Annotated in this window: 403 protein-coding genes and 1 pseudogene; 202 read left to right on the forward strand and 202 right to left on the reverse strand. The window is 73.2% G+C overall.

The window, feature by feature from the left end:
• The first annotated feature begins 314 nt into the window (after nt 1–314).
• On the forward strand, nt 315–1,766 hold the full coding sequence (locus tag FGE12_RS03820) for a hypothetical protein (protein WP_153864898.1): 1,452 nt from the start codon (nt 315–317) through the stop codon (nt 1,764–1,766).
• Between the two features lie 16 nt (nt 1,767–1,782).
• Here FGE12_RS03820 and FGE12_RS03825 read toward each other — a convergent pair whose 3' ends face one another.
• The 4 genes from FGE12_RS03825 to FGE12_RS03840 all read right to left on the reverse strand — a co-directional run bounded on the left by FGE12_RS03825 (nt 1,783) and on the right by FGE12_RS03840 (nt 5,223).
• Nucleotides 1,783–2,400 (reverse strand): EcsC family protein, encoded by a 618-nt coding sequence (locus FGE12_RS03825; RefSeq protein ID WP_153864899.1) that lies wholly within the window; start codon nt 2,398–2,400, stop codon nt 1,783–1,785.
• Nucleotides 2,401–2,450: 50 nt separating this feature from the next.
• Nucleotides 2,451–2,846, reverse strand: coding sequence for an aspartate 1-decarboxylase (gene panD / locus FGE12_RS03830; protein WP_153864900.1), 396 nt, complete (start codon nt 2,844–2,846; stop codon nt 2,451–2,453).
• A gap of 131 nt (nt 2,847–2,977) precedes the next feature.
• Nucleotides 2,978–4,231 (reverse strand): hypothetical protein, encoded by a 1,254-nt coding sequence (locus FGE12_RS03835; protein ID WP_153864901.1) that lies wholly within the window; start codon nt 4,229–4,231, stop codon nt 2,978–2,980.
• Between the two features lie 137 nt (nt 4,232–4,368).
• A complete protein-coding gene (locus tag FGE12_RS03840) occupies nt 4,369–5,223 on the reverse strand; it encodes an LEA type 2 family protein (RefSeq protein ID WP_228530567.1) in 855 nt (284 codons plus the stop codon).
• A gap of 157 nt (nt 5,224–5,380) precedes the next feature.
• Between FGE12_RS03840 and FGE12_RS03845 the strand changes: the two genes are divergently transcribed.
• From FGE12_RS03845 to FGE12_RS03855, 3 genes are read left to right on the forward strand one after another with little or no spacing between them, the layout of a single operon-like run.
• Nucleotides 5,381–6,859, forward strand: coding sequence for an alpha/beta hydrolase (locus FGE12_RS03845; RefSeq protein ID WP_153864902.1), 1,479 nt, complete (start codon nt 5,381–5,383; stop codon nt 6,857–6,859).
• Between the two features lie 21 nt (nt 6,860–6,880).
• Nucleotides 6,881–7,615, forward strand: a complete 735-nt coding sequence (locus tag FGE12_RS03850) for an ATP-binding cassette domain-containing protein (protein WP_153864903.1) — start codon at nt 6,881–6,883, stop codon at nt 7,613–7,615.
• Nucleotides 7,612–8,784, forward strand: a complete 1,173-nt coding sequence (locus FGE12_RS03855; protein ID WP_153864904.1) for an ABC transporter permease — start codon at nt 7,612–7,614, stop codon at nt 8,782–8,784. Before FGE12_RS03850 ends, FGE12_RS03855 begins: the two co-directional genes overlap by 4 nt.
• On the opposite strand, the gene thiD is transcribed toward FGE12_RS03855, so the two are convergent.
• Nucleotides 8,781–9,593 carry a bifunctional hydroxymethylpyrimidine kinase/phosphomethylpyrimidine kinase gene (gene thiD / locus FGE12_RS03860; protein WP_153864905.1) on the reverse strand — a complete coding sequence of 271 codons (813 nt, stop codon included), beginning with the start codon at nt 9,591–9,593 and terminating at the stop codon, nt 8,781–8,783. The two genes, FGE12_RS03855 and thiD, sit on opposite strands and share 4 nt — an antisense overlap.
• A gap of 174 nt (nt 9,594–9,767) precedes the next feature.
• On the opposite strand from thiD, the gene FGE12_RS03865 reads away from it, so the two are divergent.
• From FGE12_RS03865 to queD, 4 genes are all read left to right on the forward strand, one after another.
• On the forward strand, nt 9,768–10,322 hold the full coding sequence (locus tag FGE12_RS03865) for a DUF2378 family protein (protein ID WP_153864906.1): 555 nt from the start codon (nt 9,768–9,770) through the stop codon (nt 10,320–10,322).
• Nucleotides 10,323–10,380: 58 nt separating this feature from the next.
• The gene (locus FGE12_RS03870) at nt 10,381–11,466 is read left to right on the forward strand and encodes a DUF2804 domain-containing protein (protein ID WP_153864907.1); all 1,086 of its coding nucleotides are present in this window, start codon (nt 10,381–10,383) and stop codon (nt 11,464–11,466) included.
• Nucleotides 11,467–11,523: 57 nt separating this feature from the next.
• Nucleotides 11,524–12,198, forward strand: a complete 675-nt coding sequence (locus FGE12_RS03875) for a hypothetical protein (protein WP_153864908.1) — start codon at nt 11,524–11,526, stop codon at nt 12,196–12,198.
• A gap of 74 nt (nt 12,199–12,272) precedes the next feature.
• Nucleotides 12,273–12,635: a 6-carboxytetrahydropterin synthase QueD gene (queD, locus tag FGE12_RS03880; RefSeq protein WP_194797563.1), complete on the forward strand. Its 363-nt coding sequence runs from the start codon at nt 12,273–12,275 to the stop codon at nt 12,633–12,635.
• Between the two features lie 71 nt (nt 12,636–12,706).
• On the opposite strand, the gene msrB is transcribed toward queD, so the two are convergent.
• The 4 genes from msrB to FGE12_RS03900 form a co-directional block, all read right to left on the reverse strand.
• Nucleotides 12,707–13,129 (reverse strand): peptide-methionine (R)-S-oxide reductase MsrB, encoded by a 423-nt coding sequence (gene msrB, locus FGE12_RS03885; protein ID WP_153864909.1) that lies wholly within the window; start codon nt 13,127–13,129, stop codon nt 12,707–12,709.
• A gap of 59 nt (nt 13,130–13,188) precedes the next feature.
• On the reverse strand, nt 13,189–13,722 hold the full coding sequence (locus tag FGE12_RS03890) for a peptide-methionine (S)-S-oxide reductase (protein WP_153864910.1): 534 nt from the start codon (nt 13,720–13,722) through the stop codon (nt 13,189–13,191).
• 116 nt (nt 13,723–13,838) lie between these two features.
• The gene (locus FGE12_RS03895) at nt 13,839–15,194 is read right to left on the reverse strand and encodes a glycosyltransferase (RefSeq protein ID WP_153864911.1); all 1,356 of its coding nucleotides are present in this window, start codon (nt 15,192–15,194) and stop codon (nt 13,839–13,841) included.
• Complete coding sequence (locus FGE12_RS03900) at nt 15,085–15,816, reverse strand: TetR/AcrR family transcriptional regulator (protein WP_194797564.1); 732 nt, start codon at nt 15,814–15,816, stop codon at nt 15,085–15,087. The genes FGE12_RS03895 and FGE12_RS03900 overlap by 110 nt, the downstream gene beginning before the upstream one ends.
• A gap of 190 nt (nt 15,817–16,006) precedes the next feature.
• Between FGE12_RS03900 and FGE12_RS03905 the strand changes: the two genes are divergently transcribed.
• On the forward strand, nt 16,007–16,552 hold the full coding sequence (locus tag FGE12_RS03905) for an RNA 2'-phosphotransferase (RefSeq protein WP_153864913.1): 546 nt from the start codon (nt 16,007–16,009) through the stop codon (nt 16,550–16,552).
• A 7-nt stretch (nt 16,553–16,559) separates the two neighbouring features.
• On the opposite strand, the gene FGE12_RS03910 is transcribed toward FGE12_RS03905, so the two are convergent.
• From FGE12_RS03910 to FGE12_RS03925, 4 genes are read right to left on the reverse strand one after another with little or no spacing between them, the layout of a single operon-like run.
• Nucleotides 16,560–17,315: a queuosine precursor transporter gene (locus tag FGE12_RS03910; RefSeq protein WP_153864914.1), complete on the reverse strand. Its 756-nt coding sequence runs from the start codon at nt 17,313–17,315 to the stop codon at nt 16,560–16,562.
• Between the two features lie 21 nt (nt 17,316–17,336).
• Entirely contained in the window at nt 17,337–18,125 is a 789-nt protein-coding gene (locus tag FGE12_RS03915) for an SDR family NAD(P)-dependent oxidoreductase (RefSeq protein WP_370458878.1), read from the reverse strand.
• Nucleotides 18,122–18,943, reverse strand: coding sequence for a dihydroneopterin aldolase (locus tag FGE12_RS03920; RefSeq protein ID WP_194797565.1), 822 nt, complete (start codon nt 18,941–18,943; stop codon nt 18,122–18,124). Before FGE12_RS03920 ends, FGE12_RS03915 begins: the two co-directional genes overlap by 4 nt.
• A complete protein-coding gene (locus tag FGE12_RS03925) occupies nt 18,940–19,665 on the reverse strand; it encodes an SDR family oxidoreductase (RefSeq protein ID WP_153864915.1) in 726 nt (241 codons plus the stop codon). The genes FGE12_RS03920 and FGE12_RS03925 overlap by 4 nt, the downstream gene beginning before the upstream one ends.
• A gap of 109 nt (nt 19,666–19,774) precedes the next feature.
• On the opposite strand from FGE12_RS03925, the gene FGE12_RS03930 reads away from it, so the two are divergent.
• Nucleotides 19,775–20,158, forward strand: coding sequence for an ACT domain-containing protein (locus FGE12_RS03930; protein ID WP_153864916.1), 384 nt, complete (start codon nt 19,775–19,777; stop codon nt 20,156–20,158).
• A 48-nt stretch (nt 20,159–20,206) separates the two neighbouring features.
• Here the strand turns inward: FGE12_RS03930 and FGE12_RS03935 are convergent, their stop codons facing one another.
• Nucleotides 20,207–21,538: an erythromycin esterase family protein gene (locus FGE12_RS03935; protein ID WP_153864917.1), complete on the reverse strand. Its 1,332-nt coding sequence runs from the start codon at nt 21,536–21,538 to the stop codon at nt 20,207–20,209.
• A 216-nt stretch (nt 21,539–21,754) separates the two neighbouring features.
• Here FGE12_RS03935 and FGE12_RS03940 point away from each other — a divergent pair, with 216 nt between their 5' ends.
• Genes FGE12_RS03940 through FGE12_RS03955 form a run of 4 tightly spaced genes read left to right on the forward strand, consistent with a single transcriptional unit; the run spans nt 21,755 to nt 26,889 of the window.
• On the forward strand, nt 21,755–23,146 hold the full coding sequence (locus FGE12_RS03940) for a PLP-dependent aminotransferase family protein (RefSeq protein WP_153864918.1): 1,392 nt from the start codon (nt 21,755–21,757) through the stop codon (nt 23,144–23,146).
• A gap of 15 nt (nt 23,147–23,161) precedes the next feature.
• Nucleotides 23,162–25,420, forward strand: a complete 2,259-nt coding sequence (locus FGE12_RS03945) for a DPP IV N-terminal domain-containing protein (RefSeq protein ID WP_153864919.1) — start codon at nt 23,162–23,164, stop codon at nt 25,418–25,420.
• 54 nt (nt 25,421–25,474) lie between these two features.
• Nucleotides 25,475–26,365 (forward strand): type II CAAX prenyl endopeptidase Rce1 family protein, encoded by an 891-nt coding sequence (locus FGE12_RS03950; protein ID WP_194797566.1) that lies wholly within the window; start codon nt 25,475–25,477, stop codon nt 26,363–26,365.
• A gap of 53 nt (nt 26,366–26,418) precedes the next feature.
• Nucleotides 26,419–26,889, forward strand: a complete 471-nt coding sequence (locus FGE12_RS03955; protein ID WP_153864921.1) for a hypothetical protein — start codon at nt 26,419–26,421, stop codon at nt 26,887–26,889.
• Between the two features lie 9 nt (nt 26,890–26,898).
• Here the strand turns inward: FGE12_RS03955 and FGE12_RS03960 are convergent, their stop codons facing one another.
• The gene (locus tag FGE12_RS03960) at nt 26,899–27,276 is read right to left on the reverse strand and encodes a TraR/DksA family transcriptional regulator (protein ID WP_153864922.1); all 378 of its coding nucleotides are present in this window, start codon (nt 27,274–27,276) and stop codon (nt 26,899–26,901) included.
• A 382-nt stretch (nt 27,277–27,658) separates the two neighbouring features.
• Here FGE12_RS03960 and FGE12_RS03965 point away from each other — a divergent pair, with 382 nt between their 5' ends.
• The 9 genes from FGE12_RS03965 (at nt 27,659) to FGE12_RS04005 (ending at nt 36,651) form a co-directional block, all read left to right on the forward strand.
• Nucleotides 27,659–28,786, forward strand: coding sequence for an endonuclease/exonuclease/phosphatase family protein (locus FGE12_RS03965; protein WP_153864923.1), 1,128 nt, complete (start codon nt 27,659–27,661; stop codon nt 28,784–28,786).
• Entirely contained in the window at nt 28,783–29,565 is a 783-nt protein-coding gene (locus tag FGE12_RS03970) for a hypothetical protein (protein ID WP_153864924.1), read from the forward strand. The genes FGE12_RS03965 and FGE12_RS03970 overlap by 4 nt, the downstream gene beginning before the upstream one ends.
• Nucleotides 29,566–29,575: 10 nt before the next feature.
• A complete protein-coding gene (locus FGE12_RS03975; protein WP_153864925.1) occupies nt 29,576–31,027 on the forward strand; it encodes a hypothetical protein in 1,452 nt (483 codons plus the stop codon).
• 106 nt (nt 31,028–31,133) lie between these two features.
• Entirely contained in the window at nt 31,134–31,496 is a 363-nt protein-coding gene (locus FGE12_RS03980; protein WP_153864926.1) for a YciI family protein, read from the forward strand.
• Nucleotides 31,496–32,767, forward strand: a complete 1,272-nt coding sequence (locus tag FGE12_RS03985) for an RNA polymerase sigma factor (protein ID WP_153864927.1) — start codon at nt 31,496–31,498, stop codon at nt 32,765–32,767. Before FGE12_RS03980 ends, FGE12_RS03985 begins: the two co-directional genes overlap by 1 nt.
• 48 nt (nt 32,768–32,815) lie before the next feature.
• A complete protein-coding gene (locus FGE12_RS03990) occupies nt 32,816–33,268 on the forward strand; it encodes a hypothetical protein (protein WP_194797567.1) in 453 nt (150 codons plus the stop codon).
• Nucleotides 33,269–33,339: 71 nt separating this feature from the next.
• Entirely contained in the window at nt 33,340–34,224 is an 885-nt protein-coding gene (locus tag FGE12_RS03995) for a Dyp-type peroxidase (protein WP_153864928.1), read from the forward strand.
• Nucleotides 34,225–34,254: 30 nt separating this feature from the next.
• The gene (locus FGE12_RS04000; protein WP_153864929.1) at nt 34,255–34,815 is read left to right on the forward strand and encodes an SRPBCC family protein; all 561 of its coding nucleotides are present in this window, start codon (nt 34,255–34,257) and stop codon (nt 34,813–34,815) included.
• 87 nt (nt 34,816–34,902) lie between these two features.
• Nucleotides 34,903–36,651 carry a radical SAM protein gene (locus tag FGE12_RS04005; protein WP_153864930.1) on the forward strand — a complete coding sequence of 583 codons (1,749 nt, stop codon included), beginning with the start codon at nt 34,903–34,905 and terminating at the stop codon, nt 36,649–36,651.
• 3 nt (nt 36,652–36,654) lie between these two features.
• Here FGE12_RS04005 and FGE12_RS04010 read toward each other — a convergent pair whose 3' ends face one another.
• Nucleotides 36,655–37,140, reverse strand: coding sequence for a DUF1579 family protein (locus FGE12_RS04010; protein ID WP_194797568.1), 486 nt, complete (start codon nt 37,138–37,140; stop codon nt 36,655–36,657).
• A gap of 310 nt (nt 37,141–37,450) precedes the next feature.
• Between FGE12_RS04010 and FGE12_RS04015 the strand changes: the two genes are divergently transcribed.
• From FGE12_RS04015 to FGE12_RS04030, 4 genes are all read left to right on the forward strand, one after another.
• On the forward strand, nt 37,451–37,957 hold the full coding sequence (locus FGE12_RS04015) for a DUF11 domain-containing protein (protein WP_194797569.1): 507 nt from the start codon (nt 37,451–37,453) through the stop codon (nt 37,955–37,957).
• Between the two features lie 88 nt (nt 37,958–38,045).
• Nucleotides 38,046–39,185: a DUF11 domain-containing protein gene (locus FGE12_RS04020; protein WP_153864933.1), complete on the forward strand. Its 1,140-nt coding sequence runs from the start codon at nt 38,046–38,048 to the stop codon at nt 39,183–39,185.
• A 200-nt stretch (nt 39,186–39,385) separates the two neighbouring features.
• Nucleotides 39,386–45,460, forward strand: coding sequence for an OmpA family protein (locus FGE12_RS04025; protein ID WP_153864934.1), 6,075 nt, complete (start codon nt 39,386–39,388; stop codon nt 45,458–45,460).
• A 2-nt stretch (nt 45,461–45,462) separates the two neighbouring features.
• Complete coding sequence (locus tag FGE12_RS04030; RefSeq protein WP_153864935.1) at nt 45,463–47,604, forward strand: DUF11 domain-containing protein; 2,142 nt, start codon at nt 45,463–45,465, stop codon at nt 47,602–47,604.
• On the opposite strand, the gene FGE12_RS04035 is transcribed toward FGE12_RS04030, so the two are convergent.
• Complete coding sequence (locus FGE12_RS04035) at nt 47,597–48,964, reverse strand: putative metal-binding motif-containing protein (protein WP_194797570.1); 1,368 nt, start codon at nt 48,962–48,964, stop codon at nt 47,597–47,599. The two genes, FGE12_RS04030 and FGE12_RS04035, sit on opposite strands and share 8 nt — an antisense overlap.
• Nucleotides 48,965–49,148: 184 nt before the next feature.
• The gene (locus tag FGE12_RS04040) at nt 49,149–50,087 is read right to left on the reverse strand and encodes a TIGR00730 family Rossman fold protein (protein ID WP_228530569.1); all 939 of its coding nucleotides are present in this window, start codon (nt 50,085–50,087) and stop codon (nt 49,149–49,151) included.
• Between FGE12_RS04040 and FGE12_RS04045 the strand changes: the two genes are divergently transcribed.
• The 5 genes from FGE12_RS04045 to FGE12_RS04065 all read left to right on the forward strand — a co-directional run bounded on the left by FGE12_RS04045 (nt 50,086) and on the right by FGE12_RS04065 (nt 55,868).
• Nucleotides 50,086–51,576, forward strand: a complete 1,491-nt coding sequence (locus FGE12_RS04045) for an RNB domain-containing ribonuclease (protein WP_153864937.1) — start codon at nt 50,086–50,088, stop codon at nt 51,574–51,576. The genes FGE12_RS04040 and FGE12_RS04045 overlap by 2 nt on opposite strands.
• 856 nt (nt 51,577–52,432) lie before the next feature.
• The gene (gene yjjJ / locus FGE12_RS04050; protein WP_153864938.1) at nt 52,433–53,731 is read left to right on the forward strand and encodes a type II toxin-antitoxin system HipA family toxin YjjJ; all 1,299 of its coding nucleotides are present in this window, start codon (nt 52,433–52,435) and stop codon (nt 53,729–53,731) included.
• Nucleotides 53,732–53,872: 141 nt separating this feature from the next.
• Entirely contained in the window at nt 53,873–54,298 is a 426-nt protein-coding gene (locus FGE12_RS04055; RefSeq protein ID WP_194797572.1) for a hemerythrin domain-containing protein, read from the forward strand.
• A gap of 29 nt (nt 54,299–54,327) precedes the next feature.
• Nucleotides 54,328–55,533, forward strand: a complete 1,206-nt coding sequence (locus tag FGE12_RS04060; protein ID WP_153864940.1) for a 4-vinyl reductase — start codon at nt 54,328–54,330, stop codon at nt 55,531–55,533.
• Nucleotides 55,530–55,868 (forward strand): hypothetical protein, encoded by a 339-nt coding sequence (locus tag FGE12_RS04065; protein WP_153864941.1) that lies wholly within the window; start codon nt 55,530–55,532, stop codon nt 55,866–55,868. Before FGE12_RS04060 ends, FGE12_RS04065 begins: the two co-directional genes overlap by 4 nt.
• Before the next feature lie 58 nt (nt 55,869–55,926).
• Here FGE12_RS04065 and FGE12_RS04070 read toward each other — a convergent pair whose 3' ends face one another.
• Nucleotides 55,927–58,758, reverse strand: a complete 2,832-nt coding sequence (locus FGE12_RS04070; RefSeq protein WP_153864942.1) for a hypothetical protein — start codon at nt 58,756–58,758, stop codon at nt 55,927–55,929.
• 118 nt (nt 58,759–58,876) lie between these two features.
• Entirely contained in the window at nt 58,877–59,557 is a 681-nt protein-coding gene (locus tag FGE12_RS04075) for a carbonic anhydrase (RefSeq protein WP_153864943.1), read from the reverse strand.
• Nucleotides 59,558–59,709: 152 nt separating this feature from the next.
• On the opposite strand from FGE12_RS04075, the gene FGE12_RS04080 reads away from it, so the two are divergent.
• The 6 genes from FGE12_RS04080 (at nt 59,710) to FGE12_RS04105 (ending at nt 71,498) form a co-directional block, all read left to right on the forward strand.
• Nucleotides 59,710–60,585, forward strand: coding sequence for an ABC transporter ATP-binding protein (locus tag FGE12_RS04080; RefSeq protein ID WP_153864944.1), 876 nt, complete (start codon nt 59,710–59,712; stop codon nt 60,583–60,585).
• Nucleotides 60,585–64,145, forward strand: a complete 3,561-nt coding sequence (locus FGE12_RS04085; RefSeq protein WP_153864945.1) for a M1 family aminopeptidase — start codon at nt 60,585–60,587, stop codon at nt 64,143–64,145. The genes FGE12_RS04080 and FGE12_RS04085 overlap by 1 nt, the downstream gene beginning before the upstream one ends.
• Nucleotides 64,146–64,294: 149 nt before the next feature.
• A complete protein-coding gene (locus tag FGE12_RS04090) occupies nt 64,295–65,449 on the forward strand; it encodes a hypothetical protein (protein WP_153864946.1) in 1,155 nt (384 codons plus the stop codon).
• A 94-nt stretch (nt 65,450–65,543) separates the two neighbouring features.
• On the forward strand, nt 65,544–67,775 hold the full coding sequence (locus FGE12_RS04095) for an ATP-binding protein (RefSeq protein ID WP_153864947.1): 2,232 nt from the start codon (nt 65,544–65,546) through the stop codon (nt 67,773–67,775).
• A 102-nt stretch (nt 67,776–67,877) separates the two neighbouring features.
• A complete protein-coding gene (locus tag FGE12_RS04100; protein WP_153864948.1) occupies nt 67,878–69,749 on the forward strand; it encodes a DUF885 family protein in 1,872 nt (623 codons plus the stop codon).
• Nucleotides 69,750–69,908: 159 nt separating this feature from the next.
• Entirely contained in the window at nt 69,909–71,498 is a 1,590-nt protein-coding gene (locus tag FGE12_RS04105; protein ID WP_153864949.1) for an ATP-binding protein, read from the forward strand.
• Between the two features lie 111 nt (nt 71,499–71,609).
• On the opposite strand, the gene FGE12_RS04110 is transcribed toward FGE12_RS04105, so the two are convergent.
• Both FGE12_RS04110 and FGE12_RS04115 read right to left on the reverse strand, forming a co-directional pair.
• Complete coding sequence (locus FGE12_RS04110; RefSeq protein WP_153864950.1) at nt 71,610–72,302, reverse strand: potassium channel family protein; 693 nt, start codon at nt 72,300–72,302, stop codon at nt 71,610–71,612.
• Nucleotides 72,303–72,326: 24 nt separating this feature from the next.
• A complete protein-coding gene (locus FGE12_RS04115; RefSeq protein WP_153864951.1) occupies nt 72,327–72,737 on the reverse strand; it encodes a nuclear transport factor 2 family protein in 411 nt (136 codons plus the stop codon).
• Nucleotides 72,738–72,881: 144 nt separating this feature from the next.
• Between FGE12_RS04115 and FGE12_RS04120 the strand changes: the two genes are divergently transcribed.
• Nucleotides 72,882–73,301, forward strand: coding sequence for an MAPEG family protein (locus FGE12_RS04120; protein ID WP_153864952.1), 420 nt, complete (start codon nt 72,882–72,884; stop codon nt 73,299–73,301).
• Between the two features lie 22 nt (nt 73,302–73,323).
• Here FGE12_RS04120 and FGE12_RS04125 read toward each other — a convergent pair whose 3' ends face one another.
• Together FGE12_RS04125 and FGE12_RS04130 are read right to left on the reverse strand one after the other, a co-directional pair.
• Nucleotides 73,324–74,631, reverse strand: a complete 1,308-nt coding sequence (locus FGE12_RS04125) for an AAA family ATPase (RefSeq protein WP_153864953.1) — start codon at nt 74,629–74,631, stop codon at nt 73,324–73,326.
• Nucleotides 74,628–75,113 carry a globin domain-containing protein gene (locus FGE12_RS04130; protein ID WP_228530570.1) on the reverse strand — a complete coding sequence of 162 codons (486 nt, stop codon included), beginning with the start codon at nt 75,111–75,113 and terminating at the stop codon, nt 74,628–74,630. The genes FGE12_RS04125 and FGE12_RS04130 overlap by 4 nt, the downstream gene beginning before the upstream one ends.
• Before the next feature lie 226 nt (nt 75,114–75,339).
• Here FGE12_RS04130 and FGE12_RS04135 point away from each other — a divergent pair, with 226 nt between their 5' ends.
• On the forward strand, nt 75,340–76,383 hold the full coding sequence (locus tag FGE12_RS04135) for a hypothetical protein (RefSeq protein ID WP_153864954.1): 1,044 nt from the start codon (nt 75,340–75,342) through the stop codon (nt 76,381–76,383).
• Nucleotides 76,384–76,449: 66 nt separating this feature from the next.
• Here FGE12_RS04135 and FGE12_RS04140 read toward each other — a convergent pair whose 3' ends face one another.
• Together FGE12_RS04140 and FGE12_RS04145 are read right to left on the reverse strand one after the other, a co-directional pair.
• Nucleotides 76,450–76,947, reverse strand: coding sequence for a hypothetical protein (locus FGE12_RS04140; protein WP_153864955.1), 498 nt, complete (start codon nt 76,945–76,947; stop codon nt 76,450–76,452).
• On the reverse strand, nt 76,934–77,158 hold the full coding sequence (locus FGE12_RS04145) for a hypothetical protein (RefSeq protein WP_153864956.1): 225 nt from the start codon (nt 77,156–77,158) through the stop codon (nt 76,934–76,936). Before FGE12_RS04145 ends, FGE12_RS04140 begins: the two co-directional genes overlap by 14 nt.
• A gap of 154 nt (nt 77,159–77,312) precedes the next feature.
• On the opposite strand from FGE12_RS04145, the gene FGE12_RS04150 reads away from it, so the two are divergent.
• Nucleotides 77,313–78,236 carry a M14 family metallocarboxypeptidase gene (locus FGE12_RS04150; protein ID WP_153864957.1) on the forward strand — a complete coding sequence of 308 codons (924 nt, stop codon included), beginning with the start codon at nt 77,313–77,315 and terminating at the stop codon, nt 78,234–78,236.
• 50 nt (nt 78,237–78,286) lie between these two features.
• Here FGE12_RS04150 and FGE12_RS04155 read toward each other — a convergent pair whose 3' ends face one another.
• The 5 genes from FGE12_RS04155 to FGE12_RS04175 all read right to left on the reverse strand — a co-directional run bounded on the left by FGE12_RS04155 (nt 78,287) and on the right by FGE12_RS04175 (nt 83,285).
• Nucleotides 78,287–79,372, reverse strand: coding sequence for an SO2930 family diheme c-type cytochrome (locus tag FGE12_RS04155; protein WP_153864958.1), 1,086 nt, complete (start codon nt 79,370–79,372; stop codon nt 78,287–78,289).
• Nucleotides 79,373–79,374: 2 nt separating this feature from the next.
• Nucleotides 79,375–80,655, reverse strand: coding sequence for a parallel beta-helix domain-containing protein (locus FGE12_RS04160; protein WP_228530571.1), 1,281 nt, complete (start codon nt 80,653–80,655; stop codon nt 79,375–79,377).
• 159 nt (nt 80,656–80,814) lie between these two features.
• Nucleotides 80,815–81,840 (reverse strand): AraC family transcriptional regulator, encoded by a 1,026-nt coding sequence (locus FGE12_RS04165; protein WP_194797573.1) that lies wholly within the window; start codon nt 81,838–81,840, stop codon nt 80,815–80,817.
• A gap of 133 nt (nt 81,841–81,973) precedes the next feature.
• Nucleotides 81,974–82,198 carry an SEC-C metal-binding domain-containing protein gene (locus FGE12_RS30190; RefSeq protein WP_153864960.1) on the reverse strand — a complete coding sequence of 75 codons (225 nt, stop codon included), beginning with the start codon at nt 82,196–82,198 and terminating at the stop codon, nt 81,974–81,976.
• Between the two features lie 43 nt (nt 82,199–82,241).
• Complete coding sequence (locus FGE12_RS04175; RefSeq protein WP_153864961.1) at nt 82,242–83,285, reverse strand: hypothetical protein; 1,044 nt, start codon at nt 83,283–83,285, stop codon at nt 82,242–82,244.
• Nucleotides 83,286–83,428: 143 nt separating this feature from the next.
• On the opposite strand from FGE12_RS04175, the gene FGE12_RS04180 reads away from it, so the two are divergent.
• From FGE12_RS04180 to FGE12_RS04190, 3 genes are all read left to right on the forward strand, one after another.
• Entirely contained in the window at nt 83,429–84,196 is a 768-nt protein-coding gene (locus FGE12_RS04180) for a GAF domain-containing protein (protein ID WP_153864962.1), read from the forward strand.
• An 80-nt stretch (nt 84,197–84,276) separates the two neighbouring features.
• Nucleotides 84,277–85,428 (forward strand): low specificity L-threonine aldolase, encoded by a 1,152-nt coding sequence (locus FGE12_RS04185; RefSeq protein ID WP_153864963.1) that lies wholly within the window; start codon nt 84,277–84,279, stop codon nt 85,426–85,428.
• 209 nt (nt 85,429–85,637) lie between these two features.
• The gene (locus tag FGE12_RS04190) at nt 85,638–87,089 is read left to right on the forward strand and encodes an ELWxxDGT repeat protein (RefSeq protein ID WP_153864964.1); all 1,452 of its coding nucleotides are present in this window, start codon (nt 85,638–85,640) and stop codon (nt 87,087–87,089) included.
• 97 nt (nt 87,090–87,186) lie between these two features.
• On the opposite strand, the gene FGE12_RS04195 is transcribed toward FGE12_RS04190, so the two are convergent.
• Both FGE12_RS04195 and FGE12_RS04200 read right to left on the reverse strand, forming a co-directional pair.
• A complete protein-coding gene (locus FGE12_RS04195; RefSeq protein WP_153864965.1) occupies nt 87,187–87,930 on the reverse strand; it encodes a hypothetical protein in 744 nt (247 codons plus the stop codon).
• A gap of 78 nt (nt 87,931–88,008) precedes the next feature.
• The gene (locus FGE12_RS04200) at nt 88,009–89,886 is read right to left on the reverse strand and encodes a lipase maturation factor family protein (RefSeq protein ID WP_153864966.1); all 1,878 of its coding nucleotides are present in this window, start codon (nt 89,884–89,886) and stop codon (nt 88,009–88,011) included.
• 212 nt (nt 89,887–90,098) lie between these two features.
• Here FGE12_RS04200 and FGE12_RS04205 point away from each other — a divergent pair, with 212 nt between their 5' ends.
• A complete protein-coding gene (locus tag FGE12_RS04205) occupies nt 90,099–90,779 on the forward strand; it encodes an alternative oxidase (RefSeq protein ID WP_153864967.1) in 681 nt (226 codons plus the stop codon).
• A gap of 137 nt (nt 90,780–90,916) precedes the next feature.
• A complete protein-coding gene (locus tag FGE12_RS04210) occupies nt 90,917–91,156 on the forward strand; it encodes a YtxH domain-containing protein (protein WP_153864968.1) in 240 nt (79 codons plus the stop codon).
• On the opposite strand, the gene FGE12_RS04215 is transcribed toward FGE12_RS04210, so the two are convergent.
• The 3 genes from FGE12_RS04215 to FGE12_RS04225 form a co-directional block, all read right to left on the reverse strand.
• Complete coding sequence (locus FGE12_RS04215) at nt 91,157–92,578, reverse strand: DUF2156 domain-containing protein (protein WP_194797574.1); 1,422 nt, start codon at nt 92,576–92,578, stop codon at nt 91,157–91,159. It lies immediately after the preceding gene.
• An 81-nt stretch (nt 92,579–92,659) separates the two neighbouring features.
• On the reverse strand, nt 92,660–94,531 hold the full coding sequence (locus FGE12_RS04220; protein ID WP_370458879.1) for a chloride channel protein: 1,872 nt from the start codon (nt 94,529–94,531) through the stop codon (nt 92,660–92,662).
• Nucleotides 94,528–95,055 (reverse strand): MarR family winged helix-turn-helix transcriptional regulator, encoded by a 528-nt coding sequence (locus FGE12_RS04225; RefSeq protein ID WP_228530572.1) that lies wholly within the window; start codon nt 95,053–95,055, stop codon nt 94,528–94,530. The genes FGE12_RS04220 and FGE12_RS04225 overlap by 4 nt, the downstream gene beginning before the upstream one ends.
• Before the next feature lie 117 nt (nt 95,056–95,172).
• Between FGE12_RS04225 and FGE12_RS04230 the strand changes: the two genes are divergently transcribed.
• The gene (locus tag FGE12_RS04230; RefSeq protein ID WP_153864970.1) at nt 95,173–95,586 is read left to right on the forward strand and encodes a hypothetical protein; all 414 of its coding nucleotides are present in this window, start codon (nt 95,173–95,175) and stop codon (nt 95,584–95,586) included.
• Between the two features lie 33 nt (nt 95,587–95,619).
• Here the strand turns inward: FGE12_RS04230 and FGE12_RS04235 are convergent, their stop codons facing one another.
• The 3 genes from FGE12_RS04235 to FGE12_RS04245 form a co-directional block, all read right to left on the reverse strand.
• Complete coding sequence (locus tag FGE12_RS04235; RefSeq protein ID WP_153864971.1) at nt 95,620–96,654, reverse strand: rod shape-determining protein; 1,035 nt, start codon at nt 96,652–96,654, stop codon at nt 95,620–95,622.
• Between the two features lie 153 nt (nt 96,655–96,807).
• Entirely contained in the window at nt 96,808–97,362 is a 555-nt protein-coding gene (locus FGE12_RS04240) for a hypothetical protein (protein ID WP_194797575.1), read from the reverse strand.
• A gap of 151 nt (nt 97,363–97,513) precedes the next feature.
• A complete protein-coding gene (locus FGE12_RS04245; protein ID WP_153864972.1) occupies nt 97,514–98,236 on the reverse strand; it encodes a glycosyltransferase family 2 protein in 723 nt (240 codons plus the stop codon).
• Nucleotides 98,237–98,299: 63 nt separating this feature from the next.
• Between FGE12_RS04245 and FGE12_RS29970 the strand changes: the two genes are divergently transcribed.
• Both FGE12_RS29970 and FGE12_RS04250 read left to right on the forward strand, forming a co-directional pair.
• Nucleotides 98,300–98,533: an Rdx family protein gene (locus tag FGE12_RS29970; RefSeq protein ID WP_228530573.1), complete on the forward strand. Its 234-nt coding sequence runs from the start codon at nt 98,300–98,302 to the stop codon at nt 98,531–98,533.
• 108 nt (nt 98,534–98,641) lie between these two features.
• Nucleotides 98,642–98,977, forward strand: a complete 336-nt coding sequence (locus tag FGE12_RS04250) for a hypothetical protein (protein WP_153864973.1) — start codon at nt 98,642–98,644, stop codon at nt 98,975–98,977.
• On the opposite strand, the gene FGE12_RS04255 is transcribed toward FGE12_RS04250, so the two are convergent.
• Both FGE12_RS04255 and FGE12_RS04260 read right to left on the reverse strand, forming a co-directional pair.
• Nucleotides 98,974–100,941, reverse strand: a complete 1,968-nt coding sequence (locus FGE12_RS04255; protein WP_153864974.1) for a DUF4105 domain-containing protein — start codon at nt 100,939–100,941, stop codon at nt 98,974–98,976. The genes FGE12_RS04250 and FGE12_RS04255 overlap by 4 nt on opposite strands.
• Before the next feature lie 115 nt (nt 100,942–101,056).
• Nucleotides 101,057–101,542, reverse strand: a complete 486-nt coding sequence (locus FGE12_RS04260) for a DUF3015 family protein (protein WP_153864975.1) — start codon at nt 101,540–101,542, stop codon at nt 101,057–101,059.
• Between the two features lie 215 nt (nt 101,543–101,757).
• Here FGE12_RS04260 and FGE12_RS04265 point away from each other — a divergent pair, with 215 nt between their 5' ends.
• The 6 genes from FGE12_RS04265 to FGE12_RS04290 all read left to right on the forward strand — a co-directional run bounded on the left by FGE12_RS04265 (nt 101,758) and on the right by FGE12_RS04290 (nt 106,543).
• Complete coding sequence (locus FGE12_RS04265; RefSeq protein ID WP_153864976.1) at nt 101,758–102,597, forward strand: 2,3,4,5-tetrahydropyridine-2,6-dicarboxylate N-succinyltransferase; 840 nt, start codon at nt 101,758–101,760, stop codon at nt 102,595–102,597.
• Between the two features lie 150 nt (nt 102,598–102,747).
• Nucleotides 102,748–103,386, forward strand: coding sequence for a cupin domain-containing protein (locus FGE12_RS04270; protein ID WP_153864977.1), 639 nt, complete (start codon nt 102,748–102,750; stop codon nt 103,384–103,386).
• A gap of 10 nt (nt 103,387–103,396) precedes the next feature.
• Nucleotides 103,397–104,470 (forward strand): succinyl-diaminopimelate desuccinylase, encoded by a 1,074-nt coding sequence (gene dapE, locus FGE12_RS04275; RefSeq protein WP_370458880.1) that lies wholly within the window; start codon nt 103,397–103,399, stop codon nt 104,468–104,470.
• A gap of 78 nt (nt 104,471–104,548) precedes the next feature.
• Nucleotides 104,549–105,079, forward strand: coding sequence for an alpha/beta hydrolase (locus FGE12_RS04280; RefSeq protein ID WP_153864978.1), 531 nt, complete (start codon nt 104,549–104,551; stop codon nt 105,077–105,079).
• A 175-nt stretch (nt 105,080–105,254) separates the two neighbouring features.
• Nucleotides 105,255–106,139 carry a DUF3014 domain-containing protein gene (locus FGE12_RS04285; protein WP_153864979.1) on the forward strand — a complete coding sequence of 295 codons (885 nt, stop codon included), beginning with the start codon at nt 105,255–105,257 and terminating at the stop codon, nt 106,137–106,139.
• A gap of 8 nt (nt 106,140–106,147) precedes the next feature.
• Entirely contained in the window at nt 106,148–106,543 is a 396-nt protein-coding gene (locus FGE12_RS04290; protein ID WP_153864980.1) for a hypothetical protein, read from the forward strand.
• Between the two features lie 73 nt (nt 106,544–106,616).
• On the opposite strand, the gene FGE12_RS04295 is transcribed toward FGE12_RS04290, so the two are convergent.
• Nucleotides 106,617–107,138, reverse strand: coding sequence for a hypothetical protein (locus tag FGE12_RS04295; protein WP_153864981.1), 522 nt, complete (start codon nt 107,136–107,138; stop codon nt 106,617–106,619).
• 18 nt (nt 107,139–107,156) lie between these two features.
• Between FGE12_RS04295 and FGE12_RS04300 the strand changes: the two genes are divergently transcribed.
• Nucleotides 107,157–107,615 carry a hypothetical protein gene (locus FGE12_RS04300; RefSeq protein ID WP_153864982.1) on the forward strand — a complete coding sequence of 153 codons (459 nt, stop codon included), beginning with the start codon at nt 107,157–107,159 and terminating at the stop codon, nt 107,613–107,615.
• 66 nt (nt 107,616–107,681) lie between these two features.
• On the opposite strand, the gene FGE12_RS04305 is transcribed toward FGE12_RS04300, so the two are convergent.
• The 4 genes from FGE12_RS04305 to FGE12_RS04320 all read right to left on the reverse strand — a co-directional run bounded on the left by FGE12_RS04305 (nt 107,682) and on the right by FGE12_RS04320 (nt 111,500).
• On the reverse strand, nt 107,682–108,560 hold the full coding sequence (locus FGE12_RS04305) for a DMT family transporter (protein ID WP_194797577.1): 879 nt from the start codon (nt 108,558–108,560) through the stop codon (nt 107,682–107,684).
• On the reverse strand, nt 108,557–109,627 hold the full coding sequence (locus tag FGE12_RS04310) for an LLM class flavin-dependent oxidoreductase (RefSeq protein WP_153864983.1): 1,071 nt from the start codon (nt 109,625–109,627) through the stop codon (nt 108,557–108,559). The genes FGE12_RS04305 and FGE12_RS04310 overlap by 4 nt, the downstream gene beginning before the upstream one ends.
• Before the next feature lie 2 nt (nt 109,628–109,629).
• Complete coding sequence (locus FGE12_RS04315) at nt 109,630–110,616, reverse strand: RimK family alpha-L-glutamate ligase (RefSeq protein ID WP_153864984.1); 987 nt, start codon at nt 110,614–110,616, stop codon at nt 109,630–109,632.
• A 290-nt stretch (nt 110,617–110,906) separates the two neighbouring features.
• Complete coding sequence (locus tag FGE12_RS04320) at nt 110,907–111,500, reverse strand: flavodoxin family protein (protein ID WP_153864985.1); 594 nt, start codon at nt 111,498–111,500, stop codon at nt 110,907–110,909.
• Between the two features lie 173 nt (nt 111,501–111,673).
• On the opposite strand from FGE12_RS04320, the gene FGE12_RS04325 reads away from it, so the two are divergent.
• Nucleotides 111,674–112,669: a M28 family peptidase gene (locus FGE12_RS04325; RefSeq protein WP_153864986.1), complete on the forward strand. Its 996-nt coding sequence runs from the start codon at nt 111,674–111,676 to the stop codon at nt 112,667–112,669.
• Between the two features lie 14 nt (nt 112,670–112,683).
• On the opposite strand, the gene FGE12_RS04330 is transcribed toward FGE12_RS04325, so the two are convergent.
• The 5 genes from FGE12_RS04330 to FGE12_RS04350 are packed head-to-tail and all read right to left on the reverse strand — an operon-like array spanning nt 112,684 to nt 117,920.
• A complete protein-coding gene (locus tag FGE12_RS04330) occupies nt 112,684–113,874 on the reverse strand; it encodes an ABC transporter permease (RefSeq protein WP_153864987.1) in 1,191 nt (396 codons plus the stop codon).
• Nucleotides 113,874–115,001: an ABC transporter permease gene (locus FGE12_RS04335; RefSeq protein ID WP_153864988.1), complete on the reverse strand. Its 1,128-nt coding sequence runs from the start codon at nt 114,999–115,001 to the stop codon at nt 113,874–113,876. Before FGE12_RS04335 ends, FGE12_RS04330 begins: the two co-directional genes overlap by 1 nt.
• On the reverse strand, nt 114,998–115,954 hold the full coding sequence (locus FGE12_RS04340; RefSeq protein ID WP_153864989.1) for an ABC transporter ATP-binding protein: 957 nt from the start codon (nt 115,952–115,954) through the stop codon (nt 114,998–115,000). The genes FGE12_RS04335 and FGE12_RS04340 overlap by 4 nt, the downstream gene beginning before the upstream one ends.
• Nucleotides 115,951–116,877 carry an ABC transporter ATP-binding protein gene (locus FGE12_RS04345; RefSeq protein WP_153864990.1) on the reverse strand — a complete coding sequence of 309 codons (927 nt, stop codon included), beginning with the start codon at nt 116,875–116,877 and terminating at the stop codon, nt 115,951–115,953. The genes FGE12_RS04340 and FGE12_RS04345 overlap by 4 nt, the downstream gene beginning before the upstream one ends.
• A 2-nt stretch (nt 116,878–116,879) precedes the next feature.
• Nucleotides 116,880–117,920 (reverse strand): HlyD family secretion protein, encoded by a 1,041-nt coding sequence (locus tag FGE12_RS04350; protein ID WP_153864991.1) that lies wholly within the window; start codon nt 117,918–117,920, stop codon nt 116,880–116,882.
• Between the two features lie 268 nt (nt 117,921–118,188).
• Here FGE12_RS04350 and FGE12_RS04355 point away from each other — a divergent pair, with 268 nt between their 5' ends.
• Nucleotides 118,189–119,520 (forward strand): HAMP domain-containing sensor histidine kinase, encoded by a 1,332-nt coding sequence (locus FGE12_RS04355; protein WP_153864992.1) that lies wholly within the window; start codon nt 118,189–118,191, stop codon nt 119,518–119,520.
• A complete protein-coding gene (locus tag FGE12_RS04360; protein ID WP_153864993.1) occupies nt 119,517–120,875 on the forward strand; it encodes a sigma-54 dependent transcriptional regulator in 1,359 nt (452 codons plus the stop codon). Before FGE12_RS04355 ends, FGE12_RS04360 begins: the two co-directional genes overlap by 4 nt.
• Before the next feature lie 2 nt (nt 120,876–120,877).
• On the opposite strand, the gene FGE12_RS04365 is transcribed toward FGE12_RS04360, so the two are convergent.
• Entirely contained in the window at nt 120,878–122,101 is a 1,224-nt protein-coding gene (locus FGE12_RS04365) for a PLP-dependent aspartate aminotransferase family protein (protein ID WP_153864994.1), read from the reverse strand.
• A gap of 99 nt (nt 122,102–122,200) precedes the next feature.
• Here FGE12_RS04365 and FGE12_RS04370 point away from each other — a divergent pair, with 99 nt between their 5' ends.
• Both FGE12_RS04370 and FGE12_RS04375 read left to right on the forward strand, forming a co-directional pair.
• A complete protein-coding gene (locus tag FGE12_RS04370; protein ID WP_153864995.1) occupies nt 122,201–123,067 on the forward strand; it encodes a CPBP family intramembrane glutamic endopeptidase in 867 nt (288 codons plus the stop codon).
• A gap of 10 nt (nt 123,068–123,077) precedes the next feature.
• Nucleotides 123,078–123,593, forward strand: coding sequence for a MarR family winged helix-turn-helix transcriptional regulator (locus FGE12_RS04375; RefSeq protein WP_153864996.1), 516 nt, complete (start codon nt 123,078–123,080; stop codon nt 123,591–123,593).
• A gap of 42 nt (nt 123,594–123,635) precedes the next feature.
• Here FGE12_RS04375 and FGE12_RS04380 read toward each other — a convergent pair whose 3' ends face one another.
• Nucleotides 123,636–124,163, reverse strand: coding sequence for a hypothetical protein (locus tag FGE12_RS04380; protein ID WP_153864997.1), 528 nt, complete (start codon nt 124,161–124,163; stop codon nt 123,636–123,638).
• A 133-nt stretch (nt 124,164–124,296) separates the two neighbouring features.
• Between FGE12_RS04380 and FGE12_RS04385 the strand changes: the two genes are divergently transcribed.
• Together FGE12_RS04385 and FGE12_RS04390 are read left to right on the forward strand one after the other, a co-directional pair.
• Nucleotides 124,297–125,088: an SDR family NAD(P)-dependent oxidoreductase gene (locus FGE12_RS04385; protein ID WP_153864998.1), complete on the forward strand. Its 792-nt coding sequence runs from the start codon at nt 124,297–124,299 to the stop codon at nt 125,086–125,088.
• Between the two features lie 91 nt (nt 125,089–125,179).
• Complete coding sequence (locus tag FGE12_RS04390; RefSeq protein WP_153864999.1) at nt 125,180–126,580, forward strand: NAD-dependent succinate-semialdehyde dehydrogenase; 1,401 nt, start codon at nt 125,180–125,182, stop codon at nt 126,578–126,580.
• 3 nt (nt 126,581–126,583) lie between these two features.
• Here FGE12_RS04390 and FGE12_RS04395 read toward each other — a convergent pair whose 3' ends face one another.
• The gene (locus FGE12_RS04395) at nt 126,584–126,814 is read right to left on the reverse strand and encodes an allantoinase (RefSeq protein WP_153865000.1); all 231 of its coding nucleotides are present in this window, start codon (nt 126,812–126,814) and stop codon (nt 126,584–126,586) included.
• 153 nt (nt 126,815–126,967) lie between these two features.
• On the opposite strand from FGE12_RS04395, the gene FGE12_RS04400 reads away from it, so the two are divergent.
• The 6 genes from FGE12_RS04400 to FGE12_RS04425 are packed head-to-tail and all read left to right on the forward strand — an operon-like array spanning nt 126,968 to nt 131,554.
• A complete protein-coding gene (locus FGE12_RS04400; RefSeq protein ID WP_153865001.1) occupies nt 126,968–127,897 on the forward strand; it encodes a hypothetical protein in 930 nt (309 codons plus the stop codon).
• Between the two features lie 11 nt (nt 127,898–127,908).
• Entirely contained in the window at nt 127,909–128,277 is a 369-nt protein-coding gene (locus FGE12_RS04405; RefSeq protein WP_228530574.1) for a hypothetical protein, read from the forward strand.
• A 26-nt stretch (nt 128,278–128,303) separates the two neighbouring features.
• Nucleotides 128,304–128,834, forward strand: coding sequence for a hypothetical protein (locus FGE12_RS04410; RefSeq protein WP_153865002.1), 531 nt, complete (start codon nt 128,304–128,306; stop codon nt 128,832–128,834).
• Nucleotides 128,831–129,964, forward strand: coding sequence for a trypsin-like serine protease (locus tag FGE12_RS04415; protein WP_370458881.1), 1,134 nt, complete (start codon nt 128,831–128,833; stop codon nt 129,962–129,964). The genes FGE12_RS04410 and FGE12_RS04415 overlap by 4 nt, the downstream gene beginning before the upstream one ends.
• Before the next feature lie 33 nt (nt 129,965–129,997).
• The gene (locus tag FGE12_RS04420; protein WP_153865003.1) at nt 129,998–130,768 is read left to right on the forward strand and encodes a hypothetical protein; all 771 of its coding nucleotides are present in this window, start codon (nt 129,998–130,000) and stop codon (nt 130,766–130,768) included.
• 21 nt (nt 130,769–130,789) lie between these two features.
• Entirely contained in the window at nt 130,790–131,554 is a 765-nt protein-coding gene (locus FGE12_RS04425; protein WP_153865004.1) for a CPBP family intramembrane glutamic endopeptidase, read from the forward strand.
• A gap of 7 nt (nt 131,555–131,561) precedes the next feature.
• Here the strand turns inward: FGE12_RS04425 and FGE12_RS04430 are convergent, their stop codons facing one another.
• A complete protein-coding gene (locus tag FGE12_RS04430; protein WP_228530575.1) occupies nt 131,562–132,788 on the reverse strand; it encodes a hypothetical protein in 1,227 nt (408 codons plus the stop codon).
• A complete protein-coding gene (locus FGE12_RS04435; protein ID WP_153865005.1) occupies nt 132,788–133,114 on the reverse strand; it encodes a 4a-hydroxytetrahydrobiopterin dehydratase in 327 nt (108 codons plus the stop codon). Before FGE12_RS04435 ends, FGE12_RS04430 begins: the two co-directional genes overlap by 1 nt.
• Nucleotides 133,115–133,269: 155 nt before the next feature.
• Here FGE12_RS04435 and FGE12_RS04440 point away from each other — a divergent pair, with 155 nt between their 5' ends.
• The gene (locus FGE12_RS04440) at nt 133,270–133,668 is read left to right on the forward strand and encodes a DUF1761 domain-containing protein (RefSeq protein WP_153865006.1); all 399 of its coding nucleotides are present in this window, start codon (nt 133,270–133,272) and stop codon (nt 133,666–133,668) included.
• Between the two features lie 40 nt (nt 133,669–133,708).
• Here FGE12_RS04440 and FGE12_RS04445 read toward each other — a convergent pair whose 3' ends face one another.
• Nucleotides 133,709–135,175 (reverse strand): IS4 family transposase, encoded by a 1,467-nt coding sequence (locus FGE12_RS04445; protein ID WP_153865007.1) that lies wholly within the window; start codon nt 135,173–135,175, stop codon nt 133,709–133,711.
• Between the two features lie 638 nt (nt 135,176–135,813).
• Between FGE12_RS04445 and FGE12_RS04450 the strand changes: the two genes are divergently transcribed.
• Nucleotides 135,814–136,314: a hypothetical protein gene (locus tag FGE12_RS04450; RefSeq protein WP_153865008.1), complete on the forward strand. Its 501-nt coding sequence runs from the start codon at nt 135,814–135,816 to the stop codon at nt 136,312–136,314.
• Between the two features lie 299 nt (nt 136,315–136,613).
• Here FGE12_RS04450 and FGE12_RS04455 read toward each other — a convergent pair whose 3' ends face one another.
• The 3 genes from FGE12_RS04455 to FGE12_RS04465 form a co-directional block, all read right to left on the reverse strand.
• Nucleotides 136,614–139,964 carry an ELWxxDGT repeat protein gene (locus tag FGE12_RS04455; protein ID WP_153865009.1) on the reverse strand — a complete coding sequence of 1,117 codons (3,351 nt, stop codon included), beginning with the start codon at nt 139,962–139,964 and terminating at the stop codon, nt 136,614–136,616.
• 346 nt (nt 139,965–140,310) lie between these two features.
• A complete protein-coding gene (locus FGE12_RS04460; protein WP_153865010.1) occupies nt 140,311–141,207 on the reverse strand; it encodes a metallophosphoesterase in 897 nt (298 codons plus the stop codon).
• A gap of 120 nt (nt 141,208–141,327) precedes the next feature.
• Nucleotides 141,328–141,945 carry a hypothetical protein gene (locus FGE12_RS04465; RefSeq protein WP_194797579.1) on the reverse strand — a complete coding sequence of 206 codons (618 nt, stop codon included), beginning with the start codon at nt 141,943–141,945 and terminating at the stop codon, nt 141,328–141,330.
• Nucleotides 141,946–142,226: 281 nt separating this feature from the next.
• On the opposite strand from FGE12_RS04465, the gene FGE12_RS04470 reads away from it, so the two are divergent.
• A complete protein-coding gene (locus FGE12_RS04470; protein WP_194797580.1) occupies nt 142,227–143,510 on the forward strand; it encodes a Gfo/Idh/MocA family protein in 1,284 nt (427 codons plus the stop codon).
• Here the strand turns inward: FGE12_RS04470 and FGE12_RS04475 are convergent.
• From FGE12_RS04475 to FGE12_RS04515, 9 genes are all read right to left on the reverse strand, one after another.
• Nucleotides 143,507–145,150, reverse strand: a complete 1,644-nt coding sequence (locus FGE12_RS04475; protein ID WP_153865011.1) for a PAS domain-containing sensor histidine kinase — start codon at nt 145,148–145,150, stop codon at nt 143,507–143,509. The genes FGE12_RS04470 and FGE12_RS04475 overlap by 4 nt on opposite strands.
• A 160-nt stretch (nt 145,151–145,310) precedes the next feature.
• Nucleotides 145,311–146,069 (reverse strand): response regulator, encoded by a 759-nt coding sequence (locus FGE12_RS04480; protein ID WP_153865012.1) that lies wholly within the window; start codon nt 146,067–146,069, stop codon nt 145,311–145,313.
• Nucleotides 146,066–147,109, reverse strand: coding sequence for a sensor histidine kinase (locus tag FGE12_RS04485; RefSeq protein ID WP_153865013.1), 1,044 nt, complete (start codon nt 147,107–147,109; stop codon nt 146,066–146,068). Before FGE12_RS04485 ends, FGE12_RS04480 begins: the two co-directional genes overlap by 4 nt.
• A gap of 6 nt (nt 147,110–147,115) precedes the next feature.
• Complete coding sequence (locus tag FGE12_RS04490; protein ID WP_153865014.1) at nt 147,116–147,688, reverse strand: hypothetical protein; 573 nt, start codon at nt 147,686–147,688, stop codon at nt 147,116–147,118.
• Nucleotides 147,689–147,797: 109 nt separating this feature from the next.
• Nucleotides 147,798–148,169 (reverse strand): YciI family protein, encoded by a 372-nt coding sequence (locus tag FGE12_RS04495; protein WP_153865015.1) that lies wholly within the window; start codon nt 148,167–148,169, stop codon nt 147,798–147,800.
• 54 nt (nt 148,170–148,223) lie between these two features.
• Nucleotides 148,224–148,571, reverse strand: a complete 348-nt coding sequence (locus FGE12_RS04500; protein WP_153865016.1) for a terminase — start codon at nt 148,569–148,571, stop codon at nt 148,224–148,226.
• A gap of 63 nt (nt 148,572–148,634) precedes the next feature.
• The gene (locus tag FGE12_RS04505) at nt 148,635–149,405 is read right to left on the reverse strand and encodes a helix-turn-helix transcriptional regulator (protein WP_153865017.1); all 771 of its coding nucleotides are present in this window, start codon (nt 149,403–149,405) and stop codon (nt 148,635–148,637) included.
• 81 nt (nt 149,406–149,486) lie between these two features.
• Nucleotides 149,487–151,283, reverse strand: a complete 1,797-nt coding sequence (locus FGE12_RS04510) for a DUF885 family protein (protein ID WP_153865018.1) — start codon at nt 151,281–151,283, stop codon at nt 149,487–149,489.
• Nucleotides 151,284–151,324: 41 nt separating this feature from the next.
• Nucleotides 151,325–152,182 (reverse strand): RimK family alpha-L-glutamate ligase, encoded by an 858-nt coding sequence (locus FGE12_RS04515; RefSeq protein WP_153865019.1) that lies wholly within the window; start codon nt 152,180–152,182, stop codon nt 151,325–151,327.
• Nucleotides 152,183–152,382: 200 nt separating this feature from the next.
• On the opposite strand from FGE12_RS04515, the gene FGE12_RS04520 reads away from it, so the two are divergent.
• Both FGE12_RS04520 and FGE12_RS04525 read left to right on the forward strand, forming a co-directional pair.
• Nucleotides 152,383–152,838, forward strand: a complete 456-nt coding sequence (locus FGE12_RS04520; protein ID WP_153865020.1) for a DoxX family protein — start codon at nt 152,383–152,385, stop codon at nt 152,836–152,838.
• 12 nt (nt 152,839–152,850) lie between these two features.
• Nucleotides 152,851–153,414 carry a dihydrofolate reductase family protein gene (locus tag FGE12_RS04525; RefSeq protein ID WP_153865021.1) on the forward strand — a complete coding sequence of 188 codons (564 nt, stop codon included), beginning with the start codon at nt 152,851–152,853 and terminating at the stop codon, nt 153,412–153,414.
• A gap of 28 nt (nt 153,415–153,442) precedes the next feature.
• Here FGE12_RS04525 and FGE12_RS04530 read toward each other — a convergent pair whose 3' ends face one another.
• Together FGE12_RS04530 and FGE12_RS30195 are read right to left on the reverse strand one after the other, a co-directional pair.
• Nucleotides 153,443–154,309 carry a CPBP family intramembrane glutamic endopeptidase gene (locus tag FGE12_RS04530; protein WP_153865022.1) on the reverse strand — a complete coding sequence of 289 codons (867 nt, stop codon included), beginning with the start codon at nt 154,307–154,309 and terminating at the stop codon, nt 153,443–153,445.
• Nucleotides 154,310–154,405: 96 nt separating this feature from the next.
• Nucleotides 154,406–154,822, reverse strand: coding sequence for a hypothetical protein (locus tag FGE12_RS30195; RefSeq protein ID WP_228530577.1), 417 nt, complete (start codon nt 154,820–154,822; stop codon nt 154,406–154,408).
• A gap of 731 nt (nt 154,823–155,553) precedes the next feature.
• Between FGE12_RS30195 and FGE12_RS04540 the strand changes: the two genes are divergently transcribed.
• The 5 genes from FGE12_RS04540 (at nt 155,554) to FGE12_RS04560 (ending at nt 160,454) form a co-directional block, all read left to right on the forward strand.
• Nucleotides 155,554–156,075, forward strand: coding sequence for an RNA polymerase sigma factor (locus FGE12_RS04540; protein WP_153865024.1), 522 nt, complete (start codon nt 155,554–155,556; stop codon nt 156,073–156,075).
• Nucleotides 156,072–156,836: a DUF4384 domain-containing protein gene (locus tag FGE12_RS04545; RefSeq protein ID WP_153865025.1), complete on the forward strand. Its 765-nt coding sequence runs from the start codon at nt 156,072–156,074 to the stop codon at nt 156,834–156,836. The genes FGE12_RS04540 and FGE12_RS04545 overlap by 4 nt, the downstream gene beginning before the upstream one ends.
• Nucleotides 156,833–158,377: a caspase family protein gene (locus FGE12_RS04550; RefSeq protein ID WP_153865026.1), complete on the forward strand. Its 1,545-nt coding sequence runs from the start codon at nt 156,833–156,835 to the stop codon at nt 158,375–158,377. The genes FGE12_RS04545 and FGE12_RS04550 overlap by 4 nt, the downstream gene beginning before the upstream one ends.
• An 83-nt stretch (nt 158,378–158,460) precedes the next feature.
• Nucleotides 158,461–159,747 carry a hypothetical protein gene (locus tag FGE12_RS04555; protein WP_153865027.1) on the forward strand — a complete coding sequence of 429 codons (1,287 nt, stop codon included), beginning with the start codon at nt 158,461–158,463 and terminating at the stop codon, nt 159,745–159,747.
• 89 nt (nt 159,748–159,836) lie between these two features.
• A complete protein-coding gene (locus FGE12_RS04560) occupies nt 159,837–160,454 on the forward strand; it encodes a hypothetical protein (protein ID WP_153865028.1) in 618 nt (205 codons plus the stop codon).
• 568 nt (nt 160,455–161,022) lie between these two features.
• Here FGE12_RS04560 and glpK read toward each other — a convergent pair.
• The 3 genes from glpK to FGE12_RS04575 form a co-directional block, all read right to left on the reverse strand.
• Nucleotides 161,023–162,507 carry a glycerol kinase GlpK gene (gene glpK, locus FGE12_RS04565; protein WP_153865029.1) on the reverse strand — a complete coding sequence of 495 codons (1,485 nt, stop codon included), beginning with the start codon at nt 162,505–162,507 and terminating at the stop codon, nt 161,023–161,025.
• 81 nt (nt 162,508–162,588) lie between these two features.
• Nucleotides 162,589–162,822: a hypothetical protein gene (locus FGE12_RS04570; protein WP_153865030.1), complete on the reverse strand. Its 234-nt coding sequence runs from the start codon at nt 162,820–162,822 to the stop codon at nt 162,589–162,591.
• A 115-nt stretch (nt 162,823–162,937) separates the two neighbouring features.
• Nucleotides 162,938–163,516 (reverse strand): GNAT family N-acetyltransferase, encoded by a 579-nt coding sequence (locus FGE12_RS04575; protein ID WP_153865031.1) that lies wholly within the window; start codon nt 163,514–163,516, stop codon nt 162,938–162,940.
• 122 nt (nt 163,517–163,638) lie between these two features.
• Here FGE12_RS04575 and FGE12_RS04580 point away from each other — a divergent pair, with 122 nt between their 5' ends.
• Entirely contained in the window at nt 163,639–165,033 is a 1,395-nt protein-coding gene (locus FGE12_RS04580) for a sigma 54-interacting transcriptional regulator (RefSeq protein ID WP_153865032.1), read from the forward strand.
• Nucleotides 165,034–165,037: 4 nt separating this feature from the next.
• On the opposite strand, the gene FGE12_RS04585 is transcribed toward FGE12_RS04580, so the two are convergent.
• From FGE12_RS04585 to FGE12_RS04645, 13 genes are all read right to left on the reverse strand, one after another.
• On the reverse strand, nt 165,038–165,862 hold the full coding sequence (locus tag FGE12_RS04585; RefSeq protein ID WP_153865033.1) for an amidohydrolase family protein: 825 nt from the start codon (nt 165,860–165,862) through the stop codon (nt 165,038–165,040).
• 1 nt (nt 165,863) lies between these two features.
• Nucleotides 165,864–166,979: a hypothetical protein gene (locus FGE12_RS04590; RefSeq protein WP_153865034.1), complete on the reverse strand. Its 1,116-nt coding sequence runs from the start codon at nt 166,977–166,979 to the stop codon at nt 165,864–165,866.
• The gene (locus FGE12_RS04595) at nt 166,903–168,063 is read right to left on the reverse strand and encodes an aminotransferase class I/II-fold pyridoxal phosphate-dependent enzyme (protein ID WP_194797581.1); all 1,161 of its coding nucleotides are present in this window, start codon (nt 168,061–168,063) and stop codon (nt 166,903–166,905) included. Before FGE12_RS04595 ends, FGE12_RS04590 begins: the two co-directional genes overlap by 77 nt.
• A gap of 18 nt (nt 168,064–168,081) precedes the next feature.
• Nucleotides 168,082–170,328, reverse strand: coding sequence for an 8-amino-7-oxononanoate synthase (locus tag FGE12_RS04600; RefSeq protein ID WP_153865035.1), 2,247 nt, complete (start codon nt 170,326–170,328; stop codon nt 168,082–168,084).
• Nucleotides 170,329–170,347: 19 nt separating this feature from the next.
• Entirely contained in the window at nt 170,348–171,739 is a 1,392-nt protein-coding gene (locus tag FGE12_RS04605) for a hypothetical protein (protein ID WP_153865036.1), read from the reverse strand.
• Between the two features lie 5 nt (nt 171,740–171,744).
• Entirely contained in the window at nt 171,745–172,368 is a 624-nt protein-coding gene (locus FGE12_RS04610; RefSeq protein ID WP_153865037.1) for a hypothetical protein, read from the reverse strand.
• 179 nt (nt 172,369–172,547) lie between these two features.
• Complete coding sequence (locus FGE12_RS04615; RefSeq protein WP_153865038.1) at nt 172,548–173,579, reverse strand: AI-2E family transporter; 1,032 nt, start codon at nt 173,577–173,579, stop codon at nt 172,548–172,550.
• Between the two features lie 94 nt (nt 173,580–173,673).
• Nucleotides 173,674–174,429, reverse strand: a complete 756-nt coding sequence (locus tag FGE12_RS04620) for a class I SAM-dependent methyltransferase (RefSeq protein ID WP_153865039.1) — start codon at nt 174,427–174,429, stop codon at nt 173,674–173,676.
• 66 nt (nt 174,430–174,495) lie between these two features.
• Nucleotides 174,496–176,370, reverse strand: coding sequence for an ABC transporter ATP-binding protein (locus tag FGE12_RS04625; RefSeq protein WP_153865040.1), 1,875 nt, complete (start codon nt 176,368–176,370; stop codon nt 174,496–174,498).
• Nucleotides 176,367–178,100, reverse strand: a complete 1,734-nt coding sequence (locus tag FGE12_RS04630) for an ABC transporter ATP-binding protein (RefSeq protein ID WP_153865041.1) — start codon at nt 178,098–178,100, stop codon at nt 176,367–176,369. The genes FGE12_RS04625 and FGE12_RS04630 overlap by 4 nt, the downstream gene beginning before the upstream one ends.
• Nucleotides 178,094–179,290 (reverse strand): MFS transporter, encoded by a 1,197-nt coding sequence (locus FGE12_RS04635; protein ID WP_370458882.1) that lies wholly within the window; start codon nt 179,288–179,290, stop codon nt 178,094–178,096. Before FGE12_RS04635 ends, FGE12_RS04630 begins: the two co-directional genes overlap by 7 nt.
• A 109-nt stretch (nt 179,291–179,399) precedes the next feature.
• A complete protein-coding gene (locus FGE12_RS04640) occupies nt 179,400–179,711 on the reverse strand; it encodes a type II toxin-antitoxin system RelE/ParE family toxin (RefSeq protein ID WP_153865042.1) in 312 nt (103 codons plus the stop codon).
• A complete protein-coding gene (locus FGE12_RS04645) occupies nt 179,699–179,956 on the reverse strand; it encodes a type II toxin-antitoxin system Phd/YefM family antitoxin (protein WP_153865043.1) in 258 nt (85 codons plus the stop codon). Before FGE12_RS04645 ends, FGE12_RS04640 begins: the two co-directional genes overlap by 13 nt.
• A gap of 58 nt (nt 179,957–180,014) precedes the next feature.
• Here FGE12_RS04645 and FGE12_RS04650 point away from each other — a divergent pair, with 58 nt between their 5' ends.
• On the forward strand, nt 180,015–180,155 hold the full coding sequence (locus FGE12_RS04650) for a hypothetical protein (protein ID WP_153865044.1): 141 nt from the start codon (nt 180,015–180,017) through the stop codon (nt 180,153–180,155).
• 202 nt (nt 180,156–180,357) lie between these two features.
• Here the strand turns inward: FGE12_RS04650 and FGE12_RS04655 are convergent, their stop codons facing one another.
• The gene (locus FGE12_RS04655; RefSeq protein ID WP_153865045.1) at nt 180,358–180,504 is read right to left on the reverse strand and encodes a hypothetical protein; all 147 of its coding nucleotides are present in this window, start codon (nt 180,502–180,504) and stop codon (nt 180,358–180,360) included.
• Complete coding sequence (locus FGE12_RS04660) at nt 180,491–181,573, reverse strand: V4R domain-containing protein (RefSeq protein WP_153865046.1); 1,083 nt, start codon at nt 181,571–181,573, stop codon at nt 180,491–180,493. Before FGE12_RS04660 ends, FGE12_RS04655 begins: the two co-directional genes overlap by 14 nt.
• A 100-nt stretch (nt 181,574–181,673) precedes the next feature.
• On the opposite strand from FGE12_RS04660, the gene FGE12_RS04665 reads away from it, so the two are divergent.
• Nucleotides 181,674–182,369, forward strand: coding sequence for a hypothetical protein (locus tag FGE12_RS04665; protein WP_153865047.1), 696 nt, complete (start codon nt 181,674–181,676; stop codon nt 182,367–182,369).
• Between the two features lie 5 nt (nt 182,370–182,374).
• A complete protein-coding gene (locus tag FGE12_RS04670; RefSeq protein ID WP_153865048.1) occupies nt 182,375–183,544 on the forward strand; it encodes a LanC-like protein in 1,170 nt (389 codons plus the stop codon).
• 12 nt (nt 183,545–183,556) lie between these two features.
• Here FGE12_RS04670 and FGE12_RS04675 read toward each other — a convergent pair whose 3' ends face one another.
• Both FGE12_RS04675 and FGE12_RS04680 read right to left on the reverse strand, forming a co-directional pair.
• Nucleotides 183,557–184,351, reverse strand: a complete 795-nt coding sequence (locus FGE12_RS04675) for an alpha/beta fold hydrolase (RefSeq protein WP_153865049.1) — start codon at nt 184,349–184,351, stop codon at nt 183,557–183,559.
• Between the two features lie 131 nt (nt 184,352–184,482).
• Entirely contained in the window at nt 184,483–184,992 is a 510-nt protein-coding gene (locus FGE12_RS04680) for a hypothetical protein (RefSeq protein ID WP_153865050.1), read from the reverse strand.
• A 277-nt stretch (nt 184,993–185,269) separates the two neighbouring features.
• On the opposite strand from FGE12_RS04680, the gene FGE12_RS04685 reads away from it, so the two are divergent.
• From FGE12_RS04685 to FGE12_RS04705, 5 genes are all read left to right on the forward strand, one after another.
• The gene (locus FGE12_RS04685) at nt 185,270–187,036 is read left to right on the forward strand and encodes a PKD domain-containing protein (protein ID WP_153865051.1); all 1,767 of its coding nucleotides are present in this window, start codon (nt 185,270–185,272) and stop codon (nt 187,034–187,036) included.
• Between the two features lie 33 nt (nt 187,037–187,069).
• The gene (locus tag FGE12_RS04690; RefSeq protein WP_153865052.1) at nt 187,070–187,228 is read left to right on the forward strand and encodes an SDR family oxidoreductase; all 159 of its coding nucleotides are present in this window, start codon (nt 187,070–187,072) and stop codon (nt 187,226–187,228) included.
• 52 nt (nt 187,229–187,280) lie between these two features.
• Nucleotides 187,281–187,955, forward strand: a complete 675-nt coding sequence (locus tag FGE12_RS04695) for a hypothetical protein (protein ID WP_153865053.1) — start codon at nt 187,281–187,283, stop codon at nt 187,953–187,955.
• Between the two features lie 107 nt (nt 187,956–188,062).
• Nucleotides 188,063–188,287, forward strand: a complete 225-nt coding sequence (locus FGE12_RS04700) for a hypothetical protein (RefSeq protein ID WP_153865054.1) — start codon at nt 188,063–188,065, stop codon at nt 188,285–188,287.
• Nucleotides 188,288–188,375: 88 nt separating this feature from the next.
• Entirely contained in the window at nt 188,376–188,771 is a 396-nt protein-coding gene (locus tag FGE12_RS04705) for a hypothetical protein (protein WP_153865055.1), read from the forward strand.
• Between the two features lie 342 nt (nt 188,772–189,113).
• Here the strand turns inward: FGE12_RS04705 and thrA are convergent, their stop codons facing one another.
• From thrA to FGE12_RS04725, 4 genes are all read right to left on the reverse strand, one after another.
• Complete coding sequence (gene thrA / locus FGE12_RS04710) at nt 189,114–191,588, reverse strand: bifunctional aspartate kinase/homoserine dehydrogenase I (protein ID WP_153865056.1); 2,475 nt, start codon at nt 191,586–191,588, stop codon at nt 189,114–189,116.
• Entirely contained in the window at nt 191,585–192,781 is a 1,197-nt protein-coding gene (locus tag FGE12_RS04715; protein ID WP_153865057.1) for an alpha/beta fold hydrolase, read from the reverse strand. Before FGE12_RS04715 ends, thrA begins: the two co-directional genes overlap by 4 nt.
• Nucleotides 192,782–192,860: 79 nt before the next feature.
• Nucleotides 192,861–194,147 (reverse strand): O-acetylhomoserine aminocarboxypropyltransferase/cysteine synthase family protein, encoded by a 1,287-nt coding sequence (locus tag FGE12_RS04720; protein WP_153865058.1) that lies wholly within the window; start codon nt 194,145–194,147, stop codon nt 192,861–192,863.
• Between the two features lie 357 nt (nt 194,148–194,504).
• On the reverse strand, nt 194,505–195,413 hold the full coding sequence (locus tag FGE12_RS04725; protein ID WP_153865059.1) for a hypothetical protein: 909 nt from the start codon (nt 195,411–195,413) through the stop codon (nt 194,505–194,507).
• 219 nt (nt 195,414–195,632) lie between these two features.
• On the opposite strand from FGE12_RS04725, the gene msrA reads away from it, so the two are divergent.
• Entirely contained in the window at nt 195,633–196,256 is a 624-nt protein-coding gene (msrA, locus tag FGE12_RS04730; protein ID WP_153865060.1) for a peptide-methionine (S)-S-oxide reductase MsrA, read from the forward strand.
• A 2-nt stretch (nt 196,257–196,258) separates the two neighbouring features.
• Here msrA and FGE12_RS04735 read toward each other — a convergent pair whose 3' ends face one another.
• Nucleotides 196,259–197,080: an alpha/beta fold hydrolase gene (locus FGE12_RS04735; RefSeq protein WP_153865061.1), complete on the reverse strand. Its 822-nt coding sequence runs from the start codon at nt 197,078–197,080 to the stop codon at nt 196,259–196,261.
• Between the two features lie 62 nt (nt 197,081–197,142).
• Here FGE12_RS04735 and FGE12_RS04740 point away from each other — a divergent pair, with 62 nt between their 5' ends.
• Together FGE12_RS04740 and FGE12_RS04745 are read left to right on the forward strand one after the other, a co-directional pair.
• Nucleotides 197,143–198,936, forward strand: coding sequence for a hypothetical protein (locus FGE12_RS04740; protein ID WP_153865062.1), 1,794 nt, complete (start codon nt 197,143–197,145; stop codon nt 198,934–198,936).
• A gap of 60 nt (nt 198,937–198,996) precedes the next feature.
• Nucleotides 198,997–200,166, forward strand: coding sequence for a hypothetical protein (locus tag FGE12_RS04745; protein ID WP_153865063.1), 1,170 nt, complete (start codon nt 198,997–198,999; stop codon nt 200,164–200,166).
• A gap of 118 nt (nt 200,167–200,284) precedes the next feature.
• On the opposite strand, the gene FGE12_RS04750 is transcribed toward FGE12_RS04745, so the two are convergent.
• Complete coding sequence (locus tag FGE12_RS04750; protein WP_153865064.1) at nt 200,285–200,779, reverse strand: hypothetical protein; 495 nt, start codon at nt 200,777–200,779, stop codon at nt 200,285–200,287.
• Between the two features lie 68 nt (nt 200,780–200,847).
• Here FGE12_RS04750 and FGE12_RS04755 point away from each other — a divergent pair, with 68 nt between their 5' ends.
• Both FGE12_RS04755 and FGE12_RS04760 read left to right on the forward strand, forming a co-directional pair.
• Nucleotides 200,848–201,405 carry a GNAT family N-acetyltransferase gene (locus tag FGE12_RS04755; RefSeq protein ID WP_153865065.1) on the forward strand — a complete coding sequence of 186 codons (558 nt, stop codon included), beginning with the start codon at nt 200,848–200,850 and terminating at the stop codon, nt 201,403–201,405.
• Between the two features lie 210 nt (nt 201,406–201,615).
• A complete protein-coding gene (locus tag FGE12_RS04760; protein WP_153865066.1) occupies nt 201,616–203,307 on the forward strand; it encodes a hypothetical protein in 1,692 nt (563 codons plus the stop codon).
• A 95-nt stretch (nt 203,308–203,402) separates the two neighbouring features.
• Here the strand turns inward: FGE12_RS04760 and FGE12_RS04765 are convergent.
• Nucleotides 203,403–203,908: pseudogene (locus tag FGE12_RS04765) on the reverse strand (IS30 family transposase); the annotation flags it as partial.
• Between the two features lie 138 nt (nt 203,909–204,046).
• A complete protein-coding gene (locus tag FGE12_RS30840; protein ID WP_194797582.1) occupies nt 204,047–205,711 on the reverse strand; it encodes a right-handed parallel beta-helix repeat-containing protein in 1,665 nt (554 codons plus the stop codon).
• 728 nt (nt 205,712–206,439) lie between these two features.
• Here FGE12_RS30840 and FGE12_RS04775 point away from each other — a divergent pair.
• Nucleotides 206,440–206,847: a hypothetical protein gene (locus FGE12_RS04775; RefSeq protein WP_153865068.1), complete on the forward strand. Its 408-nt coding sequence runs from the start codon at nt 206,440–206,442 to the stop codon at nt 206,845–206,847.
• Between the two features lie 83 nt (nt 206,848–206,930).
• Here FGE12_RS04775 and FGE12_RS04780 read toward each other — a convergent pair whose 3' ends face one another.
• From FGE12_RS04780 to FGE12_RS04790, 3 genes are read right to left on the reverse strand one after another with little or no spacing between them, the layout of a single operon-like run.
• Nucleotides 206,931–208,118, reverse strand: coding sequence for a lipocalin-like domain-containing protein (locus FGE12_RS04780; RefSeq protein WP_153865069.1), 1,188 nt, complete (start codon nt 208,116–208,118; stop codon nt 206,931–206,933).
• Nucleotides 208,118–210,673, reverse strand: a complete 2,556-nt coding sequence (locus FGE12_RS04785) for an FtsX-like permease family protein (protein ID WP_153865070.1) — start codon at nt 210,671–210,673, stop codon at nt 208,118–208,120. Before FGE12_RS04785 ends, FGE12_RS04780 begins: the two co-directional genes overlap by 1 nt.
• On the reverse strand, nt 210,670–211,371 hold the full coding sequence (locus FGE12_RS04790) for an ABC transporter ATP-binding protein (protein ID WP_153865071.1): 702 nt from the start codon (nt 211,369–211,371) through the stop codon (nt 210,670–210,672). Before FGE12_RS04790 ends, FGE12_RS04785 begins: the two co-directional genes overlap by 4 nt.
• Nucleotides 211,372–211,553: 182 nt before the next feature.
• On the opposite strand from FGE12_RS04790, the gene FGE12_RS04795 reads away from it, so the two are divergent.
• Nucleotides 211,554–213,614, forward strand: coding sequence for a carbon starvation CstA family protein (locus tag FGE12_RS04795; RefSeq protein ID WP_153865072.1), 2,061 nt, complete (start codon nt 211,554–211,556; stop codon nt 213,612–213,614).
• A 4-nt stretch (nt 213,615–213,618) separates the two neighbouring features.
• A complete protein-coding gene (locus FGE12_RS04800; protein WP_153865073.1) occupies nt 213,619–213,819 on the forward strand; it encodes a YbdD/YjiX family protein in 201 nt (66 codons plus the stop codon).
• Between the two features lie 12 nt (nt 213,820–213,831).
• Here the strand turns inward: FGE12_RS04800 and FGE12_RS04805 are convergent, their stop codons facing one another.
• Nucleotides 213,832–215,379, reverse strand: coding sequence for an MBL fold metallo-hydrolase (locus FGE12_RS04805; RefSeq protein WP_153865074.1), 1,548 nt, complete (start codon nt 215,377–215,379; stop codon nt 213,832–213,834).
• 127 nt (nt 215,380–215,506) lie between these two features.
• On the opposite strand from FGE12_RS04805, the gene FGE12_RS04810 reads away from it, so the two are divergent.
• A complete protein-coding gene (locus tag FGE12_RS04810) occupies nt 215,507–215,893 on the forward strand; it encodes a VOC family protein (protein ID WP_153865075.1) in 387 nt (128 codons plus the stop codon).
• A gap of 15 nt (nt 215,894–215,908) precedes the next feature.
• Here FGE12_RS04810 and FGE12_RS04815 read toward each other — a convergent pair whose 3' ends face one another.
• Nucleotides 215,909–218,644, reverse strand: a complete 2,736-nt coding sequence (locus tag FGE12_RS04815) for a hypothetical protein (protein WP_153865076.1) — start codon at nt 218,642–218,644, stop codon at nt 215,909–215,911.
• Between the two features lie 105 nt (nt 218,645–218,749).
• Nucleotides 218,750–219,568 carry an alpha/beta hydrolase gene (locus tag FGE12_RS04820; RefSeq protein ID WP_370458883.1) on the reverse strand — a complete coding sequence of 273 codons (819 nt, stop codon included), beginning with the start codon at nt 219,566–219,568 and terminating at the stop codon, nt 218,750–218,752.
• A 66-nt stretch (nt 219,569–219,634) separates the two neighbouring features.
• Here FGE12_RS04820 and FGE12_RS04825 point away from each other — a divergent pair, with 66 nt between their 5' ends.
• The 14 genes from FGE12_RS04825 to FGE12_RS04890 all read left to right on the forward strand — a co-directional run bounded on the left by FGE12_RS04825 (nt 219,635) and on the right by FGE12_RS04890 (nt 232,175).
• Nucleotides 219,635–219,925, forward strand: coding sequence for a DUF3467 domain-containing protein (locus FGE12_RS04825; RefSeq protein ID WP_153865077.1), 291 nt, complete (start codon nt 219,635–219,637; stop codon nt 219,923–219,925).
• Nucleotides 219,926–219,965: 40 nt separating this feature from the next.
• Nucleotides 219,966–220,871, forward strand: coding sequence for an oxygen-dependent coproporphyrinogen oxidase (gene hemF, locus FGE12_RS04830; RefSeq protein WP_153865078.1), 906 nt, complete (start codon nt 219,966–219,968; stop codon nt 220,869–220,871).
• 11 nt (nt 220,872–220,882) lie between these two features.
• Nucleotides 220,883–221,419 carry a hypothetical protein gene (locus FGE12_RS04835; RefSeq protein ID WP_370458884.1) on the forward strand — a complete coding sequence of 179 codons (537 nt, stop codon included), beginning with the start codon at nt 220,883–220,885 and terminating at the stop codon, nt 221,417–221,419.
• Nucleotides 221,420–221,473: 54 nt separating this feature from the next.
• Nucleotides 221,474–222,091 carry a sigma-70 family RNA polymerase sigma factor gene (locus tag FGE12_RS04840; protein ID WP_194797583.1) on the forward strand — a complete coding sequence of 206 codons (618 nt, stop codon included), beginning with the start codon at nt 221,474–221,476 and terminating at the stop codon, nt 222,089–222,091.
• Nucleotides 222,092–222,179: 88 nt separating this feature from the next.
• Nucleotides 222,180–222,815, forward strand: coding sequence for a zf-HC2 domain-containing protein (locus FGE12_RS04845; protein WP_153865079.1), 636 nt, complete (start codon nt 222,180–222,182; stop codon nt 222,813–222,815).
• 17 nt (nt 222,816–222,832) lie between these two features.
• Nucleotides 222,833–223,270, forward strand: a complete 438-nt coding sequence (locus tag FGE12_RS04850) for a hypothetical protein (protein ID WP_370458885.1) — start codon at nt 222,833–222,835, stop codon at nt 223,268–223,270.
• A 200-nt stretch (nt 223,271–223,470) separates the two neighbouring features.
• A complete protein-coding gene (locus tag FGE12_RS04855) occupies nt 223,471–223,698 on the forward strand; it encodes a chaperonin (RefSeq protein WP_153865080.1) in 228 nt (75 codons plus the stop codon).
• A gap of 37 nt (nt 223,699–223,735) precedes the next feature.
• The gene (locus FGE12_RS04860; RefSeq protein ID WP_194797585.1) at nt 223,736–225,409 is read left to right on the forward strand and encodes a phospholipase D-like domain-containing protein; all 1,674 of its coding nucleotides are present in this window, start codon (nt 223,736–223,738) and stop codon (nt 225,407–225,409) included.
• A gap of 126 nt (nt 225,410–225,535) precedes the next feature.
• Nucleotides 225,536–226,294, forward strand: coding sequence for a hypothetical protein (locus FGE12_RS04865; protein WP_153865081.1), 759 nt, complete (start codon nt 225,536–225,538; stop codon nt 226,292–226,294).
• A gap of 126 nt (nt 226,295–226,420) precedes the next feature.
• Nucleotides 226,421–227,737 carry a hypothetical protein gene (locus FGE12_RS04870; RefSeq protein ID WP_153865082.1) on the forward strand — a complete coding sequence of 439 codons (1,317 nt, stop codon included), beginning with the start codon at nt 226,421–226,423 and terminating at the stop codon, nt 227,735–227,737.
• 110 nt (nt 227,738–227,847) lie between these two features.
• Nucleotides 227,848–228,228: a BlaI/MecI/CopY family transcriptional regulator gene (locus FGE12_RS04875; RefSeq protein WP_153865083.1), complete on the forward strand. Its 381-nt coding sequence runs from the start codon at nt 227,848–227,850 to the stop codon at nt 228,226–228,228.
• A gap of 5 nt (nt 228,229–228,233) precedes the next feature.
• Nucleotides 228,234–230,531: a M56 family metallopeptidase gene (locus FGE12_RS04880; RefSeq protein WP_153865084.1), complete on the forward strand. Its 2,298-nt coding sequence runs from the start codon at nt 228,234–228,236 to the stop codon at nt 230,529–230,531.
• Between the two features lie 24 nt (nt 230,532–230,555).
• Nucleotides 230,556–231,539, forward strand: coding sequence for a tetratricopeptide repeat protein (locus FGE12_RS04885; RefSeq protein ID WP_153865085.1), 984 nt, complete (start codon nt 230,556–230,558; stop codon nt 231,537–231,539).
• A 114-nt stretch (nt 231,540–231,653) separates the two neighbouring features.
• Nucleotides 231,654–232,175, forward strand: coding sequence for a type 1 glutamine amidotransferase domain-containing protein (locus FGE12_RS04890; RefSeq protein ID WP_153865086.1), 522 nt, complete (start codon nt 231,654–231,656; stop codon nt 232,173–232,175).
• Between the two features lie 53 nt (nt 232,176–232,228).
• On the opposite strand, the gene FGE12_RS04895 is transcribed toward FGE12_RS04890, so the two are convergent.
• The 3 genes from FGE12_RS04895 to FGE12_RS04905 are packed head-to-tail and all read right to left on the reverse strand — an operon-like array spanning nt 232,229 to nt 234,662.
• Nucleotides 232,229–233,425: a sorbosone dehydrogenase family protein gene (locus tag FGE12_RS04895; RefSeq protein ID WP_153865087.1), complete on the reverse strand. Its 1,197-nt coding sequence runs from the start codon at nt 233,423–233,425 to the stop codon at nt 232,229–232,231.
• A 14-nt stretch (nt 233,426–233,439) separates the two neighbouring features.
• The gene (locus tag FGE12_RS04900) at nt 233,440–234,003 is read right to left on the reverse strand and encodes a hypothetical protein (protein ID WP_153865088.1); all 564 of its coding nucleotides are present in this window, start codon (nt 234,001–234,003) and stop codon (nt 233,440–233,442) included.
• A 14-nt stretch (nt 234,004–234,017) separates the two neighbouring features.
• Entirely contained in the window at nt 234,018–234,662 is a 645-nt protein-coding gene (locus FGE12_RS04905; protein ID WP_153865089.1) for a hypothetical protein, read from the reverse strand.
• 145 nt (nt 234,663–234,807) lie between these two features.
• On the opposite strand from FGE12_RS04905, the gene FGE12_RS04910 reads away from it, so the two are divergent.
• Nucleotides 234,808–235,842, forward strand: coding sequence for a B12-binding domain-containing protein (locus FGE12_RS04910; protein ID WP_153865090.1), 1,035 nt, complete (start codon nt 234,808–234,810; stop codon nt 235,840–235,842).
• A gap of 12 nt (nt 235,843–235,854) precedes the next feature.
• Here FGE12_RS04910 and FGE12_RS04915 read toward each other — a convergent pair whose 3' ends face one another.
• Nucleotides 235,855–237,768, reverse strand: coding sequence for a 4-alpha-glucanotransferase (locus FGE12_RS04915; RefSeq protein WP_370458886.1), 1,914 nt, complete (start codon nt 237,766–237,768; stop codon nt 235,855–235,857).
• A gap of 170 nt (nt 237,769–237,938) precedes the next feature.
• Between FGE12_RS04915 and FGE12_RS04920 the strand changes: the two genes are divergently transcribed.
• Nucleotides 237,939–240,383, forward strand: coding sequence for an ABC transporter permease (locus tag FGE12_RS04920; protein WP_194797586.1), 2,445 nt, complete (start codon nt 237,939–237,941; stop codon nt 240,381–240,383).
• A gap of 771 nt (nt 240,384–241,154) precedes the next feature.
• On the opposite strand, the gene FGE12_RS04925 is transcribed toward FGE12_RS04920, so the two are convergent.
• Genes FGE12_RS04925 through FGE12_RS04935 form a run of 3 tightly spaced genes read right to left on the reverse strand, consistent with a single transcriptional unit; the run spans nt 241,155 to nt 242,580 of the window.
• Nucleotides 241,155–241,628, reverse strand: a complete 474-nt coding sequence (locus FGE12_RS04925; RefSeq protein ID WP_153865092.1) for a PaaI family thioesterase — start codon at nt 241,626–241,628, stop codon at nt 241,155–241,157.
• A gap of 26 nt (nt 241,629–241,654) precedes the next feature.
• Nucleotides 241,655–242,137 carry a PaaI family thioesterase gene (locus FGE12_RS04930; protein ID WP_153865093.1) on the reverse strand — a complete coding sequence of 161 codons (483 nt, stop codon included), beginning with the start codon at nt 242,135–242,137 and terminating at the stop codon, nt 241,655–241,657.
• Nucleotides 242,134–242,580 (reverse strand): PaaI family thioesterase, encoded by a 447-nt coding sequence (locus FGE12_RS04935; protein ID WP_153865094.1) that lies wholly within the window; start codon nt 242,578–242,580, stop codon nt 242,134–242,136. The genes FGE12_RS04930 and FGE12_RS04935 overlap by 4 nt, the downstream gene beginning before the upstream one ends.
• Before the next feature lie 58 nt (nt 242,581–242,638).
• Here FGE12_RS04935 and FGE12_RS04940 point away from each other — a divergent pair, with 58 nt between their 5' ends.
• The 3 genes from FGE12_RS04940 (at nt 242,639) to FGE12_RS04950 (ending at nt 253,226) form a co-directional block, all read left to right on the forward strand.
• Nucleotides 242,639–243,454, forward strand: coding sequence for a 2-oxo acid dehydrogenase subunit E2 (locus tag FGE12_RS04940; RefSeq protein WP_370458887.1), 816 nt, complete (start codon nt 242,639–242,641; stop codon nt 243,452–243,454).
• Between the two features lie 498 nt (nt 243,455–243,952).
• Complete coding sequence (locus FGE12_RS04945; RefSeq protein ID WP_194797645.1) at nt 243,953–251,080, forward strand: HAMP domain-containing protein; 7,128 nt, start codon at nt 243,953–243,955, stop codon at nt 251,078–251,080.
• A 154-nt stretch (nt 251,081–251,234) separates the two neighbouring features.
• Entirely contained in the window at nt 251,235–253,226 is a 1,992-nt protein-coding gene (locus FGE12_RS04950) for a PAS domain S-box protein (protein WP_304503083.1), read from the forward strand.
• Here the strand turns inward: FGE12_RS04950 and yedA are convergent, their stop codons facing one another.
• Nucleotides 253,227–254,183, reverse strand: coding sequence for a drug/metabolite exporter YedA (yedA, locus tag FGE12_RS04955; protein WP_153865095.1), 957 nt, complete (start codon nt 254,181–254,183; stop codon nt 253,227–253,229). It lies immediately after the preceding gene.
• 219 nt (nt 254,184–254,402) lie between these two features.
• Here yedA and hrcA point away from each other — a divergent pair, with 219 nt between their 5' ends.
• Together hrcA and FGE12_RS04965 are read left to right on the forward strand one after the other, a co-directional pair.
• Nucleotides 254,403–255,455, forward strand: a complete 1,053-nt coding sequence (gene hrcA / locus FGE12_RS04960) for a heat-inducible transcriptional repressor HrcA (protein ID WP_153865096.1) — start codon at nt 254,403–254,405, stop codon at nt 255,453–255,455.
• A gap of 24 nt (nt 255,456–255,479) precedes the next feature.
• On the forward strand, nt 255,480–255,704 hold the full coding sequence (locus FGE12_RS04965) for a hypothetical protein (protein WP_153865097.1): 225 nt from the start codon (nt 255,480–255,482) through the stop codon (nt 255,702–255,704).
• A 4-nt stretch (nt 255,705–255,708) separates the two neighbouring features.
• Here FGE12_RS04965 and FGE12_RS04970 read toward each other — a convergent pair whose 3' ends face one another.
• The 3 genes from FGE12_RS04970 to FGE12_RS04980 form a co-directional block, all read right to left on the reverse strand.
• Nucleotides 255,709–256,218, reverse strand: coding sequence for a Rid family hydrolase (locus FGE12_RS04970; RefSeq protein ID WP_194797587.1), 510 nt, complete (start codon nt 256,216–256,218; stop codon nt 255,709–255,711).
• Nucleotides 256,219–256,315: 97 nt separating this feature from the next.
• Nucleotides 256,316–257,305, reverse strand: a complete 990-nt coding sequence (locus FGE12_RS04975; RefSeq protein ID WP_370458888.1) for a lipid kinase — start codon at nt 257,303–257,305, stop codon at nt 256,316–256,318.
• Between the two features lie 129 nt (nt 257,306–257,434).
• Entirely contained in the window at nt 257,435–258,322 is an 888-nt protein-coding gene (locus FGE12_RS04980; protein ID WP_194797588.1) for a calcium-binding protein, read from the reverse strand.
• 262 nt (nt 258,323–258,584) lie between these two features.
• Here FGE12_RS04980 and FGE12_RS04985 point away from each other — a divergent pair, with 262 nt between their 5' ends.
• A complete protein-coding gene (locus FGE12_RS04985; protein ID WP_153865101.1) occupies nt 258,585–258,863 on the forward strand; it encodes a hypothetical protein in 279 nt (92 codons plus the stop codon).
• 30 nt (nt 258,864–258,893) lie between these two features.
• On the opposite strand, the gene FGE12_RS04990 is transcribed toward FGE12_RS04985, so the two are convergent.
• The 3 genes from FGE12_RS04990 to FGE12_RS05000 are packed head-to-tail and all read right to left on the reverse strand — an operon-like array spanning nt 258,894 to nt 260,775.
• A complete protein-coding gene (locus tag FGE12_RS04990) occupies nt 258,894–259,598 on the reverse strand; it encodes an HAD family hydrolase (protein ID WP_153865102.1) in 705 nt (234 codons plus the stop codon).
• A gap of 38 nt (nt 259,599–259,636) precedes the next feature.
• On the reverse strand, nt 259,637–260,410 hold the full coding sequence (locus FGE12_RS04995) for a hypothetical protein (RefSeq protein ID WP_194797589.1): 774 nt from the start codon (nt 260,408–260,410) through the stop codon (nt 259,637–259,639).
• A gap of 17 nt (nt 260,411–260,427) precedes the next feature.
• On the reverse strand, nt 260,428–260,775 hold the full coding sequence (locus FGE12_RS05000; protein ID WP_153865103.1) for a hypothetical protein: 348 nt from the start codon (nt 260,773–260,775) through the stop codon (nt 260,428–260,430).
• A gap of 110 nt (nt 260,776–260,885) precedes the next feature.
• On the opposite strand from FGE12_RS05000, the gene FGE12_RS05005 reads away from it, so the two are divergent.
• From FGE12_RS05005 to FGE12_RS05015, 3 genes are all read left to right on the forward strand, one after another.
• Nucleotides 260,886–261,869 carry a site-2 protease family protein gene (locus tag FGE12_RS05005; RefSeq protein WP_153865104.1) on the forward strand — a complete coding sequence of 328 codons (984 nt, stop codon included), beginning with the start codon at nt 260,886–260,888 and terminating at the stop codon, nt 261,867–261,869.
• Entirely contained in the window at nt 261,866–262,861 is a 996-nt protein-coding gene (locus FGE12_RS05010) for a hypothetical protein (protein ID WP_153865105.1), read from the forward strand. Before FGE12_RS05005 ends, FGE12_RS05010 begins: the two co-directional genes overlap by 4 nt.
• 192 nt (nt 262,862–263,053) lie before the next feature.
• Nucleotides 263,054–264,910 (forward strand): ATP-dependent DNA helicase, encoded by a 1,857-nt coding sequence (locus tag FGE12_RS05015; protein ID WP_228530604.1) that lies wholly within the window; start codon nt 263,054–263,056, stop codon nt 264,908–264,910.
• 9 nt (nt 264,911–264,919) lie between these two features.
• On the opposite strand, the gene FGE12_RS05020 is transcribed toward FGE12_RS05015, so the two are convergent.
• The 3 genes from FGE12_RS05020 to FGE12_RS05030 form a co-directional block, all read right to left on the reverse strand.
• A complete protein-coding gene (locus FGE12_RS05020; RefSeq protein ID WP_194797591.1) occupies nt 264,920–265,687 on the reverse strand; it encodes an STAS-like domain-containing protein in 768 nt (255 codons plus the stop codon).
• A gap of 390 nt (nt 265,688–266,077) precedes the next feature.
• The gene (locus tag FGE12_RS05025; RefSeq protein WP_153865107.1) at nt 266,078–267,007 is read right to left on the reverse strand and encodes a hypothetical protein; all 930 of its coding nucleotides are present in this window, start codon (nt 267,005–267,007) and stop codon (nt 266,078–266,080) included.
• A 74-nt stretch (nt 267,008–267,081) separates the two neighbouring features.
• The gene (locus tag FGE12_RS05030; protein WP_153865108.1) at nt 267,082–267,618 is read right to left on the reverse strand and encodes an N-acetyltransferase; all 537 of its coding nucleotides are present in this window, start codon (nt 267,616–267,618) and stop codon (nt 267,082–267,084) included.
• Between the two features lie 332 nt (nt 267,619–267,950).
• Here FGE12_RS05030 and FGE12_RS05035 point away from each other — a divergent pair, with 332 nt between their 5' ends.
• The 6 genes from FGE12_RS05035 (at nt 267,951) to FGE12_RS05060 (ending at nt 274,444) form a co-directional block, all read left to right on the forward strand.
• Complete coding sequence (locus tag FGE12_RS05035; RefSeq protein ID WP_194797592.1) at nt 267,951–268,691, forward strand: GTPase domain-containing protein; 741 nt, start codon at nt 267,951–267,953, stop codon at nt 268,689–268,691.
• Nucleotides 268,692–268,807: 116 nt separating this feature from the next.
• Nucleotides 268,808–270,217: an ATP-binding protein gene (locus FGE12_RS05040; RefSeq protein WP_153865496.1), complete on the forward strand. Its 1,410-nt coding sequence runs from the start codon at nt 268,808–268,810 to the stop codon at nt 270,215–270,217.
• Between the two features lie 7 nt (nt 270,218–270,224).
• Nucleotides 270,225–271,364 (forward strand): hypothetical protein, encoded by a 1,140-nt coding sequence (locus FGE12_RS05045; protein ID WP_153865109.1) that lies wholly within the window; start codon nt 270,225–270,227, stop codon nt 271,362–271,364.
• Nucleotides 271,365–271,395: 31 nt separating this feature from the next.
• Nucleotides 271,396–272,403, forward strand: a complete 1,008-nt coding sequence (thiL, locus tag FGE12_RS05050) for a thiamine-phosphate kinase (RefSeq protein WP_194797593.1) — start codon at nt 271,396–271,398, stop codon at nt 272,401–272,403.
• A gap of 78 nt (nt 272,404–272,481) precedes the next feature.
• A complete protein-coding gene (locus tag FGE12_RS05055) occupies nt 272,482–273,831 on the forward strand; it encodes a HAMP domain-containing methyl-accepting chemotaxis protein (protein ID WP_194797594.1) in 1,350 nt (449 codons plus the stop codon).
• A gap of 10 nt (nt 273,832–273,841) precedes the next feature.
• Complete coding sequence (locus tag FGE12_RS05060; RefSeq protein ID WP_153865111.1) at nt 273,842–274,444, forward strand: MmcQ/YjbR family DNA-binding protein; 603 nt, start codon at nt 273,842–273,844, stop codon at nt 274,442–274,444.
• Nucleotides 274,445–274,500: 56 nt separating this feature from the next.
• On the opposite strand, the gene FGE12_RS05065 is transcribed toward FGE12_RS05060, so the two are convergent.
• Complete coding sequence (locus FGE12_RS05065) at nt 274,501–274,815, reverse strand: hypothetical protein (RefSeq protein ID WP_153865112.1); 315 nt, start codon at nt 274,813–274,815, stop codon at nt 274,501–274,503.
• A gap of 99 nt (nt 274,816–274,914) precedes the next feature.
• Nucleotides 274,915–275,199 carry a hypothetical protein gene (locus FGE12_RS29975; protein WP_194797595.1) on the reverse strand — a complete coding sequence of 95 codons (285 nt, stop codon included), beginning with the start codon at nt 275,197–275,199 and terminating at the stop codon, nt 274,915–274,917.
• Nucleotides 275,200–275,295: 96 nt separating this feature from the next.
• Here FGE12_RS29975 and FGE12_RS30205 point away from each other — a divergent pair, with 96 nt between their 5' ends.
• The 7 genes from FGE12_RS30205 (at nt 275,296) to FGE12_RS05100 (ending at nt 283,632) form a co-directional block, all read left to right on the forward strand.
• Nucleotides 275,296–275,718: a chemotaxis protein CheW gene (locus FGE12_RS30205; RefSeq protein ID WP_194797596.1), complete on the forward strand. Its 423-nt coding sequence runs from the start codon at nt 275,296–275,298 to the stop codon at nt 275,716–275,718.
• A 76-nt stretch (nt 275,719–275,794) separates the two neighbouring features.
• A complete protein-coding gene (locus tag FGE12_RS05075; protein WP_013374565.1) occupies nt 275,795–276,163 on the forward strand; it encodes a response regulator in 369 nt (122 codons plus the stop codon).
• A gap of 21 nt (nt 276,164–276,184) precedes the next feature.
• Nucleotides 276,185–278,299 carry a chemotaxis protein CheW gene (locus FGE12_RS05080; protein ID WP_370458897.1) on the forward strand — a complete coding sequence of 705 codons (2,115 nt, stop codon included), beginning with the start codon at nt 276,185–276,187 and terminating at the stop codon, nt 278,297–278,299.
• On the forward strand, nt 278,296–278,937 hold the full coding sequence (locus tag FGE12_RS05085) for a chemotaxis protein CheC (protein WP_153865114.1): 642 nt from the start codon (nt 278,296–278,298) through the stop codon (nt 278,935–278,937). Before FGE12_RS05080 ends, FGE12_RS05085 begins: the two co-directional genes overlap by 4 nt.
• A gap of 29 nt (nt 278,938–278,966) precedes the next feature.
• A complete protein-coding gene (gene larB / locus FGE12_RS05090) occupies nt 278,967–279,719 on the forward strand; it encodes a nickel pincer cofactor biosynthesis protein LarB (protein WP_153865115.1) in 753 nt (250 codons plus the stop codon).
• A gap of 8 nt (nt 279,720–279,727) precedes the next feature.
• Entirely contained in the window at nt 279,728–280,897 is a 1,170-nt protein-coding gene (larC, locus tag FGE12_RS05095) for a nickel pincer cofactor biosynthesis protein LarC (protein WP_153865116.1), read from the forward strand.
• Nucleotides 280,898–281,082: 185 nt separating this feature from the next.
• Nucleotides 281,083–283,632, forward strand: coding sequence for a N,N-dimethylformamidase beta subunit family domain-containing protein (locus tag FGE12_RS05100; RefSeq protein WP_153865117.1), 2,550 nt, complete (start codon nt 281,083–281,085; stop codon nt 283,630–283,632).
• A 12-nt stretch (nt 283,633–283,644) separates the two neighbouring features.
• Here FGE12_RS05100 and FGE12_RS05105 read toward each other — a convergent pair whose 3' ends face one another.
• Nucleotides 283,645–285,174: a nitrous oxide reductase family maturation protein NosD gene (locus tag FGE12_RS05105; RefSeq protein ID WP_194797597.1), complete on the reverse strand. Its 1,530-nt coding sequence runs from the start codon at nt 285,172–285,174 to the stop codon at nt 283,645–283,647.
• A 139-nt stretch (nt 285,175–285,313) separates the two neighbouring features.
• Nucleotides 285,314–286,804, reverse strand: coding sequence for a putative Ig domain-containing protein (locus tag FGE12_RS05110; protein ID WP_153865119.1), 1,491 nt, complete (start codon nt 286,802–286,804; stop codon nt 285,314–285,316).
• Between the two features lie 180 nt (nt 286,805–286,984).
• Between FGE12_RS05110 and FGE12_RS05115 the strand changes: the two genes are divergently transcribed.
• From FGE12_RS05115 to FGE12_RS05130, 4 genes are all read left to right on the forward strand, one after another.
• Nucleotides 286,985–287,491: a transcriptional regulator gene (locus tag FGE12_RS05115; RefSeq protein ID WP_153865120.1), complete on the forward strand. Its 507-nt coding sequence runs from the start codon at nt 286,985–286,987 to the stop codon at nt 287,489–287,491.
• A 141-nt stretch (nt 287,492–287,632) separates the two neighbouring features.
• Entirely contained in the window at nt 287,633–288,484 is an 852-nt protein-coding gene (grpE, locus tag FGE12_RS05120; protein WP_194797598.1) for a nucleotide exchange factor GrpE, read from the forward strand.
• Between the two features lie 5 nt (nt 288,485–288,489).
• Complete coding sequence (gene dnaK / locus FGE12_RS05125; protein WP_153865121.1) at nt 288,490–290,322, forward strand: molecular chaperone DnaK; 1,833 nt, start codon at nt 288,490–288,492, stop codon at nt 290,320–290,322.
• 19 nt (nt 290,323–290,341) lie between these two features.
• On the forward strand, nt 290,342–291,148 hold the full coding sequence (locus FGE12_RS05130; RefSeq protein WP_153865122.1) for a HAMP domain-containing protein: 807 nt from the start codon (nt 290,342–290,344) through the stop codon (nt 291,146–291,148).
• Here FGE12_RS05130 and FGE12_RS05135 read toward each other — a convergent pair.
• Complete coding sequence (locus FGE12_RS05135; protein ID WP_153865123.1) at nt 291,135–292,172, reverse strand: YsnF/AvaK domain-containing protein; 1,038 nt, start codon at nt 292,170–292,172, stop codon at nt 291,135–291,137. The two genes, FGE12_RS05130 and FGE12_RS05135, sit on opposite strands and share 14 nt — an antisense overlap.
• Nucleotides 292,173–292,402: 230 nt before the next feature.
• Between FGE12_RS05135 and FGE12_RS05140 the strand changes: the two genes are divergently transcribed.
• From FGE12_RS05140 to FGE12_RS30845, 10 genes are all read left to right on the forward strand, one after another.
• Nucleotides 292,403–293,155, forward strand: a complete 753-nt coding sequence (locus tag FGE12_RS05140) for a YsnF/AvaK domain-containing protein (RefSeq protein ID WP_153865124.1) — start codon at nt 292,403–292,405, stop codon at nt 293,153–293,155.
• Nucleotides 293,156–293,299: 144 nt separating this feature from the next.
• Complete coding sequence (locus FGE12_RS05145) at nt 293,300–294,496, forward strand: ABC transporter substrate-binding protein (protein WP_153865125.1); 1,197 nt, start codon at nt 293,300–293,302, stop codon at nt 294,494–294,496.
• Complete coding sequence (locus FGE12_RS05150; protein ID WP_153865126.1) at nt 294,496–295,416, forward strand: branched-chain amino acid ABC transporter permease; 921 nt, start codon at nt 294,496–294,498, stop codon at nt 295,414–295,416. The genes FGE12_RS05145 and FGE12_RS05150 overlap by 1 nt, the downstream gene beginning before the upstream one ends.
• A gap of 15 nt (nt 295,417–295,431) precedes the next feature.
• Nucleotides 295,432–296,481 (forward strand): branched-chain amino acid ABC transporter permease, encoded by a 1,050-nt coding sequence (locus FGE12_RS05155; RefSeq protein WP_153865127.1) that lies wholly within the window; start codon nt 295,432–295,434, stop codon nt 296,479–296,481.
• Nucleotides 296,478–297,365: an ABC transporter ATP-binding protein gene (locus FGE12_RS05160; protein WP_194797599.1), complete on the forward strand. Its 888-nt coding sequence runs from the start codon at nt 296,478–296,480 to the stop codon at nt 297,363–297,365. Before FGE12_RS05155 ends, FGE12_RS05160 begins: the two co-directional genes overlap by 4 nt.
• An 8-nt stretch (nt 297,366–297,373) precedes the next feature.
• Complete coding sequence (locus FGE12_RS05165; RefSeq protein WP_153865128.1) at nt 297,374–298,132, forward strand: ABC transporter ATP-binding protein; 759 nt, start codon at nt 297,374–297,376, stop codon at nt 298,130–298,132.
• Between the two features lie 114 nt (nt 298,133–298,246).
• Nucleotides 298,247–298,999: a hypothetical protein gene (locus FGE12_RS05170; protein ID WP_153865129.1), complete on the forward strand. Its 753-nt coding sequence runs from the start codon at nt 298,247–298,249 to the stop codon at nt 298,997–298,999.
• 207 nt (nt 299,000–299,206) lie between these two features.
• On the forward strand, nt 299,207–301,711 hold the full coding sequence (locus tag FGE12_RS05175) for an exo-alpha-sialidase (RefSeq protein WP_228530579.1): 2,505 nt from the start codon (nt 299,207–299,209) through the stop codon (nt 301,709–301,711).
• 86 nt (nt 301,712–301,797) lie between these two features.
• Entirely contained in the window at nt 301,798–302,568 is a 771-nt protein-coding gene (locus FGE12_RS05180) for a methyltransferase domain-containing protein (protein WP_194797600.1), read from the forward strand.
• Nucleotides 302,569–302,718: 150 nt separating this feature from the next.
• The gene (locus tag FGE12_RS30845) at nt 302,719–304,590 is read left to right on the forward strand and encodes a VCBS repeat-containing protein (protein WP_153865130.1); all 1,872 of its coding nucleotides are present in this window, start codon (nt 302,719–302,721) and stop codon (nt 304,588–304,590) included.
• Nucleotides 304,591–304,847: 257 nt separating this feature from the next.
• Here the strand turns inward: FGE12_RS30845 and FGE12_RS05190 are convergent, their stop codons facing one another.
• The 6 genes from FGE12_RS05190 to FGE12_RS05215 form a co-directional block, all read right to left on the reverse strand.
• Nucleotides 304,848–305,309, reverse strand: coding sequence for a GNAT family N-acetyltransferase (locus FGE12_RS05190; RefSeq protein WP_194797601.1), 462 nt, complete (start codon nt 305,307–305,309; stop codon nt 304,848–304,850).
• A 211-nt stretch (nt 305,310–305,520) separates the two neighbouring features.
• The gene (locus FGE12_RS05195) at nt 305,521–307,911 is read right to left on the reverse strand and encodes a putative metal-binding motif-containing protein (protein ID WP_153865131.1); all 2,391 of its coding nucleotides are present in this window, start codon (nt 307,909–307,911) and stop codon (nt 305,521–305,523) included.
• 107 nt (nt 307,912–308,018) lie between these two features.
• Nucleotides 308,019–308,648 carry a YiiX/YebB-like N1pC/P60 family cysteine hydrolase gene (locus tag FGE12_RS05200; protein WP_153865132.1) on the reverse strand — a complete coding sequence of 210 codons (630 nt, stop codon included), beginning with the start codon at nt 308,646–308,648 and terminating at the stop codon, nt 308,019–308,021.
• A 98-nt stretch (nt 308,649–308,746) separates the two neighbouring features.
• Nucleotides 308,747–309,304: an RNA 2',3'-cyclic phosphodiesterase gene (gene thpR / locus FGE12_RS05205; protein WP_153865133.1), complete on the reverse strand. Its 558-nt coding sequence runs from the start codon at nt 309,302–309,304 to the stop codon at nt 308,747–308,749.
• Nucleotides 309,301–309,819 carry a metal-dependent hydrolase gene (locus FGE12_RS05210; protein ID WP_153865134.1) on the reverse strand — a complete coding sequence of 173 codons (519 nt, stop codon included), beginning with the start codon at nt 309,817–309,819 and terminating at the stop codon, nt 309,301–309,303. Before FGE12_RS05210 ends, thpR begins: the two co-directional genes overlap by 4 nt.
• Nucleotides 309,820–309,864: 45 nt before the next feature.
• The gene (locus FGE12_RS05215; protein ID WP_153865135.1) at nt 309,865–310,764 is read right to left on the reverse strand and encodes a LysR family transcriptional regulator; all 900 of its coding nucleotides are present in this window, start codon (nt 310,762–310,764) and stop codon (nt 309,865–309,867) included.
• Between the two features lie 118 nt (nt 310,765–310,882).
• On the opposite strand from FGE12_RS05215, the gene FGE12_RS05220 reads away from it, so the two are divergent.
• Nucleotides 310,883–312,358, forward strand: a complete 1,476-nt coding sequence (locus FGE12_RS05220; RefSeq protein ID WP_228530580.1) for an MFS transporter — start codon at nt 310,883–310,885, stop codon at nt 312,356–312,358.
• Here the strand turns inward: FGE12_RS05220 and proS are convergent.
• The 3 genes from proS to FGE12_RS05235 all read right to left on the reverse strand — a co-directional run bounded on the left by proS (nt 312,355) and on the right by FGE12_RS05235 (nt 315,263).
• Nucleotides 312,355–313,800, reverse strand: a complete 1,446-nt coding sequence (gene proS / locus FGE12_RS05225) for a proline--tRNA ligase (RefSeq protein WP_370458898.1) — start codon at nt 313,798–313,800, stop codon at nt 312,355–312,357. The genes FGE12_RS05220 and proS overlap by 4 nt on opposite strands.
• A gap of 63 nt (nt 313,801–313,863) precedes the next feature.
• Nucleotides 313,864–314,604, reverse strand: coding sequence for a hypothetical protein (locus FGE12_RS05230; protein ID WP_153865137.1), 741 nt, complete (start codon nt 314,602–314,604; stop codon nt 313,864–313,866).
• Between the two features lie 5 nt (nt 314,605–314,609).
• The gene (locus FGE12_RS05235) at nt 314,610–315,263 is read right to left on the reverse strand and encodes a hypothetical protein (protein WP_153865138.1); all 654 of its coding nucleotides are present in this window, start codon (nt 315,261–315,263) and stop codon (nt 314,610–314,612) included.
• Nucleotides 315,264–315,366: 103 nt separating this feature from the next.
• On the opposite strand from FGE12_RS05235, the gene FGE12_RS05240 reads away from it, so the two are divergent.
• Nucleotides 315,367–317,253, forward strand: a complete 1,887-nt coding sequence (locus tag FGE12_RS05240; protein ID WP_153865139.1) for a hypothetical protein — start codon at nt 315,367–315,369, stop codon at nt 317,251–317,253.
• Here the strand turns inward: FGE12_RS05240 and FGE12_RS05245 are convergent.
• The 5 genes from FGE12_RS05245 to FGE12_RS05265 all read right to left on the reverse strand — a co-directional run bounded on the left by FGE12_RS05245 (nt 317,240) and on the right by FGE12_RS05265 (nt 321,353).
• Nucleotides 317,240–318,118: an alpha-ketoglutarate-dependent dioxygenase AlkB gene (locus tag FGE12_RS05245; protein ID WP_153865140.1), complete on the reverse strand. Its 879-nt coding sequence runs from the start codon at nt 318,116–318,118 to the stop codon at nt 317,240–317,242. The genes FGE12_RS05240 and FGE12_RS05245 overlap by 14 nt on opposite strands.
• Before the next feature lie 39 nt (nt 318,119–318,157).
• The gene (locus FGE12_RS05250) at nt 318,158–318,556 is read right to left on the reverse strand and encodes a response regulator transcription factor (RefSeq protein ID WP_153865141.1); all 399 of its coding nucleotides are present in this window, start codon (nt 318,554–318,556) and stop codon (nt 318,158–318,160) included.
• Between the two features lie 359 nt (nt 318,557–318,915).
• Entirely contained in the window at nt 318,916–320,301 is a 1,386-nt protein-coding gene (locus tag FGE12_RS05255) for a sigma-54 dependent transcriptional regulator (protein WP_153865142.1), read from the reverse strand.
• A 91-nt stretch (nt 320,302–320,392) separates the two neighbouring features.
• Nucleotides 320,393–320,818 carry a hypothetical protein gene (locus FGE12_RS05260; RefSeq protein WP_153865143.1) on the reverse strand — a complete coding sequence of 142 codons (426 nt, stop codon included), beginning with the start codon at nt 320,816–320,818 and terminating at the stop codon, nt 320,393–320,395.
• A 13-nt stretch (nt 320,819–320,831) separates the two neighbouring features.
• The gene (locus FGE12_RS05265; RefSeq protein ID WP_194797602.1) at nt 320,832–321,353 is read right to left on the reverse strand and encodes a MarR family transcriptional regulator; all 522 of its coding nucleotides are present in this window, start codon (nt 321,351–321,353) and stop codon (nt 320,832–320,834) included.
• 163 nt (nt 321,354–321,516) lie between these two features.
• On the opposite strand from FGE12_RS05265, the gene FGE12_RS05270 reads away from it, so the two are divergent.
• Entirely contained in the window at nt 321,517–322,467 is a 951-nt protein-coding gene (locus FGE12_RS05270) for a methyltransferase (protein WP_370458889.1), read from the forward strand.
• Between the two features lie 6 nt (nt 322,468–322,473).
• On the opposite strand, the gene FGE12_RS05275 is transcribed toward FGE12_RS05270, so the two are convergent.
• Nucleotides 322,474–323,241, reverse strand: a complete 768-nt coding sequence (locus FGE12_RS05275; RefSeq protein ID WP_153865144.1) for a phosphodiesterase — start codon at nt 323,239–323,241, stop codon at nt 322,474–322,476.
• Between the two features lie 843 nt (nt 323,242–324,084).
• Nucleotides 324,085–324,885 carry a dimethylarginine dimethylaminohydrolase family protein gene (locus tag FGE12_RS05280; RefSeq protein WP_228530582.1) on the reverse strand — a complete coding sequence of 267 codons (801 nt, stop codon included), beginning with the start codon at nt 324,883–324,885 and terminating at the stop codon, nt 324,085–324,087.
• A 179-nt stretch (nt 324,886–325,064) separates the two neighbouring features.
• On the opposite strand from FGE12_RS05280, the gene FGE12_RS05285 reads away from it, so the two are divergent.
• From FGE12_RS05285 to FGE12_RS05295, 3 genes are all read left to right on the forward strand, one after another.
• Complete coding sequence (locus FGE12_RS05285; protein WP_153865146.1) at nt 325,065–325,982, forward strand: iron-containing redox enzyme family protein; 918 nt, start codon at nt 325,065–325,067, stop codon at nt 325,980–325,982.
• Nucleotides 325,983–326,060: 78 nt separating this feature from the next.
• Entirely contained in the window at nt 326,061–326,393 is a 333-nt protein-coding gene (locus tag FGE12_RS05290; protein ID WP_153865147.1) for a PadR family transcriptional regulator, read from the forward strand.
• 4 nt (nt 326,394–326,397) lie between these two features.
• A complete protein-coding gene (locus FGE12_RS05295) occupies nt 326,398–329,076 on the forward strand; it encodes an ABC transporter permease (protein ID WP_153865148.1) in 2,679 nt (892 codons plus the stop codon).
• A gap of 21 nt (nt 329,077–329,097) precedes the next feature.
• On the opposite strand, the gene FGE12_RS05300 is transcribed toward FGE12_RS05295, so the two are convergent.
• Both FGE12_RS05300 and FGE12_RS05305 read right to left on the reverse strand, forming a co-directional pair.
• Nucleotides 329,098–329,538 carry a demethoxyubiquinone hydroxylase family protein gene (locus tag FGE12_RS05300; RefSeq protein WP_153865149.1) on the reverse strand — a complete coding sequence of 147 codons (441 nt, stop codon included), beginning with the start codon at nt 329,536–329,538 and terminating at the stop codon, nt 329,098–329,100.
• Nucleotides 329,539–329,697: 159 nt separating this feature from the next.
• Nucleotides 329,698–331,545, reverse strand: a complete 1,848-nt coding sequence (locus FGE12_RS05305) for a hypothetical protein (RefSeq protein WP_153865150.1) — start codon at nt 331,543–331,545, stop codon at nt 329,698–329,700.
• Nucleotides 331,546–331,733: 188 nt separating this feature from the next.
• Here FGE12_RS05305 and FGE12_RS05310 point away from each other — a divergent pair, with 188 nt between their 5' ends.
• The 6 genes from FGE12_RS05310 (at nt 331,734) to FGE12_RS05335 (ending at nt 337,420) form a co-directional block, all read left to right on the forward strand.
• On the forward strand, nt 331,734–332,834 hold the full coding sequence (locus FGE12_RS05310) for a type III polyketide synthase (RefSeq protein WP_153865151.1): 1,101 nt from the start codon (nt 331,734–331,736) through the stop codon (nt 332,832–332,834).
• On the forward strand, nt 332,828–333,442 hold the full coding sequence (locus FGE12_RS05315) for an isoprenylcysteine carboxyl methyltransferase family protein (RefSeq protein WP_153865152.1): 615 nt from the start codon (nt 332,828–332,830) through the stop codon (nt 333,440–333,442). Before FGE12_RS05310 ends, FGE12_RS05315 begins: the two co-directional genes overlap by 7 nt.
• Nucleotides 333,439–333,738 (forward strand): phosphopantetheine-binding protein, encoded by a 300-nt coding sequence (locus FGE12_RS05320; protein WP_370458890.1) that lies wholly within the window; start codon nt 333,439–333,441, stop codon nt 333,736–333,738. Before FGE12_RS05315 ends, FGE12_RS05320 begins: the two co-directional genes overlap by 4 nt.
• The gene (locus tag FGE12_RS05325; protein WP_194797603.1) at nt 333,735–335,510 is read left to right on the forward strand and encodes a fatty acyl-AMP ligase; all 1,776 of its coding nucleotides are present in this window, start codon (nt 333,735–333,737) and stop codon (nt 335,508–335,510) included. The genes FGE12_RS05320 and FGE12_RS05325 overlap by 4 nt, the downstream gene beginning before the upstream one ends.
• 74 nt (nt 335,511–335,584) lie before the next feature.
• On the forward strand, nt 335,585–336,682 hold the full coding sequence (locus FGE12_RS05330) for an NAD(P)/FAD-dependent oxidoreductase (RefSeq protein WP_153865153.1): 1,098 nt from the start codon (nt 335,585–335,587) through the stop codon (nt 336,680–336,682).
• Nucleotides 336,683–336,901: 219 nt separating this feature from the next.
• Nucleotides 336,902–337,420 carry a hypothetical protein gene (locus FGE12_RS05335; RefSeq protein WP_153865154.1) on the forward strand — a complete coding sequence of 173 codons (519 nt, stop codon included), beginning with the start codon at nt 336,902–336,904 and terminating at the stop codon, nt 337,418–337,420.
• Here FGE12_RS05335 and FGE12_RS05340 read toward each other — a convergent pair.
• From FGE12_RS05340 to FGE12_RS05355, 4 genes are all read right to left on the reverse strand, one after another.
• Entirely contained in the window at nt 337,402–337,911 is a 510-nt protein-coding gene (locus FGE12_RS05340; RefSeq protein WP_153865155.1) for a DUF1993 family protein, read from the reverse strand. The two genes, FGE12_RS05335 and FGE12_RS05340, sit on opposite strands and share 19 nt — an antisense overlap.
• 99 nt (nt 337,912–338,010) lie before the next feature.
• A complete protein-coding gene (locus tag FGE12_RS05345) occupies nt 338,011–339,315 on the reverse strand; it encodes a hypothetical protein (protein ID WP_228530583.1) in 1,305 nt (434 codons plus the stop codon).
• Nucleotides 339,316–339,436: 121 nt separating this feature from the next.
• The gene (locus FGE12_RS05350) at nt 339,437–340,375 is read right to left on the reverse strand and encodes a serine hydrolase (protein ID WP_153865156.1); all 939 of its coding nucleotides are present in this window, start codon (nt 340,373–340,375) and stop codon (nt 339,437–339,439) included.
• A gap of 19 nt (nt 340,376–340,394) precedes the next feature.
• Complete coding sequence (locus FGE12_RS05355) at nt 340,395–341,285, reverse strand: LysR family transcriptional regulator (protein ID WP_153865157.1); 891 nt, start codon at nt 341,283–341,285, stop codon at nt 340,395–340,397.
• Nucleotides 341,286–341,362: 77 nt separating this feature from the next.
• Between FGE12_RS05355 and FGE12_RS05360 the strand changes: the two genes are divergently transcribed.
• Nucleotides 341,363–342,589 carry an MFS transporter gene (locus tag FGE12_RS05360; RefSeq protein ID WP_228530584.1) on the forward strand — a complete coding sequence of 409 codons (1,227 nt, stop codon included), beginning with the start codon at nt 341,363–341,365 and terminating at the stop codon, nt 342,587–342,589.
• 7 nt (nt 342,590–342,596) lie between these two features.
• Here FGE12_RS05360 and FGE12_RS05365 read toward each other — a convergent pair whose 3' ends face one another.
• Entirely contained in the window at nt 342,597–342,974 is a 378-nt protein-coding gene (locus FGE12_RS05365; protein WP_153865158.1) for a hypothetical protein, read from the reverse strand.
• Nucleotides 342,975–343,153: 179 nt separating this feature from the next.
• Nucleotides 343,154–343,726 (reverse strand): hypothetical protein, encoded by a 573-nt coding sequence (locus FGE12_RS05370; protein ID WP_153865159.1) that lies wholly within the window; start codon nt 343,724–343,726, stop codon nt 343,154–343,156.
• 201 nt (nt 343,727–343,927) lie between these two features.
• On the opposite strand from FGE12_RS05370, the gene FGE12_RS05375 reads away from it, so the two are divergent.
• Entirely contained in the window at nt 343,928–344,425 is a 498-nt protein-coding gene (locus FGE12_RS05375) for a DUF2267 domain-containing protein (protein ID WP_153865160.1), read from the forward strand.
• Between the two features lie 4 nt (nt 344,426–344,429).
• Here FGE12_RS05375 and FGE12_RS05380 read toward each other — a convergent pair whose 3' ends face one another.
• A complete protein-coding gene (locus FGE12_RS05380; RefSeq protein ID WP_153865161.1) occupies nt 344,430–345,407 on the reverse strand; it encodes a hypothetical protein in 978 nt (325 codons plus the stop codon).
• 181 nt (nt 345,408–345,588) lie between these two features.
• Between FGE12_RS05380 and FGE12_RS05385 the strand changes: the two genes are divergently transcribed.
• The 4 genes from FGE12_RS05385 to FGE12_RS05400 are packed head-to-tail and all read left to right on the forward strand — an operon-like array spanning nt 345,589 to nt 347,685.
• A complete protein-coding gene (locus FGE12_RS05385) occupies nt 345,589–346,050 on the forward strand; it encodes a hypothetical protein (RefSeq protein ID WP_153865162.1) in 462 nt (153 codons plus the stop codon).
• Between the two features lie 13 nt (nt 346,051–346,063).
• A complete protein-coding gene (locus tag FGE12_RS05390; RefSeq protein WP_153865163.1) occupies nt 346,064–346,666 on the forward strand; it encodes an RNA polymerase sigma factor in 603 nt (200 codons plus the stop codon).
• Nucleotides 346,656–347,357 (forward strand): hypothetical protein, encoded by a 702-nt coding sequence (locus FGE12_RS05395; protein WP_153865164.1) that lies wholly within the window; start codon nt 346,656–346,658, stop codon nt 347,355–347,357. Before FGE12_RS05390 ends, FGE12_RS05395 begins: the two co-directional genes overlap by 11 nt.
• Nucleotides 347,358–347,370: 13 nt before the next feature.
• On the forward strand, nt 347,371–347,685 hold the full coding sequence (locus tag FGE12_RS05400) for a hypothetical protein (RefSeq protein ID WP_153865165.1): 315 nt from the start codon (nt 347,371–347,373) through the stop codon (nt 347,683–347,685).
• 16 nt (nt 347,686–347,701) lie between these two features.
• On the opposite strand, the gene FGE12_RS05405 is transcribed toward FGE12_RS05400, so the two are convergent.
• Nucleotides 347,702–348,475 (reverse strand): alpha/beta fold hydrolase, encoded by a 774-nt coding sequence (locus FGE12_RS05405; protein WP_153865166.1) that lies wholly within the window; start codon nt 348,473–348,475, stop codon nt 347,702–347,704.
• A 104-nt stretch (nt 348,476–348,579) separates the two neighbouring features.
• On the opposite strand from FGE12_RS05405, the gene FGE12_RS05410 reads away from it, so the two are divergent.
• Nucleotides 348,580–349,383, forward strand: coding sequence for an alpha/beta hydrolase (locus FGE12_RS05410; protein WP_153865167.1), 804 nt, complete (start codon nt 348,580–348,582; stop codon nt 349,381–349,383).
• On the opposite strand, the gene FGE12_RS05415 is transcribed toward FGE12_RS05410, so the two are convergent.
• On the reverse strand, nt 349,380–349,697 hold the full coding sequence (locus tag FGE12_RS05415) for a hypothetical protein (protein WP_153865168.1): 318 nt from the start codon (nt 349,695–349,697) through the stop codon (nt 349,380–349,382). The genes FGE12_RS05410 and FGE12_RS05415 overlap by 4 nt on opposite strands.
• 91 nt (nt 349,698–349,788) lie before the next feature.
• Here FGE12_RS05415 and FGE12_RS05420 point away from each other — a divergent pair, with 91 nt between their 5' ends.
• Nucleotides 349,789–350,253 (forward strand): DUF4112 domain-containing protein, encoded by a 465-nt coding sequence (locus tag FGE12_RS05420; protein WP_153865169.1) that lies wholly within the window; start codon nt 349,789–349,791, stop codon nt 350,251–350,253.
• A 3-nt stretch (nt 350,254–350,256) separates the two neighbouring features.
• Here the strand turns inward: FGE12_RS05420 and FGE12_RS05425 are convergent, their stop codons facing one another.
• Both FGE12_RS05425 and FGE12_RS05430 read right to left on the reverse strand, forming a co-directional pair.
• Nucleotides 350,257–350,958 (reverse strand): RNA polymerase sigma factor, encoded by a 702-nt coding sequence (locus tag FGE12_RS05425; protein ID WP_153865170.1) that lies wholly within the window; start codon nt 350,956–350,958, stop codon nt 350,257–350,259.
• An 81-nt stretch (nt 350,959–351,039) separates the two neighbouring features.
• On the reverse strand, nt 351,040–351,582 hold the full coding sequence (locus tag FGE12_RS05430) for a MarR family transcriptional regulator (protein ID WP_153865171.1): 543 nt from the start codon (nt 351,580–351,582) through the stop codon (nt 351,040–351,042).
• Between the two features lie 395 nt (nt 351,583–351,977).
• Here FGE12_RS05430 and FGE12_RS05435 point away from each other — a divergent pair, with 395 nt between their 5' ends.
• Entirely contained in the window at nt 351,978–353,546 is a 1,569-nt protein-coding gene (locus FGE12_RS05435; RefSeq protein WP_194797604.1) for a beta-ketoacyl synthase N-terminal-like domain-containing protein, read from the forward strand.
• A 4-nt stretch (nt 353,547–353,550) separates the two neighbouring features.
• Here the strand turns inward: FGE12_RS05435 and FGE12_RS05440 are convergent, their stop codons facing one another.
• Nucleotides 353,551–355,065: a methyl-accepting chemotaxis protein gene (locus FGE12_RS05440; protein ID WP_153865172.1), complete on the reverse strand. Its 1,515-nt coding sequence runs from the start codon at nt 355,063–355,065 to the stop codon at nt 353,551–353,553.
• 108 nt (nt 355,066–355,173) lie between these two features.
• On the opposite strand from FGE12_RS05440, the gene FGE12_RS05445 reads away from it, so the two are divergent.
• Nucleotides 355,174–355,860: an ATP-binding protein gene (locus tag FGE12_RS05445; protein WP_153865173.1), complete on the forward strand. Its 687-nt coding sequence runs from the start codon at nt 355,174–355,176 to the stop codon at nt 355,858–355,860.
• Between the two features lie 22 nt (nt 355,861–355,882).
• Here the strand turns inward: FGE12_RS05445 and FGE12_RS05450 are convergent, their stop codons facing one another.
• Complete coding sequence (locus FGE12_RS05450; protein WP_194797605.1) at nt 355,883–356,896, reverse strand: glycosyltransferase; 1,014 nt, start codon at nt 356,894–356,896, stop codon at nt 355,883–355,885.
• A gap of 159 nt (nt 356,897–357,055) precedes the next feature.
• On the opposite strand from FGE12_RS05450, the gene FGE12_RS30605 reads away from it, so the two are divergent.
• Nucleotides 357,056–357,178, forward strand: a complete 123-nt coding sequence (locus FGE12_RS30605) for a hypothetical protein (RefSeq protein ID WP_255449835.1) — start codon at nt 357,056–357,058, stop codon at nt 357,176–357,178.
• 21 nt (nt 357,179–357,199) lie between these two features.
• Here the strand turns inward: FGE12_RS30605 and FGE12_RS05455 are convergent, their stop codons facing one another.
• From FGE12_RS05455 to FGE12_RS05470, 4 genes are read right to left on the reverse strand one after another with little or no spacing between them, the layout of a single operon-like run.
• Entirely contained in the window at nt 357,200–359,320 is a 2,121-nt protein-coding gene (locus tag FGE12_RS05455; RefSeq protein WP_153865175.1) for an ATP-binding protein, read from the reverse strand.
• A gap of 39 nt (nt 359,321–359,359) precedes the next feature.
• Nucleotides 359,360–359,890: an SRPBCC domain-containing protein gene (locus FGE12_RS05460; RefSeq protein WP_153865176.1), complete on the reverse strand. Its 531-nt coding sequence runs from the start codon at nt 359,888–359,890 to the stop codon at nt 359,360–359,362.
• Nucleotides 359,887–360,234 (reverse strand): helix-turn-helix transcriptional regulator, encoded by a 348-nt coding sequence (locus FGE12_RS05465; RefSeq protein ID WP_153865177.1) that lies wholly within the window; start codon nt 360,232–360,234, stop codon nt 359,887–359,889. Before FGE12_RS05465 ends, FGE12_RS05460 begins: the two co-directional genes overlap by 4 nt.
• Nucleotides 360,231–360,671, reverse strand: a complete 441-nt coding sequence (locus FGE12_RS05470; protein WP_153865178.1) for a VOC family protein — start codon at nt 360,669–360,671, stop codon at nt 360,231–360,233. The genes FGE12_RS05465 and FGE12_RS05470 overlap by 4 nt, the downstream gene beginning before the upstream one ends.
• A 257-nt stretch (nt 360,672–360,928) precedes the next feature.
• On the opposite strand from FGE12_RS05470, the gene FGE12_RS05475 reads away from it, so the two are divergent.
• Entirely contained in the window at nt 360,929–362,431 is a 1,503-nt protein-coding gene (locus FGE12_RS05475; protein ID WP_153865179.1) for a catalase, read from the forward strand.
• Here the strand turns inward: FGE12_RS05475 and FGE12_RS05480 are convergent.
• From FGE12_RS05480 to FGE12_RS05495, 4 genes are all read right to left on the reverse strand, one after another.
• Nucleotides 362,418–364,757, reverse strand: coding sequence for a PAS domain S-box protein (locus FGE12_RS05480; protein WP_194797606.1), 2,340 nt, complete (start codon nt 364,755–364,757; stop codon nt 362,418–362,420). The genes FGE12_RS05475 and FGE12_RS05480 overlap by 14 nt on opposite strands.
• Nucleotides 364,758–364,979: 222 nt before the next feature.
• Nucleotides 364,980–365,696 (reverse strand): GNAT family N-acetyltransferase, encoded by a 717-nt coding sequence (locus tag FGE12_RS05485; protein ID WP_153865181.1) that lies wholly within the window; start codon nt 365,694–365,696, stop codon nt 364,980–364,982.
• The gene (locus FGE12_RS05490; protein WP_194797607.1) at nt 365,686–366,528 is read right to left on the reverse strand and encodes an amidohydrolase family protein; all 843 of its coding nucleotides are present in this window, start codon (nt 366,526–366,528) and stop codon (nt 365,686–365,688) included. The genes FGE12_RS05485 and FGE12_RS05490 overlap by 11 nt, the downstream gene beginning before the upstream one ends.
• A 110-nt stretch (nt 366,529–366,638) precedes the next feature.
• Nucleotides 366,639–367,061: a DUF3995 domain-containing protein gene (locus tag FGE12_RS05495; protein ID WP_153865183.1), complete on the reverse strand. Its 423-nt coding sequence runs from the start codon at nt 367,059–367,061 to the stop codon at nt 366,639–366,641.
• Nucleotides 367,062–367,196: 135 nt separating this feature from the next.
• Here FGE12_RS05495 and FGE12_RS30850 point away from each other — a divergent pair, with 135 nt between their 5' ends.
• The gene (locus FGE12_RS30850) at nt 367,197–368,831 is read left to right on the forward strand and encodes a M20/M25/M40 family metallo-hydrolase (protein WP_370458891.1); all 1,635 of its coding nucleotides are present in this window, start codon (nt 367,197–367,199) and stop codon (nt 368,829–368,831) included.
• 19 nt (nt 368,832–368,850) lie between these two features.
• Entirely contained in the window at nt 368,851–369,447 is a 597-nt protein-coding gene (locus FGE12_RS05505) for a hypothetical protein (protein WP_153865184.1), read from the forward strand.
• Here FGE12_RS05505 and FGE12_RS05510 read toward each other — a convergent pair.
• Together FGE12_RS05510 and FGE12_RS05515 are read right to left on the reverse strand one after the other, a co-directional pair.
• Nucleotides 369,424–370,140 (reverse strand): PrsW family glutamic-type intramembrane protease, encoded by a 717-nt coding sequence (locus FGE12_RS05510; RefSeq protein ID WP_153865185.1) that lies wholly within the window; start codon nt 370,138–370,140, stop codon nt 369,424–369,426. The two genes, FGE12_RS05505 and FGE12_RS05510, sit on opposite strands and share 24 nt — an antisense overlap.
• A gap of 2 nt (nt 370,141–370,142) precedes the next feature.
• Entirely contained in the window at nt 370,143–371,033 is an 891-nt protein-coding gene (locus FGE12_RS05515) for a DUF4253 domain-containing protein (RefSeq protein WP_153865186.1), read from the reverse strand.
• Nucleotides 371,034–371,262: 229 nt separating this feature from the next.
• Here FGE12_RS05515 and FGE12_RS05520 point away from each other — a divergent pair, with 229 nt between their 5' ends.
• Together FGE12_RS05520 and FGE12_RS30855 are read left to right on the forward strand one after the other, a co-directional pair.
• Nucleotides 371,263–371,736 carry a ferritin-like domain-containing protein gene (locus tag FGE12_RS05520; RefSeq protein ID WP_153865187.1) on the forward strand — a complete coding sequence of 158 codons (474 nt, stop codon included), beginning with the start codon at nt 371,263–371,265 and terminating at the stop codon, nt 371,734–371,736.
• A 92-nt stretch (nt 371,737–371,828) separates the two neighbouring features.
• Nucleotides 371,829–372,536 carry a DUF4190 domain-containing protein gene (locus tag FGE12_RS30855; protein ID WP_153865512.1) on the forward strand — a complete coding sequence of 236 codons (708 nt, stop codon included), beginning with the start codon at nt 371,829–371,831 and terminating at the stop codon, nt 372,534–372,536.
• A gap of 5 nt (nt 372,537–372,541) precedes the next feature.
• Here the strand turns inward: FGE12_RS30855 and FGE12_RS05530 are convergent, their stop codons facing one another.
• Complete coding sequence (locus FGE12_RS05530; protein ID WP_153865188.1) at nt 372,542–373,009, reverse strand: GNAT family N-acetyltransferase; 468 nt, start codon at nt 373,007–373,009, stop codon at nt 372,542–372,544.
• 417 nt (nt 373,010–373,426) lie between these two features.
• On the opposite strand from FGE12_RS05530, the gene FGE12_RS05535 reads away from it, so the two are divergent.
• Nucleotides 373,427–375,049, forward strand: coding sequence for a hypothetical protein (locus tag FGE12_RS05535; protein ID WP_153865189.1), 1,623 nt, complete (start codon nt 373,427–373,429; stop codon nt 375,047–375,049).
• Here the strand turns inward: FGE12_RS05535 and FGE12_RS05540 are convergent.
• The 7 genes from FGE12_RS05540 to FGE12_RS05570 form a co-directional block, all read right to left on the reverse strand.
• Entirely contained in the window at nt 374,976–377,312 is a 2,337-nt protein-coding gene (locus FGE12_RS05540; RefSeq protein ID WP_153865190.1) for a YfhO family protein, read from the reverse strand. The genes FGE12_RS05535 and FGE12_RS05540 overlap by 74 nt on opposite strands.
• A 161-nt stretch (nt 377,313–377,473) precedes the next feature.
• A complete protein-coding gene (locus FGE12_RS05545) occupies nt 377,474–377,929 on the reverse strand; it encodes a hypothetical protein (protein WP_153865191.1) in 456 nt (151 codons plus the stop codon).
• A gap of 145 nt (nt 377,930–378,074) precedes the next feature.
• Nucleotides 378,075–378,812 carry an SDR family oxidoreductase gene (locus FGE12_RS05550; RefSeq protein ID WP_153865192.1) on the reverse strand — a complete coding sequence of 246 codons (738 nt, stop codon included), beginning with the start codon at nt 378,810–378,812 and terminating at the stop codon, nt 378,075–378,077.
• Between the two features lie 11 nt (nt 378,813–378,823).
• The gene (locus FGE12_RS05555) at nt 378,824–380,173 is read right to left on the reverse strand and encodes an FAD-binding oxidoreductase (protein ID WP_153865194.1); all 1,350 of its coding nucleotides are present in this window, start codon (nt 380,171–380,173) and stop codon (nt 378,824–378,826) included.
• Nucleotides 380,174–380,201: 28 nt separating this feature from the next.
• Nucleotides 380,202–381,659 carry a UbiA family prenyltransferase gene (locus FGE12_RS05560; RefSeq protein ID WP_194797653.1) on the reverse strand — a complete coding sequence of 486 codons (1,458 nt, stop codon included), beginning with the start codon at nt 381,657–381,659 and terminating at the stop codon, nt 380,202–380,204.
• Nucleotides 381,660–381,703: 44 nt separating this feature from the next.
• Nucleotides 381,704–382,810 (reverse strand): class I SAM-dependent methyltransferase, encoded by a 1,107-nt coding sequence (locus FGE12_RS05565; RefSeq protein WP_153865198.1) that lies wholly within the window; start codon nt 382,808–382,810, stop codon nt 381,704–381,706.
• Between the two features lie 47 nt (nt 382,811–382,857).
• Nucleotides 382,858–383,241, reverse strand: coding sequence for an MXAN_6627.5 family MYXO-CTERM protein (locus FGE12_RS05570; RefSeq protein ID WP_153865200.1), 384 nt, complete (start codon nt 383,239–383,241; stop codon nt 382,858–382,860).
• A 124-nt stretch (nt 383,242–383,365) separates the two neighbouring features.
• On the opposite strand from FGE12_RS05570, the gene FGE12_RS05575 reads away from it, so the two are divergent.
• Nucleotides 383,366–384,694, forward strand: coding sequence for a response regulator (locus tag FGE12_RS05575; RefSeq protein ID WP_153865202.1), 1,329 nt, complete (start codon nt 383,366–383,368; stop codon nt 384,692–384,694).
• Between the two features lie 3 nt (nt 384,695–384,697).
• Here the strand turns inward: FGE12_RS05575 and FGE12_RS05580 are convergent, their stop codons facing one another.
• A complete protein-coding gene (locus tag FGE12_RS05580) occupies nt 384,698–385,333 on the reverse strand; it encodes a hypothetical protein (RefSeq protein ID WP_194797608.1) in 636 nt (211 codons plus the stop codon).
• A 60-nt stretch (nt 385,334–385,393) separates the two neighbouring features.
• On the opposite strand from FGE12_RS05580, the gene FGE12_RS05585 reads away from it, so the two are divergent.
• The 3 genes from FGE12_RS05585 to FGE12_RS05595 all read left to right on the forward strand — a co-directional run bounded on the left by FGE12_RS05585 (nt 385,394) and on the right by FGE12_RS05595 (nt 387,893).
• Entirely contained in the window at nt 385,394–385,933 is a 540-nt protein-coding gene (locus FGE12_RS05585) for a hypothetical protein (protein ID WP_153865203.1), read from the forward strand.
• Between the two features lie 90 nt (nt 385,934–386,023).
• The gene (bcp, locus tag FGE12_RS05590; protein ID WP_153865205.1) at nt 386,024–386,944 is read left to right on the forward strand and encodes a thioredoxin-dependent thiol peroxidase; all 921 of its coding nucleotides are present in this window, start codon (nt 386,024–386,026) and stop codon (nt 386,942–386,944) included.
• A 190-nt stretch (nt 386,945–387,134) separates the two neighbouring features.
• Complete coding sequence (locus FGE12_RS05595; RefSeq protein ID WP_153865207.1) at nt 387,135–387,893, forward strand: hypothetical protein; 759 nt, start codon at nt 387,135–387,137, stop codon at nt 387,891–387,893.
• Nucleotides 387,894–387,990: 97 nt separating this feature from the next.
• On the opposite strand, the gene nagZ is transcribed toward FGE12_RS05595, so the two are convergent.
• Nucleotides 387,991–389,115, reverse strand: coding sequence for a beta-N-acetylhexosaminidase (gene nagZ / locus FGE12_RS05600; RefSeq protein WP_153865209.1), 1,125 nt, complete (start codon nt 389,113–389,115; stop codon nt 387,991–387,993).
• A gap of 184 nt (nt 389,116–389,299) precedes the next feature.
• On the opposite strand from nagZ, the gene FGE12_RS05605 reads away from it, so the two are divergent.
• On the forward strand, nt 389,300–389,812 hold the full coding sequence (locus tag FGE12_RS05605; protein ID WP_153865211.1) for a hypothetical protein: 513 nt from the start codon (nt 389,300–389,302) through the stop codon (nt 389,810–389,812).
• A gap of 18 nt (nt 389,813–389,830) precedes the next feature.
• Here the strand turns inward: FGE12_RS05605 and FGE12_RS05610 are convergent, their stop codons facing one another.
• Nucleotides 389,831–390,373 carry a hypothetical protein gene (locus tag FGE12_RS05610; RefSeq protein WP_228530585.1) on the reverse strand — a complete coding sequence of 181 codons (543 nt, stop codon included), beginning with the start codon at nt 390,371–390,373 and terminating at the stop codon, nt 389,831–389,833.
• 168 nt (nt 390,374–390,541) lie between these two features.
• On the opposite strand from FGE12_RS05610, the gene FGE12_RS05615 reads away from it, so the two are divergent.
• A complete protein-coding gene (locus FGE12_RS05615; RefSeq protein WP_153865213.1) occupies nt 390,542–391,741 on the forward strand; it encodes an alanyl-tRNA editing protein in 1,200 nt (399 codons plus the stop codon).
• A 92-nt stretch (nt 391,742–391,833) separates the two neighbouring features.
• On the opposite strand, the gene FGE12_RS05620 is transcribed toward FGE12_RS05615, so the two are convergent.
• Nucleotides 391,834–394,758: a putative Ig domain-containing protein gene (locus FGE12_RS05620; protein WP_153865214.1), complete on the reverse strand. Its 2,925-nt coding sequence runs from the start codon at nt 394,756–394,758 to the stop codon at nt 391,834–391,836.
• Between the two features lie 127 nt (nt 394,759–394,885).
• Between FGE12_RS05620 and FGE12_RS05625 the strand changes: the two genes are divergently transcribed.
• Nucleotides 394,886–395,827, forward strand: a complete 942-nt coding sequence (locus FGE12_RS05625) for a CPBP family intramembrane glutamic endopeptidase (RefSeq protein ID WP_194797609.1) — start codon at nt 394,886–394,888, stop codon at nt 395,825–395,827.
• A gap of 65 nt (nt 395,828–395,892) precedes the next feature.
• Nucleotides 395,893–396,441 (forward strand): GNAT family N-acetyltransferase, encoded by a 549-nt coding sequence (locus tag FGE12_RS05630; RefSeq protein ID WP_194797610.1) that lies wholly within the window; start codon nt 395,893–395,895, stop codon nt 396,439–396,441.
• Between the two features lie 52 nt (nt 396,442–396,493).
• On the opposite strand, the gene FGE12_RS05635 is transcribed toward FGE12_RS05630, so the two are convergent.
• Together FGE12_RS05635 and FGE12_RS05640 are read right to left on the reverse strand one after the other, a co-directional pair.
• Nucleotides 396,494–397,306, reverse strand: a complete 813-nt coding sequence (locus FGE12_RS05635) for a bacterial transcriptional activator domain-containing protein (protein ID WP_153865218.1) — start codon at nt 397,304–397,306, stop codon at nt 396,494–396,496.
• 129 nt (nt 397,307–397,435) lie between these two features.
• Nucleotides 397,436–398,230, reverse strand: coding sequence for a carboxypeptidase-like regulatory domain-containing protein (locus tag FGE12_RS05640; RefSeq protein ID WP_153865219.1), 795 nt, complete (start codon nt 398,228–398,230; stop codon nt 397,436–397,438).
• Between the two features lie 243 nt (nt 398,231–398,473).
• Here FGE12_RS05640 and FGE12_RS05645 point away from each other — a divergent pair, with 243 nt between their 5' ends.
• The 4 genes from FGE12_RS05645 (at nt 398,474) to FGE12_RS05660 (ending at nt 404,540) form a co-directional block, all read left to right on the forward strand.
• On the forward strand, nt 398,474–399,319 hold the full coding sequence (locus FGE12_RS05645) for a YiiX/YebB-like N1pC/P60 family cysteine hydrolase (protein ID WP_153865221.1): 846 nt from the start codon (nt 398,474–398,476) through the stop codon (nt 399,317–399,319).
• 111 nt (nt 399,320–399,430) lie between these two features.
• Nucleotides 399,431–399,814: a TraR/DksA family transcriptional regulator gene (locus tag FGE12_RS05650; RefSeq protein ID WP_153865223.1), complete on the forward strand. Its 384-nt coding sequence runs from the start codon at nt 399,431–399,433 to the stop codon at nt 399,812–399,814.
• A 77-nt stretch (nt 399,815–399,891) separates the two neighbouring features.
• Entirely contained in the window at nt 399,892–404,034 is a 4,143-nt protein-coding gene (locus FGE12_RS05655; RefSeq protein WP_153865225.1) for a DUF3857 domain-containing protein, read from the forward strand.
• Nucleotides 404,035–404,192: 158 nt separating this feature from the next.
• Nucleotides 404,193–404,540 (forward strand): hypothetical protein, encoded by a 348-nt coding sequence (locus FGE12_RS05660; protein ID WP_153865227.1) that lies wholly within the window; start codon nt 404,193–404,195, stop codon nt 404,538–404,540.
• On the opposite strand, the gene FGE12_RS05665 is transcribed toward FGE12_RS05660, so the two are convergent.
• The 4 genes from FGE12_RS05665 to FGE12_RS05680 are packed head-to-tail and all read right to left on the reverse strand — an operon-like array spanning nt 404,533 to nt 408,259.
• Nucleotides 404,533–405,060 (reverse strand): DUF1801 domain-containing protein, encoded by a 528-nt coding sequence (locus tag FGE12_RS05665; RefSeq protein ID WP_153865229.1) that lies wholly within the window; start codon nt 405,058–405,060, stop codon nt 404,533–404,535. The two genes, FGE12_RS05660 and FGE12_RS05665, sit on opposite strands and share 8 nt — an antisense overlap.
• A 40-nt stretch (nt 405,061–405,100) precedes the next feature.
• Entirely contained in the window at nt 405,101–405,427 is a 327-nt protein-coding gene (locus tag FGE12_RS05670; RefSeq protein WP_153865230.1) for a hypothetical protein, read from the reverse strand.
• Between the two features lie 36 nt (nt 405,428–405,463).
• Nucleotides 405,464–405,802, reverse strand: coding sequence for a hypothetical protein (locus tag FGE12_RS05675; RefSeq protein WP_153865232.1), 339 nt, complete (start codon nt 405,800–405,802; stop codon nt 405,464–405,466).
• Between the two features lie 21 nt (nt 405,803–405,823).
• Nucleotides 405,824–408,259: an ABC transporter permease gene (locus FGE12_RS05680; RefSeq protein WP_194797611.1), complete on the reverse strand. Its 2,436-nt coding sequence runs from the start codon at nt 408,257–408,259 to the stop codon at nt 405,824–405,826.
• A 464-nt stretch (nt 408,260–408,723) separates the two neighbouring features.
• Between FGE12_RS05680 and FGE12_RS05685 the strand changes: the two genes are divergently transcribed.
• Together FGE12_RS05685 and FGE12_RS05690 are read left to right on the forward strand one after the other, a co-directional pair.
• Nucleotides 408,724–410,829 carry a hypothetical protein gene (locus FGE12_RS05685; protein WP_153865234.1) on the forward strand — a complete coding sequence of 702 codons (2,106 nt, stop codon included), beginning with the start codon at nt 408,724–408,726 and terminating at the stop codon, nt 410,827–410,829.
• A gap of 266 nt (nt 410,830–411,095) precedes the next feature.
• Nucleotides 411,096–412,481 carry an ice-binding family protein gene (locus tag FGE12_RS05690; RefSeq protein ID WP_153865236.1) on the forward strand — a complete coding sequence of 462 codons (1,386 nt, stop codon included), beginning with the start codon at nt 411,096–411,098 and terminating at the stop codon, nt 412,479–412,481.
• 332 nt (nt 412,482–412,813) lie between these two features.
• On the opposite strand, the gene FGE12_RS05695 is transcribed toward FGE12_RS05690, so the two are convergent.
• From FGE12_RS05695 to FGE12_RS30620, 3 genes are all read right to left on the reverse strand, one after another.
• Nucleotides 412,814–414,601 (reverse strand): DUF885 family protein, encoded by a 1,788-nt coding sequence (locus FGE12_RS05695; RefSeq protein WP_194797612.1) that lies wholly within the window; start codon nt 414,599–414,601, stop codon nt 412,814–412,816.
• 109 nt (nt 414,602–414,710) lie between these two features.
• A complete protein-coding gene (locus tag FGE12_RS05700; protein WP_153865239.1) occupies nt 414,711–415,718 on the reverse strand; it encodes a hypothetical protein in 1,008 nt (335 codons plus the stop codon).
• 145 nt (nt 415,719–415,863) lie between these two features.
• Nucleotides 415,864–415,998: a hypothetical protein gene (locus tag FGE12_RS30620; protein WP_255449836.1), complete on the reverse strand. Its 135-nt coding sequence runs from the start codon at nt 415,996–415,998 to the stop codon at nt 415,864–415,866.
• Between the two features lie 216 nt (nt 415,999–416,214).
• Here FGE12_RS30620 and FGE12_RS05705 point away from each other — a divergent pair, with 216 nt between their 5' ends.
• The 4 genes from FGE12_RS05705 to FGE12_RS05720 all read left to right on the forward strand — a co-directional run bounded on the left by FGE12_RS05705 (nt 416,215) and on the right by FGE12_RS05720 (nt 420,176).
• Nucleotides 416,215–417,351 carry a DUF262 domain-containing protein gene (locus FGE12_RS05705; protein WP_194797613.1) on the forward strand — a complete coding sequence of 379 codons (1,137 nt, stop codon included), beginning with the start codon at nt 416,215–416,217 and terminating at the stop codon, nt 417,349–417,351.
• Nucleotides 417,348–418,475 (forward strand): DUF3696 domain-containing protein, encoded by a 1,128-nt coding sequence (locus FGE12_RS05710; RefSeq protein ID WP_153865243.1) that lies wholly within the window; start codon nt 417,348–417,350, stop codon nt 418,473–418,475. Before FGE12_RS05705 ends, FGE12_RS05710 begins: the two co-directional genes overlap by 4 nt.
• Before the next feature lie 3 nt (nt 418,476–418,478).
• A complete protein-coding gene (locus FGE12_RS05715; protein WP_153865244.1) occupies nt 418,479–419,480 on the forward strand; it encodes a hypothetical protein in 1,002 nt (333 codons plus the stop codon).
• A 441-nt stretch (nt 419,481–419,921) separates the two neighbouring features.
• Nucleotides 419,922–420,176 (forward strand): hypothetical protein, encoded by a 255-nt coding sequence (locus FGE12_RS05720; protein WP_153865245.1) that lies wholly within the window; start codon nt 419,922–419,924, stop codon nt 420,174–420,176.
• Nucleotides 420,177–420,421: 245 nt separating this feature from the next.
• On the opposite strand, the gene FGE12_RS30860 is transcribed toward FGE12_RS05720, so the two are convergent.
• From FGE12_RS30860 to FGE12_RS05760, 8 genes are all read right to left on the reverse strand, one after another.
• The gene (locus tag FGE12_RS30860; protein WP_153865247.1) at nt 420,422–421,597 is read right to left on the reverse strand and encodes an ATP-binding protein; all 1,176 of its coding nucleotides are present in this window, start codon (nt 421,595–421,597) and stop codon (nt 420,422–420,424) included.
• Between the two features lie 215 nt (nt 421,598–421,812).
• Entirely contained in the window at nt 421,813–423,489 is a 1,677-nt protein-coding gene (locus tag FGE12_RS05730; protein WP_153865248.1) for an AAA family ATPase, read from the reverse strand.
• 218 nt (nt 423,490–423,707) lie between these two features.
• Entirely contained in the window at nt 423,708–425,798 is a 2,091-nt protein-coding gene (locus tag FGE12_RS05735; RefSeq protein ID WP_194797615.1) for a BatA domain-containing protein, read from the reverse strand.
• Complete coding sequence (locus FGE12_RS05740; protein ID WP_153865250.1) at nt 425,795–426,676, reverse strand: DUF58 domain-containing protein; 882 nt, start codon at nt 426,674–426,676, stop codon at nt 425,795–425,797. The genes FGE12_RS05735 and FGE12_RS05740 overlap by 4 nt, the downstream gene beginning before the upstream one ends.
• Before the next feature lie 12 nt (nt 426,677–426,688).
• The gene (locus FGE12_RS05745) at nt 426,689–427,702 is read right to left on the reverse strand and encodes a MoxR family ATPase (protein WP_153865251.1); all 1,014 of its coding nucleotides are present in this window, start codon (nt 427,700–427,702) and stop codon (nt 426,689–426,691) included.
• A gap of 167 nt (nt 427,703–427,869) precedes the next feature.
• Nucleotides 427,870–429,348: a hypothetical protein gene (locus FGE12_RS05750; RefSeq protein WP_153865252.1), complete on the reverse strand. Its 1,479-nt coding sequence runs from the start codon at nt 429,346–429,348 to the stop codon at nt 427,870–427,872.
• Nucleotides 429,345–429,704: a hypothetical protein gene (locus tag FGE12_RS05755; RefSeq protein WP_153865254.1), complete on the reverse strand. Its 360-nt coding sequence runs from the start codon at nt 429,702–429,704 to the stop codon at nt 429,345–429,347. Before FGE12_RS05755 ends, FGE12_RS05750 begins: the two co-directional genes overlap by 4 nt.
• Entirely contained in the window at nt 429,701–432,160 is a 2,460-nt protein-coding gene (locus FGE12_RS05760; RefSeq protein ID WP_153865255.1) for an Hsp70 family protein, read from the reverse strand. The genes FGE12_RS05755 and FGE12_RS05760 overlap by 4 nt, the downstream gene beginning before the upstream one ends.
• Before the next feature lie 122 nt (nt 432,161–432,282).
• Here FGE12_RS05760 and FGE12_RS05765 point away from each other — a divergent pair, with 122 nt between their 5' ends.
• Nucleotides 432,283–432,924, forward strand: coding sequence for a hypothetical protein (locus FGE12_RS05765; RefSeq protein ID WP_153865257.1), 642 nt, complete (start codon nt 432,283–432,285; stop codon nt 432,922–432,924).
• A gap of 3 nt (nt 432,925–432,927) precedes the next feature.
• Nucleotides 432,928–433,476 (forward strand): CPBP family intramembrane glutamic endopeptidase, encoded by a 549-nt coding sequence (locus FGE12_RS30865; protein WP_153865258.1) that lies wholly within the window; start codon nt 432,928–432,930, stop codon nt 433,474–433,476.
• 3 nt (nt 433,477–433,479) lie between these two features.
• Here FGE12_RS30865 and FGE12_RS05775 read toward each other — a convergent pair whose 3' ends face one another.
• A complete protein-coding gene (locus FGE12_RS05775; RefSeq protein WP_153865517.1) occupies nt 433,480–434,844 on the reverse strand; it encodes a DHA2 family efflux MFS transporter permease subunit in 1,365 nt (454 codons plus the stop codon).
• A gap of 353 nt (nt 434,845–435,197) precedes the next feature.
• Between FGE12_RS05775 and FGE12_RS05780 the strand changes: the two genes are divergently transcribed.
• From FGE12_RS05780 to FGE12_RS05790, 3 genes are all read left to right on the forward strand, one after another.
• Complete coding sequence (locus tag FGE12_RS05780) at nt 435,198–436,004, forward strand: hypothetical protein (protein WP_153865260.1); 807 nt, start codon at nt 435,198–435,200, stop codon at nt 436,002–436,004.
• A gap of 18 nt (nt 436,005–436,022) precedes the next feature.
• Nucleotides 436,023–437,357: an amidohydrolase family protein gene (locus FGE12_RS05785; protein WP_153865262.1), complete on the forward strand. Its 1,335-nt coding sequence runs from the start codon at nt 436,023–436,025 to the stop codon at nt 437,355–437,357.
• A 130-nt stretch (nt 437,358–437,487) separates the two neighbouring features.
• A complete protein-coding gene (locus tag FGE12_RS05790) occupies nt 437,488–438,357 on the forward strand; it encodes an SDR family oxidoreductase (RefSeq protein ID WP_228530586.1) in 870 nt (289 codons plus the stop codon).
• An 877-nt stretch (nt 438,358–439,234) separates the two neighbouring features.
• Here the strand turns inward: FGE12_RS05790 and FGE12_RS05795 are convergent.
• Together FGE12_RS05795 and FGE12_RS05800 are read right to left on the reverse strand one after the other, a co-directional pair.
• Nucleotides 439,235–440,698 (reverse strand): PLP-dependent aminotransferase family protein, encoded by a 1,464-nt coding sequence (locus FGE12_RS05795; RefSeq protein WP_194797617.1) that lies wholly within the window; start codon nt 440,696–440,698, stop codon nt 439,235–439,237.
• 16 nt (nt 440,699–440,714) lie between these two features.
• Nucleotides 440,715–441,158 carry a rhodanese-like domain-containing protein gene (locus FGE12_RS05800; protein ID WP_153865266.1) on the reverse strand — a complete coding sequence of 148 codons (444 nt, stop codon included), beginning with the start codon at nt 441,156–441,158 and terminating at the stop codon, nt 440,715–440,717.
• Between the two features lie 207 nt (nt 441,159–441,365).
• Here FGE12_RS05800 and FGE12_RS05805 point away from each other — a divergent pair, with 207 nt between their 5' ends.
• The gene (locus tag FGE12_RS05805; RefSeq protein ID WP_153865267.1) at nt 441,366–441,968 is read left to right on the forward strand and encodes a short chain dehydrogenase; all 603 of its coding nucleotides are present in this window, start codon (nt 441,366–441,368) and stop codon (nt 441,966–441,968) included.
• Between the two features lie 12 nt (nt 441,969–441,980).
• On the opposite strand, the gene FGE12_RS05810 is transcribed toward FGE12_RS05805, so the two are convergent.
• Together FGE12_RS05810 and FGE12_RS05815 are read right to left on the reverse strand one after the other, a co-directional pair.
• Nucleotides 441,981–442,895, reverse strand: coding sequence for a cation diffusion facilitator family transporter (locus FGE12_RS05810; RefSeq protein ID WP_153865269.1), 915 nt, complete (start codon nt 442,893–442,895; stop codon nt 441,981–441,983).
• A 149-nt stretch (nt 442,896–443,044) separates the two neighbouring features.
• Nucleotides 443,045–443,803, reverse strand: a complete 759-nt coding sequence (locus FGE12_RS05815; RefSeq protein WP_370458892.1) for a phytanoyl-CoA dioxygenase family protein — start codon at nt 443,801–443,803, stop codon at nt 443,045–443,047.
• Nucleotides 443,804–444,414 lie beyond the last annotated feature (611 nt).

Below are 444,414 nucleotides of genomic sequence, written 5' to 3' on the forward strand. Positions count from 1 at the left end.
CCTCGGCGGACACCTCAAGCGCAACGGCCCCCCCGGCTGGCAGACGCTGGCCCGCGGCCACGAAGCCCTCACCGCCGCTCTCGTCGGCTTCCGCGCCGCAACATGTGATCAATCTTGAGGAACACTTCGTCCAGCAGCTCGCGCGCCCCCGGAGCGACGGCAGGGCGACGCCCCGCCGCGCTCGGCGAGGGCTCCGCGACCGTCCCTCCTGGACACCCCACGAGCCCGCAGCGTGGCCCCACGTCCTTCCGCCTTGTCGCGCGCGGGAGGAGGCGCAAAGGTGCGCGAGACCGTCCGCCGCAAGGGAGAGACCGATGCGCAGCAGCAGGGCACTCTGGAGGCTCGCACCCGTCGCGATGCTGGCGCTCGCGTGCGGCACTCCCGAGACCCCGCTTGCGGGCGTCGCGACGGGCAACGGCGGTGGCCGCAGCGATGCGACCTGCGCCTCGGGCGACCTCGTCCACGCGCCCGCGCCCGTGGATGCGTACGGCCGGCACCTCGTCCCCATCGACCTCGAGCGCACCGAGGCCGCCGTCGTATTCGACGCCGCGGCGAAGCGCGCCCAGGCCGAGGTGCGCGTGGACTTCACCATGGGCGTGGAGGATGGGCAGCCCCTCTTCGACCTGCGCCAGCGCGTCTCCGAGGCCTGGCTCGATGGTGCGCCCGTGAACCCCGCGGCCTTCGTGGCGCACGACCTGGGCGGCGGGCGCGGCGCGCAGATGCTGGGCGTGGACGTGACCCTGCGCGCCTGCAGCCGCCACACGCTCGTGCTGCGCTATCCCATCGGGCGTCCGGACTCGCCCCGCGCGCGGCCTCCCGAGTGGAATGCGGAGGGCGGCCGCGTCGCGTGGGACTTCTATTTCACCGACCTCATCCCCGGCCGCTACCTGGAGATGTGGCTGCCCGCGAACCTCCTCTACGACCGCTTCGCGCTCTCGCTGGACCTCGAGCTGCGCAACGTGGAGATCGGCCACACGCTGGTGACCAACGGTCAGGTCGAGCGGCTCGGCGAGTCGCACTGGCACGTGGACTTCCCGCCCACCTTCACGGCCTTCTCGCCCATGGTGGTGCTCGCGCCCGCGGACTTCCTCGAGGCCTACGAGGGGCCGCTCACGCTCGTGCCCGGCCGGCAGGGGCGGCTCGCGCTGTTCCGCGAGCGCACCGTGCACGAGGAGCTGCGCCCCATCGCCAGCGACATCGCCGAATGGGTGGCGGAGTTCACGCGCTCCACCGGCACCTACGTGCACGACGACGCGCTCAGCGTGTACCTGTGGAGCGAGCCCGACCGCTCGATGGAGTACGACGGCGGCACCACCAGCAGCCGCGAGGCGCTCGAGCACGAGCTCTTCCACAGCTGGTACGGCCGCGGCGTGAAGCCCGCGCGCCAGGCGGACGGGTGGATCGACGAGGCCTGGAACGTCTACACCACCGACCCGCGGCGCGGCTTCCGGCAGAGCCCGCTGTGCCTCGGCGGAACGCCCGTGGAGCTCTCGCCGCAGAACCCGTGGACCCGGGTGACGGCCTACCTCGCCTACACGCGCGGCGCGCAGTTCTTCGGCACGCTCGCGGCGCTGCTCGGCGAGCCGGTGCTGCTCGAGCGCATGCGCGACTTCTACGCGCAGCACGCAAACCAGCTCGTCACCACGGGGCAGCTCGAGCAGTTCCTCGCAGGCACCGCGGGGGACGCGGAGCTCGCGGCCGCCTTCCGCCAGCAGGTGTACGGGGGCGCGGCGCCCGCGGACGAGCCCACCGCCTGCCTGCGCTGAGGCTCGGAGCGCCGGCTCATGTCGCTGCGCGCTTCGCCTTCTGGCGCGCCTTGCCGAAGCCCTCGTAGTGGCGCACGGCCTGCTCGCCCACGGCCTGCAGGGCCTGGTTGTTGAGGTAGGCGCTCACCGGGGCGGCCACGAGCGGCAGCGCGCGCCCCAGCGTCTTGAGCCCGCCGCGCGCGAGCACCATGCCCCCGAGCGTGCCCACCACCTTGGGGCCCGAGCGGGTGATGGGGCCTGCGCCGCTCGCGTAGCCGAACAGGTCCAGCAGCTCGGTGCGGGCGCGCTCGGTCTTGAGGTTCGCCTTGTAGAGCGTGGCCACGTCCACCAGCAGGGTGATCTGCAGGTAGGCCACCGCCAGCAGGTCCGCGGGCAGGCCGATGAGCCCGAACACGCCGCTCACCCCGCCCAGCATCCCCGCGAGCCCCTTCTTGTGGTCCACCAGCCGCTGCGCGAGCTCGCGCGTGCCGGCGGAGGGGTAGGAGGCCTCCAGCGCCGCGACCCGTGCGCGCGAGCGCAGGGCCTCGCGCTGCACGAGCGCGTGCAGCTGCACGTCGGACAGGCGCTTGAGCTCGCGCGGGTCCAGCAGCTTGAGGAAGGCGAGCCGCTCGGCGACGGGATCGAAGAGGGACATGGGTGTCCTATCTACGCACGCGCCGCACGCCGCATTGCATGCGCGGCGCGCTAGGCGATGCGGCGCTGGGGACCGGGCAGCTCCTCGTTGGGCCCGCCCGGCACGATGCGGTTCTGGCGGTCCACGAACACCACGGTGGGCTTCCAGCCGGGCAGCTCCGCCGCCTCCACCTCCGCGAAGGTGGCGAGGATGACCAGGTCGCCCGGCTGGTTCAGGTGCGCCGCCGCGCCGTTGATGCACACCACGCCGCTGCCGCTCTCGCCCTCGAGCGCGTAGGTCTCCAGGCGCGTGCCGCGGGTGACGTTCCACACCGCGACCTTCTCGTAGGGGAGGATGTCGGCGGCGCGCAGCAGGTCGACGTCGATGGTGACCGAGCCCTCGTAGTCCACGTCTGCGTGGGTCACGGTGGCGCGGTGGATCTTGGACTTGAAGAGGATGCGTCGCATGGTGGCTTCGGCCTTGGTCCCGGCCCCGGCGGTGGGGTCCGTGCGCCGCGAACCCTAACGCACCGGCGCCCCGGCTTCACACCCAAAGCAGGCGGGGGCGCCGGCGGCAGCCCGCTTGCTACCGGTATGCGTCAGTTGGGGCAGCCCCCGCCCGCAGGGGTCTGGAAGGCCTCGTCGTAGCTCGCGGCGCACTGCACCTGGCCTGCGCCGTCGTCGGCAATCGTGGTGCGCCCGCCCGCCAGCTGCGAGCCGCCCACCTGCACGCGCATCAGCGCCGCCGCCATCACCGTGCGCGTGGCCCCGGTGAGCTGGGAGGCGTGCACCTGCACCTGCAGCGTGTGGCCGGCCGGGTTCTCGCTGCCCAGCCCCACCGAGGACACCCGCTCGCCCTCGCTCGCGAAGCCCTGCAGCACGCTGCTGCGCACCTGCGCGCCCACCGAGTCCAGGTACAGCCCGGCGGCGTAGTCGCCCACGCTGCCCACCGCCTGCACTCCGTCCAGCGTCACCGCGGGCACGCTGCCCACGCCCGCGCGCCGGTCGATGGCGTACACGCCGTAGCTGCTGCTGTGCTCGGCCCCGCGCCCCAGCGCCGTCACCTGGCGCAGGGCGAGCATGCCCTCCTCCACGAAGACGGCGCGCACGGGGTGACCGCCCTGCGCGCTCGCGGTGGAGTCCACCAGCGCCGCGGCGCAGCCCTGGCAGCGCAGCCCCGCCACGTCTCCGGAAGCCGAGCTCGCCTCCAGCGTGAGCCGCGCGAGCGTGCCCGTGGCCCCGGTGAGCCAGGCGGCCGCGGTGAAGAAGCGGCCGTTGCGCGCGCGCAGCGCCACGTCCGAGAGCAGCAGGTCCGCCGCGCTCGAGCGCAGCGCGTAGGCCTGGGGCCCTCCGCCCGCGTCGTTCTCCACGGCGAGCGCGCGCAGCCCGGCGCCGGGCCCCTCCACCTGCAGCGCCGCCGCGTCCGCGCTGCTCGCGCGCAGCAGCGTGCTCGCTGCGCCCGCGCCCTCCAGGTGCACGTGCGCGGGCAGCACCAGCGGCTCGGCCCCCAGCGCGTACACGCCCGGCTCCAGCTGCACCCGCCAGGTCACGTCCCCTGCCGCGAGCGTGGCCGCCGCGCCGGGGCCACCGAGCTCCGCCAGCACCGTGCGCAGCGCGCGCCCGCTCTCCTCCGGGCTCGCCGCGGGGCTCACCACGCGGGTGCGCACGTAGGCGACGCCGCTGGGGCCCGGGGGGCCCGGGGGCCCCTGGGGACCGGCCACGCCCTGAGGTCCCTGCGGCCCGGGGGCTCCGTCATTGCCGGCCACCGAGGTGCGCAGGCCGTCGCCGCTGCTGCAGCCGGCGCCGAGGCCGGCCAGGACGACCGTGAGGACGGCGGCGGAGAGGGCGCGCATGGGCACTCCAGAGGGCTGCGGGTATGCAGCGAGATACGGACACCTTGCCTGCCTGCCAAGCGGGGGACCTGGATCCCGGCTTTCCCCGAGCTTCAACGTTCAGCAGCGGGCAGCGCAACTGTCCGCCCCCAACGCGCCTAGCGGCTGAAGCTCAGGTGCTGGCTGAAGGCGAGCGGCACGCCGGCGCCGCCCGAGAGCACCTTGCCGTCGAAGGCCACGTCGGCACTGCCGCTGCGCAGGGCCGCGGCGGCGCTCGCGGCGTGCAGGAAGTTGATCGTCACCGGCAGCATCACCTCGCGCGCCGCGCCCGCGCCGAAGCTGCCCAGGTCCCCGGTGGCCACGTTGCCCACGTTGGCGCCCGCGATGCGCAGCGCGCCGGTGAGCCCGTTGATGGGCAGCGCGAAGGCGTTGCGGTTGGTGATGGTGAGCGGCAGCTCCACCGTGGCGCTGGTGAGCCCCAGGCTCTTGATGCGCGGCGTGGAGAGCGCCACCTGCGGCAGCTTGGGCACCGCGAAGCTGCCCTCGTGCGCGAGCGGGAGGCTGACGATGCCCACCGGCGTCTGCAGGCCCAGCGAGCCTTCCGCGCGGTAGGCGGCCTGGTCCTTGGTGAAGAAGGTGCTGAGCACCGGCACCACGTCCGCGAACTTCACGCTCGCCGGGAACACCAGCTCGCTCGAGCCGTTCGCCGCCAGCTTCATCCCGCTGGGCGGGGTGCCGGCCACCATCTGCCGGCCCTCCACGAAGAGCGCGTAGCTCACCTGCGCAAGGTCCAGCCCCACCGGGTTGGGGTTCTCCACGTCGTACACGAGGTTGAGCGTGGCCCCCGAGAGGCTCACCGCGCCCAGGTCCGCGCGCTTGAAGGTGAGGCGCGGGCGCTGGAAGGCGCCGGCGAGCACCGAGTTGAGGCCTGCGCAGCCCGCGAGCGTGAGCAGGCAGGTGGCGGCGGTGAGCAGCAGGGCGCGGCGGCGGAGGGACGGGTTCATGGTCGACATGGCGTGGTGTCCCGGACGTGGGCCGGGGCCTCGGGATTCAACCACCCGGCCGCCCCGCGTGCCCGCGCGAATCGCGCGCGCGCTCCGACCGTGGAATGCTAAGTCGCCTGCTTGCTCACGCGGGCCTACACGCCCCGTGCACGGGAGAGTCTGGTCGATGCCCTCTGGAACGCGCCCGCTGCACCTCCTCCTGTGCCTGCCACTGCTGCTGCTCGCTGCCTCGTGCACGCGCTCGGCCGAGGCCCCGCGCCGCACGCTCGCGCTCGCCCCCTGCAAGCTCGAGGGGCTGAACACGCCCGCGCAGTGCGGCACGCTGGAGGTGTGGGAGGACCGCGCGGCGAAGCGCGGGCGCAAGGTGCCCCTGCGCGTCGCGGTGGTGCCCGCGCTCGCAGCGAGCCCCGAGCCGGACCCGGTGTTCCTGCTCGCCGGCGGCCCCGGCCAGGGCGCGGTGGACCTCGCGGGCACGGTGATGCCCCTGCTCGAGCGGCTGCGGCGCGAGCGCGACCTCGTCTTCGTGGACCAGCGCGGCACCGGCAAGAGCCGCCCGCTGGACTGCGACACCGACCCGCCGGACGCGGGCCTCAGCGCGCGCTACGCGGACACCTTCGACCCCGAGCCCCTGCGCCGCTGCCTCGCCGGCTACGACGCGGACCCGCGCCTCTACACCACGCCCCTCGCCATGGACGACCTGGACGAGGTGCGCGAGGCGCTCGGCTACGCGCGCATCGACCTGTACGGCGTCTCCTACGGCACGCGCGCCGCGCTCGTGTACCTGCGCCAGCACGGCGAGCACGCGCGCGCCGTGGTGCTCGACGGCGTGGCGCCCATGGGCCTCCTGCTGCCGCTCTACATGGCGCGCGACTCGCAGCGCGCCCTGGACCTGCTCTTCGCCCACTGCGCGAAGGACGCGCACTGCGCGCGCGCGTATCCCAATCTCAAAGAGCGCTTCGAGGCGCTGCTCGCGGGCCTGCGCCGCACCCCTGCGAAGACGCGCGTGGCCCACCCGCTCACCGGCGTGGAGGAGGACGTGACCATCCCCTTCGACGCCTTCGTGGGGGGCCTGCGCGGGCTGCTCTACATGTCCGAGGCCACCGCGCTGGTGCCCCTGGTGGTGGACCGCGCGGAGAAGGGGGACTGGGCGCCCTTCGTCGCCGTGACGGCGGGGCTGCAGGACGGCTTCGCGCAGGGCCTGAGCCTGGGCATGTTCTTCTCCGTCGTCTGCAGCGAGGACGCGCCCTTCATCACCGAAGAGGCCATCGCGCGCGAGGGCCGCGGCACCTGGGCGGGCGAGGGCTTCGCGCGCAAGCTCTTGCGCGGCTGCGAGGTGTGGCCGCGCGGGAAGGTGCCCGAGGACTACCTGAAGCCGGTGAGCTCGCCGGTGCCGGTGCTGCTGCTGAGCGGCGAGCTGGACCCGGTGACCCCGCCCTCCTGGGGCGAGGAGGCCGCGCGCCACCTGCCGCACAGCCTGCACGTGACGGTGCCCGGCGTGGGCCACAACACCCTGGTCATGGGCTGCGCGCGCAGCCTCATGGCGGACTTCATCGTGAAGGGCAGCGTGGAGGGGCTGCAGCCGCGCTGCGACCCGTCCCTGGGACGCCCGCCCTTCTTCACCTCCTTTGCCGGTCCCACTCCCTGAGAGCCTGAGGCGCCCCCCGCGATGATCGACGTGAAGAGGCTGCACAAGCGCTTCGGCAAGGTGACGGCGGTGGAGGAGGTCTCCTTCCGCGCCGAGGACGGCGTGGTGACGGGGCTGCTGGGCCCCAACGGCGCCGGCAAGACGACCACGCTGCGCATGCTCTACACGCTGGTGCGCCCGGACTCGGGCACCGCGAGCGTGGACGGGCACGACGTGGTGCAGGACCCCATGGAGGTGCGCCGCCGCCTCGGCGTGCTGCCGGATGCGCGCGGCCTCTCGCCGCGCCTCACCCCGCGCGAGCACGCGCGCTACTTCGGGCAACTGCACGGCCTCGAGGGCAAGGCGCTGGAAGCGCGGGTGGGGGAGCTGGTGGAGCTGCTGGACATGAAGGACATCGCGGACCGGCGCGCCGAGGGCTTCAGCCAGGGCGAGCGCATGAAGGTGGCGCTCCTGCGCGCGCTGGTGCACGGGCCGCAGAACGTGCTGCTGGACGAGCCCACCAACGGCCTGGACGTGATGAGCACGCGCGCGGTGCGCACGCTCATCCAGGGGCTCAAGGCGCAGGGGCGCTGCATCGTGTTCAGCAGCCACGTGATGCAGGAGGTGGCGGCGCTGTGCGACCGCATCGTGGTGGTGGCGCGCGGCCGGGTGGTGGCCGAGGGCAGCCCCGCGGAGCTGCGCGCGCGCACCGGCAAGGACAGCCTGGAGGAGGCCTTCGTGAGCGTCATCGGGACGGACGCGGGGCTCGCGTCATGAGGCAGCTGCGGGCGGTCCTGGGCAAGGAGCTGAAGGACCACGCGCGCGACCGGCGCTCGCTCACCAGCGCGCTGGTGGTGCCGCTGTTCGGCCCCTTCGTCTTCGGCGTGCTCTTCACCATGATGGCCGGCTGGTACCGCCAGGACCGGCCGCTGGAGCTGCCGGTGGTGGGCGCCCAGCACGCGCCCCACGTGGTCGCCGCCCTCAAGCGCGCGGGCGTCACGGTGGTCGACCCGCCGCAGGACTACGAGGCGAAGGTGCAGGACGGCACCCTGGACGCGGTGCTGGTCATCCCGGAGAAGTTCGCCGAGCGCTTCAGCGCGGGGAAGACCGCGGACCTGCAGCTGGTGGTGGACAACTCGCGCCAGCAGGGGCGTGGGCAGGTGAAGCGCGTGGAGGCGGCGCTGCAGAACTACGCGAGCGTGCTCGGCGCGCAGCGGCTGTTCGCGCGCGGGGTGAGCCCCACGCTCGCCGCGCCCATCCACGTGGAGGAGCTGGACCTCGCGACGCCGGAGAAGACGGCGGCGAGCCTGCTCAACATGATCCCCATCTTCCTCATCATGGCCGCCTTCGTGGGCGGGATGAACGTGGCCATCGACGCGACGGCCGGCGAGCGCGAGCGCGGCTCGCTCGAGCCCCTGCTGCTCAACCCCGTGCAGCGCGGCAGCGTGGTGGTGGGCAAGTGGCTCGCCACCGTGCTGATGGCCTGCGCCGCGGTGGGCGTGTGCCTCACCGCCTTCATGGGGGTGGTGCACCGCGTGCCGCTGCAGGACCTCGGCATCAAGGCGCACTTCGACGCCGTCACGGCCGCGGGCGTGCTGCTCGCGGTGCTGCCGCTCACGCTCGCCGCGAGCGCGCTGCAGATGACGGTGGCCACCTACGCGCGCTCGTTCAAGGAAGCGCAGACCTACCTGCAGCTCTTCCTCTTCATCCCCACCGTGCCGGGCTTCGTGCTCGCCTTCAACCCGGTGAAGCCCGCAGGCTGGATGTACGCGGTGCCCGCGCTCGCGCAGCAGCTGCTGGTGGGGGACGTGATGCGCGGCGAGCCGCCGAGCGCCCTGCGCTTCGGGCTGGGGCTCCTGGGCTGCCTCGCGCTCGCGGCCGTGGGGCTGCTGCTCACCACCCGGCTGCTCTCCGACGAGCGCATCGTGTTCGGGCGCAGCAGCTAGGGCTGGCACGTCCACAGGTGCGCGAGCACCGCGGCGTGGCCGAGCCCCGGCCGCGTCGCGTGCACGAGCGCGCCGTGCACGTAGGCGGCCGCCGCCTCGCAGGCCTCGGGCATCGCGAGGCCGCGGCACAGGTTCGCCGCCACCGCGGAGGCGAGCGTGCAGCCGGTGCCGTGGCCCTCGAGGTCGAGCCGCTCGTGGCGCAGCTCGCGGCGCACCTGCGCATCTCCGTAGCGGTCCACCATGGGGCCACTGCCCGGCAGGTGGCCGCCCTTGAGCAGCGCCGCGCGCGCGCCGAGCGCCAGCAGCGCCTCGAGCGCCGCGTCCGCGTCCTCGGCACTCTGGATGCGGCGGCCCAGCAGCCACTCGGCCTCGGGGATGTTCGGGGTGACGAGGCTCGCGCGCGGAAGCAGCCGGGTGCGCAGCGCCTCGTGCGCCGCGGGCTCCAGCAGCCGCGCGCCCGAGGTGGCCACCATCACGGGATCCACGACGAGCGGCAGGTCGGCGTGGGCCTCCAGCGCGTCCGCCACGGTGTGGATGACCTCCGCGTTGGCGAGCATGCCCAGCTTCACCGCACCCACGCGGAAGTCCGCGAAGAGCGCGTCCAGCTGCGCGCGCAGGAAGGCGACCGGCGGCACGTGCACCGCCGTCACCCCGCGGGTGTTCTGCGCGGTGAGCGCGGCGATGGCCGAGAGCCCGTGCACCCCGTGCGCGGCGAAGGTCTTGAGGTCCGCCTGGATGCCGGCGCCCCCGCCCGAGTCCGAGCCGGCGATGGTGAGGGCCGCGACGGGCCGCGAGTCGGGGGCGTTCATGGCGGCGCAGTGTGCCAGCGCCCTCCCGCTCCGAGGAGCCGCAAAGTGCGGCCTGGGTGCGCGCTCTCCCTACCCGCGCGAGGGCCGCCTGTGGCCGCTCGCCTGCTCCGGGGGTCTCCGAGGACTCACTTTTTCCCGGGCCCCGCGCTCGGGCACAGTCCCGGTGTCTCCGCCATGCTCGAGCCGCTCGCCGCCCCCCCGCCCTCCGCCCGCACCAAAGGCTTCGTGCTGGAGAGCCTCTTTCGCGGGCTGCAGGTGCAGGGCGGCTTCCTCGATGACCTGCGCCAGGCGGGCTACGACCCCTTCCGGCCCGAGGTGAGCTACGGCACCCAGGTGATGCGCCGCTGCCTCGACGTGGCCCACCGCCACCTCTTCCCCACGCTGAGCAAGGAGGAGGGGCGGCGGCAGCTGGGGCGGCGCTTCGTGCAGGGCTTCGCCGAGACGCAGCTGGGCAAGATGGTGGTGTCCGGCCTGCCGCTCATCGGCCCGGTGCGCTACCTGCGCCGCTTCCCCGAGCACGTGAAGATGGACGCGCGCGAGGAGGCGCGCGTCACGGCCGTGCAGCTGGGCGAGCGCAGCTTCCGCATGGAGTTCCGCGGCGATGCCTTCCTCACGCCGGACTTCATGAGCGGCGTGCTCGAGGAGGGGCTGCGCCTCACCCAGGTGGAGCCCACGCTGAGCGCCGAGGCCCGCGGGCGCGGCGACTTCGACCTGCTGGTGAGCTGGTAGCCGAAAGCGGCGTCGGGGCATGGCGCGGGGCGCTCGTGCGGGGCTAGAAGCGCCCCCCATGCTCCTCCTGGACCCCGCCGCCGCCCCTGCCCCGGAAGTCGTACTGCCCCCCGTGCCCGCCTCCGTCGCGGACGCGAGCGGCACGCCGCGCTTCGGCACCTACGCCGGGGAGCTCGCGCGCGTGGACCTCGGCGCGCTCTCCGGGCGCTGGGCGCTGCCGCTCGCGCTGCGCCCCTTCAAGCGCAAGCGCTGGCTGTACAGCTTCGTCGCCACGCAGGAGGTGATTGCCTTGAGCGCCGTGGTGGACCTGGGCTACGGGGCCAACGCCTTCGCCGTCGCGTACGACCTGAAGGCGCGCCGCGCACTCGCGGACCTCTCCATGCTGGGTGTGCCCGGAGTGCTCTCGGCCGTGGGGGACTGCCCCGCCGAGGGTGCCCACGCGCGCTTCGACACGCTGGGGGCGCGCCTGCGCGTGCGCCGCGAGGCGGGCGCGAGCGAGTACGGACTGGAGGTGTCGGCGGCCGGTGTGCGCACGGGCTCGGGGCCGCTGCGGCTGAGGGCGCGCCTGCACACGCAGGACGCCGCGCCCGCGCTCACCGTGGTGGCGCCGGTGGAGGGCGACGGCCGGGTGAACGTGACGCAGAAGCGCAGCGCGCTGCTCACCTCCGGCACGCTGGAGGCGGACGGGCGCACCTGGTCGCTCGAGGGCGGGGTGGGCGGCATGGACTACACGCAGGGCTACCTCGCGCGGCACACCGCGTGGCGCTGGGCGTTCGCCGCCGGAAGGCTTCCGGACGGCACGCCCGTGGGGCTGAACCTGGTGGAGGGCTTCAACGACTCGGCGAGCGAGGCGAACGAGAACGCGCTGTGGGTGGGCGGGCGGCTCTTCCCGCTGTCCCGCGCGCGCTTCGGCTACACGCGCGGGCAGCTGCTCGAGCCGTGGACCGTGCGCACCGAGGACGGCGCGGTGGACCTGCGCTTCGAGCCCCTGCACGTGCACCGCGAGGAGAAGAACCTCAAGGTGGTGGTGAGCCACTTCGCCCAGCCGCTGGGGCTCTTCACGGGCACGCTGCGCGTGGGCGGGCGCACGCTCGAGGTGAGCGCTCTCCCGGGCGTGACGGAAGAGCAGGACATGCGCTGGTAAGGTCCCCTCTCCCTCTGGGAGAGGGTGAGGGAAGTGCGCAGTGCTACCGTGCGTCCCATGCTCCCTGTCCTGTTGCTCGTCGCCCTCGCCGCAGAGCCGCGCCCCTTCGAGACCACCGCGCTCTCGGTGGACGTGGACTTCACCTGCCGCACGCACGTGACGCGCAGCCTCGTGCTCACGCCGGAGACCCAGGCCCTCCTCGAGGTACCCAAGGGCTGCCCCGACGCGGGTCGCGCGTGGCGCCTCATGCTGCAGTGCCGCGAGGGCCAGTGCACGGGCGCGGTACTCGCGGAGGCGGGAAGCATCGCGCGCGTGCACGGGCCGCAGGGGAGGCTCTCCGTCACGCCGCTTGCGAAGGAGCACCCGGCCACGCTCGAGCGCCTGCGCGTGCGGGTGACCTCGCAGCAGTCCCTTCACGTGGAGGCAGAGGACCTGCGTCAGCGCCCACTCGAGCTGCGCTTCCATGCGGCCCCCTACAGCGTCTCGTACACGGTGGACACGGTGATGACGGAGGTGCCCACCCCGAAGCGAGGCTCGAACGCGCGGCTGGTGGTGCAGGCGGAGCGCGCGGACCTGGACCACGCGCGCGTGCGGGTGTGGAACGAGCGGCAGGAGCTGCTGGTCGAGCGGACGCTGCGGTTCGAGGAGCCGGTGTCACTCGACTGCGCACGCAGCGCCGGCTGGTGCACGGGGGAGGCGGAGCTCTCGGTGCGTGAGGCACACCCGCGCTGAAGACGGGGAATCCCGGAGAGCAGCCGAGCGCCCGTGCCTTGCGATTGCGGGCAGGCGCTGATACCTGCGGCGCCGTGGAGATCTACCGAGAGTTCACCTTCGAGTCCGCGCACCGGCTGCCCCACGTTCCGGAGGGGCACAAGTGCGCGCGCCTGCACGGCCACAGCTACCGCGTGCAGGTGCACGTGAGCGGGCCGGTGGGCGAGCAGAGCGGGTGGATCATGGACTTCGCCGAGCTGCGCGAGGCCTTCGCCCCGCTGCTGGCCCAGCTGGACCACTACTACCTCAACGAGATTCCGGGCCTCGAGAACCCCACCAGCGAGAACCTCGCGCGGTGGATCTGGCGCCGGCTCAAGCCCACGCTGCCGCAGCTCTCCGCCGTGCAGGTCCGCGAGACCTGCCTCTCCGGCTGCATCTACCGCGGCGAGCACGAGTAGCGCGCGCTCAGCCCATCGACATCGACCCTTATCCGCTGCCTTCCTGAAGAAGGCAGCGGGAGGACGCGGGCCTACGCCTTCACGAGCTCGATGGGCTGGCCCTCGGGCACGTGGTCCATCGCCGCGCTGTTCATGCAGTAGCGCAGGCCCGTGGGGGGCGGGCCGTCCGGGAACACGTGGCCGAGGTGCCCGTCGCAGCGCGCGCAGCGCACCTCGATGCGGATCATCCCGTAGGAGGTGTCGCGGATCTCCGTCACCGAGTCCTGCGACACCGGCTTCGTGAAGGAGGGCCACCCGGTGCCCGACTCGAACTTCTCGCCGCTCTTGAACAGCGGGTTGTGGCAGCCCGCGCACACGTAGGTGCCCGGCGTCTTCGTGCCCAGGAAGCAGCCCGTGCCAGGGCGCTCGGTGCCGTGGTGACGCAGCACCTGGTACTGCTCGGGCGTGAGGCGCTGCTTCCACTGCGCATCCGTCAGGACCAGCTTGTCGGCCATGGTTTCCTCAGGGAAAGGGGGAAGGGGTGTCGGAGCGGTACGCGCGAGCGGCGCGCCGGTTACACACTAAGCCGCCCGTGCCCGCGCAGCAGCCCTTCCAGCTTGCGCCGCGCGCGCTCCGTCAGCCCGTAGCTCGCCCACTCCTCTTCCAGCAGCTCCAAAGTCCCGTGTCCGCTCACGAAGCCGTTGAGGCGCGCGGCCACCGTGGACTCGCGCAGGGCCTCGTCCGAGTAACCCGCGAGCTCCTGCAGAAGGTCCGCGTGCCGGCGCAGCGCGTACTTCTGGTGGTAGTCCTCCGCCGGGCAGAAGCGCCCGAGCGGCTCCAGCGCCGTGAGCACCCGCTTGCCCAGCGAGCGCTCGACCTCGTCGCGCGTGCGACGCGCAGTCGCCTCCTGCTCACTTCCCGCGTACCAGAGCGCCGCGCGGTACTGCTGCGCGTACGCCGGGCGCTGAGGACGGTGCGCCGCCCAGAAGTGGCCGAGCACTTCCGCGTAGGACATCCGCGAAGGATCGAAGTCCACCTGCAGCGCCTCGGTGTGGTCGCCGAGCGCGTGGTACGTGGGGTCCGCGAGCGTGCCGCCCGTGTAGCCCACGCGGGTGCGAACGACTCCAGGGAGACACCCGAACCGGGCGTCCGGGGTCCAGAATCACCCGACGGCGAAGGTGGCCGTCTCCACGCGCGGGGGCTGCTGAAGGTCCAGGGGCCGGGTCATGGGCGAAGCTCCGGTGAGGCGAGGTCTGGGGAGAACGCGTCCCACGCCGGGGCTGTTCCACGGGGCTGCGAAGCATCCACGCCCGCGCGCTCGCGCCGCGCCAGCGCCTCCAGCTCGAGCACCGCGCGGTCGGTCCGCTGCTCCGCGCGCAGGGTCTCCGCGAAGCGCCGTGCCGCGGCCCGGAACTGCGGCTCGGACAGCAGGCGCTGCAGCTTCCGGCGCAGCCGGGCGGGCGAGCTGCCGGGCGAGGCGGTCAGCCCTGCGCCCAGGGCCGCGGCACGCGCAGCGTTGTCGAGCTGGTCGCGCCCCAGCGGCACCGAGAGCACGGGCACCCCGTGCGCGAGCGCCTTGATGACGCTCCCGTGCCCACCGTGGCACGCCATCAGCGCCGCCTGGGGGAGCACCGCGGCGTGGGGCACGGAGCTCACCGTCACCACGTTGGGTGCGGAGGGAAGCTCGCGGGGTGTGAGCTGGCCTCCCGTGGTGACGAGTGCGCGCACGGGCAGCGGCGCCACGGCCTCGATGAGGCGGGCGGTGGGGCCCTGCTGGTTCTGGAAGGTGGAGCCGAGCGAGACGAGCACCAGGGGCCGCGCATCCCCGGGCTCCCACGGCGCGCTCGAGCGCTCTGTCCAGGCCGGGTCCTCCAGCTCGGGGCCCACGTACACGGCGTTGGGCGGGAGCCGCACCGGGAAGTCGAAGGCGGGGCTGGTCTGCACCAGGAGCCGGGTGGCGGTGAGCCACTGCTCGTAGAAGTGGGCGAGCGGCCGCAGCCCGAGCGCGCTGCGCTGGGCGTTGAGCCGCGCGAGCCCCCCGCGGTCGAACATGCGGGTGAGCATGCGCCAGAGCAGCCGGTCCCGCGTGCGCCCCAGCAGGCCCGGATGCGGGCGGAGCCCGAGCCCTATCGGCACCGCGCCTCCGACCGGGAGCTGGAAGGGGGTGTGCACGAGCACGGCGTACGGAAGGCCGCTGCGCTCGGCGGCCGGAAGCGCGCCCAGCACGAGGAAGTCCACCACCGCGGCATCCGGCCGGAGGTCCGCGAGCTGCTCGGCGGCGTCGCGCGTGTAGCGCGAGAGCGGGCCGAAGAAGAGGTGCTCGCCGAGGCGCGCGAAGCGCTGGGTGGGGCTGCGGCCCTCCCAGTCCCGCACGAGGTCCCGCTCCCGGCTGCGCATGTCCTGGTGGGGGGCATGGCGGAAGGGCGCGAAGTCACAGCCTGCGCGCTGCGCGCCCGCGGCGAGCGACGGGTCACCCAGCACCCGCACCTCGTGGCCGCGCGCGACGAGCCGCCGCGCCACCGCCAGCTGCGGGGGAACGTTGCCCCCGCCCTCGATCATCACGAACAGGAACCTGCTCATCGCGTCCTCCTGGGGCCGGGCGAGCCCCCGTGCCGAACTGCTGCTGCAGCGCGCGCACTGCGTCCCGGATGAGCGACGTGGCCACCGCGCGCGAGTGGCCGAGGTCCTTGCGGTACAGCTTCCAGAGGTAGAAGTCCGTGGCGCCGAAGAGCAGCGCCAGCCTCCGCGCCCGCTCCGCTGGCGCCACGCCGCCGAGCTCCGCCGCGAACACGCGGGAGATCCACTCGCGGTGCAGCGCCCGCGCCGCCTCCATGCCTGCCGCCACGGCGGTGAATTGGTCCTCCTGGCACAGCGCCCGCCAGTTGAAGTCGCAGACGCGCTCGTAGCTCGCCGCGAGCTGCAGCAGCGCTGCGTCCACGCTGGAGGGCAGTGCCTGCGTGCGCTCCGCGCGCACGCGGCGCTCCGCCTCGCGACCCGCCGCCGCGAAGAGGCCCTCCTTGGAGCCGAACTTGCGCAGCACCGTCTGCAGCGCCACGCCCGCCTCGTCGGCGATCTCCTGGAGCGTGATGTCCGCAAAGGGCTCGCGGCTGAAGAGCGCGAGCGCCGCGTCCAGCACCGCGAGCCGCGTGCGCTCGGCCGCCTCGGCCCGGGCCACCATGCGATAGGCGCGCTCTGCTTTCATGTCAGTATCATTGACATGAAATAGGACGCCCACCACTGCCCTGGCGTCCCATCCCGCGGGACGCGCCGCAGCCGCCCCGTCCGCCCACCGATGGCGCAGCCGAGCGGCTGGAGGGCCACGCTCCACGCCCCGTGTCCATCGCTGCCGTTCCCGGTTGCTGCGCGCGCCCAGGCCCCGCACAGTCCGCCCCATGGACCCGAAGGACCGCACGCACGTGAGCAAGTTCCTCAGCCTCGTGCTGCGGCATGACCCTGCGGCGCTCGGCGTCACGCTGGATGCGCAGGGGTGGACGGACGTCGAGGCGCTGCTCGCGGCACTGCATGCTCAGGGCCGGGTGCTCTCGCGCGAGGCGCTGGAGGAAATCGTCGCGACGAGTCCCAAGCAGCGCTTCGCCCTCAGCGAGGACGGCAGGCGCATCCGCGCGAACCAGGGCCACTCGGTGGAGGTGGACCTGGGCCTTGCGCCCGCAGAGCCCCCGGAGACGCTCTTCCACGGCACCGTCGCGGCCGTGCTGGAGGCCATCCGCGCGCAAGGGCTGGTGCGCGGGCAGCGCCACCACGTGCACCTGAGTGCGGACGAGGCCACGGCGCGCAGCGTGGGCGCGCGCCGCGGCAGCCCCGTGCTGCTGCGCGTGCGCGCGGGCGAGATGCACCGCGACGGCCACCCCTTCTTCCGCTCGGAGAACGGGGTGTGGCTCACCGACGCGGTGCCGCCGCGCTACCTCGACCTCCCCTGAGCGCGCGCTACGAGTGCGCCGCGGGCTTCGCCTCCAGCGCCTGCACGCCGGGCGAGGCCTCCTCGATGGGCTCGCCGTCCGGCCCCAGCACCACGGGCTTCATGCCCAGCTTGCGCTCCACGAGGCTGTGGCCCGCGTACACCAGCGGCGTCAGCCCGATGGCGACGAGCAGCTTCACCGCGTAGCTGGTGAGCACGATGGAGACGATGGTCTTCGGCGTCAGCACGCCCCACCAGGCCACCACCTGCACCACCACGGTGTCGATGAGCTGGGAGATGACGGTGGAGCCGGTGGCGCGCAGCCAGAGGAAGCGGTTCTTGCTCAGGCGCTTGAGCGCGTTGAAGACGGCGATGTCCGCGAACTGCCCGATGAGGTACGCGAGCATGCTCGCGCCGAGGATGCGCTGCGAGCCGTTGAAGACGTTGTCGAAGCTGCTGCGCACCGTGCCCGTGTAGTCGGGCGCCTGGGTGAAGGGGGCCCAGGGGAGCGGGAGCGCCGCCTGGATGGTGGCGAAGGCGAACAGCGCCATCCCGAAGCCCACCCAGGTGACGAAGCGCGCGCTCTTCTTGCCGTAGAACTCGTTGAGGATGTCCGTGAGCAGGAAGGTGATGGGGAAGGGCAGCATTCCCACGCTCATCACCGCCACCACGCTGCCCAGGTGCACCTCCACCAGCTTGGGGCTGATGATGTCGCCCACGCACAGCGCCACGACGAACACGCTGGTGAGCACCACGAAGAGCTGAATCCGCTTGTCCAGTTGCATGTCGTCCTCTGCGCGCCCCGGCTACTCGCGCAGCATCAGGCCGCCGTCCACCACCAGCTCCGCGCCGGTGGTCCAGGCTGCGCCCAGCAGGTACTGCACGGCCTCGGCGATCTCCTCTGTACGGCCCACGCGCCCCAACGGATGCAGGTTGGCGAGCCCCGCCAGCTGCGCCACCTCGCGCTCCGCCCGCGCGGCCCCCTCGGGCGGCGCCTCCCCGGGTGCGAGCCGCAGCGTGCGCACCAGCTCCGTGTTCACCACGCCGGGCAGCACGGCATTGGCCCGCACGCCCCGGGGCGCCCCCGCGAGCGCGAGCACCCGCATGGCCTGCAGCAGCCCCGCCTTCGCCGCGCTGTAGGCCGCGCTGGTGAGGATGGGCCGGCGCGCGAGCGTGGAGGCGATGAACACCATGCCGCCGCCGCGCGGCAGCAGCTCGAGCGCCTCCTCGCCCAGGCGCAGCGGCGCGACCAGGTTCACCTCGAGCTGGGCGCGCAGGGCGCCGTCGTCGATGTGCCCCGGCGGCTGGTGCACCACCATGCCCGCGCTGTGCACCAGGCCGTCCAGCTCGCCCATCGCCTCGCGCGCGCGCTGCACCAGGCCCTGGCGCTGCGCCGGGTCCGAGAGGTCGCAGGGCAGGGCGAAGGCGCGGCCCGGGAAGCGCGCGGCCACGGCCTCGAGCGGCGCGGGCCGCCGCCCCACCAGCGCCACGCGCCCGCCCGCGGCCATGAGGCGCTGGGCCACCGCGAGCCCGATGCCGCTGCCGCCGCCGGTGACGAGCACCGCGCGGCAGCCGGGAGGGGGCAGCCCGCTCACGAGCGGCCCTCCGGACGCGCCGTGTCCTCGTGCACGTAGTAGCTGGTGCTGGGCTGCGGCTGCAGCCCCGCCGCGGGCGCCTCCACCTCCACCTCGTCGCCGGGGATGAAGGGCGGGCGGTCCACGCAGAGGATGGTCTGCTCGGTGTCGCCCGGGTTGTCGTAGCGGTGCGGCAGGCCGTGCGGCCAGCGGAAGGCGGAGCCGCGGCGCACCGGGGCGCCCTGCAGCTGCAGGCCCGCGCCCAGCACCAGCTCGCTCTCCTCCATCACCCGGTGCACGTGCGTGGGGATGGTGCCGCCGGGGCGCACGCGCAACCGGTAGATGCCGTAGCCCGTGCCCTCGTGGATGATGTCCACCTCGCCGAAGCCCTTCGTCTCCAGCGCGTACTGCATCTCCTCCGCGCGCCGGTGCACCTGCAGGCTGGGCATGGACTGGCCGCCCAGCGCGCGAGGCTTGGACAGGCGCAGGCTGACGGCCTGCACGCGCGCGCGCGGCGCATCCTGCGTGGGGGGCGCGAGGATGTAGCGGCACAGGGCCTCGGCGGCGCTCTCGAGCAGCTCGAAGCGGCAGGAGTCCAGGATGAAGCGCAGCTCGCCGGAGAGGCGCGCGTAGTTCACCGTGTCCGTCACCTTGCCGCTGCGCGCGGCCGCGCGCGAGTCGAGGAAGAGCGCGACGTCCAGCTCGAGGGGCTGCGGCCGCAGGCGCTCGGCGCTGTACATCCCGATGATGCACTCCACCGTCAGGCCGTGCAGCTCGATGACGTCCAGGGGCCGGCCCTGGGCGTCCAGCACGGGCGGGTGCAGGGCTCGCTCGCTCACAGCTGTGCGCTCCTTCCGCCGTCCACCGCGAGCACCTGGCCGGTGATGTACGTGGTGTCCTTCGCGAGGAACACCACCGTGCGCGCGATGTCCTCCACGCCGCCGGTGCGGCCCATGGGGATGCGCGCGAGCACCTCTTTGCGCTGGGCCTCGTCGAAGTCCTCGGGGAAGAGCACGGTGCCGGGGCTGATGCCGTTCACCCGCACGTGCGGGGCGAGCTCCGCGGCGAGCGCGCGGGTGAGCATGAGCAGCGCCGCCTTGCTCACGGAGTAGTGCGCGTACTGCGGCACGGGGCGCTCGCCGCCGATGTCCGTGAGGTGCACCACCAGCGGCGCGGGCGCGGCCTTCAGCGCGGGCAAGAGGCCCTGGGTGAGGAAGAAGGGGGCCTCCACGTTCACCGCCTGCATGTGGCGGTACTGCGCGCGGGTGACGGTGGCGAAGGGGGCGCGCTCGAAGAGGCCGGCATTGTGCACGAGCACGTCCAGCGCGGGGTAGCGCGCGAGCAGCTCCCGGGCGAGCGCGTCCACCGCGTCCGGGCTGCTGAGGTCCGCGGTGTGGAGGCTGACGCGGGTGCCCGCGGCGCGCAGCTCCTCGGCGAGCGCCTCGAGCGGGGCGACGGAGCGGTTCGCGTGCAGCGCGAGGTCGTAGCCGGCGCGGGCGAGGGCGCGCGCGATGGCGGTGCCGATGCGCACGCCGGCGCCGGTGACGAAGGCGGTGGCCATGGGCCCCTCCCTTAACAGGCCCGCCCCAGCGCGGCTAGGTGGCCCGCCGGCCCGGCCGGGCCGGCAGAGGGGAGTGGCGGGCGCCCGCGGACCTGTGACACTGGCAGTCATGCCCACCCTCACCCTCACGCTCTCCTCCCACCCGCTGGCCGTCTGCCGCCTGGAGCCCGGGGCGCCGGTCCCCGCCTGGGCGACGCAGGGGCCGCTCTTCAGCGTGACGCGCACGCCCGAGGAGCTCTCGGTGGTGTGCATCTACGGGGACGTGCCGGAGGGGGTGAAGCGGGAGGGCCCCTGGGCGGCGTTCAAGGTGGAGGGGCCGCTGGACTTCGGGCTCACCGGCATCCTCGCGTCCCTCACCGCGCCGCTCGCGAGGGACGGCATCCCGGTGTTCGCGCTCTCCACCTACGACACGGACTACCTGCTGGTGAAGGAGGAGCGGCGCGAGGCGGCCGCGGCGTCCCTGCGCGGCGCGGGCTTCAGCGTGAAGACGTGAGGCGAAGCGCGTGCAGGAGACCCAGAGGGGAACCTGGCGGAGGTGTGCTCAGGGGCCGCTCACCGCCTGCGCGGCGTGGCTGGTGTGCACGAAGAGCAGTCCGTCATACGCGGCGGCCGGCCGCACCGACTGGAGCGGAAGCAGCTCGGAGAACACCGCGCCCACCTCGCGGGTGTACAGCGTGTCGTAGAAGAAGTCGTGCACGGGTCCCTCTGACGGGAGCGCGCGCAGATTCAGCGCGAAGAGGGGCACGCCTGCGCTGGCGAGCTTCGCGTCCAGCGTGGCGGAGGGCGTGGCCGCTACGGTGTGGACGGCGAGGGCACTGCCCTGCTCAGCGGGGAGCCGGGCACGGAAGCTGCCCTCGCTGAAGGCAAAGCCGTAGACGGAGAGCTGCTCGCCCAGCGCGTCATCCAGGTACCAGCCCATGGGGTGGTAGCCGCGGGAACCGCGGCTCACGTGGAAGTTGTGCGCCCACAGGACCATGCGTCCCTGGGGACCCTCCTGCTCCAGCAGCCACAGGGCATTCTCCGCCATCGCCTGGTCACGCAGGACAACGGCCTCCGCGTCGTCTCGCCGCGTCAGCGCCAGGAACTGCGCGAGCACGCGGGCGTGCCGCGTGGCCCACAGGTACGCTTGCTCTCCCGCAGTGGCCACGTACGAAGCCCGCCGCTCCACCAGCCGCTGCTCCAGCGCATCCACCGGCGCCACGAGCGCCGCGGCCTCGGCCTGGCGCCCCGAGGCATCGACACTCACCCAGGGATACTGGCGCTCCAGCGGTGTGAGCCACCCACGCACCTCCTCGAGCGCGTCCGGATCCACCTGCTCGAGGTAGGCCTGCAGCGCGCTCGCCGAGGCCGCGCTGTACTGCATGTCCACCCCGTAGAAGTGCAGCTTGCGCGCGTGCGCCGGGTCCTGGTTGTAGGCGCGCATCCACTCGATGAGCGCGAGCACCTCCTCGGTGTTCCACGTCCAGAAGTAGAGCCCGGCGAGCGCCGCCGCGGCGCTGCCCTTGCCGTGCACCACGTAGTCGTCCACCGCGAGTGCCTCGCCGAAGTTCGCCTCGATGGCGAAGGCCGTGAAGCCCTGCTCCAGGACGAGGTACTCCAGCAGCCGGTGCTTGAGCTGGAAGAACTCGCGCGTGCCGTGGGTGGCCTCGCCCAGCGCCACCACGCGCGCGCCCGAGAGCTGCGGCGCCAGAGGGGCGAGGTCCGCGAAGCCCTGTCCTGCCTCCACGCCGCTGAGCGGCAGCGCCGTCTCCCGCACCCAGGCCGAGACCGGGTCGGGGCCCGCGTCCGGCTGTTCCTGCGGTGAGGGCGGCGTGCTGCAGGCGCTTGCGGCGAGCAGGAGAAGGAGACGACACCAGCGGAGGGCGTGGCGCATGGAGGCCTTCCTGGAGAGGGCGGACAGCGCGGGCTTCCTTGAAGTCCTCCCTCAATGCGGCAGGGCCCCCGCGCATATCGCACCCGGACCGGGCGGGCCTGGTGTGGCTCGTCCAGACGACAGAGCGCCGCGCCGACGCCTTGACGCGCCCTCCGCACCGCATTAGGACATACTCAAGATTGTTCTAGAACAATCTGGACTGCCCCGGGAGGCCCGATGCCCTCAGCGACGTGGAAGCCGCGGCTGCGCCGGGGCGATGCGCCCGTGTACGTGGCGCTGGTGGAGGCGCTCGCGGCAGACATCGGCAGCGGCAAGCTGCGCTCCGGGGACCGGCTCCCCACCCAGCGCGAGCTCTCCCGCGCGGTCGGCGCCTCGCTGGGCACCGTGACGCGGGCCTACGCGGAGGCGGAGCGGCGCGGGCTCATCCGCAGCCAGGTGGGCAACGGCACCTTCGTGCGCGACCTCACCGACCCGAGCGCCTACTCGCCGATGCTCGACTCCGGCCGCCTCGAGCTCGGGCCCATCGCGGCCCCCATCGTCCAGGGAGACGTGGGGCACCTGGCGCTCGCGGCGTCGCTGCAGGAGCTCGGCGCGCGCGCGGACCTCGCGGCCCTCAGCGGCTACCAGTCGCACGGCGGCACGCCCGCGCAGCGCGAGGCCGGAGTGCGCTGGCTCGAGGGCGAGGGCGTCCCCGCCACGGTGGAGGAGGTCACCGTGACCAGCGGCGCGCAGCACGCCACGTCGCTGCTGCTCGCCGCGCTGCCCACGCAGGCGGGCCTGCTCGTGGAGGAGCTCACCTACCCGGGGCTGCTCGGTGCCGCGCAGCTGCTGCGCATCCCGATGCACCCGGTGGCCATGGATGAGGACGGCCTCGTCCCCGAGGCGCTCGAGCGCGCGGCGCGCGAGAGCGGCGCGCGCGTCCTCTACTGCAACCCCACGCACCACAACCCCACCACCACGGTCACCTCCCGGGCACGTCGAGAGTTGCTGGTGGCGGTGTGCCGCGCGCAGGGGCTCACGGTCATCGAGAACGGAGCGCTCGCGCCGCTCGTGCCGGACGCGCCCCCGCCGCTCGCGGCGCTCGCGCCCGAGCGCACCTTCCACATCTCGAGCCTCTCCAAGGCGACGGTGCCGGCGCTGCGCACGGGCTTCATCCGCTCGCCCGCGGCGCACCAGCCCGCCATCGAGACCGCCGCAGCGGCGACCCTGTGGAGCACCTCGCCGCTGCTCGCGGAGGTCGCCCGGCAGTGGATCGCCGACGGCACGGCGCGCACCGTGCGCGACGCGCGGCGCACCGAGGCCGCTGCCCGCCAGGCGCTCGCAGCGCGCGCGCTCGAGGGCTTCCGGTACCGCGCGCACGCCACCGCCTCCTTCCTCTGGCTGGCTCTCCCCGAGGAGCGCCGCGCGCTGGAGCTCGTGGAGCAGGGGCTCGCGCGCCACCTCACGCTGGGGCCCGCGCACCTCTTCACGCCGCGCCCGGGCAGCGCCCCCAACGCCCTGCGGGTCTCGCTCACCGCGGCCCGCTCGCGCGACGAGCTCTCGCGCGGCCTCGCGCTCCTCACCGAGCTGCTGCGCTCGCCCGTGCGGCCGCTCGTCCCCGTCCTCTGACCCGGGAGTTCCGCCATGCCATCCTCTCTGCCCACCCGCTCACTGCTGCTGATGCTGATGCTGCTGCTCGCACCGCTCGCCCGCGCGGCCGAGCCGGCGGACCCGCTGCAGGCGCGCCTCGACTTCGCGGAGAAGGTCTTCCGCAGCGCCCAGCTCGTGAAGGACACGGTCATCCCGCCGCAGTGGCTCGGAGACACCGACCGCTTCGTCTACTGGTCCGCCGTGGGCGAGCACGCGGGTAGCTGGGTGCTGGTGGATGCACGCGCGCGCACGGCGCGCCCCGTCCTCACGCACGAGGCGCTCGCGGCGCAGCTGAAGGCGCTCGGCCAGGACCTGCCGCTCGCCGTCCCCTTCGTGCCCTTCACGGTCACGCCGGATGGCAAGCGCCTCGTCTTCTCGCTGCAGGGGCGCCCCTTCGCGCTCGGGCTCGAAGGCGCCGCGAAGGTGACGGCGCTCGCACCGACGGACGCGGCCGGGCTCGCCCTGAGGGACGGCGTGGCCGCTCCGGCCGGGGGCGCGGTGGCGCACCCGCGCGAGGAGGGCTTCGAGGTGCTCGACGCCACCGGGCGCAGCCTCGTCGCGCGGCCCGGCGAGAAGGACTACGCCTGGCAGGTGCCGGAGCGCGGCTGGTCTCCCGACGGCCGCTTCCTCCTCGTCGCGCGCAGCGACGCGCGCAAGGTGCACAAGCTGCCCATCGTGGACTACTCGAGTCCGCTCGAGCAGGTGGAGTGGGTGCCCTACTCGAAGACGGGCACGCCGCTCGCGCGCACCGAGCTGCACGTGGTGGAGCCCGCGACGGGCCGCGTGACGCAGGTCGCTGCGCACCCCGAGGAGACCTACGACTGGGTCGCGGGGTGGCGGCCGGACGGGAAGGAGGCGCTCGTCCTGCAGCTCTCGCGCGACGGCAAGCGGCTGGACCTGGTGGCGGTGGACCCCGCCACGGGCAAGTCCCGCCTCGTGCTGCGCGAGGAGCGCCCCCAGTCCTTCGTCGCGGCGCTCGAGTTCGCCGGTGACAGCCCGGGCGCCCGCGCGGGCTGGGCCACGCAGGTGACGCCGCTGCCGGACAACCGCCACTTCCTCTGGATGTCCGAGCGCGACGGCTGGCGCCACGTGTACCTCTACGACTACGCGGGCAAGCTCGAGCGCCAGGTGACGCGCGGCGCCTTCCCCGTCCACGAGGTGCTGGGCGTGGGCGCCGGAGGCCAGGAGCTGCTGGTGCTCGCGTCCGCCGAGGCCGGTGCGCCCTACGATCGCATCCCGTACCGCGTCCGGCTCGCCGGCGGCGCCCTCGAGCGCGTGGCGCCCGAGCCCGGCGTGCACCGCCTCTTCCCCTCGCCCACGGGGCGCTTCTTCGTGGACGGCCACTCGACCCGCACCGTCCCGCGCGCGTGGGACCTGCGCGCGGGTGACGGCCGCTCGGTGCTGCGCCTCGCGCAGGCGGACGTGAGCGGGTTCACCCAGCTCGGGCTGCAGCCGCTCGAGGGCTTCACGGCGAAGGCGGCAGACGGCGCGACGCCCCTCTACGGCGTGCTCTACAAGCCGCGCGACTTCGACCCCACGAAGCGCTACCCGGTCATCGACTACATCTACGCGGGCCCCTTCCTCTCCATCGTGCCGTGGAGCTACGTGAACAACGGCATGGCCACGGAGGCGCACGCGCTCGCGCAGCTGGGCTTCGTGGTCGCGGTGATCGACGCGCGCGGGACGCCCGGCCGCAGCAAGGCCTTCCAGGATGCGAACTACGGCCGGGTGGGGCAGACGGAGATTCCGGACCACGTCGCCGCCCTGCAGCAGGCGGCTGCATCCCGGCCCTACATGGACCTCGCGCGCGCCGGCATCTACGGCCACTCGTGGGGCGGCTACTTCGCGCTGCGCGGCATGCTCACCGCGCCCGAGTTCTTCAAGGCGGGCTACGCCGGGGCGCCCGGGGCGCTGGAGGAGGAGGCGCTCATCAACGAGCCGAACCTCGGCCTGCCGTCGGTGAACCCGAAGGCCTACGAGCTGGGCTCGAACCTGCGCGTGGCCGGCCAGCTGCGCGGCGCGCTGAAGCTGATGCACGGCACGAGCGACGTGAACGCCTCGCTCTCCACCACGATGCGCATGGCGCAGGCGCTCATCGCGGCGGGCAAGCGCTTCGACCTGCTCGTGATGCCCGGCGAGGGCCACAGCCCCCAGGGCCCCGCGGGCCGCTACTACCGCGACGACGTGCGCCGCTACTTCGTCGAGAAGCTCGGCCCGCCCCAGGCGGCCGCGGCCTCTGCGCAGGGCCAGTGACGGCCGTGCGGCCCCCCGGATGCAATGGCCTGCGGGGGCCGCCGTAGTGCGGGCATGACACCTGCGATCCTCCCGCTGCTGCGCCGCCACCGCTGGGCCACGCTCCTCCTTCAGCAGGCCGCCGTGTTCGGCCTCAGCTTCGGCTTCATGGCGGGGGTGCACGCGCTCACCGGCAAGTCGCTGCACGGGGGCCGCGAGGCGATGGGGCCGCTCGAGTACGCGGGCCTGATGGCGCTCTTCGCGGGCCTCGTCCTCTTCACCCGCTGGCTCTACCACCGGGTGGAGGGCAAGACCGCCCCGGCGCTCGGGATGGCGCTCTCGTGGCCCGCCTTCGGGCACCTCGTCGCGGGCACGCTCGGTGGCTTCGTGCTGCTGGGCTGGCCGCAGCTGGTGGGGCTCGACACGGGGAGCCTGCAGGTGAAGGCCACCGTCTTCCAGCAGGGCGGCCCGCTGGCGGTGGCGCTGCTGATGGCGGCGGGCGCCCTCTCGCTCACGGCCAACAGCGTGATGGAGGAGGTGTGCAGCCGCGCCTTCCCGCTCATGCTCTGGCGCGAGAAGAGCCTCGCCTTCCGCCTCCTCGTCCCCGCGCTGCTCTTCGCCGCGCTGCACCTGGCCGTGGAGCCCTTCCGCGCGGGGGCCTTCGCACAGCGCACGGTGGCGGGGCTCGCGTTCTCCGCGCTCTACCTCCTCACGCGCAACGTGTGGCTCGCGGCCGGCGTGCACACCGGCACGAACGAGGCCGTGCTCTTCACCACCTCGCGCTGGCAGATGGGCGGGCTCTTCGCCACCGAGGGCGCGGCGTGGGGCCCGGAGTGGCTGCCGCTCGCGCTGTGGACGCTGCTCTTCGTGGGCGTGCTCGCGGTGCTGGTGCAGCGCGAGCGGGCGGCGGTCCAGACGGGCGGCACCGGACGGGAGACGGGCCTGGCTCCGGCGCTCGCGCGCTGACCAGGCAGGCAGGTCGGCTCCGCGTGTCGGTAACAGGTGCTAAGGGTCTCTGGATGAGCACCGAAGCGACCGAGATCATGGAGCCGACGCTGTGGAGCAAGAACGGGTGGACCGCGCGCGTCATCAAGAACGAGGACGATGACGGCTGGGCGGTGGAGATCCGCAAGACGGGCATCCCCGAGCCCGTGCTCATCAGCCCCTGGGTGATGGGGCGCGACAAGAAGACCCCGAAGCCCTTCGACGCCTCCGCCTTCGCCACCTTCGTGAAGACGGCCTCCGAGGTGCTCGACCGCTCGGAGCGCCAGCGCGACGCGGCGCTCACCAAGCGGCTCTCCATCGCCTGGGAGGGCAAGTGGTACGAGGTGAAGCTCGAGCTGGTGCCCGACGAGCACGACCCGCACGCGCTGCTCTCGGCCGTGGATGACGCGCGCGAGCGCGTGGCCAGCTACCGCGTGGCGCCGAACTTCAAGTTCACCCGCGACACGATGAACGACTGGGCGCGCGCGGGCTTCCCGCAGCCGTAGCGCGGGGCCCTAGACGTCGCGCACGCCCGCGGGTGCGCCGTCCTCGAGCTCGTCCACGTTCGCGGTGGCCCAGGGGATGGCCTCCAGGCGCGCGAGCGGGATGGGCTCGTCGGTGAGGTCGCTCACGCCGTAGGTCCCCTCCGCGAGCTTGTCCAGCGCGCGCCGCACCTGGGCGAGCTCGCGGTCGTCCACGTCCGTGTGCGAGACCGAGACCGTGTCGCGCCGCTGGTCCTCGGCGAGGTCCGCGTCGTCCCCGGGGTCTGCCTGGGCGGGGTCCGGGTCGGGACGGGAGTCGGCGTGCATCGCGGTGAGCCGGTCGTACTCGGCGCGCAAGCGTGCGGTGAGGCGCTCCACGTCCTCGCGGGTGAGCTGGGTGGCCTGTCCCATGGTCGGTCTCCTGCGGCTCCGCGAAGGGTGTGGACCGGAGCCCTGGGGCACCCTAACGACGCTGGCCCGCGGCGGCACCCCGTGCGCTGCGCCTCACGCCCCGTCAGCAGCCCCCGGGCGGCAGGGTGCGCGGCCTTCCCGCAGCCGGGGCACGGGCCGCCCGCCCGGGCGCTGGTCCCCGGCTCGGGAGCAGGGGCCCGGGTGAGGTCCTGTGCAGCCGCCTGCACACGGGCCTGTGCAGGCCGGTGCACGTGGCCGGGACGGCGCGGCGCGGCATGCCACGGAAGCGGGGCTGGCCGCGGCGTTGCACGGGGCCCAGCTGTGTCGGGCCTCTGCGCTCGGGCATACTGCCGCACCCCCTCCCGTCTGGAGTCCCCCCGCGATGCCGCGCCCGCTGCCGCTCGTGCTGCTGTTGCTGTTGCCCCTCGCCGCCTGCGAGCCGCCCGCGCAGCGCTGGGACGTGCGCGAGCCCGTGCCGGTCATCCAGCGCGCGGGCGCGTGGACGCCGCCGCCCGCGCCCAGCCCGCTGCGGCTCAAGGTGATGACCTGGAACATCAAGTACGGGGCGGGCCGCATCGACTTCTGGTTCGACTTCTGGGGCGACCGGGTGGAGATGACGCGCGGCGAGGTGGAGGAGAACCTCGCGCGCGCCTACGCGCTGATCAACGAGGTGCGCCCGGACGTCCTGCTGGTGCAGGAGATCGAGGTGAACAGCCGCCGCTCCGCCTACGTGGACATGGTGCGCGGCCTGCTCGAGCACACCCACCTCAACTCGGCCGCCTACGTGGCCACCTGGGACAGCCGCTACATCCCCAGCGAGGGCGTGGGCCGGATGAACCTGGGCAACGCCATCCTCTCCACCTATCCCATCGTCTTCGCCGAGCGCATCCCGCAGGAGGACCGCTCGGACCAGGACCCGCTCACCCGCACCTTCTACATCCACCGCGCCGTGGCGCGCGCCGTGCTGCAGGTGGGAGAGCGCCAGGTGGCGGCGCTCACGGTGCACACCGAGGCCTACGACACCGACGGCACGAAGCAGAAGCACCTGAAGCAGATTGCAACCCTGTTGCAGGAGGAGAAGCTGCCCTTCGTCATCGGCGGGGACTTCAACTCCCTGCCGCCCGTCGCGGTGCGCACGAGCCACTTCAACGACGAGCACCCCTCGTCGCTGGGCACCGAGTTCGAGCAGCCGCCGTACCCGCTGGAGGACATGGTGCCCTTCTTCCGCGACTACGTGCCGGCCATCCCGCTCGAGCGCATGGGCAGCACCGAGAGCACGCAGCGCCGCTACTTCACCCACAGCGTCATCGGCCCGGACACGGTGGGAAGCCTCGGGGAGCCCGGCTTCTGGAACCGCACGCTGGACTACCTCTTCGTGCGCGCGCCGGACGCGTGGGTGCCGGGCACCACGGACGTGCTGCAGCAGGCGGGGGACTCCGGCATCCAGTCCAACCCGCTCTACCTCAGCGACCACTGCCCCACGGTGGGCACCTGGGAGGTGGAGCCGTGAGGCGCGCGCTCGTGCTCGGCCTGCTGCTCGCGGCGGGCGCTGCTGCGGCCGCGCCGCCGCTCGCGCCGCGCGACAGCGCCCTGCTCGCGCCGCGGGGCTCCTGGTCCGTGGGCGTGCTCGAGCCCCTGCGCTACGCCGTGAGCGACCGCGTGACGCTGAGCGCGCACCCGCTGCTCTGCGCGCTCGCGCCCAACGCGGGGGCCGAGGTGGCGCTGGGCCGCGTGGGCGGCGTCGTGCTCGCGGGCGAGGCGGGCGCGAGCGTCCCCACGCTCGCGCTGCGGGTGCTGCAGGGGCACCTGCTGCCGGAGTGGAAGACCTCGGGCCGCACGGTGGGGCTCTCGCTGGTGCCCCACGCCGGCGTGCGCGCGAGCCGCGCGCTGGGTGAGCCCGGGCTGCTCACCGTCTCGGCGGACGTGGCGGTGGGGCTGACCCGGCCGCTGGGCGAGACCCAGGGCCTCGGCGCCCCGGCGCCGCTCGAGCTGCTGCTCGCCCCCGCGCTGGGCGGCGTGCGCACCCGCGCGGGCGTGCTCGGCGAGTGGGCGCTGCGGCCGCGGCTGCGGCTGCGGCTTCAGGGGGACCTGTTCCACTACGACGCCGGGGGCTCGCCGTGGAGCACGCGGGTCGGGGCCGGGGTGGACGTGGGCGTGGGCGTGCACGGGCGGCTCGCCCTGGGGGCGCAGTGGTGGAGCTCGGACCAGCACGCCTACGACTTCGCCTCCGGAGAGCACCACCGCTCCCACGACTTCCTGCCCACGCTCGACTTCATCTGGGCGGGGTAAGGTCAGCCGCATGCGCACCCGGACGCCGCTGTGCCTGCTGCTGCTGCTGAGCGTGCTCGCGGCCTGTGGCGATGGCGTCCCTCCGGCCCACTACGACGCCTTCACGCTCGAGCTCGTCGACCTGGCCGAGGGCGCGCGCGTGGTGCCCGGCACGCCGCTCAAGTACCGCGTCCACTACGTGGGGGACCTCGCCCGCGACCTGCGCATCACCGCGGTGTTCACGCACGAGGCCACGGGGGAGAGCGCGTCCTTCTCGTGGTCCGGTCCCATCGAGGACACCTTCCGGATCGACGAGGGCGGCTTCTGGGTCATGCGCCACGCCTTCCTCGAGCGCGCGGGGCGCATCCGCGTGCAGCTGCAGGCCTCGCTCACCGCCACCCGCACGGGCAGCAAGCCGTGGGTGACGCAGGGCCCGAGCGTGTACGTGGAGCTGTACCCGAGCCTGGACCGCGTGGAGGTGGTGCTCCCGGCGGCGGGTGAGCCGGTGCCCTACGGCGCGCCGCTCGAGGTGCGGGTGAGCGGCAAGGACCTCTACGACGGCGTGCACCTCGCGGTGGTGGACGAGGAGGCGGGCGGGGCGGTGGAGGAGCTCGCGCGGGTGCTGCCCTTCGACGGGAGCCAGACCTCCATCGTGCAGACCTGGCCGCTGCGCGCGCGCGTCCTCGAGCGCGTGGGCACGCACCCGCTGCACCTCGTGGCGCGCTACGGCGAGCTGGAGCGCGCGTCCGGGCCGCTCGCCGTGCGCGTCACCCACACGGTGGACGAGGTGCGCGTGGTCGTGCGCGACCGGGCGGGAGCGGTAGGCCCCGCCCCGCTGGCCGTGCCGCGCCTGGGCGACGTGCTGGAGCTGGGCGTGCGCCTCTCGGGGACGCAGCTCGCGGGGCACACGCTCACCGTCAACGACGGCGCGCCCGTCACCGCTGCGGCGGACCAGGTGGAGCTGATGCTCCTCACCCCGAGCACCCGCGACTTCGACGACGGTGAGGGCCGCGAGACCTACACCTTCACCGTGCGCTCCGGCGGCATCGAGCGCAGCGCGAGCCTCACCCTGCAGCGCTGGGGCATCGAGCGCTGCGGCTGGCGGGCGAGCGACGGGCGCCCCTACGCCGGGGACGAGGCCGTGAACCGCGGCACCGACGTGGTGATGCGCGCCGAGCTCTGGGGCTTCCCCGACACCTCGGGCTGGCTCATCTTCCGCCACCCGCGGGCCACGTTCACGGTGTGGGAGCGCGACCCGGGCGGGAGGCCCACGCCCGGGGAGATCGACTCGCTGAAGAACAACGACGACGAGGGGGACTCCGTCGACGCGGACGTGAAGGCCGGCGCCTCCGAGGCGCACTGGACCACCGAGTACGACGACGAGTTCGACCTGCTGGACCTGCACGTGAACGCGGCCGAGTACTACTTCGAAGTGCACGTGGAGGACCAGGTGTGCACCTCCGATGAAGTGCTCGTGTACTGAGAGGGCGAGCGGGCCGCGAGAGCTCGCGAAAAGGCCTGTCGAAATTCCCCGGCGCCGTTCGACCTCCTGTCAGCACCCCCGAAAACCACGGAGTCGGAGACACCCCATGCGCTACCTGCTGAGCATCTACGAGAACGAGAAGAGGATGGAGACGATGCCGTCCGGCGAGGGCCGGCAGATGATGTCCGCGTACCGGGACTTCACCGAGTCCATCAAGAAGAGCGGCAACTACACGGCGGGCGAGGCCCTGCAGCCCACCGCCACGGCCACCACCGTGCGCATCCGCGACGGCAAGCGCTTGGTCACGGACGGCCCCTTCGCCGAGACGAAGGAGCAGCTGGGCGGCTTCTACCTCATCGAGGCGCAGAACCTCGACGAGGCGGTGGCCATCGCCTCGCGCATCCCGGGCGCCCTCACCGGCTGCATCGAGATCCGCCCCGTGGTCGTGTTCGCCCCGCCCCAGAGCTGATGACCTCCATCGCCCACACGCTCGAGCGCGTGCACCACGAGGACTACGGGCGCCTCGTGGCCACGCTCATCCGCGTGCTGGGCGGTGACTTCGCCGCCGCGGAGGAGGTGGTGCAGGAGGCCTTCGCGGACGCGCTCGCGCAGTGGCCGGCGAGCGGCGTGCCCCGCGAGCCGCGCGCCTGGCTCGTGCGCGCCGCGCGCAACCGGGCGGTGGACCGGGTGCGCCGCGGCGTGCGGCTGGGCGCGCGGGTGGACGCGCTCGAGCAGGTGGCGCGCATCGAGCAGGCGCTCGCCGCGCCGCCGCAGGGCACGGGCTCGGGTGACTGGGAGGGCCCCGCGGACGACACGCTGCGGCTGCTCTTCACCTGCTGCCACCCGGCACTCTCGGAGGAGGCCCAGGTGGCGCTCGCGCTGCGCACGCTGTGCGGCCTCACCACGGAGGAGGTGGCGCACGCCTTCCTGGTGCCGGTGGCGACCCTGGCCCAGCGCCTGGTGCGCGCGCAGCGAAAGATCCGCGACGCGGCCATCCCCTACGCGGTGCCCGAGTCCGAGGCGCTGCACGAGCGCACCGGCGGCGTGCTGCACACGCTCTACCTCGTCTTCTCCGAGGGCTACGCGGCGAGCGCGGGCCCCGAGCTGCTGCGCGTGGACCTGTGCGCCGAGGCCCTGCGCCTGGCCCGGCTCGCGCGCACGCTGCTGCCACGCGACCCCGAGGTGGCGTCGCTCCTCGCCCTGATGCTGCTGCACCACGCGCGCGCCCGCGCCCGGGTGGCCGGGGACGGCGGGCTGGTGCTGCTGGACCACCAGGACCGAGCGCTGTGGGACCGCGCGCTGATGGCCGAGGGCGCGGCGCAGCTGGAGGCCGCGCTCGCGCTGGGCGGCCACGGGCCCTACACCGTGCAGGCCTCCATCGCCGCGCTGCACGCCCAGGCGCAGCGCCCCGAGGACACCGACTGGCCGCAGATCGCCGCCCTCTACGCGCACCTGTGCACGCTCGCGCCCGGCCCCGTGGTGCAGCTCAACCACGCGGCCGCCGTGGCCATGGCCGAGGGACCCGCGCGCGGGCTCGCGCTCGTGGACGACCTGGAGTCCTCCGGCCCGCTGCGCGACTACCACCTGCTGTGGGCCGCGCGCGCGGACCTGCTGCGGCGGCTGGGGCGCCGCGAGGAGGCCGCGCGCGCGTACACCCGGGCGCTGGGGCTCGTGCGCACGGAGCCCGAGCGGCGCTTCCTCGAGCAGCGGCTCGAGGAGCTGCGACCAGCGCTGCGCTGAGGCGCTGCGCCAGGCGCAACGCCCCGGCGCCTCGCGCATCCCGCCCGCATGCCTCCCATCGACCCGCTGCTCGTGCTGCTCGCGCACGCCGCCGCCACCCTCTACCTCGTGGGGCTCATCTGGGTGGTGCAGGGGGTGCACTACCCGCTCTTTGCCCGGGTGGGGCCCGAGCAGGCGCAGGCCTACGCGCGCGAGCACGTGGTGCGCATCACCCGGGTGGTGGGGGTGCCCATGCTGGTGGAGCTCGCCACGGGGCTGTGGCTCGCGCTGCGCCCGCCGCCCGGGCTCCCCCGGGAGCTGCTGTGGACGGGGCTCCTCCTGCTCGCGCTCATCTGGGGGTCCACCGCGCTCCTTCAGGTGCCCGAGCACCGGCGGCTCGAGCAGGGGCCGGACCTGGCGGCGGTGCGCAGGCTCGTGCGCGGCAACTGGCTGCGCACGCTGCTGTGGACCGTGCGCGGGGCGCTCGTGCTCCTGCTCCTCGCCCGGCTGCTGCGGCGCTGAGTTCCTGGCGAGCACGGTGCGCTGCGTCCCGCTTGCCCCGGACGCGCAGCCGGGTCAGAACCGGAGACGTCATGTCCACTCCTCCCTACCAGCCCGGCATCCTCGAGCCTCACGCCCCCGTGGGCCGCACCGTCACCCTCCGCATCGCTCCCGGCGCCGACGTGGTCGCCGCCCTGAAGCGCCTGCGCGACGAGTTCCCGCCCGAGCTGGGCGTGGTGGGCATCGGCCTGCCCACGGTGCTCGCGCTGGGCCGGAGCATCCCGGGCCTGCGCGTGTTCCCGGCGCTGGCGGGTCCGTCCATCAGCATCCCCTCCACGCAGCAGGCGCTCTGGTTCATGCTGCGCGGCAAGGACCGCGGCATCGTGTTCGACGCCTCGCGCCAGCTGCGCAAGCTGCTGGGCGCGGCCCTCCTCACCGTGGACGTGATGGACACCTTCGTCTACCACGGCGGGCGGGACCTCACGCGCTTCGAGGACGGCACCGAGAACCCCAAGGACGAGGCCGCGGTGGAGGCGGCGCTCGCGCAGGGGGGAGAGGGCCTGCGCGGCTCCTCCTTCGTGGCGGTGCAGCGCTGGGTGCACGAGCTCCCGCGCTTCGAGGCGATGAGCGAGCGCGAGCGCAACGACGTCATCGGCCGCGACGTGGACACCAACGAGGAGCTGGAGGACGCGCCCGACACGGCGCACGTGAAGCGCACGGCGCAGGAGAGCTTCGAGCCCCCGGCCTTCATGGTGCGCCGCTCCATGCCGTGGGCGAGCGCGGACCGCGAGGGCCTGGAGTTCATCGCCTACGTGGCGGGCCTGGACGGCTTCGAGCAGATGCTGGGCCGCATGGTGGGCGCGGAGGACGGGCGCCCCGACGGCCTCTTCCGCTTCTCCTTCCCCGTCACCGGCGGCTACTACTGGTGCCCGCCCCTCGCGGGCGGGCGATTGGACCTGCGCGCCCTGGGGCTCTAGGGTCGGGCTTCCCCCCCGCCTGGAGCCCCCATGCTCAAGAAGATCCTGCTCGTCGTGGCCGCTGCGCTCGTCGCCTTCGTCGGCTTCGTCTTCACCCGCCCGGACACCTACGAGGTCTCCCGCTCGGCGCTCGTCGCCGCGCCCGCCGAGGTCGCGTACGCGCAGGTGGCGGACTTCCACCACTGGAAGGCCTGGTCGCCGTGGGAGAAGCTGGACCCGGCGATGAAGACCACCCACAGCGGCACGCCCGGTGCGGTGGGCTCGAGCTACGCGTGGACCGGCAACAAGGACGTGGGCAGCGGGAAGATGACGCTGCTCGAGGCCAGGCCCGGCGAGCGCGTGCGCATCCAGCTCGAGTTCATCGAGCCCTTCGCCGCCGTGAGCGACACCACCTTCCGCTTCCAGCCCGAGGGCGCGGGCACGCGCGTGCAGTGGTCGATGGTGGGCCAGAGCGGCTTCGTCACCAAGGCGATGGGCGTGTTCATGAACATGGACGCGATGATCGGGAAGGACTTCGAGAAGGGGCTCGCGCAGCTGGACGCGGCCTCGCGCGCCGAGGCCGCGCGGCTCGCCACCGCTCCGAAGCCCTGAGCGGGGCCTGAGCCGGCGCCCGCCTGACGGGCGAGCGAGCGCGCTGCGGGTACTCGGCGCGGCCCGGACCTGCTACTCCCTCGCCGCATGTCCGAGCGTCGCGCCCTCACTCCCGTCCTCCTCGTCGGTGCCGGCACCGGCGAGGCGACCTGCGGCATCCTCTACCTCGCGAGCTACCTGCGGCGCGCGGGCGTGGAGGCCTACGTCCGGCTCTACGACGGGGACGAGACGGAGGAGGAGCTGACGCGCTCGCTCGAGGCGCTGGTCGCGCGCGTGCGCCCGCGCCTGGTGGGCATCAGCCTCAAGTGGTTCCACCACGTGCACCGCGCGCTGCAGGTGGCGCGCGTGCTGCGCCGGCTGGACCCGGGCATCCGCGTGGTGGTGGGCGGCAACACGGCCTCCTACTGGTGGCGCGAGCTGAGCAGCTACGACTGCATCGACCACATCGTGCTGGGCGACGGCGAGCGGCCCCTGCTCGCGCTCTGCGAGGGAGACCCCGCGCCGCCCAACTGCGTCACCCGCGGCCCGAGCGGCGCGCCGCGCCGGCTGCCGCTCGCGTACGTGCAGGGCGCCACCAACAGCGAGGACATCCACTACTCGCACTTCGACGACATCTTCCTCAGCCAGGCGGACCGCCACGCCTTCTCCGGCTGGGTGGCGCCCGGCAAGGGCTGCGGCGAGAACTGCCTGTACTGCGGCGGCGCGCGCGGGAACCAGAAGGCGGCCTTCGGGCGCGCGAAGCCCTTCCTGCGCTCGGAGGCGAGCGTGCGCCGCGACCACGAGGAGGTGGCGCCGCGCTGCTGGCAGCTGCGCTACGACTTCTCGGGCAGCACCGCGGAGTTCCTCTCCAGCACCTGGGCCGGCGTGGACCTCTCGCGCCACGCCTGCACCTACTTCCTGTGGGGCGTGGCGCGCATGGAGCTCATCGACGCGCTCGCGCGCACCTTCGAGCGCGTGCACATGGTGCTCGACATCGGCTGCTTCAGCGAGCAGCAGCGCCAGGAGCAGATGCGGCGCGGCCTGCTCAAGCCCTGCGCCTCGGACAGCGAGCTGCTGCGCCTCATCGACGGCTGCCGCCGCCACGCGAACCTGGACGTGGAGATCTCCGGCATCGCGGGCCTGCCCTTCGCGAGCGCCGCCACCCTGAAGCAGGAGCGGGCGCTGGTGGAGCGGGTCATCGACCTGGACTGCGTGGTGGGCTACCAGCGGCTGGAGGCGCAGCCCGGCGCGCTCGTCACCGAGCACCCCGCGCGCTTCGAGATGCGCACCGAGGCGCGGACCTTCACCGAGTTCCTCGACTCCTTCGAGCAGCGCGAGCCCGGCGACGTGACGGTGCCCATGCTGCGCTTCCTCGACCCCGCGCTCGAGGACGCCGTGGAGGAGACGTCGCAGTACGTGGACGGGCTCGCGGCGGACCACAAGGAGGCGCGGCGCCAGGTGCCGCTCGACGGGCGCACGCGCCTGGTGAACACCGCGCCCTCCACGCAGCAGTTCCCGCTCGGCGACTGGCTCGGCGCGCACCGCGTGCCGGCGCGCGTGGCCGGGGAGCCGGTGACGGTGGTGCGCTCGGTGGAGGGCTTCGGGCTCGCGTGCGCGCCGTCCTTGAGCCCGCGCCGCTTCAGCGACCCCACGCTGGACCAGGGCGAGGACGGGAAGGTGCTGCTCGCGGCGCTCGCCGCCTTCGAGCGCCCCGCCACCGTGGCGAGCGCGGTGGCGGCGCTGGGCGCGAAGGCGAAGCTGCACCCGGCCGCCGCGCGCGAGGTCATCGAGCACCTGGTGGCCGGGCGCTTCCTGCAGCCGGCGGGTGCCGCGCGGCAGGCGCGCTCGGGCAGCTGAGGCCTAGCGCCTGCGGCCGTAGACGGTCTCCACCGCCTTCTGCGGCTCGCCGCCCGGCTCGATGTTGTAGGCCGTGATGACCAGCTGGTCCGGCGCGCGCAGCTCGTGCTCGGTGCGCCAGCCCCAGCGCGGGCCGCCCTTGCCGTCGCCGTAGCTGCCCTGCACGTAGAAGCCCGCGGGGGTGAGGCCGCCGGTGGCGAACATGATGGACGAGCTCATGTGGAAGCTGTGCACCCACGAGCTCTCGAACTGCTGCGACTCGTCGTTGAAGGCGTAGATGGCGAGTGAGCGGTGCTGCTTGCCGTCGAAGGCCTCCTCGTACTCGTGCGCGACGAAGTTCCCCTCGCCCATCTTCCGGATGCGGCCGCGGGTGGTGAACTCCGCGAAGGGCGCCTGGGCCGGGTCGAACCAGATCTTCGAGCGGCCCACCCACTCGTCACAGAGGGAGAGCAGCAGCTCGCGCGGCGAGGGGGGCAGGGGAGGGGTCATGGGGCATTCATAGGCGAGGGGCCCCACCCCAGGTCCATACCCACCCTCCCGAGGTCGTACGCGACCCCGCTTCGTTGCGCAGCTGACAATTTTGGGCGCCCCGCGGGTGACGCTTTTCGTCATCCGACCCAGCCCTTTGCGGCACTCCCGGCTCGCATCCCCCAGAACCGTCAGGACTGTTCGGGAACAGTCACACTGGCCCTCTACGTGCAACCGCTGTCCACGCTGCGTTCAGGGGAATCCCCTGGCAGCGCTCCCACATCCGGCGCGGATGTCGGAGCCCAACGCTGGACGTCTGCCGAGGAGAGTCATGACGGTGCGGTCGGGTGGAGTGAAGACGCAGGCGCGGCTGGCGCTCCTGTCGGTGCTGGTGGCGACGGCGGCCTTCGCGGGCCCCCACATCGAGCTGGACATCAAGCCGTTCAAGCAGGTGGTGCAGACCAAGGGCGGCGTGAAGACGACGACCCGCGTGTCCGCGGACTCGGCCGCACCGGGCGAGACCATCGACTACGAGGTCCACTACAAGAACGCCGGCGACGCGCCCGCGGTGAACGCGGTGGTGGACGATCCCGTCCCCGCGGGCACGAGCTACGTGGCGGGGAGCGCCGCGGGCCCCGGCTCCGACATCACCTTCTCCATCGACGGCGGCAAGACCTTCGCGCCCGCGGCCCAGCTCTTCCGCACCGCGCGCGGCGCGAGCGGCAAGACCGAGCGTCAGCCCGCGAGCCCCGCCGAGTACACCCACGTCCGCTGGACCCTGAAGCGGGTCGAGGCGGGCGCCGCCGGCACCCTGACCTTCCAGGTGCGCGTGAAGTGAGCAGAGCCCCGCCCGCGGCCGTCCGCGCGGGCCCCCTTGTCGCTGTGCAGTCCCTCTCCCCCAACGTCGTCCCGTCCGAGGTGCAGTCTTGAGTCCCTCCCCGTCCCTCCCCCTTCCGCGCTCGCTCCGCGCGCTGCTCTTCGGTGCCGTCGTGGCCGTGGTGCTGCCGGCGAGCGCCTACGCGTCCACCGCTGCCAACACCAAGATCTCCAACGTCGCGAAGGTGAACTACAAGGACGCTGGTAACAACGACCAGCCCGAGGTCGTCAGCGCTCCGGCGGACGTCACCGTCCAGCTCGTGGCCTCGGCCCCGAACCTCAGCTCGCCGGCCAACCAGACCATCCAGCAGGGCACCTCGGCGACGCTCTCGTACACCATCACCGGTACGGCGAACGGCCTGGACACGTACACCCTCGGCTCCGGCGCGACGCCCAGCAACGTCACCGGCGTCACGCCCGCCTTCCCGGCCAGCGTCCAGCTCGGCGGTACCACGCTGTCCGCGGATGCGACGGTCGGCGCCACCACCATCCAGGTGCCGTTCGACGGCAACAGCGACGGCTCGGTCAACGGCATCGCCGTGAGCGACAAGATCGTCATCGGCGGCGTCACGTACACGGTGGCGGCGATCTCCGAGAACCCGGGGACCAACCGCGCGACCATCACGCTGAGCTCCGCCATCACCGTCCTGGCGAGCGTGGGCCAGATCGTCGGCGAGACCCAGACCTTCACCGTCACCGTGGCCTCGGGCAACGTGACCGGCACCAACACCAGCGGCACGCAGACCGTGGTCTCCACGGCCACCTCGACGACCACCGCCACGGCGACGACGACCCAGACCACCCCCACGGTCATCACCGTCAACCGCTCGGTGCTCACCATCAGCAAGCTGGTCTCCATCGACGGCGGCGCGACCTTCGCGGCCACGGCGAACGCCGCGCCGGGCACCAGCCTGGTGTACAAGATCGTCGTGTCGAACGCGGGCGCCTCGGCCGCCAGCGCGGTCGTCATCACGGACGTGATTCCGGAGTACCTCTCGTACGTCGCGGGCTCCGCGCGCACGGCCCCCACCGCTGGCACCGCCTACACCTCGGCGACCGCCATCACCGACCCGGTGGACTCGGACAGCTACAGCTTCGACAGCGTGGCGCGCAAGGCGACCCTCGCGCCGAGCGGCACGCTGGCTGCCAATAGCGACATCGTCCTGTTCTTCACCGCGAAGATCGACTGACGTCTCCCCGGTAGTCCCACCACGGCCCCGCGTGCAGCGCCGCCCTCCGGCGCCGCATGCGGGGTCCGCGAGTTCCGAGCCCCTCCTCCCCGATGCCTCTCGTCCCCCACGTGAAGCGCGCTGGCCGTGTGCCCGCAGCTCCGCTCCGGCCGTCCGGTCGGGGGGGCACGTCCGGGCGCGCGGCGAGGTGGGTGCTCGGGGTGCTCGCGCTCGTGCTGTCCGGGGCCGCGCAGGCGGCCTCCGCGCCGCACGGCACCCTCATCGTCAACACCGCGTCGGCGACCTCGACCGAGGACACCACGCCCGTCACGGCCAGCGCCACGACGCGGGTGATCGTCCCCACGCCGGCCCTCATCGACTTCCTGCTGTACGCCCCCAACGTCCCGGGCGCGGCCCCCCTGCCGGTGGAGCCGAGCGTCTACCTGGACGGCCCGCAGGGCAGCCCCGCGCCCCTGTCCGCGCCCCAGTCGCTGGGCTTCTACGGCCCCATCCCGCTGGGCAGCGCCGTGCCCCTGCTGAGCACCCTGCGGGCGCACCAGGGTGAGCCGCTCTTCCTGAAGCTCACCGACCTCGACGAGAACAAGGACCCGGCCGTGCGCGAGACCGTGCTCGTCACGGTGAGCGACGCGGGCACCGGGGACACCGAGATCGTGCGCCTGGTGGAGACCGGCGTGTCCACGGGCATCTTCGCCGGCTACCTGCCCACGGTGGGCTCCGCGGCCACCCAGCAGGGCGGCGCACCCGCCGCCGCCACCGCCACCCCCTATGACGGCGTGCTGCGCGTCGCCATCGGCGACACCCTCCGCTGCCGCTACGTGGACGTGGACGACGCGCAGGACGTGACCACCGACGCGGTGCTCGTGGACCCCACGGGCGTCGTCTTCGACAGCCGCACCGGCAAGCCGGTGGACGGCGCCAGCCTCACCCTGGTGGACGTGGCCACCGGGCAGCCCGCCCAGGTCGTCGGCGACGACGGCGTGAGCCGCTTCCCCTCCACCGTGACCAGCGGCGCCGCGGTCTCGGATGCGAGCGGCCGCCGCTACACCCCGGCGCCCGGCGGCTTCCGCTTCCCGCTCGTGGCTCCCGGCCGCTACCGCCTCGACGTGAAGCCCCCCGCGGGCTACCTCGCTCCCTCGAGCGTGCCGGACGCGGAGCTCGCCGCGGGCCCGGCCGGCCCCTACGCCGTGAGCCCGGCCTCGCGCGGCGAGGCCTTCCAGGTGCTCGCGGGGCCGCCCGTCCAGACCGACGTCCCCGTGGACCCCGCGAGCACCACGCTCTGGGTGCAGAAGGTCGCGCGCAAGGCCAGCGCCAGCGTGGGCGACTTCGTCCCCTACGAGCTCACGGTGAGCAACCTGAGCGCCGCGGCGGCCGCGCGCGACGTGAGCCTCACGGACACGCTGCCCGCGGGCCTGCGCTACGTGCCGGGCTCGGCCACCCGCGACGGCGCCCCGGTGGCGGACCCCGCGGCGAGCGCGGACGGCCGCACCCTCACCTTCGCCCTGGGCGAGCTCGCCGCGGGCGGCGCGACCACCGTGCGGCTCGTGGTGCAGGTGGTGCCCGGCGCGCGCGCGGGCGGCCAGCTGGTGAACGAGGCGAGCGCGGTCTCCGGGACCACCGGCCTCGTCTCCAACCGCGCCACCGCGCCCCTGCGCATCACCGAGGCCTTCCTCACCTCGCGCGCGCTCATCATGGGCCGCGTGGTGGTGGGCGAGTGCGGCGCCACGGGGCCCCAAGACGCCCCGGGCCTCGAGGGCGCGCACGTCTTCCTCGAGGACGGCACCTGGGTCGCGAGCGACGTGCAGGGCCTCTTCCACTTCGAGGGCGTGCGCTCCGGTACGCACGTGGTGCAGCTGGACCTGGACTCGCTGCCGGAAGGCTACGAGCCGGTGCTCTGCCCCAAGAACAGCCGCTCCGCGGGCCGCGCCTTCTCGCAGTTCGTGGACCTGCAGGGCGGCACCCAGTGGCGCGTGGACTTCCACGTCCACCCGCGGCCCGCGCCCGCGGCCGTGGCCCCCGCGCCCGCGGCCGACCCGGCCCCGGCTCCCGCGAGCGAGCCCGCGCCGCTCGCGGTCGAGCAGCGCCAGCACCTGGAGGGCGGCGTGCTCCACCACGAGGTGGACGTGACCGTGCGCAGCGCCCCCTTCAAGGACGTGCGCGTGCACGTGAACCTGCCCCCGGGCGTGCGCTTCGAGGAGGGCAGTGGCAGCGTGAACGGCGCGCCCGTCGCGGACCCCGAGCGAGAGCCGGGCAGCGGGGAGCTGGTCTTCGACCTGGGCAACTCGGACGGCGAGTGGAAGCGCACCCTGCGCTACCGGGCCGCGGTGGCCCCGGACGCTCCGGCCGGCGAGCTCGCGCTGCGCGCCCACGTCACCGCGCGCGACCTGCCGGGCCGCGAGGTGGCGAGCCCTCGCAACGAGGTGATCGTGCGCGTGCGCCGCGCGCGGCTGCTGCCGGCGATCAACCTCACGCTGCGCCCGCACTTCGCGAGCTTCGGCGCGGAGCTCACGGCGGACGACCAGCGCGTCCTCGACGAGGCGGCCGAGCAGCTCTCGGGGCTCGTCATCGACCGCCTCACCGTCACCGGCCACACCGACAACCAGCCCATCTCCCCGCGCTCGCGCCACATCCACGCGGACAACCGCGCGCTCTCGCTCGCGCGCGCCGGCGTGGTGGGGCACTACCTCGCCGAGAAGCTGGGCCTCTCCCAGGACGCGGTGGTGCTGGACGGGCAGGGCGAGCTCTCGCCAATCGCGAGCAACCGCAGCGCCGTGGGCCGCGCGCGCAACCGCCGCGTCGAGGTGGAGGTCATCGGCGTGCGCCTCGGCGTGCCCGAGGTGGAGTCCATCGAGGCCGAGCCCCTCGCCGCCGAGTCCAAGGCCTCCGTCGCGCAGGCGAGCAGCACGCTGCCCGTGACGCCCGCGCCGCAGGCCGCTACGGCCGGGTCCTCCGGCGCGCAGGTCTCCGCCGGCGCCCCCGCGCTCTCCACCCCCGCGCAGGCCGGGGCGCCCTCTGCCGCCGCCGCCCCGTCCGCGGTCCCCGCCCCGGGCGCGGCGCAGGCCAGCAGCCCCGCCACCGCGCCCACCGTCCAGGCCGCGCCGGGCACCGCCGTCAGCTCCGGCAGCGCCGGCGCGCCGGGCGCGAGCAGCTCCGCCAGCGCGGGCGCGGCGCAGGCCACCCCCGGCGCCGCGGCGGCCGCGGCCGCTGCGCCCCGCCAGGGCCTGCTCAGCCCGATGGACGGCGACGTCCTGGTGGACCGCATCAACGCGGTGCAGGTGCGCGTGCGCAGCTACCTCACCGTGGAGCTGCTGCTGGACGGCAAGCCGGTGCCGCAGGAGCGCATCGGCTTCCGCGCCGCGGAGCCCGACACGCGCACCACGCTGCTCACCTACGTGGGCGTGGACTTCGGGGACGTGGGCGAGCACACGCTGCAGCTCAAGGGCACCGACCCCTTCGGCAACGTGCGCGTGAACGAGACCGCGCACCTGCGCCGCTCCAGCGAGGTCGCCGCCCTCCGCTTCGTGTCCGCCGAGGGCAACGTCGCGGACGGCCGCACGCCGGTGCGCATGCGCTTCGAGCTGCTCGATGCCACGGGCACCGTGCTGCACGCCGCCACGCGCCTGGACCTGCGCGACAGCTCGCTGCGCCCGCTGCGCCGCCCCGAGGACAGCCTCTCGCTCGAGGACGCGGCGGGCCGGCGCTGGGTGCAGATGGACCGGGACGGCTGGGTGAGCTTCGATCCCGTGCAGGCCACCGGCACCCAGCACGCCGTGGTCGCGCTCGGCGGCCTCACGGCCCGCGGCGAGACCTACGTGGCGCCCAAGCTGCGCGACTGGATCCTGGTGGGCCTCGCCGAGGGCGGCGTCGGCTACAACGCCGTCTCCAAGCACCTCGAGACCCTGCCCGCCGGGGCCCCCACCGAGGACTTCTACGCCGACGGGCGCCTCGCCTTCTACGCGAAGGGCCGCGTGAAGGGCGAGTGGCTGCTCACGCTCGCCTACGACAACACGAAGTCGCGCGCCGAGGTGGGCAACAGCCTCTTCCAGACCATCGACCCGAACACGTACTACACGCTGTACGGGGACGGGACGCTGCAGCAGTACGACGCGCCGAGCGCGCGCAAGCTGTACGTGAAGATCGAGCGCGAGCAGTACTACGCGCTGTTCGGCGACTTCGACACCGGCCTGGGCGCCACCGACCTGTCGCGCTACAGCCGCCGCCTCAACGGCGTGAAGACCGAGCTGCGCCTGAAGCACCTGGACGTCAACGCCTTCGGCACCCAGACCGACCTGGCCTACGCGCGCGAGGAGCTGCAGGGCGACGGCACCTCGGGCCTGTACCGGCTCGCGCGCGGCGGCCTCACGGCCAACGGCGAGAAGGTGACCATCGAGGTGCGCGACCGCTTCCGCACCGAGGTCGTCCTCTCCACGCGCACCCTCACGCGCTTCATCGACTACTCCATCGACTACGACACGGGGACGCTCTTCTTCCGCGAGCCCATCCCCAGCCGGGACCTGGCCTTCAACCCGGTGTTCATCGTGGTGGAGTACGAGACGCGCTCGCTGGACGGGCAGCACCTCACCGCGGGCGGCCGCGCGGGCCTCAAGCTGCTGGACAACCGCCTGAAGCTGGGCACCACCGTGGTGCACGAGGACCGGGGCGAGCGCGCGGGCACCCTCTACGGCGCGGACTTCGAGGCGGACCTGACGCCCACCGTCAAGGTGCGCGCCGAGCTCGCGCACACCGAGGGGCAGCGCGCGGACGGCACCGAGGGCGACGGCACCGCCTACCTCGCCGAGGTCTCGCACCGCAGCCACGACTGGGACGCGCGCGCCTACGCGCGCCTGCTGCCCGGCGACTTCGGCCTGGGCCAGCAGGCGCTCACCGAGACCGGCACCCGCAAGCTCGGGGTGGACGCGGCCTACCGCTTCACGGACCACCTGCAGCTGGGCGGCACCGGCTACCGCCAGCACGTGTTCAGCACGGACGCCACGCGCGACGTGGCCGAGGCGCGCTTCGGCTACACGCAGGGCCTGTCGGGCGCGAGCGTGGGGCTGCGCTACGCGGAGGACCGGCTCGCGGACGGCAGCGAGCACCTGTCCACGCAGGCCATGGCGGGCACGAAGCTCGCGCTGCTCGAGGACCGGCTGGTGCTCTCGGTGGAGCACGCCCAGTCGCTCGTGAACGACGAGAACGTGGACTACCCCACCCGCACCCTCTTCGGGGCCGAGTACAAGCTCACCCGCAAGGTGACGCTGCTGGGCGCCGAGGAGCTGACGTGGAAGGACGGCGTGGCCACCGCCGCCACCCGCCTGGGCGTGCGCTCCACGCCGTGGACGGGCGCCACCGTGAGCTCCTCCATGGAGAGCCAGCTGCGCGAGAACAGCGAGCGCCTCTTCGGCACCCTCGGCCTGCGCCAGACCCTGCAGCTGAGCGAGGCGTGGCGCGCGGACTTCGGGCTCGAGCGCACCCAGACCTTCAGCCGCGAGGGCACCTACCTCTTCAACCCCGCCGTGCCCCTGACCTCGGGCGCGAGCGAGGACTTCACCGCGGCCTCCACCGGCGCGACCTACCAGGTGCGCCGCTTCCTCTGGGACTCGCGCGCCGAGCTGCGCCTGGGCGAGCTGAGCCGCCGCTGGAACCTGCTCAGCGGCCTGGTGACCGAGACGGGCGCGGCCTGGGGCTGGACGGGCCGCCTGCAGCTGCTGGACGAGCACCAGCACGCGACGGGGCAGGGCACGCGCACCGCCGCGCTGCGCCTGGGCCTCGTCTACCGCCCGCCGGAGACGAGGTGGATCGTGCTCGACCGCCTGGACCTCATCCACGAGCGGCGCACGGGCAGCACCGACCCGGGCACCGGCACGCGCCTGGTGAACAACCTCAGCCTCAACGCGCGCCCCGGCGAGAAGCTGCAGGTGTCCGTGTTCGCGGGCGCGAAGTACACGCGCGAGCAGCTGCTCGGCACGGTGCAGGCCGGCTACACGGACGAGCTCGGGCTCGAGGGCCGCTACGATCTCACCGAGCGCCTGGACGTGGGGCTGCGCGCGAGCGCCCTGCACGCCTGGCGCGGGGGCCAGCTCGCCTACAGCGGCGGTCCCTCGGTGGGCTACAACGTGGTGGAGAACATGTGGCTGAGCGCCGGCTACAACGTCTGGGGCTACGAGGACCGTGACTTCGTGGCCTCCAATTACGCCGTGCAGGGCCCCTACGTGCGCCTGCGCGTGAAGCTGGACCAGCAGACGGTGCACGACGCCGCCCGCTGGCTCTTCGGACAGTGACCATGGCTGCCCCCTCCTCCTCGCTCGCGAAGGCCGCGCTGCTCCTGTGCCTCGCGGTGGCGCTCGCCCCGTCGCTGGGCCGCGCGCAGACCTTCCCCGTCACCCAGTGCGCTGCGGATCGCTTCCGCTCCGACCTGGGCTGCACCGCGGGCGACGTGTCCATCACCGGCATCAAGCTCGCGCCTGGCGGCCCCACCTCCTGCGTGGGCGGCACCAGCGTGACGGCGGACCTGGACATCACGGTGAACTTCTCCACGCCGGACCGCTGGGACATCGGCATCTTCCTGGTCAACGACGGCAAGCCGCCCATGGCGATGTCCAGCAACGGCGGCGCCGCCGTCTGCTCCGTGGGCGTGCTCCCCACCACCGCGCCCTTCCTGGACCTGGACGGCGCGTCCATCGGCATCCCGGCGGACACCTGCGGCGACGGCAACGGCCGCATCAACGGCAACACCGGCTCGGGCGTGTTCCGCATGACCGGCGTACCCGTGCGCTGCCAGGCCATCAACCTGAGCGGCGGCAACCTCTACATCCCCTTCGTGGTGTCCTGGGACAACCAGTCGAGCCCCTCGGGCTCCACCTGCCGCTCGAACGCGGACCCCGTCCCCAACACCAAGTCCAAGTGCAACTCGCCCAACACGACCGTGGCCACTGAGGTGGCCTACGGCACGGTGCCGGTGGTGGTGCTGCCGCAGATCACCAAGACGAACAACACCCCCAACGCGACCATGGGAGGCACCAGCGTCTATACGGTCGTCATCACCAACACGACCGGCGTGTCGCTCTCGGGCGCGAGCTTCGCGGACCCGGCCATCACCGGTCTCAACGTCACGGGCGTGAGCTGCGCGGCGGGCGGCGGCGCGACCTGCCCCGCGGGCCTCACCGTGGCGGGCGTGCAGGGCGCGGGCGTCACGCTGGCGACCATGCCGGTCAACAGCACGCTGACCTTCACCCTCACCGGCACCGTGACGGCCGCCGCCGGCGCGACGCTGACCAACACCGCCTCGGTGAGCGTGGCGGGACAGAGCAACACCGCGAGCGACACGGACCAGGTGCTGCCGCGCATCACCGTGCGCGCGCAGACCACCGGCGGCACCGCAGCCTTCAACTACACGGGCACCAACGGCGTGGGCACCTTCTCGCTCAACACGGCGACGGCGAACCCGCAGACCTCCACCACCTTCAACGCCACGGCGCTGAACACCGCGACGACCATCACCCAGACCCCGCCCGCGCTCTGGACGGTGGGCTCGGCGAGCTGCACCGACGGCAGCTCCAGCTTCGGCAGTCTCTCCGGCAACGTCCTCACGCTCGCTGCCTCGGACCTGACGGCCGGCCGCAACATCGTCTGCACCTTCAACAACCGCCCGCTCGGCGCGGACCTCGCCGTCACCGCCGCGGTGAACACGCCGGTGCCGACCGCCGGCAACACCGTCACCTTCACGCTGACGGTGACGAACCTCGGGCCGGACCCCACCACGGGCGCGGTGCTCACCGGCGCGTCGCTGCCCGCGGGCTACACGCTGCTCTCGAGCACCGCGAGCCAGGGCACCTACAGCGCGGGCACCTGGACCATCGGCGCGCTCCCGGTGGGCGGCACGGTCACCCTCACGATCACGGCGCGGGTGAATGATCGGGACGTGGCGCCAGCCGCCAGCGCCTACAGCTTCACGACCACCGCGAGCAGCAACCTGGCGGACACCGTCACCGCCAACAACAGCGCGACCGCCAGCGTCACCCCGCCCGTGCCCCGCCTCAGCTTCGTGAAGGTGGCGGACCGCACGACCGCTCGCCCCGGCGACGTCATCACCTACACCATCACTGTCACCAACACGGGAACGGGCAGCGCCAGGAGCGTGATCATGCTCGACCCGCTGGACGAGTACGTGGCCATGGGGCTCAACGCCTACGGCACGAACGTGGCCTTCAGCTCCACCGACAGCACCCCGGCCTCCGGCCTCACCATGCCCGCGCCCGCCTACTCGAACAGCAGCACCACGTGGACGGCGTACACCGCCACCTCCGGCGGAGGCGGCGCGCCGGCGGGCTACGACAACAACGTGCGCCAGTGGCGCCTCCCGATGAACGGCACGCTGCGCCCCGGCGGCAGCCTCACGGTGCGCTTCCAGACGCGCATCAAGTAGGTGCGTGCGGCGGGGCTACCGGCCCGCAGGCCCAACCGGTCTCGCCCGTCCAGTCCCCACTGGAGACCCACCACTTCGAGAGGTCGGGCATCCACGTCAGCTCCGGCGCGGAGGAGGCAGCGAGGTCCAGCGGCTGCCCGCGCACCTGATTGTCCGGAGAGACGAGGTGGAGGATGAGGCGAGGGCGTCCGTCCACCAGGGAGCCGGTGAGTGCAAGCGCCAGGTCGCCTGCCGTACCGAACGCGGTCACGAGCCGAGGCGTTCCCATGGCGCGTCCTTCGAAGACGCGCAGCGGCAGAGTGGGCGAGAGGGGCCGCACGAGGTCGACGGCGAGGTGATCTCCATCGGGTGCGCTGAAGGTGGTCAGCCAGCTCATCACGGGCGAGCCCGCAGCTGTGCTCGTCACCCCCAGCTCTGTCATGCCCGGAGCGCCCTCGTAGGCCGTGAGGGCGGAGCGCGACGCGAGCGCGCCGGACACCGTGCGAAAGAGGACCCTGCGGGCGCCGGAGGCCTCAGTGCTCAGCGCCGCCACCCCGAACTCCGCCGTGCCCACCGCCGTCACCCCTCCGAGACTCAGCCAGCTGCCGGTGCTCACGCCGGGCGCCGTCGCGCCGAGCTCCGCCTCCTCGAGGAGGGGGGCCCGCGCAAGCGACGCGAGCTCGGGCGAGAGGAGCTGGCCCTGGACCTGCCCCGCCTCCAGCCACGCCACGAGGAGGCGCTGGCGGGTGCCATCCAGCGCCAGGTGGGGCGTGGCCCCGCTCAGCCCCTCGAGCGTCTCGGGCCCCGCGGCGAGCGAAACGTCGCCCCACTTCTCACCGTGCGCGATGCGCACGATGCGCGAGCGCTGCGAGCCCGAGGACGACTCTGCGCCGCTCCACAGCACGATGGCCCCGTCCCCGAGCGGGATGGCGCGCACCGTCTGACTCAGGAGGGCAGGGAAGGCCGCAGCCTCGAGGCGGAGGCGGGGGCCCGCAGGCTCGAGCTGCGGAGTGAGCAACTGGTAGGACACCTGGGTGTTCCAGTCGTAGTCACTGCTCCAGGTGACGAGCGCGTAGCCACGGGGAAAGACGAGCAGCTTGCCGGGCAGCCCGACCGGGAGCGCCCCCGTGTCGACGCGGCCGTCGCAGTCGTTGTCCAGCCCGTCGCAGCGCGTCTCCAGCGCCTCGTAGGTGGGCCCGTAGGAGGCAGCGGTGCAGGTCTGCTCGAAGGCTCCGTCCACGCAGCCGCGACGGACGCGCGCGCAGACGCCGGCGCTCAGCTCACACGGCTGCACGCGCACGCGCTCCTGGCAGACGGTGCCCGGGAGCGCGACACATTGCTTGTCGACGCAGTCGAAGCCCGTGGCGCAGTGCTCCCGCACCTGGCACGTGTCCGCATAGCCGCCCAGTTGCTGCGGGTCGGGAACCGCACAAGCAGCCACGGCCAGGAGGGAGAGGGCGGTAGGAAGCGCGAGCGCCTTCATTCCCGGCAAGCTAGCGGATGCGGTAGCAGCGTGCGGAGGGGACCGGGCGTGCGTCTCAATCTGGACGCCCTGCCGACACCGATCAGCGCCGCGCCCGCGAGCCACGCGCCGGCCGCCGCGGCTGCTCGCAGCGGCGGATGCAGCGCACCACCTCTGCCGGGTCGTCGGTGACGGTGAGCAGCTCGAGGTCCGACGGCGCGATGCAGCCGCTCGCCAGCGGTGCGTCCCGCAGCCAGCGCAGCAGTCCCTCCCAGTAGCGCCGGCCGACGAGCACCACCGGGAAGCGGTAGATCTTCCCCGTCTGGATGAGCACCAGCGCCTCGAACAGCTCGTCGAGCGTGCCGAAGCCGCCGGGGAAGATGACGAAGGCGCTCGAGTACTTCACGAACATCGTCTTGCGCATGAAGAAGTAGCGGAAGGTCACCAGGGTGCTGACGTATGGGTTCGCGGCCTGCTCGAAGGGCAGCTCGATGTTGCACCCGATGGAGCGCCCGCCGCCCTCGCGCGCGCCGCGGTTGGCCGCCTCCATGATGCCGGGGCCGCCGCCGGTGATGACGCTGTAGCCAGCCCGGGCGAGCCGGCGGCCCACCTCCACCGCCGCGGCGTACTCGGGCGCCTCCGGGGCGGTGCGCGCGGAGCCGAACACCGAGACGCCCTTCTCCACGCCCGCGAGCGCGTCGATGCCCTCCACCAGCTCGGCCGTCATCCGCATCACCCGCCACGGGTCGGTGTGGGTGAAGGCGTCCGCGGGCTGGGAGGCCTGGAGGAAGTGCTCGTCCGCGGTGGTGCCGTCGTCGTCGCGCAGGCTGTGGTCCACCTTGGCCGGGCGTGCGGGGCCTTCCGGGCGCAGGGCCTTCTGGAAGTGGAAGCGCAGCTGCTCGAGCGCGTCCGCCTCGGCGGGGAGGCGGCGGTTGGCGGGCAGCGAGCGGGGGCGAACACGGGACGGGCGGCGCTTCATCCACGACTCCAGGGTGACGAAGGGGTTGAATCCGGGGCGCGGCTGGACCACGAAGGGAGGCATGGGCTCCCCCACGGACACTCGCACGCCGGCCGCGGCCGCTGGCACCTTCGACCTGCTCGCTGCCGCCCGGCAGACGGTTGCCGCCGCCGGCTTCGAGGTGGACCTCTCCCCCGAGGCGCTCGCCGAGGTGGCGCGGCTGCCCGCAGGGAGTCCCACGCTGCAGCCCCGCGTGAGGGATCTGCGCGAGGCGCTGTGGAGCTCCATCGACAACGAGGACTCGCGCGACCTCGACCAGATCGAGGTGGCCGAGGCCCTGCCGGGCGGAGACGTGCGGGTGTGGGTGGGAATCGCGGACGTGGACGCGCTCGTGCCCCGGGGCAGCGCGCTGGATGCGCGGGCCGCGCACAACACCACGTCCGTGTACACCGGCCCCGCGGTGTTCCCCATGCTGCCCGAGCGGCTCTCGTGTGACCTGAGCTCGCTCAACCCCGGCGTGGACCGGCTCGCGATGGTGATGGAGCTGGTGGTGCGCCCGGACGGCACGCTGGTGAGCAGCGACGTGTTCCGCGCGCTCGTGCGCAACCACGCGAAGCTGTCCTACGACGCCGTGGGTCCCTGGCTCGAGGGGCGCGCCGAGCTGCCCGCGGAAGTCGCGCGGGTGGCGGGGCTCGAGGCGCAGCTGCGGCTGCAGGACGAGGCCTCGCGCCGGCTCAAGCGCTGGCGGCTGGAGCACGGCGCGCTCGAGTTCGAGACCGTGGAGGCGCGTCCCGTGATGGAGGGCGAGAAGGTGGTGGACGTGAAGCTCACGCCCAAGAGCCGCTCGCGCGAGCTGATCGAGGACCTGATGGTGGCGGCCAACGGCGCGATGTCGCGCTGCCTGGATGCGTACAAGCGCTCGGCGATCGCCCGGGTGGTGCACACGCCCCGGCGCTGGGACCGCATCGTCGAGCTCGCGCGCGGGGCCGGCACCGAGCTGCCCGCCACGCCGGACGCGGTGGCGCTCGCGGGCTTCCTGCGGGCGCGCCGCGCGGCGGACCCGGCGCACTTCGCCGAGCTGTCGCTCTCGGTGGTGAAGCTGATGGGCGCGGGCGAGTACGCGCTCGAGCCGGCGGGCGCGCCCAACCTCGGCCACTTCGCGCTCGCGATGGCGGACTACACGCACGGCACCGCGCCCAACCGGCGCTACGCGGACCTGGTGACGCAGCGGCTGCTCAAGGCCGCGCTCGCGGGCCAGCCCGCGCCGTACTCCGACGAGGAGCTCGCGGCGATCGCCCAGCGCTGCACCCAGATGGACACCGCGGAGCGCAGGGTGGAGCGGCAGCTGCGCAAGGTGGCCGCGGCGCTGCTGCTGCGCAGCCGCATCGGCGACACCTTCGACGCCATCGTCACCGGGGCCGCGGACAAGGGCGTCTTCGTGCGCCTGCTCGCCCCGCCCGCGGAGGGGAGGGTGGTGCGCGGCGAGGCAGGGCTCGACGTGGGAGACGCCGTGCGGGTGAAGCTGCTCGCGACCGAGCCCGCCAAGGGCTTCATCGACTTCGCGAGGGCGTGACGAGGCAGCCGCGTCGTTCGCGACGCGCTTCGAGAGAAGGCCGCGTTCGTGTCAGCAGCCGTCCCCGGCTTAGGCTCGGAGGCCATGGTGACGAGACTGGTGATCGTGGCCGTCGTTGCGTTGTCCTGTCTGTGCGCCCAGCCCTCCCAGGCCTGCAGTTGCAGGAGGGAGGGCAAGCAGGATCTCGCCACCGAGCTTCGAGAGGCTCGCAAGTCCGCGAGCCACATCTACTTCGCACGGGTCCAGTCGACGGACGGTAGGAGCTTCGGGGGAACGGCGACGGTGCAGGTGCTGGAGAGCTTCAAGGGAGCGCTCGCGCTGGGCACCCGGCTCGAGCTGCCCTCGGGTGGCGGAGGAGACGGCACAATCGGGTTCGAGCCGGGTGAGAGCTACCTCGTCTACGCGTATGGGACGCCGGCCTGGGCTCGAAGGCGGCCGAGGCCACCGAGGCGCTGAAGGCACAGCGACCCTTCTGGACAGGCGGCTACTACGACGAGAAGGAACCGGACCGCCTGGTCGCCCTCGGGCTCTCCAAGGACCTGCGCGCCTTCGAGCTCATCCAGACTCCCAGCTCCGCGACACCGGAGATGTGCCGCCAGCAAGTGGCGCGGCGTGAGCCCGAAGTAGGCCAGCGCGGCCCGCGCCTCGGCCTGCACGTCCGTGGCGTCTGCCTCTTGGGAGTCGCCCTGGTAGGAGCCGCTCAGCAGGGGGCTTTCCTGCGCCGGTTCCCGTGATGGCAAAGAGCAGACTGCTCGCCATATCTGTTCAAGTTCCCTGCAATGGATCTAAAAAAGGCCAATTAAATTTAGGGCTTGATTGAATTGATTGTTGCCCATATCTGTTCAAGTATCTGTTCATGCTTGCTGCCGAAGACGTGCTTTCCACGCTTGCCAGGATGCAACCCGTCGGAGCGAGCGAGCTGGCCGCTGCGCTCGGGACCTCCCGACCGACGGTCTCTCGCTTCCTCCAGGGACTCGGCGATCGGGTCTGTCAGATGGGGCGTACGCGGGGCACGCGCTACGTGCTCACGCGTGCGCTCGAGGGACTGGGCAGCCGGCTCCCGCTCTGGCGCATCACGGAGGCGGGCCGCGCCGAGAGCCTCGGGGAGCTGCATCTCCTGGCCACCGGAGACCACTGGCTGCAGCGCGAGCACGCGCCCGCAATCCTCTTCGAGGGCATCCCGCCCTTCGTCGTGGACATGAGTCCCCAGGGCTACCTGGGACGCACTTTCGCGCTCCGTCACCCGGAGCTCTCGCTGCCCGAGCACCTGCAGCGGTGGACCGACGATCAACGTCTGCTCGCGCTGGCTCGCCGCGGAGAGGATTGCGTCGGCAATCTGGTGCTCGGGCGTGAATCATTGGATCGCTGGCTTCAGGACGAGGTGCGACCTGTGCAGCGGGAGTCCTATCCGAAGCTGGCCACCGGCTCGGCGCAGAACCCCGAGGGCTCCTCGGCAGGAGGTGAGCAGCCGAAGTTCCTGGCCTTCGTCGAGGGCAGGCACGTCTTGGTGAAGTTCGTGGGTGGAGATGGCGCGGCAGCGGATCGGCGCCGCGACCTCCTTGTCTGCGAGCACCTCGCGCTCGAGCACCTCCGGGAGGCAGGAGTCGACGCCGCGCGCTCGCGCTGGTTCGACCTCGGCGGCTTTCGCTTCCTGGAGGTGGAGCGCTTCGATCGCGTCGGGCTGCGGGGGCGGCGCGGACTCCTGTCGCTCGCCGCGCTCGATGCGTACGTAGGGGCGGGGCGGGGCTGGCGGGCTGTCGCGCGCGGCCTGCGAGAGCAGGGGTGGCTGGATGCAGGCCAGGAGCAGCGCGTGCGCTGGCTGGACGTCTTCGGCCAGCTCACCGGCAACACCGACCGCCACCTGGGCAACCTCTCGCTCTTCGCCGAGGTCGACGCGACGCCCCTGCAGGTAGCCCCCTGCTACGACATGCTGCCGATGCTCTTTGCCCCCCACGACCTCCAGGTCGTGGAGCGGGACTTCAAGCCCGAGCCGCCTACCTCGGAGACGCTCGACGTCTGGAGCACCGCTGCAGCGCAGGCCAGCGCGTACTGGGAGCGCCTCGCTGCGAGCCCGCACCTCGGTGACGCGCTGCGCGCGCGCGCCGAGCACTGCGGCGCCCAGCTCGCGCAGCTGCGCGCGCGCGTCGCGCTCTAGGCGGCACCCGCCGCGGTGACGGAGGGCGTGCGCACCCGCCAGCACACCCGCACACGCGGGCCTACGACTTACGTCGCCACGGGAAAATGCCGTAGTCTTCGAATGCGGGTCGCTTCTGCCCCGCCCTTCCGAAAGGCGCCCTTGAGCCCCGCTCCCGCCGCCTCACCGTCGTCCGCGACCGCCGCGCTGCGCACCGCGCACGGCACGCTCCGTCACTCCCTCATCGCGCTGGAGCGCTGCGAGGACGCCGGGCTCGTCTCCGCGCTGCGCGCGCTCAAGCCCGCGCTGGAGCAGAACCTGGCCGCGAAGGACCAGCTGTACCAGGACTCGGCGAAGGCGTTCGAGCGCGCGGGGCAGCCCGGGCCGGCGCAGATCCTCCGCATCTTCGAGCAGAACATGGGGCTGGTCTCGAGCAGCGTGCGCGGGTTCCTCGCGAGCATCGACTCGGCCAAGGACCCGCGCAGCCTGCGAGACCGGCTGCCCACCGTGGTGCGCGTGCTGCGCGAGCGCATGGACAGCGAGGAGCGGGCGGTCTTCCCGCTCTTCGACCGCAGCGCCACCCTCTGAACCCTTCCCGCCGCCTGCCGGAGCCCTCCGTGACTGCACCGTCCGTCGAACTGCTGCCCCACCATGGCCTCGCGGCGCTGGGAGGCGAGCCTCACGTCTTCCACTGCCACCACTACAACTGCTTCCTGCAGAAGGCGGTGCTCGACCAGGGCGCGCTGGTGGATGCGCCGGAGCTGCTCACCGCGCCCGCCGCCGAGGTCGCGCTCACGCAGCTGCGCACGCTCGGTGCGACGCGGCAGCAGGCCGAGGAGCTGTTCCGGGTGCTCGGCTTCGGCCGGGTGGACCTCTCGGGCGTGGGGCGCGGGGGCGGCACCGCGCGCCTCTCGGGCTCGCACTACGCGCTGGGCTGGCTCTCCAAGTTCGGGCGCGCCTCGCAGCCCGTGTGCTTCATGCCCGCGGGGTGGGTGGAGGGCGTTGCGCGCCACCTGCACGGCGCGGCCTTCACGGCCCGCGAGGTGGAGTGCGTGGCGGCCGGCGGCAAGGAGTGCCGCATCGAGGTGACGCCCGGCGGCCCCGAGCGCGCTGCGTCGCCCGGGCTCGGCACCCTCTCGAAATTCGGCGCGAGGCCTCCCGCGGCCCTGGCGACTTCGGTGGACGAGGCCAGCATCATCGCCGCGTGCGCGGGTCTGCCGCTGGGCGGCGACGCGGAGGGCACGGTGCACGCCTTCGGCGTGAGCCTCACGCGCCACTACGCGAACTACTACAACCTGCTGAGCTACCGCTTCGACGCAGCCATGGCCTCAGCGGCCGGCGAGGCGGCGCAGACCGCCGCGCGCATGCTGCTGGTGGAGGCGGGCCGCGTCTGCGCCTTCCACACCTTCGGCGGCATCATGGAGAGCGCGGAGTGGGAGGCGCTGGTCAAGCCGCAGTGCCGCACGCGCGAGGACTGGCTCTACGGCATGGTCGCGGCGGTGAACGCGCTGGGCTGGGGCCGCTGGTCGGTGGCGCAGGTGAGGCCGGGGCAGCGCATCGAGATGGTGGTGGATGGCAGCTACGAGTCCAACGGCCACCTCGCCGCCTTCGGGAAGTCGGACGGGCCGCGCTGCTTCCTGGTCACCGGCGGCGTGGCCGGCCTGGCCAACCTGCTCTACAACGCGGACATCACCGAGAGGCCGGACCTCACGCCCGCCTTCTACGCGCAGACCTTCCAGCGCCCGGGCTTCTTCGTGGCGCGCGAGGTGGAGTGCCGCTCCCAGGGGGCGGCCGCCTGCCGCGTGGTGGCGGAGCGGCTGTGAGCGCGCGGCGCGACCGGCTGCGCGGCGCCCGCTTCCCGGTGGGCGCGGGCGTCACCGCCGAGGTGCGCCGCAGCTGCCGCAACGAGCTCAAGGTGCTCTACGAGGCCGAGTCCTTCCCGGGCGCCACCTGGGAGGCGCTCGCGGCGCTGGGCAGCGCGAGCTACCTGCGCGCGAGCCAGCTCAACCCCGCGATGAGCGACCTGTGCCGGGTGACGCTCGCGGGCGGCGCGCTGCTGGAGGGGGCCGTGGGCGGCCGCCTGCTCGTGGCGCTCTACCGCGGGCGCGGCCGCCTGCGGCAGCGCCACCACGTGGAGCGGCTGCTCGGCAGGGGCTGAGGTCCTCGCGTCCCCCGGGCGTGCGTGCGCGCCTCGACGGGCGCGCCCTCACCACCGCTCAGGGCAGCAGCTGCAGGTAGAGCAGGTCGCTGCGGTCCTCCGGGAGGATGCGCTCACCGTCGAGCTCCACCTCGGCGTCCACCGAGCCTGCGACCACGAGGCGCCCCCGGGGCTGCAGCGCGAGCCCGCTCAGCTGGATGTGTCGATCGAGGGTGCGCGTCCACGTGGGCGTACCGTCCGCCGCGTAGCGCGCGACGAAGGGCCCGGGCTGCAGCGTGCCCAGCCCCAGGTCCCCCGCCGCGAGCAGCAGCCCGCGCACGGTGAGCCGGTCCTCCCCGTCGAGCGCGAGCTGCTCCACGAAGCCCTCGCCGGCCTCCGGCAGCTCCCGCGCCCACCGCTCGGCGCCGTCCGGAGCGAGCGCACCCAGCAGCACGTCCGGCACGCTGCCCGCGCCCTTGCTCTCCAAGGTCTGCGAGGCAAAGCGCAGCGTGCCGCGCAGCTCGCCGCCGAAGTACACCGTCCCCTCCGCGCCCGCCGCGAGCGCTCTCACGCTGGCGAGGCGCGTGGCCTCGAGGCGGCGCACCCACACGGGCTCCCCCTGCGCGCCGAGGCGCACGATGAAGCCGGTGCCCACGTCCTCCTCGGCCTCCCGGGCCATGCCCGCGACGAAGGCCTCCCCCGCGGGGCCCAGCGCCACGGCGGTGCCCGCGCCGCGCTGGGCGCCAGCCGTCAGCGCGGCGAGTGCCGTGCTCCAGCGGGTGCGGCCCGCGGAGTCGAAGCGCGCGACGATGAGGCTGCTCGCAGCGCCCGCCTCCGCGCTCCCCAGCGGCCCCGCGCCGAGGTCGACGCGCCCCTCCACCGCGCCCGTGAGCAGCGCGTCGCCCTCGGGCCCCGCCGCGAGCCCGCCGACCGAGACGTTCCCCTCTTCGGCCCCGCGCACGGTGGGCACGAAGCCCCGGCTCCACAGGTGCCGGCCGCGCGCCCCGAAGCGCGCGAGGAAGAGGGCGCCGGAGCCCTCTGCCCGAGGCAGCGCTCCGCCGCCCAGGTCCGGCGCGCCCGAGTAGGTGCCGGCCACCAGCAGCTCCCCGGTGGGCGTGGCGGCGAGGGCGAGCCCCACGGCGCCGTCGCCCGTGCGGCTGCGGCGGAAGGAGCGCGTCCACTGCAGCGCGCCTTGCGCGTCGTAGCGCGCGAGGACGAGGTCTCGCTCGCCCACGAGGCTGGGGCCTCCGAAGGTGCCGGAGTCGCTGCGCCCCAGCGCGGCGAAGCCTCCGTCCGGAAGCCCCGCGAGGGCCCGCACGTCCATCGAGCCCGAGAGGGCGTGGCCCGCCACGCTGATGCGCTGGTGCCAGCCGAGAGCCCCACCGTCACCGAGCGCCGCCGGGGGCAGCGCAGGCGCGCGCTCGGGAAGTCCCGCGGTGTCGAGCTGCACCAGCACCACGTCCTGCCTCGCCACCGGGACGAGGGTGCGCCCGTCCAGCTGTGCGGGCGTGAAGAGCACCGCGGCGAGTAAGGTGCGTCCCCCGGGCTGCGGCGCCTGGGCGGCGACCTGCAGGCGCGGGTCGAGCGTGAGCGCGGCACGCGTCGCACCGTCCGCGGAGAGGCGCGCGAGAATGGGCCCGGGCAGCAGCGGACCGGTGCCCAGGTCCGCCACGCTGAGCAGCTCCCCGCGCAGCAGCAAGCCGCCGTCCGGCTCCACGAAGAGCTGGGAGGCCGTGCCCTCGCCGAGGCCCGGCAGCGCGCGCGCCCAGCGCGGCGTGCCTGCGGAGTCGAAGGCGCCCAGCAGCAGGTCCGGCCCGGCGCCGCTGTCGAAGCGGTGGGGGCGACGGCTCTCGAGCTCCTTTCCGGCGAAGCGGAAGGTGCCCGAGAAGTCGCCCGCGAAGTACACGCTGCCCTCCGGCCCCACCGCGAGCGAGCGCACCCGCTGCCCGGTGTCGCCCGCCACCGCCTCGCCCTCGAGGCGGTGCAGCCACTGCCGCCGGCCATCCGGGGTGAAGCGCGCGACGAAGGCGGTGCCGCTCACCTCCTCGCCCGGGCTCGCGGCGCCCGCCACGAGCACGTGGCCGGTGGTGGGGTCCGCCGCCACCGCCGTGCCGTAGGAGAGGTCCGCGCCCGCGACCGCCTCCTCGAAGGCGGTGGCCCACAGGGCCGTGCCGTCGGCAGAGAGCTTGGCGAGGAAGAAGTGGCCCTGCGTCTCGCGCGCCTCGCTGCCCAGGCGCCCCGTGCCGAAGTCCACCGCGCCCTGGAAGCTGCCCGTGACGAGCAGGTTGCCCTGCGCATCCAGCGCGAGGTCGCGCAGCACCATGAACCCCGTGCGGCGCACCCCGTTCACGCGAACGTGGGAGGCGAAGGCGCGGCTCCACAGCGTGCGCCCGTCGGGGGCGAAGCGCGCGAGGAAGGCGGACGCACCGAAGCCCGCCTCCGGCAGCGCGCCGGCGCCCAGGTCCGGCGCGCCCGTGTAGTTGCCGCCGACGAAGCTGTCGCCCGCGGGCGCCACCGCGACCGCCGCGGCGGAGGGCCCCGCGAAGCCCGCGTCGAGGGGGAAGTTGCGCACCCACGCCGGCGCGCCCTCGGGGGTGTAGCGCGCGAGGGCGAAGGCCGTGGTGCCGGCGAGCGGGCCGCTGCCCAGCTCGAGGTTCGCGCCGCTCGCGAGCAGCACCAGGTTCCCGGCGCGGTCACTCCCCAGCTCCTGCACCTGGGCGTAGCCCTCGGCCGTGCCGTACTGGCGCACCCACCCGACGAGAGACGCGGCGGGCTCGGCGGGAGCCTGGGCCGGCGCGAGGGGCCCGGCTTCGAGCGGCGGCGGCGGCGCGGCGTCCTCCGGCGGCGGGCCCTCCGCACACGCTCCACAGACGAGCAGCAACCCCAGCGCCCAGCCCCGTCGCCCGCCCATGCCCGCCCCCCTCCGCCCACGGGGAAAGGTGGCACCGCAGGGGACGCGCGAAATCGTCCCGGCCCTTCGGGAGCCGAGGCCCGGCGGTGGAGCAGACGGGCAGGCGCGCTGCGGCGCCTCAGTGCACCGTCGCGTGCGTCGCGGGGCTGATGGCGTGCACCTCGCCCGTGTCCAGGTCGTACACCTCGCGCACCAGGGTCACGCGGCCCTCCTGGACTGCGCGGCGCAGCAGCTCGCTCTTCGCGAGCAGCCGGTCCGCCTGGAGGTTCACGTTCGCCTCCACGCCGTGGATGCCGGCGCGCTCGGACTCCGGCAGCGGCGCGAGCGCGGGCGCGATGTCGTCCACGAGGCTCGCGAGGTTCGGGCTCTCGGGCTCCTCGCGCGAGGCGGCGGCGGCCACCGCGCCGCAGCGCTCGTGGCCGAGCACCACGATGAGCCGCGTGCCCAGGTGCGCCACCGCGTACTCGAGGCTCGCGATGGCCGCCGTGTCCGCCACCTCTCCCGCGGCGCGCACGACGAAGAGGTCGCCCACGCCCTGGTCGAAGATCTGCTCCGGTGGCACGCGGCTGTCCGAGCAGCTGAGCACCGCGGCCTTCGGGTGCTGCGCCTGCGCGGTCTCGGCGCGGCGGGCCGCGCTGTCGCGCCTCTCGGGCGCTTCGTGGAGGTAGCGCTGGTTGCCCTGCTGCAGCTCCCTCCACGAGGTCGCGCCGTCGGGGCCCGCGTCGGGGCTGGCGTGGGGGACGGGAGCCTGGGCGAGGGCCGCACTGGCGACGAGGGGGACGAGCAGGGCGCGAGACATGAGGGCTCCCGGTTGCGAGAGGACGGGCTCTTGGGAAACCCGCGGTCTCAGGGCGGCCATACCGCCCGCGTGGGTGTCCTGCGGGGAGGGGGGACGCAATCGGGAAACACCCCGAGGCGTAGGGCCTCTGACCGCCCCGCCCGAGGTGTCCCTTGCTCCGCATCACCGGCCTGTCGAAGACCTACCCCCACGGCGTCCAGGCGCTGAAAGGGGTGAACCTCTCCATCGGCCGGGGGCTCTTCGGCCTGCTCGGCCCCAACGGCGCGGGCAAGAGCACGCTGATGCAGACGCTCGCGACCCTGCAGACGCCGGACGAGGGGAGGGTCACCTTCGACGGCCTGGACATCCTGAAGGACCCCCAGGCCCACCGCCGCCACCTCGGCTACCTGCCGCAGGACTTCGGCGTGTACCCGGGGGTGAGCGCGCGCGAGCTGCTCGAGCACCTGGCCGTGCTCAAGGGGCTCACCGACCGCAAGGCGCGCCGCGAGCAGGTGGACGCGCTGCTGCAGCAGACCAACCTGTACGCGCAGCGCAAGCAGGCGGTGAGCAGCTTCTCGGGCGGCATGCGCCAGCGCTTCGGCATCGCGCAGGCGCTGCTGGGCAGCCCGCGCCTCGTCATCGCGGACGAGCCCACCGCAGGGCTGGACCCCGAGGAGCGCAACCGCTTCCACAACCTGCTCGGGGAGATCAGCGAGAGCGTGGTGGTCATCCTCTCCACGCACATCGTGGAGGACGTGCGCCAGCTGTGCCCGCGCATGGCCATCCTCGCGGGCGGCCAGGTGCTGCGCGAGGGCGCGCCCGAGGAGCTGGTGCGCGAGCTGGAGGGGCGCGTGTGGCGCAAGACGGTGGGCAAGGGCACGCTCGAGGCGTACCGCAGCGCACTCCCCGTGCTCAGCACGCAGCGGGCCGCGGGCCGCACGCAGGTGCACGTGCTCGCGGACGCGCCGCCGGAGGAGGGCTTCGAGCCCGCGCGGCCCGACCTCGAGGACGCCTACTTCTCGGCGCTGCTCTCGCGGCGGGCGGCGTGATGCGCGAGCTGCTCGGGTTCGAGTGGCGCTACCACACGCGCCGCGTCAGCTTCCTCGCCGCATCCCTGCTCTTCCTCGGCGCGGGGCTGGTGCTGCCCAGGACGGGCTACGGGCCGGACAAGGTCCTGCTCAACGCGCCCACCGTCATCATGCAGTCGGTGGGGCTGCTCTCCCTGCTCTCCATCTTCGCGCTCACGGTGTTCGGCGCGGACGCGGCACTGCGCGACGGCGAGCACCGCATGGCGCCGCTGGTCTTCGCCTCGCCCGTCACGAAGCCGCGGCTCTTCGGCGCGCGCTTCCTCGGGGCCCTGCTCGCGAGCAGCGCGGCCTTCGCGTTCACGCTGGTGGGGCTGCTCGCGGGCGTGCTGTGGCTCGCGCCGGACCCCTCGCGCGTGGGGGCGGTGCACCTGGGGGACTACCTCTGGGCCTTCCTGCTGCTCGCGCTGCCCAACATGCTCTTCGCCGGCGCGCTGCTCTTCGGCGTGGCGCTCGTCACCCGCAGCGCCGCGGCGAGCTACGTCGCGGGCGTGCTCGCGTACGTGCTGTACTTCATCGGCGCCTTCTTCTCGGGCTCGCCCATCATGGCGCAGACCGCGCCGCTCACGCCCTCCGGCATGGCGCTCGCCGCGGTGCTGGACCCCTTCGGCCTCGCCGCACTCTTCGAGCAGACGCACCTGTGGACACCGCAGGAGCACGACGTGCGGAGCGTAGCGCTCGCGGGCCACATGCTGCTCAACCGCGCGGTGTGGACGGCGGTGAGTCTCGGGCTGCTGGCGGGCGCGTACGGGCTGTTCCGACGGAGGCTGCCGCGGGGGACGAAGCGCGCGCGGGTGCAGGCCGTGGAGGCCGCGCATCCGACGGTGGCCTACCGGCCGCTGCCCACGCAGGCGGGGCCGCGGGCGCAGGGGGCCGCGCTCCTCTCCACCACCTGGCGCGAGCTGCGCGCGGCGCTCTTCGGCTGGCCCTTCCTCACCCTGATGGCGCTGTGGGCGGGCAGCGCGACGATGGAGCTGGTGCAGGGGGCGCTGAAGGGCGAGCTGGGCACGCCGAGCTACCCGACCACGGCCCTGCTGCTCGAGCTCATCCAGCAGCCACTCATGCTCTTCGGCACGGTGCTGCTCGTGTACTACAGCGCCGAGATCGTCTGGCGCGAGCGCCTGGTCCACGTGGCCGACCTGCTGGACGCGACGCCGGTGACGAGCAGCGTGCTCTTCCTCGCCAAGGCCGCCGCGCTGTGGGGTGTGCTGGGCGTGATGGTGCTGCTCACCGTGGTGCCGGCGGTGGCCTTCCAGCTCGCGAGCGGCCTGCCGCACCTCGCGCTCGCGCCCTACCTCTCGCTCGGGCTCTTCGTGCTGCTGCCGCTGGGGCTCTTCGCCATTGCGGCGCTCTTCGTGCAGACGCTGAGCCCGCACCGGCACGTGGGCATGCTGCTCAACCTGGTGCTCGCGGTGGCGGTGCTCGGCGGCGAGGGGCTCGGGCTCGAGCACCCGCTGCTGCGCTACGCCGGCGCGCCGCGCGTCTCCTACGGGGAGATGAGCGGCTACGGGCCCGAGCTCGGCTCCTTCCTGCTCTTCATGGCCTACTGGTCCGCCTTCGCCGCGCTGCTCGCGCTCGTCACGGCGGGGCTGTGGCGCCGCGGCCGCGTCACGGCCCTGCGCACGCGGCTGCGGCGCCTGCCGGGGCAGTGGGGGCGCCCGGGAGCCATCGCCGCGGGGGTGTGCGCGCTGCTGCTGGTGACGACCGGCGCGCTCGCGTTCCGCGGGGGCAACGTGCGCCACACCTGGGAGTCCTCCGAGGCGCGCGTGCAGTGGCGCGTGGACTACGAGCGGCGCTACGGGCAGCTGCAGCACGTGCCGCAGCCGCAGGTGGTGGGCGTGCGCGCGGACGTGGACCTCTTCCCCGCGCAGGGGCGCTACGCCGCACGCGGCACGCTGCGGCTGCGCAACGAGACGCAGGCCCCCATCGACACGGTGTGGGTGACGCTGGACCGGGAGCTGCAGGGCGTGCAGCTCACGCTCTCGGGCGCGCACGAGCGCGAGCACGACGCGCGCTTCGGCACCTGGGCCTTCGCGCTGCTGCGGCCGCTGCCGCCGGGTGGGGAGGCGGAGCTCGCCTTCGCGCTCGCCACCGAGGCGCCCGGCATCCGCGCTGCGGACTTCGACCCCTCGGTGGTGGAGAACGGCAGCTACCTCACGGGTGGGCAGGCCTTCCCGCAGGTGGGCTTTCGCCAGAGCTTCCTGCTGCGGGACCCGGACGAGCGCCGGCTGCGCGGCCTGCCCCCGCTCGCGCCCGTGCCCGGGCCCGAAGAGGCGGACGCACCGCAGACCCGCGACCCGTGGATGACGTTCGAGACCACCGTCTCCACCTCCGCGGACCAGGTGGCAGTGTCACCCGGGCGGCGGGTGAAGCAGTGGGAGTCGGGCGGCCGGCGCTACTTCCAGTACGCGAGCGATGGGCCGATGAGCCCCAACGTCTCGTACGCCTCGGCGCGCTACGAGGTGCGGCGCGTGCAGCACCGCGGCGTGGACGTGGAGGTGTACTTCCACCCCGCGCACCGCATGAACGTGCCGCGCATCCTCGAGGCCGCCACGCACTCGCTGGACCTCTTCTCCGAGGCCTTCGGCCCCTATCCGCACGGCTCGCTGCGCATCGTGGAGGTGCCCAGCACCTGGGGCTTCGGCGCCTACGCGCAGCCGGGCATCGTGTGGTTCACCGAGGACCGCGGCTTCCTCACCGACCTGCGCCGCCCCGGCACCCTGGACCTGGTGACGAAGAGGGTGGCGCACGAGGTGGCGCACCAGTGGTGGGGGCACCTCGTGGACCCGCCGCAGGTGCAGGGACGCCTCGCCATCGTGGAGACGCTCGCCAAGTACGGAGAGATGCGGGTGCTGGGGGAGCTGTACGGCGAGCCCGCGCTGCGCGAGCTGCGCGCCTTCGAGCTGCAGCGCTACCTCTCGGGCCGCGCGGCGCTGGGCAAGGAGGAGCCGGCGCTGGACCGCGTCCTGGACGAGGCGCACGTCTACTACTCGAAGGGCGCGCTCGTGATGGCGGGCGCGCAGGAGGTGCTGGGCACGGCGGCGGTGGACCGTGCGCTCAGGCGCCTCGTGGAGACGCAGGCCTATCCGCACCGGCCCACCTCTCGAGACCTGCTCGCCTTGCTGGAGGAGGGGACGACGCCCGAGCAGCGCGCGCTGCTCGAGTCCTGGATGAAGGAGCGCATCCTCTACGACCTGCAGGTGCGCGAGGCGAGCTGCGCGCGCGTGGCCGGAGGCTTCCGGGTGACGGCGGTGGTGGCGGCCCGGCGCACCGCGCTGCGCGAGGGGCAGGAGGTGGAGCTGCCGATGGATGAGCCGGTGGAAGTAGCGCTGCTGAGTGAGGACCCGGAGCGCGACTTCTCCGCGCAGACGGTGCTCCGGCGCGAGCGGCTGCAGGTGCGCGGGCCGCTGCAGACGCTCACGCTCGACGTGCAGCAGTGCCCCGCGTACTTCGCCGTCGACCCCTTCCTGCGGCGCGTGGACAAGGACCGCATGGACGACGTGCTCGCGGTGGACCGCCGGTAGCGCATCCCCCTCGAGCGCGCTTCGCGCTCCTCTGCCCGCTGGGCAGCTGGCGTCCGGGACGAGGCCACTGTCGCCCACATTCTGGACGAGACGGGTCCAATTGCCGCGCCCTGCGCCCCGCTCCAGCTCTGTGTTGGGAGGGGAACGCCATGTTGCAGACCGGTGTGCAGAGGAAGCGTCTGGTGTTGGCCGTGGTGGCCGTGGTCTCCGTACTGGGGTGCGGAGGGGAGGGTCTGGAGGAGACAGGGGCGCCCGGGGAGACCGCGCAGCAGCAGTCGGAGCTCAAGCGCCCGCGGGTGCCGAAGCTGACGGCGCAGGACAGCGGCACCACCCAGCGGCTGCAGGCGATCAGCCCGGTGAGTGCGCGCGTGGTGTGGGCGAGCGGCGTGGGCGGCACCTTCGCGCTCACCACGAATGGCGGGGCCACGTGGCACTCGGGCGTAGTGCCGGGCGCCGAGGCGCTGCAGTTTCGCGACGTGGAGGGGGTGAGCGAGAAGGTCGCCTACCTCATGGCGGCGGGGTCGGGCGAGGACTCGCGCATCTACAAGACGGAGGACGGCGGGCGCACCTGGAAGGAGCAGTTCCGCAACACGGACCCCGCGGCCTTCTACGACTGCTTCGCGTTCTGGACGCCGGAGCGCGGCATCACCATGAGCGATGCGGTGGAAGGGCGCTTCCCCGTCATCCGCACCACGGACGGCGAGGCGTGGCGGGACATCGGCGACAACCTGCCCGGGGCACAGACGGGCGAGGCCGCGTTCGCTGCGAGCGGCACCTGCGTCGCGGTGCAGGGCAAGCAGCGCGCGTGGATCGCCACCGGCGGCGCCGAGCACGCGCGCATCCTCGCCACCACCGACGGCGGCAAGACGTGGGCGTCCTACGCCACGCCGACCGTGCAGGGCACGCCGAGCTCCGGCGTGCTCTCGGTCGCCTTCCGCGACGCGCGCCACGGCATCCTCGGCGCCGGCGAGCTCGCCGCGCCCACGGAGTTCGCGGACACCGTCGCCCGCTCGAGCGACGGGGGCAAGACGTGGAGCCTGACGAGCCGCCCGCCCTTCCCGGGCGCCATCTACGGGCTCGCCTACGCGGACTCGAAGGAGGCCATCGACCGCCGCGGGGGCAGCTCGCGCTTCGTGCCCGCCGTCGTCGCCACCGGGCCGGGCGGGGCGGCGGTGACGTTCAACGAGGGCAACTCGTGGACGCCGCTGCAGGGCGTGGACAACTACTGGGCCGTGGCCTTCGCGGACGAGCGCACGGGCTGGCTCGTGGGCACCGAGGGGCGCATCCTGAAGATCCGCTTCTAGGGCGCGGTGTGCAGGCGGGCAGGCCGCCGCGTGGGACCGCAGTCCCAGCGGCGGCGCAGCGCGAGGAGTATGACCTTGCGCACGGGGTGCGCCGATGGCTGACGGGATAGAACGGCCCGCGAACGTGGAGCGCTACCTGCGCCTCCTCATCTGGGTGGGCGGCCCCTTCGCGCTCGGCAAGCTGGTCGCCTCGCTCCTCTTCGGCAGCCTGCGGCTCTTCCTGAGCGCGCTGGCGCTCAGCTCGATGGTGGGGGTGGCAGCATGGGGCCGGCGCGGGGTGCGGCAGGGGCGCGCCGAGCAGGTGCTGCGCAAGGCCGGCTGGGTGCTGTTGCTCATCCCCATGGTGGGCGCGACGGCGGTGCCGCAGCTGAGCACCACCTACGTGCTCTTCCCGGTGCTTGCGCTCGCCGCGACGCTGCCCTCGCTGGAGCGGCCGCTGCTGCGGCGCTTCATCGTCACGGCCGTGGCCACGGAGCTGGTGGTGGGCTGCTCTCAGGCCTTCCTCGCGCCCGCTCCCGGCATTCCCCGCGCCTTCGTGCAGCTGGTGCTGGTGACGGGGCTGGGGTGTGCGTCCGTGGTGCTGCTGGTGCTGCTCGTGCAGTCGCGGCTGCAGCTGCGCGAGCGGATGCGGGAGACGGCGCGCAGCGAGGCGCGCTTCCGCTCGCTGGTGGAGGCCTCCGCCACGCTGGTGTGGACGGCGAGCGCGGAGGGGCAGGTGCAACACTCCGCCCGCTGGCAGGCCTTCACCGGGCAGACGCCTTCGGAGAGCGCGGGCTTCGGCTGGCTGGAGGCGCTGCACCCGCAGGACCGCGCCCAGGCGCTGCACGACTGGCGGCAGGCCGTGGCGAGCCAGGCGCCGCACGATGGCGAGGTGCGGGTGCGCCGGGCCGAGGGCGGCCATGCGTGGCTGCACGTGCGCGCGGCGCCGGTGCGCGGCGCGGACGGCCAGGTCCTCGAGTGGATCGGCTCGGCCGTGGACGTGACGGCGGGGCACCTCGCCGAGGTGCGGCGGCACGTGCTCTCCGACGTGAGCCTCGCGCTCGTCGGCACGCTGGACCTGGAGGACACGCTGCAGCGCATCGCGCACTGCCTGGTGCTGCGGCTCGCCGACGGGTGCCTGGTGCGCCTCTTCGAGGGCACGGCGCCCGCGGTGGGCTTCGCGCACGTGGACCCGGAGGACGAGCTGCGCCTGGGCGCGCTGGCCGCGCACCCGCAGTGGCTGCGCGAGCTGCACTTCGGCTCGGCGGAGGTGCAGCGCAGCGGGCGCGCCCACCTGCTGGAGGACTACGCGGCGAGCGCGCGCGAGGTGCTGCGCGGTGCGCCGCCGGCCCTCGCGCGCGCCGTCTCCGCGCTCGCGGTGCACTCCGTGCTCAGCGTGCCCCTGCCGGCGCGCAGCGGGCACGTGCTGGGCGCCCTCACCCTGTTCACGACGGGCGAGCATGCGCGGCGCCTCGGCGCCCAGGAGCTGGAGACCGCCGAGGAGGTGGGCCGGCACTGCGCGCTCGCGCTGGAGAACGCGCTGCTGTACCGCCAGGCCCAGGACGCGGTGCGCACCCGGGAGGACTTCCTCGCGGTGGCGAGCCACGAGCTGCGCACGCCGCTCGCCGCGCTCAACCTCTCGCTCGAGGGGCTCGAGCGTCACCTGCAGCCCGACGCGCGGGCGCTGGACGCCCCCTGGGTGCGCGAGCGCGTGCGGCGCCTCAAGCGCCACGCCCGGCGGCTCGAGCGGCTGGTGGAGGCACTGCTGGACGTGGCGCGCATCGCGGGCGGACGGCTGCAGCTGCAGCTGGAGGAGGTGGACCTCGTGGCCCTCACCCGGGAGGTGGTGGAGCGGCTGAGCGATGAGACCGTGCAGTCGGAGCGGGTGGGAGAGCGGGTGCGGGTGCACGCGCACGGGCCGGTGGTGGGCCGCTGGGACCGGCTGCGGGTGGAGCAGACGGTGGAGAACCTGGTCACCAACGCGCTGAAGTACGGCGAGCACGGGCCGGTGCAGGTGGAGGTGGAACGCGAGGGCGCGCTCGCCCTGCTGCGCGTCACCGACGAGGGCCTGGGCATCCCGCCCGAGAAGCACGCGAGCATCTGGGACAAGTTCGAGCGCCACGTGTCCGGACGCCACTACGGCGGGCTGGGCCTCGGCCTGTACATCGTGCGCGAGGCGGTGGACGCGCTGGGCGGGCAGGTGTCGGTGGCCTCGACCGCGGGCCACGGCGCCACCTTCACCGTGCGCCTGCCGCTCGCGGGCCCCGCCCTGCAGCTCGCCGGGCTCGCGGAGGCGCGGCCGCGCGCGCACCGCGACCTGCCCCCGTCCGCCGGCGCGACGCACTGAGCGGCGCCCGTGGACGCAGCGCAGAGCCCTCCGGAGCCGCCCTTGCGGCGCCGCGAGGACTGCGCTGAGGTCGCGCCCCTCTCCAGCCCCCCGAGACCCCCGATGCGCGCTGCACGCCCACCGCTGCTGCTCTCCCTGCTGGTCTCCCTCGCCGGCTGCCGCACGGTCGCGCCGCCCGCCGCCGCCGCGAAGCCCGCCGCCCCGGCCCCCGCCGCCCCTTCCGCCGACGCGCGGCTCACGCAGTGGGTGGAGCAGTCCTTCGAGGCGCGCCTCGCGCTCGCCCCCACCCTCGCCACCTCCATCGGCGACAACCGCTTCAACCACCTGTACGCGGACGACCTGTCGGATGCGCACCGTGCGCGCATGCGCGCGCTGCTCGAGGAGGGGCTCGCCGGAGCGCGCGCCATCGACCCGCGCGCCCTCTCGGAGCAGGGGCGCCTGACGCACACCCTCTTCGTGCGCGGCCTCGAGCTCGAGCTCGCCGGCCTGCGCTTCCCGCAGCACCTGCTGCCCGTCAACCAGTTCTCCAGCGCGCCGAGCGCCTTCGCGCAGATGGGCGCGGGCGGAGGCCTGCACCCGTTCAAGACGACGAAGGACTACGAGGACTTCCTCTCGCGCATGGACGGGTACCTCGCCTGGAACGCGTCCGCCATCGCGCGCCTGCGCGAGGGCGTGCAGGCGGGCGTGGTGCTGCCGCGCGTCGTCGTCGAGCGCACCCTGCCGCAGCTCGCGGCGCACGTGGTCGCGCGCGCCGAGGACAGCCTCTTCTGGGGCCCGGTGGCGCACTTCCCCGAGGGCGTGCCCGAGGCAGACCGCGCGAGGCTCACGGCCGCCTACCGCGCCGCCATCGAGGGCAAGCTCGCGCCCGCCTACCGGCGCCTGCACGACTTCCTGCGCGACGAGTACCTGCCGCACGCGCGCAGCAGCGTGGGGCTGGGCGCGCTTCCCGGTGGGGACGCCTGGTACGCGTACCTCGTGCGCCGCTCCACCACGACGGAGCTCACTCCGGATGCGCTGCACGCGCTCGGCCTCTCGGAGGTGGCGCGCATCCACCGGGAGCTCGAGGCGCTGATGCGCGAGGTGGGCTTCACGGGAGACCGCGCCGCCTTCAACAAGCACGTGATGGGCCTGAGCGCGCTGCGCTTCAAGAGCCGCGAGGACATGCTCGAGCGCCACCGCGCCTTCAAGGAGCGCGTGGAGGGGCTCACCCCGCGCCTCTTCTCGCTCATCCCGCGCCAGACCTACGAGGTGCGCGCGGTGGAGGCGTTCCGCGAGAAGAGTGCCTCCATCGGCGCCTACCAGGCGGCCACGGCGGACGGCAGCCGCCCGGGCATCTTCTACGTGAACACCCGCGACTGGGCCGAGGTGCCGGCGACCACCGTCGAGGCCCTCACCCTGCACGAGGGCGCTCCAGGCCACCACTTCCAGCTCTCCGTGCAGCGCAGCCTCGAGTCCCTGCCGCGCTTTCGCCGCTTCGGCAGCTACACCGCCTACGTGGAGGGCTGGGGCCTCTACGCCGAGACGCTCGGGACCGAGCTGGGCGTGTACACCGACCCCTACCAGCGCTACGGCGCGCTCTCCGAGGAGCTGTGGCGCGCGGTGCGCCTCGTGCTCGACACCGGCCTGCACGCCCGGGGCTGGACGCGCGAGGAGGCCATCGCCTACGGGCTGCAGAACGGTACCCGCTCCGAGAAGCAGGTGGTGGCCGAGGTGGAGCGCTTCATCGCCATCCCCGGCCAGGCCCTTGCGTACAAGGTGGGGCAGCTGAAGCTCTCCGAGCTGCGCGCCCGGGCCGAGCGCGCGCTCGGGCCGCGCTTCGACGTGAAGGCCTTCCACCGCGAGGTGCTGGAGGACGGCGCCATGCCGCTCGACGTGCTCTCGGAGAAGCTCGACGCGTGGATTGCCCGAGAGGCGGCCCGCGACGGGTGCTCCGGAAGCACGGAGGGGTGTCCCCCGAGTCCGCGGGCGGGGTGAGCAGCAGCAGGACGTAGAGGCCGAGAATCTGCGTCTGGTGCGGCCCCTGAGGCGCTGGCAAGGCACGCCTGCCCGACCGGCGAGCATGCGGCGCGACGGGGACCCTCCTGCGGTGAGGCTTCTCGGGCCGGGACCCTTCCCGTACGCTGCCCGCCGCCCATGCTCGAAGCGCCCCTGCCCCTCGATGAGCCGAAGCGCCTGCGGGCGCTGCATGCGCTCGGCCTTCTCGACACGCCGCCGGAGGAGCGCTTCGAGCGCATCGTGCGGATGACGCGCGAGGTGCTCGACGTGCCCATCGCGCTGGTGTCGCTGGTGGACGCGGAGCGCCAGTGGTTCAAGGCGCGCTGCGGGCTGGAGGCGACGGAGACCCCGCGCCGCATCTCCTTCTGCGCCCACGCCATCCTCTCCTCCGAGCTCTTCCTCGTGCCGGACACGCTCGCGGACGTGCGCTTTCGCGACAACCCGCTGGTGACGGGCGCACCCCACGCGCGCTTCTACGCGGGCCAGCCCCTGCACGCGCCGGACGGCAGCCGGGTGGGCACGCTGTGCGTGCTGGACACGCAGCCGCGCAGGCTCACGGACCGCGAGCGCCGGCAGCTCGCGGACCTGGGCGCGTGGGCCGAGGGCGAGCTGCACACCCTCACCCTGCGCCAGGCGCGCGTGGCGCTCCTGCAGCAGGAGCACTTCTTCGCGCTCGCCGCGGACCTGCTCGTCATCGCGGACTTCGACGGCCGGCTGCACCAGCTCTCGCGCTCGTGGGAGGCGCTGCAGGGCGTGCCGCTCGCGCGGCTGCGCGAGCGCGGGCTGCTCGAGCTCGTGGCGCCCGAGGACCGGGACGCGGTGGAGCGGGCGCTCGCGCGGGCGCGCGAGGCGGGGCGGCAGGTGGCCTTCGAGCACCGCAGCCGGGGCGCGGACGGCGCCGAGCGCTGGCTGCAGTGGAGCGCGGTGCCGCACCCCGGGGAGCGGCTGCTCTACGCGGTGGCGCGCGACGTGACGGCGCAGAAGCAGCTGGAGGCGGAGCGCGCGCGGGTGCAGCAGATGAAGAGCGAGTTCGTGTCCACCGTGAGCCACGAGCTGCGCACGCCCCTCACCTCCATCCGCGGCTCGCTGGGCCTGCTCGCGGGCGGGGTGGCGGGGCCGCTGCCGGAGAGCGCGCAGCAGATGGTGCGCATCGCGCAGGGCAACAGCGAGCGGCTCGTGCGGCTCATCAACGACATCCTCGACCTGGAGAAGGTGGAGCGCGGCGAGCTCTCCTTCGCGCCGCGGGTGGTGGAGCTCGAGGCGCTGCTGCGCCACGCCGTGGAGGCGGCGGAGGGGCTCGCGCAGGCGGCCGGGGTGCGGCTCGCGCTGCGGGTGGAGGCGGGCGGGGTGCGCGTGCATGCGGACCCGGACCGGCTGCTGCAGGTGCTCGCCAACCTCCTGTCCAACGCGGTGAAGTTCAGCCCCGAGGGCGGCGAGGTGCTCGCGCGCCTGCGCTGCACGCCCCAGGCGGTGCGCGTGAGCGTGGAGGACCGGGGGCCCGGGGTGCCCGAGGCCTTCCGGGCGCGGCTCTTCGAGCGCTTCGCGCAGGCGGACAGCTCGGACACGCGCGCGAAGGGGGGCACGGGCCTGGGGCTCGCCATCAGCCGCGCGCTGGTGGCCGGCATGGGCGGCTGGCTCGACTACGGCCCGCGCGAGGAGGGCGGGAGCTGCTTCTGGCTCGAGCTGCCCCCCTGGCATCCGGAGGCCCCCGGCACCACCGTCCCCTGAGGCTTCGAGCGACCATGGCCCACCTCGCGCTGCCGGCCTCTTCGCGCACTGCACTGCGCGCTGAGGCGTCACCGCCTGCTCGGCCCGATGCAGGCGGTGCACGGGCCGCGGTCATGAATCCGCATCATCGACGAAGCTCTCGCGCGGCGGGTACACGCCTGCGAGCCGCGCGATCAGGATCGCGACGAACAGGGCGCCCGTGAGCTGCTCGATGATGCAGATGCCACGCGCCTGGCGGGTCAGCGGCGCGATGTCGCCGAAGCCCGTGCTCGTGAGCACCGTCATGCTGAGATAGAGCGCGTCGGCGTAGACGAGGCGTCCCGGCTGGCCGACGACCAGGTACGAGCTCGGATAGAAGTAGCCGACGATCGCGTAGAGGTAGGCCCAGAAGACGCCGATCAGCAGGTACGCCGCGGCGGCGCCGAACAGCTTGTCCTGCGTCATGACGCGCGGCTGGAACACGTAGCGGAACAGGTAGGCGATCGCCGTGAAGTAGAGCGACGCGCTGAACATCCACGACAGCGCGAGCTCGCGATCGCTGTCCAGCCACAGCCCGCGGTACTGGAAGATCACTGCGGGGAGTGCGAGCAGCACGGCGAGGACGAACGCGCCCCGCGTGCGGGCGACGACGGCGATGGTCGCCATGAGCAGCGCCATGTTGACGCCGCTGAGCGCGAGCCGGCCCACGTCCGTGTGCGGCACGAACGAGACCACCGCGATCGCAAGGAGCAGCGCGCCGAAAAGCCAGAAGCAGCGCTGCTGGACGGCGTCGGCCAGGATGCCGCGGGTGCCTCTCGTCTGCATGACGACTCCCCTCCGCGTCCCGCGTCAGGCCTTGCCCGGCGCGCGCGGGACGTCCCCGGCGCTCAAGGGCGTGGAGTGGCGCTTCCACACCCGCCACGCCCCGTCCTCGCACCTGAGCCACGTGTCGGTCAGGACGAAGAGCCCGTTGCGCGGCACGCCGAAGACCTCGGCGCGCATGTCCACCCGGTGCAGGTGGCTCGCAACGCCTCCCGCCACCGCCCAGCTGGACTCCTGCTCGTCCCAGTGGCTCACGACGTAGCCGTGCAGGGTGCCGAGCCACTCCGCCCGCGGCATCACCGACAGCTTCGGGTGGACCAGCATCAGCGCGTAGTCCGGGTGGAGGAAGTCCGCCACCGCGGCCACGTCGCGCCGGGTGAGCGCCTGGGTCCAGCCTGCGTCCCGCGCGTGGAGCGCGTCGAGCACCGGGTCGTTCATGGTGGCGTGAGAGCCTAGCAGGCGTCCCGCGCGTTGCCGCAGCGGCCGGGGCCGCGTCGTTCGCCGCTGTTTGCTCGAGCGCACGGGAGGTGCGCATGCCCGGCGCCACGTCCCACCGGGAGGCTGGCCTATGCTCCCGGGCCCATGCACAGCCCCATCCTCGCTCCCGTGGTCGCGCTCGTGGTCTGGTCCATGGTCATGTGGGCGTGGATGTACGCCACGCGCCTGCCGGCCATCTTCCGCGCGCGCATGAAGCTGGACCCCTACGCGCCGCGCGGCGAGCAGATGAGCCAGCTGCCGCCCCGGGTGCGCTGGAAGGCGGACAACTACAACCACCTGATGGAGCAGCCCACGATCTTCTACGCCATCGCGCTGGCGCTGGCGCTGCTGGGGGTTGGCGGCGGCGTGAACGCGGGGCTGGCCTGGGCCTACGTGGCGCTGCGGGTGGTGCACAGCCTGGTGCAGGCGCTCATCAACAAGATCGAGCTGCGCTTCACGCTCTTCGTCCTCTCCTCCGGCGTGCTCATCGCACTGACGTTCAACGCGGCTCGGGCCCTGCTCTGACGGAGCCGTCCGGAGGGCGTCTTCAGAGGAGGAAGCCTCCGGGCGGCAGCGTGCGCTCGCGCTGCGGCCCGTCCAGCCCCAGGCGCGCGCTCACCTCGCTCGCGAGCATGTCGAAGAGGAAGGCGAGGCTGCGCGCCCCGTCCACCTGCGAGGCGCGCAGCGGCAGCCCCTCGAGGCTCGCCGCTCCGAAGGCGTCGTGGCGCGGCAGCGTGGTGTCGAAGGGACGGTAGCCGGCCCCGGCAGCCGCGAGGCGCTGGAAGGCCTCGAGGCTCGCGCGCGAGCGGCCCTGGAACATGTTCACCGCCGTGCCCAGCACCTCGAGCTGACCGGGCTCCGGCAGCGCCCGCAGCGCCTGCAGGAACACGTCGAAGGAGCGCCCCGCCACCATCTCCGCCTGGAAGACGCCGAGCGCGTGGGTGCAGCCCTGCAGCACGTCGCGCGTGGTGCCCAGCATGCCGGCCGGGCAGTCCACCAGCGCCACGTCGCAGCGCTGCGCCACGCGTCCGAGCAGCTGCCTCCAGCCCTCCACGTGGCGCGGCTCCGGCTGCAGCGCGGCCTGGGGCAGCTCCGGGCCCGAGGCGGGCAGCACCTTCAGCCGCTCGTGTGCCGTCGGGCGCAGCGCCTCGTCGAGCGCGCGCGTGTCCCCGTCCAGCAGATCGTACGCGCCCCGCTGCGCGCGGCCCCGCGCATCCAGCAGGCTCAGCTGTCCGCCGTTCGGGTCCGCGTCCACCAGCACCGTGTGCAGGCCGCGCTCGGCGAGCGCGAAGGCGAGGTTGAGCGCGAGCGTGCTCTTGCCCACCCCGCCCTTGGGGCTGCACACCGCGAGCACCCGCCCGCGCGCGAGGCTCGCCGCGGTGCGCGAGACGGCCGGGGGCACCGCGCGCAGTGGCACCGCGCGCGGCGGAGGTGCAGCACGCGCGGGCGGCGGCGGCGCAGCACGCACGGGCGGCGGCGGCGCCTCGAGCTGCAGCAGGGACTCGTGCACGTCGCTGGGGGGCGCGGGGTCCTCGCCTGCGTTGCTCGCCTCGAGCAGCAGCGAGCTGAGCCCGCCCAGCGGCTCGGCGAAGCGCGGGGGGTCCTGCAGCCGCACCACCACGAAGGAGTCGGCCACCGGGCCGAAGAGCTCGAAGAAGGCGCCGCGGCCCTCGTCCGCGCCGCAGCGCGCGTTGAGCACCTGGCCGCTCTTCACCCAGATGGCGCCCTGGGGCGTGCGGTGCTGCAGCCGCAGCTCGATGAGCGTGTGCTGCCGGCTGATGCCCACCACCTGGAGGATGTCGAAGAGGCGGAACTCGCTCAGCGAGCCCTGCATCACCACCGTCGCGCCGCTCATGCCTTGCTCCCGGAGGGGATCAGGTCGCGCTGCACCGTGCTGGTGCGCGCCATCTTCATCGTCATGGAGATCAGGCCGTAGGCGCGCGTCCACGCCTCGCGCGCCTCGGGGGTGAAGGCCTCGCCGAGCCCGTAGTCCAGCGTCCAGAGCAGCGCCTCGCCCACGGTGGCGTAGGCCTCGTCCGGCACGCGGTAGAGCTCCGTATGGCGCCGGCCCAGCGCGAGCATCACCAGGAAGAGGTCGCTGTCCGAGGCGACCGGGTCCTTCCACTGCGCATCGCTCCAGTCGAGCGAGCGCACCACGAAGCGCAGCATCCCCACCAGCTTGCGCTTCTGCTTCTCCAGGTCCGGCGAGAACAGCCCCTGGTACTGGGGCGCGAGCTCGAAGAGCCGCCGGTAGAAGAGGTCCGCGACCGTGTCGGCCACGGGCTCGGCGAGCTCCCAGGTGCGTTTGAGCGTGCTGCGCTGCGCTTCGGTCATCATTCTCGCGTCAGTCCCGGAATTGTTCCGAAGCTGTACGGAGTGGGGTCCGGAGTGGATGCCTGCCCCGGTCGATTCCCTCGCACGCGCGAGCCCCCTGTCGCTCACACGACGGGGACCAGCGTCGCGAAGGGAGGTGGGGGCAGGTGGGCGTGCTTGCAGGCAGGGGAGGGAGGTGCGCGCTGCGCGTGACGGAAGGCCGTCGCGCCGCTGCGCTAGCCTCGCGCGCATGAGCCCCCGAGAGCAGCTGCTGCGCGAGCGCCTGTCCCGCATCCCCGCGCCGCAGGTGGCGCCGTCGCCCGCCGTGCAGGAGGCGCTCGCGGACACCGAGCGCTACCTCGGCTCGGACGCGGCGCTGCGCAGCCTTGTCCAGGACCCCTACTGGCCCAAGTGGCACTCGCCGTGGTGGCACATGCTGCTGCTGCTCGAGCTGGGGGAGGCGCAGCGCATCCCGCAGCGCACGCTGCACGCGATGAGCGCGAGGCTCGAGGCGATGCCGGTGAAGTGCTTCCCCATCGCGCCTGGAGAGCTCCCGCCGGGGATGGACCTGCACCGCGACACCCTGTGCCACTGCGCGGTGGCGAGCATCGTCCAGGTGCTCGCGGCCGGAGGCCTCGACGTGGACCGTGCGCTGCCGTGGGCGAAGCCCTGGCTGCTGCGCTACCAGATGGCGGACGGCGGCCTCACCTGTGACAACGACGCCTACCGGGTGAGTGGCGAGTGCCCGAGCTCCATGGTGGGCACGGTGTCGCCGCTCGAGGCGATGCTGCTCGGAGACCCGGCGGGCTGGAGCGCCGCGCAGCGCGCCTTCGTGGACCGCGCGGCCGGCTTCCTGGTCGGCCGGGAGCTGCGCCGCGGCTCGGCCACGGTGCACAACGCGGAGGAGCGCTCGCGCGAGCCGCTGTGGCTGCGCGTCTGCTTCCCGCGCTTCTACTTCTACGACGTGCTGCGCGGCGCGCGCGTGCTGGTGCGCTGGGCGGAGCTGCGCGGCGCCCCGCTGCCGCTGGAGGCCGTGGAGGCCGTGGCGCTGCACCTGTGCGAGGCCTTCCCCGACGGTGTCGTACGGCCGCAGCGCCAGGCCTACGAAGGGACCGGGACGCTCGCCCCCGATGCGGCGGGCACCTGGACGCGGCAGCCCGCCTCGCGCTTCCCCCTGCTGGAGGCGACGAGCGCCATCGGCGAGCCCTCGCCGTGGCTCACCCGCCATTGGACGGAGACGCGCCAGGGGCTGCTGCGCCTCCTCGACGCGGGACGCCTGCGGGCGCGGTCCTGACCGCGGCGTCGCTCCGTGGGCCCTTCCTGCTCCTCGGCGTGGACGCGCAAGGGTGACTCCTGCAACTCAGGCCTTCTTCGCCGCATCCCTCACGCTCGCAATGGCGCGCAGCTCCGTTTCCGTGAGCTTGTCCTTGGGCCGGCCCATGGACGCCTTGACCTGGATGAGCAGATCGAGCGGGAGCACCCGGACCCTAAGACCGCCCACGTCCATCCACTCCGCCTCTCGCAGGACGGACGTCACATCCTCGACGGGCGGCAGGCTGCCCAACACGTCGAGGCGGCCGAGGTCCGTGAGGAGATAGAGGTTCCTGAAGCTCGACAGCTCGCTCGCAGAGAGTTGCAGCGGGCGCTTGTCCACTGTGTGGGAGAGACGTGGCTGCAGGCCCGAGATGGCTTTGAGCAGGCGCTCACAGTTCACCTCCGTGAATGGCATGAGCACGTCCAGGTCGTACGTGGCCATGGCCGAGCCATGCAGGACGGCCGCTGTTCCTCCGACGACCACGAAGTCGACGCGTGCCTCCGTGAGCAGACGAAGGAGCTGGAGGAAGTCATTCGCCGGCACGGCGCGAGTCCCTCAACAAGGCGTGGAACTCGACCACCTGCTGCAGACGCCGCAAGCGCTCGGCGGGACTCAGCGCAAGGTTCTCGAGCAGCAGCGTGACGTCGATGCCGAAGTCGATCGCGCGGTCCCAATCGGGCCCGTAGGACGGCAGGTTCGCCCGCGACCAGTCGGACGTGAAGCCGTCGAGATCTGCCGCGGAGCGCTCGGACATGCGAGAGGACTATTCATCCACCGGCACGCCGGGTCAATGCGGTGTCCGGTCGCTTGACGCCTCCGGTGCAAGGCTCGCTCGGTGAGTCGTCGGCGCTGCTCGGGCGCGGTCTCCGAGCAGCGTTTCCGGGAGAGGGCAGTGCTACCCTCGCCCCATGACCCCGCCTCCCGCTCCCTATCCCATCGGCACCCCCGGCGTTCCCTGGGGGGCGGCGGAGGTCGCCACCTGGCTCGCGCGCCAGAAGCGCCAGCGCAGCTACGCGCAGGACGTGCTCACGGCCGTCGAGCGCCTGCGCGCGCGCTTCGACGTGCAGCAGTACGGCACGCTCGACTACGCGCCGGAGACCTACCCACTCTTCGCGGTGCGCAGCCGCGGCTGGCGCGACGCGCTGCCCGTGGCGCTGGTGACGGGCGGCGTGCACGGCTACGAGACGAGCGGCGTGCACGGCGCGCTGCAGTTCCTCGACCGGCACGCGGAAGGCTACGCCTCGCGCCTGAACCTGCTGGTCGTGCCCTGCGTGAGCCCCTGGGGCTACGAGCGCATCCACCGCTGGAACCCGCTCGCCCTGGACCCGAACCGCAACTTCCGCGAGGGGAGCCCGGCCCAGGAGTCGGTGGCCCTGCTGCGGCTCGTCGCTCCGCTGCGCGAGCGCGTGCTCCTGCACATCGACCTGCACGAGACCACCGACTCGGACGAGACCGAGTTCCGCCCCGCGCTCGCCGCCCGCGACGGCAAGGCCTACGAGCCGGACGGCATCCCGGACGGCTTCTACGTCGTCGGCGACACCGAGAACCCCCAGCCCGGCTTCCAGCAGGCGATCATCCGTGCGGTGGCGCAGGTGACGCACATCGCCCCGGCGGACGCCGCGGGCAACATCATCGGCTCGCCCGTCGTCGCGCCCGGCGTCATCAACTACCCGCTGCGGGCGCTCGGCCTGTGCGCGGGCATCACCCCGGCGCGCTTCGCGAGCACCACCGAGGTCTACCCGGACAGCCCGCGCGCGACGCCCCAGCAGTGCAACGACGCGCAGGCCGCGGCGGTGTGCGCCGCGCTCGACTACGCGCTCGCGCACGGCTGAGGAAGGCGGCGGCCCGGGCTCCCCAGACCGGGCCACCGCCCAGGTGCAACTCAGTTACAAGAGCCTTGCATCTCGTGGATCCACTGCTGGATGAGGGCGAGCCCCTCCTCGTGCACCACGCTGCGGCCCACCTCGGGCATGGCCACCATCGGATCGGTGGAGCCGAGGCGGTAGGGCAGGATGGACGCGTCGGGTGCGGTGGGCACGATGTCGTAGCTGAAGCCCCCCGAGCCCGCGCCCGCGGCCACGGGGCGCTTGCAGACGCCCAGGTGGAAGAGGTCCGTCTCGTCCGTGCTCAGGTACAGGCCGGAGGTACGCGCCGCGCCGGTGCGGCTGTGGCAGTGCGCGCAGTTGCCCTCGAGGTAGGCGCGCGCCCGGGCGTCCACGCTGCCGGTGCTCGGGTCGTTCCACACGGCGAGGCGCGGGGCCTCTGCCGGTGCCGGGGCGCCCTCGAGCGCCCCCACCCGCGTCCAGTGCGCGAGCTGGTTCTCGGCGCCGTCTGCGTACGCGAAGTCGCGGTTGAGCTGCCGGGCGGTGGGGCCGAGCAGGTGCAGCGCGTCCTCGTTCTCGGCGGCGTGGCACTTCTTGCACTGGTTCTTGTTGGGGACGAGGTAGTGCGTGGAGCGCGCCTCGCCGTGCGCGTCGGTCCAGGCCACGTCGAGCACCGTGCCGCCCAGCTGCAGGGTGGCGTCGCGGCCGTCCGCGTCCCACACGTAGGGCAGGCCCACCCAGCCCTGCGCGGTGTGCACCAGCAGCCGCGTCTCGAGCGGCCGGCCGGGGGCATCCGCCTGCCGCAGGTCGCCGGGCGCGGAGAAGGTCTTGGCGACCACGCTGCCCACCGGCAGGTCCATCGCGCCGCTCGCCTGGTAGTGCGCGTGCGCGCCCGGCGGCAGCCACACCAGCCGGTCCTTGTGGGTGTAGTCGGAGAAGAGGGGCGTGTTCAGGGTGTAGGGCAGGGCGCCGCCCTTGGCGACCACGCGCCCGTCCTGCACCTCGAGCAGACACCACGCGGACAGCCGCTCCGGCGGTTGGGTCAGCGCGCCCTCGGGCGGGCCGTCACACGGGGCAGCGGGGGACGAGCCCCCGCACCCGCAGAGCGCGAGTGCGAGGGCTCCGAGCAGCAACAGCCTGGACATGCTCAGGGGACCTGCTGGAGGGTGACGGCCGTGAGCGGCGCGAGGGTGCAGGCGTACGGCGCCACGTCGGTGCTGAAGTGCGTCCAGTTGCCCTGCGCGTCCGGGTCGGCCGCGTTCACGTTCACGAAGCTGGTGGCGGTGCCGATGCACAGCTCCATCGGGTTGTTCGCCAGGCGCGCGCTCGCGTTGGCGCCGGGGATGCCGTCGTACACGTGGTCCGGCACGCGGCCGCCAGGCAGGTACTGGGCGAGCGCGCCGAGCGCCGCGCCCAGCGGGTTGTTCATGTCCGGCGCCGTGCCGGTCTGGCTGAAGGTGTTGTTGTGCAGGTACACGCGGTAGGAGTCCGGGTTGAAGGCCGCGTCGTCCGGGGTCTGGTCCAGCAGCAGGTAGCTGACCACCGACACGCCCACCGTCTTGTTCCCGGTGAAGGTGTTCTCGAACACCTCGACGTCGTGGGCGGCCATCACCAGCATGCCGGTGCCCGCGGGCACGGTGCCCACGGTGTTGCCCTTGGGCGCGAAGTTGGCGGTGTTGTTCTCCACCAGCTGGTTGCGGAACACGCGCACGTGCGACACGTCCGGCACCTGGAGGCCGGGCAGGCCGAAGACGAGGATGCCGCCGGTGTTGGCGTGCGCGTTGTTCTCGTACACGTCCGCGCGGTGGCTGTTCTCGATCTCGATGCCCGCCACGTTCTGGGTGGCCTCGTTGCGGCGCACGACGATGTCCTCGGACTGGCCCACGTAGATGCCCGCGTCCGAGGCGCCCGCGACGTAGCAGTCCTCGATGAGGACCTGCTTGCTCTGCACCGGGTACAGGCCGTAGGCGCCGTGCGCGGTGGGGTTCGCGCCCGTCCAGGTCACGCGCACGTGCTGGAAGCTCACGCCGTTGGTGCCCAGCACCTTGATGCCGTCACCCTTCGCGTCGCGCACGTGCAGGTTGCGCACCGCGAGCCCGTCCGTGCGGGTGGCGGACAGCGCCTCGCTGCCGGCGAGCTGGCCCTTGAAGTCGAGCACCGTGGTCTCGGCGCCCGCGCCCTCGAGCGTCACGTTCGCCACGCCGTCCAGCACCAGCGCGTTCTGGAAGGTGAAGGTGCCCGCCGCGAAGCGGAAGGTGGTGCCCGGCTTCGCGGAGACCAGCGCCGTCTGGATGTCGTGCTCGGTGGCGCCTGCCTCGAACGCCACGCACTCGCCCGTCACGCCCTCGCACGCGCCCTTGTCGTCGGACGAGCAGGCGACCAGCATTCCACTCGCGAGCGCCGCGAGCACCACACGTCTTCCCAGCATGTCGGCTTCCTCCACGCGGGAGGGATGGACACAGTGGGCCGCGCGCGGCCCGCCTCCCGGCGTCCGCGTGTTCTCCCATGGCCTCGTGGCGCATCCGGGTGGCCGGGCGCGCCAGGAGCAGTGGCCGCGCGCGCCACGTGGGGGGCCGGTGCCCGGCGCTCAGCCCTGGCGGTACTGGCCCGGCGTGGTGCCGGTCCAGCGGCGGAAGGCCCGCAGGAAGGTGCTCTTCTCCGAGTAGCCGAGCAGCCACGCCACCTCGTCCAGCGCGCGCTCGGACTCCTTCACGTACAGCCGCGCCTGCTCCTCGCGCACCGCGTCCACGAGCGCCTGGAAGGAGGTGCCCTCGTCGGCGAGGCGGCGCTGCAGCGTGCGCGGGCTCATGCGCAGCGCGCGCGCCACCTCCGCCACGCCGGGCAGGCGCTGGCCCAGGTGCTGGCGCAGCCGCTGGCGCACGTGCAGGGCGAGCCCGCCGGGCACCGGCACGTGCCGCAGCGCCTGCTCGGCGTGCGCGTCCAGGTGCTGCAGCAGCGCGGGGTCCGCGGAGAGCAGGGGCGCATCCAGGTCCGCCGCCGAGAGCGCGAAGGCGTTGGCCTCGGCCCCGAAGGAGAGCGCGGAGGTGCCCAGCGCCTCGGCGAGCCCCGCGAGCAGCCCGGGCTCGCGCGGCGCCGGGTGCGCGAGCCACACGCGCACCGGGCGCAGCGGCCGGCCGATGGCGCGCGCCGTCTCGCCCAGCAGCGCCGCCATCCAGAACTCGTTCGCGTGGCGCCCGAGGCCACCGGGCAGGCCGGGAACCTCCTGGGAGAGCCGCCCCTCCTGGCCCTCCTCCACGTAGGTGAAGCGCACCACGTCGTCGAGCAGCCGCCCGTAGCGCGCGAGCCGCGCGAACGCGTCGCGCACCCGCGGGGCGTTGCGCGTGGCGAACTCCACCAGCCCCCAGGCGCCGCGCGGGAAGAGGGGCGCGGTGTGCACGCCCAGCAGCGGGTCGCCCACGGCGCGCTCCGCGGCGACGAGGAAGGCGCGCAGCTGGGAGATGGACACGAACACGTCCGGTGCCATCTCGGCGTCCGCGCCCAGGCCGAACTCGCGCACGAGCGCGTCCGCGTCCCCGCCCCGCGCGCGCACCGCCGCGAGGAAGGGCCGCACCAGCTGCGTGCGCAGGAAGACGTCGCTGCCCGTTCGGTCCATGGCTCCAGGGCGCAGGATAGCGCCGCGTGCAGGTCCGTCAGCACCCATGCAGCGCTCGCCTACCTGGACGCCGGCAGGCCGACATGCACTGAAGTCCAGGTGCGCCCTGCGCGCCGACCCGCCTCCGCGGCCCTCAGCGCGTGCCGGCCGACGGCGCCTCGGCGCGGGGGGCCGCGTGGTCCGCGGGCGAGAGGAAGCTCAGCACCGCGAGGACGAGGCCCGCGAGCAGCAGGGTCACCAGGAAGGCGAGGCGCACCGTGGTGCCCGTCGTCCACTCCGAGCGGTGGCCCCGCCCGTGGCACAACTTGTACTTCCTCCCGCTCCCACAGGGGCAGGGGGCATTGCGAGACACCTTCATGGCTCCTCCTCGCGCATCCGCCGGCAAGTATGCCACGCGCGCCTCAGGGAAGGACCTGCGCGCGCTCCGCCTGCGGCAGCAGCAGCCGCAGGCTCTCCTTCACCAGCTCGCCCATGGTGGCGCACTCGAGGAAGCCCGGGTGCGCGTAGTGCCGCGCGAGCGCCTCGCGCAGCACCCGCAGCTTCTCCGGCGGCGCGAGCTGCTCCTGGGAGAGCACGCGCAGCAGCGCGCCCAGCCGGCGGCGCGACGCGCTCGCGCGCCGGCCCATCAGCGCGCGCTCCTCCTGCTGGTACTGCAGCGCCGTCTCGCGGTTGAGCAGCTGCATGCCCAGCTGCACGTAGGGCGCGTTCTCGGCGAAGAGGTGCGGCAGGTACACGTGCTTCGCGCCCTCGTAGCTCTGCTGGTCGAAGTCGATGGCGCGGATGCGGAACTGGGTGCCGTCGAAGTCGCCCGTCGCCACCACCACGAAGTTGTAGGCGCGCATGTCCCCGAGCAGCCGCACGAAGCAGCGCTCGTTGAACTTCACGAACTCCTTGGCGATGCGGGTTCCCTTGTAGCGGTGCAGGTGGCCGTGGGCGAAGACGTCGCCCGGGATGCCGGTGATGTGCTCCTCCACCAGCGTGTGCTCGTCCACCAGGTAGCTGATGCGGTTGGGGCTGAGCACGTCCTCCAGCTCGAGCCCGTAGACGCGGCTCGCGTCCGGCACCTTCACGTAGAAGTAGTCGTGGTTGTCGTTGTAGCGGTTGACGATCTTCACCCGGAAGGGGCGCGAGTTTCCGAAGCTGCAGTAGTCCACCCGCTCCACCTGCAGGTGCTGCATCACCTCGAAGTTGCCCGCCGTCTTGAGCCAGGCGTACACGCGCTTGAGCTGTGCGAAGAGCTCGTCGCGCTCGGCGCTCGGGTAGAGCACGCTCTCCCAGAGCGTCTCGCGGTCCTCGCCGTCGCGCAGCGGCACCGAGCCCTCGTAGCGCAGCAGGTCCGCGTAGCGCAGCGGCGCGGGAAGGAAGCGCCCGCCCTGGCGCAGGTACTCGAGCAGCGCGGGGCCGAGCGGGTAGTACTGCTTCTTCTGGAGGATGAAGGCGCTCATCGCAAGGGCCCTCTCAGCCTAGCGACGCGCCGGGGGCTGGGGCGAGCCCTCGTGGGGGAATCGGCCGCGGAGCGTCGCACGCGCGTGCCATCGAGCGGGGCGTGCCCGGCCACTACTGTGACTCGGAGAGAGGAGACGGCGCCATGGGAGCGAAGCTCGCAGCGTACTTCGTGAAGGCTGAGCAGCTGGGAGGCGTGCTGGGCAAGGTACGGCTCTCGGGGCTCACGCGCATGACGACCACGCAGGCGCTCAACGTGGACGACACGCCGGAGCTGGTGGCGCTGTTCGAGAAGTCGCTGGATGCGCTGCGCTCCGACTCGCGCGGCGCGGGGCCGGCTGCGGCGGCGCCGAGCAGCAGCCGCGCTCCCGCGATGGGGCAGGCCTCGGCGGACGCCGCCACGCTGCGCCGGCACATCGGCGTGTACCTGGACCTGATGACCCAGCGCGCGCTGCTGCAGGGGGACCTGCGCGAGACCGCGCGCCGGGTGGACGAGGCCGCGAGCCAGGCGCTGGACGTGGAGCGCGTGAGCGTGTGGCTGCTGGACGACGCGCGCACGCGCATCGAGTCCATCGACCTCTTCGAGCGCGCCGGGCACAAGCACTCGAGCGGCGTGCAGCTGTCCCAGGCGGACTTCCCCGCGTACTTCGCCGCGCTGGCCACCGAGCGCACCATCGCCGCGCACGACGCGCACACCGACCCGCGCACGCAGGCCTTCTCCAAGGGCTACCTCACCCCGCTGGGCATCGGCGCGCTGCTGGACGTGCCCATCTGGGTGGAGGGGCGGATGATCGGCGTGGTCTGCCACGAGCACGTGGGCCGCGCGCGGACGTGGAACGCGGACGAGGAGCAGTTCGCCTACCTCATGAGCGCCTTCGTGGCGCTCACGGCCGAACGCGTGGCGCGCCGCTAGTGGCCCGCGCACGCTGCGCGCTGGCGTAGCATCCGGGAGCGCCGCGCGAGGAGCGTCCCGCGCGCGCACCGGGAGGGTGGATGGACCGTCGTTCCTTCATGTACGCCGCGCTGGCGGTGACCGCAGCGCCCAGCGCCCTGGCGCAGTCTCATGCAGCCCCTGCCGCGCGCCCCGCCGCGCCGGAGTTCCCGCCGGTGGACGCGCGCACCGTCTGGCTCGTGGGAGATGGTCCGCCCGGCGACCCCACGGCGTTCGCGCCGCGACTCGCCGCGCTCGTGCAGGCGCACCAGGGCCCGGCGCGCGACACCTACCTGGGCGGAGGCGCCGTCGCCGAGCTGGAGGCCGCCTTCGCTGCGCTGTTGGGCAAGGAGGACGCGGCCTTCTTCCCCACCGGCACGCTGGCGAACAACGTGGCGCTGCGCATGCTGTGCGGCGAGCACCCCCACGCGCTCGTGCAGCACGAGAGCCACCTCTACCGCGACGAGAGCGATACGCCCGCGCGGCTCGGGGGCATCACGCTGGTGCCGCTCGCCGCGGGCCGCACCTCGCCCACGCTCGAGGAGGTCTCCACGGCCATCGACGAGGCGGAGAAGGGCCCGTACCCGCTGAAGGTGGGCGCCATCGCGCTGGAGAGCCCGGTGCGGCGCACCAACGGCGCGCTCGTGCCACTCGAGACCGTGGCGGCAATCGCGAAGCTCGCGCGCGCCCACGGCGCGGGGCTGCACCTGGACGCGGCGCGCCTGCTGCTCGCTCCGCCCTCCGTGGACGTGAAGGCGTACGCTGCGCACTTCGACACGGTGTACGTGTCCCTCTACAAGTACCTGGGCGCGCCCTTCGGTGCGGTGCTCGCGGGGACGAAGGCGCAGGTGGCGCAGGCGCGCGAGCTGCGCCACCTCTACGGCGGGCTCATCGCCCAGGGGTGGATGGCGGCGCTCGTCGCGCTCGACTCGCTGCGCGGCTTCTCCGAGCGGATGGCGGCGGCGCACGCCGCGGCCGCGCGGCTGCTGCAGGCGCTCGAGGCGAAGGGCAAGGTGCGCCGCCGACCCGAGCCGAACCCCTCCAACATCCACCTGCTGGAGATGAGCGAGGCGCAGGCGCAGGCGGCCTTCGAGCGCTGCCGTCAGGCGGGCGTGCGGCTCGCGCACTGGAGCGAGGGCGCGGTGCCGCTCTACGTGAACGAGACCCTCACGCGCCGGCCGGTGGAGGAGTACGTGAAGCTGCTGCTCGGCTAGGGGCGGGTGAGCGCCCGCGCGTCAGGTCTCCGATCGCGTCGACCACGCGAAGCGCTGGGGCCGGGAACGCGCGGACACGGGAGTGGGACGAGGCCTTACTCCCCGCGGCATCCACTTTTCCGGGGCTGTGCGGTTGTCCGGACCTGCTCTACGTGAGAGCATCGGAGGCTTCGCGCCCGCCTGGACCCTGCGCGCCTGGAGCCCTGCACATGCCCCGCCTCCACCTGCTCTGTGTCCTCTCGCTCATGGGGCTCGCCGCCTGCGACGACGCTCCCTCCCCGGAGCCTGTGGGGGGACAGGCGCCGCCGGTCGAGGCCGAGCCCCAGCGCATCGAGATCGCCCCCGGTGAGGCGTCGAGCAGCCCGCTCGACTTTGCCACGCTCAATGGCGTCGCCTACTTCAGCGCGGACGACGGTACGTCGGGGCGGGAGCTGTGGCGCACCGACGGCACCCCCGCGGGCACGCACCGCGTGGCGGACCTGCGGCCTGGCTCCCAGAGCAGTGGTCCTCGCTGGTTCGCGCCCTTCTCGGGCGCCTTGTACTTCGTTGCGGACGGCGAAGACGGAACCGAGCTCTGGCGCACGGACGGGACGGTGGAGGGGACGCGCCGGGTGCTGGACCCCGTGGCCACGGGGCTGCGCCCCAGCTACGTCTTTTCCAACCCGCTGGGGCTCTTCGCGCTCTCCGAGACGCCCACGGACGCGCAAGAGCTGTGGTTCCTGCGGGAAGGCGCCTCGACGCCGGTGAAGCTGACGAACTTCGCCGCAGATGGGGGCTCGGGCTTCATCCACGGCATGCAGCACCTGGGCGGGCTGCTCTACTTCATGGCGCGCCAGGGAACGATTTTCCCGGACGCGTTGTGGGTCACCGATGGAACTCCCGAGGGCACGCGCAAGCTGGCCGGGAGCGGGGACACCCAGTGGGGGGCCGTCGGGGTTCTGGGTCAGCGCTACCTCTTCATCCAGCCCCAGCTGGATGGCGGCGTCTCGCTGCGCTACAGCGAGGGGACCCCCGAGTCCACGGGCGCCGTCGCCGTGCTGCGCGAGCCGCCAGCGACGCCCATGGGCGCCTCGGGCATGCCCTACGCACTCCTGACCACGGCCGGCGCGAGCACCTACTTCCCCGTCAACGAGCCCGACGGGACGGCCGTGCTCTGGGAGACCGATGGCACCGCGGCCGGTACCCGGCGCGGGCTCACCCTGCCCGGAGGCTCGCTGCCCACGCCCATCGACCTGCGCTCCTGGGAGGACCACCTGCTGTTCCGGCACAACGCGGGAGGGGGAGCGTCCTGGCTTTGGGTGAGCGATGGCACCGCTGCGGGGACGCGCGCCGTGACGTGGGATGGCGACGTGCGGCCCGACCTCATCCTCTCGAATGCGAAGCCCTGGGAGGTGACCGCTCAGCATGCCTTCTTCTGCGCGCAGACGCCGGGGCTCGGCGAGGAGCTGTGGATGGCGGACGCAGGGGGCGTGCACGCGCGGCCGGTAGCGGACCTTGCGCCAGGAGCGGCCGGGTCTGACCCCGCCATCCTCCTCGTGCTGGGCAACCGGCTCTTGTTCCGCGCGGATGACGGGACGCACGGCAGCGAGCTCTGGTCGCTCGACCTGGGCGTGCCCGCGACCACCGGCGCCGCAGCGCCTGAAGGGGAGCGGGGCCACTAGCCCTTCGAGGCGGTGCCGCCGTCGCGGCCTGCTGCTGCGGGGAGATGCTCCGGAAGGTCGCCTCCCGCTCGGGGCCCTCCCCTCCCACGCGTGCGGCTCAGCGTGTGGGGAGGGGATAGCGCACGACGAGCCAGGGCAGCCACCCTGTGAGGGTGTGGGGGCCCGGCGGCTCGAGCACGTCGAGCGCACGGGCGCAGGCGAGCGCGTCCTCGAACCGGTCGATGAGGCCATTCCCATTCGGGACGACGCCGGCGGCCCTCAGCGCCGCGCGCTCGTCGCGATGCCGCGACTCGGGGCTGTTGAGGGCGCACCCCACGTCCTCGACGAGGAGCTCGTGTCCCAGCACGGCGCCCCCGTCGGCGAGCGGCGCCGCGCGCCGGCAGGCCGCCTCATGGAACCCGCTGGCTCCCTCGGGCGCGAAGCCCGGCGCGGGCGGGGAGGGCGCGGTGGCGCTGCAGTAGGTACTCACCAGTGAGCGGTGCAGTCCGATACCCCAGAGCTCGAGGCCGGCTGCGCGCTGCAGGAACGTGCGTGCGGCATGAAGCGCATCCTCGAGAGTGAACAGGACGCTCCACGCACCGAAGGCCGAGCCGAAGCTCTCGTCCGCCCAGGCCATCACGCGGGGGAGCTCCTCCGCCGCGATCCCGAAGTCCGCAGCATCCTCGACCCGCCCTTCATCGGAGTCACGGGTCCACGAGAGTGCCCAGGTCGCCGGGAAAAACCTGCGCCGCGTGTGGTCATGCGCCAGGGTGACCGAGCGAAGGTCCAGGCCGCCGTGACGGCTCGTGGACTCACAGGAGAGGAAGTAGCCGGCGGCCACGTACTCGTGAAGCGTCACCATCGGCGCAGGCTACCGCTGCAGCGAGCCGGTGAGGAGCTCAGTGCATCCTCCCGCCCGCTCCTGCGGAGGAGGGCGCCCTCACGCCTGCGCGCGCGGCCAGTGCAGGCCCGTGAAGGGGTTGGGCGGCGTGGGCTCGTCCGGGCTGAGCATGGAGGGGGCGACGTAGAGCCCCACCCGCTCGCGCTTCCACCAGGCGCCGGTGGCCTGGCGCGTCGCGCGGTCGCTCATCCGGTACTTATAAAGGGTCGCGCGCACCATCTTCGGCGGCCCCTCGGGGAAGGGGTTCGACTCGAAGAGCGCGAGCACCTCGGGTGAGCCCTCCAGCAAGCGCCCCAGCAGCGCGAGGAACCAGCCCGGGGGACTGGAGAGCGCGGCGAACCACAGCTGCCAGTCGAGCCGGGGCTGGTGCGGCGCCACCCAGCGCGGAGGCCGGTTCAGCGGGCCCGGCTTGTAGCGCATCGGGTAGGCGCGCCAGGTGACGCCGTCGTTGGAGCCCTCGATCTCGATCTCCGGCCGCTCCAGCGTCATCACGCTGAACAGCCCGTAGCCGTTCACCGAGCGCAGGGGCGCGGCCCACTGCGCGAGACGGTCCAGCCACGCGGGCGGGTTGCGGGGGCGGTCGAAGCGCGCGCCCAGCTCGCGCAGGGACAGCGCCACGAGCGGCGCGGCGACGAGCGCCTTCGCCCCATGTCGCCACGCGCGCGTGGGCCGTGCCGGCGCGGGCTCGGGCACCCAGCGCGCGAGCGCGTGGTCGTCCAGCAGCCACACGCCCATCACCGCGGACAGCAGGTTGAAGAAGCCGTAGTTGCCCGTGGCGGCGATGCCCGCCTGTAGCCCCGTGAAGCTCCAGAAGCCCGCGAGGCGCAGCGGCCTCGGGAGGAAGGAGAGGAAGGGCGCCGCCGTCTCCAGCGCGAGCGTGACCGCAGTGCTCGCCTTCTGCGCGCGCAGGGGCAGCTGGTGCGCGTGCCAGCCGAGCCGCGTGGGCAGGGGCGTGGTCTCGTGGTGGATGGCCATGGCGGTGAGGTCGCGCCAGGTGCGGTCGCCGGACTGCAGCTTCGCGAGGCCCGACTCGAAGTAGAGCTTGAAGACGAGCCAGCGCATCAGCGCGAGGTCCAGCGCCGAGGGCTCGCGCTCGCCCATCCCGGGCCGCAAGCCTCCGGGCGCCACCAGCAGCGCGTGCGCGCTCGTCTCCAGCAAGAGCACGTCCCACTGGAAGGAGAGGAAGGCGCGGCCGGTAGAGGCGTAGGAGAGGTAGAGCGCCCACAGCGCCGCGAGGCTCGCGCGCGGCGCCACGTTCGCCACCAGCGCGAGCGCGAGCAACTGCCCTGCGCGCGTGCCATTCACGAGCGCGCGGTCGGAGGCGCCGGTGAGCCAGAAGATGCTGGGCACGCGCGTGAGCCGCTCCTTCCCCAGCCGCGGCTCGAGGTCGTCGAGCAGCTCCTGCACGGGCGCGATGCCGCGCGCGCCGTACAGCCCGCGCACCTGGCGCCCCAGGGAGGTGAAGGCGATGAGGTACACGCCGCCCAGCAGCCGCAGGAAGAGCCAGCGCACCTGGCGGTGGCTGCTCGCGCGCGCGCCGCGCAGCACCCGGCGCTCCAGCCGGCTGGCCGCCATGCGGTGGCGCGCCACCTGCCGGTACGCGAGCTCCGCGAGCCCGCGCACCCCGGGCAAGAGCCCCGCGCGCGCGGCGAGGCGCACCGCGGGCGCGCGTGCGTAGAGCAGGGAGCGGAACACCGCGCGCGCCCCCTGCGTCACCCGCCCCGAGGGCTCCACCAGCTGCACGGAGCGCCGTGCGTCGGCGCGCCGGATGCCCAGCAGCCAGAGGGGCAGCAGCTGCTGCGGCGCATAGCGCACCCGCGCTCCCGTCTGCGTGCGCCAGCGCGCGACCCACCGTCGGCAGAAGCCGCAGTCTCCGTCGTAGACCATGAGGGGACGGCGCAGCGGGTGCAGGCGCATGGCGGCGTTCTCCGGGGGCGGGGGCCTCTACCGCGCAAAGGTGCGCTGCCCTCGCGCGCCTGCCACACCCGCGCTGCCTCCCTGCCTGCTCTCTCGGGCGCAAGGCTCGCGCCGCTGCGGCGTGCCCGCGCACGATTTGCGCCGCGCGCGGCCTGCGGGCTCCCTGCGCACGGGGCGGCGCGCGTGGCACCCGCCTTGCTCAAGGGCGGAGCATGACTGCACTCTCCATGGCGAACCCCGACCTGCCCCCCACGGTGGATCTGCGCGCCGAGCAGCAGCGCACGCTCGCCACTCCGCGCCGCCGCTACGGCTTCCTCGCCCGCCTGCTCTTCATCACGATGGACCTGGTCTACGGGCGCAAGCGCACGCTCTCCAAGTTCAAGGTGCTGGAGCTCATCGCGCGCGTGCCCTACCAGACCTGGGAGCACGTGGCGTACGTGGCGCTCACCCACCGCTACCGCCAGCCGCGCTTTGCCCGCCGCATCTTCGAGTTCGTGCGCGAGGCGCGCCTGCAGCAGGACAACGAGCAGTGGCACCTGCTCATCCTCGAGGAAGCGGTGCAGCGCTCGGGCGTGCAGGAGGGCTTCCTGCGCTACCGCGTGGTGCCGCAGCTCATCGCGTTCTTCTACTACCACGTCAGCTGGCTGCTCTACGTCATCAACCCCAAGCTCTCCTACGCGCTCAACGCGGACTTCGAGGACCACGCCGAGCACGAGTACATGCTCTTCGTGCAGGAGACGCCCGCCTTCGAGAGCCAGCCCTTCGTGAGTGACTTCCGCCAGGACTACGGCGCCTTCCGCAGCATGGCGGACCTGCTGCGGCGAATCGGGCTGGACGAGCGCGAGCACAAAGACGAGAGCGTGCTGCGCATGGTCCAGCCCCGCTTCGCCTGAGCCTGGTCGCCTGCTCTGCCAGCGTGGGGCCGGCCCACTTGCGCGCCCCTCCCTGGACAGCGCGAGGAGCGTCCCTAGCTTCCCCTCCATGGCTTCGCTCCCGGTGGACGGGAGCCACACACGGAGGGGGAACTCACATGCGCAAGGCACTGCTGGCGGTGGCGATGACGGGTCTGGTCGGTCTGGTGGGCTGCCACCGCGAGACCCGCAACGACATGGCGAACGACGCGAAGAGCGACGCGAAGGCCGCCACGAACAAGGCCCAGGACGCGGCCGAGACGGCGGGCGACAAGGTGGAGAACGCCACCGACAAGTCCGACAGCAAGACGGTGGAGAACGCGGGCGACAAGGTCGAGAACAGCACCGACCCCAAGTAGCTAGCCCGCAGGCGCTGACGGCAGGGCGCGCGCGCGGTGCGCGCGCGCCCGCCACAGCAGGAAGGCGGCGAAGGTGGGCGCCGCGAGCGAGGCGAGCACGATGCCCGCGTCCACCACCCCGCGCACCCGCGGCAGGTTGAAGCTCAGCGCCTGCGTGAGCGTGAGCAGGGCATCCGCGGTGACGGCCACCGCGAGCCCCAGCGCGAGCCGCGGCCGCCAGCGCACGCTGAGCGCGTAGAGCGCCGGCGCGACGAGCGCGTCGAAGAGCACCCAGCCCCACTGCACCCCGCGCGAGGGAAACCACTGCCGCCCCGGAGCGAGCAGCAGCGCGAGCGTCCAGGGCACGAGCAGGAGCGCCATCAGCCGCAGCAGCAGCGTGGGCCCGCGCAAGAGCGTCCGCAGCCCGAAGCGCAGGAGCCCCCCGCGCGAGAAGGCCGCGAGCGTGTCGTAGAGCGCCGAGGCCGCCGTCTGCTCCCGGGGGTAGCTCAGGTAGATGGGGTCCCAGCGCTGCGGGCGCAGCTTGGCCTTGAAGGCGCGCAGGCCCTCGAAGTCGTAGAGCGCCGAGCCCAGCCAGCGCGCGAGCCGCAGCGGCCGCGCGAGCGCGCCGGCGAGCGGCACCATGCCCAGCGTGAGGTAGGGCGCGCCTTCCGCCGCGGCCGCCCGCATCGCCGCGTCCACCAGCAGCTCGGCGCTGCCGTTGGGCGCCTCGCCGCTGCGCAGCAGGTCCTCGAGGAACCAGCCGCTGCGCCCGTACACCGGCACGGCGTTGAGGAAGGCCACCAGCCGCCCGCCCTGCTCGGCGACGAAGAGGCGCCGCTCCTCGGGGAAGCCGAAGAGGTGCAGCTGCACGAGGAAGCCCATGGGCGCCATGGGGCGCGTGGCGAGCCACCCCGCGAGCAGCGCCTCGATGGCCTGGCGCGTGCTGCCCGGCGCCTCGCCCAGCTCCTCGCTCGAGACGCGCCGCACGCTGACGCCTTTCGCGCGCGCGCGCCGCAGCTGCTCGCGCAGGGAGCGGCTCCCCTTCAGTGTGGCCTCCCACTCCGAGGGCACCCACACCGGCTGCTCGCCCACGTGCAGGCGCTGGAAGGGGGAGCGGTCGCTGAAGCGCGGCTCGATGGCGAAGAAGCTCGCGCGCCTCCCTGCCGCCCGCGCCGCGCGCACGAAGGCCTCGGCCACCGGGATGACCTGCTCGCGCGCCGCGATGGGCGCGCCGCCCGCCACCCACGCGCGCCCCGTGTCCACGTACGCCACGCACGCGTCGGCCTCGCTGGCGCCGCTTCCCTCCGGGAACCAGTAGCGGAACTCGGGCTCCAGCACCTGGAAGCTGGTCGCGTTCCAGCCGTGGCGCCGCAGCAGCGCGAGCACGCGCTCTCGCTCGGCGGCGGGCTTCGGGGCCGCGGGGGTCTGGTGCGTTGGCGTCACGGGCGGTGGTGCTCCTGCGCTCGGCAATCCCTCACCCCGCCCCTCTCCCAGAGGGAGAGGGGACGGCACAACCCGTTTCTCTCAGTGCGCCGGAGCGGCCGGGGCGCGCCCGCGGCCCAGCCCCTGCTCCGGCTGGAACTCCGCGTGCAGGCGCCGGTGGTGCGCGCTCAGCAGGTCCGAGCGGGTGAGGATGCCCACCAGCTTCTGCGGATCCTCGGCGGACACCACCGGGAGGCGCCCCACGCCCTCGCGCACCATCTGGTCCGCGGCGTCGCGCATGGAGCGGTCGTCGAACACCACCGAGGGCGCGCGCTTCACCAGCGAGCCCACGGTGAGGCCGTCCGCGGCCGGGCCCTCCTTCACCGCGAGGAAGTCGCGGCGGGTGAGCACGCCCACCAGCCGGCCCTCGGCCGAGACGACCGGGTAGCCCTGGTGCTGGTAGGGCGGCAGGGCGGAGAGCACCTTCGGGGCGACCTCGGCGAGGGGCGCCTCCGCCGCGAGCGTGACGAGCGTGCGCCGCGCGTGCTCGCGCACCAGCTCGCCGGCGAGGAAGTCCGGCGCGTACTCGCTGGGCACGCGCGCCCCGCGCCGCGCCATCTTCTCCGTCATGATGCTGTGGCGCATGAGGAGGCAGGAGACGAGGTAGCTCGCCGCGCACCCGCCCAGCAGCGGCAGCAGGCCCACCGTCTGGCGCGTGGTCTCGAAGGCGAACACCACGCTCGCGAGCAGCGCGCGGCTCGCCCCCGCGAAGATGGCCGCCATGCCCACCAGCGCCGCGAGCCGCACGTCCACGCTCAGCCCCGGCACCAGCGCGATGGCGCCCGCCGCGAGCGCCGAGCCCACGCCGCTGCCCACCGTGAAGAGCGGCGCGAGCGTGCCGCCCGAGGTGCCGCTGCCCAGCGCGATGGACCAGGAGACGAACTTGAGCAGCACGAAGGCGAGCATGCTCCAGCCCACCAGCTGCCCGCCCAGGATGTCCGTGATGTTGCTGTAGCCCACGCCCAGCGTGCGCGGGCTGAAGTAGCCCACCACGCCCACCGCCACCGCGCCCAGAGCCGGCCACCACATCCAGTGCAGGGGCAGCTTCTCGAACGCGTCCTCGATGGCGTACACCGCGCGCGTCGCGACCACGCTCACCACGCCGATCACCGCGCCCAGCAGGATATAGAAGGCGATGGCCGTGGGCGTGGGGGTGGGCAGCGTGGGCATGGGGAAGGCGGGCGCCGAGCCCTCCATCGCGATGCGCGCCGCCGCGGCCGTGGCGGTGGCGAGCGCCACCGGGATGAGCGAGCGGCCGCGGTACTCGAAGAGCAGCAGCTCGATGGCGAGCACCACCGCGGCCACGGGGCTGCCGAAGGTGGCGCTCATGCCGGCCGCCGCGCCCGCCGCGAGCAGCGTCTTGCGCTCGTCCGCGGTGATGCGCAGCAGCTGCCCGAGGAAGGAGCCCAGCGCGCCGCCGGTGGCGATGATGGGCCCTTCCGCGCCGAAGGGGCCGCCGGTGCCGATGGCCACCGCCGCGCTCAGGGGCTTGAGCCAGGTCATCTTGGGCGGGATGCGGCTGTGGTTGTAGAGCACCTGCTCCATCGCCTCGGGGATGCCGTGGCCGCGGATGGCCGCGCTGCCGTAGCGCGCCATCACGCCCACGATGAGCGCGCCCACCACCGGCACCGCGATGACCCACAGCCCCAGGTGGTGGTTCCACGGAGTGACCGGCTCTGCCGACAGCTCGCCGTAGAAGGCCAGGTGCGTGACGAAGGCGATGAGGTGGGTGAGCACCACCGCCACCACGCTCGCGAGCAGCGCGAGCCCGATGCTCAGCACGCTGATGAAGACGGTGCGCCCGCCCACGTTGCTGCCGGGCATGGGCGCGGGCACGGTGTCCAGCGTGGGCTGCATGGACGGGGCGACGGGGAGGCGGTCGTGCTGACCGGGGAGCTTCTCAGGCGACTTCACGGGTGGACCTTCTTCTTGTTGCGAGAGGGGGTGGGACGCCGGCTCTCCTCCTCGAAGAAGAGCGCCGGCGCGAGGTGACTGGCGCCCAGCTCGGCGAGCAGGGCGCCCAGGCCGCGCGAGAGGCCGCGGCGAACGGTGGGGGTGAGCTGCGCGAGCGCCGCCTGCAGCGCGGCGCCCGGAGAGGCCGGCGCGCGCGCGAGCAGGGTCCGGCCGCGCGGGGTGAGGGTGAGCACGGCGCGGCGGCGGTCTCCGTCCGCGTGGCCCCGCGCCACGAGGCCCCGCGCGATGAGCCGCTTGGCCACCACCGACACCGAGCTCTGGTGCGTGGCGGTGTGCACCGCGAGCTCGCCCACGCTCGCGCCCGGGTGCTCGCCGAGCCGCTGCAGCACGAAGAGCTGCGCGCCGCTGATGCCCAGCTGCCGCTCCGCCGCGCTCGCCGTGAGCCGCAGCGCCTGCACGAGCCGGCGCACGTCGTCCATCAGCGCGCGCAGCTCGGGGGTGGGGGGAATTGCATGGGAGCCCATATATCTCCCGGTCAAACTACGGGGCAATGCCCCGCGTCGCAAGCTGGACGCAGGGGAGGGGGCGCGCCCACTTCATCGTTGCCATCGGGCCTGAACTGGTGTTCAGGTGGGCCGCGCATGCAGCGAGAGCCGCTCCTCCGCCTCGTCACCCAGCTGGGCCGGGCCTTCACCGCGCGCGGCATGGGCGCCCACGCCCGCATGCTGCGCGTGTACTTCCTCGCGCTGCGCCACGGGCTCGCCGACTCGCGCAACGCCGTGCGGGTGAGCCTCACCGAGGAGAGCGTGCTCGAGTGGCTGCGCACCCTGCGCGTGCCGCCCTACGACTCGGTGGACGCGGGGGGCTACCGGGTGCAGCGGCGCGGCGAGGGCTGCGGCACCTGCGCCGCGCGCGGGGAGACGCCCACCGTCATCACGGATGCCGTGTTCCCGGGAGGTGCGCGCATGCGCTGCCGCTCGTGTACCAGCGTGTGGCTGGAGGAGGACGCGGTGCCCCACCGTGAGAATGCGAAGGGCCGCCACGGTCTCCCGTGACGGCCCTGGGGTGTGCGGCGCTCGCCCGGACGGCTACGCGGGCTGGCAGACCTGGCGCAGGATGTCGAGGCTCTCGAGCGCCTTGCCCGCGCCGATGACCACCGCGCTGAGCGGGTCCTCGGCGAGGAACACCGGCAGGCCCGTCTCCTCGCGCAGCAGCGTGTCCAGGTTCTTGAGCAGCGCGCCGCCACCGGCGAGCACGATGCCGCGGTCCGCGATGTCGCCGGCGAGCTCCGGCGGAGTGCGCTCGAGCGTGAGCTTCACCGCCTCGACGATGCCGTTGACCGGCTCGGCGAGCGCGTCGCGGATCTCGTCGCTGCTGATGGTGAGCGTGCGCGGCACGCCGGCCACCAGGTCACGACCCTTGATCTCCATGGTCATGACCTCGTCGGTCGGGTACGCGGTGCCGATGCCCATCTTGATGAGCTCCGCCGTGCGCTCGCCGATGAGCAGGTTGTACTTGCGCTTGATGTACTGGATGATCGCCTCGTCCAGCTTGTCGCCGCCGATGCGCACGCTCTTGGCGAACACGATGCCGGCGAGGCTGATGACCGCGACGTCGGACGTGCCGCCGCCGATGTCGACAATCATGTTGCCGCTGGGCTCGGTGACCGGCAGGCCCGCGCCGATGGCCGCCGCCATGGGCTGCTCGATGAGGTAGACCTCGCGGGCGCCCGCGTTGGCCGCCGCCTCGCGCACCGCGCGCCGCTCCACCTCGGTGATGCCCGAGGGGATGCCGATGATGATGCGCGGGTTCACCAGCGTCTTGCGGTTGTGCGCGCTCTGGATGAAGTAGCGCAGCATCGCGGCGGTGATCTCGAAGTCGGCGATGACGCCGTCCTTCATCGGGCGGATGGCCACGATGTTGCCCGGGGTACGCCCGAGCATCTCCTTGGCCTCCTTGCCCACCGCGAGCACCTTCTTGCCGCCGCGGGCGTCCTGCTGAACAGCCACCACCGAGGGCTCGTTGGACACGATGCCCTGGCCGCGGATGTAGATGAGCGTGTTCGCGGTGCCAAGGTCGATGGCGAGGTCACGCGAGAAGAGGGTGTGGAGCCAGTCGAGCATACGGGGGCGGAAACTTTCAGGGACCGTGCGGCATTTCAGCGCCGAGACGAATGGCGCGCGAATGGCGCGCGAAGATACCCGCTGGCCCGCACATCGGGAACAAAAGAACGGGAGTGTCCACCGCCCGGCCCGTGGGCGTGCGGGCAGGCACGCCTAGGCGGCGGGCGCGGCAGCGGGGGCGTCGAAGGTGCGGGGCGGAGGCACCGGCCCCCCGGTCACCTCGGGGAGGGGCTCTCCGGCGCCGTCCCCGCCCTGGGCCTCGGCCTGGGCCTCGCGGTACTCCGGCGTCTGGCGCAGCGCCTCGCTGGTGAGCTTGAGGAAGGCCTCGCGCACCGGCTCGAACGCCAGCGCGGCCGCATACCAGGCAGGCGCGTAGTCGAGCCGGATGAGCCCGCTCAGGTTGCAGCGCGCGTGCGAGTAGTCCCACGGGCAGCGGCCGAGCGCGCGGCGCAGGAGCCAGCCGGTGCCGTACTCGGCGCCGAAGATGACCCCGGTGTACGCGAGCGCCCGGACGGCGCGCGGGCGGTGCTTGAGCCGGTCGTAGACCTTCTCCAGCACCAGCGCCGTGGCCCCGTAGATGGGGTGCATCCAGAGGAAGGTCTTCGCGGTCCCGTGACGGTCGCGCTGGAAGATGGCTGCGCTCGTCCCCGTGAAGCAGACCTCGAGCACCCAGCCGACACACCCGTAGAGCAGGAATCGCGGTAGCACGGGGGAAAGCTAAGGGCCGTGGGCCGCCCCGGGGAGGGCGGCCGCACGGCCCCTGGAGCCGCCGCGCGCCCGGGCGATGGGCATGCGACAGCGGCCCGTGGTCAGGGGGACAGGATGGCTGTCCACCCCTGGGCACTTCGAGGGGCGCGCCTCAGCGCTTCAGCGAGTACTTGCCGATGGCGTAGAGGGCGCGGAAGCCGTCCTTCCAGCCGATCTTCTTGCCCTCCTCGTAGGTGCGCCCGTGGTAGCTGATGGGCACCTCGAAGACTCGCCAGCGGCCGCGCGCCACCTTGGCGGTGAGCTCCGGCTCGATGCCGAAGCGGTCCTCCTCCAGGGTGAAGGTGCGCAGCACGTCCGTGCGGAAGGCCTTGTAGCAGGTCTCCATGTCGGTGAGGTTCAGCCCGCTCACCATGTTGGAGAGCGTGGTGAGCAGGTGGTTGCCCATGGAGTGCCAGTAGTAGAGCACCCGGCGGGGGCTGCCGATGAAGCGGCTGCCGAAGACCACGTCCGCGTCGCCGTCCAGGATGGGCTGCAGCACGGCCGGGATGTCGCGCGGGTCGTACTCGAGGTCGGCGTCCTGCACGATGACGATGTCGCCGCTGGCCTCGGCGAAGCCGCGGCGCAGCGCCGCGCCCTTGCCCTGGTTCTTCTCCTGCAGCAGCACCTTGACCTGGTTCTGGTTCTTCGGCGCGGCGTTCGGGAGCGCCGCGATGCCCTCGCGGGCGAGCCGCTCGAGCACGTCGCGGCTGCCGTCCTTGGAGCAGTCGTCGACGAGGACGAGCTCCTTGGGGAAGTCCACGGCGACCACCCGGCGCAGCAGCTCCTCGAGGGTGCGGATCTCGTTATAGACGGGGATGACGAGGGAGACGAGCATGGGCGGGCGCTCTAGCCCATTTCCCACCCCGCTGACGAGTCCCTCCCGCAAAGGAGCTGCCCCATGACCGCCCGAATCACCATCTCCTACTGCAACTCCTGAGGCTACAAGCCCCGGGCCGCCCGTGCGGCGGCCGTACTGAAGGACGCGCTGGACGTGGACGCAGAGCTGAAGACGGGGCCCTCGGGCTCCTTCGAGGTGTCGGTGGACGGGCGCACCGTGGTGCGCAAGGCCGGCCTCGCCTTCCCCACCGAGCAGGAGGTGGTGGACGCGGTGGCCCGGGCCCTCGGCCCCTGAGGTCCTGAGGGTGAGGGGAGCAGCCGGGCAGCCGGCCGCTCCCCGCTCCCCACGCCGCTCGCCGCACCGGGCCCCTCCGCCTCAGCTTTGAGCGCAGGAGGTGGACACGTGAGCGAAGCCACGGACACGGCAGCCGCACAGCGCAACTGGTGGGAGTCGCCCTTCGAGCGGCGCTCGGTGCAGCTCAAGATGGGGGTGTGGGCGGAGGACGGGACGCGGCTGGGGTACGTGAGCGCCATGTCGCGCGCCGGGCTCTCGGTGCGCCCGCACAAGCGCGCGCGGAGCGCGTTCCACATCCCGCTGGAGGCCATCGTGGGGCTCACGGCGGACGGGGTGCGGGTGCGCGGCGCCGCGGGCGGCTACGCGCTCGGGCCCGAGACGGGTGACCCCGCGGCCGTGAGCGCGCACACGCTGCCGCTCGCCGACACGCTGCTCGCGCACTAGAAGTACACGAGCGCGCCCAGCGTGCCCTCGCGCTCGCCGTCCGCGTGGCGCTGCGCCGCGAGCTCGAGCCCGAGGGCGGGCGTGAGGTGCAGGCGCGCGGTGGCGTCCGCGCTCCAGCCCTGGCGCACGCCGTTCTTCTGTCCCGGCGGCTGCTCGAAGAAGAACTGGTAGCGCCCGCCGGCGACCACGGTCGCGCGCGTGCCCAGCCGCAGCCGCGCGCCCACGTGCGGCCCCAGCGCCGGGCGCAGCCCCGTGCCGAAGAGCCCGGGGAGGTGCGGCCCCGCGTGCAGGCTCGCCTCGCTCAGGCCGAAGAGCGTGAGCGCGCCGCCGAAGGAGGTCACGGCGAGCCCGCCGCCCACCTCGCCGCCGGCCGCGTAGCAGTCCTTCTTGGGGCCGCCCGGGCAGCCGCCATCGCGGATGCGGTCCAGCCCCACGCGCGCGGTCCAGCTCGGCGCGCGGTCGAAGCGGTCCAGCGCGGTGAGGCTGAGGATGCGCACCAGCGTGAGCTCGTCCAGCGCGAAGCGCGGGCTGGTGAGGCCGCCGCGCAGCTGCAGGTTCACGAACTCGATCTGCGCGAGCTCGGGGTAGCCCTCGTGCGGGTCCGCGAGGTCGCGCAGCGCGAAGCGGAAGCGGTAGAGCGCGAACGCGCCGTCGCGGCTGCTCGTGCCCGCGCTCACCGCGAGCCGCTGGTTCGGGTTGCCGCGCTGGGGCTGGCGCTCGTAGGGCGGCGGGATGACGAGCGGCGGGCTGGGGCGCAGCACCTGGCTGCGCCGCTCCAGCAGGTGCTGCTTCGTCTGGCTCGCCTCGAGGCTGGTGCCGTGCACGAGCACCTTCGCCTCGCGCAGGTCCACGTAGTCCAGCGCCGCGTCCAGCACCGCCACCTGGCGCTCGGGGGTGAGGTCCGCGGGCAGCGGGCGCGTGGGCTCGCGCGCGACGTCCTCCACCAGGTCCAGCTCGCGGCCGCTGAGCCCGGCCGCGCGCGCGCGGAACTGGCTGCGGATGGAGGGGCGGTAGGTCACGCGCGCGACGAGGCCCGGCTGCGCGTGCACCACCTTCACCGTCTCGCTCGGCAGCACGTAGGGGCGCAGGTGCTCGAGCAGCGGCAGGCGCGGCGCCGCGGCCTCGAGCACCGCGAGGATGCGGTAGGAGCAGTTCTCGCTCAGGTAGAAGTAGTCGAAGTAGGTGCCGCCCACCTCCCACAGGTGGGCGACCAGCATCGTGAGCTCCTGCGGCTGCAGCGCGAGCTCGTACTCCCACAGGTCGCGGCTCTCGTACTCGTTGTACTCGCGCACCTTGTAGAAGTACGGGTAGTGGTTGAAGCGGCCGGGGAACAGGCCGGTCATCCCCTTGAGGCCGTAGAGCAGCGCGTTGCTCGTGTCGACCACGCCCGCGTAGTCCACGCCGTAGTCCAGCAGCTCCGAGCGCATCCCGGTGCTCACCTCGGGCACCTTGTTGAAGCGCAGGAAGGTGTGGCCGAAGGCGGAGGCCGGGTTGTTCAGGTAGTAGCTGCTGAAGACCAGCGTCACCGAGCGCGGGTCCAGCCGCTTCCAGAACGCGACCAGGTCCTTGCACTCCACCCGCGGCAGGTGCGTGACGTCCACCGCGAGCGCCTGGGCGAGGAAGAGCAGGCGCGCCGGGAAGCGGCACTGGGCGTGCTGGCCCTCTTTCCCGGCCACGGGCGGCGCGAAGAGCGCGGCGAGCGTGGCGTCCAGCTCCGCCGCCGGGTCGTCCTTGCCGCCCTTGGCGAGGAAGAACTCGAGCCCGTCCGCCTCCGACTGGTAGCGGCCGCCGGGGCTCTTCACGTAGTGCCCGAGCCGCAGCCACTGCTTCTGCCGCGCGAGCCCCTGCGCGTGCGCGCGCTGCTGGAGCACGGCCACATCGGCACTGGCGCTGGGGGACGGAGGGGGAGACGGCGGCGCGGCGCTCGCGAGCGCGCTCAGCAGGAGCAGGACGGGGAGAGACAAGAGGCCTCGGGAGAAGCGCGTGCCCGCGCACGGGCCGCCTGGGGCGGCACGCACGCGGGCACGTTGTACCACGGGTGGGCCGGGGCGAAGGCGCGCCCCCGGCCCGCTGCGGGCACTAGCCAGCCAGCTGGCTGCAGGCGAGCGACTTGTCCGCCTTCAGCGTGTTGAGCAGGCTCTCGGTGACCTGGGTGCTGGGGGTCTGCTCGCTCGGGAAGATGGTCCCGAACTTGCTCTGCAGCGCGGCGCCCACGGCGTCCGCGTTGCTGCAGCCGGCGATGGCCGCCAGGTTCACGATGGTCTCGCCCTGGCCGCGCGAGATGTCCTTGGCCAGCACCTCGCGGTTGGCCTCCACGAACACCTGGGTGCGCTGGGAGACCTGGTCGGTCGCCGCGGCGCCGCAGTTCAGCGTGCCGGTGGTGATGCCGAAGGTCTGGCTGCCGAAGCTGCCGTTGAGCGTGGCGGCGAGGATCTGGATCGCACCCGGCTTGTCGCCGAGCAGGACCGCGCCGAGACCACAGCCGGCAGTGCCGTAGGGGGCCGCCACGGCCACCGCGCTGCTCAGGAGCACCACCGCCGACACTGCGCCGATGAACTTCCGCATTCGCTCTTCTCCGTCTCTTGTGGGGGTTCTGCTGCAACGCATGTCCCGGTGGGCCGTGCCCTCGGGGTGCGTCCAGGTGCTAGCCAACCCCACCCGCGCGCCCCGCTTCAAGCCCTCCGGGGCAATAAGACGTGCGGACGACAGGAGCCGCTTCGCGCCGCGAGTCAACAAGTCCCTTCGCCTCTGCGCGCATTTGCGCTTTAAGCGCCGTTGCCATGGAGACACCCCAGAACCTCGAGAAGCTGCAGGCCCAGGTGAGCGCGGCGTTCGCGGACCGCGCGCTGCTCAAGGACGCAGGCCACGCCCAGGCGGTGCGCGACACGCTCGCGCTGCTGGACGCGGGGAGCCTGCGCGTCGCCGAGAAGGACGCGACCACCGGCACCTGGCGCACGCACGCGTGGGTGAAGGAGGCCATCCTGCTCTTCTTCGCGCTGAGCGAGATGAAGGTGATGGAGGTGGGCCCCTTCGAGTTCCACGACAAGGTGCCCCTGAAGAAGGGGCTCGAGGCGGCCGGCGTGCGCGTGGTGCCGCCGGGCGTGGTGCGCTACGGCGCGCACGTGGAGCGCGGCGCGGTGGTGATGCCCGGCTACGTGAACATCGGGGCGCGCGTGGGCGCGGGCACCATGGTGGACACCTGGGCCACCGTGGGCTCCTGCGCGCAGGTGGGCAAGGGCGTGCACCTGTCCGGCGGCGTGGGGCTGGGCGGCGTGCTCGAGCCACCCGCCGCGAGCCCCGTCATCATCGAGGACGGCGCCTTCGTGGGCAGCCGCTGCATCGTGGTGGAGGGCGTGGTGGTGGAGGAGGAGGCCGTGCTGGGGGCCAACGTGGTGCTCACCGCCTCCACCCAGATCATCGACGTCACCGGCCCCGAGGAGAAGGTCTACAAGGGCCGGGTCCCGGCGCGCAGCGTGGTCATCCCCGGCATGCGCGAGAAGCAGTTCCCCGCCGGGCGCTTCAGCGTGCCCTGCGCGCTCATCATCGGGCAGCGCACGAAGAGCACCGACCAGAAGACCAGCCTCAACGCCGCCCTGCGCGACTTCGCCGTCGCGGTGTAGCGGCTCGGGGCCCTGTCGGAGCTTCGTCCGGCGCTTGTCGAGGGTTCGCGAGGAAAACCCTCGACGGCACGCGCGAACACGCATCCGCTGCGGGCCCGCGCCCGTAACCTTGGACAGAGCGCAGGGCCGCTGTGGCCTGCGCGCTGAGCCATGAGCGAGCCCCACCCCGAACACCTCGAAGACCTCCTCCCGGACCTCGCGCTGGGGACGCTCCCGGCGCACGCGCAGGCGCGTGCCGAGGCGCACCTCGCGCGCTGCGCCGGCTGCCGCGCGGAGCTCGCGCGCCTGCGCCTCGCGGTGGGCGCGCTGGCGCCCGCGGTCGCCCCGCCGCCGCCGGTGCTCGAAGGGCTCCTCGCCGAGATGCAGGGGCCGGAGCGCCTCGCGTACCACGCCGGCCGCGTGGCGCAGCTCTTCGACCTGGACGAGGCGCGCGCCCGCGCGCTGCTGCGCACCCTGAGCGACCCCGCCGCCTGGCAGCCCGGCCCCACGCCGGACGTGGACGTGGTGCCGGTGGAGACGGGCCCCGCGCGCGCCGGGATGCTCGCGGCCTTCGCCCGCATGCGCGCCGGCAGCCGCTACCCGCGCCACACCCACCACGGCCGCGAGTGGACGCTGGTGCTGGAGGGCGGGATGCGCGAGGAGACCGGCGAGGAGACCTGGCCCGGCGAGACCTTCGAGCAGGCGGACGGCACCACCCACGCCTTCAGCATCCTGCCGGACGTGGACTGCCTCGCCGCCGCGCTCTTCGAGGGCCACACGACCTTCGACGAGCCGGTGCCCGGGCGCTAGGGTGCGCAGCGTGACGACCGCCGCCGCCCTCGCCCAGCGCACCCTGGACCTCTGCCGCATCGCGAGCCCCATCGGGCAGGAGGGGCCGCTCGCGGACCACATGGAGCGCTGGGCGCTGCAGCACTTCGCGCGCGAGCAGGTGGTGCGCCACGGCCACTCGCTCGTGGTGGGGCGGCTCGAGGACCCGCGCCCCACGGTGGCGCTCGTGGGCCACCTGGACACCGTGCCCGCGCACCCCGGGGACGCGCCCGCGCGGCTCGAGGGCGAGCGCGTGTACGGCCTGGGCGCGAGCGACATGAAGGGCGGGCTCGCGGTGATGATGGCGCTCGCCGAGCAGCTGCCCCGCGCGGAGCTGCCGGTGAACCTGCTCCTCATGCTCTACGAGCGCGAGGAGGGGCCCTACCTCGAGAGCGGCCTCGGCCCCCTCTTCGAGCACGTGCCGCAGCTCTCGCGCGTGCACTTCGGCATCGCGATGGAGCCCACGGACAACGTGGTGCAGGTGGGCTGCGTGGGCAGCCTCCACGTGACGCTGCGCTTCTCCGGCCGCAGCGCGCACTCCGCGCGGCCCTGGCAGGGCGAGAACGCCATCCACAAGGCGGGCCCGCTGCTCGCGGAGCTGCTCGCCCGGCCGCGCGTGGAGGTGCTCCACGAAGGCTTCGCCTTCTACGAGGTGATGAGCATCACCCGGGCCGAGGGCGGCCGCGCGCGCAACGTCGTGCCCGAGCGCTTCGAGCTCAACCTCAACTACCGCTTCGCTCCCGGCAAGAGCCTCGAGGCCGCGCAGGAGGACGTGCGCAGGCTCGTCGCCGGCCGGGCCGAGGTGAGCTTCACCGACCTCGCCCCGAGCGGCCGCGTCTGCGCGCAGAACCCGCTCTACCGCCAGCTGCTGCAGCTCACGGGGCTGCCGGCCGCGAGCAAGCAGGCCTGGACGGACGTGGCGCGCTTCAGCCAGTTCGGCGTGGACGCGGTGAACTTCGGCCCCGGCGAGACGGCGCAGGCCCACCAGGCGAACGAGAGCTGCAGCATCCCGGCGCTCGCGGTGGCGTACGAGAAGCTCGCCGCCTTCCTGCAGCGCGCCGCGTGACTGTCCCCTCTCCCCCTGGGAGAGGGTCGGGGTGAGGGATTGCTGTCCCTGACCAGCGAGCGTGCGAGGATGCGCCGCATGGGCTCGCCCGTCGTGATCGTCCCCGGCCTGGACAACTCCGGGCCGCAGCACTGGCAGACGCTGTGGGTGCCGCGCCTTCCCGCGGGCAGCGTGCGCGTGGAGCAGGCCGACTGGCAGCAGCCCGAGCTGGAGGCGTGGGTGAGGACGCTGGACGCGGCCATCGCCCGCTGCGCTGCGCCGCCCGTGCTCGTCGCGCACTCGCTCGGCTGCAGCACGGTGGTGCACTGGGCGGCGCGCATGAGCCGGCCGGTGAAGGCCGCACTGCTGGTGGCGCCGCCAGACCTGGCGCGGCCCGACGTGCTCGACGTGCTGCGCCCCTTCGCGCCCGTGCCCGCACGCCCGCTGCCCTTTCCTTCCGTGCTCGTCGCCTCGAGCGACGACCCCTACGCGAGCCTCTCCGCCTCGCGCGAGCTCGCGCGCGCGTGGGGCAGCCGCTTCGTGGACGCAGGGGCCGTGGGGCACCTCAACACGGCCTCGGGGCTGGGGGACTGGCCGCAGGGCTGGGCGCTGCTGCAGGGGCTCGGGTGAGCGCGGGCGCACGGAGCGTTGAGTTCTCGCCCCCCGGAGTGCGGCCCCCGCGACGCGGCCCGTGGTCCTGTGGCCTCATGCACCGCGGCCCTGCACTGCGCCGCACCCGGTGCGTGTTCACTGCGCAGGGGACCTCGCGCCCCGGCGCTCCGCTTGCAACCTCGAGGAGGACACCATGACCGACCTGCACGGCCCCCCGCCCCCCGGCTCGCATCCGCCTCCCTTCCAGCCGCCGCCGGTGCACCACCCGCGCTGGCCCATCTTCCTCGCGCTGGGGCTCGCCGTGCTGCTGGGCGTGGCCGCCTGGTACTTCTTCCTGCGCGCGCCGAAGCTGCCGGACGTGAACGTGCCCCAGGTGCCCGTCGCCGACGCGGGCCCCGCGGCGCCCGCGCCCGCCTCGCTCTCCGGCACCGACCCGCACGTGCGCGAGGTGGTGGGCCAGCTGTCCAAGGACCCTGACTTCACCCGCTGGCTCATGGCCGAGGACCTGGTGCGCCGCTTCGTCTCCGCGGTGACGGCCATCGGCAACGGCGAGAGCCCCCGCACGCAGCTGCCCTTCATGGCGCCCCAGGGCCCCTTCAAGGTGACCTCGAAGCGCGGCGGCAAGGTCGTCATCGCGCCGGAGAGCTTCAGCCGCTACGACCCCGTGGCGCGTGCCGTGACCTCCGTGGACACGCAGAGCGTGAACCGCGTGTACCAGGAGCTCAAGCCGCTGCTGGACTCCGCGTACGGTGAGATTGCCCCGCCCGGAAACACCTTCGAGCAGGCGCTGGCCGGCGCCATCGGGAAGCTCGTCGCCGTGCCCGTGCCGGACGGGGACATCCAGGTGAAGGCGAAGGGCGCCATGTACACCTTCGCGGACGAGGACATGGAGGCGCGCAGCGCGAGCGAGAAGCACCTGCTGCGCATGGGGCCGGAGAACCAGCGCAAGGTGCAGGTGAAGCTTGCGGAGCTGGCCGGGGCGCTGGGGCTGCCGCTGCCTGCGGGCGTGGACGGCGGCGCGGCGGTGCAGCCGGATGCGGGCGCGGCGGACGCGGGTACCGTGGACGCTGGAGGGTAGTGAGGAGGATGCTTCCCCCATCCCTCCTCGGCACGGCCTTCGTCTCGACATCGCAGGAGTACGCGTGGCGCAAGGCAGAGCTGCCTCGCGCCGTGCGGGAGCTCGCTGATGCGAGCCTCCTGATTTTGGGAGGCGAGGCGTGGATTGCCGAGGATGGGCACTTCCTCGGGCTCCTCCCTACGCTCGATGGCCAGTCCTGCGTCATCCACTGGGAGACCGAGGTGCCGCCAGCACTGCCCTGGCGCGAGCAGGTCGCCCAGGCTGCAGAGCAGACGCTGCGCATCATCCCCGGCCTCGATGCGGAGGAGGAGGTGGTTCCGGAGTACCGAGATCTCATCTGGTACAACGTGACCTTCTGCAACGAGGAGGAGTACGGAGCGCTGCAGCTCCGAGACAAGCCCTAGGCGCCGAACCGAGCGAGATGCCGTCGCTACGGCTGTCGCACCATCGCTGCGCACTCCAGAAGGGTTACGTCCGTCAGCGGCGCCACCACGCGAGCTCCGTTCCATCGAAGTAGAGGTGGAACGCGTCGCAGTCGCCGGCCGAGAGCACGACGCCGCGCGAGCCCTGCTGCTGGCTCGCACGCGTCAGCCGCTGCTGCAGCGCACGGACCTTCTCGCACTCGGGACCCTTCGCTCCGCCCGAGCACCCCCACTCCTCGAGCGGGAGTCCGAGTGGCTCGAGCGTGAGGGTGGCCTGCTCGGCGGTTGCGCACAGGCCGTCCGCCTCGAAGGTGCGGACCCAATGCTGGGTTCCCGCGCCCACGGGACCCGCCACCACCGCCACCACGGCCGCCGTGCCACGCACTCCCAACATCACGACGTCCGCCCGGCCATCGAGCGTCACGTCCGCGCGCAGGGCGGTCGCTGCCCTCCACGTCACGTCCGGTAGGCGCTGCGCCAGGAGCGCGCGGGCCCGCTCCACCTCGCCCGCCTCTTTCGGGCTCGCAGCGGCGACGGCCAGTGCAGAGAGGAGGAAGGCGACGAGTGCAGGCTTCATGGGCTTAGATCTACCACCATGCGCTCTGCTCCGGCTCTGCTCCTCCTCGCCACGCTCGTGCTCGGGTCGGGAGCGCCTGCGCATGCCGATGGCGATCCGTGCGGCCCTCTGGATGGAGAGCTCCAGCAACTCACGGTGCGAGCTCGCACCGGGGAGCGTGGGCTCTGGCTCCAGGTTCAGCAGGTGCAGGCGCGGTATCCGGCACGGTGTGACGATGGCGCCCTGGCCGAGGGGTACTCCGAGCTCGTGACCTCCACACTCGCGCAGCGCTGGAGCCAGGTCGCGGAGCTCGCCAGGCTCGCACGAACCGACCGTGCCTTCCTCGCCTTCGTCCTGCGGCACGTCGATGCCTCGGCGTCGGAGGACGATCTGAGGCGAGTGGCGGAGAATGCCCGGACGGCTTGTCCCAAAGGTGTGTCCCGTGCGCTCTGTGCCGACCTCGAGCGCGCCGCGGCGCGGGCGCTCTCGCCGAAGTAGCCCCACTGCTCTACGGATGCGGTGATGCGCAGCAGGCCTCGAGGAGCACGGCTGCGCTCTCTTCCCTCACCCTTTCCCTCTCCCAGGGGGAGAGGGGACAGTCTTCGCTCTCAGGGACACGAGGACTCCGAGGAGAAGGCCTGCTCCGCCCAGCACGAGGCGCTGGGTGAGGGGCTCGTGCAGGAGCAGCACGGCTCCCGCCGCTGCGAGCACCGGCACGCTCAGTTGCACGATCGCCGCGCGCGCACTGCTCAGGTGCGGAAGCGCCGCGTACCAGAGGCTGTAGCCGACACCTGAGGCGAGCACGCCCGAGGCCGCCGCGAGCACCAGCCCCTTGACCGTCGCGTGCGGCGCACCCGCGAAGGGCAGGGCGAGCAGCCACAGCGCGAGCGCGAAGGGCACGCCGCGCAGGAAGTTCCCCGCCGTCGCCGCGAGCGGATCCGTGCTTCCGCGCCCGCGCAGGCTGTACACGCCCCACGCCACGCCGGCCCCCGCCATCAGCAGTGCACCCACTGCGTCCGGAGCGCTCGCGCCCGGAAGCGTGAGGCCGAGCAATCCCGCCAGCGCCACCGCGAGCCCCACCCACTCGAGCGCCCGCGGCCGCTCCCCGCGCACGAGCCCCGCCGTGAGCATGGTGAGCTGCACGAGGCCGAAGAGCAGCAGCGCCCCCACCCCCGCGCCGATGCGCACGTACGCGAGGCTGAAGCCCGCCGCGTACGCGAAGAGCGCGAGCGCCGAGCGCCACGTGCCCTTCTGCCCCCGCTCGCGCTGCCGGCGCATCCGCACCAGCAGCGCGAGGACCAACGCCCCCGCCACCAGCCGCACCAGCGTGAAGCTCGCCGCATCGATGCTGCGAGCCGCGCCGCCCGAGAGGGCAGCGCGGCACAACAGCGAGTTCGCGGCAAAGCCCAGGAGGGCGAGCAGGGTGAGCAGGGCGGTGTTCACGCAGCCGGGACATAGCGGGCGGCCGCCCGCGCGTCACGTACCCGCGGCATCACCTCGCGGCTGAAGTTCTCCATCTCCTCCAGCTGGGGGCTGCACTGCAGGAGCAGCAGGTCCACCCCCGCGCGCTCGAAGGCGAGCACGCGCTCGGCCACCTGGTCCGGCGTTCCCACCAGCCCCGCCCGCAGGCCGCGGTTGGAGACCGAGTAGTCCTGCAGGCTGAGCGCGCTCTCCAGCTTCGTGTGCGCCACCCAGTCGCGGTAGTTCTGGTAGCCCGGGCTGCCCTCCTGCACGTTCGTGATGCGCGCGAGCTCCCGCTTCGCCTCGGCCTCGGTGGGCCGCACGATGGTGTACGCCGCCATCCCGAACTGCAGCGGCGGCAGCTTCCACTCCGCGCGCCGGCGCTGCATGTCCGCAATCTTCGCCGCCACCGTCTCCGGCGCGTCCCCGTGCATCACGTACGCATCGCAGGCGCGGCTGATGAGCCTCTTCGCCGCCTCGCTCTCGCCGCCCGCGTACAGCGTGGGCCGGCGGCGGTAGCCGCGCACCAGGGGCTTGGGCTCGAGGATGGTCCCGTCCACCCGGTAGTACTTGCCCTGGTGGCTGAAGCGCGGCTCCTTCCACACGCCGTCGAGCACCTGCAGCCAGTCCTCGGTGCGCGCGTAGCGGTCGTCGTGCTCCTCGAAGTGCACGCCGTAGCGGCGCGCCTCGTCCTGCCACCAGCTGCTCACCACGTTGAGGCTGAGCCGCCCGTTGCTGATGTGGTCGATGTTCGCCGCCTGCTTCGCGAGCAGGGCGGGGGAGTGGAACGTGGGCCGCACCGCCACAATCAGCTCGAGCCGCTCGGTCACCGCCGCGAGCGCCGCTGCGGTGCTCCACGCGTCGAGACTGGGCGCATCGATGCCCTTGATGTCGTTCATGAAGAGCTCGGCGATGAGCGTGAGGTCGTAGCCGAGCACCTCACTGCGCCGCGCGAGCCGCTGCACGTACGCCCACGAGGTCTCCATCGCCTCGTCCTGCACGTTGCGCAGCCAGCCGCCGAAGACGGGGAGCCAGTATCCGTAGCGCATGACTAGGCCGCCTCCCCGACGTCGAGGTCGGACGGGTTCGCGCCCTCGGCGCGCGCGACGAGGAAGTCCACCAGCCGCTCGAAGGGGTCGAAGCCCACCACTCGCAGCGGGTCCGCGACGAAGTTGGAGAGCGCGTTCACGTCGTAGAAGTAGTGCTGCCCGTCGCGCGCATCCACGAGGTACTCGATGCCTCCCACGTCGATGCCAGCGCGGCGGATGAGCGTCTCCGCCTGCCAGATGACGTGCGGTGGTGGCGTCGCCGCCTCCACGCGCATCCCGTTCTTCGGCGCATCCAGCGCGCACGCACCGCGCGCGAGCGCCGCGCCGTCGGTGGTCTGGCACACGTCCGCGGGGCAGAGGTTGAAGGAGTTCTCGGCCGGGTAGACGTTGATCGCGTAGAGGAACTTGCCGCCCAGCAGCTCCACGCGCGTGATGTGGCCACCCTGCAGGGGTGCGAGCTCCTGCAAGAGCGCGGTGCCATCCGGGCCCAGCTCCAGCGTGCCCGCCTCCACGGCGCGCGCGAGCTCGGCCTCGGTCCCGTACGCGCGGATGCCCGCGCCGCTGCCGCCCACGTTCGCCTTCACCAGCACGGGGAAGCGCAGGCCGGCAGCCGCCTCGAGTGCGCGCGAGGGATGGTTGAAGACGCGGGCGCGCGGGGTGGGCAGGTTCAGCTCCTCGGCGAGCTCGAGCTGCAGCGCCTTGCTCAGCTCCGTCTCGTAGGCGCGGGCGCCGTTCACCACCGGCACGCCGAGCCGCCGCAGGTGGCGCAGCCAGTGCTGCGTGTGGAAGGTGCTCTGTGAATGCCCGCGCAGGTAGGCGCTGGGGCTCGCGCGGTTGAAGACGAGCGAGTAGGGCACGTGGCGCTCGCGCGGGTCGTACACGTGCGCGCTCGCGTCCAGGCGCACGTAGGGGACGCGGCGGCGCTCCAGCGTGTGGAAGAGCGGGCGGAACCAGTCGGGATGCTCGTGGAGGATGGCGATGGGCTTCATGCGGAGGACCTCGGGTTGACCAGCGGGTGGAATCGCCGCCTGGGAGGTCCTCGGGATGAGCGGGGCTGCATGCTGCAAGGGGCGCCCTGAAAACGACAACGCCCCGGTCCGCTCGTCTCGAGGACCGGGGCGACGCTTGGGGCGTCCGATGGGGGCGCTTCCCGACTACGCGTGCACGCTGGCTCCCTCGCTGACCGCACGACAGGCGGCGCGACAGAGACAGCAGCAGCAGGTAGCGGAGGTGAAGGGCATGCGGACGGGGGAGAGGTAATCGCGCGGCCTGCGCGGAGTCAAGCGGCCGCGCTCGCGGGCCCTCGCACGAACAGCGCCTCCGCCTGCGCGAGCGCGGCCGCGTCCTGCAGCACGTCGCCGGGGCGCGAGCCGTGGCCCACCACCGCGCCTCCGAAGCGCATCTTCATGTAGTCCGCCGTGAGCCGCAGCGTCTGCACCAGCGGCGCGCTGCCCTCGTCCACGCCCGGGTCGTCCGAGTTCACCGTGACGAGCCACAGCGTGCGGCCCACCATCTTCGCGCGGAAGTCGAGACCCGGGACCCGGAACATCCCCGACCAGTGGTCGAGGTACAGCTTCGCGGAGGTGGGCAGGCTGTACCAGTAGGTGGGCGCGACGAAGACCAGGTCCGTCGCGGCCACCGTCTGGCGGTAGAGACCGGAGAGGGGCTCGGTGAGCGGCGGGTAGCCGCCCGGCGTGTGGCGCAGGTCCAGGAAGGGCGGGAGCCCGAGTGCATCGAGGCTCACCCAGGTCTGCTTCACCGAGGCGGGGAGGCTCGCGGCGGCGCGGCGCGCGAGCAGCTCGGTGTTGCCCTCGGCGCGGGCGCTGGAGAGCAGGAAGAGGAAGTGGCGGTCGGCGGCAGGAGAGGTGGACATTTTGGCAGGAGCGGGCGCAGGCACAGAGGCGGTGGGCGCTGGGATGCGCGGGCCTGCGGAGCGTTTCCCGCACTGGCTTGCGCTTCGCAAGTGCGGGAGGTGGCCCGCGGGCCAGGGTGCCCTCCCTGCCAGGCACCCGAGAGGCCACGCCGCACCTTGCCGAGGGAGAGGACATGGCGCACTTCTGGAAGGGCAAGCGTTCCTGGCTCGCGCTCGGAGTCCTGGTGTCTCTCTGGAGCCTCATCCTCGGTGCAGCGGCGTGGGTGAGCCAGCCACAGCGCCGCACCGCGCCCACCTGCATGCCCTCTCCCGTCGACCCGCAGCGCTTGAAGGCCCACGTGCGCGCCCTGAGCGAGACGCTGCACCCGCGCGATTACGAGCACCCGGAGAACCTGGAGCGCGCGGCGCGCTACCTCGAGGCCTCACTGAAGGGGGCCGGGGGCCGCGTGAGACGCGAGCCCTTCGAGGTGTACGGCGACACCTTCCACAACGTGGTGGCGAGCTTCGGGCCGGAGACCGGGGAGCGGCTCGTGGTGGGCGCGCACTACGACGCGGTGCAGGGGACGCCAGGTGCGGACGACAACGCGAGCGGCGTCGCCGGGCTGCTCGAGCTCGCGCAGTTGCTGGGCAAGAGGCCTCCCACGATGCGCGTGGACCTCGTCGCCTTCGTGCTCGAGGAGCCGCCCTTCTTCGGCTCACAGAACATGGGCAGTGCGGTGCACGCGCGCGGGCTGAAGAAGGCGGGCGTGAAGGTGCGTGCGATGCTCTCGCTCGAGATGCTCGGCTGCTTCTCGGATGCGAAGGGGAGCCAGCAGTACCCGGTGCCGGGGATGAAGATGCTCTACCCGGACGCGGGAAACTTCATCGGCGTGGTGGGGACCCTGGGCGGCGAGGCGCTGGTGGCGGAGGTAAAGGCCGGGATGCGCTCGGCGGGCGGCATCCCGGTGGAGAGCCTCAATGCGCCGCGCAGCGTGGTGGGCGTGGACCTCTCCGACCACGCGAGCTTCTGGGACCAGGGCTTCCCCGCGCTGATGATCACCGACACCGCGTTCCTGCGAAACGAGCGCTACCACCGCGCCGACGACACCTGGGACACGCTCGACTACCCGCGCATGGCGCAGGTGGTGGAGGCGCTGCACTGCGCGCTCGAGTCGCTCGCGCAGGGATGAGGGAAGCGCCCGCGCTATCCGAGCCGCTTGCGGAAGCGCAGCGTGGCGAACCCGAGGATGGCCAGCCCGAAGACGAGCAGCGCGAGCAGCTGCGGCCACACCTCCGCGAGCCCCGCGCCCCGCAGCAGCACCGCGCGCAGCAGCTCCACGAAGTAGCGCACCGGGTTGAGCCGCGTGGCCCACTGCAGCCACACGGGCATCCCGCTCACCGGCGTCATCACGCCCGAGAGCAGGATGGCGGGAAGGGTAAAGAGGAAGCCGCCGAGGAACGCCTGCTGCTGGCTGCCGGAGACAGTGGAGATGAGCAGCCCCACGCCCAACGTGCTCAGCAGGTAGAGCAGCGCCCCCAGCGCGAGCACCGGCAAGGGTCCGCGCAATGGCACGTCGAAGAGCCAGGTGCCGAAGGCCAGCACCAGCATCACGTCCACCAGGCCGATGACGAAGAAGGGCGCCATCTTCCCGGCAAGCAGGGAGAGCGGCTCGAGCGGCGTCACCAGCACCTGCTCCAGCGTGCCCATCTCGCGCTCGCGCGCGAGACCCATCGCGGTGACGATGGTGGTCACCACCAACAGCAGCATCGCCATCACACCGGGCACCATGAAGGGCGGCGTGCGCAGGCTCGGGTTGTAGAGCACGCGCGGCACGGCGCTCACGCCCCCGGGGGCAGCGGCACCGGCGCGCTCGCGCATGAGCCCCTCGTTAACCTCGCCGAAGTAGCGCGACACCGCGCCCGCGACCACGTTCGCCCGGTTCGGGTCCGTGCCGTCCAGCAGCACCTGCACCTGCGCGGGGCGCCCCGCGAGCAGGTCGCGCCCGAGCCGCGGCGGCAGCACCAGGGCCGCGGCCACCTGTCCCTCGTCGATGGCCCTCTGCGCGTCCTCCGCGCTCGGCGCGCGCGCCTGCTCGCGCAGGGTGCCGTCCGCGAGGAGGCGGCGCGTGTGCAGCCGGCTCTCCGCGCTGCCGTCGCGGTCCACCACCGCGGTCGGCACGCGGTCCACGTCGAAGTCCACCGCGAAGCCGAAGAGCACGGTCTGAATCAGCGGCGCCATCACCAGCAGGAACATCATCCGGCGGTCGCGCACCGTCTGGCGCACCTCCTTGCGCACCACCGCCCGCAGCTGCACGCGGCGCGAGATGCGCGGCGGCGCGGGCACCTCGCGCAGCGGGGTAGGGGAGGGCAGGTCCTCGAGAGAACGCTCTTGCATCACGCGACCCTCCGCTCGAAGCGCCGGGTGGCGAGCGCAATGACCGCGACGGCGAACGCCGCGAGCGCAAGCAGGCTGGGCCACAGCGTGGCGAAGCCGTTGCCCTTGAGCAGCACGCCGCGCAGCACGTACACCAGGTGCCGCGCGGGGATGACCTGCGAGAGCAGCCGCAGGGGCAGGGGCATGTTCTGCACGGGGAAGATCATCCCGGACAGGAGCATCGAGGGCAGCAGCGCGCTCAGCGCCCCGGCCTGCGTGGCCACGAGCTGGTTCTTCGCCACCACCGAGATGAGCAGCCCCTGCCCCAGCATCCCCACGAGGAAGAGCAGCCCCGCGACGAAGAGCAGCGGGAGGCTGCCGCGCAGCGGCACGTCGAAGGCGGTGGCACCGAACGCGAGCACGAGCAAGAGCTGCAGCATCCCGAGGACGAGGTAGGGCACGAGCTTGCCCAGGACGATCTCCAGCCGGCCCACGGGCGAGGCGAAGAGCTGCTCCATCGAGCCGCGCTCCCACTCGCCGGCGATGGTGAGCGCCGTGAGCAGCACCGCGCAGATGGCGAGCAGGTAGGCCGCGAGTCCCGGCACCATGAACAGCGCGCTGCGCGCCTCGGGGTTGTAGAGCGTCCACACCCGCACCTGCACCGGCGGCGTCATGCGCGGAGCGCCCGTGAGCTCGCGCGAGGCGTTGCGCACGACGGCATCCGCCTTCGAGAGCACCTGGTTCGCGCTCACCGCGTCGGAGCCCTCGACCAGCAGTTGTACCGGGGCGGTCTTGCGCTCGAGCAGGCGCTCCTCGAAGTCGCGCGGCACCACTACCGCGCCGTAGAGCGCGCCACGCCGCATCCGGCGCTGCACCTCGTCCACGCTGTCCACGGGCTGCAGCTCGAACTCCCCCGAGCCCTGGAAGGCACGCGCGAGCTGCCGCGAGGAGGCGGTGGGCGCCGGGTCCACCCACGCGAGCGCGATGTGGTCCAGGTCGAAGCTCACCCCGTAGCCGAAGAGCAGCAGCATCAGCACCGGCATCCCCAGCGCGAGGTAGAGCATGCGCGGGTCGCGCCGGATGTGCAGCGCCTCCTTCGCGGCGATGGCGCCGGTGCGCAGCAGGGCGTGCTTCATCGAGGACCTCATGCCGCCTGCTCCTTCGCGCTCTTGCCCACCACCGCGAGGAACACGTCCTCGAGCGAGGGCTCGGCGACCTCGGCCACCACCTCGCTCGCACCGGCCGCACTGAGCCGCGCGACCAGCGCCTCCGGAGCGAGCCCCTGCTCCACCCGCACGTGCAGCCCGCCACCGAAGGGCGCCACGTCGCGCACGCCGGGCTGACCCGAGAGCGCACGGCTCGCGGCGAGCAGGTTGCGCCCGCTCACCGCGAGCACCCGCTCCGGCACCCAGGTGCGCTTGAGCCCCGCGGGCGTGTCCAGCGCCACCAGGCGCCCGTCCACCATGAGTCCGATGCGCGCGCAGTACTCCGCCTCGTCGAGGTAGTGCGTCGTCACGAACACGGTGGTCCCCTCGTCGGCCACCTCGCGGATGAGGCGCCAGAAGACGCGCCGGGCCACCGGGTCCACGCCGGCCGTGGGCTCGTCCAGGAACACCACCTGCGGGCGGTGCAGCAGCGCGCTGCAGAGCGCGAGCCTTTGGCGCAGCCCGCCGGGCAGCGAGCCCGTGGTTGCGTCCTCCAGCCCCGCGAGGTCCGTGCGCTCGAGCAGCTCCGCCGCGCGCAGCCGCAGCGCGCGCCCGCTCAGGCCGTACGCCCCGCCGAAGAAGAGCAGGTTCTCCAGCACCGGCAGGTCCAGGTAGAGCGAGAACTTCTGGGACATGTACCCGATGGAGGCCTTCACCGACTCGGGCGCGCGCCCCACGTCGTGCCCCGCCACCCAGGCCTCGCCACCGCTCGGCGCGAGCAGCCCCGTGAGCATGCGGATGGTGGTGCTCTTGCCCGCGCCGTTCGCCCCCAGGTAGCCGAAGATCTCTCCGCGCCCCACCTCGAAGCTCACGTCGTCCACCGCGCGGAAGGTGCCGAAGTGGCGGCTGAGGCCGCGCGCGACGATGGAGACATCGCTGGAGCCCTCGCCACTCATGACGCCTCCTCCTCGCGCAGCCGCGAGAGGAAGAGGTCCTCGAAGTCCGCCCGCGCGGGCACGAGGTGCGCACCCAGCGGCGCGAGCCCGCGCAACACGGCGTCGCCCTCACCGTGCGTCACCACGACGCGCAGCCGTGCGCCGGCAGGAGACGCGGCCTGCACCGCGGGAAGGTGCGCGAGCGCTGCGTCCACCTCGCGCCGCTCGCCGCCGTGCACCTCGTACACCTCGTGCGCGAAGCGCTGCAGCAGCACGCGCGGCTCGCCCTCGAGCAGGAGGCGGCCGCGGTGCACCAGCCCCACCCGGTGGCAGCGCTCGGCCTCGTCCATGTAGGGCGTGGACACGAGCACCGTCATCCCCTCCTGCACGAACTCGTAGAGCAGCGCCCACAGCTCGCGCCGGCTCACCGGGTCCACGCCGTTGGTGGGCTCGTCCAGGAGGAGCACCGCGGGCTCGTGCAGCAGCGCGCACGCGAGCGCGAGCTTCTTGTACATCCCGCCCGAGAGCGCGTCCGCGCGCCGGTCGAGGAAGCGCCCCAGCCGCGTCACCTCCAGCAGCCGCTCGCGGCGCTGCACGTACGTCGCGCGCGGCAGCACGTAGAGCCGCGCGAAGAACTGGAGGTTCTCGGCCACGGTGAGGTCGCGGTAGAGGCTGAACTGCTGCGGCATCAGCCCGAGCAGCTCGCGCACTGCGCTCCCCTCGCGCACCGGGTCGCGTCCCAGCACGCGCGCCGTGCCGGCGTCCGGCGAGAGCAGCCCCGCGAGCGCGCGGCTCGCCGTGGTCTTCCCCGCGCCATCCGCCCCCACCAGCCCGTACAGCTCGCCGCGACGCACGGAGAAGCTCAGCCCCGCGAGCGCCTCCACGGTGCCAAAGCGCTTGTGCAGCCCCACGGCCTCCAGCGCGAGCGCGCCCTCCGTCGCCATGGCTAGCGCCCCGTCCCCGGCAGCGTCACCTGCACCGGCATCCCGTCGCGCAGGCGCCCGCCCGGGTTATCCACGCGCACCTCCACCGCGTAGACGAGCCGGTCGCGATCGGTGCGCGTCTGGATGTTGCGCGGGGTGAACTCCGCCTCCAGCGCCACCGTGCGCACGTGGGCGCGGAAGGTCTCGCGGGGGAACGCGTCCGCCACCACCTGGGCCTCGGCGCCGGGCTTCACCGCGCCCACCTCCGCGTTGGGCAGGTAGAAGGTGGCCTTCACCTCGCTCAGGTCGACCAGGCGCGCGAGCACTGCGCCCGGGGAGACGAGCTCGCCGGCCTCGTGCGGCAGCTCCGCCACCTCCGCGTCGCGCGGGGCGTGCACCGCGCACTCGTCCGCCATCAGCCGGGCGCGCGCCACCTCCGCCTCCGCCGCGTGCACCATCGCGGCGGCCGCGGTGGACTGCGCATCGGCCGCGCGCACGGCGGATGCGGCGGCGCGCGCCTGCTCGGCGCTGGCGTTGGCCTGCGCGCGCGCCGCCCGGGCCCGGTGCGAGAGCGCATCCGCATCCGCCTTCGTCTGGTCCACCGTGGCCACCGTCATCACCGTGGGGATGGAGGCGAGGCGCGCCGCCTGCCGCTCGGCCGCGTCGCGCTGCGCGCCCGTCGCCTCCGCCTGGGCGAGCGCCGCGGCCTGGGCGGCCCGAGAGGCGCTGGTGTTGCTGCGCGCGGAGACCACCTGCACTGCGGCGGCCTCCTGCTGCGCGCGGCCCGCCGCGAGCTTCGCCTGGGCCGCGGCGAGCTGCGCCTCGGCGTCCGAGCAGTCGAGCGTGACGAGCAGCTGGCCCTTGTGCACCCGCTCGCCCTCGCGCACGTGCAGCGCCGCGATGCGGGCCCCCACGCGGCTGGAGAGGTCCACGCGCACGCCCTCGATCTCCCCCGAGCCCCCCGCGGGCGCGGCCTCCGCGCGCGCCTGCTTCCAGAGCCGCAAGGCGATGAGGCCCGAGAGGACGAGGGTGAGGGCGACGAGGGCGACGGCGACGCGGCGCATGGGCTCTCCTGGCGCCTCCGGAAGGGGAGGCCACGCGACTCCAGGGGCAAGAGCCGTGCCTGCCCGCGTCCCCTCTGGGGAGCCCCGGGGCACTGTCAGGAAATCCGACGCCCCGTTCGGAAGCCCTGACACCCTCGGGCCCTCTCCGTGCCCCGGCCCGGGCGTGCGGGCCGCGGCATCCGCCTTGCTCTACGGAACACCCGTGACGAACGCGTGCGAGAGAGCAGGCGGGGGGCGTAGCCTCCCGCGGCAGAAGGGAAGGTGGAGGATGAGGCCCACGCAGCCCGCTGGCTTCCGGGAGATCCAGCACCAGGAGTTCGAGCGGCTCTTCGGGCGCCTGGTGTGGGCCCGCTTTTTCGCGCTGCCGCTGCTCGGCACGCTGGTGGGCTGGCTCGCGCTGCTCGAGCCCGCGCCCTGGCGGCGCACCGTGCTGCTCGGGGTGCTGGTGCTCATCCCCACCTTCTTCGCGGTGGAGGTGGTGCGCTACCGGCGCCAGGGGCTCACCCGGCGCGCGGTGCCGCTCAACCTCACCCTCGGCGTGGGCGGCATCCTCCTGGTGCTCTTCGCCACCGGAGGCCTCTCCAGCCCCTTCCTCTACGTCCTCCTCCCGGTGACGCTGATGGTGGGCCTGCTGCTGCCGCCGCGCCTCGTGCTCGGGCTGGTGGGCACGGCGCTCGTCGCGGTGTGGGCCTTCGCGCTGCTGGGGGCGGGCCACGGCCTGCCGGACTTCAACCCGGAGGCCTTCGGAGGGGGCACGCGCGCCGCCCCCTCGCTCACCCACCTGTACTTCCACGCGGGCTTCCTCTCGCTCGCGCTGCTGTTCGCGGCCACCGTGGGCCGCAGCCTGCGCGGCGGCTTCGACGCGGTGCTCTTGCGCACGGTGCGCGCGCAGGAGGACGCGCTGCACGCGCACGCCGAGCGCACCCAGGAGCTCACGGCTTTGAGCGCGGAGATTGCGCACGAGCTGAAGAACCCGCTCGCGAGCCTCAAGGGCCTCGGCGGCCTGCTCACCCAGAACGTGCCCGAGGGCAAGGGCGCCGAGCGCCTCGCCATCCTGCGCGGCGAGGTGGAGCGCATGCAGGGCATCCTCGAGGAGTTCCTCACCTTCTCGCGGCCCCTGCTGCCGCTCTCCGCCGCCCCCACGGACCTCGCCGCCCTCTGCGCCGAGGTGGTGAGCCTGCACGAGGGGCTCGCCCAGGAGCGCGGCGTGACGCTCTCCCTGCTCCCGGGCGGCGCCACGGTGCAGTGCGACGCGCGCAAGGTGAAGCAGGTGCTCATCAACCTGGTGCAGAACGCGCTGGAGGCGAGCCCCGCCGGTGGCGAGGTGGCCTTCGAGGTGGGGCTCTCCCCGGGCGGCGGCGCGCGCGTGCTGGTGCTCGACCGCGGGCGCGGGCCCGACGCGGGCCTGCTGCCGCGCCTCTTCGAGCCGGGGGTCACCACCAAGGCGCGCGGCAACGGGGTGGGGCTCACCATCGCGCGCGCCCTCGCGCGCCAGCACGGCGGCGAGCTGCAGCTCTCGGCGCGCCCCGGCGGCGGCGCAGTGGCCGAGCTGTGGCTGCCCGCGGCGCCCCCGCTGCGCGCCGAGGAGGCCGCGGCATGAGCGCGCGCATCCTCGTGGTCGATGACGACGCGGCCCTGCGCTACACGCTGCGCGAGATTCTCGAGTCCGAGGGGCACCGCGTCGCCGAGGCGGCCGACGGCGAAGAGGCTCTGGCACGTTTCGCCGAGGAGCCCTTCGCGCTCGTGGTGACGGACCTGCGCATGCCGCGCCTGGACGGGATGGAGCTGCTGCGCCGCCTACAGGCGCAGACGCCGGCGCCGCGCGTGGTGCTCGTCACCGCGCACGGCTCGGAGCGCCAGGCCGTGGAGGCGATGAAGGCGGGCGCGTACGACTACTTCCGCAAGCCCTTCGAGACGGACGAGCTGCTCGCGGTGGTGGGCCGCGCGCTGGAGACGGTGCGGCTCGCGCAGGAGAACGAGCAGCTGTCCGGAGAGCTCGCGCTCGCGCGCACGCTGGTGTTCGCGTCCGAGCCGATGCGCCGGCTCGCGCTGCTGGTGGGGCGCGTGGCCCCGCGCGACGTGACGGTGCTCATCAGCGGCGAGAGCGGCACGGGCAAGGAGCGCGTGGCCGAGGCCCTGGTGCGCGCGAGCCGCCGCGCGCGTGCCCCGTACGTGCGCTTCAACTGCGCGGCCCTCACCGCGGAGCTCGCGGAGGCGGAGCTGTTCGGCCACGCGAAGGGCGCCTTCACGGGTGCGGTGCGCGCGCGCCCCGGCCTCTTCGGCGAGGCGGACGGCGGGACGCTGCTGCTTGATGAAGTCGGAGAGCTCTCGCCCGGGCTGCAGGGAAAGCTCCTGCGCGTGCTGCAGGAGGGTGAGGTGCGCGCGGTGGGGGAGGAGCGCTCTCGCCGCGTGGACGTGCGCGTGCTGGCGGCGACCCATCGCGACCTCGCCGAGGAGGTGCGCGCGGGGCGCTTTCGCGAGGATCTCTACTACCGCCTCAACGTGGTGCACCTGCGCGTGCCCCCGCTGCGCGAGCGCCCCGAGGACATCCCCGCGCTCACGCAGTACTTCCTCTCCCGCTTCGAGGAGCGCTTCGGCCTCGCGCCGGTCGCGCCCTCGCCTGCGCTGCTGCAGCGGCTCTCCGCGTACGCGTGGCCGGGCAACGTGCGCGAGCTGGAGCACGCGCTGGAGAGCCTGCTCGCGCTCAGCCCGGACGGGGAGCTGGACCTCTCGCTCCTGCCGAGCGCGGCGGTGCCCGCGCCCGGAGACGGCGGCGCGGCGCTCACGCTGAAGCAGCGCGTGGACGCCTATGAGCGGGGCCTGGTCGCACAGGCGCTGCGCGCGAGCGGCGGCAACCGCACCGAGGCCGCGCGCGCGCTCGGCGTCAGCCGCGTCACCCTGCACGACAAGCTCAAGAAGTACGGGCTGGGCGGCGCGGACGAGCCGGAGGGCTGAGGCTACGCCGCGGCCGCGCGGGTGAGGGCCTGGGTGAGGTCCGCGAGCAGGTCCTCCGGGGACTCGATGCCCACGGAGAGGCGCAGGAGGCCCGGCGCGACGCCCGCGCGCGAGAGCTGCTCGGGCGGCTGGTGGCCGAAGATGAGCGAGGCCGGGTGCACCAGCAGCGTCTCCGTGCCGCCGAGGCTCACCGCGGGGATGCACAGCTCCACGTGCTCGAGCACCGCGAGCGCGCGGCCGTAGGCTTGCTCGTCGCTGCCTGCGACGGTGAAGGAGAGCATGCCGCCGAAGCCGCCCGTCATCTGCTTGCGGGCGAGCGCGTGCTGCGGGTGGCTCGGCAGGCCGGGGTAGTGCACCCGCGCCACGGCGGGGTGGGCCTCGAGCGCCTGGGCGAGTGCGAGCGCGCCCGCGTTCTGGGCGGCGAGCCGCAAGGGGTACGTCTTCATCCCGCGTGCGAGCAGCCACGCCTCGAAGGGGTGCAGCACCGGGCCGTGGACGCGCGCGTGCTCCCAGGCCTCGTCGATGAGCGCCTTGCGGCCGGCGAGCAGTCCCGCCGTCACGTCGCTGTGGCCGCCGAAGTACTTCGTCGCCGAGTGCACCACCAGGTCCACGCCGAGGGAGAGCGGACGTTGGTTGAGCGAGGAGGCGAAGGTGTTGTCGCAGATGCACAGCGCGCCGCGCGCCTTCGCGAGCTCCGCCACCGCCGCGAGGTCCGTGAGGGCGAGCGTGGGGTTGGTGGGCGTCTCCACGTAGACGAGGCGCGTGTTGGGGCGCATTGCCGCGGCGAAGGCCGCGGTGTCCGTCTGGTTCACCTGCGTCACGGTGACGCCCGCGCGCGGCAGCCAGTCGGAGAGGAGCGTGAGCGCGCCCGTGTAGTGCGCGGTCTGCGCGACCACGTGGTCGCCTGCGCGGGTGAAGGCCGAGAGCGCGGTGGAGATGGCCGCCATCCCTGAGCCCACCGCGAGCGCCGCCTCGGCGCCCTCAGCCTCCGCGACCAGTGCCTCCACGCCGCGCACGTTCGGCGAGCCGTAGCGCGTGTAATAGGCGGCTGGGTGCACGTCGGTGGAGAGTCGCGCGCCCTCTTCCGGTGTGCGCAGCCGCCAGGTGCTCGTCTGGAAAATGGGCGCGGAGACCGCGGGACCAGCGCGCGCCGCCTCCGCCTCCTCCATCGCCGTGTGCTGCAGCTGCGTGAGCAGCGACCACGTCTTGCGTCCCTTGCGTTCCATCGGGCGAAGCCTCCTTGCCCTCACCCTACGCTGACGCCGTCCGCGGCATATCGCCGCGATGGATTGGACGAATTGGATTAGCGCTTATATAAACACCCCATGCGAACCGTCTTCGTCGATGGGCAGGGCAGTGTGCGCAGTGGCTGGAAGATGCTCGGCGCGGTGGTGCTGACGGCCCTGGGGGCTGCGGGACTCATCTTCGTGCGCCGGCTGCTGCCTGCGGACGTGCGGCACTTCTTGCCCGAGCAGTACCTCGCCTTCCTCGGCGCGCTCTTCGCCTCCTGGGTGTGTCTTCGCCTGGAGCGGCGGCCCTTCGCGAGCCTGGGGCTCACGCCGGATGGCCGCTTTGCTCGCGAGCTCGGCGTGGGGCTCGTGGGCGGCACTGCGCTGCTCGGGCTGGTTGCGCTCATCGTGTGGCTCACGGGCGGCTATCACCTCGCGCGCGTGCCCGAGGCGGGCGTGGCGCTGCTGCTCGAGGGAGCGTGGACGATGCTGGGCGTGGCGCTCTTCGAGGAGGTGCTCTTTCGCGGCTACCTCCTGCAGCGTGCGATGCATGGGCTGGGCAGGCGCGGCGGCCAGGTCTTGCTCGCGGTGCTCTTCTGCCTCGCGCACACCTACCCGCCCGAGCTCGGTGCCGCAGGCCTGGTGCTGGCGATGCTCAACACCTTCCTTGCGGGCCTGCTGCTGGGGCTCTGCGCCGTGCGCATGCAGCGGCTCGCGCTCGCAGTGGGCGTGCACCTCGGATGGAACTGGGCGCAGCAGAGCCTCGGCTTCGGCGTGAGCGGCCACGCGCCGGCGGGCCTGTGGACGCCGGTGTTCCACGGACAGCCGCAGTGGCTCACCGGTGGGCAGTACGGCCTGGAGGCCTCCGCCGTGGCCGCCGTCGTGCTCGCGCTCGCCGTGGTAGCGCTGGCGCGGAGGGCGCGTGGCTCGCAGCCCTCGACGGCCCCGGCCGTCGCGGCGTAGGAGGGGCCCCATGCCGCGTGGACTCGGAACCCAGCTGCGTCACCTCATCGAGCTGCTCGACGGCGCCGTGGCCGAGGCCTACGAGGCGCAGGGCTTCGACTACCGCCCCCGCTACACCCCAGTGGTGCGCGCGCTGCTGCAGAAGGAGCCGCTCACCATCGGCGAGATTGCCCAGCTCGCCGGCATCACCCAGCCCGCAGCGACCCAGACTGTGGCGCTGATGGTGAAGGAGGGCATCGTGTCCTCGGAGCCCGGGCTTACGGACGCACGCCAACGCCTCATTCGCTTGGGCCCCGAGGGACGCGCGCTGCTGCCCAGGCTGCAGCTGAGCTGGGAGGCGACGGCGGGCGCCGCGGCGAGCCTCGATGCGGAGCTGCGCGTGCCGCTCTCGCAGTTGCTCGAGGAGGCCATCCAGGCGCTCGAGAAGAAGTCCTTCGGCAAGCGCATCGCCGAGGCGCGCGCCCAGCTCGAGGCGCCTGCGAAGAGGGCCGCCGTAGCCCAAAAGCGGCGCCGGTCCCGCGCTTGAACAATCCCTCACCCTGCCCCTCTCCCAGAGGGAGAGGGGACTTCACACGATGAAGTGCTCGCCCGGCCCTTCGCCCACGAGCGAGGAAGGACGCAGCTCCTCGTCGCTCGGCAGGAGGCGTGCGCTCACCAGCACGCGCCAGTCCTCGCCGCCCTCGTCGAGCACCTCCACGCCGGACACGTAGCGCGGCTCCTGCGCGTGGCGCATGCGGCGCTCGCGCGCGAGCTGGAAGAGGCAGGCGCGCAGCTCCCGCAGGGAGGCGCGCGTGAGGGGCTGCACCAGCGCCTCCGCCCGGGCGAGCTCGTGCGCGAGGCGCTCTCCCTCGAAGGCCCGCGCCCCGTTCCACACCAGCGCCGCCGCGTGCAGGAGCGCCTCGTAGGCCTCGCGCACGAGGGGACGCGGGAGAAGTGCCGTGAGGGGTTCGGAGAAGCCGATGAGCAGGCCGGACATACTCGCCTGGTCCAGCTCCTCACCGAGGAGGGTGTATGCGCGCCGGGTGTGCTCCTCGCGCCGCTCCCGCAGGCGCTGCTGCCGCTCGCGCCGCTGCCGCCGCCGTTGCTCCGAGTGCATGCCCCGAAGCTGCGCCGATGTTCGCTCCGCTGCACCTGTCCTCGGGGGAACGGCGCGGCCCGAGTGCCCGCTCGCCCGGCAGTGGGCCCTGCGCCGCGCGCACGGCACGCAGGGACATCGCATCTTCCCGGGCATGCCCCCACCCCCAGGCGTCGCCGGCCTCCGCGTCCTCGTCACCGGGTCCACCGGGGGCCTCGGGCTCGCCATGGCGCGGGCGCTCTACGGCGCCGGCGCGCGGGTGCTGCTCACCGGGCGGGACGTGGCGCGGGTGGAGCGGGCGCGGGGCTCGCTGGGCGCGGGGCCAGGCGAGGCGCACGGCTGCGTGCTGGACGTGCGCGACGAGCGCTCCATCCGGGCGGTCGTCGCGCAGGCCGTGGAGCGCTGGGGTGGGCTGGACGTGCTGGTGAACAACGCAGGCATCGGGATGCGCACGGTGAACCCGCGCTTCCTCACCGAGCCGCAGCCCTTCTGGGAGGTGAGCGCGCAGGGCTTTCGCGACGTGGTGGACACGAACCTCACCGGCTACTTCCTCGTCGCGCGCGAGGTGGTGCCGCTCTTCCTGCGCCAGGGGGCGGGGCGCATCGTCAACATCAGCATGAACCACGAGACGATGCGGCGCCGGGGCTTCGTCCCCTACGGCCCCTCGCGCGCCGGCGCCGAGAGCCTCTCGCACATCATGGCGCAGGACCTCGCGCCGCACGGCATCACGGTGAACATGCTGCTGCCCGGCGGGGCCACCGACACGGGGATGATTCCCGAGAGCCTCCCCGCCGAGGCGCGCGCCGGGCTGCTCTCGCCGGACGTGATGGCCGAGCCCATCCTCTTCCTCTGCTCGGAGGAGGCGCGCGGGCTGAGCGACGCGCGCCTCGTCGCCCGCGAGTTCGCCGCCTGGCGCGAGCAGTGGCGAAGCGCGCGCCCGCAGTAGGCTCCTCCGCCTGCCGGGCAGCCGGGCAGGGCGCGGATGACGCCCGCCCCAGCCGCACGCACCTTTGAGCCCCGAACGAGAGGCGACGACCATGGCGATGAAGAGTGTGGACCCGCGCAGCGGGAAGGTGCTCGAGACCTTCGAGGAGCACGACGACGCCGAGGTGGAGCGGCGGCTCGCGCTCGCAGCGACGGCCTTCACCCGCCACCGCGTGACTCCCTTCTCCCAGCGCTCGAAGTGGATGGCGCGCGCGGGCGAGCTGCTCGACACCGAGAAGGCCCAGATCGCTCGGATGATGACCCTGGAGATGGGCAAGACGCTCGCCAGCGCGGTCGCCGAAGTGGAGAAGTGCGCCTGGGTGTGCCGCTACTACGCGGAGAACGCCGAGCGGCACCTCGCGGACGAGGACGTGAAGACGAACGCCGAGCGCAGCTACGTGCGCTACGAGCCCCTGGGCCCGGTGCTCGCGGTGATGCCCTGGAACTTCCCCCTCTGGCAGGTGTTCCGCTTCGCCGCGCCGGCGCTGATGGCGGGCAACGTGGGGCTGCTCAAGCACGCCTCCAACGTGCCGCGCTGCGCGCTCGCCATCGAGGACGTGTTCAAGCGCGCGGGCTTCCCCGAGGGCTGCTTCCAGACGCTGCTGGTGGGGAGCAAGCGGGTGGAGGCGCTCATCAACGACGGGCGGGTGAAGGCCGTGACGCTCACCGGCAGCGAGGCTGCGGGGCGCAGCGTGGGCGAGCAGTCGGGGCGCGCGCTGAAGAAGTCGGTGCTGGAGCTGGGCGGCAGCGACCCCTTCATCGTCATGCCGAGCGCGGACCAGGAGAAGGCGGCCGAGACGGCGGTGAAGGCGCGCATCATCAACAACGGCCAGTCCTGCATCGCGGCCAAGCGCTTCATCGTGGCGGACGCCATCTTCGACGCCTTCCGCGACCGCTTCGTGCAGCGCATGCAGCGGCTCGTGATGGGCGACCCGCTCGAGGCGAAGACGGACCTGGGGCCGCTCGCCACCGAGAGCATCCGCAAGGAGCTGCACGCGCAGGTGGAGCGGATGAAGAAGGCGGGCGGCCGCGTGCTCACCGGCGGTGTGATGCCGGACGGGCCCGGCTACTTCTACCCGGGCACCGTGGTGGTGGACCTGCCGCCGGACTCGGACATCGCGAAGGAGGAGGTGTTCGGCCCGGTCGCCGTGCTCTACCGCGTGCGCGACCGCGAGGAGGCGCTCGCGCGCGCGAACGGCATCCCCTTCGGCCTCGGCTCCAGCGTCTGGACGCGCGATGCGGCCGAGCGCGACTTCTTCGTCGCGGGGCTCGAGGCGGGCTCGGTGTTCGTCAACGCGATGGTGTCCTCGGATCCGCGATTGCCCTTCGGAGGGGTGAAGGCCTCGGGCTACGGGCGCGAGCTCGCGGCGTTCGGCATCCGCGAGTTCTGCAACGTGAAGACGGTGTGGTGGGAGGGCTCGCAGGCGGGCCAGCCCCCGGGCCTCTCCGAGTAGCCGCTACTCCGCGGGCTCGACGAGATCGAAGAAGGCGTCGATGGACTCGAGCAGCTGGCGGCGCAGCTCCTCGCGCGTGCCGTGCAGCGAGTGCAGCGCGAGCGAGGCCTCCTGGCCGCCGGGGCCCTGCACCGTCACGTGCGCGTGCGGCAGGCCCGCGCCCTCGGGTGCGCCGCGAAAGAGCTGCAGGCCATAGACGAGCGTCAACTCTTCGCGCACGAGCTTGAGGGGCATGGTGCTCCCCGCATAGCCCTGCGCGCGGTCACCCGCAACGCGCTGCGACATGTCGAGTAGCGAGCGACGCAGTGCGTCCACGCGTTGATTGGCGTGTCAACCTTCCAGAAGGCTTCTGCGCGGTTCGTGGCTCCCCCGAAGGAGGCGTCCGCAATGAAGCGACTGGTAGCGATGCTGGCGGTGTCCGTTTTGTTCGCAGGCTGTGGTGAGCAGCAGGAGCAGGCCCCACAGGAGCAGGTCTCGCCGGAGATCGACGGCGAGCAGGCCGCTCCGGTGAAGGAGGGCACGCTCTCGCTGCAGGAGAGCGCGGGCGCGGCCGAGGGGCGCTTCGTCTCCGGCGACGACGTGGTGGCCTTCCGCTCGCGCGAGGTGGAGCCCGGCGTGTTCAGCGTGGACGTGAGCCTGCACGGGCTCGCGCTCAACGCGCTGATGGACCCGGCCAACGGCGCGGGCTCGCTGGACGGCTTTGCCGAGGCGAACGGCGCGGACACGCAGATCGTGGACGAGGACCGCGCGGTGCTCGCCGGCTTCTCCGCGGCGCTCAACCGCGACCTGCCGCAGGGTGACGCGGCGAGCCCCGCGGCCAAGTACCTGCGCCGCTCGGTGAGCCTGTGGGCGGAGCACCCGTCCAGCGTGGAGCTGGAGCGCACGGTGCTCGGCGAGCGCGGCCGCGGCTACACGATGCTCTGCAGCTACGCGAAGTGCGGCGGCGCCTACACCGGCAGCTGCAGCAGCTGGAACTGGTACTCGTACGCGAAGCACGACTGTCAGCACGGCGGCTTCGACGCGACCATCAACCAGCAGATCGCCCAGCTCGGCAACCACGGCACCTGCAGCGGCGACGAGTACTACTACAGCAGCGGCTGGAAGTGCGGCGAGCCGGACCACTGGAGCCGCCCCAAGGTGTACGGCAACTGCTTCGGCCGCTGCGGCGGCGGCTGCGGCGGCGACACCCAGTACACCGTGGACGCGACGAACCACGACGGCTGCGTGCGCAACGGCCACGCCCTGGCGAGCGCGTACTGCGACGACCAGTTCACCTCGGCGAGCGACGACGAGCTCTACGCGGGCAACTGCTACTAGTGCCGATGCGCATGAGCTCTCTTCGTCGTGTCCCGGCGGTGGCGCTGCTCGCCGCCGCCGGGCTGCTCTTCCCGGCCTGCTCCAGCACGAGCGGGCCGGGGGAGGCAGCCGAGACCGTGGTGCGCCGCTTCTTCACGGCGCTGCCCTCGGGCGACTGCGCCCAGCTCGCGCCCCTGCTGGTGAACGCGGCCGCGTGCGCGGAGTCGGTGCGCGAGCTCAACGAGCACGCGGTGCGGCTGCAGGAGGTGCTCTCCTCGCAGGTGGACGGGCGCACCCCGGACGCCGTGCTGGTGCGCGCCCGCATGCAGTACGGTGAGCACGTGAAGGCCCAGGTGCTGCGCGTGGAGCGTCACGCGGGCAGCTGGAGGTTGCGGCTGTGAGCCCCAGGCACCCCGGAGACTCATCCATGACGTCGACCTTGCGCACCCGCCTGCTCCTCGGCGCTGGCCTCTTGCTCCTGCTCGGGCTCGGGCTCGAGTGGGGCCTGCGGCCCGCGCCCGCGGCCCCCGTGGACCCCGCGGCGCAGGCCGCCTCCGAGGCCGCGCGCGCCGGCGGGGAGGCGGCGGCCTCCGCGGCGCTGCAGGCCGCGCCCCCCGCCGCGACCCCCGAGCCCCTCACCTCCCAGCCCCCGGCCCGCGAGCAGAGCGCGGAGGAGGCCGCGCTGCCCACGGACACGGCGGCGCAGAACGATCCCATCGAGCCCGAGCTGCCGCAGACGCCCGCGTGGAAGCTGGAGAAGACGGCGCACGTGCGCGAGCTGATGGACCGGCAGGTGGCGCGGCTCGAGGCCGAGCGCCAGGCGGCCGTCGCCGCGGGCAAGCCCGAGGACGCGAAGCGCCTGGAGGTGGCGGTGGCGCGCGCGCAGCGCCGGCTCGGGCACCTGCAGGAGGAGATAGCGAAGCTGCAGGCCCAGGCGCAGGAGACGGGCGCGCAGTGAGGCGTGCGGCAGCGCTGCTGCTGCTGCTGCTGCTCGCCGCCTGCGCTCCCGAGGTGGGGGCGCCCGTGGGCGAGCGCCGCCAGGCGGTGGTCTCGGGCACGGGCGCGCCCGCGGACGGCGCGGTGGTGGCGCTGGTGGCGCGGCGCACGCACTGCACGGGCGAGGCGCCGGTGCTGCTCTGCTCCGGCGCGCTCGTCGCCCCGGACGTGGTGCTCACCGCGGCGCACTGCCTCGAGGTGCTGGGCGAGGACGGCCAGTACGAGGTGTTCGTGGGGGCGCAGCTGCTCCCCACGCCGCAGGGGCGCTTCCTGCGCGTGAAGGAGGTGCGCGTGCACCCGGGCTACGTGCGCGCCACCCACGCGCGCGACGTGGCCCTGCTGCGGCTCGCGCTCCCCGCCTCTGAAGCGCCGCTCGCCCTGCCGGAGGCGGACGAGGTGCCCTCCGCGGGGCTCGCCGTGCGGGCGCTCGGCTTCGGCGACACGCACAGCGCCGAGGAGCCCGCGGGCGTGCGGCGCCAGGGCGCGCTGCAGGTGGCGTCGGTGACGGACGCGGACTTCCTCGCGGGGCCCGCGCCCTCCATGAGCTGCACGGGCGACAGCGGCGGCCCGGTGCTGGGCAGCCCGCGCGGGCGCGAGGTGCTTCTGGGCGTCACCTCCAGCGGCGACGTCGCGTGCCGCAGCGAGGCCGTGCAGGTGCGCGTGGACGCGGTGCTGGAGGACTTCGTGCGCCCCTTCCTTGCCCAGGGCCCCGCCCAGGCCGCCCCCGCCGCGCCCTTCGCGCCCGAGGCGCTGTGCCGCGAGGCCTGTGACTCGGATGCGCGCTGCCCCGCCGGGCTGGCGTGCGTGGCGGACGCGCAGGGGGTGGGGCGCTGCATGCTGCTCAACCTGCGCGAGGGCCTCTACGCGGGCGCCTGCTCGGAGGATGCGGCCTGTGGCGTGGGCGGCACCTGCGCCCGGCTCGAGTCCGAGGGCGAGGACGCCTGCCGCTGCTTCAGCGCCTGCGCGCCCGCGGCGGAGGACGGGGGCTGCGCGGTGGGAGCGGGAGGCGCCTCGGGACTCTCCCTGAGCTGCCTGCTCTCCCTGTTGGCCCGCCGACGCGCCAGAGCAGGCAGGCGGGCGCCGCCCGGCTGAAGGGCCCGCACGCGGTGTCTAGCTTCGGCGCATATGCGCCCTGCGTCCTTCGTCCCCGGAGCCGCACTCCTGGCCGTGCTGCTGCTGCTGCCCTTCACGCCCGCGCTCGCGCAGGGGTCGAAGGAGGAGCGGATGGAGCAGCACATCCAGAGCTTCCACTTCTCCGACACGGCCTACATCCAGGAGCCGCAGCAACTGCAGCTGCAGCTGGGCGGGCTGTGGTGGAAGCGCACCGGGGACGACTCCTTCGAGCTGCCGCTGAGCCTCGAGTTCGGCGCCAGCGAGCGCTTCGAGTTCGACGGGGAGGTGGACTTCTCCTTCCCTCAGCCCAATACCGGCAACCTGCGCGCGGTGGAGCGGGCGTCGGCCGGGGTGATGATGGCGCTGGTGGACAGCCGCGCCTCCGGCGTGGCCGTCACTGCGGGTCTCGCCTTCGTGGGCAGCCGCGACTCGCTGGACAACAGCTTCGACCCGGGCGCCGCGCCGAGCCTCAGCGCCATTGCGCAGCGCGGGATGTTCATCGCCAACGTGGAGCTCTCGATGGACATCATCTCGCGCAACAGCAACGTGGACCTCACGCCCGAAGCCGCGCTCGGGCTCGCGCTGGACCTGGGCCGCGTGCAGCCGGTGCTCGAGGCCGTGTACGAGAACGATGAGTCCGCCACCGGCATCTTCGCCGCGGGCCTGCGCTTCCACCCCACGCAGAGCCTGGAGCTGGGCGCCGCGGTGCCGCTCGAGGTGAGCGGCGGCGAGACGCACGTGGGCTTCACCACCTCGGTGGTGCTGGAGCTCGGCGGCTCCTGAGGCTTAGGGTGAGGGCCTGCCATGCGCTCCCGCGTGCTCGCCCTCGTCCTGCTGTTCCTCTGGTACCAGGCCCCCGAAGCGCTCGCGCTGCTCGGCCAGCCCTTCCCCGTCTGGGCGGGCGTGATGCTGCTCTTCCTCCCCGTCGCCTGGCTTGCGGGGCGCGCGCTGCTGGGCTACCGGCCGGGACTCGCGGCGTATGCCCTGGAGTGGCGGCCGGGCGCCCTGCGCGTGCTCCTCCTGCTGCTCGGGGCCTCCGTCCTGCTGCGGGGCCTCACGCTCTGGGTGGGCGCCTCGCTCGGGGTGCTCACGCTCGCGCCGCTCCCGCAGCCGCCCACCGCGAGCGCACTCGCGCTCGGCGTGCTCGGGGCACTGCTCACCACGGTGTTCCCCTCGGTGGCCGAGGACATCCTCACGCGCGGCTTCTGGTACCGCGCCTGGCCGGTGGCGGGCAGGGGCGCCGCCTTCGTGGCCTTCTCCGCGGGGGTGTTCGTGCTCAACCACATCTACCGGCTGGGGCTCGGCCCGCGCGAGTGGCTGATGCTCGCGTGCGCGGGGCTCGCGTTCGCGGCGGCCACGGTGCGCACGGGCTCGCTGTGGGGCGCCGTCGGGCTGCACTGGGGCTGGAACCTCGCGAGCAACCTCTTCGACCTGGTGCTCGACGTGCAGGTGCTGCGGCCGCCCGCGCGCACGCTCCTGAGCGCGGGCACGGGCCTCGCGCTGCTCGCGCTGGTGCTGCTGCTGCCGGCCCGCGTGCTGCGGACGCAGGCCGTCACGCCCTCCCCCTGAGCGGGGCCTACTGCCAGAAGCCCACGGAGAGGCCGAGGTTGGTGAAGCGGCGCGCCACGTCGAAGGAGGCGGTGACGCTCCAGTCCTCCCAGTAGCGCAGCACGAAGACCTCGAAGCCGCCGGTGAGGTGCGGGCGCGGGCTGCTGTCCTTGAAGGGCGAGGGCTCCACGAAGGTGCCCAGGCGCAGCCGCAGCCGGTTCACCAGCGTCTCGTGCTCCACGCCGAAGCGCGGCTGCAGGAGCAGGCTCGAGCCCACGGAGTCCTGCGCGCCCGTCTGCGTGAAGGCGCTCAGGCCCAGCGCCTGGTCCACCCCGTCGATGACGTCCAGCTGCGCGCTGAGCATCCAGCGGCCCGGCGGCTGGGTGGGGTCCGCGTCCTCGGGCGTCTCCTCGCCTTCCGCCGCGAGCTGCCGGCGCGCCGCGGGGGAGAGGCGGTTGTAGCGCTCCTTGCCCTCGCCCAGCCGCCAGCTCGCGCCGAAGGAGTAGAGGCCCGGAGTGACCACCGCGGAGAACAGCTGCTGCCCGGCGATGAAGGGCACCTGGCCGCTGCGCGGGCGCCACTTGCCCACCACCTCGGGGCGCACCGCCGCGCCCACGCGGTAGGAGCGCCCGTGCGGGCGGAAGAGGAAGTCGAACGCGAGCCCCGTGCCGCCGTAGCGCCACGTCTCCCCGAGGTAGCCGAAGCGCGCCTCGGCCGCGTAGATGCCGAAGGCCATGAGGAAGTCGTCCTGGCCCAGCGCGAAGCCGCCCGCGAGCAGGCTGGTGGTGAGGGACGTGTCGATGCGCCCCTCCGAGCCGCAGCCCTGCACCGCGCAGAAGGCCGCGTGGCTGTTGCGCACCGTGAAGCCCAGGCCGTAGCCGCGGTACTGCAGCTGCACGCCGCCCAGCAGCTGGCGCTGCTCGAGCGCGTCGTCCGGCTGGCCGTCGTTGTCGAGGTCCTTGTGCTCGGGGTTGGTGAAGGGGACCGCGAGCCAGGAGAGCGTGAAGCCCCAGTCCCAGTCGCGGTCGAGCTTCGCCGCGCGGTGCGCCACCGAGGCCACGTTGCTGTTGAAGCCCTCCGCGCCCTCGGCGATGCCCACGTAGGCGCCGCCGAGGCCCACCACGCGGCTGCTGCCCAGCAGCGTGCTGGAGCTCACGTAGAGGCGCTCGGCGCGGGTCTGGTCGGTCTGCGTCTGGGCGCTCGCGAGCGGGGCCCAGAGCAGGAGGAGGAGGGGGACGGCGCGCTGCAGGTTCATCAGGCGCCCTTCGGCCCCTCGCTGCTGCCCACCTCGGCGAAGAGGCGGTCGGCCTCGGCGGCGAGCTTCGGGTCGCGGAAGGTGATTCCGCCGGCGTCGTGCGTGCTGAGCGCGAGGCTCACCTTGCGCCAGCGGATGTCGATGTCCGGGTGGTGGTCGTGGGCCTCGGCGACCTGGGCGAGCCGGCGCACGAACTCGATGCCCGCGAGGAAGGAAGGGGCCTCGTAGGTGCGCCGCAGCATCTCGCCCTCGTGGCGCCACTGGGGGTGGGCAGCGAGGAAGCTCTGCAGCTCCTGGGGGGTGAGCAGGGTGCGGTCGTAGGCCATGGGGGCCCTTGTACCGCTCTTCCCCCGGCAGGGGGCGCCCCTCGGGGTGCAGGGCTCAGCACTGAGCGTACGGAAAGTGCAACCCGCCCGCACAGTTGCAGCCCCTACGGTCCGCGGATTCGACCTGTGGGGGGCCGCTGGTACGGTGCGGGCCCATGAACGGAATCAACCTGTGGGCCGTGCTGCTCGCCGCCGTCAGCTCCTTCTTCCTCGGCGGCCTCTGGTACTCGAAGCTGATGTTCCTCGGGCCCTGGTCGCGCGCGGCCGGGCCGCTGCCGCACCAGACCGAGCAGAAGCACCCGGCCCGGGTGTTCGGCGTGAGCTTCCTCTTCGCGCTGCTCGCCGCCGTCGCCTTTGCGTTCTGGCTCGGGCCCCAGCCCCCGCTCGGCGCGGCGCTGCGCCAGGGGCTCATCGCTGGCTTCTGCTTCGTCGCCGCGAGCTTCGGCGTGAACTACCAGTTCGCCAACCGCAGCCCCCTGCTGTGGCTCATCGACGGCGGCTACCACACCGCCCAGTTCCTGCTCTTCGGGCTGGTGCTGGGGCTCTGGCACTGAGTGCTCCCTCTCCCGCTGGGAGCTGAGCATTGGTGGCATCTCAGCCCTTGATTTGCTCCTGGAAGCGGAGGGCTTCGGCGGTAGGGCCGAGTTGCTCGAGGCCGCGGCGCAGCACGACGGAGCCGGGTGGGCCGCCAGAGGACTTGCCGGTGTAGCCGCCCAGTTCGGCGAGCCAGCGCACCGCCTCGCCCAGGGTGGGCACGGAGCGCTGGGCGTACGCTTTCGCGTTGCGCGTGAGCAGAAAGAGGGCGCGCAATTCGTAGGGGCTGAATTCGGTGTCAGCTGGCGTGTCGGGGGCCTCGCGTGCGAGGCGTTTGAGTCGCTCGATGCGCACGGCCACGCATAGCAGCATGAGGGCCCAGCACTCGAAAGCCCGCAGGTGCAGGGCGCTCGCCTCCACCTGGCACCCGGTGCGCTTCCAGGCGCGGTGCACCTCCTCGACGCGCCAGCGCAGGGCGTAGCCGCGCACGACGGCGAGGGCGTCCTTCCAGCGCCGGACGGGCGTGTTGGTGAGCAGAAGCCAGTCGAGCGGCTCCTCACCCTGCGGGCAGGTGCCCTCCTCCCGCGCGTGCACCGCCCACGCCTGCACCGGCAGCGTGCGGCCTGTGCGCGGGCAGGTGAGGTGCAGCAGCACGGAGCAGAAGCGCACCACCATGCGCGCGCGGCGCCCGTGGCGCTTCTCGGAGGGCAGCACGCGCAGGCGGTAGGGGCGGCGCGGGGCTTGGCGCAGCAGCACGTCCTCGAGGTGGCCCGGCTCGCCCTCGGGTCCCTCGCACAGGCGCGTGCGCTGGGCGCAGCGCACGGTGACGCGCGCGCCCTCGGCACTCCACGCCATCCACTCCAGCACCTCGCGCGCGTCCGCGCCCGCGTCCAGCTGCAGCCAGGGCGTGCCGGCAAAGCCCGAGGCCTGCCAGCTCTCCACCACGCTTTGCGCCACCTGCAGCCAGTACCGCGTTTCCTTGTCCTCGAGGGCCAGGCCGTCCGTGCGCGTGCCGCGCGGGCGGGGCGGTGCGCGGCGGCACCACAGCACGTGGCCCACCAGCCCCAGGGGCACCCCGCGCCCACTCAGCAGCGGCGCATTGAGTGTCTCGGCCCCCAGCACCCGCGCCCGCCCGTTGTCCACCCAGCCAAAGCCCTTCTTCCAACTCGCCTCAGGCAACGTCAGGGTGCTCTGGTCCAGGGGCACGTACACCAGCGGCGCCGCGCCTGCGCGCTTCCACGCTGCCCTCGCCGCCGCCTCCCGCAGCGCGCCCGGCGAAACGTCCGGCGACTCCACGAAGTCGTAGCCCGCCTGGCGCGCGGCCGCATCGCGCAGCGCTACCGTCAGCTTGCCGTGGGGCCGCGTCGCGGCCGCCGCCCCCAGCTGCACCCCGCGCTCCGTGCGCCGCTTGTCCCCAAGCACCGCGCTGCCAAACTCCTGCCTCGCCCACGCCAGACTGCCTGCCGCCTGCGTCCTCTGAGTCGCCCGTCGCATCCCTGCACGACAGGCGAGCGGCACCCGGTTCATCCCAGATGCCACCAATGGTCAGCGCTGGGAGAGGGCCGGGGTGAGGGAAGTGCGGCGCCAGGCCTGCCGAGCGGGCGCGGAGGTTGGAAACGGCCTCCGTGCGAATTACCCATACGGTATGGCCACGAAGTCTCGTCGCCCCACCACGCCGAAACGTCCGAGCGCGGTTCCTGAGCGGAGCCGCTCGCGACCAGGCGCGCGCAAGCCGACCGTTCGCGGCAGCATGAAGCTGCTGCGGCCGCTCGACGAGGCGGAGCTTCAGCGTGACGTAGACGAGTCGCTGGAGAGATCGGCTGCGGAACTTCTTCGCGGTTAGGACCTGAGCCTTCGCCTCGCGCCCGACGTAGCAGCCACGACATTGGCCTCTGCAACGATGGAACGCGCATCGGCGGCCTTACCTACGCCTACGAAATGCCAGAACCCCACTGTCAGCGTTTGTGTGAGGGACACGGATCGGGGCACTCGATTGGGCGGTAGGACGTGGACGCGAGTGGCTCACCTGCGACCTGGCTGGCTCGCCCTACCAGGCCGGCTGCTAGACTCAGCCGGTGCACGCTGCCCAAGGTCCAGCCGCAATCGCTCCACGGCCTCTCGCCTACTGGCTTGGTGTCTCCATCTTGGGTGGAGGCGCAGCGATCATGCTCGAGGGGCTCCTCTCGGACATGCTCCGTCGGTACGTGCCCGACTACTTCCTCGTCTATCAGCCGATGCATGGCGGGGAAGCCGTAGGGACTGCGGCGGGCGTCACGGTCGTCCTCGCCCTCTGCATTCTCGCGCTGGCTCGCGCGCTTCGAACGGGCGAGACCTCGCCGCTGTGGACATCCGTCGTGTTCGTCGAGGTCCTGCGCTACGGAGCCGGGCTCCCCGTGCTCGCGCGGCTGCTCACCGATGACAGGTTTCGCGAGGCGCTTCCGTACTCCGTCTCCACCTTTCTGCAGTCCGCGTTTTTCTGGTGGCCCGTGCTCCTGCTGGCCAGCCTCGTCGCGTCGTTGATCGTTGTGCGGCGGCTCCCTCGGCCTGCTGCCCTGTGCGCCGCCTGCGTGGTAGTTGGAGTCACTGCCGCAGTGCTCGTGCTGCACATCGGATTCGAGCGCAGCACCATGCCCCTGTACTACCTGCGTCTGTTGCGAGGCCTCTAGCAGTGCAAAGGCACTTCGGACTGCCCGGCAAGCCAGGTGTGCATGGCGAGCGCGAAGTTCGCGCACGTCGAGACCCGACCGGCCTCGCGCGACGGAGAGCTCCGTGCGGCCATTGAGCCGCACGCGCGTCCGCGCAGCCGTCGAGCAGCTCGCTCACCCAGTCAAGGTTCACCCGCATGGCGCGGTGGATGCGCAGCCAGTGGGCAGGGTCCAGCTTTCGCTCCAGCTCCGCGAGCGGGAGGTCGACCGCCAGGCGGCGAAGGAGACGGCTGCGCACGTCCGCCGCCGCGGGCGGCGCCTCAGGACACGGCGTCGTGCGAGCGGTCGGTGCGACGAGGACGGGCCGCGCGCAGGAGCGTCGCGAGCGCCAGGAGCAGGCCGGGCAGAGCGAGCCCGCCCGGCACGGCCGTGCAGCCGCCCGTAGGCGGCGTGCCGGCGGCGGTCCCTTCGGTGATGACCACCTTGAACTCACACTGAGCTGTGCGCCCCTGTGCATCCGTCGCGCTCGCCCGCACGCGCGTCGTGCCTACCGGGAAGGTGCCCGAGGGCGGAGCGTAGGTAATGGGCGCCGCTGCACCGGTCGCGGCGGCTCCGGAGAGGTCTACCCAAGCCCCCTCGGGCGAGCTCGCCTCGCGCTCCACCGCGTCCACGCAGGTGAGCTCGAGCGCTGGCGCGGCGGGCAGGGAGGTGTCGCGCACGGTGACGGCGAACTCGCAGGTGCTCGCGTTGCCGCTCGCATCCAGGGCGCGCGCCTGCACCCGCGTGGTGCCGAGCGGCAGCGCCTGCTCCAGATCGGGGCTGTAGCGGATGAGCGGCAGCGGGTCGTGGTCATCCACGGCGGTGGCGGGCGCGTTGGGCACGCGCAGGCCGGTGATTCCCTTCCCCTCCAGCACCAGCTCCACCGGGCAGCGCAGCGCGGGAGGCTGCGTGTCGGGGACGGCAGCGCGCAGCGGCAACGCCCAGAGTTCCTGTCCGCTGCGGCGGTCGTCGGCGGCGAAGAAGAGGAAGCGTCCGGCGCGGCCCATCGCGCGCGGGTCCGAGGAGGCGAAGCCCGGTGCCACGTCCCCGACGAGCCGGGTGCCCGCGGGCGTGCCGTCCGTCAGCCACAGCTCACGTCCGTGCTGCGCGTCCGCTGCGGCAAAGGCGAGGAGACCTTCCTCGGGGAGCAGCAGCGAGTACGGTCGCCAGTCGACGCCCGGCGGCGAGCCCGGCGCGAGGTCCACGAGGCGCCGCGTGCCCGCGGCCGTCCCGTCGCTCGTCCACAGCTCCCGACCGGCGGCGTCCTCCGCGCTGAGCAGCATCCGCTCTCCGAGCGCGCCCAGCAGCTGGGGGTCGAGGCGGGGTGTGCCGACCCGGTGCGTTCCCTCCTGCGTACCGTCGCTTGCGCACAGCTCGCCGTTGCAGTTGTAGAGGAGCCGGTCTCCCAGCGCGCGCAGCGAGTACAGACCGCTGATATTGTCGCCCTGCATCCCGGGGGGCGTCAGCAGACGGGTACCGGCCGACGTTCCGTCGGTGGCGAAGAGCTCGCGGCCGCCCAGGGAGGCGAGGTGCCCGGCGACGAAGAAGACGGTCTGCCCCACGCGTGTGAGCTCGCGGGTGGAGTCCAGGCAGGACGCTGCGCAGGGGCGTACGAGCGGCTCGGGCGGGGCGAGCGGCTCCTCGCTCGCCCAGAGCTCGAGGGTGTTCGTCTCGGAGTTGCGCTGGTAGAGCAGCCGCGAGCCCAGCGTGACGAGCTCGCCGCCTCCGTCCGAGACGAGGGTGAGCTTCCCGGTCGCCGGGTCGAACACCTTCATGCCGTCGGAGTCCCCCAGGTACAGCCGCCCCTCGTGCACGTGCGTCACCGTGGGCGGGGTCTCCGGCGGAAGGTCTACGCGGCTGTACTGATGGAGCACGGCAACGCGCTCCGTTCCGAAGGAGGTGCCATCCGTGCGCCACAGCGCATCGGGTCCCGAGGCGGCGCTCGCGACGAAGTAGAGCCAGTTGCCGAGCACCTGGAAGCCGTGCGGACGCGAGCTCTCGGGGCCGCGCACGAGGTCGACCACGCGCACCGTGCCGTCCGCGCGGCCGTTGCTGCGCCACAGCTCGCGGCCTCCCTCGGCATCCTTCGCTGTGAAGAAGAGCGTGCCGCGAAACTCCGTGAAGTCCGTGGGGCTCGAGTCGTTGAGGTCGGGCGCGAGGTCGCGCACGGGCCGGGTGCCGGCCACCGTGCCGTCCGTGCGCCACAGCTCACGCCCACTGTCCGGGGTGAGGGCCGCGAAGAGCACCTGCGTGTCGTGGACGTGGAGCTCGCCCACGGGCGAGGCATCCGGCCACGTCGCGGAGGGCAGCAGCCGCTCCGTGCCAGCGGCCGTGCCATCCGTGCGCCACAGCTCCTGTTGCAGCGCTGCATCGTACGCGACGAAGTAGAGGTGTGGCCCCAGCGCCACCATCCGCGGCGAGTCCGGGTACTGCAGCGCGGGCGCCTGGACCCGTACGCGCCGGGTGCCGGCCGCTGTGCCGTCCGTGCAGTACAGCGCCCGCCGCCACTCGCCATCGACCTGGTCGTCCGCGGTGAAGCAGAGCATGGAGCCCAGCACGGTGAAGGACTTTGGCGCGAAGCCCGAGAACCCGGGGACGAGGTCCACCAGGCGCCGGGTGCCCGACCCCGTCCCATCGCTCACCCACAGCTCGCTCCGGCCCTCTGCGCTGGAGGACGCGTAGTAGAGCCGGTCCCCGAGCACCTGCAGCGGGTAGCCACCGGTGGGCGCCACCCGCACGGTGCCCTCGGCCGTGCCGTCGGTGCGCCAGAGCTCCCCGCCCTCCGTGCCCCACGCGACGAAGTACACCCGGCCGCCCAGTGCGGTGAACAGCCTCGGGTCGCTGCCGTCCAGCACGGTGCCGGGCCGTAGGTCCTTCACCAGCCAGGTGCCGGCGGCCGTCCCGTCGCTGCGCCACAGCTCGCGGCCATGCAGCCCGTCATCCGCCGAGAAGTAGAGCACGCCGCCGATGGCAGTCAGCCCCTCGGGCCGCGAGCCGCGCGAGTCCGGCTGGATGTCGAAGACGCGGCGGGTGCCCTCGGGCGTCCCATCGCTGCGCCACAGCTCGATGTCGTCCTCGTAGCCGTAGGGCCCGCTCGGGGCCGCGGCGAAGTAGAGCACCCCGCCCATCTCCGTGAGCCCGGTGGTGCGCGGGTTGAGGGCGGCCGGGCTCAGGCTCCGGGTGAGCATCACCGTTCCCTCTGCCGTGCCGTCCGTGCGCCAGAGCTGCGAGGCGAAGGTGCCGTCGTGGGCGACGAAGTACAGCGTGCCGCGCACGTCCGTGAGCTGCTCGGGCTCTGAGCCACGCGGCCCCGGAAAGAGGTCGCGCACCATCCAGGTGCCGGCGTCGGTGTCGTCCGTGCGCCACAGCTCGCGGCCCGCCGAGCCGTCGTCCGCCGTGAAGTAGGTGACGCCGCCTGAGCGCGTGAGCGAGGCGGGTTCGGAGCCGGGCGCCATCCCCAGGGTGCGGTGCACGAACTTCTCCGTGTGGATGTCCAGGACCTGAAAGGGGGCGGCGGAGACGGTGAGCGCGGCCGCATGACGGACGACGGGCTCCTGCGGCGTGCATCCCGCGAGCGCCCAGAGCAGGCCGCTGCAGGTCCAGGCCGCGGCCATGGAGAAAGACCGGTGCATGCGAGACCTCGCTGCGTGCAGCTGAGACGAGTGCGTGAAGGGTGCAGGCCCCTTGCCTGCGCTCGGAGGTAGGGTCCGGGGGTGCGGCTGCCCAGCCTCCGCGCACTCCCGTCGCCTCGGGACTGCTCAACGGTGGACGCGCGCTTCGAAGAGAGGGCCCGCCCCGAAGACACTCCGAGCGGCCTCGACGCCTGCGACTTCGCAGCCGTGCAGTCCCCCGGCTTGTGGGCGCGCGCCGCGGGAAATGCGCTCGCTCAGCTGCCTGCGAGGAAGGGGCCGGCCGCGGAATCGCCATCCCCCACGGGGTGCACGCAGGAGGAGCTACCTGCGGGGCCCGCGCAGTGGGTCAGCCGGCGCGCGCCATCGCGACGATCCGAGCGGGAGCCGCGGGAACGGTCTCGCCCCACGTCTCGTCCCACCAGGCGCGCAGCGTCTCACCCACGGCGGTGCGCAGCTCGCGGGCGCTGGAGGGCGAGGCAACAGGCGCGTCTGTGAAGGTGAGCCAGCGCGGCTCGGGGCTCGCGAGCCCCGCGCGCAGGCCGTAGGAGACGAGCGGCACGCGGCCGAGCTCCAGGCTCGCGCCCGCGTTGCTCACGTGCAGCGCGCGGCGCGAGAGGTCCAGCGTCTGGCTCTGCGGCCGGTGGCGGTGGCCGTGCAGCACGCGGTCCACCTTCCCCAGCAGGCGGCTCACCAGCGCGCCGCCCAGCTCCAGCTCCCCCGCGTTGCTCCAGCCCAGGCGCGCGGCGATGCGCTCCTGCAGGCTCTCCTCGGGCAGGGGCAGCGGGTGGTGGTGCATGAGGACGAACACCGCGTCGCCGGGGCTCGCCGCGTCCACCGCGCGCTCCACCTCGTCCAGCTGCTCGCGGGTGAGCAGGCCCTGGCTCTCCCAGTAGCTGTGGTTGTGCGGGCCCGTGGTGTCCACGCGCACCAGGTGCAGGCCCTTGCGCTGCACCACGTCCACCCGGCGCCCGCCCATGAAGCGGCCGCCCACGCCCGGGCCCACGAGATCGTGGTTTCCCGGGACCACCGTCACGCGGCCCTCGGCGAGCAGCGGCGCGAAGAGCTGCTCGAAGAGCGCGAGCTCCTCGGGGCGGCCGCGGTGCGTCACGTCCCCCGTCACCACCACGTGCTCCACGCGCTCGGCGCGCAGGCTCGAGACCAGCTGCCGCGCTGCTTCCACGCCCGCCGCGCTGGACCCCAGGTGCAGGTCCGACACGTGCGCCACCACTCCCCCCGTCAACATCTGGATGTTCCCCCCGAAGATGATCTGACTGACTGCGACTGCCGGCGCCTGAGAGGGCGCGACAGAGTGCTCATTGGTTCTTTGCTGCGGAAGTGCCGGGTCCGGCCGGACCCTCGGATCTCAGGCGTGCACAGGGCCCCGCGAGGCGGTGCGCGCGCGCAGCCGCTCGAGGAGGAACGCCGCCTGGGGCACCAGGGCCACCAGCCCGAGCATCCCGCGGTAGAGCCCCTCGGCGATGAGGCCGGTCACGCACCAGGCCGGGACGAGGTACCAGGAGGTCATCTTCCCGAGCGCCCCGGCGTCCGCGTAGTACCAGATGTCGTAGCTGGTCACGGCCCGCAGCCCCCAGCCCGTGGCCCACTCGCCGGCGAGGATGGCCAGGGCGTAGGCGAAGGCGCGCAGGATCAGCGGCCAGCGCGCGAGCCGGCGGTACAGCGGCTCCACCAGCAGCAGCGAGCAGCCGCCGTACACCAGGAACATCCAGAGGCTGGCCTGGCCGTACAGCGTCTCGGCCGGGGCGCTCCACACCGCGTCCAGGTTGAGGCGGGGGTCCACCCGCCAGTCGAACTGGAAGGCCCAGCGCAGCACGGGCGTGCCGCGCGCGAGCTTGCACAGGTTGTAGAAGAAGAGCTCGGAGGCGAGCCCCACGGTGCCGTAGACCATCAGCCGCCCGAGGGCGAACTGGGTGGCGCCGCGCAGGGGCCAGGGCAGGGAGGCGTTGGAAGTCGTCGTGTTCATGTGCGCCGTTGTGCCGCCCCCACGGTGACTGTGCCGTGACTTCGTCACGCCTCGCACCTCGTCACGCTGCCGTCACGCGAGGGGGTGCAGCGTGCGCGCAGGTCAGTGCTCCAGACCGCTCCTCGGATGACCTCTGGTGGACGCCGTGCGGCTCGCCCTGTCCTGCGCGTCACAGGCACCGGAACGCGCACGTGCAGGACACGCCGTGCTCCCGTCACCCTCCGTGCTCCATCGGCCGGAGCGCTCCACGCGCCTGCGGCCTCGCGCGAGGAGCATCACCCGTGGAGCAGATCTGGAGTGCAGGCTGGACGCGGCGTCAGGTGCTGGGCACTGCCGGCAGCTTCGTCGCGGCGGGAGGCGCGGTCACCGACGCGCTCGCAGCGGCGGCCGAGGGGGCGGAGAAGGGCGGTGAAATCAAGCTCGAGGAGCACTCCGCCAAGAGCGAGCGCGAGACCGGAGGCCCTCCGAAGCTGCAGCCGCCGTCGCAGCGCGTGGGCTACGCGCTGGTGGGGCTCGGGCACCTCACGCTCGAGGAGCTGCTGCCCGCCTTCGCGCAGTGCACCGCGAGCCGCCCGGTGGCGCTGGTCTCCGGAGACCTCGCCAAGGCGCGCACCGTGGCGCGCCAGTACGGCATCAGCGAGAAGAGCCTCTACGACTACAAGACCTTCGACCGCATCCGCGACAACCCCGAGGTGCAGGTGGTCTACGTGGTGCTGCCCAACAGCATGCACGCGGAGTTCACGGTGCGCGCCGCGCAGGCCGGAAAGCACGTGCTGTGCGAGAAGCCGATGGCCAACACGGTGGCCGAGTGCGAGCAGATGATCGAGGCCTGCCGCAAGGCGCAGCGCAAGCTGATGGTCGCGTACCGCATGCAGTACGAGCCGCACCACCGCGCGCTCATCGGCATGGCGCGCTCGGGAGCGCTCGGCGCGCTCAAGCTCTTCACCGCGGACAACGGCCAGCACGAGAGCAACCCGCAGCACTGGCGGCTCAAGCGCGCGCTCGCGGGTGGAGGCGCGCTGCCGGACGTGGGGCTCTACTGCCTCAATGCCTCGCGCTACCTGAGCGGCGAGGAGCCCATCGAGGTGATGGGTACGCAGTACAGCACCCCGGGCGATGCGCGCTTCAAGGAGGTGGAGGAGCAGTTCGCCTTCACGCTGCGCTTTCCCTCGGGCCTCATCGCCGCGTGCACCACGGGCTACTCCATCCACGAGTCGCGCCGCCTGCGGCTGATGGGCTCGGAGGCGTGGGCGGACATGGACCCGGCCTTCGCCTACCGCGGGCTGCGCCTGCGCATCGCGCGCAAGAGCAAGGACGACCCGAAGGTGGAGGAGGAGACCGAGCGCAAGTACGCGGAGAAGAGCCAGTTCGCGCGCGAGCTCGACCACTTCTCCACCTGCATCCAGCAGGGCAAGGACCCGCACACGCCGGGCGAGGAGGGCCTGCAGGACCAGCGCCTCATGGAGGCGCTCTACCAGTCCGCGCGCGAGGGCAAGCCGGTGAAGCTGCCGCCCGTGGCGAAGAAGGATGCGTTCCGCGGGCCACCGCCCGCGCAGGAGGCCTAGGGCCGCTCGCCGCGCGGCAGCTGCACGAGGAAGCGGGTGCCGTCGCCGGGCTCGCTCTGCAGGCCCACGCTGCCGCCGTGGGCGCGGACGATCTCCCGCACGATGTAGAGCCCGAGCCCCAGTCCGCTCACGTGGCTCGCGGGGATGAGCCGCTCGAAGCGCTCGAAGACCCGCTCCTGGTTCTCGAGTGCGATGCCGGGCCCTGCGTCGTGGAAGCGCAGCAGGGCGCCCTGCTCCGTCTCCTCCAGGTCCACCGTGATGGCCACCCCCGGCGCGTAGCGCACCGCGTTCGTGAGCAGGTTGGTGAGGACCTGCTCGAGGCGCATCCGGTCCGCCCAGAGCACCAGGCTCTGCGGCAGCTGCAGCGTCGCCGCGCTGCCCACCTCCGCGAGCTGGACGCTGAAGCGCTCGAAGGTGTCGCGCACGACGTGGACGAGGTCCACCGGCTCGCGCTGCAGCTGCAGCCGGCCGCTCTGGATGCGCGAGATGTCCAGCATGTCCTCCACCAGGCGCGCCATGCGCCCCAGGCCGTGCTCCACTGCCTCGACGAGCCGCTCCACGCGCTCGGGCGGCAGCGGCGCCCCGCCCTGGCGCGCCAGCGTGCGCCGCGCGGTCTGCACCTGCAGCTTCAGCCCCGTGAGCGGCGTGCGCAGCTCGTGGCTCGCGATGGAGAGGAACTCGTCGCGCGCGTGCACCGCCGACCGCAGCTCTCCGGTCAGCGCCTCCATCTCCCTGCGCGCGCGCGTCGGCGCCGTCACGTCCTGGATGACCCCGAGCACGCCCAGCGGCTTGCCGCTGCCGTCGCGGTACGGGTGGTAGCCCACGTCGATGAGGCGCTCGTGCACCACGCCGTCCGGGCCGGGCAGCAGCAGCGGCGCCTCGCGCACGACCACCGGCGTGCCCGTCTGGAAGACGCGGTCCAGCAGCGGCCGGTAGAAGCCGGCCTCCTGCTCGGTGAAGGCCTCGCCGAGCGACTTGCCCACCACCTCGCGGCCCACCAGCTGCACGTAGGGCGCGTTGGCCAGGGTGAACACGTGCTCGGGCCCGGTGAGGATGCACATGGGGATGGGGGCCTGCATGAACACCCCCTGCAGCTCCTCGCGCGCGAGCTCGGTCTCACGCTGCGCCTGCGCGAGCCGCTGGTGGGCCAACACCGTCCCGGTCGTCTCGGTGCACACCACGAGGGTGCCCGCCACCCGGCCGTCCTCGCCGAACACCGGCGAGTAGCTGTAGGTCCAGTAGATGTCCTCGATGCGCCCGTTGCGGAAGAAGGGGACGAGCTGGTTCTCGTTCCAGCAGGGCTGAGCGCGCTCCATCACGTCGCGGATCTGCGGGCCGATGAGGTCCCAGATCTCCGGCCAGCACTCGGGGCCGCGCTGGCCCATCGCCCGGGGATGCTTGCCCTCGCCGAAGCTGGGGCGGAACGCGTCGTTGTAGAACTGCACCAGCTCCGGGCCCCAGAAGAGGAACATCGGGTGCCGGGTGTTGAAGAGGATGCCCAGCGTCGTGGTGAGGCTGAGCGGCCAGCGCTCTGGCGGTCCGAGCGCCGTGCGCGCCCAGTCCACGGCCCGCATCAGCGCTCCCGTCTCGCTGCCCTCCGGCACGAACCAGAAGGGGTCCGTGTTTCGCTCTGCTCTCACGTCGTCTCGGCCCTCGGAGCCGGCACAGGGGGCCCGCCCGGCGCGGCGCACTCTACGGTGAGCAGGGACTCCACGTCCTTCCCGCCGCGCCCCGCCGCCCGCCCTGGGTCCTGGCTGTCGAGCGGTGGACCGAGGGGTGTCCCATCTTGGCGCTCGAGGCTCAGAGCCCGAGCCGCTCGCTCAGGTGGCGGAAGCGGTCGCGCGCGACGGAGAGCTCCGTGCCGTCCCTCAGCCGCACGCGCGCATCCGCGTAGCCGCCGAGCAGCTCGCTCACCCAGTCCAGGTTCACCAGCGTCGCGCGGTGGATGCGCACCCAGCGTGCGGGGTCCAGGCGGCGCTCCAGCTCCGCGAGCGAGGGGTCCACGACCAGGCTCTTGCCTCCGCAGGCCGCGTAGGTGAGCCGGTCCTCGGCGTACAGGTGCGTCACCTGCGAGAGCTCGAGCACGCGCACCCGTGCGCCCATGCGGGAGGCGAGCCGGGTGAGCGGCTCCGGCGGCCGCAGGGCCTGGGTGAGCGCCTGCAGCGCCTCGGCCGGGAGCGCCGCGCCTGCGGGGTAGAGGCGCTGCAGCTTGTCCAGCGCGCGCTCGAGCCGCCGCGCCTCCACGGGCTTGAGCAGGTAGTCCACCGAGCTCACCTCGAAGGCCTGCAGCGCGTAGGCATCGAAGGCGGTGGTGAAGATGACGGGCGGGCAGGGGGAGAGCGCCTGCGCGAGCTCGAGCCCGCTCATGCCGGGCATCTGCACGTCGAGGAAGAGCACGTCACACGGCGCGCCCGAGCGCAGCGCCGCGAGCGCCTCCTGCGGATCCGTGTGCTGCGCCACCACCTGCACGCGCCCCGTCTCCGCGAGCTGCCGCGCGAGCCTGCGCAGCGCGAGCGGCTCGTCGTCCACCAGCACCGCTCGCAGCAGGGGCGCCGTCACTCAGCACGCTCCGCCGGCAACCGCACGCACACGCGCGCGCCGCCCTCGGCCCGGCGCTCCACGCGCACGCTGGCCGCCTCTCCGTACGCCGTGTCCAGCCGCTGCGCGAGCATGTCCAGCCCGTGTCCCGAGGGCGGCGGCCCCCCGAAGCCCGGCCCGTCGTCCACCACCTCGAGCTGCAGGGCGCCCCTCTCCTGCCGCGCGCGCACCTGCACCTCTCCGCCCTCGCGCCGCGGCGCCACCGCGTACTTCACCGCGTTCTCCACCAGCGTCTGCAGCGTGAAGGGCGGCACGCGCAGCGCCTCGCACCCGGGCTCCACCTCCACGCGCGAGCGCAGGCGCGCGCCCAGGCGCACCTGCTCGATGTCGAGGTAGTCCTGCACCAGGTCCAGCTCGCGCTGCAGCGGCACGGGTCCCGCGTGGCTCGCGTCCAGCGCCCCGCGCAAGAGCGCGCTCAGGCGCTCCACCAGGTGCTCCGCCGCGCGCGGATCCTCGCGCACCAGCGCCGCGATGGAGTTGAGCGTGTTGAAGAGGAAGTGCGGCTGCAGCCGCGCGGAGAGCGAGCTGAAGCGCGCCTCCAGCGTGAGGGCCTCTGCGCGCGCCCTGCGCCGCTGCGCCTCCTGCAGCCGGCCCACCATGCGCGAGTAGGCGAAGGCGCCCACGCTCATGGGCAAGGCGAGCAGCACGCTGAGGAGCCCGTCGTTGAGCAGTCGCTGGCTCACCTGTGCGCGCGGGATGACGCCGAGCCCCGCGAGCGTCCCCGTGGCCACGAGCATGGAGAGCGCGGCGAGCCCCACGCACGCCGCCATCATGGTGAAGAGCCCGCGCGCAGGCGCCATCCGCCCCACGCGCTGCCCCACCGCGGGCAAGAGCCCCATCATCGGAAAGCCGATGAAGGCGCCGTAGAAGATGCTGAGTGCGAACACGGGGGCGGCAGCGGCGAGCGGCGCCGTGGAGCCCAGCACCATCGTGCCGGTGACGGCCGCCGCCACCAGCAGCGTGAGCCCCGCGAACACCGCCCAGCGCTGCCCTCGCCCCATCGCGCGCTAGCCCTCGGTCCGCTTGAGCTTCATCTCGAAGAAGGGCGTGAAGGTCTTGCCGTCCGCCGAGCGCTCGCCGCTCTCCACCCACTGCCCGTCCGCGATGCGGATGGTGAAGCGCACCTGCCCGTGCGGCATGCTGAAGCCCCACTGGAAGCTGCCGTCCGGAAGCGCCTTCATCTCGGTGTCCACCTTCTCCCCGCCGAGCCGGTACGCGACGAAGCCGTAGCGGTCCGCCTGCGCATCATACGAGAGCACGCCCAGCGCCTGGTGCACCGGCACCTCGGGGCCCTGCGGCTGGATGCGGCCCTTGCCCAGGCCCTCCACCAGCAGCACCGTGCCGTCCAGCCGCGGCTGGATGCTCTCCTTCACGTTGAAGGTCTTGCGGCCCTGCGGCCCCATGTCGATCCACCCGTCCCCCTGCCACTGGCCCACCATCACCGCGAGGCGCTTCATCTTCTCGCGCGCGATGGCCGGCGCGGCCTGCGGAGGGGCGGACGGGGGCGCAGCGGCGAAGCTGCTGCCGGCAACGGTGAGCATCAGGACGGCGAGGGACAGGCGGATGGTGCGTGCGGGCATCGGAGGCCTCCAGGGAGTGTGCCCTGGATGTACGCCGCCGCTCGCTGCTCGGCTGCCACCTTCCGACCAGAGGTCGTAGCGGCGGGATGAAGGGTCGTCGGAGGGGGCCCTACCGCGCCAGCATCCCCGGCTTGAACAGCCGCACCGGGCGCACCTCGTAGGTGGCGCCTGTGTTGATCTCCTGGAGCTCGCGGGCCACCTCGTTCGCCTCCTCCTGCGAGGCGCAGTCCACGATGTAGAAGCCGAGGATCTGCTCCTTCGTCTCGGCGAAGGGCCCGTCGGTGACCGTGTGACCCCGGCCCGTGCGGCGCACCGTGCTGGCGCTCGTGGTGGGCCCCAGCCGCGCCGCGGGCCCCAGCCGCCCCTGCGCCGCGAGCTTCTGGTGCACCACCTCCAGGCGCTCCATCAGGGCGTCATCCTCCTGCTTGGACCAGCCGAAGACGGTCTGCTCGTCGTGCACGCAGAGGATGGCGTAGAGCATGTGCGGGACTCCAGAATCGGGGAGAGGCCTGCAGTATGCCCTGCCCCGCTGACGTCAGGAGGCCTCGCGCCAGGCGCGCGCGAAGCCTCCGGAGAGCACGAAGCGGGGGAAGGTCACCCACTGCTCCACGAAAAGCCGCGCCACCACGTCGCCGGGCCCCCGGAAGGGCGCCGGGCGTGCGGGCTCTCCCGCGTGCCCCCGCCCCTGCGCCGCCGCCGCACCTACCACCCCGAGCAGGCCGCCCGCCGCGGCTCCCACGCCGAGGAAGGGCGAGAGGGCGAGCGCGCTGGTTCCCGCGATGAAGAGTGGCGCGGTGAGCGCGTGCAGCACGAGGTTTCGGCGCGTGCGGTGCGCCTCCGGGTACAGCGACCACTGCCAGGACAGCAGGTTTCCTTCGCGCATGACCGTGTTCTCCATGCGTGAGGAGATAGCCCTGCCCTCGGCCCGGGCGCTTGAACGAACTGGCTACGGCAGAAGGGGGCGCTGCAGCGCGGAGGGCGCCATGCCCAGCATGCGCCGGAAGGTGCGGCTCATGTGCGCGCCGTCCGAGAAGCCTGCGGCGTGTGCAGCTTCGGAGAGCGGCATCCCGCCCACGATGCCTGCCGCGGCCCGCTGAAGCCGCAGCCATGCGAGGTAGGGCCGCAGGGGAAGCCCGATGGACGCGGTGAAGGCGTGCATGAGGCGGCCGGAGGAGAGGCCGACTTGCGCGGCGAGCGCCTCGAGCGAGGTGTCCGCCTCGGGAGGGAGCTCGCGCAGCAGGCGCAGCAGCTTGCGCACGCGCGGGTGGGGTGGGGCGCGCTCGGGCAGCGGCTGCGCACCGAGTGTCTCGACGAGCGCGCGCGTCCACGCAGCTCCGCCCTCTTGCATCAAGGAGAGGGGGTCTGCGTCCCTCGCGACGGCGTCCGCCTCCGCGCGGGTGAGCAGGCGCACCGGGCCCGGCAGCGTCGGGAGCAGGCTCGCGCCAGCCTCTCCCTGCGGGTCGAGGAATACGAGGAGGATCTCCGTGCCCCGCGCGTCCAGGGCGTGGGGGACGTCTGGCGCGGTGAGGACCCCCGCGGCGCGCTGCGCGGGGCCGCCCTCGACCTGCACCGCGAGCGTGCCCTTCAGGGTGACGACGAGGTGCATCGCGTGGTGCGCGTGGCCCTCACTGCGTGCCCCGGGCCCCCGCGTCGCGAGCAGCGGGGGCCAGAGGGGCAGGGTGCGCGTGTCCAGGTGGGGTGGGGCGGTGAGGCGCATATGGGAACCCGACACCCTCACCCCGACCCTCTCCCAGAGGGAGAGGGAGGACACGGTTGGGGACAGCTTCGCGCGCTGTTCCTACTTGGATTGTGCGGCGATCCACTGGTCGATGCGGCGCTCGAGCACGTCCATCGGCAGCGAGCCCTCGAGCAGCACGGCGTCGTGGAAGGCGCGCACGTCGAAGCGCTCGCCCAGGGCCTTCTCCGCGCGGTTGCGCAGTTCGCGGATCTTCAGCTGCCCAATCTTGTACGCGAGCGCCTGGCCAGGCATCGCGATGTAGCGGTCCACCTCGTTCGTCACGTCGAGCTCCTGGCGCGGCGAGTTCTCCATGAAGAAGGCGATGGCCTGCTGGCGCGTCCAGTGCTTCTGGTGCATGCCCGTGTCCACCACGAGCCGCACCGCGCGCCACATCTCGTACGCCAGCTGGCCGAACTTGTCGTAGGGGTCGTCGTAGAGGCCGAGCTCGTCGCCGAGCGTCTCGCAGTACAGCGCCCAGCCCTCGCCGTAGGCCATGTAGTAGCCGTAGCGGCGGAACTCCGGCAGCCCCGTCTGCTCCGCGGCGAGGCTCGTCTGCAGGTGGTGGCCCGGCACGCTCTCGTGCAGCGTGAGCGGCACCATCTCCCAGCGCGGCCGCGTCTCCGGCTTGTACAGGTTCACCAGGTACGTGCCGGGGCGCGAGCCGTCCGCGCTCGCCGGGTAGTAGAAGCCCGTGGTCACGTCCGGGGCCATCGCCTCGGGCGTGGGCTCCACGCCATACGGCGCGCGCGGCAGCGTGCGGAAGAGGCGCACGAGCCGCGGGTCGATGCGCTTGGCCAGGTCGCGGTAGTGCAGCAGCAGCTCCGCGCCGCTCGGGTAGTAGAACTCCTTCGAGGTGCGCAGGAAGGTGAAGAACTCGGGAAGCGTCCCCTTGAAGCCCGCGCGCGCCTTCACCGCCTCCATCTCCGCGCGCAGGCGCTTCACCTCGGAGAGGCCCAGCTGGTGGATCTCCTCCGGGGTGAGCGAGGTCGTGGTGGAGCGGCGCGCGAAGGCGGCGTACATCGCCTCGCCGTCCGGCACCTGCCACACGCCCACCTGCTCGGGCGCGGCCGGGATGTACTCCTTCACGAGGAAGGTGTGGAAGCGCTCGAGCGAGGGCAGCACCGTGCGCGCGATCGACGCCTTCGCCTCGTCGGAGAGGCGCTGCTGCTCGGCCTGCGGGATGCTCGCGGGGAAGCGGGTGAAGGGCGAGTAGAAGCCGCTCTTCGCCGGGTCCTTCACCCGCTGCACCTCCACCTGCCGCGGCACGCGCTGCATCACCGCCTTGGGGTGGATGCGCTTCTCCGCCATGCCCTGGCGCATCAGCGCGATGGTCTGGTCCACGTAGGTGCCGAAGCCCTCCATGCGCTGGATCCAGTCCGCGTAGTCCTTCACGGTAGCGAAGCGCAGCGTGTCCGCGAGCTGGTAGGCCACCTGCACGCCCGGCGCCTGCTTCACGCCCTCGGGCAGGCTGCTCATGGAGCTGATGGGCACGAGGAACCAGCGGAAGCGGTGCTCGTCCACCCAGGTCTGGTAGTCGCGGCGCAGCAGCTCGTAGTCCAGCTGCTCCTTCGCGCTCAGGCGCTTGCCCTTGAACGCATCCAGCTCCTTGAGCACCTGCACGTTGTGCCGGTGGTCGGCCTCGATGGCCTCGAGGCTCAGGTCGTCCCACAGCCCGTTCCAGCGCCGGTCGCCGAGCACCGAGGCGTAGGTGGGGCTGTGCTCGAGCTGGTACTGCCACTCGCGCGCGATGAGCGTCTGCAGCGCGCTGCTGGAGCCCGCCGCCTTCTTCTGGGCGACGGCGGCAAAGGGGAGCATCGCGAGGAGACCGAGGACGAGCGGACCTGCCGTGCGCAGCATGGGCACCTTCCGGATGGGGGCGGCCTGGACTCTACGGGGCTTCAGCGCTTCGCGCGCGCGAGGATGGCGTCCGCGAGTCGCTCGGCGGACGCTGGCGCGCTGGCGAAGAAGAGGCGCGGCTCGATGACCTCGAGCTCCTGCAGCACGGGGTTGCCCTCCGCGCCCGTGGCCACGTCCACCCGCGCGTACAGCGTGCGCGTGGGCGCGGCGCGCAGGGCCCGGAGCGCGAGCTGCAGCTCGTCCGCGCGTGGCGCGAGCGGGTAGCCGTCCGGCAAGGACTGCGCGCCCATGGTGGGCGGGCGCACCACGGCGTGGCTGAAGGCGCCGTCGATGAAGACGTAGGAGCGCTCACCCTCCTCGTGCAGCGAGCGCAGGAAGGGCTGCACCAGCGCATCGCCCTCGTCGAGCACCGCCTCCAGGTGCTCCTGGCCTGCGTGCGCGTGCTCCGCGCGCGAGAAGAGGCGGGTGAGGCGCCCGCCGCCGGAGACCGCGGGCTTCACCACCACCTGCTCCCAGCCGCGCTCGTCCGCGAGCGCTGCGAGCGAGGCGGGGCGCGAGGCCCCCTTGCGGCAGAGGCGCGTGGGGGTGACGGGCACGTCCGCCTCCGCGAGCTGCTGCAGGTAGCCCTTGTGCGCGTTCCAGCGCAGCAGCGCGGGCGGGTTGTACAGCTCCACCTGCACCTCGACCTTCTGCAGCCACTGCCCGAAGGCCTGCGGCTTCACGAAGTAGTCCCAGGTGCCGCGCACCACCGCGAGCCGGAAGCGGCTCCAGTCCACCTCGGGCGCGTCCCACACCACCGCGTGGGGGGTGAGGCCTCGCGCGCGCAGCGGAGCGAGCAGGTGGTGGTCGTCCGGGGGAAGGGTGGGCGCCTCGGCGTAGGTCAGCAGCGCGATGTCCATGGAGGCGCCTCTTGTCGCTCAGGGGCCGGGCGCCGCCAAGCGCCGCGCGAGGGACGCTCGCCCGCCAGGTCGGCGGGTGGAGGAGGGGCACCGACATGCGCGCACGGATTTCGTGGGTGCGCGTGTCGAAATCGCGGGACCCCGGTCGTCGCCCCTGTGAAGGCGGGCACGACGCCCTGCCGCGATTCCAGGGAGCTCCTATGTACACGGTGACGAAGGCACAGCGGTGGACGGGCCGTATCCTGAGCGGACTGGTGGTGCTGTTCATGCTCGCGGACGGTGTGGGCAAGCTGGTGCGGCCGCCGCAGGTGGTGGAGGGCACGCTGCAGCTCGGCTATCCCGAGAGCGCCATCCTCCCCATCGGCGTGCTCGCGCTCGTGGGCGCGCTGCTCTACGCGCTGCCGCGCACCGCGGTGCTCGGCGCCATCGTGCTCACCGGCTTCTTCGGCGGCGCGGTCGCCACGCACCTGCGCGTGGGCAACCCGCTCTTCAGCCACCTGCTCTTCCCCGTGTATCTCGGTGCCCTGATGTGGGCGGGGCTGGTGTTGCGCGATGCACGCCTGCGCGCGCTGCTGCCCTTCCGCGCGCCTCGGGCGACGGAGGATGCGCAGGAGCACCGGACACAACACGCTGCGCCGCAGCTCGGGACGCACTGAGGGGGAGCGACCATGAGAAGGCTGATTCTGGGGATGTTCGTCTCGCTCGATGGCTTCGTCGGTGGCCCGAACGGGGAGAACGATTGGGTCTTCCGCTCCGGGGACGACGCGACGGACGCGTGGGTCATCGAGAACCTGGGCCAGGCGGGGGTGATCGCCATGGGCAGTGGCGCCTTCCGCGAGATGGCGGACTACTGGCCGACCGCGGACTCGCCCTTCGCGGCGCCGATGAACGCGCTCCCCAAGGTGGTCTTCACGCGGAAGGGGCTCACCGACCGGCAGGGCGGACAGGGCTCCTGGGCCAGCCCCCTCATCGCGAAGGGTGAGCTCTCCGAAGAGGTGGCGCGCCTCAAGGCGCAGCCCGGCAAGGACATCCGGGTGCTGGGCGGCGCGGGCCTGGCCCGGTCGCTCGCGGCGGGCGGGCTCGTCGACGAGTACCAGCTGATGGTCTGCCCGGTCGCGCTCGGCAAGGGGCTCCCCCTGTTCTCCGAGCTGTCCAAGCCCGTCGACCTGAAGCTCGCGAGCACGAAGGTCTTCGGCAGTGGCGCGATCGTGCTGACCTATCGCAAGGCCTGAGCCCGTCCCCTCTCCCTCTGGGGAAGGGTCAGGGTGAGGGATTGTCAGCCGGAGACGCCCCGCGCCAGCGGAGCACGAGCGCCAGCAGCGCCGCGACGCACAGGAGGCCCGGAAGGCTCGCCTCGAGGCCGAAGGCGCCGCCGGTGAGCCAGTCAGGCCCCTTCAGCTCGGGCTGCAGCAGCCCTGCGCCACCGAAGCCGCTCACGCCGAAGCCGAGCACGCTGCCCTGCACCCAGTTCGCCGCGAGGTGCAGGCCGAGCGGCATCGCGAGCGCCCGCGTGCGCAGGAACGCCGCGCCGAAGAGCAGTGACGCGAGGAAGATGTTCACGCTCGCCCACACGCGCGTGAGGCCCGACATGCCCGGGTTGTTCCAGTGCGTGGCCACGAAGAGCACCGCGACGAGCAGCTGCGCGGGCCAGCGACCCAGCCCGTGCACGAGGCGCTGGAAGAGGAAGCCGCGGAAGAACACCTCTTCACCGAGCGCCACCGCCGCGCAGAGGCCGAGCCCGGGCAGCAGCAGCGCCGCGCCCCCTGCGGGCAGCTGCCAGTGCACCGCGCGCACTGCCGTGAGCAGCAGCGCCGGCGCGAGCATCAGCGCGGCGCCGAGCGCGAGCCCCACGCAGAGCTCACGCAGCCAGCGCCCATCGAGCCGCAGGCCGAGCTCTGCGAGCGGCCTGCGCCGCAGCGCCTGACACGCCCACCCTGCCAGGATGAAGAAGCTCGCCGTGAGGGCGTGCCGCTGCGACTCAGTGAGCTCGACACCGCGCGCGTGCAGCACGAAGAGCACCGGCAGGCCGAAGGCGCCGGCGCAGAACAGGTAGAGGGGGAACCACCAGCCCGTGCGCAGGCGGCGCTCGGAGTCGAGGAAGAGAGAGCGCAGGGTGGGCTTCGTCATGGGGCGCGAACACGCTCATATCAATCCCTCACCCCGACCCTCTCCCAAAGGGAGAGGGGACCGCTTCGCCCTCGTGTCCAGCAGGAAGGGCTTCGCTCAGCGCAGCACGATCTCCAGCGCGGCGTTGTCCACCCGGCAGGTGCCCTCGGTGGAGTCGGCGGAGCGGGCCACCTGCAGCTGCGGCGTGTACTGGCCGCCGAACAGGCCCTCTCCCCGCATCGTGGAGAAGTAGAAGGGCTCCGCGTACTGGCCGTTCGCCGGCGCCGTCAGCGTCACCTGCTCCATGAGGTACGGGGCGGCGTCGCCCAGCCACAGGCCGCAGGTCACCGGGCCGCCTCCCGGACGCGACACCCGCAGCTGCGCCGTGAGCAGCATGCGCGCCCGGTGCCCCTCCGCCGCCATGAAGGTGAAGCTCACGCCCGGCACCTCCACGAAGTACGCGGAGGTGCTGTACGCCGGGCTCGAGTACTGCTGCGCGAAGAAGGCCGGATCGTGCGCCCCCGCAGGTCCCATCGGTCCCGCAGGCCCCTGGGGACCTGCCGGCCCCATCGGACCGGCGGGCCCCGTCGCACCGGTCGCTCCCGTCGCACCGGTTGCGCCCGTCGCTCCCGTCGCGCCGGTTGCACCCGTCGCACCGGTCGCCCCCGTCGCGCCCTTGGGGCCCGTCGCCCCCGCAGGCCCCATCGGTCCGGTGAGCCCCATCGGACCTGCCGGCCCCATCGGACCGGCGGGCCCCGTTGCCCCCGTGGCGCCCTGGGGGCCGGCCGCACCCGGCGCCCCCTGCGGCCCGGCGGGACCCTGCTCACCCGCGGGCCCCTGGGAACCCACTGCTCCTGCGGGACCCTGCGGACCCTGCGCTCCCGCCGGACCTTGAGGCCCGGCCAGCCCGGGCTCCCCCTGAGACTGCTCGGGATTCGTGGTCTGCGTGCCGTCGGCGCAGGCGCTCAGGGTGAGCAGCAGGAGCAGCGTGGGCATCGCGGTTCGGAGCGTGTGGCGCATCGTGGGTCCCCCTTCGGAGTGGTGCGCGGCGGGTGCCGCGCGTTCGTCAAGGGGACCGGGGAGGGCCCATTTCCTGGGAACCCCCTTCCTTTTCCAGCTCACGAGAAGGGGGGGTGGCTCGTCCCCGCCCCGGCTTCTCCCTATGATCGCGGTCCCGAAAAAATCGAGGTTCCCAATTCTTCCCCGCCGCCCGGTCTATCGATCGATGACGCCGCGCGACCCACTGCCTGCCTCCGGACGCCGCCATGGATGACGCGCGCCTCAGTGCGCTCTACACGCAGTACGGCTACCTCGTGCACCGACGCTGCCTCGCGCTGGTGCAGCGCCCCGAGGACGCCGAGGACGCGCTGCAGGAGACCTTCCTGCGCGTGAAGCGCTACGGCGAGCCGCGCGAGACGGGCGCGAGCCTCGCGTGGCTGTACACCATCGCGCAGCGCTGCTGCTTCGACCTGATGCAGAAGCGCGGCCGCGAGCCCGTGGCGAGCGAGGCGCAGCTGCAGGCGCACGAGGCGCGCGGCGAGGGCTCGGGCGAGGACGCGGACCGCCGCGCCCTGCTCGGCGGCGCGCTGCGCCAGCTCGACGACAAGACCCGCACCATCGGCGTGCTGCACTTCCTGGACGGCTACACCCAGGAGGAGGTGGCCGAGCAGACCGGCTACTCGCGCAAGACCGTGGGCAAGAAGCTGCAGCTCTTCGAGGCGCAGGTCCGCCAGCTCTGGCAGTCCGCGCGCCGCCCCCAGCAGGAAGCGCACAAGGAGATGCGATGAAGCCCCTGCCTCCCAGTCCCCGCGGGCCCCAGTGCCCCCCGGCCGCCGTCCTCGAGGCGCTGAGCGCCGGCGAGCGCGTGCCCGAGCCCACCCGTGCCCACGTGCAGGCCTGCCCCGACTGCTCCGCGCAGCTGCAGGCCCTGCAGAGCGCGCAAGCCGCCTTCCTCCAGGCCCGTCCCCCCGAGCGCTTCCTGCGCCAGGTGGAGCGGCGCGAGGAGGCCCCCAAGCCCTCGCGCCTGCCGAGGCTGCTTCCACTGATCGGCGGCCTGCTGGTTCCGCTGGTGGCCATCGTCCTCTTCGCGCCGCGCGGCGGGCAGCACCCGCACGAGGACCCGGGCGTGACCCTGAAGGGCGGAGGCCTGCGGGTCGCCGTGGCGCGCGGGGGCAGCGGCGCGCCGGAGCTGCTGGAGAACGACGGCGCGGTGCGCGCAGGTGATGCGCTGCGCTTCTCCTACGAGGCGCCGGGCCCCGGCCACCTGCTCGTGCTGGAGCTGGACGGGCGCGGGGAGGCGAGCGTGTTCCATCCCTTCAACGGAGCGACGTCGACGCCCCTCGCCGCGGGCCAGCGCGACTTCCTCCCGGGCAGCGTGGTGCTGGATGCGGCGCCCGGTCCCGAGCTGCTCGTCGCCGTGTTCTCGCCCCGCCCGCTCGAGGCCGCGCCCCTGCTCGAGCAGCTGCGCGCGCAGGCCGGACGTCCCGAGCCCACCCTCACCTGTGATGGCTGCCGCGTGAGCACGCTGCGGCTGCAGAAGCGTCCATGACCCGCCTCCTCGCCGTCCTTCTGCTGCTCCTCCCGCTCGCCGCGCGCGCCGAGACGGTGCGCCTGCTCGTGGCCATCGGCGCGAACGTGGGCGACCCCGACGACGCGGTGCTGCGCTTCGCGGACGACGACGCGCAGCGCGTGCGCCAGGTCTTCGTGGAGCTGGGCGGGGTGCGCGCGGACCGCGCGCTGCTCGTGCTCAACCCGCCGGCGGATGCGGTGCGCCAGCGCCTGAGCGAGGTCGCGGGCCGCATCGCCGAGCTCAAGGCCGCGGGGCACGACCCGGTGCTCACCGTGTACGCGTCCTCGCACGCGGCCGGAGGCGTGCTGCACCTGGGCGGCACGCACCTGCCGCTCGCCGAGCTGCGCGACCTCGCGCGCGGCGCCGGCGCGCGGCTCACGGTGGTCATCGTGGATGCGTGCGAGAGCGGCACCCTGGCCAAGCCCAAGGGCGGCAGCGCCGCGCCCGCCTTCGACGTCTCGCTCGAGCGCCTGCCCCTGCACGGCCAGGTGGTCATCTCCTCGAGCGGTCCGGGCGAGAGCAGCGAGGAGTGGGACTCGCTGCAGGGCTCGCTGTTCACGCACCACCTGCTCACGGGCCTGCGCGGGGACGCGGACGCAGAAGGGGACGGCAAGGTCTCGCTCGCCGAGGCCTACGCCTACGCGTACCGGCGCACGGTGGCGGGCGCCGCGGGCGCAGGGCAGCACCCGGCCTACGCCTACGATCTCGCGGGCACCGGAGACCTCGTCCTCACCGAGCCCGCCGGAGCGCGCAGCGCGCTCGTGTTCCCCGCGGAGCTCGCGGGGCGCTACGTGGTGGCGAGCCAGCCGCGCCCGGACGTGGTGGCGGAGGTCGAGAAGCAGCCGGGCCGCGCCCTGCGGCTCGCCGTACCGCCGGGCCGCTACCTGCTGCGCAAGCGCGCGGGCGCGAGCACCGGCCTCGCGCAGCTGGAGCTGCCCTACGGCGGCGAGCGCGCGGTGCGCGAGGAGGACCTGGTGTGGCGCCGCTTCACCGAGGTGGCGATGAAGGGCGGCTACCTGGAGCTGCGCAACTCGGCCCTGCTCGTGCTCGGGCAGGTGGGCACGGGACCGGTGCAGGACACCGGCGCGCGCCTCGGCGCGGCGCTCGGCTACCGGCACACCTGGGGCCCCTGGTGGGGGATGGGAACCTTCAGCGCAGGGGGCAAGGGCTACCGCGGCGTGGGGCTCGGCGTGCAGGAGCGCGCGCTGGGGCTCGGCGCCTCCGCGGGCTACCGCTGGCTGCGCTGGACGCTGGTGCCACAGCTGGGCGTGGGCGTGGAGCTGCTCGCGCTCCAGCAGCGCTTCACGCGCGACCGCGAGGAGGCGGCCGCGGCGCCCCTGCCCTCGCGCCGTGCGCTGGGGCTCGGCGTGGGTCCGGTGGCGGGGCTCGAGGTACCGCTCCCTGCGCAGGCCTTCCTGCTCGCGCAGGCGCAGCTGCTGGTGCGCCAGCTTCCGGCCGAGTCCGGCCCCTCGCTGCGCCCGGCCGCCTCGGCGCAGCTGGGCGCGGGCTGGCGCTTCTAGGTTCCCACGAAAAGGCCCCACACCGGTCCCACTCAGCGAGCGCCCCTGACGGGCGCACCGAGCACCCCGGAGGGGGAAAAGTCATGACGAAGCACCTGCACCTGTTCTCGCTGTTCCTGCTGTCCTTGCTCTTCGCGCTCGCGGGCTGTGGCGACCCGGTGGTGGACCCCGGCTACCGCGGCGAGTCGCTGCTCACCGTCACGGGGGAGATGCGCACCGCGCCGGGCTACCACGCGCAGGGCCCGCTGCACGTGGCGATGGTGTGGTTCCCCACGTCGGTCATCGAGAGCGGGGATGGCGCCGAGGTCCCGGACGCCTTCGCGATGGTGGCCGAGGACGCGGCCATCGAGGGCAGCTTCCCGCTCACCTACCGGCTGGACGTGTTCCAGCCGCCGCCCCCCGAGGCGATGGGCGCGTGGGGACAGGGCCTGCCGGGCCGGGGCGCCATCGGGCTGGTCATCGCGTACGAGGACCTCAACGGCAACGGCAAGCTGGACCGCATCCCGCGCAACGGCGCGCCGCAGGACCGCATCGTGGGCGCCTCCACGTACGAGCCCGGCCGCCCGTACATGGTCCTCTACACGGACACGGCGCAGCAGGGCGTGCCCGCGGGCTTCAGCATCGGCGCTGCGGACGAGAGCGGCGAGCCCGCGGTGCTGCCGGCGTCCACGAAGCTCTCCCTCACCCTCACCCCGGGCGGGGACCTGTACGACGCGCTGGTGTGCGAGGCGGGCTGGGTCACGTACCTGTTCATCCCCGTGTGCGGCCTCGGTGGGAACGGTGAGGAGCAGCCGCCTCTCTCGGACCTCAACGTGTCGGGCGACGTGAAGCTGAACGGCGGCCACCTCGACGTGGACCTGCGGGCCTCCATCGACAACGGCACGGGCTTCGAGGAGCTGCACGACGCGACCCTGAAGCTGGGCGGCCGGGAGCTCCCCTTCGACGCCACGAGCGGCCACTACGTGCTGAGCGAGGACGCGAGCACGCTGCTCACCCTGGGGCAGAAGATTCGCCTCGAGGTGAGCGCGCGCGGCCAGAGCACCTTCCGCGACCTGCAGGTGCCCGGCGCCTTCGACATCACGGCGCCCGGCGAGGGCGCGCACGCCTCCAGCACCCAGCCGCTGGCGGTGCAGTGGACGCAGGCGGCGGGCGCGACGGGCTACTCCGTGGAGCTCGAGACGCCCAACGTCTTCAACAGCGGCCCCGCGGACGAGGGCGCGCTGTCGAAGACCTACGACGGGCTGCTCGGCGAGGGTGATGCCCGCGTTCGCGTCGCCGCCAGGGGAGGCGTGGTGTCGGGGGCGGTCTTCGAGTCCTTCCTGATCGACGTGAGCGTGGTGAAGGAGCAGTCCTTCGTGCTGGACCCGTGACAGCGCCCGGGTTCCCACGAAAGGGCACCCGGGCGGTCTTCCTGAGCGAGCGCCCACGGTGGGCGCTCCGAGCTCCAGAAGGAAGACCCATGCCGAACCCCTTGCTGGCCCGTGAGCCCCTCCGTCCCCGGGCCTCGCTGCTCCCGCCCTGGCCCGAGCTGTGTGTGCGAGGCCACGTGACGCTGAAGGCCGGGCGCCTCACGGTCGAGCTGAGTGCCTCGCTCGGCGACGGGGCGCCTCCCGGCGAGCTGGAGCTCTCGCTCGACCGCCGCATCATCCCCTTCGAGCCCGCGAGTGCGCGCTACACGCTGTGCGAAGACGCGAGCACGCTGCTCGTGCCCGGCGGTACGGTTCGCCTCGCGGTGCGTGCCCGCAGCCGGTGCACCTTTTGTGAGCTGCGGGTCCCCGGCGCCTTCGACATCACCGCACCGGCGGAGGGCACGCGCCTGTCGAGCATCGAGCCGCTGCGCTTGCGGTGGTCGCCGTCGGAGAGCGCCGAGCGGTACGCCATCGAGCTCGAGACGGCCGGCAGCCGCTACGGCGCGCCGGCGCCAGACGGTGCGTGCTCGCAGACCTTCCAGTTCTTCAGCGCGCAGGGGCCCACCGTCGTGCGGGTCACCGCGAGCACCGGGCTCCTCCGCGGCGCCGATTCCATCGCGGTCGACGTGAGCGTGGTGAAGGAGCGGTCCTTCGTGCTCGAGCCCTGAGGCGCGCGCGCATCACGCAAGGCTCGGAAGGAAGACGGGCGGGACGGCGGTGCCTCGCCTGCGCCGAGCGCGTGAGGGCGTCGGCCTGCGAGGCGCTCCGGGGTGACGCAGGCGAGGCCCCCCTCCGGGCGCGAAGGCGCGCGCTCCTGTTCTGAGATGTCGGGGGTTTTCCGGAACAATTTTCAGCCCTTGGCGTGCCCTCGGAAGCAGCGGGGTCCTGGAATGAAGCTTCATTCCAGGCCTCTGCCGGGGGCTCTGGGGGGCTGGACGGAACGCTTCGTCCACGGCCCGTCGGGCTCGGAGGGGAGGCGCGATGGGCGCCGGGACGGAGTCTTCCGCCCCGGTGAGCCGACCCCTTCCGGTCGCAGTCCGGTGCGGAGCCAAAGCTCGGGACTTCTGAAAACTCCCGAGGTTTGTAGTTAGCAGCGCACAGCGCCTCGCCCGACACCCCCCGCGCATCCCCCGAGCGAGGCGCAGGGCAACGCCCGCCCGCGCTCGGCGCCGAGGCAACGGGAACGTTCGCTCCGGCTTCCTCCAAGCCAGCAGTGTGCCGAGCCCACTCCGACGCTCAGGCCCGCTCCACCGCCCGCCTCCACTTGGCCAGGTGGGCCTCGCGCGCCGCGGGCTTCATCTTCGGGCGGAAGGTGCGGTCCGCCTTCCACACGCCGCGGATGGCCTCGGTGCCCTCCCACACGCCCGCGCCGAGCCCGCCGAGGAAGGCCGCGCCGAGGCTGGTGGTCTCCAGGTTCTTCGGCCGCACCACCGGCACGCCGAGCAGGTCCGCCTGGAACTGCATCATCAAGTCATTGGCCGCCGCACCGCCGTCCGCCTTGAACACGGGGATGTCGCGGCCGCTGTCCTTGCGCATCGCCGCCGCCAGGTCGTGGATCTGCAGCGCCACGCCCTCGAGCACCGCGCGCGCCACGTGCGCGATGGTGGTGCCCCGGTCCAGCCCCGCGATGAGGCCGCGCGCCTCGGGGCGCCAGTGCGGCGCGCCCAGCCCCGCGAGCGCCGGCACGAACACCACGTCTCCCGAGTCCTTCACCTGCCCGGCGAGCCGCTCGATGTCCGGCGCGCGTTTGATGACCTTGAGCCCGTCGCGCAGCCACTGCACCGCGGCGCCCGCGATGAAGGAGCTGCCCTCCAGCGCGTACGTGGTCTTGTCCCCCAGCCGCCACGCCACCGTGGTGAGCAGCCCCGCGGTGGAGCGCACCGCGTCCTCGCCGGTGTTCATCAGCAGGAAGGCGCCGGTGCCGTAGGTGCACTTGCTCTCGCCGGGCGCGAAGCAGGCCTGGCCGAAGAGCGCCGCCTGCTGGTCTCCCGCCATGCCGGCCACCGGGATGCCGTCCGGCAGCGAGCGCAGGCCCCGGGTGAGGCCGTACACCTCCGCGTTGGAGCGGATCTGCGGCAGGCACGCGGCGGGCACGCCCAGCAGCACGCGCATCCCGTCGTCCCACTGCAGCCGCCGCAGGTCCATCAAGAGCGTGCGGCTCGCGTTGCTCACGTCCGTCACGTGCGCGCGGCCGCCGGTGAGCTTGTAGACGAGCCAGGTGTCCACCGTGCCGAACACGGCGTCGCCGCTCTCCGCGCGCTTCAGGGCGCCCTTGAGGTGGCGGAACATCCAGGTGAGCTTGGTACCGCTGAAGTAGGGGTCGAGCACCAGGCCGGTGGTCTCGCGCACCCGCGGCTCCTCGCCCTTGCGCTTCAGCTCCGCGCACAGCTCGCTGGTGCGCCGGTCCTGCCACACGATGGCGCGGCCCAGCGGGCGCCCGCTCTCGCGCATCCACAGGCCGGCCGTCTCGCGCTGGTTGGTGATGCCGATGGCGGAGATGGCCGTGCCCTTGAGCCCGGCGTCACGCAGCGCGCGCGCGATGCACAGCTCGCTCGAGCGCCAGATCTCCTCCAGGTCGTGCTCCACCCAGCCGGGCTTCGGGAAGTACTGGGTGAACTCGCGGTAGGCGCGGCCCACCACGCGCAGCCGCCCGTCCAGGATGGTGACGTGGGTGCCCGTGGTGCCCTGGTCGAGCGCCAGCACGTATCTCGCCTTCGCCATGGTGCGGGGGTCCTCCGGTGAGGGGGAGGACCACCCTAGTCCAGCCGAGGGGCCGGTCGCCGGGTCGCTGCGGCGCAGGTGCTAGTAGGGCGACGGACCGCCCGGGGTCTGCTGGCGGCGGCTCGCCATGAAGCGGCGGGCGCCGTACGCCGCGAGGCCGCCCAGGGCCATGCGCCCCAGCGGGCTCGAGAGGAAGCCGCTGCTCTGGGCGCGGCCGCGCCCGAGGCGCGCGTAGCTGCCGCGCCGCGAGCCGAAGCCGCCGCCGTAGCCGCGACGGCGAGAGTTGCCACCCAGCAGTGAGCTCAAGAGACCCATGGTGTTGCTCCTTTTGGTGAGGGGAGGGAGCAAAGCTGCGGATTCACCCGGGACCCGGGCAGCCTTCCCGCTCACCCCACGCATGCGCGCCGCACGACCGCAGGGCAGGCGGCCTTCAGCCCTCTGCGAGCGTGCGCGCCGCCGGGTCCGAGGCGAGCAGGCCGTACACGTGCTGGTCCACGAGCCTGCCCGCCTTGAGGCCCCGCCCGCGCAGCGTGCCCTCGCGCACGAAGCCCAGCCGCTCGAGCACCCGCGCGCTGCCGGCGTTCGCCACGGCGCAGCGGGCCTCCAGCCGGAGCAGGCCCCCCGCGCGCTCGCGCAGCGCCCACCCGGCCAGCGCCCCCGCGGCCTCGGTCGCGTAGCCCTGGCCCCAGTGGGCGCGGCCCAGCGCGAAGCCGAGCTCGAGCACGTGCGTCTCCTTGCCCCACCAGAAGAGCCCGAGGTGGCCGATGAGGGGCGCATCCGGACTGTCCGCGAGGGTGATGCCCAGCGGTCGTAAGAGCCCCGCCGCCGCGCCCCGCTCGGCCTCCTCCGCCCAGGCCTCGCTCTGCGCGGGCTCGGTGAAGGGCCCCCAGGACACCCAGCGCGTCACCTCCGGGTCGCTCGCGTAGGCGAAGTGCGCGGTCGCGTCCGCGCGGCGCACGCCGCGGATGAGCAGGCGAGGGGTGCGCAGGGGCGCGAAGGGCGGGGGCATGGGCGCGAGTATGCCTGCACGCGGGGGTCTGGTCCCGGGGGGCAACGTCGCCGCGGGCGCCGCGGCGTTACCTTGCGCCCCGGAGCGTCGAGGAGGGGAGGGGGAAGGGCGGACGCGCACCGATGAGCGAGTGCTGGGTGCAGACGCTGGACGAGGCGTCGCGGGGCCACGGTGTGCACCTCGCCGCGGCGCTGCAGCGTGCGGGGCTCCCCGCGGCGCCGCTCGCGGAGGCCGCGGCGCAGGGGCCCGGCGTGCTGCTCGCGCCGGACGCCGGCCCCGCCACGCTGCAGGCCCTGCGCGAGCTGCGGCAGCGGCCCGGGGCGCGCGTGCTGGTGGTGCTGCTGCCCGGGCAGGCCCCGGGCTGCGAGGCGTACTGGCTGCTCCTGCGCGGCGGGGCCTCGGACGTGCTCGCGTGGGAACAGCTCGAGCACCCGGTGGAGGAGATCGCCGTGCGGCTCGAGCGCTGGCGGGCGGTGGGGGCGCTGCTCGACTCGGCCTGCGTGCGCGAGCACCTGGTGGGCACCTCGCCCGCGTGGCTCCCGGTGCTGCAGCAGGTGGTGGAGGTGGCCGCCTTCACGGACGCCTCGGTGCTGCTGCTGGGGGAGAGCGGCACCGGCAAGGAGGAGGTGGCGCGGCTCATCCACGCGCTGGATGCGCGGCCCGACAAGCGGGAGCTCGTCACCCTGGACTGCGGGACGGTGATGCCGGAGCTCAGCGGCAGCGAGTTCTTCGGGCACGAGCGCGGCGCCTTCACCGGCGCCGTCACCGCGCGCGACGGCGCCTTCGCGCTGGCGGACGGCGGCACGCTGTTCCTCGACGAGGTGGGCGAGCTGCCGGCCCCGCTGCAGGCGCAGCTGCTGCGCGCGGTGCAGGAGCACACCTTCAAGCGCGTGGGCAGCAACGTCTGGCAGCACGCGGACTTCCGGCTCGTGTGCGCGACGAACCGCGACCTGGAGGGGGAGGTGGCGCGCGGGGCCTTCCGCCGCGACCTCTACCACCGGCTCGCCGCATGGGTGTGCCGCCTGCCGCCGCTGCGCGAGCGCCCCGAGGACATCCTGCCGCTCGCGCGCCACTTCATCGGCGCGGCGCGTCCCGGCCGCCCGCCCCTGCAGCTGGGCGCCCCGGTGCGCGAGTACCTGCTGCGCCGCAGCTACCCGGGCAACGTGCGCGAGCTGCGCCAGCTGGTGCTGCGGCTGTGCAAGCGCCACGTGGGAGAGGGGCCCCTGAGCGTGGGAGACATGCCTCCGGAGGAGCTGCCGGCTGCGCAGCGCATCACGGTGGACGCGGTCGTGAGCCCTGGAGGCGTGGCCGGTGAGCCCTGGCAGGAGGCGTTTCGCGCCTCCATCCGTCGCGCGCTCGGGCTCGGCGTGGGGCTCAAGGAGATCGGCCGAATCGCGGCGGACACGGCCATCCAGCTCGCGTTGGGCGAGGAGGAGGGCAACCTGCAGCGCGCCGCGCGAAGGCTCGGAGTGACGGACCGCGCCCTGCAGCTGCGCCGCGCCCAGCACGGCAACTGAGCCCCTAGCAGCTGCCCATCCCTGCCGCCCTCCACGGATCCCTCACCTCGTCCTCCGGCGCCGCCGCGCTCACCCGGGGAGGCCTTCCCCGCGGGCTGCGCCTCACCCGCGCCAGCAGCCGCAGCAGGTTCCCGCCCAGCACCTGCCGCTCGTCCTCCGCGCTCAGGCCCAGCAGCCGCACCTTGGCCAGCTCCACCCCGGGGTGCAGCCACGGCCCATCCGAGCCGAACAGGACCTTGTGGGCCCCCGCCCGCTGCACCGCCTCCTCGAGCAGGTCGAAGCGCCGCACCCCCGAGGTGTCCACGTACACCTGCTCGTGGCGCGCGAGCACGTCCAGCATCCCGCGCTGCGCCCCCCAGTCGTCCGCGAAGCTGCCCAGGTGGGGGATGATGAAGGCGACCTCGGGGTACTCGGTGGCGAGCAGCTCCACCTGGGAGACCTCGCCCATCACGTCGTAGAGCACGGGGAGGGAGAAGGCGCGCGCCGCCTCGCACACCTCGCGGGTGATGCGCGCGTCGTGGCGGTGCACCTTGAGGCCGCACAGCCCCAGCTCCTGCACGGCCTCGCGCACGTGCGCGAGCACCTGCCCGCGCTCGCGGGCGGCGTTCACGCACGCGAAGCCGAGGAAGCGCCCGGGCTGCGCGGCCACCCGGCGCGCCACCCCGCGGTTCGCCGCGGGGTAGTCGGAGTGGAAGGCGGAGAAGAGCACGGTGCGCGCGATGCCCGCGGCCTGCGCGCGGCGCAGGTAGGCCTCGAGCGGCGCGCCCGTGTCCCAGGGGCCGGTGAGCCCGTCTCCCTGACCTGCGTGGCAGTGGCAGTCGATGACCATGTCAGGGCTGCTGCAGCTCGAAGCGCATGCCGGCGGTGAGCTGCAGGTGCTGCCCGTCGTAGGCCTGGATGAGGTGCTGCACGGCCTCCAGCTCGCGCCGCTTCGCCGCCGTCTTCGCAGGGCCTGCGCGCTTGAGGGCCGCGAGGCGGCGGCGCGCGCTGGGCAGCACCTTCGCGGCGAGGGCCGGGGGCAGCAGGTTCTGGATGCTCAGCACGCCGCTCGTCTCGAACGCGAGGATGGAGGAGCGGTTGCGCAGGCTGCGGCCCAGCCCGCTGATGAGCAGCACCCGGTTGACGGCGTGCTCCGCCGTCTTGCGCGCCACGTCTCCGCCCTTCAGCGCTCCGAACCACAGCGTGAGCGGGCGCAGCAGCGGCCCCACGTCCAGCAGGCCCACCTGGTAGACACCCTGCAGCCGCTTCCACCAGCGCCGCTCGAGGTCGTCCGCCTCGCCCACGTAGGCGGGAGGGGCCCCGGGCGTGGCGGAGTGCACCACGAGGTACAGCCCGCTCCCGTGCGGCAGCCCCGCGAGGGGCCGCTTGAGCGCGAAGTCCGTGAGTGCGAAGGGCGCCGCGCGCCAGGTGAGGCCGAGCTGGCCGCTGCGCCGGGCGGGGGTCTCGCGCTCGAAGCCGAGCTCGGGCTCGGACGCGGCATCCGCCGCGGGCTCGCCGGCGGGCTGCGCGGCTCCGTCCGCGGCAGCGGCGTCGGCGCCGTCCGGTGCGCCGGCGTCCGCAGCGGCGTCGGCCGGCGGCTCGGTGGGCTCGGTGGGCTCGGTGGGCTCGGTGGGCTCCGCAGGCTCCGGGGCGGGCTCGGCCGCGGCAGGCGGCGGCGAGAAGGCGGGCCAGGCGACGGGCGCACCGCTCACGAGCCAGGGCCGGCGCGCCAGGAGCCAGGCCCAGCGCGGCACGCGCCTGCCGCCGTGGGACGCGGGGCGCGGCGCCGCTCGCGGGCTGCGCGGAGCGGGCCGTCCCCTGCGCCCACCCCCCGCGCGGAACGAGCCACGGCGGCCTCCGCGCATCTCCTCCTCGAGCTCACCGCCCCGCTCACCGGGCAGCCCACCCTCGAATGCCTGCTGCAGCGCTCCCTGCAGCTCTCCGTCGTGCTGGTACCATTTCGCCATCGCGTACCTCCGCTTGCTTCCGTGTGCCCTGTGCGCCGTCCAGCGCCTCGGCGAGCGCGGCGGCGCCCGCCTCCAGCTCGCTGCGGGTGTGGCGCGCGGTGAGCAGCAGGCTCACCGAGCGGCGCGGCCCGCAGCGCCCGCGCTGCAGCACCGCGCGCACCCCGCGCCGCCGCAGCCGCCCCTCGAGCGCGGCCGGGTCCACCGCGTCCGGCAGCGCCAGCCGCTGCACGGGGAAGAGCCCGCCCGAGGCCCGCAGCCCCGCCTCGGCGAGCCGCGCGCGCAGCTCCCGCACGCGCCGCGCGAGCCGCGCGCGCAGGGCCTCCCCCCGCGCTGCGTTGAGGGCGAGCGCACGCTGCGCGGCCCGCAGCACCGCGAGCGAGGGCGGGCTGCAGTGCACCCGCGTCTCCCCCCGCTCCTCCATTTGCGCGAGGCAGGCCTCGCTCCCGGCCGCCACGGCGAGCGGCACCCCGAAGGCCTTGGCGAGCGAGGCGCACCACAGCACCTGCGGCCCGCCCACCCCCGCGCGGCGCAGCGAGCCTCCGCCCCCCGCGCCGTAGGCGCTGCCCGCGCGGGGCGTCCCCCACACCCCGAGCGCCTGCGTGTCGTCCAGCACGAGCAGCCCGCCGCAGGGGCGCAGCAGCTCGAGGTAGCGCGCGAGCGGAGCGGCCCTCCCGCAGCCCGCGCAGAAGCCGTCCACGAGCACCAGCGCGCGCCCACCCGCGGCCTGCTGGAGCTGCCGCTGCAGCGCCTCGGGCCGGTGGTGCGCGAAGCCGCGCGCGGGCACCCCGCGTGCCGCCGCGCGCTCCAGGGCCCAGCGCGCCACGGGGTAGCTGCCCTCGTCCCACAGCAGCACCCCGGCCCCTGGGGCGAGCGCTCCGAACACGTCGAAGAACAGGTGCAGCGTGGAGGGGGAGAGCAGCGCGCGCGGAGCCCCCGCCAGCCGCGCGAGCGCGCGCGCCACCTCGGCGCTCTCCTCGGGCTCGCCCAGCGCCGCGGGCCTCCCCGAGCTCAGGCACTCCCAGGGAGCGAGGGCCCGGCTCTCGTGGTGCAGGCCCAGGTAGAGCGCGCTGGTGAAGTCGAGCACGGCCGCCCGCCCCCCGCCTCAGTGACGCCGCGTCTGCGCCTGCAGCGCGAGCCGGTTGCGCAGGTGCACCGAGGGCGGCACGTAGCGCTCCGAGAGGTGGCGCGCGTCGGTGACCTCCGCCGTGAGGTCCACGCCCGTGGCCGCGCGGTACGCGTGGATGTAGCCCTGGATCTCCGCCCTCCAGTAGCGCGCCCAGTTCGCCGCCTGGTTCGGGTTGCTCGCGAGGCTCCAGCCGCCGTAGCGCACCGAGAGCAGCAGCTGCTCGCCGAACACCGCGAGGTCGTGGAAGTGCACCACGCTCACGTCCGTCCAGCCCTGCAGGCTCTTCATCGCGTCCACGCGGTCCATCCACGCCTCGGGGTAGGGCACCATCACCCTCCCGCCGAAGAACTCGCGCATCTCCGGGCGCGACAGCAGCCACTGCTGCACGAGCATCTCCTGGCGCGCCGTGGAGGGCAGGTCCCCGAACTGGTTGTGCGCGCCCTGCGCCAGCAGGTAGTGCGTCTCCTTGATGGCGTTGAGCACCGGGAAGCCGTCCGCCACCACCGTGGTGTCGTCGTCCTGCCGGAAGAACTGCACGCAGCGGTGCAGCAGCGTGTGGAAGGACTCGAGGAACTTCGAGCGGCGCTCCGCGGCGCGCTGGCCCGCCACCGCGCGCCCGTGCAGCGGGAAGCCGTACTGGTGCGCGTACTCCGAGGCGCGCCGCGCCACGCTGAGGCGGTTCTGCTCGTCCTGGATGTAGCCCCACAGCAGGTTGTTCAGGGGGCGCAGCGGGTCGATCTCCATGTTGAGCAGCCCGTTGCCGTCCTCCGCGCCCACGTTCTGGAAGCGCTGGCTGATGTAGTTGAGCGTCTGCGCCAGCATTCCCTCCTCGTGCCAGTAGTTCCAGATGAGCTCGAGGAAGCAGGGCAGGGCGAGCTTCTCGCGGATGATGCCCACGCAGTCGATGCGGCGCCCCTCGTGGTGGTGCGCGGAGGTGAGCGGCACGTCCGGCAGCTTCTCGCGGCAGATGGCCAGGTAGGGCAGCGCCGCGTCCGGCGTGCCGTTCACGTCCTCCAGGTACTTGCTCCACATGTTGCCGAGGAACTTCAGCGGGTCCTTCGCGCCGCCCAGCGGCAGCTCGAGCCGCGCCTCCTCCTCCTGGAGGTCGATGTCCTCCATCAGCTCCTCGAGGTCCACCATCACGCCGCAGTTCACCATCATGAAGGCCTCGGTGGCCGACTTGAGGCGCCGGTACGCGTCCACGCCGGGGAAGGGCAGGCGCATGCGCGAGTGCTTCACCGCCTTCACCGCGTCACGCACGCCGTGCGGGTGCACCGCGTGCGTGTCCGTGTGCGAGCCCTCGCGGCACAGCACCTCGTCGATGAAGTTGACGTAGTTGCCGAAGGAGAGCGCATCGGTGCTGCGGCGGATGATCATCCAGAGGATCTCGTCCGTCGTGGCCGCGTGGCTGGTGCGCCGCAGCGCCACGGGCAGCGGTCCGCCGCGCAGCAGCGTCTCGCCGAAGCCATCGTGGCTCGCGAGCGTCGCGCCGCCCGCTCCGGGCGCCACCATCGCCCCCGGCAGGGGGGTGCCCGTCTCCGGAGCGGCGTAGCTGCGCAGCGGTGCGGACGCGCCGCTGAAGCCCGGCGGGAACGCCGTCGGTCCTGCGGGCGCCACCGTCGCGACCGGCGCAGCGGCCGCGCCCGGCGAGGCGCTCGCCGTGGGCGAGCTGAAGCTTCCCGGCGAGGTGCTCGCGCCGGGCGATGCGGCCCCACCCGGTGCGCTGCTCGTACCCGGAGCCGCGGACGCGGCCGGTGAAGCGCCCGCGCCCGGCGCAGCGCTCGCACCCGGTGCAGGCCCAGCTGCCGGTGCGCCCGTGGACGGTGACGCGGCGGCTGCGGGGCTTCCCGTGGGTGCACTGCCGCCCGCACCTGCGGACGCGGAGAGCGACGCGCTGGAGGTCGCGGCCGGCGCGGGCGAGACGCCCGGGCGCGCCTCCACGACGGCGACCTCCTCGCCGGTGTAGCTGTGCAGCAGCTTCGCCTGCGCGTCGAACTGCAGGAGCGAGACGCGCACGATGTAGCCGCCGGGGGTGAGCCCGGTGGTGTCCCACTCGGCGCGGTCGCTGGTAGACTGCAGCGGCTCCACCTGGCCGCGCTCCACGCTCCACGCGTAGATGCTCTGCTTCACCGTGGAGTCCGGCACGGCCGGCGACGCCTGCAGCTTGACTCTGCCTCCCTCGGTGATGGTCTGGGGTGTGACGGTGATCGTGGCGCCAGGCATGTGCGTTCTCCTCTGTCCTCTAGTTCGTCGGGTATTGCCGCGAGCCGATGAAGCTGCGGGCCATCGCGCTCAGCTGCAGCGCGGCCGCTGCGGCTGGGGCAGTCGGCAGCGGCGCGGGCCGCGGGGCGCTGCGGTGCGCGGCGCAGATCTGCGAGGCATCCAGCGTGCCGCGCAGCGCCCAGTAGCGGAGCAGGTCGGCGAGCGCGTCTCCCTCCTCCTCGGGCGTGAGGCGCCCCGCGCAGCGCCCCTGGCCGATGACGGCGAAGGCCAGGGCGGGTGGCGCGCGGCGGATGGAGAGGCGCTGGGCGCGGTAGGCGTCCAGCAGCTCGGCGAGCCGGGCGGGCTGCCGTGCCCCCGTGTCCATCACCTGCGCGAGCGTGCGCCCGCGCAGGGCCTCGGGCCGGTGCTCCACCAGCAGCTGCACCACGCGCGGCACGCTCGCCTCCAGCGCCGCGATGAGGCTCCGGCGCTCCGGGTCCAGCCCCTCGAGCGGATAGAGCTGCTCCCACAGCTTCGCGAGCTCCGCCCACTGCGGATGCGGGTAGAGCGCGTCCCCCATCGCGCAGCTCGCCTTCACGCGCACCCAGGGCATGGGGTGCGGGTCGTCCGCGTTGGGGCGGAACACGAAGGGGCGCGGCAGGCTCACCACCCCGAGCAGCCCGAAGGTGGCCGCCATGCCCACCCGCGCCACCGACCAGTAGTCCGCCACCACCTCGCTGATCCACCGCTCCCACAGCTGCAGCGCCCGCTGCTCGTCCTCGCCTCGTGCGCGCATCCCCGCGAAGGCCTGGCGCAGCGAGGGCACCAGGTCCAGCAGCGCCGCGCCCTGGTGGCCCACCTCGTGGATGAGCGAGGAGGCGATGCCGCTGCCGATCATCCGCTCGCGCGGCACGCGGATGAGCGCCACCGGGTTCTCCCCGCCGCCCGGCAGCCGCGTGCGCGCCCGGCGGATGGCCGCCCCGGGGCCGCGCGCGAGGTAGCAGAGCACCGGGGGCGCCGTGCAGTAGCCGGGCAGCTCCAGCGCGTCCTTCGCCACCACGTCCAGCCCGGCGAGCCACACGCCGTTGTCCGCCTCGCTGCGCTGGCTCATCGCCTCGCTGAAGATGTCGAAGTGGCCGAGCACCACGTTGAAGCGCAGGCGCAGGAAGGTGAAGCGCCGCTGCATCGCGGCCGGGGGCGCCCACTGCCCGTCCGGCCCCTCCACCCACGCGAGGAAGCGCTGCAGCTGCGCGTTCAGCTCGCGCCGGCCGCGCTGCAGGCAGCCCTCGATGGCGGCCTGCGCCTCCACGGTGAGCGCCGCGGCGGGCACCATGGTCTCCGACATGGCGAAGGACTTGATGCGCTCGAGCCGCGTGAGCATCGCGCGGGCCTCCTGCGAGAGCACCCACGAGGCGAAGGAGCCGGCGCGCATGGCGGCTACAGCCCGTAGAGGACGACCCGGTTGCCCTTGCGCACCCAGCGCCCGGTGTTGTGGGTGCCGTGGTGCGCGCTCGACTGCGCCGTGAGTCCGGGCGCGAAGCGCTGCAGCGCCTGGGCGACGGCGTTCTGTGCCGCGGCCTGCGGGTTGAGCCCGCCCTGCGTCAGGGCCGTGCGCGCCGCGTCCGCGGAGAGGCGCACCACCTGCTTCGCTACCTCGAACTCACGGTCCTCGGCGCTCAGGCCCTCGAGCTCCAGCCCCAGCGCGCTGCCCGCCATGCCGGCCAGCTTGCCGCCCACCACGCCGCCGATGCCCGGCACCACCAGGTTGCCCAGCGCCGCGCCCGCCATGGGCAGCGCCGTCTTCGCCACCGACTTGAGCACGCCGCCCAGCGCCTGCCCGATGGGCGAGCGCACCACCTTGCCCACCGCGCCGCCCACCTTCTTGATGAGGCTGCCGAGGAACTGCTCCAGCTCCTGGTCGTTCTGCACCTCGAGCAGCTCGGTGGCGAGCTCGTTCAGCTCGTTCTCCTGGAAGACCTCGCCCCACTCGCCCTCGGCGTTGAACTCGAACTCGAAAGACTCGCCCTCCATCTGCCGGTAGGTCCGATCCAGGTCGTGCATGGCCCTGCTCCTGTGCTGGGGTTCGCGGCCGGTCCCGGCCGTCTAGGTCACCCCTGCCCAGTGCATCGGCGATGCCACGCGCGCGCTCACTCGGGAGCACGGCGCGCAGCGCCCTCAGCGGCCGAAGCGCGCTTCGCGGCCGGGCCCGCGCCCACCGCGCCCCCGCGAAGCGGGCTTCGTCAGCGTCCCCTCGCCCCCTGGACGCTGAGCGGCTCGACCGCGTGCACCTCCCGCCAGCACTCCAGCGCCTCCTTGCCGAGGCGCAGCACCAGCGGCCCGAGGAACAGACCCGCGGGGCCCAGCCCCAGCGCCCCGCCGAACATCCCGAGGATGAGCAGCCCGGAGTCGAGCCGCAGCCGGCCGAGCCGCGCGAAGAGCGGGCCGATGAGGTTCTCCACCACCGCGATGACGCCGCCGCCCACCGCGAGCAGGATGAGCGCCCGGGTCGTCGCCCCGACGAGGAAGAGGCCGAGCGCGACCGGAATCCACACGAGCGGGCTGCCCACCACCGGCAGCACCGCGAACACGGCGCAGATGAAGCCCAGGGTCCCCGGCCGTGGCACGCCGAGCGCGAGGAAGGTGACGCTGCACAGCACGCCCTGGGTGAGGCAGGTGAGCGCCACGTAGGCGAGCAGCCCCCGGCCCGTCTCCTGGAACGCGGCCGCGAGCCGGTCGAAGTGCTCCCCGCGCAGCGGCTGGTGCGCGCGCGCCCAGCGGTAGAGCTCCTCTCCGCGCGCGAGCAGCCCGAAGGCCGAGAGCCCGAGGAAGAAGAAGAACAGCACGGTGCCCAGCGCGAAGAGCGCGCCCAGCTTCGCCACGCCCTGCGCGTCCTCGGCGTGGTCCTTCACCAGCTGCTCCACCTTGCCGGCGCTGGGCTTCTGCTTCCCGGGCTCCACCAGCGAGACGAGCGCCGCCTTGGGGCCCTCGCTCGAGGAGAGGGCGGTGGCGAGCCCCATCGCCCCGTCCCCGAGGAACTTGTACAGCGTGCCGATGGGCAGCGCCACGCCCAGCACCAGCAGCAGCGTGAGCAGCCCCGCGCTGACGTTGCGCTTGAAGGGCAGCCGGTCGCGCAGGGGCCGCACGAGGTGCGCGAACCAGGCCCCCAGCACCAGCGGGAGCAGGATGGGGCGCACCAGCAGCAGCGTCAGGGCTGCGAAGAGCAGCGAGACCCACGCGATGGCACGGTTCGGACGAGGCGCTGGAGACTCCATGGGCGGGCACGCTGGGGTGCCCTGGCCCGGGGCGCAACCGCCGCGCCCCGGCAGGTGTCAGCCGGGAGGCAGGCCCGCCCTCCCGGCAGCACGCTCAGTGCGACTTCTTCTGCTTCGGCTTGCGGAACTTGAAGGTGAACTGGTCCGTCTTGCCGCGCACCGAGGGGTCGAACACCTTCACCTTGTGGTCATCCGCCGGATTCTTCAGCAGCGGGCTCTCGCCCACGAACTCGAAGCCCGCCGCGAGCACCTGCTTCTTCACCAGCGCCGGGTCGATGCGGTGCAGCGTGTCCGTGTCGCGCACGCCCGAGCCCGCCTCGGCCACGTGGTCGATGACGATGTAGAGGCCGCCGGGCTTGAGCGCCGCGAACACCGCCTTGTTCAGCACCGCGGGGTCGGTGGGGCCCATGAAGGGGTCCGGGTAGTCGTGGTAGTTCTGCGAGGTGAACACCACGTCCACCGGCGTGGGCACGGCGAGCTGGGCGGCCGGCTGCACGATGACCTCGAGGTTGCCGAAGCCCGGCTCCTTCGCGAGCGCGCGCATCTTGTCCGAGTCCGGGTGCGACTCCTTGTCGTACTCGCTCGGCCACACGGCGTAGACCTTCCCCTTCGGGCCCACCACCTTGCTGAAGAGGCGGGTGAAGTAGCCGCCGCCCGGGATGAGCTCGAGCACGGTGTCCCCCGGCTTCACCCCGGAGAAGGCGAGCAGCTCGGGCCCCTTGCGGCGCGCGTCGTTCTTCGCGTCCTCGGCGCGCGCCGGGTCCTTGGCGGCCTTGGCGATGGCCGGTGGGGGCGCCGCCCAGGCGGAGGCGGCGAGCAGGAGGGTGGCGACGGCGGCGGTCCATCTCATGGCGGGCGCTCCTTCGGAAGAGGAGCCCCGGACGCTAGCAGCGCCCCCGCGGCCCGCACCTGCCCCTTAGGCCACCTCGGCGACCGGTGCCGCAAACTGGGCGTTGTAGAGCGCCGCGTAGGCGCCGCCGGCCGCGAGCAGCTCGGCGTGGCTGCCCTGCTCCACGATGCGCCCCGCCTCCATCACCAGGATGGTGTCCGCGTCGCGGATGGTGGAGAGCCGGTGCGCGATGACGAAGCTGGTGCGCTGCTGGCGCAGCGCCGCCATCGCCTGCTGGATGAGCACCTCGGTGCGCGTGTCCACCGAGCTCGTCGCCTCGTCGAGGATGAGGATGCTGGGGTTCGCGAGGAAGGCGCGCGCGATGGTGAGCAGCTGCTTCTCGCCGGCGCTCACCGTGCCGCCCTCGTCGTCGATGACCGTGTCGTAGCCCTGCGGCAGCGAGTGCACGAAGCGGTCCACGTACGCCGCGCGCGCGGCCGCCAATATCTGCTCCTCGGTGGCCTCCAGGTTCCCGAACGCGAGGTTCTCCCGGATGGTGCCGCGAAAGAGCCACGTGTCCTGCAGCACCATGCCCATGCTCGAGCGCAGCTCGCGCCGCGTCATCCGCGAGATGTCCTGGCCGTCCAGCAGGATGGCGCCCCCGTCCAGCTCGTAGAAGCGCATCAAGAGATTCACCAGCGTGGTCTTGCCCGCGCCCGTGGGCCCCACGATGGCGATGGTGTGCCCGGGCTCCGCCACCAGCGAGAGCTGCTGGAGGAGCGGGTGGGCGGGGTCGTAGGAGAAGGACACGTCGCGCAGCTCGATGCGGCCGCGGCGCGGGGTCGCCGCCGGTCCGGTGGACTCGGGCACATCCGCGCGCTCCTCCTCCGCGTCCAGCAGCTCGAAGACGCGCTCGGCCGAGGCCATGCCGGACTGCAGCACGTTGGCCATGGCGGCGAGCTGGGCGAGCGGCTGGGTGAACTGCCGCGAGTACTGGATGAAGGCCTGCACCTCGCCCAGGGTCATCGTGCCCGAGGCCACCCGCAGCCCGCCCACCACCGCGATGGCCACGTAGTTCAGGTTGCCCAGGAACATCATCGCCGGCTGGATGGCGCCGGAGATGAACTGCGCGCCGAAGCTCGCGAGGAACAGCTGCTGGTTCTCCTCGCGGAAGCGCTCCTCCACGTCCTTGCTGCGGCCGAACACCTTCACCAGCGCGTGGCCCGTGAAGGCCTCCTCCACCAGCGCGTTGAGCGCGCCGGTGTGCTTCCACTGCGCCACGAAGCGCGGCTTGGAGCGCGCCGCGATGAAGCGCATCACCACCATGGAGAGCGGCACGGTCACCAGCGTCACCAGCGCGAGCACGGGCGAGACGACGAACATCATCGACACCACGGCCAGCACCGTGAGCGAGGAGTTGAGCAGCTGCCCGATGGACTGCTGCAGGCTCTGCGCCACGTTGTCGATGTCGTTGGTCACCCGGCTGAGCAGGTCGCCGCGCGGCTGCCGGTCGACATAGCGCAGGGGGAGCCGGTGCAGCTTCGCCTCCACGTCCGCGCGCAAGCCGGCCACCGTGCGCTGCACGATGCCCGCGAGCAGCCAGGACTGGAGATAGGCCGCGCCCGCGGACGCCACGTACAGCGCCATCGCGCCCAGCAGCACCCGGCGCAGCGCGGGCGTGTCGATGCCGCCCGCGCGCAGGCCGCTCAGCACCAGGTCCGTGGCGTGGCCGAGGATGCGCGGCCCCACGGCGGAGAGCGCCACGCTCACCACCGTGAGCACGATGACGGCGAGCACGCCCCGGCGCTCCGGGCGCAGGCGCACCAGCACGCGGCGCAGCGCACCCTTGAAGTTCTTCGACTTCTCCGTGGGCACGCCCAGCATCGGGCGGCCGAAGCCGCGGTTCTCTCCCGGGGGCGGCTTGGCGACGGGGCCCGGAGTTGCGGCGGGTGCGGGCCTCATGCGGCCTCCTCTGCGGTGCGCTGCGACTCGGCGATCTCGCGGTAGGTGGCGCAGGTCTCGAGCAGCTCGCGGTGCGTGCCCAGCCCCACGGGCCGGCCGTCCTCCAGCACCAGGATCTGGTCCGCGTGCGCGATGCTGGAGACGCGCTGCGCGACGATGAGCACCGTGGCCTCCGCCGTCACCGGCCGCAGCGCCGCGCGCAGGCGCGCGTCCGTCGCGGTGTCCAGCGCGCTGAACGCATCGTCGAAGAGGTAGATGCTGGGCCTGCGCACCAGCGCCCGCGCGATGGCGAGCCGCTGGCGCTGGCCGCCGGACACGTTGGTGCCGCCCTGGGTGATGGGCGCCTCGAGCCCGCCGGGCAGCTGGCGCACGAAGTCCGCCGCCTGGGCCACCTCGAGCGCGCGCCACAGCGCCTCGTCCGTCGCCTGCGGGTCCGCGTAGCGCAGGTTGCTCGCCACCGTGCCCGAGAAGAGGAAGGGCCGCTGCGGCACCAGCCCGATGCGGCTCCAGAGCAGCTCGGGCTCCAGCGCGCGCACGTCCACCCCGTCCACCCGCACGCTGCCCTCGGTGGCGTCGAAGAGGCGCGGCACCAGGTTGATGAGCGTGCTCTTGCCCGCGCCCGTGCTGCCGATGATCGCCGTCACCTGGCCTGCGTGCGCGGTGAGGCTCACGCCCGCGAGCACCGGCGCCTCGGCGCCCGGGTAGCGGAAGCCCACGCCCTGCAGCTCCAGCAGCCCGCGGCGCGGCAGCTCGGTGACGGGATTCGGCGCGGTGACCACGGAGGAGCGCGTGTCCAGCACCTCCTGGATGCGCACCGCGCACACCCGGGCGCGGGGCAGGAACAGCGTGACGAAGGTGGCCATCATCACCGAGATGAGGATCTGCACCAGGTAGCTGAGGAACGCGATGAGCGCGCCCACCTGCATCTGGCCCGCGCCCAGCCGGAGGGCGCCGAACCACAGCGCCGCCACGCTGGAGGCGTTGAGCACCAGGATGACGATGGGAAAGAGGAAGGCCATGAGGCGCCCGGCCCGCAGCGCCGTGTCCATGACGGCGTCGTTCGCGCTGCCGAAGCGCGCCATCTCGTGCGGCTCGCGCACGAAGGCGCGCACCACGCGCAGCCCGGTGAGCTGCTCGCGCAGCACCTGGTTCACCCGGTCGATGCGGACCTGCAGCTGCTGGTACAGCGGCACCATGCGCGCCGTCACCAGGCCGATGGAGCCCGCGAGCACCGGGATGCTCACCGCGAGGATGAGCGAGAGCGGCCCGTCCTGCTGCAGCGCCATCACCAGGCCGCCCACCACGGTGATGGGCGCGGGCACCAGCATCGCGCTGCTCATCACCACCAGCAGCTGCACCTGCTGCACGTCGTTCGTGATGCGCGTGATGAGCGAGGGCGCGCCCAGCTGCGCCACCTCGCGCGCGCTGTAGCCCGTCACGCGGTGGAAGAGCGCCCCGCGCACGTCCCGCCCGAAGCCCATCGCCGTGCGCGCCGAGAGGTACGTCGCGCCGACCGCGAAGGCCACCTGCACCAGCGTCACCGCGAGCATCGCCGCGCCGATGCGCCAGATGTAGCCGGTGTCCCCGGTGGCGATGCCCCGGTCGATGAGGTCCGCGTTGAGCCGCGGCAGGTACAGCGACGTCATCACCTGCACCGTCTGCAGCGCGGCGACGGCGAGCAGCAGCCCGCGGTAGGGGCGCAGGTAGGTGCGCAGCAGCTGGGTCAGCATCGGTCCCTCTGGGCGACGAGCCACACGGCGAAGCCTCCGAGCGCGAGCGCGCAGCCCACCCAGCCGGTGGAGCGCCAGCCCCAGCCGGCCGCCACCGCCGCGCCTCCGAGCCAGGGGCCCAGCGCGTTCGCCGCGTTGAAGGCGCTGTGGTTGAGCGCGGCCGCGAGCGTCTGCGCGTCCCCCGCCACGTCCATCAGCCGCGTCTGCAGCACCGAGCTCAAGCCGCCGCCACAGGCCACGAGGAAGCCCGCCAGGGTGATGGTGACGAGGTGCCCGGTGGCAAAGGGGTAGAGCGCGAGCGTGGCGGCGCTCCACAGCAGCAGGCCTCCGGCCGCGCGCATCCCGAAGCGGTCCGCTGCCCAGCCGCCGAACACGTTGCCCGCGGTGAGCCCCGCGCCGAACACCGCGAGCACGAAGGGGATGACGGTGGCGCGCACGCCGGTGACGGCGAGCAGCGTGGAGGCAAGGTAGGCGTACACCGCGAACATCCCGCCGAAGCCCACCGCGCCGATGCCCAGGGTGAGCCACACCTGGCGGCGCTTGAGCGCGCCCAGCTCGCGCAGAGGGCTCGCGTCCGGGTGGGGTGGGTCGCGCGGGGCGAGCCCGAGGACGAGCGCCATGGTGAGCAGCGCGAGCGCGGCCACGATGCCGAAGGTCCAGCGCCAGCCGAGCAGCAGGCTCACCGTGTTGGCGAAGGGCACGCCGATGACCGTGGCGATGGTGAGCCCCAGCAGCACGCGCGACACCGCCTGGCTGCGGCGCTCGCGCGGGGCCACCGAGGCCGCCACGAGCGAGGCCACGCCGAAGTAGGCCCCGTGCGGCACGCCGCTGAGGAAGCGGAAGGCGAGCATCCAGCCGTAGGTGGGCGCGAGCGCGCTCAGGCCGTTGCCCACGGCGAAGAGGGCCATGAGCAGCACCAGCAGCAGCCGGCGCGAGAGGCGCGCGCCGAGCACCGCGAGCACCGGCGCGCCGATGACCACGCCCAGCGCGTAGGCGCTGATGACGTGGCCCGCGGTGGGCTCGTCCACGCCGAGCCCTCGCGCGAAGGCGGGCAGGATGCTCATCGCGGCGAACTCGGTGGTGCCGATGGCAAAGCCCCCCATCGCGAGGGCGAAGAGGGTGAGGCTCGCGTGGGGCGCGCGGGCGACGGTGCGGGAGACGGGTGCGTCGTTGACGAAGAGATCAGCCACGGGGGGCTTCCCATAAGGGAGCCGCCCCCGGGAAGCCAGCGCCACTGCGTCCTGGAGTGAGGGTGCCGGGTTCCCCCACCTGCGCCCTGCCGGACCTACCCGGATGGGCTCAGCGCGGGTCGCGCGAGGCAAGCTGCTTCTTGCGGAGCAGGCGCTCCGAGCGCATGACGTGCAGCACGAAGACCCGCTGCCCGTCGTAACGATAGAAGACGCGGCAGGGCGGCTCCACCAGCTGCCGGTAGCGGGAGCGCGGGAGCTCTGGAGGCCGGCTTCCGCTCTCCGGATGCGCTGCCAGCTGCTCGACGTGATGGAGCACGCGCTGGACGAGCTCCGAGGCGGCCACCGGGTTCTCCAGCGCGATGTAGTCGGCGATGGCGTCCAGGTCGCTCAGCGCCGGCTCCGACCAGACTATTTCAGCCATCGGGAGAGGCGCGCCTTGGCCTGAGCATGGGTCGCCACCCGCCCTTCGGCGACTGCCTGCTCGCCGCGGGCAATGCCCTCGAGCACCGCCATGCGCTGCTGCATCCGCTCGTAGCTCTCCACGTCCACCAGATAGGCGCTGGGAAGCCCGTGCTGCGTGATGAGGATGGGCTCCTTGTCCTGCTCCAGCTCCGACAGCAGCTCGGTGGCCCGACGCTTCAGGGTGGTGACGAGCTCGGTGCGCATGGAGTGATACTCTAGTGTCACTCCATGGGAGCTGCAAGGCTGGGTAGGATGCGCGCCCATGCCCTCCTCAGAGCCCTCCCCGGCCGCTGCCGAGACCCCGGTCGTCTTCACCCAGGCCGTCGAGGGCGTGCTCCGCGCGCTCGGTCGCCTGCCGACCGTACAGGACTGCACCTTCGACGTGAGCTGGCAGGAGGGCTGAAGCGCGGGAGGCACCTCCGATGGGTCCCGTCCTCGCCGCGCTCGCCGTCATCCTCCGCCGGCGATGGCGATGGTGGCCGCGTGGCTCAACGCGCGGCACGCGGGACGCTCCATCGTCCCGGGATGGATCCTCCACGGCGTCGGCAACCTGTGGGCGTACAGCCTGGTCGCCTTCGGGAGCTGAGCGCGCCGGGCGCACCCGCCTAGAGGAAGGAGAGGAACTCGGCCGCGCTGAGCGTGTCCTGCCCGGGGGGCGGGGGCTCGAAGGGGAACTGGGCGAAGAAGTCCGAGACGGGCAGCTGGGCCTCGGCCGCGCTGAGGCCGCACACCACGGGCTCAGGGGCGGGCACGGGCGGCTCCCTCCAGGGCGCTCAGCGCGCGCGCCAGGTTGCCGTCCGCACCGGTCACCGCGGCCTCCAGCTCCGCCTTGCGCGCCTGGCTCAGCACCAGGAAGGTGCAGGGCCCACGCCCCTGCGCGCTGCAGCGCAGCTCGCGCACCACCAGCAGCTTCTGCGCGAGGTGGTTGAAGAGGGCGCGGAAGTAGCCGCTGAAGAGGTGGCAGCGCGGGCTTGCCGCGGCGCCCACACTCTCGGCCAGCGCGTTGCGCTCCAGGGTGAGCACGATGGCGCCGGTCGTGCGGCTCGCGCTGAAGTCCACCCCCAGCCGACCCCAGCCCTGGCGCTGCAACGAGCCGGCGATGAGCTCCACGGCCTGCTGGATGGGCAGCTCGCGCAGGCCCTTGAGGTGTGCCTCCAGCGTCTCCATCTCCAGGTCCACCACGGCGAGCCGCCCCCAGCGCAGTCCCCACTCGCCGCAGAATGGCCCCCAGGCCTGCGGCGCCATGCGCTCCCAGGTGCCCATCAGGGACGCGAAGAAGAGCGGGGGCGTGTACACCGCGCGGCGCGCGGCCCGGTCTCGTAGGACGCCCTGGCGGGGCTCCGCGGGTGCGAGCTCCAGCTGCAGCGGGGCCTTTATCTCCAGCGGCACCTGCGGGCGCGGGGCGAGGAAGCGGGTGCGGTTGATGACCAGGTGCACGCGCCGGCCGTTGGCCGCACGCACCATCTCCACCGACACCTGCTGCGCGCCGAACTTGAAATCGAAGATGTAGTCGAAGCTCACCGTGCGCGCGGTGGCGCCGGGGCGCGTGAACTCGCGGAAGCACCCCTCGAACTGCGCCGTGGCGGTGCAGGGCGCCACCTCGTGGAAGAAGCTCCTGCCGAGCACCTGGTTGCGGTCCAGGCGCGCGAGCCGGCTCTCCGCCAGGTTGTACTGCTCGATGGTGCCGTCCAGCGAGAGACCCACGATGCCGTAGGGCAGCAGGTCCAGTTCCGCGTCCGTGCGCTCCCCGAGCGCGAGCAGGTCCACGGGGGCAGCGAGCTCGGGCTCGGGCAACTCGGTCAGCGGGAGCAGGGGCAGCATGGGGCCTTCCGGAAGGGGGCGGGACGGCCCCTGTACGGATGACACCCGGGGTTGGATCTCTCCTCCAGGCGGCCGCTCGGGCCGGTGTATCGTGCGAGGGATGATCCCACTCGCATGGAGCCTGGCGGCGGTGCTCGCGGCAGCCGGCGTCACCCCGGCGCTGCAGCCCCCGGGGAGCTTTCACGACAAGGAGCCCCGTGCGCGCGACGGCGAGACGTGGCTGGCCCTGCGGGTCGGTGAGAAGGAGGCGGCGCTGCTGCCTGCGCGCCTGAGCGTGCGGGCGGTGCACGACGAGATGCTCGATGCCGAGGGCGAGAAGAGCGGCCGCGAGGTGAGCTCACCCGTGGGCGATGCCCTGATGTTCCTGCGGGTCCCCGGCCTGTCCGAGGGCGCCGTCCCGCGCGCGAAGGTGGCCTCGAGCGAGAGCCGGATGCCACACGACGACCTGCAGCTGGGAGAGCGCGCGTACCGGATCCGCACGACCTGCGTGCCGGCCGGAGTGCGGGAGGGTCAGGCGCAACTCGATTGCGAGATCCGACTGGAGCAGGGCGGGCGCAGCCAGCGCCTCGTCCGCATGGGCGGGTACGTGCCGCAGGAGGGGGGCATGCAGCTCGGCGACGACGCCAACCCGCGCATCCTGTTCGCCGGCGACCTCGACCGCGACGGGCGCCTCGACCTCCTCTTCGAGACGAGCGACCACTACAACGTCTCGCGGCCCGTCCTGTTGCTCTCGTCGAAGGCGGGAGCCGACGAGCTCGTCCACGAGGTGGCGCGCTTCGAGTCCGTGGGCTGCTGACCCCGATGAACTGGCTCCCCGAGCGTCACGAGCCCCTCGCGGGCGCCGCGTGGTCCCCCGAGCAGGTGCGCGACGCCCTGGCCGCGCTCGTCGACGACGTGGAGGCCGCGTGGCGCGGCGTGGACGAAGGATGGCCCGCCCACCCGCGCGACGATGGGGAGCGCTCGGCGAGCCAGTACCTCGGGACCGCAGGCATCCTCACCGGCCTGCGCAGGATGTACGACGCGCTCGGCCGCACGCCGCGCCTTCCGCTCCCGGCCATCGCCGAGCACCTGCAGCACAACGCCCCGCCGGGAGAGCAGCACCCGGGCCTGCTCATCGGTCGCACGGGGCGGGAGCTCGCGGCCTTCCGGGAGCTGCGCACCGACGCGTCCGCCGAGCGCGTCCTCGAGGCCGTGCGCGCCAACGACGGCGCCCGGGAGCACGAGCTGTTGTGGGGCCTGCCCGGCACGCTCCTCGCCGCGCGCTGGATGGCCGCGCAGACCGGAGACCCGCGCTTCGCGGACGCCGCCCAGCGCCAGGCGCGCCTGCTCTGGGACGCGTGGACGCACGAGGTCGATGGCGTGCCCTTCTGGGAGCAGGACCTGTACGGCAGCCGCGTGCACTACCTCGGTGCGGCGCACGGACAGGCGGGCAACCTGCACGCGCTCTGGCTCGCGGCGCGCACGTGGCCCGGCCTGCTCGACCGCGCCGAGCTCCTCGCGCGCACCGTGGCCTTCGCGCGCGGGATGGCGGTGGACGGACCCGAGGGCGTCAACTGGCCCCCGCTGCCCGGCCGCGAGGCGGGGCTGCTGCACTGGTGCCACGGCGCGCCCGGCATCGTGGTGGCGCTGAGCGCCGTGCCGCCCGGACTCAGCCCCGAGCTCGACGCGCTCCTCGTCCGCGGTGCCGGGCTGGTCTGGCACGCGGGTCCGCTCCAGAAGGGCCACGGCCTCTGCCACGGCACCGCGGGCAACGGCTTCGCCTTCCTCGCGCTGTGGGAGCGCACGGGCGAGGCGGTCTGGCTCGAGCGGGCGCGCGCCTTCGCCCTGCACGCGCTCGCTCAGCAGGCGCGCATCGCGGCGGAGTTCGGCCAGGGCTGGTACTCGCTCTGGACGGGCGACGTGGGGCTCGGGGTCTACCTGTGCGCCTGCCTCGAGGGCTCGGCCTGCTGGGACGGCTGGGAGCGCTTCTGAGTCGAGCGCCCGCTAGGGCAGCTCTCGCAGGAACGACCGCACCACCTCGCTCAAGCGCTCGGGCTGCTCGAAGGGGAGGCCGTGCCCTGCGTCCTGCACCTGCGCGACTTGCACGCGCGGGTTGAGCCCGACGAGCTCTGCCGCCATCTCTCGCGTGACGACGGGGCTGTCTCCGATGACGAGCAGGGTGGGGACTTTGATCGCCCGCGCCACGGCGCGGTACTCGGGGTTGGGCGGCGTGAGCACGTCGAAGGCCTCGAGGCGGGTCTTCAGCCGGGCCTCGGCCTGCAGCTCGAGCAGCTCGGGCGAGCGGCCCGGGTGCCGGGCGCGTGCCTGCGCGACGAGCTCCCGCTTCGAGAGCCCCAGCGCCCGACGGTGCTGCTCGGCGACGTCACTCGCGTGCACCTCGCGCTGGCGCTCGGGGCTCAGGAAGGTCGGGTCGACGAGGACGAGGCCGCGCAGCTCCACGCCCTCCTGGCTCGCCACCACGGCCGCCGTCATGCCGCCCATCGAGTGGCCGAGCAGGACCGGCCGCGAGAGCCGGAGCCCCTGGAGGAGCCCCACCACGTCGCGCGCGTGGTCCTCGTACCGGTACCCGGAGCGCGGCGCGCTCGAGTCGCCGTGCCCTCTCAGGTCGGGCATGACCACGTCGTACGCACCCTCGAGCGCGCGCGCCAGCAGCGTCCAGCACGCGCCGCTTCCCATCAGCCCGTGCAGCAGGACGACCGGCGGCTTCGCGCCCCCGGTGCGCAAGAAGTGCAGGCGCACCCCGTTCGTCTCGCAGCTTCCATTGCTCCACGTGGCCATCGCACCGTCCGCGTCCAAAGCTGCTTCAGTCTGCCGCGAGGATGCACCTGCCGGACGGCGCGCGCTCGGTGAACCTCACGGTCGAAGCGCGCGACGCCCGGACGGTGCGGGACTGAGCGCTGCGAGCCCTGTCAGAGCGCTGCCGGAGACGCAGACGCGCGGGAGCGGGTGGCCCGATAGCCGGCGAGGATGAGCAGCGCCATGAAGGCCAGGCCTCCCCACGCGAGCCAGCGGTAGAGCGGCGGCGGGACGACCTCGATGCGTGCCTGCCCCGGCGCCGACGAGCGGAGGACCCGGTTCAGCTGCGCGGCCGCCGCATTGGCCGTGTCGTAGGCGTCCGAGTCCTCGAACTCCGCGGCGAACACGGAGGTCGCCGGCGCCTCCAGGTACAGCAAGACGCGGCTGTGCCCGCGACGGGGCTGCTGCACCCGCACCACGGCCGAGGCCCCTTCGCCCAGCGGCACGAGGGTCCGGGTGGGGCCCGTGGCCTCGGTCCGCTCGAGTGAGCAGACCACCTGCGAGGTCCGCTCACAGGACACGGCGTAGCCCCTGACCGGCATCCAATGAAGCATCGCGGCCCCGAGGACGAGCAGGGCCGTGAGAATCAGGAACGGGACGGTCGTCGCATCGGGGCGGGGCATGGGCAGGACCATCGTACGCGAGGCCGCAGCGCCGGGTGAGGCCTCGCTGCCGACTCGAGGGCGATCCCGGTGCGCGGAAGAGGACGCGCGCGCACCGGGCGCATCCGGAAGCGCACACAGTGGCCCCGGCAGCCGATGGTGCGTCCGCGCTGCGCCCGCCATGAGAGCGGCGACCGCGCGCGGGTCTGCCGAGGGCCGACCCCGTGAGCCCGTCACGATGGGGGCGTGCACGGACGAGACCGGTCACCCAGCCCACCTCAACAGAGGGAGCGCCATCATGCGCCAATGTGTCGCTGCGTCACGAGTGCCGGTCCTCGCCGTCCTGCTCACGCTCCTCGCGGGCTGCGACCGGGTCTTCGGCCTGGACGAGGTGAAGCTGGAGGAGACGAACTTCTACACCTGCAACTGCGACTGCTCCCGGCGCGTCATCGCGCCCTTGGGCGGCAGCGTCTACACGTCCCCGGGCGGCGTGTTCATCAGCGATGTGCTCCTCCATGCGACCGGCGCCATCGTGGACGGGCCCGTGGCAGCGCCCTTCAATGGCCAGACGGTGCCGTGGTGGCAGGTGAGCTTCGACTCGGGGCCCTCGGGGTGGATCGTCGAGAGCTCGTTGAAGAATGCGCCCGAGACGCGGGTGACCAAGGCGTCCAACGTCTGCCTGCCGGCCCCGTACAACCCGTACCTCGGAGGCGGAGGTGCTCCCTCGTTCGACGACTTGCAGGCCCTGTGCTCGGGCGTCGTCGCGGACGAGGCGCAGGCGGCGATCGACGCGCAGCTCGCCCCGCTCGGCAAGTTCTTCTGCGAGTGCGGAGCCCGCTCGGCGGTCGTGAGCGATCAGTTCGACGCGAGCTGCACCCAGGCGTGCCCGGACGGCAAGGAGGTCTGCCTGGTTGCGGGCTTCGATCCGCCGGACCCGACGCCGGCGCTGTTCGAGAACGAGGTGCTGCAGCCGGTCAGTGTCTGCACGGTGAGCGGCGACGTGCAGATCTCGGCGGGGGGGCGCACGCCGAAGCGCCAGCCGCAGGCGCGCGGCGAGCTGCAGGTGCGCGGCCGGCCCTGCGCGCCGGGCGCCGCGTGTGCGCTCGGCATGTCCTACCAGCTGACGAGCGACGACATCGAGTTCGACTCCGGCTCCATCTTCGCGAGCGACCCGAAGTTCGTGGACATCGGCCTGTCGGGCGCGACCGAGCCGGATGCGATCAACATGGGCTCTTTGCTCGGCTTCTACCTGGGCGAGGTGCGGGCGAACACCGCGTTCAGCTCCCTGCGCGCGCGGCGCTCGACGCAGCTGAAGGGGTTCTACGTGGCGGGCCGCAACACCGAGGGCCTCGCGCTGGCGATGAACTGGCCCTCCCGGGTGTGCCGCGTCTCGGGACAGCTCGTGGGACAGGCGGTGGGAGACGGTGACGAGGGGACGCTCGACGCGCAGGTGGACGTGGCGCTCGATGGGCTCATCGTCAACCAGCCGCCCGTGCCGAACGCGGGCCTGGACCGGACGGTGGAGTGCACCTCGCCGAGCGGCGCCTCCGTCACGCTCGACGCCTCCGGCAGCACGGACGCGGACGGCAACCTCTCCTTCTACGAGTGGCGGCGCGGCGCGCAGCAGCTCGCGGCCCCCTCGGCGAGCCCGCTGCTCACGGTGCAGCAGGCGCTCGGCGAGCAGACCTACAACCTGCTCGTCGCCGACCGCGGGCTCTCGGCAGACCGCGACGCGGTGGTGGTGCGCGTGGCCGACACCACGGCGCCGCAGATTGCGTGCAACGCGCCCGCGACCGTGACGCCCAGTGACGTGCCGGGCAAGGGGTTTCCGGGCCCGTCCTGGACGGCCACCGCGACGGATGCCTGCACCGGGGTGGCGTCGCTCACGGCGAGCGGCGTGACCTGCACCGGGCCCGGGCAGTGCAAGGCCGTGCCGAGCGGCGCTACCTTGACGCTCTACCAGACGGGCGGCGTGGGGAACGTGATTCGCTGGACGGTGCAGGCGCGCGACGCGGGCGGCAACACGCGCCAGCAGACCTGCGAGGTGCGCGTGGTGAAGAAGTAGGAGGGCGCCTCCGTCCTCCTGACGGCCTCGGGCATGGCGCACCAGGGCAGCGCCATCCTGCAGCGCGTGGTGCTCAGGCGCTTCGGGCAGCCGGAGGAGGTGGCCGAGGCGGTGCTCTTCCTCGCCTCCGCGCGCTCCTCCTTCATGACCGGCGCGGAGCTGTGCGTGGACGGCGGGATGGCGCAGCTGTAGGGGCCCGTGAGGTGCAGCTGACCGGGCACGGCGGGTGCAATACGCTCCCGCCATGCTCCACCGACTGTGGCCGCTCGCCCTCGCCCTGTGGACTGGCTGCGCCAGCCCGCGTGCGGTGGTTCCGCCTTCGCCGACGTCCGACGAGAAGCCCCTTCCGCCGCTGCCGCGCGTCTTCGGGGACCTGAAGTGGACGACGACCGCGGCCGAGCTGCGCGCGCGCTTCCCCAAGGCCGTGGTCGCCGAGGACGAGCCCTTCGAGACCTTCTGGAAGGATGAGGTGACGGGGCGCCCCCTGGTGGACGGGGGGTTCACGGTCAACGGCGCCGAGCTCGCACCGCTGGGCAGGGTGGAGGTCGTCTTCGAGGGCTTCCAGGGACGCGCGTCTGCGGCCATCGCCGTACACCGCAAGGAGACCGTCGAGTGCTGGCCAGACGGTGTGTCCGAGGAGGAGGGCCAGGCGTGCAGCGATCGCCAGGAGGAAGAGCGCCGCGCCGCCTATGAGCAGCTCGCCGGTCAGCTCACGGCCCTCTACGGCGAGGGGACGCTCCATCACCTCGAGAGCAACGCGGCGGAGACCGACGCCGACCCCATCGAACCGGGCCAGGCCGAGCGTTGCTGGACGCCCACGGGGCTGAGGGTGTGCCTCGCCCTCGGCATCGACCCGCGCACGGACTTCACGCGCACCGTGCGGCTCCTGGTGGTGCGCGACGACCGGATGCGCTGGTAGGCAGGTGGGCAATCAAGCCCACCGCCGTGACGGCCTTGGCTGAGCTGTCATCGAGCGGCCTGACACCGCATTGACCCGGTGTTCGGGCGGATGAATAGTCCTCTCGAATGGCCGAGCGATCCGCGACAGACCTCGATTCCTTCACGTCCGAGTGGTCGCGGGCGAGCCTGCCGTCGTACGGACCTGACTGGGACCGCGCGATCGACTTCGGCATCGATGTCACGCTGCTGCTCGAGAACCTGGCGCTGAGTCCCGCCGAGCGCTTGCGACGCCTGCAGCAGGTCGTCGAGTTCCACGAGCTCTTGAGGGACTCGCGCCGTGCCGACGAATGACTTTCTCCAGCTCCTCCAGCGACTCACGGAGGCACGCGTCGAGTTCGTGGTCGTCGGAGGAACAGCGGCGGTCCTGCATGGCTCGTCCATGGCCACGTACGACCTGGACGTCCTCATGCCATTCACCGAGGCGAACTGTGAGCGGCTGCTCGAAGCCGTGGCAGGCCTTCAACCTCGCCTCTCCCACACGGTGGACAAGCGTCCGCTGCAGCTGACCGCGGGCGAGCTGTCGAGCTTCAGGAATCTCTACCTGCTCACCGACCTTGGTCGCCTCGACGTGCTGGGCAGCCTGCCGCCCGTCGAGGACGTGGCGGCGGTCTTGCGAGACGCGGAGTGGATGGATGTCGGCGGACTGAAGGTTCGGGTGCTTCCGCTCGAGGTGCTCATTCAGGTGAAGGCAGCCATGGGGCGGCCCAAGGACAAGCTGACGGAGACGGAGCTGCGCGCCATCGCGAACGTGAAGGGCGCGGCGAAGAAGCCGTGAGTCGCACTCGGCGCGACCGGCCACCAGGTTCCACGGCCCGCGCCTCCTCTACGTCGCTGCGCACGGAGGAGAGGCTTCGAACGACCACCATCCGCAGTACCAGCTGCTCTTCGAGCCCAGGCCCAGTGGCGGCTGGCGCCTCGCGGCGCCCACTCGGTACTTCATCGACGTCGCCGGGGTTGAATTCCTGGAGTGGCCCGTAATGTTCCTCATGTTCCTGCCGCTCTCGTTTGCACTCTGCGAGGTCGCCAGGCTCATCTGGAAACGGCTGCGCAGAAGTGCAGCCGGCCCACTCGTCACCGCGTAGCGCGAGCCGCAACGACTCACGCCGATGCCGCGCCCCTACCTGCGCCCCCGAACGTTCTCCGCCACGCGCAGCACGTCCGCGAGCACGCCCGCGGCCGTCACGGCGCCCCCCGCTCCCGCCCCACGCACGATGAGCGGATAGTCGCGGTAGCGCTCGGTGAAGAAGGCGACCAGCGCCTCCGCGCCGCGCAGCCCCGTCGCGGGGTGCTCGGCGTCCACCGCCACGGGCCCCACGCGCAGCCGTGCGCTGCCCGAGGCCCGCATCTCCAACTGCGCGAGGTAGCGCAGGCTGCGCCCCGCAGCCCGGTATCCCGCCACCTGCGCGGACACCTGCGCGTCATGTGCCTCCAGCGCGCGCAGGAAGCGCTCGGGGTCCTCCTCCGCGAGCAGCGCGCGCGGCACGAGCGGCTCCACCTCCACGTCCGAGAGCTCCAGCGCGCAGCCCAGCTCGCGCGCGAGGATGAGGGCCTTGCGCGCTACGTCCAGGCCGCTCAGGTCATCGCGCGGGTGCGGCTCGGTGTAGCCGAGCGCGCGCGCGGTGCGCACGGCCTCGGACAGGGGCGTGCCGGCCATCAGTTGGTGGCAGAGGTAGCCCAGCGTGCCCGAGAAGGAGCCCTCGATGCGGCCCACGCGGTCTCCCGTGCGCACCAGGTTCTTCAGCGTCTCGATGACGGGCAGGCTCGCGCCCACGGTGGTCTCGTAGTGGTAGGCGCGGAAGTGCTCGCGCGCCGTCGCGTGCAGCGCGCGGGCCTGTGCGAGCGGCAGCGTGAGGGGCTTCTTGTTCGCCGCCACCACGTGCACGCCCTGCGCGAAGGCTGCCGCGTACAGCCCTTCCATGGCGTCTGCCGCAGTGCAGTCCACGAGCACCGGGTTGGGCAGGCGCGAGAGCGCAGGGAGCAGCGCTTCCACGACCGGGCCTTCCCGCGCCTCGGCGAGCTGCGCGAGAGGGCGCTGCAGGCCCCCCGCATCGAACACCGCGCGGCGCCGGTCCGCGAGCCCCACCAGACGCAATGCCACGCCGTGGCGCTCGCGCAGCGCGACGGCGTTGGCCTCGAGCTGCTGCAGCAGGTGACCGCCCACGGTGCCCTTGCCGAGCAGCAGCACGTTGACCTCCGCGTGGGTGAGGTTGAAGGCCGCGTGCACGGTGCGCACGGCGAGCGCGGTGTCCTCCGCGGCCACCGCGCAGGAGATGCTACGGCTCGTGGCGCCCTGAGCGATGGCATGCACATTGACGCCCACGTTGCCCAGCGCGGCGAAGAAGCGCCCGGCGACATTCGGGCGGTGGCCCATGGCCTCGGCCACCAGGGTGACGAGGGTCACGGGCGTGCGCGGGGCATTCACACGCACCTCGCCCCGCGCGCGCTCCTCACGCAAGGCCGACTCCAGCAGCGTGAGCGCGCGCGCACCCTGCGCCTCCGGCACCACAAGGCTCAGTGACTTGCCGAGCGCGGAGAGGCTGCTCATCCACACGGCGACACCGGAGGACTCGAGCGCGCGCAAGAGCGCAGGCCCCAGCGCGTCCGTGGGCCCGGCGCGCAGGCTCTCCACGGAGAGCAGGGCGAGCCGCTCCAGGCTCGTGACGCAGGTGGGCCGGTGCGGGTCCGGGTTGCCCACGGCGTCGATGCGCGTGCCCTCCCGCTCGGGCTCCGCCGTGCTGCGGATGTGCAGGCTCGCGCCGGCGTCCAGCAGGGGAATCATGGTGCGCGGGTGGAAGAGGCGTGCGCCGAAGTGGGCGAGCTCGATGGCCTCCGCGTACGTCATGCGCGGCACGCGCTGCGCGTCCGCCACCAGCGCGGGGTCCGCGGTCATCACCCCCGCCACGTCCGTCCACACCGTCACCTCGCGCGCGCCGAGGAACTGCGCGAGCAGGGTCGCGGTGTAGTCGGAGCCGTTGCGCCCCAGGGTGGTGGTGCGCCCCGCGCGCGAGCGGGCGATGAAGCCGGTGACGACGGGCACCGCGCCCTCCCAGCCCGCGCTCGCCGCGAGCACGCGCCCGTGGCTCTCGGCCAGCTCTACCTGCGCAGCGCCCGCGGTGCCATCCGTCACGAGCAGCTCCCGCGCATCCACCGCGAGCGCCCGCGTGCCGCTGGCCTCGAGCGCGCGGGAGAGCAGCTCGGCGCTGATGCGCTCGCCCATGGCCATGACGTCGTCCAGCGTGGCCGGGCTGCACTCGCGCGTGAGGGCGATGCCGGTGAGCAGCCGCTCGAGCGGCGCGAGCAGCCCCTCCAGCGCGCGCTCGAAGCCGCCGAGTGTCTCCGCGGACAGCACCTGCGCGGCCGTGTCCCGCGCGAGCGCCCGCACGCGCGCGACGTGCGCCTCGACAGAACCTCCCGCCTCGGCGGCGCGCGCCGCCTGGATGAGCCAGTCGGTGGAGTCGCCGAGCGCGGAGACGACCACCGCGAGGGGACGGGGCGCGGCGGCCACCCGCGCGAGGACGCGGGGCAGGCGCCCGGGCGTGCCGAGCGAGGAGCCGCCGAACTTGTACACGTGCCAGGGAAGGGGAGAGGTCATCGCAGGGGCTCCGGGAGCGCGAGGGCGCGGGTGACGAGCGGAGCGAGCTGCTCCCACTCGATGAGGAAGGCGTCGTGGCCGTGGGGGCTCGCGAGACGGGCGCGCTCCACGTGCGTGCCCGCGGCCTCCAGCGCTCCGGCGAGCGCGGCGGACTGCGCGGGGGTGAAGAGCTGGTCCGAGTCCACCTCCACCACCAGGCTGCTCGCGCGGATGCGCGCGAGGGCCGGAGCACCGTGCTTTCCGGGCGGCGGCTGGAAGAGGTCGTGCGCGTCCATCGCGCCCAGCTGCTGCAGGTAGGCGCGCGCATCGAAGCGCAGGGAGAGCTTCAGCCCCTGGTGCTCGAGGTAGCCCTGGATGCGCGGAGCACCCGGCGTGCTGGTGGGCTCGGGCGGGAGGTGGCGGCCCTGGCGCTGCTCGAGGCCGCTCTCGGCGCGGTAGGTGAGCATCGCGAGCTGGCGCGCGAGCTCGAGGCCGCGCTCGATGCGGTCGGGGTAGCCCGGGTCCAGCCGCAGCACCTCGCGCGCCACGTGGTTGAAGCCCACCACCCACGCGCTCGCGGTGGCGCTGGTGGCCACCGGCAGGAGGCGCCGCACGCGCGAGGGCGAGAGCGCGCCGAGCGCGAGCGACACCATGCCGCCGAGCGAGCCTCCGGCCACGAGCGCGAGCGGCCCCACACCCAGCGCGTCCAGCGCCTGCAGGTGGGCGCGCGCCTGGTCCCACGGCGTCACCTCTGCCTGCGCGGGGAAGCCCGGGTCCAGCGGGCCCGAGCTGCCGTAGCAGGAGCCGAGGTTGTTGAAGCAGAGCAGGCGCACGCGGGAGGGGTCCAGCGGGCGCCCGGGGCCGATGAGGGGCGCCCACCAGCCGCCCTCGCCGCCCGCGCGCGCATCGCCGGTGAGGGCGTGCACGAGCAGCACGGTGGGCACGCGCGGGTCGAGGCCGCTGCCCATCGCGTCCAGGGGGCGGGGTGGAGGCAGCGGCTCGGGGCGCCGCACGACGCCCTGGCTCTCGGAGAGCCGCAGGGCGGCGGCCGAGAGGGAGCGCGTGCGGGCCGCGAGGACGGGGAGGTCCTGCTCGGGGCCCCACCACCAGCCGCGGGCGTGGTGGGGCTCCACCGTGCCGCCGCGGGAGAGCGGCAGCGCGGGCAGGCGCAGGTCGAAGAGCCGCGGGGCATCCGCAGCACGGAACGCTGACATGAGTGGCCTCACATCCCCGTCAAGTCCCCTCTCCCTCTGGGAGAGGGAAAGGGTGAGGGATAGACGCAGTTGAGTTGCGTTAGCGGGAGAGCGCCTGGTCCAGGTCCGCGAGCAGGTCGTCCGGGTGCTCGAGGCCGACAGACAGCCGCACCAGGTCCGGCGTCACACCCGTGGTCACCTGCTCCTCGGGCGTGAGCTGCTGATGCGTCGTGGACGCCGGATGGATGATGAGGCTGCGCGTATCCCCGATGTTGGCGAGCAGGCTCCAGAGCTTCACGCGGTCGATGAGACCCTTGCCGCCCTCGTAGCCGCTCTTGAGGCCGAAGGTGACGAGCCCGCCGAAGCCGCCCTGGAAGTAGCGCCGGGCGAGCGCGTGCGATGGGTCGGTCTCGAGGCCCGGGTAGCGCACCCAGGCGACGCGCGCGTCCTGCTGCAGGGCGCGCGCGACGTGCAGCGCGTTCTCCGCGTGGCGGCGCACGCGCAGGTGCAGCGTCTCCAGGCCGGTGATGAACGCGTGGGCGTTGAAGGGCGCGAGTGCGGGGCCCAGGTCACGCAAGGACTCCACGCGCGCCTTGAGGATGAAGGCGAGCGGGCCGAAGGCCTCGGTGAGCTTGAGGCCGTGGTAGCCGGGGTTGGGCTGGGTGAACTCGGGGAAGCGGCCGTTGTCCCAGGGGAAGGTGCCGCCGTCCACGATGACACCGCCGATGGCCTGGCCGTGACCGCCGATGTACTTGGTCGCGCTCTGCACCACGATGTTCGCGCCGTGCTCGAGCGGGCGCACCAGCGCAGGGGAGGCCGCGGTGTTGTCCACGATGAAGGGGATGCCGGCCTCGCGCGCGAGCGCGCCGAGCGCCTCCAGGTCCGGCACGTCCAGGCGCGGGTTGCCGAGGCTCTCCACGTAGAGGGCGCGCGTCTTGGGGCCGATGGCGGCCTTCACGTCCTCGAGCCGGCTCACCTCGACGAAGCGGGTGCGGATGCCGAGGCGCGCGAGCGTCACCTTGAAGAGGTTGTAGGTGCCGCCGTAGAGGCTGCTGGAGGCGACGAGCTCGTCGCCGCTCTTGAGCAGGGTGAGCAGCGTGAGCGTGGTGGCCGCCTGTCCGCTCGCCACGCCGAGCGCCGCCGCGCCGCCCTCGAGCGCGGCGATGCGCTGCTCGAACACGTCCGTGGTGGGGTTCATGATGCGCGTGTAGATGTTGCCGAACTCCTTGAGCGCGAAGAGGTTCGCGGCGTGCTCGGCGCTTTTGAAGCGGTAGCTGCTGGTCTGGTAGATGGGCACCGCGCGCGAGCCGGTGGTGGGGTCCGGCTGGTAGCCCGCGTGCAGCGCGAGCGTCTCGGGGCGGTACTGGGGCGGCGGGGTCTGGCTCATGGTCGTCTCTCCGGTGTGAGGGGTACGGCGGGTGGAGCTGCGGTGAAGGCGCGAGAGGGCGCGCGGGGGACGCAGGGCCACGACGGGAGAGGGCGAGCGGAGCGACGGTGGGAAAAGGCGCAGCGTCTCGGGTGAACGCGCGCGCGGGCCGTGCCGCGGGCCGCCTCAGGTCGTGAGGAACCCGGGCACCCGCGGTCCGTCAGTCGGTGAGGTCAGCTAGCGACAACAGCTGGGACAACACTCACCCGCGAACGCGCGCATGCCCGGGCCACGCATGAGCATGGCCTCCATGGACATCGGCATTCGGGAACGGATGAGCGTCACGGGGGGCAAGGTAAGGGCGGGACCCCGCGGGTGTCAAACGGGATGCGGCGCGAGCAGCGCGCGCGAGGCTGGATCCCAGCGCCAACCGGACGCTGAGGGCTCGGCCAGGCAGGTGCCTCCCCACCACGCGCGCGCGCCGCTGGCGCCCGAGAGCTCCGCGCCGCCGCGCAAGAGCGCGCGGCCCGTGTCGGTGAGCTGCCAGCCCTCGGGCGCGAGCGCGACGGCGCCCGCGTGCGCGAGCCCCCGCAGGTGCAGCAGCAGCGTGCTGTCGCCCATCCAGGCGAGCGCCTCGAGCGAGGACCAGCGCACGAAGAGCGAGGGGAAGGGGAGGGGCCCCGCGGCGAGCACCTGCAGCAGCTGGCGCTCCGTGCGCGGCAGGCCGGAGCCCGGCGCGGGCAGCTCCTCCAGCCAGCGCTCCCACGCGGCACGCAGGTGGGGCAGGGCGCTGAGGTCCGTCTCCAGCAGTGCGGCGGCGGGGCGCGGGTCGGGCGCGCAGAGGGCCGCCCACGCGCGCACGGCCAGCGCGAGCGCATCGTCCCCGAGGGCAAGCGCGTTGGACTCCATGCGCGCGCGGGCCTCGGCGTTGGGGATGCGCAGCGGCGGAGGGGCCTCGACGAGGCGCCAGGTGCCCGCGCCCGAGGGGCGTGAGGCGAGCATGGCGAGCACCTGCACCAGCTGCAGTTGATCGTAGAGGTCGTGCTCGAACCAGAGCGTGCCCTCGTGGGCCTCGAGCAGCGCGGCGTCGCGCTCGTGCAGCAGGGCGAGCGCCTCGGCGAAGTCGGTCCAGCCGTGGCTCGCGAGGAAGGCGGCGCGCACGGCGGCGAGCGCCTCCACCGAGAGCCCGGCCGGGACGGGGCCCGCGTGCAGCACGTCCCGCCAGACGACGAGCGGCAGGGCGCCGCAGGACCGCAGCGCGTCCGCGCAGACATCCCCGTTGGTCACGTGCACAGGCCCCATGGCCCGAATGTACACATGACGTCCTCCTCTGCCCTCCGCCGTGTCCTCCCTCTCCCTCTGGGAGAGGGTCGGGGTGAGGGAAGTGCGGCGGAGCTGTGAGCAACCGAGCACCCGAGCGCCCCCATCCGACCGCGGCGCGCGGTGCGTAACCGCGTCACGAGAGCAGCGTATCGAGAGGCACACGTCCCACGTCTGGAGCCCCCCATGAGTCTGCGCAGTCTCCTTCTGGCCCTCACCCTCGCGCTGCCTGCAGCGGCGCAGACGCCGCCGGCTGCGCCGCAGGACAAGCCGGTGGTGGAGTACGCGACCTTCGCGGCTGGCTGCTTCTGGTGCGTGGAGGCGGCGTTCGACCCGGTGCCCGGGGTGATCTCGACGACCTCGGGCTTCACGGGCGGGACGAAGAAGAACCCGAGCTACGAGGAGGTGAGCGCGGGGGGCACGGGCCACGCGGAGGCAGTGCAGGTCGCGTACGACCCGAGCAAGGTGACGTACGCGCAGCTGCTGCAGGTGTTCTGGCACAACGTGGACCCCCTCACGCCGAACGCGCAGTTCTGTGACCACGGGGAGCAGTACCGCTCGGCCATCTTCGTGGCGAACGCGGAGCAGCGGCGGCTCGCGGAGGAGTCGAAGCGGCAGCTGGAGCAGAGCAAGCGCTTCGACAAGCCGATCGTGACGCAGATCGTCCCGACGTCGGCGTTCTACCCGGCGGAGGAGTACCACCAGGACTACTACCGGAAGAACCCGGTGCGGTATCACTACTACCGCTTCGCCTGCGGGCGCGACGCGCGGCTCAAGGCGCTGTGGGGCAAGGACGCCGGCCACTCCTAGGGTCAGGGTGAGGGATGACCGCCCGAGTGCTGCGCCAAGAACTCACTCAAGGCCTGATTCACGAGCGCCGGCTCCTCCACCGTCGAGCTGTGCCCGCCGCGAGGCAGCTTCACCAGCTTCGACCCCGCGATGAGTGAATGGATCCGCTCGGCCTTCGCGGGCACGGTGGCCACGTCCTCCGCGCCCACGAGCACGAGGGTCGGCGCCTTCACCTTGCCCAGCTCGCTCTCGATGGGCTCGCGCTCCACCACGCCGAGCACGGCGCGGTAGATGGAGCGCTCGTTCTTCAGCAGCCGTTGCCGCCACGCCTCGCGCTCCTCGGCACGCGCGGGGTCGGTGAGGAAGCTCTTGCCGAACATGATGGGCATCACGCGGCTGGCCAGCAGCCGCACGCCGAGAAAGCGCGCCACGGTGGCCATGGCGCGGTAGCGCGGGGCGTTCTGCGGCGGCTCGGGCTCGGCGCTGGTCTCGAGCAGCGCGAGCGAGCGCACCAGGTCCGGCCTGCGCGCGGCGAGGCGCATGCCGACGAAGCCGCCCATGGAGAGGCCCACGAAGTGACACGGGCCCACGCCGAGCTTCTCGATGAGCGCGACGGCGTCCTCGTACACGGTCTCGATGGGGACGCTGTGCCCGCCGGGCTTCGCGCTGCGCCCCTGGCCGCGGTGGTCGTAGGCGATGCAGCGGTAGCGGCCGCGCAGCGCCTGCACCTGGGGCTCGAAGAGCTCGGTGCTCCAGAGCAGGCCGTGGCTGAACACCACGGGCTCTCCGCTGCCGCCGCTGTCCTCGCAGTAGAGCTGCGTCCCGTTCACCGCGAGCATGGGCATGGCCCGGCAGCATACGACTGCAGGGTGGCCTGCGCAGCAGCGCTGCCCTAGAACGTCGTGCCGTGACGGCGCCCCGCTCCGAGCGCGCAGAGACCTGGACCGCCTGCGCGCTGCTCGTCGCGGCCTGCGCGGGGCTCGTCGCGCACGCGCGCTACCTCGGGGTGCCGGTGGTGGACGACGCGGCGATCTCGCTCGCGTACGGGCGCACCTTCTTCGAGGGCGCGGGGCTGCGGGTGACGCCCCTCTCGCAGCCGGTGGAGGGCTTCAGCAACCCGCTGTGGACGCTGCTGCTCGGGCTCGCGTTCCCGCTGCACCTGGACCCCGAGCGCTACGCCGCGAGCCTCGGGCTGCTGCTGGGCACGCTCGCGCTCCCGCTCTTCGCGCTCTGGGGCCCTGCCGCGGAGGGGCGCCGGCTGCGGCTCGAGGACGCGCTGCCCGCGCTCGTCGCCAGCGCGAGCCCCACCTACGCCGCGTGGGTGTGCAGCGGGATGGAGACGGGGCTGCAGGCGCTGCTGCTCGCGCTCGCCGGGGCGTGGGGCCTGCGCGAGCTGCGCACGGGTCAGGACGCCCGCGCGGGCTGGGCGCTGGGGCTGCTCTGCCTCACGCGCCCCGAGGGACTCCTCTACGCCGGCGCCGCGGGCGCGCTGTGGCTGGGCGTGCGCACGCTGCAGCGCCGGGCGCCCGGGAGGCAGGAACTGCGGCAGCTCCTCGGACTGCTGGTGCCGGTGCTCGGCTGGCTCGCGGTGCGCTGGGGGTACTTCGCGGACCTGCTGCCCAACACGTACTACGCGAAGCGACTGTGGGAGTTCGGCGCGGCGGCCTATCTGAGCAACTTCCGCACCGCGCACCCGGCCCTCACGCACCTCGCGCTCGGGCTGCTCGCACTCGGGCTGCTCGTGCCCTCGCCGGTGCGCCGGCGCGCGCTGCTCACGCTGCTGCTGCTCGGGGCGGGCGTGCTCTTCGTGTACCAGTCGAAGGGGGACTGGATGCGCGAGTGGCGCTTCCTTGCGCCGCTGGTGCCCCTGCTGGGCTGCGCACTCGCCGCGGGACTCAGCGCGCTGCGTCCCGCGCTGCAGGGCGTGCTGCCTGCGGTGGGTGCGCTCGCGCTGCTCACCGGGGCCGTGGGCGCGGAGGGCCTGCACCGCTCGCCCGCGGTGCGCCGCAGCCCGGAGCTGCCGTACCGCTACGTGGCGCAGCAGTTCGAGGGCGTGCGCGCGCAGGCGCAGGCGCTCGGGCAGCGCCACGCGCTGCTGGGCTTTCCGGACCTCGGGGGCCAGGCGCTGCTGCTGCGCGAGGCCGAGGTGGTGGACGTGGCGGGGCTCGCGGACTACGCGCTCGCGCACCACGCGGGAAACCTCCGGGCGCTCGACGACTACCTCGTGTCCGAAGGCCCGCCGGTGCTGCTCGATGCGCACGGCCCCAGCGGCCACCTGCGGGAGCTCAGGGGGCTGATGGCCCGCTTCGAGCGCGATGGCAGCGGGCGCTACGTGCTGCGGGGCCTGAGCGCCTCGGAGGACCCGCGCTGTCCGGGCGGCAAGGCGGCGACCCTCGCGCTGGCCCCGCCTGCGCAGGTACAGGCCTTCGCAAAGGACGTGGCGGAGGACGCGCCCGAGCAGGCCCTGGGCCGCTGGCGCTGCCTGCGCGCATATCTGGACGATGCGCAGCTGCCCTCGCGGGAGGGGCGCGAGCAGCTGGCCCGACAGGCGGAGGCCCGCGCCGAGGCGCACCTGGCCGCAGGCGAGCGACTCCCCGCGCTGCGCCACCTCTCGCTCGCCACGCTGCTCTCGGACGGGGATGCCCACCGGCGCCGGCGCACCGAGCAACTGAGGGCGGAGCTCTTCCCCCGCGCCCCCTGATGCAATCGCGCCGGGCGGCGCGCGTAGGGAGGCTGACGGCCTTCTTCTGGAGCCCTTTGAATGATGCCCGCCCTCCTGCTCACCGCCCTGGTGAGCGCAGACCCCGTGCTCGCGGCCCCCGGTGTGTCCGGCGCGCGCGCGACGGGGCCGCACCTGCCGGCCCTGAGCGGGCCGCACGCGGTGGGGCGGGTGCTCCTGCGCTGGGTGGACCGGACGCGCGTGGACCCGGTGGGAGGGGGCAGCGCGCGTCAGCTGCTCGCGTGGGTGTGGTACCCGGCGCAAGGGGCGGACGGCGGGCTGCCGGAAGTGGCGCTGCCGGGGACCTGGGGCGAGCGGCGCGCGAGCTTCAACCGGCGCACCTACGGTGACCGTGCGGCGCAGGCGCTCGCGGGGCTGCGCGTGCACGCGGTGACGGGGCGCGCGCCGGCGCCCGTGCGCTCGCCGGTGGTGCTGTTCAGCGCCGGGGCGGGACAGCTGCCCACGGACTACAGCCTGCTCATCGAGGACCTGGTGAGCCACGGCTACGTGGTGGTGGGGCTCGCCTCGCCGTCGCTCGCGTGCGTGGTGCGGCTGCCGGACGGGCGCGAGGTGACGCAGGCGCCGGGCCTGCCCGAGCGCCTCGCGCTGGAGGACCTGCTCTTCGCGCGCACGCAGCTCGCGGCGCTGGACCTGGAGCAGGACAGCCCGCTGCACGGGCGGCTGGACCTCGCGCGCGTCGCGGCGGTGGGGCACTCGCTGGGCGGGGTGGCCTCGGTGGCGGCCTGCGGCGAGGCGCCGGCCCTGCGCGCGTGCGTGAACCTGGACGGGGACTTCGTGGGCGCGGCGCTCGAGGGCGAGGCGCGCCAGCCGCTGCTCTACGTGACGACGGATGCCTCGCCGCTCTCGGACAGCCTGCACTGGTGGCAGCTGCCCTTGGGGTGGAACGAGCGGCGCCGCACGCATGCGTGGACGGCGGCCTCGCGCAGCGCGAGCGCGGCGGTGCGCGCGCACGTGGCGGGCACGCTGCACGGCAACTTCCAGGACGCGGCGCTGCTGCCCTCGAGCTGGATGCAGGAGGACAAGCGCGCGGAGAGGCTGGGGCCCATCGGCGGCGAGCGCGGCATCCGCCTGACGGGAGAGCTGATGCGCACCTTCCTCGAGCACCACCTCTCGGGCCGCGGCAGCGAGCTGCCCGACTTCCCGGCCTGGCACGCGGCCGAGGTCTCCGCCACGGCCAAGAACTCCCATTGAGGGGAGCGAAGTGGGCGAAGCGATCCCCTCTCCCTCTGGGAGTGGGTCGGAGTGAGGGAGCTGGGCGAAGCCGTGAGACCGCTCCCACTCCGCTCGCGAGCGCCGAGGGGCACTGCGCTCAGCGGGCCATGACGACGGCGCCCGGGAGTCGCTGGGAGAAGAAGCGTGCGGCGCGCGCGGCCTCGGCGCGCTGGTGGCGCTCGAGCAGCGCACCGGCTGCGCCCGCGAGCAGCATGACCCCGATTGCTGGCAGGAGCAGGAGCGGCATCGCACGCACGAGTGCCATCCCCGTCAGCACCACAGCGATGAAGCCTGCCTCCGCGAGCAGGACCGCTGGGGGAAACCCAGCGCTCACCCGGAGCTGGACGCGCGCTCTCCCGCCGAGCGCATACACGTATCCATCGACCGTGGGATTCCACCGCGCGAGCACCGTCGACGGAGTGCGCCACGCCGAGAAGTGAGCGGAGTCGAAGCGACCGAAGTAGAGCTGGTCGAGCCGCCCGAGCACGGACAGGTCCTCACGTGCGATGTCCGGGTGCGCGATGCTGCGCCGAAGCTCGCGCAACGCCTGCTCTGGGGAAAGCGGGACATCGAGGTCGAGGTCGAGGGTCATGGAGCTCAGCGGCATGTTAACTCCGCCCAAGGGACGCCGGCGAGGAGCGCAGTAGAGTCCCCACCGCCATGCCCCCAACCGCCTTCACAGCGCTCGACACCCCGCGCCTGCGCCTGCGCCGCTTCCGCGACACGGACCTGAAGGCCTTCGTGGCCTACCGTGCGCTGCCCGAGGTGGCGCGCTTCCAGAGCTGGAGCGACTACGACGAGGCCCGTGGCCGCGCGCTCATCGAGAGCATGCAGGCGCTGCAGCCCGGAACCCCGGGCCAGTGGTTCCAGTTCGCGCTCGAGGAGCGCGCGAGCACCACGCTGGTGGGAGACCTCGCCTTCAAGGTGAGCGAGAGCGAGCCGCGCGAGGCGGAGGTGGGCTTCACGCTCTCGCCCGCGCACCAGGGCCGCGGCTACGGCACGGAGGCCCTGCGCGCCCTGCTCGACTACGCCTTCGGAACCCTGAAGCTGCACCGTGTCATCGCCATCACGGACGCGCTGAACGCCCCGGCCGCCGCGCTGCTCGAGCGCGTGGGGATGCGGCGCGAGGCGCACTACGTGGAGAACGTCTGGTTCAAGGGCGCGTGGGGCAGCGAGTTCCTCTACGCACAGCTCGCGCGCGAGTGGTCGGTCCGCTGATCCGCGCAGGGACCGCTGGTCACGGTGAGGTCACACAGCGGGAGCGGGCGGGTCCCCCTGGACCCTCTGATTGGGGTCCTCGGAGGATCCGCGAGCCGAGTTGCGCTAAGAAGGCCTCCGCGCCTGGCTCAGGATGCCCGTCCACTTTCTTCCCGACAGGGAGAGCCGGGGTTATGTGCGCTCTGTCGCTGGTTCACCTTGGAGATATTCGTGCGCAACTGGAAGATCCTGACTGCGGTCCTCGCCTCCGTCGCCCTCGCGGCCTGCGGTGGCCGGGATGACAACACCGACAACAATCCTCCTCCCCCCGCCTCGACCTACTCGGTCGGCGGCACCGTGTCGGGTCTCTCCGGCACCGGCCTGAAGCTGAAGAACAACGGCGGCGACGAGCTGACCGTGACCGGCAGCACCTTCACCTTCGCGACCAAGATCGCCACGGGCGGCGCTTACGCCGTCACCGTGTCCGCGCAGCCCAACGGCCAGACCTGCACCGTGGCCAATGGCACGGGCACCGTCGGTACCGCGAACGTGACCAACGTCGCGGTCACCTGCGCCAACAACCCCGTCAACACCTTCTCCGTGAGCGGCAATGCGTCTGGCGTCTCCGGCCCGGGCCTCAAGCTCAAGCTCAACAACGGCGCGGACCTGGATGTGACGGCCAACGGTGGGTTCACCTTCCCCACGCCCATCGCCTCCGGTCAGCCGTACAGCGTGACGATCTCCGGGCAGCCCCAGGGCCAGACCTGCACCGTGGCCAACGGCTCGGGCACCATCGCCAACGCGAATGTGACCAACGTCACGGTGACCTGCGCGACGGCGCAGCCGGTGGTGACGCCGAACGCGATGGTGCTTCGCGTGGGTGACGGCACGGGTGCTCCCGCGAGCGGCACCTCGGTGGCTGTCTCGCTGCAGGAGTTCGCCCCGACTGCGGCTTCCGCTGCGGTGAAGACCGTCGCTGTGGATTCTGCCCAGGTCTCCCTCACGTACACCTCGACCACCGAGGGTGGCCTGACGCGCTCGGACAACGGGAAGCTCGTGGCGTTCGGTGCGTACCGTAAGCCGGCGGGTACCGCGAGCGTCACCGCCACGGCCACTGCCGCGACCCGCTCCGCCGTGGGCGTGGACGCGGCGGGCAATGCCACCTACGTGGACTTCCCCGGCGCCTTCGCCAACAGCAACATCCGCAGCGCCACCACGGTGGACGGGACGGGTTACTGGGCCGCGGGTACGAGCAACGTGAGCGGAACCTTCTCGGGTGGCGTGTGGTTCAACACCAACCCGACGGGCACTCCCGTCCAGATCACCAGCACGCCGAACAACTCGCGCTGGGTGAGCATCTACGGCGGCCAGCTCTACGTCTCCTCCGCCCAGACCTCCGGCACGACTCCCTTCGTCGGCGTGGTCTCCGTGGGCACCGGCATCCCCCAGACGTCTGGCGCCTTCGCCAAGGTCGTCGCGAACTCGGCCAATGCCTCTTCGCCCAACGGCTACGCCTTCGTGGACAGCGACGGCAACGGCAGCGTGGACGTGCTCTACCTCGCCTCGGACAACCAGCCTGCCAACAAGGATGCGCTGAACGTGACGAAGTTCACGCTCAACACCGCGGACAACACCTGGGTGGCTGTTGCCGACTTCGTGCCGGCGCTTCCGGCTGCTGACTCGACCATTACCAAGGGGACGGGCGCCCGCGGGCTCGCGGCCGCGCGCGCTGCGGATGGCACGGTCATCGTTTACGTCACCACGGGCTCCTTCGTGCAGACCGGCGACCCAGCCAACGCGAACGACAACAAGCTCGTGTTCTTCAACGACAACGGGACGAACAAGACTCCTGCTGTCAGCGTGATCGCGGCGGCCGACACCGGCTACAACTTCCGCGGCGTGGCGCTCGCGCCGAACCCGTAGTCGAAGTTCGTCGCTGAAGTCTCGAGGCCCCCTGTCCCGCGAAGCAGCGGGACAGGGGCTTCTTCTTGGCGCACGGCGACCGGCCGTCGGCGGTCTCAACCGGTCATCGCGACGGCCCTGGCGAAGAGCTCGGCGGGCGTCTTCCAGTCGAGCGTCTGGCGGGGGCGGGTGTTGAGGGAGTGGGCGGCGGCGTCGAGCTGGGCGGTCGAGACAAGGCTCAAGTCGGTGCCCTGGGGGAAGTACGGGCGCAGCAGTCCGTTGGTGCTCTCGTTGCTGCCGCGCTGCCAGGGGCTGTGGGGGTCGCAGAAGTAGACTTGGACGTCCGTGTCGACGGTGAAGCGCACGTGCTCGGCCATCTCCTTGCCCTGTCCCAGGTGAGGCTGCGGCGCAAGGCTTGCGGCAGTTGCTGAATTTTCTGGGTGAGGGCCTCGCGCACGCCGGGGGCGGTGCGCCCGGAGGGCAGCAGCAGCACGTAGCGACTGGTGCGCTCCACGAGGGTGGCGATGGCGCTCTTGCCCCGCTTGCCCACCAGCAAGTCGCCCTCCCAGTGGCCAGGCACCGCCCTGTCCTCGGCCTTGGGCGGCCTCTCTCTGAACATGACGCGGTCGGGTAGCTGGCCAGGGCAGGGGCACGCTCGATGGCGGTGGGGGCTATCAGCCCCCACCGCACCTATCAAACTTGCCGCACGCTCATGTGATTTCAGCAGGAACAGGCGCTTCCCATCCCTTGGAGGCGGTCCCTAGCAATCGCTTTCCAACGCACCAATGTCGCCCGCTCCGCCGCACACGGTTTTTCCCGGATATGCGGTTGCACTATTGCGCGCGGGAGAGAGCGGTTGGGTGTAGAAATCGTTGACCTCTGGATTTGTCACAAAGAGCGGGGAGCCAACCTGAGTCCCGTAGTACTCAAGATTGAAGTCGCCACGCTCGTTTCCACACCAATGCCAATCCTCGAGCCCAACAGCATTGAACTGGCACCGGAATTGCGGAGCGCCAGAGCTCCGATAATGGAGGTTGTGAAACGTCTCAATGTCGATTGCGTAAAGCCACGCCAGGCCCATCGAGTAGTCAACGTTACTGAAAATATTGTTGAACACGTACACTTCCCCCACATGCATGCCCGCTTGGGTGTACTGCTCTGCGAGCGAGATTCCTGCTCCCGTAATGTTGTGGAATGTGTTCCAGCCAATGTCAGCCTCGTGCGTTTTCCCCAGTACAATTCCACCACTCGACTTGGGACAGCCGGAGCCGAGGCCGTAGAATCTGTTTCTGCGGAAGACGAGGTTTGTTACTTGGTCGTTGGCGCTGTTTCCGGTTCCGATTCCGCCGCACGAATCGTGGATTTTCACATCCTCCACCAACACCTTGTTTGCTCCAAAGTGCATCACGATCGCTTGGTTTGAACTCTCGCCCTTAGGTTCGTAAAACCCGTAGAAGTTCCCCCCTGAGACGGATACCTGGTCGCAGTCCTTGATGTCGACGGCGTTCTCAACCACTCCTCTGGCAGATGCAGTACCGTAAGCGGTGTTGTTCTTGAAGGTGATGTTGTATGGGCGTGTCGTTCCTCCCCCGCCCGTCGCTGGACCTTGACACTGAATGGCGTCGCCAGAGTTGTCGAACATCGTGTTTTCTTCGACCGTCACATCTCTGGATTCGCCAATGACACCAACGGCATGCGCATCCGCGCGTTTTCTGCAGATGTTTTCGTAACTGCAGAAGTATTGTGAGCCGCAATCCGAGTGAGTCGAGCAAGTTCGGACGCTGCCATTCAACGTGCCCACGCAGAGATTGCTGCTGGATTCGCATGTGCCGCTTGTCCCGCAGCCTTCTGGAACTGGTTCGTCGCACCGCTGCGCTTGGTAGTTGTCGTGGATTTTGTTCCACCGAACGACGATATCGTGCGCGCCCTTTTCAATCTGAATTGCCGTCCCATTGGTACTGCGACGCACCTCTGACCCGATGAGCGCGGAGTGGTGCGCGCCTGCAGTTGTGAACAAGACGGCTGCTTGCCGCTGGTTGTTCATGTCGATTGTCAGGTCGCGCAAGATCCAATAGCTCTTTGTGACGGTAAACATCGCCTTGATGGGCGACCCGACGAGAATTGGCTTGGACTCGCCAATTGCTCCCATGATTGTGATAGGGGCACTCGACGAGCCGTCAACTGCGCCATCGAGAGTAACAACCATATTGTTGTATGTGCCCGCGTGGATAAATAGCGTCTGTCCCGGCTGAAGTCGGCTTACGGCATAAGCTATCGTTGCCCATGGGGCCGCAACGGTTCCTCTCGAAGGTTGGTCGACACCCCCGAGCGCCACATGGCGAATGTTCGAAGGGTCTAGGTTTGTCAGGCCGGTGAATCCGGTCTCGGTTGCGATTTGCGATGCAGTCCGAGCATCGCCGGCCACGACAACTCCAGAGGGACTCGCAGCAACTGAGGTCGCGAGGGCTAGTCCCACAAGTACGGCAAAACGTTTTTGGAGCATTGCGTTCTCCCGGCTTCAAATGTCCGGGCGGACGCAAGCATGCTTGCTTGCTAAGCGAGCAGGGGAATTGCTGATGCAATAGTTGAATGGGAAATGTCAAACATAATCTGTGTTGGGATTTCGACGGCGGACTCTCCCATTCGTCGAACTGGCACTTTGGTTCAAGTGTCCGCGACCGTCGGAGATGAGCCGGAGGCGGATGCCACATTAGGTGGTGCCGCGCAGACTGCAGACCTCTCTCGCTGATCGATGATGTCCGGCGCATTTGGTCTGGCGCAACTCCGTTGCCCTCACTCGCGCTAACGTCAGCAGGCGGCTTCGCGTGTGTGGACAGCGGTGGTGGCATGGAAGCGTGCGGTCCGGCGGCCCATTGCGCGGTGATGGCGTGTACGTTGAACAAGGCGCGCCCGCTTCGGATGGGGCAACGCCTCCCGAAATTGCCAACAAACTGTTGTCCTTCGATGACGCTTGAGCGACTCACGTCCCAGGAATGAAGGTCATCGCAACGGGCGCACGCGAACCACAGCTTCCGCGGCGTGGCGCTCGCGCCGAACCCGTAGTCGAAGTTCACAGCTGAAGTCTCTCGAGGCCCCTGTCCCGCGAAGCAGCGGGGCAGGGGCTTCTTCTTTTCGTTCGGCTAGGGTGGGGCCATGGAGCCACTGCCCTTCGTCGACGAGCACTCCCGCCGCGTGAACGCCACGCCCGAGCGCCCGTGGAAGGCCCTCGTGGGCCTCGTGCGCAGCCGGATGTCGGACCCTGCGGCCCGGGCCTTCGTGGCGGCGTGGCGGCTGGAGCCCGCGAGTGGCTTCGGCATCGCGGAGCAGGTGGAGCCGAGCCAGCTCACGCTGCGCGGCAGGCATCGCTTCTCGCGCTACGAACTCGCCTTCCACCTCGAGCCGGGGCCCGACGGCGTCATCGTGAGCGCGCGCACCTCCGCGGACTTTCCGGGGCTCGCGGGCCGCACCTACCGCGCGCTCGTCATCGGCACGCGGATGCACAGGTTCTTCGTGCGCCAGATGCTGGCCAGCGTCGCTCGCGAGGCGGAGCGCGCGGGTTGAAGCGGCGGACATCCCTCACCCCGTCCCTCTCCCAGAGGGAGAGGGGACACTGACGCGGCTTCGTCCGGCTCTCCCACGTTCCCTCAGCGCACGTCTCGCGGCGCCTCGGCGTAACCCGTGAGCTCCGCGTAGCCGCGGCCCTGCACGGGCTTGCCCTCGCGCGTGCCCTCCACGCGCACCGCGCCCTCCCAGTAGCGCACGCTCACCGGCAGCTCCTGGTCCGCGAGGCGCGGCGTCACCGTGAGCTGCAGCCCCGCGGAGGGCACGCTCACGCGCCACTTCGCCGGGTAGCGCGAGCCGCCGCGCGGGCTCTCCCACGTGTCCTGCACCTCGAGCTGCAGCGACTCGCGCCCCAGCCGCGTCACCTCTCCACCCGGAGACACGAGGCTCCCCGCGCTCAGCGGGTCCGCGCGGCCGTCCTTGCTGCGCAGCTGGTAGTACATGAGCTCGCTGCCGTCCGAGAGCTGCAGCGCGAACCAGTCCCAGCCCACCTGTCCGCCGGACAGCGCGCTGGTGCTCCACTCGCGGTCCATCCAGCTCTCACCCGTCACGGCGAAGCGCTGCTCGCCCACGCGCACCTCGCCGCGCGAGGGCATGCGAGTGAGCGAGTAGTAGTAGGACGCATTGCCCGCTTCCGGGCCCTTCTGGCTCAGGCCGCGCTCGCCCTGCAGCACCGGCGCCTTGCCCTCCTCGAGCGTGAGCCGCAGCGCCACGTCGCCCGCGCGCGCGCTCAGCACCACGGGGGAGAAGCCCGGGCCCGTGCTCCTCGCCTCCCAGTCCTCCACCCAGACGCGGAACGGCGCGCCCTCTGCGCCCGCGAGCCCCTGCGCCTCGCGCGCGAACTTCTCGAAGGCGTGGAAGCGCTTGCCCGCGACGTCCGTGAGCGTGAAGTGGGCCATGTACACCTGGCGCGCGCCCCACTGGCTCTCGCGCTCGGGCGCACGCGGCGCGAGCGCGCTGCGGAACATGGTCAGCTGGTAGCCGAAGGCGCGCCCGTCCTGCGTCTCGAGGTTCCCGGTCCAGTACCACCACTCGGTGCGAAAGCCCGCGTGCGGCCCGTGGTCCTCGGGGAAGTGGAACTCACGGGGGCCGAGCGCGCGCGCGTAGCCCTCGTCGCTCGTGCCGCCGAGCGCCTCGGCGACCTTCAGCGTCGGAGCCGGCGCGGAAGAGACGCTGTCGCTGCGGGTCACCCACCACGCACCCACGGCGAGCAGCAGCAGCGCGAGCGCCACGCCCACCACGAGTCCGCGTCCGGGATGGCGGCGCTGCATCACTCCTCCCTCAGGGCGAGCGCGGGGTTGGCGCGAGCCATCTTCCACGCGGGGTACAGCCCGGCGAGGGCGGCTGCCGCGAGCGCGAGCACCACCGCCTGCACCAGCACGGAGGAGGAGAGCGCGAGCTGCAGCGTCCAGCCGAAGCTGCGCTGGTTGATGGCGTGCACGAGGATGAGCGCGAGCGCCACGCCCAGGGGCACCGCGAACAATCCCGCGAAGAGCCCGAGCATCCCCGTCTGCAGGGACACCATGCCCCAGAGCTGGCGCGGGGTGAGGCCGGTGGCGCGCAGCACGGCGAGCTCACGGGCACGCTCGAGCTGCAGGGCCATCAGCGCGCTGAGCACGCCCACGAAGGCCACGCCCACGGCGAGCAGCCGCAGCACCTGGGTGATGGTGAAGGTGCGGTCGAAGATGTCCAACGACGCGCGGCGCAGCGTGGCGTTGGCGCGCACGTTGAGCGCCTGCGCCCCGCCCGCGCGCTCGCGCACGCGCTGCACCAGCGTCTCCGGGGACACGCCGGGCTGGGCGATGAGCGCGAGCCCGCTCACCCCGCGGTCGTCGAAGAGCCGGTCGTACACGTCGCGGCGCATCAGCAGTGCGCCCACGTCCGAGCCGTAGTCGTAGTAGACGCCCACCACGCGCAAGGGGCGCACGCCGCGGTCGGTGGACACCTGCAGCACGTCGCCGCGGTGCACGTTGCGGTGGAAGCCGAAGGGCTCGGAGACGAGCACGGCGTCCGGCGCGCGCAGCGCCTGCCACACCTCGGAGGCCTCGCCCTCCTTGAAGCGGTAGGGGCGCACCTCGGTGCGGCCCAGGTCCACGGCAATCAGCTCCGCGTCCCGGCCGTTCACGCGCGTGCTCACTGCGCGCACGGTGCTGCTGTCCTTCACGCCGGGCGTCTGCCGCAGCCGCTCGACGAGCCCTGGCGCGAAGGTGGTCTCCCCGCGGCGAAACACGTAGCCGGGAGGGGAGATGTACACGTCCGCCTGCAGGCTGGCCTCGAGCCAGGCCACCACGGTGCCGCGGAAGGAGGACACCATCAGCCCCACGCCCACGGTGGTGGCCACGGCCACGGCGAGCGCGGCGAGCGCGACGGCGGTGCGCGAGAGGCTCGCCGTCACCCCGCGCGCCGCGAGCCGGCCCACGGCGCCAAAGGCAGCTCCAAGCGGCCGCACCAGCGCGCTCGCGAGGTGCGCGGTCACCCAGGGCACCAGCAGCGCTGCGCCCAGCAGCACGGCGAAGAGGCCCGCGTAGGCGGGCAGCAGCGCGTGCGTGGGGAGGAGCAGGAGCGCGGTGCCCAGTGCGAGCACGCCCACGCCGCCCAGCGCGAGCAGCGGGGCGCGCCTGCGGGCGCTCTCCTCGACGGTGGAGGCGCGCATCGTGACGACGGGCGCCGCGTGGGCGGCCTCCCACGCGGGGAACAGCGCCGCGAGCACGGTGGCGCCGAGGCCCAGCAGCAGGCCCTTCGCGAGCGTGAGGGGCTCGAGCGTGAGGCCGCGCACGCTCACCACGAAATAGAGGTCGTTGATGGTGCGGGTGACGAGCCCCACGAGGCCGCGGCCCAGCAGGATGCCCGCGAGCAGGCCGCCCACGGTGCCCACGGCGCCGAGCACCGCCGCTTCCCCCAGCACCAGCGCGAAGAGCTCGCGGCGGGTGACGCCGAGCGCGCGCAGGCGCCCGAGGAGGCCGCGGCGCTGCACCACGGAGAAGGTCATGGTGTTGTAGATGAGGAACATCCCCACCACGAGCGCGAGCAGGCTGAGGGCGGTGAGGTTCGTGCGAAAGGCCCGCGTCATCTGCGCCACCGTGCCGGCGCGCGCCCCCGCGGGCACCAGCTCCACGCCCGGGGGCAGGCTCGCGCGCACCGTCCCTTCCGCGCCCGGGGTGAGGATGAGGTCGATGCGGCTCAGCCTTCCCACGCGCCGCAGCAGCTCCTGCGCGCTGGAGAGGTCCATCATCAGGAGCCCGTCGAGCGCGCTGCCGCTCCCTGCGTCCGCCGCACCCACCAGGCCCACGATGCGCACGCTGTGCGGCACGCCCTCGGCCGCGACGCTCAAGGTGTCCCCGGCCTTCACCCCGAGCTCGCGCGCGGTGGACGCCGCGAGCAGCGCGGTGCCGGGCTCGGTGAGCAGTGCGGAGAGGTCGCCGGGCGAGTCGCCGCGCACGTAGGGCCGGAACGCGCCTTCCGAGAAGGGGTCCACTCCGAGCACGGTGAGCGTGCGCCCGTCCGCCCGGGCCCGCACGTAGCCCTCGACGACCGGCGCCGCCGCGACCGTGTCCTCCCTCTCCCCCTGGGAGAGGGAAGTGCGTCCGAGCTTGAGCTCCGTGAACACCGACTCCGCGACCCCCGAGCTCCCGCCCACCACCTGGTGCGTCGCCGCGCCGGTCAGCGTCTCCGTGGACCGCTCGAACGCGCGCGTCGCGCTCGTGTTCGCGAGGTCGATGGACACCACCACGGCCACCCCCAGCGCAATCCCCAGGAGGGACAGCGCCGTGAGCCACGGATGCGCCCCCAGGTGGCGCAGGGAGCTGCGCACGAGCAGGCCCCTCATGCCGCGCGGCTCCGCTCGTGCAGCTGTCCCTGCTCGAGGATGAGCACGCGGTCCGCGCGGGCCATCAGTCCCGGGTCGTGCGTCACGACGAGCGCGCAGGCCTTGTGGTGGCGGGTGAGCTCCTCGAGCAGGTCGAGCACCCTGCGTCCGGTGTCCTCGTCCAGGTTGCCGGTGGGCTCGTCGGCGAGCAGGAGCGGAGGCTCGTGGGCGAGCGCGCGGGCCACGGCGACGCGCTGCTGCTCTCCACCGGAGAGCCGGTCCGGGAAGCTGTCCTCGCGCCCCGCGAGCCCCACGCGGCCGAGCAGCTCGTGCGAGCGCGCGCGGGCCCGTGCGCGCTCGTGGCGGTTGAGCTCGAGCGGCAGGCGCACGTTCTCGCCCACGGTGAGGGTGGGCAGCAGGTTGAAGGCCTGGAAGATGAAGCCGATGCGCTCGCGCCGCAGCAGGGTGCGCTCCTGCTCGCTCAAGGTGGCGAGGTCGCGGCCGAGCACCATCACCTGCCCGCTGCTGGCGAGGTCGATGCCGGACAGGAGGTTGAGCAGGGTGCTCTTGCCCGAGCCGCTGCGCCCCAGCAGCACCACGAACTCGCCCGGGTAGAGGGTGAGCTGCACGTTGCGCAGCACCTCCCGGACGGCCTCGCCCTCCCGGTAGGACTTGGAGACGCTGCGCAGCTCGAGCAGGGGGGCGGAGTGGGCGGGCATGAGGGCGGTACGGGGTGGATGCGCAGGTGGACGCGTCGTTGCTGAGGAGCCATTCCGGCGGGGCCCGCACCTGCCTGGCGCGGGAGGGGGCAGGAGGGCGGACCCTGCACCAAAGCGGGGTGCATCTCCACCCTCAGGTGTACAGGCGCGGGCGCGAGCGTGCTTGCGCTGCGGGAGGCTGCATGAAAGCGGCAGCAGGCAAGCTGGCGTGGGTGCTCGTCGCATTGCTCGCAGTGGGCTGTCTCGCGGTGGTCGCGCTGCACCGCGGCGAGACCCTCAACGCGACCTGGCTGGTGGTGGCCTCGGTCTGCACCTTCTTCACCGCCTACCGCTTCTACGGGCGCTTCGTTGCGCACCGCGCGCTCGGGGTGGACCCGGCGCGCACGACGCCGGCGCGCCGCCACGACGACGGGCTGGACTACGTGCCCACTGACCGGTGGGTGCTCTTCGGCCACCACTTCGCGGCCATCGCGGGGGCGGGCCCGCTGGTGGGCCCGGTGCTCGCCGCGCAGATGGGCTACCTGCCGGGCACGCTGTGGATTCTCGTAGGCGTGGTGCTCGCGGGCGCGGTGCAGGACTTCATGGTGCTGGTGCTCTCGGTGCGCCGCGACGGCAAGAGCCTCGGGGACATGGTGCGCCTGGAGATGGGCAGCGGGGCGGGCGTGGTGGCGATGGTGGGCGTGCTGATGATCATGATGATCATCCTCGCGGTGCTCGCGCTGGTGGTGGTGAAGGCGCTCACCGGCAGCCCCTGGGGCACCTTCACGGTGGCGATGACCCTGCCCATCGCGGTGCTGATGGGCGTGTACCTGCGCTTCGTGCGGCCGGGCAAGGTGCTGGAGATCTCCATCGCGGGCTTCGTGCTCCTGATGCTCTCCATCTGGTTCGGCGGGCACGTGGCCGAGTCGCCCACGCTCGCGCCGCTCTTCACCTTCGGCAGCAAGCCGCTCGCGTGGCTGCTCATCGCGTACGGCTTTTGCGCGTCCGTGCTGCCGGTGTGGCTGGTGCTCGCGCCGCGCGACTACCTCAGCACCTTCCTGAAGATCGGCACCATCCTGCTGCTCGCGGTGGGCATCGTGCTCGCGGCGCCGCACCTGCGGATGCCCTCGCTCACGCGCTTCACGGACGGCAGCGGGCCGGTGTTCGCGGGCAGCCTCTTCCCCTTCCTCTTCATCACCATCGCGTGCGGCGCGGTGAGCGGCTGGCACGCGCTCATCTCCTCGGGCACCACGCCCAAGATGCTCGCGACGGAAGGGGACGCGCGCATGGTGGGCTACGGCGCGATGCTGATGGAGGCCTTCGTCGCCATCATGGCGCTCATCGCCGCGAGCGTGCTGGACCCGGGCGTGTACTTCGCCCTCAACTCGCCGGCGGGCGTCATCGGGACCACGGCGGCGCAGGCGGCGCACACCATCAGCGGGTGGGGCTTCACCATCTCGCCGGACGTGCTCACCCAGACGGCGAAGGACATCGGCGAGACGAGCATCCTCTCGCGCGCGGGCGGCGCGCCCACGCTGGCGGTGGGGATGGCGCAGATCCTCCACCGGCTCGTGTCGGGCGAGGGGATGATGGCCTTCTGGTACCACTACGCCATCCTCTTCGAGGCGCTGTTCATCCTCACCACGGTGGACGCGGGCACGCGGGTGGGGCGCTTCATGATCCAGGAGCTGGCGGGGCTCGCGTACGCGCCGCTCAAGCGCACGGACTCGTGGGGCGCGAACCTCCTGGCCACGGCGCTGTGCGTGGCGGCGTGGGGCTACTTCCTCTACCAGGGCGTGGTGGATCCGCTGGGCGGCATCAACACGCTGTGGCCGCTGTTCGGCATCGCGAACCAGATGCTCGCGGCCATCGCGCTCATCCTGTGCAGCGTGGCGCTGGTGAAGATGAAGCGCGAGCGCTACCTGTGGGTGCCGGCGCTGCCCGCGCTGTGGCTGGTCATCTGCACGCTGACGGCAGGTTGGCAGAAGGTGTTCGGCGCGGACGTGAAGGTGAGCTTCCTCGCGCATGCGAGCACCTTCGCGCGCGCCGCGGAGGAGGGCCGGGTGCTCGCGCCGGCGAAGACGGTGGCGGAGATGCAGCAGGTCATCTTCAACGACCGGGTGGACGCGGGGCTCACCGCGCTGTTCATGCTGGTGGTGGTGGCCACGCTGGTGTTCGGCGTGCGCGCGGCGCTCGCGGCGAGGCGCTCGGCGGTGCCCACCGTTCACGAGACGCCGCCCATTCGCGCGATGCCGGAGGTCTGAGGCGATGCGTGCGCACGAGCACCTGCAGCACCTCTGGCAGCGCGCGGTGCAGACGGCGCGCCTGATGATCGGCGTGCCGGACTACGACACCTACGCGCGCCACCTGCGCGAGCACCACCCGGAGCGGCCGGTGCCCACCTACGCGCAGTTCTTCGACGAGCGGCTGCGCGCCCGCTACCGCAACGGCGGCGGGCGCTGCTGCTGAAGCGAGAGCGGGTCAGGGGGAGGGAAGGGGCTTCCCCTCACCGCGAGCCTGCGAGACCGCCGCCACCACCTCCGTCCACGGGATGGCCCCCGTGTGCATCGCGAACACGCGCTCGGGCTTCACCCCTTCGCGCGCCGCCGCATCGGAGAGCTCTGCGAGGTACTGCGGCGCGAAGAATCCGCCCTCCGGCCCGCGCTGCACGAGGTCGCTGCCGTAGAGCAGCCGCTGCCCCGGGAGCCACGCCATCAGCATGCGCTCGCCGCTCTCGCTGCGGATGGGGAAGAGCTCGAGCCGGTTGGGCCCGCTGCCCAGGGAGGTCTTCGCGGAGACGATGCGAAGGTCCGCGCGGCGGAGCGTGCGCTGCAGCGCATCCGGCACGCGCGTGTGGGGCGCGAGGAGCAGCCGCTGGACGATGGAGCGGTTGAGGTCCAGCAGGTACACGGGGACGCCGCGCGCCACGTACTCGCGCAGACCCCCGATGTGAGGCCACGCGTCGCTCGTGGAGACCACGGCCTTCACGCGCTTGCCGGGGAAGCGGCGCGCGGCCTCCTCGAGCACCTTCGCGCTGTAGCCCGAGGCGAGCGGCGCCTCGAGCACCACGACGCCGTCCTCCTGCGCCACCAGCGCCACGTTCCACGCGCCGGGCAGCTGCACCACGCCGGGGGCGAGCTCGGCGGGCGGGCTGCGCGGGTTGCCCAGCGGCATCGTGTCCAGCGTCTGCGCGCGGCGGGCCTCGAAGGCCGGGCGCAGCTCGGGCGCGAGCGCGAAGGCGCTCGCCTCCAGCGCCGGGTCCACCTGCACGGCGGTGTACGAGAGCGAGCGCGAGGGCACGCCGTTGCGCTCTACATCCAGCTGCTGCGGGTAGAGCAGCCCGCCGGGCAGCAGCGACCACTGGCTGAAGAGGGTGCGGGTGCGCACGTCGCCCCAGACGCTCCAGAAGGGGTCCGCGGGGAAGGCGTCGAGCGTCTCCACCGCGGTGGGCAGGTGGGTGTTCGCGTTGAGGTAGAGGCGCACGGGCACCTTCTCCGTCCCGCGCTCCCAGGTGAAGGTGAGCACGTGGTGCGGCACCCCCTGCAGCGGCTCGTCCGCGCCCTTCGCGAGGTCCTTCGCGTCCAGGGCGGTGAGCAGCACGCGCTCGGGCGAGAGGGCGAGCCGCTCCTGCGCCTCCGCGAGCTGGGTAGCGCCCGCGGGGCCGCGCTGTCCGCCGCGCTCCATCGCCGCCACGCCGTCGGCCATGATCGACACGGGGCCCTTCGTCCAGGCGGGCAGCCCCACCGCGCCCGAGCGCTGCTCGGTCTCCTCGCGCACGCGCCCCTGCGCCAGGTCGCGCAGCTCCACGCGCTGCTCGTACATCACCGCCCAGGGGCCTTCCGGACGCTCGGACTGCTCGAGCAGCACGCGGTGCCCGATGCCCTCCAGGCGCAGGGCCCGGAGCGCGCGCAGGCGCTCGAGGCCGCCCATCGCGCGCGCCGCCTCCTCCAGCGGGGCGCGAGGGGTGGGGGGCGCCGCGGCAGGCGCGGCGGTGCTGAGCAGGAGGGGCAGGAGCAGGACAGGGCGCACGCAGGGTCTCCGGGGAAGCAGTGTGTTTGCGGGGTTCCAACCCGCAGGGGCGGAGTCTCTTCCCTTGCCAATGGGGCCCGCGAGAATGAAAGAGTCCCGTGCGTCCCCCCTCGCCAGGAGTCGGCCCATGACCTCTCCCCAGTTCCTCGGGCTGCGCACCGTGACCTATGCCGTGGCGGACCTCGAGCGCGCCAAGGCCTGGTACGCGGACGTGCTGGGCGTCGCGCCCTACTTCGACCAGCCCTTCTACGTGGGCTTCAACGTGGGCGGCTTCGAGCTGGGCCTGCAGCCCGCGGAGGGCGCCCAGCAGCCCGGCGCCGGCGGCAGCACCGCCTACTGGGGGGTGCCGGACGCCGAGCGCGCCCTCGCGCAGCTGCTCACGCAAGGGGCGAAGGTCGCCCAGCCCCTGCAGGACGTGGGCGACGGCATCAAGGTCGCCGCCGTGAAGGACCCCTTCGGCAACGTCTTCGGCCTCATCCAGAACCCGCACTTCCCCAACACGCAGGGCGGGTAGGGCGAGGCCGCCCCCTCAGCGCACCACCGGGGCCGCCTCGCCGAGGGCGGGCTCCGAGGGGCTGAGGTGGCCCACGTAGTACAGGCCGTCGAAGCCCTCGGGGCTCTTCTCCTTGCCCAGCTGCACGAAGGGCTTCACGCCGATGAAGGGGCGCTGGGTGGCGGTGCCCGTGAGGAAGCGCTTGCGCATCTCGAGCGGCGCGGCCTCGTTGTAGGCACCGCACTGCACCTTGCCCCCGGGCGCGAGCTTGCAGCTCCACGCGCCGCCGCCTCCGTGGTCCATGTCCAGCGCCACGAGCGTGGGCTCGCGCTGGCGCAGCAGGAAGCCCAGCGGCACGAAGTCCTTGTCCCACTCGGCTCCGCGCACGCTGCGCGCGTGGGTGTTGCCGGTGAGTACCACCATGAAGCGGCCGGGCTGACGGCTGCGCTCGGCGAGCAGCGCCTGGGCCATCAGCACGTCGTGGCCCGTGCCCTGTCCGGCCGAGTCGAAGGCGAGCACCTCGACGGGCAGCCCGCCCGCGCGCTGCTTGCGCACGCGCTCGAGCAGGCCGAGCATCGCCTTGCTGCTGCGCCCGTCCTGGTAGGGGCGGCTCCAGAAGGCACCGTTGAGCAGGCGGCGCAGGTCCTCGGGGGTGCCCTTGCTGGAGACGTAGCGGTTCACCCGCTTCTGCTCCACGCGCGGCAGCTCCAGGGCCAGCGTCACCGGCAGCTTGTGCGCGCCTGCCGCCTGGCACACCAGCTGCGAAACGAGCGCGGGCGCCTCCTGGCTGCCCTGGATCTCTCCCAGCAGCAGCAGCCCGCCGGCCTTGAGCAGCGGCTCCGAGCCGAACAGCGCCTCACCGCAGTCCTCGGCGGCCCGCGAAGCGTCCAGCGCCGCGGTGACGGGCGCGGGGGCCTCCTCGCCGTCGTCCTCCTGCGCCGTCACCGGGCCCCCGTCCGCGTCCACCGAGCGCGGCATCGCGCCGGCGGCCGGGATGGCCACCGCCATGGGCGGGCCGGCCATGTCGTCGGGGCCGGCGCTCGCGCTGCGGCGGCCGGCCTGCTCGCCGCGCGAGGGCACCGCCGGCAGGGACGCGCTGAGCGCGCCCACGTGCAGCACGCCGTGGAAGCCCGCGTCCGAGGCGCGGCCGCTCTCGAAGAGGGCGATGGCCGGGGCGACCCCCGGCGGCGAGTAGCTCGCCTCGGTGGGCGCCACGGCGTACACGCGGCACTCGGGCTCGCGCGCCAGGTTCACCGTGCAGGCCCAGCGCCGCCCGCGCGCGAACGCGGTGTCGAAGGTCTTGAGCACCAGCCCCTCGCGGGCGAGCCGCGCGCCGAAGGGCTCGAAGCGCGCGTTCCAGCTCGCGCCGGTGTCCACGCGCACGTGGTAGTTGCCGGCGAGCACCAGCATCACCGCCTGGGGAAGGGCGCGCCGGCGCTCGAGCAGCAGCGTGGCGATGGCCGCCTCGCGGCGGTTGTCGCGCATGTCGCGCGCGTCCATGGCCACCGGGTCCACCTGCAGCCCGGCGTGGCGCCAGGCGCGCACGCGCTCGAGCAGCACCAGCGTGGCGCGGCTGCTCTGGCCGTCGCGCGGGGCGAGGCGCCAGAAGTCGCGCGCGAGCAGCGCGTCCTCGGCCGCGCGGCCTCCCGCGCTCTTCATGTACGCATCCAGCGCGCCCTGCTCGTCGCGCGGGATGGGCAGCGCGAGCACCACGTGGCGCCCCTGTTGCGCGAGCTGGCAGGCCATGTTGCCCACCGCCGCGGGCACCTCGCGGGTGCCGGCCTGCTGGCCGATGAGCAGCGCGCTGCCCGGCGCGCCGAAGCCCTCGAGCCCGGCGACCGGCTGGCCGCAGGGCCCAGGGCCCTTGCTGAAGGGCCGCTCGCCGCCCTCCTTCGCGTAGGCCTCGGCGAGGCTCGGCGCGCCCGCGGGCGCGGCTCCGGCCGCGACGTCGTAGGCGCCGCCGGTGAACTCGAGCGAGGGGAACTGCTCGAGCCGCTTCACCAGCTCGCGCTCGAAGGTGCGGTCGCGGGTGCCGCGCTCGTTGCGCCCGCGCAGGTCCTCGCCCGTGGGCATCTTGCCCGAGTTGGCGAAGCGCGCGTCGTTCTCCAGCAGTTCATCGGTGTTCTGCTCCCACACCTGCTTGTCGCCGCCGTAGCCGTTGCCCGCCTTCTCCACGGGGTTGTTGAAGGCCTGCGCGCCCTGCGCGCTGAAGCTCGAGTCGCCGAGGACTGCGCGCCGCTCCTCCTTCTCGTAGCGCCGCTCGCTCTCGTCGTTGAAGGCCTGCAGCTCGGAGGGGGGCTTCGCGCCCTGCGTGAAGCGGCCGCCGGGGTTCGTCTGGCGCGGCGCGCGCGCCATCACCGCCGCGTCGTCCGTGCGGGTGATGCGGAAGAAGCGCACCACGGTCTCCGTGGGGGACAGCACCACCGCCTGCACCCGCACGCCCTGCTTCAGCTGGCTCTGCCCGTGGCCGCCCTGCACCTGGTTGCCCAGCTTCCACGCTGTGTACAGCTCCGTCTGGCTGTTGGGGACGGCGTACACATCGAAGCCCGCCTCCTGCAGCACGGCGCGCGCCGCGGCGAGCGCATCCGCCACGGGGTAGGTGAAGACGTGCTCGGTCTTGGGCTGCGGGTCCGCGCCCGGGTAGAGCGCGAGCGGCTCGGCGGCCGCGGCCTGCGGGGCGCCCTGGGCAGTGGGGCCCAGCGCGAGCCCTCCCAGGAGCAGCGCAGTGGGGCCAAGAAAGCGCGAGCGGCGGGTTCGACGGCCAGCGAGCATCGGGACCTCCAGGACGGGGGGAAGCGGGGGATGCGCCGTGGCCGACAACGCCGGAGGCCTGCTCCGGATATCGCCGGGGCTTCCCTTTTTCCCTGCCTCTGCAGTCTAGCGCTCGCCACCCTCCAGCCGCACGCGATCGAAGAAGGCGCCCACCTCCTCGGCGAGAAGGGGCCCGCCCCGGTCGCGCGGGATGATGTGGAAGCCGTCCTGGATGTGGATGAAGCGCACGCTGGGGGCCTGGGTGAGCCGCTGCACCAGCAGCTTGCCGCCGCCCGGGTCCACCACGTGGTCCTGCGCCGCCACCGCCACCAGCACCGGGCAGCGCACCCGCGGCAGCGCCGCCCAGGCCGCGTCCTGCAGGGCCCACATGTCGTTGAGGCGCGCGCTGGGGAAGGCCTTCAGGATGGGCGCCTCGGCGAGCACCTCGGGACTCTCGATGTCCGTGCCGTTCTTCTCGATCCACGGCCGCAACCACTCGAGCAGCGGGTAGCGCCCCAGGCGCTTGAGCGCGTACATCGTGGGGCCGCGAAAGCGCAGCGCCGGGGCCACCAGCGCGAGCGCCCCCACGCGCTCCGGGTGGCGCGCCGCGAGCAGCACCGCGAGCAGCGCGCCCATGGAGAGCCCGCCGACGAAGACCCGGCCGCCCGTGGAGCGCTCCGAGAGCTCCGCGAGCGCCCCCTCCACCGCGGCCTCCCAGTCGCGCGCGCCCACGCTGCTCATGGCGCGCGGCGTGGTGCCGTGCCCGGGCAGCCGCGGGCAGCGCACCCGCAGGCCGCGCCCGGCCAGCGCCTCGCCCAGCGGCCGCAGGTCCCACGGGCTTCCGGTGAAGCCGTGCACGAGCAGGCAGGCGTCCTTGCCCGCCCCCAGCTCGAAGGGGGCGGTCTTCTCCAGGTCCATGCTGCGGTCGAGGGCGGCGAGGTCCATCAGGGCTCGGGCGAGGTTCAGCCCAAGCTAGCAACGGCCTCTTCCAAGCGATATGCCCACTGCCCCATGTCGGACACTCCCAAGCCCCCCGATGCGCAGCTGCACATCCAGCTCGACGACGACGTCGCCGACGGCACGTACGCGAACATGGCGCTGGTGAACCACACGGAGACGGAGTTCACCCTGGACTTCATCTACGTGCAGCCCCAGCAGCCCAAGGCGCGCGTGAAGAGCCGCATCATCACCAACCCCAAGCACATGAAGCGCCTGCTGCTCGCGATGCAGGACAACCTCGCCAAGTTCGAGGCCAAGTTCGGCACCGTCACGCTGTCCGAGGACGACAGCAGCATGCACTGAGGTTCGCCCCCCTCTCCCAGGGGGAGAGGGGACTTTCGCCATGAGCCCTCCTCAAGACGACATCGAGTCCCTGAAGGCCCGCATGAGCGCGTGGGTGCACGCGCTGCAGGACGACATCTGCACGCAGCTCGCGAGGCTGGACGGCGGCGCGGGCTTCCGCGAGGACGTGTGGGAGCGCGCGGCGGGCGGCGGCGGGCGCACGCGCGTGCTCGAGGACGGCCCGGTGCTCGAGAAGGCCGGCGTGCTGGTGTCCGTGGTGCACGGGGAGCTGGAGGAGGCCTTCGCCAAGCGCCTGCAGGGCGAGGGGCGCCAGTTCTGGGCCGCGGGCTTGAGCCTCATCCTCCACCCTCGCAACCCCCACGTCCCCACGGTGCACGCCAACTGGCGCTTCATCGTGCAGGGCGGCAAGGCCTGGTTCGGCGGCGGCGCGGACCTCACGCCCTACTACCTGTACCCGGAGGACGCGGCGCACTTCCACCGCACCCTCAAGGCCGCGTGCGATGCGCACGACCCCACCTGGTACGCGCGCTTCAAGCAGACCTGTGACCGCTACTTCCGCCTCCCGCACCGCGACGAGGCCCGGGGCGTCGGCGGGCTCTTCTTCGAGAACGTGAGCGGACCCTCGCTCGAGGAGCAGCTCGCCTTCGTGCAGGACTGCGGCAGGGCCTTCCTCCCCGCGTACCTGCCCATCGCCGAGCGCCGCAAGGACACGCCCGTCACCCCCGCCCAGCGCCACTGGCAGGAGGTGCGCCGCGGGCGCTACGTGGAGTTCAACCTGCTGCACGACCGCGGCACGGTGTTCGGCCTGGAGACGCGCGGGCGCACCGAGAGCATCCTCGTCTCGCTGCCGCCGCAGGTCCGCTGGCGCTACGACTACCACCCGGAGCCTGGCAGCCCCGAGGCCGCGCTGCTCGAGGTGCTGCGCACCCCGCGCGAGTGGGTGTAGAGAGCGCCTCCGTGACCGAGCCCGCCGCCACGCCGCCCCCGCCGCCGCGCCCGCCCCGCCTCGCGCTCTGGAAGCGGGTGCTGCTCGCCCTCGCCGCGCTCGTGCTGCTGCTCGCGGTGGGGCTGGGCACCTTCGCCTGGCTGTACCTGCGCCGCATCCGCCACGAGGCCGAGGAGGCCGCGGCCGCCGCCCGGGTGGGCACCCAGGAGGCGCGCACCAACGTCTCGCTCCTGTGCGACGCGGTGGCCGAGCACCAGGCGGAGACGGGCACCTACGCCCCCGCAGGCCCCACGCCCGCCCAGGTCCCGAGGGGCCAGGCGGTGCCCTTCCCGAAGGACCCCGCCTTCGAGGCGCTGCACTTCGATCCCGGCCCCACCACGCACTACCAGTACCAGGTGACGGTGCAGGAGGGCAGCGTGGGGGACGCGGAGGTGGTGTGCCTCGCGCGCGGCGACCTGGACGGGGACGGGCAGGTGTCCGTGTTCCGCGTCACCCTGGACGCCAACGGGATGAAGAGCCCCGTGCAGGTGGAGCGGGAGAACGAGTAGGCGCCGGCGATTCTTTTCGCGGGTGGGCCCACGTGCGCTAGGGTCAGAGGCCTCGTGGCAACCGACGATCTCACCCTCGTCAAGCGCGTGCGCGGCGGGGACCAGCGGGCCTTCAAGCTCCTCGTGGAGCGCTACCAGCGCAAGGTGTACGCCGTGGCGCTGGGCATGCTCAAGAACCGCGAGGACGCGATGGACGTCTCCCAGGAGGCGTTCGTCAAGGTCTACAAGTACCTCGACCACTTCAAGGGCGACTCGTCCTTCTACACGTGGCTCTACCGCATCACCGTGAACATCTGCATCGACGTGCTGCGCAAGCGCGCGGGCGGCGGCGGGGAGCCGGTGGAGTACGACGAGAGCGTGCCCATGGACCTCTCCGAGGCGAACATCGGCGCGCTCGGCACCCGCCTGGGGACCAACCCCCAGAAGAGCGCGCTGCGGCGCGAGCTGGCGGAGAAGATCCAGGAGGCCCTGGCCACCGTGCCCGAGAAGCACCGCGCCATCCTGCTGCTGCGCGAGGTGGAGGGCATGTCCTACGAGGACCTCGCCCGCACGCTCGAGATCCCCAAGGGCACGGTGATGAGCCGGCTCTTCCACGCGCGCGCCAAGGTGCAGAAAATCCTCAGCGAATACCTGGAGTTGGACGAGGCGAAGAGCGGGGTGGGGAACGAATGATCGCGAATATTCGGCGTGGAATATCCGCCTCGCGCTCCCGTCCCACCCCCGAAGCCCCTCTTCGCAGAGCAGCCCGAAGGTAAAGCCCATGGCCGGAAATCCCGCGTGCACGCGCTACGTCCCCCTCCTCTCCCCGTACATCGACGGGGAGCTCAGCCCCGCCGAGCGGGTGACGCTGGAGCGCCACCTGGCCGCCTGCCGCGACTGCACCGGGCGCACCGCGGACCTGCGCGCCGAGAGCGCGCTGGTGCGGGTGGGGCTGGAGATGGCCGCGGACGAGGTGGACTTCAAGGACTTCGCCCAGAAGGTGATGGCGCGCGTCACCCCCGAGCGCCCGCCCCTGCTCGAGCGGGTGCGCCTCAGCTTCTCGGAGATGATGCGCTACCAGCGCACCGCCTTCGTGTCCTCGCTGGCCACGGCCGCCGTGGTGCTGCTCGTCGCCATCCCGCTGCTCACCCGCGGCCGCGCCCCGGTGGGCTACGCGAGCGAGCGCATGATGGTGCAGGCGGTGCGCGCGAGCAGCGGGGCGCAGGTGGCCCCGGTGGTGATGGAGGCCGAGGACGGCAACGCCATCATCTGGCTGGTGGACGAGCAGAAGGTGAAGAAGGACGGGAAGTCCACAGACGAGAGCACGAGCGACGAGCTGGAGATGGACGGGGACGCCCCGGCGCTCAAGGCTCGCCCCAAGCCGAAGCCCCAGCCGCAGCAGGGAGGTGAGCTGTGAAGTCCGGAGCGTCTCACGTGACGTCGCGCGGCGCGCTCGCCGCGCTGCTGCTGCTGCTGCTGCCCACGCTGGCGCTCGCGCAGGGCGAGAAGGTGCCCGTGCAGGTGGAGGTGGTGCTCGCCTCGAACAAGGGCAGCGAGGTGCAGCCGCCCGAGCTCTCGAAGATGAAGGCCACCTTCCAGAAGCAGAACTTCAGCTTCACCTCCTTCAAGCGCCTGAGCCTGCAGACGCTCGAGGTGACGGCGGCGAAGCCCACCGAGGTGAAGCTGCCCAACGGGGTGAACGCGAGCCTGCGGCTGCTCAAGTTCGAGAAGGGCACCGCCACGGTGCGCGTGGACGTGCCGCAGCTGACCGCGACGGACGTGGAGCTGGGCCGCCAGGGCTCCATCTACCAGCTCGCCGGCGACCACGTGGGCGGCAAGCTCATCCTCGTCCTCAGCCAGCCCAGGTCGTAGCAGCCGTGGGTCCGAGCGCCTTCCCAGGCGTTCCCCGCGAGTTCCCACCCGTCGGAAAAAAGCTCAGCCCTCCACGCTGGCGCCCGCCCTCCGGGGCAAGGGCGCACGCGCACTTACGTGCAGGCACGCCGGTTGCTCTCCCGAGGGGCACGTGAGGCAGGGTGGTGGGCGAGCGGGCGACGCAGGGGGGGAGCACGGGCATGGCGAAGCAGGGACGGCGTGCGCACGTGATGGGGCGCAAGGTGCGTCGAGCGCGGGCGCACCTGAGGGCGGTACGGCGCGTCCAGCGCGTGCAGGTGACGCTGGGAGACCTCATCGCGGCCGCCTTCGACAGCGTGGGCAGCGAAGTGCGGCGCGTGGCCGCCGTCCTCTCCAGCGCGGAGATGGCGCTCGCCACCGGGCGGCGCATCTTGATCACGCAGGCGTAGTCCTCCCGGGCCGGCAGCGTCGAAGGAACGAGCAACCGTGAAGAAGATCGTGTCTCCAGGCGAGAACTGTTGGGCCGTGGCCGAGGCCAGCGAGGCCGGCGTGCTGGTGGACGCGCGCGACTACTACCGCGCCTTCTACCACGCGGCCCAGAAGGCCAAGCGCTACATCGTGGTCACCGGCTGGCAGTTCGACAGCGACGTGGCGCTGCTGCGCGGCGAGGACCTGAAGGAGGCGAAGAGCGACGTGCGCATGCTCCCGATGCTCAAGGAGCTGTGCGAGAAGAACCCCGAGCTGCGCGTGTACATCCTCGCGTGGGACTTCAGCCTGCTGCTCGCGCTCGAGCGCGAGTGGATGCAGCACATCCTGTTCAACTGGACGACGAGCGATCAGATCGTCTTCCGCTACGACGCCTCCAGTCCGCTGTACGCGGCGCACCACCAGAAGCTCGCGGTGGTGGACGGCGTGGTCGCCTTCACCGGCGGCATGGACATCTGCGACTGCCGCTGGGACGACCGCGACCACCCGGCCGAGTGCCAGAACCGCTGCGACACGGGGCGCGACCCGCACGGCCCCTACCACGACGTGGGCGCGGTGCTCACCGGCCCCATCGTGCGCAAGCTCGCCGAGCTCTTCGAGGCGCGCTGGGTGAAGAGCGGCGGCGGCGACCTGCACCTGCCCGAGCCGCTCGCGCGCGACGACGTGCAGCTGCAGTACACGCTGCCCCTGCCGCCCGGCCCCGTGGCCATCAGCCGCACCTTCGGGCGCACCCTCATCCCGCCGCAGGAGGCGGTGCAGGAGGTGCGCGCGCTCTACCTCGCGGCGATCGACGCGGCCGAGCGCTTCATCTACCTGGAGAACCAGTACTTCAGCTCGCGCGCCATCTTCCAGGCGCTGGTGCGCCGCCTGCGCGCGGAGGACCGCTCGAAGCTGGACGTGGTCATCGTGCTGCCGCGCCAGGCGGAGGCGCTGCGCGAGCAGGTGGCCATGGGCGTGGCCCAGGTGAAGCTGATGCGCCGCCTGCAGGAGGTGGCGCGCGAGACGGGGCACCGGCTCAACGTCTACTGCACCGCGGCCACCGACTCCGCGGGCAACGAGCGCTTCACGTACATCCACTCGAAGCTGCTGGTGGTGGACGACCGCTTCCTCACCCTGGGCAGCGCGAACACCACCAACCGCAGCATGGGCCTGGACTCCGAGCTGAACCACAGCTGGGAGAGCGATTCCGAGGCGTCGGATGCGCTGCAGCGAGCCATCCGCAAGCTGCGGGTGAGCCTGCTCGCCGAGCACACCGGGCTCTCGGAGCGCGCCGCGCTGCGCGCCTTCGCGCGCGGGGAGGGGATGGTCACCTTCCTCGACCGCGTGGGCGCCGCGCGCCTCGGCCGGCTGCGCCTGCACCCGCTGGACACCGTGTTCGACCAGAAGCCGGTGCTCAAGTCCTTCGCCCCCGAGGACCTGCTCATCGACCCCGAGGACTCGGTGCTCGACGAGAAGCTCTTCGAGACCCTGAAGAAGGACAAGGAGGGCTACTTCGCGAGCGCGGTGAGCCTCCTCACCGACATCTTCGTGGGGAAGGTGACCCGCGAGCCGCTTGCCTCCCTGCCCGTACAGGGAGGCGCCGCGGCGCTGGCCGAGGCGGAAGCGGACGCCGAGGTCGAGGCGGAGCTGGAGGCGGAGCTCTCCGTCGGCACGCCGGACGCCCAGGCGGGGTAGCACCCGCGCGCGCAGCGCCCGCACGCACGGCTGCCTCCCAGGAAGCCCGGGGTCGGGCGGTTGTCGACTTCAGGTCCATCGTCACCTTGAGGGAAGAAACCAATTCCTCTCAAGGAGCGAACCCTCATGAAGCGCACCCTGCTTGCTGCCCTGACCACCCTTGCCCTCGTGGGCTGCAGCCACGCGAAGAACAGCACCGCCAGCGCCTCCAACGGCGGCAAGGACGAGCAGACCGAGTCGGTGGCCCACAGCGCGGATGAGCGCGTGCAGGCCCAGGACTCCCGCCAGGCCTCCGACAACACCGTGTACAAGGGCCCGGACGCGACCGGCGGCAGCGGCAGCGACGTCGTGACCGACCCCAACACGGGCGCCGCGACCCCCGTGGACAACTCTCCGAACCAGGGCAACCACGAGACGCAGTCGAACGACGGCGCGGGCGCGTCGGGCGTCGGTAGCTCGAGCGGCAGCACCACGCCCAACATGGCCACCCGCACGGACGGCTCGGGCACCGGCGGCAGCGGCGACGCGCAGGCCAAGAGCGAGGTGAAGGAGGAGGAGGGCACCGGCGGCTCTGGCTCCACCACCAGCTCCAGCACGGGCTCTACGGGCTCGATGAGCGGCTCGACGACCGGCTCGACGACGGACTCCTCGAGCACCGGCGCCGCCACCACGGGCTCCTCCACCCCGAGCTCCTCCACCACCACCGGCTCCTCGTCGATGGACTCCAGCATGGACGCGACGGGCGGCTCGGGCAGCACCGCGGGCACCGGCTCGATGGACACCAGCACCTCGACCAGCACCAAGAGCAGCAAGAGCTCGAAGAGCACCAAGGCTGCGCCCTGCCCCGACAGCAGCACGAGCAGCACCAGCAGCACCACGAAGTAGCCGCCTGAGCCCAGGCACCTGAAGCACCCCGCCCGAGCGCGGCCGGCCTCCCCCTCCGTGGGGCGTGCCGCGCCGCGCTCGCCGCTTTCTGGCCTCCGCTCTCCGGGCCGCTAGGGTTGCGGGTGCATGCCCGGCGCCCTCCCGCTCCTGCTCCTCGCCACCCTCGCCCAGGCTCCGGCTGTCTCTGATGCAGGAGAGGTGGAAGGTCCGCTGCACCTGCGCGCCGCGCTCGAGCTCACCGCGGGCGCCGAGCCGCCGCCGGCCACGGGCGCCCTGCAGGACGGCGCCTTCGTCTCGGTGCTGCCCCTGCTCGCGCTGGACGGGGGCGAGGCGCTGGGGCTCGAGGTGGGCGCGCCGCTGCGCCTGCGCCTGCAGGGCGCCACGGACGGAAGCGGCACCCGCGCCGGCGGGCTGCGGCGCGAGGACTGGGACGAGCGCAGCGACTTCGGCCAGCTGCTGCGCGAGCTGCGGCTCGGGGCGCCAGACGGGGCGCTGTCCCTGCGCGCGGGGCCCCTGCCGCTCGCCACGTTGGGGCAGGGCCGCCTCGTCTCGCGCTACGCCAACACGCTCGCGGCGGACTACCACCCGGCGGGCGCGAGCGCCGCGCTGCACGCGGGCCCCGTGCGCGTGGAAGCGCTCGCGAGCGACGTGCTCGCCCTGCGCCTGCTCGCGGCCGAGGCGCGCGTGGACCTCGCGCGAGCGCTGGGCGCAGGCGCGGGCGCGTGGGAGCGCGTGCACGCGGCCGCCTCGCTCGCCTACGACGGGGGCCGCGCGCACGGGCGCACGGCTGCGCTGAGCGCGGGCGCGGTGGACCTGGATGCAGCGGTGTACCGCGGCGCACGGGCACAGCTGTGGGCGCTCGCCGGCGTTGGCGCGCGCCTGGACGCGACCGGGGGCACGGGCGCGGCGCTGGGGCTCGCGCTCGAGGCGCAGCCGCGCGCGCTCGCCGTGGGCGCGAAGGTGGAGCTGCGCCGGCAGGCCGGGGGCTTTCGCCACGGCCTCTTCGGCGCGGACCTCGAGCTCGCGCGCTTCAGCGCCACCGGCCTCGCCGAGGCGCCGCTCTCCGGGCAGCTGCTGCCGCCGGGCTACGCGGGCTACGCGGAGCTGCACCTGGCGACGGGAGATGCGGAGGGCGAGGCCGCGGAGACGGGCCGGCTCGGGCTCTCGCTCGCCGCGGAGCACTTCGCCTTCGGCCGCACGGACGTGGACGCCTCGCTGCTCCTGCAGCTGCCCGGAGGGCGGGCGAGCGCCACGCTGCGCGCGCTCGCCACCGACCTCGGCGAGCGCCCCCGCTACGCGCTGCAGGCCGAGGCGCGCGTGCGCCTCGCCCCCGCGCTCTACGCCGTGGCGAGCGGGGGCACCGTGCACACGCCCACCGCCGCGGGCGTGCTCACCCGCGGCCTCTACGCCGCCGCGGGCCTCGGCCTCGACTTCGCCCGCTAGCGCGCGCTCGCCCCTCCCTGGACCCGAAGGCAGGAGCGGGGGGCTTGACTACAGCTGTAGTCAGGTCATAGGTTGTTTCTGACTACAGCTGTAGTCAGGAGGCGTGCTCCATGGCCAAGGCAGTGGGAGAGCAGGAGCTGGCGGTGCTGCGCTACGTGGCCGAGCACGGCCCGGCCACCGTGGGCGAGGTGGCGGAGCGCTACGGCGAGGCGCAGGGGCTCGCGCGCTCCACCATCCTCACGGTGATGGAGCGGCTGCGCGCCAAGGGGCACCTCACCCGGCGCAAGGTGGAGGGCGTCTTCCAGTACGCGAGCTGCGTGCCCACGGGCGAGCTGCTGCGCGGCGTGGTGGGGGACTTCGTGCAGCGCGCCCTCGCCGGCTCGCTCTCGCCCTTCGCCGCGTACCTCGCGGAGGCCGAGGCGGTGAGCGACGAGGAGCTCGCCCAGCTCCAGGACGTGGTCAACCGGCTGCAGCAGCGCAGGAAGGGGTGAGCGCGATGAACCCGATGATCTCCGGCCTGTCCTCCTTCTCTCCCGCGCTCGAGCTCGCCGCCGAGCGCCTGTGGCGCGCCAGCTGGCAGGCCGCGCTCTGCGGCCTCGTCGTGCTGCTGCTCACGCGCGCGCTGCCGCGCCTCACCCCGGCCGTGCGCGCGGGGCTCTGGTGGTTCGTCTCGCTCAAGGCGCTGGTGGACGTGGTGGGACTCGCGCCCTTCGCCCTCCCGCTGCTGCCGCCCGAGCCCGCGGCGCTCGTACAGGCGGCGGCCCCTGCGCCGCTCGACCTCGCGGCCCCCATCGAGGATGCCCCGATGCCCGGCGTGCCGGTGGTGACCGCCTCCGACGGCCAGGGCCTCACCCGCGCGCTCACCGGTGCACGCCTGCCCGTGCCGCCCCTGCGCACGGTGCGCGCCGCGCCCTCCGCCGATGCGTTCGGTCACCGCGCGCTGCCGACGCAGGACGCCCCGGCGCAGGTCTCGGCCGCGGCGTCCCGCTTCGACGCCGCGCTGAGCTTCGCGGCGGCGCCGGGAGGGGCCCCCGCGCAGCCCGCTGCGGCCGCGTCGCCGGCGTCCCTCTCGACCGCGCCGGAGCAGGCGCCCGCGGCCTCCGCGCACGTGCCCGCCGCGGCCGTCCTGCGCGGGCTCGCGGCGCGCGTGCTGCCGCTGCTGCTGCCCCTCGCGCTCGCCGCGTGGCTGCTCGGGGTGGTGCTGCACCTGGGCGCGCTCGCGCGGGGCTGGGTGCACGTGCGCCACGTGCGCCGCACGGCGCGTCCGCTGCACGCGCCGCAGCTGGAGCGCGATGCGGCCGAGCTCGCGCGGGGCCTGGGGCTCGCGCTGCCGCAGCTGCAGGTCGCCCGCGGCGTGCAGAGCCCGCTCGCAGTGGGGCTCCTGCGCCCCGCCGTCATCCTCCCGCCGCGGCTGCTCGCGGGGCTGAGCGCGCGCGAGCAGCGCATGGCGCTCGCGCACGAGCTGGCGCACCTGCGCCGGCGCGACCTGTGGCTCGGCTGGGTGCCGGCGCTCGCGCAGGCGCTCTTCTTCTTCCACCCGCTGGTGCGCCGCGCGGGGCGCGAGTACGCGCTCGCCCGCGAGGAGGCCTGTGACGCCGAGGCGCTGCTCGCCACGGGCGCCGCCCCTGCGGAGTACGGCCGGCTGCTGTTGGCCTTCGGCGTCGCGCGCCCCCACGGCGCGCTCGCCGCCCTGGGCGCGTCCGCCCACATCACCGCTCTCAAGAGGAGGTTGCACATGCTGGAGAACGTGGAGCTCGAGTCGCGCCAGGTGCGGCGCTGGATGAAGGTGGCGCTGTGCGGGGTGGGGCTCGTGGTGCTGCTGCCCTTCCAGGTGGTGGCGCGCCAGGCGCCCGCGCCCTCCCCGGCTCCGGACGCCGCGCCGGCCCCGAAGGCCGCGCCCGCTGCGAAGGCCGCGCTGGCCGCCGCTCCGGCCCCGAAGGCCGCGCCCGCTGCGAAGGCGGCACCCGCCGCCGCGCCAGCGCCGAGCGCGGCCGCGGTGCCGGTGCCTCCCGGGACGCCTCGCGCTCGCGTGGCCGCGGTCGCGCCCGTGCCTCCGGTGCCTCCCGTGCCGCCGGTCGCGCCCGTGGCGGCGCGCGCGCCCGTGCCGCCGCGTCCCCCGACGCCGCCCACCGGCGGCATGCACGGCCTGCACGGCACCTTCAACATGCACGGCAGCTTCTCGGACGCAGAGGAGGACGCCTACGCGCTCGTGAACGGCAACGAGTGGAACATCCGCGGCGACGGCGGCGACATGCGCAACGTGAAGCGCCTCCAGAAGAAGTACGACGGCGAGTTCCTCTACGTGCGGCGCGGCGACAACCACTACGTCATCCGCGACGCGGCCACGATCAAGGCGGCGCGCGCGGCCTTCGAGCCCCAGCAGAAGCTGGGCGAGCAGCAGGGCGCGCTGGGCAACAAGCAGGGGGCGCTCGGCATGCAGCAGGGCGAGCTGGGCAAGAAGCAGGCGGCGCTGGGGCTGCGCCAGGCGGAGCTCTCGCTCGAGCACGCGAAGCTCGCCCACCGCTTCGCCGGCACGGATGACGACCCCGCGGCCGAGCGCGAGCAGGAGCGGCTCGAGGCGGAGCTGGACAAGAAGCAGGAGGCGCTGGAGCGCGAGCAGGAGGCGCTCTCCGCCCAGCAGGAGGCGCTCGGGCAGCAGCAGGAGAAGCTGGGCGAGGAGCAGGAGAAGCTCGGCGAGCAGCAGGAGAAGCTGGGCGAGGAGTCCGAGCGCAAGCTCAAGGCCGTGCTCGACTCCGCGCTCGCCAGCGGCAAGGCGGAGCAGGTGCAGCCCTAGTCCCCCTGCGCTACAAGCGCCGCCATGACGACGGCGCACGCCCGCGAGGGCAACCAGCAGTGGGCGCAGGGCCAGGTGGACGCGGCCCTGCGCAGCTTCCAGAAGGGGCTCGCACTCGAGCCGCAGGACGTGGACTGCCTCCTGGGCCTCGTGCGCTGCCACGGAGCGCAGGGCGCGCACGCGGCGGCGGAGGCGAGCGCGCGGCGCCTGCTCGCGCTGCGCCCCGACCACGCGGAAGGCCAGGCGCGGCTCGCGCTCGCCCGGGCGCGGCAGGGAGATGCGGAGGCGCTCGAGGCGCTGCGCGCGCTCGCGGCCGCCCCCAGCGCGGGCTTCGGCGAGCGCTTCGAGCTCGCGCTGCTCCTGCTCGAGCGCGCAGACGCCGCGGGCGCCGAGGTTGCGCTGCGCCTCGCGCTCGAGCGCGACCCGGACAGCGGCCCCGCCCACTTCGAGCGCGGGCGGCTCGCGCTCGCGCGGCAGGACGGGGAGGCGGCATTCGCGCACCTCGCGCGCGCGGCCGAGCTCACCCGCGACGAGCCGATGGTGCTGCTCTTCCTCGGCCGCGCACACGCGCTGCGCGGAGAGCTCGGGCGCGCGCTCGCGGTGGTGGGGCGCGCGGCGGCGGCAGCGCCTGCGTCCGCGCCGCTGCGCGAGGAGCTGCTGCGGCTCGCGCTCGCCGCGGGGCACCCGGAGGCCGCGGTGCGCGCCGCGCGGGAGCTGCGCGCGCTCACACCCGGAAGCGCCCACGCGGTGTACCTGGAGGGGCTCGCGCAGCTGGCCAGCGGGCAGTTCCCGCAGGCCGCCGAGCTGCTGCAGGAGGCGGTCTCCCAGGGGCTGCCCACGGCGCTCGCGCGCACGGAGGCGCAGCTCGCGCTCGCCCGGGCGCTGGGCGGGCAGGGCCAGCAGGGCGAGGCGCGCGCGCTGCTCGAGCGGGTGCTCGCGGAGGGCGCCGCCGGAAGCGCGCAGCTGGAGGCCCAGGCGCGCACTCTCCTCGGCCAGCTCAGCGGGTGAGGGTGCCTGGCTCCCCACCGTGCGGCCCTGCCTCCTGCGCGCCCACGCCCGCGTGCCCACCTTCCTCTTTTTCCCGCCCGCACGAGCGAGGCGGCGAGAGAGGGAGCACACGCAATGGCGCAGCACGTGAAGGTGGCCTGTCTGCTGGGGGATGGCTTCGAGGACTCCGAGTTCCGCTCGCCCTATGACGCGCTGAAGGCGGCGGGCCACACGGTGGACGTCATCGGGGCCGAGGTGGGCAAGGTGCTCAAGGGCAAGTCGGGCAAGGAGGCGGTGAAGGTGGAGAAGGCCATCGCGGACGTGCGCCCGGAGGACTACGGCCTGCTCTTCATCCCGGGCGGCTACTCGCCGGACCACATCCGCGGCGACGCGCGCTTCACCGGCTTCGTGAAGGCCTACGACGCGCTGAAGCGCCCCGTTGCGGCCATCTGCCACGGGCCGCAGCTGATGATGAGCGCGGGCATCGTGAAGCAGGGCCGCACGCTCACGGCGTGGCAGACGGTGCAGCAGGACCTGAAGTACACGGGCGCCACGGTGAAGGACGAGGCGGTGGTGGTGGACGGCAACTGGGTGACGAGCCGCAAGCCGGACGACTTGCCGCGTTTCAACGAGGCCACGCTGCAGGCGCTGCGCTGACGCGGCGGCCGTGAGTCCCTCTCCCTCTCCCAGAGGGAGAGGGAGGGCGCGGGTCAGTGGCGCCGCAGCCGCAGGATGCGGTCCCCGTCCGCGGGGCAGGTGCCGCGCCCGTCGCAGTTGCTGGTGGTGACGTAGAGGTGGCCGTCGGGCCCCATGATCACCTCGCGCAGCCGCCCGTAGGTGCCCTGCAGGTAGGCCTCGTGGCTCTGCACGCGGCCGGGGTTCGCGGGGTCGAACACCACGCGGTGCAGCTGCCGCGCCCCCAGCACGCCCACCAGCAGCGAGCCGCGCCACTCGGGGATGCTGGTGCCCGTGTAGAGCGCCGCGCCGCCGGGCGGGTGCGCGGTCTCCCAGGTGATGGACGGCGTGACGCGGCCCGCCTGCGTCTCGCAGGAGTAGATGTCCGGCCAGCCGAGGTTGTCGCCGCGGTGCGCGAGGTTCACCTCGTCGTGCGCGCGCCGGCCGCCCTCCGCGCCGCCGCCGCTGGGGCCGTGGTCCACGACGTAGAGCGTCTGCGCGTCGAGGAAGTCGAAGCCCTGGGTGTTGCGCACGCCGAGCAGGAACGCGGGCTGGCCGGGGAAGGGGTTGTCCTGCGGCACCGCGCCGTCCGGCGTGAGGCGCAGCAGCTTGCCCGCGGGCGTGTTCACGTCCTGCGCGCGGCTGGGCTCGGTCGCATCCCCCGTGCCCACGTAGAGCATGCGGTCGGGCCCGATGCGCAGGCGCCCACCGTCGTGCACCACGGCGCCCGGGATGCTCTCGAAGATGACGCGCTCGAGGCTCGCGCTGCGCGCATCCGGCGCGAGCACCCAGCGCTCCACGCCGTTGCTGCGGGTGCTGCCCGTGCCGTGCGTGACGTAGAGGAAGAACTGGCGCGTGGTGGCGAAGTCCGGGTGCAGGGCGATGCCCAGCAGGCCGCCCTCGCCGTCCGTCACCTGCGTGTTCAGCGTGGCCACCGGCGTGGGCTGCAGCACGCCCTGGTGCACGAGCCGCACGCGGCCCGGGCGCTCGGTGACGAGCAGGTCTCCATCCGGCAGGAAGGCGAGGCCCCAGGGCACCTCGAGCCCGCTCGCCACCGTCTCCACGTCGAAGGGCACGCTGCCCTGCGGCTCCACGCCGCTGGGCACCAGGATGCAGTCCGCGCCGGGCCCGGCGTCCGGCGGGCCGGCATCCGGCCCGCCTCCGCCGTTGCTGCTACAGCCCGCGGCGAGCAGGGCGGCGAGGGCGGCGGCGGTGGCGAGGTGGGCGCGCATGAGGGCTCGAAGAGCTAGAACACCAGGTCCGAGTAGTCGCCGCGGGCGTGCAGGCCCGCGCAGCCGCGCAGCTCCGGCGTCCAGTCGCGCGAGGGCAGGGCGCCGCTCGCCTTGAACACCAGCTCCAGGTCCTCGCCGCGGTTGAAGTCCAGCAGGTCCACCTCCTGGTCGCCGGTGAGCTCGAAGCGGTTGCTCGCGGGCGCGCCCGCGGTGCGCGTGAAGCTGAGCAGCACGGTGCCCGGGCCGGTGTCGCCCACGCGCCTGCCGGAGACGGTGGCGGTCTTGATGCCGCTCAGGTCGATGGTGGGGTCGGTGGCGGTGACGCTGAAGCTGCGCGCGCGCAGGATGAACTGCACGCTGCCCTTGGGCAGGGCGGTCTCGCCGAAGGCGCCCACGGGGAAGGGCAGCGAGCGCTCGAGGGTCGAGTCCACGGCGAGGGGCACGCCGCCGACCTGCTCGACCTGCTCGGTCTTGCAGACCTCGTCGGTCTGGGCGTCCACGAAGAAGAGGTTGTCACAGCCGGTGGCGAGCACGAGCGCGCTCGCCGCGCAGAGCAGAAGCGGAGGGGGGGTACGCATGGCGGGGGCTCGGCTCACAGGAAGAGGGTGAAGCCCAGCTTCACGCTGGGGCTGCTCATGCGCAGCGACACGGGGGCCACGGTGAGCGTGGGGTCGTCCGCGGCATCGCGCAGCGCGGGCTCGGCGTTGGCCGGGGAGAAGTCCCAGTAGCTCAGGCCCGCGCGCAGGAAGAAGGAGAAGCCGGACTGCGAGCCCAGCTCGAGGCCCACGCTCGCCGTGGCGAAGGTGTAGCCCACGTCCTTGAGCGTCGCGGCGGCCGTGTCCGAGCTCGCGCCGAAGCGGCGCGGCAGCTCGCTGTAGTCCGCCTTGAAGTAGTGGCCCACGTCCGCGTTGAGCGAGGGGGTGAGGAAGGCGTGGAAGGGCGCGATGCTCAGGCCCCCGCGCACTCCGAAGCCCACCGAGTTCGTCACCGGGCCGGCGTTGAGCCGCAGCCACGAGAGCGGCCGCACCACGCCGGCGAGCCCCAGGCCGTCCGGCACGCCCACGTCCACCATCAGGCCGAAGGTGGGCAGGGACGCGCTGCCGGTGGACTGGGGCGGCGGGGCGCTCGCGCCCATGTCGGGGGTGGGAGCAGGAGTCTGCGCGGCTGCGGCGCCACCCCAGAGGGTGAGCGCGGCGGCGAGCGCGGAGGGGAGGGGAGCACGGCAGAGGGGTTTCACGCGGGTGATCATTCCCGAAGTCGCCCCGGAAGGGGAGGGGCTGGCCGCCCTGCTGTCAGCGGCCACCCCGGTCCATGGACGGGGTTGTGCGCACCCGCCATACATCCCTACGTCTTGCGTCAGGGGAGACGAGGGACGCACGGCGATGGCGATGCAGCAGTGCCAGGACCTCGCCGGCCGGCTGGCCGGTGTGCGCACACGGGTGGTGGCGAGCGCCACGGCGTCCGCCTCTCGTGGCGAGCCGCGGCTGCAGGCGGCAGGCGAGGCGGCCTGCAGCGCGCTGCTGGGCGTGGGAACCCACGCCCTCACGCTCGCCGTGGCGCTCGACGACCCCGGCCTCTTCGAGGCGCACCTGCGCGGCCTGGTGCCCCTGCTCGTGCGCCGCGGCCTGGGGCTCGAGGCGCTGCGCGCCGCGCTGCGCGAGCTGGCCGCCGCGCTGCGTGCCGAGCTGCTGCCCGAGGATGCGCGGCAGGTGCTGCCAGCGCTCGAGGGAGCGCTCGCGCGGCTCTCCCCTCCCGGCGACGACCCGCAGCGGCTGCTGCTGCAGGCGCTGCTCTTCGGGGACCTGGAGGGCGCGCGTGCGCTCGTGCAGGCGGGGCTCCCGCGCGGCCACCTCTACGTCTACTCGCAGCTGCTGCAGCCTGCGCTCGAGGAGGTGGGCGAGCTGTGGCGCACGCACCGCATCGGCATCGCGGACGAGCACCTCGCCACCGCGGTGGCGCGCGCGGTGGTGGGCTCCCTCTACGCGAGCTTCCCCTGGCCCCGCTCGGGGCCCCGCGCGCTGGTGGCCTGCGTGGAGGGCGAGCTGCACGACTTCGGCGTGCAGCTGGTGGCGGACCTGCTCGCCCTGCACGGCTGGGACGTGCAGAGCCTCGGGGGCAACACCCCCACCCGCGAGCTGGTGCGCTGGGCCTGCGAGGTGCACCCCGCCTTCGTGGGGCTCTCGGTGAGCAGCGTCGCGCAGCTGCCCGCGGCGCTGCGGGCGGCGCGGACCCTGAGCGAGGCGCTGCCCGGCGTGCGGCTCGTGCTCGGTGGACAGGTGCTGCGGCGAGAGCCCGGTCTGCAGCCCTCGGACCTCGGCGTGCACCTGCTCGCGCGCGACACGACCGAGACGCTGCGCGCGCTGGAGGCCTGGCGGGACGAGGCGCCGCGGTGGAGCGGGGCGTCCGCGAGCCTGTGAGCGCCCGGGACCTCAGCCGCCGCGCACGCCCTCCAGCGCTGCGATGAGCCCGGCGCGCTCCTGCGCGAGCCCCCGCGCGCGCAGCGCGAGCGCGAGCGCGAGCGGCAGGTCCAGGGCCCGCAGCCGCGCGAGGCGCTCCGTGTACGCGCGCTCGAAGTCCGGCGCCACGCGCAGGCTCCAGTTGTGCGCGCCCACCGTGCCGGGCGCGTTGTAGACGTCCGTGAGCCCGAGCAGGTCCGCGAAGAACACCATCACGTTGCGCGCCGGGCAGGCGAAGAGGTCCGCGAGCTTCGCCTGCACGAGCAGGCCCGCGTCCCGGGCGAGCGCGCGCGCGAAGGCCTCCCGCTCCCCGGGCTCGGGCTGCAGGCGCCACGCGAGGTAGTCCGCCTGCGCGCGCGCCTCTCCGCTCGCGCTCCAGCGCTCCGCGAGCCGCCAGATGGGCGGCGTGTCGTGGTTGCCCAGCATCACCCAGTCGGGTGGCTGCGCGTTCTCGCTGCGGTACACGTCCGCCGCGTTCGCGAGGTCCGCCTTCTGCGTGACGCGGAAGCGGCCGAGGCCGTGCTCCGCCATCACGCGCGCGAGCGGGTAGGGCTGGGTGCTGAGCACCTCGCACAGCACGTCCTCCAGCGCGCGTCCCTGGAGCCGCGCGGCCTCGAGCACCGTGTCCAGCAGCGCGCCGTAGCGCTGCACCTGCGCGGGCTCGAGCGCGCGCACCCAGCCGTCCGCGTGGCGCGGCAGCGCGCGCTGCAGCTGCTCGGGCCGCGCGATGGCCCAGGCGCGCAGCTCGGGGTGGCCCGGCAGGTCCGGCGAGGAGAAGAGGCGCGCGCCGGCGCGCACCGCGGCGTGTGCGTCGCCAGCGCCCGGCGGGTACACCCACGGGTCCACCAGCCCGTGCGGGTGGTCCACGCGCACCCCGTCGAACTCCTGCAGCAGCTTGCCCACGCGCGCCTGCATGAAGTGGAGCACGGGCCCCGGGCTGCCGTCGGCGAGGCGGTAGCCGCGCGGGTCGAGCACCGGGTAGTTCCAGGGCTGTCCCTCGGGGTTGGTGCGGCTGGGCGGGGCGCCCATGAGGTAGCGCTCGAGGAAGAGGGCCTGGCGGCGCCACGCGTCCTGCGGCGCGTAGCCGATCTGCAGGTCGCCGAAGAGCTTCAGCCCCAGCGCGCCCAGCCGCGCGCGCAGGGCTGCGTGCTGCCGGTGGACGAGGAACTGCGCGAAGGCGTACTGCGCGAGCGCCTCGCCGCACTGCTCCTTCAGCTCGCCGCGGCGCGCCTCGCTCGCCGCCTCCTCGCCGGGGTGGGGCGCGTAGAGGCGGCGGTCCAGCGCGAGCGGCCAGTCGCGCCAGTAGGGCGCCCCGTGCAGCTGCGCGAGCGCGCCGTAGAGCCCGTCCGGCTCGAGCCACGCGGCATTCTCGCGCATGAACGTCTCCAGGCCGAGGGCGAGCTCGCCGAGCGGGCTGCCCGGGCGAGACGTGTGCAAGCGCGCGCGGAAGCTCTTCCACGCCTCCTGCAGTGCGGCCGCCTGGGCGCGATAGGCGAAGGTGTGCTGCGCGCGGTCCGCGGGGCCCGCGGGGCGCTGGGCGAGCAGCGCCTCGAGGCGCTCCTTCGAGAGCAGCGCCCCGTGCGCCTCCTCGGTGAGCGGAGGCAGCGCCACGTTGAGCGGGTTGCGGCTGAAGAGGGTGGAGTCGTAGGGGGAGGGGTTGTCCTCGCTCACGAGCCCCTGCGGGCCCAGCTGCACGCCGGTGAAGCCCAGCGCGTGCGCGAAGGCGAGGAAGCGCTGCGCTCCCTCCGAGTATGGAGAGCCCCGCCCCAGGTCCTCGTGTGGGAGGCCGGGGAAGCTCGGGTCGTGGAGGCTGAGCACCAGGTGGCGCACGCCGAGCGCGGCGAGCGCCTCGGCGACGAGGGAGCGCTGGGAGTCCGGGGGCAGCACGCGCCTACCCTATGGAGGCCCCCCGGCCCCGTCACGTGCGCTCTGGTCTGTCCGTCCGTGGGACACACGCGTCCCAGGACCGCGCACGCAGGGAGGCGCGCCGGCGGGTGCCGTGCGGGGGCGGGAGGGAGCGGCACGCGGGTTGCGAGCGCTCCTGCCCGGAGGCTGCCATGACCCCGCTGCAAGACCTGCGCTACGCGCTGCGCACCCTGTGGAAGAGCCCGACGTTCACGGTGGTGGCGCTGCTCACCCTCGCGCTGGGCATCGGGGGCAACACGGCCCTCTTCACCGTGGTGAACGCGGCGCTGCTGCGCCCGCTGCCCTACGCCGAGCCCGAGCGCCTCGTGCACCTGTACGAGACGAAGGCCCAGGCAGGCGACTTCAGCGAGCACGAGGCCTCCTACCCCGACTTCCTGGACTGGCAGGCGAGCGCCCCGGCCTTCGCCTCGCTCGCGGGCTACGTGCCCAACCGCGTCACGGTGAGCGGACGGGAGGGCGCGGAGCAGGCGCCCGCGGCCGTCACCACCGGCGGCTTCTTCTCCACGCTCGGCGTGAGCCCCGCGCTCGGGCGCTTCTACGGCGAGGCGGACGACCACGTGGGCGCGGCGCGCGTGGTGGTGCTCAGCCACGAGGCGTGGACGCGGCGCTACGGCGCGGACCCCGGCGTGCTGGGGCGCAGCGTGACGGTGGACGGCGAGCCCATGGTCATCGTGGGCGTGCTGCCGGCGCGCTTCCACTTCGCGCCCCTGAGCCCCTCGGACTTCTGGATGCCGGCGGGGCCGAACGCGAGCTCGAGCATGCTGCAGCGGCGCAACCTCTTCTGGCTGCGGGTGGTGGGGCGGCTCGCGCCCGGGGTGAGTCAGGCCGCGGCGCAGGCGCAGCTCGCGCAGGTGGCCGAGCGGCTCGCGCGCGAGCACCCCGCCTCCAACGCGGGCAGCGGCGTGCGCGTGAAGCCCCTGCGCGAGGTGCTGGTGGGGCAGGTGCGCCCGCTGCTGCTCGGGCTGCTGGGCGCGGTGGGGCTGGTGCTGCTCATCGCGTGCGTGAACGTGGCGAACCTGCTGCTCGCGCGCTCCACCGGGCGGCAGAAGGAGCTGGCCATCCGGCTCGCGCTGGGGGCGAGCCGCGGGCGCGTGGTGCAGCAGTTGCTCACCGAGAGCCTGGTGCTCTCGGTGCTCGGCGGGCTCGCCGGGTTGGTATGCGCGCAGTGGGCGCTGGAGGGGCTGCTCGCGGCCATCCCCGCGCTGCAGCGCGCGAAGATGCCCTACCTGCAGGACCTCTCGCTGGACACGCCGGTGCTGCTCTTCACCGCGGGCGTGGCGCTGCTGACCGGGGTGCTCTTCGGGCTCGCGCCCGCGCTGCTCTCGAGCCGCCCCGAGCTGCACGGCACGCTCAAGGGCGAGGGGCACGGGCTGGTGGGCCCCTCGCGCCGGCGCCTGCGCAGCGCGCTGGTGGTGACCGAGATGGCGCTCGCGCTGGTGCTGCTGGTGGGCGCGGGGCTCTTGCTCAAGAGCCTGCTGCGCATGTCGGACGCGAGCCCGGGCTTCGAGGCGCGCGGGCTGCTCGCGCTCGAGCTCTCGCCTCCGGGAGACGTCTACGACACGGACCCCAAGGCGCTCGCGCTGCATGCGCAGGTGCAGGAGCGGCTCTCGCGGCTGCCGGGCGTGAAGGGCGTGGCGCTGGTGAGCCGGCTGCCGCTCACCAACGAGGGCAGCACCATCCGCTTCGTGGTCGCGGGCCGGCCGGTGCCGGTGTCCGGCGACGAGCCGGAGGCGAACATCCGCGCCATCAGCGCGAACTACTTCCAGGTGATGGGCGTGCCGCTCTCGCGTGGGCGCGCCTTCACGGAGGGTGACCGCGCGAACGCGCCGGAGGTGGTGGTCATCAACCGCACGCTCGCCGAGCGGCTGTTCCCCGGGCAGGACGCGGTGGGCCAGCGCGTGCGCTTCACCTTCGCGCCGGACCAGCCCCTGCGCGAGGTGGTGGGCGTGGTGGGGGACGAGAAGATGGGTGCGCTGGACCACGCCTCGCAGCCCGTCCTCTACACGCCGATGCTGCAGGACGCGGCGCTCAACGTGGGCGTGGCGCTGCGGGTGGACGGCGCGGAGGAGGTTCCGGTGGGGCTCGCGCAGGCGGTGCGCTCGGAGTTGCGCGCGCTGGACGCGGGCATGGTGGTGGGCCCGCTGCAGACGATGCAGGAGCGCGTGGACGCGAGCCCGTGGATGTTCCTGCGCCGCTTCCCCACGCTGCTGGTGGGCGTGTTCGCGGGGCTCGCGCTGCTGCTCGCCACGGTGGGCGTGTACGGCGTCATCGCGTACTCGGTGGGCCAGCGTGTGCAGGAGCTCGGCGTGCGGCTCGCACTGGGGGCGCAGCGTGGGCAGGTGCAGCGGCTCGTCGTGCGGCAGGGACTCGGGGTCGCGCTCGGAGGCGTCGCGCTCGGGGCGCTGGGCGCGCTCTTGCTCGGGCGGGTGCTGCAGAGCCAGCTCTTCGAGGTGAGCGCGGCGGACCCCGCGGTGCTGCTCGGAGGCGCGGGCGTGCTGCTCACGGTGGCGCTGCTCGCCAGCTGGCTGCCCGCGCGGCGCGCCTCGCGGGTGGACCCGGCGGTGGCGCTGCGCTGAGGGCTCGACCTCGAGAGGACGAAGCTGCGTGAAGGTCCCCTCTCCACCTGGGAGAATGTCGGGGTAAGGGATGCATCCGCCCCGCTGTGCCCCGCGCGCACCGGCTCTGTGGGAAATCCAGGACGGGACGGGCTCCCCTCGCATCCGCCAAGCGCGCGCGGGCACCGTCCTGCGCCGCGCTCCGGGGATGCGCGAGCTCCTCGTCGCCATCCGCCTCTGCCTCTCGAGTGCCGCGACGAACTGCAATCCAGCTGGCAGTCGAAGGTCGAGGCCGGCTCGAACGACACCGGCTTTGCAAACACGCCCTCCCAGGCGCGGAGTCGCGCGCTCCTGTTCTGAGATGTCGGGGGTTTTCCGGTAGCTCTTACCGGCCTCGAGACCACCCTCTTTCGAGCGAGGGCCGCACTGGAGCGAGCGTTCATGCGGGTGCTCACCTGCGCCCGGGTAGCGCGGGAAGGCGCGGCGGGTGGAGGGGCCGGAGAGGGGCGCGTGCGCGGAGAACGCGCGCCGCTCGAGCTCTGAAAATTGTTCAGCAAAACCCCCGACATCTCAGAACAGGTGCGCACGGACCTGCCGCCGCCGAACCCGCACGCGCGTGCACTTCGGGAGAAGCGAGCGCAGGGAGCTCGAGAGGCCGCATCCCTTCCGTCGGAAGCGGGTCGGCTCCCGAAAATCCCCTGAGCGCCGCGCGCTGGCAGCGCCCCTTCGCGGAGGGCACGAGCGCTCCGCCACCCATCCGGTCCTGACGCCCTACCGGCAAGCGGCGCCGCGCTACCCCGCGACGCCCCGGCCGCTCAGGGTCATCATCGTCGCGAGGATGGTGGCGACGGGCTTCGGGCCCGCGTCGGTCTCCGCGATGACGTCACCCGTGGTGACGGTGAGCGTGCGCCCGGGCTTCGTCACCCGTCCGTATGCGAAGAACCGGCGGCCCGCGGCAGGGGCGAGGAAGTTGACCTTGTACTCCACGGTGAGGACGCCAGCGTCCGCGGGCATCAGCGAGTACGCAGCGTAGCCACACGCACTGTCGACGATGGCCGTGACGATGGCCGCGTGCAGGTACCCGTGCTGCTGCGTGAGGTCCTCGCGGAACGGGAGCGCGATGACCACCTCACCCGGCGTCACCGTCGTGAGCTCGGCGCCGAGGGTGGCCATGACGCGCTGGCGCGCGAAGCTCGAGCGGACGCGCTGCTCGAAGTCTGCGTCCGCCGGCGTGAAGGACTGAGAAGGTGGCCGCGTCGTGCTCATCGACGTGCTCCGTGGGAGCGAGGTGCCTACGCCGCGCTCGCGCCGCCCGCGACGAGGAAGAGCACGTTCGCGGTCGCGATGGGGCGCGCGCGGTCCTCCTGCCACGCCTCCACGCGCACGTTGGCCACGCGCCTTCCTGCGCGGGTGATGACCGCGTGGGCCCAGGTGTCCTGCGCCTTGCCCGAGCGCAGGTAGTCCACCGTGAGGGAGATGATCTTCGGCACGCGGTCGCTCGCGGCCTGGGCCATCAGCTCGAAGATGGCGGTGCTCTCCAAGAGCGCACCGAGGGTGCCGCCATGCAGCGCGGGCAGCGCGCTGTTGCCGATGAGCATGGGCTGATACGGCATGAGGCAGAGCCGCTCGCCCTCCACCTGCTGCAGCTTCAGCCCGAGGAAGCGCGCGTACGGAATGGCCTCGGTGAGCGGAGCCAGGTCTCCGGTCTCCCGCGCGCGGCGGATGAGCGAGAGCAGCGCGCCCTTGGCCGGGGTCTTCGTCGCCTCGTCGCTCATTCGTCCACCAGGATGAAGGTGCCCTGCGCGCTGGCGATGGGGTCGTTCCCGTCCCCGTGCGAGGCGAGCGCGCGCACGAAGGCCACGTTGTGCGTGAGCTTGTAGCACTCGGCGTGGGCCACCACGTCCTGGCCGGGGCGCGCGGGGCGCAGGTAGTCGATGCGCAGGTCCAGCGTGGCGATGCGCACCATGCGGGTGAGCTTGAGCATCACCGCGGCGCCGCAGGCCACGTCGATGAGCGTGGTGATGCAGCCGCCGTGCAGCACGCCCGTCTCGGGGTTGCCCACGAGCTTCGCGTCGTAGGGCAGCTTCACCCAGGCCTCGCCGGTGCCCGCGTCCACCACGCGCAGGCCGAGCGCGCGGTTGTGCGGGATGTGCGCCTCGTAGAGTGCATTGAGGCTGTCGATGACCTGCTCTTTGTTCTCGAGGGGTTCGCGCGTCATCGTCTCGCTGCCCTTAGCACGGAGGGGGCGGTAGGGTAGCGCCGCCGTGACTGCTCCTGTGTCCCTCTCTGCGCGCCCGCGCGCCCTGCGCCCGCTGCAGCGCCTCGCGCTGAGCGGAGAGGGGCCGGGCGACCCCAACGCGTACGCGACGGTGGAGGTGCGCATGGACGCGGCGCTCGCGCGCATGGCCTGCGTGCACGCCGAGGAGGGGCAGCGGGTGACGGTGACGCACCTGGTGGCCAAGGTGGCCGCGGACGTGCTGCGCCGCCACCCCGAGGCCAACGTGCTCTTGCGCTTCGGGCGCCCCTGGCTGCGCCAGCACGTGACCGTGTGCTGCCTCGTGGTGCAGCGCGAGCGCGGCGGGAAGGTGGACCTGGGCACGGCGACCGTCGCGGACGCGGACCGGCTCTCGCTCGCCGGGCTCGCGCGCGAGCTGGAGCAGCGCATCGCGGACGTGCGGGCGCGGCGCGACCGGCGGCTCGAGTCGGGCAGGCGCAATGCGTCCTACGTCCCCGCCTTCTTCATGAACGGGGCGCTCGCGCTCCTCTCCTTCGTCTGGTTCACGCTGAACCGCGACCTGGGCTGGGCCGGCATGCCGCACGACCCCTTCGGCAGCGTGGCCGTCACCAGCGTGGGCTCGCTCGGCCTCGAGCGCGCCTACGTGGCCGCCGTGGGCTACACCCGGGTGCCCCTGCTGCTGGCCCCCGGGCGCGTGCGCACCGAGCCGGTGGCCGAGGCCGGAGCCGTGCGCACCGGCCAGGTGATGACCCTCAGCCTCACCTTCGACGCGCGCCTCATCTCAGTGCCACTGGCGGCCCGCCTGCTCTCCGAGCTGAAGGCAGGGCTCGAGGCCCCGGACGCCCCCCAGGGCTGACCTGCGCCAAGCCCCGGATAAGCCCCGCTTCGCCGCCTGCCCTGCGATCGGGCGCGGAGGGGGCCCTGCGATTCGGGGATGCCCGATGTGGACATCGGGAGTAGGAGTCTGACCCTTCGCCCGGGTCGCGGCCATGAGCCAAGTGGCCGCTTTTCCCGGGCTTTTCACCCGCAGCATGGGGTGCCGGCCAGCAGCGGTTAAGTGCTGAACGGAGCAGAAGGCCCCCCCGGGCCATGGCATTCGACAAAGCCCCGCGATCCTTAGACAAGTTCCGCCTCAGGTCGCACGCCTTTCCAAAAGTTCCCGAGGAGCCCGTCCGTGGACGCCAACGATCCCTCCATCCCCAACGGCAACGGCAAGCGGAAGTCCCCGCGCCGCAAGACCGCCGCCTCCACCAGCGTCGCTGCGCCGGGCAACGGCAAGGCGGTCGTGGTGAACCGCGCACGGGGCCTCCCGTCGGATCACCCGCTCTTCCCGCTGCTCAGCGCCCTGCGCTCCATGCACGACGGCGACTTCAGCGTGCGCATGCCCGCGCAGCCCGAGGACCCGGTGCTCGGCGAGATCGCCTCCGCCTTCAACGCGGTCGCGGACCTCAACGCCGCCCTCACCAGCGAGACCGTGCGCGTGGAGCGCGTGGTCGGCCGCGAGGGCCGCATGGCCGAGCGCGTGGTGCTGCCCAACATGAAGGGCGAGTGGGCCACGCGCGTGAACAGCATCAACGCGCTCATCGCGGACCTCGTGCAGCCGACCACGGAAGTGGCCCGCGTGCTCGTCGCGGTGGCCGAGGGCGACCTCACCCAGAAGATGGCCCTCGAGATCGACGGCCAGCAGGTGAAGGGCGAGTTCCTGCGCATCGGCACCACGGTGAACGCGATGGTGGATCAGCTCTCCGCCTTCGCCGCCGAAGTGACGCGCGTCGCGAAGGAGGTGGGCAGCGACGGAAAGCTGGGCGGTCAGGCAGAGGTCCCCGAGGCGAGCGGCACCTGGCGCGACCTCACGGACAACGTGAACCTGATGGCCAACAACCTGACCACCCAGGTGCGCAACATCGCCGAGGTGACCACGGCGGTGGCGAAGGGTGACCTGTCCAAGAAGATCACCGTGGACGCCCGCGGCGAGATGCTCGAGCTCAAGAGCACCATCAACACGATGGTGGACCAGCTCAACTCGTTCGCCGGCGAGGTGACCCGCGTGGCCCGCGAGGTGGGCACCGAAGGAAAGCTGGGCGGTCAGGCCGACGTGCGCGGCGTGTCCGGCACCTGGAAGGACCTCACGGACAACGTGAACTTCATGGCCTCGAACCTGACGACCCAGGTGCGCGGGATCGTGAAGGTGGTGACGGCCGTCGCGAACGGCGACCTCAGCCAGAAGCTGATGGTCCCCAGCCAGGGCGAGATCGCCGCGCTGGGCGCCACGCTCAACAACATGACGGAGACGCTCTCCATCTTCGCGCAGCAGGTGACCAGCGTCGCCCGCACGGTGGGTGTCGAGGGCAAGCTGGGCGCGCAGGCGGAGGTGCCGGGCGTCGCGGGCACGTGGAAGGACCTCACGAACAACGTGAACCTCCTCGCGAACAACCTCACCGCGCAGGTGCGCAACATCGCCGAGGTGACCACCGCGGTCGCGAAGGGCGACCTCTCCAAGAAGATCACGGTGGACGCCAAGGGCGAGGTGCTCGAGCTCAAGAGCACCATCAACACCATGGTGGACCAGCTCAACAGCTTCGCCGGTGAGGTGACCCGCGTGGCGAAGGAGGTGGGCACCGAGGGCCGCCTCGGCGGTCAGGCGCAGGTGCCGGGCGTCAGCGGCACCTGGAAGGACCTCACGGACAACGTGAACTTCATGGCCTCCAACCTCACGAGCCAGGTGCGCAACATCGCCCTCGTGACCACGGCGGTGGCCAACGGTGACCTCTCCAAGAAGATCACCGTCGATGCGAAGGGCGAGATCCTCGAGCTGAAGAACACCATCAACACGATGGTGGACCAGCTGAACTCCTTCGCCGGCGAGGTGACCCGCGTCGCGCGCGAGGTGGGTACGCACGGCAAGCTGGGTGGCCAGGCGGAGGTGAAGGGCGTTGCCGGTACGTGGAAGGACCTCACGGACAACGTGAACTTCATGGCCTCCAACCTCACCACCCAGGTGCGCGGCATCGCCAAGGTGGTGACGGCGGTGGCGAACGGCGACCTCACCCAGCGCCTGAAGGTGGAGGCGAAGGGCGAGGTGGCCGCGCTCGCGGACACCATCAACGCGATGACGGAGACGCTCTCCACCTTCGCGCAGCAGGTGACGGACGTGGCCCGCACGGTGGGTGTCGAAGGGAAGCTCGGCGCCCAGGCGGAGGTGCCCGGAGTGGCCGGCACCTGGAAGGACCTCACCAACAACGTGAACCTGCTGGCGAACAACCTCACCGCTCAGGTGCGCAACATCGCCGAGGTGACCACCGCGGTGGCGAAGGGCGACCTGTCCAAGAAGATCACCGTGGACGCCCGCGGCGAGGTGCTCCAGCTCAAGGACACCATCAACATCATGGTGGACCAGCTCCGGTCGTTCGCGGGTGAGGTGACCCGCGTCGCGAAGGAGGTGGGTACGGAAGGAAAGCTGGGCGGCCAGGCCGACGTGAAGGGCGTGTCTGGCGTGTGGAAGGACCTCACGGACAACGTGAACGTGATGGCCTCCAACCTCACCACCCAGGTGCGCGGCATCGTGAAGGTGGTGACCGCGGTCGCAGGCGGTGACCTCTCGCAGAAGCTCGTCGTGGAGGCGAAGGGTGAGATCGCGGCCCTCGCGGACACGCTCAACGCGATGACCAAGACGCTGTCCATCTTCGCCCAGCAGGTGACCAGCGTCGCCCGCACGGTGGGCGTGGAGGGGAAGCTGGGCGCCCAGGCCGAGGTGCCGGGCGTCGCCGGTACGTGGAAGGACCTCACGGACAACGTGAACCTGCTCGCGAACAACCTCACGGCGCAGGTGCGCAACATCGCGGAGGTCACGACGGCGGTCGCGAACGGCGACCTGTCGAAGAAGATCACCGTGGACGTGCGCGGCGAGGTGCTCGAGCTGAAGAACACCATCAACACGATGGTGGACCAGCTGCGCAGCTTCGCGGGCGAGGTGACCCGCGTGGCCAAGGAGGTGGGCACCGAGGGCAAGCTGGGCGGTCAGGCGGAGGTGAAGGGCGTCAGCGGCACGTGGAAGGACCTCACGGACAACGTGAACGTGCTCGCAGGCAACCTGACGGACCAGGTGCGCAACATCGCCAAGGTGACCACCGCGGTGGCCAACGGCGACCTCTCGCAGAAGATCACGGTGTCGGTGAAGGGCGAGGTGCTCGAGCTGAAGAACACCATCAACACGATGGTGGACCAGCTCAACAGCTTCGCCTCGGAAGTGACCCGCGTCGCGAAGGAGGTGGGCACCGAGGGCAAGCTGGGTGGCCAGGCGCAGGTGAAGGGTGTGTCCGGCACGTGGAAGGACCTCACGGACAACGTGAACGTGCTGGCCGGTAACCTCACCGACCAGGTGCGCAACATCGCCAAGGTGACGACCGCCGTCGCGAATGGCGACCTGAGCCAGAAGATCACCGTCGAGGCGCGCGGCGAGGTGCTGCAGCTCAAGGACACCGTCAACACGATGGTGGACCAGCTGCGCAGCTTCGCCGGTGAGGTGACCCGCGTCGCGAAGGAGGTGGGCACCGACGGAAAGCTCGGCGGTCAGGCGGACGTGAAGGGCGTGTCGGGCGTCTGGAAGGACCTCACCGACAACGTGAACTTCATGGCCTCGAACCTCACCAGCCAGGTGCGCAACATCGCGCTGGTGACGACGGCGGTCGCGAACGGCGACCTCTCCAAGAAGATCACCGTCGATGCGAAGGGCGAGATCCTCGAGCTGAAGAACACCATCAACATCATGGTGGACCAGCTGAACTCCTTCGCCGGCGAGGTGACCCGCGTCGCGAAGGAGGTGGGTACCGAGGGCAAGCTGGGCGGTCAGGCCGAGGTGCGCGGCGTGAGCGGCACCTGGAAGGACCTCACGGACAACGTGAACTTCATGGCCCGCAACCTCACCACGCAGGTGCGCGGCATCGTGAAGGTGGTGACCGCGGTCGCCAACGGTGACCTCCGCCAGAAGCTGGTCGTCGAGGCGAAGGGCGAGGTGGCGGCGCTCGCCGACACCATCAACGCCATGACGGACACGCTCTCCATCTTCGCCGAGCAGGTCTCCACGGTGGCCCGCGAGGTGGGCGTCGAGGGGAAGCTGGGCGGCCAGGCCCGCGTGCCCGGCGTCGCTGGCACCTGGAAGGACCTCACCGACAACGTGAACTTCATGGCGTCCAACCTGACCACCCAGGTGCGCGGCATCGTGAAGGTGGTGACGGCCGTTGCGAACGGCGACCTGAGCCAGAAGCTCGTCGTCGAGGCGAAGGGTGAGGTGGCCGCGCTCGCGGACACCATCAACGGGATGACCGACACGCTGGGCACCTTCGCCGAGCAGGTGACGACGGTGGCCCGCGAGGTGGGTATCGAAGGAAAGCTCGGCGGTCAGGCGAAGGTGCCGGGCGCGATGGGCACCTGGCGCCAGCTCACGGACAACGTGAACCAGCTGGCCGGCACGCTCACCAGCCAGCTGCGCGCCATCTCGGACGTGGCCACCGCGGTGACCAAGGGTGACCTCACCCGCAGCATCACGGTCGTCGCCGAGGGCGAGGTCGCGGCGCTGAAGGACAACATCAACCAGATGATCTTCAACCTGCGTGAGACCACGCAGAAGAACCAGGAGCAGGACTGGCTGAAGACGAACCTCGCCAAGTTCGGCGGGATGATGCAGGGCCAGAAGAACCTGGAGGCGGTGAGCCGGCTCATCATGAGCGAGCTCACGCCGCTGGTGAGCGCGCACCACGGTGCCTTCTTCCTGATGGACCAGGAGGGCAGCACCCCCACGCTCAAGCTCACCAGCACCTACGCGTACCGGGAGCGCAAGCACCTCTCCAACCGCTTCCACCTGGGCGAGAGCCTGGTGGGTCAGTGCGCGCTGGAGAAGAAGACCATCCTGCTCACCAAGGTCCCCAGCGACTACATCACCATCAGCTCGGGCCTCGGTGAGTCCGCGCCGCTCAACATCATCGTCCTCCCGGTCCTGTTCGAGGGCCAGGTGAAGGCGGTGATCGAGCTCGCGTCCTTCCACCCCTTCAGCACCATCCACCAGATCTTCCTGGACCAGCTCACCGAGAGCATCGGCGTGGTCCTGAACATGATCATGGCGAACATGCGCACCGAGGAGCTGCTGCAGCAGTCGCAGAGCCTCACGCAGGAGCTGCAGAGCCAGTCCAAGGAGCTCACGCAGCAGCAGGAGGAGCTCAAGCGCACGAACACGGAGCTCGAGGCCCAGGCGCTCGAGCTGGAGGAGAAGGCGAAGCAGCTCGAGGAGCAGAACAGCCGCGTCGAGGTGAAGAACCGCGAGGTGGAGCTCGCGCGCGCGAGCCTCGAGGAGAAGGCCGAGCAGCTCAGCCTCATCTCCAAGTACAAGAGCGAGTTCCTCGCCAACATGAGCCACGAGCTGCGCACGCCGCTCAACAGCCTGCTCATCCTCGCGAAGCTGCTCGCGGACAACAAGGAGCAGAACCTCAGCCAGAAGCAGGTGGAGTACGCGAACACCATCTACGCTTCGGGTGGGGACCTGCTCAGCCTCATCAACGAGATCCTCGACCTGAGCAAGGTCGAGGCCGGCAAGATGCAGGTCGAGCCGCGCGACATCGTGCTCGGCGAGCTCAACGAGTTCGTGGACCGGTCCTTCCGTCCGGTCGCGGAGCAGAAGGGGCTCACCTTCACCACGGAGATCGCCCCCAACGTCCCGCGCCACATCCGCACGGACCCGCAGCGCCTGCAGCAGGTGCTCAAGAACCTGCTCAGCAACGCGTTCAAGTTCACGGACACGGGCAGCGTGAAGCTGAAGGTGGCGCTCGTCCCGAGCGCCGCGGGCTTCGAGAGCGAGGTGCTCAAGCGCGCCCAGAACGCCATCGCGTTCAGCGTGACGGACACCGGCATCGGCATCCCCAAGGCCAAGCAGAAGATCATCTTCGAGGCCTTCCAGCAGGCGGACGGCAGCACCGCGCGCAAGTACGGCGGCACGGGCCTGGGCCTGTCCATCAGCCGCGAGATCACGCGCCTGCTGGGCGGCGAGATCCGCCTGGAGAGCCAGCCGGGCAAGGGCAGCACCTTCACCCTCTTCCTGCCGCCCGAGTACGTGGCGCCCGCGGAGGAGGTGCCGGCGGAGAAGCCGCAGCTGTCCGGCACGCCGCAGCCGCTGCCTCCCCTGCGCGCGCCCGCGCCGCAGCAGCCGGCGGCCGCGCCCGAGTCGCACGTGCTCGACAGCGCGCTGCCGCCCACGCTCGAGACCCCGCCCCTGCAGCCGCTCGAGGACGACCGCGAGCACATCCGCGAGGGCGACCGCGTCCTGCTCATCATCGAGGACGACGTGAAGTTCGCCCGCATCATGGTGCAGATGGCGCGCGAGAAGGGCTTCAAGGCCCTGTGCGCCACCCGCGGTGACACCGGCCTCGCCATGGCCAACGAGCACCAGCCGGACGCCATCACCCTGGACATCCAGCTGCCCGTGGTGGACGGCTGGAGCGTGCTGGACCGCCTCAAGCGCAACCCGCGCACCCGCCACATCCCGGTGCACGTGATCAGCGTGATGGACAAGCTGCGCGGCAACGCCCAGGGCGCCTTCGGCTACCTGGAGAAGCCGGTGAGCCAGGAGGGCCTGGAGCGCGTGTTCAGCCAGCTCTCGCGCTTCCTGGAGCGCAAGGAGCGCCGGCTGCTGCTCATCGAGGACGACGACACGCAGCGCGAGAGCATCACCCGCCTGCTCGGCGAGGGCGACGACGTGAAGGTCACGGCGGTGCCCACCGGCGAGGAGGCGATGAAGATGCTGGAGACGGGCGAATACGACTGCCTCGTGGTGGACCTGCTGCTGCCGGACGTGGACGGCATCCGCCTGGTCGAGGAGGTGAAGACCCAGCACCGCTTCCGCGACCTGCCGGTGGTGGTCTACACGGGCAAGGAGCTCAGCTCGAAGGACGAGGCGCGGCTCAAGAAGTACACGGGCAGCGTCATCCTCAAGAGCGGCAGCCGCAGCCCCGAGCAGCTGGTGGCGGACACCGCGCTGTTCCTGCACCGCATCGACGAGAACCTGCCGGAGAAGACCCGCCAGGCGCTCGCCCAGCGGCGCGACGGCGGCAGCGAGGCGGACCTCTCGGGCCGCAAGGTGCTCGTGGTGGACGACGACATGCGCAACATCTTCGCCCTCACCAGCGTGCTCGAGAACCAGGGCATGCAGGTGGTCTTCGCGGAGAACGGGCGCGCCGGCATCGAGGCGCTCGAGGCCCACCGGGACGTGGACGTGGTCCTCATGGACGTGATGATGCCGGAGATGGACGGCTACGAGACGATGCGGGCCATCCGCAACGACCTCAAGCACGCGAGCCTGCCCATCATCGCCATCACCGCGAAGGCGCTGAAGGACGACCGCGAGAAGTGCATCGCGGCCGGCGCGAGCGACTACCTGCCCAAGCCGGTGGACACCGACAAGCTCCTGGAGCTCATCCGCCTGTGGGTGCACGCGTAGCGCACACGACTGATCGCTAGCACACGCGCCCCGCCGGCCGGCCTTCTGCTCGGCGGGGCGCGTGCCTAGCCTCTCTGCCGGCGCGCTCGCCTGCGCCCGGCATCCCGCAGAGCTGCCGAGACCTCCCACCTTGGACCTTCGCCGAAGCCCCGCAATGCCCCCTCCCGAGCCCAGTCCCAGCCCCGAGCGCAGCGCTGCTGCCCCGCGGCCCGGCGCGCGTGCCCGGGCGGCCATCCTCATGGTGGACGACCACCCGTCCAACCTGCTCGCGCTCGAGGCCATCCTCGAGCCGCTGGGCCAGGAGCTGGTCAAGGCCCACAGCGGCGAGGAGGCGCTCAAGCAGCTGCTGCGCCGCGACTTCGCCGCCATCCTGATGGACGTGCAGATGCCCGGCCTGGACGGCTTCCAGACCGCGGCCCTCATCAAGCAGCGCGAGCGCACCCGCACCGTCCCCATCCTCTTCCTCACCGCGCTCAGCCGCGACGCGGCCCACGTCTTCAAGGGCTACGCGCACGGCGCGGTGGACTACCTGCTCAAGCCCTTCGACCCGGAGATCCTCCGCTCCAAGGTCAGCGTCTTCGTGGATCTGTTCCTCAAGGAGCAGCAGATCCAGCGCCAGGCGGAGCTCTTGCGCCAGCGCGAGCGCGAGGCCCTGGAGCGCGCGAGCGAGCAGCGCTTCCGAGGCCTCATCGACGCCATGCCCCACAACGTGTGGGTGCTCGCGCCCTCGGGCGAGGTGCAGTACGCGAACCGCGCCTGGCAGGAGTACGCCCAGGTGGGCCCCACCGCGAGCGTGGAGGAGGCGATCGCCACCGTGGTGCACCCGGACGACCGGGTGCGCGCGCTCGCCCAGTGGAAGGGCGCCCAGCACGCAGTCCCCAAGCCCTTCGAGCTGGAGTGGCGGCTGCGGCGCGCGGACGGCGTGTACCGCTGGCACCTCGCGCGCGCGGTGCCCCAGAAGGACGAGGAGGGCACCTTCACCGGCTGGCTCGCCACCGCCACGGACATCGACGACAAGAAGCGCGCCGAGGAGGCGCGCGCCCGCTTCAAGACCACTCTGGACGCGACCCTGGACTTCGTCCTCATGTTCAGCCCGGACACGCTCGCGCTCACCTACGCGAACGCGGGCGCCGCGCGCCAGCTCGGCTACAGCGTGGAGGAGCTGCTGGGCCAGAGCGTGCTCGGCTTCGAGGCGGAGCGCGACGAGGCCGCCCTGCGCGCCCTCATCGCGCCGCTGCTCTCCGGGGCGCAGGCGAGCCAGAACTACGCCACCCACTACCGCCGCCGCGATGGGGCCCGGGTGCCGGTGGAGGTGGTGCTGCAGTACGTGGCCACGGACGGCGGCAGCGGGCGCTGCGTGTCGGTGGCGCGCGACATCACCGAGCACCTGCGCGCCGAGGCCGCGCTGCGCCACGCGAGCGAGGCGAAGGACGCCTTCCTCGCCGCGGCGTCCCACGAGCTGCGCACCCCGCTCGCCGCGGCGAAGGGGCACGCGCACCTCGCGCTGCTCAAGATGGGCGCGGACACCGAGACCGGGCCCGGCAAGAGCCTGAAGATCATCAACCGGCAGATCGACCGGATGGCGAAGCTGGTGGAGGACCTGCTGGACATCAGCCGCCTGCAGGCGGGCCGCCTCAGCCTGGAGCTCGAGCGCTTCGACCTGGGCACCCTGGTGCGCGAGACCTGCGAGCGCATGGCCGTGCTCAGCGGCGAGCACCACCTCCAGATCCAGGCCCCCGAGCACCTCGAGGGCGCGTGGGACCGCGGGCGCCTGGACCAGGTGCTGACGAACCTGGTCTCCAACGCCATCCGCTACTCCCCCGAGGGCGGCACCGTGCTGGTGCAGCTGCAGGAGGAGGAGGGGGGAGACGCCGTGCACCTGTCCGTGAAGGACTCGGGCGTGGGCATCCCCAAGGAGAAGCAGGCGGTCATCTTCGAGCGCTTCGGGCGCGCCCACGGCAGCCGCTACGGCGGCCTCGGCCTCGGGCTCACCATCACCCAGGGCATCGTCGAGCAGCACGGCGGGCGCATCTGGGTGGAGAGCGCGGGCGTGGAGGGCCAGGGCAGCACCTTCCACGTGTTGCTGCCGCGCGAGACCTCCGCCCTGCAGGCGAACGACACCGAGCCCCAGGCGCAGCTGAGCTGACTACCTGCGGGCGGCCGCCGTCGCCGCCCGCACCCGCGCCCGCGTGAGCAGGAGCACCGCGGCGAGGATGATGCCCATGGCCACCACGGTCCAGGGCCCCAGCCGCTCTCCGGCGAAGAGCACGCCGAGCAGCACGGCGATGGCCGGGTTCACGTACGCGTAGCTCGTGGCGAGCGCGGGCCGCGCGTTGCGCAGCAGGTAGCCGTACGCGCTGAACGCCACGAGGCTGCCGAACACGACGAGGTAGAGGAAGGAGCCGAGGGCGCGCGGCGTGGGGGAGAGCGGCCACGGCTCCCGCAGGACGCGCGAGAGCAGCAGCGCCGCCGCGCCGCCGCACAGCATCTGCGCGGCGGTGGCCATGAGCCCAGGCGGCAGGGGCAGGCGCCGGCTCCACACGCTGCCGAAGGCCCACGCTGCCGGGGCGACGAGCAGGGCGACCGCGCCCAGCGCGCTGCCGCTCAGGCCGCCCCCGGCGTTGAGCAGCACGATGCCCGCGAAGCCGAGCAGGAGGCCCCAGCGCTCGGCGGTGCCCGGCCACTGGCCCCACAGCCCGCTGAAGAGCGCGGCCCACAGGGGCATGGAGCCCACCACCACCGCGGCGATGCCCGAGGGCAGGGTCTGCTCGCCCACCGCGACGGCGCCGTTGCCCACGGTGAGCAGGAGGAAGCCGGTGAGGGCGCTCGCGCCCCACTGCCGCCGGGTGGGCAGGGCGTGGCCGCGCACCTTGAGCGCCATCAGCAGCACGCTGCCGGCGAACAGGAAGCGCAGGCCCGCCATGGTGAAGGGGGCGAAGGACTCGAGCGCGAAGCGCATCCCCAGGTAGGTGGAGCCCCAGATGACGTAGAGCGCGAGGAGGCACAGCAGCACCAGGCCGGGGCGCGCGGGCGGCTCGAGGGTGGCCGCAGCGGCGTCGGGCGGGGCAGGGGGCTCGGGGGCGGCGCGGGCGGGGGCGGGCATGGTTGGCGCCAGCGTGTACCGCACCGCGCCCACGCGCTGCGATCCGCTTCGTGCGGTTGTATGGCCCGCCCCGGGCGAAATGGCCCTTTCCCCTGCCTGCCTGCCCGCCTGTCCGGCGCGGGGGATTGAACGGACGGGGGGACCTTCTTAAGCTTCTGACATCCCTGGCGCTTTTCACGCGCGCCGCGCGGGCGCCAGGCAAGGGAGTGTGAGCTCGGGATGTCGCCGGAAGAGCTGGGCCTGGGTGAGCGGGAGCGCGAGGTGCTGCGCGCGGTCGTCCAGGAGTACATCGCCACGGGCGGCCCCGTGGGCAGCCAGCAGCTCACCCGCCGGGCCGAGTTCGACGTGTCCTCGGCCACGATGCGCAACGTGCTCGCGGACCTGGAGGCGCTCGGCTACCTGGAGAAGCCGCACACCAGCGCGGGCCGCGTGCCCACCGACCGCGGCTACCGCTTCTACGTGGACACGCTGGTGCGGCTGAAGGACCCGGGGCCGCGCGAGCGCGAGCTCATCGAGCAGGGCATCGCGCAGGAGGCCGGGGTGGGAGAGACCCTGCAGGAGGCCTCGAAGATCCTGCACTCGCTCACCCGCCACGCGGGCGTGGTGCTCACCCCGCGCGCGGCGGCCACGCTGCTGCAGCGGCTCGAGTTCGTGCGCCTGCGCGAGAACCGCGTCCTCGCGGTGCTGGTGGGCGCGGGCGGGCAGGTGCAGAACAAGGTGCTCACGGTGGACTTCGCGCTGAGTGCGGACGAGCTGGTGCGCGCCTCCAACTACCTGAGCGAGCTCTTGCGCGAAGTCCCGCTGGAGCGCGCGCACGAGCGCATCCGCACGGAGATGGAGCAGGAGCAGGCGCTCTACAACGCGCTCACCGCGAAGGCGCTGAAGCTGGGCGTGGCGGCAACCGAGGCGAGCAGCGAGGGCAGCGCGCAGCAGGAGGAGCGGGTGCTCATCGAGGGCACGGGCTCGTTCCTGGAGAGCCCGGAGTTCGCGGACGTGGAGCGCATGCGCGCGCTGTTCCGGGCGCTGGGCGAGAAGCACAAGCTGCTCGCGCTGCTGGACCGGGTGCAGCGCGCGAAGGAGATGCAGATCTTCATCGGCACGGAGAGCGAGTTCTCCAGCGCGCCGGACGTGACGGTCATCGCGAGCCCCTACGGCACGCGCGACACGGTGCTGGGCACGGTGGGCGTCATCGGCCCCACCCGCATGAACTACCAGCGCATCATCCCGCTGGTGAACTTCACCGCGCAGGTGCTGGGCCGGGTGCTCGAGTAGCGCCCGCTGCGCTACACTCGGCGCATGTCGTTCTTCTGGTACCTGATGGTGACGCTGTTCGGCGCGCTCGGCGCGCTCTGTCTGCTGCGCGTGCTCGAGCGGCTGGCCTTCGGCGGCGGCAGTGGCGCGCTCAGCATGCAGGCCGGAATGGGAATCGGCTTCCTCCTGCTCGCCCACAAGAGCCTGCGCAAGGCGCAGACGCTGCGCCGTCCGGCGAGCCCGCGCGCCGCGCCGCTCCCGCGCGAGTAGGGTGCTAGGGCTTCGGCTGCGCGGGCGGCTCCGGGATGGAGGAGCGCGCGGTCTTGCCCGAGCCGATGACTGCCTCGGCGCGCAGCTCCATCGGAGCCTCCTTGGAGAAGAGCGCGGGCGTCGCCACCGCCGTCCACGCCGGGTAGTTCTTCTTGAAGAACTCGCGGTGCACGCGCAGCACCGGCTCCACGCGCTTGTCGAACTCGGCCTGGTCTTTCGCCACGTGGAAGCTGGTGAGCTCCACCACGTCGTCCAGCGTCGCGCCCGCGGCCTCGAGGTGGCGCTTGAGCTGCTCGAAGGCCCAGCGGATCTTCGCCTCCTCCGTGTCCCCCACGGCGGCGGGGATGCCGGAGATGATGACCCGGTTCCCCACCTTGAGCACCGGCGTGTAGTGGAGCCGGTGGTACGAGCCCTCCCAGCCCTTGGGCGCGAGGTGCTCGCGCGTGACCTTGGGGGCCTGTGCGAGCGCGGCGGTGGAGAGGAGCAGGACGAGGGAAGCAGCGGTTGCGTGCATGGGGGCCTCCGAGGGGTGTGCAAGCCCAGAAGCCCACACTGCGCCCCGCATTCCCGAAGAGGCACTGTGCCTGCGGACAGCGTTCGTGCGCGGACGCCTAGTGCCGCTCGGGGGCGTACACGCGCAGGGCGCCCGGCTGCACCTCGAAGCGCATGGGCGTCTGGCCCACCAGCTCGCCGTCCGCGTTCACGTCCTGCACGGGCTCCGCGCTGAGCTCGAGCCCGCGCGTGCGCAGCGTCACCACCTGCGGGTGCTCCACGTGCTCGCCCTTCTTGAGCTTCAGGGCGATGCTCGCGAGCGTGCCCAGGTCGCGCAGGTGCCCGAGGCCGGTGTCCTCCTGCCCGGCCTCGCACGCGGGCGACACCACCGCGTACACGTCGAGCCGCCGGTCATCGAGCGTGCCGTCCGGGCTCACCACGTTGCCCGCCCCGTGGTAGCGGCCGTTGCCCACCACCAGCTGCAGCACCTCGGAGTCCAGCGTCTCGCCCTCCACGGTGCGCAGCCGCACGCGGAAGGCCTCGTGGCCCCAGGCCTCGGCGGCCGCCGCCACGGGGTAGGCGAGCTTGCCCGCCTTCTGCTTCAGCTCCTTCGTCAGCCGCTTCGCGATCGCGCTGGCGAGCCCGAGGCTCGCGGCGTTCAGGAAGGGGCGTCCGTTGGCGAGCCCCACGTCCACCTTCACCGTGAAGCCGCGCGCGATGGCGTCGCACGCGGCCTCCAGCGTGGGGGCGAGCCCCAGGTTGCGCGCGAAGTCGTTCGCGGTGCCCAGGGGCAGCACGCCGAGCACCGCGTCGCGCCCCACCAGCCGCGCCGCGGCGCAGGACAGGGTGCCGTCCCCGCCGCCCACCAGCACCCGGCGCGCCCCGGCCGCGAGCGCCGCGTCCACCAGCTTCGGCAGGCGCTGGGGCCGCGTCACGGCGAGCGCCTCGGTGAGCGCCACCCCGCGCTCGGCGAGCAGCGCCTGCGCCTGCTCGAAGGCCTCGCGGCCCGAGCGCGAGCGGGTGTTCACCAGCAGCACCGCGGGGCCCGCCTCGAGGAGCGGGGACTCCTGACGCGGGGGGTGAGAGAGCGCGGCCTCGGACTCGGTCACGGACTTCCTCCTCTTTGGGCGGCCCAGGAGGCGGGCGGCCCAGGGGGCAGGCTGCCCCGAGGACCAAGGTGCGCACCGAGGGGCCCGTGCGTGAGCGGTCGGCGGGCGGGACGCCTGTACGCCCGCTCGCTACGGAGCGGAGGGCGTGCCGTCCCGCTCCGCGTCCTTCCCTTCGATGATGCGCTGCTGCAGCGCCTTTCGCAGGGGCAGCGCCTCCGCGACGCTCAGCCGGCCGTCCCCGTCCGTGTCGTACTGGGCCACGAGCTGCGCGCGGCGCGCCTGGGCCGCCGCCACGCGGTCCGCGCGCAGCTGGGCGCGCTCCGCGTCGTCGAGCTGGCCGTTGCCGTTTGCGTCGTACTTGGCGAGCAGCGCCGCGCGCAGCTCGGCCCAGCGCTGGCGGGCGGCCTCGCGCGCCGCCGCGCGCTCCGCGTCGTCGAGCTGCCCGTCATGGTTCGCATCGAAGTGCTCGAGGCGCTGCGCGTGCAGGCGCTCGCAGCGCGCCTCCATCGCATCCACCAGCGAGGCGCGCTCCTCGGCGTCGAGGCTGTGGCTGCCGTCCTCGTCGAAGGCCCAGCGCACGCGCCAGAAGGCCCACGCCCGGGCGCGCGTGCCCAGCGCCCAGCGGCGCGGACGCAGGCCGTCCTCCACGAGGTCCGCGCGCAGCGCCCGCAGCTCCGCGCGGTCCAGGTGCCCGTCGCCGTTCGCGTCGTACTTCGCCAGCACCTGCTGGCGGCGCGCCTGGAAGTCGCACGGGCTGCCATCGTCCGTGGCGTCGCCCGTGGACATCGCCACGTCCTCGTCCGCGAGCGCACCCACGGACGTGTCGTCCGCGGCCACCACCGCGTCCGCGCCGATGTCCCCCGTCTCCTGGGAGGCCTGGAGGTACGCGCTCGCCTCGTCCACGGCGAGCGAGGCGTCGTCGTCCGCGCCGCGGCCACAGCCGGCGAGCGCGAGGGGCACGAGGGCACACAGCAGGATGCGGGGGAGTGGCAGGCGGTGGGAGAGAGGGTGGCTCATGTAGGTGTGTCTCCAGTCGGCAGCGTGAGGCGTTTCCGGCCCTGGCGCCCTCAACCCCCCTGCGCGCGAAAAGTTGCGGTGACCCCCTGCTCGCGCAGCGCGCGGCTGCACGAAAGCGGCAAATGCAGAAGGTGGGGACTTCCGCATGGCAGCCCGGCTGCACACCTTTGGTGCAGCACGCGATGTCCACGGTGCGACGTTGCAGCCACTTGCAACGCAGTGTCGCCACGCAGGGCGTCGCTTCTCAACGGAGGAAGCACGCATGGCTGCTCGAAAGACCTCTCGCAAGTCCACCGCGAAGCGCAGCACCGGTACCCGCAGCAAGCGCTCCGGCGGGGCCAAGCGCCGCACCGGTGGCACCGCGGCGAAGCGCGCCACGGCCAAGCGCAGCACCGCGAAGCGCGGCACGGCCCGCAAGAGCGCGAGCCGCGGCAAGCGCACCGCGAAGCGCAGCACCGCCGGCAAGCGCGTCACCGCGCGCAAGCCGGGCGCCCGCCGCACGGCCGCCAAGCGCACCAGCACCAGGCGCGCCCGCCGCTAGAGGCAGGGGAGCCGGGGGCGCTCGCGGGCTCTAGCGCGAGCGCTCACCCTCGGCCTGCGCGCCCTCCCAGGGCCAGCGCGTGCGCGCGGCCTCGTAGCGCGCGAGCATCTCGGCCGGGTCCTTCATCAGGGCGCGGCAGCCCGCGGCCCGCAGGTCCGAGGCGCTGAAGCCGCCGCACAGCACGCCGAGCGCCGGCAGCTGCAGCTTCGTGGCCGCGATGGCGTCGTAGGGCGTGTCGCCCACCACCACCACGCGCTCCTTCTCCGGGCTGCCGGCCTTCTTCCACGCGGCCTCGAAGATGTCCGGCGCGGGCTTGCTCTGCTCGATGTCGTCCTTCGAGGTCTTCAGGTCCACCAGGTCCTGGATGCCGCACAGCTTCACGTAGAACTCGAGCTCGTCGCCCTTCGCGCTCGAGGCGAGCCCGCGCTTCACCCCGTCGCGCGCGAGCGCCTCGAACAGCTCGCGCACCTGGGGGAAGGGGCGCAGCTTGGGCATGAAGTCGCGCTTGAACAGCTCGCTGCGGAAGTGCTCCAGCTCCTTGCCGAACTTGCCCAGCTCCTCCTCGGTGAAGAACACCGGGAGCAGCTGGTCCGCGCCCTTGCCGATCTGGCTGCGCACGTGGGCGAAGGGCACGTCCTGTCCGTACTCGAGGAAGGCGCGTCGCCACGCCTCGGCGTGCTCGTCCACGGAGTCCACCAGCGTGCCGTCCACATCGAAGATGACCGCAGCGACCATGGGGCCAAGGTCGTCACGCGGCGGCGCGGGGGCAAGCCTCAGGGTGATCGCGGCACCAGCCGCTGCGTGCGCGCCTCGTAGCCCGCGGGGGCCTCGAGCACGAAGAGCCCGGAGGGGAGGGCGGGGCCGAGCGCGATGTCCCGCAGCTCGGTTTGCCCCACCTGTCGCCCGTCCACCCAGCGGGTGAGCCGGCGCGGCACGCACAGGTGCAGGGCGGCGTCGCAGGCCTCCGCCTCCACCCGCAGCTCGCCTGCCTGGGTGCGCTTGCCCAGGAAGTCCAGCGAGGGCCAGCGCAGCAGGTACTCCACCTGCTCGCCCTGGGGCAGCGCCACGCGCAGGCGCACCGCCTGGGGGGCGAGCCGGTGCACGGCGCGCTCGGCGCTCACGCCCGTGCGCGGCAGGAGCGGCACCCGGAAGCCCTCCGGAAGGAACGGCGAGAAGACCTCGGTGAGGAAGGCGGTGCGCTCGGGTGGCGGCAGCGCGAGCGTGAAGGTGGTGAGGCGGCGCTCGGCGTCGCGCTGCTCGTACAGGTGCTCGCCGTCGTACGCGAAGGTGCAGGGACTGCTGCCCCCGAGGCTGCCGCGCATGCGCGCCGGGGCGCGGTAGGCGAAGCGGAAGGGCAGGGGGGCTTCGCCCTCCTCCTGCACCGTGCCCTCGAAGCGGAAGGTGCGCAGCCGCGCGTCGCGCTCGCCCAGGCCCTGCTCCACCTGCCGCAGCAGGCGCGCCGCGTCGGCCGCGCTGCCGCTGCCGCCGCGCTCGCAGCCGGGCGCCACGACGAGGATCAGCAGGAGCAGACCGCGAGCGGGGCCCACGCGCGCGCTCCCCGGCGCTACTCGACCGCCACGCCCACGGCGCTCGAGCTGGTGAAGCCGATGATGAAGCCGGTGAGGGCATAGAGGCCGTGGCGCGGGGTGGTGTGGGCGCTCTTGAGCTCCACCTTCTTCGCGCCCATCGCCTTGGCCTCGGCCACCAGCATCTTGTTCACCACGATGTCCAGGTTGCTCGGGACCAGGTCCACCATGTGGAAGAGGGCGGTGAGGCCCAGGGCGTTCGCCTGGATGACGGCCTTGGGGGCGCCGCTCTGGGCGGTGAGGTCGTCGGCCTTCACCGTCGTGACCTCGACACTGGTGCAGGCGCAGAGCGCGAGGAGCGCGAGCGCCGGGAGGACCGTCTTCATGGGTGAGCGGGCGTAGCAGACGGCCGAGCCCAGTCAAGCGCACGGCCCCCTCCCTTCCCGGGGCACGTTGAAAAGGCGCGCCGCGCCTGCTACCCCGGAGGCTCACGCTCATGGCGACTGCCCTCTTCAGGCCGGGTGACCGGCCGCTGCTGAACCTGGCGCTGGTGGTGCTCACGCTGGGCACCACCTTCCTCACCTTCCTCTGGTGGTTCTTCGGCCTGTGGGGAGGGGAGTGGCTGCAGGCCACCGCGCCGCAGCTGCAGGAGGCGGCCACCTTCGCCCTGTGCACGGTGGCCATCCTCGGGGCGCACGAGATGGGGCACTACGTGCTCGCGCGGGTGCACGGGGTGGACAGCTCCCTGCCCTACTTCATCCCGCTGCCCTTCCTGGGCTTCGGCACCATGGGCGCGGTCATCCGGCTGCGCGCCCCCATCCCCAGCCGCAACGCGCTGGTGGACATCGGGGCGGCGGGGCCGCTCGCGGGCCTGGCGGTGGCGCTGCCGGTGCTCTTCTGGAGCTTCCGCCACGCGGTGGTGGTGGACGCGACGCACCTGCCCGTCCACTTCCCCGCGTACGGCTCGCTGCTGCACGTGGGCGCAGAGCTCTTCGCCTTCGTGCGCGACTGGCTCGCGGGCGTCGCGCCCCCGGCCCACACGCAGGAGGTGACGGTGTTCGGAGACCCCCTGCTGCTGCTCGCCGTGCGCCACCTCGCGCTGGGCGCGCTGCCCGCGGGCAAGGACGTGGCGATGAGCGCGCCGATGCTCGCCGCGTGGTTCGGCCTGCTGGTGACGCTGCTCAACCTGATGCCGGTGGGGCAGCTGGACGGCGGCCACGTGGCGTTCGCGGTGCTGGGCCGCCGCGCGCGCGCCGTGGGCAAGGCGGTGGCGCTGCTGCTGCTGGTGCTCACCGTGTTCGTGCAGTGGACCTGGGTGGTGTGGCTGCTCGTCGCGGGGCGCTTCGTGGGCTTCGGCCATCCGCAGGTGCTGGTGCCGGAGGAGGCGCTCAGCCCGGGGCGGCGGGTGGTGAGCGCGCTGTGCCTGCTCGCGCTCGTGGGCTGCGCGATGCCCGTCCCCATCACCACGGTGTTCCGGTGAAGTACCTGTGCGAGGGCTGCGAGCGGCTCGTCGCGCCGGCGGGGTTCCGGCTCGAGCCGGGCACGGCGGCGCTGCTGCTCACCTGCGAGCGCTGCGGGGCCGACACCCGCGCCGAAGCGCCCGTGCGCCAGAGCGCCGCGCCCCCGCCCGCCGCGGACTCGCGGGAGACGCGGGATGCCGCGACGGCCGACGCAGCGGCCCGGAGCGATGCGGCGCGTGACGACTGGACCCGGAATGACCTGGCCCGGAGCGACGCGGCTCGCAGCGCCGCGACCCGGGCGGAGGCGACCCGGGCCGATGCGGCTCGAGTCGATGCGGCTCGAGCCGATGCGGCTCGAGCGAATACGGCGTGGGCCGAGGCCGACGCGCCTCGCGACGAGGCTGCTGCGGCGGACCCGCGCGCCGAGCCCGCGCCGGCCGAGCACCGCGCGCCCCCGGCGCTTCGGGTGGTGTCGCTGCGCCCCTCGGGCGAGACGGTGCGCCAGGCGGCCGCGCTCGCGCGCTCGGAGGACCCCTTCGCGCCGCCGCCCGGCCACTGCCCCAAGTGCCTGGCGCGCCGGCGCGAGGGCTCCGAGGTGTGCGCGGCGTGCGGCCTCGCGTACGCGAACTTCCGCCCCGAGGAGCACCGCCCGAGCGGGCCGCTGGGCGAGGCCTGGGTGGAGCTGCTCGCCCACTGGGACGAGGAGGCGCGCCACGAGCGCTTCGTGCAGCTCGCGCTCGCCCGCGGGGAGCTGGCGGGGGCGGGGAAGCTGTACCGGCTGAGGCTCGTGCAGGCCCCGCAGGACCTCTTCGCCCAGCGGGGGCGGGACGAGGTGCTGCGGCTCGCCAGCATCTCCTCCGGCCCCGCACAGCTCGCGCGGGAGGAGGGGGCGGCTGAGGGCCGCTCGCGCTCGCGCCTCGTGGTGCAGGTGCTGATCATGCTGGTGCTGCTGGTGCTCGCGGTGATGTTCGTGGGGCAGCTGAAGGACCTGCTCTCCGGCCCCTCGCACTGAGGGCAGACGGGCAGGCGCGCCGCGCGAGGGCGAGAGAGGCGGGCAGGCAGGGCGCGCGGGCGTTACACTGCGGGGCCCGCCGTGCGCTCTCCCCACTCCGCCACCTCCCTCTCCGTCGACCTGCTGCTGGGCCCCGGCGGCGCGCTGCAGTCCGCGCTGCCCGCGTACGAGCACCGGCCCGAGCAGCTGCAGATGGCGCGCGCCGTGGAGCGCGCCTTCGGCGAGCAGAGCTACCTGCTGGCCGAGGCCGGCACCGGCACGGGCAAGACGCTCGCGTACCTGGTGCCCGCGCTGCTCAGCGGTCGGCGCGTCGTGGTGAGCACCGCGACGAAGACCCTGCAGGATCAGATCTTCTTCAAGGACCTGCCGCTGCTGCGCGAGCGCATGGGGCTGCAGTTCGAGGCGGCCTACCTCAAGGGCCGCAGCAACTACCTCTGCCTGCACCGCTACGACGCCTTCGCGAAGGACCCGCAGTTCGTCAGCCGCGAGGAGGCGCGCGCCTGGCCGCTGCTGCAGGCCTGGGCGGGCCGCACCGAGACGGGGGACCGCGGCGAGCTGGAGCTGCCGGAGAACTTCGCCGCCTGGTCGCGGCTGTCCACGACGTCGGAGACCTGCCTCGGCACGCAGTGCCCCGCGTACGAGACCTGCTTCGTCACGCGCACGCGCCGCCAGGCGGAGAACGCGGACCTGCTGGTGGTGAACCACCACCTCTTCTTCGCGGACCTCGCGCTGCGCAGCACCGGCGCGCGCGAGGCGGGCGTGCTGCCCCCCTACGACGCAGTCATCTTCGACGAGGCGCACGCGCTCGAGGACGCGGCGAGCGGCCACTTCGGCTGCAGCGTCTCCAGCTTCCGGCTGGAGGAGCTAGCGCGCGACGCGCAGGCGGCGCTGCCGCAGACGGACGCGCGCAGCGGGATGCTCGCGGCGCTCGCGCTGCGGGTGCGCGCGCAGGCGGATGCGCTCTTCGCGCAGGCGCCCGCGGCGCTCGGGCTCACGGGCAGCGAGGGCTCGGTGGCCCTGGTGCCCGAGCGCATGGCGCGGCTCTCCGGGGCCATCGAGCGGGTGAAGGAGGGGCTCGCGGCGCTGGGCAGCTTCACGGCGGCCGAGGAGGAGGCGCAGCTCTCGGCCCTCACGCGCCGCAGCGCGGAGCTGGTGGCGGAGCTCTCCTTCCTGGGTGAGGTCGGCAGCGCGGACCACGTGTACTGGGCCGAGGCGCGCGGGCGCGGCATCTTCCTGCGCGCGAGCCCCATCGACATCGCGCGCGAGCTGCAGACACGCCTTTACGGCGCCACGGACACGGTGGTGTTCACCTCCGCCACGCTCGCGGCCGAGGGGCGCTTCGACTTCTTCGCGCGCCGCATGGGGCTCTACGACGAGGACGGCGCGCCGGTGACGAGCGTGCGCCAGGTGCAGGTGCCCAGCCCCTTCGACTACACGGAGCAGGCGGCGCTCTACCTGCCCACGCACCTGCCGGACCCCAGCGCGCCCGGGTTCATCGAGGCGGCGGCCGAGGAGATCATCCGCCTCTGCGAGGTGACGGGGGGCAGGGCCTTCGTGCTCTTCACCAGCCTGCGCAACATGCAGCGCGCGCACGCGCTCGCGCTGCACCGGCTGCCCTATCAGGTCCTCCTGCAGGGCGAGCGCCCGAAGCAGCAGCTGCTCGAGGCCTTCCGCCAGGAGCCCAGCGTGCTCTTCGCCGCGCACTCCTTCTGGGAGGGCGTGGACGTGCCGGGGGATGCGCTGAGCCTCGTCATCATCGACCGGCTGCCCTTCGCCTCGCCCGGAGACCCGCTCGTGGCGGCGCGCATCCGGCAGCTGGAGGGACGCGGCGAGGAGCCCTTCGGCAGCTACCAGCTCCCGGAGGCGGCGCTCACGCTGCGCCAGGGCTTCGGGCGGCTCATCCGCACGCGCTCCGACCGGGGCGTGGTGGCGCTGCTGGACCGGCGCATCCTCACCAAGAGCTACGGGCGCGCCTTCCTCGCGAGCCTGCCGCCCGCGCACCGGGTGCAGGGCCTCGAGGAGCTCGAGGACTGGTTCCACCAGCGCTGAGGCGGACGTTCATCCGACCCGCGCTCGCTCCACCATGAAGCGCACCGCGTCGTTCATGTGCTCCGGGAGGAGCCGCGTGCCGGGGTGGGCACGGGCCCAGACGCGGAACACCTCGTCGGCGAAGCCCTGGCCCACGGAGCGCACGCCCCGGAAGTCGAGCACCACCTCCTCGAACTTCTCCATTCCGTGGAGCAGGCGCTTCGCCTCCGAGCGGGAGACGAAGTCCACGCCCACCTCGAAGAGCTTGATGAAGGCGCGCGAGCGCATGAACGCAAAGTCTTCGTTGCTGTAGGCATCGAAGACGGCCTTGAGCTCGCGCGAGGTGTCCGTGGCGAGCTCCGCGCGCACGCGAGTGCCCTGGCGCGCAGGCTGCAGCTCTCCGAGCCCCACGTCCCCGCGCACGTTGTCGGTCCACCAGCGCAGCGCGCCGCTCTCGACGAGCAGCACGTCCACCGCCTTCGACGAGAAGAACAGGCCCTGCCCGGTGTGGGCCTCGGGCGCCGTGGTGACCTTGCCCTTGGAGAGCTCCTGCAGCGCCTCGAAGTGGTCGCGCAGGTGCAGCAGCCGGCGCGCGTGCTCGAAGATGCCCTCGCCCGCGTCCACGACCTCGAATGCCACGCGCTGCGGCTCCTGCTCGAGCAGGACCTCCACCTCGGCCGCACCCGAGTGGTCGATGGCGTTGTTGAGCAGCTCGGTGAAGGCAAAGTGGAGGATGTCCATGGCGCGCTGGGGAAGCTGGCCGAGCCACGGCGCGCGCCGCTCGAGGTCCTTCCACACCTGGTCTTCCTGGAGACCCGCAGTGAGCAGCGTCAGCTGCAGCCCGGAGGGCCGCGCGCGCCGGTAGTGGGTGCCGCGTCCTGCGCCCTCCCGCGTCAGGAGCCCTTCCGAAGCCAGCGCGCTCAGGTGGGCATGTGCGGCTTGTCGGGAGATGCCAGCTCGGCTTCCCACCTCGCCGCTGGTGACCCGGGCCTGCTGTGCCAGGAGCGCATCCACCGTCTGCTTGACGATTTCCCTGACGTTCGGCCGCCTCATGGACGAATCGTCAAGTAACCGGGGCTAATCGTCAATGAAGCAGGCGTGCGCAGCGCCCTGGATTGACGATTCGGAGTGAATCGCCAGCCTGAACTCCAGATGCGTCGGGCGCGAGCGCCGTCTCCGGCGGCCCGCTCAGTGCAGCTTCGCGCCGCCGCCCTCGGCCTGCGTGCGCGCGAGCCCGCGCGCCTCGCGCAGCCGCTGGGCGAGCGCGCGCGGCACGTACTCGCGCGAGGCCTCGATGCGGCTCGCCACCTGCGCCGCGCGCACGCCGTCGCCGTGCGCAAGCAGCCGCTGCAGCAGCCGCTCCTGGTTGAGCCAGTTGGCGGGGAAAGGCAGGCCGAGCTGCGCGCCGCGCGCCTGGGCCTCGGCCCACAGCCGCGCCACGCGCTCGCGGTCGCCCGCGGCGAGCGCGTCCTCCACGAGCAGGCTCGCGGCCCAGTCGGCGCGCAGGCGCCCGGGGCGCAGGGGGGCGCTGCGCCAGTCCGCCTGCAGGGCCTCCTCGAGGAGCGGGCGCGCCCGGTCGCGCTCGCCCGCCAGGTGCAGCGCCACGCCGGCGTCCGCCCGGTGCAGCGGGGCGTGGGCGGGGTCGCGCTCGGCGGCGGCGAGGAAGAGGGCGGAGGCCTGCAGGGGACGCCCGGGGCGCAGGCGCTCGGCGGCGTCCACCACCTGCTCGAGCGGCGCGCTGCGGGCAGCCTCGGGGGTGAGCGCCTCGGCGCGCAGCTCCGCGGCCGTCTCGGCGGCGAGCGCGCGCTCCACCTCCTCGCGCAGCGGGGCCACCTCGTCCATCGGCAGGCCGCCTTCCGCCGCGCGCTCCAGCAGCGCGAGCGCCTCCTGGGAGGCGGGCACCAGCTCCTCCTGCATCACGGTGAGCGCGTCCTGGAAGCGCAGGAAGGCCATCAGCGCGAGCAGGCGCGGGGGCACGGCGCCCCCGGGCCCCTCCGGCAGGTGGTCGCGCAAGAGCAGCAGCGCGGTGGCCCAGTCCTCGCGCTCGAGCGCGCGCGCGAGCGCCACGTCGTGGTCGTCCGGCAGACCCCAGGGGGGAGCGAAGAGGTGCGAAGTCATGAGGCCCTGGAAAGTGAAGCGGGAGGGTGCGGTGCACCCTCCCGCAGGGGAGACGCGAGCTGCGTGCGCGCGCGCTACAGCTCGCGCGACATGAGCAGCCGCAGCTTGCCGCTCTTCTTGGACACCACGGTGGCCACGGTGGTGAAGCCCGCGGTGCGGTAGAAGCTCACGGCCGGCGCGTTCGCCGGGTCCACGCGCAGCGCCAGCGTCTTGCGGAACATGTCGCGCGCGACCTGGATGGCGTGGTTGAGCAGCAGCACGCCCAGGCCCTTGCGGCGCAGCTCCGGCTTCACCACGATGTTGCGCATGTAGGCGGCGCCGGGCACCGGCCCGTCGCGCTCGATGGTCACGTAGCCCACGGCCTGCCCCTGCAGCTTCATCACGTGGATGTAGGGCCGCAGCTGGGTCAGCGCCTGCAGGCTCTCCTCGGGGCCCTCACCGCGCGACTTCCACGGCTCGCTCGAAGCCCGCAGCGCGGCCACGGTCGGCATGTCCTCGTCCGAGGGGGGCGCGAACTTGGCGGCGGTGGCCAGGTCGTTGGGCAGGCTGGCCAGGTCCAGCAACGGCACCGTGCTCAGCTCCACGCCGGACTCCACCCGCTTCATCGTCATTCGGTGTGCTCCTTCAGGCCTTCTCGTCAGACGGTGTACGCCCGCTCGCTCTGCCGTGGATCCTACCGCATCCACCACGGGCTGGAACCCTCCTCAACCCTGCGCACGGCCCGGTCATTCCGGACCTTGGCAGTCCACCCGAAGCCCACTTCCGCGCACCCGAATGACGGGCCGTGGACGCTCGCCCCCCACCGGCGGACGAGCGAGCGCCGGGGGAGGCCCGGGCTGCCTGGGCATCGGAGTCCAGGGACTGTATAACCGCGGACGTCGTCCGGTGCCGCGCCTCCCGCGCGCTCCGGGCGCAGGGCAGCCCGGGGCGGGACAGAACTCTCGTGCAACTCAATCACGCGCAGCGCGAGCTCACGGTCAAGGTCGTCTATTACGGCCCGGGCCTGAGCGGCAAGACGACGAACCTGCAGCAGATCCACGCGCGCACGCGCAGCGAGGTGCGTGGCCGCCTGCTCACCGTCGAGACGCACGACGACCGCACCCTGTTCTTCGACCTGCTGCCCGTCTTCTTCACCACCGAGGCCGGCTTCAAGGTGAAGGTGAAGCTGTTCACCGTGCCCGGCCAGGTCATCCACAACGCCACCCGGCGCATCGTGCTGCAGAACGCGGACGCGGTGGCTTTCATCGCGGACAGCCGCCGCAGCGCCGGCAAGGACAACAACGCGTACTGGAAGAACCTGCAGGAGAACATGCGCGAGAACGGGCTGGACCCCGCGCACGTGCCGGTGGTCATCCAGTTCAACAAGCGCGACCTGCCGGACACCAAGAGCGACGCGGAGATCGAGGAGACGCGCAAGAAGGGCCGCGAGGCCGTGGTGGGCGCGGTGGCCATCCGCGGCGAGGGCGTGCTGGAGACCTTCCACGCCGTGCTGCAGGGCGCCTACCGCCAGCTGGACGCGCGCCACCAGCTGGGGCGCAACCTGAACCTCACCGAGGGCGAGTTCCTCGCGCAGATCTTCCGCCAGATGGACCTGGCCGGCACGCAGCTCGCGAGCCGCTACCCGCCGCGCCGCCCCACCGGCGCGACGCCGCCGCCCGTGGCCGGCCGCGGAGGCGTGCGTTGAGCGCCCCCTCGGACAGCGCCGCCGCCGCGCTCGTGCCCGTGCATTCGCCGACGTCCACTTCAACGCCCGTGCCGCGGCGCGAGAGCGTGCTGCAGAAGAAGCTCGGGCTGCAGGACATGCTGGACCTGCCCACCTTCCAGGAGGTGGTGAAGAGCTTCAGCGACCTGTACGGCGTGGGCATCAAGGTGCTGGACGCGCGCGGCAACAAGCTCGCGGACGTGAAGGTGGGCAACGGGGACTTCTGCGGCTCGGTGTTCAGCCACGCGGAAGGGCGCCACCGCTGCACCGCCACCGTGGCGCGGGTGAAGGACGGGCCGCTCGAGCCGGTGCTCGGCGCGCGCACCCCGCTCACCGAGGTGCCCGGCGCGCTGGGCATGCTCACGCTGCCCTGCTTCACCGGCCTGCGCTACCTGGTGATGCCGGTGCGCTGGGAGGGCGACGTGCTGGGGCGCACCATCTTCGGCCCCTTCACCCCGGACGAGCTCAAGGACTTCCCGCCCACGCTGCAGGACCTCGCGGGGCTGGACCTGGACCTCGCCCGCGTGCACCTGGGCAAGGTGCGCCGCGCGCACGAGCGCACGGTGGCGCAGGTGCTGGTGCACTTCAGCCAGGTGCTCGGCACGCTCATCGCCGCGGGGCAGAAGACCTACCTCACCAGCCAGCTGCACATCGAGGCCACGCTCGAGACGAACCGCGAGCTCGAGGAGCAGAACGCGCGGCTCGAGGGGCTCAACACCCGGCTGAAGGAGCTGGACCGGCTCAAGAGCAGCTTCCTCGCCACGGTGAGCCACGAGCTGCGCACGCCGCTCACCAGCATCATCGGCTACTCGGAGATGCTCAGCGAGGGGCTCGCCGGCGCGCTCAACCCCGAGCAGGCCGAGTACGTGCGCACCATCGTGGACAAGGGGGAGACGCTGCTCAAGCTCATCTCCTCCATCCTCGACATCAGCCAGATCGAGGCGGGCAAGGTGCGCCTCGCCTTCGAGCCGGTGGACGTGGGGGAGCTGCTGCAGAACGCGCTCACCAGCGTGGCGCCGCAGGCCCAGCGCAAGGGCGTGCAGCTCAAGGTGCGCCGGCCGGAGGGCCCCCAGCCGCGCGTGGGCGCGGACCGCGACAAGCTGCGCCAGGTGGTGGTGAACCTGCTGGCCAACGCGGTGAAGTTCACGCCCCAGGGCGGCGCCGTGAGCGTGCAGCTGAGCGAGCAGGGGCCGCAGCCGGAGCTGGGGCGCGAGGGCTACCGCATCCTCGTGGAGGACAGCGGGGTGGGCATCCCCTCGGACCAGTTCGACCGCATCTTCCAGAGCTTCTACCAGGTGGACAACAGCAGCACGCGCGAGTTCGGCGGCGCGGGGCTGGGGCTCGCCATCGTGAAGAGCTTCGTGGAGGGACACGGCGGCGTGGTGCGGGTGGCGAGCGAGCTGGGCCACGGCGCGCGCTTCACCGCGGTGCTCCCGGTGCGCCCGCCCATGCCCTCGCAGGGCCCGGTGCTCATCGCCCCGCCGGTGGTGGAGCCGGACCGCTTCTAGCGTGCCCGTGAGCTCCGCCGCACGCTCCGCCCCTCCCGACCCCGCACCGGCCATCGCTCCCGACGCCGAGCCGCAGCAGCCCGGCTTCGCGCGCCGGCTGCGCGTGCCCCTGCTGCTGCTCGCGCTCGTGCTCCTGCACCACCTGGGCAGCTGGCTGTACCTGGGCGCGCGCCGGGGCGTGCCGCTGCTGGACGCGCTCAACCGCTGGGACTCGGCGCTCTACAGCACCGTGGCCACCCGCGGCGCCGAGGGGCCGCTCTGGGCCTTCCTCCCGCTCTATCCGGCGGCCGTGCGCGCGGGGCTGTGGCTGCTGCCCGGGGGGCTCGCGCCCCAGGTCGTGGGGCTGCTGCTCTCCACGCTCGCGCTGCTCCTCTTCGTGCTCGCGGTGACGTGGGCGCAGGGGAGGGTCGCGCCCGGCGACGCGCGCGCCGCGCTCCTGCCGCGCGGGAGCTGGGGCTGGTTCGTGCTGCTGTACTGGCCGGTGAGCTACACGCTGCACTCGCACCACACCGAGGGGCTCTTCCTCCTGCTCTCCTTCGGGGCGCTGTGGGCGGCCGCGGGTGGGCGCGCGGTGGTGGCGGGGCTGCTCGCGGCCGCGTGCGTGTGGACGCGCAACCAGGGGGTGCTCGTCGCGGTGACGGCGGCGCTGCTGGGCCTGCCGCAGTGGCGGCGCTTCCTGCTCACGGGCGGCCTCGCGTTCGCGGGCTTCCTCGCGCTGCTGGGCTACGAGGCCGCGGGCACCGGGGACCCGCTCGCCTTCCTCCACGCGCAGGGCGGCTGGACCCACGCCGCCTCGGTGGGGGACGTGCTGCGCACCTTCTGGTTCGGCAACCCCTGGCAGAACACGAACACGGGCTCGCTGCAGCGCCACGCCTGGTACCTGCTCGCGCTCGCGCTGGTGCCCGGCCTGTGGCGGCGCAGCGGGCCGCTCGGGCTCTACGCGCTGCTCTCGCTCGCGCTCATCCTGCTGCAGGGCGAGCTGGTGAATGCCTTCCGCTACACGGTGGTGCTCTTCCCGCTCGCGTTCTACGCGGGGGAGCGGCTCGAGCGGCTGCCCCCCTGGGCGCGCGGGGCGCTCGCGCTGGGGCTGGTGTGGCTCAACCACGAGCTGACGCGCCGCTACGCGCTGGGGCAGTGGGCCTACTGAAGGGCGCGCCCCTCTGCTAGAGGTCGGCGCCGTGAAGCGCGCCCCCGCCACTGCCGGAGAGTTCGAGCTCATCGACGCCTTCGTCGCGTGCTTCCCGCGCGCGCGCACGCCGCGGGGCCCGGGGGACGACTGCGCGCTGCTGCCGCCCTCGCGCCGCGCGCTGTGCGTCACCACGGACGCGGTGGTGGAGGACGTGCACTTCCGGCGCGCCACCTTCCGCCCCGAGGACATCGGGCACAAGGCGCTCGCGGTGAACCTCTCGGACCTCGCGGCCATGGGCGCCGAGCCCGCCTGGTTCGTGTGCGCGCTCGCGCTGCCGCCGGACTTCGGCCGGGAGGCGTGCGTGCGGCTGGGGCGCGGCATGGCCCGGCTCGCGCGCGAGAGCGGCATCGCGCTCGTGGGCGGCAACGTGACGCGCGCGCGCGAGCTCTCCGTCACGCTCACCGTGGCGGGCCACGCGCCCGCGCGGCCGCTGCTGCGCTCGGGCGGGCGCGCAGGAGACCTGCTCTACGTGAGCGGGCGGCTGGGGGAGGCGCGCCACGGCCTGCGCGAGCTCGAGGCCGGGGTGCGCCGGGGCGCGGCGGTGGAGCGCCAGCGGCGGCCCACCCCGCGGCTCGCGCTGGGGCGGCTCGCCGCGCGCTTCGCCTCTGCCGGAATGGACCTGTCGGACGGGCTCGCCCAGGACCTCGGGCACCTCGCGCGCGCCTCCCGCGTGGCGGCGCGCGTGGTGCCCGCGTGGCTGCCCGTCTCGCCTGCGCTCGCGCGGGTGCTGGGCCTCGAGCGCGCGCGCGCCGAGGCGCTCGCGGGCGGCGAGGACTACGAGCTGCTGCTCGCCGTGCCGCCGGCCCGGGCGCGCGCCTTCGAGCGCGCGTGTGGGCGGGGGGGCCACACCGTGACCTGTGTGGGTGCGCTGGCGCGGGGGCCCGCGGGCCGCGTGATCCTGGAGGGTTCCCGAGGCGCACCGCTGCGTGACGCGCTCGGTCGCCCGGTCGCGCTGCCCGCCGGGCACGACCACCTGGCAGGCAGGCCCGGGCGGTAGATTGACCGTGCCGGTGGGCGGGGATAAACCGGAGCCCCTCGTCTCTCACCGCTGCATCCGCAGAGGCCCTCCCTCCCCGTGCGCCGCCCCCTTCGCGACGATCTCCCCTCCGGCCTGCCGACGCGCCGTGAGCCTGTCCAGCGCCTGCTGCGCGTCGTCGAGGCGCCCGGCCAGGGCCGCGACGTGTCGCTGCACCTCAAGATCCTCACCGGCTACGTGGTGCTGGGTGCGGCGCTCTCGGCGGCCTTCCTCCTCTCCGAGGACCTGGGCGTGGCCCTGCGGCTCACGCTCGCCGGCGTCATCACCCTGGTGCTCGCGCTCGCGCTGCCCAGCCTGCTCGCGCGCGTCACCCGCGTGCGCGTGCTCAGCCGCTCCGCCTTCGAGATCTCCCAGGGAGACCTCTCCAAGCCGGTGCACACCCCGTCCGCCGGCATCGCGCGCGACGAGATCGACGAGCTCACCGGCGCCATCAGCAAGATGCAGGAGAACCTGCGCGAGCTGGTGGGCAAGATCCAGGACACCGCCAAGAGCGTGGCGGACACCGCGCGCGACCTGAGCCGCTCCGCCGAGAACGTGAACGGGTCCACCGAGGAGGTGGGCTCCTCCATGGACAAGATCGCGACCGGCGCCGCCGCCCAGCGCCAGCTGGTGGTGCAGGCCTCCAAGGTCATCACCGAGATGGCCGGCAGCATCCAGCGCACCGCCACCTCGGCCGAGGACGCGACCCGCGCCTCCGCGGACACCAGCATGTCCGCCGAGGACGGCAGCAAGGCGGCGCGGCTCGCCGGCGAGAAGGTGAAGAAGGTCTTCAACCGCATCGAGGACGCGAGCCAGCAGGTGTTCGCCTTCGGCGAGAAGACGCAGGAGATCTCCAAGATCGTGGACGCCATCACCCAGGTGGCCCAGCAGACGAACCTGCTCGCGCTCAACGCGACGATCGAGGCGGCGCGCGCGGGCGAGTACGGCCGCGGCTTCGCGGTGGTCGCGGACGAGGTGCGCAAGCTCGCCGAGAGCGCCGGTCGCTCCGCGGAGCAGATCTCCAAGCTCGCGCGCGACATCTCCGGCCAGTCCACCTCGGTGGTCAGCGCCATGAAGGAGGGCATCGCGGAGCTCGAGGAGGGCCGCGAGGACCTCACCGCGATCGTGCGCTCCATGGGCGCCATCACCGACACCGCGCGCAAGGGCGCGGACAAGGTGCACCTCATCTCCGACAGCGCCCGCGAGCAGCTCAAGGGCAGCGAGGAGATGGTGAAGGCGATCGAGGAGATCAGCCGCGTGGCGCGCGACAACGCCGGCTCCACCGAGGCCATCCAGGCCGTCATCCAGGAGCAGGTGGGCGCGGTGAGCCAGATGACCGGGCTCGCGAGCGAGCTGACCAACCTCTCCGTGGAGCTGCAGAGCGTGGTGCGCAGCTTCCGGCTCGGCTAAAGCGCCGGCCATGGGCACCTCCTCTCCGAAGCTCCCCGCCGCGCTCGCGGCCGCCGAGGCGCAGCTCGCGCGCGCGGCACTCACCTACCCGGGCGCCACCGAGGACTTCCCCTGGGGCCACCGCGCCGCCAAGGTGAACGGGAAGATGTTCGCCATCCTCTCCACCGACGAGGGGAAGCTGAGCGCCACCTTCAAGCTGCCGGTGAGCCACGAGGCCGCGCTGCTCTTCCCCTTCGCAGAGCCCACCGGCTACGGCATGGGCAAGAGCGGCTGGGTGACGAGCCGCTTCGCGCCCGGCGACGCGGTACCGGTGGAGCTGCTGGAGAGCTGGCTCGAGGAGAGCTACCAGGCCGTGGCGCCCAAGCGCGTGAGCGGCGCGGCCCGCAGCGCGCCCGCGGCGAAGGGTGCAGCCGCGAAGAAGGCCCCCGCGAAGAAGGCCGTGCTGCCGCGCGCACCGCTCGCGAGCAGCGCGGGCAAGCAGACGGTGAAGCGCGCCCTGAGCGCGCTCACGTCCGGGGCGAAGCCGGCGACCGCGAAGAAGGCCGCCAAGCCGCGCAAGGCAGCGGCCGCGAAGAAGCCCGCAGCCACAAAGAAGCCTGCGGCCACCCGCTGAACCGCGTCCTCCCTCTCCCTCTGGGAGAGGGTCGGGGTGAGGGATGTCCTCCCCCTCTACTTCCGCTCCTTGTCCGGGTACGCGGACCAGTAGGTCTCCGGGAGCGGGTTGGTGCCGCGGTCGCTGCGGGGCCCGTCACCGTCGGGAATCGCGTTGAAGGCCTCGCGCGGGTCTCGCTCCTCGGCGCTCGCGCCGCGCGGATTCGGAGTGTCCTCGGCGTCCTGCTCCCAGTTCTCCTCGCCGTCGTCGTCGGCGGCCGCGCCGCGCGACGAGGGCAGTCCCTCCGTGGGCTCGCCGCGCACGGTGGTGGGGCGGCCGTACATGTCCTCGGCGGGCGAGGGACCTGCGCCGTTCTTCTTCTGCTCAGCCATGGATGCGTCCTCCGTAGCCCCAACGGTCGTGGCGGGAGGCGGGCGCGGCAACCTCCCGCAGAGCGTGCACAGGAGGCGAGCGGCTCCCTGGCTGGCTGCTCAGCGTGAGGCGTTGTGAGGGCCGCGCAGGTTCGGACCTCGCAGGTTCGGACCTCGCAGGTTTGGATCAATAGGGGGCGGCCCGCCGCGCTTGCGCAGGATGCGCACGGTCCAGAAGAGGACGAGGACCGCGATGGCCGCGACCCAGAACCACCAGATGGGGCCGCCGTGGGTGCCGCGAGGGTTTCCGCCGCGGTCCTGGGCGAGCGCGAGCAGCGGCGCGAGCCAGGCGGTGACGAAGAGGAGGGGAGCAGGGAGGGGAGAGGTGCGGGGAGAGGGGTGCATGTCCCGCACCGTGGGCACGGGTCCCTCCGCCCACAACCCCGACCCGCGCAGTGGGGCCGGCGGGCGGCCGCGCGCTTCTGCTACAACGTGGCCCCTGTGAGGCACGTCATCTTCCGCGTGGAGAAGGAGCGCTACGGGCTGCCGCTCGCGGCGGTGCGCGAGGTGGTGGTGCCCCCCGCGCGCTTCAGCCGGGTGCCGCGCGCGCCCCCGGCGGTGCGCGGGGTGATGAACCTGCGCGGGCGCGTGGTGACGGTGGTGGAGCTGGGCCCGCTGCTGGGCCTCTCCGAGGGCAGCACGCCGCCTGCTCGCGTGGTGCTGCTGGACCGGGGTCGCCGCGACCTGGGGCTGCTGGTGACGGAGGTGGAGGGGGTGGAGAGCATCGAGCGGGTGCTCAACGCACCGGGTCGAGCCGTGCCCGCGGTGCGCGGCGTGGCCCGCGTCAAGGGGCTGGCGGTCACGGTGCTGGACCCCGAGGGAATCGACGGGGCGGTCGTCGGCTTGTTCGCCCCCCAGAAGTGATTAGGCGCGGGAAAAATCCGGATGGTAGGCTCCGGCCTCCCTCTCTCAAGGCCTTCGCCGGAGGCGGAGCATCTACATGGCAAAGCGGGTCCTGGTCGTCGACGACGCGATCTTCATGCGCAACATGATCAAGGACATCTTCGCGTCCGGTGGCTTCGAGGTGGTGGGCGAGGCAGCGAATGGCCTCGAGGCGGTGGAGAAGTACAAGGAGCTCAAGCCCGACCTCACCACGATGGACATCGTGATGCCCTTCAAGAGCGGCATCGAGGCGACGCGGGAGATCCTCAAGCACGACACCAACGCGGTCGTGATCATGTGCTCGGCGCTGGGCCAGGAGAGCCTGGTGATGGAGGCCATCGAGGCCGGCGCGAGCGACTTCATCGTGAAGCCCTTCCGCGCCGAGGACGTGCTCGCGGTGGTGAAGAAGGTCCTCGGCGAGGGCTAGCGGCGGGCTCCGGACATGACGATGGACATGTCCCGCTACCTCGGTCTCTTCGTCACCGAGGCGAGCGAGCACCTCGAGGGCCTGGGCCGCGACCTGGTCGAGCTCGAGAAGAGCGGCGGCCCGGGGGCGCAGGGTGCTCCGACTCCCGGGGCTCTGATCGACTCGATGTTCCGCCACGCCCACTCGGTGAAGGGCATGGCCAGCAGCATGGGCTTCGAGCCCATCGCCGTGCTCGCCCACCGCTCCGAGGACCTGGTGGAGGCGGTGCGCCAGGACGCCGGGCGCCTGGACCGCGAGCTGGTGGACCTGCTGCTCGCCGCCACCGACACGATGCTCGCGCAGGTGCGCGCCGTCGCGGAGGCCCGGCCCGCGGACGAGGCCTCGGCGCTGCTCGCGCAGCTCACCGCGCGCGTCTCCGCCATCACCGGCCAGCAGGTGGCCCCCACGCGCGTCGCCAAGACGCGCGTGAGCGTGGACGCGCCCGCAGCGGCTCCCGCGGCCGCGGCGCCCGCTCCTGCGGCGCCGGCCGCGACCGCAGCGCCCCTGCCGCCGCGCTCGGACGCCGCGCTGGGGCTGCCGCCGCGCTTCTCGGTGCGGCTGCGCATCGCGCCCAGCTGCCAGGTGCCCGGGGTGCGCGCCTTCCTCGTGCACAAGCGGCTCAGCGGCCTGGGCAACATCTTCGACCTGCGCCCCGCGCTCGACGACCTCAAGGCGGGCCGCATCCCGGAGGGGCTCATCCAGCTCGAGCTGGAGACGGGCGCCGGCGAGGACGGCGTGCGCGCCGCGCTGCGCACGGTGTCCGAGGTGGAGATCCTCTCGCTCAAGCCCGGAGGCGCGAGCGCGCCTCCTCCTGCGCCCCCTGCGGCCGCGCCCGCTGTCCGGGCCGCCGCGAACCCCGCCGCGCCCAGCGCCGCGCCCGCGTCCGGCGAGGCCGCGCGGGCGGCTGCGGCCAGCGCCTCGGGGGTCGTCGGCGGCGAGGGCAGCGCGCGCACCGTGCGCGTGCGCACCGAGCTGCTGGACTACTTCCTGGACACCGTGGGTGAGCTCCTGCTCGCCACCGCGCGCCTGCGCGAGGTGGGCAAGACGCTGCCGGAGAACGTGCGCCCGCCGATGGAGGAGGGCGTCTACCGGCTGCACGCGCTGGTGAAGGACCTGCACGACAAGGTGATGACGGCGCGCATGACGCCGCTCTCGGTCATCACCGACCGGCTCCCCCGCGCCGCGCGCGACATCGCCCGGCGCAAGGAGCGCGAGGTGGACCTGGTCATCAGCGGCGCGGAGATCGAGCTGGACCGCGCCATCCTGGACGACCTCGCGGACCCGCTGCTGCACCTGCTGCGCAACTGCATCGACCACGGCCTGGAGAGCCCCGAGGAGCGCGTGGCGGCGAAGAAGCCCCCCAAGGGCCGGGTGCTCGTCTCGGTGCGCCGCCAGCGCGACCGCGTGGTGGTGGAGCTGGAGGACGACGGGCGGGGCATGAACGCCGAGAAGCTCAAGGCGGCGGCGCTCGCGCGCGGGCTCATCACCCAGGAGACCGCGAGCCGGATGAGCGACCGCGAGGCCTTCCTGCTCGCGTGCGCCCCGGGCGTCTCCACCGCGAAGGACATCACGGACATCTCCGGGCGCGGCGTGGGCATGGACGCGGTGAAGCGCGCCGTGGAGAACGTGGGCGGCACCCTGGAGATCGAGAGCGAGGCCGGGCGCGGCACCCGCTTCACCCTCAAGCTGCCGCTCACGGTCGCCGTGGTGCAGCTGCTGCTGGTGGGGGTGGGCGAGGAGGTGTTCGGCCTGCCCATCGCCAAGGTGCTCGGCGCCACCGAGGCGGACGGGGACGCGCTCTCCCGCAGCCGCGAGACGCCCCTGCTGCCCCACGGCAACGCGCTGCTGCCGGTGCACTTCCTGGAGACCCTGGTGGGGGTGCCCGGGGCGGCGGGCCGGGTGCGCCCCTTCGTGGTGATGGAGTCGGACACCGGACGGCTCGCGCTCGCGGTAGACCGGCTGCTCGGCCAGGAGGAAGTCGTGCTCAAGGCACTGAGCCGGCCCCTGGATTTGCTCCCGGGCCTTTCTGGCGTCACCATCCTGGGGACTGGGCGTCCGGTCTTCATTCTGGACGTGCCGAGGCTCCTGAGCGCATGACCCCCTCCACCCCCATTCCCCCGGGCACGCCCCCGGGCGCCGAGCTGCTCGAGCCCCAGCGCGATGCGCTGCGCGAGGTGGCGAACATCGGCTGCGGCCACGCGGCCAACGCGCTCGCGCGGCTGATGGGCGGGCGGCCCGTGCAGCTCAGCGTGCCGCGGGTGGAGTCCATCGACTTCTCGGCCGGGGCCGCGGACCTCACCCGGATGCTGGGCGGCGCGGGCGTGAGCGTGCTGGGCGCGCAGCTGGGCGTGGAGGGCGAGCTCAACGGCAGCCTCCTCATGCTCCTGCCCACCCGCGACGGCGAGGCGCTGGGCCAGCTGCTGATGGGCGGCACGCCCGCGAGCGCCGAGGACACCCGCAGCGCGCTGAGCGAGACGGCGAACATCCTCGCGAGCGCGTGCCTCTCGGCCATCGGCACCCTCACCGGCTGGCGGCTGCTGCCCAGCGTGCCCCACCTCACCGAGGGGCCCGCCGGGGACGTGGTGGCCGAGGCCCTCAGCGGCATGGAGGGGGCGAGCGCGCGCCTGGTGGTGCTCGAGGCCCGCTTCAGCGCCCCGCAGGTCTCCGGGCAGCTGCTGCTCCTGCTCGAGCCGCGCGCCTCGCGCGAGCTGCTGCAGCGGCTCGGCGTATCCTGAGCGGGGCCGCTGAGGTAGACCTCGCTCCCATGGACGAGAAGACCCTCACGCAGCTGCTCTCCCAGGTGAAGGGGGGCAAGGTTTCCGTGGACGAGGCCGTGGGCCGGCTCAAGGACCTGCCCTTCGCGCAGCTCGGCTACGCCACCGTGGACACGCACCGCTCGCTGCGCTTCGGCGTGCCCGAGGTGGTGCTGGGCGGCCCCAAGACGGTGGAGCAGCTGCTCGGCATCGTGGGTGTGCTGGTGGAGCGCAAGCAGACGGTGCTGGTGACGCGCCTGCAGCCGGAGAAGGCCGAGGCGCTGCTCGAGCGCTTCCCGAAGGCGAAGTACCATGAGGTGGCGAAGCTCTTCCACCTGCCGCAGGGCAAGCCCAAGGCGGGCATCGTGGCGGTGGTGAGCGCGGGCACCAGCGACCTGCCGGTGGCCGAGGAGGCGGCGCTCACGGCGGAGGCCATGGGCGCGACGGTGCGGCGCGTGTACGACGTGGGCGTGGCCGGCATCCACCGGCTGCTCGCGCGGCGCGAGGAGATCCAGGGCGCGCACGCGGCCGTGGTGGTGGCGGGCATGGAGGGCGCGCTCGCGAGCGCGGCGGGAGGCCTGGTGGGCATCCCGGTCGTCGCGGTGCCCACCAGCGTGGGCTACGGGGCGAGCTTCGGCGGCGTCTCGGCGCTGCTCGCGATGGTGAACTCCTGCGCCTCGAACGTGGCCACCATGAACATCGACAACGGCTTCGGCGGCGGCTTCTACGCCGCGCTCATCAGCCGCACCAAGGGCCGCCGGTAGCCCTCCCCATGCGAAAAATCCTCTACCTCGAGCCCGTGGGCGGCATCGCGGGCGACATGTTCCTGGCCGCGGGCGTCGACCTCGGCCTCTCGCCGGATGCGATCGCGCACGCGCTGAGTGGCCTGCAGGTCCCGGGCTGGAAGCTCTCGGTGAGTCGCGCGGTGCGCCACGCCATCAGCGGCACACACCTGGACGTGGTGCTGGACGAGCGCGAGGCCCACCCGCACCGCGCCTACGCGGACATCCGCCAGCTCATCGAGGCGGCCCCCACGCTGAGCCCGCGGGTGAAAGAGCGCGCGCTCGCGGTGTTCCGGGCCATCGGCGAGGCGGAGGCGAAGGTGCACGGCGTCTCGGTGGAGGAGATCCACTTCCACGAGGTGGGGGCCGTGGACTCCATCGTGGACATCTGCGGCGCGGCCGTGGTGCTGGAGCTGCTCGGAGACCCCGAGGTGCACGCGGCGCCGCCGCCCCTGGGCTCGGGCAGCATCCGGGTGGCGCACGGGATGATGCCCATCCCCGTGCCCGCCACGCTGGAGCTGCTGCGCGACGTGCCGGTGCGCTTCGAGGGCGTGGGCGAGCTGACCACGCCCACGGGCGCGGCGCTGCTCAAGGTGCTCGCGCACATCGGCACGCCGCCGAACTTCATCGTCGAGCGCGTGGGCTACGGGGTGGGGACGAAGGACTTCAAGGACCGCCCCAACGTGCTGCGCGCGAGCCTCGGCCACGCAGAGGAGAAGGCGCAGGGCGGCCTCTGGGAGCTGCAGGCGAACCTGGACGACGCGACGCCGCAGCTGCTCGGCTACCTCGTGGAGCGGCTGATGGCCGCCGGGGCGCTGGATGCGTGGGTGCTGCCGGCGGTGATGAAGAAGGGGCGCCCCGGGCACCTGCTGGGCGTGCTGTGCGAGGGCGGCAGGCGCGAGAGCCTGCTGGACCTGCTCGTGCGCGAGAGCCCCACGCTGGGCGTGCGCTCGCACCCGGTGGAGCGGCTCGCGCTCGAGCGCGACTGGGTGCAGGTGCAGACGCCGTGGGGCGCGGTGCGCGTGAAGCGCGGCCTGCGCGCGGGCCAGGTGCTCAACGCGCACCCCGAGTTCGAGGACTGCCGCGCGCTCGCGGAAGGTGCGGGCGTGCCGCTCAAGGACGTGATGGCCGCGGCCCTGCGCGCGCTGCCGCAGGGCTAGGGCGCCCGCGCCGCGCACCGGTACGGGGAACCCCGCACGAGCGCGCTCCTCCTCCGCGCACCCGGGGGTGTCCACCCGCGGAAGCGGCGTGCGCACTGTCGAACCCGCATTGCCGCGTGTGGGTTGCCGACTGCCCGGTCCATCCACAGGGTGCGCCCCGGATGGGTGTTGGAAGGGGGCGGCAGATGCAGTGGACCCGACGCGAGCTGTGCCTGTTGCTGCTGGGCTGCGCGTGCGCACCGGAGGCGGTGACGACGGGGGGAGGCGAGGGGCCTCCGGAGACGGATCCGACCACCCCGGTCACCACGAACGACCCGCCGCCGCCCCCGCCTCCTCCGCCGCCTCCGGTGGACAGGTTCTTCCCCCTGCGCGCCTCGCCCATCGCGGCAGAGAACCGGCGCGCGGGCAGCCGCAACTGGCGCCTCACGCAGCCCTCGCGCGAGCTGGGCGCCTTCGTGGACCAGACGAGCTACCTGCCGGGCGAGGCGGTGCGCGTGCACCTGGGCGGGCCCACGGAGCAGCAGGCCACCTGGGAGCTGTGGCGCCTCGGCTACTACGGAGGGCAGGGCGGGCGCCGCGTGCTCGCCGGCGGCCCGGTGACGATGCCGGTCGCCGCCCCGCCCGAGGTGGACCTGAGCACCGGCGCGGTGAGCTGCCCCTGGCCGGAGACCTTCTTCTTCACCCTGCCGGACGAGGCCGTCACCGGCTTCTACCTGCTCAAGGTGAGCACGCCGCTGGGGCAGACCTACGCGCCGCTCGTGGTGCGCGAGCCCACGCCCGCGGCGACCACCACGGTGGTCATGGCCTTCAACACCTACCAGGCCTACAACGCCTGGGGCGGCACCAGCCTCTACGTGAACCAGCGCAAGGACTTCACGGGCCGCCACGCCTACGCCGTGTCCTTCGACCGCCCGTACGCGAGCGGCGGCGGCGCGGGGCAGGTGCTGGACCACGACCTGGGCCTCATCACCTTCGCCGAGGCGCAGGGCTACGACATCGCCTACGCGTCGGACCTGGACCTGGACCTGGACCCCGAGCTCACGCACCGGCGGCGCGCGCTCGTCATCCAGGGGCACAGCGAGTACTGGACCCTGGGCATGCGGCTCGCGTGCGATGCGGCCGTCGCGCGCGGCACGAACCTCATGAACCTGGGGGCGAACAACGCCTACTGGCGCGTGCGGCGCGAGCCCTCGAAGGACGGACGGGCGAACCGGCTGCTGGTGGGCTACCGCGACCAGGGCGCGCGCGACCCGCTGCGCAACACGACGGAGGCCTCGAAGCTGTTCCGCGAGCTCGGGCGGCCCGAGAACGCGCTGTTCGGCACCATGTTCGGCAGCTGGATCTACACGGCCGCGCCGCTGGTGGTGAAGGACCCCTCGCACTGGGCCTGGACCGGCAGCGGCGTGAAGGAGGGCACGCAGATCAACGCCGTGTTCGGCGACGAGACGGACCGCCGCTACGACAACGGCGCCACGCCCGCGGGCCTCGAGGTGCTGGGCGAGAGCACGGTGGAGTCCTACGGCGCCACGCTCGACCCGGGCGAGCTCACGCTCTTCACCGCGCCCTCCGGCGCGCAGGTGTTCTCCGCCGGCAGCATCACCTTCTCCGAGGCGCTCGCGGAGGAGGGCCCCTGTGACCGGCGCATCCAGCAGCTGATGGCCAACGTCTTCTCGCGCTTCACCGGGCAGGATGCCCTGGGCGCCGACGCCCTGAAGGCCTTCCCGCTGCCGCCGCCCCCGCGCATGGACCACCGGTCCGGCGTGCAGGTGCAGACCCTCACCCGCACGCTCACGGCGCCGGTGGCCATCGCCTTCGACCCGCAGGGCCACGCGGTGGTCGCGGACGGCAACCGCATCGTGCGCGTGAGCCCCACCGGCCAGGTGAGCTGGATTGCCGGCTCCTCCCAGGCGGGGCACAACACCTTCGACGGGGTCGTGTCCGCGACGGCCGCGCGCTTCAACCGTCCGCGCGGCCTGGCGGTGGACGCGCAGGGGCGCATCTACGTGGCGGACTCGGGCAACCACCAGATTCGCGTCATCGAGAACGGCCAGGTGTGGCGGCTCGCGGGCGGCAACTGGGAGGGCTTCGCCGACGGCGTGGGCACCCAGGCGCTCTTCACGCAGCCGCAGGGCCTCGCGCTCACCGCCGCGGGCAGCCTGCTGGTCGCGGACACGTGGAACCACCGCGTGCGCGAGGTGACGCCCGAGGGCGTGGTGAGCACCTGGGCGGGCACCGGCGAGCAGTCGGTGGTGGACGGCCCGGGCGCGAGCGCGGCGCTCTCCTATCCCCTCTGCGTCTCGCTGCTGCCCAGCGGGGATGCGGTCATCGTGGAGCCCGGCACGGGGCTGGTGCGCACGGTGAGCGCCGCGCCCGAGCACACGGTGTCGCGGCTCGCGGGCTCGCTGGGCACCGCGGGCTGGGCGGACGGCCCGGTGGAGAGCGCCCAGCTGTCCGAGCTGCAGGGCGCCATCGCCTCGGCGGGCGGCATCTTCCTGCTGGACGGCGCGAGCGCCCGGGTGCGCGAGCTGCGCGACGGGCGGGTGCGCACGCTCGCGGGCGGGAAGGTGGGCGGCTGCGTGGACGGCGAAGGCGAGAGCGCGGGCTTCGGCATGCCGCGCGCCGGGGCGCTCGCGCCGGACGGCTCGCTCTGGGTGCTCGATGCGCGCGAGCACGCGGTGCGGCGCCTCACCGGGCTCGAGCCGCCGCCTCCGCCGCCTCCGCTGCCCCTGCCCTGAGGGCGGGCGCTGCTAGCAGCCGGTCTCGACCGCGCCGATGTCCGGGCCTGCGCCGCAGTAGGCCAGGCCCAGGTTGCGGCCGTGGTCGATGGCGGCGCTGCCGGGCGTGAACTTGCCGTCGGTGGACAGCTGCAGCGGCGCCTCGACCGAGCCGGAGTCCAGGCCGCGGCTCATCCAGCTGGAGAAGGAGAGCACGCCCGCGCCGCTCAGGTTGATCTTCGCGGTGCTCGCGTAGAGGTTGTTGCCCAGCACCAGGCCCGGGGCCTGCGAGCCGATGCGCACCGTCTCCGCGCCCTGCAGGATGTTGTTGTAGACCTTGAGGTTGCTCGTCGCGCCGCCCTCGCCGCCGCCCAGCCGCAGCGCCGCGGTCACCGCGCCCACCACGGTGTTGTTGGCGACGAGCACGTCCTCGCAGTTCTCGAGGCGGATGCCGTTGCCCTCCCAGGTCGCGCTGCCCAGGTGCACGTCCTGGATGCGGTTGCGGCGCACGACGATGTGGGTGGGCACCGGGCCGTAGTGGTTGCCGCCGATCTGGATGCCCTTGCCCACGCCGGTGATGAGGTTGTCCTCGATGAGCACGTTGGACGCGGACATGTGCACCACGCCCGCCGCGTCGAAGTCGCGCATCACGTTGCCGCGGATGGTGACGTTGGAGCAGGTCTTGATGTCGAAGGCGTTCTCGAAGTTCGAGTACATCTCGTTGCCCTCGATGAGCACGGTGTCGGCCGGGGGCAGGGTGCTGTAGTCCTCGGGCCCGATGCACTGCACCGAGTCACCCGACACGTTGTGGATCTTGTTGCCGCGCACGGTGATGTTCTTGCTCGAGTACTCCACCAGCACGCCGTGGCTGTCCGTGCCGTCGATCCAGTAGTCGTAGATCTCGTTGTTCTCGATGGTGACGCCGGTCGCGTACGACACCGTGCTCACCGCGGCGCCGGCCGTGCCGTTGTGCACCTTGGAGCCCGAGAGCACGCTGCCCGTGGTGGTCGCGTCGGCGAAGACCACGCCCGCCTTGTTCTGCCCCTGCGCGTCCACCTCGAAGCCGTCGATCTGCCAGTAGGGCTTGCGCACGTTGATCATGGACCAGGCGCTGTTGCCGGGGATGATCCTGGGCATCCCCTCGCCCTGCAGCCGGATGGGAGCGGACTGCGTGCCCGCCTTCACCGTGCTCTCGATGCTGATGCGCTCCGCGTAGGTGCCCGCCTTCACCGTGATGCGCTCGCCGGGTCCCACCACGCTCAGCGCCTTGCCGATGGTGCGAAAGGGCGCCGCCGCGCTGCCCGCGCTGCTGTCGCTGCCGGTGGGGGCCACCACCCACTCGCGCGTGTACTTCACCGCGGGCGCCGGAGGAGCGGGCGGCGTCGTCGGAGAGGTAGGCGTGGTCACCGGGGTGTTGCCCGTGCCCGTGCCCGTGCCCGGCGCCGCCACCTCGCCGCCGAGCGGGTCGGGGCTCTGCGTGTCCGCGCCACCGCCCTGCTGGCAGGCGCTCAGGGCGCCCGAGGTGAGGATGAGAAGACCGAGCAGGCGGGAACGAAGGTGCATCGACAACCCCGGGTGCCTCCTGCACGGCATTGCGCAGCGAGAGGCAAAAGGTTGTAGAGCAAACGAATGTGCGTCTGATTCCGCCTAAAAAGAATTCAGGCTGGCCAGGCCGGAGGGCAGGCAGGGAAGCGAGCCCCGCTCAGGGCGCGGCCGGGAGCACGAAGCGCGAGCTGACCGGGTAGTGGTCCGAGGTGGTGGTGCTGTAGCTCGGGGTCGCGGGCTTCACGATGGTGGCCGAGCCGGCCACGTAGTCCGGCAGCAGCTCGTTGCTCGCCATCTGGTGGTCGATGGCGTCCTTGAAGCCGGTGGTGGTGCCCACGTGCGCGTCGGTGAAGGGGCGGGTGACGTAGGTGTAGTCCGCCGGCGCGTCGAGGAAGTTCTGGAAGGGCGTGGGGTAGCCGCTGGCAATGGACGTATCGAGGTCGTCGTTCCAGTCGCCGAGCACCAGCACGCGGGCGCTGCCCAGGTCGCGCTGCACGTAGGTCTGGATGAGCGCGGCCGCGTCCTTGCGCCGCTGCCAGTCCTCGCCGGCGGTGCTGCTGCTGTGCGCCTTGAGGTGCACGACGATCAGCGTGAGGTCCGTGGTCAGGGCGCTGTCCGGGTCCTTCACGCGCAGGTCCACGCGCAGCGGCGGGCGCCCGGCGAACGCGTAGTCCTCGTCGTAGTAGTCCTGCACGCGCAGCAGGCGCGCGCCCAGCAGCTGCACGCGGTCCGTGCGGAAGAGCACCGCGGGCTTCTGCTCGGTGACGGTGTAGCGCGTGCTGCCGTCCGTCACGCGCGCGTCGTTGCTCGCGAAGCCGTCGTAGCCGGGCAGCTGCGCCTTGAGGTCGTCGAAGGCGGCCGCGTCCACCACCTCCTCCAGCGCCCACACGTCCGCGTTCACCGAGAGCATCACGTCGCGCACGTTGGCCTGCTGCAGGGGCTCGTCCGAGGGGCCGTGGCCACTCGTCGAATCGCCGAACCACTCGAGGTTCCAGTTGGCCACCTTGAGCTGCGCGCCGCTGAAGGCGCTGCGCACCTCGAGCACCAGCGAGCGCGTGCCCGTGGCGCCCACCGCATCGCGCGCCTGCACCGCGAAGGTCTGGGTGCCCTCGCCCGTGGGCGTGCCGGCGAGCACGCCGTCCGCTCCGAGGGAGAGCCCCGCGGGCAGCGCGCCGCTCGCGAGCGTCCACTGCACCGGCGCCGCGCCCGCCGCCACGGCGAGCTGCACGCGGTAGGCGGTGCCCACCACCGCCGCCGGCAGGGAGGTCGTCGTCACCTGCAGCGGGGCGCGCACCTCCAGTGCGTAGGCGCGCGTGTCCTGCGCGCCGCGCGCGTCCACCACCTTCACGTCGAGCAGGAAGCCGCCCGCGCGCGTGGCCGAGCCGCTCAGGCTCCCGGTCGCCGCGTCGTAGGTGAGCCCCGGCGGCAGCCCCCCCACGGTGTAGCGCAGGGGCGCCGTGCCGCCGCTCGCCGCGAAGCTGCCGGCGTAGGCGCTGCCCACCTGCGCCTCGGGAAGCGCCAGCGCGGGCAGCGCGGGCGGCTCCACGCCCACGGGCTCCTCGTCGCGCCCCGCACAGGCGGCGAGCAGCAGCAGCAGGGGGAGCAGCAGGGCAGGGCGGGGAGGACGGCGCGGGGAGACGGCGTGCACGCGCCCCTCTCTACACCCTTTGCGCAATGGACGCGCGCGCGGGCCGTCTCCGTCATCGGAGCTCGAGTCGGCGCACAGGCCGACGCGCGCGCCCGGAATGCTTTGCGCCCCCGGGGGCCCTGCGCTCAGATGGACGCGTTCGCTCTACAGGCTTCGAACACGGAACACGGGAGGCACACGATGGCCGACAAGTGGGACAAGCAGCTCATGCAGCTGCTGCGCAGGACGGGAGAGGAGCTCAAGCGCTCGGGCGAGGAGCTGCGCGTGGAGGCCCAGCGCCTGCTCACCGAGGTGCGCGACCCGGCGAACCAGGCGAAGGTGAAGGCCGGCGTCGAGGAGCTCAAGGCCTGGGCAAAGCAGGCGGGCCGCGAGGCCACCGAGCTGCTCGAGACCACCGTGAAGAAGGTGGAGGGCGCCGTGGACAGCTTCCAGAGCCGCAGCGGCCAGGGCCAGAGTGGCAGCGCCTCCGACACCGCCGCCCGCACACCCCGTGCGCCCGAGCCCAGCCCGGCGCCTCCGGCCGCGAAGAGGGCGGCAGCGAAGGCGCCCGAGAAGACCCCGGCGAAGGCACCGGAGAAGACCATCGGGAAGAAGGCCGGCGCCCGCCCCGCGCGCACCCCGCCGGAGGGCAGCGCCAAGCCCCGCCCCAAGACCGTGGGGAAGAAGAAGCGGCCGGCCTCGCCCTGATCCAGCAGGGTCCGGAGGAGGGGGGTGTGGGATACCGCCCGACGCCCCTTTGTACACCCCCGCTGGATGCCTGCCTGGTCTGTTTTCTGCCTGTCCTTCCAAGCGGTTGGAAGATGTTGGGGCGCGTGAGATAGTCCGCCCGTGTCCGCCCCCAGCGAAAAAGGCAACTTCAGTACGGAGATCGGTCAGGACGTGATCGACGAGGCGCTGCGCAGCGTGGAGCGCCACCAACCGGCCTCCGCGTCTCCTCCCGAGTCCACCGACCCCACCGAGCCCGCAGCGTCCGACGAGGCCGGCGTCGAGCTCAGCGTGGAAGGCGCTCCGGAGCCCTCGGGAGCCCCTGCTGCAGATGCAGCCCAGTTGCAGGCGCTGCGCGCCGAGCTCGAGAGCGTGCGCGCCCAGCTCGAGCTGAGCCAGGCCAAGGGCCGCGAGATGATGGAGAAGATCAAGGACAGCCACGAGCGCGCCCTGCGCGCCGCGGCGGACCTGGACAACTTCAAGAAGCGCGCGGCCAAGGAGAAGGAGGACGTGCAGAAGTTCGGCAGCGAGAAGCTGCTCAAGGACCTGCTGCCCGTCGTGGACAACCTGGAGCGCGCGCTCGAGGCGAGCAGCCGCACGCCGGACCTCGCCAGCCTGGAGAAGGGCGTGGCGATGACCCGCAAGCTCTTCGAGGACACGCTGGGCCGCCACGGCGTGAAGGGCTTCAGCGCCAAGGGCCAGCCCTTCGACCCGCGCCTGCACGAGGCGATGCAGCAGGTGCCCACGGCAGACGTGCCCGCCGGGCACGTCGCCTTCGAGGTGCTGCGCGGCTTCACCCTCAACGACCGCCTCGTGCGTCCCGCGCTCGTCGCGGTCGCGGTGGCTCCGCCGGCTCCGGCCGCAGTGGAGGCCCAGGGGCCCGTGGCCGAAGCGCCGGCGCAGGGGTCCACGCCGGAGTCGGGCAACGGAAGTGCTGAGGGCCAGGGCAACGACAGCTCCGGGGGGAGTCGGTAAGTCACATGGGCAAGGTCATCGGAATCGATCTCGGGACGACCAACTCCTGCGTCTCCGTCATGGAGGGCGGTGAGCCGGTCGTCATCCCCAACAGCGAGGGCAGCCGCACCACGCCCTCCATGGTCGGCTTCACGGAGTCCGGCGAGCGCCTGGTCGGGCAGATCGCCAAGCGCCAGGGCATCACCAACCCGGAGAACACCGTCTTCGCGGTGAAGCGGCTCATCGGCCGCAAGTTCGACTCGCCCGAGGCCAAGAAGGCCATCGCGGTGAGCAGCTTCCGCGTCAGCCCCAGCCCCAACGGGGACGCCTGGGTCGAGGTGCGCGGCAAGGGCTACAGCCCGCCCGAGATCAGCGCCATCGTGCTGATGAAGATGAAGCAGACGGCGGAGGACTACCTGGGTGAGCCGGTCACCGAGGCGGTCATCACCGTCCCCGCCTACTTCAACGACGGCCAGCGCCAGGCCACCAAGGACGCGGGCCGCATCGCCGGCCTCAACGTGCTGCGCATCATCAACGAGCCCACGGCCGCGGCGCTCGCCTACGGCCTGGACAAGGTGAAGGACGCGGGCACCGAGCGCATCGCGGTCTACGACCTGGGCGGCGGCACCTTCGATATCTCCATCCTCGAGCTCAACGCGGGCGTGTTCGAGGTCAAGAGCACCAACGGCGACACCTTCCTGGGCGGCGAGGACTTCGACCAGCGCCTCATCGACTACCTGGCCAAGCGCTTCGCGGATGCGAACAACGGCCTGGACCTGCGCAAGGACCGCATGGCGCTGCAGCGCCTGAAGGAGGCCGCCGAGCGCGCGAAGCACGAGCTGTCCAGCGCGCCGGAGACCGAGGTCAACCTCCCCTTCATCACCGCGGACGCGAGCGGCCCCAAGCACCTCACCGAGACGCTCGAGCGCGCCACGCTCGAGGACATGGTCACCGACCTCATCGAGCGCACCATCGAGCCCTGCCGCATCGCGCTCAAGGACGCCGGGCTCACCGCGCAGCAGGTGAACCAGGTGCTGCTGGTGGGCGGCATGACCCGCATGCCGCGCGTGCAGGCGCGGGTGAAGGAGTTCTTCGGCCGCGAGCCGCACAAGGGCATCAACCCGGACGAGGTGGTCGCCGTGGGCGCCGCCATCCAGGGCGGCGTGCTCAAGGGCGAGGTGAAGGACGTGCTGCTGCTGGACGTCACGCCCCTGTCCCTGGGCGTCGAGACGGCCGGCGGCGTCTTCACCAAGATCATCGACAAGAACACCACCATCCCCTGCAAGAAGGGCCAGGTGTTCAGCACCGCGGTGGACAACCAGCCGCTGGTGAGCGTGCACGTGCTGCAGGGCGAGCGCGAGATGGCGGCGGACAACAAGACGCTCGCGCGCTTCGAGCTGGTGGGCATCCCGCCCGCGCCGCGCGGCGTGCCGCAGATCGAGGTCTCCTTCGACATCGACGCCAACGGCATCGTGCACGTGAGCGCCAAGGACCTGGGCACCGGCAAGCAGCAGGCGGTGCGCGTGGTGAGCAACTCGGGCCTCAGCGAGACCGAGATCCAGGGGATGATCGCGGACGCCCAGGCGCACCAGGGCGACGACAAGAGGAAGAAGGAGCTCGCCGAGCTGCGCAACAACGCGGACGGGCTCATCTACACCACCGAGAAGAGCCTCGAGGAGTACGCGAACCTCCTCACCGAGAAGGACCGCGAGGAGATCAAGGTGGACCTGGAGCGGCTCAAGGCCCAGCTGCCCATCGACGACGCGGTGAAGCTCAAGGAGGTGTTCCAGCGCCTCGAGGGCAGCGCCTACCGCATCGCGGACGCCATCTACGCGGACCAGCAGAAGGCGGGCGGCTAGCGACCGGGAGGGGGGCGCGGTGCAGAGCCTGCGCGCGAAGCTTGGGGCAGGGGCGGCGCTGCTCGCGCTGCTCACCGCGCTCGCCTGCGCGCAGCTGCTCGCCACCCGCCGCGCCGTGCTGCAGGTGCCCGCCGAGCAGCTGCGCAGCGCGCAGGTGCTCGAGGCGCTGCTCACCGTGAGCACCCAGGGCAGCACCTACGTCGCCCGCGTGGGCGAGGCGCTCACCACGGACGTGCCGGACCTGGACGCCGTGCGCGAGGCGCGCGCCGCGCTCGCCGCCGCGCTCGCCCGGCTCGAGCAGGTGGCGAGCCCCGCGGACCGGCCGAGCTACCGGCCCCTGCGCGAGGCCTTCGAGGCGCTGGATGGCCAGGCGCGCGGGGCGCTCTTGCCCGGGCAGATGCGCCACCGCGCCGCGCTCGACGGAGAGCTCGCGCTGGTGGAGGCGACGTACGAGCAGGACTGGACCCCGGCGCTCGCCGTGGCGGTGGGGGCGGCGCGCGCGGACGCCGCGCGCGTGCAGGCGAGCACGGCCGCCCGCGCCTCCGGGCTGCTGCGGCTGGTGCTGCTGCTGCCCGCGGGCCTGGTGCTCGCACTGCTGCTGCTGTGGGGCTGGGCGCTGCGGCCCCACCTGCGCGCGCTGCAGCGGCTCGGCGAGGAGGCGCAGCGGCTCGCGCGGGGCGAGGGCGGCGTGCGCGTGCCCGTGCAGCGCGCGGACGAGCTGGGCGTGCTCGGCTCCGCGCTCAACCGGCTGGCGTGGCAGCGCGAGGGGACGGCTCCCCCTCTCCCGGAGGACGAGGGGGAGCGCGGGGGCACTAGTAGCGCTTGAGCGGGTCGTCGTCCGGGGCGCGGAAGCCCGAGCGGGTGCGGTCCGCGTCCTCCACGTCCCCTTCGGTGCGCACGTCCACCTGCTCGCGCCGCACCGTCTCCGCCACGCGCCGCTCCTCCTCGATGGCGTCCTTGTGGACGACCACCTCCTCCTTGATGAGGGCGCGCTTCTCCACCTCCACCTGCTCCTCGCGCAGCGGCACCACGATGGTCTCGTCCTTGAAGGACGCACTCATCGCCGGGCGGCCCGGCTCCACGTTGCGCCGCTCCACGCGCACGCGCTCCTTGCGCACCGGGACGCTCACCTCCTGCTCCTCGCTCACCACCTCCTTCGTGATGCGCACCTGGCCCGCCTCGCGCTCGCGCTTCACCACGTCCAGCTCCTCGCGCGCCACGGGCACTGCGATTTCACGGTCGTTGTCGCCAACCGTGCGCTGCGTGCCGGAGCGCGCCGCCTCGCGCTCGAAGCCGCGGCCCTCGCCCGTGCCCACGCCGAAGCCCGCGCCGGCGCCCAGCGTGTCGGAGCGGCGCTCATCGACGCGGCCGGTGTCCAGCGAGTCGCGGCCGAGGTCCGTGCCGATGCTGCCTGCGCTCGCGGTCATGCCGGTGGCGCCCAGGGCCATGCCCGGCAGAGGGGTCGCCTCGCGCGCGGTGTCGCGGGAGTCCCAGGCCCCGGTCGTCGCGGCGGTAGAGGCCGACACGCCGGTGTCGCCGATGCCCACCGCGCCCGGGCCCACGCCCGCCCCGCCGCCGGTGCCCGCGAGGTAGCCCGCGTCGCCCGCGCCCGGGCGCGCCTCCTTCTGCTCGAGGCTCAGCGCGCGCAGGCTGTCGCGCCCGTGGGCGAGCACCAGCTCGCCGTCGCGCACGCCTGCCACCTCGCTCAGCTGCACCCGGTAGTCCTTCGGGAAGAACAGCCCCTTCTCGATGTGGAAGGAGTCCTCGCCCACGGAGAAGACGCGGCCCAGCTTCTCGCCGTCCTGGCTGCGCACGACCATGCCTTCCTTCACCTGCGAACGCTCGAACATCGCGGCTCTCCTTCTCGGGGGGAAATGTCCTGGAGCCCTGGTAGGCCTGGGTCCCTGAAGGTGCGCAGCGGGGGCCCCTCCGGGAAACCTCCGGGGCAGGCGAGCGCCGGTCCTCCGCTCGCTCCAGGGACGAGCGGGGGGAGGCCTGCTGGCGCAAGGCGGGCGTCCCTTCCTCCGCCAGCCCGCAGGTCCAACCCTTTGGGGCAGGGACACGTGCGCCAGGAGGGCGGATGGAGCGGGATATCCAGGAGGGAATGGTCGTTCGCAGCGAGAGCGGTGAGAAGCTCGGCACCGTCACGCGCTGCGGAGACAGGGACTTCGTCGTGGAGAAGGGGCTGCTCTTCACCCGCGACTTCCTCGTCCGCTACGACGAGGTGACGGAGATCCGCGACCGCGAGGTGCTGCTCAGCCGCGCGGCGAGCGAGGCGGTGCAGCGCCAGCGCGAGCAGCGGGCCGGGGCCACCGGAGGGCAGCGGACGGCGGGCCCGCGCGAGGACGTGGTGCCCCTGGGCACCTTCGGAAAGCCCCAGGACATCATCGTGGAGCTCGCCGCCGAGGAGGCCCTCCCGCGCACCGTCGTGCGCCCCTCGGGCAGCCTGCGCATCCACAAGGTGGTCCGCACCGAGATGAAGGAGTTCCGCATCCCGGTGCGCCGCGAGGAGCTGCACATCGAGAGGGTGGCGGTGGACCGGGCCGCCGATGAGCGCAGCGCGGCGGCCGCCCCCGGGGCGCGCGCGGAGTCCGCGGCCTCGCTGCAGGGCCTGCGCGACGGGACCGTCTTCGAGGAGGCCACGGTGGTCATCCCCCTGCACGAGGAGCGGGTGGAGTTCACCAAGACGGCGCACGTCTGGCAGGAGGTGCACGTGCACAAGGCCGCCGCGGAGGAGCTCACCCAGGTGCGCACCGAGCTGCGCCGCGAGGTGGCCGAGGTGAGCGAGAGCGGCCAGGTCAGCCACGACGGGCCCCTCGATGGATTGCACTGAAGGGCTGCACTGAGAGTGGGGGCCCGCACGCCGCGCTGCGGCAAGGCTGTCGGGAAGAAGCGCTGCGGCCGGCGGTTGCGCGCTTGACCCACCTGCGCTTTCCCTCTTAGAAGACGCGGGCTTTACCACTCGGAGGAAGCCCGCATGCGCCGCCCCGTTCCGTTGGTCCTCGCCGCCCTCCTGCTGGGCGCCCTGGCCTGTGAGAAGAAGGCGCAGGCGCCCTCGGCTCCCAACCCCGGCGCCTCCGGTGCCCCGAGCGCCGCGGGCGGCGCGCCCGCTCCGGCCGGCACCCTGCTGCTGGGCGTGGCCACCGCCCTCACCGGCGGCCAGGCCACCTTCGGCATCTCCACGCGCAACGGCATCGAGCTCGCGATCGCCGAGGCCAACGAGGCGGGCGGCGTGAAGGGCCAGAAGCTCGCCACGCGCGTCTACGACACGCAGGGCAAGCCCGAGGAGGCGGCCAGCGCCGTCACCCGGCTCATCAACCAGGACCACGTGGCGCTCATCCTGGGGGACGTGGCCAGCAGCAACTCGCTCGCCATGGCGGAGAAGGCCCAGGCGGCGAAGGTGCCGATGATCACCCCGTCCAGCACCAACCCGGACGTGACGAAGAAGGGCGACTACATCTTCCGCGTCTGCTTCATCGACCCCTTCCAGGGCTTCGTGATGGCGAAGTTCGCGCGCGAGAACCTGAAGCTCTCCAAGGTCGCCGTGCTCAAGGACAACCGCAGCGCCTACAGCGAGGGGCTCGCGGACGTGTTCGTGCGCAAGTTCACCGAGATGGGCGGCAAGGTGGTGGCCACCGAGAGCTACAGCCAGGGCGACACCGACTACCGCGCGCAGCTCACCGCCATCAAGAAGCAGAAGCCGGACGCCATCTACGTGCCCGGCTACTACAGCGAGGTGGGCATCATCGCGCGCCAGGCGCGCGAGCTCGGCCTCAACGTGCCGCTGATGGGCGGCGACGGCTGGGACAGCGAGAAGCTCTTCGAGCTGGGCGGCAGCGCGGTGGAGGGCAGCTACTTCTCCAACCACTACTCGAGCCAGGACCCGAACGAGCGCGTGCAGAAGTTCGTGCAGGCCTACAAGGCCAAGTACGGCGGCGTGCCGGACGCGCTCGCGGCGCTCGCGTACGACGCGGCCCGCGTGGCGGTGGACGCGATCAAGCGCGCCCCGGACACGAAGCCCGCGAGCCTGCGTGACGCCATCGGGCAGACGAAGGACTTCGCGGGCGTGGCGGGCACCATCACGCTGGACGAGAACCGCAATCCGGTGAAGAGCGCCGCCGTGCTCAAGGTCGGCGATGGCACCTACGAGTTCGTCACCACCGTGGCTCCCTGATGTCCCAGCTCCTGCAGCACCTGATCAACGGCCTGGCCGCCGGCACCATCTACGCGCTCGTCGCGCTCGGCTACACGATGGTGTACGGCGTGCTGAAGCTCATCAACTTCGCCCACGGCGACGTGATGATGGTGGGCGTCTACTTCGGCTACTCCACCGCCTTCATGCTGGGCAGGGCCGCGCGCCAGAGCCTGTGGGGCGTGGCGCTGGTGTTCCTCGCCGCCATGGTGGGCTGCGCGCTGCTCGGCTTCCTCATCGAGCGCTTCGCGTACCGGCCCCTGCGCGAGAAGCCGCGGCTCACGGCGCTGATCACGGCGATCGGCATCTCGTTCACGCTGAGCTACGGCTTCCAGCTGGACCTGGGGCCGCTGCCGGGCGCCAGCCCCCGCGCCTTCCCGCAGATCATCAAGCCCAACGAGTGGTTCATCATAGGTGACCGGGACGTGGTCATCTGGAACTGGCAGGTGCTGAGCCTCGCCATCGCGGTGGGGCTGATGCTGCTCCTGCAGTTCCTGGTGTTCCGCACCCGCTTCGGGCGGGCGATGCGCGCGGTGTCCTTCGACCACCGCACCGCGGCGCTGATGGGCATCCCCACCGACCGCATCATCGCGCTCACCTTCATGCTCAGCAGCGCGCTGGCGGCCGGGGCGGGCCTGCTCTACGCCATCAAGGACACCAGCGTCTCTCCGCTCATGGGCCTGTACGTGGGGCTCAAGGCCTTCGTGGCGGCGGTCATCGGGGGCATCGGCAACGTGCCGGGCGCCGTGGTGGGCGCGCTGCTCTTGGGCCTGGTGGAGGAGTTCGTGGTGGGCTACGCGGCGAGCACCTGGCGCGACGCGGTGGCCTTCGGCTTCCTCATCCTCGTCCTGCTCGTGAAGCCGGGTGGCCTCTTCGGCCGCGTGGCGGCGGAGAAGGTCTAAGCGGTGGTGCGCTCCATGGACGACGGTTCCCGCATCCCCGCCTCGCTCCGGGGCCTGTTCCCCTTCCTCATCGCGCTGCCGGTGCTCGCGCTGCTCGAGTGGCTGAGCGGCGACGCCCCCTTCGCCACGTACCTGTTCTCCATCGTGGGGGTGAACGTCATCCTCGCGGTGAGCCTGAACATCGTGAACGGGATGACGGGGCAGTTCTCCATCGGCCACGCGGGCTTCATGGCGGTGGGCGCGTACGTGGCGGGCGTGACCAGCCTCGCGCTCAAGGAGCAGGCGCTCAGCTTCCTGCCGGTGGCGGCGAGCGACCAGGTGTTCTTCGTGGTGGCGCTGCTGGTGGGCGGCATCGCGGCGGCCCTCTGCGGCTTCCTGGTGGGCCTGCCCAGCCTGCGCCTGCGCGGCGACTACCTGGCCATCGTGACGCTGGGCTTCGGCGAGATCATCCGCGTGATCGTGCAGAACACGGAGGCCTTCGGGCGCGCGCTGGGCCTCAGCGGCATCCCGCAGAGCAGCAGCGTGTTCATGGTGGGCTTCTGGGTGTTCCTGGTGGTGCTGGTGGCGCGCCGCATCGCGGGCAGCAGCCACGGGCGCAGCCTGTGGGCCATCCGCGAGGACGAGGTGGCGGCCGAGGCGATGGGCGTGAACACCACCGCGTACAAGGTCCGCGCCTTCGTCATCTCGTCCTTCTTCGCCGGGGTGGCGGGCGGCCTGTTCGCGCACTTCGTGCCCATCATCAACCCGGGCTCCTTCACCTTCGTGAAGAGCATGGAGATCGTGGTGATGATCGTGGCCGGCGGCCTCGGCTCCACCACGGGCGCCATCGTGGCGGCGGTGTTCCTCACGCTCTTGCCGGAGGCGCTGCGCTCGGGCTTCACCATGATGGGCGCCGAGGGCAGCCTCGCGCAGAAGGTGGACCAGATCCGCATGCCCATCTACGGCCTGCTGCTGGTGGTGCTGATGCTGGTGCGGCCGCAGGGCCTGTTCGGCACGCGCGAGATCTGGGACGTGCTGCCGCGCTGGCTGCCGCGGCGCCGCGGCGCGAAGGGGGTGCCCCAGTGAGAGAGGCGACCAACGCCGCCGGCCCCGCGCTGCTGGAGGCGGACCAGGCGAGCATCCAGTTCGGCGGCCTCAAGGCGCTGAGCAACTTCAGCCTCGCGGTGCGCTCCGGAGACCTGCAGGGGCTCATCGGGCCCAACGGCGCGGGCAAGACCACCGCCTTCAACGTGCTCACCGGCGTGTACCGGCCCACCAGCGGGGAAGTGCGGGTGGTGGGGCAGCGGGTGAACGGGCGGCAGCCGCACCAGATCAACCACCTGGGGCTCGCGCGCACCTTCCAGAACATCCGGCTCTTCAAGAGCCTCTCCGCGCTGGACAACGTGAAGGTGGCCTGCCGCTCGGACGTGGCGAGCGGCGCGGTGCACGGGGACCTGAGCATGAAGGCGCGCATGGGCGCGGCCCTCACCAACTACCGCGACTGGTGGCGCGCCATGCTGCTCACGCCCGGCTTCCAGGCGGAGGAGCGGCGCATCACCGAGCGCGCCGAGCGGCTGCTCGAGGTGATGGGGCTCGCGCACCGGCGCGACGAGGAGGCGAAGAACCTGCCCTACGGCGAGCAGCGGCGCCTGGAGATCGCGCGCGCGCTGGGCACCGGGCCCAAGGTGCTGCTCCTGGACGAGCCTGCGGCCGGCATGAACACGCGCGAGAAGGCGGACCTGATGGTCCTCATCCGCAAGCTGCGCGACGACTTCAAGCTCGGCATCCTGGTCATCGAGCACGACATGAAGCTGGTGATGGGCATCTGCGAGCACATCACGGTGCTCGACCACGGGGAGATCATCGCCCGCGGCGCGCCGCAGGCGGTGCGCAGCGACCGCAAGGTCATCGAGGCCTACCTGGGCGACAACTACCTGGAGACGCACGGCGGCACGGGGGCGGCACCGTGAGCGCGTCCATGAGCCCGGAAGGCGGCACGAAGACGCTGGGTGAGCGCAAGGCCTTCCCGGACCTGCTCGCCGTGGAGGACCTGCGCGTCTCCTACGGCGCCATCACGGCGCTGCGCGGCGTGAGCCTCACCCTGGGCAAGGGCGAGGTGGTGGCGCTCATCGGGGCGAACGGCGCGGGCAAGACCAGCACCCTGCGCGCGGTGAGCGGCATGCTCAAGCCCGCGGGCGGGCGCATCCGCTTCGCCGGCGAGGACACCACCGGCATGAAGGCGCACCAGCTGGTGCCCCGCGGCATGGCGCACGCGCCCGAGGGCCGCGGCATCTTCCCCAACCTCACCGTGCAGGAGAACCTGGAGCTCGGCGCCTACCTGCGCCGCGACACCCAGGCCATCTCGGAAGACCTGGAGAAGAACTTCAGCCTCTTCCCCGTGCTGCGCGAGCGGCGCCGGCAGCTGGCCGGCACGCTCTCGGGCGGCGAGCAGCAGATGCTCGCCATCGCGCGCGCACTGCTCAGCCGCCCGCAGCTGCTGCTGCTGGACGAGCCTTCGCTCGGCCTCGCCCCTCAGGTGACGGAGAAGATCTTCGGCACCCTGCGGGACGTGAACGCCACCGGGGTGAGCATCCTGCTCGTGGAGCAGAACGCGCACCTGGCGCTCAACCTCGCCCACTACGCCTACGTGCTGGAGACGGGCGAGGTGGCGATGGCGGGCGCGGGCCGCGCGCTGCTGGAGAGCCCCGAGGTGCGCCGGGCGTACCTCGGAGAATAGGGACTTCCGCCAGTCGTCAGACGGAAGCATTCTGTGTCGCGAAAGTGGCCACCCTTGCCCCGTTTCGTCTAGGGTGGCCCACTGGTTCCACTTCTACCCAGGGAAGCGCGCCCCATGATCCAGAAGTTCCGCCTCCTCGCAGCCATCACCGTCCTCGGCGTCGTCGCCGCCTGTGCCACGAAGCCCAAGGGCCAGGCGTCCTCCACCATCGAGGAGATCCCGAACGAGCCCGGCGCCAACGGTGCCCCGGCCGAGGGCGCCGCGCCTCCTGCCGGCACCCAGCTGGTGGAGCTCGCGGCACCCGAGGGCTTCAAGGTGCAGATGCCCGCCAACCCCCAGGTGAACCACAACAAGACGCCCACCGCCGCGGGTGAGGTCACCGTGGGCAGCTGGTCCACCCAGACCGACGGCGTCGTCTACTCGGTGAGCACCGCGGACTACCCCGAGTCGGTCATCGCCTCCATCTCGCCCGCCGCCTTCCTCAACGGCGTGCGCGACGGCGTGGTGAAGCAGCTCAAGGGCGGCACCCTCAAGAGCGAGGAGGAGGTCACGCTCGACGGCTACCCCGGCAAGTCCTTCGTCGCCGAGAGCAACCAGGGCGAGGCCAAGGTGCGCACCTACCTCGTCGGCCCGCGCCTCTACACGCTGGTGACCGTGTACAACCCCAGCGTCGGCGCGCCCCAGGCGGACACCTTCCTCGGCTCGCTGCAGCTGGTGAACCCGCCCCCGGCCATCCCCTTCCGCGGCAAGGGCGCCGCGGGCGCGGACGCCGGCACGGCGGACGGCGCCGCGATGGACGCGGACGCGGGCACCGCCGCTCCGGACGCGGGCACCCCCGCGCCGGCGCCCAAGAAGCGCCGCCACTAGGCTCCGCGCCTCCTCGAGGCTGCTCCCGGGCCTCCTCTCCGCACGCGGAGGGGAGGCCCGTTGCGTTTCCGCCCCCGCCCCGGCCCCTGGCCCGCAGAGCAGCCAGGGAGGCGAGGGCCGGGGCTCCGCGAGCCCACCCGCCCAGGGCGCGCCTTAGCTTCCCCGTAGGCGGGGGCAGGGGTTCGGCGCCCGGAGGGGGCAGGACACATGACGGGGTTGATGGCGGGGCTGGTGGCCACGATGCTGGCCGCCTCGACGCCGCTGGTGCCGGTGGGCGGCGGCAACGCGCTGACGCTGCCGGCGCACCGGCACCTGGTGCGGCTGGAGCTGGGCAACGGCCGGTCGGCGGTGCTCTTCGCGCTGCAGCAGGAGGGCGCGGGCGGGCGGGGGCTCTCCTTCTACCGCTCGGACGACGGCGCCCGCACCTTCCGCTTCCTCGCTCCCATCCAGCCGGACGCGAGCCATACCGACCGCGCGGACCTGGTGGCGGTGGGCCCGGACGTGGCGCTCGTCTACAGCTACGAGGGGCCCAGCCTGGCCAACTCGGATCGCCACGACGTGTACTTCCAGTGGTGGCGCTACGACGCCGCCCAGGACACCTGGGTGCCGCGCCCCGCGGTGCGGGTGTTCGACGCGAGCGCGAGCCAGGCCTACTCGCGCGCCGAGCTCGCGCGCGACTCGCAGGGCCGGCTGTGGGTGCAGGCCTTCCGGCTCGAGGCGGACGGCGGCAGCACCGCGGTGCTCTCCGTCTCCACGGACGGGGGCGCGAGCTTTCTGCGCCAGGCGGACCTGGGGCGCACGAAGCGGCGCGGCGGCGGGCGCCTGCTCAGCCTCGGCTCGCGGATGATCTTCCTCTGGGCGATGCACGACGGCTTCGAGCCCACGCGCATGCGGCTGCGCAACGACTCGGACCCGGTGGGCAGCTGGGGCCCGCAGCAGGACGCCTTCAGCGACGGCATCTACCACGGCGCCGCCCTGAGCGCGGTGGCGGACGGGCGCGGCGGCATGCACCTCGTCTACAAGGACGAGAGCGAGCGGCTGCAGTACCGCTCCTTCAACGGCAGCAGCTTCGGCGCGCGCACCCAGGTGGACAGCTACAGCGACTGGGCGCTGCAGCCGGCCGTCACCCGCGTGGGCGACGAGCTCTTCATCTTCTTCAACTCCCCGCGCGCGGTGGGCACCAACTACCAGTTCCAGGTGCGCACCCTGCGCAACGGCGCGCTCGGGCCCGTCACCACGCTGGACTCGGCGGCCGTCTTCAAGGGCTACCCCAACGCCATCGACGTGCTGCCCACCAGCGTGGGCGAGGTGCCCGCCTTCTTCGGCTACGGCGCGGAAGGGGGCACCGTGAACCGCGTCGCCCAGCCGCGCACGCCCACCGGCGGTGAGCCACCTCCGACCGATGGCGGCACGCCCGATGCCGGCACGCCGACGACGGACGCGGGCACGCCGGGCGGCGGCGCCACGCCTCCGCTCTCGGGCAGCCTGCTATTCGCGGACGACTTCGGCCGCACGGCGTCCGACCTCGGCGCGCAGTGGAGCCAGGTGGCCGGCGCGTGGCTCACCAACGGCAGCGTCGCGGGCAGCGACCGCGACGCGGCGAACCTCGCGCTCGCCCCCGCCTCGGCCTGCCGCGACTGCGAGGTGGAGGCGCGGATGCAGAGCTTCGGCGTCTCCGAGGTCGGCCTCGCCCTGCGGGCCCAGGGGGCCTCGCGCTACGGCGCCGTCCTGCGCACCGACGGGCGCGTGGAGCTGCGCCGCTACACGAGCACCACCGCCTTCACCGTGCTCGGCTCTGCCGCGAGCGGGCTCTCCAGCGCGAGCGAGGCCTTCACCCTGAAGCTCTCCGCGCAGGGCGCAGGCCCCGTGCAGCTCACCGTCAGCGTCAACGGCACCTCGCGCCTCGCCCTCACCGACGCGAGCAGCAGCGCGCTCGGGGCCGCGGGCAGCGCGGGCCTCGCCACGCTGCGCGCCGGCATCTGGTTCGATGCCTTCCGGGTGCGCGCCCTCGAGGGCGCGGCGCCCGCGCCGGACGCGGGGACGCCGCTGCCCGATGCCGGGACGCCCGATGCAGGCACGCCGCCGGATGCCGGGACGTCCGATGCGGGAGGCTCGCTGGATGCGGGAACGCCGCCTCCCGATGCCGGCACCGCGGATGCGGGCACGCCGCCCGCGGGGAGCCTCGTGTTCGCGGACGACTTCGGGCGCAGCGCGAGCAGCCTGGGAGCGCAGTGGAGCCAGGTGGGGATGTGGCTGACGAACGGGAGCGTCGCGGGCAGCGACCTCGACGGCGACGACGTGGCGCTCGCCACCCCGTCCACCTGCGGCGACTGCGAGGTGGAGGCGCGGATGCAGGGCTTCGGCGTGCCCGAGCTGGGCCTCGTGCTGCGCGCGCAGGGCAGCGCCCGCTACCAGGCGGTGCTGCGCAGCAGCGGGCAGCTCGAGCTGCGGCGCTACCAGGGCAGCACCTTCACCGTGCTCGCCACGGGCGCGAGCGGCCTCGCGGACCCCAAGGCGCCCTTCACACTCGCCCTCTCGGCGCGCGGCGACGAGAGCGTCGCGCTCGGCGTCAGCGTGAACGGCGTCGTGCGCCTGAGCGCCACGGACGCGAGCAGCGCGGCCCTGCGCGGCCCCGGCACCGCGGGGCTCGCCACCCGCAGCGCGGGCGTGTGGTTCGACGCCTTCCGCGTGCGCACGCTCGCGCCTCCCTGAGTGGGCGCGCTCGCGGCTTGCCGGCCGCGCGCTCGCGGCGCTAGGGAGAGGGGGCACCCCGAGCGGTGCAGAGAGGCAGGCCCTCCGTGTGGAACCCCACGCAGTACGAGCGCTTCCGCGAGGCGCGGCGCCGTCCCTTCTTCGAGCTGCTCGCCCGCGTCGAGCACGCGGCGCCCCGGCAGGTGGTGGACCTGGGCTGCGGCACCGGAGACCTCACGCGCACGCTCACCGAGCGCTGGCCCGAGGCGCAGGTGCTCGGCGTGGACGGCTCGGAGGCGATGGTCGAGCGCGCAGGTGAGCAGGCCCTGCCCGGGCGGCTGCGCTTCGCGCTCGGAGACCTCGCCACGTGGACACCCGCGCGGCCGCGCAGCGTGGACGTGCTCGTCACCAACGCGGCGCTGCACTGGGTGCCGGACCATGGCCCCCTGCTCGCGCGGCTCGCGGAGCACCTCGCGCCCGGAGGGGTGCTGGCGATGCAGGTGCCGGCCAACTTCGAGGCGCCCTCGCACCGCCTCGTGGAGGCGCTGAAGGCGGACCCGCGCTTCGCGCCTGCGCTGCACGGCGTGGCGAGCGGCCGGGTGGAGCCGCTCGCCTGGTACGAGGCGCGGCTCGCCGTGCTGGGCGCGCGCGTGGACGCCTGGGACACCACCTACCTCCAGGTGCTGCCCGGCGAGGACGCGGTGCTCGAGTGGCTGCTGGGCACCACGCTGCGCCCCGTGCTCGGCGCGCTGGGGGAGGAGGGGGGCCGCGCCTTCGTCGAGGCGCTGCGCCCGCGGCTGCGCGAGGCCTACCCGCCCGCGCCCCGCGGCACGCCCTTTCCCTTCACGCGCCGCTTCGCCGTGGCGCACTTCCCCTGAGCGCGGGCGTTCCGGGCCGCCTCCAGGAGCGGGTGCCGGGCAATACACAGCGTGCGCCCCAGCGGAAGGTGTCCCACAGTGCAGAGGGGCGTGCGCGTCTGGTACCTTCCCGCGTTCATTTCACGCCCCGTCCGGGCCCCAGGAGCCGCCGTGCGCACGACCCTGCTCAAGCTCTGCACCCTTCCCCTGTTGCTCTCGCTGGGATGCGCGAGCACGACCGCGGACGGTGGCGTCGACGAGGGAGGCGTGGACCCTGGCGGCACCGGCGTGGACGCCTCGGTGGCCGGGGTGTGGAACCGCTTCGGCAGCGAGTATGGCCTCCAGACGGACGTGGCGTACGGCAGCATCGCGGGCGAGGTCACCGAGCGCGTGTTCATGTGCGAGCTGCCCCCGTCGCCCACCGCTGGGCTCTACAAGGGTCGGCTGGTGAGCGCGCACCGCATCCAGTGGGACGCCGAGCACGGCCTGCCCGACTACGAGGTGGTGTTCGAGGGCAGCACGATGCACTTCCTGCCGCAGAACGGCACCAACACCTTCCTCGGCAACTACAAGCGCGGCACCTGGACGGCCGGGGCGTGCGAGCTGAAGATGGAGGGCGGCAAGCTGGTGGACGCCTCGCGCACCGGCTACGTCTACGCGCCCTCCAACTCCAGCGCCAACCCCCGGGTGATCAGCATCAAGGCGGGCGGGGTGACCCTGCCCGTGAAGGCCTCGGTGGAGGGCGCCTGCAACACCGCGCCGAAGATCCCGGGCAGCGCGGGCACCGCCGACATCCCGGTGGTCATCACCCTCAGCGGCACGGGCGTGGATGGCTCCTACACGCACACCGTGAACACGGTCCTCTCCCCCTCGCGCCTCACCCAGCCCTGCAACCGGCTCGTCGTGATGATTGGCTGCGGCGCGCTCGAGGCCTGCGTCGACGTGGACAACAGCCCTCCGCCCCCGGACCCGGCCGCCGGGCTCTCGTGCAACACGGGCGCGCTCGGCAGCAGCTTCGACCTCGCGGCGACCACCTTCCCGAGGAACGTGGTGGTGGCGGACCTCAACGGCGACGGCCGCCCGGACGTGGCGGGCATCGGGGGCTACGGCGTCAGCGTGTGGCTCAACCAGGGCGGCGGCGCCTTTGCCCCGGAGGTCGTGTACGCGCTGAGCTTCGGCCGGGAGCTCGCCGCCGCGGACGTCAACGGTGACGGCCGGGTGGACCTGGTGGGCACCGGGCGGGACACTTCCGCGCGGGCCGCCGTGGGCGTGCTGCTGAACCGGGGGAGCGGCGCCTTCAACGCGCCGGTGCTCTACACCGTCGGCGACAGCAGCGGCGGAGAGCCGCCGCGCCGGCTCATCGCGACGGACCGCACGGGCGATGGCCGGCCGGACCTCGTCATGCTGCGCAACTCGGATAACGCGTATCCGGATGGCGCGCTCACCCTGATGACCAACAGCGGCTCGGGCACCTTCAGCGTCTCGGCGAACGTCACCGGGCCCGGGCTCTACGACCTGGACGCGGCCGACCTCAACGCAGACGGCAAGGCGGACGTGGTGGTCAGCACGGGGCAGGGGGTCGGCGTCTACCTCACGCAGGCCAACGGCGCGCTGGGCGCGCGCGTGGACTCCGGCAGCCCCACCGTGAGCCTCGTGCGCATCGCGGACGTGAACGGGGACGGCAAGCCGGACGTGGTCGCTCCCACGTCGGACACGACGCAGGTGCTGCTGAACCCGGGCACCGGCGTCTTCGGTGCGGCGAAGCTCACCTCGCAGTCCTTCGCGGCCCAGAACATGGTCGCCGCGGACGTGAACGGGGACGCCAAGCCGGACCTCGTGGGCTTCCTGCCGGGTCAGCCCGGCAGCATCCTGATCTCGCTCGGGCGAGGCGATGGGAGCTTCGCAGGGGTCACCGTCTACGGCTCGACGACCACCAGCGCCGCGGGGCTCGCGGTGGCGGACCTGACCGGAGACGGCAAGCGCGACGTGGTGGTGACCACCGACCCGAACGGCGTGGCGGTCATCACCAACGCCTGTCCGTAGCCTGCGCAGGCGCGCCCCCAAGGGCGCCAACTGCGTCGCCTCGCCCACGTGAACGAGGATGGTCCGGACGCCGGTGGATTCGTCAGGTACGCCAGCACCCGGCGCTCGCCACCGCAGCGTGTGCGGGAGGCCGGTGGGCTCAGCCTGCGTTGGGAAGGTCGACGTTCGCCTGCAGCGTCTCCTCGCGGGAACCCTGGCCGGCGGGCTTTCGCTGGACAGGGAGGCGAGGAGGTGTGGGCCTCCGTGCAGCGGATGCGTCACAGGAGCTGCTGGTACACGATGAAGCCGCTTCGCGTGGCGACCTGGTCGTAGAGGGCCCGGGCGGTGGCGTTGGTCTCGTGCGTCTGCCAGTACAGCCGGCGGCACCCGAGCCTCGCGGCTTCGTCGTGGACCGCCTGAATCAACGCCCGCGCCACGCCCTTTCCCCGGGCCGCCGGCGCCGTGAACAGGTCCTGCAGGTAGCAGCTGGGGACGAGCTGGAGGGTGCTGCGGTGCAGCAGCGCGTGAGCGAGCCCCAGCAGCGACCCCGACGCCTCTGCCACCCAGGCGAGCATGGGCTCGTAGGGGTCGAAGAAGCGCGACCAGGTGGTGCGCGTGACCTCCATCGGCAGCGCGGTCGTGCCCTCCCTCCCGTAAAAGGCGTTGTACCCATCCCAGAGGGCCTTCCAGGCCTCGAAGTCGTCCGGCGACGCCCGGCGGATGATCAGGTCGTTCGTCACGAGGTGCTCCCTTCGGCCACGACGTTGCGGAGCGCAGCGTTTCCACGAGGAGTCCGGGAGGGGAACCCGGCGAGGTTCTCGCGCACCGCTCTCCCTGCCTTGCTGCCTCCGTCCCGCCTGCCCTGGGCGGGACGCTCCAGGGCGAGGCCGACAGCACACCTGGGCGCGACCGGCCCGGGCGAGGGGGACGGCCTCCGGGCTGTCCAGCGCCTCAGGGCCAGTGCGCGATCCAACCGTCCTCGCCCACCACCCAGAGGTTCTCGGGGCTCGTGCCGGCGAGGTCGCGCAGCCTCACGCCCGACAGCGGGGCGCCCACCTGGCGCCAGGTGCTGCCGTCGAACTGGAACACGCGGCTCTGCTGCGGCGTCGCGCCGCTCGCGGGCGTATAGGCCACCGCGTAGAGCGCGTTGCGACCGAAGGCCACCAGCGCCACGAGGTCGCCCTCGCTCGCGCTCGCCAGCGGCCCTGCGACCTGCACCGTGCTCGCCCCGTCGAAGCGCATCACCGTGTTGGCGTCGCCGACGGCGTACGCGAGCTTCGGGTGCAGGGCCCACACCGCGCGCAGCAGCTGGTCACCCTGGTCGGTGCCGTTGCCCACCGGGGCGAAGAAGTTGTTCACCGTGTCGAACTGATAGATGCGCCCCTTCGTCCCGGGCGTGCCTCCGACTGCCAGGAGGTTCGAGCGCGCCGTTCCGTGGACGTCGTAGAGCGGGAAGGTGTGGTCCTTCGTGGTGGCATTGTTGCCGTTCTCGGCGCCGTCCCAGACGACCGAGCGGCCCGGCAGAGCGTTCTGGCCGGTCGGCACGGGCCGCACCTCGCCCACCGCGTACACGTCCTGGCCGCCCGTCTTCGGAATGCCGAAGATGCCGCGGGAGTAGCTCGAGGACTGGCCCCAGCTGCCGCTGTTACAGGTGCCCTGCGCGATGTTGTAGACGCCCAGGCGCAGCTCGCCTCCGAGGAAGAGCTTGCCGCTCGAGGCATCCGCCCACACGCCCTGCCACTCGCCCACGCAGCTCTGCGCGGTGGGGCCGAAGCTCGAAGCGCCCGGCACGCGCAGCAGCACCTGGCTGCCCTGGCCGGCCACCGCGACGCCCCCGTTGCCGAAGAGGCTCACCGAGTACCACTGGGCCGTCGTCCCGCCGGCGGACTCGCGCTGCCAGGGGTCGGTGTCCGCGCGGCAGGCGAGCTGCTCGTCGACGCTGCCGTTGCAGTTGTTGTCCTTGTGGTCGCACAGCTCGGGGGCGCCGGGCTTCACGAAGGGGTCGCCGTCGTCACAGTCGTCGTTGCTCGTGACGAAGTCCGGCCCGAGGCACTCGTTCACCGCCGCCACGCCCGCCTTGCCGCGCGTGTCGCGGTCATCGTCCGGATAGGCGGGCACCTTCGCCGTCCCGACGCACTGGGTGCCCGTCTTCGCGGCGTTGCAGGCGAGCTTGCCGGCGCAGGGCTGCCCGCCCACGTTGCACGAGGCCCCCAGGTTGAAGCCCTCGTCCACGACGCCGTCGCAGGTGTTGTCCTTGCCGTCGCAGAGCTCGCCCGTGGTCTGCTTCTTCACCGTGGCGTCGCCGTCGTCGCAGTCGGTGTTGTTCGCCACCCAGCCGGCCGTCTCGTTCGCGCAGCGCGGCTCCGCGGCGGCCCTGCTGCTGCCCTGGCCGTCGCCGTCCGCGTCCGGGTAGAGCATGACGGGCGTGGCGGCGTTGCAGGCGGCCGTGCCGTCCGCGAGGCAGGCGCGTGCGCCCGCGCAGCTCTTGCCGTTCACCACCGCGCTCGTGCATGCGGCGCCGACGTTGAAGCCCTCGTCCTTCGCGCCGTCGCAGTTGTTGTCCACGCCGTCGCAGCGCTCGGCCGCGTTGGGGTTCACCTTGTTGTTGCCGTCGTTGCAGTCCAGCGCGTTGGCCACGTAGCCCGCCGGCTGCAGGCAGGCCGTCTTGCCCGGCGCGGTGCTCGAGCCGAAGCCGTCCCCGTCCGTGTCCGGGCGCCACTGGCCCTGCGTCTCGGTGCAGCTGCGCGTGCCGTCCGCCGCGCACGCCCACGCGCTCTGGCAGCCCGCGGCCGTGGTGCACAGCTGCCCCACGCTGAAGCCCTCGTCGCGCTGCCCGTCGCAGTTGTTGTCCACGCCATCACAGCGCTCGGTGCCGTCCGGAGAGACATTGGCCGCGTCGTCGCGGCAGTCGCTGCCGCCGCTCGCCGCCTCCACGTAGCCGTCGCCGTCCGCGTCGCGCGCGCTGAGCGCGAGCGTGAGCTGCGTCACCTGGCCCTCCACCACCGCGGCCTGGCCATCGGTCCTCGCCACCGCCGTGCCCACGCAGCCCTCGCGCTCAAAGGCCTCCACGCGCAGCTGCAGGGTGCTGCCCCAGCTCGGGTCGCGGAACACGGCGAGCTTCACCTCGCCGCCCGTCGCCTCGCCCTTGCCCGCCACGTCCGTGCTGTGCGCGGGGGCGCCCTGGCCCGCCGCATCCACGGCGCTCACCCGCAGGCAGCGCGGGCGGAAGCCGGAGTAGGCCACCGTGAGGCTCACTGCGCCCTCGCGCGGAGGGGTGGAGGAGCAGGCCGCGAGCAGGAACAGGCAGACGGCCGGGAGGACGCGCGAGCGGGGAGCGTGCACGCTCCCAACGCTCGGCCGGCCGCCCCTCCCGAGTCAAGACGGCGACCCCATTTCGCAACGGCCCGCAGCCGCATGCCGGCATCTTTGCAATGCGGGAGGAATGCACCTCAGGGCGCGTAGTCGCTGTAGACGCGCTGCAGCGCAGGATCTGCCGCGAGGCTCGCCGGCGTGACGAGCTCGAGCCCGAGCGGCACCGTCCCGCCGTAGCGCTCGCGCAGCGCGGGGCCGAGCGCGCGCAGGTCCAGGCGCTCAAGCCGCTCGCGCTGGCCCAGCGTGAGCCCCGCGCCGCGCGCGTAGGCCTTGTGCACCAGCTCCGAGCAGTACAGCGCCTCGTCACCCCAGCCGAAGCGCGCGTCGTAGGGCTTGCCCAGGTGGCGGCGCGCCTCGCGCAGCACCGCCTCGCGCGCCTGCGGGGCGAGCCCCGGGTGGCGCAGCACGAGGAGCCGGCCCCCCTCGCCCCGCGCGCGCCAGCGCTCGAAGGGCGTGCGCTGCACCGGCTGCACCGCCTCGAGCACGAAGGTGCCCTGCGCCGTCACCTCCACCAGCCCCACGTGCGAGAGCGGGCTGTGCGTCGCCGCCTGGATGGCCGCGCTCTGGCGCGAGCGCGAGGTCTGGAACACGAGGTCGCCGCTCTGCAGCGGTGGCAGTGCCGCCGGGCGCGGCTGGCAGGCCGCGGCGTGGGCGGTGAGACACGCGAGCAGCAGCAAGGCGCGGAGCGGGAAGAGGGGAGAGGACATGCCGGCGGGGCAGTGCAGGCCGGGTGCCAGCGGCGCTCATCCCTCACCCCTACCCTCTCCCAGGGGAAGAGGGGACGGTTTCGCTCGACTGCACTCCACTACGGCGAGGGGCCGGTGAGCGGCGCCTCGACGAGGCGGTGGTAGGCGCCCGCGCGGCTCTCGAAGAGCACGAGCTGGTCCACGCCGGCCTCGCCCCAGTCCTCGCCCGCGAGCGCCTCCACGCACGCCGTGAGGGCGGCGTCTCCGCGCGGGTCCTTCGCGCGCGCGAGCGTCAGGTGTGCCGTGTACGGGCGCGACTCCGGCGTGAAGCCCAGCGGCGTGAGCGCACGCGCCACGTCCGCCTGCAGCGCGCCCAGCGCCGCGGTGTCCCCGCACACGTCCGCCCAGAGCACGCGCGGGCGTGCGTGGGAGCCGAAGCTGCCGCCTCCCGCCGCGCTGAGGCGGAAGGGCGCGTGGCGCGCGGCCACCTCGCGCAGCGCGGCCTCCAGCGCCGGCACGCGCTCGGGTGGGGTCTCGCCGAGGAAGGCGAGCGTGAGGTGCAGCCCCTCGAGCCGCGCCCAGCGCGCGCGCGGCGCGAGCGCCCGCAGCCGCGCCACCGCGGCCTCCGCGCGCGAGGTGACCTGCTCGCCCAGCGTCACCGCGACGAAGAGCCTCATGCCGCACGGCTCCGGCGCGGCCACAGCGCGTAGAGGAAGAAGGGCAGGAACAGCAGCGTCTCCACGAGCAGCACGTACAGCCCGCGCGCCGAGAGCATGCCTGCACCGATGGGCGCCACCGGCAGCGGGCGCAGCGGCGCGAAGAAGCGTGCGTTGCTCGCGGGCCACAGCAGCGCCGCGCCGAGGCCTCCGTCGGTGAGCGTGTCCAGCAGCCCATGGCTCGCCACCGCGACGAAGGTGAAGAGCCCGGCGCGGGCCGCACCCGGCGCGCGCAGCAGGCGCACGAGCAGCGCCGCGAGCAGCCCGAGCAGGGCGGCGAGCGCGAGCGAGTGGCTCGCGCCGCGGTGGCCCCAGGGGGCCGCGTAGGGGATGCCCAGCCGGAAGGCGACCACGTCCGCATCCGGCAGCAGCGCGAGCGCGCCCAGCAGCGCGAGCGGGACGAGGCCGCCGCGCGCGCGCCCCGTGTAGCGCCGCCCCAGTGCCATCCCCACCGCCACGTGCCCGATGCTCGCCATGCTCCGGAAGGTTAGACCCCGCGAGGCCGGAGGACCACGCCGCGCTCACCTCGCTGCTGGGCTGCAGACCTGGCGGACGAGGCCCCGCAGCCAGCGGTGCGCGGGGTCCGCGTCCTGGCGCGGATGCCAGAGCAGGGAGACGTGGAGCTCGGGCACCGGGAAGGGCAGCGGGAAGCCGAACATCCCCGTCCGCAGGCTCGCGGTGTGGCGCTCTGGAACGGTGGCGACGAGGTCGCCCCCGCGCGCGAGCGCGAGCGCGGCCGAGAAGCCGCCCACCACCGCGACGATGCGGCGCTCCAGGCCGAGCGCCGCGAGCGCCTCGTCCACCGGCCCCCTGTCCCGCCCGCGCCGCGAGAAGTGGACGTGCCGGCCGCCCGCGTAGCGCGCAGGGCTCACCCGGCCCCGGCTGAGCGGATGTCCCTTGCGCACCACGCCGATGAAGCGGTCCCGGAACAGGCCCTGCGCACGGAGCTCCGGTCCCATGTCCTGCCCCACGACTCCCGTCTCCAGGTCGATGCTCCCGTCGCGCAGCGGCGTGCTGTCCTTGTCCACCTTCGGCACGAAGCGCAGCCGCACCCCGGGCGCCTCCGTCTGCACGCGTGTGAGCAGCCGCGGGCCGAAGCTCTCCACGAAGCCCTCGCTCGTGCGCAGCGTGAAGGTGCGCACCAGCCGCGAGAGGTCCAGCTCCTGCGCGGGCCGCAGCAGCGCCTGGGCGTCCTGCACCAGCGGGCCCACCCGCTCGCGCAGCTCGAGCGCGCGCGGCGTGGGGACGAGCCCGCGGCCCGCCCGCACCAGGAGTGGGTCACCCGTCACCTCCCGCAGCCGCGCGAGCGCACGGCTCATCGCGGAGGGACTGAGGCGCAGGCGCCGCGCCGCGCGCGCGACGCTGCCCTCGGTGAGCAGCACGTCCAGGGTCACCAGCAGGTTGAGGTCCGGCGTCGGCATGCCCTCCATATATGGCGTCAAACGCACGGATACAGTGCAAATGCTGCACGTTCCGCCATGTCTCCCCGGCGCCTAGCTTTCCTCCAGCTCCACTTCGGGAGCCGTGAGGAGCCGCCGCATGGTGTCGCAAGAGATTCGAGAGAGTCGCGGGGTGGGGCAGGGCGCTGCGCTGCGCGGGGCGCTGGCCAGCCTCTCGCTGAGCATGCTGATGCCCTCGCTCGACACGAGCATCGCCAACGTGGGGCTGCCCACCCTGGCCCAGGCCTTCGGCGCGTCCTTCCAGGCGGTGCAGTGGATCGTCCTCGCCTACCTCCTCGCGCTCACCGCGCTCATCGTCAGCGCCGGGCGGCTGGGGGACCTCTTCGGCCGCAAGCGGCTGCTGCTCTGCGGCATCGGCCTGTTCACCGCGGCCTCGCTGCTGTGCGGCGTGGCGCCCTCGCTCGGGGTGCTCGTGGCCGCCCGCGCGGCGCAGGGGCTGGGCGCGGCGCTGATGATGGCGCTCACGCTCGCGCTGGTCTCGGAGACCGTTCCCCGGGAGAGCACCGGCAGCGCGATGGGGCTGCTCGGCACGGTGTCCGCCGTGGGTACCGCGCTCGGCCCCTCGCTCGGGGGCGTGCTCATCGCGGGGCTGGGCTGGCGGATGATCTTCCTCGTCAACGTGCCCCTGGGCCTGCTCAACCTCGCGCTCGCGCAGCGCACGCTTCCTCAGGACCGCGCGGTGGCGCGGCGCACGCAAGCCGGCTTCGACGCGCGGGGCACGCTGCTGCTCGCGCTGACGCTCGCGGCGTACGCCCTGGCGATGACGCTCGGGCACGGCCACCCGGGCCCGCGCAACGCTGCGCTGCTCGGGGCTGCGGCGCTCGGGGGGCTGCTCTTCGTGCGCTCCCAGCGCAGCGCGCCCTCGCCCCTGCTGCGGCTCGCGATGCTGCGAGACGCGGCGCTGGGCGCGGGGCTCGCGATGAGCGGGCTCGTCTCCACGGTGATGATGGCGACGCTGGTGGTGGGGCCCTTCTACCTCTCGCTCGGGCTCGGGCTCGATGCGGCCCGCGTGGGGCTGGTGATGTCCGCGGGCCCGCTCGTGGCGGCGCTCGCGGGCGTGCCGGTGGGCCGCCTCGTGGATCGCCTCGGCACCGCGCGGATGACGCAAGTGGGGCTGGGCGGCATGTGCGCGGGGCTGCTCGCGCTCGCGACGGCGCCGGGCGTGTTCGGCGTCGCGGGCTACCTCGGCTCCGTCGTGGTCGTCACCGCGCACTACGCGCTGTTCCAGGCCGCCAACAACACCCGCGTCCTGGGCGCCGCCGGGCCGGAGCAGCGGGGCGTGGTGTCCGGGATGCTCGGGCTCGCGCGCAACCTCGGGCTCGTCACCGGTGCGGCCGTGCTGGGGGCGGTGTTCGCGCTCGCCTCCGGCACCGCGGAGCTCGCGGCGGCGCGCCCCGAGGCCGTGGCGGCGGGCATGCGCACCACGTTCCTCGTCGCCGCGGGGCTGGTGCTCGCGGCGCTCGGGATGGCGCGGCGGCGGGGGGAGGGCGGGGAGGCGCGGTGGAGGCGCGCTTCCCTCACCCCGACCCTCTCCCAGCGGGAGAGGGAGGACTAGTAGGCCTTGGAGAAGATGATGCGGCCCGGGCTGGGCTGGCCGCACACCGCGCACTTGCCCGGCTCCTGCTTCAGGTCGAAGGGGCGGTTGCGCGTGGTGACGGCGAGGTCCTGCTTCGCCTTCGCCTCGCACGCGGGCGAGGTGCACCAGTGGGCGAGCATGAAGCCGTCCTCGGCGCGCTTCGTCATCTCCTCGTAGGAGTTGACCTCGAAGGTGTGCGCGTCGCGGAAGGCGCGCGCCTTCTGCAGCAGCTCCGTCTGCATCGTCTCGAGCGTGGCCTGCACGCGGGCGACCACCTGGTCGAGCGGGACGAAGTCCTTGGCGCGCGTGTCGCGGCGGGCGAGCACGCAGGTGCCCTTCTCCAGGTCCTTGGGCCCCAGCTCCAGGCGCACGCACACGCCGGCGAGCTCGTGCTCGGCGTACTTCCAGCCCGGCCCCTTGCTCTCGTCGTCGTCCACGAGGACGCTGAGTCCCGCCTTGCGCAGGTCCGCGGCGATGCCCGTCACCTTCTCCATCACGGCGGGCTTCGCCTCGGCGGCCTTGCCGAAGATGGGGATGATCACCACGTGCGTGGGCGCGAGGCGCGGCGGCACCACGAGGCCCGCGTCATCCGAGTGGGTCATGATCAGCCCGCCGATGAGGCGCGTGCTGACGCCCCACGAGGTCTGCCACACGTGGTGCTGCTTGCCGTCGCGGCCCTGGAAGGTGGTGTCGAAGGCCTTGGCGAAGTTCTGCCCCAGGTTGTGGCTGGTGCCGGCCTGCAGCGCCTTCTTGTCCTGCATCATCGCTTCGATGGAGTAGGTGCGCAGCGCGCCCGCGAAGCGCTCGGTGTCGCTCTTCTGGCCGGTGAAGACCGGCATCGCCATGTAGTCCTCGGCGAACTGGCGGTACACCTCGAGCATCTGCCGCGTCTCGCGCTCGGCGTCCTCCTCGGTCTCGTGGCAGGTGTGGCCCTCCTGCCAGAGGAACTCGGTGGTGCGCAGGAAGAGGCGGGTGCGCATCTCCCAGCGCATCACGTTGGCCCACTGGTTGAGCAGCATCGGCAGGTCGCGGTAGCTCTGGATCCACTTCGCGAAGCTGCGGTTGATGATGGTCTCGCTGGTGGGGCGGATGACGTAGGGCTCCTCCAGCTTGGCGCCGCCCGCGTGGGTGACGACCGCGAGCTGGGGGCTGAAGCCCTCCACGTGCTCGGCCTCCTTCTTCAGGTAGCTCTCGGGGATGAGCAGCGGGAAGTAGGCGTTCTTGTGCCCGGTGTCCTTGAACATCTTGTCCAGGACGCGCTGCATGTTCTCCCAGATGGCGTAGCCATTGGGGCGGATGACCATGCAGCCCTTGACGTCCGAGTAGTCCGCCAGCTTCGACTTGAGGACCACGTCGACGTACCACTCGGAAAAGCCCTTCTCCCGGGGCAGCAGCTTCTCGGCCATGTGTGTTCCCTGAATGCCCCAGTGGGGCGGGTGTGGAAAGGCGCCTTGCGTACGCGGCTTTAGAGGGGGACGCAACCCCTAGAAAGCCCAGCCCACGCGCGCCCCGAAGAGCACCCAGCAGTGCAGCGCCGGGCTCTGCACGGACACGCTGCCCGAGCCCGTGCCCAGGCGCGCCGCGCGCGAGGCGTAGCGGCCGAAGGTCCAGGTGAGCGCGGGGCCGAGGCTGAGCCGGGGCGTGAGCCGGTAGTCCCCGCCGAGGCTGGCCCCCAGCCACTCGAGCCCCGCGTGCTGCGTCTCCACGTCCACCCCGTGGCCGCTGATGCGCACGCTGCTGCGCTCGTAGCCCAGCCCCAGCCCCACCCAGCCGTGCAGCCGGCGGCGCGCCGCCAGGTGGTACTCGCCCGCCAGCCCTGCGCGCAGCCCCTCTGCCCGGCACTTGAGGCCCGCGGGGCAGTAGGTGTGGGTCGAGAGGGGGGCGTACATGAAGTACACCCCTGCGCGCAGCGCCGGCGAGAAGCGGTAGCCCACGTCCAGCTGAGCGGGGACGGCGAAGTCGTACACGTCCGAGAGCGCGCGCCGCTCCGCGCCCCGCTCGAAGCGCCCCAGCGGCACCCCGAGCCCGAGGCGCAGGTTCGCGTAGGCGCCGCGCTCGGGCGGCAGGGGCGGGGCGGAGGGCGCCGCGTCCGGCTCGGACGCTCCGGCGGCCGCCCCCTGCTTCGCGCTCGCCTCGGCCGGGCTCGCGGCCGCGCGCGCACGCGCCGGCGCGAGCAGCAGCAGCGCCGGGAGCAGCGTCAGCAGGGCGGAGGGGACGTGCGACACGCCCTCTAGAATGCGGCCTGCACGCGCGCGCCGAACATCATCCAGCAATGCAGGGCACGGTTCTGGACGCTCTCGCTGCCCTGGCCGTCGCCGATGCGCGCGTGCAGCGTGGAGTACCGGGCGAAGGTCCAGGTGAGGGTGGGGCCCAGCGACCAGTTCGGCGCGAGCCGGTAGTCCGCGCCCCCCTGCAGCGCGAAGAGCTCGAGCCCGGTGTAGCGGCTCTCCACCTCGGTGCCCTTCTGCGTGGTGAGCAGGGCGCTCTGCTCGTAGCCCGCGCTCAGCCCTGCCCACGCATCCGTGCTCATCTCGGGCGTGACGTGGAGCTCGGCGCTCACGCCATAGCGCACGCTGCTCGCGCGGCAGTCCACGCAGAAGGAGCTGGGCTTCACCAGCGCGTAGGAGGCGTAGGCGCCGGCGCGCACGTAGCGGTTGAAGCGGTAGCCCAGGTCCAGCTGCAGCGGCAGCGAGCCGTCGTAGCTGTCGCTCAGGAAGGTCTGGTCCGGCTTCGCGTTGAAGCGCCCGAGCGGGAAGCCGTACGACGCGCGCGCCCCCACGTACACGCCGCGCTCCGGCGGCAGCTGCGAGGGCTCCAGCTGGTCCGCGGCGGCGGGCAGGGCGAGCAGCAGCGAGAGGCACGCGAGGCGGGAAAGGTCGGACATGCAGGGACTCCACGGCAGGGGACGAGGGCCTCGTGTACACTGCGCGGCCCCGCTTCCGGAAGCCCCCCCGGGAGTCCCCCGCAGCACACACCCCCGGTGCCCCGTGTCCCTTCGCTCCCTGCTCCTGTCCGTCCTGCTCGCGGCGCTGTGTGGCTGTGGTGAGACCTCCGAGGACCTGGCGCTGTGTGAGGGCGTGCGCTGCAGCGCGGGCACCTGCCAGGTTCACGACGGCGCGGCCACCTGCGTGTGCAGCGCCTACGAGCAGGCGGCGGGCGTGGTGTGCCAGGACCTGGGCGCGGACCCGGACGAGGGAGACCTGATCCAGACGGCCGAGCCGCTGCTGCCCTCGAGCGAGCCGCACGTGGGGGTGCTGCAGCGCTGCGGGGGGCGGGTGGTCCAGGACGTGGACGTCTACGCCTTCGCCGCCACGGCCGGTCAGGTGTACCACTTCCGCACCACGCTCCAGCCGGGGATGCGGGTGCGGGTGGTCCTGATGGACGCCTCGGGGCGCCTGGTGAAGGAGGGCCACTACCCGATCTTCTCCTGGCCGACCGCGCGGATGGCCTTCCTCGCGCCCGCGACCGGGACCTACTACTTCTCCGTCACCTCGGAGGCCGAGTGCGGGCCGGGCAGCGTGGACGCCGAGTACCGCATCCTCTTCGAGGCGCTGGGCGCGGACGACCACCCGGACGAGGCCGCCGCGGCGACGCCGCTGGTGGCGGGCCCGACGCAGCAGGGCCGCCTGGAGCTGGGCACGGACCGCGACTGGTTCTCCTTCGAGGCCGAGGCAGGCCACGTGTACCGCTTCACCTGCCGCTTCCCCACGGGCGGCTACTGCAGGCTCCGGCTCGTCGATGCGCAGGGGCAGGAGGTGGACGCCGACGGGGGCACGACCAGCCGCGCCGGACTGCCCTCCTTCGTGGCCGTGGAGGCGCCGGGCGCGGGCTCGTACCGCGTGGAGCTGCGCCGCAACGTCGGTGACGACGACGAGGAGGAGCAGTGGGGGACCTACGACTACACGCTCGAGGACCTGGGCCCGGACGACTGCGGCGACACGCCCCAGGGCGCCGCGCCGCTGCCGGGCCTCAGCCAGTGGGTGACGGCGCGCATCGAGCGGGGCCAGGACCAGGACTTCTTCTCCGTGGAGACCGAGCCGGGGCACATCTACCGGGTGCTCGTGCAGAGCCCCGGCTCACTGGGCTGGACGCAGGTGCAGGATGCTTCCGGTGCGCCGCGCAGCGACTCCAGCAAGTCCTTCGCGGGCGGAGGCACGCGCTTCGTGCGCATCGCACCTGACGGCTCCACGGCCGGGGAGCGCCATGCGTTCGGGCTCTTCACCTTCCAGGTCGTGGACCTGGGGCCGGACGACTTCGGAGACTCCCCCGAGACCGCCGCGCCGCTCGCGCTGGGCGACACGGCGGGCCGCTTCGAGCTCTCCGCAGATCGGGACGTCTTCGCCCTCCAGCTGGACCCGGACCGCTACTACCGGATCACCTGCCAGGGCTGCCAGCTGTCCTTGAACACGGGCTCCGCAATGCTGCGGACCGCGCACGACTTCGAGCCCGGCATCACGGATGGCTATGCGCTGTCCGCGGACATGGGCGGCACGGCGTACGCAACGGCCACCCCCTACGGCAGCTCGGACTACGTCCTGCACCTGGAGGACCTGGGGCCGGACGACGTCCCCGACATCGCCGCGCGCGCGCAGTTCATTGCGCTCGGCAGCGAGGTGCGCGGCACCCTCGAGCGGCTGGGAGACCTGGACGTCTTCCTCGTCGAGCTCACGCAGGGCCAGAGCTACACGTTGAGTCTCGACCCCGGGGGATTCTATGCCCGGCTCACGGCTCCGGGCGGCGCAAGCTGGTTCACGAGCACGTCGGGCACGCCCACCTTCACCGCCGCGGAGAGTGGAACCTACGTGCTCTCGGTCTACTCCGAGGCCCCTCCTTTCGCTCCGGGCACGGGCAGCTACCGCTTCACCCTGCGCTAGGCGCCCGCGCGAGCTCTGCGCGGAAGAAGGCGCTGCCCTTCGCGAGCGCCTCCATGTACGGGCGCACGTCCTCCTGCGCCTCCGCGGGCAGCTGGGCGAAGGGCACCACGTGCGCGTCCGGCACGAAGCGGAAGGTGAGGTTGATGCGCCGGGTGCGGAAGTCCGGCAGCTCGGGCGGCAGCGTCAGCCCCTTCTTCGTGTCCACGCGCTGCACGCGGTGGAAGGTCTGCTCCTTCCACTGCGCGCCGCCGAAGAGCTGCAGGGAGCCATCGTCCAGCCACTGCTCGAGCACCACCGCGTCGCGCTCGCCGGGGCGGCTGGAGGTGACGAACTGGATGAGGGCGCGCTCGCCGAAGGAGAGGCTCGCCACGGGGCCGGGCTCGAAGTCCTTGTGCTCGCCCACGCGCGCGGTGTCCACCCAGCGCCCGTCCTCGAGGCGGCTGCCGTAGAAGTTCACGAGGCAGGTGTTGAGGTGCCAGCCGGGGGGCAGGTCGGGGCCGCGGAACATGCGCCGCGCGAGCTGCTCGATCTTCTCCACCTGGCGCCGCAGCACCGCGGGGAAGGGCTCGGCCTTCACGCAGCGGTTGTGAATCCCGCGCGGCGGCCGGTAGTAGTCGAGGCACGCGAACTGCCAGTTGCCCAGCCAGTACACGGGGCGCAGGAGGCGGCGCTGGGTTTGGCCCTCGGGCGGCGGGAAGTGCTTCGAGTAGCGCAGCTCCCACAGCGGGTGCAGGTGCGCGAGGTAGCTCAGGCACTCGGCCTTGTCCGCGGCGGACAGGAAGCTCGCGTTGTAGTGGTGCCCGGGGGTGCGCTGGCGCGCCTTGGCGGCGAGCAGCCCGGCGGGGCGGCGGGGAGGGAAGGCCATGACGCCGCCAGCCCTACCACGCCCGGCGCGGGCGCGCGCTCACTCGGCGCGCACGCTCGGGGCGAGCGCCGGCTCCGGCTCCACCAGCACCAGCGCCGCGCAGGCCACCTGCTCGGCCTCCAGCGGCTTGTCCAGGACGAAGGTGGCCCCCAGCCGCTCCGCCTCGCTGTAGTCGCCCGCCTCGCCGCGCTCGCTCAGCAGGATGAAGGGCGTGCTCCAGCCGATGCGCCGCACCCGCGCGAGCACCTCGAGCCCCGTGCAGCCGGGCATCTGCACCCCGCTGATGATGAGCTCCGGCACCCGCCCGTCGCGCTCGAGGCTGAGGATGATGCTGCGCACGAGCAGCTGCCCGTCCGCGGCCTCCAGCACCTCGTAGCCCTCGCAGCGCAGCGCGGCGGCGAGCGCCCGGCGGAACTCGGGGTCCGCCTCGGCGAGCATCACCCGCGCCCTCGGCCCCCCCCTGCGCCAGCGGCCCCCCGCCGCGGCGCCCCGTCCCCCGCTCCCCGTGTGGTCCGCCTCGAGCTCCACGCGTGTGCCCCCTTCCGGGCTGAGCCCCACCGAGCCTTCGACGGCAGCAGGGCGCGTGCCAGCTGCGCACATCGACTCTGACGCGCCGCGTCCTACTCCGGGAGCCCTGCGGGAGCGGTTCGGCGGGCGGGGGTGGCCGTCCGCTGCCGGACACCCGCGAGGTGGGGCAGCGTGCCCCACTGTCCCGCTTTGCCCCGGGGCGATCGAGTGCTCCGGGCCCCTCCGGGCCGGGGCGCTTTGCACCGTTGCGGCGCGCGGGCGGGTGCGCCCTAGTCCCCGGCGCCGTAGCGCTCGAGCTTGCGGTAGAGCGTCTTGCGGTCCAGGCCGAGGGTGCGCGCGGCGAGGGTGCGGCTGCCGCCCACCGCCTCGAGCACGCGCAGGATGTGGCGGCGCTCGACCTCCTCGAGGGGGACCAGCTCGGTGAGGTCCACCAGCTCGCGGCCGCTGCGCGCGCGCCGGTGGTCGCGGATGCGGGCGGGCAGGTCCTCGAGCTGCACCACGTCCCCCGCGGTGAGGGCCACCGCGCGCTCGATGCAGTTCTGCAGCTCGCGCACGTTGCCGGGCCAGGGGTAGTCCAGCAGGCGCGCCTCCACCGCGGGGGCGAGCGCGCGCACGGGCTTGCCGCTGCGCTGGGCGAAGTCCTCGGTGAAGCGGCGCGCGAGCAGCAGCACGTCCTGGCCGCGCGCGCGCAGGGGCGGCAGCTCGATGCCGATGACGTGGATGCGGAAGTAGAGGTCCTCGCGAAAGCGCCCCTCGTTCACCGCGCTCTCCAGGTCCTGGTTCGTGGCGGCCACCACGCGCGCGTCGAAGGCCACCTCCGCGTCCCCGCCCACCGGGCGCACGCGGCGGCTCTGCAGCGCGCGCAGCAGCTTGGGCTGCAGGGTGAGGGGCAGCTCGCCGATCTCATCCAGGAAGAGGGTGCCGCCGCTCGCCTGCACGAAGAGGCCGGTGCGCGCGCTCTTCGCGTCCGTGAAGGCGCCGCGCGCGTGGCCGAACAGCTCGCTCTCCAGCAGGGCCTCGGGCATGGCGGCGCAGTTGATGGCCACGAAGGGGCCCTCGCGCCGGCGGCTGCGCTCGTGCAGCGCCTGGGCGGCCGCCTCCTTGCCGGTGCCGCTCTCGCCGAGGATGAGCACGCTGGCGTCCGAGTCCGCCACCCGGTCGATGAGCGCGTACGCCTCGCGCAGCGCGGGGCTGTCGCCCAGCACCTCGACCGCGTCGGTGCTCGTGGCCGCGGGCGGCGCGCGCGGCGCCGGGGTGGGCAGGGAGGCGCGGCGGGGGCCCTCGCGCAGCAGCGTGCGGGCGGCGCGCTGCAGGAGCCCCGCGAGCGCCTCCACGTCCAGCGGGCGCAGGAGGAAGTCCCAGGCGCCCGCGCGGATGGCGGCCACGGCCGCGTCGCGGTGGGCGGGCTCCGCGAGCACCACGGCGGGCACCTGCGGGTGGGCGGCGGCCGCGCGCCCGCACAGGTCCACGCCGTCCAGGCCGGGGGTGTCCAGGTCCACCACCAGCGCGTCGAAGGCCTCCTGCGCGAGCAGCGCGAGCGCCTCCTCGGCGCTGCGGGCGCCCACCGGGGTGAAGCCGCGCGGGGCGAGTGCCGCGTCCAGGGCGGGCCCCGCCCCGATGCGCTCGTCCGACACCCGCAGGATGCGTGTGGCCATGCGCCCTCCCGTGCAGGCCCTCTGGCATAGCGCCTCCGGGCGCGCGGGGCGAACCCGCCGCGTCGCGAAGCGTCCGCTGCCGAGCGTCGCCCTACGGGCCGGGTGCGACGCGGTGCAGGGCGAGGAGGCCGCGCGCCGCGTCCAGCGCCTGCTGCAGCGTGCGCGCGCTCTCGCAGATGACGAGCAGGAGCAGCCGCTCGTCCGGCGCGAGGCTCCAGGGCTGCACGATGCACAGCGTGTCCTCGCGCAGGAGGATGAGCTCGCGCCCGGCCGCCTCGCCCTCGCGCCCCACCGCCACGGTGCGCAGCGCGGTGGGCAGCCCGCCCGGGTCCTTCTCGCCGTGCAGCAGCGACTGGGCCACGTTCCAGAGCGCCACCAGCGTCTGCTCGCTCTGGCCCTCGGCGAGCCGGGTCGCCACCAGCGCCCCGTCCGCCTCGCGCAGGAACGCGAGCGCGAGCGCCGCGGGGGCGCGCGCCCCGAGCGTGGCCAGCAGCGCGTCCAGGTCGGGAGCGGGCATGGGCGGAGGGGGCCTAGGGCTCGGCGCCGCCGTCTTCGGCGGGCTCGGCCGCAGGGCAGGGGGCCAGCTGCAGCAGCTCGGCGAGGCGGGTGCCCAGCTTCTGCAGGATGGTGAAGAGCTGGGTGCGGTCCGCGGGGTCCAGCAGCCCGAGCATGCGCTGCAGCTTCTCCTGCAGGTGGGAGTCCAGCTCGGCGTAGGTCTGGGCGCCCCGGTCCGTGAGCCGGCAGCGCACCACGCGCCGGTCCGCCGTGTCGCGCTCGCGCTGCACGTACGCCTCGCGCTCGAGCCGGTCCACCACGCCCGTCACCGTCTTCTCCGTCACCCCGAGCCGCCGCGCGAGCTCGCCCATGGTGAGCGCGCCGTCCTCGCCGAGCCACAGCAGCGTGTGCAGCTGGGGCGGGGTGAACTGCATCTGCTCGCAGGTGCTCGCGAGCGGGTCGCGAAGGCTGCGCTGGCGCCCCAGGGCGATGAGGAGCGCCTTGAGCTGGGACGCGTCCGCCGCGACTTCTTCCTGCGCTGGGAAATTCCGGGCCACGGAGCATCTATGTACGCGGACCCGCGCCCGGTCAAACCTTCACCCCCGCTCCTGCTCCCTGGGCCAGGGAGGGTCCGGCGGACCCCAGCCCCCGGGCCCGCCTCCGTTCAGTGGCGAGCCCGTGCGGTTGACGGTGGGGCGCGGGCGCCGAAGCTTGCCGGGCGTGAGCGCGCGAGCACTGGCCGAGGGGATGGGGCTGCCGGGCCGGGACCTGGCCCTGGTGGCCCTGGGTGAGGCGCTGCGCGCGCAGGGCTACCGGCACATCACCGTCACCCCCGAAACCCACCGGCGGGTGAACGCGCGGCCCGACAACGCACAGGCGAGGGACCTGCGTGGGGTGTTCGGCTGGAGCCGCCCCTTCGCCTCCGGGCTCCTGCCCGCGCCCCTCGAGCGCCTGCTGGAGGAGGCGGGCGAGCTGCGGCGCGAGCCGGGGGGCCTGCTGCGCAGCGGGGTGCGCTTCTCGAGCCTCGGGCGCGCGCTCTTCGTGCACGACGCGTGGCCCACGCTGAGCGAGGACTCCGTCTTCTTCGGGCCGGACACGTACCGGTTCGCCGCGCAGCTCGCGCGCCTGCCCGGCAGCTTCGGCCGCGCCGTGGACGTGGGCTGCGGCTCGGGGGCGGGCGGGCTCTCGCTGGACGGGCGCGTGGCGCGGCTGCTGCTCGCGGACGTGAGCGGGCGCGCGCTGCGCTTTGCCGGGGTGAACGCCGCGCTCAACGGCCAGCAGGATGCGGCCTGCGTGCACAGCGACGTGCTCGACGGGGTGGAGGGGGACTTCGACCTCATCGCCGCGAACCCGCCGTACATCGTGGACACCGAGGGGCGAACGTACCGCGACGGCGGCGGGCTCTACGGCGCCGAGCTCTCGGTGCGCATCGTGCGCGAGAGCCTCCCGCGCCTCGCCCGCGGCGGCACCCTGCTGCTCTACACCGGCGCGCCCGTGGTGGACGGCGAGGACGTGCTGCTGCGCGCGCTCGAGCCGCTGCTGGGCGCGCACGACGTGGAGGCGCGCTACGAGGAGACCGACCCGGACGTCTTCGGCGAGGAGCTGGAGAAGCCCGAGTACGACCCGGTGGAGCGCATCGCCGTGGCGGTGCTCACCGTGCGCAGGCCCTGAGCGCCCTCACGCGATGGGCAGGGTGTGGGTGACCAGGCCCTCGCCCTCGCGCCACAGGTGCAGCTGCAGCGCCGGCGGCTCGGGGACCATGGTGAGCGAGCCCGCGGGGCGCAGGTCCAGCGCCGCCTGCAGCATCGTGCTCGGGCAGGTGCCCGCGAGCGTCCCCGCGAAGCGCCGCACCACCGCGCGGTGCACGTGCCCGCACAGCACCCGCTCCACCTGCGGGTGGCGCTGCAGGAGCGTGGCGAGCGCGCCCGCGCCCTCGAGCCCCATCGCATCCAGCACCCGCATGCCGGTGGCGAAGGGCGGGTGGTGCAGCGCCACCAGGGTGGGCCGCGCGGGCTCTTCCTTCAGCTGGGCCTCGAGCCACGCGAGCCGCGCGTCGCACAGCTGTCCTCCGTGCTGTCCCTCGACGAGCGTGTCCAGCGCGAGCAGGCGCAGCGGGCCGAGGTCGACCGCGTAGTGCAGGAAGCCCTGCGGCGGGAGGTAGCCGCGGGGCGCGAAGGCGCGGCGCAGCGGCTCGCGCCGGTCGTGGTTTCCCGGCAGCACGTAGAGGGGTGCATGGAGGGGACGCAGCAGCGCGAGCAGCCGCGCGTACTCCTGCTCCGTGCCCTCGTTGACCAGGTCTCCCGTGCACAGTACCGCGTCCGGCGCGGGGTCGAGGCGGTTCAGGTGCGCCACCGCGCGCGCGAGGTGCGCGGCCGAGCCGTAGCGCAGGTCCGCCGCGCTGCCGGGCGCGCAGATGTGCAGGTCGCTGAGCTGGGCGAGGAGCATGCGGAGACCTCCGGAGCGCCACGGTTCGACGCTCCGACAGCAGCGCATCCGCGCGCTCGGGGCGCAAGGGCCATTGCGGTGTGCGCGCGACGGGCCACTGCGCAGGATCGCGCCGGCGTGGTGGAGCGGGGGTCGCGGCTTCGTCGAGGCGGGTGTCGCCCGCTCACCTCGCAGCGATCAGCGCTCGAAGCGCCGGGCATGTCTCGAGGTCGCGCGTCTGCCGAGTGGCTGCGTGGGCGCGCTGGGAGGAGCACGCACGTCGCTCGCGCTCGGATGAAGTCCCGGACGGGACGGGCTCTTTCGCCTGAGCCCAGCGCGGAGGGGCGTCGGCCTGCGCGACGCTCCGGGGGCGCACGCTGGCGAAGCAGGGTGCGCCCGCCCTTTCCCCCCCCCAGGGCGGGGCGACGCGCTGGACGAAATGTTCCGTCCACGCCCGCCGCACCCCGCTCCGGGTGTGCGCGAGCCCCCTCGTCCGGCTCTCCGCTGCGCTCACGGCGCGCGCGCTCGGGAGGCGCTCGGCCGGACGGAACATTTCGTCCACGGCCTCTGGTCCGGAGGGGAGCACCCCTCCCGGGCGCAGGTCGGTGCGGTGCTGAATACAAACCTCGGGACTTTCGAAATCTCCCGAGGTTTGTCGTTAGCTCCGCGCAGCACCTCGCCCGACACCCCCTCCCTCCCGCGCATCCCCGGAGCGCCGCGCAGGGCAGCGCCCGTACGCGCTCGGCGCAAACGACGGGAGCCCGTCCCGTCCTGGCTCCTCCACAGAGCCGATGCGCGCGGGGCACAGCGGGACAGCTTCGTCCCCCCAGAGGGAGAGTGGACAGCCGCGCCTCATGAACAGCGCTACGCAGAGATGGGCTGCACGTCGTCCGCGAGCTCGCGGCGCACCACCGGCTCGGGGCGGTGCACGCGCGAGACGAGGCACGCCGCGCTACCGCCCGCGAGGTGGAACTGGTCGAGCTTCACGCGCACCGGCTTGCGCCCCAGCGCACGCAGCAGCTTCTCCACGTACGGCGCCTGCGCGCCCACCAGCACGCGCTCGCCCACCTCGACGAGGTTGAGGCCGAAGCCCAGCGCCTCCTCGCGCGGCACGTGCAGCACGCGGCTGACGCCCTCGGTGCGCGCGAGCTGCGCGAGCGCCCCGGGCGTGAAGGCCTCGGGGCACACCAGCGCGGTGCCGTCCGAGAGCACGGTGAGCGCGGTGTCCAGGTGGTACAGGTGCGGGTCCCTCAGCTCGAGCGGCGTCACCGGCGCATCGAGGAAGCGCTCGAGCATCGGCGCCGCGCTCGCGCTCGAGCGCTGCCCGTGGCCCAGCAGCGCGCCGCGCGCCCCGGGCAGCATCGCGAGGTCTCCGCCCTCGAAGGGCGCGGGAGGCGGGCTGCAGATCTCGAAGCCCTGCCGGTCGAACACCTGCGCGCGCGCCCGCTGCTCGCTGCGCCGCTCGCCGTACAGCATGGAGGCGAGCAGCGCGCGCCGGCGCCCACCGCGCTCGTGCAGCAGCGCGTTGTCCTTGGAGAAGACCGAGTCGAAGGCGCCGTGCACGAAGGGCAGCTCGAGCAGGCCCGCTCCCGCCTCGAGCAGCGCGCGGCGCAGCGCGCGGTGCTGGCGGCACGCGCGCCTCCAGTCGACCGCGCCCACCTTCATGTGCGGGTTGATGGACCAGGCGACCTGATAGGCGCAATCGCGTGAGCGTGTATGGGTCTTGTCACACCTGAGGGCGCTGAGGGCGAAGGTCGCGGGCATCACGTGGCGAAACTCCAGAGACGTTCCCATCCTTGTACTCGCGGGCACTGAAGCCCGCCCTGACACAAAGGGTGTGCACCATGAGCGGGCTTGGCGAGGTGGGCAGGGCAGAGCGCTTCTCTGGGGAGCGTTCGCCCGAGGCCCTGCATCGCTACCTCCTGCGTTTCAACCAGCACCGGCTTCGTCCGTCCTTTCCCTCGGAGAGCTGGCAGGCGGACGTGGAGGAGGAGCTTCGCGGGCGGCTCGCGGAGGGCGACTTCGTGGAGAGCGCGCGCGCCGAGGTGGCCACGCGCGCGGCGACGGCCCCGCGCGACGTGGACGGCTTCCTCGCCTGGTTCGAGGACCTGAAGCACACGGGCCCCGGCCAGCACGACCCGCTCTTCCCCTGGCTCGCCACCGAGGCGAGCCTCGAGCAGCTGCGCTGGTTCCTCACCCAGGAGGTGGCCGGCGAGGCGGGCTTCGACGACCTCGTCGCCCTCACCCAGGTGAAGCTGCCCACGCAGGCGAAGCTGGAGCTCGCGCGCAACTACTGGGACGAGATGGGCCGCGGCCGCGAGAACGCGATGCACGGGCCCATGCTCGAGGAGCTCGCCCACGCGCTCGACCTGCAGCCGCGCGAGGAGGAGACCGTCTGGGAGGCGCACGCGCTGGCGAACCTGCTCGTCGCGCTCGCGGCCAACCGCCGCTACACCTTCCACGCCGTGGGCGCGCTGGGCGCGGTGGAGCTCACCGCGCCGGGGCGCGCGCTGCTGGTGAACGAGGGCCTGCAGCGCCTCGGCTTCGGCATGCCGGTGCGCCGCTACTACGCGCTGCACTCCACGCTGGACGTGAAGCACTCCGAGGACTGGAACCGCGAGGTGCTGCGCCCGCTCGTGGCGGAGGACCCCGCGCGCGCGCGCGCCATCGCGGAAGGGGCGCTGATGCGCCTGCAGGCGGGCGCTCTCTGCTTCGAGCGCTACCGGCGCGAGCTGGGCCTGAGGCTGCACCCCGTGCACTGAGGTCCACCCCCACCCGCTCCCCTTGACAGCTGAGGGGAGGGGTGTGAGAGCCTTCCCCTAAGCAAACAAGGGGAAGGCATGGCCGAGACGACGCTGGAGCTGCTGCAGGGCACGCTGGACGTGCTCATCCTCAAGAGCCTCTCGTGGGGCCCGCGCCACGGTTATGCCGTGGCGGACTCCATCCGGGAGCGCAGCGGCGAGGCCCTGCGCATCGAGGAGGGGGCGCTGTACCCGGCGCTGCACCGGCTGGAGAAGCGCGGCCTGCTGAGCGCCGAGTGGGGCGTCTCCGAGAACAACCGGCGCGCCAAGTTCTACAGCCTCACCCCCCGCGGGCGGGCCCAGCTGCGCAGCGAGACGCAGCAGTGGGTGGCGTACGCGGCGGCGGTGAGCCGCGTGCTGCAGGCGGCGTGACGTCATGCGGCGCGCCCCTCCCTTCAAGCGGCTGCTTCGCCCCTTCCGCGCGCCCCTCGAGGACGACGTGGACGAGGAGCTGCGGCTGCACCTGGAGCTGAGCGCGGAGGCGCTGCGGCGGCGCGAGGGGCTGGACGCACGCGAGGCCGAGGTGGAGGCGCTGCGGCGCTTCGGAGACGTGGGGCGCGTGCGCGAGGCGTGCGTGGCGGTGGACAGGCAGAAGGAGCGACAGATGAAGCTGAGCGAGTTCTTCGAGTCCCTGGTGCAGGACCTCACCTACGCGGCGCGCTCCCTGCGCCGCAGCCCCGGCTTCGCGCTGGTGGCGGTGCTCACGCTGGCGCTGGGCATCGGCGCGAACACCGCGCTCTTCAGCGTGGTGCGCGGCGTGCTCCTGCGCCCCTTGCCCTACCCGCAGCCCGAGCAGCTCGCGCGCTTCTATCCGGCCAACCCCAAGGAGGGCATCGAGCGCGGGGTCATCAGCCCCATCGACCTGGAGGACTGGCGCACGCGCTCGCACAGCTTCGAGGCGCTCGGGGGCTACTGGAACGCGGAGGGCATGAGCGGGGTGGACCTCACCGGGGACGGGCCCCCCGAGCGGCTGCCGTCCACCTACGTCACCGGCGAGCTCTTCATGGCGCTGCGCGCGCCGCCCCTGCTGGGGCGCGCGCTGCAGCCGGAGGACATGGTGGAGGGGCGCAACCGGGTGGCGGTGATCAGCCACGGGCTGTGGCAGCGCCGCTTCGGCTCGGACCCGGGCATCATCGGGCGCAGCCTCATGCTGGAGGCGAAGCCCATCACGGTGGTGGGGGTGATGCCCGCGGGCTTCCAGTTCCCGGACGAGCGCTCCCAGGTGTGGCTGCCCACGACGCTCATCCCGGAGGACGGCATCCCGCGCAAGCGCGTGGTGCGCTGGCTCAGCGTGGTGGGGCGGCTCAAGGGGGGCGTGGCGCTGGAGACGGCGCGCGAGGAGCTCGCGCGCATCGCCCAGGAGCTGGAGCGCGAGCACCCGGAGAGCAACGCGAAGTGGAGCGGGGTGACGGCGCAGGGGCTGCAGGAGTCCGTGGTGGGCGAGATGCGCGTGGCGCTGCTGGTGCTGCTGGGAGCCGTGGCGCTCATCCTGCTCATCGCCTGCGCGAACCTCGCGAACCTGCTGCTCGCGCGCGCCACGGTGCGCGCCCGCGAGCTCGGGGTGCGCGCGGCGCTGGGCGCCTCTCCCGGAAGGCTCGTGCGCCAGCTGCTCACCGAGAGCCTGCTGCTCTCGCTGCTGGGCGGGGCGCTGGGGCTGCTCTTCGCGCACTGGGGCGCGGCGGGCCTCATCGCGCTCGCCGAGGGGCAGCTGCCGCGCGCGGATGAAGTCCACCTGGACGCGGGGGTGCTCCTCTTCGCGCTGGGTGTCTCGGTGCTCACGGGGCTGGTCTTCGGGCTCCTGCCGGCGCTGCGCGCAGGCAGCCCGCGGCTCAACGAGCTGCTGCGCGGCGCCGGGCGCAGCGTGGGCGGGGCGGGGGCGCGGCTGCGCAACGGCCTGGTGGTGGCCGAGGTGGCGCTCGCGGTGATGCTCGCCGCCGGCGCGGGGCTCGCCACGCGCTCGCTCCTGCACCTGCTGCAGGTGGACCCGGGCTTCAAGCCGGAGGGCGCCGCGGTGGTGACCTTCTCCGTGCCCGACGCGCGCACGACGCCGGAGGCGGGCGGCGCGCCCTACATCAACCAGGTGCTGGACGCGGTGCGCGCGGCGCCGGGCGTGCGCGTGGCGGCGGGCGCCAAGTCCCTTCCGCTCGACAGCGCGGGCGAGCCCTATGCGTACGGGCTCCCGGATCGCCCGGCCGCGCGCACCGAGGAGTACGTGCGCGCCGAGACCACGCCGGTGAGCATCGACTACTTCAAGGCCATGGGTACGCCGCTGCTGAAAGGCCGCGACTTCCAGGCCTCGGACGACTGGGGCGAGAAGTCGCCGCTGGTGCTCATCGTCAACCAGGCCTTCGCGCGCCGCTACCTGCCGGGCAAGGACCCCATCGGGCAGACGCTGCTGCTCAACGCGCCGAACAACCCGGGCACGGTGATCGGCGTGGTGGGCGACATGCGCACGACCGAGCTCTCCAAGGCCGCCGAGCCCGCGGTCTACGTGCACTACTCGCAGATGAGCCGCTCGCGGGTGAACCTGGTGGTGCGCGGCGAGGGCAAGCCGCTGGAGCTGGCGGCGCGCGTGCGCGAGGCCATCTGGCGCGTGAACGGCCAGCAGACCCTCACCCGCATCACCTCGCTCGAGGCGATCAGCAGCCGCGCGGTGGCGCGGCCGCGGCTGCTCGCGGTGCTGCTGGGGCTCTTCGCGGGGCTGGGCCTCGTGCTGGGCGCGGTGGGCATCTACGGGGTGCTCGCGTACACCGTGAGCCAGCGGCGCCAGGAGATCGGCGTGCGGCTCGCGCTGGGCGCGGCCCCGCGCGACGTGCTGCGCCTGGTGGTGGTGAGCGGGATGACGCTCGCGGGCGTGGGCGTGCTCGCGGGGCTCGCCTTCGCCTTCGGCCTCTCGCGCCTCATGCAGAGCGTGCTCTACGGCATCGCCCCCACCGACCCGCTCACCTTCGCGGCCGTCGCGCTGGTGCTGCTGGGCGTCGCGCTCGCCGCGTGCTGGCTTCCCGCGCGCCGCGCCACGCGGGTGGACCCCGCCCTGGCGCTGCGCGCGGAGTAGCGGGCCGCCGCCCGCGACCGGCTAGTGCAGCGTCTTCTTGAGCTTGCTCAGCCGGTCGTGGCTGCGCTGCTGTGCGGGCAGCAGCTCCATGCGCGCGAAGCGGCGCGCCTCGCCGTGCAGGTGGTCCACGTCGCGCCGGTAGTCGGCGAGCCCGTGGTCCTCGCCCTGCTCCAGGGCCTGGATGGCTGCCTTCTCGCCGAGCGCGTCGGCGCCCGCCTGCAGCAGCTCCGTGAGGGCGCCCCAGATGCCCGAGCTCTCGGTCGGCTGGCCGCCCAGCCGCTCGATGCGCTCGCGCAGCGCCGCCACGCGCGCCTCGTGGTCGCGCTCCAGCTCCTCGAGCTCGGTGCGCAGCCGGGCCTCCTTCACGTGGCCCAGGGCCTTCTTGTAGGTCTCCACCGCGGAGATCTCCCCGCGCAGGAACGAGTTGAGGGTCTCGACCGATTCGGTATCCGCGCGCGACATGCGGGTGCCTCCAGAGGAAGGGGATGAAGTCCAAAGGTGGCACCGCGCGGGGCGCTGGCAACGGCCGCGCGGTACCAGGCCCGCGCGTCCCCGGGCGGCACGCGGGGGGGCCGCCTGCTCTGCTGCCCTCCGGGAATCCGGCGGGCTCCGGGAGCGCCGCTAGAGTGGTCCGCGCAGCACCTGCACGCCGCGCTCGCGCGCGAGGCGCTCGGCGCCGCCGGCCGTCACGCTCGTAGCGCGCAGGTCCAGCACCCGCAGGTGCCGCAGCCGCGCGAGCCCCGGCAGCCCCGCGTCCGTCACCTGCGTGCGCGGCAGGTACAGCTCCACGAGCCCGGGCGGGAGGGCCGCGAGGCTGCCATCGCCGAGCGGGTTGAGGGCGAGGTTGAGCCAGCGCAGGCCCGCGAGCGGCGTCAGCGGCGCGAGGTCCGCGTCCGTGAGCCCGAGCTGGCTGAGCTCCAGCGCGTGCAGCTGCGCGAGGCCCGCGAGCGCGGGCAGGGCCTCCGCGCGCACCAGGGTCGCGCCCAGGTGCAGCGTCTCGAGCTGTGGCAGCGCGCGCGCGGCCGCCTCCAGCGTGACGGAGGTCGCGCGCGTGCGGGTGAGCTTCAGCGCGCGCAGGTGCCCCCACGCGGAGAGCAGCGGCGCGCCGTCGTCCGTGAAGCCGGTGTGGCTCAGGTCCAGGTCCTGGAGCGCCGTGAGCCCCTCGAGCGCGGCGAGGCCCCGGGGGCCGACGGGGGTGTCCGAGAGGTCCAGCACCTCGAGCGCGCGGAGCTTGGCGAGGGGCGCGAGAGAGGCGTCCGTGAGGCGCAGCCCCGCGAGCCCCAGCGCGCGCAGGGAGGACAGCCCCGCGAGGTGCGCGAGGCCGCCGGGCCCCACCCGCGTGCGCGAGAGGCTCAGCTCGCGCAGGGCGCCCAGGTGCGCGAGCCGGCGCACGCCCGCGTCCGTGACCCGGGTGCCGTCCAGCTCCAGCTCCTCCAGCTGCGCGAGCGCGCCCAGGTGCGAGAGCCCCGCGTCCGTCACCCGCGTGTCCCCCAGCACCAGCGCGCGCAGGTGCACGAGCCGGGCGAGGTGCGCGAGCCCCGCGTTCCCCACGCGCGTGCGGTGCAGGTGCAGCGCCTCCAGGGTGGCGAGGCCCGCGAGGTGCGCGAGCCCCCGGTCCGTCACCTCCGTGCGCGCGAGCCCGAGCGCGCGCAGCGCGGGCAGCGCGGAGAGGTACGCGAGGCCTGCGTCCGTCACCCGCGAGCCGCTGAGCACCAGCGTGTGCAGCGCGGCGCCGGGGTGGCCCTCTCCGGATCCCTTCGGCGCCTCGAGCGCCGCGAGCGCCGCGTCCGAGAGCGGGGTGTCCGAGGCATCGAGCACCTCGAGCCCGCGCGCCCGCGCGAGCAGCGGCAGGCCGCGCGCGCCCACCGCGGTGCCCGCCACCACCAGCGTGCGCAGCGCCTCGGGCGCGCCGGGGGCCGAGAGCGCGTCCAGCCCCGCGTCCGTCACGGCCGTCTCCGCGACGTAGAGGGCCTCGAGCCCGGGCAGGTGCGCGAAGGCCGCCGCGAGCCCGCGGTCCGTCACCCGGGTGCGGTCCAGCATCAGCACCCGCAGCGCGGGCAGGGTGGGCAGGGCGGCGAGGTGCGCGTCCGTGGCCCCGGTGTCCGAGAGGTCCAGGGCGGTGAGGGGCGTGCGCTCGAGCAGGCGGGTGAGCAGGGCGGGCGGGGGCAGGGGCGTGCCGTCGAAGGCGAGCGCGGGCACGGCCGCCTCGCGCAGCAGCCGCGCGAGCGCCTCCGCGCGCCCCTCCGAGTCCACCGCCACCAGCGGCACCGCGAGCCAGTCCCCGCCCGGGTGCAGGGGGCCGGGAAGGGTGCCCAGCACCACGCTCGCGCCGCCCTCCTTGCGCTGCAGCACCTGCAGGAGCGGCGGCGCAGGGGCCGGGGCGGGCGGCGGGGGCGGGAGCGCGCGCTGCGCCGGGGCCGCGCAGGCGGCGAGCAGCAGCAGCAGCAGCATGGGGCCGGCTCGGCGCACCGCGCGACCTCCTTCCCGTGCCGTGGAGGCCCCACCCTCCCACCGGCCTGCGCCGCGGGGCGCTATTCCCCGCCTGTCCAGGCCTTGCGTGTCGACCAGCCGACAGGACAGGCAGGGGGCCGTATGGGGGAGAGCATTCTCCGCAAGGACGATCGCGCCGGGGCGCGCTGGCGTTTAGCGTCAAGGGTATGTCCAGCCCCGCGCACTCCCTTCCTGCCCCGGCGCTCCGCGCGGTGGCCCGGGGCCTTCCGCCCCACTACGCCACGCAGGAGCAGCTCATCGAGGCGTTCCGGGCGGCGTGGGCCCAGAAGCACTTCAACGTGGAGCGCCTGGAGGACCTGCACCGCGCGGTGCAGGTGACGGGGCGCCACCTCGCGCGCCCGCTCGCGGACTACGCCGCGCTGCAGAGCTTCCGCGCGCGCAACGACGCGTGGATCGAGGCGGCGCTGGAGCTGGGCGAGCGCGTGGCGCGCGACGCGCTCGGCAAGGCGGGGCTCACCCCGGCAGACGTGGACCAGGTGTTCTTCGTCACCGTGACGGGCATCGCCACGCCCAGCATCGACGCGCGCCTGATGAACCGGCTCGGCCTGCGCCCGGACGTGAAGCGCAGCCCCCTCTTCGGGCTGGGCTGCGTGGCGGGGGCAGCGGGGCTCGCGCGGGCGGCGGACGCGCTGCGCGCCTGGCCGCGCGGCGTGTCGCTGTTGCTCGCGGTGGAGCTGTGCTCGCTCACGCTGCAGCGCGAGGACCTCTCCATCCCCAACATCATCGCGAGCGGGCTCTTCGGCGACGGCGCGGCGTGCGCGGTGCTCGTGGGCGGCGAGCGCGCGGCGGAGCTCACGGCGCAGGGCGTCCCGGCCCCGCGCGTGGTGGACACCCGCAGCGTGTTCTACCCGGACAGCGAGCGCGTGATGGGCTGGGACGTGGTGGACACCGGCTTCAAGGTGGTGCTCAGCGCGAAGGTGCCGCAGCTGGTGCGCGAGCACGTGCGCACGGACGTGGACGGCTTCCTCTCCGCGCACGGCCTCACCCGCGCGGACGTGAAGCACTGGGTGGCGCACACCGGAGGGCCCAAGGTGCTGGAGGCCTTCGAGGGCGCGCTGGAGCTGCCGCCGGGAGCGCTCGCGCGCTCGTGGGCGAGCCTCAAGGAGGTGGGCAACCTGTCCAGCGCCTCGGTGCTCTTCGTGATGTCGGAGCTGCTCGAGAGCGGCGAGGCGAAGGCGGGCGACTGGGGGCTGATGCTCGCCATGGGCCCGGGCTTCTGCGCGGAGCTGGTGCTGCTGCGATGGTGACGCGCCACGCCCTCTTCTACGGCTTCATGGGGCTGCTCGCGCTGGAGCGCGGGGTGGAGCTCGTGCTCTCGCGCCGCAACGCGCAGCGCGCCTTCGCCCGCGGGGGCGTGGAGACGGGGCAGCGCCACTACCGGGTGATGGTGGTGCTGCACTCGCTCTTCCTCGCGGCCTGCGTGCTGGAGGTGGCCCTGCTGGAGCGCCCCTTCCCGGGGCTGCTCGGCTGGGCGGCGCTCGCGCTCGCGCTCGGGTCGCAGGGCTTGCGCTACTGGGCCATCGCCACGCTGGGCGAGCGCTGGAACTCGCGCATCATCGTGGTGCCGGGCCTGCCTCCGGTCACGGGCGGGCCCTACCGCTTCCTGCGCCACCCCAACTACGTGGCCGTGGTGCTCGAGCTCGCGTGCGTGCCGCTCATCCACGGCGCGTGGGTGACGGCGCTCGTGTTCAGCGCGGCCAACGCGTGGCTGCTGCGCGTGCGCATCCGCGCCGAGGAGGCCGCGCTGGGCAGCAGCTGGGCGCACGCCTTCGAGGGCCGGCCGCGCTTCCTTCCCGAAGTCCCTGCAGCCAGAGGCAACCCTGCCACGTCCCATCCTGAACGAGGTGCACCGTGAGTGGCGCTGACGTGACTGGCGTGCGCGAGCAGGAGGTGCTCGCGGAGATCCGCCGCATCGCCGCCGAGGAGCTGGAGTGGACCCGGCCCGTGCAGCCGCAGGACGACCTGCTGCGCGACCTGCAGCTGGACAGCCTGGGGCTCACGGTGCTCGCGGTGGGGCTGGAGAACCGCTTCCGGGTGCGGCTCACCGAGGAGGACAGCGCCGGGGTGCTCACCGTGCAGGACCTGATGCGCCTGGTCGCGACGCGTACGGCGGAGACGGCCGCCGCGGCGGAGCAGGAGGTGCGCCCGTGAGAGGCCCCGCGCTGCCCACGCCCCGCTTCGACACGCTCAACGACACGCTCGCGGCCGCGGCGCAGACCGGGCACGGGCTCGTGTTCGTGGACGCGGCCGAGCGCGAGGAGCGCCTGTCCTGGGACGAGGTCCACGCGCGCGCGCGGCGCACCGCCGCAGGGCTGCGCGAGCTGGGCGTGCGCGAGGGGGACCGGGTGGCGCTGCTCCTGCCCACCAGCCCCCACTTCATGGACGCCTTCTTCGGCGCGCTGCTCGCCGGCGCGGTGCCCGTGCCCCTCTACCCGCCGGTGCGCCTCGGGCGGCTCGAGGAGTACCACCGCACCACGGTGCGCATGCTGCAGCTCACGGGCAGCTGCGTGGTGCTCACGGACTCGCGCGTGCGCCTGCTGCTGGGGCCCAGCGTGCAGGCGGCGCGCCCGCGGCTGGGCTGCCGCACGGTGGACGACGTGCGCGAGCGCGGTGGGCTCGTGGCGCCGGCGGCCGTGTCTCCGGAGGCGCTCGGCCTCATCCAGTTCTCCAGCGGCTCCACGGTGGACCCGAAGCCGGTGGCCCTGAGCCACCGCGTGCTCATGGCCCAGCTCGCCGCGCTGCACCTCGAGGTGCCCGTGCCCGAGGGGGCGCCGCGCGTGGGCGTGAGCTGGCTGCCGCTGTACCACGACATGGGACTGGTGGGCTGCCTGCTGCTCGCCATGTACCACCCGGGCGACCTGGTGCTCATCCCGCCCGAGCTCTTCCTCGCGCGCCCCGGGCTGTGGCTGCGCGCGCTCTCGCGCCACCGCGGCTTCATCAGCCCCGCGCCCAACTTCGCCTACGGCCTGTGCCTCAAGCGGGTGAAGGACGCGGAGCTGGAGGGCGTGGACCTGAGCGGCTGGACGCAGGCGCTCAACGGCGCGGAGCCGGTGAGCGTGGAGACCTTCCGCCGCTTCAGCGAGCGCTTCGGGCGCTGGGGCTTCCGCGCGAGCGCGTGCCGCCCGGTGTACGGGATGAGCGAGACGGCGCTCGCCGTCACCTTCCCGCCGCAGGGGCGCGGGGTGCGCAGCCTGGCGGTGGACGCGCAGGTGCTCGCGCGCGAGGGGCGGGCCTCTGCCGGGGAGGGCGAGGCCGCGCGCCACTTCGCCTCGGTGGGCCGGCCGCTCGCGGGCTTCGAGGTGGAGGTGTGGGGCGAGGACGGCCAGCCCCTGCCCGAGGGCCGCGTGGGGCGCATCCGGGTGCGCGGGCCCAGCGTGATGACGGGCTACTTCGGGCTGCCGGAGGCCACGGTGCGCGCGCTGAGCGCGGACGGGTGGCTGGACACCGGAGACCTCGGCTTCTGCGAGGGCGGCGAGCTGTTCATCACGGGGCGCGCGAAGGACCTGGTCATCGTGCGCGGGGCGAACCACGCGCCGCAGGCCTTCGAGGATCCGCTCGAGGGCGTGGAGGGCGTGCGCACCGGGTGCGCGGTCGCGCTCGGCTTCACGCCGCCGGGCGAGGAGGACGAGGCGCTGCTGCTGCTCGCCGAGCGCGCGGGGACGGGCGAGGCGGCGGACGACGCAACGGTGGAGGAGCACATCCGGCAGGCGGTGTTGGCTGCCACCGGCATCCGCCCGCACACCGTGCGCCTGCTCGCCCCCGGCACGCTGCCGCGCACCAGCAGCGGCAAGCTGCGCCGCCAGGAGGCGCTGCGGCGCTACCTCGCCGGCGAGCTGCATCCGCCCAAGCACATGGGCGCGGTGGGCATGGCGGTGGAGGTGGCGCGCAGCGCGCTCGCGTTCGCGAGGGCGCGCGAGGGCTGAAGGTCTCTTCCTCCCGGGGTTCGCGGGCGAAGAGGTCCCCTCTCCCCCTGGGAGAGGGAAAGGGTGAGGGATAGATGCAACTGGACTGCGACATCGCGATCGCCGGTGGAGGCCCCGCGGGGCTCGCGGCGGCCGTGTGCGCAGCCCGGGCGGGACTCAGCGCGGTGGTGCTCGAGCGCGCCTTCACTCCACGCGACAAGGCCTGCGGCGAGGGACTGATGCCCGGCGGGCTCGCGGCGCTCGAGCGCATGGGCGTGCTGCCCCACCTGGACCTGCGCGAGAGCGCGCCCTACGTGGGCATCCGGTACGTGCAGGAGGACGGCACCCAGGTGGAGGGACGGCTGCCGGGCGGGGGCGGGCTGGGCATCCGCCGGCTCGCGCTCTCGGACGCGCTCTCGGCCCGCGCGCGAGAGCTGGGCGTGCGGCTGCAGGAGCGCGCGCAGGTGACGGCGCACCGGCGCGTGCCGGGCGGCATCGAGGTGGACACGGCCGCGGGCACACTGCGCGCGCGGCTCCTGGTGGCGGCGGATGGGCTCGCGAGCCCGCTGCGCCACGCAGAGGGACTCGACGTGCCGGTGCACGGCCCGCGGCGCTTCGGGCTGCGGCGGCACTTCGCGCGGCCCGCGTGGAGCCCCTTCGTCGAGGTGCACTTCGCGGACGGCGTCGAGGCCTACGTGACGCCTGCAGGAACCTCACGCGTGGGCGTGGCCTTCCTGTGGGAGGACGGCGCCGCCCAGAAGGTGAGCTTCGAGTCACTCCTCGCGCGCTTCCCCGTGCTGCAGGAGCAGCTCGCGGGCACCGCGCCCGACTCGGAGGCGCGCGGGGCGGGGCCGCTCGCACGCCGCGCCCGCTCGCGCGTGGCGGACCGCTTCGTGCTGCTGGGAGATGCCGCGGGCTATGTAGATGCGTGCACGGGGGAGGGGCTGAGCCTCGCCTTCACCTGCGCGGAGGCACTCGGGCAGGTGCTGCCCGGAGCGCTCGCGCAGGGCGCAGACGCGCGCGCACTCGCTCCCTACGAGCGCGCGTTCCGCCGGGCCTTCCGGAGCTACGCGTGGACCGCCGGGGCGCTGCTCTTCCTCGCGCGCCGGCCCCGCGCGCGCAGGGCCGTCATCCGCTCTCTCTCCCGCCACCCGCAGCTCTTCGAGCGCCTGCTCCGGCTCGCCGTGGTCTGACCGCAGCCTCCCTCTCCCCCCTGGGAGAGGGCCGGGGTGAGGGAGCCGGGCGAAGCTGCGCACCTGTGCAAAGAGCTGCGCACCTGTGCAAAGAGCGAGAACGGCGCGCGCTCATCGGCACCTGCCGTCCCACATGGAGGAACGTCGACCCGCCGCTCGATCGATGGAGAGTGCGCCCCGCGCGTCGCGGCCGGCACGTGTTCTGCAGAGCCACCTGCCATGCTCACCGCGCTGCTCTTCCTGCCGCCCACGCTGCTGCTCTCGCAGGCCCCCGCTGCGCCCACGCCCGCGCCGAGTGACGCCCCACGCGTCCCCGTCGCCCTCGACGTTGGCCAGAAGGTGCGCGTCACCACGGGTCTGCGAGTGCAGACGGGGCACTACTTCATGCAGCGCGATGGCCTGTTCCATCTCGTGCTTCCGGACGGCCAGAAGGGCAGCGTCCCCGTGGCGGCACTCACCGAGGTGGCGGTGCCCACCCACTCCATGCGCACCGCCGTCCTCATCGGAGGTGGCGCCGGGGCGCTCCTGGGAGGAGCGCTGGCCGGCGGCTACGCGGGTGTTGCCAAGGCGGTGGGGGAGAGCGATCAAACGATCTCCGTCCCTCGGTACGCCGGGTTCGGTGCGCTGACGGGCGCGGCGTTCGGCGCGCTCATCGGCGTGCTGGTCGGCAGCACCTACCCCGACTGGAAGCCGGTCTACGTGCGGCCCGAAGCGGACACTCAGCGCCCGCCGAGGTAGTCGGCCTTGCCCAGGTCCACGCCGTTGTGGCGCAGCAGGGCGTAGGTCATGGTCGCGTGGAAGAAGAAGTTCGGCAGGGCGTGGCCCTTCAGGTACGCCTCGCCGGTGAACTGCAGCGGCTCGCCCGTGCGGCGCGGCACGCTGATGGGCCGCTCCTCGCTGCCGTCGACCTGCTCGGCCTTCACCGTCTTCAGGTAGTCGATGGTCTTCGCGATGCGCGCCTCGAGCTCCTTGAGCGTGGCCTCGTTGTCCTCGAACTTCGGGGCCTCGGCGGCTGCGAGCCGCGCCACGCCGAGCTTCGCCGAGTCACAGGCGATCTGGATCTGGTTCTTGAAGGGCAGCATGTCCGGCGCGAGCCGCGCGGTGAGCAGCGTGTTCGGGTCGAACTTCTTCGTCTCCGCGAACGCCGCCGCCTTGCCCAGCCACGTCTGCATGTTGCCGAGCATCTTCAGGAAGACGGGGACGCTGGCCGAGTACATGGAAATCGCCATGGGGTGCTCCTTGCTGGAGAAGAGGGAGGCCCACCTCTACAGCGCAGCGCGCCTCAGCGCTCGTGAAGTTGCTGCCAGGTGCTCGGGAGGAGGCCGCCGCTAGCGTCCCGCGGACTCGCGCAGCTCGAGGTCGCCCTTGCGCGCGCCCGGCTGCGCGCTCCAGCCCGGAGAGAGCTTCAGCGTCCAGCCCTCGCCCGAGAGCGTGTCCCCGGCCGTCGAGCGCGGCGCCGCGACGTAGGCGTGCTTCCAGTCCGAGGCCATCCGCACGCCCCCTCCTGTCACGGTGAGCGCGCCCCACACGTCCACGATGTGCGCCGTGGGGTACACCGTGCCCTCTGCGTCGAGCGGGACCAGCGTCGCCGGGTTGAACTCGATGTTCATCTTGCGCAGCGGCAGGTGCAGCACCGGGCCCTCCACCAGCACGCTGCGGTAGTGGGCGAGCTGCTTCGCGGCCTCCGCGGCTCGCGCCTCCTCCGTGCGCCGCAGCGCTGCGCCGTCATAGGCGTTCTCGCGCGCAGCCACTTCCTGGGTAGATGGGACCTGAAGCTTCAGCGCGCTGCGCAGCAGCTCGCCGAGGTCCGCACCCTCGCGCATGTGCGGCCGCCACTGCGCGCCCGCCTCATCCAGCAGCAGGCCGTACGCAGGCCCCGAGGCGTACGCGAAGGCGCGCACGAAGGAAGGGCGCTGCGCCGTCTGCTCGAGGTCCCTCAGCGCGAGCGCGTGTCGCTGCGCTGCGGTGGTGCCCCCCAGTCGCACGCCCGTGTACTCCGCGAGCCCCTCGTGTCGCTCCAGCCCGCGCTCCTCCTCCGTGGCCTGGGGAAAGCGCGCACGCCGCGCCGTGCGGAACAGCAGCGCGTCCTGTGCGGCCTCGCGGCGCGCCGCACCCTGCGTGCCGAGCGCGCGGGCCAGCGCACGCCACTCGAGCTGCAGCAGCACCCGGCCCTCGAGCGAGTCCAGGTGCGCATTGCCGCCCTCCTTCCCCGTGAGCCCCAGGCCCTCCTGCACCCGGTGGAAGGACTCGTGCGCGAGGAGCACGCGGCGCTGCGCGGGGTCTTCGGGGAGCGGGGCGCGCAGCTGTGCCCAGGTGGTGCCGCGCCAGTGCATCGAGGTGTTCGCCACGAGCTGGTCCGCAGGCAGCACACCTACGTAGAGCCCGGGGTGTCCGCCGCCCTCGGCGTCCTTCGGGAGCTCGCTCGCGACGAAGGCGCGCGTCTCCGGCTCCACCAGCAGCAGCGGGCCGCAGAGGGACGTGCCCCACAGCTTGCCTCCGTCCTCGCGGCAGGTGCGCGCGAAGTCGTCGAAGGCGCGCTGTGCCTCGCGCGCGTCGATGAGCGGCGCGGCGTGCGCGGCCGGTGAGAGGAGGAGGACGGCGGCTCCCAGGAGCAGGTGTGCGCGGTGGGCCATGGCCTTGTTCTAGCCGCTTGCCGCACTCGTCTGCATCCGGGGCGCGGAGCTGCGCCCTCTTCCCTCACCCCGTCCCTCTCCCAGAGGGAGAGGGGACAGCTTCGCTCCCGTGCTTCATCTTCTACGCTTGGTGGAGCATCGAGAGCCCGGCCTTCACGAGCGGCTCGCGGCGCAGGAACGCGTCGATGCGCGAGCGGCCGTGGTCCGAAAGCACCACGACGCCGCGGTCTCGCTGCGGCGCGAAGCCGAGGAATGCCGAGAAACCTCCGAGCACGGAGCTGCGCCAGAGCACCGGACCTTCATCGATGAGCCAGCCGAGCCCCACCTGCCGGCGCCCCGCCCTCGCGCGCGGCACGTGCGTGAGGCGCAGCGCCGCGGAGAGCGGCGCATGGCCCAGCTGCGCGTCGAGGAAGCGCAAGAGGTCGCCCGCGCTCGAGTACAGCGCCCCCGCCCCGGGCAGCGCCGGGAAGGTCCACGCGGGCAGCGGGCGCCCGCGCGCATCGTGTCCCGCGCGCACCCGCGGCTGCTGCTCGTCCGTCGGACGCGCGTTGGTATCCGTGAGCCCGAGCGGCGTGCACACGTGGTCGCGCACCGCGTGCGCGTAGTTCACGCCCGCGCGCCGCCCCAGGGCGTGGCCGAGGATGCCCGCGCCCACGAGTGATTCCGCATAGGGATGCGGCGGGGGCTTCACCGGGTGCAGGCCTCGCAGCAGCTCACCGAAGTGCAGCGCCGTGAAGGCGCCGAGCGGATCCTCCGGCCGGTGCGCGCCGAGGTTCGGCGGAAGCCAGGGCAGCCCTGCGGTGTGCGTGGCGAGCTGCGCCAGCGTGAGGCTTCCCGCGGCCTCGTCCGGCAGCAGGCCGCGCGGGATGAGCGCGGAGAGCGGTGTGTCCAGCTGCAGCTCGCCGCGCGATGCGAGCACCGCGAGCAGCGCCCCGGTGAAGGTCGGCGTCAGCGTGCCCAGCGCGTAGATGCCCTGGGCGTCCCCGTGCAGCACCCGGTGCACGCCACCCTCGGTGAGGGCGACGGTGACGCCAGGAGCGGACAGTGTGGGGGAGGACATGCCGCCCGCTCTACCACGCTCAGCGCGGAGAGAGCGCCTCGCGGGCGAAGTCCACGAAGCGCCGCAGGGCAGGGGACTCGTCCGAGCCGCGCCAGGCGATGGCCGTCTCGCCCACGGGTGCGTCGCGCGGCAGGTCCACGAAGGCGACGCCCGGGTAGCGCTCCACGTCCGGAGTGGTGGGCATGGGGGCGATGCCCAGCCCGGCGGAGACCAGCCACACCTGCGTGGCCACGTTGTGTGTGGTCTGCCGCACGCTGGGCTCGAAGCCCGCGTGGCGGCAGCGCTCGAAGAAGGCGCCGTAGTAGTCGCCCGAGGCGCCCGACTCGATGAGGATGAGCGGCTCGCCCTCCAGCGCGCGCCACTCGGCGACGGGCTGCTTCGCGAGCGGGTGGGCCTGCGGAACGGCGAGGCGCATCGCCTCGCGGCGCAGCACGTGGGTGCGCAGGTTGGCGGGGGGCTTGCGCGGCGGGCGCAGGAAGCCCACGTCCAGCGCGCCGCGCCCCAGTGCCTCCAGCTGCCAGCTGGAGGGGTGGTCTCCCAGGGTGATGAGCACGCCCGGGTGCCGGCGCTGGAAGTCGCGCAGCATGGCGGCGAAGCGCGGGGTGGCGAAGGAGGAGATGAGCGCCACCGAGAGCGCGCCCTGCTCGCCACGGGCGCGCCGCGTCGCGCGCTCCTGCAGCCGCTCCACGCGCTCCAGGATGTCCAGCGCCTCGGGCAGCAGCTCGCGGCCCGCCTCGCTCAGGAGCACGGTGCGCCCGGCGCGCTCGAAGAGGGCGCTGCCCAACTCGTGCTCCAGGTCCTTGATCTGCTGACTCAAGGGCGGCTGCGCCATGTGCAGGCGGCGCGCGGCGCGCGTGAAGCTCAGCTCGCGCGCGACGGCGACGAAGTAGCGAAGGTGGCGCAGCTCCATGCTCCATACCTCCCGGGTATCGAAGTCACATGAAGCATATATTGGATGTATGGGCGGGCGCTGGCTACCTTGACTGCATGGCCACCCCCGCTGCCGCCCTCTCCACGCTCGACACGCCTGCGGCTCCGGGTGCACAGCCCGTCCAGCTGAGCCGGCGCCTGCTGGGGATGCTCACGGCGACGACGGTGCTGGCGGTAGGCAACGTGTACTACTGCCAGCCGCTGCTCGGGGAGATCGCCAGCGCCTTCCACCAGTCCGCGGCGAGCACGGGCCGCATCCCGATGCTGTGCCAGCTCGGCTACGTGATGGGGCTGCTCTTCCTCACCCCGCTCGGGGACGTGCTGGAGAAGCGCCGCCTGCTGGTGGGGCTCCTGCTGCTCTCCGCGGTGGCGCTGGGGATGGCGGGGCTCGCGCCCACCTTCCCGCTCTTCCTCGCGGCGTGCCTGGGGCTGGGGCTCACCTCCGTGCTGGTGCAGGTGCTCATCCCCTTCGTCGCGGTGCTCAGCTCGCCACAGGAGCGCGCGCGCAACCTGGGCACCATCCTGAGCGCGGCGCTCATCGGCGTGCTCGTCTCGCGCACGCTCGCGGGCTTCGTGGCGGCGCACCTGGGCTGGCGCGGGGTGTTCTTCGTGGGCGCGGCGACGATGCTGGTGATGGCAGGCTGCCTGCGCCTGGGCCTGCCGCACTACGCGTCCACCGCGCGCCTGCGCTACCCGCAGCTCCTGCACTCGGTGTGGCGGCTGTTCCGCGAGCTGCCGGCGCTGCGCGCCATCGCCCTCACCGGCGCGCTGATGTACGCGTCGCTCTCGGCCTTCTGGGCCTCGCTCGCCTTCTACCTGCAGAGCGACACCTTCCACATGGGCCCGGGCACGGCGGGCCTCTTCGGCCTGGTGGGGGCGGTGGGCGCGCTCGCGGCGAACGTGGCGGGGCGCAACGCGGAGCGCATCGGGGCGCGGCGCATCGTGCAGGGCTGCATCCTCCTGATGCTCGCGGCCTGGGCGGTGTTCGCGGGCGTGGGCGCCACCTGGGCGGGGCTCATCGCCGGCGTGGTGCTGCTGGACCTGGGCGCGCAGGCGGCCACGGTGTCCAACCAGACGGAGATCTACCGCATCCACCCCGAGGCCCAGACGCGCCTCAACACCATCTACAAGGTCTTCTACTTCGTGGGCGGTGCGTGCGGCTCGGCGCTCAGCGCGCTCGCGTGGGACCTGGGCGGCTGGCGCGCGGTGTGCGCGGTCGGCGCAGGCTTCCTCCTGCTCGCGCTCGCGTGGGAGCGCAGCCGGCCGGTGCCGGTACGCGCGTAAGGCGGGCTCAGCCCGGCTCGGTCGTCTCGAGGAAGAAGAGTGCGTCGCCCACCGTGTCGAACTGCCGCTCGGTGCGGTGGTCGGACTCGCGCGCGGTGCGCTTGAGCTGCATGCGCGTGAGCGACGAGGCCGTGACGACCGCGGCGCGCCGCATCCCGCGCTGGGTGAGCCAGCGCTGGTGCGCGACGATCTCCTTCTGCGTCTCCGGCGGCCAGGCGAGCAGCTCCTGCATGTCCACCAGCAGGTCGAAGCCGGGCGTGGGCAGGGCGCGGATGTGCACCTCGAGGCTCGCGTTGGCCTCGGCCACCTCGTGCGGCTGCACGAGCCCGGACCAGCTCAGTCCGAGGATCTTCCGCTCCGGGTTGATGACCTGAACGCTCCACATCGCTCGCCGCTCCCTATCCCCCCGCCGCGGGCACGCACCCTAGTGGCGGACGTGCCCGCCGTACATGCGGTCCGTAGACGGGGTGACGGAGGCCCCGGGCTCGCGCCGCTCGCCGACGAGCGCTGGGTGCGGCGGCACCCATGGGGTGCACCTGCGGGCGTGTGGGATGGGCCGGGGCGCTACACGTGCGAGACGCGCGAGTCGGGGTCGGGCAGACCCAGGCGCCGCTGCGCCTCGCGCATGCGCTGCTCGCGCGCAGCGGGGTCCTCTTCGGCGGTCTCCTCGTGCGCCACGCCCACGTCCTCGGCGAGCCCGCTGCCGCGCCAGCTCTCGGCGGGCGCGTAGGGCGCGGGCGAGAGGTCCTCGGGGAGCGGCGCTCTGGCGCGCTCCGGACGGCGCGGGCCCTCCGCGAAGGTCGAGGCGGCGTACACGTCCAGCAAGGTGAGGCCCACCGCGCCCGCGAGCGTGCCGAGCTGCCACGCCCGCGCGCGGCGCCTGCGCGAGAGCGCGGCACCCAGCAGCGAGAGGTCGAGCGCATCGCCCGCCACGCGCGCGAGCACCCAGCTCCGCGGCCGGCGGCTCATCAGCAGGCCGAGCCCGCTCGCCAGCTCCCGCGCGCCCATCACCCGCACGAGCGCGGCGCGCCGTCCCAGCGCGAGCCGGCGGCACAGCCCCTCCGCGAGGACGAGGTCCGTCAGCCCCAGCCCCACGCTCATCCATCCGAGCCCACGCGCCAGTCGATTGCGGTCCATGCGATGCCCTTCCTCCGTGCCCCCCGAAGGTGGGGCTCGCGGCAGGACCCCTGCAGCGGACGGAGGCCCGGGGGCTCCGGCGCCTGTCTGCTCGAGGCCCCCGGTCGCACGCCGCGCAGCGGACCGGCCCAGCGCCAGAGTCCGGAGCCGCTGACGCCGTGCGCGCGCCGCCCCACCTTGGCGGGAGACAGGAGGCAGCCCATGGCGCAGAACCCGGAGCAGCAGCGCGGTGCCCAGGGCACACCGCAGCCCAGGCCCCGCACGCTCGAGGAGCGGCGGGCGCTGCGGCGCGAGTCGCGCGCGAGCCAGACCTACGCGGACTTCCTGCGCCAGCTCTCCGAGCGCGGCGGGATGTCGCCGCACGTCGCCGAGCGCGCGGCCTCCTCGGTGCTGTGCGCCCTCGAGGAGCGCATCCTGCCGGACGAGGCGAAGGACATGGAGGCGCAGCTGCCGGTGAAGCTGACCGAGCTGCTGCACCGCTGCGAGCGCCACGAGCACGGCGGGCCGCCCCGCAAGTTCGGCCGCGAGGAGATGCTGCAGCGCGTGGGCGAGGACCTCGCGCTGCAGCCCGAGGCCGTGGAGCCCGTGGTGCGCGCCGTGTGCAACGTGCTGCGCGCGCGCCTCAGCGAGGGCGAGGCCGAGGACGTGATGAACCAGCTGCCCGAGGACCTGCGCGCGCTGTGGCGGCGCGTGAGCTAGCGGCCTACTTCTTCTCGCGCATCACGGTGATGAGCGTCTTGCCGCCGCCGGGCAGCATGTTCTGCTGCACGGCGAGGCCCTCGTCCGGCACCAGGCCCTGGCCCTTGAGCGGAATCATGTAGCCCGTCTCGGCCGAGCCCTGCGCCTTCTTGCCCAGCTTGGCCTCGTAGAACTTCACCACCTTGGCCATCGCGTCGTCGGTGACGAAGAGGTAGGCGCGCTGCGCGTTCATCGACATGCCGGCCGAGGCGCGCGCGTCGTAGCGGGCGCCCGGGTAGAGCGGCAGCCCGAGCTCCTTCTCCGTGGGCGGCTTCGTGCCGAGCTCCTTCTGCGTCTTCTCGAGCTGCGCCTGCATCGCCTGGTCCTGCGCGTCCTCGGCCTCCTGCGTGGACTGGCTCGTCTCGGTGGCGAGCACGATGCGCGTGCGCTTCACGCAGCTCTTCCAGTCCTGCGCCACGCCGCGGTCGTCCAGGTTGACGTAGTAGACGCTGCGGCTGCCGTTCGCGTTGAGGCGCGTCCAGTCGAAGTTCGAGCTGCTCGTCCACTCGCCGCTCTTGAAGGCGGGGCGGCACCTGGCCAGCAGCGCCTGCTTCTGCGCCTTGGAGCGGAGGAGGTGGCCCGCGCCGTCGTCGTCGTCCTCGAGGGAGTGCGGGTACACGTCGTTGTTCACCGGCGTGGTGGTGCCGGGCTTCAGCTCGGACGGCTCCACGTCCACGTGGGCCCCCACCTTCGTGCCCAGCTGCTGCGCGTACCAGCGCGTCACCTCGTCGATGGAGGCGTCCACGAGGTAGGCCTTCACCTCCGGCTTCTTCGCGTTGCCGAGGGTGGACTCCTCCCACTCGCCCTCCTCGAGCTGGGTCGGGCGCGCGCCCGGATACACGGGCAGCTGCGAGAGCTGCGTGGGCAGCGCGGCCCGGGCAGGGAGTGCCGCGAGCGAGGAGGCGAGGGTGAGGGCGGAGAGGAGGAAGCGCTTGTGGGACACGGGAGGGCTCCAGCAGGAGGACGCCCAGGGGTATACGCGGGGGAGCGTGACACGGGCGTGATGCGCCTCCCGCGCCGTGTGGGATGCTGTCGGCCTGCAGCGGCCGGTCACACTTTCGGCCCCCGGCCGTATCTCCTTTCGGCACTGATGCCACTGACGCCAACGAAGGAGGCGCAATCCCATGCGCGTGAAGACGCTGAACCGCTCGCTGCTCTCCGCTGCCCTGCTGTCCCTCTCGCTGCTCGCGCTGCCAGCCGCCGCGGCGGACGCCGGCACCCAGGTCCAGGTGACGATGCCCTCGGGCAAGGGCGAGCTGCCGGATGCGGAGAAGCTCGTGCAGGCGCTCGAGGCTCCGGGCGGCGAGCACCAGGTCGAGGTGCGCGCCAAGAAGAGCCCGGAGCAGGTGCTGCTCACGATGAAGCTGTGGGGCAACACCGTGCCCGCAGCGGACATCCCGCGCACGCTGCGCGACGCCTTCCCGGTGCTCGCCGGGGCGGACATCCAGGTGAGCGCGCTGGATGCCTCCGAGCGTCCGCAGGTCTCGATCGAGGCTCGGGGCGACGAGCTGCGCGACGGCGGCACCGGCGGCAAGCGCGTGAAGATCATCAAGAAGGAGACGCGCGAGCAGGAGCAGAAGCAGTAGGCGCGGCCAACCCATGCCGCAGCTGCCCTGGCCCCTCCGTGATGCGTGGCTCTCCCGGCTCGTCGTGCGCGCCCAGCGCGGCGACCGGGAGGCCTTCCGCGCGCTCTATCAGGCGCTCTACGCGCCCGTGTCCGGCTACGTGCGCCGCCGCGTGCCGGCGCGCGCGGATGCGGAGGACGTCATCGGGCAGGTGTTCTTCCGGTTGCTCGAGGGGCTCGCGCGCATCGACCCGAAGCGGGGCAGCGTGCTCGCCTACGCGCTGCAGGCCGCGCGCAATGCCCTGGTGGACCAGGCGCGCGGGCGTGGCGCGCACGTCTCTGTCCAGGCCTCTGAAGACGAGTCGCTCGCGCGGGTGGACGGCGCGGCGGGCCCGCTCGAGCAGCTGGTGCAGAGCGAGCAGGAGGCGCGGGTGCGCGCGGAGCTCTCGCGCCTGGACCCGGAGACGCGCGAGCTGCTCGTGCTGCGCTACGTGGACGGGCTGCGACACCCGGAGATTGCCCAGCTGCTGGGGCTGAGCGAGGCCGCGGTGCGCCAGCGCAGCTCGCGCGCGGTGCGCGAGCTGCGGGCACGCTTGAACGAGACGGACCCTGCAGGAGCGCTGACCCATGACGGATGACGAGCTGAAGCGCGGCCTGCGCAGCGGACCGCCCGCGGTGGATCCCGCTGCGGAGACGGCCCACCGCGTGCAGCTGGAGGCGCAGCTGCTGCAGGCGTTCGACAGACAGGCGACCCGCGTGCCCTCGCGGCGCCCTGCGTGGCTGCGCTATGCGCCGGCGGCCGCGGTGCTGCTGTGCCTCGTCACGGCGACGCAGGTGCCCGCGGGCTACCGGGTGGAGGTGGGCAAGCGCATCTCGGTGGTGCTCGCCGAGGACGCCGCACCGCCTCAGCGCCTGGGCGAGCAGGTGGTGGGCGTGCTGCGCGGGCCGGGTGGACGCGTGTTCGAGGTGAACCTGCGCATGCTGCGCGGCAGCACGGGCGTGAAGGTGCTGCGCGTGGACGTGTGGGGCGATGCGCTCCCGTCGGACGCCGAGGCGCTCGAGGGACTGCGCGCGCTGCCGGCCTTGAAGGGAGCGCAGGTGGGCATCGAGCCGCTGCAGGGGCGGGTGCGCGACTCGCTGCTGGGCGCGCTGAGGCACGGGCTGTTCCGCGCAGGGGCGAGCCCCGAGGAGCGCGCGGCTGCGCGCCAGCGGCTCATCGAGGAGCTGCGGCGGCGAGAGGGCGGTGACGCCGAGGTCGATGTGCAGGTGGACGAGCAGGAGGGCAAGGTACGCGTGCAGCAGCGGGTGCGCCGGCGCGCGGGGGAGTAGAATTCCGGGGCGCATGCCGATGCCCCAGCTCGAGCGGATCGACGACCCCATCGCGGAGGACTGGTGGGGCTACACCACGCCGGATGGCCAGGAGCGCCTCACGCGCATCGTCATCGGCCGGCCGCGCCCCATCCCCGAGGACCCGAACGGCGACTGGTGCTGCCCGCTCGTGCTCCCCGAGCTCTTTCCCCACGTGGAGTGCGTGGGCGGCGTGGGGCCGGTGGACGCGCTCGCCAACGCCATGTCCCTCGTGAAGGTGTTCCAGGACAGCGTGGGCGGCATCACCCCGCGCGCCGCGCCCCCGGCAGGCGTGGAGCAGCCGAGCTGAGGAGCTCTGCTGCTCGTCAGCGCCGCGAGGAGGTCTCCGCGTCGAGCAACTGCGCGATGGCCTGCGCGAAGCCAATCGGGTCGTCTTCGGAGAAGCCATGGCCCGAGCGCTCCAGCGCGACGACCGGGATACCTGCCTCCGCGACCTGGCGCGCCGTCTCGTGGGTGTTCGCGTCGCTGCGGCCGCCGAGGATGTAGCCGCGGTGTGCCACGGGGAGTGATGCGAGCCGCGGGATGAGGCCGCGGCCCTCGTGCACGAGCGAGCGCGCGCTGCGATGAAAGGCCACCGGGTCCGCCTGCTCCACCGTGCGGCGGTAGTGGCCCTCACTCTCCGCAACCCACGCAGGCCACTGCGCGACGAAGTCCTCCTCGCGCATCGCCGCGGCACGCTTGCTGCCCACCGCGTCCTCGGCGCGCAGGTTCGGCTCGGCGAGTATCAGGGCCTCGGGTGGCGTGCCGCGGCGCACGAGCTCCTCGGCGAGCAGCAGCGCGAGCGTTCCGCCCATGCTGTGGCCGATGAGGGCGACAGGCTCCTGCGAGAGCGCTGCGGCCAAAAAGCTCGCGACCTCGCGCAGGTCGTAGCCGAAGTCGTGCGGGCGCGGGCTGAGACCGAAGCCGGGCAGGTCCAGCCACAGGCTCGCGCGGCCTTTCAGCGCCGGTGCCTCGGCCACCGGCGGCCAGTCGCTGCTCGCCGCGCAGCCCAGCCCGTGCAGGTAGACGAGGAGCGGGCCTTGGCCCTCGCGGCGGCCGGAGGCGAGCGGAGCGGGGAGGCCGGGGACGGAGAGCGTCATGGCGCACAGCTTAGGCAACTTCCCTCACCCCGGCCCTCTCCCAGGAGGAGAGAGGACGGCTTCGTCCGTGTTCGTCCACCCCATCAGGCCTAGACTCGAAGGCGATGTCCTCTGGAACCCGCCTCCTCGTCATCGCGCTCAGCACGCTCGCGCTCGGCTACCTGCTCTTGTGCGTCCTCGTGTGGGCGGGGCAGCGCGCGCTGATGTTCCCCGCGCCTCGCGCCGCGGTGCCGCTGCCCGGAGGGCGCGGCTATGCGCGGGTGGAGGCGGGCGTGCTGCTGGTGCGCGCGCCGCCGCAGGAGCCCGCGCCCTGGGTGGTGTACTTCCACGGCAACGGCGAGCAGCTCTCGGACCTCGAGGGCACGGCGGAGGCGCTGCAGGCGCGCGGGCTCGGCTTCCTCGGGGTGGAGTACCCCGGCTACGGCTGGGCGGGGGGCGCACCCACCGAGGCGGGCCTCTATGCCGCGGGGCGCAGCGCGCTCGCGTGGCTGCAGCGCGAGCGGGGCGTGGGCCCCGAGCGCGTGGTGCTCCTCGGGCGCTCGCTGGGCTCGGGCGTCGCGGTGCAGCTGGCGCAGGAGGGCCGTTGCGCGCGGCTCGTGCTCGTCTCGCCCTACACGAGCATGGGCGACATGGCGGCCGCCGTCTTCCCGTGGCTCCCGGGGCGGCTCCTCGTGCGCGACCGCTTCGACTCCCTGAGCAAGGCGGCCGGGCTGCACGTCCCCACGCTGGTGGTGCACGGCACGCGCGACGAGGTGGTGCCGGTGGCGCAGGGAAGGCGCCTCGCCGCGGCCATTCCCGGCGCGAGCGCGCTGTGGGTGGAGGGCGCGGGGCACAACGACGTGCTCGAGCGCGGCTGGGGCGGCGCGCAGCCCTTCGAGCGCGTGGTGCAGTTCGCGCGAGGGGACTAGTGGCCCGAGGCGGCGGACGCGCTGAGCTCGTCCACGTCCGAGCCCATCTGCCAGGTGAAGCGGAAGCCCCGCGCGGCGCGGCGCGGTGCGGCATCCGGACCGGGGGCGGCCGGCGCCACCGCGCGCGCCTGCGCCGCCCTCCAGCCGAGCACCCCCAGCGCGCCGAGCCCGAGGAGCAGCGGGCTGAGCAGCAGCGCGCGCAGCGTGCGCGGCCGCGGGGCGCCGAGGCCCCAGAAGCACACGGGCATGAGGAGCGGGACGGTGAGGCGGCTCGAGCCGAGCTGCCGCCGGAGCGTCTTCGAGGAGAGGGCCATGATCCGCTAACACTGCGGCGCCCCGCGCCTTCTGCCACCCCTCGCCCCGCACGCTTGCCCGCCCAGGGGCGCGGCGCGCTAGCGTGGGCGCATGACCGCTCCCGACCCCCGGCTCAGGCAGGTGCAGAAGCTCGCGTACCTGCTGGACTCCTCCATCCCGCTGCCCGGCGGCGCCAGCGTGGGCTGGGATGCGATCATCGGCCTGGTGCCGGGCCTCGGGGACGGGGCGGGCGCCGTGCTCTCCACCTTCATCGTGATGCAGGCCGCGCGGCTCGGCGCCCCGGGCTCGGTGCTGCTGCGCATGGTGGGCAACGTGGGAATCGAGGCGCTGGTGGGCGCGGTGCCCTTCCTCGGAGACCTCTTCGACGCGGCCTTCAAGGCGAACGTGCGCAACGTGCGCCTGCTGGAGCAGCACCTCGCGGCGCCCGGAGCCGCCCGCCGCGCGAGCTTCGGGTGGCTGGTGGGCATCGCGGCGCTGCTGGTGGGCGTGCTGGTGCTCGGCGCGGTGCTCGCGGTGGTGCTGCTTGCAGCGCTCTGGCGCGCGGTGCGCGGGTAGGGCTCAGGCGATGCGGCGCAGCACGGCGGCCACCACGCGGTCGCAGCGGCTGGCGTGGAAGGCGAAGAGCTCGCCCGCGGCGGCGCCCGCGCGCGCGTAGAGCGCCTCGCGCAGCAGGGCGCGGGCGCGGTGCAGGCGCGTGCGCACCGACTCCTCGCTCACCCCCAGGCTCTCGGCGGCCTCGGCGGTGCTCATTCCCTCCACGTCGCGCAGCACGAAGGCGGTGCGGCAGCCGGGCGGCAGCGTGTCCACCGCGCCCTCCAGCAGCTCGCGCAGCTCGCGCGCCTGGGCGGCGTCCTCCGGCGAGGGACGGGACGTGTCGGACGCGTGCATGGCGGGGGACTCCTCGGGCTGCTGCGGGTCGTTCTCCAGCGTCAGGTCCACCTGCGGCAGGCGGCGGCGCAGGCGCATCAGCGCCTCGTTGATCGCGATGCGGGTGAGCCAGGTGGACAGGCGCGCCTCGGCGCGGAAGGTGTGCAGGTGGGTGAAGGCGCGCACGTAGGCGTCCTGCATCGCGTCCTCGGCCTCGCTCTCGTCGCGCAGCAGGCTGCGCACGGCGCGGTACAGGCGCGCGTTGTGCCGGCGCATCACCAGCTCGAAGAGCTGCGGCTCGCCCGCGCGGATGCGCGCCACGAGCTCGGTGTCGCTCAGCTCGCTGCTCAGCGCGCTGGCCGGCGGCAGGGGTCGGAGGGGGAGGGGGTCCATGGCGAGGCCTCGGGTGAAGAGGAGCTCCGGTGCTCCGATGCGCGAGGATGCCACGGCGTGACATGGCCCTGCAGGGTGCCCCTAGTACGCGTGGGCGCCGCCGCTGCGGGCGTCGTCCGCGTCGTCCTCGCGCGCCTGGGCCCGGCGGTGCGCCTCCACCAGCTGCTCGAGCAGCCCGAGCAGCAGCCCCCGCGCGCCCGCGTCCAGCGGCTGGAGTACCGCGGCGAGCCGGCGCTGCACCCAGCGGTCGGCCTCCTCCGCCGCCGCGCGCCCGGCCTCCGTGAGGCGCAGGCAGAGCAGGCGGCGGTTGCGCACGTTGCGCTCGCGCAGCACCAGGCCGTGCTCCTCCATGGAGTCGATGAGCCGGGTGGTGCGCGGCACCGGGATGCCCATGCGCCCGGCGAGCACGTTCACGCTCACCGCCCCCTCGCAGCGCAGCCACCAGGCGGCCTCGAGGTGCAGCGGCTCGAGCTGGGGGTGCGGCAGCTCCAGCAGCGGATTGCCCAGCGTGCCCAGCCGGGTGCCGTCCACCAGCAGCTGGCGCAGCCGCGCTACGAGGATGCGCAGCTCTCCGGGCACTTCCTCCGGGATGCTCGGAACGCCGTGCTGTGTCGTGCTCGCCATCTCGCCCCCAGAGGCTCTGCTGGGCGCACGCCGGCCGTGCGCTGCGGCGCAGGCCCGTCCTGCTGGCCTCTCGAGGCTGAAACGGACGAACGCGCGTGCTGTATCGGGCGGGGCGCTCGCGCGCGCCGCTGCGGCGCGCGGCCGCCCCACGCACGGACAGGGGATGCACGCGACCGCCTCGCAGTGACCTCGCGCGCGGCCCGCTAGCGGGCGCGGTAGGACGGCGCGCACGGCCCCTGTTTACGCCGCGTTGCGCCGTCCTGGAGGGCGGGCGCCCTCGCCCCTGCCCGGCTCCTCCCCAGCCAGGGGCCGCAGAAGAGGGGAGACAGCGCCGGCTTTCTTCGTCACGATGGCGGGCCGTTTCCGTGCACTGGACGACGGATGAGGAGGACTGCGTGCGCAGGGTGGGAATCTTTGGCTGGGGCGTCGTGGCACCGCGTTCGCCGAACGTGGAGGCTTTCGAGCGCAACCTCGCGGAGGGCGGCAGCTGGCTGTCGGCCTTCGAGGGCTTCGGCCCGAGCAACTTCCTCGTGGGCAACCCGCAGTTCGACCTCGCCGACTACAAGCCGTGGATCGACGCGCGCTTTCCCCCCACGCGCTTCGCGCAGCTGGGCAAGAAGATGGGGATGCCGGCGCAGATGGCGATCGGCGCCTTCATCCAGTCGCTCGCGCAGAACCCGGGGCTGGAGGCGGAGCTGCAGGCGCTCGGCACCCAGGCGCACGTGTACGTGGGCAGCGGGCTCGGGGACCTGAACACCACCTACGAGGCCACGCTCGCCCTGCACCGCGCCCAGCGCCGCTGGGACCGCTTCTGGGCGGACCCGCAGCGCAACAGCGCGCTCGCCGCCTGGCGCGCCCTGCCGCCCGAGGCGCGCACCGCGGCCGGCGGCCCCCCGGCGCCCGAGGACGCGCCGGACGCCGAGCGCGAGGAGGCGGAGGAGGCCTTCTGGCACCACTGGGCCGCGCGCAGCCCGCAGCTGCAGGAGTACCTCTCGGAGCTGCGCGAGATCGAGAGCCTCGGGGTGGAGGGTGACGTGGAGAGCGCGAAGCTCGCCGTCATCAAGGAGAAGCGCACCCGCACCGCGCGCCTGCAGAAGAAGTGGGAGGCGCCCGAGCCGCCCTGGGCCGCGGTGAGCCCGAACCTCCTGTGGAACATCCACAACGGGGGCGCGGCGCAGATCTCCATGATGGGCAAGATCACCGGCGCCACCTTCGCGCCCGTGGCCGCCTGCTCCACCTTCGGCTACTCGCTGAAGCTGGGCATGAACGCCATCGCGCTGGGCGAGGCGAAGGCGGTGGTCATCGGGGCCGCCGACCCGCCTCCGCACGCGCTCACCGTGGGCGGCTTCTACAGCGCGCGCGTGCTCGCGGCCACCGGCGTGTCCAAGCCGCTCACCGACCTGCGCGGCACGCACGTGGCCGGCGGCGCCGCGGTGTGGGTGCTGGGCGACTACGAGCACATGACGGCGCGCGGCTTCAAGCCGCTGGGCATGGAGCCGCTCGCGGTGGGCCTGTCCTCGGACGCGGACCACATCATCACCCCGTCCAAGGAGGGCCCCACCGCCGCGATGCACCTGGCGATGAGCCAGGCGCACGTGCGTCCCGAGGAGGTGGCGAGCTGGGACCTGCACGCTACCGCCACCCCGGGAGACCACCTGGAGGTGCAGACCCTGCGCGAGAGCCTGCCCGAGCACGTGCTCGTCACCGCGCGCAAGGGCACCTTCGGCCACGGCATGGGCGTGTGCGGCGGCTGGGAGCTCACGGCCCAGTACATGGGCTTCGCGCGCGGCGCGCTGATGCCCACCCCGCTGCAGGAGGGCGAGCTCAACCCGGAGATCCGCAAGGTGCACGAGCGCTTCGTGTACGCGGGCGGCGCCAAGGCCCCGGTGGGCGTGGCGGGCAAGATGTCCATGGGCGTGGGCGGCACCAACGCGTGCGTGCTCAGCCGCCCCTGGAAGGGGTAGTCGCCTAGAAGCGGTCCTCGACGACCGGCGCCGGCTCCAGCGGCGCCGTCTCGAGCGTCGCGGGCAGCAGCGAGCGCAGCCCGTCCGCGTGGCTCGCGAGCGTGGCGCTGGTGCTCGCCACGTCCGCGCTCATCTCCGCCTGGGCCTGCAGCTGCTCGCGCAGCCGCGTGGTGCTCTCGGAGAGCTTGCCGCTCGCCTCCGCCTGGCTGTCCGCGTCCTGGGCGTTCTCGCGCATCGCCTCGCCCAGCGCGTGGACGATGTCGTGCACGGCCTCGAGCGTGGAGCGGGCCTGGCCGAACACGGCGGTGAAGTGGCCCGTGCGCGCGCGCACCGACTCGATGGCGCCCAGCAGCTGCTGCATCTGGCGGCGCAGCTCGGCCACCACCGCGTTGATGGCGAGCGCGCCCTTGCCGCTGTCCTGCGCGAGCTTGCGCACCTCCTGGGCGATGACCGCGAAGCCGCGGCCGTGCTCCCCGGCGCTCGCCGCCTCGATGCCCGCGTTCACCGCGAGCATGTGCGTCTGGGCGGCGATCTCCTGCGCGCTCTCCACGAAGGTGCCGATGGCGTCCGCGCGCTCCTGCAGCTGGCGGAAGCTCGCCTCGCTGCGGCTCACCGCCTCGTCGATGTCCTTCACGCCCGTCTCGATGTGCCCGAGCAGCACCCCCACCGCGCCCGCGTGCTCCTGCGCGTCCGCGGCCGTGGCCGAGCTGTGGCGGCTGCGCTGCTGCAGCGCGAGCGCCCCCTGGGCCACGCGCGCGCTCGCGCTCGCCATGGCCTGGCTCTCCGCGCCGCTCAGCTCCGAGCGGCTGAGCAGCGTGGCGGCGCTCTCCTCCAGCCCCAGCACGCTCGCGCTCAGCACGCTCGCCGTCTCGCTCACCCGCTCGCGGCTCCGCTCCAGCGCCGCCACCGTGCGCTGCAGCTCCTGGCGCAGGGCGATGTTGCGGCGCTGGCTGGTGGCGAAGCTCTCGAAGATGGCCGACACCGTCACCAGCATGCCGAGCACGGCCGCATCCAGCCACAGCCGGTCCTCGAGCGAGCGCGCCTGGGTGAGGCCCAGGTCCAGCCCGACGTGGCAGAGCGCGAGCAGCGCGAAGAGCCCGTTGCGGCCGCCGCGCGTGAGCGGCAGGAACACGCCTGCGGTGAGGAAGCACACCAGCACCACCAGCGCCTGGTAGGCGGTGCCCGCGAGGCCCAGGTGGTACAGCCCCCAGTCCGTCCCCAGCACCCAGAGCGTGGAGAGGCCGAGGATGCTCGCGGGCAGGCCCCGCCACCCAGAGAAGAAGTGCTGCAGCAGGAAGCCCGTCACCGGCACCAGCATCCAGGGCACGCGCAGCGCCGCGTGCTGCGCGAGCGTCCAGTCCAGCCCCAGCTGCGCGCAGAACACGTGGTCCAGCAGCACCAGCACGGGCGTGGCGCACAGCGTGGACGTCACCAGCCGGCGCGTGCGCGCGGGCCAGCGGCTGCGCAGGAAGGCGCGGTAGTCGTCGCTGATCGCGGCGCGCTCGGACTGCACCGGCATGGCTGGGCTTCCCCCCGAGGAAGACGAGAACGTTCGGAAGATGATACGCCGCGTGCGCCCCGCGCCGCGACACCCACCCACACCCACCTGACCGGGAGTTCCGCCCTCATGAGCCGTTCCCCGCGCCCTCCTCCCCGCGCCCTCGTCTCCTGGAGCACCGGCAAGGACAGCGCCTTCGCGCTGTGGCGCGCGCGGCAGCAGGGCGCGCTGGAGGTGGTGGGGCTGCTCACCACGCTCTCGCCCGCGTACGGGCGGGTGAGCGTGCACGGCACGCGCGAGGCGCTGCTGCGCGCGCAGGCCCGGGCGCTGGGGCTGCCGGTGCACGCGGTGGAGCTGCCCACCCCCTGCACCAACGCGCAGTACGAGGAGCGCTTCGGCGCTGCGCTGGACGCGGCGCGCGAGCGCGGGGTGAGCCACGTGGTGTTCGGGGACCTCTTCCTCGAGGACATCCGCGCCTACCGCGAGCGCCTGCTCGCGCGCCACGGGATGACCGGCGTGTACCCGCTGTGGGGCGAGGACACGCGCACGCTCGCGCAGGAGATGGTGGCGAGCGGCCTGCGCGCGCGCCTCACCTGCGTGGACCCGCGCGCGGGCCTGCGCGCGCTCGCGGGCGCCACCTTCGGCCCGGGCTTCCTCGAGCGCCTGCCGGAGGGCGTGGACCCCTGCGGTGAGAACGGCGAGTTCCACACCTGCGTCACCGAGGGGCCCATGTTCGCAGCACCCTTGCGCGTGCAGGAGGGCGAGGTGGTGGAGCGCGAGGGCTTCGTCTACGCGGACCTGCTGCTCGAAGAGTGACGGCTCGAGCGCCTGAGGGCCCCTACGCCGCGCAGGTGAAGTGCGCGCCCTCCACCCACCCGCGCGCCGAGAGGAAGGCGCGGCACTCCTCGCGCGCCCCCGGCGCTCCCACGCTGAAGAGCAGGTGCTCGCCCGGCTCCGGCGCCCCGAGCGCCTCCGGGTGCACCACGGGCGCGCCGTGGATGCGGGTGCCGAGCTTTCGCGGGTGCAGGTCCACGAGCCGCGTCACCGCCACGTCCTCCGCCTGCAGCAGCCGCGTGAGCAAGAGCCCCGTGGCGCCCGCGCCCCACACGGTGACGCGGAGGCCGCGCAGCCGCGGGGCGAGGTGGCGCGCTTTGAGCCAGGTGAAGCGCTTGAGGTGGTAGCGCGGGTCGGTGCGGCTGAGGCGCGTGTCCCCGTCGCGCCAGCGCAGGAGCACCTCGGGCAGGGTGCGAAGCCGGTGGCCGCGGGCGAGCAAGGTGAGCCACAGCGCGTAGTCCTCGGGAAAGTCCCCTTGGGCGTAGCCGCCGGCCTCCACCACCGCCTCGCGCCGCAGGCACACGGAGGGGTGGCAGAGCGGGCTCTCGATGAAGCACTCGCGCTGCAGGCGCTCGGGGGTGGTGAGGCCGTTGAGCCAGGCCGCGTAGGCCTGCAGGGACGGGCTCACCGGGCGGTCCTCGCGAAAGAGGGTGACGCCGGTGCCTACACCCGCGAGGCGCCCATCCTGCTCGAGCGCCTGCACGCTGGCCTCCAGGCGGCGCGGCAGCGCCTCGTCGTCTGCGTCCATGCGCGCGACAAAGGGAGAGTCCGCGTGGGCGAGGGCGAGGTTCAGCGCCGCGACGATGCCCTGCCCGCCCGAGTCCAGCACCTGCACCCGGGCGTCCTGGCGCGCGAGCGCCTCCAGCGCGGCGCGGCTGCCGTCCCGGGAGCCGTCGTCCACGCAGAGCACGCGCACGCGCTGCAGGGTGCCCTCGAGCAGGCTCTCCACGGCGCGCGCCACCGTGCGCTCGGCGTCGCGCACGGGCAGCAGCACGGTGACGAGGGGAGGGCGCGACATGGGCAGGCCCGGGGTGTGCCGCAGCGAGGGGGCGGACGCAAGCTGCCCGCCCGCTGCAGCCGTGCCGCCGTCCGCTGCAGCGCGGTGCGGTGAGGCTGCAATGCGCGGCAGCCCCGTGCGGCGGGGTGCAGGTTGAGGGGTGAAAGAGAGGGTCTACACATGCTTCGCCCGCACGGCTTCAACCACTTCCTGCACGAGAGCGACCTGGAGTTCGGAGGCGCCTTCGTCGCCTGGCTCGCCTTCATCTGCCTCACGCTCGCGGTGTTCGCGACGGCGCACTGAGGCCGAGGCGGCACCTGCGGCTCACCCGGGGCGCAGCGCCCCTGGCAGCCGCACGGTGAAGGTGGTGCCCGCCTCGGCGCTCGAGCGCACCTGCACGCTGCCCTCGTGCGCGCGCACGATCTCGCGCACGATGAACAGCCCCAGCCCGAGGCTCACCTTCACGGTCTCCTCCGTCTGTGCGCCCCGGCTGAAGGGCTGGAAGAGGCGCGGCAACAGCGCGGCCGGCAGCGGCTCGCCCTCGTTGTGTACCTCGAGCACCAGGTCCCCCGCCTCGGCGCGTGCGGTCGCGGTGACGGGCGCGTCCGCGCGCCCATACTTGAGCCCGTTCTCCACCAGGTTGGCGAGCACCTGGAAGAGCCGCTCGCCGTCCACCTGCGCGTGCAGGGGCGCGCTGCAGCGTACCTGCACCACGCGCGAGGGCTGGGCCGCCCGGAACTCGTCCGCCACGCGCGCGAGCAGGTCGCACACCTCCGCGTCGCGGCGCACCAGCGGGATGCCGTTGCCCAGGCGGGCGCGGGTGAAGTCCAGCAGCAGCCGGATGACCTGCTCGATGCGCCAGGCGCCGCGCTGCACCCGCTCCACCACGTGCCGCGCGCGCGGCTCGGCCACCAGCGCTTCCAGCTGGCGCGCGCTCATGGTGATGGCGGACAGCGGGCTGCGCACGTCGTGCCCCACGATGCCGATGAGCTGCTCCTGGAACTCCTCCGCCAGCTTGCGCTCGGTGATGTCCGTGCTGGTCCCGTACCAGCGCAGGAGCTCGCCCGAGGGCGAGCGCTCGGGCCTCGCCCGCGAGAGCATCCAGCGCCAGCTGCCGTCCGTGCTGCGGCAGCGGAACTCCTGCTCGTAGGGGGAGTGCGTGCGCACCGCCGCCTTCCAGGCCTCGATCACCCGGGGGCGGTCCTCCGCGTGCAGGGCCTCGGCCCACGCGTCCCCGAGCGACTCCTCCTCGCTGCGGCCGGTGAGCGCGTACCAGGGGCGGTTGAAGTACTCCACCCGCCCCGCCGCGTCCGTCACCCAGACGATCTGCGGCATGCTCTCGGCGAGCGCCCGCAGCCGGCGCTCGCTCTCGCTCAGCGCGTCGTGCAGGCGCGTGCGCTCGAGCGCCTGCGCGCACTGGTGCACCATGGACTCGATGTGCGCGCGCTCCACGGCGCTCACGCTGCGCGGCAGCTCCCAGGTGAGCCAGATGAAGCCGATGACCCGCTGCTCCACCCGCAGCGGGAGCACGGCGCGCGCGCCCGGCCCGTGGTTGCGCGCCCAGCCGGCGAGCTCCGGGTAGGCGGCCGCGTACTCCTCGAAGGAGCGCCACCACAGCGCGCTGCGCTGCCGGGCGGCCTCGGCCGCGGGCGGCATGGAGGTGAGCGGCGCGCGCAGGAAGGTCTGGACGGTGAGGGGGTCGTACCCGAAGGTGCGCAGCACCTCGAAGCTGTCGCCTTCGAGCAGCGAGACGCTGCCCCGGGTGGCGCCCACCGCGCGCAGCCCCACCTCGATGATCGCCTCCGCCACCTCCACCGAGCGCGAGGCGCCCGCGAGCGCGGCGGTGATGGCCTGCAGTTGCTCGGCGCGCGCCTGGGCCTCGCGCGCCTCGCGGTAGAGCAGCGCGTTGTCCAGCGAGAGGCTGGCGCGGCGCGCGAGCTCCTCCACCAGCTGGATGGAGCCCGGCCCGAAGCTGCGCCCGCTCTCCGCCTGCATCAGGGCGAGCGCGCCGAGCACCCGGCCGCGCGCCCTCAGCGCCACGATGAGCAGGGCGCGCGGCGCGAGCGCCTGCAAGAGCGCGAGGTGCTCCGCGTCGCGCGCGCCCGCCTCCACCGCCTCGGCGGGAATGGCGGGGTAGACCTGGGTGCGCCCGGTGCGCAGCGTCTCGGCGATGCCGCCCGGGGCCTCGGGCCCTCGCGGGTAGCGCTGCTCGAGGGCGCGCACCAGCGCCACCTTCTCGGGGTCGCGGTGCGCCACGCACAGCGTGCGCCCGCTGCCCGGTGGGCCCTCCGGGTCCGCGAGGTAGGCGCCGCTGTAGTCCGCGAGCTCCGGCACCGCGAGGCGCATCACCTCGGCCAGCACCCCCTCCACGTCCAGCGTGGACACGAGCCGCTCGGTCGCGTCCGCGAGGAAGTGCAGCTGGCGCTCGGGAGGGATGGGGGGCACGGGGTCTTCGCTTCGCACATCTTGTACCCCGTGACGCCCTCAATCTCTCCCCGCGGCTCCGCCACCGCCGCGCGCCGCCGCGTGCAGGCGTAGCGCAGTGAGCAGATCCCCCCACCACAGGCCCATCATCCGCAGGAAGGGGCCATCCTCCAGCCCGTGGCGCGCCGGATGGTCCTTGCGCAGCGCCTCCCAGCCGCGGTGCTCCACCGTCACCCGCGTGCCGCTCGGCGAGGGCTCGAAGTGCACCTCCACCTCGGTGTGCTCGTGGGGGGCGAAGTTGGTGTTGCGCCACTCGAAGTGCAGCCGGCGGGGAGGCTCCCACGCGAGCACGCGCCCCACCTCGAGCACCTGCGCCGCCTTGCCCGTGCCGGCCACCGGCTCGAGCGTCTCGAAGAGGCGGCCGTTCGGTCCGGGCTCGAAGGTGAGCACTCCCGGCCTGCGCCCGCCGGGGCGAAAGCGCGGGCCGCGGCGCCACCACAGGTCCGTCTCCTGCGTGAACACCTCGAAGGCCACCTCGGGCGCCACCGCCACCAGCACGGTGACGCGCGCGGTCGCCGCGGGCGCGCTCATGGCTTCTCCCGGCCGCGCGTGCGCTCCGCGTGCGCCTTGAAGGCCTCCAGCTCCAGGGTCCAGAACGCCTCCACGCCCTCCACCCAGTCACGCAGGGCGTGGAAGGGCTCGGGGCGCAGCCGGTAGACGCGCACGCGCGCGTCCTCCTCCAGCCCCTGCTCCTCCACCAGCCCGCTCTTGCGCAGCACGCGCAAATGGCGGCTCATCGCGGGGGCGCTCGTCTCCAGCGCGCTCGCGAGCTCGCCGGCGCGCCGCGGACGGCGTCGCAGCAGGTCCACCACGCCGCGGCGCGTGGGGTCCGCGAGCGCGGCGAAGGTCTGGTCCAGCTTGCGCGCGGCGCTCATCGCCCCTGCGCTCCTCCGGACAGGCGCTGCGCGAAGTACCAGTGGTGCCCCTCGAGGTCCTCGGCCTCGTAGCCGCGGTCCACCCAGTAGTCCTCGCCGTAGTCGGTAGTCTTGGGCTCGCTGAGCACCTTCGCGCCGGCGGCGCGCGCGCGGGCGCAGTGGGCCTCCACGTCGTCCACGTACACGAAGAGCGCCTGGGTGTTGGCGCCCCCCAGCTGCCGGGGGCTCTTGTGCCAGGGCTTCCCCTTCGCGTCCCCCACCATCACCACCCCGCCGCCGTACACCAGCTCCGAGTGCTCGATGCGCCCGCCCTCGCCCTCCACCTTCAGCCGCACCTCGAAGCCGAAGGCGCGCTCCAGCCAGTCGATCGCCTTCGCGGCGCTCTCGTAGTGCAGCGAAGTGGAGATGCGGGGCCAGTCGGCGGGGGGATTGCGCATGGGCGACGCTCCTGGGGCCAGAAGGGAAGAAGTTGCGGCCCGGGGAAATGATTAACCAAACGGTTAAGCAATGCAAGGCCGCGTCACCGTCCGTCTCGAGCGGGTGCTTGCCCGCGCGCCTGCCCGGCAGGGTCTCGTGCGAGCCCGGCGGGACGAAGCCAAGTGGCCGCAGCGTGCGTACCTCGCAGGGACGGCCTCTAGACGCGCCGTGAACGACGGGCCCCGAACCCGCCTCCCCGAGCCTCCAGGAACGCACGATGAGCGACGAGAAGAAGAAGCCGCAGGGCGAGCCGACGCTGACCTTGACCACCCGCCAGGGCCACCCGGTCTACGACAACCAGAACAACCGCACGGTGGGCGACCGCGGCCCGACGGTGCTCGAGAACTACCACTTCCTCGAGAAGATCACGCACTTCGACCGCGAGCGCATCCCCGAGCGCGTGGTGCACGCGCGCGGCGCGGGCGCCCACGGCTACTTCGAGGCCTACGGCACGGTGGGCAAGGAGAAGGTCTCCAGGTACACGCGCGCGAAGCTGTTCCAGCAGAAGGGCCAGCGCACGCCGCTCTTCGTGCGCTTCAGCTCCGTCATCCACGGTGGCCACAGCCCCGAGACGCTGCGCGACCCGCGCGGCTTCGCGGTCAAGTTCTACACCGAGGACGGCAACTGGGACCTGGTGGGCAACAACCTGCAGATCTTCTTCATCCGCGACGCGATGAAGTTCCCGGACGTGGTGCACGCCTTCAAGCCGGACCCGGTGACCAACCGCCAGGACCCGCGGCGCATCTTCGACTTCATCAGCCTGTCGCCCAGCGCGATGCACATGATCACCTGGCTGTTCAGCCCGTGGGGCATCCCGGCGAACTACCGCGAGATGCGCGGCTCGGGCGTGCACGCGTACAAGTGGGTGAACGACCAGGGCGTGGCGACGCTGGTGAAGTACCACTTCATCCCCAAGGGCGGAGAGCGCAACCTCACCCAGGAGCAGGCCCAGGCCATCCAGGCGAAGGACTTCAACCACGCGACGGCGGACCTGTACGACAGCATCGAGAAGGGGCAGTTCCCGGAGTGGGAGCTGCAGGTGCAGCTGATGGAGGACGGCGAGCACCCGGAGCTGGACTGGGATCCGCTGGACCCCACCAAGATCTGGCCGCCGGACAAGTTCCCGCTGCTGCCCGTGGGGCGCATGGTGCTGGACAGGAACCCCACCAACTACTTCGCCGAGGTGGAGCAGGTCTGCTTCGGCACCGGCGTGCTGGTGGACGGCATGGACTTCAGCGACGACAAGCTGCTGCAGGGCCGCACCTTCAGCTACTCGGACACGCAGCGCTACCGCGTGGGGCCCAACTACCTGCAGCTGCCCATCAACGCGCCCAAGGTGAAGGTGAACACCAACCAGCGCGACGGGCAGATGGCCTTCTACCAGGACAGCCTCGAGAACGGCGCGAACCCCAGCGTGAACTACGAGCCGAGCATGCACGCCTCCCCGCGCACGCCCGAGCAGCCGTACAAGAACCACCACCCCACCGTGTCCGGGCAGGTGGTGCGCAAGGAGATCAGCCGGCCGAACAACTACACCCAGGCCGGCGAGCGCTACCGCAGCTTCGAGGCGTGGGAGCGCGACGAGCTCATCCAGAACCTCGTCGGCGCGCTGAAAGTGTGCGACCGCGCGATCCAGGACCGCATGGTGCACCACCTCACCCAGTGCGACCCGGACTACGGCCGCCGCGTGGCGGAGGGGCTGGGGCTCAAGGCGAAGTAGGCGCGGCCTCCGGAGCGGCGAGCGGCAGCCACACCGAGAAGGTGCTGCCCTCGCCCTCCACGCTCTTCACCTCGATGCTGCCGCCGTGCTGCTCCACGATCTGCCGCGCCCCGAACAGGCCGATGCCGGTGCCCGGGATGCGGCCCACCACGTTCTCGCCGCGGAAGAAGCGGCCGAAGAGGTGGGGCAGGTCGCCCGCCGGGATGCCCATCCCCTCGTCGCGCACCTCGATGAGCGCGCCCGCCTTCCCCTCGCGCGCGCGCTCCTGCACGCGCACGGAGATCTCCCTGCCCTCCGGGCTGTACTTCACCGCGTTGGTGACCAGGTTGCGCAGCACGCGGCGCACCCGCACCTCGTCCACCGCGGCCTTCACCGCGGTCGCCGGCATGCTCAGCTGCAGCCGGTGCGTGCGCGCCTCCTGCTGCTGCAGGTCCTGCGCCACGTCCCGCGCGAGCGAGGCCAGGTCCACGAGGCTGAGGCGCAGGGTGGGCGGCGCGCCCATCTCGCTGCGCACCAGGTCCACGAGGCTCTCCACCATCGCGGCCATCTCGTCGCTCGCGGCGCCGATGCGCGCGGCGGCCGCCGTGATGCGCTCGGGCGCGATGCCCCCGCGCTCCACCTCGGCGCGCAGCATGCCCGCGCGCAGCGCCACCACGCTCAGCGGGTTGCGCAGGTCGTGCGCGACTGACGAGAGGAAGTCGTCGCGCGTGCGCAGCGAGCGCTGCAGCTCGGTGAGCAGCCGCGCGTTGTCCAGCGCGAGCCCGCAGCGCCGCCCGAAGTCCTCCGCCAGCGCCACGTCCTCGGGGGTGTAGGGCTCGCGGCCTGCGGAGCGCGTGAGCACGAAGGTGCCCAGCACCCGCTCGCGCGCGAGCAGCGGCACCACCAGCATCGACTCCGGCGAGAGCGCCCGCACCGCAGCGTGGTGCGCGTCGTTCTGCACGTGGGTGCGCAGCTGCGCCTCCGGGTAGGGCTGCAGCAGCTGCGCGCGCCCGGTGCGGAACACCTCGAGCACGGGACTGGCGGAGCCTGCGCGTGGGCCGTGGCGGCGCAGCGTCTCCACGTGCTCGGCCAGGGCGGGGTCCGGGTGGAACACCGCCGCGCGCTGCAGGCCACCGGGCGCATTGAGGTCCACCACGCACCAGTCGCACAGCTCGGGCACCGCGAGCCGCACCGCCTCCTCGAGCACCTCGCGCTCGCCCAGCGCGCGCGCCAGCGTGGCGCTCGCCTCGGAGAGGAAGCGCTGCAGCTCCTCGGTGCGCTTGCGCTCGTGGATGTCCAGCCCCGCGCCCAGCCACCCCTCGAGCCGGCCCTCCGCGCCCTTCAGCGGCACCACGCGCGCGAGCAGCCAGTGGTAGCGGCCCGAGGCCGTGCGCACCCGGAAGTCCACCGCGTAGGGGCGCTCCTCGCGGATGCCCTGGGCGCGCAGCTCGCGCAGGCGCGGCCGGTCCTCGGGATGGATGGCCTCCTGCCAGCCCACCCCCGCGCTCACCTCGGGCGTCTGACCGGTGAGCTCGCGCCAGCGCGCGTTGAAGCGGGTGTCGGTGCCGTCCACGCGGTTCGTCCAGATGACCTGGGGCGCGGCCTCGAAGATCTGCCGGTAGCGCTCCTCGCTCGCCCGCAGCTGCGCCTCGGCGCGCTCGCGCTCGGAGACGTCCGTGAACACGCACACCGCGGCGGTGATGGCGCCGCCGGGCTCGCGCACCGGCGCCGCGCTGATCTGCAGCAGCGTCTCGCTCCCGTCGCCGCGCAGGTAGCGCATCCGCTCGTCGCGCACGGTCTCGCCCCGCAGCGCGCGCGCCGTGGGGTAGGCCTCGGGGTCTACCGGCGTGCCGTCCGCGGTGAGCCCCCCGTAGCGCGCGTACTGCGTCACCGCCTCGGAGGGGATGACGGGGTGGCCCAGCACCTGCTCGCTCGCGGCGTTGTAGAGCACCACCCGCCCGCCCGGCGCCTCGGCGGCGATGACCCCCACGGGCGCCTGCGCGAGCACCGCATCCAGCAGCCGCCGCTCCGCCTGCATCCGCAGGGTGTGCGCGCGCTGCGAGCCCAGGGCCACGCTCGCCAGCCCTCCCAGCAGCGCGAAGCTGCCCAGCAGCAGCGCGTCCCCGAGCAGCAGGCCGCGCGGGAGCACGAAGCGCAGCCCCAGCGCGAGCAGCGCGAGCGCCGTGCAGACGAACCCCGCGCGCCGCCCCCCGAGCCAGGCGGCCGCCATCACCGCCGCGGTGAAGAGCGGGAAGGGGACGCTCATCCCGGGCGCGAGCACCTGCAGCGCCACGCTCACCCCCAGCGCGGCGAGCACCGGCAGCAGCGCGCTCAGCGCCAGGCGCACCCCGGGCCGCAGGGGGGCGAGCGGGGCGACTTCGGTGGGGGAGGGGGACAGGTGAGGGCTCTCCAGGGGGCGGCGCGGCCGGGGGGCGCGGCGGCGCTCCCTCCTATCCGAATGCCAACGTCGCGTCTGGTTCTGCATCGCTCGGGCCGGGCGCGCCACCCAGTCGCTGTCCGCCGCCGCACGGACGCCTGCTCGCTCCCCCACACCCGTGGCCGCGCCTCGCTAGCTGCTGAGCGCGCGCAGCAGGGCGGGGTCCGGCCCCACCGTGGTGCGCCCCTCCAGCCGGCGCAGCATGTAGCGGTAGGTCTCCCAGTGCACGGGGTCGCGGATGCGGTAGGCCCGCCGCCACACCGCCTCCACCAGCCCCGCGGCCTCCCGGGCGGGCAGCTCGGTGCGCCGGTCCGCGAGCGGCTCGAGGTACAGCGCGTAGTAGCCCTCACCCCGGCGCGACATCCACGGATGGAAGTAGGGGAAGTCCAGCGGCACCACGCGCCCCTCGCGCACCAGCAGCCGCAGCCAGGCGCTGTCCTGCTGCACCTCGCCCAGCACGCGCGCGAGCTCGCCTGCGCCCGCGTCCCGGGCCTGAGCGCGGAAGGTGTCCACCAGCTGCTCGCGCAGGCTGCGTCCGAGGCCCCGGCCGCGCTGGTCCTCGCGCACCGCGAGGTAGGAGACGAAGCCCGCGTGCACCGCCTCCAGGTACGCGCCCGCCGCGGCCGCGAGCGGCTCGCCCCCGGGCGCCTCCGGGTCCGGCAGCGCGAGCAGGTGGTAGCCGCCGCCCTGCGCGCGGCCCTGGCGCGTGTCGCGCAGCTCGCCCAGCAGGTAGCTCGCCGGGTGCACGTCGCCGATGGCCTCCTGCATCAGGGTGATGGCGTGGCGCGCGAGCGGGCTGCGCTCGTCCTTCACCTCCACGGCGCGCGGCGTGGGCAGCTCAGCGGGCATCGCCGGCTCCCGCGAGCTCCTGCTCCCAGCCGAAGACGCGCGCGGCGTTGCGCCACAGCAGCCCCTCGCGCTCCTCGGGGGTGAGCTCCAGCGTGTCCACCAGCTGCAGGTAGCTCGGGATGTCCGAGAGGGGCCAGTCGCTGCCGAAGAGCAGCTTGGTGGGGTCGTTGAGGTAGGCGAGCACGTCGTCGAGCTGGCGGCGCACGAGGCGCGCGAAGCGGTCGGTGAAGGCGCCCAGGGTGATGCCCGAGATGTCCGCCACCACGTTCTCGTTCTTGTAGACGACCTCCATCGCGTCGGTGAACCAGGGGTTGCCCAGGTGGCAGAGCACGAAGGTCACCTCCGGGAAGGCCACCGCCGCCTCGTCCACCGTGAGCGGATGGGCGAGCCGCACGCGGGCGCCGCGCGCGTAGGTGTCCCCCGTGTGCACCATCACCGGCACGCGGAACTCGCGCGCGAGCGCGTACACCGGGTGCAGCTCCGGGTCCGCCGCCGAGTAGGGCTCGTAGCCCGGGTAGATCTTCAGGCCCCGCAGGCGCCCGCCCCGCAGCAGCGCGCGCAGCTCGGCGAGCTCCTCGCCCCATGCCCCTTCTCGTGCGCGCCCCAGCCGCACGCCGCCCACGACTCCGAAGCGCGGGTCGTCGCCCACCAGCGCGAGCAGCTCCTGCGTGCCCGGGCGCTCGGGCGTCACCGCGTAGGAGCCGAGCACCAGCGCGCGGGAGACTCCGCTCGCCTCGAGCTGCGCGCGCAGCAGCGCGAGCCGCTCGGCGGCGCTCGCGGGCTCCTCGGCGGAGTAGCGGTTGAGGTGGGTGTGGCTGTCGATGATCACCACGCCAAAGCTCGGGAGCGCGGGCCCCGATCGCAACACGCCCGCGCGTCTCCCCGGCTGCCGCGCGGGCAGGAGGCCGGATCTGCCCAGGCGGCCGGGCCGTGGGGCAGTGCCTAGCCCCCGAGCGCGAGTCCCACCAGCCCCAGCCCCATCGCGAGGCACAGAGGTGAATAGACCCACGTGTCGCGCCGGGCGAAGCGCGTGCCCTTCACCCGCTTGAAGAAGCCCACCCGGCGCAGGTCCCCCACGGCGCGCAGGAGGAAGAGCGCAGCGAGCACCCAGGTGCCCACCGCGAACACGGGGGGCGGAGGCCAGGGCGGAAGCCACAGGTGCGCGCGGCCCAGCACCGTGAGCGCCGCGGCGCTGAGCCCCAGCGCCACGAGCAGCGTGGCGTTGGGCCCGGGCACGAAGGCGGGCCGCCCCTCCACCTCCGGCACCGCCGCGTCCGCGCCCGCGCGCCCGCCCGCGGCCCAGTACACGTGCAGCAGCGCGAGCGCGATGAGGACGGCGGCGAGCGTGAGGGCGAGCGGGACCATGGTGACGCAGCACAGCACACCTGCGGCGGCGCCGGTGTGCGCGCTGTGCCTACGCCGCGACGGCGGTTGCCAGCACGGCCCCCCACAGGCGAGCCTCCCGTCCCGCAAAGCCTGTCCCCTCTGCAGGAGTCGCCCGTGCGCTCACTTGCCGCCCTCTCGCTCTCCCTCGTCCTCTCCGCCCCGGCCCTCGCCGCGGACGCGCCCGACCTGCAGATGCAGACGCGCATCCGCCAGGAGGGCTTCCGCAACTCGAAGGTGATGGACTACGCGCAGCAGCTCACGGACGTCATCGGCCCGCGCCTCACCGGCTCGCCCGCGATGAAGCGCGCCAACGACTGGACGCGCAGCACCTTCCAGGAGCTGGGGCTGCAGAACGCGCACCTCGAGCCCTTCAAGTTCGGCAAGGGGTGGACCTCCGAGGGCTGCACGCTGCGCATGCTCGCTCCCGGCGTCGAGAGCCTCTACGCGCTGCCCAAGGCGTGGAGCCCCGCGACCAACGGCCCGGTGCGCGGCAAGGTGGTGCGCGCGAAGCTCGAGTCCGCCGAGGACCTGGCCAAGTACAAGGGCAAGCTCGCGGGCGCCATCGTGCTGCTCGCCGAGCCCAAGGAGCTCAAGCCCCAGGAGAAGGCCGCGCTCGAGCGCTACGACGACAAGGAGCTCACGGAGCTGGGAACGTACAAGGTGCCCGCGGCCACCGACACCGCGCGCTTCCAGGAGTACATGAAGCGGCGCGCCTTCCGGAAGGCACTCGCGCAGTTCGCGCAGGACGAGCACGTGGCGGCGCTGGTGGACCTGGGCGCGGGCGACGGCGGCGTCTTCCGCGTGCAGGCCTCCGGCACCTGGAAGGACGACGAGCCCCTGGGCGTGCCCAGCGTGGGGCTCGCCCCCGAGCACTACGGGCGCCTCGCGCGCCTGCTGGACAAGGGCGTGGACGTGCAGCTGGAGCTGGACCTGAAGGCCACCTTCCACACCCAGGACCTCAGCGCCTACAACACCCTGGCCGAGCTGCCCGGCACGGACAAGAAGGGCGAGGTGGTGATGCTCGGCGCGCACATGGACTCGTGGCACACCGGCACCGGCGCCACCGACAACGCGGCGGGCGTGGCGGTGATGATGGAGGCGATGCGCATCCTCAAGGCCGTGGGCGTGGCGCCCAAGCGCACCGTGCGCGTGGCGCTGTGGAGCGGCGAGGAGCAGGGCCTGCTGGGCAGCCGCGCCTGGGTGTCTCAGCACCTGGCGAGCCGCCCCGAGCCCAAGGACCCCGCCGAGGCGATGCTCCCGGCCTCGATGCGCAAGGAGAAGCTGCCGCTCACGCTCAAGCCGGAGCAGGCCAAGGTGTCTGCGTACTTCAACCTGGACAACGGCACCGGCAAGGTGCGCGGCATCTACGCGCAGGAGAACGCCGCGGTGATGCCCCTGTTCCGCGGCTGGCTGGACGCGGTGCAGGACCTGGGCGCCACCACCGTCACCGCGCGAAACACCGGCTCCACCGACCACACCTCCTTCGACGACGTGGGCGTGCCCGGCTTCCAGTTCATCCAGGACGAGGTGGAGTACTCGGCGCGCACCCACCACACCAACTGGGACACCTTCGAGCGCCTGCAGCGCGAGGACCTGATGCAGGCCAGCGTGGTGGTGGCCACCTTCGTGTGGGAGGCGGCGAACCGCCCCGAGCTGCTGCCGCGCAAGCCCCTCAAGCCCGAGGACCTCGCGCAGCCGGGCAAGAAGCCCACGGTGAAGGTGGCCCCGGTGGCGCGCGCCGCTCCGTAGCGCTTCGCAGGAGGTCCGCATGGCCAGGGACGGGAAGCCGAGCCTCTTCCTCTTCGCCGCCGGCGCGCTGCTCTGCGCCGGCGCGCTCCTCCTCGCCGTGCAGCCGGGCGCGCACGGCGGCGAGTGGGGCGTGTTCGCGTTCTTCTGCGTGTGCACGCTGGTCCTGCTCTCCGAGCACGTGGAGGAGTGGTGGGAAGCGTGGCTGCGGCGGCGCTACCCGCTGCGCCCCGCGCCTGCGCTCGCAGACGAGGAGCTCGAGCGCCGCCGCCCCGTGTGGGTCGCCTGGTCCGAGCTCTTCCTGGACACGCAGCTGGACGCGAGGGACCACGCGCGCATCGCGGAGGTGCTGGGCGACTCGGGCTACGCGGACGGGGAGCTGCTGCGCATCCTGAGCGATGAGGTGAGGCCGGTCGTCGCGGCGAACCTCCTCTCGATGGCCGGCGTGTGGGCCGGCTTCGACGCGGCGTGGCTCGAGGAGCGCATCCTGGCGCTGCGGGCCGCGGGCCTGCCCACGCGCCCGCGCCGCAAACCCGCGCTGGGGCCGGTGCAGCAGGACGCGGACGCGGTGATGGCGGCGCTCGCCCGCCTGCGCTCAGCCGCGCGCAGCAGCGCTTGAGGCCGCGCGCGGAGGAAGTCGCGCGAGCTTCGGGCTCATCCGCATCAGCCACACCCACAGCGCGAGCACCACGAACGTGTGCACGCCCGGGGGCAGGCCCGGCTGCGCGAGCAGCCAGTCGTAGAGCGCGTGCGCGGCGGCCGAGAGGGCGAGGCCCATGGGGAGCGCCAGCGCCCAGGGCCTGCGGCGCAGCACCGCGAGCGCGAGCCCCAGCCCCGCGGGCGCGGCGAGCAGCGCGTGGGTGAGGGGTGCGGCGAGCGCGCGCGCCACCGCCTCCTGCGCGCCGAGTGCGCCTCCGCTCCACATCACCGCGTTCTCCGCCAGCGCGAAGCCCACGCCGGCGCACGCCGCGTACACGATGCCGTCCAGCACCTCGTCGAAGTGGCGGTCGGTGAGAGCGAGCAGCAGCACGGGCAGCAGCTTCGCCACCTCCTCCACGCCGCCGATGCGCAGCGCCGCGCCGAGCGAACGGCGCAGGGTCGGGCCCGCTACGTCCTCCCACGCGGTGCCCACGCCCAGCGCCTCCAGCCGGTCGAAGCCCGCGAGCGCGAGCAGCGCCGCGGCCGCCCCGCCGCCGAGCACCAGCAGTAGCAGCACCCAGGGCTCGGGCCGGCGCCGGTCCTTCCAGCGGAAGTAGCCCACCCACGCGAGGGCGCTCGCGCAGAAGAGGGCGCTGACGAGCAGGGGCGCCATCGCTAGTCCCACCAGAAGAACCACACGGGCGCGCCGAGCAGCGTGGCAGCGAGCCCCTCGATGCTTTCCACGCCCTGGTGCACGATGTCCGAGCAGTAGGCGTAGTGCTCCACCGCGAGGCGCAGGGCGGCCGCAGCGTCCTGGGGAGGCCGCGCCACGCGCAGCTCCACCGTGTCGTGCGAGATGCCCACCACCTCCGCGCCGAAGCGCTCGGCCCAGCTGCGCATGAGGCGCGCGTTCTCCTCGGGGAGGGGGCAGGCGTTCCAGCCGCCGTAGCGCAGCTGCAGGGGCACCTCCCACGGCGCGCTCGCGCGCATCACCGCGAGCGTCACCTCGGGGAGGAACTTCCCGGACACGATGTCGGTCGGGATCGTGAAGCTGCGCAGGGGCTGCACGTCGGCGGGCAGCACCACGGGCCCGGTGGCGTCCAGCAGCGGGAGGACCGACTCGTCGTGACGCGCAGCCTCCTCCTCGCCGTATTCGCGCATCTCGGCGGCCTCTCCGGCCAGCTTGTCATGCGCCCACTCGCGCGCATCGAAGGGCGGCCCCGAGAGCACCTCGCGCACCCGCGGGGCCGCGGAGCCGGTCGCGTCGTCCAGCGTCTCGGCGTGCCGCGCGAGGCTCTCCTCGTCGCCGAGGAGGACCGGGTAGAGCCCGTGGGCCGCGAGCAGCGCGCGCAGCCGCGTCCACTCCTGCACGGCCTCTGCGCCCGGCACCCGCACGTGGGCATGCACGTCCTCACCCACCTGAATCCAGCGCGGCGATGGCAGCCCTGCGGCGCTCAGCACCTCGCGCATCGCAGCATCCGGCACAGCCTCGCGCATGGGCGGGGCCTGTACCTGCGGACGGGCAGCGGGCGCCTCGCGCCCCAGCAGCTTCGACCAGAATCCCAAGAGCGTGCTCCTTGCGGCGAGTTGCGCGCGCAGAAGGCCCGGACGCTAGCGCAGGCCCGGCGCTCCCGGTGAGCGAGGCCTCGAGGGCGCTCCGGGGCCCATTCCCGGGAGGGCTCTCCTCCGCCTGGCCCGGGGACGGCCTGCCGAGGGCGTTGCACTCCGGTCAGGGTGGCCCCGCGCCCCGTGCGCGCCCACTGCAAGAGGCCTCACACCACCAGGAGCCGCCCCCATGGCCATGAAGGACCCGAAGCAGCTTGCCCTCCTCGCGGAGCTCGTCCACATCGACCTGGACGCCGTCACCGTCTACGACGCGGCACTGCGCATCGTGAACGTGCCGGTGGTGGAGCAGGCGCTGATGGAGTTCCGCTCGGACCACCTGCGCCACGTGCGCGAGCTCAACGATCGCATCGAGTGGCTCGGCGGCGCGCGCGCCCGCAGCGTGCCGGACTCCGAGGCCTGCCAGCGCCACGGCTTCAGCGCCGTGCAGGACGGGCTGCGCACCGAGGAGCTCGTCACCGCGCTCGCGGAGGGCGAGCAGGTGACGAACGCCGCCTACGCGCGCGTGCTCAAGGTGGACTGGGACGAGGAGACGCGCGCGCTGCTCGACCTGAACTTCGCCGACGAGCAGCGGCACCTGCAGTGGGTGCTGATGGCAGCGCGCAGCCGGCTCTGGGAGCAGGGGGCGCCGCAGCCCGGGGCTTGAGCGCGCGGAAGGATGGCGCCCGGGCGGGGGAACGACGAGGATGGAGCTTGCGCCTCACCGAGCCCCCAACCCCTGCCCGTGGATTGCCGACGATGAGCTCCTGCCCCACCTGTGGCGCCGCCCTGAGCGCGGACGCCCGCTTCTGCCCCGCCTGCGGAACCGCCGTCTCTCCGGGCGCGCCGCCTCCCGCAGCCGCGACGACGGGCGTGCCCCTGCCGGGCAACGCAGCGCCGCGCACCTCGGCACCGCGCACTTCGACAATGGCCATCGTCGCGCTGGTGCTCGCGAGCATCCCCGCGTGCCTGCTCAACGTGGTGGGCATCGTGCTCGGCGTGGTGGCGCTCAACGAGATCAAGCGCCAGCCGGCGCTGCAGGGCCGCGGCCTCGCGAAGGCGGCGATCATCGTCGGCAGCGTGTGGCTCGCGTTCATGCTCGTGGGCGTGGGCGCGGCCATCGCCATCCCCAACTACATCAAGTTCCAGGCGCGCTCGAAGCAGGCCGAGGCGAGCAGGAGCCTGCGCGCGCTCAACGTGCAGCTGGAGCAGGCCGGCGGCGAGGTGCAGTCCTTCTCGCAGCTGAGCTGGTCCCCCGGCGACAAGCGCCGCTACTCCTACTTCCTCGCCGACGACGCGCTCCCGGCCACGCTCGGCGGCCCCTACTCGCTGCCCGACGAGGACGCGCTGCCCGAGGGCTGGCGCGCGGTCGCCGTGGGCAACGTGGACAACGACGACACGCTCGACGTGTGGGTGGTGGAGTCCGACGGGACGCTCTCGCACCCGGTGGACGACCTGACGGAGTAGGCCTTTCAGAGGCTGCGCTTCATCCCCTCGTGGCTCGCCTCGAAGCCGAGCCGCGCGTAGAAGCGGTGTGCGGCCTCGCGGCGCTTGTCCGTGGTGAGCTGGATGAGGCCGCAGCCGCGTGCCCGGGCGCGCGCCATCGCGTCCTGCATCAGCTGCTCGCCCAGGCCCTGGCCGCGCAGGTCCGCGCGCACGCGCACCGCCTCCACCAGCGCCCGGCGCATCCCGCCGCGGCTCAGCCCCGGGATGTACGTGAGCTGCAGGCAGGCCACGGGCGCGCCGCTCGGGTCCCCCTCGAGCTCTCCGACAATCAGCTCGTTGTTCGGGTCGCGCGAGATCTCCTCGAACGCCGCCTGCACCGCGGCGGAGGGCTCGGCCGCATAGCCACGGCGCTCGCGGGCGATGGCGTCGTCGGCGAGCAGGGCGAGCAGGGCGGGGAGGTCGGAGGCGGTGGCCACGCGCAGGCGAAGGGACATGCGGCCATCGTGGCGCACGCCCGCGCGCGGGGGCAGCCCCTTGTGCGCCGAGGCCCGCGCTTCGTGCACGGCCGACCCGAGCGGCTCCCACTCCCGGCCTCTGTCGCTCGCCCGGCGGGCGTCCTCCTTCGGGACGACGGTGGACGCTGCGTGCGCCCGGCCGCAGCCACGCAGGGCGAGCGACCAGGCGCCGGAGGCCCGGGAATGCGGGCGACGGAGCAGGCGCGGCACCCGGAGGGGCGAGGGGAGGACAGTCAGGCGGCCAGCCCCGGGCCTTTGGTCAGGGCAGCTTGTCGCTGGGCGCAGGCACGCGAGATTGACGAGGACGGCCCGCATCGGGCCCGTCCACCGGCGCGGCTCCGCGCTCTCCCGGCCGGAGGGGCGTGGACGGGACGCGGGCCGGCAAGGGGGTCGGAGATGGAAGAGAGCGAGGGGCCGGAGCGGGGCACGATGCTCTCGCTGCGCGCCTTCCCCCTGGGGGCACAGGCCGAGGCGCTGCCCTCCCCCCGGCAGGAGGCCCGCGTCGTCCCGCTTCCCCTGTGGGCACGGCGGCGGCCCGCGCTGCTGCTGCTCAGCGCTGCGCTCGTGGCGCTGCCCTTCCTCGTGGTCACCTTCCCGCCCGTCACCGACCTGCCCCAGCACGTGGCGCAGGTGCGGCTGCTGCACGAGGCGCTGGGCGCGCACGGCGCGGGGCCCAGCCCCTACCGGATCCAGCCCTTCACCCCGTACTGGAGCGTGTACGTGCTCCTCACGGGCCTGTGGGCGCTGCTGCCGCCGCTGCAGGTGGGGCGCATCGGGGTGCTGGCGCTGGGGCTGCTGTGGGTGGGCGGCGTGCACGCGCTCGCCTGGCGCCGGGGGCGCGCCGCCGAGGCCGCGGTGCTCGCGAGCCTGCCCTTCTTCAACCACACCCTGTACTGGGGCTTCTGCAGCTTCCTGGTGGGCTGGCCCGTCTTCCTCCTCTGGCTGCAGCGCGTCTCGCGGCCGCCCGCGCGCACCGTGGGTACCTGGCTCGCGCACGCGGCGCTCGCCGCGCTGCTGTTCTGGTCTCACGCGCTGTGGTTCGCCGCCGGGGGGCTGACGCTCGCGATGCAGTGGGCGCTGCAGCACCGCGGGCGCGACTGGCGCTCGGTGCTCCTGCAGGGCAGCGCGGTGCTGCCCACGGCGGGGCTCGCGCTCTGGTGGTACCCGCAGCTGGCCGAGCGCGGCTTCGACTCGCCCACGGCCTGGTTCAGCGGCTTCTACCAGCGCCTCAGCCTCGGGTGGATGAGCAACGCCACGTTCGGCGGGCTGCACGACACCATCGAGGGGCCCCTCTTCCTCGCGCTGCTCGCCTGGCTGGGCGTGGGGCTGTGGCAGGCGCGCCGCGAGCTGCGCGCGCGCGTGGACGTGCCGCTGCTGGGCACCGCGCTGCTGCTCTTCGCGCTGGTGCTGGTGCTGCCCAACGAGCACAGCAACACCATCCGGCTCGCCGAGCGCTGGATGCCCTTCAGCGCCGCGCTCTTCCTGCTCGCCCTGCCGGCGCCGCGCCTGCGCCCGCACGCGCGCGCCGCCGTGGCGCTGGGTCTCTCGCTGCTGCTGTCAGTGGCCACGGCGCTCGCCTGGCACCGCTTCGAGCGGCGCGACCTCGCGGGGCTCCCGGCCGCGCTCGCCGCGCTCCCCGAGCACCCGCGCGTGCTGGGGTTGGACTTCCTGCGCACCAGCAGCAGCGTGAAGGGGCGCCCCTTCCTGCAGACCTTCGCCTACGCGCAGGTGCTGCGCGGCGGGGAGCTCGCCTTCTCCTTCGCGGACTTCGCCCCCAGCCCGGTGGTGTACCGGGACACCGGGCGGCGCACCTGGACGAAGGGGCTGGAGTGGTACGCCGCGCGGGTGAAGCCCGCGGACCTCGAGCGCTTCGACTACGTGCTGCTGGGCGCGAGCCCGAAGGACCAGGACACCGTGCCCGGGCGCTGGCCCTCGCTGGTGCCGGTCACCACCGAGGGGCGCTGGCGGCTGTACCGGGTGGTTCCGGCGGCGGACGCCGCGGACGGCGCCACGCCGTGAGCGCGAGCGTGAGCAGCAGGCCGAGCGCTCCCAGCCCGAAGGCGAGCCCCAGCCCCGGCTCGCGGTAGCGCAGCTCCACCCGGTGCTCCCCGGGCTCGAGCCACACTCCCATCGCCGCGAGGTCCACGTGCACGAGCGGCGCGGGCCTGCCGTCCACCCACGCCCTCCAGCCCGGGTGGCTCGCGGTGGCGAAGACGAGGAGGCTGCCGTCCGCCGGCACCTGGGCGCGCACGGCCGCGAAGCCCGTGCCGTGCGCCGCGTCGCTCAAGGTGGCGGGGGCGAGCGGGCCCTGCCGTGGCGGAGCACCGCCGGCAACTTCGACGACGGCCTCCGTGAGCGGATCGAAGCCCGGCGCGGCGAGCAGCCGGGCTGCCTCGTCCTCGGAGTGTGCGAGCTGCACGCGCGCGGGGCTGCGCAGGCGCGCGGGGCAGTCGCGCAGCAGCCACAGGCTGGCCTTCAGCTCGGGCCACGCGGCCACCTGCTGCACGCGCGGGTTCTTCGCGAGCACGGGGGCGTGCGGCGCGGTGAGCAGGAAGCAGGCGTTGAGCAGCTGGGCGAGCCGCAGCTCCTGGCCCTTCAGCGCCTGCACCAGCGCCGCCTCGCGCGCGAGCTGCACGGCGCCGTAGCCGCTCAGCTCCTCGAGACCGAAGAGGCTCGCGAGGTTGCTCTTGAGCGTGGCGCGCTCCCACGCCCGCGCCTGCTCCAGCGCGCCCCGGGTGTGCAGCTCGGGCACCGCGCCGCGCAGGCCCAGCGTGTCGCGCCAGAGGCGGAAGGGCCCCGCGGGTGCGTGCGCGCGCACCGCCTCCGCCACCGGCGAGGGCGCGCGAAACAGCGCGGGGTCGCCGAACCACACGATGCGCCGCGCGGCGAGCAGCAGGTCCAGCGCGAGCACCGCTCCGAGCAGCGCGCGCGCGGGCCACGCGCCGGGCCGCCGGCGCAGCAGCGCGAGCGCCCCCAGCGCGAGCGCGCCGAAGCCGAGCGCCTGCGCGAGCGCGGGGCGCAGCGCCGCGGCCGGCGCGTCGGCAGAGAGTGCCTTGCTGCTGCCGCTCGCGCGCAGCGCCCACGCGCCCGCCTCGCGCGCGCCGCCGGGCCACAGCGCGAGCAGCGCGAGCAGGGCCCCTGCCAGCCCGAGCCCGAGCGCGAGCAGGCCGAGGCGCCGGCGCGGCAGGGGCGCAGGCTCCAGGGCCCGCGCGAAGCCCAGCCCCACCAGCACCGCCCAGCCCAGGGTGGCGAGCACCGCGTACTTCTCCGGGTAGCGGAAGAAGCGGAAGGGCGGCAGCCGCGTGTGCAGCGCCCCCAGCCCCACGTGCGAGCCCAGCGCGAGCAGCAGGCCGCCCAGCAGGAGCACGAGTCCGAAGCGCGCCCAGGGTGAGCCGCGGCGCAAGCCCAGCAGCCCCAGGGGCAGCGTGGCGGCGCCGAGGTAGAGGCTGAGCGAGAAGGGCAGGGGCGCGGGGCCCTCCACGGCGAAGCGCGCCCAGAAGGCGGGCGTCTCCAGGTGCCCGCCCAGCGCGAAGGGCAGGAACAGCTCCAGCAGGCGCACCGGGTGCAGCGTCCACTGCGCGAAGTCCGCCCCCGGCGCGCTGCGCGTGGACAGCCGCAGCGTGTTCCAGGCGGGCAGCAGCTGCGGCGCGGCGAGCAGCGCCGCGAGCGCGAGCCCCGCGCCGGCGACGAGGAGCCCCTCCTTGCGCTCGCGCGGCGCGGGGCGCGTGGCCACCCACGCGAGCGCGGCGAGCGCGGCGTAGAGCACCGACTGCGGGTCTCCCGAGAGCGCCTGCAGCGCGCCGAGCGCCGCGAGCCCCGCCACGCGCCGCGCCGGGCGCGCCGTCCCCGAGAGGACGACGAGGAACCAGGGCACGTACGCGAGCCCCGCCATGAGGGGGCCCGCGGTGGCGAGCCCCACCACGTGCCCCGCGGCCATGAAGCACAGGGCCGCGGCCGCGCCCGCCCACGCCTGCCCCGTCGCGCGGCGCAGCAGCACGTACAGCCCGAGCCCGGCGGCCGCGTGGTGCAGCGCGAGGGTCCACGCGTACGCGCGCGGGAAGGGCAGCAGCAGGTAGAGGAGGTTCGGGGGGTAGAGCACCGCGGCGTGGGGGTCACCCAGCAGCGGCACGCCGGCGAACTGCCCCGGGTTCCACTGCGGCAGCGCGCCTGCGCGCCACGCGGCGCTCGCCGCCTCCCGGGTGGGGGCGTAGTAGTGCAGGATGTCGCGGAAGTAGAGGGCGCGCTCGAGCACCAGCGCGGCGCCGAAGAGCACGGCGCTCACGCCTGCGACCAGCGCGCACGGCCCCAGCCATCGCCTCAGCCCCACGCCCCGTCCACCTCGGCTCCACGCAGGGCTGTATGCCCCGCGTGCGCGGCATGCTGTGCTGCCCGCGCGCCCGGGCTCCAGCCCCTTCGGCGCGCGGTGTCGCTCAGCCTACGGGGCTAGTAGGTGCCCGCGTCCCGGTGCGCGCCCTTGTGGGTGCGAGAGCTGCCGCCGTCCATCCCGCCCATCCCGCCGTCGCTCATGCTGCCCGAGCCGCCCATGCCGCTCGTGTCGCTCATCGAGCCCGAGCCGCCGGTGCCGGAGGTGTCGCTCATGCTGCTGCCCGAGCCGCCGGTGCCACTGGTGTCGCTCATGGAGCCCGAGCCACCCGTCCCGCTCGTGTCGCTCATGCTCCCCGAGCCACCGGTCCCGCTCGTGTCGCTCATGCTGCCCGAGCCGCCGGTGCCACTCGTATCGCTCGCGCTGCCGCTGCCGCCCGTGCCACCGCTGCTGCCGGTACCGCCGCTGGCTCCGGTGGTGCTGGTGCCGCGCTGGCGGTTGTCCGAGCAGGCCGGGGCGAGCAGCAGGGCGGACGCGAGCACGCCCGCGAGGGTCCAACGTCCCGAGATCGTCATGGTGTCTCTCCGCGTGAAAAGGTCCGCGGAAGAAGTGCCTACGGCCGCGCCCGATGGCATCCGGCCTGGAACGCGGGGACGGGGTTGCCTGCGCGGCCGTCGCGCAGCGGAGCGCGGGGCGCGCGCGCGCACGCTCCCTGGGCCGCTACAGCTTCAGCCGCTTGAAGAGCCGCTCGGGCACGCAGCGGATGACGAACATGATGAGCCGCCAGAAGCCCGGCAGGTACACCACGTCGCTGCCGCGCTCGGCCGCCTTGACGATGCCGCGCGCCACCTGCTCCGGCGTGGCGAAGAGGGCGTTCTTCTTCACCCCCGCGGTCATCGGTGTGTCCACGAAGCCCGGCTTCACCGTCACCACCGCCACGCCCGAGCGGCTGAGCCGGTTGCGCAGGCCCTGCAGGAACACGCTCAGGCCGCCCTTGGAGGTGCCGTACACGTAGTTGCTCTGCCGGCCGCGGTCGCCCGCCACGCTCGAGATGACCACCAGCGTGCCCTTGCGCTGCGCCTCGAAGCGGTTGGCCAGGTGGGTGAGCAGCGAGACGGGGCCCAGCAGGTTCGTGGTGAGCACGGCGCGGGTGGGCGCGAAGTCGCGCTCGCACGCAGCCTGGTCCCCCAGCACGCCGTGCGCGAGCAGCACCCCGTCCAGCCCGCCCAGCGCCGCTTCCGCGCGCGCGACGAGCGGCCCGTGCGCCTCGAAGTCGTCCAGGTCCAGCGCCTCCGCCTCCGCCCGCGCCGCGCCGCGCGTGGCCGCATCCTGCGCCACCGCCTGCAGGTTCTGCGCGTTGCGCGCCACGAGGTAGAGCGAGGCGCCGCGCGCGGCGTAGAGCCGCACGCAGGCCTGGGCGATGCCGCTGGTGGCGCCGAGGACGAGGATCTTCTTCATGGGGCCCCTCTCTAGCGCGCGGCGGCCGCCGCGTCAGCGCCCTTCACCCGCCGCCAGAACGCGGAGGAGAAGGCGGGGTCCACGAAGCGCGCGAAGGCGCCCACCTGCGGGAACGAGGCCTGGAAGGTCTCCGGCTCCATGCGCGCGTCCTTCGCCGGGTACACCGCGCCGCCCGCCTCGCGCGTCACCCGCTCGAGCTCGTGGAAGAGCCGGTAGGTGCGCTCGCCTGCGTTGGCGAAGTCCAGCGCGAGCGTCACCCCGGGCCGCGGGAACGAGAGCAGGCCCGGGCTCGGCGCGCTGCCGAACTTCTTGAGCACCGCGAGGAAGCTCGCGAGCCGGCTCGCCGCGATGCGCTCGAGGATCTCGCGCATCGCGCCGCCGCCGACCTCGTGTGGCACCACGCACTGGAACTGCAGGAAGCCGCGCCGCCCGTAGATGCGGTTCCAGGCGTGCACGCTGTCCAGCGGGTAGAAGAAGGGGTCGTAGTGCGTGAGGTGCGTCTTGCCCGCGCCCAGCCGGTTCTTGCCGTAGTACAGCGCGTTGAAGGCCGCCACGGTGAGCCGGTTGAGGGTGAAGGAGGGCAGGTCGAAGGGCACCGAGAGCCCGCCCTTGCGCGACAGGTGGCTCTTGGCGAGCGGGAGCGCATCGAACTGCGGCGGGGCGTGGTTGCCGCGGAAGTAGAGCCCGCGCCCCAGCTTGCGGCCGCGGCTGAGGCAGTCCACCCACGCCACCGTGTACTCGAAGTCCGCGTCGCTCTCGGCCGCGGCCTGGAAGAAGCCGTCCAGGTTCGCGAAGGGCAGGGTGTCCTGCTGGATGTACGGGTTGCTCATCCGGCGCAGCTGCACCTCGGCCCAGAGGATGACGCCGGTGAGCCCGAGGCCGCCGATGGTCGCCGCGTACCAGTCCGCGTTCTCGGTGGGGCTGCACACGAGGCGGCGGCCGTCCGAGCGCAGCAGCTCGAAGCGCCGCACGTGCCGCCCGAAGGTGCCCATGCGGTGGTGGTTCTTGCCGTGCACGTCGTTGGCGATGGCGCCGCCCACGCTCACGAACTTGGTGCCCGGCGTCACCGGCAGGAACCAGCCCTGCCAGGTGGCGAGCCGCAGGATGTCCTCCAGCGTCACCCCCGCCTCGCAGGTGAGCACGCCGCTCGCCGGGTCGAAGCCGAGGAAGCGGTCCAGCCCCGCGGTGGTGAGCACCGTGCCGCCCGGGTTGAGGCAGGAGTCGCCGTAGCTGCGCCCCTGCCCGTAGGGCAGCAGCGGGCCCTGCAGCCCCTGGGGCAAGGGCTCTCCCACCCACACCAGCGGGTGCGCCCTCTGGGTCACGCGGGGGTAGCGCCCCCAGCTCTGCAGCGCCTTGCTCATGGGAGGCATCGGAAGCTCGGGACCCGGCTCAGGCGGCCAGCAGGATGACGAGCGTGGCGGCCAGCCCCACCGCGTAGCTCACCTTGTCGCGCAGGGCAAAGACGAGCGGGTCCTCGTTCACCTCGCCCCGGTGCGCGAGCAGCCACACGCGGCTCACCCAGTAGAGCATCACGGGGCAGAGCAGCCAGAGGCGCTCGGGGTGATCGTAGAGCCGGCGCACCTCCTCGCTCGAGATGTAGAGCGCGAGCACCAGCACCGCGAGGTAGCCGCTCGAGGTGCCCAGCTGCCCCAGCTGCTCCAGGTCTCCGGCGAAGTAGCCGCGCCCGTGCGCCACCTCCTGCTTGCTCATGCGCAGCCTGCGCACCTCGCTCAGCCGCTTCACCAGCGCGAGGCTGAGGAAGAGGAACATGGAGAAGCTGAAGAGCCAGCTCGAGGTGCGCACCCCCACCGCGAGCGCGCCGCCCAGGATGCGCACCGTGTACAGCCCGGCGAGCACCAGCACGTCCAGCACCATCACCTGCTTGAGGTAGAACGAGTACGCGAGCGTCACCGCGTAGTACGCGCACAGCAGCAGCACGAACTCGCGCGGCAGCCACGCGAGCGCGATGCCGAAGCCCGCCACCAGCAGCAGGGGCGCGAGCACGAGGCCCACCTTGAGCGGCAGCAGCCCGCAGGCGAAGGGGCGGCGGCACTTGCTCGGGTGCTGCCGGTCCGCCTCCAGGTCCAGCAGGTCGTTGAGCACGTACACGCTGGAGGCGCAGAGGCTGAAGGACGCGAAGGCGAGCGCCGCGTGCACGAGCAGCGCGGGCTCGCGCACCCGGTGCGCGGCGAGCAGCGGCACGAAGAGCAGCAGGTTCTTGGCCCACTGGTGCACGCGCACCGCCTTGAGCCAGGTGCGCGCGCGGGCCCGGGGGCCCTGGAACACCTGCACGGGGCGGCCCAGCGCCTGCGCCGCGCGCACCACTCCGCCCGGCGCGTTCACCACCACGCTGCCCGCGCACTCGCGCCACACCGCCAGGTCGTCGCGCTCGTTGCCCGCGTAGTGGAAGTCCGCGCCGAGGCTGCTGCGCAGGCTCGCGAGCTTGCGCGCACCGCGCAGGTTCACGCCGCCCTCGCTCGCGTGCACGCGCTCGAAGAGGCCCAGGTGCTGCGCCACCGCGTCCGCCACGCGCCGGTCCGCCGCGGTGGCCAGCACCAGGCGCCGGCCGCGCGCGTGCTCCGCGCGCAGGTACGCGAGCAGCCCCTCGTCGTAGGGCAGGTGCGCCGCGTCCGGCACCACGCGCCGCGCGAGCTCCGCCTTCAGGTGCGCCTTGCCCTTGAGCAGCCAGAGGGGCACCAGCAGCACCAGCAGCGGGTGCTGCTTGAGCAGCAGCAGCAGCGACTCGTGCAGCGTGTCCGTGCGGGTGAGCGTGCCGTCCAGGTCCACCACGAGCGGGAGCCCGGGCGGGAGGGGCGCGGCAGCGAGAGTCTCGGAGGGAGGGTTCACGGTCCGGTGCACCCTATACGATGGGGCCGCCCCCGGAAGGCCCGCTACCCCCGTCTGTCGTCCGGGGAAGCAACCACCAGCGACTGCAGCGGCAGGCGGCGCACCGGGCGCACGCGCTCCACCCGGAAGCCCGCCTCCTCGAGCTGCGAGCGCAGCTGCCCGAGGGTCCATGCCGCCGCCCCCGAGGTGAGGAAGAAGTGCAGCCCCACCAGGCTGGAGGCGTCCTCCCCCCCGTCGGCCGCCTGCTCGCCTGCTCCCTCACGCAGGTACTCGAGCACCGCGAGCCGCCCCCCGGGCGCGAGCGCGCGCCGCACCCGGACGAGCAAGGCCACCCCCTGCTCGCGCGACAGGTGGTGCAGCACCTGGAAGAGCAGCACCAGCCCGGGCGCCTCGCCCGCGGGGCCCGTGAGCGCGGTGGCCGGGTCCAGCAGGTCGACCTCGCGAAAGGCCATGCGCGCGGAGAGGCCCGCGGCCGCCACGATCTCCCGCCCCACGCGCGCGCTGCCCGGCAGGTCCAGCACCGTGGCCCCGAGGCCCGGGTGGCGCCGCAGCAGCTCGGCGGCGAACCAGCCGTGGCCGCCGCCCAGGTCCAGCACGTGGCCCTGCACCGCGCGGCCGCCGGGCGCGCGCGGCAGGGGCAGGGCGCGCGCCACCTCGGGCGCGGCGAGGCGCGCGAGCTGGTGCAGGCCGTGGATGTAGTCGCTCCAGCGCGGGTCCTCGGGCGCGAGCCGGTGGATGTCCACGCCCTTCCCCGAGCGCACCACCTCCTCGAGCCCACCCCACCAGTCCCACTGCGCGTAGTTGAAGTCGAGGTAGCCGCCCACGTAGGTGGGGCTGTGCGGGTCCAGCCAGCGCTCGGCGCGCGGCGCGAGCCGGTACAGCCCGCCGCGCCGCAGCTGCACCGCCTCGCAGGCGCGCAGCGCCTCGAGCAGCGCGCGCGTGCCCGCGGCGCTCAGGCCCAGCCGCACGGCGAGCGCGTCCGGGTGCGCGGGGCCCTCGGCGAGCGCCCGGTACACGCCGAGCCGGCTGCCGGCCATCAGCGTGCGCGCCGCCATCATCCCGAAGAAGGCCTGCGCGAGCGGCTGCGGCGCGAGGTTGAGCCAGCCCGCAATCCGCTCCAGCAGGTTGTCCGCCCTGAGGCCCAGCCGCATCGCTCGCTCCCCCTCGTGTGTACTGCGTGCGGCGCGCCCTGGGCGCCCTAGCGGCGGCGCCGGGCAGTGGCCACCAGCCCCAGCCCGATGAGCGCCACCGTGCCCTCGGGCCCGAGCATGCAGCCCACGCGCTTCGCCTCGCGCGTGCCCTGGTAGCGGCAGCGGCCACTGTCGCACGCGAAGCGCGGGCTGCAGTCCGCCGTCACCCGGCACACCTCCACGATGTGTCCGGTGGTGTCCTCGTCGGGCGGCTCCTCGCCCGCGTCCGGCGTGGGGCCGGGCAGGCTCCCCGCGTCCGGCTCCTCGTCCACCTGCGCGAGCGCGGCGCGGGGGTGCGCCACGGCGAGCAGCGCGAAGAGGAGCCCGAGGGTGGGGAGCAGGGTGCGGAGGGGGAGGCGCACGGGGGAGAAGCGGCTGCAGATGCGGTTCACGGGGGGCGCACCCTACGCCTCCTCGGCCCCGCGTGCACCTGGGTCGGTTGCACTCACATCGGCCGATACCCATGTAGGTGAAACCTGTGGGTGCAGCCGCGGGCTTTGCTAGGGTGAGGCGGCGATGGCCCCCCGAATCCTCGTCGTCGACGACAACCAGGAGCTGCTCTCGCTGCTCACGCAGCTCTTCGAGGATGCGGGCTACGAGGTGCTCGGCGCCAGCCGCGGCAAGCAGGCACTGGAGGCCGCGCGCGCCCAGCCGCCCGGCGTGGCGGTGCTCGATATCCTGCTGCCCGACATGATGGGCTACCACCTGGCGGACGCGCTGCGAAAGGAGCAGCCGCAGCTGCCGCTGCTCTTCATCACCGGCGTCTTCAAGGGCGGCAAGCACGCGCTCGAGGCGCGCCAGAAGTACGCGGCCGCCGGCTACTTCGAGAAGCCCTTCGAGGCGCAGAAGCTGCTCGAGGCGGTGACGAAGCTCTTGCCCGCCGAGAAGCGCACCCCCAGCCCCGCGAGCCTCCAGGACGCCTTCGAGGTGGAGCTGGACCTGGACGTGGAGGAGGAGGGGCCGCAGGACCCCATGGAGCTCACCGGCCGCATCAAGGTGACGGGCGGGGAGAACCTCAGCGCCGAGCTGCGCGGGGCGAACCTCACCGCGAGCCCACTCGCCAAGGGCGCCGCCGCGCTGCCGCGCCCCGCGGGGCAGGTGCGCCCCGCGGCCACCGGCAGCCCGCTCGCCTCGAGCGCCCCGGGCGCGCGCCGCGGCGACCTGCGCGACAACCTGCCCAGCCTCATCACCGCCTTCTACCTCTCGCGCGAGACGGGCGAGCTGGGTGTGCAGCGCGGCAAGGTGAAGAAGGTGGTGTACTTCGAGCGCGGCACGCCCGTGTTCGCGCTCTCCAACCTGCTCGCGGACCGCTTCGGCCAGTTCCTCGTGCGCGTGGGGAAGATCCGCCCCGAGCAGCTCGCGGACGCGAGCGCCGTGGCCAGCGCGGGCGGGCGGCGCACCGGCGACGTGCTGGTGGAGCGCGGCCTGCTCAAGGACACCGAGCGCCTGTACTACGTGGGCCAGCAGGTGAAGGCGATCATCTACTCGCTCTTCGCGTGGGAGGACGGCACCTACGTCATGTCCTTCAAGGAGCGCGCGAGCGCCGAGTCCATCAAGCTGGACATCCACCCCGCGAGCCTCATCACCCGCGGCATCAAGAAGCTCTACAAGCCCGAGCGCCTGCGCCGCCTGCTGCGCCCCGAGGACCGGCTGCTGCCCGCGGTGGCGCCGTCCTACCCGCTCAACGAGGTGGAGCTGGAGCGCTGGGAGGCGGAGCTGCTGCCGCGCGTGGACGGCACCCGCACGGTGGCCGAGCTGCTCGCGCTGGCGAACCGCCCCGAGCACGTGCTGCACGGCTTCCTCGTGGCGATGCTCTCGCTGGGGATTCTCGAGCGGCGCGAGTAGCGGCTAGCGCTGCGCGACCATCCAGAACAGGCCGAGCCCTCCGGAGACCAGCGCGACGCCCCGGTGCACCCAGGGCGCGAGCCGGTGCCCCACGCGGCTGAGCCCCTCGGCGAAGAGCAGCCCGACGGCGCCCATGCCCAGCAGGATGCCCAGCGCGAAGCCCGGCAGGTAGCTCCAGCCCGCGTGGTTCATGCTGCCGCCCACGAGCAAGGGGGGCAGCGCGAGCAGCAGCGCGCGCACGCCGCTCACCGCCATCAGCGCGCCGGCCGCGGTGCTCACGTGCACGTGCGCGTGCGGCTCCTTGTCGTGCCCCGGCAGGTGCGGGTGGCCGTGCGAGACGCTGCTGGGAAAGAGCAGCGCCGTCACCGCGAGCGCCACCAGCACGCCGCCGCCGAACACCTCCGCCCAGCGCGTGAAGGTCTCCGAGAGCCCGAGCCCCGCGAGCAGGCACACCGCCGCGACCCCGCCCAGCATCGCCGCGTGCCCCAGCGCGAAGCGCAGCGCCGTGGCGAGCACGCTCTTGCGGCGCCCGCCGTTCAGCGTGCCCAGCGTGGCCATGGCCGCGCAGTGGTCCGGGCCCAGGGCGTGGACGAGGCCCTGCGAGAGGCCGAGTGCGAAGGCGAGGAGGGCGTGGGACACGGCGGCGGACCCTACCCGCGCGCCGAGCCGAGGGCCAGCGGAGTTGCTAGCCTCTGTCCCGTGCACCGCTCTCCGCTCGCCGCCTTCTCCCTCCTCGCGCTGCTCGGCCCGCTGCTGCTGCTCCCCGCCTGCAAGGGGGACGAGGGGCCCGAGCGGCTCGCCCGCGCGGACGCGCGCTACGAGGCCCTGGTGGAGTCGGGCCTGCAGGCCGCGCCCCAGGCCGCGGGGCCCGACCCGCGCCTCACCGCGCTCATCCAGGAGTACGAGGCCATCCCCCGCGACTCGAAGGCCTGGCCCCAGGCGCAGAAGCGGCTCGAGGCGCTGCGCGCGCTCTCGCACCGCCCGCCGCCGCGGCCCCTCGCGGTGCCCGGCGCCACGGGCCCCGGCGCGAGCGCCGCCGACCTGCAGCGCGCCGCCTGCGCGCGCCTCGCCGAGCAGCTGGGCGCAGCGCCCCCGGGAGGCCGCCCCGCGCTCGAGAAGGCCCTGGGCGAGTGCCGCGAGCGCCAGGCCCGCTACGAGGCCCACGAGCACGCGGAGGACGAGGGAGCCGCGCACCCCGCGCTCCCGGACGGCGGCGCCGCGCCGCACCCGGCGCCCTGAGGCGCCCCCCGGCCGGCTGTCGCCCACGTGCAGTTGTGCGCACGTGGGGCTTGCGAGCAGCCGAGCGGCTGCTTCAGCATCGGCCGCACCATGCCCATTCCCCAGACTGGTGACGCCGCCCCGAGCTTCGAGCTGCAGGATCAGCAGGGCCGTTCCGTGAAGCTCTCGGACTTCGCGGGCAAGAACGTGGTCCTCTACTTCTACCCGAAGGACGACACGCCCGGCTGCACCGTGGAGGCGTGCAACTTCCGCGACGAGCACTCGGTGCTGGAGAAGGCCGGCGCGGTCGTGCTCGGCATTTCGCCCGACGACGAGAAGAGCCACCAGAAGTTCACCGCGAAGTTCAACCTGCCCTTTCCCCTGCTCGTGGACACGGACCACAAGACGGCGGACGCGTACGGCGTGTGGGGCGAGAAGCAGTTCGCCGGCCGCACGTACATGGGCGTGAACCGCGCCACCTTCCTCATCGGCCCGGACGGCAAGCTCGCGCGCGTGTGGCCCAAGGTGAAGGTGGAGGGCCACGTGAACGAGGTGCTCGGGGCGCTCGGCCTCACGCCCTCGCGCAAGGAGCCCGAGGCTCCGCCGAGCGGCGCTGCCGGCACGGTCACCCCCGCGCCCGCCCCCCAGGCTCCGCTCGCCCCGGAGGCCGCCCCCGCCGCGCGCAAGACCGCGGCGAAGCGCCCCGCGGCGAAGAAGGGTGGCGGCGCGAAGAAGGCGGCTGCGAAGAGGCCTGCGGCGAAGAAGGGCGCGGCGAAGAAGGCCGCGGCGAAGCGTCCTGCAGCGAAGAAGGGCGCGGCGAAGAAGGCCGCGGCGAAGCGTCCGGCAGCGAAGAAGGGCGCGGCGAAGAAGGGCGCTCCCGTGACCCGCGCCGCGAAGAAGGCCGCGGCGAAGCGCCCCGCGGCGAAGAAGGGCGCGGCGAAGAAGGGCGCGGCGAAGAAGAGCGGCCTGCGCCCCACGCTGGTGGGCCGCGCGCGCGCCATCGCCGAGCGGCTGCTGCCCCGCAAGCGCTAGCCGTCCGACGAGGGATGGACCCGCGGCCCGGGTCCATCCCTCACGGTCGACGTGCGCAGCGGCCAGCCGGCCAGCCGCTCGGCCCTCCTCCCAGGACCCGTGGTCTGGGCGTCCGGGCGTGTGCATCCCTCAAGGGACGACACGCGCGTCCCCGGGGACGCTGGACGACAGAGGACGAGGGGAGAGGGCCATGCACGCACACCGCTTCAACCGTTGGGGACTGCTCGGAGCACTCGCTGCGGCGGGGCTGCTCGCCGGCGCCTGCAACGGCGCCCAGGACGGCAACGGGCCGTACCCGTACCGCAACCGCGCGGGCGGCTACACGCACCACCGCCCGCGCTACAGCTCGGGTGACCCGCGCTACAACGTCACCGCGCAGCAGTCGCCCGGCAGCGTGGACCCGGTCATCCCGCAGCCCGCCACCACCACGGCGATGGAGCAGGGCACCGGCGGCAGCGGCGAGGGGAACCTCCCGGCCGTCTCGATGCGCCGCGACCCTACCGGCGGCACGGGCGCCGCCGGCACCACCGCGTCGGACCCCGCCACCTGGCGCCCGCGCGAGACGAGCCCCGAGTTCGTGCTCCAGGCGCCCGACGGCTCCTTCAAGCAGAACAACCACACCGGCGGCCCCGCGCCGCTGCTCGGCGCTCCCGCGCTTCCGGTGCCCGCGCCCCAGCCGGGCAACAGCCCGCAGGCCCTGCAGCGCCAGAGCGGCAACACCGGCCCCGAGCGCCTGCCCTCGGGCATCGGCGGCAGCGGCGCCACCGGCCCCACCCAGCCGGAGACCGGCGCGGGTGGCTCCGGGGTTCGCCAGGAGGACAACCAGACCGGCGGCAGCATGGCCGAGCCTGCCAAGAGCGGCGGCCAGGCCCAGCCGAAGGAGGGCTCCACCGGCAACACGCGGGTGCACGACCCGGACAAGCCCGGCGTGAAGGACGACTCGAAGTAACCCCACGGGTGCAACCGGGTTGCAGCTGCAGCCCGGTTGCGACTCCGGAGACTCCGCACGCCGCAGTGCACCGCCTGACCGGGCGGGTGCTGCGGCGCTACGCGTTGCGGGGGGCGGTCATCACCTCGGTGGGGTCCTTCCCGGCAAAGGCGCTGGTGAGCCCCTCGGCGAGGGCGCGGTGCTCGGGCGTGCCCAGGGTGGCGAGCCGGTCCTCCGGCGGGTGGGCGAAGCGCGCCTCGAGCCGGGCGAGCCGCCGGTGGGCCTCGGCGATGCGCGCGCGCGGGATGCGCCCGCTCTCCACCGCGTGCACCACGGCCTCGATGGCGCGCCGCTGCACGTCCGCGCGGTGGCACACCAGGAACAGGTCCACCCCGGCCAGCGTGCCCTGCACCGCCGCCTCCTCGACGGAGTAGTGGTCCGCGATCGCCTTCATCTCCAGGTCGTCGCTCACCAGCACGCCGTCGAAGCCCAGCTCGCGGCGCAGCAGCCCGTCCAGCACGCGCGCGCTCATGGTGGCGGGCACCCCGGGCTCGATCGCATCGAAGAGCACGTGCGCCGTCATCAGCGAGGAGAGCCCCGCGGCGGCAAAGGCGCGGAAGGGCACCAGCTCCACCGCGCGCAGCCGCTCGAGGTCGTGCGGCAGCCGCGGCAGCGTGAGGTGGCTGTCCGTGGTGGTGTCCCCGTGGCCGGGGAAGTGCTTGCCGCAGCTCGCCACGCCGCCCGCCTCGAGCCCGCGCGCGAGCGCCACGCCCAGCCGCCCCACCTCGGCGGGGTCGCGGCTGAAGGCGCGGTCGCCGATGACCGGGTTCTTCGGGTTGGTGTCCACGTCCAGCACCGGGGCGAAGTCCCAGTCGAAGCCCACCGCGCGCAGCTCGTGCGCGAGCAGCCGCCCTGCGCGCTCCACGCGCCCCGCGTCCCCGTCCGCGCCCAGCTCGCGCATCGGCGGCAGCGCCGTGAAGGGCGCGCCGCGCAGGCGCGCCACGCGGCCCCCCTCCTGATCCACCGAGAGGATGAAGGGGCGGCGCGCGCGCTCCTTCAGCTCGCGGCACAGCGCCGCCGTGGCCGCCGGCTGTCCCTCGCTCACGTTGCGCTTGAAGAGGATGGCGCCGAACACCCCCTCGTCCATGAGGCGCCCGAGCTCCTCGTCGATGCGCAGGCCGGGAAAGCCCACCATGAAGAGGCGGGCGCAGTCGCGAAACAGGGCGGAGGCGGCAGAGGGCATGAGGGCGACTCTCGCACGCGGCCCCGGCCCACCGAAGCGCGCCGTGGAGCCGCTGCCGCGCTGCGTCCACGACTGCCCGCTTGCTCCTGCCGGGGGCCATCGAGTGGTCCCAACCCCTCGTCATCACAAGGATTACAGTGAGGGGCTAGCAGGCCTACATGCGGCCGCTGCAGGCTCTCTCGCCATGAACAACCGACTCCGCCTCTTCGCAGCTGTCGTGGTTCTCGGCTCCAGCGCCGCCCTGGCACAGGTCTCCGTGGACGTGCGCCTGCCCAGCATCCACTTCGCGGTCCGCCCCCCCGTGGTCACGGTGGAGCCGGGCGTGCAGGTCGTCGAGGACTGCGACGACGAGGTCTACTACGTCAACGAGTACTACTACGTGCGCCAGGGGCCGAACTGGTACCGCACGCGCGACCACCGCGGGCACTGGGTGCGCGTGGAGGAGCGCTACGTGCCGGTGACGGTGGTGCGCGCGCCTCCGGGCAAGTATCGCCGCTACCACCACCGCGACGAGCGCGAGGTGCGCGTGATCCGCGAGGAGCCTCGCCGCGAGGTGAAGACCGTGTACGTGCGCCAGGAGCGCGAGCCCGTGCGCAAGGTGGTCTACGTGGAGGAGCGCCGCGGTGACGACCGCCGCGACGACGACCGCGACGACCACCACGACCACGGCAAGCACAAGGGCCACGGCAAGCACTAGCCGCAGCAGGGCCCGCGCCTACCAGCTCACCGCGTAGGCGCAGGCCTCGTCGCCGCGCTTGCGGCAGTCGCCCGGCGCGTGCTCCACGCGCACGCGCAGCGAGTGCAGGGGGCGGCTCTTCTCGGCGACCGCCTCCACCAGCCCCAGGTCGAAGTCGCAGGGGTAGGGATTCACGCACACCATGCGGCCGCTGCGCGGGCCCGTGCGCTCGAAGCGGTAGTGGCCGATGTCCCCGTTGCGGTGGTTCGTCTCGTAGGCCACCTGCAGGGCCTGCAGCGCCTCCTCGATGGCGCCGGGCGCCGTGCGCGGGAAGACGGCCCACTCGGGCACCTTGCGCCCGATGGCGCGCACCGTGCTCGGCCCGATGCGCTCGAAGATGTTGCGGAACACGTCCAGCACCGGCTGCTGCGCGTACCAGCGGTGGGGCTCCATCGGCGTCAGCCCCTGCTCGGCGAGCAGCTCCAGCGCCCGCACGCGGTTGTTCTCCATGCCCCCGACGATGGCGAGCACCGACTGGCCCAACACCTCGGCTGTGCTCGAGAACGCCCTGTACTGCGCCATGTCCGCTCCTGACCTCCGGTAGGTCGAGCCCCTCCAGCCCGTACTCCTATAGCGCCGCTCGCGCGGTGCCTGGACGAAACGCGCGCGCGCAGGCTCGCCGCACGCAGGGCAGCCAGCCACGTGCACTCCCGCGCCCGCCGGGGGCCGCGTGCTATGGCTGAGCGCGCCATGAGCCCCACCGAGCGCCTCTACTTCGAAGATTCCTTCCTCCTCCGGTTCACCGCGCGCGTCGTGGCGCACGGGGCGTGGCAGGGCGCGCCCTCGCTGGTGCTGGACCGCACCGCCTTCTACCCGGAGGCGGGCGGCCAGATGGCGGACCGCGGCGTGCTCGGGGGCCAGGCGCTCGCGGACGTGCAGGTGGACGACGCCGGGGTGGTGCACCACGTGCTCGCGCCCGGCGCCGCGCTGCCCGCGGTGGGCGAGGCCCTGGAGGGCGCGGTGGACTGGGCGCGGCGGCGCGCGCACATGAGCCTGCACACCGGCCAGCACATGCTCAGCCGCGCGCTGGAGGACGTGGCCGGGGCGCACACCGTGTCCTCGCGGCTCGGCGAGACGCTGTGCACCATCGACGTGGACCTGGAGGCGCTGCCCGAGGCGCAGGTGCAGGAGGCCGAGGCGCGGGTGAACGCGGTCATCGACCAGGACGTGCCCATCCGCGCCTTCTTTCCCACGCCCGAGGAGCTCTCGCGCCTGCCGCTGCGGCGCGCGCCGAAAGTGAGCGAGAACATCCGCGTGCTGCAGATCGGCGACTTCGACGTGTCGCCCTGCGGCGGCACGCACTGCACGCGCTCGGGCCAGGTGGGGCTGGTGCGGGTGCTGGGCGTGGAGCGCAACAAGGGCCGCGCGCGCGTGCTCTTCGACGCGGGGCCCCGCGCGCGCGCCGGGCTCTGGAGCGAGGTCGGCGTGCTGCGCGGGCTCGCGCGCGACTTCACCTGCGGCCCGCTCGAGGTGCCGGCGGCCGTGGACAAGCTGCGGCGCGAGCTGACGGACGCGCGCGAGGCGCTGGGGCTCGTGCGCGCGCGGCTCGCCGAGGCGGCCGCCGCGGAGCTGCTGCAGCAGCTGCAGGCTTCCCCCGAGCGGCGCTGCGTGGGCGTGCTGGACGGGGGCGCGGAGCTGCTGCGCGCGGTGGCCGCGCGCCTCGGCTCACAGGAGCGCGCGGTGGTGCTGCTCGCCGGGCGCACGCCCGAGGGGCTCGCGGTGCTGGTGGCGCGCGGGCCGGGCTCGGACTTCGCGTGCGGCGCCTTCCTCAAGCGCGCCGCGGAGGCTGCCGGCGGCCGCGGTGGGGGGCGCCCGGAGGCTGCCGAGGGGCGCCTGCCCGCGGGCACCGACTGGCCCGCGCTCGTGTCGCGGTTGCTCGGCGCGAGCTAGAGCGGTGGAGACCGTGCTCGCGCCGCCCAAACGAAACCGGGTTGCATCTGGAAGATGCAACCCGGTCGGGTAAAACGCTGACTGCGTGGTGACTACGCCGTGCGACGGCGGCGGCGAATCATCAGCGCGAGCGCACCGAGGCCGAGCACCTGCAGCCCGCCCTGGGTGTCACCCGTCTGGGAGCAGCCCCCGCCCTTCGCCGGCGTGGTCGGCGTCGTCGGCGTGCTCGGAGTGGTCGGCGTCACCGGAGCCGCGCTCACGGTGAGGGTGCGCTCGAGGCTCGCCGTCTGCTCGCCGTCCTTCGCATTCACCTTCACGGTGAAGGTGCCCGTCTGGGAGGGCGTGCCGGAGAGCACGAAGTCGCCGGCCTCCTCGCGCAGCTGCATCCCGGCGGGCAGCGTGCCCGTGGAGCTCCAGGTGCGCGGGGTGACGCCGCCGGTGGCGGTGAAGTGCACGGCCGCGTACGCGCTGCCCTGCTGGGCGGCCGGCAGCGAGGCCGGCGCGCCGAGCTGCAACTTCGCGCGCACGTGCACGACGGCGTCCATCGTGCTGGACAGGCCGTTCGCGTCCGTCACGGTGAGGCCCTCGAGCGTCACGTCGCCCGCCTGCGAGGCGCTGCCCTCGAGCACGAAGGCGCCGTCCTGCTGGGTGAGGGTGAGGCCCGCGGGCAGGCTGCCCGCGAAGCTCCAGGTGAAGGGCGCCGTACCGCCGGAGACGGTGAAGCTGCCCGTGTACGGAGCCCCCAGGATGGCCACGAGCGAGTCGGGCGTCTGGATGGAGGGGACGGAGAGCACCACCAGCTCGAGGGCCGCGTGCGTGGACACGCCGCGCGCGTCCGTCACCATCACGCTGTCGAGCGCGAAGGTGCCTGCCTGGGTGGGCACGCCGGAGAGCACGCCCGTGTCCGCGGCGAGCTGCAGGCCGGGCACGGGGGCCGCGCCCTCGAAGCTCCAGGTGTAGGGCCCGGTGCCGCCGCTCGCCGAGAGCGTGGCCGTGTAGGGCCGGCCGATGACGGCGACGGGCAGCTCGCCCGCCGTCTCCACCACCGGGGCCTCCACGGCCTCGATCGTGTACGCGGCCAGGGCCTGGGCGCCGTTCGCGTCGCGCACGCTGGCCTGCAGCTCGAAGGTGCCCACGGCCTGGGGCACGCCGCCCAGGGAGAGCACGCTGCTGGCCTCGCTCACCGTGAGCCAGCTGTCTTCCGGGTAGTTGACGCCGACCGAGACCGGCGCGGTGCCACCCAGGGCCTGGAGCTGTGCCTGGTACTCACGGCCCACCACCGCGAGCGGCAGGGTGGACGGCGTGAGCGAGGGGAAGGCGGCCACGCGCAGGCTCAGCGCCTGCTCCGTGTGGCGCCCGTCCGCGTCGGTGAGCTGGAAGGTCAGGGCGTAGGTGCCCGGGGCGGTGGGGGCGCCCACCAGCGCCTCGCGCTCGAAGGCGACGCCCTCGGGCAGCGCGCCGTCCTTCAGCGCGAGCGTGGTCAGGCCGGTGCCGTACTCGCCGAGGACGGGCTGCGCGTAGTTCACGCTCACGGTGGCGCCCGGCAGCTCGTGGGTGAGGAACTCCGGGGCGGCCATGGCGCGCACGTCCGCCACGGCGACGAAGCCATCCGAGCCCACGGCCACCACCTTCTCGGCACTCGCGGCGATTGCCGGCAGCGCCGCGTTGGTGCCCATCTCCACCGGGGTCCAGCCGTAGCCGGCCGAGGACACGTAAAGGGGCTGCGTCCCCGGCGACGCGAGCACGAAGCGGTCCGCGGCGAAGGTCAGCGTGGCGCCTCCGGCGTTGGGGCTGCCCACGCCGCTCGCCCAGGTGAGCCCCACGTCCTCGGAGACGAGCGGCGCAGCACTCGTGTCGAGGATGCCCACGAGGCGGCCGTGGCCCGCGACGAGCTGCGTGATGAGCCCCGCGGGCGCGGCGGGCACTTCGGTCCAGGTGAGCGCATCGGAAGAGCGCAGCACGACGCCGTGCGGCGAGTTGGTCACCGGGTCCGTGCCGCTGCCGGTCACGACGAAGGTGCCATTCAGCTCGGCCACGGCCAGCAGGTTCGCGGTCACGGGGACGGTGGTCGGGGTCCAGGTGAGGCCGTCCGGCGAGGTGAGCACCAGGCCCTGGGCGCCCACGACGACGAACTGCCCGGCGGCGAAGGTGGCGTTGAAGAGGGCGCGGTTCTGCGCGTCCGTATAGGTGTTGGTCCAGCTCGCGCCGTCCGGCGAGCTGTAGAGCGCCGAGCTGCCGTTGGAGAAGCCCACGAACTGCCCGGCGCCGCGCACCAGCCGGCTGAAGGTCACGGGCGCGGCGGGCTGCAGCGTCCAGGTGCTCGCGTCGGTGGAGGTGAGCACGCCGTAGGGGCCCGCGGCGAGGAAGGCGCCATCGCCGGCGGCGACCACGCCGAGATCGCTGTTGTCGCCGTTGCGCACGGCCGGCCTGCTCGCAGGCGCGTACCAGTGCGAGAAGGTGCTGCGGGGCGCCTCGCCCACGCGCAGCTCCTTCACTACCGGGGTGCTGAAGCTGACGCCCTGGTAGCCCTCGGGCGTGCCCGCGTCCGCATCCGCCGGGACGTAGTCACGGCTCGTCACGAGGTAGCCGAGCGCGTAGCGGCCGCTCGTCCCCGCCGGCACGTCCAGCTGGAAGGTGGCGCGCGCGGCGCTCTCGCCCGAGACCACCCGGTGCACCGCGGAGAGGCAGTGCCAGGCGGAGCCCGCGCGCGGCTGGCTCTGCTCGGCGAGCGCGGAGAGCTCCGGCTCCGGCGTGCCGTCCTGCTGCACGCCGTCGCCGAAGGCGTAGGTGGCGGCGGGAGCGGGCCACGCCTCGGGCAGCGACACGCAGGCGATGCCCTGCGCGTCGCGGCTGCTCGGGGTCGAGGGCGCGGGCGGATAGCGCGCGTCGAAGGCCACCTGCACGTCCACCGGGACGCGGGTGCCTGCGGCGCTCTGCGCCTCGTGGCTGACGAAGAAGTCTACGGAGCAGGCGAGGCTGCAGGAGAGCAGCCCGACCAGGGGGAGGACACGACGCATGAGGACCGCCAGGGGAGGGGGGAGGCGGGCGGAGGTGTATTGTAATTTTCCAGTATTGGTCAATCTGCGGGGAGGTGGGCCGAGGTGGGTCGCCGCTCGCGCCTCGAGGCACGGAGTAGAACGCGGCATGCTTCCCGAGAGCGCTGCCCCCGCCGTCCCTGCGGCTCCCGTCTCCCGTCCGCGAGTCTGGCCGTCGCTGCTCAGCTACCTGCTGCTCATGGTGGGGATGCTGGTCGGCTCGGCGCTGTTCTTCGGAGCCTGGCTCGCAGCGCAGGCCGCCTCGGCGTACGTCGCGGGGCAGAGCCACGACCAGGTGCTCGCGCAGCTGAGAGAGCAGGGCATGTCGGTGGCCGCCCTGCCGCTCGTGATGGCGCTGAGCTCCCTGGTCACGGTCCTCGTGCAGCTCGCCTGCGCGCTGCTCCCCGCCGCGCTGTCCCCGACGCCGTGGCGCGAGCGGCTGGGCCTGGTTCCGGCCGGTCGCCCGAAGCCTGGCGCCCTGGGGGTGGCCTGCGTGGGCATCCTGTCGCTCGGGTGGACGATGAGCTGCGTGGCCTCCCTGCTCGGAGCGCGAAGGGAAGGCGGCCCGCTGGAGATGTTGGAGGCGCTCGCGAGGCGTGCCTCGACCGGGGAGTTCCTGCTGATGCTCGTGGTGATGGCCGCGGGCGCGGGCCTCGCCGAGGAGCTGTTCTTCCGCGGCTACCTGCAGACCCGCCTCGTGGCGCGCTGGGGCCGGGGGGTGGGGATCGGCCTCACGGCGCTCCTCTTCGGGCTCATGCACCTCAATCCCCTGCACGCGGTGCTGGCCACGGGCGTGGGCGCCTTCCTCGGCTGGGTGCGCGAGCGCAGCGGCAGCGTCCACGCGGGGATCGTGGCGCACGCGGTGAACAACGCGGTGGCCTTCGCAACCTCCCGGACCTGGTCCGCCTCGACCCCGTCGCGCGAGAGCCTCGCGTGGGGGCTGCTCGTGTACGGGGGCATCTTCGGCGCCTGCCTCCTCTTCCTGCGGCGCGCGCGGTGGACGGAGCCCTCCGCGCCCCGCGCGCCACTGCCCGACGTCGCGGGCGGGTAGACGCCGGGAAGGGCCCGGCGTACTGCCCGGGACGCGTTCCCTGCTGCCCTCCGGAGGTCTGCACCGTGCACGTCCGCCTCGCCTCCACCCGCGAAGACCTGCAGGACATCCTCGCGCTGCAGCGCGAGAACCTGCGCGACCACGTCTCCCCCGAAGATGCCCGCAGCGAGGGCTTCGTCACGGTGGCGCACACGCTGGAGGCGCTCGAGCAGATGCACGCGCTCGCGCCCAGCGTGATTGCGCGCGAGGGGGAGGTGCTCGCGGGCTACGCGCTCACCATGCCCCTCGAGGCGCGCGACGCGGCGCCCGTGCTCGCGCCGATGTTCGCGCTGTTCGATGCGCTCGTGTGGCAGGGGCGCCCGCTGTCCCAGTCGCGCTACTACGTGATGGGACAGGTCTGCGTGGCGCGCGCCTTCCGCGGCCAGGGCGTGCTCGACGCGCTCTACCGCGGCCACAAGGAGGCGTACGCGCAGCGCTTCGACTTCATGGTGACGGAGATTGCGACGCGCAACACGCGCTCGATGCGTGCCCACGCCCGCGTGGGTTTCCAGGTGCTCACGACCTACCGCGACGCGCTGGACGAGTGGGCCGTGGTGCTCTGGGACTGGCGCTGAATCCGTCCGTTCATCCCTCACCCTGACCCTCTCCCAGAGGGAGAGGGGACATTCACGCGCTTTGCGGAACGAGTCCACCGGACATGCGCAGCACGGACGGCCACGAGGCCGCGGGAGCGTGGGCGCGCAGCGAGGCGGCGTACGCGGCCGTCTCGGCGGCCGGGGTCACGCCGAGCTCGCGCGCGAGGTGGGCGCGGAACTGCTCGTAGGCGTGCAGCGCGGCGCGCCGGTCTCCGAGCGCCGCGTGCAGGCGCATGAGGCAGTGCGCGGCGGCATCGGACTCGGGCTCCTGGCGCCGCCAGCCGTCGGCGAGCAGCAGTGCGCCGGGCAGGTCTCCGGCGCGCTCGCGGCGCTGCAGCTCCTCGCGCAGGCGGGCCCGCTGCCAGGTGGCCGTGCTGAGGCGCGCGCCGCTCACCCACCGCTCGAACTCCGGCAGGTCGCTGAAGTCCAGGCCCTCGAGCAGCTCGGAGTGGAGCGCGGAGAGCGCGCCCGCCGCGCTGCCCATGCGCGGCTCGCACAGCTCCGCCGCGTCGCAGCGGCCGCCGGCCCCGAGGCGCAGGAAGTCTCCGCTCTCGTCGCGCGCGAGCACCTCGTGCCCGCCGCTCGCGAGGCGCAGCCGGCGCTGCAGGTGGCGCAGGTTGTTGAGGCGCTGGGCGCTCTCGGTGTCGGGCCACAGCAGCGCCGCGAGCCCGCGCTTGGACGCCGTGTGCGAGAGCGCCACATAGGCGAGCGCCGCCGCTGCGCGCCGGTCCAGCCGCTGCGGCGCCTCGCCCACGCGCAGCTGCGGCGCTCCCAGGAGCCGGAGGCTCCAGCGCGCCCCCGCGGCGCCTCCGGTGTGTGCACTGCCCTCAGTCGCGCTCGTCATGGCCTCGCCCCTCCGTGAGTCCTGCTCCGGTGCGGGACCCTACGGAGGAAGGCGCGCGAGGCCCCGGCCTTTGCAGCCGGCCGGCTGGCCCCCCTGGCGAAGCGGCCTGCCGGTGCCGCGAGGCGCTGCTCAGCCGCAGTGCTGGTCCACGTCGGGGACGCCCAGCTCCAGCTCCAGCGTGAGGATGGAGTACACGGGGCGGAAGTCCGCCTCGGCCTGCAGCGCGCCGCGCGGGTGGGTGGTGTCGCCCTGCGCGCGCACGCACATGGGGACGATGCCGCGCTCCGGGTCGTCGTAGCGCGCGCTCACGCGGTAGCGCGCGTAGGGCACCTCGTAGACGCCCACGCCCTCGGGCCCGTTGACGGGCGGCGCGACGAGGGTGCTCCCGCTCGAGCCATCCAACAGCGGGGTGAGCGGCTCGAGCGTGACGAGCACCCGCTCCGGCTCCCACACCGAGCTGAGCCGGCCGTCGATGAACAGCGTGCCCATCGTCGCCGCGCCCGAGCCGCGCTTGCCCCCCAGCCCCGGCCACACGAAGTCGCGCACCGCGCCCTCGTTCTGCGTGAACTCGCTCGCGTCCAGGGGCTCGAAGGAGATGTCGAGCCCCTGCCCGCGGTAGCTGAAGTGGCGCTGCGCCGAGACGGAGAAGACGCCGGGCTGGGCGCGGTTGAGCGCGATGCGGTAGCGGCCGTCCGCACCCGTCACCGCGGTGCCCGTCTGGGGGATGGGGGTGAAGGCCTCGGCGAAGACGCCGATGTTCGGGAGCGGCTGCCCCTGCGCGTCCGTCACGCGGCCCTTCACCACAGAGGCCTCGAGGCCGTCCGACCCCGCGTCGCTCGGGCGCGAGGTGCCGCTGCCTCCGCAGGCGGCGAGGCCTGCGCACAGCAGCAGCAGCGAACTTCTCGGGTGCTTCGTGGGGTGCATGCCTTCCTCCGGGTGGGCGATGGCGCCGCACCCTGGCGGCCGCGGGGGATGGCGGCGGGACGGCCTTGCGTGTGGAAGCTCCTGGACACCCCGCACGGCTGCCCTGAGAGTGAAGACATGAGCCAGGTTCCCGCAGGGTCGCCGCAGGTGCGCATCGGCAGCGGGGTGGACAAGCGCGGCGCCTGAGCCCGCCTTCCCGCCGCGAAGTTGCACCGTGCGCCGCGCTCCTTCAGCATCCGGTGCATGGCAAAGGGCAGGGGGCTGTTGCAGCGGTTCCTCACGGTGTTCGGGGACATCAAGGTGTTCCGGTGGCCGCTCTTCATGATCTACGACCCGGGCAGCTACCGGGTGAAGGGCCAGCACATGCGCGAGGTGATGAGCCGCGTGCAGCCCGGCGACATCCTGGTGCGCCGCTACGACCAGTACCTGGATGGCCACTTCATTCCCGGCTACTTCAGCCACGTGGGGATGTACGTGGGGAAGGTGGAGCCCCGCGAGGTCGCGGCGCTCTCCCCGCAGTTCCGCGAGAACTTCGGCACGGGCGAGCAGACGGTGGTGCACGCCATCGCCGAGGGCGTACTGGCGGAGGACTTCCTCAACTTCTGCCGCTGTGACGGCCTCGTGGTGCTGCGCTTTCCCGAGCTGCTGCGGCGCACCTGGACGCAGCCGCGCGAGCTCGAGCCGGCGCTGCTCGCGGGGCTCTCGGCCGGGGAGCTGGACCTCTACGCGCGCCTGCAGCAGGGGGATGCGGTGGACTTCGCGAAGGAGGCGTGGCCCCTCATCCGCCGCGCGGTGCTCGCGAAGCTGGGCACCGGCTACGACTTCGAGTTCGACTTCCGCGACTTCTCCGAGCTCTCCTGCTCGGAGCTGGTGTTCTACGCGACGCGCTGCCTCGCGCCCTTCCTGGGGGTGATGCCCGAGGAGGAGCGCGTCCTCTTCCTGCGCCGCCAGGTCATCGCGCCGGACGCCTTCGTGCGCTCGGCCCTCGAGCTCGCGTGGAAGAGCCCCTCGCTCGCCCCCGCGCGGCTCGAGGCCCTACGGCCGGCTGCGCAGGACGCAGCCGCGCAGAGCGCGGCGCGCGCCGCATAGCCTGGGCGCCTGCTCCACGGAGCGGCGGACGAGCTCTCCCACGCCGCGGGTCTCCAACCGCGCGCACCGTCACTAGCGTGTTCCTGGGGGAATCGCCCCAGGAGACCGCACATGGCCCAAGCCACACAGCTCACCCCTCAGGACGTCGAGCGCCTCACGGAGAAGCTGCGCGCCGAGCATGACCGGCTGCTGGCGATGTACGCCGACGCCCGCCCGGACAGCGAGGACCCCATCGCGGAGCCCGGTGACACGGCGGACATGGCGCAGGGGGAGAGCGAGGTCAGCGCCTCGCTCTCGCGCGCCGAGGTCGACCACCGCCGCCTCGCCCAGGTGCGCCGCGCGCTGCGCAAGCTCGAGGAGGGGACCTACGGCATCAGCGACCTCACCGAGGAGCCCATCCCGCTCGCCCGCCTCGAGGCCATCCCCTGGGCCACCGCGAACGTGGAGGAGATCAGCGATCGCGACTCGACGCCCGCGGGCGCGCGCACCATCTGAGCGCCTAAGAGGAATCCCGCAGGGTTGGACCCCCCCTCCCCCTGCCTCGCCCGGGATGCGAGAGTGCGGCCCTCCGCATGCGCTCGACCCTGCTGGCCGCCCTCGTCCTCGTCACTCCCGCCTCCTCTGCCCTCGCCGCCGCGCCCGCCACCAAGGCGGCTGCGGCGCCCGCTGCGCCCTCGCCCTGGGAGGGAGCGCCCTTCTCGGCGACCGCCGCCGACGTCGCGCGCGCCGTCGCGGCGCTGCCGGTGCCGCAGGACGCGTACGCGGAGCTGCTGCTCGAGGAGACGCACCTCTCCTTCGACGCGAAGGGCGTGGAGAGCTACCGCTACCGGCGCGTGTTCCGCGTGCTCTCGCAGGAGGGCGCGCGCGGCTGGGGCCACGTGGACGTGCCGTGGTCGCCCTGGTACCAGGAGCGCCCCGAGGTGCGCGCCCGCGTCATCAACCGCGACGGGCAGGAGCACGTGCTGGACGCGGGCACGCTGATGGAGGCCGGCGACGACGAGCGCTCCACGGACATCTTCAGCGATCGCCGCGCGCTGCGCGGGCCCCTGCCGGCGGTGGCCGAGGGCAGCGTGGTGGAGCTGGAGATCCAGGTGCGCGGCAAGGACAGCCTCTTCAGCGCGGGCACCTCCGGGCGCGTGGCGCTGGACGACCGGATGCCGGTGCGCAAGGTGCGCGTCGTCCTCGAGGCGCCGCGCGCGCTGCCGCTGCGCGCGGAGCTGCGCGGCCTGAAGCTCTCGCCCAGGCGCGAGGAGAAGGAGGGCCGGGTGCGGCTCACCTGGGAGGCGGGCCCCCTCGCCGCGCGCGCCGAGGCCGAGCCCTACCTGCCGCCCGAGCTGCCGCAGGGCGCGGCGCTCTCCTACGCGACGGGCAAGGACTGGCAGAGCCTCGCGCAGCGCTACCACCAGGTGGTGGAGGAGCAGCTCGCGGGCGCGGACCTCGCGGCGCAGGCCGCCGAGGCCGCCGGGAGCGAGACGCGCCCCGAGCGCGTGGCCGCCCGGGTGATGGCCTGGGTGCATGCGCGGGTGCGCTACACCGGGCTGTACTCCGGCGCCGCCGCGGTGGTGCCGCGGCCGCCGGGTGAGACGCTCTCGCGCCGCTTCGGCGACTGCAAGGACCTGGCGACGCTGGTGGTGGGGATGCTGCGCGCGCGCGGCATCCCTGCGCACGTGGCCCTGCTGCGCGTGCGCGACGCGGAGGTGGAGCCCGACTTCCCGGGCCTCGGCCGCTTCGACCACGCCATCGTGTACGTGCCGGGCACGCCCGCGCTGTGGGTGGACGCCACGGACCCGTACACCGCGGTGGGCGAGCTGAACCTCGGCGTGCAGGGGCGGCTCGCGCTGGTGGCCGCACCCGGCACGCGCGCGCTGCAGCGCCTGCCGGAGGCGCGCTCCACCGCCAACTCGCTGCGCATCACCCGCACGGTGCTGCTCGCCGAGGACGGGCCCGCGCGCGTGCGCGAGGCCACCGACGCCACCGGCTCCATCGCCGCGACCTACCGCAGCTACTTCGCCGCCACGCCCCCGGACAAGCTCAAGGAGGGCTTCGAGCGCTACGCGCAGAGCGGCCTGCGCGAGGCGAAGCTGGACGGCGCGGTGCGCCCGCGCGAGCTCGCCACCGGGGAGCTGCCCTTCCACCTGGACCTGGAGGTGACCGGCTCGAAGCTCGCCGAGACCGACGGCGCGCGCGCCGTGGTGCGCATCTCCCCGTACCCCGCCATCACCCGCATGCCGGATGCGCTGCGGCCCAGCGAGGAGGAGGACGGGGAGGGGGAGAAGCGCAAGGCGCGCACCCAGGACCTGCTGCTGCCCGAGGCCTTCGTGCACGAGCTGAGCTACCGGGTGGTGCCGCCGGAGGGCTACCGCGCAGCGACGCTGCCGGCCGCGCGCGAGGTGACCTTCGGGCCCGCGAAGCTCTCCTGGCGCTTCGAGCAGCAGGGGCGCGACGTGCTCGCGCGCATCCGCTTCGACACCGGCAAGCGCCGCTACAGCGCCCAGGAGGTGGAGGCCTTCCGCACCGCGGTGCAGGCCTTCGGCAAGGAGGACGCCCCCTGGCTCACGCTGGAGAGCGAGGCCCACGCGCTCATCGCCGAGGGCAAGGTGCGCGAGGGGCTCGAGCAGCTGCGCGCCCGCGCCGCCCGCCACCCCACCGAGGCCCTGCACCACCTGCAGCTCGCCGAGGCGCTGCTGAAGCTGGGCATGGGGGAGGACGCGCGCGCCGAGGCGAAGGCCGCGGCGGCGCTCGAGCCCAAGAGCGCCGAGGCCCAGCGCACGCTCGCGCGCATGCTGATGCACGACACGCTGGGGCGCGAGCTGATGCCGGGCTTCGACGGGCCGGGCGCGGTGGCCGCGCTGCGGCGCGCGAAGGCGCTGGACCCCAAGGAGCCCAACGCGCGCCTCGCGCTCGCGCGGATGCTCTCGCGCGGCACGGATGGCGAGCTGTACGGCGCGGGGGCGCGGCTGCCCGAGGCCATCGCCGAGTACCAGGCGCTGCGCACGGAGCTGGACAAGAAGGACTGGGACGGGGAGCTGCGCGCGGCGCTGTGGCAGGCCGAGCGCTTCGGGGACTTCCTGCAGCTCGCGGGCAAGGGCGAGGAGGCGCGCAGCGCGGATGCGCTCGCGGCGCGCGCGGTGCTCGAGGGCGTCCCGGCGGCGCTGCGCGAGGCCCAGGCGCGCATCAGTGACCCGGAGGCGCGGCGCAGCACGCTCGCGCGCGCGTCCCTGCGGCTGATGGGGCTGCGGCGCTACCCGGAGTGCACCGCGCTGCTGCGCGAGCTCGCGGGCAGCGGCAGCGCGCAGCTGCAGACGCAGCTGGCGATGATGGCCAAGGTGCGCCGCGTCGAGGCGAAGGACCTGACGGACGGAGATCCGCTCAACGTGGTGAAGCGGATGATGCTCGCCTCCGCCGACCCCTCGCTCGTGGACGTGCGCACGCTGTTCTCGCGCTCTGCGCTCGCGGAGGACAAGGACTTCGAGAAGGGCTTCCTCGCGGGCCTGCGCTACGGGACGCGCGCGCTGCAGAAGCAGTCCGGCGGGCTGCCCGCGCGCGTGGCGATGGAGGTGGGCCTCTCCATCATGGAGCTCAAGTCGGACGGCGATGCGCGCACGGGCGTCCGGGTGCGCATGCCGAAGATGACCGGCGGCGAGGGCGAGCAGGCCTTCTTCCTCGTGAAGGAGGGGGCGGCGTGGCGGGTGCGCGCGGTGGCGCCCTCGCTGGGCTCGCTGGGGACCGAAGCCCTCACGCGCCTGGATGCGGGGGACGTGGCCGGGGCGCGCCAGTGGCTCGACTGGGCGCGCGAGCAGGTGCCCCAGGTGGTCGCCGAGAACCAGCCCTACGCGCACTTCGCGCGCCTGTGGCCGCGCGGCAGTGAGACGCCGCGCGAGCCCGCCCGCATGCGCGTGGCCGCCGCGGCGCTCGCCTCCCACGGGAGCAAGAGCCCGCAGCTGCGCACCTTCCTGGAGCAGGAGCGCGCCCGCGCCACGAGCGACTCCGAGCGCGAGCTCTTCGACCGCGATATCGCGTTCGCCTCGCTGGTGAGCCAGGACAAGCCCCGGCTGCTCGCGGCGGCGGACCGGTTGCTCGCGCTGCACCCGGATGACGAGAGCGCCTTCGCGCAGGTGGGCCTCGCGCTGAGCGCGCTCGAGCGCTGGGACGAGCTCGCCACCCGCGCGCAGGCCCGGCTCGCGCGCCTGCCGGACGACGACGACGCGCTCAACGCGCTCGCGACCGCCAAGGTGGGCAAGCACGACTACGAGGGCAACCAGCGCACGCTGCGCCAGCTGGTGACGGCGGGGAAGGCGAACCCGAGCACGTACAACAACCTGGCCTGGTACGCGCTCTTCACCGGCGCCGAGGTCTCGCCCCAGACCATCGAGGATGCCGAGCGCGCCGCGACCCTGAGCAAGTACGAGCGGCCGAGCGTCCTCAACACGCTCGCCACCGTGTACGCCGAGGCCGGCCGCGGGCCGCAGGCGCACGAGCTGCTGCTCAAGTACATGGCGCAGTCGGACGAGCGCAGCGAGCCCACGCCGTCCGACTGGTACGTGCACGCCCGCGTGGCCGAGGGCTACGGCCTGCTCGACACCGCGCGCAGCGCCTACCAGAAGGTGCGCGAGGAGAACCCGAGCCCCAGCAGCGCCGTGCACCTGGCGAAGCGGCGCCTGGAGAACCTGGGCAAGGCCACCCCGGCCCGCGTCGCCGCGCCCGCGGCTCCTTGAGCGAAGCTGTCCCCTCGCCCTCTGGGAGAGGGACGGGGTGAGGGTGTTGGGCGAAGCTGCGTCCCCGCGACGCCCAACACCCCTGCTACCCCGGAGGACAGCCAGGGCTTCGGGACGCGGAGAGTAGGGTGGCCGGTGCCCCTCTCCGCGGAGTCCCCATGCCAGCCCGAAAGCCCGCGTCCGCCCGAACGAAGCGTGCCAGCGCCGCACGTCCCCGGCGCCCGCCGGGAGGCGGCGCCACCGGGTGCACGTACGAGCAGACCTGGACGCAGCTCACCAACACGCGAGGCTACGTGCAGGTGTGGGTGCGCGAGGAGCAGTACGAGAAGATCGCGAAGCACCTGCTGAAGAGGACGAAGGAGAAGTACGCGCGCACGCTGCTGCGGCAGCGGCTCGCGCCCCTGGGCGTCACGTGGAAGTGCACTGGCACCTGCGAGGGCGGGTGGTGCCAGGAGCATGTGATCGGCGAGAACACCTTCGTCTGCGAGTGCGGCTACTTCACATAGGCCGGCCGGGAGCCCAGCCTGGAATCGCGGCGGCTTGCTTCACCCACTCCGCGAGCTGCGCCTCGGGGAACTCACCCTCGTGGAGGTCGAGCCACCGCGCGGCCTTGCCCGTGCCGCCCGGCGGGACGGGCCGCAGGGACGTGCCCCCGAAGAAGGTCACCTTCACGTAGCGGTTGAAGGCGTGGAGCGCGAGGAACCAGCCCTGACCCTCGATGCCGTAGAAGGGCGAGTTCCACTTCACCGCCTTGTGCACGTGCGGCACGGTGCGGACGATGAGCGCATCGAGGCGCTCGCCGAGCGCGCGCTTCCAGCCGGGCATCGCGGCGATGTACGCCTGCACCGGCGCATCGCCGTCCGCCTTGGCGATGCGCGGGTTGCCGCCCGAGAGGAGGACAACCTTCTCGCCTCCGCGCGCATTCTTGGCTTTCGAAGCAGTCCGTGTGGCGGGCTTGCGCGACGCGGCCGGCGTCTTCGGCTTCGCCGTGCCTGCCTTGCGCGCGGGCTTTGCGGTTGTCTTCATGCGGCTCGTGCCTCCACAAGGGCTCGTGCTTCCAACGGCTTCAACCGAGAAGCGCAACGCGAATGACACCGGCCACGACCGCGAAGCTGATGAGCGGCGCGACGGCAAAGCACCATACGAATTGCGCGAGGTAGCAAACCGCGAGCAGAGCATCGTTCTTCGGTGAATCGACATCGCTGCGAACGTAGCGAGATAGACGCAAGCCTGCCCGATACGCCGCTACCACGGATAGGAAGCCGAGCCCCGCGCCCAGAGGTGCGCTGATCATCAGCGCGAGACGGCCTGCACCGAAGAAGAGGCCCGCAGCAAGCGCGCTGCCCAGTGCGTTGCCTCCGGACATCAACGTCAGGAGGTCCCACAAGCTCACGGTGCCCCTGGGGATTGGCAGCCTCATCGCGCGCGCTCAGCAGCCGTGGGCGTGGGAGCTCGCCCAGAAAAATGCGATGACGTTCAGCAGCAGTCCGCCTACCGCGAGGGCGAGTACGGCCAGGCTCGTACCCGAGGAGGCAGACTGCTCCCGGCGCCATGCACGCCACACGAAGACCAGCTGCGCCACGCCGAGTGCGATCGAGACGGGCCAGGCGAGGATGACGTTGTAGCTCCAGTCCATCAGGACCGCGCACAGCAGCGCACCCGCGCCCGCGGCGAGGCTCGCGACGCCGAACGCCAGGTGCACGGGCTTCGCCGGAGAGACCTCTGACGCCGGCTTATGCGGCCCCTGTGCGAGCACGTTGTCGAACATGCCGCCCAGGCTACACCGCAGCTACTCCGCCCGCAGCGCGGAGAGGGGGTTCACCCGCGAGGCCCGCCGCGCCGGCAGCCAGCTCGCGAAGAGCGCGACCGCCACCAGCAGCAGGGCGAGGCTCCCGAGCGTGAGGGGATCCGCGGGGCTCACCCCCATCAGCATCCCGCGCAGGCCCTGGCCCACCGCGAGCGCGAGCCCCGTGCCCACCGCCACGCCGATGAGCGCGAGCCGCAGGCCCTGGCGCAGCACCAGCCCCACCACCTCGTCGCCGCGCGCGCCCAGCGCCATGCGGATGCCGAGCTCGCGCGTCCGCACGCTCACCGCGTACGCGACCACGCCGTAGAGGCCGAGGCTCGCGAGCAAGAGGCCAATGGCCCCCAGCACGCCGGCCACGCTCCCCGCGATCTGCTGCGGCAGCAGCGCCATTCCGATGTAGTGGCGCAGGGGCTCGAGCTGCAGCGCCGCCACGGTGGGCTGCTGGGCGCGCAGCGCCTCCCGCAACAGGAGCACCGCGCGCGCCTCGTCGCCGCCCTGCGCGCGCACCAGCACGGAGGTATGGGCCGAGTAGCTCTGCGCGAGCGGCACCCACACCGCGGGCCGCGGCGCTGCGCCCCAGTCGTGCACCATCGCGTCCTTCACCACGCCCACCACCTGCACGGAGTCCTTGTCCAGGGTCACGCTGCGGCCCAGCGCGCTGCCCTCAGGGAGGTAGCGCCGGACGAAGGCCTCGTTCACCACCGCCACGCGCGGCGCCCCGGGCGCGTCCGTCGTGCTCATGTCCCTCCCCGCCACGAGCGGAATACCCAGCACCGCGAAGGTGCCTGGCGACAGCTCCGCGAAGTCCACCGCGAAGCCGGGCGCACCGGGCGGAGGCGTCTGCCCGGGCACGTTCAGGACCTCCGTCTTGCGGCCCATCTCCAGCGGCACGATGGAGGCGAGCCCCACGGTTTCCACGCCGGGCATGGCGGAGAGCCGGGCGGTGAGCTCATTGAGGAAGACAGCCCCGTGCTGCGCATCGAGCCCGCCGGTGCGCAGGTCCAGGGACGCCACCGCGACGCCATCGGGACGGAAGCCCAGCTCGAGGCCGCGCGCGTGCTGCACCGCGCGCATCAGGAGCCCGGAGCCCGTGAGCAGCACCAGCGCGAGCGCCACCTGTCCCACGACGAAGGCCGAGCGCAACCGCGAGCCGCGCCGGCTGCCCGACGCATCTCCGCGCAGCGCAGGCAGCAGGTCGCCCCGGGCCCCGCGCAGCGCCGGCAGCAGGCCGAAGACGAGACCACACGCCAGCGCAGTGCCCAGCGCGAAGAGCAGCACGCGCACGTCGGGCTGCACGTCGAGCGCGAAGCGCACCGGGATGGGCGGCTCGAGCGCGAGCAGCGCATCGGTGGCCCACACCGAGACCAGGAGCCCCGCGGCGCCGCCCAGCGTGAAGAGGAGCAGCGCCTCGGTGAGCAGCTGGCGAATGAGCCGGCCCTGGCCCGCCCCCAGCGCGAGCCGCACCGCGAGCTCGCTGCGCCGCGACACCGCCCGCGCGAGCAGCACGCCCGCCACGTTGACGCAGGCGATGAGCAGGATGAGGCCCGCGGCGGCAAACAGCACTGCGGCCACCGCCATCACCGGCCCCTGCATCTCGGGCTCCACGCCGCCCAGGGCCTGGAGGCGGATGCCGTGGTCGCGCAGGGTGTCGGGGTGGGCGAGCGCGAGCGCCTGGCCCAGCGCGTCCAGCTCGGCGGCGGCCTGCTTCGCGCTCGTGCCCTCCTTCACCCGCGCGAGGACCTCGAGCCACACGCTCTGCCTCGACTCCAGCAGCGCGCGGCCGGGCAGGATGCGCGGCTGCTGCGACACGCTCACCCACGCGTCGCGCGCCACCGTCACGCTGGGCCCGTGGAAGCCGCGCTCCGCCACGCCCACCACCGTGAACGACTGGCCGTTGAGCCGCACGCTCTGGCCCAGCACCGAGGGACTCGCGCCGAAGCGCCGCGTCCACAGCCCGTGACTCATCACCATCACCGCGGGCGCTCCCGGCGCGTCGTCCTCCGGCGTGAGTAGCCGTCCGAGGCTCGCCTTCGTGCCCAGCGCCTGGAAGAAGCCCGCGGACACCAGCTGCCCGGCGAGGAGCTCGGGCGCCGCCTCGCCCGCGTCACCGAGCGAGAGGGGCCGGTCCGTCCACCCGCCCACTGCCTGCAGCGTCGTCGCCTTCGCGGCCAGGTCCTGCACGGTGGCCCACGAGAAGGCGTGCGGGCCGGAGTCGCCCTTCGAGGTGGCCTGCAGCGAGACGAGCTGCTCGGGGGCGGGGAAGGGGAGTGGGCGCAGGAACAGCGCGTTGATCAGCGTGAAGCTCGACGTGAAGGCCCCGAGCCCCACCGCCAGCGAGGCGATGGTGACCAGCCCCACCAGCGGGGTGCGCACCAGGTGCCGTACGGCGAGTCGTAGATCCTGAGCTACTCCGAACATGCGGGCCTCGAGGGCAGGGGGAGAGCGCCCACACGGCGCCGGCGCTCTGCGAGGAGCGTCGGTTTGCCAGTCGCGTGCCAGGAGCATCTTCGTCTGCCGGCCCGAGGTCCATCGTCGGACGCAGCCCGCGGGAGGGCCCCGGCGCCCCGCGCCGCTGAGCGCAGGTGGGACGCGGGATTCCCGGGATTGAACAGCGCGCCCGACGGCGACTGGGCGGAGGCTTTCGCGCAGGAGGTTGGACGCGCAGGGCGGCGCGCCTGCTTCCTCTTCACGGACCTCGCGAACCCCACCTCCAGCGCCATCCATCCGCAGGTGGGGTACCGACAGCCGAGCGAGGCGCTGCTCGAGCGCGGATGCGCTCCGGCCCGTCCGGCCGATGACGGTAGAGGCCGGAATACGGGAGAAAGCCAGTAGCCCCGCACGGCGTCGATGCGCAGGGTCCGCGCACTGGACCTGGAGCGAGCATGCGATCCCCGTGGCTGTTCTTCGGCTGTGCGTTGTGGCTCGCGTGCTCGAGCGGAGGCAAGGCACCCGTCACGCCGCCCGACACCGGGCGCGATGCCGGCTCGACGACGGTCGAGGTCCCGGATGCCGGGTCGACCGAGGTCGAGACCGTCGAGCCGACGGGCCCTGCCTACCGCGTGGTGGAGCTGCGCAGCGAGCCTGTCCCGTACGGCTCCCCGTCCATCCTGGACATGAGTCCCGGTGGGCTGGTGCTGGTGAGCGCGTTCCCCGCGGCGCCGTGGGTCTACGACCCGAAGACCGGGACGCGCCGGGAGGTGCCGCAGAGGGTGGAGGCCATCAACGACGCGGGCGTCACCGCCGGCATCCGCACCAGCGGGAGCAAGCTGCCCCCGGGTGACTGCGACGAGCGCGAGGTGTTCCTCCACTTCCCGGATGGGACGATCCGCGGGCTCGGGAATCCGGCGCGCGGCCTGGCCGCGGAGCGGTGCATGGAGCCGGGCTCCTCCATGCGCGCCGTGCGTGCGGTGGATGGGGCGAACCGCGTCCTCGTGGACTGGGACATCTTCGAGGAGGGGACCTTCGTCACCGCCGTCTTCCTCTTCGACGGCGCGGCCTGGCACCGGCTGCCCAGCCTCGGCGGTCACGAGGACCAGAGCGGGGGCCTCGCGAAGGGCCTCGCCGTCGGGCGAACGCTGAGCCGGAGCCTGCCCGACGCGCCCATGCGGGTGGACGCCGTGGTGTGGCGCGACGGCGTGGCCTCGGCCCTGCCGGACCTCGGAGGCTGGGGGTTTGCCCACGCCGCGAACGATGCGGGAGAGGTCGTCGGCGAGGCCACGCGCTCCGAGAGGGGTGGCTCGGGCCAGGCCGTCCTCTGGCGCGGAGGGCGGGTGACGGAGCTCGGCGCCCTGCCCGGGCACACGGCCAGCGTCGCGACGGACATCAATGCGAGCGGTCAGATCGTCGGCACCTCGAGCTACTTCGGGTGGGAGGGGCCGGGCAGCGCGCGCGGCGTCCTGTTCTCCGGAGGGCGGGTGCTCGACCTGAACGACCTCGTCGCGGAGCACGACGCCCTCATCAGCGAGGCGCTGCGCATCTCCGACAGCGGCGTCATCGCGGTCCTCCTTCGTGGGCCGGAGCTTCGCCCGGCGCTGCTCGTGCCGACGGGGGCACCGCCGAAGCCCGACGCCGCCTGGCGCTCGAAGGGGACGGTGCTGGCCGAGGCCGAGCTGGCGTCCGCGCTCGCGCTCGACGCGGAGCGCGTGTACTGGGTCTCCCGGAAGGCGGAAGGAGGGCTCGTCATCAAGACCGTCCCGAAGGACGGCGGAGCGGTGACCACGCTCTGGAGCGCCGACACCGGCTTCGGCTACGGGTACCTCGCCGTCGACGAGCAGTTCGTCTGGTTCGACTACCTGCCCTGCGCCGACTCGCGCTGTGACTCCTCGCCCCGCGGCATCTGGCGCGTGGCCAAGAGCGGAGGCCCCGCGCAGCACATGGTCGAGGGCGACAGCCTCTTCGCGCTCGGTGGGGACTGCGTCTACTCCACGCGCCAGAGCGCCCAGTACCCGACGCCGCCCGAGGACCTCATCGCGACGCCCCGCACCGGCGGTGAGCCGGTGCTGCTCGCGGGCGCGGAGTTCCAGGGCAGCCTCGCGGCGCGCGACGGCAAGGTCTACTTCGTCGAGGGCGTCCAGATGGGCAACTTCCACCTCCGGCAGCTCAGCGTCGTGGCGGACGGGAAGAAGACCGTGCTCGTGAGCCCAAGCCTCGAGGGCGCTACCGCTGACCTGGGATACACGCTCGCGCTCGACGACCGCTCGCTCTTCTTCGACGCCGCTTCGGGTCTCCTGCGCATCCCTCTGGAGGGAGGTGCGCCGGAGACAGTCGCCCCGGGAGTGCGCGGAGGCGGCCTGGAGGCGAGTGCAGGCTCCCTCTTCTGGACGCAGCAGCCGGATGGCAAGAAGCCCGGCTGCGTCGCGCACGTGAGCGCGAAGGGCGGAACGCCGGCGTGTCTGGACAGTGGGTACTGGCGCTACGTCTCGGCGCGCGCGGACGAGCACTTCGTCTACTTCCTGCGCGACCTGCAGATCGTGCGGATGCCGCGGTAGGCGAGACCGAAGGGGACCCGCGGGTCCCTTCCGACTGCACATGTTTCGACTGCCTGCTGCCTTGCCATGCAGGCTTTCATGGTAATGTTGTCTGCACTTCCCTCCCCCAGCGAGCCTCGCTCCGGGCAACGGAAGAGCCGTCCCCCCCAGAGCTCGCAGGAGCAACGCTGGCTGCGTCCCCACGCTGCGTTGCTTCCGGCTCACCCCCTACCGAGTCCTCTTTGACCATCGCCCTTGCAGCGCAGCGTCACCCGACCGTCCGCAGCATGCTCCTCTCGCTCCTCACCCTCACGCTGCTCGCGTGCGGCGGCGGCACCCCGGAGGGCAGCGGCACTGCGCCCCTCCTCTCGGGCACCACGCCCGCCGATGGCGCCACCGGCATCTCGCTCAACACGCGGGTGACGGCCACCTTCGACAGCGAGATGCAGCCGCTCTCGGCCACCACCTTCACGCTGAAGCAGGGCAGCACGGTCATCGCCAGCGCGCTCGCGCACAGCACCGACGGCACCATCGCGACGCTCACCCCCACGGTGAACCTCGCGCCCTCCACGCGCTACACCGCCACCCTCAGCACGGAGGCGAGGTCGGCCGCGGGTGACGCGCTCGCCACCGCGCGCACCTGGTCCTTCACCACCGGCACCGAGGCGGACGCCACGCCGCCGCAGGTGAGGTCCACCGGCCCCACCGCGAACGCCACGGGCGTCGCCACGAACCGCCGCCTCACGGCCACCTTCAGCGAGGCCATGGACCCCGTCTCCCTCACCTCCGCCACCTTCACGGTGCGCCAGGGCAGCACGCCCGTCTCGGGCAACGTCACCTACGGCCCCGGCACCCTCGCCACCTTCGTGCCGGCGAGCTCCCTCGCGGTGAATGCCCGCTTCGACGCCACGCTCTCCACGGGGGTGCGCGACCTCAACGGCAACGCGCTCGCCGCGGCCTACAGCTGGAGCTTCACCACCGGCACCACCGCCGCCCGCGGCCCGGCCCCGGTCGGCCTCGGTACTGCGGATGACTACGCCATCCTCGCCAAGACGGGCGTGTCCTCGGTGCCCGACTCCACCGTGACGGGCGACATCGGCCTCGGGCCGGCCGCCGCCAGCTACCTCACCGGCTTCTCGCTGGTCGCCGACGCCACCAACGTCTTCGCCACCAGCACCCAGCTCGTCGGCCGCGCCTATGCCGCGAACTACGCGGTGCCCACGCCCTCCAACCTCACCACCGCCGTCTCCAACATGGAGAGCGCCTACACGGACGCCGCGAGCCGCCCCACGCCGGACTTCCTCGAGCTGGGCACCGGTAACCTCGGTGGCCGCACGCTCGCCCCCGGCCTCTACAAGTGGACCAGCAGCGTGACCGTGCCCACGGACGTGACGCTGTCCGGTGGCGCCAACGACGTGTGGATCCTGCAGAGCACGGGCGACCTCACCCTCGCGGCGAACACCCGCATCACGCTCGCCGGCGGCGCACTGGCCAAGAACATCTTCTGGCAGATCGCCGGCCGCGCCACCTTCGGCGCGGGCGCCCACTTCGAGGGCATCCTGCTCTGCAAGACGGACGTGACACTTCAGACGGGCGCCACGATGAACGGCCGCATCCTCTCGCAGACGCAGGTGGCCCTGCAGCAGGCCACCGTCACGCAGCCCGCGCCGTAGTCCACACGCGGGTCCAATGAATTACCCGAGGGGCAGGTCCGCACACCGGGCCTGCCCCTCTCCCTTGCGTGCGCCTGGCGCAGCTTGGACAGGGTCCGCAGAGGGACGGTGTCGGCCTGGCAGGTGAGCACCCAGCGGGTGAGCAGTGGCTCAGGGCGCGCCGGTGGGAGCCGAGTACTCGGCGGTGGGGCCACCGTCTGGACGCGGGAACGGCGAGCCGCCGCGCAGCGCTCGCCCTGCTGCAGCGGCACGGTGGTGCTCCAGAAGCCGCCGGCGAAGAACTCCACGCCCGGAGTGAGCCGGAGACGCGTCGGGCGCTGCCGCGCCCCGCCTCAGGTCCCCTTCCGCGTGGCGATCCACTCCGTGACGATGCCGTCCAGCACGTCCAGCGGAACGTTGCCCGCGCCCAGCACGACGGCGTGGAACTCCCGCACGTCGAAGCGCTCGCCGAGCTCGCGCGTGGCGCGCTCGCGCAGCTCGCGACACTTCAGCGCGCCGATGCCGTAGCCCAGGTTCTGCGCGGGGAGCACGGCCCAGCGCGCCAGCGTCATGTCGAAGCGCGGTGGCGGCATCGCCACGTACTTGCGCAGGAACGCGGCGGCCTGCTCCGGCGTCCACCCCTTCGCGTGCAGCCCCGTCTCCGCCACCGCGCTCGCGTGGCTGTACACCTTCGACGTCAGGTAGAAGTTGCGTGCGGGCCCGTCCCGGTACGCCCCGAGCTCCTCGGCGAGCGACTCGGCATAAGTGGCCCAGCCCTCGTTGTACGCCGCGTTGCCGCCGAAGCGGCGGAAGGCGGGCAGCGACGTGCTCGCGCTCGCGTACTCCGCCTGCAGCATGTGCCCGGGCACCACCTCGTGGAACGCGAGCGCGGGCAGCAGGAACTTGCGCACGCCCTCCGTCTCCACGTTGTGCGTGTTGTACAGGAAGATGCCGGCGCGCCGGCCGTCCTGGCTCCCGGGGATGAAGGCGCCGTTGGGGAACGAGGCCGCGCGGAAGGGCTCGACCGGCCTCAGCGCGTAGTCCACGCGGGGCAGGTTCGCGAACAGCTGCGGCAGCTTCGGGCGGATGGCCTCGAGGCTCTCGCGCAGGTCGCGCTCCACGGAGGCCGCGTCGAACCAGCGCTGGGCCTTGTCCTCCTGCAGCTGCGCGTTGAATGCGGCCGGGGTGCCGGCGAAGCCGAGCGAGCGCACCAGCTCCGCCCGCTCGCGCTCGGCCTTCTCGAGCTGCGCGAGGTTCAGCGCGTGGACGGCGTCGGCCGAGAGGTCCGTCGTGGTGCGCACCTTCAGGGCGTACGCATAGAGCGCGTCCCCTCGCGGCAGCGCCGACATCGCGAAGGTGGAGCGCGCCCGGGGCAGGTACTCGTCGCGCATGAAGGCGTGCAGCCGGCGGAACCCCGGCCGCACGTGCGTCTCCAGCGCGCGCACGATGGCCGCCTCCAGGCGTGCGCGCTCCCCGTCCCCGAGCCCCTCGGGGAAGCGGCGCACGGGCTCGTACAGCGGGCTGTCCGCCGCAGCCGCCGTCGCGCCGGCCTCGAGCTGCGGAAGGACGCGCTCGACGACGGCGCGCGGCTGGACCACGCCCAGCGCGATGCCCCGCCGCATGTTGTGGATGACCGCGTCCACCTGCGGCGGGAAGGCGCGCAGGCGCGCGAGGTAGTTCTCGTAGTCGCGCGCGGTGGCGAAGGGGTGGGTGGTGGGGAGGCTGAGGAGCCGGTGGTGCAGGCCCTCCATCTGGTTGAGGGGCAGGAGGATGTTCTCCTCCAGGTAGCAGTGCAGCGCCTCGCCCTCGAGCGCCAGGGCGAGCCGGCGCTGCAGGACGTCCAGGCTGACGCGGTCCGTGGGGGCGAGCGCGCGAGCGTCGATGGCGCGGGCGCGCGCGAGGAAGCGCCGCGCGGTGGCGAAGCGGCGCTGGTAGGCGCGCTCGGACTCGTCGTACAGCTTCCGGTCCGAGCGCCGGTCGCCGATGAACGTGGCGTAGCCGGGGTTGTCCGTCAGGAAGTCGTCCCAGAAGTCGCGGCTCAGCCGCTGCAGCTTCGCCGTCTCGCTGGAGGAAGGAGCAGGGGCCTGGGCGGACGCGCGGGGGGCCGCGAGCAGCGTGAGGGTCAGCAACAGCAGTCGCATGCGGCCTCCGGGAGCGGCGCACCGTAGCAGGGGCGACGGGTCCACCGCGATTCCGGAGGCCGGAGCGCCGCGGGGAGCTGCTCCACCCAGGAGTCGCCGATGCGCTCCCTCAGCGCTCCGGGCAGGCGCCGAAGCCGAGGCCATTGGGGGTGGTGACCCCGCCCAGCACGCGCTGCGAGAGGTCCTCCGCGCGGATGACGCTGAGGTGATCGTCGTCCACGTTGGCCACGTAGATGCGTCCGTCGGGCCCGCGCCGGGCGAAGATGGGGGTCTTCCCGGTGGGCAGGAAGCGCGCGGGGGCGCCTCCGGGCGGGAAGACGGCGACGCCTCCGTCGGAGAGCGAGGGGGCGACGACCGTGCCGTCGGGCAGCTGGTCCAGGTACACCAGCTGTCCGGGGCGCGGCGCCGCGAGGCGGCGGAGCACGGACAGGTCCGTGGCACGCAGGACGACGACCTCGCCACGGGCGCTGGCGAGCAGCTCACCCTCCCGGCTCACGAGCAGCCCCCGCACCGGCGACCCGACGTCGCGATGGGCCAGGATGCGCCCGCTGACCGGATCCAGCCGGGAGACGCCCCCGGCCCCGGCGAAGGTGAAGAGCGCGTCGCCGCTGCGGGAGAACACGAAGTTGTGCGTGCCCGCGGGCACGGCGAAGCGACGCAACAGTGCACCGCGCTCCACGTCGAACACGAGCATCGTGTCGCTGCCCACCTCGGCGTTGACGAACAGCTCCGCGGCGCTCGGAGGGCGCAGCTTGACGCCGTGCGGCCCGCGCACGTCCGCCGGGAGGCGGTACTCGCCCACGCGGGTGGCGCGCGCGAGGTCGATGCGCGCCACGCGCACGCCGGGGACACCGATGCGGTTGTCGTAGTCGGCGATGCCGAACAGGGACACGTAGGCCGTGCGGCCATCCGGGGAGACCTCCACCTCGTGGGGCCGCTCGCCCAGCGGGATTCGGGCCCGCACCCCTCCGCCGGGGTCCAGGATGGCCAGTCGGCCCGGCGTCTCCTCGACCGAGAGCACGCAGAAGCTGCCGTCGCCCTCCCGGGCGTGGGTGCGGCCCGCGCCTCCGAGCAGCGCGAGCAGGCACAGCGTGGTCGCACACCGGGCTCTCTGCATGGCGCCCTCTCCGGGTTCCCGACCTGCGCGGATCGCCGGCGGGTGGGCAGCCACTGTTGGCGCGTGCAGGCCCCCCGTCAATCGCCCGGCAGGGCCGGCCTTCGGGAGGCCAGGGGCTGAGCAGCGCGCGGGCCTGGACGCGGGCTCAGCCCAGCGGTTCTCCACCTGCGGGCGCTCGAGCGCCTGCGCCCCGGGCGCGAGGGGGCATGGCGAGGGCGTTGGCCGAGAGGTACGCGTCGGCGAGCACGCGCGGCGTGCCACCGGTCTTGGGCAGGGTCATCAGGGTTCCCTCGCTGAGCGGGAGGAAGAAAGGACGCAGACCCGGAACCAGACTCCCTCTCCCTCGTGCGAGGTGAGAGAGAATGCCTCCTGGGTCGCCCGGGAAATACACCCGCGCTCCGTCCCGAAGCCGTGAGAGAGTCGTCGCCATCGGCGCGCCGCGACCGCGCCTCGCTGGAGGGCGAGATCCTTGAGTGCTGAAGAGCGTGAGCGGACGGTGTCGGGCCCCCGCCAGGAGTGCTTCGACGACGCGCCGACCGACACCGAGGTCGAGGACGTGGGGCCGGGGGTTCCGGAGCGCAAGGCCCTGGACGCGGGGAAGCTGCGCATCGTCCCCAAGCCGCTCTCGGTGCGCCAGGCGCTCGACCTGGTGGACGCGGGCGACATCGCGCTCGCGCAGGACTTCCCGCGCCTCGCGCTGTGGACGAGCCGGCAGAGGTCGCTGCTCGTCGAGTCCGTGCTTGTCGGGATTCCGCTGCCCGCCCTCTACTTCCACCAGGACACGCAGGGCACGCTGCACGTGGTGGACGGCGTGCAGAGACTCACGGTGCTGCACCGCTTCGCGAAGGGGCTCGAGCCGCTCACGGAGCTCGAGTACTTCCCGGAGCTCTCCGGCAAGACCTTCGACACGCTGGACACCCAGTTCCGCCGCCGCTTCCAGGGGGCGCAGCTCGCCATCCACGTGCTCGAGCCCTCGACGCCGGACGAGGTGAAGTTCGACGTCTTCCGGCGCATCAACACGGGCGGCAGCCCACTCACCGCGCAGGAGATCCGCCACCTCATGGGGCGAAGCGGCTCGCGCGAGCTGCTCACGCGGCTCACCGCGCTGCCTTCGTTCGCGGAGGCCACCGGCGGCGCCTTCCAGAACGAGCGCCGCATGACCGACCGCGAGCTCGCGCTGCGCTTCTGCGCGTTCCGGGTGGCGTTCGATGAGTACCTCCCGTTTCCGGGCCTGGACGCGTTCCTCCTCGACTTCACGCGCCGCCTCGACGGTACGCACCCACAGAAGCCCGCACTCACCGACGCGGAGCGCGAGGGGCTGGTGTCGGACTTCGACCGCGCGATGCGCAGTGCGACGGCAGTTTTCGGCGCGAGCGCGTTCCGCAAGTACCCGCCCGCTGCGACGAAGCCGGGGCCGCTGAACCGCGCGCTGTTCGAGAGCTGGGCAGTGGCGCTCGCGGACCACGCGCCCGAGGCGCTCGCGCCGCGCAGTGCGGAGATTTCCGCTGCCGCGCGAGCGCTCCTGGAGGACCCTGCCTACAGCGACGCCGTGAGTGTGAGCACCGGCGACGCACTGCGGGTGGCGCTGCGCTTCACACGGGCCCGTGAGATCCTGCAGCGGGAGACACCTTGATCAAGACGCTGGAGATTGCCGGCTTCAAGCGCTTCGCCTCCGCCTCGGTGGAGTTCGCACCGCTCACCGTCCTCTCGGGACTCAACGGCGCGGGGAAGACCTCGGTCATCCACACGCTGCTCATGCTGCGCGAGGCGAGCCTCTTCAACGCGCGCTCCGTCTCGCTCAACGGCCCTTACGGCCTCGAGCTGGGCAGCGTGCAGGACGTGCTCAACCTGAACACCGCCGCGGGCTCCAATGAGATCCGCGTGACGGTGCGCCCGGGCGAGGGCGAGGAGGAGCGCGCGCTCTACATCTTCGACGCCCGCGACGAGGAGCTGCTGCACCTGCCCATCAAGGAGCGCCCGCACCCGGTGCCCACGGTGCTCGGCGGCCCCGCGCGCGGCTTCGGCTACCTGTCGGCGGAGCGGCTGGGACCGCGTGACGTGCTGCCCGCGAGCGCGCGCCCCGAGGACGACCTGGGCGTGGGCGTGCGCGGGGAGTACTGCGCGCAGGTGCTCGCGCGCCACGGGCTGAAGGAGAAGGTGCCCGTGGGCAGGCGGCACCCCTCGCTCACGGACGACGCGGATGCGTTCCTCAAGTACCAGGTCGAGGCCTGGCTCTCGGACATCGCGCGGCCCACCGAGATCGAGTCCGTGGCCTTCCCGAACACCTCGGTGACGGCGATGCGCTTCCGCGCGCCCGGCGGCGACTGGGTGCGCGCGCCGAACATGGGCTTCGGGCTGAGCTACAGCCTGCCCGTGGTGGTGGCGGGGCTCGTCGCGCCGCAGCGGGACGCGCTGCTCATCGTGGAGAACCCCGAGGCACACCTGCACCCGGCGGGGCAGTCGCGCATGGGGACCTTCCTCGCCACCGTGGCGGCGACGGGAGTCCAGGTGCTGGTGGAGACGCACAGCGACCACGTGCTCAACGGCATCCGGCGCGCGATTGGCGAGCTCGGGCTGCTGAAGCCCGAGGACGCCCTGGTGCACTTCTTCGACGCGAAGGAGGACGGCGAGCCGCGCAACACGCCGCTGCGCTTCTCGGCTTCGGGTGGGCTGAACGAGTGGCCCAAGCGCTTCTTCGACCAGTACCAGGTGGACGTCGCCGTGCTCGCGAAGGTGCGCCGCGGGGCGGTGAAGTAGCGGATGCGCTTCGTCCTCGAGGAGTCCAGCTGGAGCTGGGACGGCAGGGACCGCGAAGGGTTCATCGAGCGGCTCGAGCAGCTGCTCGACCGCACGGACGTGGCGCGCGAGCGCGGTGAGCCCTTCGCGGCGAGCACCGAGCTGCTGCGCCAGCAGGTGCACGGCCACGAGCTCTCGGACCTGCTCTTCAACACGGAGCTGCCGCTCTCGCTCCCGCCCGAGGTGGGCCAGCGCGTGGCGGCCCTGTTCGGCTCGCTCACGCTGTGGGACGAGCAGGAGGCATGGCCCGGGCTGGAGGTGCGCATCGGTGGCGCGGAGCCGGTGATCTCGGTCTCGGGGGCGTTTGCGCATGCGCGCACGGAGGCGGGAGTGGCCACGGCGTGCCTGCCCCTGCCCGGAGCGCTGAAGGGGCCGCAGGACGTGGTGATGGAGGGGAGGGCGACGCAGGTCCACTTCGTGGTGGACGAGGCGACGCACCGGGCCTTCTTCCGCCACGCGCTCGAGCTGGAGCGCGTGGACGAGCGGGGTCTGGAGGCGCTCGCCGAGCACGCCTTTCCGGACCTGTACTTCTACGACGGCGTGTGGCGTGGCCTCGGCGAGATGGAGGGCGGCTACGCGCGCGTGCGCGAGGCGCTGCACCAGGTGCTCGGCGTGCTGGATGACCACGGCGCGTGGGTGTTCACGGACGAGAGTGGCCGGCTCTCACGCAACGACCCCGCGCCGAGCGATGCCGAGCGCCAGCCGGTGACGAACCAGCTCGTGGGCCGGCGCTTCCAGCAGTGGGGCTGCGAGGTCGCGCCCGAGAAGCCCAACGTGCGCGAGGACGGAGCCTGCCGGCGAGCACGGGAGCGCGAGCTGGAGGGCCGCACGCTCTACTGCGAGTGGCACTACAAGTTCGAGCGCCACACCAACCGGCTGCACTTGCATCCGCCGGTGCCCGAGTCAGGAAACCGAGTGGTGGTGGCCATCCTCCACGGCCACCTGCCGCTGCCCGGCGACGGGTAAGGCGCAGCAGCGCTACTCCGACTCAATGCTGTGCTCTGCGGACGCCTATTCGCTAGCGCGTGAAAGCATCCAACTGCGCTAAGGACACTGACTACGTCAAACTGCGGTGCGTCGGCCAACCGCAACCCCCAGAGGCGCTTCGCCAGCGTACTCATATGCCTTTGAGAGCCCCAGCAAGACCGTCTCCCGATGGCGTCCTGCCCTACTCGGATTACGCAGCCGCTAGGAGCATGAGCGGGCCTGTTTGTTCTATGGTTCCACCGAGTTCACGTTCGATCTTCTCTCCACGGGATGGTCGGTAGTGCCCCCCAACCAGTCGCGCAGAGCAAGAGCTGCCCTATCTATCCCGTGTACCTCACCCCGAAGGTCATCTCCTCTCGAAAGCCGACAGGGATGTCGGTCGGAGCACCAACAATGGCAAATAGCTCATTTAAGCGAACCATGATCGGCGCCGTCATCTTCGTTATCGGAGCTGCAATGGCAACCGAAAGCGATATCGCGCTGCTGGGAGCTCTAGTTGCTCTCGGAGGGCTCGGCTATGGCCTGAAGCCACTAGCAGATGAGTTTGTCAAGAATCGAGACAAAACGCGGGCTCAAGCCGAGTTGCTGACATGCAAAAAGTTATTCGACGAGGGCATCCTGAGCCAGAGTGAGTACGACCGGAAAACGGAGGAACTAAAGAAACTCATCTTTTAGAACGCCGTCGTCCCTCAAGAACGGAACGGGCAATACGTAAGGCGATTGAGACCGGACCATGGTCCGGCCTTCAGAACAGGCCGCCCCCTGTTCGTCCAAAGCCGAAGCCAATGCCTGAGCCATATAGCGAGTGAGGCAACGATGCTCGCTCGTAGAGTTTAGGTAGTTCAGTCTTTGGGTCGGGCCGGACGTTCGAAGCGCCCTTTCGGATGAATAATTCATTCGCTTTGCCCGAATAGGGACGGTCATCTCCTGTCTCGACTCTGACCATAATTACACGATGGCCCGAGACGCCGACGAGCTCGATATTGAAGGGGGGGCACAGGCTTCACCCGCTCTCTAAAGAGTGAGTCCAAGTAGGCCAAGTACCTGTCTTCGTCTTCAGGTTTATCTCCCTGGATGACTCGGCGAAAGGTTTGCTCGCCCTCCGGCTCACCATCGTTTCTGACGCCAATGTACAGGCGCCCTCCCACGGTGTTGGCGAAGGCAATAACGGTCGCAATAAGCTCAGACTCCTTGTCGCTTTTGGGGTTGACGAAGGGCTTGTATTCGACACGATCGTTCTCTCCGTCCGCCAAGTCGCGTTCAGCTTGCTCGGATGGGGGAAGTTGCCTCGCCGGATCTACTAGAGTCGCTCCAGGAGATAGGTTTGCCATGCCCATGAGGTCTCGGCTGGAATGTACGAGATAGACGTCAGCACCTCGGGCGTCGACTGGGGTCTCCCAGCTAAAAGCTGAAGGCGCTGGCCTCAATGGAGGCAGCACAAGTCGACCCGTATCCGTGGCAATCGCGGCTTGAATTTCAAGCTCGTCATTCTCGCTCGAGGAATGCACCGTCCCCGACAGTCGATTGCCCTCCCATCGGACGCTGCCGAGCATTCCCCTCGTATCCGGAACGACGACTAGCATCTCACCGAGATGGCGTGCTTGCCCATCTCGTTGAACTAGTCGTTCGCCCCATACCCAATCTTCGACTGCTCGATGAAAAGAGGGAAACGGAGGCAGACCGTGGGCTACAGCGACACCAGAGGTGAGTCCGTGATCGTGACGTCGACTCTGCTGGCTTGCCTCAAGCACCCACTCAGACCAGCCGGAGAGGCTGTCCGAACGACTAACTCGCCGTTCGATTCTCCCGTAGTCGAACGAGCCGAAGTTAAAGCTGCCGGTCCCATCAGTGGGGTGCACTAGCGCAGACCGCAAGCTCGGCACGGCCTGTTCTATGGGCAGCCACACCTCGCGGAGGCGGAGTTCGCCGTAGTCCCGGCCTTCCCGCGGCTCGCGATGCTCGTCAACAAAAAGCCAGCGCGCAGTAAGGAATCCCTTTGCGCCTTCTGCCCAAGTCACTAGCGCACCCAGTGGCGCGCGATTCCGACGGACAAAAGTTTGCTCAAGCTGAGAGACCGCCTCAAGAAGCGAATCCATATGTACCTAGATCCTTCAGAGCAGAAAATCCCTGAAGCGGGAAAACGTTGCTCCGGCATGTTCCTAGTCACGAACTGACGTAGACCTTTTGCGATGGCAGATCGCGTCTAGCGTCTAGTCGCGAGGTTGCACGAGGGAGAGGCAATTCTCGGGCTGACAATCTCGCAGTTCGAAAATTTCGCGACAGGCCGGCCGGCGAGTAGCGAATGTAGCCATTACGCACCAGAGTTGGCGACGCCACATGCGCTCAACAGCGCTTCTAAGAATGCCTTCGCATACTTCAGGTCGTCTTCAAGAAGTCCTTTACGGACCAAATCGAACGCGCGATTCTTGAAATTCGGCGCATCTTTCTTTGGCAGAAACCTCTTCCCTTTGAGAACGCCCAAGACGCCAAGCGCTTGATCAACTTCATCGATGATGCGGTCTGGGTAGAAGCGTTCCACTCCACGGAACGTATCATCGAGATGCGGATTCGCGCTGCTCTCGTCCCAGACAACCACATGTGCGCAGTCGAGCCCGTGGAAAAGTTTCTCAATATCCTTCTTCCTCGACAGTGAATCCCAGTCGAGAACGACGACGATCGGTGCCGTCTTCAGTCGGGTTCGAATCGCAGGCATGTGGGTTTTGAGATATTTGATCATGTCGTCGATGCCTCCCGTCGCTCCACCGCCTTGGAGCTCCTCGAGGGTTGCGACACGAAAGACGCTGTCGGGGGCCGAAATCCGAAGTGCGGCTTCGATAAAGGCTTTGTCGTGCTTGCCTTCGACAAAGATCACGGGGTCGAGCGGGAACGACAGAATAGGATGCACCCATCTGGAGATCCCCGTGCGAGCAGCTTCGTGCAAAGCCTCCAGTTTGGACGTCGGGGCCGATAGTGAACTAGCTCCGTCTTCATGCGAGACCAAAATGGGTTGGTCTGAGTACTGGAGGACTAGGTCCGAGTGCGTAGTCGAAAAGATTTGAAGGCGCCCATTCTCCTCGCTGGATACATCCGCAAGGTATCGCGCGACCTGTGCTTCCAGAGCCGTATGTAGGGATGACTCGGGCTCTTCCAGGGCCCACACGGTGGCTTGTTTCCAGCCAAACTTACGGTTGTAGTCTCGGTCGATCAGCGCCAGCGTCTCAAGCATCAACAGGCTTTGGATTCCGGAGCCTTGAAACTTGTCGTCGGTTTCATGTTCGCCGCTGCCAAGTCGATAGCCAAAAGCAAAGACCATGTCCTGCAGAGAACGAGGCGTGGCAAGCTTGACCTCCCCAATCCCAGGACATGCCTCGCGCACATGCTTGCTCAAGTCCTGAGTGAGCGAAACGGATATCTGCTCTAAAGCCTGAAAGGCCTTTTCTTGATCAATCGTTTTGCCCGCCATACGTCGGACTATGACGTCCCGCAGTGCGTGGTGTTCTGAACGAATAATTTCAAGCGGCAGGACTCTGTTGGGGATGTATCGAAAGGAAATCAGCGACAGGAAACGATTTATGTATTCTCGTTCGTCCAGGTCGTTGATTTCTTTCCCGTTGAGTTCCAAGCTTGGTGTTAGTGAGTCGAGGGTCCACTCCTTCGCGATCGAAAAGGTACTTCCCCCAAGAAAAGACTCGACGTTCTTGATGGTCTTTTGGAACTTGAAATTGCTAGGGAGTGAGAAGTTTAGCGCGACTCTAATTCTCTTCTTCTTGCCCTTGGGGGCATTCGGGCCTCGGTGATAGTCAGACTCAATGTTGATATTGAGGTTTTGATCCGACTGGCCGGTGAAGAAGAGGTTTAGGGCGCGAAGTACATTCGACTTTCCAGAGTTGTTGAGGCCCGCAATGGCATTCAAGCTCCCTAGGTGCTCAAGCTTTCCCTTGTTGATTGAGCGGAAGCCGCTGATGTCGATGCCGGTAATAAGCTTCACAGGTTTCCTCTCGACCCCAAATGGAGCCCTTCACAAGTCGAAGGTGAAAGTATTGCGATGCACCTAGTTCTTGCTCGGGACACTGGGGATGCCCCTAACTGCGCCTACTGCCAAGGCTGTTCGCGAAATCATGACCCAGACAAGGGTGTGGCGTCACGCATTGCCGGGTTTGCAGTGAGGCCATCTCGTGCGCAGGGATGAGCACTGCGCCTTAGCCTTTACTTCCGCAGCAGCGTGCCCTCCAGGAAGAAGGCCACGGCGGCGGCCACGATGAGCCAGGTCCACACCGGGACCTCGGGCTTCTGGGCGTCGCCGTTCGCGGCCTTCACCGTCTCCTCGCCGAAGTAGGCGGTGAGCGATTCTTGCGGGATGCGGGTGAGGTCGCTCTCCGCCGGGTCCAGCGCCACCGCGAAGGCGAGGGCGGGCACGGGCTTTCCGGCCGCCTCCAGCACCTGGTGCACGCCGGGCTCCGCGAGCGGTCCCGCGCTGAAGCTGCCGTCTCCCTGCGCCTGCAGCGCGAGCTCGCGCCCATCCGGTGCGCGCACCGCCGTGAGGCGCTCGCTGCCCTCCGGCCGCACGCTCACGTTCTCGCCCACCCGAACGCGCTGCTCCTGCCGCTCCTCGAGCGCTCCGGCGAGGTACGCCGACATGCGCTGCATCAGCGGCAGGAAGCTCGTGCGGATCGCGAAGTCGCTCCAGTCTCGGTCCACCGTCGAGGTGAACAGCGCGACGCGCCCCTTGCCCCGCCGCGCCACCGCGAGCGCAGGGGCGCCGTCCTCGTAGGTGGCGAGCACCTCGCTGGCGCCCGGGCCTTGCGCCTCCAGGAGCACGTAGCGGTAGAAGCGCGCGGAGAGGAGCCCCTCGCCCGCGGCCCCTGCGAAGGGGCTGAACAGCGGGTGCTCCACGGCCACGCGCGCGAGCTTCGCCGCCTTCCGGTCCGCGTCCGTGTCGTCGCGCTCGGCCGCCGTGCGCACCAGGCGCAAGGGGCGGGGCAGGAGCGCCTTGAGCCTCGCGTTGTAGGCCTCCGTCTCCACGCGGTCTCCCATGCTGAGGAAGAGCCCGCCGCCCGCTTCCACGAAGGCGCCCAGGCGCTGCGCTACATCCGCGTCCGGCGCGGGCACGTTGAGCAGCAGCACCACGTCGTACTGGCCGAAGTCCTCGCGCAGGCCCGCCTCCGCGTCGCGCACGCTCGCCTGCACCGGTGAGCCCGGGGCACTCAGGGCCGCCTCCACGAAGAAGGCTTCATCCCGATAGCGCGTGGCATTCGGCGCGCCGTTCACCACCAGCGCCTTCAGGGCCCGCGGCACCGGCAGCACGAAGCCGCGCTTGTCGTCCTCGGCGAGCGCGTCCGGCGCGAGCGTCACCTCGCCCGCGATGACGCCCCCTTGTGCGAAGCGCACCGTGAGCGCCTTCTGCGCCGTGCCCCCGGCCGCCACGTCCACGAAGCCCTTGGCGAGCACCGTCTCGCCCGTGCGCACCGTGGCCGCCAGGTCCTTCACCGCCTCCGTCGAGTAGTTCTTCACGGTGAAGGTGAACTGGTAGGCGCGCGGGCCCGCCTGCAGCGCGGGCTCGACCTTGAGATCCACGAGCGCGTGGTTGGACAGCGCCTTGCCGCCGGCCGCATCGCGCAGCACCACCTCGGGGCGCACGCTACGCCCGTCCGGCGCCTTCACGGTGGGGGCGGGGCTCTCCAGGCGCAGAGAGCCTTGCGTGAAGTCACTCACCACCACCAGGCGCTTGCCGGCGACCGGGCTATCCTCGAGCGCGCGCGCCGCGAGCTCCAGGCAGCGGCTCAGGTCCGCGGGGGCATAAGTCGGCTTCGCCTCGTCCAGCTCCCCGCGCATGCGCCCGCGGTCGAAGCCGAGCGCGTGCGGGGCCTGGGGGGCGTCCGTGCACACCAGCACCGTGGCGGGCTCCTCGGCGCGCAGGTCCGCGAACGCGTCGCGCGCCTCGTCCTGCGCGCGCTCGAAGAGGCTGCGGCCTCCGTCGCGGTAGCGCATGGAGAGGCTCGCATCCAGCACCACCACGGTGGCCGCGGGACCGCGCGCGCTCTGCGCCGCCACCGCCTCCGAGGCGCACTGCGGCCTCGCGAGCGCGAGCGGGATGAGCAGCAGGATGAGGGTGCGCAGCGTGTAGAGGATGAGGCGCTTGAGCTTGAGCCGGCTCGCGGTGCGCTTCTGGCTGCGCAGCACGAAGGAGAGGGGCCCGAAGGGGTGGGGCCTCGGCCGGCGCCGGTCGAAGAGGTGCACCAGCAGGGGGATGAGCGCGGCGGCCATCCCCAGCAGCATCCACGGCTGGGCGAAGCTCACTTGCGCCCCCCGCGCCGGGCAAGAAAGCGCAGCAACACCTCGTCCAGGCGCTCGTCGGTGCGTACGCGCTCGTAGTCCACATTCGCCTCGGCGCAGGCGGTCTTCACGCCCTCGAGGAAGGCGCCGAACTCCTCCAGGTAGCTCTGCCGAATCTCCCGCGCGTTCACCTCCACGCGGCGGTCTCCCTCCATGTCCAGGAAGAGCATCGGGTCATCGAACGGAAACGTGAGCTCGGCGGGGTCCACCAGGTGGAACACCGCCACGTCGTTCTTGCGCTGGCGCAGAGACAGGATGCGCTTGAGCGCGTCTTGCCGGTCATCCAAGAGGTCGCTGAACACCACCACGAGGCTGCGGCGCGGGAGCACCTCGGCCAGGTGGTCCGCGGCGCCGAAGAGGTCCGTGGTCCCCTCGGGCTTCACGCGCTCGAGCGACTCCAAGAGCATATTCAGGTGCCCCGCAGACGCGCGCGGAGGCACGTCCTGCAGCTTGCCCGCCGTCATCACCGCGAGCCCCGCCGCGTCCTGCTGTCTCACGAGCAGGTAGCTCAGCGCGCCCGCGAGCGTGGTGGCCACCTCCAGCTTGGACAGCTCGCCGGACTTGTAACCCATGGACGCGCTCGCATCGACGACGAGCAGGCCGCGCAGGTTCGTCTCGTGCTCGAAGCGCTTGACGTAGTACTTGTCGAACTTGCCGTAGGCCTTCCAGTCCATGTGGCGCAGCTCGTCGCCGGGCGCGTACTCCTTGTGCTCGGCGAACTCCACGCTCTGGCCCTGGTGCGGGCTCTTGTGCAGGCCGCTCAGCACGCCGTCCACCACGGCGCGCGCGCGCAGCTTCACTCCCTGCAGCCGGCTCAGCGTCTGGGCGTCGAGCAGCGCCATCCCTACGCCCGGCTAGCCCTTCACCTGCGCGAGCAGCTGGTCCACCAGCTTCACGCTGGTGATGCCCTCGCTCTCGGCGGTGAAGTTGGGCAGCACGCGGTGGCGCAGCACGGGGCGCGCAAGGGCGCGCACGTCCTCCACCGTGGCCACGAAGCGCCCGGAGAGAATCGCGCGCGCCTTGGCCGCCACCACCAGGTACTGGCTCGCGCGCGGCCCTGCGCCCCACGACACGTTCTTCTGCACGAACTCCGGCACGCCCGGCTCCTTGGGGCGCGTGTTGCGCACCAGGTCCACCGCGAAGCGCACCACGTGGTCCGGCACCGGCACGCGGCGCACCAGCTCCTGCAGCGCCAGGATCTTCTCCGGCGAGAGGATGCGCTGCAGCGGGCGCTGCGCCGCGCCGGTGGTGCTCTTGACGATCTCCACCTCTTCTTCCGCCGTGGGGTAGCCCACGTCGACCAGGAACATGAAGCGGTCCAGCTGCGCCTCGGGCAGGGGGTAGGTGCCCTCCTGCTCGATGGGGTTCTGGGTGGCGAACACCAGGAAGGGCAGGGCGAGCGGGTAGGTGCGCCCGCCGGCGGTGACCCGGTACTCCTGCATCGCCTGCAGCAGCGCGGCCTGGGTCTTGGGCGGGGTGCGGTTCACCTCGTCCGCGAGGATGATGTTCGCGAACAGCGGTCCCTCCATGAAGCGGAAGGCGCGGCGCCCCGTGGCCTTGTCCTCCTCCAGGATGTCCGTGCCCGTGATGTCGCTGGGCATCAGGTCCGGGGTGAACTGGATGCGGTTGAAGGAGAGGTGCAGCACGTCCGCGAGCGTGCTGATGAGCAGCGTCTTGGCGAGGCCCGGCACGCCCACGAAGAGGCAGTGGCCGCGGCTGAAGAGCGCGATGAGCAGGTGCTCCACCACCTCGCGCTGGCCCACCACGCGCTTCTCGATCTGCTCGAGGATCTGCCGCTTGGCCTCGGCGAGCTCCGCGACCGCCTGCAGGTCCGCGCTCGTGGGCTCAGAAGGGGAGAGGCTTTCCATGAGAGAGGTTCTTATCCGCCAGGGGCAGTGGGAACCAACGCTTTCGGGCCGCTGCCCCTCCGGACCGTAGAGGGCGAACGGTTGGGTGCCTGCCGTATTCCGGGTGGGCACCCTCCCTCCCTGCCTCCTGGGCGTACGGCCAGGTGCGCCTGGGGCCTGCCCCCGTGCTACCAGCCGACGCGGACGTTGCGCTCCTGCGTGGTGATGGACGGGCCGTGCCCCACCGTGCGCGCCTCCTCCAGGAGGAAGCGGAAGATGGCGTTGCCGAAGGGGCGCTGCGACTCGACGTTGAAGAGCTGCACGCCGTAGTTACAGAGCCGATCGTGCGTCTCGTAGAAGGCGGCGCGCCGGTCCGTGGAGTGCGTCTCGGCGAGCTGCTGGTAGAGGGCGCGCACCCGGCGGAAGTCGCGCCACTCCTCGTGCGGCTCGAGCAGCTCGCCCTCTTTCGCGCGGTGCTCCATGGCGGTGAGCGAGCGGCGCAGCTCCTCGTAGAGGCGCTCGCGCTGCTGCCAGGCCGCCGCGTGCAGCAGCGAGCCCTGCGGGGCGCGGATGTCCAGCACCGTGCCCTGCGCCTCGGCGAGCGCCGCGAGGTCCGCGCCCGCCGCCTCGCGCAGCCGCAGCATCACCCCCTCCGCGCCCGGCACGCCCAGCTCCGCGGCGCGCTGGAAGAAGCGCGTGCGGGCTCCCTCGTCCGCGAGCGCCGCGTCCCAGCGCGCGCCCACCGTCCCCAGTGCGTCTGCGCCGCCCGCCGCGCGCCACAGCCCGACGTGCAGGGCAAAGGCGACGGTCTCGGGAGCGCCCGTGGGGGCCGCGGGCGTGGGCTCCGGCCAGGGCAGGGGGCGCGCGAGCTGCCGCACGAACCCGAAGGTGCGCCACCACCCCCCCGCGAGGACCCAGCGCGCCCAGAGCGAGGCAGGCGAGGGTGCACGGCGCTTCCCCAGCGCGCGCGACGCGAGCGCGGAGAGCAGCCACAGGTTCGGACAGCGCCGCGGGCCCTGCGCGCACAGCTGCAGCACGCGCTCCCAGTCTCCGGCCTCGGCCGCCTGCGCTGCGAGCCAGGTGCTCGCCGTGCGCAGCACGAGGGGAGGGCACACCCGCTTGTCGAAGGTGTCCAGGCCCTCGAGGAGCACGCGCGCCCGGGCCTCGTCGCCCTGCGCGACGGCGAGGAGGCCGCGCGCGAGCAGCAGCGTGGGGCGCAGCTCCTGCACCTCGCCCAGCTTTCGCTCCAGCCAGGCCACTTGCTTGGGAGTGGGCGGGCTGCGCCGGTAGAGCAGCGCCCACGCGGCCGCGAGCGCCTTGCGGCCCGTGCCGTCGCGCAGGAAGCGCAGGTCCGGAGGCGCCGCGAGCCAGTACGCGAGCCGCGGCATTCCGAGGGGCACCACGAGGTGGCGCACCCCCGTCCAGGGCGCGAACATCAGCGCGGCGACGAGCCACCACACGGCCTCGGCCCCCGCGGCCAGGTCCCCCGCCGAGTGGGCCACGAGGTTGAGGACGAGCACGAGGCCCGCGAGCACGTACCAGACGACGCCGAGCAGGGTTAGGTCCTGCCCCACCCCGTAGGTGCGCGCCACCCGCCCGGCCTGAGGGCCCTGGCGGCTCTGCGCGGCGCGGACGGCGAGCCAGATGAGGGGACCGATGGGAATCAAGGTGCCCTCCGGCGGCCGAAGCCGAGCGCCGCCGGGGCGCCGCGCCACGGCGTGGCGGTGCGGGGTGCAGGGTCCGCGGGCGCCAGTGCGGCGGCCTGACGCGCCACCCACTCGTGCAGCAGGCGGCGGGCCGGGTCGCGCAGGTCCGCGAGCGCGCGCCGCACGCGCTCGGGGGTGCGCGGCTCCGGCCCCAGCGGGGTGGCGAACTGCGCCGCGTCCTGCAGCTTCAGCTCGAGCGCCGCGAGCAGGCGCGCGCCCTCGCGCTCCACCTCCATGCGGCTGCAGCCCGGGGCGAGCCCCAGGACCAGGAAGGCGTTCTCACGCACCAGCTCGGCCAGCAGGGGGGCGCCGCTCATCGCAGCCCCGAGCGGTGGGCGAGCTGCTGCGACTGCGCATCCACCGGCAGCAGGCTGCGCAACTCGCCGACGACGTCGCGCAGGCGGCCCGCATCCTTGCGCGCGAGCGCCTCGCGCCCCGCGCTCACCAGCGCCTGGGCGCGCGGCAGGTCGGTGGCGTCGTCCGCGCGGCTCGCGGCGTCCTCGAACATCCACTCCCACGCCTTCGGGTGGCGGAAGAAGGCCGCGTTGCCCAGCCGCACCACCGCGCGGCGCTGGCGCTGCAGCTCGGCCACCTGGCGCGCGGTGCGTGCGCGCTCGAAGGCCGTCACGGTGTCGCGCAGCAGCTGCTGCTCCTCGGGGGTGCCGAAGCTGGACACCCAGTCGATGCACCAGGCGACGTCCGCGCGGGCCTCGGCCTCCAGCTCGGGCCACATCCGCTCGGCCTCGAGCGCATCCAGCGCCGCCTCCAGCTCCAGCAGCGTGCGGCGCGCCTTCTGCCCTGCGTCCGCGTCGCCTCCGCTGGCCGCCGCCGCATCGCGCTCGGCGTCCAGCAGCTGCTCGTCCGCGCTCGCGAGCAGGGCGAGCGTGGGCGCCGCCGCGCTGCGGAAGGCCGCCTGCCGCGCGCGGGCGAGGCGCGTGCGCAGCCCGCGGGCGAGCTCCGCTAGGGCCTCGGGGTCCGCATCCGGGACGAGCAGCCGCGCCACCTCCTCGAACACCTGCCCCGTCGCGGGCAGCAGCGCGCGCGCCGAGAGGCGCCCGCCGCGGTCCAGCTCGAGGGTGAGCTCCACGGGGCTGCCTGCGGACAGCGTCGCGCCCAGCTTGTCGCCGCGCACCTCGAGCACGCCGACCTCGCGGCACAGGTGCGCGAGCTCGTACTCGCCCTGGATGATGGGGATGCGCACCAGCGCGCCCGCGGCGCCCTTGGCCACCGCCTGCACGGTGTGGTGGCGGAAGGTGCGGCGGCTGGGCAGGGGCGTGCCGCGCTCGAAGTACACGCGCACCCGGTCGTCCGCGAGCGCCACGCCGAGCGTGCGCGAGAGGGGCGGGTCGCTCAGCGTGAGCCCGTGCACGATGCTGAAGCGCGAGGGGCGCAGCGCCACCGGCTCGCCGCGCGCGCCCGTACCCGTCACGAGGAAGGTGCTGCGCTGGCGCACCCGCAGCTCCACGGGTGCCGCGAACGCACCCTCGGCGCTCAGGGGCAGCGGCGGGCTCGTCCAGCCCCCGTCCTCGCGCGCGAGCTGCACCGTCGCGGGCGCAGCGCCGCCCGTGGCCTCCGCGAGGCGGCCGAGCACGTAGGGGGTGGGGTCCGCGGTCATCGCCGGGTACTGCAGCCACAGCGCGCGCCCCGTCTCGGCCTCCTTCGGCGCGGGCCGCGCGTCCAGGCCCGCGGTGCCGGCGTAGAGCGCGGCCCCCTGGCCCACGAGGGTCATCGGGTCCAGCTGCTCCTGGAAGGGGACGCCCAGCAGCTCCGCGAGCCGCTCGCGCACGAAGGGCGCCTGCGTGGGGCCGCCCACGAGCACGAGGCGCGACACCTGCGAGGGCTCGAGGCCGTGCGCCTTGAGCAGCCGCAGGCAGACTGCGACCGAGCGGTCCACGAGCGGCGTGCACGCCTCGCGCACCGCCTCGCGGGTGAGCACCGTGTCCAGGTCCACCGCGCCGCTCCCGGTGCGGAAGAGGCCGGGCAGCAGCAGCGGCACCTCGGGGGCGCGGCTCAGCTCGATCTTCGCCTCCTCCACCGCGAGCTTCAGCTGGCGCAGGGCCGCCGCGTGCGCAGGGTCCGCGCGGCTGATGCGCACGCCCTGCTGCGCCTCGAGCTCCGCGAGCAGGCGGTCCACGAGGCTCCAGTCGAAGTCACGCCCGCCCAGGAAGTTGTCACCATCGTGGCCCACCACGCGCAAGAGCCCCTCGCGCGTCTCGAGCAGCGAGGCGTCGAAGGTGCCACCGCCCAGGTCGTAGACGAGCCAGGCGCCCACGTCCTCGCCCGCGCGCCACCCGGCGGCGATGGCCGAGGCCACCGGCTCCTGGATGAGCTCCACGCGCTCGAAGCCCGCGAGCCGCGCGGCCTCCGAGGTGGCGGCGCTCTGGGGCAGCTCGAAGAGCGCGGGCACCGAGATGACCGCGCGCTCGGGCGCCACGCCGAGCTGCTGCTGCACGTCCGCGCGCAGCGAGCGCAGGACCTCGGCCGCGAGCTCCTCGGGGCGGCGCGTGAGCTTCGCCGCGGGGAACTCCAGCGCCTGGGACGTGCCCATCAGCCGCTTGAACTCGGAGCGGGTGTTGGCGGGGTCGGTCTCCAGCAGCCGGCGCGCCTTGTGCCCCACCGTGGTGCGGCCCGCGGCGTCGATGCGCACCACGGAGGGCGTGAGGGCGGTGCCCAGCGCGTTGCGCACCAGGGTCACCTCCTCGCCGTCGAAGACGGCCGCGGTGGAGTTGGTCGTACCGAGGTCGATGCCAAGGAACAGCGGACGGGAGCTCATGGTCGGGGCGGGCGCGCAGGATACGCAGAAATCCGGGCTTCCGGGCAGCCCCGGAGGGCGGCCGCCGGAGGCCCGGGTGGGCGCATGTCTGCACCGCGCGCAGTGCGCTAGGGTCGCTCCCCATGCTCCTGCCCCTGCTGCTCACGACGCTCGCCGCCGCGACCCCGCCTGCGGAGCTGCCCGCGCCCTTGCCGCGCTCGGGCCACTTCGGCACCGGCATCAGCCTGGAGCCCCTGTCCATCGGCGCCTTCCAGGCCAAGGGGCTGGGGGGGAGCACCTCGGGCCTGAGCCTGCAGGCGGCGCTGCAGCTGGACCTGGGCGCGCACTGGGCCTTCCGCCTTCCGCTGGACCTGAGCGCGGGTGGAAGCGACCCGATGCAGTTCACGGAGCTGGGCATCACCCCCGGGCTGCTCTACCGCTGGCGCAGCGACGCGGATCAGCACTGGGTGCCCTTCCTCGGGGCGGGCCTGCGGCTGGGCGGGGTGGGAGCGGGTCGCGGGCTGCTCGGCCAGCCGCTGGTCACCGCGCAGGGGCTGCGCCAGGCGCAGGGCTTCCATCACGACGGCGACTTCGGTGGCGGCGGGGACGACGACCCGAACCTCGAGACGAAGGGGCACGTCGCGCCGGAGCTGTGGATGGGCCTCGCGTGGCAGCCCACGCGCTGGTTCGCCGTCACGCTGAGCGGCTCGTACCTGTACACGCGCATGCTCGGCACCAACGTGCACCTGCTGCACGAGCGCGTGGGCCTGCGCTTCTCCCTCTAGGCCGTGACGCCCGGGCTCCGCTCCACGCTCGTGCAGGTCGCCGCGCCCCTGGTGACGATTCTCGTCGTCGCGGGGGTCTCGCGCGCGAAGCGCCTCTCGCCGCGCGAGGACCTGCGGCTCGTGCCGCCTCCTGCGCTCGCAGGAGTCCTGTGGCTCGCGGGCTGGGGGCTGTGGGTGGCGCTGGGACAGTACGCCGCGCCCTGGCTCGGCGAGGAGCCCGTGCAGCGCTGGAGCTACACGGGGGCAGCGCTGTGGCTGCGCGCGGTGGGCATCCTGCTGTTCGCGCCGGCGGCAGAGGAGTTGCTCTTTCGCGGCCTGCTCTTCGGGCAGCTCGAGCGCACGCGGCTGGGCACTGCCGGTGCACTCGTGGTGAGCGCGGCCCTCTTCGCCGTGCTGCACCTGCAGTACGCGCCGCTCTCCATGGCGCTCATCTTCCTGGACGGGCTGGTGCTGGGCGCGGCGCGCGCGCAGGCGCGCTCGGTGCTCCTGTGCTTCCTCATGCACGCGCTGGGCAACGCGGTGGCGCTCGCGGAGCGCTGGCCCGCGGGCTGACGCTCACGCCGCCCGCTGTTCGCGCTGCGGCTGAGGCACCGCCCTGCCGCCGATGCCCGCGCCCGCGTCCGGCCGCAGCCGCCGGTACACCGGCCCCGCGAGCATGGACACCACGCCGATGGCCACGAAGGGCAGCACGAAGCGACCCGGGGTGAGCGCTGCCTCGTGCCCGCCGCGCGCCACGTGCAGCATGAGGCCGCCGAAGCTGATGCCCAGGCTCACGCCCACCTGCTGCGTCACCACCGCGAGCGTGGAGGCGCTGCTGATGCTCGTGCGCGGCACGTCCGCGTAGGCGACCGTGTTGAGCGCGGTGAACTGCAGCGAGCGCACGAAGCCGCTCACCAGCAGCGCCGCCGCGATGAGCCCCATGGGTGTGCCCACCCCGAACAGCGCGGGCAGCGCGGTGAGGAGCGCGGCGACGATGTTGGAGACGAGCAGCACCTGGCGGAAGCCGAAGCGGCGGATGACCCCGGGCGCCACCGGCTTGCACGCCATCGCGCCCAGGCCGTTGCCCAGGGTGATGAAGCCGGTGAGCAGCGGGCTCCAGCCCAGGGCCACCTGGAAGAGCAGGGGCAGGAGGAAGGGGGTCGCGCCCAGGCCGATGCGTACCAGCGTGCCGCCCACGAGGCTCGCGCGGAAGGTGTCGTACTTGAGCAGCCGCAGGTCCAGCACCGGGCGCCCCGCGCGCTTCGCGTGCCACACGTACGCCGCGCTCGCGCCGACGCCCGCTGCCGCGAGCGAGACCTGCAGCGCCACCGGCACCATGCCCGCGCCCACCGTCTCCGCCGCGCCCACGATCGCCGTGATGGCGACCGCCGAGAGCAGGAAGCCCGTGCGGTCGAAGGGCCCCGGGTGCGCCGGCTGCGTGCGCGGCACGAAGCGCTGCACCGCGAGCATGCCCAGGAGGCCCACCGGCACGTTGATGAAGAAGATCCACGGCCAGTCCGCGACGCCCAGGATGAAGCCCGCGAGCGGCGGGCCCACCAGCGGCCCCACGAGGGCGGGCATGGTGAACCAGCTCATCGCCGAGACGAGCCGCTCGCGCGGAGCGTTGTTCACCACGATGAGCCGACCCACCGGCGTCATCAGCGCGCCACCCAGGCCCTGCAGCGTCCGGCAGGCCACCAGCTGGGCGAGCGAGTGCGAGAAGCCGCAGAGCACCGAGCCCACGAGGAAGATGCCCATCGCCACCTGGAAGACGCGGCGCGGGCCGTAGCGCTCGGCCACCCAGCCGCTCGCGGGGGTGAGGACCGCCAGCGCGAGGAGGTACGAGGTGAGGGCCAGCTTCAGGTGCAGCGGGTCCGTGCCGAATGCTGCGGACAGGGCCGGCAGCGCGGTGGACAGGGCCGTGGAGTCGATGAACTCCATGAACAGCGCGCTGGCCACCGCGAGGGATGCGAGTCGCGCGCCGCGGGCTGAGGGGGAGGGGTCGCTCACCCGTACGGATATGCCGTCCCGCAGCGCCGCTGGCCACCCGTGTGTGCAGGGCTGCGATGGCCTCGGGTGATGGGAGCGCGTAGCCGGGGCCCACCCCCCTGCTCGCCTGGCCGAACGTCAGGCAGGCGTCAGCCGGGTCCGCCTCAGGCTCCCGGCCATGGACCCGCGGGACAGGGGGGGCCTTCCGGGAGTGAACCGTTGACTGCGGAAAGGGTGTTCGAGAGCCGGGGGGGCTGCACATTGTCCCCTGGCGCCCCGGTGCGCCCCGCCCTGCGAGCTCCTCCATGCGCCGACCACCGCTGCTCCTCGCACTGCTGCCCCTGCTCGCCCCGCCCGCGCTCGCGCAGAGCGCGCAGCCCACCCCGCCGCCGGTGCACGTGGCGCCCCCGCCCGCGGCCGCCCAGGTGAACCTGGCCGACCTGCTGCACCGGCTCGCGTACAACACGCCGGACTCCGAGGAGCTGCTCGAGGAGCGCCTCTCCTCCTTCACCATGACCTCCTTCACCGAGGAGCTGGATGGCAAGGGGCGGGTGAAGCACAACAAGCTGCGCGTCACCCGCGTGCACCACGAGGGCGAGCGACGCGTGGCGCAGCTGGTGCACGCCGAGGACGACGGCCAGGACACCACCGAGAAGACGCGCGCCGAGCTGGAGAAGCGCGGGCAGGCGGAGGACCAGAAGAAGAACGAGAAGGGGCTCTCCTTCCCGGTGCCCTTCATCGCGCGAAGCCAGCCGCTGCACCACTTCACCCTGGTCGGGCCCGACAAGAACGACCCCACCAAGGTGGTCGTCCACTTCGAGCCCGCGGACCGCAAGGGCACGGACGTGATGGTGGGGGACGCGGTGGTGGACCCGCAGACCGCGATGCTGCAGTGGCTGCGGCTGCGCCCCACGAAGTACCAGAGCAGCCTCGTGGACCGCATCGACGTGGAGATGCGCTTCCGCGTGGAGCCCGGCGTGGGCGCCGTGGTGCAGCGCATCGTGGGCGAGGGCGACGGCGGCCTGCTCTTCGTGCGCAGACACCGCCGCTCCACCGTCACCTTCACCGACGTGGTGTTCAAGCCCGCGCGCGCTTCCGAGGGCACGCCCTGAGCCGCTAGAGTCGCGGCCATGCGCAAGGCCCTCCTGCTGGCTCTGGTCGCCGTCTCGCTTCCCACCCTTGCTGCCGAGCCCGCGCCGCCGCCGACCGCGTACGTGCTGCGCGCGCAGCGCCTCTACGACCCGCGCGCCGGGCGCATGGTGAGCCCCGGTCAGGTGGTGGTGGTGGGCGGCAAGGTACAGGCGGTGGGCGCGGGCGCGGCCGTGCCCGCGGGGGCGCAGGTGGTGGACCTGGGCGATGCGACGCTGCTGCCCGGCTTCATGGATGCGCACACCCACGTGACGGGACAGCCGGGAGACGACTGGCGCCAGGACGTCATCGACGGCCTGCAGCGCACCGTGCCCGAGCAGACGCTGGACGCGCTGCCCTACCTGCGCGCCACGCTGCGCGCGGGCTTCACCACCGTGCGCAACCTGGGCGCCTCGGACTTCATCGACGTGGGCCTGCGCAACGGCAGCGCGCGCGGGCTCATCGAGTCGCCGCGCATCCTCACCGCGGTGAACGCCATCGGCTCCACCGGCGGCCACTGCGACGGCGGCAACAGCTGGCGCAAGGGGGCCATCGCGCCCGACGCGGCGGACGCCGTGGCGGATGGGCCGGATGCCCTGCGCCACAAGGTGCGCGAGAACATCAAGTACGGCGCGGACGTCATCAAGGTGTGCGCGACGGGCGGCGTGCTCAGCCTGAACGGCGACGTGCAGAACCCGCAGCTCACCCAGGCGGAGCTGGACGCCGTGGTGGACGAGGCCCACTCGCGCGGCCGCAAGGTGGCGGCCCATGCGCACGGGACCGAGGGCGCGAAGCGCGCGGTGAAGGCGGGCGTGGACAGCATCGAGCACGGCTCCTTCCTCGACGACGAGACGCTCAACTTGATGAAGCAGAAGGGGACCTGGTTCGTGCCCACGCTGATGGCCTTCCAGGGCGTGAAGGAGCGGATGGAGAAGGGGCTCTTGCCGCCCGAGGTGGTGCCCAAGGTGCAGGCGGTGGCGGGCAAGGTGCGCGAGGTGATGCACAAGGCGCTCGCGCGCGGCGTGCGCATCGCGCTGGGCACGGACGCGGGCGTCTTCGCGCACGGGCGCAACGCAGGCGAGTTCCGGCTCCTGGTCGAGGCGGGGATGACCCCGGCGCAGGCGCTGCGCGCAGGGACCCTGAGCACCGCGGAGTTGCTCGGCGTGCAGGAGCGGCTGGGGACGTTGGAGCCCGGCAAGCTCGCGGACGTGGTCGCCGTTCCCGGAGACCCCCTGCAGGACATCCGCCGCACCGAGCAGGTGTTCTTCGTGATGAAGGAGGGCGTCGTTTACCGCAACGACCGCGCGCCCTCGCAGTCCCCGGCTGCCGCGCGCTAGCCGAGGGAAGCGGGCGAAGCCGCGTCGGTGTCCCCTCTTCCCCCTGGGAGAGGGTGAGGGATGTCCGCGCCGCGCAGCCCGCCTCCCCCGGGCACACAGCGCTGTCCCTCCCCGCAGCGGGACTGCTTAGATGAGACGGAACCTCGAAGAGGAGCCCACGATGGCGCTGCCGAAGAACCCGCGCGTGGTCATCACCGGAGCAGGAGGCGGCCTGGGGCGCGCCTTCGCCCATCAGCTCTCGCAGCGCGGTGCGCGCCTGCTGCTCAGTGACCTTCGGCTCGAGGACGCGCAGTCCGCCGCGGCCGCGCTGCCCTCCGGCTCCGAGGCACACGCGGCCGCGTGCGACGTGACGCGCGCCGAGTCCGTGCAGGCACTCGCCGAGGAGGCGTGGACGCGGCTCGGCGGAGCGGACCTGTTCATCAACAACGCGGGCGTGGCGGCGGTGGGGCGGGTGGGGGAGATGTCGCTCGCCGACTGGAAGTGGGTGCTGGACGTGAACCTGTGGGGCGTGGTGCACGGGCTGCATGCCTTCGTGCCGCGGCTGCGCGCGCAGGGCAGTGGGCACGTCCTGAACATCGCCTCGGCGGCCGCCTTCGGCTCGGCGCCGTACATGGGCGCGTACAACGCAAGCAAGGCGGCGGTGGTGTCCCTGAGCGAGACGCTCGCCGCGGAGCTGCTGGGCACGGGCATCGGCGTCACTGCGCTGTGCCCCACCTTCTTCAAGACGAACATCGGCAAGGCGGCTCGCGGGTCCGAGGAGTTCCAGGTCTTCTTCGACAAGGTGCTCGAGTCGGGCTCCATGAACGCGGATCAGGTGGCGCAGGCCGCGCTGCGCGGCGTGGAGCGCGGGGCGCTGTACGTGATGCCGCAGGCGGACTCGCGCTGGGGCTGGCGCGCGAAGCGGCTGCTGCCTGGCAGCTTCCCCGGCATCATCCGTAAGGCGTTTGCCGTGCGCGCGAAGCAGCTCGGCGTGCCCGGGCTCTTCGACAAGGGGCGCTGAACCACTTCAGTTCGGTCGCGGTACCACCGAGGCGGTGAAGTGAGCGCCACACCTGCAGCGCGTGCACCTCGGGGGACACGCGAGAGTGGCGCGAGGAGCACGGCCTCGAGAAGGAGAGGCCGGGAGGGAACGGGGCTTCTCCGAGGGAGAGCAGCCGTCCACGACGCGTGGACGGCTGTCTCGAAAGGAGACGCCCCTCCCGGGCGCGGAAGGGCGCGTGATGCAAAAACGTAAAATCCTATTTTACGTTTTTGCGCGTCGCGGCCGTCCGCTCCCGAGGGGGCACACACGCAGAGTGAAGTGCTCCGCTCCGTGCCTCCCCTGAGCGCCGCGGACCGGCAGCGCCCCACCGCGGAGGCCCGCAGCGCTCCGTCGCCCTTCCGGTCCTGACGCCCCTCCCTGCGTCGCGGCGCGCATGCTGGAGACCACGCCCGCGAGCGGACTCCAGGGGCATCGCGACGTATCCAGGTCTGCCCGCGCAGGACGACCTGCCCGACGTCCGGCAGGTCGCGCAATGACCAGAGGGGAGCCTGCTATCGTCGACGCATGCCGGCCGTTCCCTTTGAGGTCGAGTACGTCCTCACGCTGGACGGACGCCCCGCGTCGATCCTCGCTCGAGCGCTGTCGACGCAGGACTTCGCGCTGACCGAAGCGTCTCTGCTGGGCGGCTGCCCCGTCGCTCCTGCCGTGTCACAGCCGCGCGCTCGAGCCGCTGATGGCTCCCCACGACTGGACCTGTACGTCTTTTCGTTGCGGAGAAGTGAAGACGCTGACCGCTTCCAGGTCGGTCAGCGCGTGGTACTCGAGTGCGAGAGCGCAGCTGGGCCCGGCGGAAGAGCAACTGATTCGTAATCAGTAGGTCGCCGCGGCGGACACCTCACAGCAGCGAGCCCAGGACGCGTGCGGCCCGGCGCAGCTCCGCGGGCGGGGAGCCGGAGAAGCCCAGCAGCATCCCCGGCGTGCGCTCCTTGCCGAGGAAGTGCGCGGAGAGGGCGCGCGGGTCCAGGCCCTTGGCGATGGCGCGCTCCGTCAGCGCCTCGTCGTCGCGCCGTCCCGTGAGCCGCGCACACACGTGCATCCCCGCGGCATCGCCGAGCACCTCCAGCGCTCCGCCGCACTCGCGCTCCAGTCCATCCAGCAGGGCTTCACGCCGCTCGGCGTAGAGCCCGCGCATGGTGCGCAGGTGCGCGGCGAAGTGGCCCGCCTCCATGAACTCGGCCATCGCCGCCTGCGCGAGCACGGGCGTGTGCCCGTCGGCGAGCGCCCGCGCTGCGGTGAAGGCGTCCACCAGGCTCTCGGGCAGCACGAGGTACGCGAGCCGCAGCCCCGGGAACATCACCTTCGTGAAGCTGCCCACGTACAGCACGCGCCCCGCCGTATCGAGCCCCTGGATGGCCGCGAGCGGGCGCTCCGCGTAGCGGAACTCGCTGTCGTAGTCGTCCTCCACCACCCACGCGCGCGCCTCGGCGGCCCACGCGAGCAGCGCGAGCCGGCGCTGCAGGCTCATCGTCACGCCGAGCGGGTACTGGTGACTCGGGGTCACGTACGCGAGCCGCGCCGCCGGTGCACGCTTGCGCCCGGCCGCCACGTCCAGCCCCTGCGCATCCACCGGCACGCCGCGCACCCTCGCGCCCGCGCCCTGCAGCGCACCGCGCGCACCCATGTAACCCGGCTCCTCGAGCCACACCTCATCGCTCTCGTCGAGCAGCAGGCGCGCCGTGAGATCCAGCGCAGCTTGCGTGCTGGGCAGCACCAGCACCCGCCGCGCCTCGCAGCGCACGCCGCGCGCCGTGGCGAGGTAGTGGGCCACGGCCTCGCGCAGCGCCGCGAGCCCCGCGGCCTCGCCGTACGCGAGCGCATCGCCCTTCATCCGCCGCGCTTGGCGCGTGAGCGTGCGGCTCCACAGCTCGGTGGGAAAGGCATCCAGCGCGGGCATGCACGGGGTGAGCGGCCGGGCCGCGCGCGGCTCGGGCGCGAGCGCCTGGGCGAGCATGCGCTGGCCGCGCTGCGAGAGCCCCGCGGTGACTCCCGCCGGCACCGCGCGCAGGGGCGGCAGCGCGGGCGGCCGCGCGTGCTCGGGCAGGGCCACGTAGCTGCCCGAGCCCACGCGCCGCTCGAGGAAGCCTTCTGCGTCCAGCCTCCCGAAGGCCTCCTCCACCGTGTTGCGGCTCACCCCGAGGTCGCGCGCCAGCGTGCGGCTGGAGGGCACGCGGCTGCGCGGCGGCAGGTGCCCCTCGAGGATGGCGGCGCGGATTCGCGCGTACACCTGCTGGTGCAGCGTGCCCCCGGCGTCCCCCGCCGCGAGCACCGGAATCACCGCTCCCGTGGCCTGCTTGCCCATGGCGCTCCCCCTTCCGCTACCCCAGCTGCGAGTCGTCCAGCAGCGGCGCGCCCGCGGCGTGCGTGCCCTCGGTGGCATGCCCCTCGCGCACCCAGTACTCGAGGCCCCCGAGCATCTCCTTCACCCGGAAGCCCAGCGCACCGAAGCGCGCGGCCGCCTTCGTGCCCGCGTTGCACGCCGGGCTCCAGCAGTACACCACCACCAGCTCGTCGCGGTTGAGGTGCGCCGTCGTCTCGGCGCTCAAGCTGCGGTGGGGAAGGCTCTGCGCCCCCGGGATGTGGCGCGCGGCGAAGGCCTCGGGCGAGCGCGCGTCCACCAGCACCCAGCCGCGCGGCGCGTGCCGCAGCGCGTGCGCGACGTCCGAGACGTCCGTCTCCACGGAGAGCTTCGCGGCGAAGTGGCGGTGTGCCTCGTCCGGCAGGGCGGCGGGGTGCTCGAGGACGCGGGGAAGGGGCTGCATGCGGAGGACCTCCAGGTGGCGGGGGTGACGGGCGCCACGCTGCTCCCGAAGTGGCCCCGAGCCTAGCGCCATTGCACGCCGGGTGAGAGGACCACTTCTGTCCACCACGCCCGCAGCCCGCCTGCCTGCCCTGCCACGGGGAGCGCGCCCGCGGTTTGCGCGGGGGGCGGGGGCTCCTCACCCTCAGCCGGACGAGGAGGCACACACATGCGGATTCTGGTCATCGGCGCCACGGGCACCATCGGGGCGGCCGTGGTGCGGGCGCTGCAGGGGCGGCACGAGGTACTCGAGGCGGCGCGCAGCAAGGCGAAGTACAGCGCGGACATCACGAAGAAGGACACGCTGGAGAAGCTCTTCGCCGAGGTGGGCCCGGTGGACGGCATCATCTCGGCCACGGGCTCGGCCGCCTTCAAGCCGCTCGACCAGCTGAAGGACGAGGACTTCCAGATGAGCCTCGGCAACAAGCTGATGGGGCAGGTGAACGTGGTGCGCCTGGGGCTCGCCCGGGTGCGGGACGGCGGCTTCATCACCCTCACCAGCGGCGTGCTCGCGCAGGAGCCGATGCAGGGTGCCTCGGCCATCAGCCTGGTGAACGCGGCGCTGGAGGGCTTCGTGCGCGGCGCGGCGCTCGAGGCTCCGCGCGGCGTGCGGGTGAACGTGGTCAGCCCGCCCTGGGTGAACGAGACCCTGCAGGCGCTGGGCATGAAGGGCGTGACGGGCATGCCCGCGGACGCCGTGGCGCGCGCCTACGTGGAGAGCGCGGAGGGCAAGCGCAAGGGCGAGGTGCTCGACGCGCGCAAGTTCGGCTGAGCCCGCGTGTCCCTACGCCGTCCCCGATGGCGTGTGGACCTCGATGAAGATGCGGGTGAAGCGCGGGTCCACCTCCTGGATACCGCGCTCCATCCGGCCCACCGCCTCGGCGAGCTCGCCGACGGAGCGCTCGGGCTGGAACTGCACCTCGAGGTTGAGCAGCACCTCCTCGGGGCCGAAGTGCATGCTCAGCGGGGGCGCCACGCCGACGACGCCGGGCTCCGAGCGCACCACCTGGTCGATGCGCTCGAGCACCAGGGGGTCCGCGCGCACGCCCACCAGCAGGCTGCGCGTCACCCCCGCGAGCACCACCGCCACCCCGGCGAGCAGCAGCCCGATGACGACCGAGGCCGCGCCGTCGATGTACGGGTTGTTCAGCGCGTGGCTGAGGCTCACGCCCACCGCCGCGACGACGATGCCCGCGAGCGCGGCGCTGTCCTCGCAGAAGACGGCCGTGAGCTGCGGGTCTCGGCACTTGCGCAGGGTGAGCCAGAAGGAGCGCCCGTTCTGGCGCGCGCGCAGGTTGCGCAGCGCGACGCGCCACGAGAGGGCCTCGGCGACGAAGGACACCGCGAGCACCGCGTAGCTCCAGCCCGCGGGCTGCAGGGGCTCGGGGTGCAGCAGGTGGTGGATGCCCTCGTAGAGGCTCATGCCGCCGCCGACGGAGAACACGGCGATGGCCACGATGAAGGTCCAGAAGTAGAGCTCGAGGCCGTGGCCGAAGGGATGGTCCACGTCCGGAGGGCGCTTCGCGCGCGCGGCGCCGAGCAGCAGCAGCAGCTCGTTGCCGGTGTCCACGGTGGAGTGGATGGCCTCGGAGAGCATCGCCGAGCTGCCGGAGAGGAAGGCCGCGAGGTACTTCGCCGCGGCAATGGCGAGGTTGGCGCCGAGCGCGACGATGACGGTCTTCCGGGACTCTGCGGCCATGCCCCTCTCAAGCTGCACCCGGCCCCGCCGGTCCGCACCGCCGAAGCAACGGAGCAGCCGAGTCCTCCCTCTCCCTCTGGGAGAGGGCTGGGGTGAGGGTGCCGGGCGAAGCAGCGTCACCGGCGCCTCTCCCCCGGGAGCGAGTCAGCTCAGTCCCGCTCGGCCGACCGCGTCCCCGGCTTCGGCAAATTGTCCAACCGCCGGTACGTGGCGACGACCGAGTACTTCGTCTCCGCGGTGTGGTTGCGGCTCGCCGCGTGGAAGAGCCGCGCGTGGAAGAGCAGCACGTCCCCCGGCTCGAGCCGCACGTCGGTGCTGCGCGCAATGAGCGCTGCATTCTCCGGCACTTCGGGCCGCAGGAACTGCGCCGCGTCGTAGTGCTCGGGCGGCAGCGTGAGCGTGTGCGTGCCGGGCAGCACCTTGAGCCCGCCGTTCTCGGGGTACTCGCGGCCGAGCGCGAGCCACGAAGTGACGAGCTCGTGCGAGGTGAAGGCCCAGTAGCGCACGTCGCGGTGCCAGCCGGTGTCGGAGCTGAAGCGCGGCTGCTTCGTCATCACGCAGTTGTGGTGGGCGCGCGCCTGCTTCACCGCGCCGCCGAGCAGCTGGCTCACGGCGCCCAGCACGCGCGCGTCCTGCAGCCACGCGGCGAAGAGAGGCCCGCGCGCGTGGGCCTGCAGGAGGCGGCGCACGGTGCGGCCTCCTTCCGCGTCGCGGCTCGCGGGCGCGCCGGGGTAGGCGACGTCCGCCTCGTACTCCGCGGGCTCGGGCGAATGGCGCACGTGCGCCTGGGCCTCCTCGCGCAGCTGCGCGCAGGTGGCGGCGTCCACCATGCGCGGCAGCACGAGGTAGCCCTCCTCGGCGAAGCGGCGGCACTGCTCGGGGCTCAGGGGGAAGGAGAGGGCGCTCACGGGGGCACGACTAACGCGCCGCGCGCCGCACTGCCAGCGCTCGTCAGCGCCCGAAGGGCCAGCGGCGCTTCAGGACGTAGTCCGAGACGCCGGGCCCGGGTGCACCCCTGGGCAGCTTGCAGTGCATGCACCCCCTCGCGAAGTGATCCCCACTCAGCCCGCGGAGAAAGAAGCTCCGGCTGCAGCGCGGGCAGGGGAACGTGGAATGTCGGAAGGCCGCGATGCCCGCCCCGATGACCCAGACCATCGCGAGCCCGAAGAACAGGCCCCCGTTCCACCGCTGCAGGCGCGATGCACTGAGCGGCCCGTTCAACACAGCCATCACGACGAAGATGCACAGCGGCCCTCCCGCCCAGCAGAGGAGCAGCTGAAGCTCGCGGCGCCGCAGCGTCCGCCATGCTTGCGCGTACCGTGCCTGCTCTGCGGGGTCCGTCGGCATTGCCTGTGCGTCCATCCCTCACCCCGACCCTCTCCCAGGGGGCGAGGGGACGGCTGCGCCCGAGTGATTCCTTATCGTAGCCCTGCCCGCCGCTGAACAGCGGCCCCTCCCCCGGCGCGCAGCTGCCCCCGAAGCCAATGCCCGCCCCCTCCGCGCCGCACTACCCGATGAG

This window comes from Aggregicoccus sp. 17bor-14, assembly GCF_009659535.1.
Taxonomy (GTDB): Bacteria; Myxococcota; Myxococcia; order Myxococcales; family Myxococcaceae; genus Aggregicoccus.

What these genes read in the sequence shown, in the direction of transcription:
- FGE12_RS03820 (WP_153864898.1), top strand. Translation starts at nt 315, where the DNA reads ATGCGCAGCAGCAGGGCACTCTGGAGGCTCGCACCCGTCGCGATGCTG.
- FGE12_RS03825 (WP_153864899.1), bottom strand. Translation starts at nt 2,400, where the DNA reads ATGTCCCTCTTCGATCCCGTCGCCGAGCGGCTCGCCTTCCTCAAGCTG.
- panD (WP_153864900.1), bottom strand. Translation starts at nt 2,846, where the DNA reads ATGCGACGCATCCTCTTCAAGTCCAAGATCCACCGCGCCACCGTGACC.
- FGE12_RS03835 (WP_153864901.1), bottom strand. Translation starts at nt 4,231, where the DNA reads ATGCGCGCCCTCTCCGCCGCCGTCCTCACGGTCGTCCTGGCCGGCCTC.
- FGE12_RS03840 (WP_228530567.1), bottom strand. Translation starts at nt 5,223, where the DNA reads ATGTCGACCATGAACCCGTCCCTCCGCCGCCGCGCCCTGCTGCTCACC.
- FGE12_RS03845 (WP_153864902.1), top strand. Translation starts at nt 5,381, where the DNA reads ATGCCCTCTGGAACGCGCCCGCTGCACCTCCTCCTGTGCCTGCCACTG.
- FGE12_RS03850 (WP_153864903.1), top strand. Translation starts at nt 6,881, where the DNA reads ATGATCGACGTGAAGAGGCTGCACAAGCGCTTCGGCAAGGTGACGGCG.
- FGE12_RS03855 (WP_153864904.1), top strand. Translation starts at nt 7,612, where the DNA reads ATGAGGCAGCTGCGGGCGGTCCTGGGCAAGGAGCTGAAGGACCACGCG.
- thiD (WP_153864905.1), bottom strand. Translation starts at nt 9,593, where the DNA reads ATGAACGCCCCCGACTCGCGGCCCGTCGCGGCCCTCACCATCGCCGGC.
- FGE12_RS03865 (WP_153864906.1), top strand. Translation starts at nt 9,768, where the DNA reads ATGCTCGAGCCGCTCGCCGCCCCCCCGCCCTCCGCCCGCACCAAAGGC.
- FGE12_RS03870 (WP_153864907.1), top strand. Translation starts at nt 10,381, where the DNA reads ATGCTCCTCCTGGACCCCGCCGCCGCCCCTGCCCCGGAAGTCGTACTG.
- FGE12_RS03875 (WP_153864908.1), top strand. Translation starts at nt 11,524, where the DNA reads ATGCTCCCTGTCCTGTTGCTCGTCGCCCTCGCCGCAGAGCCGCGCCCC.
- msrB (WP_153864909.1), bottom strand. Translation starts at nt 13,129, where the DNA reads ATGGCCGACAAGCTGGTCCTGACGGATGCGCAGTGGAAGCAGCGCCTC.
- FGE12_RS03895 (WP_153864911.1), bottom strand. Translation starts at nt 15,194, where the DNA reads ATGAGCAGGTTCCTGTTCGTGATGATCGAGGGCGGGGGCAACGTTCCC.
- FGE12_RS03900 (WP_194797564.1), bottom strand. Translation starts at nt 15,816, where the DNA reads ATGAAAGCAGAGCGCGCCTATCGCATGGTGGCCCGGGCCGAGGCGGCC.
- FGE12_RS03905 (WP_153864913.1), top strand. Translation starts at nt 16,007, where the DNA reads ATGGACCCGAAGGACCGCACGCACGTGAGCAAGTTCCTCAGCCTCGTG.
- FGE12_RS03910 (WP_153864914.1), bottom strand. Translation starts at nt 17,315, where the DNA reads ATGCAACTGGACAAGCGGATTCAGCTCTTCGTGGTGCTCACCAGCGTG.
- FGE12_RS03925 (WP_153864915.1), bottom strand. Translation starts at nt 19,665, where the DNA reads ATGGCCACCGCCTTCGTCACCGGCGCCGGCGTGCGCATCGGCACCGCC.
- FGE12_RS03930 (WP_153864916.1), top strand. Translation starts at nt 19,775, where the DNA reads ATGCCCACCCTCACCCTCACGCTCTCCTCCCACCCGCTGGCCGTCTGC.
- FGE12_RS03935 (WP_153864917.1), bottom strand. Translation starts at nt 21,538, where the DNA reads ATGCGCCACGCCCTCCGCTGGTGTCGTCTCCTTCTCCTGCTCGCCGCA.
- FGE12_RS03940 (WP_153864918.1), top strand. Translation starts at nt 21,755, where the DNA reads ATGCCCTCAGCGACGTGGAAGCCGCGGCTGCGCCGGGGCGATGCGCCC.
- FGE12_RS03945 (WP_153864919.1), top strand. Translation starts at nt 23,162, where the DNA reads ATGCCATCCTCTCTGCCCACCCGCTCACTGCTGCTGATGCTGATGCTG.
- FGE12_RS03950 (WP_194797566.1), top strand. Translation starts at nt 25,475, where the DNA reads ATGACACCTGCGATCCTCCCGCTGCTGCGCCGCCACCGCTGGGCCACG.
- FGE12_RS03955 (WP_153864921.1), top strand. Translation starts at nt 26,419, where the DNA reads ATGAGCACCGAAGCGACCGAGATCATGGAGCCGACGCTGTGGAGCAAG.
- FGE12_RS03960 (WP_153864922.1), bottom strand. Translation starts at nt 27,276, where the DNA reads ATGGGACAGGCCACCCAGCTCACCCGCGAGGACGTGGAGCGCCTCACC.
- FGE12_RS03965 (WP_153864923.1), top strand. Translation starts at nt 27,659, where the DNA reads ATGCCGCGCCCGCTGCCGCTCGTGCTGCTGTTGCTGTTGCCCCTCGCC.
- FGE12_RS03975 (WP_153864925.1), top strand. Translation starts at nt 29,576, where the DNA reads ATGCGCACCCGGACGCCGCTGTGCCTGCTGCTGCTGCTGAGCGTGCTC.
- FGE12_RS03980 (WP_153864926.1), top strand. Translation starts at nt 31,134, where the DNA reads ATGCGCTACCTGCTGAGCATCTACGAGAACGAGAAGAGGATGGAGACG.
- FGE12_RS03985 (WP_153864927.1), top strand. Translation starts at nt 31,496, where the DNA reads ATGACCTCCATCGCCCACACGCTCGAGCGCGTGCACCACGAGGACTAC.
- FGE12_RS03990 (WP_194797567.1), top strand. Translation starts at nt 32,816, where the DNA reads ATGCCTCCCATCGACCCGCTGCTCGTGCTGCTCGCGCACGCCGCCGCC.
- FGE12_RS03995 (WP_153864928.1), top strand. Translation starts at nt 33,340, where the DNA reads ATGTCCACTCCTCCCTACCAGCCCGGCATCCTCGAGCCTCACGCCCCC.
- FGE12_RS04000 (WP_153864929.1), top strand. Translation starts at nt 34,255, where the DNA reads ATGCTCAAGAAGATCCTGCTCGTCGTGGCCGCTGCGCTCGTCGCCTTC.
- FGE12_RS04005 (WP_153864930.1), top strand. Translation starts at nt 34,903, where the DNA reads ATGTCCGAGCGTCGCGCCCTCACTCCCGTCCTCCTCGTCGGTGCCGGC.
- FGE12_RS04010 (WP_194797568.1), bottom strand. Translation starts at nt 37,140, where the DNA reads ATGACCCCTCCCCTGCCCCCCTCGCCGCGCGAGCTGCTGCTCTCCCTC.
- FGE12_RS04015 (WP_194797569.1), top strand. Translation starts at nt 37,451, where the DNA reads ATGACGGTGCGGTCGGGTGGAGTGAAGACGCAGGCGCGGCTGGCGCTC.
- FGE12_RS04030 (WP_153864935.1), top strand. Translation starts at nt 45,463, where the DNA reads ATGGCTGCCCCCTCCTCCTCGCTCGCGAAGGCCGCGCTGCTCCTGTGC.
- FGE12_RS04045 (WP_153864937.1), top strand. Translation starts at nt 50,086, where the DNA reads ATGGGCTCCCCCACGGACACTCGCACGCCGGCCGCGGCCGCTGGCACC.
- FGE12_RS04040 (WP_228530569.1), bottom strand. Translation starts at nt 50,087, where the DNA reads ATGCCTCCCTTCGTGGTCCAGCCGCGCCCCGGATTCAACCCCTTCGTC.
- yjjJ (WP_153864938.1), top strand. Translation starts at nt 52,433, where the DNA reads ATGCTTGCTGCCGAAGACGTGCTTTCCACGCTTGCCAGGATGCAACCC.
- FGE12_RS04070 (WP_153864942.1), bottom strand. Translation starts at nt 58,758, where the DNA reads ATGGGCGGGCGACGGGGCTGGGCGCTGGGGTTGCTGCTCGTCTGTGGA.
- FGE12_RS04075 (WP_153864943.1), bottom strand. Translation starts at nt 59,557, where the DNA reads ATGTCTCGCGCCCTGCTCGTCCCCCTCGTCGCCAGTGCGGCCCTCGCC.
- FGE12_RS04085 (WP_153864945.1), top strand. Translation starts at nt 60,585, where the DNA reads ATGCGCGAGCTGCTCGGGTTCGAGTGGCGCTACCACACGCGCCGCGTC.
- FGE12_RS04090 (WP_153864946.1), top strand. Translation starts at nt 64,295, where the DNA reads ATGTTGCAGACCGGTGTGCAGAGGAAGCGTCTGGTGTTGGCCGTGGTG.
- FGE12_RS04095 (WP_153864947.1), top strand. Translation starts at nt 65,544, where the DNA reads ATGGCTGACGGGATAGAACGGCCCGCGAACGTGGAGCGCTACCTGCGC.
- FGE12_RS04100 (WP_153864948.1), top strand. Translation starts at nt 67,878, where the DNA reads ATGCGCGCTGCACGCCCACCGCTGCTGCTCTCCCTGCTGGTCTCCCTC.
- FGE12_RS04105 (WP_153864949.1), top strand. Translation starts at nt 69,909, where the DNA reads ATGCTCGAAGCGCCCCTGCCCCTCGATGAGCCGAAGCGCCTGCGGGCG.
- FGE12_RS04110 (WP_153864950.1), bottom strand. Translation starts at nt 72,302, where the DNA reads ATGCAGACGAGAGGCACCCGCGGCATCCTGGCCGACGCCGTCCAGCAG.
- FGE12_RS04115 (WP_153864951.1), bottom strand. Translation starts at nt 72,737, where the DNA reads ATGAACGACCCGGTGCTCGACGCGCTCCACGCGCGGGACGCAGGCTGG.
- FGE12_RS04120 (WP_153864952.1), top strand. Translation starts at nt 72,882, where the DNA reads ATGCACAGCCCCATCCTCGCTCCCGTGGTCGCGCTCGTGGTCTGGTCC.
- FGE12_RS04125 (WP_153864953.1), bottom strand. Translation starts at nt 74,631, where the DNA reads ATGAGCGGCGCGACGGTGGTGATGCAGGGCTCGCTGAGCGAGTTCCGC.
- FGE12_RS04130 (WP_228530570.1), bottom strand. Translation starts at nt 75,113, where the DNA reads ATGATGACCGAAGCGCAGCGCAGCACGCTCAAACGCACCTGGGAGCTC.
- FGE12_RS04135 (WP_153864954.1), top strand. Translation starts at nt 75,340, where the DNA reads ATGAGCCCCCGAGAGCAGCTGCTGCGCGAGCGCCTGTCCCGCATCCCC.
- FGE12_RS04145 (WP_153864956.1), bottom strand. Translation starts at nt 77,158, where the DNA reads ATGTCCGAGCGCTCCGCGGCAGATCTCGACGGCTTCACGTCCGACTGG.
- FGE12_RS04150 (WP_153864957.1), top strand. Translation starts at nt 77,313, where the DNA reads ATGACCCCGCCTCCCGCTCCCTATCCCATCGGCACCCCCGGCGTTCCC.
- FGE12_RS04155 (WP_153864958.1), bottom strand. Translation starts at nt 79,372, where the DNA reads ATGTCCAGGCTGTTGCTGCTCGGAGCCCTCGCACTCGCGCTCTGCGGG.
- FGE12_RS04160 (WP_228530571.1), bottom strand. Translation starts at nt 80,655, where the DNA reads ATGCTGGGAAGACGTGTGGTGCTCGCGGCGCTCGCGAGTGGAATGCTG.
- FGE12_RS04165 (WP_194797573.1), bottom strand. Translation starts at nt 81,840, where the DNA reads ATGGACCGAACGGGCAGCGACGTCTTCCTGCGCACGCAGCTGGTGCGG.
- FGE12_RS30190 (WP_153864960.1), bottom strand. Translation starts at nt 82,198, where the DNA reads ATGAAGGTGTCTCGCAATGCCCCCTGCCCCTGTGGGAGCGGGAGGAAG.
- FGE12_RS04175 (WP_153864961.1), bottom strand. Translation starts at nt 83,285, where the DNA reads ATGAGCGCCTTCATCCTCCAGAAGAAGCAGTACTACCCGCTCGGCCCC.
- FGE12_RS04180 (WP_153864962.1), top strand. Translation starts at nt 83,429, where the DNA reads ATGGGAGCGAAGCTCGCAGCGTACTTCGTGAAGGCTGAGCAGCTGGGA.
- FGE12_RS04185 (WP_153864963.1), top strand. Translation starts at nt 84,277, where the DNA reads ATGGACCGTCGTTCCTTCATGTACGCCGCGCTGGCGGTGACCGCAGCG.
- FGE12_RS04190 (WP_153864964.1), top strand. Translation starts at nt 85,638, where the DNA reads ATGCCCCGCCTCCACCTGCTCTGTGTCCTCTCGCTCATGGGGCTCGCC.
- FGE12_RS04195 (WP_153864965.1), bottom strand. Translation starts at nt 87,930, where the DNA reads ATGGTGACGCTTCACGAGTACGTGGCCGCCGGCTACTTCCTCTCCTGT.
- FGE12_RS04200 (WP_153864966.1), bottom strand. Translation starts at nt 89,886, where the DNA reads ATGCGCCTGCACCCGCTGCGCCGTCCCCTCATGGTCTACGACGGAGAC.
- FGE12_RS04205 (WP_153864967.1), top strand. Translation starts at nt 90,099, where the DNA reads ATGACTGCACTCTCCATGGCGAACCCCGACCTGCCCCCCACGGTGGAT.
- FGE12_RS04210 (WP_153864968.1), top strand. Translation starts at nt 90,917, where the DNA reads ATGCGCAAGGCACTGCTGGCGGTGGCGATGACGGGTCTGGTCGGTCTG.
- FGE12_RS04225 (WP_228530572.1), bottom strand. Translation starts at nt 95,055, where the DNA reads ATGGGCTCCCATGCAATTCCCCCCACCCCCGAGCTGCGCGCGCTGATG.
- FGE12_RS04230 (WP_153864970.1), top strand. Translation starts at nt 95,173, where the DNA reads ATGCAGCGAGAGCCGCTCCTCCGCCTCGTCACCCAGCTGGGCCGGGCC.
- FGE12_RS04235 (WP_153864971.1), bottom strand. Translation starts at nt 96,654, where the DNA reads ATGCTCGACTGGCTCCACACCCTCTTCTCGCGTGACCTCGCCATCGAC.
- FGE12_RS04245 (WP_153864972.1), bottom strand. Translation starts at nt 98,236, where the DNA reads ATGCTCGTCTCCCTCGTCATCCCCGTCTATAACGAGATCCGCACCCTC.
- FGE12_RS04260 (WP_153864975.1), bottom strand. Translation starts at nt 101,542, where the DNA reads ATGCGGAAGTTCATCGGCGCAGTGTCGGCGGTGGTGCTCCTGAGCAGC.
- FGE12_RS04265 (WP_153864976.1), top strand. Translation starts at nt 101,758, where the DNA reads ATGGAGACACCCCAGAACCTCGAGAAGCTGCAGGCCCAGGTGAGCGCG.
- FGE12_RS04270 (WP_153864977.1), top strand. Translation starts at nt 102,748, where the DNA reads ATGAGCGAGCCCCACCCCGAACACCTCGAAGACCTCCTCCCGGACCTC.
- FGE12_RS04280 (WP_153864978.1), top strand. Translation starts at nt 104,549, where the DNA reads ATGGGCTCGCCCGTCGTGATCGTCCCCGGCCTGGACAACTCCGGGCCG.
- FGE12_RS04285 (WP_153864979.1), top strand. Translation starts at nt 105,255, where the DNA reads ATGACCGACCTGCACGGCCCCCCGCCCCCCGGCTCGCATCCGCCTCCC.
- FGE12_RS04290 (WP_153864980.1), top strand. Translation starts at nt 106,148, where the DNA reads ATGCTTCCCCCATCCCTCCTCGGCACGGCCTTCGTCTCGACATCGCAG.
- FGE12_RS04295 (WP_153864981.1), bottom strand. Translation starts at nt 107,138, where the DNA reads ATGAAGCCTGCACTCGTCGCCTTCCTCCTCTCTGCACTGGCCGTCGCC.
- FGE12_RS04300 (WP_153864982.1), top strand. Translation starts at nt 107,157, where the DNA reads ATGCGCTCTGCTCCGGCTCTGCTCCTCCTCGCCACGCTCGTGCTCGGG.
- FGE12_RS04310 (WP_153864983.1), bottom strand. Translation starts at nt 109,627, where the DNA reads ATGCGCTACGGATACTGGCTCCCCGTCTTCGGCGGCTGGCTGCGCAAC.
- FGE12_RS04315 (WP_153864984.1), bottom strand. Translation starts at nt 110,616, where the DNA reads ATGAAGCCCATCGCCATCCTCCACGAGCATCCCGACTGGTTCCGCCCG.
- FGE12_RS04320 (WP_153864985.1), bottom strand. Translation starts at nt 111,500, where the DNA reads ATGTCCACCTCTCCTGCCGCCGACCGCCACTTCCTCTTCCTGCTCTCC.
- FGE12_RS04325 (WP_153864986.1), top strand. Translation starts at nt 111,674, where the DNA reads ATGGCGCACTTCTGGAAGGGCAAGCGTTCCTGGCTCGCGCTCGGAGTC.
- FGE12_RS04330 (WP_153864987.1), bottom strand. Translation starts at nt 113,874, where the DNA reads ATGCAAGAGCGTTCTCTCGAGGACCTGCCCTCCCCTACCCCGCTGCGC.
- FGE12_RS04335 (WP_153864988.1), bottom strand. Translation starts at nt 115,001, where the DNA reads ATGAGGTCCTCGATGAAGCACGCCCTGCTGCGCACCGGCGCCATCGCC.
- FGE12_RS04340 (WP_153864989.1), bottom strand. Translation starts at nt 115,954, where the DNA reads ATGAGTGGCGAGGGCTCCAGCGATGTCTCCATCGTCGCGCGCGGCCTC.
- FGE12_RS04345 (WP_153864990.1), bottom strand. Translation starts at nt 116,877, where the DNA reads ATGGCGACGGAGGGCGCGCTCGCGCTGGAGGCCGTGGGGCTGCACAAG.
- FGE12_RS04350 (WP_153864991.1), bottom strand. Translation starts at nt 117,920, where the DNA reads ATGCGCCGCGTCGCCGTCGCCCTCGTCGCCCTCACCCTCGTCCTCTCG.
- FGE12_RS04355 (WP_153864992.1), top strand. Translation starts at nt 118,189, where the DNA reads ATGAGGCCCACGCAGCCCGCTGGCTTCCGGGAGATCCAGCACCAGGAG.
- FGE12_RS04360 (WP_153864993.1), top strand. Translation starts at nt 119,517, where the DNA reads ATGAGCGCGCGCATCCTCGTGGTCGATGACGACGCGGCCCTGCGCTAC.
- FGE12_RS04365 (WP_153864994.1), bottom strand. Translation starts at nt 122,101, where the DNA reads ATGGAACGCAAGGGACGCAAGACGTGGTCGCTGCTCACGCAGCTGCAG.
- FGE12_RS04370 (WP_153864995.1), top strand. Translation starts at nt 122,201, where the DNA reads ATGCGAACCGTCTTCGTCGATGGGCAGGGCAGTGTGCGCAGTGGCTGG.
- FGE12_RS04375 (WP_153864996.1), top strand. Translation starts at nt 123,078, where the DNA reads ATGCCGCGTGGACTCGGAACCCAGCTGCGTCACCTCATCGAGCTGCTC.
- FGE12_RS04380 (WP_153864997.1), bottom strand. Translation starts at nt 124,163, where the DNA reads ATGCACTCGGAGCAACGGCGGCGGCAGCGGCGCGAGCGGCAGCAGCGC.
- FGE12_RS04385 (WP_153864998.1), top strand. Translation starts at nt 124,297, where the DNA reads ATGCCCCCACCCCCAGGCGTCGCCGGCCTCCGCGTCCTCGTCACCGGG.
- FGE12_RS04390 (WP_153864999.1), top strand. Translation starts at nt 125,180, where the DNA reads ATGGCGATGAAGAGTGTGGACCCGCGCAGCGGGAAGGTGCTCGAGACC.
- FGE12_RS04395 (WP_153865000.1), bottom strand. Translation starts at nt 126,814, where the DNA reads ATGCCCCTCAAGCTCGTGCGCGAAGAGTTGACGCTCGTCTATGGCCTG.
- FGE12_RS04400 (WP_153865001.1), top strand. Translation starts at nt 126,968, where the DNA reads ATGAAGCGACTGGTAGCGATGCTGGCGGTGTCCGTTTTGTTCGCAGGC.
- FGE12_RS04405 (WP_228530574.1), top strand. Translation starts at nt 127,909, where the DNA reads ATGAGCTCTCTTCGTCGTGTCCCGGCGGTGGCGCTGCTCGCCGCCGCC.
- FGE12_RS04410 (WP_153865002.1), top strand. Translation starts at nt 128,304, where the DNA reads ATGACGTCGACCTTGCGCACCCGCCTGCTCCTCGGCGCTGGCCTCTTG.
- FGE12_RS04420 (WP_153865003.1), top strand. Translation starts at nt 129,998, where the DNA reads ATGCGCCCTGCGTCCTTCGTCCCCGGAGCCGCACTCCTGGCCGTGCTG.
- FGE12_RS04425 (WP_153865004.1), top strand. Translation starts at nt 130,790, where the DNA reads ATGCGCTCCCGCGTGCTCGCCCTCGTCCTGCTGTTCCTCTGGTACCAG.
- FGE12_RS04430 (WP_228530575.1), bottom strand. Translation starts at nt 132,788, where the DNA reads ATGAACCTGCAGCGCGCCGTCCCCCTCCTCCTCCTGCTCTGGGCCCCG.
- FGE12_RS04435 (WP_153865005.1), bottom strand. Translation starts at nt 133,114, where the DNA reads ATGGCCTACGACCGCACCCTGCTCACCCCCCAGGAGCTGCAGAGCTTC.
- FGE12_RS04440 (WP_153865006.1), top strand. Translation starts at nt 133,270, where the DNA reads ATGAACGGAATCAACCTGTGGGCCGTGCTGCTCGCCGCCGTCAGCTCC.
- FGE12_RS04445 (WP_153865007.1), bottom strand. Translation starts at nt 135,175, where the DNA reads ATGAACCGGGTGCCGCTCGCCTGTCGTGCAGGGATGCGACGGGCGACT.
- FGE12_RS04450 (WP_153865008.1), top strand. Translation starts at nt 135,814, where the DNA reads ATGCTCGAGGGGCTCCTCTCGGACATGCTCCGTCGGTACGTGCCCGAC.
- FGE12_RS04455 (WP_153865009.1), bottom strand. Translation starts at nt 139,964, where the DNA reads ATGCACCGGTCTTTCTCCATGGCCGCGGCCTGGACCTGCAGCGGCCTG.
- FGE12_RS04460 (WP_153865010.1), bottom strand. Translation starts at nt 141,207, where the DNA reads ATGTTGACGGGGGGAGTGGTGGCGCACGTGTCGGACCTGCACCTGGGG.
- FGE12_RS04465 (WP_194797579.1), bottom strand. Translation starts at nt 141,945, where the DNA reads ATGAACACGACGACTTCCAACGCCTCCCTGCCCTGGCCCCTGCGCGGC.
- FGE12_RS04485 (WP_153865013.1), bottom strand. Translation starts at nt 147,109, where the DNA reads ATGGGGCGAGGGCAGCGCTGGGCGGTGTTCGCGGGGCTCACGCTGCTG.
- FGE12_RS04490 (WP_153865014.1), bottom strand. Translation starts at nt 147,688, where the DNA reads ATGCCCGCACGCACCATCCGCCTGTCCCTCGCCGTCCTGATGCTCACC.
- FGE12_RS04495 (WP_153865015.1), bottom strand. Translation starts at nt 148,169, where the DNA reads ATGCTCTACGCCATCCTCTGCGTGCACGACGAGCAGACCGTCTTCGGC.
- FGE12_RS04500 (WP_153865016.1), bottom strand. Translation starts at nt 148,571, where the DNA reads ATGCGCGAAGGAAACCTGCTGTCCTGGCAGTGGTCGCTGTACCCGGAG.
- FGE12_RS04505 (WP_153865017.1), bottom strand. Translation starts at nt 149,405, where the DNA reads ATGCGCCTCACCGCCCCACCCCACCTGGACACGCGCACCCTGCCCCTC.
- FGE12_RS04510 (WP_153865018.1), bottom strand. Translation starts at nt 151,283, where the DNA reads ATGCTGCGCACGGCAGGTCCGCTCGTCCTCGGTCTCCTCGCGATGCTC.
- FGE12_RS04515 (WP_153865019.1), bottom strand. Translation starts at nt 152,182, where the DNA reads ATGGACATCGCGCTGCTGACCTACGCCGAGGCGCCCACCCTTCCCCCG.
- FGE12_RS04520 (WP_153865020.1), top strand. Translation starts at nt 152,383, where the DNA reads ATGTACACGGTGACGAAGGCACAGCGGTGGACGGGCCGTATCCTGAGC.
- FGE12_RS04525 (WP_153865021.1), top strand. Translation starts at nt 152,851, where the DNA reads ATGAGAAGGCTGATTCTGGGGATGTTCGTCTCGCTCGATGGCTTCGTC.
- FGE12_RS04530 (WP_153865022.1), bottom strand. Translation starts at nt 154,309, where the DNA reads ATGACGAAGCCCACCCTGCGCTCTCTCTTCCTCGACTCCGAGCGCCGC.
- FGE12_RS30195 (WP_228530577.1), bottom strand. Translation starts at nt 154,822, where the DNA reads ATGGGACCTGCGGGGGCGCACGATCCGGCCTTCTTCGCGCAGCAGTAC.
- FGE12_RS04540 (WP_153865024.1), top strand. Translation starts at nt 155,554, where the DNA reads ATGGATGACGCGCGCCTCAGTGCGCTCTACACGCAGTACGGCTACCTC.
- FGE12_RS04545 (WP_153865025.1), top strand. Translation starts at nt 156,072, where the DNA reads ATGAAGCCCCTGCCTCCCAGTCCCCGCGGGCCCCAGTGCCCCCCGGCC.
- FGE12_RS04550 (WP_153865026.1), top strand. Translation starts at nt 156,833, where the DNA reads ATGACCCGCCTCCTCGCCGTCCTTCTGCTGCTCCTCCCGCTCGCCGCG.
- FGE12_RS04555 (WP_153865027.1), top strand. Translation starts at nt 158,461, where the DNA reads ATGACGAAGCACCTGCACCTGTTCTCGCTGTTCCTGCTGTCCTTGCTC.
- FGE12_RS04560 (WP_153865028.1), top strand. Translation starts at nt 159,837, where the DNA reads ATGCCGAACCCCTTGCTGGCCCGTGAGCCCCTCCGTCCCCGGGCCTCG.
- glpK (WP_153865029.1), bottom strand. Translation starts at nt 162,507, where the DNA reads ATGGCGAAGGCGAGATACGTGCTGGCGCTCGACCAGGGCACCACGGGC.
- FGE12_RS04570 (WP_153865030.1), bottom strand. Translation starts at nt 162,822, where the DNA reads ATGGGTCTCTTGAGCTCACTGCTGGGTGGCAACTCTCGCCGTCGCGGC.
- FGE12_RS04575 (WP_153865031.1), bottom strand. Translation starts at nt 163,516, where the DNA reads ATGCCCCCGCCCTTCGCGCCCCTGCGCACCCCTCGCCTGCTCATCCGC.
- FGE12_RS04580 (WP_153865032.1), top strand. Translation starts at nt 163,639, where the DNA reads ATGAGCGAGTGCTGGGTGCAGACGCTGGACGAGGCGTCGCGGGGCCAC.
- FGE12_RS04585 (WP_153865033.1), bottom strand. Translation starts at nt 165,862, where the DNA reads ATGGTCATCGACTGCCACTGCCACGCAGGTCAGGGAGACGGGCTCACC.
- FGE12_RS04590 (WP_153865034.1), bottom strand. Translation starts at nt 166,979, where the DNA reads ATGGCGAAATGGTACCAGCACGACGGAGAGCTGCAGGGAGCGCTGCAG.
- FGE12_RS04600 (WP_153865035.1), bottom strand. Translation starts at nt 170,328, where the DNA reads ATGCCTGGCGCCACGATCACCGTCACACCCCAGACCATCACCGAGGGA.
- FGE12_RS04605 (WP_153865036.1), bottom strand. Translation starts at nt 171,739, where the DNA reads ATGCGCGCCGGCTCCTTCGCCTCGTGGGTGCTCTCGCAGGAGGCCCGC.
- FGE12_RS04610 (WP_153865037.1), bottom strand. Translation starts at nt 172,368, where the DNA reads ATGCACGACCTGGATCGGACCTACCGGCAGATGGAGGGCGAGTCTTTC.
- FGE12_RS04615 (WP_153865038.1), bottom strand. Translation starts at nt 173,579, where the DNA reads ATGGAGTCTCCAGCGCCTCGTCCGAACCGTGCCATCGCGTGGGTCTCG.
- FGE12_RS04620 (WP_153865039.1), bottom strand. Translation starts at nt 174,429, where the DNA reads ATGAGATGGACCGCCGCCGTCGCCACCCTCCTGCTCGCCGCCTCCGCC.
- FGE12_RS04625 (WP_153865040.1), bottom strand. Translation starts at nt 176,370, where the DNA reads ATGAGGCCCGCACCCGCCGCAACTCCGGGCCCCGTCGCCAAGCCGCCC.
- FGE12_RS04630 (WP_153865041.1), bottom strand. Translation starts at nt 178,100, where the DNA reads ATGCTGACCCAGCTGCTGCGCACCTACCTGCGCCCCTACCGCGGGCTG.
- FGE12_RS04640 (WP_153865042.1), bottom strand. Translation starts at nt 179,711, where the DNA reads ATGGCTGAAATAGTCTGGTCGGAGCCGGCGCTGAGCGACCTGGACGCC.
- FGE12_RS04645 (WP_153865043.1), bottom strand. Translation starts at nt 179,956, where the DNA reads ATGCGCACCGAGCTCGTCACCACCCTGAAGCGTCGGGCCACCGAGCTG.
- FGE12_RS04650 (WP_153865044.1), top strand. Translation starts at nt 180,015, where the DNA reads ATGCCCTCCTCAGAGCCCTCCCCGGCCGCTGCCGAGACCCCGGTCGTC.
- FGE12_RS04660 (WP_153865046.1), bottom strand. Translation starts at nt 181,573, where the DNA reads ATGCTGCCCCTGCTCCCGCTGACCGAGTTGCCCGAGCCCGAGCTCGCT.
- FGE12_RS04665 (WP_153865047.1), top strand. Translation starts at nt 181,674, where the DNA reads ATGATCCCACTCGCATGGAGCCTGGCGGCGGTGCTCGCGGCAGCCGGC.
- FGE12_RS04670 (WP_153865048.1), top strand. Translation starts at nt 182,375, where the DNA reads ATGAACTGGCTCCCCGAGCGTCACGAGCCCCTCGCGGGCGCCGCGTGG.
- FGE12_RS04675 (WP_153865049.1), bottom strand. Translation starts at nt 184,351, where the DNA reads ATGGCCACGTGGAGCAATGGAAGCTGCGAGACGAACGGGGTGCGCCTG.
- FGE12_RS04680 (WP_153865050.1), bottom strand. Translation starts at nt 184,992, where the DNA reads ATGCCCCGCCCCGATGCGACGACCGTCCCGTTCCTGATTCTCACGGCC.
- FGE12_RS04685 (WP_153865051.1), top strand. Translation starts at nt 185,270, where the DNA reads ATGCGCCAATGTGTCGCTGCGTCACGAGTGCCGGTCCTCGCCGTCCTG.
- FGE12_RS04690 (WP_153865052.1), top strand. Translation starts at nt 187,070, where the DNA reads ATGGCGCACCAGGGCAGCGCCATCCTGCAGCGCGTGGTGCTCAGGCGC.
- FGE12_RS04695 (WP_153865053.1), top strand. Translation starts at nt 187,281, where the DNA reads ATGCTCCACCGACTGTGGCCGCTCGCCCTCGCCCTGTGGACTGGCTGC.
- FGE12_RS04700 (WP_153865054.1), top strand. Translation starts at nt 188,063, where the DNA reads ATGGCCGAGCGATCCGCGACAGACCTCGATTCCTTCACGTCCGAGTGG.
- FGE12_RS04705 (WP_153865055.1), top strand. Translation starts at nt 188,376, where the DNA reads ATGGCCACGTACGACCTGGACGTCCTCATGCCATTCACCGAGGCGAAC.
- thrA (WP_153865056.1), bottom strand. Translation starts at nt 191,588, where the DNA reads ATGACCTCTCCCCTTCCCTGGCACGTGTACAAGTTCGGCGGCTCCTCG.
- FGE12_RS04715 (WP_153865057.1), bottom strand. Translation starts at nt 192,781, where the DNA reads ATGTCAGCGTTCCGTGCTGCGGATGCCCCGCGGCTCTTCGACCTGCGC.
- FGE12_RS04720 (WP_153865058.1), bottom strand. Translation starts at nt 194,147, where the DNA reads ATGAGCCAGACCCCGCCGCCCCAGTACCGCCCCGAGACGCTCGCGCTG.
- msrA (WP_153865060.1), top strand. Translation starts at nt 195,633, where the DNA reads ATGAGTCTGCGCAGTCTCCTTCTGGCCCTCACCCTCGCGCTGCCTGCA.
- FGE12_RS04735 (WP_153865061.1), bottom strand. Translation starts at nt 197,080, where the DNA reads ATGCCCATGCTCGCGGTGAACGGGACGCAGCTCTACTGCGAGGACAGC.
- FGE12_RS04745 (WP_153865063.1), top strand. Translation starts at nt 198,997, where the DNA reads ATGATGCCCGCCCTCCTGCTCACCGCCCTGGTGAGCGCAGACCCCGTG.
- FGE12_RS04750 (WP_153865064.1), bottom strand. Translation starts at nt 200,779, where the DNA reads ATGACCCTCGACCTCGACCTCGATGTCCCGCTTTCCCCAGAGCAGGCG.
- FGE12_RS04755 (WP_153865065.1), top strand. Translation starts at nt 200,848, where the DNA reads ATGCCCCCAACCGCCTTCACAGCGCTCGACACCCCGCGCCTGCGCCTG.
- FGE12_RS04775 (WP_153865068.1), top strand. Translation starts at nt 206,440, where the DNA reads ATGGAGCCACTGCCCTTCGTCGACGAGCACTCCCGCCGCGTGAACGCC.
- FGE12_RS04780 (WP_153865069.1), bottom strand. Translation starts at nt 208,118, where the DNA reads ATGCAGCGCCGCCATCCCGGACGCGGACTCGTGGTGGGCGTGGCGCTC.
- FGE12_RS04785 (WP_153865070.1), bottom strand. Translation starts at nt 210,673, where the DNA reads ATGAGGGGCCTGCTCGTGCGCAGCTCCCTGCGCCACCTGGGGGCGCAT.
- FGE12_RS04790 (WP_153865071.1), bottom strand. Translation starts at nt 211,371, where the DNA reads ATGCCCGCCCACTCCGCCCCCCTGCTCGAGCTGCGCAGCGTCTCCAAG.
- FGE12_RS04795 (WP_153865072.1), top strand. Translation starts at nt 211,554, where the DNA reads ATGAAAGCGGCAGCAGGCAAGCTGGCGTGGGTGCTCGTCGCATTGCTC.
- FGE12_RS04800 (WP_153865073.1), top strand. Translation starts at nt 213,619, where the DNA reads ATGCGTGCGCACGAGCACCTGCAGCACCTCTGGCAGCGCGCGGTGCAG.
- FGE12_RS04810 (WP_153865075.1), top strand. Translation starts at nt 215,507, where the DNA reads ATGACCTCTCCCCAGTTCCTCGGGCTGCGCACCGTGACCTATGCCGTG.
- FGE12_RS04815 (WP_153865076.1), bottom strand. Translation starts at nt 218,644, where the DNA reads ATGCTCGCTGGCCGTCGAACCCGCCGCTCGCGCTTTCTTGGCCCCACT.
- FGE12_RS04820 (WP_370458883.1), bottom strand. Translation starts at nt 219,568, where the DNA reads ATGGACCTCGCCGCCCTCGACCGCAGCATGGACCTGGAGAAGACCGCC.
- FGE12_RS04825 (WP_153865077.1), top strand. Translation starts at nt 219,635, where the DNA reads ATGTCGGACACTCCCAAGCCCCCCGATGCGCAGCTGCACATCCAGCTC.
- hemF (WP_153865078.1), top strand. Translation starts at nt 219,966, where the DNA reads ATGAGCCCTCCTCAAGACGACATCGAGTCCCTGAAGGCCCGCATGAGC.
- FGE12_RS04845 (WP_153865079.1), top strand. Translation starts at nt 222,180, where the DNA reads ATGGCCGGAAATCCCGCGTGCACGCGCTACGTCCCCCTCCTCTCCCCG.
- FGE12_RS04855 (WP_153865080.1), top strand. Translation starts at nt 223,471, where the DNA reads ATGGCGAAGCAGGGACGGCGTGCGCACGTGATGGGGCGCAAGGTGCGT.
- FGE12_RS04865 (WP_153865081.1), top strand. Translation starts at nt 225,536, where the DNA reads ATGAAGCGCACCCTGCTTGCTGCCCTGACCACCCTTGCCCTCGTGGGC.
- FGE12_RS04870 (WP_153865082.1), top strand. Translation starts at nt 226,421, where the DNA reads ATGCCCGGCGCCCTCCCGCTCCTGCTCCTCGCCACCCTCGCCCAGGCT.
- FGE12_RS04875 (WP_153865083.1), top strand. Translation starts at nt 227,848, where the DNA reads ATGGCCAAGGCAGTGGGAGAGCAGGAGCTGGCGGTGCTGCGCTACGTG.
- FGE12_RS04880 (WP_153865084.1), top strand. Translation starts at nt 228,234, where the DNA reads ATGAACCCGATGATCTCCGGCCTGTCCTCCTTCTCTCCCGCGCTCGAG.
- FGE12_RS04885 (WP_153865085.1), top strand. Translation starts at nt 230,556, where the DNA reads ATGACGACGGCGCACGCCCGCGAGGGCAACCAGCAGTGGGCGCAGGGC.
- FGE12_RS04890 (WP_153865086.1), top strand. Translation starts at nt 231,654, where the DNA reads ATGGCGCAGCACGTGAAGGTGGCCTGTCTGCTGGGGGATGGCTTCGAG.
- FGE12_RS04895 (WP_153865087.1), bottom strand. Translation starts at nt 233,425, where the DNA reads ATGCGCGCCCACCTCGCCACCGCCGCCGCCCTCGCCGCCCTGCTCGCC.
- FGE12_RS04900 (WP_153865088.1), bottom strand. Translation starts at nt 234,003, where the DNA reads ATGCGTACCCCCCCTCCGCTTCTGCTCTGCGCGGCGAGCGCGCTCGTG.
- FGE12_RS04910 (WP_153865090.1), top strand. Translation starts at nt 234,808, where the DNA reads ATGGCGATGCAGCAGTGCCAGGACCTCGCCGGCCGGCTGGCCGGTGTG.
- FGE12_RS04920 (WP_194797586.1), top strand. Translation starts at nt 237,939, where the DNA reads ATGACCCCGCTGCAAGACCTGCGCTACGCGCTGCGCACCCTGTGGAAG.
- FGE12_RS04925 (WP_153865092.1), bottom strand. Translation starts at nt 241,628, where the DNA reads ATGAGCACGACGCGGCCACCTTCTCAGTCCTTCACGCCGGCGGACGCA.
- FGE12_RS04930 (WP_153865093.1), bottom strand. Translation starts at nt 242,137, where the DNA reads ATGAGCGACGAGGCGACGAAGACCCCGGCCAAGGGCGCGCTGCTCTCG.
- FGE12_RS04935 (WP_153865094.1), bottom strand. Translation starts at nt 242,580, where the DNA reads ATGACGCGCGAACCCCTCGAGAACAAAGAGCAGGTCATCGACAGCCTC.
- FGE12_RS04945 (WP_194797645.1), top strand. Translation starts at nt 243,953, where the DNA reads ATGCACGACGGCGACTTCAGCGTGCGCATGCCCGCGCAGCCCGAGGAC.
- FGE12_RS04950 (WP_304503083.1), top strand. Translation starts at nt 251,235, where the DNA reads ATGCCCCCTCCCGAGCCCAGTCCCAGCCCCGAGCGCAGCGCTGCTGCC.
- yedA (WP_153865095.1), bottom strand. Translation starts at nt 254,183, where the DNA reads ATGCCCGCCCCCGCCCGCGCCGCCCCCGAGCCCCCTGCCCCGCCCGAC.
- hrcA (WP_153865096.1), top strand. Translation starts at nt 254,403, where the DNA reads ATGTCGCCGGAAGAGCTGGGCCTGGGTGAGCGGGAGCGCGAGGTGCTG.
- FGE12_RS04965 (WP_153865097.1), top strand. Translation starts at nt 255,480, where the DNA reads ATGTCGTTCTTCTGGTACCTGATGGTGACGCTGTTCGGCGCGCTCGGC.
- FGE12_RS04970 (WP_194797587.1), bottom strand. Translation starts at nt 256,218, where the DNA reads ATGCACGCAACCGCTGCTTCCCTCGTCCTGCTCCTCTCCACCGCCGCG.
- FGE12_RS04980 (WP_194797588.1), bottom strand. Translation starts at nt 258,322, where the DNA reads ATGAGCCACCCTCTCTCCCACCGCCTGCCACTCCCCCGCATCCTGCTG.
- FGE12_RS04985 (WP_153865101.1), top strand. Translation starts at nt 258,585, where the DNA reads ATGGCTGCTCGAAAGACCTCTCGCAAGTCCACCGCGAAGCGCAGCACC.
- FGE12_RS04990 (WP_153865102.1), bottom strand. Translation starts at nt 259,598, where the DNA reads ATGGTCGCTGCGGTCATCTTCGATGTGGACGGCACGCTGGTGGACTCC.
- FGE12_RS05000 (WP_153865103.1), bottom strand. Translation starts at nt 260,775, where the DNA reads ATGAAGACGGTCCTCCCGGCGCTCGCGCTCCTCGCGCTCTGCGCCTGC.
- FGE12_RS05005 (WP_153865104.1), top strand. Translation starts at nt 260,886, where the DNA reads ATGGCGACTGCCCTCTTCAGGCCGGGTGACCGGCCGCTGCTGAACCTG.
- FGE12_RS05015 (WP_228530604.1), top strand. Translation starts at nt 263,054, where the DNA reads ATGGCGCGCGCCGTGGAGCGCGCCTTCGGCGAGCAGAGCTACCTGCTG.
- FGE12_RS05025 (WP_153865107.1), bottom strand. Translation starts at nt 267,007, where the DNA reads ATGACTTCGCACCTCTTCGCTCCCCCCTGGGGTCTGCCGGACGACCAC.
- FGE12_RS05030 (WP_153865108.1), bottom strand. Translation starts at nt 267,618, where the DNA reads ATGACGATGAAGCGGGTGGAGTCCGGCGTGGAGCTGAGCACGGTGCCG.
- FGE12_RS05040 (WP_153865496.1), top strand. Translation starts at nt 268,808, where the DNA reads ATGCTGGACCTGCCCACCTTCCAGGAGGTGGTGAAGAGCTTCAGCGAC.
- FGE12_RS05060 (WP_153865111.1), top strand. Translation starts at nt 273,842, where the DNA reads ATGGGCACCTCCTCTCCGAAGCTCCCCGCCGCGCTCGCGGCCGCCGAG.
- FGE12_RS05065 (WP_153865112.1), bottom strand. Translation starts at nt 274,815, where the DNA reads ATGGCTGAGCAGAAGAAGAACGGCGCAGGTCCCTCGCCCGCCGAGGAC.
- FGE12_RS29975 (WP_194797595.1), bottom strand. Translation starts at nt 275,199, where the DNA reads ATGCACCCCTCTCCCCGCACCTCTCCCCTCCCTGCTCCCCTCCTCTTC.
- FGE12_RS05075 (WP_013374565.1), top strand. Translation starts at nt 275,795, where the DNA reads ATGGCAAAGCGGGTCCTGGTCGTCGACGACGCGATCTTCATGCGCAAC.
- FGE12_RS05080 (WP_370458897.1), top strand. Translation starts at nt 276,185, where the DNA reads ATGGACATGTCCCGCTACCTCGGTCTCTTCGTCACCGAGGCGAGCGAG.
- FGE12_RS05085 (WP_153865114.1), top strand. Translation starts at nt 278,296, where the DNA reads ATGACCCCCTCCACCCCCATTCCCCCGGGCACGCCCCCGGGCGCCGAG.
- larB (WP_153865115.1), top strand. Translation starts at nt 278,967, where the DNA reads ATGGACGAGAAGACCCTCACGCAGCTGCTCTCCCAGGTGAAGGGGGGC.
- larC (WP_153865116.1), top strand. Translation starts at nt 279,728, where the DNA reads ATGCGAAAAATCCTCTACCTCGAGCCCGTGGGCGGCATCGCGGGCGAC.
- FGE12_RS05100 (WP_153865117.1), top strand. Translation starts at nt 281,083, where the DNA reads ATGCAGTGGACCCGACGCGAGCTGTGCCTGTTGCTGCTGGGCTGCGCG.
- FGE12_RS05105 (WP_194797597.1), bottom strand. Translation starts at nt 285,174, where the DNA reads ATGCACCTTCGTTCCCGCCTGCTCGGTCTTCTCATCCTCACCTCGGGC.
- FGE12_RS05115 (WP_153865120.1), top strand. Translation starts at nt 286,985, where the DNA reads ATGGCCGACAAGTGGGACAAGCAGCTCATGCAGCTGCTGCGCAGGACG.
- dnaK (WP_153865121.1), top strand. Translation starts at nt 288,490, where the DNA reads ATGGGCAAGGTCATCGGAATCGATCTCGGGACGACCAACTCCTGCGTC.
- FGE12_RS05135 (WP_153865123.1), bottom strand. Translation starts at nt 292,172, where the DNA reads ATGTTCGAGCGTTCGCAGGTGAAGGAAGGCATGGTCGTGCGCAGCCAG.
- FGE12_RS05140 (WP_153865124.1), top strand. Translation starts at nt 292,403, where the DNA reads ATGGAGCGGGATATCCAGGAGGGAATGGTCGTTCGCAGCGAGAGCGGT.
- FGE12_RS05145 (WP_153865125.1), top strand. Translation starts at nt 293,300, where the DNA reads ATGCGCCGCCCCGTTCCGTTGGTCCTCGCCGCCCTCCTGCTGGGCGCC.
- FGE12_RS05150 (WP_153865126.1), top strand. Translation starts at nt 294,496, where the DNA reads ATGTCCCAGCTCCTGCAGCACCTGATCAACGGCCTGGCCGCCGGCACC.
- FGE12_RS05155 (WP_153865127.1), top strand. Translation starts at nt 295,432, where the DNA reads ATGGACGACGGTTCCCGCATCCCCGCCTCGCTCCGGGGCCTGTTCCCC.
- FGE12_RS05165 (WP_153865128.1), top strand. Translation starts at nt 297,374, where the DNA reads ATGAGCCCGGAAGGCGGCACGAAGACGCTGGGTGAGCGCAAGGCCTTC.
- FGE12_RS05170 (WP_153865129.1), top strand. Translation starts at nt 298,247, where the DNA reads ATGATCCAGAAGTTCCGCCTCCTCGCAGCCATCACCGTCCTCGGCGTC.
- FGE12_RS05175 (WP_228530579.1), top strand. Translation starts at nt 299,207, where the DNA reads ATGACGGGGTTGATGGCGGGGCTGGTGGCCACGATGCTGGCCGCCTCG.
- FGE12_RS05200 (WP_153865132.1), bottom strand. Translation starts at nt 308,648, where the DNA reads ATGTCCTCTCCCCTCTTCCCGCTCCGCGCCTTGCTGCTGCTCGCGTGT.
- thpR (WP_153865133.1), bottom strand. Translation starts at nt 309,304, where the DNA reads ATGAGGCTCTTCGTCGCGGTGACGCTGGGCGAGCAGGTCACCTCGCGC.
- FGE12_RS05210 (WP_153865134.1), bottom strand. Translation starts at nt 309,819, where the DNA reads ATGGCGAGCATCGGGCACGTGGCGGTGGGGATGGCACTGGGGCGGCGC.
- FGE12_RS05215 (WP_153865135.1), bottom strand. Translation starts at nt 310,764, where the DNA reads ATGCCGACGCCGGACCTCAACCTGCTGGTGACCCTGGACGTGCTGCTC.
- FGE12_RS05220 (WP_228530580.1), top strand. Translation starts at nt 310,883, where the DNA reads ATGGTGTCGCAAGAGATTCGAGAGAGTCGCGGGGTGGGGCAGGGCGCT.
- FGE12_RS05235 (WP_153865138.1), bottom strand. Translation starts at nt 315,263, where the DNA reads ATGTCCGACCTTTCCCGCCTCGCGTGCCTCTCGCTGCTGCTCGCCCTG.
- FGE12_RS05245 (WP_153865140.1), bottom strand. Translation starts at nt 318,118, where the DNA reads ATGGCCTTCCCTCCCCGCCGCCCCGCCGGGCTGCTCGCCGCCAAGGCG.
- FGE12_RS05250 (WP_153865141.1), bottom strand. Translation starts at nt 318,556, where the DNA reads ATGCTCGCCGAGGCGGACCCCGAGTTCCGCCGGGCGCTCGCCGCCGCG.
- FGE12_RS05255 (WP_153865142.1), bottom strand. Translation starts at nt 320,301, where the DNA reads ATGGCCACACGCATCCTGCGGGTGTCGGACGAGCGCATCGGGGCGGGG.
- FGE12_RS05260 (WP_153865143.1), bottom strand. Translation starts at nt 320,818, where the DNA reads ATGCCCGCTCCCGACCTGGACGCGCTGCTGGCCACGCTCGGGGCGCGC.
- FGE12_RS05275 (WP_153865144.1), bottom strand. Translation starts at nt 323,241, where the DNA reads ATGCTCCTCGCCCAGCTCAGCGACCTGCACATCTGCGCGCCCGGCAGC.
- FGE12_RS05280 (WP_228530582.1), bottom strand. Translation starts at nt 324,885, where the DNA reads ATGAAGGTGGGCGCGGTCGACTGGAGGCGCGCGTGCCGCCAGCACCGC.
- FGE12_RS05285 (WP_153865146.1), top strand. Translation starts at nt 325,065, where the DNA reads ATGAGCGGGCTTGGCGAGGTGGGCAGGGCAGAGCGCTTCTCTGGGGAG.
- FGE12_RS05290 (WP_153865147.1), top strand. Translation starts at nt 326,061, where the DNA reads ATGGCCGAGACGACGCTGGAGCTGCTGCAGGGCACGCTGGACGTGCTC.
- FGE12_RS05295 (WP_153865148.1), top strand. Translation starts at nt 326,398, where the DNA reads ATGCGGCGCGCCCCTCCCTTCAAGCGGCTGCTTCGCCCCTTCCGCGCG.
- FGE12_RS05300 (WP_153865149.1), bottom strand. Translation starts at nt 329,538, where the DNA reads ATGTCGCGCGCGGATACCGAATCGGTCGAGACCCTCAACTCGTTCCTG.
- FGE12_RS05310 (WP_153865151.1), top strand. Translation starts at nt 331,734, where the DNA reads ATGTCCAGCCCCGCGCACTCCCTTCCTGCCCCGGCGCTCCGCGCGGTG.
- FGE12_RS05315 (WP_153865152.1), top strand. Translation starts at nt 332,828, where the DNA reads ATGGTGACGCGCCACGCCCTCTTCTACGGCTTCATGGGGCTGCTCGCG.
- FGE12_RS05330 (WP_153865153.1), top strand. Translation starts at nt 335,585, where the DNA reads ATGCAACTGGACTGCGACATCGCGATCGCCGGTGGAGGCCCCGCGGGG.
- FGE12_RS05335 (WP_153865154.1), top strand. Translation starts at nt 336,902, where the DNA reads ATGCTCACCGCGCTGCTCTTCCTGCCGCCCACGCTGCTGCTCTCGCAG.
- FGE12_RS05340 (WP_153865155.1), bottom strand. Translation starts at nt 337,911, where the DNA reads ATGGCGATTTCCATGTACTCGGCCAGCGTCCCCGTCTTCCTGAAGATG.
- FGE12_RS05345 (WP_228530583.1), bottom strand. Translation starts at nt 339,315, where the DNA reads ATGGCCCACCGCGCACACCTGCTCCTGGGAGCCGCCGTCCTCCTCCTC.
- FGE12_RS05350 (WP_153865156.1), bottom strand. Translation starts at nt 340,375, where the DNA reads ATGTCCTCCCCCACACTGTCCGCTCCTGGCGTCACCGTCGCCCTCACC.
- FGE12_RS05355 (WP_153865157.1), bottom strand. Translation starts at nt 341,285, where the DNA reads ATGGAGCTGCGCCACCTTCGCTACTTCGTCGCCGTCGCGCGCGAGCTG.
- FGE12_RS05360 (WP_228530584.1), top strand. Translation starts at nt 341,363, where the DNA reads ATGGCCACCCCCGCTGCCGCCCTCTCCACGCTCGACACGCCTGCGGCT.
- FGE12_RS05365 (WP_153865158.1), bottom strand. Translation starts at nt 342,974, where the DNA reads ATGTGGAGCGTTCAGGTCATCAACCCGGAGCGGAAGATCCTCGGACTG.
- FGE12_RS05370 (WP_153865159.1), bottom strand. Translation starts at nt 343,726, where the DNA reads ATGGACCGCAATCGACTGGCGCGTGGGCTCGGATGGATGAGCGTGGGG.
- FGE12_RS05375 (WP_153865160.1), top strand. Translation starts at nt 343,928, where the DNA reads ATGGCGCAGAACCCGGAGCAGCAGCGCGGTGCCCAGGGCACACCGCAG.
- FGE12_RS05385 (WP_153865162.1), top strand. Translation starts at nt 345,589, where the DNA reads ATGCGCGTGAAGACGCTGAACCGCTCGCTGCTCTCCGCTGCCCTGCTG.
- FGE12_RS05390 (WP_153865163.1), top strand. Translation starts at nt 346,064, where the DNA reads ATGCCGCAGCTGCCCTGGCCCCTCCGTGATGCGTGGCTCTCCCGGCTC.
- FGE12_RS05395 (WP_153865164.1), top strand. Translation starts at nt 346,656, where the DNA reads ATGACGGATGACGAGCTGAAGCGCGGCCTGCGCAGCGGACCGCCCGCG.
- FGE12_RS05400 (WP_153865165.1), top strand. Translation starts at nt 347,371, where the DNA reads ATGCCGATGCCCCAGCTCGAGCGGATCGACGACCCCATCGCGGAGGAC.
- FGE12_RS05405 (WP_153865166.1), bottom strand. Translation starts at nt 348,475, where the DNA reads ATGACGCTCTCCGTCCCCGGCCTCCCCGCTCCGCTCGCCTCCGGCCGC.
- FGE12_RS05410 (WP_153865167.1), top strand. Translation starts at nt 348,580, where the DNA reads ATGTCCTCTGGAACCCGCCTCCTCGTCATCGCGCTCAGCACGCTCGCG.
- FGE12_RS05415 (WP_153865168.1), bottom strand. Translation starts at nt 349,697, where the DNA reads ATGGCCCTCTCCTCGAAGACGCTCCGGCGGCAGCTCGGCTCGAGCCGC.
- FGE12_RS05420 (WP_153865169.1), top strand. Translation starts at nt 349,789, where the DNA reads ATGACCGCTCCCGACCCCCGGCTCAGGCAGGTGCAGAAGCTCGCGTAC.
- FGE12_RS05425 (WP_153865170.1), bottom strand. Translation starts at nt 350,958, where the DNA reads ATGGACCCCCTCCCCCTCCGACCCCTGCCGCCGGCCAGCGCGCTGAGC.
- FGE12_RS05430 (WP_153865171.1), bottom strand. Translation starts at nt 351,582, where the DNA reads ATGGCGAGCACGACACAGCACGGCGTTCCGAGCATCCCGGAGGAAGTG.
- FGE12_RS05440 (WP_153865172.1), bottom strand. Translation starts at nt 355,065, where the DNA reads ATGCCGGTGCAGTCCGAGCGCGCCGCGATCAGCGACGACTACCGCGCC.
- FGE12_RS05445 (WP_153865173.1), top strand. Translation starts at nt 355,174, where the DNA reads ATGAGCCGTTCCCCGCGCCCTCCTCCCCGCGCCCTCGTCTCCTGGAGC.
- FGE12_RS05450 (WP_194797605.1), bottom strand. Translation starts at nt 356,896, where the DNA reads ATGTCGCGCCCTCCCCTCGTCACCGTGCTGCTGCCCGTGCGCGACGCC.
- FGE12_RS30605 (WP_255449835.1), top strand. Translation starts at nt 357,056, where the DNA reads ATGCTTCGCCCGCACGGCTTCAACCACTTCCTGCACGAGAGCGACCTG.
- FGE12_RS05460 (WP_153865176.1), bottom strand. Translation starts at nt 359,890, where the DNA reads ATGAGCGCGCCCGCGGCGACCGCGCGCGTCACCGTGCTGGTGGCGGTG.
- FGE12_RS05465 (WP_153865177.1), bottom strand. Translation starts at nt 360,234, where the DNA reads ATGAGCGCCGCGCGCAAGCTGGACCAGACCTTCGCCGCGCTCGCGGAC.
- FGE12_RS05470 (WP_153865178.1), bottom strand. Translation starts at nt 360,671, where the DNA reads ATGCGCAATCCCCCCGCCGACTGGCCCCGCATCTCCACTTCGCTGCAC.
- FGE12_RS05475 (WP_153865179.1), top strand. Translation starts at nt 360,929, where the DNA reads ATGAGCGACGAGAAGAAGAAGCCGCAGGGCGAGCCGACGCTGACCTTG.
- FGE12_RS05485 (WP_153865181.1), bottom strand. Translation starts at nt 365,696, where the DNA reads ATGCCCGCTGAGCTGCCCACGCCGCGCGCCGTGGAGGTGAAGGACGAG.
- FGE12_RS05495 (WP_153865183.1), bottom strand. Translation starts at nt 367,061, where the DNA reads ATGGTCCCGCTCGCCCTCACGCTCGCCGCCGTCCTCATCGCGCTCGCG.
- FGE12_RS05505 (WP_153865184.1), top strand. Translation starts at nt 368,851, where the DNA reads ATGGCCAGGGACGGGAAGCCGAGCCTCTTCCTCTTCGCCGCCGGCGCG.
- FGE12_RS05510 (WP_153865185.1), bottom strand. Translation starts at nt 370,140, where the DNA reads ATGGCGCCCCTGCTCGTCAGCGCCCTCTTCTGCGCGAGCGCCCTCGCG.
- FGE12_RS05520 (WP_153865187.1), top strand. Translation starts at nt 371,263, where the DNA reads ATGGCCATGAAGGACCCGAAGCAGCTTGCCCTCCTCGCGGAGCTCGTC.
- FGE12_RS30855 (WP_153865512.1), top strand. Translation starts at nt 371,829, where the DNA reads ATGAGCTCCTGCCCCACCTGTGGCGCCGCCCTGAGCGCGGACGCCCGC.
- FGE12_RS05530 (WP_153865188.1), bottom strand. Translation starts at nt 373,009, where the DNA reads ATGTCCCTTCGCCTGCGCGTGGCCACCGCCTCCGACCTCCCCGCCCTG.
- FGE12_RS05535 (WP_153865189.1), top strand. Translation starts at nt 373,427, where the DNA reads ATGGAAGAGAGCGAGGGGCCGGAGCGGGGCACGATGCTCTCGCTGCGC.
- FGE12_RS05545 (WP_153865191.1), bottom strand. Translation starts at nt 377,929, where the DNA reads ATGACGATCTCGGGACGTTGGACCCTCGCGGGCGTGCTCGCGTCCGCC.
- FGE12_RS05550 (WP_153865192.1), bottom strand. Translation starts at nt 378,812, where the DNA reads ATGAAGAAGATCCTCGTCCTCGGCGCCACCAGCGGCATCGCCCAGGCC.
- FGE12_RS05555 (WP_153865194.1), bottom strand. Translation starts at nt 380,173, where the DNA reads ATGAGCAAGGCGCTGCAGAGCTGGGGGCGCTACCCCCGCGTGACCCAG.
- FGE12_RS05565 (WP_153865198.1), bottom strand. Translation starts at nt 382,810, where the DNA reads ATGCGGCTGGGCCTCAGGGCGGACAACCTGCTGGAGCGGATTGCGGGC.
- FGE12_RS05575 (WP_153865202.1), top strand. Translation starts at nt 383,366, where the DNA reads ATGGCCCCCCGAATCCTCGTCGTCGACGACAACCAGGAGCTGCTCTCG.
- bcp (WP_153865205.1), top strand. Translation starts at nt 386,024, where the DNA reads ATGCCCATTCCCCAGACTGGTGACGCCGCCCCGAGCTTCGAGCTGCAG.
- FGE12_RS05595 (WP_153865207.1), top strand. Translation starts at nt 387,135, where the DNA reads ATGCACGCACACCGCTTCAACCGTTGGGGACTGCTCGGAGCACTCGCT.
- nagZ (WP_153865209.1), bottom strand. Translation starts at nt 389,115, where the DNA reads ATGCCCTCTGCCGCCTCCGCCCTGTTTCGCGACTGCGCCCGCCTCTTC.
- FGE12_RS05605 (WP_153865211.1), top strand. Translation starts at nt 389,300, where the DNA reads ATGAACAACCGACTCCGCCTCTTCGCAGCTGTCGTGGTTCTCGGCTCC.
- FGE12_RS05610 (WP_228530585.1), bottom strand. Translation starts at nt 390,373, where the DNA reads ATGGCGCAGTACAGGGCGTTCTCGAGCACAGCCGAGGTGTTGGGCCAG.
- FGE12_RS05615 (WP_153865213.1), top strand. Translation starts at nt 390,542, where the DNA reads ATGAGCCCCACCGAGCGCCTCTACTTCGAAGATTCCTTCCTCCTCCGG.
- FGE12_RS05620 (WP_153865214.1), bottom strand. Translation starts at nt 394,758, where the DNA reads ATGCGTCGTGTCCTCCCCCTGGTCGGGCTGCTCTCCTGCAGCCTCGCC.
- FGE12_RS05625 (WP_194797609.1), top strand. Translation starts at nt 394,886, where the DNA reads ATGCTTCCCGAGAGCGCTGCCCCCGCCGTCCCTGCGGCTCCCGTCTCC.
- FGE12_RS05635 (WP_153865218.1), bottom strand. Translation starts at nt 397,306, where the DNA reads ATGACGAGCGCGACTGAGGGCAGTGCACACACCGGAGGCGCCGCGGGG.
- FGE12_RS05640 (WP_153865219.1), bottom strand. Translation starts at nt 398,230, where the DNA reads ATGCACCCCACGAAGCACCCGAGAAGTTCGCTGCTGCTGCTGTGCGCA.
- FGE12_RS05645 (WP_153865221.1), top strand. Translation starts at nt 398,474, where the DNA reads ATGGCAAAGGGCAGGGGGCTGTTGCAGCGGTTCCTCACGGTGTTCGGG.
- FGE12_RS05650 (WP_153865223.1), top strand. Translation starts at nt 399,431, where the DNA reads ATGGCCCAAGCCACACAGCTCACCCCTCAGGACGTCGAGCGCCTCACG.
- FGE12_RS05655 (WP_153865225.1), top strand. Translation starts at nt 399,892, where the DNA reads ATGCGCTCGACCCTGCTGGCCGCCCTCGTCCTCGTCACTCCCGCCTCC.
- FGE12_RS05660 (WP_153865227.1), top strand. Translation starts at nt 404,193, where the DNA reads ATGCCAGCCCGAAAGCCCGCGTCCGCCCGAACGAAGCGTGCCAGCGCC.
- FGE12_RS05665 (WP_153865229.1), bottom strand. Translation starts at nt 405,060, where the DNA reads ATGAAGACAACCGCAAAGCCCGCGCGCAAGGCAGGCACGGCGAAGCCG.
- FGE12_RS05675 (WP_153865232.1), bottom strand. Translation starts at nt 405,802, where the DNA reads ATGTTCGACAACGTGCTCGCACAGGGGCCGCATAAGCCGGCGTCAGAG.
- FGE12_RS05680 (WP_194797611.1), bottom strand. Translation starts at nt 408,259, where the DNA reads ATGTTCGGAGTAGCTCAGGATCTACGACTCGCCGTACGGCACCTGGTG.
- FGE12_RS05685 (WP_153865234.1), top strand. Translation starts at nt 408,724, where the DNA reads ATGCGATCCCCGTGGCTGTTCTTCGGCTGTGCGTTGTGGCTCGCGTGC.
- FGE12_RS05690 (WP_153865236.1), top strand. Translation starts at nt 411,096, where the DNA reads ATGCTCCTCTCGCTCCTCACCCTCACGCTGCTCGCGTGCGGCGGCGGC.
- FGE12_RS05695 (WP_194797612.1), bottom strand. Translation starts at nt 414,601, where the DNA reads ATGCGACTGCTGTTGCTGACCCTCACGCTGCTCGCGGCCCCCCGCGCG.
- FGE12_RS05700 (WP_153865239.1), bottom strand. Translation starts at nt 415,718, where the DNA reads ATGCAGAGAGCCCGGTGTGCGACCACGCTGTGCCTGCTCGCGCTGCTC.
- FGE12_RS30620 (WP_255449836.1), bottom strand. Translation starts at nt 415,998, where the DNA reads ATGACCCTGCCCAAGACCGGTGGCACGCCGCGCGTGCTCGCCGACGCG.
- FGE12_RS05715 (WP_153865244.1), top strand. Translation starts at nt 418,479, where the DNA reads ATGCGCTTCGTCCTCGAGGAGTCCAGCTGGAGCTGGGACGGCAGGGAC.
- FGE12_RS05720 (WP_153865245.1), top strand. Translation starts at nt 419,922, where the DNA reads ATGATCGGCGCCGTCATCTTCGTTATCGGAGCTGCAATGGCAACCGAA.
- FGE12_RS30860 (WP_153865247.1), bottom strand. Translation starts at nt 421,597, where the DNA reads ATGGATTCGCTTCTTGAGGCGGTCTCTCAGCTTGAGCAAACTTTTGTC.
- FGE12_RS05740 (WP_153865250.1), bottom strand. Translation starts at nt 426,676, where the DNA reads ATGGCGCTGCTCGACGCCCAGACGCTGAGCCGGCTGCAGGGAGTGAAG.
- FGE12_RS05745 (WP_153865251.1), bottom strand. Translation starts at nt 427,702, where the DNA reads ATGGAAAGCCTCTCCCCTTCTGAGCCCACGAGCGCGGACCTGCAGGCG.
- FGE12_RS05755 (WP_153865254.1), bottom strand. Translation starts at nt 429,704, where the DNA reads ATGAGCGGCGCCCCCCTGCTGGCCGAGCTGGTGCGTGAGAACGCCTTC.
- FGE12_RS05760 (WP_153865255.1), bottom strand. Translation starts at nt 432,160, where the DNA reads ATGAGCTCCCGTCCGCTGTTCCTTGGCATCGACCTCGGTACGACCAAC.
- FGE12_RS05765 (WP_153865257.1), top strand. Translation starts at nt 432,283, where the DNA reads ATGCTCCTGCCCCTGCTGCTCACGACGCTCGCCGCCGCGACCCCGCCT.
- FGE12_RS05775 (WP_153865517.1), bottom strand. Translation starts at nt 434,844, where the DNA reads ATGGAGTTCATCGACTCCACGGCCCTGTCCACCGCGCTGCCGGCCCTG.
- FGE12_RS05780 (WP_153865260.1), top strand. Translation starts at nt 435,198, where the DNA reads ATGCGCCGACCACCGCTGCTCCTCGCACTGCTGCCCCTGCTCGCCCCG.
- FGE12_RS05785 (WP_153865262.1), top strand. Translation starts at nt 436,023, where the DNA reads ATGCGCAAGGCCCTCCTGCTGGCTCTGGTCGCCGTCTCGCTTCCCACC.
- FGE12_RS05790 (WP_228530586.1), top strand. Translation starts at nt 437,488, where the DNA reads ATGAGACGGAACCTCGAAGAGGAGCCCACGATGGCGCTGCCGAAGAAC.
- FGE12_RS05795 (WP_194797617.1), bottom strand. Translation starts at nt 440,698, where the DNA reads ATGGGCAAGCAGGCCACGGGAGCGGTGATTCCGGTGCTCGCGGCGGGG.
- FGE12_RS05800 (WP_153865266.1), bottom strand. Translation starts at nt 441,158, where the DNA reads ATGCAGCCCCTTCCCCGCGTCCTCGAGCACCCCGCCGCCCTGCCGGAC.
- FGE12_RS05805 (WP_153865267.1), top strand. Translation starts at nt 441,366, where the DNA reads ATGCGGATTCTGGTCATCGGCGCCACGGGCACCATCGGGGCGGCCGTG.
- FGE12_RS05810 (WP_153865269.1), bottom strand. Translation starts at nt 442,895, where the DNA reads ATGGCCGCAGAGTCCCGGAAGACCGTCATCGTCGCGCTCGGCGCCAAC.